Origin of the sequence: Microbispora sp. CA-135349, assembly GCF_050947365.1 — a bacterium.
GTDB lineage: Bacteria > Actinomycetota > Actinomycetes > Streptosporangiales > Streptosporangiaceae > Microbispora.
This window is the reverse complement of record NZ_CP192001.1, coordinates 5,367,501-5,823,071: the sequence shown is the minus strand read 5'-3', so window position 1 is coordinate 5,823,071 and position 455,571 is coordinate 5,367,501. Positions and strand designations below refer to the sequence as shown.

Here is a 455,571-nt window from a genome sequence, read left to right as displayed (position 1 = left end):
TCGGTACGCCGCACCGGGGCGCTCCGAAAGCGGCACACGTCCTGAGCTCGGGAATTGCTCGTCTCGGCTGGGCGGAGTGGCTGACGCGGACCGTGCGAGCGATGCCTTCGGCGTACCAACTGCTGCCTGTCTATCCGTGCGTCGCCGACGGCGAGAGGAAACTGCGGCTCGCGGAGCTCGACGGCCTCGAGGGCCTGCCGCGGGGAAAGGTCAAGGAGGGCGCCGCTTTTCTCTACGAGATCGAGGCCGCAGCCCGGGCCAACGCCGAGCGGGAGAAGTACGAGCTGTACCTCAACGCGGTGGTCGGAGGCCACCAGCCGACCATCGGTGCCTTCACTCTCACGCCCGGCCGGACCCTGACGCCCCAGGTGATACCCGTCCACGGGGACGGGACCGTACCCCGTCCCAGTGCGTATCCGATCGAATGGGATCGTCCGTTGTCATCGCTTTTCGTCGCCGGCAAGCACTCCTCCCTCGCCGGCGCCGACCCGGCCGCCCAGCATGTCGTCGGCGCGCTGCGGGCGCTCGCGGAGGATTGGGGGCTGGCGGGCTACCGGGACCCTGCCGCCTCCGTCGCCGGGGCCCTGACGCTCGACTGCCCGGATGTGATCGTCGCGGACGAGCCGCTGGTGGTCCAGGCGACCGCCAGACCCGCGGCGGACCTGCGGCTGTCGGTGGAGCCGCTCGCAGGCGACGGGCCCGTCTGCCGAAGGGAGGGGGGTGACTCCTGGGTGATCCCCGGCCTGCGGGCGGGCTGTTACCGCGTCACCGTGCATTCGGCGGATCCGGCCACGTCTCCGGTGTCGGACCTGGTGACGGTGCTCCCGCCGTACGAGGAGGTGAGTGATGTTCCGCCGTTTGCGGCTGACAACCCGTAGATTTCGCTATTTCTCCACGATGAAACGCACGCAGGGGTTCATTCTCGACGGGAACTTCCCCGCTGCCGCTCGGGCCGCGGGCAAGGCCTACGCGCTGGCGGAGAGCACCGCCGACAAGGCGATGGCTCTGGCGGGCCTGAGTGGGGTCCACTCCGTCGCCGGAGACCTCGAAGCCGCGCAGCGGGCGATCGACCGGGCGTTCGAGTTGGCGGGCGAGTCGGACGCGGCGATTCACGCCTCGATATCGATGCTGCGCGCCAATCTGGAGCACCTGCGCGGCGACCCGGCGCAGGCGCTGGCCACGCTCACCGCAGGGGTGGAGCGAATCTCGAAGGACGCGGATCCGGCGGCGCCGAGCATGATCCACGTCATGCTGCTGGGCGCTCTCGCCGCCGCTTACGCGGAGACCGGGCAGCCACGACAAGCCCTGCGGCGCTACCAGGAGGCGTACGCGCTGGGCGAACTGCTGCGCGAGCGCGACCAGGTGATCCTTCCGCAGATCACTGTGGACATCGCTTTGGTGCACCGCGACATGGGCGACTGGGACCGCGCACACGAACTGGCGCAGGAGGGCCTGGCGGCCGCCGCGCGCATGCCGGCCATCCGAGGTCCCGCGTTGGCCCGGCTGCACGTCGCCGCCGCGGTCATCAAGCGCAGGGTGGGCGACACCGAGGGGGCGCTGGCCCTCCTTGAGCAGGTGGAGGAGTTCTGGGCGACCAAGGTGCCCCCCGACCACATCGAACGCGTGTCGGTCAGGCTCAACCGGGCTGCGATAGCCGCGGATCTGGGCGATCACGCCGATGCCCGGCGCCTGCTCAGCCGGCTTGCCGGAGGACTCCCCAAGGGCGGCAACGCCACTGCCGCGGGGGTGCTGGCCGAGTACAACCTGGCGCTGCTGGAATACAAGGGGGGCGAGCTGCCTGCCGCGCGGTCGCGAGCAGACGCGTTGCTGCCCGCCATGGTGTCCGTCTTCGGTCCCAACCATCTGCACACAGCCACAACACAGGTGCTGAGGGCCTGCCTGCTCGCCGACGCGGGTGATCACGAGCAGGCCCTCGGACTGGCGGCGACCGCGATCGAGGCGGAAAACCACATCCAGTGGACCGCGTTCGGCGCGGGTGGCCAGGGCGTCCGTAAGGCGATCCTCCACCGCCTCGCGCAAACTTTGCAGATCGAGGTGTCGCTGGCGCTGTCCGCTCCCGATCACCTGGCCGGGTCGGCCATCCGGACGGCCTTCGCGGCGGTCTCGGGGAGGAAGGGGGCTTCACGGGAAGGTTTCACCGCACTTCTGGGGAATGCCCGAGACAGCGGCACGCTCGCGGAGTTCGTCCAGCTCTCGGCCCAGTTGCTCCAGCTGATGACGAGCCATCCGGACGGGGCCGAGCTGACGCAGCTGTCGCGGTTGCTCGACCGGCAGGAGGCGCTGGAGTCCGCGCTCGCCGACGCCGTGCCGCAGCAGGCACTGCACCTGCACGCCCTGCGGGCCACCCCCGAGCGGATCCTCGCCGCGCTCGCACCGGGAACCGCCTTGCTGGAGGTCTTCCAGTGGGTGCCCTTCGACCTGACGAGAGGGGTGAGCCGGGATGTGGGCGAGGCGGAGTACATCGGCTTCCTCGCCGCGAACGGCGCCGTCCGCCTCGTGCGGCTGGGCCGCGCCGCGGACATCGACGCGGCGGTGGGCCGGTGGCAGGAGGACGTGGCAGCGGCGGGACGTCATGATCCGCCGCTGCCGCTCGACCCGCGTCCCATGGCGGATCTGGGTTCCGCCCTCGTCGAACCGCTACTGGCCGCGATCGACGAGGCGGGGGGACCGGCCCTGCGGCACCTGCACGTCGCGCCGGACGGCGATCTGGGGCTGATCCCCTGGGAGCTTCTGCCGGGGGAGGACGGCCGGGCGCTCGCCGAGAACCTGTCGCTGAGCTACCTGAGCACGGGCCGTGACGTGCTGACGTTCGACAGGGAGCGGGGTGAGGGTTCCAGGTCGCTGGTGATGGCCGACCCGGACTTCGGCCCCATCGAGGGGGAGGACCTGTCGGAGTGGCGGGGGTTGAGCCAGGCGTTCCCCGAGGGCTTTCCACCGCTGCCCGGGACCAGGGAGGAGGGCAGGACGGTCGCCCGGCTGCTGGACGCCGAGTTGCGTGTGGGGGCCGCGGCCGATCGCGACGCCCTGGCCGCGGTGCGCGCACCGCGTGTCGTTCATCTGGCCACGCACGGTTTCTTCCTTCCCGACCCCGATCCCGAATGGGCGCTCGACCTCGCGGCCACGCTCGAGCCGGAAACGCGGATCCCGTGGCGGGCGGTGCCCCGGCCACTGCTCCGCTGCGGCCTCGCCCTGGCGGGTGCCAACACGGCGATCGCGGACGCGCCGCCCGGGATCGTCACCGGTGAGGACATTGTGGGGTTGGACCTGCGTGACACGCGACTGGTCGTTCTGTCGGCGTGTGACACCGGCCGGGGACTGATCGAACCCGGCGAGGGAGTGCTCAACCTCGCGCATGCCTTCACGGTCGCCGGGGCGCGTGCGGTCGTGCTCAGCTTGTGGAAGGTGCACGACTCACTCGGACGCCGGTTGATGGAGTCCTTCTACGCCCGTCTCGCCGAGGGAATCGCGCCCCTGAACGCGCTGCGCCTTGCGCAGCGCGACCTCCGTGACCGGTACCCGGACCCGTACTGCTGGGCCGGCTTCGTGTTGTACGGCGCCGGTGATCGGGCGGTGGATTCCCATGCCGCGAGCGGTGAACCCGCCGCCGATGTGACGTGAACGACACAGGGGCGGTGGGACCCATCCGCCCGTCGTCAGCGCGGCGGCCGGGCGTAGTCGTCGAGGGCGCGCACGATCAGCGCCCTCGCGTCGTCGTGGAAGGCCGCCACCTCGCAGAACTCCTCGAACGCCTGCGCGTAGAAGGCGACGTCCTCGGCGTCGCGCAGCAGCAGGTCCCTGGTTCTGGTCGCCACCCCGACCACGCAGTCGTCGTAGATCCAGAACGAGTTCATCAAGGCGGACGGCAACTGCGCCTCGAACGGCAGCAGCCCGAACTCCACGTTCGGCAGCGTGGTCACCGCGATCAGCCGGTCGAGCTGGCCGCGCATCACATCCGGGGGCGCGAGCCGGTAACGCAGCACCGCCTCCGGCATGACGAACCGGAACCGCCTCGCCGGGTCGTACAGGATCTCCTGGCGCCGCATGCGGACCCTGATCGCGTCGTCCACGTCGCCGGTGGTCTCATGCACCCGCCTGACCTTGCCGAAGATGTGCCTGGCGTACTCGGTGGTCTGCAGCAGGCCGATCACCACACCCGGCTCGAAGGCCCGGACCAGCCGGGTGCGCGCCTCCAGGTCGCGAACGTCCTCCTGCAGCGCGGCGAGACCGTTCCTGTGCCGCTGCCGCCAGGAGTCGTGCCGTTCCAGCAGCCCGGCCGCCTGCCGCATCAGGCCGTCGATCGTCTCGGGGTCGGCCTCCACCGCCTTCCCCCACAGGGCCACGTCGTCCTCGGTGGCGGTCTGGCGGGCGTTCTCGATGCGCGAGACCTTCGACGGCTGCCAGCGCAGCCGCTCGGCGAGGTCCTTCCCGGACAGGCGGGCGTTCTCCCGCAACCGGCGTAGCTGGGCTCCCAGGTCCATCCGGGCCTGATGGAAACCGCTCACTCACACCTCCGGTTGTGGTGCGGTCCACGGTAGACCCGGCACGCCGGATCATGCCATACGGCGGCCCTCAACCGTGATCGGGCAGGACCCGCCGGGCGATCTCGACGAGGAGCTCCCTCGGCACCTCGACCGCGGTCTCCCCGTCGAGTACGTGGCGCAGGTCGCCACGGGCCTCCCGATCCACGACCTCCAGGCCCTGGACGACGATGGTGCCGCGGTCGGTCTCGTAGAGGGAGGGACAGGCCCCCGCCTCGGAGGTGGAGCCGAGAAAGCGCAACCGCATGTCCTTCTCCCCCGATTCGCGGCGATCGCGCGCAATCCTAGTCACGCGGGGACGGGCACGCACACGGCGCGAAGACGCTCTCCGAGGGCCTTCGCCTGGGCGTCGAGCAGCGGGCTGGCCGCCACGCCCCGGCCCAGCAGCCCGTGGACGACGAAATTCAGCGCGTACAGGTTCGGCAGCGCGAACCGCTCGACCCGCACGAGGGCGACCTCCGGCAGCAGCCGTTTCAGCCGGTCGACGGTCAGGAACGCCGCGAGCCACGGATACCGGGCGGGATCGCGCACCCAGACGCCGAGGTTGGCGTCGCCGCCCTTGTCGCCCGAGCGGGCGCCGACGACCGTGCCGAGCGGCGCGACCGGCCCGGCCGCGAGATCCCCCGTGTACGGCGGGATCGCGGCGCCGACGGCGTCGCCGGGCGGCGGCCCGCCCGCCTGCTCGCCCAGCACCGGACGGGGCGGGGTGTGCGGCACCTCGACGCGGAGCCCGCCCATGGTCACCACCGGGAGCACGGCCTCCGTGTCGACCGACGAGGGCCAGTAGACGCCGTACGGGGAGGCGTCGCCGGGCGGCGTCAGGCCGTAGAAGCCGGGGTAGCTCGCCAGGCCGGTCTCCACGACCGCGGAGGAGAACGCCCGCCCCGCCTTACGCGGATCGGGATCCATGACCGTGATCCGCAGCAGCGCGGTCCCACCCGTGTCCGTGCCGCTCACGCCGAGGGGGGTCAGGTCCACGTGGACCTGCTCGAACGACTCGCGCGGGACGCGGGCCCAGATCGCCTCCTGCGCGATCCGGGCCTTGGCGGCGAGATCGAGGCCGGTGAGCACGAGCGTCATCGTGTTGCGGTGGCCGCCGAGATAGGTGACGGCGACCTTCAGCCTGTCCGGCGGGGGTTCGCCGCGCACGCCGGTGATCCTGACCCGGTCGGGGCCCTCCTGCTCCAGCCGGATGGTGTCGAACCGGGCGGTCACGTCCGGTCCGAGGTAGCGCGGCGAGGCGATCTCGTACAGCAGCTGCGCGGTCACGGTCCCGGTCGAGACCAGGCCACCGGTGCCGGGGTGCTTGGTGATCACGCTCGATCCGTCGGCGTACAGCTCGGCGACGGGGAAGCCGCAGTGTGCGAGATCCGGCACCTCCTCGAAGAAGGCGTAGTTGCCGCCGGTCGCCTGGCAGCCGCACTCGATCACGTGCCCGGCCACGACGGATCCGGCCAGCGGATCGAGGTCGGCGGGTTCCCAGCCGAACCACCACATGCCGGGCCCGGTCACCAGCGCCGCGTCGGTGACCCGTCCGGTGACCACGACGTCCGCGCCGTGCTCCAGGGCCACGGCGATGGGCCGGCCGCCGAGGTAGGCGTTGGCGGTCAGCGGGGTCGCCGTGAGCGTCTCGCCGGTGTCGGCGTTGACCGGCGGCGCGGCGAGCGGCATGAGGTCGTCGCCGGTTACGTGGGCGACGGCCGCGCGCAGCCCGAGCCGTTCGGCCAGGGCCGCGACGGCCTCCGCGCAACCGGCGGGATCGAGGCCGCCCGCGTTGGCGACGACTCTGATGCCCCGGTCGAGGCAGGTGCCGAGGACCTGCTCCATCTGGGTGAGAAACGTCCGGGCGTAGCCGGGGCGGCCCCTGAGCCGGTTGCCCGCGAGGATCGACATGGTGAGCTCGGCCAGCCAGTCGCCGGTCAGCACGTCGATCGGCCCGCCCTCGACCATCTCCCGGGCGGCCGACAGCCGGTCGCCGTAGAAGCCGCCGCAGTTCGCGACGCGCACCGGTCCCGGCCGCCCGGCCTGCGCCGTCATCGCCCGGCGTCTCCGGCCGCGGACGTGCCGCCGGGCCGCCGCGGCTCGGCGTTCCCCGGGCTCGTCCGGGACGCGCTCTCGCCTTTCGCTGGGGCCCCCGCCGCCGGTGGGGGAGCAGCGTCCGCGGAGCCCGTGTGCGGCTCGGCCGGGACCCAGGCGGCGGGCCGTTTCTCCGCGAACGCCCGGATGCCCTCCTGCCCCTCCTCGGAGGTGAAGCGTTCGGCCGACAGGGCGGCCATGGCGCGCAACCCCTCCTCGACCGGCAGCAGCGGCACCTCCCGTACGAGACGCTTCGTGATCGCCAGCGCCTCGGGGCCGCCGCGCAGCAGCATGCCGGTGTAGTGCGCCACGGTCGCGTCGAGGTCCTCCTGCGGGACGGCCCGGGTCAGCAGGCCGATCTCGACCGCGCGCCCGGCGCTGAAGACCTCGCCGGTGAGGAGGTATTCACCCGCCGCCCGCGGCTCCAGGCGGCGCAGACAGGTGACCGCGATCATGGCGGGAACCACCCCGAGCCGCACCTCGGTGAAGGCGAACGACGCGGTCACCGGGGCGACGGCGAAGTCGCAGGCCGCCACCAGGCCGAGGCCGCCCGCCCGGGCCGGGCCGTTCAGGCGGCACACGACCGGTTTCGGGCTCTCCCAGATCCGCAGCATGATGCCGGGGAACGACGCGGTGACCGGCGCCCCGCCGGCGCGCTGCTCCTTCAGGTCGGCGCCCGCGCAGAACACCGGTCCCGTGCCGGTCAGCACGATCACCCGGACGGCGTCCTCGTCCAGCGCCCATGACAGGGCCTCGTCGAGTTGCCCCAGCAGCCGGGACGACAACGCGTTGCGGTTGTGCGGCGAGTCGAGTGTGATCGTGGCCACGCCGCCCGCCTGCTCCCGGCGTACCAGGATCTCCTGGGGTGTGCTCGTGGTCACTCCGCCTCCCCGCCCGGATCCGCGCCGGTCGCCGTGTCGCTCACCGTGCCCGCCGCACCGGCCTCCGTCTCGACCCGTGTTCCGGCCGCCGCATCGGCTTCCGCATCGGCTTCCGCCCGGGGCTCGGGGCCCTCCGGGTGCGGGACGCCGCCGGGTCCCCGCGGCGGCGACGGCTCGATCACGGCGAGCGGCACGCCCGCCTCGACCTGCGCGCCCGGCGTCACGTGCAGCGCGGCCACCGTGCCCGAGGCGGGGGACACGAGCGTGTGCTCCATCTTCATCGCCTCCAGGACCACCACCGGCTGCCCGGCCTCGACCAGGTCGCCGGGCTTGACCTCGACACGCAGGACCGTACCCGGCATCGGGGCGGGCAGTGCTCCGGGCGTCGCGATCGCGGCCGGTCCGGGCAGCCGCTCGACCGGGGTGAGCCGCACCGGACCGAGCGGAGAGTCGACATGCACGAGCCGCCGGCCGTCGGGGCCCGGGTACGCGGCCACCTCGAAGGCCCGCCGCAGCCCCGCCGTCTCCAGCACCACCCGGCCCGGTTCCGCCGCTACGAGCGTGACGTCCTCGAAGCCCTCGGCCCGCAGCCCGTCCCTGGTCAGCCGGTAAGCGATCTCCAGGTGTCCGCCGTCCTGCGTGCAGAACGCCGTGCGCTGCGGCTGGGAGGGGACGTTGCGCCAGCCGCTCGGCAGCCCGCCCAGCACCCCTCCGCGCAGGGCGCCGGAGCGGTTGGCCGCTGCCCCGGCGAGCGCCGCCGCGAGAGCGGACAGCCGTACGGCCCCGGGCCCGGCGAGCGGTGCCGGAGCGGCATGCCGGTCGAGGAAGCCGGTGTCGAGCGCCCCGGACAGGAAGTCCGGGTGCCGCAGCACTCCCACGAGCAGGTCGCGGTTGGTCGTCAGCCCGTGGATCCGCGCCCGCGCGAGCGCGTCCGCCAGCCGCCGGGCCGCCTCCGCCCGGTCCCGGCCGTACGAGACGACCTTGGCGAGCATGGGGTCGTAGTGAACGCCCACCTCGCTGCCGGAGACCACCCCGGAGTCGAGCCGCAGCCGTGCCCCGAGTCCGAACTCGCCGTCCACGCCGGGGATCTCGAAGCGGTGCAGCACACCGCTCTGCGGGCGGCCCTCGGAGTCCTCCGCGTAGAGGCGGGCCTCGATCGCGTTCCCGACCGGGCTCGGCGGCAGCGCGGCGAGATGGGCGCCCTCGGCCACCTCGATCTGCAGCCGGACCAGGTCGACGCCGTAGACGCACTCGGTGACCGGGTGCTCCACCTGGAGGCGGGTGTTCATCTCCAGGAAGAAGAAACCCTCGTCCGACAGCAGGAACTCGACGGTCCCGGCGCCCTGGTAGCCGATCGCGCGGGCGGCCCGGATCGCCGCCTCGCTCAGGTCGCGGCGCAGCTCGGGGGTGACCGCGGGGGAGGGGGCCTCCTCGATCACCTTCTGGTGGCGGCGCTGGATCGAGCACTCGCGCTCGCCCAGCGCCCAGACCGTGCCGTGGGCGTCGGCGAGGATCTGCACCTCGATGTGGCGGGCGCCCTCCAGCAGCGGCTCGGCGAACAGCGTGCCGTCGCCGAAGGCCGACAGCGCCTCCCGCCGGGCCGACTCGACGGCGCCGGCCAGATCGGAGGGATCGCGCACCACCCGCATGCCGCGCCCGCCGCCGCCCGCCGACGCCTTGACCAGCACGGGCGAGGTGATCTCCACAGGCGCGTCCGGGGACAGCGGGATGGTCGGCAGCACCGGCACCCCGGCCTCCTCCATCAGCGCCTTCGCCTCGATCTTCTTGCCCATCGCGGCGACGGCCTCGGGGGAGGGGCCGATCCAGGTCAGCCCGGCGTCCAGCACGGCGCGGGCGAAGGCGGCGTTCTCCGACAGGAAGCCGTAGCCGGGATGGACCGCGTCGGCTCCCGACCTGCGGGCCGCCTCGACGATCCGCTCCCGGTCGAGGTACGCCAGAGGGGCGCCCAGCCGTACGGCCTGGTCGGCCTCGGCGGCGTGCGGGGAGGACGCGTCGGCGTCGGAGAAGACGGCGACGGTCTCGATTCCCAGCTCGCGGCAGGTCCGGAAGACCCGGCGGGCGATCTCCCCGCGGTTCGCGACCAGCAGCCGCCCGATCATGACCCCTCACCCCCGTCGATCCGCGTACGCATGGTGCCGATGAGCATGCCGGTCACATCCGGAAGACGCCGTAGCCGGGCCTGCCGGCGTCGGGCGCTCCCGCCACCGCGGACAGGCACAGCCCGAGCACCGTACGGGTGTCGCGGGGGTCGATGACCCCGTCGTCGTACAGCCGGCCGGACAGGAAGAACGCGGCCGACTCCGACTCGATCTGCGCCTCGACCGCCGCGCGCATCGCCACGTCGGCATCCTCGTCGTAGACCTGTCCCCGCGCCTGCGCGGCGGCCCGGCCCACGATCGACATGACGCCCGCGAGCTGGGCGGGCCCCATGACCGCCGACTTCGCGCTCGGCCAGCTGAACAGGAAGCGGGGGTCGTAGGCCCGTCCGCACATGCCGTAGTTGCCCGCGCCGTAGGAGGCGCCCATCACGATCGTGATGTGCGGCACGGTCGAGTTCGCCACCGCGTTGATCATCAGCGCGCCGTGCTTGATGATGCCGCTCTGCTCGTACTCCCTGCCGACCATGTACCCCGTGGTGTTCTGCAGGAAGACGAGCGGCGTACGCGACTGGTTCGCGAGCTGGATGAACTGGGCGGCCTTCTGCGACTCCGCGCCGAACAGCACGCCGCCGGCGTTGGCGAGGACCCCGACCGGGTGGCCGTGGACACTCGCCCACCCGGTGACCAGGCTCGGCCCGTAGAGCGGCTTGAACTCGTCGAAGTCGCTGCCGTCCACCACCCGGGCCAGGACCTCGCGAGGGTCGAACGGGACCTTCAGGTCATCGGGCACAACGCCCAGCAACTCGTCCTCGTCGTACAGCGGAGCCGCGTAGCCCTCCACGGGCGCGTTCCCGGCCTTGCGCCAGTCGAGCCGCCGCACGATGCGGCGGCCGATGCGCAGCGCGTCGTACTCGTCGGCGGCGAGGTGGTCGGCCAGCCCGGAGACCCGCGCGTGCATCTGCGCGCCGCCCAGCGACTCGTCGTCGGACTCCTCCCCGGTCGCCATCTTCACCAGGGGCGGGCCGCCGAGGAACACCTTGGCTCGCTCCCGCACCATGACGACGTGGTCGCTCAGGCCCGGCACGTACGCGCCGCCCGCGGTGGCGTTGCCGAAGACCAGCGCGATCGTCGGGACGCCCGCGGCCGACAGCCGGGTCAGGTCGCGGAAGACCTGGCCGCCGGGGATGAAGATGTCCTTCTGCGACGGCAGGTCCGCGCCGCCCGACTCCACCAGGTTCACGTACGGCATGCGGTTGCGCAGCGCGATCTCGGCGGCGCGCAGCGTCTTGCGCAGCGTCCAGGGGTTGGACGCGCCGCCGCGCACGGTCGGGTCGCTGGCCGTGACGACGCACTCGACGCCCTCGATCACCCCGATGCCGGTCACGACGCTCGCCCCGACCGGATACTCGGTGCCCCAGGCCGCCAGCGGGGACAGCTCCAGGAACGGCGAGTCGGGGTCGACGAGCAGCTCGATCCGCTCGCGGGGGAGCAGCTTGCCGCGCTCCCGGTGCCGTTCGACGTATTTCGGCCCGCCTCCGGCGACGGCCTTCGCGTGCTCGGCCTCGAGCTCGGCGAGCTTCGCCAGCATGGCCTCGCGCCGGGTGCCGTAGTCGCCGCCGGAGGTGTCCAGCCGGCTCACGAGCACCGTCATGGCACCACCGAACCCAGTTCTGTCACGTGATGATCCTCAGGGTTGGTCCGCCGTCACGTCAACGAGGCGAGTCCGCCGCCGGCGCTCCGGCCGTCCGCTCGCCCCCGGTCCCCGCTCAGATGGATGACGGGCGTGACGGAGATCGGCGGGGACGCCGCCTGCCGAAGGAAGGAGGCGCACTTCTCGTACGCGTTATCACATTTCCCCGGACGGGCGGTCGTACGTGGTCAGCCGCAGTGGGACCACCCGCTGGTCCAGGCGGCGGTGCCGTAGCCGCCGCCCCAGATGACGCACTTGCCCTTGGCCGGCAGCCGGAGCGGCCCGGCGTACACCTCGTAGGAGCCGGAGTCGTTGCCCGACGAGCCGTTCTGGACCTTGAGCACGGCGCTCATCTTGACCTTGCCGGACATGACGTACTTCGACAGGGTGATCACGCAGTTGTAGCCCTTGGACGAGTTGTAGAGCAGGTACGTCGTCGCGTCTCCGTAGGAGTGGGAGTCGACGACCGAGTAGCCGGCGCCGCACACGCCCGCGGCCGTGTAGGTGTTGGGCTTGGGCTTGGGCGCCGCCGTGGTCTTCGCCGGGGTCGGTTTCAGCGTCGGGCTGGGCTTGGGCGCCGCGGTGGTCTTCGCCGGCGCCGGGGTGGTCTTGGCCGGTGCCGGTGTGGACTGCGCCGGTGGCGTGATCCTGTGCGTGGTTGTGGGCTTGACCTCGGCCGGGATCGTCCTGCCGGTCGACGGCCGCGCCTGGCGGGCGTGCGAGGGGGAGGCGGCCGCTTTCGCGATCGGGCTGGGCGGCCGGACCGCCGGGCTCGGCGAGGGTTTCCTGGTCTTGTGCCGCTCGGGGATGACCGGCTCGGACGGCTGCGGGATGGGCATCTCGTCGTCCCGGGGCTCCGTCACCGCGGGCGACGCGGTGGGGCCGAGGGCGTCCTCGGAGGAGATCTGCCGGGCGGACACCCACGTCGGCACGAGGAAGGCCGCCGCCGCGAGGGCCGACACCCCGATCCCGGCCGCCGTCCACGTCAGCACCGGCCGCCGCGGCCGCGGCCCGTCGGGGCCGGGCCCGCGCCGCACGGGCGGTGCGGGCGGCGTGGGCGCTCCGGCGCCCTGCGGCCCCGGCACGGGGGCATGCGGGCCGGCCCCGTGCGGCCCCGGCCCGGACGCCTGCGGCTGCGGTGCGGCGGCGGGCCGGACGGGCACGGTGGGCTGCCCGGTGAGCCGCGCGACCACGTCCTCGGCCGAGGGACGCAGCATGGGGTCCTTCGACAGGCAGGCGGCGACGATGTCCCGCAGGGGCGCCGCGAGATCGCCCAGGTCGGGCGGCGCCTGCAGAATCCGCGTGATCACCGAGGGGATCGAGTCCGCCCCGAAGGCGGGCCTGCCGGTGGCGGCGAACACCATCGTGACGCCCCAGGCGAACATGTCGGCGGAGGCGCCCGCCGTGCCGCCCGAGAGCACCTCGGGGGCCAGGTAGGCGGGGGTGCCGATGGACGCGCCCGTCGCGGTGGACTGGGGCGAGTCGGGTGCCCTGGCCACTCCGAAGTCGATGACGACCGGACCCTCGGGGCCCATCAGGACGTTGGCCGGCTTGAAGTCGCGATGGGTGATCCCCGCCCGGTGGATGGCGGCCAGCGCCGTCGCCGTGCTGATGGCCAGCCGTTCGAGCGCGGCGCCCCGGCGCGGCCCCTCCCGGTCCACGAGCTGCCGCAGCGAGGGCCCGGGCACGAACTCGCTGACGATGTACGGCTGATTGCCCGCGAGATCGGCGTACAGGACGGGGGCCGTGCAGAAGGGCGCGACCCGCTGCGCCAGCGCGACCTCGCGCAGGAACCGCTCCCGCGCCTCCGGATCGGCCGTCAGCCGGGTGTGCAGCAACTTGACCGCGACCTGCTCGCCCGCCGGGCCACGCCCGAGGAAGACGACCCCCTGGCCACCCTCCCCGAGCCGGTCGACGAGCGTGAACGGGCCCAGGCGGTCCGGATCTCCAGCCTCTAACGCCACCATTGCCCCCGATTACCCCTGATCCTTGACAATGGAGGCAAACGCTACCAGTGGTCAGATGGCCTTACCGGGGTTGAGGATGTTGAGCGGGTCGAACACCTGCTTGATGCCATGGTGCAGTTCGGCCGCCACCGGGCCGGTTTCCAGGCTCAGCCAGCGCTTCTTCAGCAGGCCGACGCCGTGCTCGCCGGTCAGCGTGCCGCCGAGACCGAGTGCGGCACGGAAGACCTCGTCGGCCGCGGCCCAGACCTCCTCCGGCGGCTCGGCCAGGCCCCGGTCGAACACGAACACCGGGTGCAGGTTGCCGTCCCCCGCGTGCGCGACCGTCGCGATCATGACGCCGTGCCGGACCGCGACCTCCTCGATCTTGGTGATCATCTCGGGGAGCACCGACCGGGGCACGCACACGTCCTCGACCAGGCACTGGCCCAGCCGTTCCTTGGCCTGGTAGGCCAGGCGCCTGATGCCGATGAGCTCGGCCGCCTCCTCCGGGGTGGAGGAGACCGCGACGAACGAGGCGGCCGCGCACAGGTCGGCCATCTCGTCCGCCGCGCCCTCCGCCTGGGCGATGAGCATCGCCCTGGTGGACGGCTCCAGCCCGATGTTCTTCCAGTCGTCGATGGCCTGCAGCGTCGTGCGGTCCATGAGTTCGAGCAGCGAGGGCTGACAGCCCGCGGCGACGATCGCCGACACGGCCGCCGCGGCGTCGCGCAGCGAGGTGAACTCGGCGGCGACCGTGGCCGTCTCGCGCGGCGCCCGCCGCAGCCGCAGCGTCGCGGCCGTGATCACACCGAGCGTGCCCTCCGAGCCGACGAACAGGCCGGTCAGGTCGTAGCCGGTCACGCCCTTCATCGTGCGGCGGCCGGTGTTCAGTACCCGGCCGTCCGCCAGCACGACCTCAAGGCCCAGCGCCGAGTCGCGGGTCACGCCGTACTTCACGCACCGCAGGCCGCCCGCGTTCGTCGCCAGGTTGCCGCCGATGGTCGAGATCTCGTACGACGAGGGGTCGGGGGCGTACATCAGGCCGTGCTCGCGGGCCGCCCGGTCGAGGTCGGCGGTGATGACGCCGGGCTCCACGACGGCGATCTCGTCCTGCGGCGACAGCTCACGGATCGCGGTCATCCGTGCGAGGGACAGGACGACACACCCGTCCACGGCCGTCGCCCCGCCGGCGAGGCCGGTGCCCGCGCCGCGCGGGACCACCGGCACGCGGTGCTCGCTCGCCCAGCGCATCGTGGCCACGACGTCGTCGCGCGACTGCGCGAGGACCACGCCGAGCGGCCGGCCGGGCCGCACGAACGTGCGGTCCCTGGCATACGAGTCGACCACGTCGGGATCGGTGAGGACTCGCCCGTCCGGCAGCGCCGCGGCGAGCGCGGAGGTCAGCTCGTTCACGTGAGGACTTTACGGCACGGTTCGGTATCGGGTCTCATCCGGAATTATTAACGGTTTTCGGTACAGATCACATTTTGACAACCATGCCGGATGCCTCTTTACCCGCCCTTTACCCCCTCGTTTAAGGTCCCGCATGCGCGCTCATCCCGGCGCGCCGTGCATGGGTGTCCGGGGAACCCGGACGGGAAGGGATCTCGTTGTCCAGAAGAATCCGGCGTCTCGCCGCGATCGTGCCCGCGCTCGGGCTGGCGGCAGGAGGTCTGGCCGCGGCCGGTGCGGCGGCTGCGGCTCCTACGGCGGGCTACCAGCCCTCCGCCAAGGACCACTACATCAACTATGCGCCGCCGCGCGCGCAGGGCGACTTCACCACGACCGAGGAGAAGGTCCCGGCCAAGGGCGCCCAGCGCACCGCGGCCCTGGCGCGGGCCGTCGACCACAAGTTCGCCAGCGGCAACCCCGTCGCGGCGCGCGTGCTGGCCAAGCACGAGAAGCAGGCGATCAGGACCGGCAAGAACCCCTTCGACTTCATCTACAAGAAGGCGAAGACGACCCGGACCGCCAAGCTCCTCACGCTGCTGGTCGAGTTCAACGACCAGGCCAACGACGACTTCTCCGGCTGGTCGCACCCGAAGACGATCGACGACGTCGACGACTGCATCACCGAGCCTCCGGGCACCAAGCTCAACGGCCCGCTGCACAACACGATCCCCAACCCCGCGACCGCCGCCGGCGGGGGCAAGGACAACAACTCCATGTGGGTGGCCGACTTCAACACCGCCCACTACAACAACATGCTCTACAGCTCGAAGGGGATCACGACCCGGGTCCGGCCGGACCTGAAGGATCCCCGGGACGGCAAGAAGGGCATCGACATCTCCGGCTCGACCATGAAGAACATGTACGAGGAGATGTCGAAGGGCGCCTACACCGTCACCGGCGAGGCCGTCGGCTGGCTCAAGGTCCCGCACTCCGAGGCGTGGTACGGCGCGGGCAAGTGTCACACCTACCCGCAGGACATGACCGGCCACCCGGACAACCCGCGGGGCGCCGCCCAGCTCGCGGTCGACGCGGTCGACGCGCTGGTGAAGTCGAACCCGAACTTCCCGTGGGCGAGCTACGACGTGGAGGACGTCTCCGACGCCGACGGCGACGGCAACTACGACGAGCCCGACGGCGTCATCGACCACCTCGTGCTGATCCACGCCGGTGAGGACAAGTCGGGCGGCGGCGGCAACGAGGGCACGTTCTCGCTGTGGGCCCACTCCAGCGACGTGGCCGGCGGTTACACCATCCCGGGCACGAGCACCAAGATCTCCAACTACATCCTCCAGCCCGAGGACTCCGGCGTGGGCGTGTTCGCCCACGAGTACGGCCACGACCTCGGCCTGCCGGACCTGTACGACACCACCGGCGCCGGCGACTCCGACGTCGACTTCTGGGACCTGATGTCGAGCGGCTCGCACTCCGGGCCGATCTTCCAGTCCCTGCCCACCCACATGGGCCTGTGGGACAAGTGGGTGCTCGGCTGGGCCAACCCGAAGGTCATCGAGCAGGGTGGCAAGAACCAGCTCGTGGCGGTCGGGCAGACCTCGCGTACGCCGAAGGGCACCGAGGACGGCATCCGGATCAACCTGCCGGACAAGCTGAACATCATGTCCACCCCGCACAGCGGGTCGAACCTGTGGTGGTCCAACAGCGACCAGGACTGGGCCGACAACAAGCTGAGCAGGACCGTCGACGTCCCGGCCGGGACGGACGTGAAGTTCCGGTGGTGGAGCGACTGGGGCATCGAGGCCGACTGGGACTTCGGCTTCTTCGAGGTCTCCGCCGACGGCGGCGCCACCTGGACCGAGCAGAAGATCTACAACGAGGACGGCAGCCTCGCCAGCACCGGCGACGACTACACCGACCCCAACGGCCGGCTGAAGGACTACGGCAACAAGAAGTACGGCCTCACCGGTGAGAGCGGCGGCTGGCACCACCTCTACGTCGACCTCGCGCCGTTCGCGGGCAAGTCCGTCCAGATCCGCCTGCGCTACAACACGGACGCGGCGTCCGTGCAGCGCGGCTGGTTCAACGACGACTTCTCGCTGAACAACGGCGCCACCGCGGTCTGGACCGACGACGTCGAGGGCGGCGCCAACGGCTGGACGGCCACCAAGGGCACGTTCACCGACAGCAGCGGCGCCGGGTGGGTCATCCACTCCGGCCAGGAGCAGGCGGCGCAGTACTACCTGGCCGAGTGGCGCAACTTCGACGGGTTCGACAAGGGCCTGCAGTACGCCTACGACTCGACCTGGCTGCGCGACGGCGCCTGGAAGGTGGAGAAGCTCAAGTACAACGCCCCCGGCCTGCTCGTGTGGTACCGCGACACCTCCGTGGCCAACAACGACGTCTCGGGCCGCACGTTCGACCTGCCGTCGGTGGGCCCGAAGGGCGAGCTCCTCATCGTGGACTCGCACTTCGACCCGCTGCGCCGTACGGGCGACGCGGCCGCGCACGACCCGAGCACGCTGAAGAACCTGCAGTCCCGCCCGCAGTCGTCCAACGCGGCGTTCAACTTCGCCGGCACCTACCCGTTCAAGGAGTGCGTCGAGGGCGAGCCGTTCACGGAGTACTGCACCTCGTTCGGCAAGCAGGCCGCGGTGACGACGTTCACGGACGCCAAGGGCTGGTACCCCGGCCTGGAGGTCCGCGACGGCAGCCTCTACTACCGCCAGCGTGACTCCTCGGCCGTCGTCCCGTCAAAGGGCAACCAGATGTACTCGACCCGGGTCGTCCACGCCGACGGCACCCCGGCGACGGAGCTGTACGGCACCGACATCGGCGGCGCGATCCTCGGCACCGGCAACCCCGGTGACGAGGGTAAGCAGCTCGGCGTGCAGATCAAGCTGATCAGCCCGCTTCCGGCCAACCTGGGCGCGATCGTCCAGGTCACCCCGGCCAAGAAGTGACCACCAGAGAAGTAACCGCAGAGAACTGACCGCCGGAACCGGCCGGCGGGAAGGCGACCGCGCGAAGTGACGCGCCGGCAGTGACCGCCGGGAGGTGACCTCGCCTCCCGGCGGTCCCCGTGCCCGGCCGCCGTCCGCCCGGACGGCCGCCGGGCACGCTCATGCGCGCCCGCGCCCGGCGGCCCCTAGCATGTGAGCGTGCGGAGCAAGGCGGATCACACCGCGGCCATCCATCGGGAGCGCAGGGCCGCCGTCGTCGTCAACACCAAGTCCCGGCGAGGCCGCCGCCGCTACGCCGAGGTGGTGCGGCTGCTGCGGGAGCGGGACTTCCGGCTCACCGGCATCCATCCGGTGACCGACCCGTCACGGCTGCGCGACGTCATCGCCCGGGCGCTCGAACCGCGGCCCGACCTGCTCGTGGTCGGCGGCGGCGACGGCACGCTGAGCAGCTCGATCAGGCACGTGGCCGGCCGCGACGTCGCACTCGGCGTGCTGCCGCTGGGCACCACCAACAACTTCGCCCGCAGCCTCGGGCTGCCGCTCGACCTGGCGGGCGCGATCGGCGTGTTCGGCGAGGGCAAGGTGGCCGACATCGACCTCGGGATCTGCGGCGACCGGCCCTTCGCCAACCTCGCGAGCTTCGGCGTCTCGGTCGAGGTGGCGGGCACTGTGAAGCCGTGGGTCAAGCGGATGCTGGGCCGTGCGGCCTACCCGCTGACCGCGCTCACGATCCTGCCCCGGCACCGGCCGTTCCGCGCCTACATCACGGTGGACGGCAAACGCCACGAGCTGCTGACCCACCAGCTCAACATCGCCAACGGCCGCTTCCACGGTGGGTGGCAGATCGCCAGGGACGTCAGCATCGACAACCGCAAGCTGGTGGCCTACCAGCTCGGCTCGGGCAAGCGGCTGCGGCTGCTCGGCGAGACCCTCGTACGGGCGACCACCGGCAAGTGGACCAGTCTCGCGGGCGGCCCGTTCGTGACCGGCCAGGAGATGCTGCTGGAGACCGACCCGCCGCTGGCGGCCGACATCGACGGCGAGGTGCGGCTGTGCACCCCGCTCGTGCTCAGGACCGTCCCGAACGGCGTCCGGGTCATGGTCCCGCAGAGCTTCGAGGACACCTGATCCTCATTCGGCCGCCTCGTCTCATCCGGCCGCTTGCCCTCATCCGGCCGCTTCGTCTTCCTCGGCCGCGAACCTCCGGTACGCGGGCCGCAGCAGGTCGAGGAGCGGAATGTGCCTGGCCTTGACCGGCGGCGGGTCCAGCGCGCGCAACAGCAGGTCGGGAGGCGACCCGGGATCGGCCGGCGGGCCGAGACGGGCCGCCGGGACGCCCGGCTCGTAGAAGTCGCCGAGACGCCCGGCGAACGGGACGTCGGCCACGTCGAGAAGCCCCGGCGTCGCGCCGCCGTCCCCCGGCTCACCTGGGTCCGGCCCGCCGGCGACCTGTTCGCCGTGGCCGTGGCCGCCACCCTGCCCGCCGATGTGGCGGAGGGCGTCGAGCAGGGTGTCCCTGGCCATGCCCCGCCAGGCCAGCACCAGGAACGGATCCTCGTCGAACGCCTCGGCCAGCAGGTAGAGCACCGCGGACAGGTGCTTGCAGGGGAATCCCCAGTCGGGGCAGGAGCAGTCCATGTCCAGCCCGCGTTCGCCCGGGAACAGCGGCAGCCCGCACGCGTCGAAGACCTGCTCGACCTCCGGCGGCATCTCTCCGGCGAGCAGTTTCGCGCGGTGCAGGGCCTGTGCGCCCAGCGCCGCGGTCAGCCCCGCCCACTCGTCCGCGCCGTACGCCGTGATCCGCACGCGCACGTCGTACGGCTCCGGACGGGAGCCCTGCACCCGGGCCTTCGCCAGCCCGGGGCCGAGGTCGAGATCGAGCACCTGGCCGCGCCGTGCGTAGGCGCGGCCCCGGCTCAGCCTGCCCGGGTCGCAGACGCGCTCCAGGATGTCGACGAACCGCCGCGACCACCACTGCTCGCCGATCGTCCCCCGCTTCGAGCGTGCCCTGATGCCGCCCTCGACCCTGATGGGCCGCGCGGCCTCGAACCAGCCGTCCGGGCCGACGGGCATTCAGCTCACCGCCTCGGGGGACAGGCGGAACAGCTCGCGCAGCTCCGCCGTGGACAGCTCGGCGATCCAGTCCTCGCCCGTCCCGACGACGCTGCCGGCCAGGGCCTTCTTGCGCTCGATCATCTCGTCGATCCGCTCCTCCAGGGTCCCCGCGCAGATGAACTTCCTGACCTGCACGTCGCGGGTCTGCCCGATGCGGAACGCCCGGTCGGTGGCCTGGTCCTCCACGGCCGGGTTCCACCACCGGTCCACGTGCACGACGTGGTTGGCGGCGGTGAGGTTCAGCCCCGTGCCGGCGGCCTTGAGCGACAGGAGGAAGATCATCGGCTCGTCCTCGGTCTGGAACCGCTCCACCAGCGCGTCGCGCGTCTTCTTCGGCAGCCCTCCGTGCAGCCACAGCACCGGACGGTCGAGACGAGCCGCCAGGTAGGGCTGCAGCATCGAGCCGAACTCGGCGTACTGCGTGAAGACCAGCGCCTTGTCGCCCTCGCTGAGGATCTCCTCGGCCAGCTCCTCCAGCCGGGCCAGCTTCCCCGAGCGGCCCGCCAGCCGGGAGCCGTCCTTGAGCAGGTGGGCCGGGTGGTTGCAGACCTGCTTGAGCTTGGCCATCGCGGCCAGGACGTTCCCGCGCCGCTCGATGCCCTCGCTGCCGGCGATCCTGCCGATCATGTCCTCGACCACCGCCTGGTAGAGGCTCGCCTGCTCCGGGGTGAGCGTGCACCAGACCTTCATCTCCATCTTGTCCGGCAGATCGGAGATGATCGTCTTGTCGGTCTTGAGGCGCCGCAGTACGAACGGGGCCGTGACCCGCCTGAGCGCGGCGGTCGCCGCCTCGTCGCCCCGCCGTTCGATCGGCTCCTGATAGCGGTCGCGGAAAACCCTCGCGGATCCGAGCAGGCCGGGGTTGCAGAACTCCATGATCGACCACAGCTCCGCCAGGTGGTTCTCCACCGGCGTACCGGTCAGCGCCAGCCGCGTCCGCGCCGGGAGCGAGCGCACGGCCTGGGCCTGCCGGGCGGCGGCGTTCTTGATGGCCTGGGCCTCGTCGCAGACGACCCGGGCCCAGGTGAACCCGGCGAGGACGTCGCGGTCGCGCAACGCCGTGCCGTACGTCGTGAGGACGAGGTCGGCGGCGGCGACCCGCTCGGCCAGCTCCTCACCGCGCAGACGGGCCGTGCCGTGGTGGAGATAGACGTCCAGCGACGGCGCGAAACGGGCGGCCTCCTTCTGCCAGTTGCTGAGCAGCGACATCGGGCACACCAGCAACGTCGCCTCTACTGGCTCGCCCGACTCACGCTCTTTCGTCAGAAGCGACAGCGTCTGGGCGGTCTTGCCCAATCCCATGTCGTCCGCAAGGATGCCGCCAAGCCCGATTTGGGACATGAAGGTGAGCCAGGCCAGGCCGCGCTCCTGGTAGGGCCGCAGCGTGCCGTGGAAGGCGGCCGGGGTCGCGACGGGTTCGAGACGGCGATCGGCCTCGCCGGACAGCAGGTCGCCGAGCAGGCCGTCGGCGTCCACCGCGACCAGTGGAAGGTCGTCATCCCCGCCGTGGACCACCTCCTGGATGATCTCGCCGACCGTCGTCTGCCCCGAACCGCGCCGCTCCACCGCCTTCAGCGCGGCCCCGAGCTGCCGGGCGTCCAGCTCGACCCACTGGCCGCGCAGCCGGACCAGCGGCACCTTGAGCCGGGCCAGCTCGGCCAGCTCCTCCTCGCCGATCGTCTCGTCGCCGACGGCCAGCTCGGCCCGGAAGTCGACGAGCTGCGCCAGCCCGAACCCCTGGGCGGCGGCGGCCCCCGGCCCGGAGCGCGAACGCGTGGTGAGCTTCAGGCCGAGCCTGGTGCGGCCCGCCCACGCGGGCAGCTGCACGCCGAACCCGGCCGACTGGAGAAGCGGCGCGGCATGGCGGAGGAAATGGAAGGCCCCCTGCACGTCGAGGTCGACGTGCGCCGGCCGGGCCTGCCGGAGCGCGTCGTCGATCTTCGGGTAGAGGCGGGCGGCCCGGCCGAGGCCGGTCAGCAGGGCCTCGTCGGGACGGCCGGGCAGGCCCGGCATGGTCTCGCCCGCCCAGAGCAGGGGAGCGGGCAGATAGAGGCTCGGATCCTCGGCCGACTGGAGGGCGAACTCCACCCGCCAGCCTCCGGCGTCCGGCGGGGCCGTCGTCTCTGCCTGCGCGGGGGGATCGGCGCCCGCTCCGGCCAGGCCGCGAGGTGCGGTGGCGTGGGCCGCGGCGGGCTCGGCCGCCATCTCCTGGCCCGCGGTCGCATCCTGCCCGGGGTGCTCCTCGGTCAGGAGGGGCTCGACGAGACGGAAGCAGACCTTGACCGGGCCGTCGAGCTGGTGGGCGGCCCTGAACCAGTCCTCCAGCGGCCGGGCCAGCGTCTTCGCTTCCTGCTCGCGCACTCCGGGAAGGGCCGCCGTGTCACCGGTGAGCGCCACCGTCCAGCGGTCGGCCAGGGGACCGCGCCGCCCGGGATGGTGCCCGCCCAGCAGACGCTCGGGCAGGGCCTGCCGTACGGCGGCGTCGGCCAGGCCCGCAAGCGCCTCGATCAGCACGTGGGCCGAGGGGCGTTCCTCGCCCACGGCCCGGCAGACCGGCGGCATCGCGGCGGCGAGCTCCCGGAAGCGGTCGGCGTGCGGGCCGCTCACCACCGGCCGCCAGCGCGCGGCGTAGCCGCCGTCCTCGGCGACGAGCTGGGGCAGCACCCGGCCGCGCCGCACCAGGTCACGGGCGTGGGCGGCGACGACCGCCAGATAGCGCAGGGACGGCCCGGCGACGGGTGGCGGCTCGAACGTCTCCGTCAGCAGGCGCAGCGCGGGCCCCGGCTCGACCAGCAGCGCGGGCACCCGCCATGGACTTATCCTCGGGCGGCGCGCGGTGATCCGCAGGCCGGTCTCCGGGGAAGGGAGGGGACTCGTCGCCGAACTCGGCAGCAGCAGCACGGCTTCGCCGGACACGGCCTTGCCCGCCGCCTCGGTCGTCGCGTCCCCCCAGCGCGACAGCTCCGCGGCCAGGGTGCTCGCCGGGACGGCGAAGGGGTGGGGGCGCACCTCGGCGCGGGAGACACCGGGCTCCGCGCCGGCCGCGTCCTCCGCCCAGAGCACGAGGCGGCCGGCGTCCCAGCCTCCGTGTATCACGAGCATTCCGTCTCCTCCTGCTATCTCGGAACGCTAGCAGCGGTTCCGGCACTGCAGGCCGCGTGTCGTCAGCGGTCGACCCAGGCTCGCCGCGGCAGCGGCAGTCCCGGGTGCGATCCACGCCGACCGCGAGTTGCCGGCGCTGCCGGGAGCGGTGTCGAGCTCCAGCCTGTCCGCACTGGTGATCAGCAGGTTGACAGCAGACCGACCGAGCAGTGGAAGGCCGAGCAGCGCGCCTTCGCCGGGCGGAATCTGTCATGAGTTACCGACTGCTTAGTAGATCGCACCGCGACGGGGCGCTGAACTACGACCGGCCGGTTCGCGCCACATCGCCGGGCATGACGGCACGGCTGGAACGGGCTGGTCGCGACAGCGCGCGACTTTGCTCGCCCGCTCCCGCGCACGAGCGGGACGGCGTCAGGCGCCGCGGCCCCGCTCGGGCATGGTGGTGTAGTCCGTGAAGCCGACCACGTTGCCCCAGGGATCGGCGACCTCGACGGTCCATCCGGTCGCGACCGGGAAGGGGTCGGCGAGGGCGGCGACACCCGTCTCCCGCAGGGTCCGCGCGGTGACCCGGGCGTCGGCCACCTCCAGCCACAGCCGCGGCCGCCCCTCGCCGGAACCCGCCGCCGCGGAGATCTCACCGCGGCGTACGAGCAGCCCCGCCGGCTCGCCGCCCAGCCGGAACAGCGCGATGCCGGGCTCGTCCATCCGGAAGGCGAGCGGAAGACCGAGCGCGGTGTAGAACTCCACGGCCTCGTTCAGGTCACCGACGGTGAACAGGATGTTGTCGACGCCGAGCACCGTGATGCCGCTCTCAGGCGGAGTCATGTGGCGTAATCCTCCAGTCCGAACAGGACGACCGCGTCGTCGAGGGCGGCCGCCAACCGGCGCAGCCGTCCGGCGTCTGCAGGAGCGTGGCGCAGCCGCACCGGACCGACCAGCGGCGCCTCCTCCGCGACGCGGCGGCCCTCCGGCGTCAGGCCCACGATGCGGCGGCGCCGGTCATCGGGATCGGGGGTCAGCTCCACCAGGCGCCGGGCGGCCAGGCGGTCCAGGAGCTGGCCGATGGTGGCGGGGTGCATCACCAGCCGGTCGCGCAGGTCGGCCAGACGCACCCGCGGCCCCCACTCGGCCACCAGCCGGAGGATCGCCAGCTGCGCCCCGGTCACGCCGAACCGCGCCTCCACCTGCCGGTTGAACGCGGTGATCGCCTGGTCGAGCCGTGTCCAGGACCGGATCGCCGCGACGGCCTCTTCACTCGCCATGCATTTATTATGCCCAGCATAATAAATAGTGCGGTATCCCCTACCGGAGGCCCGTCATCGCGCGAGCGTCACTGGGCGGGCGGGAGCCGTACGGCGGTGTAGTGGTGCAGGTCGTCCTCGTCGAGCGGGGTCCCGGGGAGGGGTGATCCGCCGTCGGCGCGCAGGCCGTCCAGCACGATCTCCACCACTCGCCCCATCGCCTGTTCGTTGTGCATGCCCGCCGGCGTGTAGACCTGCAGGGTCATCAGCAGGGCGATGTCGCCGGGGCCGATGTCGGCGCGCAGCGCGCCGTCCGCCTGTGCCTGCTCGGTCATCCGCTGGACCCCGGCGATCACCCGCTGCCGGATTTCGTGCAGGTCGGCGCCGGCGCGCATCCCCTGGTGGAGGTGGGGTTCGAGCTTCGCGGGCAGCACGCCCAGCCGTAGTTCGACCGAACCGCGCAGGAAGCGGCACAGCGCGTGCCAGGCGTCGGGCTCCTCACGCCAGGCGGCCTCCGCGAGGTCGTCCAGGCGGCGCAGGCTCTCCTCGCCGACGGCACGGAGCAGTGCATCACGGTCCGGGAAGCGGCGGTAGAGGGTGCCGACGCCCACGCCGGCCCGGCGGGCGACCTCCTCCAGCGGCACGTCCACGCCCTGTTCCAGGAACAGGTCCTGGGCGGCGGCGACGATCAGATCCCGGTTGCGGCGCGCGTCGGCGCGCAGCCCCTTCTCCACTGCCACCTCACCACCGAGCGGGATATGGACGATTTTCCTCCGGTTAGGATACCGTCTTACATGCGGAGGAAAACCCTCCGGTTAGGGGGTGTGTCATGAGCACGGTGCTGATCTCCGGGGCCGGGATCGCGGGACCGACGCTGGCCTACTGGCTGGCCAAGCACGGGTTCCAGGTCACGGTCGTGGAGCGCGGCGGAGAGCCGCGGTCCAGCGGCAACCCGGTGGACGTCAGAGGGCCGGCCGTCCCGGTCGCGGAGCGCATGGGTGTCATGCCCCGGTTACGCCAGGCCGCCACCGGCACGACCGGGGTCAGTTTCGTCGATGAGGCGGGCCGGCGCGTCGGCCGGATGGACATGCGCGCCTTCCAGAGAAGGGACGAGGTCGAGGTGCCGCGCGGCGACCTCGCGTCGATCCTCTACGAGGCGAGCCGCGACCACGCCGAGTTCCTCTTCGACGACTCCATCACGGCGCTCGGTCAGGACGGGCACGGGGTGGACGTCACCTTCGAGCGCTCCGCACCCCGCCGTTTCGACCTGGTGATCGGAGCCGACGGCCTGCACTCGGTGACGCGGCGCCTGACGTTCGGCCGGGGGACGGGGACACCGCAGAGCGGGCTCGTGCGCCACATGGGCCTGTACGTCGCGACCGCGCCGCTCGCCGGCGGGGCCGCCGGGGCGGGCCGGGACATCCTCATGCACAACACGCCCGGCAAGGCGATCGCGGTGAATCCCAAGCCCGCGGGCGCGTTCTTCCTCTACCGCAGCCCCGAGGAGCCCGGCTTCGACCACCGCGACACCGAGCAGCACAAGCGGATGCTGACCGACGCCTTCGCGGACGTGTCCTGGCGGGCGCCGGAACTGCTCGAACAGGTGCGCGCCGCCGGCGACCTCTACTTCGACTCCGTCAGCCAGGTGCGCCTGCCCCGCTGGTGGAAGGGCCGCGTCGCGCTCCTCGGCGACGCCGCGTCCTGCGTGTCGCTGTTCGGGGACGGGTCCACCCTGGCCATGGCGGGGGCGTTCACCCTCGCCGAGGCGCTGGCCGCCCGCCCCGGCGACCCCGGTGCGGTGTTCCGCGCGTACGAGGCCGCGCACCGGCGCCTGGTGGAACCCAAGCAGCGCAACGTCGCGCAGGCGTCGGCGCTGCTCGTCCCCGCGACGCGGGGCGGCATCCTCGCCCGGAACCTGGCCACCCGCCTGTGGCCCGCCATGGCCGCCGCCACACGCCTCAAGCACGCCCTCACCCGATGACACGCCGTCTGTGGGTCCATGCTTATACGGCATGGATGCAGGAAGGAGCAGCTTCTTGCATAGGCAGATATGCGACCGATCGTTCAAACTCGGCAATTATCCACCATTTTGGATGGCTGTGACCTGCACACAATCGCAGAAAGTGTTGTCCTGATTACAGGTGCTCCGGCCCGGGATTTAACATCTCTCCTCATGCGACTGTTCAGACGTGGGGAGAGGATCGGAGACGAAGAGATCCTCACTCGGTACGGCAATAGAGACCGACCGGTAAAAGGTCGGCCATTTAAGGATGAACCGGTAAAACCGCAGGTGGCAAACGCCGTCTCTTTGATGCGTGGCAAGCTGACAGTCGATGAAGCCGTTCGCTGCTTTCCGAACAGGCGGTCGGCCGCCGTCCCCGGTGAGGGTGTGAGATACGCGACAGCGGGAACCCTCAGGGAGGCGTTATTTCGCGTCAGGTTCACCCCGAACTCGTGGAACCTGGTTCACGTCTCGGTGGAGAATCTAGGCTCGAAGCGTCCGTGGACAGATGATGACAGGGATCGCTTCAACGCCTGCTTTGGAGATCCGGAGTGGAGGGAGGGTGATGATGAGTGATCAGATTCATCTGAGTATCGGTGCCGAGCCCTGGCGACCGGCCGACTCGACCAAGATCGATAAGGTGCTCAACCACTACGACATTCCACTCGCAGGGATCCTTCATCAGCGTGGCAGCTACTTCATCTTCGAGTGCCTGGAAGGCCACGCCAAGGACGCGAACATCTGGGCGTACGCGAAGATAGACCGCGCCGAGCGCAAGGCGATCCGGAGGTCCAAGGGCGAGGATCTGCAGAGGCTCTTCAACCACATCCTGAGCTCGCGCACCTTCACCGCGGCACTGGCGATCGATCACAGCATTGAGATCAGCGCGGAGGTCCAGGCGGCGCAGCTCAATGTAGCCCCGACGGCAGCGGCACAGCCTGTGGAGGCCCCCAAGGTGGCTGCCAGTCAGGCCATCCACATCAAAGCGGACCGCGTGCAGAACGCCGGTACCTTAGCCGCCGCCTGCTGATCAAGTGATCGCGATCGCTCGCCGGCCTGCGGCACCGGCCTCGCCGTCGACGGGGTGTGCGGCGACGGGGTGTGCGGCGACGGGCCTGCGAGCTCAGGTCGCGGCCCCGGCGTGGAAGCCGGATGTCCGCCAGGTGGCGCCTGCGGCGGTGACGGCGAAGGCCTCGTAGCCGTCCAGTTCCTCCACCCAGTCTCTGGCCGCCCCGCCCATGGCGAGGGCGGCGGTGGCGTACGCGTCCGCCAGGGCGAGGTCGGGCCCGACGACCGTGACGGAGGCCAGCTCGGTCGCGGGCCGGCCGGTGTGGGGGTCGATGACGTGGGCCCCCCGTTCGGCCGTGCCCGAGGTCGCCACGGCGAGGTCGTCGCCCGACACCACGGCGGCCAGGTCCCCCGGGCGGAGCGGGTGGGCGACGCCGATCCGCCAGGAACGCCCGGGGGCCGCCGCGCCGGACAGCCGCACGTCTCCGCCGCCGTTCACGCAGTGGTCGGGCAGGCCCGCCGCACGCAGGACGGCGGAGGCGCGTTCGACCGCCCAGCCCTTGACGATGGCCGAAGGGTCGAGGTGGCCGCCCGGGTACGCGGTGAAGTAACCGCGGGACAGGTCGCTCACCGATTCGCACATGCGAAGGATGCCGGCCACCTCCGGCGGGCAGCCGGCCAGAGTGATCTCGCCCCGGCCCAGCCGGCTGATCGGGCTGTCCGGCTTGTAGGTCGAGAAGACCTCGTCGACGTGGTGCAGCCAGGCCACCGCCTCCGCCAGGGCCGCCGCGACACGCGGCCCGGCCTCGTCGTCGTGGCGACCGTTGAAGTGGCGTACGTCGAAGGAGAAGACGGTGCCCATCACGTGCTCGATGTGGCGGGTCACAGCCCGGCCTTGTCGATGGCGCTCTGCAGCGAGCGGATGTAGCCGTTGCTGGTGTAGGTGGCGCCGGAGACCGTGTCGATCTCGGCGGACCGCGCCGACAGCGCCTCCTCGTTGAGGATCGGCAGCGCCTCGTTGTTGATCTCGATGTCGCGGCGGTTGTTCGCGGGCGCCACCGGCACCTTGACCCCGGCCAGCTTCCCGCCGGAGATCACGATCTGCACCTGGACGGGTCCCCATCGGGTGTCGGCGGAGTCGCCGGTGACGGTCTTCTCGCCGTCGGCGGCGCCCGCGGTGGCGCCCGGCCCGGTCCACGCCGACCCGGAGCCGGAGGAACCCGGGACGCCCTCGCCGAAACCGTCCTCGTCCCCGTCTGCGAACCCGCCGTGGTCGTGCCCGCGGCCGAAGAAGCCGCCGCCGCGGCCCTCCCCGCTCCCGTCCGGCCCCCCGGCGCCGCCCTGGGCGACGGCGGCGGCGCGCTGGGCCGGCGCGGTCATCTCATGGGGCTTGAACGACAGCAGCAGCACGAGACCGACGGCGGTCGCGAGCACGGCCGATATGGCTCTGCGCATGGAACTTCCAATCCGGGATGGTCAGAACTCGAACGACTCGTGGTGAATGCGGCGTCCCGGCACCCCGGCGGCCCGCAGGGCGGCGGTGACGGCGCTCGTCATCGCGGCCGGCCCGCAGACGTACGCCTCGTGACCGGGCAGGTCCGGCACCAGCTCCGCGAGCGTCGCGGGCGTGAACGGGTCGCCGATCACGGCCCGGGGGCCGACGCAGTAGTGCAGGGTCGCGCCGCGCGCCGTGGAGATCTCCTCGAGCTCGGCGCGGAACACCAGGTCGCGTTCGTCGCGTACGCGATAGAGGAGGGTCAGGTCGCCGGGGGCGGCCGGCACCGACTCGAACAGCGCGCGCAGCGGGGTGATGCCGACGCCGCCCGCGACGAGCAGCACCTTGCGCGCCCGGCGCCCGCTCGCGGTGAACGCGCCGTACGGCCCCTCGGCGAGCACCCGGGTGCCGGGCCGCAGGCCGGCGAGCGAGCGGCTCTGGTCGCCCAGATCCTTCACCGTGATCCGCAGTTCGGCCGCGCCGGGCGGCGCGGACAGCGAGTAGGGGTTGGGGGACCACCACAGGTCCCTGGTCAGGAACCGCCAGCGGAAGAACTGGCCGGGCTCGGCCCGCAGCCGGTCCAGGCGCCGTCCGCTCACGTACACGGAGACGACCCCCGGTCCCTCCGGCACCACCCGGGCGACCCTCAGGCGGTGCCGTACGGCCAGCCGCACGGGCGTCAGGAAGCGATACCACACGAGCAGCGCCGTGACGCCCCAGTAGAGGACGTACCAGCAGGTGCGGGCGACCGGGGCGACGGCGAACTCCGCGCCCGTGGCCAGTTGGTGCCCGAAGGCCAGGTATGCCGCCAGGTAGGTGTAGAAGTGCAGGTGGAACCACGTCTCGTAGCGCAGCTTCGGGCGGATCCTGCGCGCGGAGACGACACCGACGCCCACCAGGAGCAGCAGCGCGACGGTGGCCTTCAGCACGTCGGGATAGGTGAGGTTCAGCGTCGCCGTCTCGCTCACCACGTCGGTGCGGTCGGTCAGGGCGTAGCCCCAGATGATCAGCAGCATGTGCGCCACCGCCAGGCCGACGACGTAGCGGCCGCCCATCGAGTGCCACCGGGCGAGCCGGTCGGAGCCGACGCCGCGCTCGAGCGCGGGGACCCGGGCCATCAGCGCCAGCAGCACGGCGATCGCGTATCCGGCGAGCAGCCCGGTGATGCGTCCCGCGTTCGTCAGCCACTCGTCCGGCCCCGCGACGCCGGGCGTGTTCGCCCACCACATGCCGACGACCGCGACCGCTCCCGCCGCGACGAGCGCCAGGACGGCCTCGGGCCGGGCACGCGCGCTTCCGCGCGGCACGTGGGCCCGCCCCGTCGTCACCGCTGTTCCCGGCAAGGTGGTGGTCACGCGTGCCTCCTCGTTGTCCTCACGCGACTCACCGTGCCAACCGAACCTCTTGTTTTCCTATGAACCGGGGCACCTGCGGATCATTCATAGGATTCTCTGAGGTGGCTCACAGGGGATGCCAGGTGAGCGGGGAGACCCTGGAATCATCATGCGTAAGACTTCGAATGAACGGCCCGGCCTGGTCCGTCCCGACGGAAACCCCATACGCGTCCTCGTGGTCGACGACGAGCCGGACCTCGTCGAGGTCCTCGGCGCGGTGCTGAAGTACGAGGGCTGGGAGGTGCGCACGGCGGACGACGGGACGTCGGCCGTGCGGGAGGCGCGGGAGTTCCAGCCCGACGCGGTGCTGCTGGACGTGATGCTGCCCGACTTCGACGGGCTGGAGGTGCTGCGCCGCCTGCGCGCCGAGGCCCCGGACGTGTGCGTGCTGTTCCTGACCGCGCGCGACGCCGTGGAGGACCGCATCGCCGGCATCACCGCGGGCGGGGACGACTACGTGACCAAGCCGTTCAGCCTGGAGGAGGTGCTCGCCCGGCTGCGCGGGCTGCTGCGCCGCGCCGGCATGGCGCGCAGCGCCGAGGGCGACCGGCTGATGGTGGGCGGCCTGACGATGGACGAGGACGCCCGCGAGGTGACCCGGGACGGAGACCTGGTCGAGCTCACGCCGACCGAGTTCGAGCTGCTGCGCTTCCTCATGCGCAACCCCCGGCGCGTGCTGAGCAAGGCGCAGATCCTCGACCGCGTCTGGTCGTACGACTTCGGCGGGCAGGCGCACGTGGTCGAGCTGTACATCAGCTACCTGCGCAAGAAGATCGACGCGGGCCGGCGGCCGCTGATCCACACGGTGCGGGGCGTGGGATACGTCCTGCGACCGTGATCGCAGTGCCGTGACCGGGCCGTCGCGGGCGAGAGCCCGGCGCCCCCGCCGCCTTCGCCTGGCGCCGACGACGCTGCGGGGCCGGCTGGTGGTGGGCACTTTGGTGCTGCTCGTGCTCGCCTGCGCGGCGGCCGGGGCGGCCTCGTCCCTCCTGCTCGAACGGTTCATGGTCGAACGACTGGACCAGCAGCTGTCCATGACGGCCGGGCGGTTCGCGGCGAGCCTGGCCCACGAGGAGCACGAGGCGCGCGAGCACGGATACCCGCGCGACCCGTACGGCCAGCGCGGGGACTCGCGCGGGCAGGCGCCCGGCACGCTGGGCGTGCTCGTGCGGGACGGACGGGTGGGGGTGCCCGCCGTGGTGAGCCGGGCCGACCCGGTGCTGTCGGCCGCGGACCAGAAGGCGCTGGCCGCCGTCCCGCCCGACGGGCTCGGGCACACGCTGGACCTGTCCTCGGGCGGCCTCGGTCACTACCGGGTCATGGCCGTGCGCAGTTCCGAGGGGGAGTCGCTCGTCACCGGGCTGCCGCTGAAGGACGTGCGGACCACCGTCCGGCGCCTGCAGATGGCTGAGATCGGGGTGTTCGCCGTCGTCGTGCTCGTGACCGGGATCGCCGGGGCCGTCTGGGTGAGGCTGTCGCTGCGCCCGCTGGACCGGGTCGCGGCGACGGCCCGGCGGGTGGCCCGCCTGCCGCTGGCCGACGGCGAGGTGGCCCTGCCCGACGGAGTGCCCGACGAGGACCCCCGCACCGAGATCGGCCAGGTGGGGGAGGCGTTCAACCGCATGCTCGGCCACGTGGGGCGGGCGCTCGCCCACCGGCACGCCAGCGAGCAGCGGATGCGCACCTTCGCCGCCGACGCCAGCCACGAACTGCGCACTCCGCTCGCCACCGTCCGCGCCCACGTGCAACTCGCGCGCCGCGACGAGGAGGCCGTCCCCGGCGCCGTACGGCACGCCCTGGAACGCATCGACGCCGAGTCGGCCCGCATGGGCACTCTCGTGGACGACCTGCTGCTGCTGGCCCGGCTCGACGCCGGCCGGCCGCTGGCCCGCGAGGAGGTCGACCTCACCCGCCTGGTCATCGACGCCACCGGCGACGCCCGCGCCTACGGGCCGGACCACCGCTGGAGGCTCGATCTGCCGGAAGAGCCGGTCACCGTGCCAGGGGACCCCGACCGGCTTCACCAGGTGGTGGCCAACCTGCTGGGCAACGCCCGCGCGCACACCCCGCCCGGAACGACCGTCACCGTCGCACTGTCTCCTCGGGCACCGGGTCATCAGGCACCGGGTCATCAGGCACCGGGTCCTCGGGTATCGGGACCTCCGGGGCAGGACACGGTCGAGCTGACCGTGACCGACGACGGGCCCGGCATCCCCGAGGAGCTGCGGGGCGAGATCTTCGAACGGTTCGTCCGCGCGGACAAGGCCCGCACCCGCGCCTCGGGCGGCAGCGGCCTGGGGCTCGCGATCGTGCGGGCGGTGGTGGCGGCCCACGGCGGCACCGCCGACGTCGAGAGCCGCCCCGGCCGCACCGCGTTCCGCGTGAGGCTGCCCGCCGCGTGACATCGTGCTGTCCTCGCCCACCTGTTCGAGGGGGTGCCGTGAAACAAACGTTGCATATGAGGAATACTTAGGCGTTGGGGGGGCAGGGGGGTCTTTCTGAGCGGAGGTCCCTCCGCGACAAGAGAGGTGTTGCAATGACCGCGACCGCTACCGAGCGCCGCACCAGTGACGGGCTTGTCCACCCTTGGCCGGATGACCGCTACGAGGTCAGGTGTGACAGGGAGAGCCCGTTCACCGGTAGCCGTGACCGCTACCACTATGCGAAGAACGCCGTGGAGTCGGCGAAGGCGCTGGAGAGGGCGGGACTCGCCCGCCGCGTGGTGGTCGTCAGGCTGGCGGACGAGACCGTTATCTACGACCGCGTCGGCGATGTGAACCTGCCTCCGGAGGCCTGGTGACCGGTGTGGGCCCGATGATCGGCATGGCGTGGTGTGATCCGCCCGGTCGCGTTCGGTTCGTATAACGAGAAAAGACGATCCCCCGGGAGGGTGTCCCGGGGGATCGTCCGTGTCCGGCCCAGGCGGGCCGTCCCCGCGCGGGTGGGGAGAGTCCGCGCGCGGGCGGATCAGGCGGGGGTGCAGGTGACGCTGGGAGCTCTGCCGCCGCCCCCGGTGGTCATGAGGCCGAAGACGGTCGAGCCGCCCATTGGAATGTCGCCGTTGTAGCTCTCGTTGCCGAACGCGTAGACGCCAGGCAGGCCGATCACCGGGAGTGGCACGGCTCCCCCGACCTGGGCGACGACGGTGCCGTCGGTGTAACGCCACCCCACGCGCCAGCCTTTGATCGCCGACGACCCGCTGTTGTGCACGGTCACCTGCGCGAGCGCGCCCTGGCTCTGCGAACCGCCCCACACCGTGGTGATCGTGTACGTCGCCGTGCAGCCGAGCGAGTCCGCGGCGGCCGGGAGGGCGGTCACCCCCGCGGACGCCAGGACCAGGGCCGCCGCGGCGATCGTCGCTTTGATCATCGATCTCCCTTTCTCGCGCTGCCCGGCCGTTCACCGGGACGCCGGATCGTGCCGTTGTCCTCGAACGCGTCGCCGGCCGCGTCGCCGGCGGGCCGATGTGGATGCCCGCCTTCCCCAAAGAGGGGTCCGTCTGGGGAAGGCGGGCGTCTGGGGCGAGCCCGGAAGCGGGCTACGCGGGGGTGCAGGTGACGGACGACGGTGCGGTGCCCGAGCCGGTGCCGGTGAAGCCGAAGCTCGTGGTGGCGCCGGAGCCCAGGCTGCCGTTCCAGGACAGGTTCTTCACCGTGACGTTCGACCCGCTCTGGCTGACGGTGCCGCTCCACAGCTGGGAGACGGTCTGGCCGTTCGGGAACGTCCAGCCCACCGTCCACCCGGAGATGGCCGACGTGCCCGAGTTGCGTACGGTGACGTCCGCCTGGAAGGCGCCCTGCCACGAGTTGGTGACCTTGTACGTCGCGGTGCACGCCTTGCCGGTCACCGGGGACGGCGAGGGCGACGGTGAGACCGCCGGGCTCGGCGAGGGCGACACGTCGGGCGAGGCCGAGGGCGACGCGGACGGGGAGACCGACGGGGAGACCGACGGCGACGGGGACGGGGACGCCTCGGTCCCGGGCGCGTTGCCCCAGATCTTGGTGGATCCCGAGTACAGCGTCATGTTCTGCACCGTCACCGGCGTGGAGGGCGTCGTCGACACCCCGGTGTAGGACCAGTCGTTCGACGGGTCCCACGAGCCGGAGCTGGCGATGCGGAACTGCACCTCACGCCGCGACTCCGACTGCCCCTGCGGGGCGATGGTCTGCCCGGAGCAGTCGATCGTGACGTAGTAGACCTTGCCGGAGAACTGCGTCGGCCCGGTCGGCGGCTTGCACTGGTTGTAGTTCGCCGTCAGCGTGATCTGGCTCGGCGTGGTGTCGCCGTCGAGGGTGAAGTAGTAGCGGAACGACCCGTCGGTCAGCGCGCGGGCGGGCCAGGCCGAGTGGTTGTAGACCATCGTCTTGATCTCGGTGAAGTTCTGGCCGCTGGCGTTGACCGCCGCCTGGAGGTAGATCTCCGGGCCGTCGGGGGTCTCCGCGACCGGGAAGTTCGCCAGCGGGGTGCCGCCGTACTCCTTGTACAGCCGCACGAGCGCGCTGGTGAAGCCGGCGTTGTAGTCGGTGGCGACCTCGTTCATCGTGTAGTCGGCCCGGCTGTCGGTGTAGGCGTCGTCGGCCGACTTGGGCCCGCCGACCAGCGCGCCGTACAGGATGTGCCTGCTCTGCGCCGGCTCGCCGTCGTGGTTGTTGGTCCAGGTGCCGTGCGCGGTCCGGTGGTGCGGGTTGCGCGGCGGGTTGTTCCCGAAACCGATCTCGTACGACGACTTGCGCGGGTTGTCGCCGAGCGCGTAGTTGATCTGCCGCACCGCGAAGTCGTGGTAGCGGGCCTTGCGCGTGGCGTCGGTCAGCCAGTCGCTGTAGTCGAGCGCGACGAACGCGGTGTTGGCGGCGTAACGCAGCGAGCCCCACGTGTCGAGCACGGCCTGGCCGCCGGGGGAGTAGTTCACCCTCTGCCCGTTGACGCCGACCGTCCACCAGTCGAGCCACCGGTTGGCGTCGTCGGCGTACTGCTGCTTGCCGGTCAGCTTCGCCAGCAGCGCGTAGCAGCCGTACGACTTGTCGTCCCAGGCGATCGTCCACTTGTACGACTTGGTGGTCGACTGCGACTCGGTGCCGAGGTTGGCGTAGTACGACTCGGCCTTCGCCAGGTAGGAGGCGTCCTGGGTGGCGCGGTAGAGCCAGATGGCCCCCCACACCAGCTCGTCGTTGTAGCCGCTCCAGGACTTGTAGAAGTTGGCCGCGTCGGTGATGCAGTCGCTGTACTTGCCCCGCACGGTGTCGGCGAAGGTGTAGAGCTGCTTGGCGTGGGTGAGGAGCTTGTCGGCGTACGACGGGTCGGTGGGCCGGAAGACGATCGAGGACGCGGCCATCGCGGCCGCCGTCTCACCGGCCAGGTCGGACCCGGCGCAGGAGGAGTCGATCTTGTACGAGGGCCGGCTCATCGGCAGCACCTCGGCCGCCCCCCACCAGGCGTGGTCGGCGTTGCCGCTGCCCACCTGGCCGTACAGGACGTTCGGGGAAGGGTGGGCCTTGACGAAGTAGTCGTTGACGAAGCGCAGGTTGTTCAGCAGGTACGTGAGCTGCCCCGACGAGGCGTAGGCGTCGCGGTAGTCCACCGCGCCCCACGCGAGCATCGTCGTGCTGAACGCCATCGGCAGGCCGAACTTGACGTGGTCGCCCGCGTCGAACCAGCCGCCGGTCAGGTCCAGGCCGGCGTCCTTGCCGTCGTTGAGAGCCGAGTCGCCGCGCCAGGTGACGCGGTTGGTGGACGGCAGCGTGCCGGACTGCTGGGCCTCATAGAAGAACAGCGACTTCTGCAACGCCTCGCCGTAGTTGAACGCCGGGGCCGCGGAAGCCGCGGTGGGAACCGCGGCGGGGACGACCGCGGTGGAGAGGATCAGCGCCGCCAGTGCCGGAAACGTACGCCGCATGGATGTATGCCTCGCATGGGTGGGGGGATCGGGGGCGCGGCAGCGGGTCAGGCGCCGCCGCGCCCCGGCTTACGTCGGTCGTGTCCCGTGGATCGGCGAGGATCACGGGACACTCCCTTGGGGGTGCGGTGAAGGGTCAGGCGACACCGCACCCCGGCTTACGGGGCTCGCTCAGCCGTTGGGGAAGAGCAGGCCGTACTGTCCGAGCGCGGTGGCCACGTCGGTCTGCGCCCAGAATCGGTGGTAGTGGAAGACCGGCGCGGAGCCGCCGTTCAGGTACGACTGGACCTTCGGCCAGTCCGGGTCGCTCTTGAGGAAGGACCGGATGGAGATGAAGGTCGAGTTGCTGTTGATCGGGTCGCCGTTCGGCATCTTGCCGGTCCAGCCGGACGGGACGTAGATCGGGTCGTCGATGCGGTTGTAGTCCGCCTTGGTCTCGGCGACCGACACGCCCTTGGCGTCCTGGTCGTGCTGCCAGACGCCGTCGAGCAGCGCCTTGGCGGTGTTCTTGGCCTGGGTGTTGCCCGACTTGGCCGCGTAGAACATCAGGGTCTTGGCGTACGCGCCGGCCACGCCGACGTCGTCGGTGTAGTCCTGGATGGTCACGTGCAGGCCCGGGTTGGCGTTGGGCCAGTCATTGGGGCTGTTGAAGTTGCCCACGGGCTGGCCGGTCCACCTGAGGGTCGAGGGCATCTGGAAGGTGCCGTCGGCGTTGATCGTGGTGCCCGACAGCGCCCAGGCGACCCACTTGTCGAGGATCTCCTTGGCATGGGCGTTGCCCGTGGCGTAGTACAGCTCCGCCACGCGCTCCATCGTCCAGACCTGGAAGCCGAACCACTGGTTGGACGGCGGGTCGTGGTAGACCGGCTGCCAGTCGTAGGCCATGCCGAAGAACTTGGGCAGGCTGGACGGCGGGCTGGCGTAGTGGCCCTCCCAGCTGTTGGTCGCGCCGCCGGCGATGGCGCCCTCGTCCGACTGCAGCCACTTGTAGAACTGCAGCTGACGGTTGAGGCTGGTCGACCAGTCGTTGACGGCGGTCGAACCCTTGGGCTTCAGCGCGTTCACGCTCGACAGCGCCCAGGCCGCCATCGGGTTCTGGTAGCCCGAGTGGTTGTGGCTGGAGCCGATGCGCCAGGCCCATCCGGCCGAGGTGTCCGTCGCGCCGCCCCAGGCGTAGTACCAGGACAGCAGGTAGTTGGACGCGTTCTTGCCGGTGCCGGCCGCGCAGGAGGTGCTGGTGCAGCCCGGCTGCTTGAAGTACTTGTCGTACATCGCGTAGCGCAGGTAGTCGCCCATCTTCGCGGCGTTGGACACCGCGGTGGAGATCTGCGACTGCTTGCCCTGCTCGGTCGCCCAGGTCAGCGCCCAGTAGGCGGCCTGGACGGCGCGGGCGTCGGCGTCCGGCGCGTTGGTGTACTTCCACTGCTTCGCGTAGGAGGCGTCGCCGGTGAACAGGTCGAGGTACCCGTTCGGGCCGCCGAACTTGAAGGTGTCGCACGACGGCTGCGGGATGGTCTCGAAGACCGACTCCTCAGGGCCGCGCTGATAGGTGTTGATGTACGCCGGCTTGGTGGTGCCGTCGCCGCAGCGGCCGTAGCCGTAGACGTTGTCGACGTCCAGCAGCCAGTGCATGCCGTAGATGTCGCTGGTGCCGTAGGCGCTCTTCAGCTCGCCCGCGATCGGGTCGGAGCCGACGCTGACGCTGCTGTCGAGCCGCGACGGGTAGCCGCTGATGTCGTTCCACTCACCCGCGTACGTCGCCGGCTTGCTGGCGTCGTACTTGTCGTTGGTGGGCTGGTCGGCGTGCGACGGGATGATGTACTTCTCCATCGTCGTCCACGCGGTGTTGAACTTCGACCAGTCGCCGGTGACCTTGCCGTACATGGCTTCCAGCCACAGGTAGTAGCTGAACGCCTCGGACGTGGTCTCGTGGCCGTGGTCCGGCGCCTCCACCATGAACGTCTCGACCGAGTGGTACGGCACGCCCTGCGGCGAGAAGTACCCGTTGGCCGGGTCGTGGATCTTGTTGTACATCGTCAGGAAGTTCTTGACGTACTCGTTGTCCGTGCCCGGGGTGGGGCTCGTCGACGGCGACGCGGAGGGCGACACGTCGGGCGAGGGCGACACTACGGGCGAGGGCGACGGACTCACGACCGGGCTCGGGGACGGGCTCACGGGCGGGGAGGGGCTCACGGTCGCCCCACACGTCACCCCGTTGATGGAGAACGAGGCGGGCTTGTTGTTGCTGCCGGTCCACGTTCCCTGGAACCCGATGTTGGTCGACGCCCCGGAGCCGAGGTTGCCGTTCCAGGACATGCTCGTGGCCGTGACGGTGGTGCCGCTCTGGCTCCAGTTCGCCGACCAGCCGTTCGACAGTTTCTGCCCGTCGGGGAAGGTGAACCGGAGCGTCCAGTTGCTGACCGGGTCGCCCAGGTTCTTGATGTCCAGGCTGGCCGTGAAACCGCCCGAGCCGGAACCCCAGGAGTTGAGCGCATACTGGACGTCGCAGGCCACGGCGGCGGAGGCGGGGGTCTGCGCCAGCCCGACGAGGAGGCCGCCGCCCACGGTGGCGGCCGCCAGCAGGGCGAGCGGTCTCCGCGATCGTGGGAGCGCTCCCGTACTAAGAGCTCTCGTTCGCATTTGTGGAGGATCTCCAAAGTGGGTTGGGGGTGGGAGCATCGGGCGAAGAAATGCCAGGTAGCGGATTTCGTGGCCGATGCGGGCAGGGGTGAATCTGAACCGATACGATGGGAGCGCTCCCACATCAGGATTGTGGATTGGGCCCCCGGTATGTCAATGACAGGTTGCCTGCGCCTCACCCGGGGAGCCCGCCCGGCGGTGAGCCGGGGCCCCTTGCTGGCCTTTTGCGTATCTCTGACAGATGTGGCGTGAATTCATAACTGAAACTTTCATCTGTAACAGCCGGGCCGTTCACCCCGCCGAGGGCCGTGGTTAGGGCTCTCGGCTGCGGGTAGGCGCTTCCCAACCCTGGAAGGGAGGCAGGCCATGACCATCCAGAAGGAGTCGCTGTCCACGGGCGAACTCGTCCGCCGGCTGTCCGAGGACGTCTCCCGGCTGATCCGCGACGAACTGCGGCTGGCGCGGCTGGAAATGACTCGCAAGGGCAAACGCGCGGGCATGGGCGCGGGCCTGCTCGGCGCCGCCGGTCTCATCGCGTTCTACGGCGGGGGAGCCCTCGTGGCCACGGCGATTCTGGCGCTCGCGCTCGTGCTGCCGGGCTGGGCCAGTGCCCTGATCATCGGCGTCGCGTTGCTGGCGCTCGCCGGGCTGCTCGCCCTGGTGGGCAAGGAGCAGGTGTCCCGTGCGGCGCCGCCCACTCCCGACGAGGCGATGCGCAGCCTCAAAGCGGACATCGACGTCATGAAGGAGAGTGCGCGCAGATGACCGAGACCGAACCCGGAGCGGCCCGGCCGAACGCCGGGACCGTGGGTGTGCACAGACAGGACGTGTCCGATCCGGTCACGGAGCCGGAGTCGCTGAACGCCGTACGGCAGGCGCGACCCGGGCCCGAGCCCGTCGCCGCGGCCCGGGACACCGAAACCAAGAGCGAGGGCGGGGGGAAGAAGGGCCACGACGAGATCAGCGAGGTCCGCCAGGAGATCGAACGGACCCGCGACGACCTCGGCGACACGATCGAGGCGCTGGCCGCCAAGGCCGACGTGAAAGCGCGCGCGCAGGAACGCGTGCACGCGACCACCGCGGCCGCGCGGGCCAGGGTGGCCGGAGTCACCGGCCGTGTGCGGGAGGCCACGCCGGAGCCGCTGCGCGGAGCCGCCGGCAGGGTGGGTGAGCAGGCGAAGCGCCGTCCCGGCCTGGTCGCCACCGCCGGCGCCGTGGGCACCGCGCTGCTGCTGCTCCGCCGGATCACCCGGAGCCAGGGCCGTACGACGAGGCCCGGCATGACCGGGATGTTCCAGAAGGGCATCTCCGGCAGGGCGAGCATGCCGAAGGCCCGCGGACTCGGCAGAGCCCGTACGGGCCGGGGCAAGGGCCTGTTCGGGACATCCGGCATGACCGGCAAGCCGCTCGGCTCCCGGATGTCCGGCTCGAAGATGTTCGGTTCAAGGATGTCCGGGTCGAAGATGTTCGGCTCCCGGAAGAGGCTCGGCGGCATCGGCCCGCTCGGCGGCAAGGGCGCGTTCGGCGGCAAGCGCCCGTTCGGCTTCCGACTCGGCGGCTCCCGGATCGGCGGCGGTTCCCGAATGCTCGGGGGGAGGAGCATGTTCGGCCGCACCAGCATGCGCGGCGCCTTCGGCCGGAGCCGCATGGGCGGCGGACGCCGGATGTTCTCGCAGTCACGTCGCACGCTCATGCGGAGGTTCGCCCATTGATCACCGACCCCGAGGACGGGCGGGGGCCGCTGGAGAGGCTGTCGCGCCGCGACTGGATCGCGGTCGTCAAGCGCACGGCCAAGGAGTTCAAGGAGGACAACGTTCCCGACTGGGCGGCGTCGCTGACGTACTACGCCGTCCTCTCGATCTTCCCCGGGTTGATCGTGCTGGTGTCGATACTCGGCCTGCTGGGGCAGAGCGCCACCGGCCCGCTGCTCGGGAACATCAAGTCGCTGACGCCGGGGCCGGTCCAGCAGATGCTGCAGACCGGCCTCGCCAACGTGCAGCAGCATCAGGGCACGGCAGGGGTGTTCGCGATCACGGGTCTGCTGCTCGCGCTGTGGGCGGCCTCCGGCTATATGGGCGCGTTCATCCGGGCGACCAACGCGATCTTCGACATCCGCGAAGGCCGTCCGTTCTGGAAGGTGACCCCGCTCCGGGTGGGGCTGACGCTCCTGCTCGTGATCCTGATGGCGGCCTCCGTGCTCGCCGTCACCTTCACCGGCCGGCTCGCCGAGATCGCGGGGAACCTGATCGGTCTCGGGCCGACCGCGGTCACGGTCTGGGGCATCGTGAAGTGGCCGGTGCTCGTGCTGCTCGCGGCGGGCATGATCACTCTGCTCTACTACGCCGCGCCCAACGTCCGCCAGCCCGGCGTGCGGTGGCTCAGCCCCGGCAGTCTGTTCGCCGTCGTGGCCTGGGTCGTGGTGTCCGCCGGTTTCGGGCTGTACGTCGCGAAGTTCGGCTCCTACAACAAGACGTACGGCACGCTCGCGGCCGTGGTCGTCTTCCTCATCTGGCTGTGGCTGTCGAACCTCGTCATCCTGACCGGCGCCGAGCTCGACGCGGAGCTCCAGCGCGGTCGCAAGATCGCCGAAGGTGAGTCGCCGGCGGAGCCGTACGTCGACCCCCGTGATCCGCCGAAGGACCCCGAGCCCGAGGAAGGGCTGAGCGAAGCCCCCACCGGACGCACCTGAGACCCGCCGGCGCACCGGGCGGACGCAGGGCGGACGCAGGGTGGACACAGGGCGGACACAGGGCAGACACAGGGCAGAGGCAGGGCGGGCTCAGGACAGCAGCGCCGTCGCGGGGCCGCGTGCGCGTGCTCCGGTGATCAACCGAGATCGGCCGTCGCCGTGGCGCCGATGGCCAGGGCGAGCCGCGCGGGCAGAGGATAGGGGGCCTCCGCCGGCAGCAAATCCGTGACGTCCCGTCCGTGGCGCAGCGCCCGGTGGATGTCATGGACCTGACCGGTCAGATCGGTTATCGCCACGATCCACTGATCGACGTAACGGGCGACGGCCTCGCCGGACAGGCCTATCTGCACGGACCGGTACGGCAGCGGGTTGTGGTGCGGGTCGCGTTCGGGGTCCCACTGAATGCGGACCGGACTGTCGCGCAGACGCTGCCTCCATGCCGCGTGGTCCGTGTTCTCCGGATGGCTGAGACAGGCGTGCCCGAGCGCCCACTCGAATCCCTCCCGCGTGATCTCGATGGCCAGCACCCTGGTCTGGCCGGGCTTCGCGGCCCAGCCGCAGCGATACATCATCCACAGGAAGGACGGCTTGATCCAGGTCATCCGTTCGCGCTTGAAAGGCGGGACGAAGCGTTGCGCGGCGACGGCCGGGGCCGCGACGGCCTCGTCGTACGCCTGATAGACGGTGACGGTCGTGGCCGTGAAGGCGGCGCGGATCTGCCGGTACGGAATGCTCATTTCCAGAGAATGGCGAACGGCGCGGCCGCCGGACAACGGATTTTCCCGGGCGGGGGTGCGCCCGGTGCGGAACCGTCCGGCGGCAGCCGGGAGAGACGGCCTCGGGCGGGTCGTCTTTTCAGGCTGAGGAATTTACCCGCCGACGCCGCCGGTGTAAACGTCCATTGTCAATGAACGTCCGCGGCGATCTCGGTGCGATCTCGCGCCAGAAATGACGAATGAATGGGCTCATTGTTGGGCGGTGGCAGACCCCTGCCGTGAGAGCACCCCCCAGCCGAAGGCGGAGCCCCCATGGTCAGACGCGCCCTCACAGCCGCCGCCCTCTCCTCCGTCGCGTTCCTCGCGGCACCGCTGCCCGCGCACGCCGCGACGCTCGAACAGAGGCTCGCGGCGTTGTCGTCGTTCACCCAGCCCACGGCGTCGAGCGCCGCCGGTTGGCGCTCGGCGTGGCAGAACCAGCAGGCCTGGGCGGACTACGCGTTCGACTGGTCGACGGATCTGTGCTCGAGCAGTCCCGACCAGCCTCTCGGGTTCGACTTCAGGATGCCCTGCCGGCGTCACGACTTCGGCTACCGCAACTACAAGGCGGTGAGCCGGTTCCCGGCGAACAAGGAGCACGTCGACGACGCGTTCTATTTCGACATGCGGCAGGTCTGTGCGGGATATTCCGGCGTCGGCAAAAGCACCTGCGACGGCATCGCCTGGACCTACTACCAGGCGGTGAAGCAGTTCGGCGCCCTGAACGTCACCCAGGCGCAGCTCGAACGGATCCGCCGGGCCAGTGAGCGAGCCGTTCTGGACGCGCAGAGCTGATCCTCAGGATGGGCCTGCTCCGCGGCCGTCACCGGACGGGGCGGCGTTGCGGCGGGCGCGGAGCGCGCGAACCCTGCCCCGGCTCGCGCACGCGGGGGACGGGCACCAGCGCCTGCGTCCCGGCGGATCGACGAAGACACCCCTGCAGTCGGGCTCGGGACAGCTCTTCAGAGCGAGCCGGTCGGAGCCGGTCATCTGGTCCACCGCCTGGCGGGCGATCCGGGCGAGCGCGTGCGCGGTGGTCGCCGGGGGCTCGCGCCGCAGGCGGTCGTCCGCGCTCAGCCGGACCGGGTCGTCGTGCTCCTCGACGAACGCGGCCAGGTGGGCCACGGCCTCCGCCGACGGCGGCCGCTCCTCGACGGTGGCCAGCGCGAGCATGCGCAGCGTCTCCCGCAGCGCCCACGTGTGGTGCAGGTCCTCCTGGTCCGGGGGCCGGACCGGGGACAGCTCGCATCGCTCCAGCCACTCGGCCAGGCGGGCGGGGGTGGCGAGCCGTTCCACCGGCGCCGCGCTGAACGTGCGCCCTCTGGTGGCGAGCAGGTTCAGCCAGACGGCGCCGCAGTCGAAGCGGAAGGCGAGCTTGTCGTCACTGGTCACCCAACCAGGGTAACGCTTCAGCCGTTACATCGGTTACAGTCCTCCTTGTAACGCCCGAAGCGTTACATGGACGAGGAGGAATGGAACATGACGACGAGGCAGGCGCTGACGCGGGCCCGGCTGGACCGCGAGGAGGGATACCGGCTGCTCGGACTCCTGCAGGACGAGGCCACCCAGCAGGCCGTTCTCCCGGGTCTCGAGGAGGTCGCCCCGGGGTTTCCCGACTGGATCGTCACGGCTCTGTTCGGAGGCACCTATCTGCGCGAGGGACTGTCGCTACGCGACCGGCAGCTCGTCAACCTCGCCGCCCTCACCGCTGTCGGCGGCGTCGACCCGCAACTGGCCGGTCACGTCACGACCGCGCTGCGCGTGGGGATGACCCGGCAGGAGATCGTCGAGGTGTTCGTGCATCTGGCCCCCTACATCGGCGTGCCCAGGGCGCTGGCCGGGCTCCGCGTGGCCGTCGCGGCGCTCGGCGACGCGGAGCGGGAGGAGCGGCGATGACGGCGGCCGTCCGGACCGTGCTCGGAGACGTGCCACCGGAGGACCTGGGGGTCTGCGACGCCCACGATCATCTGTTCCTCGCCTCGCCGGCCCTGCCGGGCCAGGAACTGGACGACGCGGGGGCCGCGCTCGCCGAGCTCGACGCCTTCGCCGCTCTCGGCGGGCGTGCGGTGGTGCAGTGGACCCCCTGGGGACTGGGGCCGCGGGCGGAAGAGCTGCCGGGCCTGTCCCGGCGGTCCGGCGTGCACATCGTCTCCGCCACCGGCCTGCATCAGGCCAGGCACTACGACCCGGACCGGCTGCGGCGCGTGCACGGCGGGCTGACCGGCCTGTTCGTCCACGAGCTGACCGCCGCTCCCGTGAGAGCGGGCCTGATCAAGGTCGCCGGCGCCTATCACCGGCTCGACGACCACGCGCGGCACGTCATGGCCGCCGCGGCGGAGGCGCACCACGCCACCGGCGCGCCCATCGGTGTCCATCTGGAGGCCGGAACCGCGGCCATGGACGTGCTCTACCTGCTGTGCCGTACGTACGGGGTCGCCCCGCACCGCGTGATCCTCGGGCACCTGCACCGGTTCCCGGACACGCGCGTCCACCGGGAGGCCGCCGAGGCCGGCGCGTTCCTGGCGTTCGACGGCCCGTCGCGGGCGCACCACGGCGGCGACTGGCGCCTGCTGGACTGCCTGGAGGCGCTCGCCGGCGCGGGTCACTCCCGTCAGATCCTGCTCGGCGGCGACACGGTCACCGCGGCGGCCAGGTCCGGCGCCGACGGTCCGGGCATGCCGTTCCTGCTCGGCGGACTACGCCCGCGGATCGAGCGGCAGCTGGGCCATGACGTCGCATCCGCGATCTTCATCGGCAATCCGGCCCGCGCGTTCGCGACGGACTGGCGATCGTGACCGGTTCCAGCCGGGATCAGGGTTCTCCTCCCGGTGGGGCATGGACGTCTGGTGCGTCCAGCCCCTCACGGACCGGTTTCCGCCGCCGTCTTCCGATGCTCGCGCGGTGACATGCCGTAGGCGGCGCGGAAGGCCCGGCTGAAGGTCGCGGCGTCGGTGAAGCCCCAGCGGGCGGCGATGCTCTGGACGGAACGAGAACGCTGCCGGGGATCGGCGAGGTCGCGGTGGCATCGTTCCAGCCGGCAGCGGCGAATCCAGGCCGCGACGGTGACGCCCTGGTCCTGGAAGATCTTGTACAGGTGCCGGACGGAGATCTGGTGTGCCGCCGCGATCGTTTCCGGAGTCAGGTCCGGGTCGCCGAGCCGCTGCCGGATGAAATCGTGAACAAGCGACAGGAGAGCATGGTGCCGTGCTTCGGGCGACAGCAGCGCGGTGGTCTCGAACCGGTCGGCGCAGGTGGCCGCGATCAGATCGAGGGTGACGGTGGCGACCGCCTGCGCGTTGCGAGGAGTGAGGCCCTCCGCGTGTTCCGCCAGGTGCGTGAGATGCCCCGCCAGGACCCCGGTGATGCCGTGCTGGACGGGAATCGGCGTCGCCGCGAGCCGCCTGACCATGCCGGACCGCAGGCCGAGCGCCTCACGGGGAAACTGGACGATCAGCGAACGGGCCGGATCCTCGCCGGCTCCTCGCCACCCCTGATAGGGCACGGAGGAATCGATGAAGTAGAACTGCCCCGCCTGGAAGGCGGCATCCCGTCCCCCCTGACTTATGCCGCCACCGCCGGTGAGGACGAGGTGCAGCTGGAAGACTTCCGGGTCCGACCGCCGGATGAGTTTCGCGGGCCGATTCGCCTGCAGTATGTGGTGGCTCATCGCCGAGAAGTGAAAATCGCCGAAATTGACCACTCGGGCCGACGCGTCGAAGGAGGCGGGACGGTCCGTGGACAACCATGTGCACACGAGCAGCGTCTGCGACATCGTCTCGCGCCAGGAGGCAAACCGATCCTGAACGGCCAGGTCCCTGGTGTGCCACTCGGTAACTCTCATGCCTGTCCTCGGCGAGCCGTCGTTGAGATGTGGTCGCCATCATGATCGCGCGCCGCCGGGGGTGCCGCGGCGGCGCGTCGGCGGCTTCTCCCTGCGCGGGAGTGATCCAGAATAGGCTTCTGGTGTGACGGTCCATGAGGCCCGCATCGGGCGCTATTACGAGGACTTCGTGGTCGGCGACGTCTACCAGCATCCGCTCGGCCGGACGATCAGTGAGGCCGACAACACCTGGTTCACCCTGCTGACGATGAACACCAACCAGAACCATTTCAACGCGCACTTCGCCGCTCGGGCTCCGGTCGGGAAGATCATCGTGAACTCGGGGCTCTCGGTGGCGATCGTGCTCGGGTTGTCGGTCATCGACGTCAGCCAGACGGCCATGATGAACCTCGGCTGGGACGAGATCCGGCTGACCCATCCGGTCTTCGTGGGCGACACGCTCTACGCCGAGTCGATCGTGGCCGGCAAACGCGAGTCGAGGTCCCGGCCGTACGCCGGCATCGTCACCTGCCGCACGCGGGGCCTGAACCAGGATGGGGACGAGGTGATGTCGTGGCGCCGCGCGGTCATGGTCTACAAGCGCGACGCGCCCCACGACAAGGGGTATTTCCCGCGTGCCAAGACCGGCCCGATGGAGGCCTGATGGACTTCGAGTTGAACGAGGACCAGCGGCTGTTCCGGCGGACGCTGCGGGCGTTCGTGGACAAGGAGATCGTCCCCGTCGCCGCCGAGTGGGAGCGCACCGGGCGCTATCCCGAGGAGATCGTCCGGCGGTTCGCGCAACTGGGCCTGTTCGGCATCACCGTCCCTGAGGAGCACGGCGGGCTCGACCTCGACCGGGTGTCGTTCGCCCTCGTCTTCGAGGAGATCGCCCGGGGCTGGATGGGCGTGGCGGGGGTGCTCGGCTCCCACTCCCTGTCCACCTGGATGATCGCCAGATACGGCACCGACGAGCAGCGCCGCCACTATCTGCCCGCCCTGGCGACCGGCGCCAGGCGCACCGGGATCGCGCTGACCGAGCCGGGCGCGGGCACCGACCTGCAGGGCATCGCCACCCGGGCGGTCCGCGACGGTGACCACTATGTCGTCACCGGAACCAAGACGTGGATCACCAACGCCCGGCACGCCGACCCGCTGCCCGTGCTGGTGAAGACCTCGGTCGAGACACCCGCTCACCGCGGGATGTCGGTGCTGCTGGTGGACGCCGGCAGCGAGGGGTTCACTGTCAGCCGTGACCTGCCCAAGCTCGGCTACAAGGGCACCGAGACGTGCGAGGTCGTCCTCGACGGCGTGCGCGTGCCGGCGTCGCGCCTGCTCGGCGGCACGGAGGGGCGAGGCATGCAGCAGGTGCTGTCGGCGCTCGAACTCGGCCGCCTCAACATCGCCGCCCGGGCCGTGGGCGTCGCCCAGTGCGCCTACGACGCGGCCCTCGGCTACGCCCGCGAACGGCACGCGTTCGGGCAGCCGATCGCCGACTTTCAGGCGATCCAGCTCAAACTGGCCGACATGGCGACCGAGATCCAGGCGGCCAGGCTCATGACCTACTGGGCCGCCGTGCGGTCGGAGGCGGGGCCGGTGCGCAGCGAGGCCGCGATGGCGAAGTACTTCGCGTCGGAGACGGCTCTGCGGGCGACGTTGGAGGCGATGCGGATCCACGGCGGGTACGGCTACTCGCAGGAGTTCGTCGTCGAGCGTCTCTACCGCGACGCGCCGCTCATGGCGATCGGGGAGGGCACCAACGACGTGCAGCGGCTGATCATCGCCAAGGCCCTCATCGAGGGCGAGGCCCGGCTCGGATGGTGACCGTGGACGGCTGCGTGTTCTGCGAGATCGCGGCGGGGGAGCGGCCCGCCCACGTGGTGCTGGACGACGAGGTCGCGGCGGCCTTCCTCGACGCCCGGCCCGTGTTCAAGGGGCACGTCCTCGTCGTGCCGCGCGGCCACGTCGAGACCCTGCCGGACCTGCCGCCGGAGGCGGTCGGACCGTTCTTCGCCCGGGTCCAGGCCGTCGCGCGGGCGGTCGAGGCGGGCACCGGCGCGGCCGGCACGTTCGTCGCGATGAACAACCGGATCAGCCAGAGCGTGCCCCACCTGCACGTCCACGTCGTGCCGCGCAACCGCAAGGACGGCCTGCGCGGCTTCTTCTGGCCCCGGGTCAAGTACGACGGGGACGCCGAGATCGAGGATTACGCCGCCCGCATCCGCGCCGCGCTCGACAACCCTCCCGCGGCCGGACCCCGATAAGCCCTGCCCCGACGAGCCCTGCCCCGACGAGCCCTGCGCCGATGAGACGGGCCCGATGAGCCGGATTCGGTGTCGTCCGTAGCCGGGCGGCACCGCGCGCGGCACCGGGCGGCTCGATCCCGGCACGCCATTGGGCCTCGATGCCCGCAACGCTCCCGCGAATCTACGTCGTAAAGGACGAGAGCATGGATTTCCTGCGCACCCCCGACGAGCGCTTCACCGGCCTGCCCGGCTTCCCCTGCGAACCCCGCTACGCCGAGGTGACCGGCGGCGCGCGGATGGCGTACGCCGAGGCGGGCCCGATCGACGGGCCGCCGGTGCTGCTGCTGCACGGCGAGCCGAGCTGGTCGTTCCTCTACCGGCACGTGATGGCCGTGCTCGCCGAGGCGGGCTGCCGGGCGATCGCCCCCGACCTGATCGGTTTCGGCCGGTCGGACAAGCCGGCCCGCCCGGAGGACCACACGTACGCCCGGCACGTGGAGTGGGTGCGGTCGCTCGCCTTCGACGCGCTCGGCCTGCGCGACGTGACGCTGGTGGGCCAGGACTGGGGCGGGCTGATCGGGCTGCGGCTCGTCGCCGAGCACACCGGCCGCTTCGCCCGGATTGTCGCGGCCAACACCGGGTTGCCGACCGGCGACTTCCCGATGCCCGAGGTGTGGCACCGCTTCCGGGAGGCCGTCGAGAAGGCGCCCGTGCTCGACGTCGCCCGGTTCGTCCAATCCGGCTGCGTCACTGAACTGCCCGAGCCCGTACGGCGGGCCTACGACGCGCCGTTCCCCTCGGAGGAGTTCAAGGCGGGGCCGCGGGCGATGCCCGGCCTGGTGCCGATCACCCCCGACGACCCGGCCGCTCCCGCCAACCGCGCCGCCTGGCAGACCCTCGTCACCCTCGACCTGCCGTTCCTCATCGCGTTCTCCGACCGCGACCCCATCACCGGCGGGATGGCGCCGATCCTGAAGAAGTCCATGCGCGGTGCGGCCGGGCTCGACCACCCGGTCATCGCCGGCGCCGGTCACTTCCTCCAGGAGGACGCGGGCCGCGAGCTGGGCGAGGCGGTCGCCGCGTTCGTCCACAAGACGCCCGTCCGGTAGGCGCCGAGACCGTCACGCGCGGATCCGTCACCACCGCTTGTAGGGCTCCCACAGGATCGCGAGCACCGCCACGACCACGAGGGCGGTGAGCTGCATGATCACGATTCCCGTGCGTCCACGCCGCCTGGCGACGACCAGACTGGCGATCAGGATCGAGGCCACGACGGCGAACGAGCCGTACGCGACGGTGGAGCGAAGAGTCATCTCCGCCCGCCACTGCGCGAAAGTGGGATCCCCGCCCGAGCAGAACACCATGCCGCCGTCGCACAGCACGCCGCGGTCGCGTACCCGGTGGATGGCGAACCTCGCGGCCGTCAGCAGGGCGAGATCCACGATGAGGACGGCGACGGCGGTGGTGACACGCTCGATGGGGCCGCCCGTCCTCACGAGGACGAGCCTAAAAGGCCCGCGGCTCCGACGCGCTCGCCCGACGTCCCGGCGCGCGATGACGACCGTTCACCGCCGCGCCCGCGGTCGGGCGGCGGACGGGGGATAGGCTGCGGCGGCGTGGAACCGGTCGTCACCGCGCTCGTCGTCGCCGTCCTCGTCGCCGTGCCGGCGGTCGTGCTGTGGCGGGTGCTGCGCGGCCGTCGCGACCTCGGCAGCAGCCCCGCCGAGCGGGCGACGTTCGAGACGCTGCACACCGCGTCGCTGGCCGCGCCGCCGCTGCGGGCGGGGCTCACCAAGGCCGGCACGCTCAAGGCGTCGCGGCACCTGCGCGAGCTGCTCGGCTCCCCGGCCATCGCCATCACCAACGGCGAGGAGCTGCTCGTCTACGACGGCGTGGGCGACCACCACGCGGCCGAGGCGTTCGACCACGCCGCGGAGACGCTGAAGGACGGCCGCACCCAGGTGCTCGCGCTCGACTGCACGCGGCCCGAATGCCCCATCAGGAACGCCGTCGTCGTCCCGCTCACGACCGACGACCGGGTCGTCGGCTCGCTGGCGGCGTACGGCGACCACGCCTCGGCCGGGCTCGTGCGGGCGGCGCAGGAGGTCGCGCGGTGGGTCGACTCGCAGCTGGAGCTGGCCGAGCTCGACCGCTCCCGGACGATGCTGATGGAGGCGGAGGTCCGCGCGCTGCGGGCGCAGATCTCGCCCCACTTCGTGTACAACTCGCTGACCACGATCGCGTCGTTCGTCCGCAGCGACCCCGAGCAGGCCAGGGAGCTGCTGCTGGAGTTCGCCGACTTCACCCGCTACTCCTTCCGGCGGCACGGCGACTTCACGACGCTGGCCGAGGAGCTGCGCTCGATCGACCGTTATCTCACGCTGGAGCGGGCCAGGTTCGGCGACCAGCTCCAGGTCACGCTGCGCATCGCGCCGGAGGTGCTGCCCGTGGCCGTGCCGTTCCTGTGCCTGCAGCCGCTGGTGGAGAACGCCGTGCGGCACGGCCTGGAGGCCAAGCCGGGCGCAGGCCGCATCACGATCGTCGCCGAGGACGCGGGCGCGGAGTGCGGCATCACGGTCGAGGACGACGGCGTCGGCATGGACCCAGAACGGCTGCGGCGGGTGCTCGCCGGGGAGGACCGCTCGGGCGCGGGCGGCATCGGCGTCGCCAACGTGGACGAGCGGCTGCGGCAGGTCTACGGCGACGAGTACGGCCTCGTCGTGGAGACGGGCGAGGGCGCGGGCACCAAGGTCACCGTGCGGATCCCCAAATATCACCCCGGCGTCCAGACCTGAACCGAAAGTCGCGGACGCTGATCGGTGCGCCGCCCACGCTCCCGGCGAAGTGGGAGCCCGACCACAGCGTGTTCGCCCGGTAGTAGTGGCGGGCCAGTTCGGGGAACTCGGTCCGCATCCGCCGGGAGGACACCCCTCTTCAACGGGTTGACGAGGCGGGACAGGGCGACCTTGGGCGGGAAGTTCACCAGCAGGTGCACGTAGCCGGGCTTCGCCGTCGAAGCTGGCCAGTTCGCATTCGAAGTCCGCGCAGACATCCCGCATGATCTGCTCCATGCGCTCCAGGTGAGCCCCGGTGAACACCCGATGCCGGAACTTGGTCACGAAAACCAAGTGAGCGTGCAGGACGAAAACACAGTGCCTGCCGGTTGTGATGTCTCCATATTCGGCCACAGACCAATGGCAGGATCATGGCGTGCAGCTTCGGTACAACTACCGCCTGTCCCCGACGCCGGGTCAGCGTGTCGCGCTGGCGCGGGCGTCCGACGGCGAGTTGTCCAAGCGGGTCATCACCGAGGCGAAGAAGACGCCTGAGCGTGTTTGGCTGGGCGAGGTGTCCGCCGTGGTGTTGCAGCAGGCGCTGGCGGACCTGAACACCGCCTACCGTAACTTTTTCGCCTCCCTGGTGGGGAAGCGGAAGGGTCCGAAGGTGGCCCCGCCCCGGTTCCGGTCCCGCAAGGACAACCGGCAGGCGATCCGCTTCGCCAAGAACGCCCGGTTCCAGGTCACAGCGGGCGGGAAGCTGCGCCTGCCGAAGATCGGGGACGTGGACGTCCGCTGGTCTCGCTTTCTGCCCGCCGAACCGTCCTCGGTGACGGTGGTCAAGGACGCCGCCGGGCGGTACTTCGCATCCTTTGTGGTCGAGGTCGCCGAGCGGCCCCTGCCATCGGTCGAGTCCGAGACGGGGATCGATCTTGGGGTGTCGGCCTTCGCGGTCTTGTCGAACGGGCGGAAGATCGACTCGCCGCGTTTCCTGCGCCGGGCCGGGAAGAAGCTCAAGCGGCTCCAGCGGGCGTTGTCCCGCACGGCCAAGGGGCCGAACAACCGGGCCAAGGCCCGCCTGAAGATTGCCCGCCAGCACGCGAAGGTCACTGACGCGCGCCGTGAGTTCCACTATCAGCTCTTCACGCAGATCATCCGTGAGAACCAAACGGTGATCGTGGAAGACCTGGCCGTGGCGGGGCTGGCGCGCACCCGGTTGGCCAAGAGCGTGCATGACGCGGGCTGGTCGTAGTTCGTGACCATGCTGGAGTACAAGGCTCGCCTGTACGGGCGGGTCTTTCACCGGATCGACCGGTGGTTTCCCTCCTCCTGGCCGCCGGACGGGCGGAGAGACCAAACGCCTGTGGAGCGCGGGTAAGACCAGGCCCTGGTCTGGCACAGCGCGAGGAAGCAGGAAGCCTCAGAGGTGCCGCGTGACGCGGCACGGGCTGAATCCCCGGCCTTCAGACCGAGGAGCGCGTCAATGGGTGGTCCGTCTCGATCAGCCGGAGCCGCGCCTCATCGTCTTCGAGCTCGCCGCCGGCGAATACCGCCAGCGCCATGACGTGCGGATGGGTGAGCCGGTGACGCTCGACGAGCCGTTCCGGGTGACGCTCGACCCCGGGGCGCTGCTCCGCCGCCGTCCGGCCTGACCCCGGACTCGCCTCGATCCCAGCCGTGATGCGGTCGTGATGAGGAGGCGTTGACTTCCACGCGTTCCGGTCATCACTCTCTTAGGGATCGGTCGGTGCGAGAGGGGTGATCGTGAGCGGTCTGCGGGTTCTGGCGGTGGACGACGAGCAGCCCGCGCTGGAGGACGTCGCCTACCTGCTGCGCGCGGATCCCCGCATCGGCGACGTGCTCACCGCCCGCGACGGGGCCGCCGCGCTGCGACTGCTCGACCGCGCCATCGCGGACGGCAGGCCGGTGGACGCGGTCTTCCTCGACATCCGCATGCGCGGGCTCGACGGAGTGGTGCTGGGCCGGTTGCTGACCCAGTTCACCCGCCCGCCGAAGATCGTTTTTGTGACGGCGTACGAGGACCACGCCGTGGACGCCTTCGAGCTGAAGGCCGAAGACTACCTGCTCAAGCCCGTACGACCGGAACGGCTGGCCGAGGCGATCCGCCGGGTGTGCGGCAGCCGGGGCGAGCAGGGGGAGGGGCCGCAGGCGGACACGATCCCGGTCGAGCTGGGCGGCGTCACCCGGTTCGTCGCGAGCACCGAGGTGCGGTATGTCGAGGCGCAGGGCGACTACGCGCGTCTGCACACGGCGACCGGCAGCCACCTGGTCCGCATCCCGCTGGCCACGCTGGAGGAGCGCTGGGCGTCGGCCGGCTTCCTGCGCGTGCACCGCAGCCATCTCGTCGCCGTCAAGCACATCGACGAGCTGCACATCGACTCGGGCAAGTGTGTGGTGCGGGTGGGGGACACCGAGATCCCGGTGAGCCGCCGCCACACCCGGGAGCTGCGCGACCTGCTCGTCCGCCGGGCCCGCAAGGGTCAGGCCCGGTGAGCGCCACGAGGCCCAGGTGGTGACCGGCAAGCCCCGCAGGGCGGCGGCGACCGGCGCGCGCGGACAGGGCGAGGGGGCGGCGCCGACCGGGAAGCCCCGCAGGGTGACGGTGACCAGCCCGCGCACGGCGGCGGCCCGCAGGCCGCGGCACCCGCTCACCCGCGAGATCGACGAGCAGACCCGCCTCGGCGAGGTCTACATGCGCTCCCTGGTGCGCACGCAGTTTCGCCTGGCGTTGTTCGTGTGCACCGTGCTGGCCTGCGTCGTGGGCGGGCTGCCGCTGCTGTTCCTGCTGGCCCCGGAGCTGCGCGCGGCCGAGCTTGCCGGGCTGCCGCTGCCGTGGGTCGTGCTCGCGGGGCTGATCTACCCGGCGCTCGTCGGGGGCGCCTGGCTGTACGTGCGGCAGGCCGAGCGCAACGAACGTGACTTCGCGGACCTCGTGGAACGCCGATGAGGGTGGAACGCCGATGAGGGTGGGACGCCGATGAGGACGGCGCGCGCGGGTCGAGACGGCGCGCGGACGAGAGCGACGTGCCGGTGAGCCAGATCGCGGCCGTCGTCCTGGTCATGCTGGCGACCGTCCTCATCGGCGCGTTCGGCATCCGGATGTCCCGCACCACGTCGGACTTCTACGTCGCCTCCCGCACGGTCTCGCCCCTGTGGAACGCCTCGGCCATCGGCGGCGAGTACCTGTCGGCGGCCTCCTTTCTCGGCATCGCGGGGCTGATCCTCACCTTCGGCGCGGACATGCTGTGGCTGCCGGTCGGCTGGACCGGCGGTTACCTCGTGCTGCTCGTGCTGGTGTCGGCGCCGCTGCGGCGATCGGGGGCCTACACCCTGCCCGACTTCGCGGAGGCGCGGCTGGAGTCGATGGCGGTGCGGCGGCTGTCGAGCGTGCTCGTCGTGCTGATCGGCTGGCTGTACCTCATGCCGCAGTTCCAGAGCGCCGGGCTGGTCTTCCGTACGATCACCGGTGCGCCGCCGTGGGCGGGCAGCCTGCTGGTGGCGGGGGTGGTCGCGACCAACGTGCTGTCGGGCGGCATGCGGTCGATCACCTTCGTCCAGGCGTTCCAGTATTGGCTGAAGCTGACCGCGCTGGCGGTGCCGCTGGCGTTCATGCTGGTGGCCTGGTGGTCGCACGGAAGGCCGGGGCTCGCCCCGGGCGACGCGTGGGCGCTGCCGCTGCACGGCCGCGAGCATCCCGTCTACGAGACGTACTCGCTGATCCTGGCGACGTTCCTCGGGACGATGGGACTGCCGCACGTGCTCGTCCGCTTCTACACCAATCCCGACGGCCGCGCCGCCCGCCGCACCACGCTCGTCGTGCTGACGCTGCTCGGCGCCTTCTACCTGATGCCCGCCGTGTACGGCTACCTCGGTCACGTCTACGGCATGCCGCAGAGCGACACCGTGGTCATCGCGCTGCCGGGGCGGCTGGTGAGCGGGCTGGTGGGCGAGTTCCTGACCGCGCTGGTGACCGCAGGGGCGTTCGCGGCGTTCCTGTCGACCTCGTCGGGACTGACGGTGTCGGTCGCCGGGGTCATCGCGCAGGACATCCTGCGCGGCGGGGTTCGCGCGTTCCGTGTCGCGACCGTGCTCGCGGTGCTCGTGCCGTTCGCGCTGGCCGGCGCGGCCCGGTCGCTGCCGGTGGCGACCGTCGTGGGGCTGGCGTTCGCCGTGGCCGCCTCGTCGTTCTGCCCGCTGCTCGTGCTCGGCATCTGGTGGCGCAGGCTGACGACGGCGGGCGCGCTGGCCGGGCTGCTGGCCGGGGGAGGGCTGGCCTGCGCGGCGGTCGTGGTCACGATCATCGGCGGCCCGCACACCGGCTGGGCGGGGTCGTTGCTGGCGGAGCCGGCGGCCTGGACGGTGCCCGTGTCGTTCACGGTCATGGTGGTGGTGTCGCTGCTGACGCCCTCGCGGGTGCCCCGCGGCGTGGCGCGTACGATGGTCCGCCTGCACACGCCGGAGACGCTGAACGTCGACCGCGGCGACTGGCGCCCCCGAGTCATGTAGTCCACGCGGTCCGTGGTTTCGTCGGGCCGGTGTTCTCGTGCGGTCCGTGGTGCGGTGACGCGGTGATGCGACCGCTCGGCGCGAGCAACCGACCATTCGTCGCACGGATGCGCCATGTGAACGAGCGGCAGGTACGGCTGGGCGACATGGCGGGCATCGGGACTCGTCGGCGGACGCGCCACGCTCCTACGTTGAAGTGATTCAGATCACTTGCCGAAGGAGATCTTGTGACCGTCCAGCACGATCCATCGGTTTACGAGCGTATACAGGCGGGTGAGCAGTTCCAGGAGCTGCGCCGCCGCTTCCGGTCCTGGGTCTTCCCCATGACCATCGCCTTCCTGGTGTGGTATCTGCTCTACGTGGTGTTGTCCGGCTTCGCCCGCGGCTTCATGGGCACCAAACTGTTCGGCAACATCAACGTCGCCCTCGTCTTCGGCGTGCTGCAGTTCGTGTCGACGTTCCTGATCGCCTGGGCGTACTCGCGGCACGCCGCGGCCAAGCTCGACCCGATCGCCGACGAGCTGCGTGGCGAGGCCGAGACCCGCGACGAGATCGGGGAGGGCGCCAAGTGAGCCACGAGACGCTGTCCACGATCCTCTTCCTGGTCTTCGTCGCTCTCACGCTGGGGATCACGTTCTGGGCCAGCCGCAACACCAAGAGCGCGGCGGACTTCTACGCCGGCGGCCGGTCGTTCAGCGGCCTGCAGAACGGCCTGGCGATCGGTGGCGACTACATGTCGGCCGCGTCGTTCCTCGGCATCGCCGGCATCATCGCGCTGTCGGGCTACGACGGCTTCCTCTACTCCATCGGCTTCCTCGTCGCCTGGCTGGTCGCGCTGCTGCTCGTGGCCGAGCTCATGCGCAACTCGGGCAAGTACACGATGGCCGACGTGCTGGCGTTCCGGATGTCGCCGCGCCCGGTCCGTACGGCGGCCGGCGTGTCCACGATCGTCGTCAGCATCTTCTACCTGCTCGCGCAGATGGTCGGCGCGGGCGCGCTCGTCGGCCTGCTGCTCGGCGTCCACTCCGAGGCCGGCAAGATCTGGACGATCATCGCCGTCGGCCTGCTGATGATCATTTATGTCGTGTTCGGCGGCATGAAGGGCACCACCTGGGTGCAGATCGTCAAGGCCGTCATGCTGATGGTCGGCGCCGCGCTGATCACGCTGCTCGTGCTCGGCAAGTTCGGCTTCAACCTGTCCGGGCTGCTCGGCGACGCCGCCGCCCAGAGCGGCAAGGGCGACAGCTTCCTCAATGCGGGTCTGAAGTACGGCACCGCCACTCAGGGCACCTGGGGCAAGATCGACCTGATCAGCCTCGGCCTGGCCCTGGTGCTCGGCACGGCGGGCCTGCCGCACGTCCTCATCCGCTTCTACACGGTGCCGACCGCCAGGGACGCCCGCAAGTCGGTCCTGTGGGGCATCGGCATCATCGGCGTGTTCTATCTGCTGACCCTGGTGCTCGGCTTCGGGGCCGCCGCCCTCGTGGGCTCGAAGACGATCGCCTCGGCCGACAAGGCCGGCAACACAGCGGCCCCGCTGCTCGCGCAGAAGGTGGGCCAGGACATCTTCGGCGACGTCGGCGGCACGGTCCTGCTGGCGGTCATCGCGGCGGTCGCGTTCGCGACGATCCTCGCGGTGGTCGCGGGCCTGACCCTCGCCTCCTCCTCCAGCTTCGCCCACGACCTGTACGCCCACGTATTCAAGCGGGGCGCCGCCACCGAGCGCCAGGAGGTCGTGGTCGCCCGCGTCGCCGCGTTCGTGATCGGCGCGGTCGCGATCGCGCTGAGCATCTTCGCCCAGTCGCTCAACGTGGCATTCCTCGTCTCGCTGGCCTTCGCGGTCGCCGCGTCGGGCAACCTGCCGGCGATCCTCTACAGCCTGTTCTGGAAGAGGTTCAACACGGCGGGCGCGGTCTCGGCCATCTACGGCGGCCTGGTCTCCGCCGTGGTGCTGGTGATCTTCTCGCCGGTCGTCTCCGGCGCGCCGACGGCGATGTTCCCCGACGCCGACTTCCACCTGATCCCGCTGTCGAACCCGGGCATCTTCTCGATCCCGATCGGCTTCCTGTGCGGCTACATCGGCACGGTCGTGAGCAAGGAGTACAACGCGTCGAAGTACGCCGAGATCGAGGTCCGTTCGCTCACCGGCCTCGGCGCCGAGCAGGCAACGGGCCACTGACGCCGGTTCCCGGCCCCACGTCGCCGGCCTCCCGGCGGTGCACCCACCGCCGCCGGGAAGCCGGCGCCCCCATACGCCCGCCCGCCGGTTACCGCCGGCGGGCGGGCGTATGCGTGCCCTGTCCCTCGCGTCATGGTGTTGGGGCGCCCACTCTGGTTATGGTTCGGACCGTGGACAGCCCTCTCCAGACCGCCAAGGCGTGGTCGCGCTCGCGGAGAAGGGGGCAGCCGCCCGACGGCGACGCCCGGACCCGCATCCTCGACGCCGCCGAGGAACTGTTCTCCGGCGGCGGCTACGAGGCCACGCCGACCGCGCGCATCGCCGAACTCGCCGGCGTGCCCAAGGGCCTGGTCTTCCACTACTTCCCCCGCAAGATCGACGTACTGATCTCGCTGGTGGACGAGCGCACCGTGGTGGTCGAGGAGGAGGTCGAGGCGGTCCCCGGCGACGCGGCCGGCGCGCTGTCGCGGCTCGCCCGCAGGCTGCCGCTGCACGCGTCGCCCGCGATGCGGCGCATCCTGTTCCGGGAGGCCGACACCCACCTGTCCGTACGGGAACGGCTGGGCCGCCTCAACGCCGAGATCATCCGCCGGGCCAGGTTCGCCCTGGAGCTCGCCCTGCCGGGCGGGCGAGGTGACGCCGCCCGGCTGGAGGCCGCCGCCGCGACGTTCGCCGCGGTCCTGCTGTACCAGGAGAGCATCTGCCTGCTCACCGGCCACCACATCGACCCCGACGCGGTGGCGGAACTGATCGCCCGAGCCCTGGGGTGACCCGGCCTGACCACGTCAGACCGGAACTCCCGCGGATGGGCGATCGGGTGCCTCCGTAGTGCACGCGACGTCCTCACCTCCCGTCATCACCGGCAGAGCGGACAACCAGCGCCTGAACTCGCGCCGGCTCTGAATACTGATGGCGTACCTCTGTCCATGTGGTCACTTCGCCGCTCAGCCGTGCAAGTTGCGGCGGAGGAAGGTGTGCCAGGTCTGCTCGAACGAGCGGGCCAGGGTCGAAGTGGCCGCGAAGCGGTCCCAGGCGTGGAACGCCCGAGCGTAGAGGTGCAGGTCGACCGGCACACCGGCGGCGGTCAGCCGGCGGGCGAAGTCGATGCCCTCGTCCCGCAGCAGATCGAACTGAGCGACGGCGACGAATGTGTCCGGCAGGTCGGCGAGGTTTGTGGCCCGGCCGGGCGCGGAGTACGGGTGCACGTCGTCCGTGCCCAACCGGTCGCCCAGGACCGCGGCCCACGCGAGCCGGATGTCCGGACGGGCGAAGACCACCTCGGAGATGGCCTCGAAGCTCGACGGCGTCTCCAGGCGGTCGTCGAGCATCGGGTAGAGCAGGGACAGCGAGCACGGCCGTACAGCCTGCCGGTCGCGCACCATGAGCGCGGTGGCCGCGGCGGGTGCTCCGCCGCCGCTGGCACCGGCGAGTCCGATCCGGTGCGGGTCGATCCGGTGCTCGACAGCGTGCTCGGTGAGGTGGGTGTAGGCGAGGTAGCCGTCCTCGGCGGCACCGGGAGCCGGGGTCTCCGGGGCGAGCCGGTAGGCAACGGCGGCCAGGACGCAGTCGAGGTGCAGGGCCAGAGCGGAGTGGTAGGCGTCGTCGTCGCGGGCGTTGTCGCCGAGGACTTGGGCTCCGGCGTGGAACCAGACCAGGGCCGGGAGGGCGTGCTCGGCACCGGCTGGGCGATAGAGGACCACCTCGAGTTCGGTCCGATCGGCTCGGGGGATGCACAGCGTCTCGATCGTGACCCGCGGGTCCGCCGAGGTCGGGGCCGACTGGGCGCGGGCCGCGCGCAATCGCGCACGCAGGCCCGGGATGTCGGAGAGTTCGAGCAGGGTGCCGTTCGCGACCTTAGGCATCGCGGCGAACGCGGCGGCGAGTTCCGGGTCGAGCGCGTCGATGGTTCCGGGCATGGGAGGTCCTTTCAGAACAGAGAGGGCTGGCCGCTGCCGGCGGTGATGCCGCCGTCGACGGGCAGGATGGCGCCCGTGATGAAACGGGCGTCGTCTGAGGCCAGGAAGCTGACCGCGGCGGCGACGTCGGCTGGGGTGCTGAACCCGGCGAGTGCCCGGCGCTGGTTGAAGCGTTCGATCAGGTCGGCGTGCCTCGTCGCCAGTTCTTCCGGTCCGGTCAGTGACGGGGCGACGGTGTTCACCCGGATGCCGAACTGGCCGAGGTCGAAGGCGAGCCCGCGGGTGAAGTTCACGACCGCACCCTTGGCCGCGTTGTAGGCGGTGAGCCGGCGGTCGCCGCCGAGGCCGGAGGCCGAGGCGATCTGGACGACGCTGCCGCGGCTGTCCTTCAGGTACGGCAGCGCCGCCTGCGCGCCGAAGAAGCAACTGTCGACATCGGTGCACATGACCAGCCGCCAGTCCGCCAGCGTCGTCTCCGCGAACTCCTTGCCGAGGCCGACGCCGGCGTTGGAGACCAGGACGTCGATGCCGCCGAACCGGGCGGCGCCGGCGACGATCATCGCCTGTACCTCGTCCTGGCTGGTGACGTCGGTGGCGATCGGGAGCGCGCGGTGGGTGCCGAACTCGGCCGCGAGGGCCTCCAACCGGTCCTTGCGCCGCGCGGCGAGGACGACGTTGGCCCCTTCGGCGGCGAACCGCCGCGCGATGCCCTCGCCGATGCCGGAGCTGGCTCCGGTGACCACGACCGTCTTGCCGGTGAAACGCTGTTCCACGGTGACCTTCTTTGCGTCAGTTACTGACGAATTTGCGTCAGTAACTGACTCTATATTTCGTCAGTGACTGACGCAAACTGTGTCAGTCACTGACGCTTGTGGTAGGGTCAAAACCGTGCCACGGAACGGGGATGAAGTGCGGCTGCGACTCCAGGAGGCCGCGCTCGAGCTGTATCTGGAGCGTGGCTACGACAAGACCACGACCGGGGACATCGCCGCCCGTGCCGGGGTCACCGAGCGGACCTTTTTCCGCCACTTCGCCGACAAGCGTGAGGTCTTCTTCGACGGCGAGGCGCAGCTGCGGGACCTGCTGGCGGGCGCGGTCGCAGCAGTGCCGGCCGGCACGAAACCACTGCCCACCCTGCGGGCCGCGTTCCACCAGACCGTGCCGCTGATCGAACGCAACCTCCCCATCACCCAGCGGCGGGCGCCGGTCATCGCCGCCACGCCGGCCCTGCAGGAACGGGCGCTGGCCAAGAGCGCGGCCCTCGTCGCCGCGCTCACCGACGCCCTCCGGGCCCGCGGCGTCGCCGAGCCGCTCGCGGCCCTGTGTGCCCAGGTGGGCATGGACGCCTACTCGATCGCCATCCGTCGGTGGGGAGCCGACCGCTCCGACGACCTGCACACCCACCTCGACCGGACCTTCACCGATCTACGGCTCGCCGCAAACGCCCTGAAGTGACCGGGCCTAGCTTCCTCGCGTGTCGATGGCATTGCGCTGTATCCGCACGATGAGCGGCGGTGAGCGGGGCGGCGAGCGGTTCTGCGACAGATCAGGCCGGCACCATGTCCTCCCGTTTCTCGTTCTCCCGCTCCCGCTGCTCCTCCTGCGTGGTCTGCCGTACGGCGGGCGCGGGGTCGTGCCCGAGCCCGTCCCGCGGGCTTGAGTCGTCCGGGGCCTGGTCTCGGGAGGGGCCGTCGAGCAGCGCGGTGAGTTCGTCCATCGCCTCGCGCAGGTGGCCGATCAGGCTCCACACGTCCGGCATGAGGGACGGGCACGCGAGGATCCCGAAGTCGAGCCGGCCGTCGTACGACGCGCAGGTGATGCTGATCCCGCCGGTGGCATCGGTGACGACGGACAAGGGGTGGTAGGAGAGCATCCGGGCGCCGCACAGGTACAGCGGCGTGCGGGGACCGGGCACGTTCGACACGATGAGGTTGACGCCCGCCCCCGCCACGCCCGCCAGGCGGAACACCACCGGCGTGGCCAGCACCGAGAAGGCGTTCGGCACCATCGCGCACACATCGTCCAGCCATGAGCGGTGGGAGACGGCGAAGCGCCGCTTGGCGGCGGCCAGCGCCGAGCGTACGGCCGCCAGCCGCTCCCTGGGACAGGCGACGTCCGTGGCCAGCGGCGTGATCATCGCCGAGATCCGGTTGCCGACCCGCCCGTCCGGGGACGCCGCTCCCGCGGCCGCCGGACGGGAGCGCAACGCCACCGGCACGGCGGCCACCAGCGGCCGGTCGGGCAGCGCGTCGTGGGCCACCAGCCAACGCCGCAGCGCGGAGGCGCACAGCGTCATGACCACGTCGTTCGGGCCCATGCCGAAGGCCCTGGCCACTCTCCTGACCTCCGCGAGCGGCACGGACCCGAAGGCGACCGCCCGCTCCCCGGAGATCGGGCCGTTGAACGGGGTGCGCGGCGCGACCAGCGGCGGCGTCTCGGGCAGCGGGCGCGAATCTCCCGCGAGCGCGCGGGCGGCCTGGGCCACGAGCCGGGCGTCGGGCAGCCCCGACACCACCGGGATCGTGTCGAGGTCGGCCGCGGCGCGGGCGAGCGAGCACAGCGTCTCGACCGGCTGGACGATCGACCGGGTGATCGCCCCGGCGAGCATCGTGAGCAGCCCGGGCTGCTGCTGCGGGGCCGCGCTCGGCGGCGCCTCCACGACGCGCCGCAGCGGCGACGGGTCGAGTAGCGCGGTGAGGATCTCCGACCCCGAGACGCCGTCGATCGCACAGTGGTGGACCTTGATGTAAAGAGCGCACCGGCCGTCCGCCAGGCCGTGGATCAGGTGCGCCTCCCACAGCGGCCGGCTCCGGTCGAGCCGCCGCGCGTGGACGCCCGCCACGTACGCCGCCAGTTCCCGCTCCCCGCCGGGCGCCGGGAGGGTCGCCTCATGCACGTGCGCGCCGAGGTCCACGTCCGGGTCGTCCACCCAGTACGGCCGGTCGAGCCCGAAGGGCACGTCGGCCAGCCGCATCCGCAGCGGCGGCGCGAGATGCAGCCGCTCGCGCAGCAGGGCGAGCAGTACGTCCCTGGTCAGAGCGCCGGACGGCGAGGTCGACGGGTCGAGCACGGCGACCCCGGCCACGTGGGCCGCCGTGGTCGCCGACTCCACGCTCAGGAACTGCGCGTCGAGTGCCGTCAACTGGCGCATCTCGTCTTCCTCCCGCTCACGCCGCTCACCCCGTCCGGTCGTCCCGCGCCCGGCTCGGCTCGCCCCGTCACCCCGCCCGGTCATGCCGCCCGGCGCACGGCCGGTCCCTCCGGCCGCTTGCGGGACCGTCCGCGGGCACCCAGGGGAGTCGCCGCGACCACAGTGACGCCCTGGCGCGCGATGATCGCCCCCGTGCGCACTGTAACCATCATCGCGGCGCCGTGTTACCGGCGCATGTCTCCGGCGTACCGGCGGGGGATGTTCAGCCGAACCCGTGACCTCCGCGAGACGATCTGCCTCCGGCCGTGCCGGGCGCCCTCCCGCCCAGGGCCGAGCCCTGCGGCTTCCGGCGGTGCCGACCGTCGCCAGGACCGAGCGTCATTGAGCACAGAATCGAGCACAGAACAGTGAGCCGGGCAGAGCTTCGCGCTACGCGGCCCGGACGTGCGGGCCGCGCGCCGCGAGTGCGACTGGCGGGGGAGCGGGTCAGCCCACGGGGGCGCACATCGCGTAAAGCTCGACGCTGATTTTCTCGCTCATGGGGTTCACCACGACGAAGTCCCAGGCGTTCTGCACGGCACCGGGAGTGTCGCTCGTGCTGCCGGGCGCGCTTACCGGAAACGCCACCGGCTTGCTGAGGTCGTGGGCTCCGCGAAAAGCATGACCTCCGCCCACGGCCCGCAGGCCCTTTCCGCACACCACGTTCGTCGACAGGATTTGGCGGCCGCTGACCCATCGCGCCTCCTTCACCACGGTCACGTCCGATCCGTTGGACCGGTTTGCCGTAGCGATGCCGCCCAGCGCGAGCGCCGCCAATGCCAGCGCTCCGACCGCGGCCAGTGCGATCTTCTCACCCAGCTTCCCGCGAGATGTCATGGCGTTCCTCTCTGGTGTCCGTCCCGTTGATCAAAGTACGTAAGGAGGGAAAGCGGTTTCGAAACCGTCTACTGGGACGCCGGCGCCGGCCGCATGGTTCGGCGACGAGTGACGAACACCGGGTCGCGCGTACGACCTGCAAAGGGTGACCATCCCCATGCGGCCGTTGGGCCGTTGACAGACGCGACCCGGGTCTCCCAACTACTTGCCATTACCTACCAAGTTTGTGGGTATACTCCCGTCATGGGTCTGGACCCGATCCGCTCATCCGGTGAGCGCGCAGACACCCCGCTGACGGCCGCCATCATGGCGGCGCGGTGGATCCGTACGGCAGCCGTCGACGACGAGCGCGGCAGGCGATGGCGGGTCAACCCCGATCCGCGGGGCAAAGTGGCGACGCCCGGCGGGCCGGCGTCCCTCCACTCCGGAGCGGCCGGGATCGTGCTGTTCTTCCTGGAGCTCGCCGCGGGGACGGGACACGAGGCCTACCTGGAGGACGCCCGCGCGGGCGCGAGTCACCTCGCGGCCACCTGGCCGGAGCAGACGGACGTGTCGCTCCACCACGGCCTGGCGGGAATCGTCCTCGCCTTGAGCGAGGCAGGTTGGGCGCTTGGCGAGGAGCGTTTCGAGGCCGCCGCCATCGCGGCCGCCGACAGGATCGTCCGGGACGCCCGCGCGATCGACGGCGGGCTCGGCTGGTCGGGGGACATCACGCTTCGGGGTGACGGGGGCGTCGTGCTCGGGCTGCTGCGCGCGGCGGCGGCGCTCGGCGTGCCGGCGTACGAGGAGGTGGCCGTCGAGGCGGCACGGCGGATCGCGCGTCTGTCCGTGCCCCGCCGGCGGCCCGCGGCGTGCCCGGCCCTGCCCGCGGAGGCGGCCTCGCCCGGGTTCCTGGCCGGTACGGCGGGGACGGCCTTCCTGCTCGCCCGCCTGTTCGGCGCGACGGGCGAGGAGGCGTTTCTCGACGCGGCACGCCGCGGCGCGGGACTGGTGCGGGCGGCGAGCGTCCCGGCCGGGCGCGGGGCGACGGTCGGCGACCATCTGGGCTACTGCTCGGGCTCCGCCGGCATCGCGCGCATGTTCTACGAGCTGTATCGGGTGACCGGCGACGCCGCTGAGCTGGAGTGGGTCGACCGCCTGGCCTGGGGCGTCAGGGAGTCCGGTGCGCCTTTCCGGCAGACGGCGGGATTGTGGAACGTCGCCTGCCAGTGTTGCGGCACCGCCGGGCTGATCGAGCTGTATGTCGGGTTGTGGGCGGCGACGGGCGAGCAGGAGCATCTGGAGTTCGCCCGTAGGCTCGCCGACCACCTGATCGGCCGGGCGACCGGCTACGACGGCAGGGGATACCGGTGGTATCAGGCGTACCGGCGGCAGCGCCCCGGCGAGGTGTCGGCCGACACCGGCTACCTGACCGGGGCGGCGGGGATAGGGGCGGCCCTGCTGCACCTGGACGCGGCGGGACAGGCGGACCGGCCGCGCCGGGTGATCCTGCTGCCCGACAACCCCTTCCCGCCCATTCCCGTGCCCGCCGTCGCCCTGCGGAGGCCGACGAGCTGACGGACGGGCGTGACGCACCGAAGGAGCGGGGAAGGCATGGACCCACGGTTCACGACCACGAAGGACGATCCGGGGACGCGCGAGGCGGTCGCCGGAGGGGGAACGCCGCCCGCGCCACCGGTGCCGCCCACGCCACCCGCGCCGCCTGTACCGCCTGTGCCGCCCGCCCGGCCGGCCTCGGCCGCGCCGCCGGCGCCGCCCGGCCAGTCCCGCTCTCCCGGGCCGTCCCACCGGTCCGGCCCGAGCGCCCTGCCGGCGCCGGTCGCCCGGCCCAGCGTCCGCAAGCCCCTGCCGCCCCGCCTGTTCGCCGTGCACGGCACCAACGCGGAGACCCGCTGGGAGGCGCTGCGCGAGGTGGACTACCTGACGCCTGACCACCTCTTCTTCGTCCGCAACCACACCGCGACGCCGCTGATCGACGCGGCTTCCTGGCGGCTCACGTTCTGGGGCGGCGGCCTGCGCCGGGGGCCGGTCGCGTTCACCTACCGCGACCTGCTCGGCATGCCCGCCGAGGAGGTGACGGCGTTCATCGAGTGCGCCGGCAACGGACGCCGCCTGTACGGCGAGCAGCAGAACCAGCAGGTGTCGGGCACCCCCTGGCGCCTGGGCGCGGTCGGGGTCGCCCGGTGGCGGGGCGTACGGCTCGCGACGCTCCTGGAGAGGGCGGGCATGAGCGACAGGGCGGTCGCGCTGATGCCGCGGGGCCTGGACGCCGACTACGTCGAGGCGGGGGAGAACCTGGGAAGGGTGCGCCGTCCGCTTCCGGTGGACAAGGCGCTGGACGACGTACTGGTGGCCTACGAGATGAACGGGCGGCCGCTGCCGCCCGATCACGGTCATCCGGCGCGGCTGGTGGTGCCGGGGTGGGTGGGTGCCGCCTCCATCAAGTGGCTGGGGGATGTCGAGGTATCGGCGGAGCCGCTGGAGTCGCCGTGGAGCGCGCGGCTGTACCGGATGCACGGCCCCGGTCACCCGCCCGGGGGCGGCCCGCCGCTGACCCGGGTGGGGGTGAAAAGCGCGTTCGAACTGCCCTGGCCGGCCCGGTTGGAGGCGGGGCGTGAACACCTGCTGCGCGGCCGTTCGTGGTCGGGCGGCGGACGGGTGGTCCGGGTCGAGGTCAGCGACGACGAGGGCGTGTCCTGGCGGCCGGCGCGGCTGCGCGACGACCGGGACCCGCGCGGCTGGGTCCGCTGGGTGTTCCCCTGGACCCCGCACGGGGCGGGGAACCTCAGGTTGCTCGTGCGCGCCGCCGACGAGACGGGCGCCGCGCAGCCCCTTCGTGCGGCGTACAACGCCCTCGGCTATGCCTTCGACGCGGTGGTGCGCCACCCCGTCGTCGTGACCTGACTCCGGGGTGGGCCGCCGCCCGGGCGTCAGGCCGCCACGACGGGCCGGAGGCGGGGGAGGACGTACTCGCCGACGCGGTACGCCTCCTCCAGATGGGGCCAGCCGGAGAGGATGAACTCCTCCACGCCCAGCGCCGCGTACTCGCGCAGCAGCGCGGCGACCTCGTCGTAGGACCCGACGAGGGCGGTTCCCGCGCCCTCGCGCACCAGGCCGACACCGGCCCAGAGGCCTGGGTGGATCTCCAGGTCACGCGTGTCGCCGCGGTGGAGGTCGACCATGCGGCGCTGCCCCACCGAGTCGTACCGGGCGAGACGCCGCTGGGCCTCGGCGATGCGGGCCGGGTCCATGCCGGCGAGCAGGCGCTCCGCCTCGGTCCAGGCGGCGGTGCCGGTGTCGCGGGCGATGACGTGGACGCGCAGGCCGTACCGCAACTCCCGGCCCGCCGACGCCGCGAGGGCGCGCAGCCGGTCGATCCGCGCCGCGACGGCCCGCGGCGGTTCCCCCCACATGAGCGCGACGTCGGCGTGACGGGCGGCGACGCGTTCGGCGGCGGGGGACGCGCCGCCGAAGTAGACGTCCGGGGCCGGAGCGAGCGGCTCGGTGAGCCCGCCCGCCTCGACGCGGTAGTGCTCGCCGTGGTGGTCGAAGGGCGCGCCCGCCCAGGCGCGGCGCAGCACCTGAAGGAACTCGCCGGTTCTGGCGTAGCGGGCGTCGTGGTCGAGGAAGTCGCCGTACGCGCGCTGCTCGACCGGGTCGCCGCCGGTGACCACGTTCAGCAGCAGTCGCCCGCCGGAGATGTCCTGGAACGCCTGAGCCTGCTGGGCCAGCAGAGTGGGCAGGGTGTACCCGGTGCGGAAGGCGACCAGCGTCTTGAGCCGCTCGGTGTGCTGGGTCAGGGCGGCGCAGACGATCCAGGGGTCGGGGCAGCCCGCGCCGACGGGAGTGAGCGCGGCCTCGAACCCGGCCTGCTCGGCGGCCCCGGCCACCTGCGCCAGGTACGCGAGGGTGGCGGGACGTGCGGCGGGACGGAAGCTGTCGGTGGTCGTGATGGCGGAGCGGACGTCGTGGCCGTCGCCCGTGGTCGGCAGGAACCAGTGGAAGCGCATCAGGTCACCTCGGAATCGGTACGGGGATCGGACACCGGATCGGGCGCCGGGCCGGACGCGGACCGGCGTACGGCCGTGGCGATGGTCTCGCGCAGCGCGGGAAAGGCGGGATCGGTGCGGGGATCGGCAGCGAACGGCAGGCCCGAGGGGTGGTCGAGGACGATCCGGCCCGGCCGGCGGCTGAGCACGATCACCCGTGTGCCCAGGTAGACGGCCTCGTCGACGCCGTGCGTGACGAACAGCACGGTCTTGCCGGTGGCCCGCCAGATGCGGCGGATCTCCTCCTGCAGACGCTCGCGGGTCAGCGCGTCCAGGGCCGCGAACGGTTCGTCCATCAGCAGGATCGCCGGGTCGGGCGCCAGCGCGCGGGCGATCGCGGCGCGCTGCTGCATGCCGCCCGACAGTTCGTACGGGCGGCGTGCGGCGGCGTCGGCGAGCCCGACGAGGTCGAGGAGCTCCATGGCGCGCTCGCGCCGCCGCGGTGCGGGCATCCCGCCCATGCGCAGCCCGAATTCGACGTTGCGCCGGACGTTGAGCCAGGGGAACAGCCTCGGTTGCTGGAACACCACGCCCCGGTCCGGCCCGGGACCGTTCACCGGCGCTCCCGAGACGGCGATCCGCCCGGTGCTGGGAAAGGCGAAGCCGCCGACGAGCCGGAGCAGCGTGCTCTTGCCGCACCCGGACGGCCCCACGATCGTCACGAACTCGCCGGGGCCGACGTCAAGGTCGAGATCGCGCAACGCCTCGACCTGCTCTCCCCGGCGACGGAAGGGGCCGCCGCCGCGGGTGCCGTACGTCAGGCTGACGCCGGTTAGCCGCACCGCGGCGGTCCGGACGGTGAGCGCCTCATCCGGGGAAGGCATCGCGCAGTTCCTCCGTGGCCAGGCCCGCCTGGAACACCGAAAGCGCGGGGACGGAGGGCAGCTTGTTCTGCGCCTTCAGGAACTCGGCGGTGCTGCGCAGGTTCTCCGCGAGCGTTCCCGGCCGGTCCGGCGTGCCCAGATAATCGGCGCCCGCCTGCTGCCCGCCGTCCAGCAGGACGAGTTCGCCGATCTGCTCGGCGGCCTCCGCGGGGGTGATGTTGAGCTGGCGGCCCACCGCGGCGGCGGCCGCCTGCCCGTCGGAGCGCACCAGCTTGACCGCCCGGTCCTGCTGGACCAGCCAGGTCCGCAGGGCGCCGGGGAAGGCCGTGGCGAACTCGCTGCGCACCACCGCCAGGTCGGCGGTCAGTTTGCCCTTGGCGGCCAGGTCCTTGCTGGTGATCAGCACCGTGCCGGTCTTGCGTAGTTCGCCGAGCACCGGCGTCCACACGTACGCCGCGTCGATGTCGCCGCGCGTCCAGGCGGCCTGGATGTCCTGTGGCTCCAGGTCGACGACGGTGACGTCGGACTCCTTCAGCCCGGCCTGCTGCAGCGCCGCGAGCAGGCTGTAGTGGGAGGTGGAGGAGAAGGGGGTGGCGATCTTCTTGCCCTTCAGGCCGGCGATCGAGGTGGCCTGCCTGGCCACCAGCGCCTCGTTCTCGCCGATGACGTCGAAGATCCACGGCACCTTGTAGGGGATGTTCAGCGGCGCGGACAGGCCTCTCGTGACGGGGGCGCTGCCCGCGAGCCCGATGTCGATGCCGCCCGCCACCATCGCGGTGTTCACGTCGCCGCCGGAGTCGAACTTGGTCCAGGTGATCGTGGTGTCCGGCAGCGCGGTCTCCAGCCACCGCTGGTCCTTGACGATGAGGTCGCCGTTGGGGATGAGCTGGTAGCCGATGCGGATCTCCTTGGGAGAGCCGTCGGCGTTGCGGGCGGGCGCGGCGGCCTGTCCGGCGCCGGCGCCCGCGCCGGTCGTGGGGGCGCAGGCGGCGAGGCCGAGGACGAGCAGCAGCGCCGGGACGAGTCGGTGTCTCATTGCGGTGTCTTTCTTCGGGGGCTTCCCCGGGCTCTGCTCTGCCCGGGATCCTTCTCAGGCTTTGTGTCGCCCGGGCTCGTTCTCAGGCTCTGTGTCGCCCGGGAGCCTTCTCAGGCTCTGCCGCGCCAGGGCACGAGCGTGCGCTCGAGGAGTTGCAGGAGGGTGTCGATGAGCAGGCCGGACGCGCCGATGACGAGCAGCCCGAGGACCACCACGTCGGTCTGGTTGTAGCGCTGGGCGTCGCGGATCATGCCGCCGATGCCCGGCACGCCGTTGACGGTCTCGGCGGCCACCACGGTCGTGTAGGCGACGCCCACGGCGACCCGGACACCGGTGATCAGTTCGGGCAGTGCGGAGGGCAGCACGATGCGGTACGGCAGCTGCCACCGCTTGGCGCCCAGAGAGCGGGCCGCGTGCAGATAGTCCTCGTGCACACCGCGCACCGCCTCCGCGGTCGCCACCGCGACGGGGGGCAGCGCGGCGATGAGCAGCAGCCAGATCTTCGGCAGTTCGTCGATGCCGAACCAGATGATCAGGAGGCTGAAGTACGCCAGCGGAGGGAGCGTCCGCACGAAGGTGACCAGCGGCCCGAGCAGCGCCCGGACCGTCGGCACCAGGCCGATGAGCAGGCCCACGGCGATGCCGCCGGCCACGCCGTACAGGCTGCCGAGCCCGATGCGGCGCAGGCTGACCAGCAGGTGCTCGTAGAGCAGGTAGCCGCTGTACCCCCGCTGGCCGTCATGGGCCGAGGAGGTGAGCCACAGCTGCCGCCACACCGCGCCGGGTGAGGGGACGAAGACCTCGGGCCAGACGCGGGCCGCGGCGACCGCCCACCAGATCGCGGCCAGCAGGAGCACTCCTCCTGCCCGGAGCCCGACAGCACGCATCATCGACCGACCTTCAAAACCGGGTAAACAGACTCAATTAGTGGGGAATCTAAAGGCTTCCGACCTTCCACGCAAACCGGGACGCCACTGTCGAACGGAGCTATCTATGTAAACCTAGTAGGGAATGTTGACTTTGGTTCGAATGGGTCGTAGCGTCGCGGTATGAGCCAGGGGGTGCAACTCGCCCGGCACCCCGACGTGAACTGCGACCGCGTCGCCGGCGCTCGGTCCCGGACCGGGCGTGCATGTCGAGGTCCTCCCGATCGCCGGACCGACCCCTCAGCCAGCTGTGACCAACACGGAGGTTTCCATGACGGAGACTCTGCCCGCCCCCTCTCTGGACGCCGACGGCTTCAAGCGTGCCCTCGCGGTGCACGCGGCGGGCGTCGTCGTGATCACCGCGCAGAGCGACGGCGTACCCGTCGGGCTGACCGCCACCTCGTTCTCCTCGGTCAGCCTGGACCCGCCCCTCGTCTCCTTCTATGTGGACCAGGCGTCCACCACCTGGCCTTCGCTGCGCTCGGCGGACCACTTCGCCGTGAACGTGCTGGCCAGCGAGCAGGCCGAACTCGCCGCCCGGTTCGCCCGCAAGGGCATCGACCGGTTCGCCGAGCCCACCCGGTGGCGTCCCGGGCACCTCGGAGCGCCGCTGCTCGAGGACGTGGCCGCGCATCTGATCTGCCTGCCGCACGAGACCGTCGAGGTGGGCGACCACATCCTCGTCGTGGGCCTGGTCGCCCAGGCCGACGTACGCGGCCCGGATCGCCCTCTGCTGTATCACCAGGGCCGGTTCGGCCGGTTCATCGCCCATCCCTGACGGTGGCGTTCCGCCCCGGCGACGCAGCGGGCCCCGCCTCCCTTCCCCGGCGCGCACGCCGGTTCCCCGGCCACCCCCCGCGGCCTGATCACCGGCGCCGGAGTGCCGCCACCCGTTTCGGTGCCGCCACCCGTTTCATGGAGATGACACTCCCGCGGTGTGCAGGTCCACGATGCTCCGGCGCTCGCGTGCGGGGGGTGCCGTGTCGCCCGGAGCGGAACTCCGATGGCCGTCATCGTGAGAATGTGCCAACCGGGCAGAACGCCGAGCCGGTTGTGCAGCCCCTCGAGATCGAAGGCGCGAAACTGCCTGCACGACAGGCCCATCGCATGGGCGGTGCTCTCATGGTCATCGTGTGACTTCTCGGGTGCGCGCCCGCCCCGGTGCGGCGTATCACCTCGGGTACCACGTGGTGTGGTGTCCGAAAGTACCGCGTCCCGTTCTGGGTGGCCGGGTGAAGGCCCGCCGTGAGGAGCTGATCCGCGGCCTGCTTCGGCTGCTCGGTGATTCCGCGTTTCCCTCCGTCCGGGTTGTGCCGACGCCTTTCTCGCCGCTCCCATCAGGAAGCGGAGGAGTCACCCAACAGCGGTCGCTCAACAGGGCGGCCGGAAGGCGCCGGCGGGAGTGAGGGCCCGCGCGCCGTGTTCTACAGTCCGCATATGAGGCGTGACGTGGACGGGCGGCTCCCGGACTGGCTGTCGATCGGGGTCGTGGCGGCGTCCATTCCCCGGGAGGCCGTCGACCGGGCGCTGCTGGAGACGGGGCGGCAGGCCCGGAGGTCCGACGGCAAGCTGCCGCCGTACCTCATGGTCTACTTCGCGATGGGGATGGCGTTGTTCCCCGACGGCGACTACGAGGACGTCGCCGGACGCCTCGTCGACACCTTCTCCTCCTGGGGCTGCTGGGATCCGCGGCGTGAGCGGCCCACCTCCGGCGGCATCACCCAGGCACGCAGGCGGCTGGGCCACGAGCCGCTGCGCGAGCTGTTCACGCGGGTGGCGGTGCCCGTCGCGGACCCGGGCGTCCCCGGCGCCTTCCTCGGCCCGTGGCGGATCACCGGGCTCGACGCGGCCGACTGGGACGCTCCCGATTCCAAGGAGAACGTCGCGGAGTTCGGCTACGGCGTGCTGAACGGCGAGGTCTCCGCGTTACCCCGGATCCGCCTCGTGACGGTGACCGAGTCCGCCTCGCGCACCGTCGTCGCCGCGGAGATCGGCGGCCAGGGGGAGAGCGTGCGGACCCTGGCCCGCAGGCTCCATCCGCGGCTCGGCGGCGACTGGCTGCTCATCGCGGGAACGGACTTCTTCGGCTGGCCCGACTGGTGCGGCGCGGCCCGGACGGGCGCGCAACTGCTGTGGCGCGTCCCCGCCGGGTTTCCGCTTCCGGTCGTCGCCGCCTGCGACGACGGGTCCGCCACCGCCGTGCTGGCCGACCCGGACCTCGGCGGTGAGACCCGCGACGCGCTGGTGCGGGCCGCGTCGGCGGGCCGCCTGCCGGCCGGAGACCCGGGCGAGGCGGGCGCCGCGCTCGTGCGCGTCCTGGAGTACGAGACGCCCGGTGGCGAGCGCGTGACCCTGGCCACCACCATCACCGACCCCGGCGCGGCGCCCGCGGCGGCGCTCGCCCGGGCACACCACGAGTGGGGCGTGCGCCGCTCCGGGCGCGACGAGCTCAACGGCATGCTGCGCGGCCCGGGCCGGATGCTGCGCTCGCACAGCCCCGACATGGTGCGGCAGGAGATTTACGGTTACCTGCTCGCGCACCGCGCGATCGGCGGGCTCGTTTCCCGTGCCGTCGCGGAGGCGGCTGGGCCTGCCGCGAACGTGTCGCCGGAGCCCGGAATACGCGTCCTCGGCCGCTTTTCCCGGTCTATTCCGGACGGCGTTTCCACGGCATAGCCGACGGTTTTCCGGCCCGAAATCACACTTAGCTTGACTCGTGACTCGGTAGGCTCCGGCTCTGAAGCTTGGCAAGTCGACCGGAGATATCGCCCTGTATCGGGCAGTTCATCCTCTTTGTCCGATCGTGTTGGTGGACGTAGGCTAAGTGGCTCCCCGGCGACTCATAACGCGCTGAACAGCCGTTTTCCGCAGCAACCTACTAAGCAAGTAGGTAATGTTGACATGGCGGGAAGGGCGCATTTAGAGTGACGCCCTGAATGCATCCGTTTTTTGTTCGCGCCTGACGATCGGCCGGTTCACGTATGCCTTTCCGCCCGGCAACGGGCGTCAGCGGCGTGCCCGAATGACAATTCCCGGGAGTAGCCATGGGCCAGGTTCTCCACGCGCAATCGCCTCCGCTGGAGGCAGGCTCGCCCGCGGCGGCGAGCCCGACCGAGTTCTTCCTCCCCGAGCTGCCGCGGCTGCTGCCGTTCGCCTACCACCCCAACGCCGCGCAGATCGAGTTCGCCTCGAACGGCTGGGTGCGGACCATGCTTGGCGAGTGCTTCGCCGAAGAGGAGCACCTGCTGTTCTTCCTGCGGCAGCGCAACGGGCTGTACGGACCGCTGACCGTGCCGTACGCCACCGAGCAGCGGGCCAGGGACATCGCCGACTGGTACCAGTACGTCACCGTCATCGACAGCTTCGTCTCCGACCGCTCCGCGCTCGGCGCGAGCGACGGCAGGGCCAGGGAGGCGTTCGCGGCCATCCTGGCCGACTTCAACGGCGACATCGGCGCGCCCAGCGACGACCCGTACGTCAGGGCGGGCAAGGACCTGTGGCGGCGGATCAGCCCCGGGCTCGGCGAGGGACAGGTGCGGCGGTTCGCCGCGAGCCTCGACGCGTTCCTGCGCGGCTGCGCCACCGAGATCCGGGCGAAGCTGGCCGACGAGGTGCCCGACTACGAGACCTGCCTGGCCGTGCGGATGGACAGCTTCGGCTGCGACTTCATCGAGCTGATGACCGAGTACGGCGCGGGCGTGGACATGAGCGACCTGATTTCGCGGCTCGCCGAGGTCCACCTGCACTGCCGGCGCCAGATGATCATCATCAACGACCTGCTGTCCTGGCGGAAGGAGCACGCGCAGGACGACAAGATGACGGTGGTCCGGGTCCTGACCGAGCGGGAGGGCCTCGGCCTCCAGCAGGCCGTCGACCGGCTGTGCGAGCTGGCCGAAGACCACGAGAAGGCGTACATCGCGGCCCGCGACGCCGTGCTGGAGGGGCCGCTCGGCGAGCGGGCGGACGTGCGGGCCTACCTGCGCGCCCTCGACCACATGATCGGCGGCAGCCAGGAGTTCGAATACCTCACCCCGCGATACTTCGGTGACGGCTCGGTCTGGGACGGCAGCACCTCGGGCTGGGTCGACCTGCACGCGCCCGTGACGAGGTTCCGCCAGGAGCCGTACGGCGCGGAAGGGGGCGCCGCATGACCGTCCCCGAGCCGCGCCCGCCCGCCGAGAGCCCCCGCCAGGGCTGCCCGGTCACCTCCGCCGGGCCCGAGCTTTCTGTCGGGACTGAGTCGTCCGCCGGCCCCGAGCCGGTTCCGGCCGCAGGGAGCCCCGGCGAGGCGTGCCCGGTCACCTCCGCCCGGCGTGCGCCGGCCACGCCGTCCTACCGGTTCGTCGTGGCGCCGGGCGCGCTCCCGGTCCTCGGGCACGCCGTCCACCTGTGGCGCCGGCCGCTGGAGTTCCTCGCCGCGCTGCCGCCGCGCGGCGACCTGGCGGAGGTACGGCTCGGCCCCCGTAAGGCGTACCTCGCCTGCCATCCGGACGTCGTGATGTGGATGCTGCAGCGGTCGCGGACGTTCGACAAGGGCGGCCCGCTCTTCGAGAAGGCCCGGCTGCTCGTCGGCAACGGCCTGGTCGCCTCCGAATGGGAGGACCACCGGGTGCAGCGCAGAATGCTCCAGCCGGCCTTCCACCACAGCCGGATGCCCGGCTACGTCGCCCTGATGGCCGAGGAGATCGACGAGGTCGTCGGCGCGTGGCGGGAGGGCGAGCCGTTCGACGTGAGCGACGCGATGCACGCGCTCACCCTGCGCATCACCGCGCGGACCATGTTCGCCACCACGGTGGGCGAGCGGGCCGTCCCCGAGGTCGCGTACTGCATGCCGGTCATCATGCGCGGCGTCTACAAGCGCATGGTGGCGCCGCTCGGCTGGCAGGAGCGCATCCCCACCCCGGGCAACCGCCGGTTCGAGCGGGTGCGCGCCCGCATGCACGCGGTCATCGCGGAGACCATCGAGGACGCCCGCCGGGCCGGGACCGACCGCGGCGACCTGCTGTCGATCCTCGTCAACGCCCGCGACGAGCGCACCGGTGAGGGGCTGTCCGACGCGGAGGTCTACGACCAGGTCATGACCCTGCTCATCGGCGGCACGGAGACGACGGGCAACACCATGGCCTGGGTCCTCCACCTGCTGGCGCGTCACCCGGAGATCGAGGAGCGCCTGCACGCGGAGGTGGACGAGGTGCTCGGCGGCCGCCCGCCGTCGTTCGACGACCTGCCCCGGCTCGACTTCACCTGGCGGGTGCTCAACGAGACCCTCCGCATGTATCCCCCGGCCTGGCTGCTGACCCGCGTCACCACCGAGGAGACGGAGCTGGCGGGCAGGCGGCTGAGCGCGGGCACGACGGTCATGTACAGCCCGTACGCCCTGGGCCGCAACCCGGCGGTGTTCGAGGACCCGGACCGGTTCGACCCGGACCGCTGGCTGCCGGAGCGGGCCGGGCACGTGCCGCGCGGCGCGATGGTCCCGTTCAGCGCGGGCAGCCGCAAGTGCATCGGCGACGGCTTCGGCAAGGCGGAGACCACCCTGACGCTCGCGGCGATCGCCTCCCGCTGGCGGCTGCGCCCGGCGGGCGGCAGCAAACCCCAGATCGCGGTGCCGAAGGCGTCGCTCGGCACCGGGAGGCTGCTGATGACGCCGGTGCGCCGCGCCCGGAGCAGAGTGGGGGCGCTGTGACGGTCTCCGAGGACAGCGCGGTCGGCACGCTCGGCCGCTGCCGCGCCCTTGTGCTGCCGGCGCTGCGGGAGGCCGTCGAACGGCTGGACCCGTGGGCCGGGCGGATGACCGCCTACGCCTTCGGCTGGACGGACGCCGCGGGCAACGCCGTTCCCGGCGACGGTGGCAAGGGCATGCGCCAGGCGCTCGCGCTGCTCACCGCGCAGGCCCTCGGCGCCCCGGCCGAGGCCGCGGTCCCCGGGGCGGTGGCGGTCGAGCTGGTCCACGGTTTCTCCCTCGTGCACGACGACGTGATGGACGGCGACGAGCGGCGGCGGCACCGTGACACGGTCTGGAAGGCGTACGGCGTGGGGGCGGCGGTGCTGGCCGGCGACGCCATGCTGGGCCTCGCCATGGACACGCTCGCGAACGCCACCCCCGGCACCGGCCCCGCGGCCGTGCGCCTGCTGTCCCGCGCGCTGCTCGACCTGGCCAACGGGCAGGCCGCCGACCTCGCGTTCGAGGGACGCCCGTGGTCGGGCCCCGGCGCGGTGGGCGTGGACGAATACCTGGCGATGGCCGCGGGCAAGACCGGCTCGCTGCTCGGCTGCGCCGCCGGGCTCGGGGCCGTGCTCGCCGGGGCCCCATCCGAGACGGTCGCGGCCGTGACCGGCATGGGACGCGAACTCGGCCTGGCGTTCCAGGCGGTCGACGACCTGCTCGGCATCTGGGGCGACCCGGAGGTCACCGGCAAGCCGGTCCACAACGACCTGCGCCGGCGCAAGAAGACGCTCCCGGTGGTCGCGGCGCTCGCGGCCGACCGGTCCGGCCGGCTGGCCACCCTGCTCGGCGCGCCGGTGCCGCGGCCGGCCGAGGCGGCCGCCCTGATCCGCGAAGCGGGCGGCCGGGCGTTCGCGGCGGAGCGCGCGGCGCGACACCTGGACGCCGCCCTGCGGATCCTCGACCGCGTGACCGTCGATCCCGTGGCCGCCGCCGAGCTCGCCGGGCTGGCCGAGTTCGTCGTGGCCCGCACGCACTGACTACCCGCACTGACCACCCGCACTGACCACCCGCACTGGCCACCCGCATTGGCCGCCCCCACAGACCGGCGGCAGCGCCGCCCGTGTGCCGCCGGCGCCCGCCCGCACGGCACCGCCCCCGCAGTCGCCTGAGGAGATGAGGACGATGACCGCCACCCTGCCCGAGGTGAGGCCGGCCCCCGGCGGCGCGCCGCTGTTCGGCCACCTCCACCGGATGCTCACCGATCCCCGCGGCTTCTTCGAGTCGCTGCGCGGTCACGGCCCCGTCGTGACGATCGGGCTCGGACCGGTCCGGGCGTACGTGGTCAACGACCCGGCGCTGGCCCACCAGATCCTCACCAAGGACGTGCGCAAGCTCGACAAGGGCGTGGCGTACGAGAAGTCGGCGCCGTTCCTCGGCGAGGGCCTGCTCAACTCCAGGGAGCCGCAGCACATGGCCCACCGCAGGCTCGTGCAGCCGGCGTTCCACCACCGGCGCATCGCCGCGTACGCCGAGCAGATGCGAGAGGCCGCCGATCAGCGCGTCGGCGCATGGCGGGACGGCCAGACGGTGAACCTCGACCTGGAGATCCACGCCTTCGCCGTCGCCGTGGTCTGCCGGGCGCTGTTCTCCTCCGGGCTCGGCGACCCGGTCGCCGTCGCCGTGGAGGAGTCGCTTCCCGTGCTGCTCAAGGGCGTCACCAGGCGGATCGCCTTCCCGGTGGGCTGGCTGGAACGGCTGCCGACCCCCGCCAACCGCCGGTTCGAGCGGGCCCGCCGCCGCCTCGACGAGACGCTCGCCGGCGTCATCGCGGAGTACGAGGCGCGCGGGACGGACGCCGGGACCGGCGACGCCGACATGATGGCGATGTTGCTGCGGGCCCGTCCGCACCTGAACGACCGGCAGATCCACGACGAGGCGATGGCGCTGTTCCTGGGGGGCGTCGAGACGGCGCGCGACGTGCTCAGCTGGACCTGCCACCTGCTCAGCACCCACCCGGACGTGCAGGACAGGCTCGCCGCCGAGGTCCGCGAGGTCCTCGGCGCCCGGCCGCTCGGCCACGACGCGCTGGCCGAGCTCGGCTACCTGCGCCGGGTGCTCACCGAGGGGCTGCGGCTCTACCCGCCCGCCTGGCTGTTCACCCGGCGGTCGGTGGACGACGTCGATCTCGGCGGCCACCACGTTCCGGCCGGCAGCCACGTGCTGTTCTCCGTCCACGCCATACAGCGCGACCCGGCCGTCTACCCCGAGCCGCATCGGTTCGACCCGGACCGCTGGGCCGGGGACGCCGGAGCGCGCGTTCCGCGCATCTCCTACCTGCCCTTCGGGGCCGGCAACCGGAGCTGCATCGGCGAGCCGTTCGCCTGGGAGGAAATGATGATCTTCATGGCCGCGCTCGTGCGGCGGTGGAGCCTCCACCCGGCGCCCGGCGAGACGATCCGCCCGGCCCGGTCTCCGATGCTCCAGCCCCGGCGGCTGCCCATGGTCGTCAGGGAAAGAACCCGCTCACGAGAGAACTGAAGTCCTATGTCCGCATCGTCCACCACCTCGTCCACCGGGGCGCCGCCCGCACAGGCCCCACCGAGGTACGGTCACCGCCCGGGCGTCGTCCTCGCGCTGATCGTCACCTGCTACATGATGATCATCGTCGACAACAACGTGATGACGATCGCCCTGCCGAAGATCCAGGCCGGTCTCCACTTCACGCCGACGGCCCTGTCGTGGGTGCTCAGCTCGTACATGCTCACGTTTGGCGGCCTGCTGCTGCTCGGCGGCCGGGCGGGCGACCTGTTCGGCCGCCGCCGGGTGTTCGTCGCCGGCGTCGTGCTGTTCACGCTGAGCTCGCTGCTCGGCGGCATGGCCGTCACCTCCTGGCAGCTGCTCGCGGCCCGGGCCGTGCAGGGCGTCGGCGCCGCACTCGCTTCGCCCGGCGCGATGTCGCTGCTGATCACCAACTTCGACGAGGGCGCCCCGCGCAACCGGGCGCTCGCGGTCTACGCGACCGCCGCCGGGCTGGGCCAGACGCTCGGCATGATCCTCGGCGGCGTGGTCACCGAGTGGACCTCCTGGCGCTGGGTGCTGTTCGTCAACGTCCCGTTCGGGGTCGCGGTGGCGGTGCTCACCCCGCTGTTCGTCACCGAGCCGCGGCGCGGCGCCGGGCGGCTCGACCTGGCGGGCGCGCTGACCGGGACGGCCGGCATGGCCGCCCTGGTGTACGGCTTCATCCGGGCCGCCGCCACCGGATGGGAGGACGCGGTGACGATCGGCGCGTTCGTCCTCGCGCTCGTGCTGCTGGCCGTCTTCCTCGTGACGCAGGTCCGGGTGGCGCACCCGACGATGCCGCTGCGGCTGTTCCGCGACCGCAACCGGGCGACCGGCTACGCCACCGTGCTGCTGACGATGGCCTGCCTGTTCAGCGTGCTGTTCTTCGTGTCGCAGTTCCTGCAGGACGTGCTGGGATTCAGCGCGCTCGCGACCGGCCTGGCGTTCCTGCCGATGTCGCTGGGCACGTTCGTCACCGCCCGGTTCACGCCCCGGCTGCTGCCGCGCACCGGGGCGATGCCGCTCATCGTCGCCGGGCTGCTGCTCGTCGTCGGCGCCGCGTTCTGGCTGTCGCGCCTGGACGCCGGCACGCCGTACACGCCGCATCTGCTGGTGCCGGTCCTGATGTTCGGCGTCGGCATCGGCGCGTTCCTGATGCCGCTGAACGCGACGATCCTCGCCGGTGTGGGGCCCGCCGACGCCGGCGCCGCCTCGGGGATCATGCAGACCATGCAGCAGATCGGCGGGTCGCTCGGCCTCGCCGTCCTCGTGACCGTGTACGGCACGAGCCTGCGCCAGGCCCGCACCGCCGACCACGCCCAGGCCCTCGCGCAGGCGATGGGGACGGCGTTCCTGTTCGCCACGGTGTTCGTCGCGGTCGCCCTGGTGCTGGTGGCGGTCCTGATACGCACGCCGCGCCGCCCCGGATGAGCGGTGGGAGGCTCGTGACTCCTCCGCTCCCTGAAGGGAGCGGCTTCTCGCTACGCCGCTTCGGCAGCGTCGCGAAGGGCAAGCCCTGCCCTGAGAATGTTGATCGCCGCGTTCACGTCGGCGTGCGCGGTGTGCCCGCACGCCGTACAGGCGAACTCGGCCTGGGCGAGGCGGTTGTCCTTCGCGCAGTGCCCGCACCGCGAGCAGATGCGGGAGGTGTTGGCGGGGTTGACTGCGATCAGCTCGCGACCGGCGCTTTCAGCCTTGTCCGCGAGCACACGCAGGAACACCCCCCACCCCGCGTCCAGGATGCTCCGGTTCAGCCCCGACTTGGCCGCCACGTTCCGCCCTGGAGCCTCGATCGTGCCGGACGCGGACCGGGTCATGTTCGCGATCCGCAGGTCCTCATGCACGATCACGTCATACGCCCGGACCAGGGCCAGCGCCGCCTTGTGCGCGGTATCACGACGTTGACGCCCGACCTTCGCGTGCAGCGCCGCCACCCGCGCCGCCGCCTTGAGGCGTCGTTTGGACCCCCGCTTCTTGCGGGCGAGGGCCCGCTGGGCCGCCGCGAGACGACCGGCGGAGGAGGCCAGGGGGCGCGGGTTGGCCAAAGGCTCACCGTCACTGGTCGTGATCAGCAAGGCCACGCCCATGTCGATCCCGACGGCCGCGCCGGTCGCGGGCAGCGGCTGCGCGGGCACGTCTTCGCACGACAGGATCACATACCAGCGGGAACCCTCCCGCTTGATACTGATCGTCTTCACCCGGCCCCGCACAGGGCGGTGCCGGTGCACCCGGACGTGCCCGATGCCCTGCAGGCGGACAAACGTCGCCGTGGGGTGCTCGGGTTGGGAGTTCCACCGGCAGCCGTCCCCGTCTTTCGGCCAGGTCACGGTGTCGAACCAGCCGCGCCCCTTGAACCGGGGGAACCCGGGCACGCGTCCCTGACGAACCCGGGCGAAGAACTCACGGAACGCCGTGTCCAACCGGCGCAAGGTGGCCTGCTGGGAGGAGAACGACCACCGGCCCTGACCGGCGGGGTCATCGGCACGGATGTGCTTCAACTCCGCGGACTGGTCACCGTAGCGAACGGTTACGCCCGCCTTTCGGTAGGCGGTCCGCCGGTGCTCAAGGGCGGCGTTGTAGAGGACCCGGTGATCCTCAAGGCAGGCGGCGAGCGCGGCGGCCTGCTTACCGGTGGGGCGCAGCAGGAACGTGAACGACCGGCGCACACCCACCCCCCACGTTCATTCCACGCTCAGTAATCAGATCACCACGCTATTGGAAGGCGCCGACAAAACCCGGAGACAGCACGCGCGGAATCGCCGGTCAGCCGAAACAGGCCGCCGATCAGCTCCCCAAGGCCGGCCTTCACCCGGCCGCCCAGAACGGGACGGCGGTACTTCGGGCACCACACCACGCGGTGCCCGAGGTCATATGCACCGGGGTAGGCGCGCACCCGAGGAGTCACATGATCACCATGAAAGCACCGCCCATCCAATCCACCAGTCAAAGGAACTCGCCATGAGCCCGGACAGAAAACCAATCAGGGACGGCATTCCCCCATCGCCTGAAGGCGACGGTCCCCTGCCGAGGTTCTGATGGTGGACGCGGGGGCCGCCCGCGGCGCGTCCGGCGCCGTGGAGAAGTCGTACCTGATTCTCGGCGCACTGCCCGCGCAGGGCTGGATCGGCGCCGCCGAGGTGGCCCGGCGCACCGGACTGCCCCGGTCGACGGTCCATCGCATCCTCGGGCTGCTCGCCGACCTGCGGCTGGCCGACCGGCACCTGAACGGTTACCGGCTCGGTGAGCGCATGCGCGACCTCGCCGTCCAGGCGTCCGGGATACGCCCGTCCGCGCTGCGCGACCGGCTGCTGCCGTACCTGCTCGACCTGTACCGCGTGACGAACCACGCGGTGCTGCTCGGCGTGCCCGGAGACGGCGGCGTCCTGTGCCTGGAACGTCTGCACGGCCACCACGGCGTGCACCTGCCGATCACGGTGGGGTCGGTCACCCCTCCCGGCAGCACGGCGATGGGCAGGGTGCTGCTCGCCTTCGCCGACGGCCCGCTCATGGCCGGGCCCGACGGGCTCAGGCAGGACCTCGGCCGGGTGCGCAGGACGGGCATCGCCGTGGAGGTGGGCGGCCGCCGTCCGGGCGTCACCAGCCTCGCCGTGCCGGTGTGGGGACCGGGACGACGCGTCGCCGCGGCCATATCGGTGGCCGGGCCCGCCGGCGGCCTCGACGTCTCCGCCGTCTCCGGGGTGCTGCGCCGCGTGGGGCACGCGGCGTCGCAGGCCGTCGCCCGGTGGCCCGAGGCCCGCGCCGCCGGGTAGGCGGTGCCGGGTCGTCGCGTCACCGGACGACGACCTCCGGGCCGGTGGTCTCGTCGTCGTCGAGGTCGACGTCGACGCCCATCTCCTCGGCGATGCGCAGGGCCTCCTCGACCAGGGTCTCGACGATCCGCGACTCGGGCACGGTCTTGACGACCTCGCCCTTGACGAAGATCTGGCCCTTGCCGTTGCCGGAGGCGACACCGAGGTCGGCCTCCCTGGCCTCGCCCGGGCCGTTGACCACACAGCCCATCACGGCCACCCGCAGCGGCACCTTCAGCCCCGCGAGGCCGGCCTGCACCTGCTCGGCCAGGGTGTACACATCCACCTGCGCCCGCCCGCAGGAAGGACACGAGACGATCTCCAGGCCCCGCTCACGCAACCCCAGCGACTCCAGGATCTGGGCGCCGACCTTGACCTCCTCCACCGGAGGCGCCGACAGCGACACCCGGATCGTGTCACCGATGCCCTCGGCCAGCAGCGCGCCGAACGCCACCGCCGACTTGATCGTGCCCTGGAACGCCGGCCCCGCCTCGGTCACCCCCAGATGCAGCGGATAGTCGCAGCGCCGGGCCAGCAGCCGGTAGGCCTGGATCATCACGACCGGGTCGTTGTGCTTGACCGAGATCTTGATGTCGCGGAAGCCGTGCTCCTCGAACAACGAGCACTCCCACAACGCCGACTCCACCAGCGCCTCGGGGGTGGCCTTGCCGTACTTCTGCAGCAGCCGCGGGTCGAGCGAGCCGGCGTTGACGCCGATCCTGATCGGCACCCCGGCGTCGGAGGCCGCGCGGGCGATCTCGCCGACCTTGTCGTCGAACTTCTTGATGTTTCCGGGGTTCACCCGCACGGCCGCGCATCCGGCGTCGATCGCCGCGAAGACGTATTTGGGCTGGAAATGGATGTCGGCGATCACGGGGATCTGCGACTTCCTCGCGATGGCCGGCAGCGCGTCGGCGTCGTCCTGGGACGGCACGGCGACACGCACGATCTGACAGCCCGCCGCGGTCAGCTCGGCGATCTGCTGCAGGGTGGCGTTCACGTCGGCGGTCAGCGTGGTCGTCATGGACTGCACCGAGACCGGCGCGTCCCCGCCGACGGGAACCGAGCCGACCATGATCTGACGTGACACCCGCCGCTTGGCGATCGGCCGGGGCCGCACGACGGGAATCCCCAGGGATACGGCGGTCATGTCCTCACCTGCCCTTCGCCAGCGTCACCAGCCCCGCCGGGGCCTCCGGAGCCCGGCCGAGGGCGCCCAGGACGGCGTCCACCAGCGCGCCGGGGCGCAGGCCCGCCTCGTCGAGCACCTCCGGCCGCGACCCGTGATCCAGGAACCTCGGCGGCACGCCGATCTCGCGTACCGGCACGTCGGCCCCGGCGTCCCGCAGCGCCTGCGCGAACGCCGACCCGGCGCCCGCCGCCCTGCTGTTGTCCTCGGCGGTCACGACCAGCCGGTGCCGGGCCGCCAAATCCACCAGCGCCGGGTCGACCGGCTTCACCCAGCGCGGGTCGGCCACGGTCACCCCCAGCCCGGCCTCGGCCAGCCGCTCGGCCGCGCTCAGGCAGACCGGGGCCATCGCGCCGACCGACACGATCAGGACGTCCTCCCGGTGGCCGCGCCGCAGCAGGTCGGCGCCGCCCACCCGTCCGATGGCCGGCAGGTCCGGGGGCAGTGCCCCCTTGGGGAACCGCACCACGGTCGGCCCGTCCGGCACCGCGAGCGCCTCGCGCAACTCGGCGCGCAGGGTGGCGCCGTCGCGCGGCGCGGCCACCCGCAGGCCGGGCACGACCTGGAGGATCGACAGGTCCCAGACCCCGTTGTGGCTCGGGCCGTCCTCGCCCGTCACCCCCGCTCGGTCGAGCACCAGCGTCATCGGGGCCCGGTGCAGCGCCGCGTCCAGCAGGACCTGGTCGAACGCCCGGTTGAGGAAGGTCGCGTAGACCGCCACCACCGGGTGGAGCCCCGCCATGCTCATGCCGACGGCGGAGGCCACCGCGTGCTGCTCGGCGATCCCCACGTCGAACGCCCGCCCCGGGTAGGCGGCGGCGAACCGGCCGAGGCCGACCGGCTCCATCATGGCCGCGCTGATCGCCACCACGTCGGGCCGGTCGGCGCCCACCCGCACCATCTCCTCGGCGAACAGCGACGTCCAGGAGCGGGAACGCGGCTTCGGCCGTCCCGTCGCCGGGTCGATCGCGCCGATGCCGTGGAAACGGTCGGCCTCGTCACGCTCGGCGGGCGGATACCCGGCCCCCTTGCGGGTCACGCAGTGGACCACCACCGGCCCGCCGGCCTCCCCGGCCTCGCGCAACGCCCGCTCCAGCGCGCCGAGGTCGTGGCCGTCGACGGGGCCGACGACGCGCAGGCCGAGGTGCTCGAACACCCGCGGCGCCCGTCGCTCCGCCCGCGCGGCCGCCAGGTGGCAGGCCAGGCCGCCCACGGTCGGCGCGTACGACCGGCCGTTGTCGTTGAGGACGACGACGAGGCGGCGGCGTGAGGCGGCGACGGCGTTGAGCGCCTCCCACGACAGGCCGCCGGTCAGCGCCCCGTCGCCCACCACGGCCACCACCGTGCGGTCGTGGTCGCCCCGCAGGTCGTACGCCTTGGCGAGGCCGTCGGCGTAGCTCAGCGCGGTCGAGGCGTGCGAGTTCTCGATCAGGTCGTGCGGGGACTCCTCCCGGGAGGGGTAGCCGGACAGCCCGCCGCGGCGGCGCAGCCGGTCGAACCCCGCGGCCCGGCCGGTGAGCATCTTGTGGACGTACGCCTGGTGGCCCGTGTCGAACAGGATCCGGTCACGCGGGGAGTCGAACACCCGGTGGACGGCCAGGGTCAGCTCGACGACTCCGAGGTTGGGGCCGAGATGCCCGCCCGTCCTGGACACCCGGTCGACGAGCAGCGCACGGATCTCCGCGGCGAGGGTCCGCATCTGGTCCAGGGTCAGGCCGCGCAGGTCGCGGGGCTCCCGTATCAGTTCCAGAAGGGTCATGGCGTGTATGAAAGACGCTCGCCGCGATGCCGGGCCAGATCGCTGTCCTGCCGCACGGGACGACGCCGTCCGCGGGCGAGGCCGTCGCGGCGACGCCGGGCCGGGCCGCTGTCCTGCCGCACGGGACGCCTCCCTGTTCTCAGGACGAATCGGTGCCTACCGTACGAACCATCCCGACCAAGAAAGGTGCCTTTCATGACGCCTGCCGACGTCCTCGTGGCCGACTCGCTCGAGTCCGCGGACCTGATCGCGGCCGAACTGCGCCGCGCCGGTCTGGTGGTCGGCACGCCGTCCGGAGCCCTCCCCGGCGGGGTGCGGGCCGTCTCCCCGCACGCGGAGGCCGCCGTCGCCGAGGTGCTCGGCCGGTGGCGGGCCGCGCGGCGCCCCCGGACGGTGCTGCTCGCCCAGCCGCAGTCGTTCTGCGCCGGCGTCGAGCGGGCCGTGCAGATCGTGGAGGCCGCGCTGGCCCGGTATCCGCACCCGGTGTACGTGCGCAAGCAGATCGTGCACAACACCCACGTCGTACGGGACCTGGCGGAGCGGGGCGCGGTGTTCGTCGACGACCTCGACGAGGTGCCGGAGGGCGCCCTCGTGGTCTTCTCGGCGCACGGGGTGTCCCCGGCGGTGCGCGCGCAGGCGCGGCGGCGCGGGCTGCGGGTGATCGACGCGACCTGCCCGCTGGTGACCAAGGTGCACGCGGAGGTGCGCAGGTTCGCCGCCCGGGGGGACGACATCGTGCTCATCGGGCACGCGGGCCACGAGGAGAGCGAGGGGACCCTGGGGGAGGCGCCCGGCCGGACGACGCTCGTGCGGACGGTGGACGACGTGGCCCGCCTCCCGGCGTACGAGGGCGGGACGGCCTACGTCATGCAGACGACGCTCGCGGTGGACGAGGCCGCCGAGGTCGTCGCCGCGCTGCGGGAGCGGTTCCCCGGGATCAAGGGGCCGGGAAGCGACGACATCTGCTACGCGACGACCAACCGGCAGGAGGCCGTGCGCGCGGTCGCCGCCGAGTCGGACCTGCTGTTCGTGATCGGCTCGCCCAACTCCTCCAACTCCCTGCGGCTGGCGGAGCTGTCGGAGCGTGCGGGCACGCCGACCCGGTTCGTGGAGGACGTCGGCGACGTCCGGCTCGCCGACCTCGCCGAGGCGGCCAGGATCGGCCTGACGGCCGGCGCCTCCGCCCCGCCGGCGCTCGTGGACGGCGTCATCCGCAACCTGCGCGGTCTCGGCCCCGTCGAGGTGGTGGAGCGGCGGGTCGCGGTCGAGACGACGACGTTCAACCTGCCCAAGGAACTGGCCGCGCGATGAACCGGCTCCCGCCGGGTCCCTCAGCACACGACCCGGCGTGGGCCCCGCGAATGAGGATGGTGCCCAGTGACCCAGGACACGCTCGTGCCCCTGCTGGTGCGCAGGGACTGCTTCGGTCCCGACGCCCGGCTCGCCCGGCGGCGCAGCCGGGAACCGGTGGCCCCGATCACGCTGCCGTGGGGGGAGACCGCCTGGCTCGTCACCCGCTACGAGGACGTGCGGGCCGTGATGGGCGACTCCGCCCGCTTCGCCAACGGCCACCCGCTCACCACCCGCGAGGACCGGTCCGGCTCGGTCTCCTCGGCCGGTTCGGGCCTGCTCGGCGCGTACGACCCGCCCGAGCACACCGTGCTGCGCCGCATGCTCAGCCCCGAGTTCACGGTCAAGCGGCTGCGGCGGCTCCGGCCGCGCATCGAGGAGATCGTGGCGGACCACCTGGACGCGATGGAGCGGTCGGGCCCTCCGGCCGACCTCGTCGAGGCCTTCTCGCTGCCCATCCCGTCCCTGGTCATCTGCGAGCTGCTGGGAGTGCCGTACGGGGACAGGGCCGGCTTCCAGCGGCGCAGCGCCCGGCGGCTCGACATGTCCCTCGGCGTGGAGGAGCGGATCGCGGCGGTCGAGGAGTCGCGGGCGTACATGGCCGGCCTGGTGGAGCGGGAGCGGTCCGCGCCGGGCGAGGGGCTGATCGGCATGCTCGTGCGCGAGCACGGCGACACCCTCTCCGACCGGGAGCTGACCGGGGTGTGCGACCTGCTGCTGCTCGCCGGGCACGAGACCACGGCCAACATGCTCTCCCTCGGCGTGCTGCTGCTCCTGCTGCGCCCGGACCAGGCCGCGCTCATGCGCGACGACGATCACGTCGACGGCGGCGTCGAGGAGCTGCTGCGCTACCTGTCCGTGGTGCACGCGGGCCTGCCCAGGATCGCCCAGGTCGACGTGGTCCTCGGCGGCCGCGAGATCAAGGCGGGGGACCTGGTGGTGTGCTCGCTGCCCACGGCCAACCGTGACGAGCGCCTCGGGCCCGGCCTGGACCGCTTCGACGTCACCAGGAAGGCGCCGGGGCACCTCGCCTTCGGGCACGGCATCCACCACTGTCTCGGTGCGCCGCTCGCCCGGATCGAGATGCGGATCGCCTATCCCGCGCTGCTGCGCCGCCTCCCCGGCCTGCGGCTGGCCGTGCCGTACGCGGAGGTGCCGTTCCGGTCGTCCTCGGCCGTGTTCGGCCTGGACGCGCTGCCCGTGACCTGGTGAGCGGGCCTGGTGAGCGGGCCTGTTGAACGGGGGCCGGTGAGCGGGCCTGGTGAGCGGCCCGGTGAAGAGGGACAGATGCGCACGAATTTGTGTGAAAGGAAACGATGACCCGCGAACTGCATCTCAACGTCAACCTGCTCGGCGGGCTCGGGTCGCACCCGGGCGCCTGGCGCTGGCCGGCGGCGTCGCCGCTGTCGTTCATCCAGGTGGACGAGTATGTCACCGCGGCCCGCGTGGCCGAGCGCGGCCTGCTGGACGCCGTCTTCCTCGCCGACTCCCCGGGCGTGGTGCAGAACCTCGCCGCCGGGCCGCCGTACAACGGCCTCGAACCGACGCTGATCCTCACCACGATCGCCCGGGCCACCGAGCGGATCGGGCTGATCGGCACGGCGTCCACCAGCTACAACGAGCCCTACAACGTCGCGCGCCGGTTCCTCGCCCTCGACGTGATCAGCGGCGGCCGGGCGGCCTGGAACGCGGTGACGACCTACAACTCCAACTCCGCGCGCAACTTCGGCGCCGCCGAGCCCACCCGTGAGGAGCGGTACGCCAGGGGCAACGAGTTCGTCGACGTCGTACGGGCACTGTGGCGCAGCTGGGGTCCCGGGGCGGTGGTGGCCGACGTGGCCGAGGGCCGGTTCGCCGATCTGTCCCGCGTCGAGCCGATCGCCCATCGGGGCGAGCACTTCACCGTGCACGGCCCGCTGACGCTGCCGCCCTCCCCGCAGGGTTACCCCGTGATCTTCCAGGCGGGCGGCGCGGCCGAGGGCAGGCACCTGGCCGCCCGGACGGCCGACGCCGTGTTCTCCGCCCCGGGCGACCTGGCGAACGCCCGCGAGGCGGCCCGGGAGCTGCGGGAGCTCACCGCCGAGTACGGCCGCGATCCGGCCGCGATCCGGATCCTTCCCGGACTGCGGATCACACTTGGCGGCACCGAGCGCGAGGCGTACGAGCGGCGGGAGCGGCTCGACGCGCTCACCGACCTGTCGGGGCCGGTGTCCTATCTCGCGCTGACGCTGGGCGTCCCGCCGGACGCGCTCGAACTCGACCGGCCGGTGCCGCCGGAGCTGCTGGCGGGCCTGCCGCCGGACTCCCCGGACTCCCCGGACTCGGGCCGGGCCGAGGACGTGGCCCGCCGCCTCGCCCGGACCGGTCTCACCGTCCGGCAGTTGCTCGGCCGGGGCGTCGGCACGGGAAACGTCGAGGTCGTCGGCACCCCCGAGCAGGTGGCCGGTCTCATCCGGCGCTGGTTCGAGTCCGGGGCGGTGGACGGGTTCAACCTCATGCCGGACGTGCTGGCCGACGGGCTGCCCGCGTTCGTCGACCACGTCGTGCCGATCCTCCAGCGGGGCGGCCTGTTCCGCACGGAGTACCGCGGCGCGACGCTGCGCGAGCACTACGGCCTGCCGGTTTCCGTCCCGGCCGGGGCGGAGGGCCGCTGATCCCCGGGGAGTGCATTCACCGGCGCTGGGAATTCACCGGCGCTGAGAATTCGCCGGGATGACCGGCGTCGGCGGGCCCGCACGCGGTTGTGCGTGAGGTGCGGCGCCATCCGGGAGGCGGGCGGGCGGGTGCTTTAATCGGGGGATGCTCCCCGGAACGGCGGGGGACCGCCTCCCGGCCGACGTGACGCCGCCCGGCTCCGGCCGCTCCCTCATCGAGGAGCCGCCGCCCGGCTCCGGCGGCTCCCGGGCCGACGTGCCGCATGCCGGATCCGGTCGCTCCCGGGCCGATGTGAAACCCGGTGCCGGGAGCGCCCGGCGGATGCGGGCCGACGCCCGGCGCAACCGGCAGGTGCTGCTCGACGCCGCCATCGAGGCGTTCGCCGAGCACGGCGCGGACGCACCGCTGGACGGCATCGCCAAGCGCGCCGGGGTGGCGAACGCCACGCTCTACCGCCACTTCCCCACTCGTGAGGCGCTGCTGGAGGAGGTGCTGGGCGAGCGGATCGGCCAGCTGGTGGAGGGGGAGCCGGCCCTGGTCTCCCGCGAGAGGCCGGCGGACGCCCTGGCCGCCTGGCTGGGGGAGTTCGTCGCGTACACGAGGACCTACCAGGGGCTGCCCGCGTCGGTGCTGGCCACGCTGCGGGGCGAACCGGGCTCCCCGTTGTACGGCTCGTGCGCCACGCTCCTCGGCGTAGCAGCCCGGCTGCTTGAGCGGGCCCAGAGCGCGGGAGAGGTGCGGTGCGACGTCGACGCGGTCGACCTGCTGACCCAGGCGACCGGCATCGCCTGGGCGACCGAGCGCGGTCCCCGCGACGCCACCCGCGCCGACCGGCTCCTCACCGTGCTCATGGACGGTCTGCGGGCAACCGCAGCCCGGAACGCGACGCCTCCTCGATGAGGCGGACGAGACGGTGGTAGCGCACCGCCGTCTCGAAACTCGGGTGGGCGTCGCGGCCCTCCGCGATCGCCCGCCCGACCTCGAGATACAGGGCCGCGACGTTGGCCGGCGGCCCTGCGGGCACGTCCGGGGGCGCCGCGCGGAGGCGTGACGGCACCGGAACCTCCTCCTCCGCCCCGTCGTGCCGGGCCACACGGACCGCCCAGTCGGCGATCTGCATCGAGCCGCCGCGCTGGACCGGCGTCACGGTCATCGCCCCCTCGCTTCCGGCGATCCTCATCAGGAAGCCGGCCGCCGCGGGCGGGGTGCCGCCCTGCACGGCGACCGAGGCGACGACGCCGCCGTCGAGGCGCCCGTGCTGTCCGAGGCGCCCGTGCTGTCCAAGGAACCCGTGCCGTCCGAGGAACCCGTGCAGCACGACCTGGTTCACCATGCCCACGGGGATGGTCTCGCCGGTCTCCTCCACCACCGCGGTGCCGCCCGCGCAGGCCGCGATCGCGGACAGCTCGGACGGCTCGCCGACGGCGGTCGCCAGCACGGACAGGATGTGGGCGGCCGAGACGCTGAGCAGGCTCACCCCGGCGGCGGGGTCGGCGGCCCAGACCGCGGACCGGGGGATCCGGCCGCTGCCGAGCCCGCCGGCGGCGGAGAAGACGACGCTGACGGCCCACACCTCGCCGATGCGGCCGCCGTCGAGCAGCTCGCGCACGTGCCGGGCGCCGGGGGAGTGCAGACCCTGCAGCCCGACGGCGTGGACCACCCCGGCCCGCTTCGCGAGGGCGGCCAGCTCGGTCGCCTCGCCGAGGCCGGTGCCGAGCGGCCACTCCGACAGAACGTGCTTGCCCGCGCCGAGCGCGGCCCTGATCAGCTCCGCGTGGCCGGGCACCTTGACGGCGACCACCACCAGGTCGACGTCCGGGTGCGCGACGAGCTCCGCGGCCGTCAGCGCGTGCCGGGCGCCGTAGACCCGGGCGGCCTCACGGGCGCTCGCGGGGTTGGAGGTGGCGACGGCGGTCAGCGTGAACCCGGGGAGGCGGGCGAGGGCGGGCAGGTGGGCCGCGGCGGCCCAGCCGCGCGAGGGTGAGGCCCCGACGACGCCGACGCGGATGGGTCCGGTCATGTACGCCCCAATCGGTTGATTAGCGGGGAGTGTCCCCGTTATCGTAACGAGAAAGCGGGGACATTCCCCGCTTTCTTGTCGCCTAAAAACCTAGTCAAGTAGTAGATAAAGAAGGAAATTGGAGCCGCCCGATGCCCCTGAAGGTGACGACCTGCGGCGCGGTCTGCGCCGTCCTCCTCGTCGCGGCCTGCGGGTCCGGCGCGTCCGCCGGGAATCCGGCGAGGGCCGGCGGGTCCGGACAGCCGAAGCCCGGCGGCCGGCTGACGGCGGCGCTGTCGTCCGCGCCCGACTGTCTCGATCCCCAGCAGGCGGGGAGCAGCACCACGATCACGGTGACCCGGCAGCTGGTCGACTCGCTGACCGACCAGGACCCGGCCACCGGCGAGATCGTGCCCTGGCTCGCCGAGTCCTGGAAGGCCGAGTCCGGCGCCCGCCGCTTCACCTTCACTCTCAAGGACGGCGTCACCTTCAGCGACGGCACCCCGCTGGACGCGCAGGCGGTGAAGGACAACTTCGACCACCTGGTGAAGCTCGGCGCGCGGGCCGTGCAGGCGTCGACCTACCTGTCGGGCTACCGGCGCAGCGTGGCCGTGGACGCCAGGACCGTGCGGGTCGAGTTCGACCACCCCAACGCCCCGTTCCTGTACGGCACCTCCACCACGAGCCTCGGCATCGTGGGAAAGGCGACGCTGGCCAAGCCGGCGGCCGACCGGTGCGCCTCGGGGGTCGTCGGCTCCGGCCCGTTCGTGCTCGACCACTACACGCCCAACCAGGAGGTGGTGGAGCGGCGCAGGGACGGCTACACCTGGGGCTCCGCCCTCGCCCCCAACAAGGGCGCCGCCTACCTCGACCAGGTCGTGTTCCAGGTCGTCCCGGAGGAGAGCGTACGGGTCGGCCGGCTGCGCTCCGGCCAGGCCGACGTCGTCTCGCTGCTCCAGCCGCAGGCCGCCCCGCAGCTGCGCCAGGAGGGGCTCGCGCTGGAGACGCGCTCCCCGGCGGGCCTGGTCTACAGCCTCAACGTGAACGTCTCCCGGCCGCTGACGGCCGACCCCGCCGTGCGGCGGGCGATCCAGAAGGCCGTCGACCGGCGGCAGATCGTCACCACCCTGTACGGGTCGGTCTACCGGCCCGCCACCAGCGTCCTCGCCGGCTCCACTCCGGGATACACCGACCTCGGCGCGGACCTCGCCGCCGACCCGGCCGGGGCCGGGCGCCTGCTCGACGGCGCCGGCTGGAAGACGGGTGCGGACGGCGTGCGGGTCAAGGACGGCAGGAGGCTCAGCCTCGTCCTTCGCTGGTTCTCCACCTACGCGGCGACCCAGTCGGCCCTCGAACTGGTCCAGCAGCAGCTCAAGGCCGTCGGCGTCGACGTCGTGCTGAAGCAGACACCGGTCTCCCAGGCCCTGCAGGCGTTCAAGGACGGCGACTACGACCTCATCCTCGGCGACGCGCCCAGCGCCGACCCCGACATCCTCCGGCGCTACTACACGGCCCGGGGCCTCAACGCCGTACGGCTGCCGGGCGGGCCGCTGCAGACCGCCCTCGACGGCCAGGCCGCCGAGAGCGACACCGGCAAACGGGCCGCACAGGTGGCCGCGGCACAGACCCTGCTCGTGCGCGACGCCTACGCCATCCCGCTGTTCGAGGGCAGCGTCATCGTCGGCGTGGGCGCACGTGCCCACGGAGTGCGCTTCGACTCCGCCGCCCGCCTGCAGTTCCACGACGCGTGGGTCTCCTGACATGACCCGCCGCGACATGGCGCGTTACCTCGCGCGGCGGCTGGCACAGGCGGCGCTGGTGCTGTGGGCGGCGTTCACGCTCTCCTTCATCGTGCTCTACCTGCTGCCCGGCGACCCAATCGAGATCATGACCGGGGGCGGGGCGTCGGGCGACGCCGTGGACCCCGCGCAGATCGCCGCGCTCCGGCACGAGTACGGCTTCGACCGGCCCCTGGCGGTCCAGTACCTCGACCGCCTGGCGGCCGCGCTGCACGGCGACTTCGGCCGGTCGGTGACGAGCGGCGTCCCGGTGCTCGGGCTGATCCGCACCGGCCTGCCCGCCACGCTCACGCTGACCGGCCTCGCCGTCGCGCTGGCGGTCCCGGCCGGTGCCGGGCTCGCCCTGCTCGCCACCTACACGCGGACGCCCCGGCTGCGGCGGCTGCTGCTGTCGCTGCCGTCCCTCGGCGTCGCCCTGCCGACGTTCTGGGTCGGGCTCGTGCTGCTCCAGGTCGTGTCGTTCAGGCTGCGGCTGCTGCCCTCCGCCGGCGACGCCGGCCCGGCCGCCCAGGTGCTGCCCGCCGTCACGCTCGCCGTGCCCGCCGCCGCGGCGCTCGCCCAGGTGCTCGCCCGCGGGCTCGACAACGTCCTGCGCGACCCGTACGTGGAGACCGCGCACGCCAAGGGGGCCGGGCGGCTGCGCGTTCACCTGCGGCACGTCGCGCCCAACGCCGTGATCCCCGCACTGACGCTGCTCGGCCTCGTGATCGGGGAGCTGATGACCAACGCCGTGGTCGTGGAGACCGTCTTCTCCCGCGACGGCCTCGGCAGGATCACCGCGACGGCGGTCGGCGCGGAGGACATCCCCGTCGTGCAGGGCGTCGTGGTCGTGAGCGCCGTCGTCATCGTGCTGGTCAACCTGCTCGTCGATCTCGCGTACCCGCTGCTCGACCCGCGCATCGTCCTCGGCGGGCGGGCCTCGTGACGGGCCTGGTGACGGGTCTGGCGGCCGAGGCGCCGCTGACGGCCGGGCCGGGCAGGCGGGCGCTCGGGGCCGCCCGCCTGCTGCTTTCCCGCCCGGGGCTGATCCTGTCGGTCGTGGTCGTCCTGCTGGCCCTGACGGCCGCGTTCCTCCCCGGACTGTTCACCTCGGGCGACCCGCTCGCCGCGGCGCCCGCGCGGAGCCTGCTGCCGCCCGGTCCCGGGCATCCGTTCGGCACCGACCAGCTGGGACGCGACCTTTTCACCCGCGTCGTGTACGGCGCCGGGCCGTCCCTGAAGGTCACCGTCGTCGCGGTGGCGGCCGGGGTCGTGCTTGGCGGCCTGCTCGGGCTGGTCGCGGGCCTCGCGGTGCGGTGGCTCGACGACGTGATCGCGCGCGTGATCGAGGTGCTGCTCGCCGTGCCGTCGCTGCTGCTGTCCCTCACGCTGGTGACCGCGCTCGGGTCCGGCACCGTCAACGTGGCGCTCGCGGTCGGTCTCGCCAACGTCGCGGGCTTCGCCCGCATCATGCGCGCGGAGGTGCTGCGGGTGCGCACATCGGCCTATGTCGAGGCGGCCGAGGCGTTCGGCGCCCGCCGGCACTCGGTGCTGCTGCGCCACGTCCTGCCCAACGCGTACGGGCCCCTGCTGGCCGTGGCGACGCTCAGCACGGGCACGGCCGTGCTCGCGGTCGCGGCGCTCGGCTTCCTCGGGTACGGCGCGGCTCCGCCCGCGCCCGAGTGGGGCGCGCTCGTGGCCCAGGGCCGCGACTACCTGTCGAGCGCGTGGTGGCTGACGACCATGCCCGGCCTGACGGTCGCGGCCGTGGCGCTCGCCGTCAACCGCATCGCCAGGGCCGAGGGCGAATGGGCGGGGCTGCGTTGACCGGAGGAGGGGTGACCGGGATGGAGGTGTCCGGGATGGGGGTGACCGGGGCGGCGGTGACCGGGCTGCTCGACGCCGCGGGCGTCCGGGTCTCGTACGGCGGCCGGCCCGCCCTGCGGGGGATCGACCTGACCGTCGGCCGCGGCGAGGTGGTCGCCGTGGTGGGGGAGTCGGGGTCGGGGAAGTCGACCTTCGCGCACGCCGTCGTGGGGCTGCTGCCGCCGGGCGGCCGGATCGACGGCGGCACGCTGCGGTTCGACGGGCAGGAGCTCACCGCGCTCGGGCCGAGAGGCATGCGTGCGCTGCGCGGGCGGGACATCGCGCTGGTGCCGCAGGACCCGATGGTGTCGCTGAACCCGGTGCAGCGGGTCGGCACGCAGGTCGCGGAGGTGCTCGTCGTGCACGGGCTGGCCGGCCGCGGCGCCGCCCGCCTCGCCGCCGTCGAGCTGCTGGCCCAGGCAGGCCTGCCGGACCCGGCCGTGCGCGCCCGGCAGTACCCCCACGAGCTGTCGGGCGGCATGCGGCAGCGGGTGCTCATCGCGATCGCGCTGGCCGCCCGGCCGAGACTGCTGATCGCCGACGAGCCGACCAGCGCGCTCGACGCGACGGTGCAGCGGCAGATCCTCGACCACCTCGACACGCTCACCCGGGAGCTCGGCACCGCGGTGCTGCTGATCACCCACGATCTCGGCGTGGCCGCCGAACGCGCCTCCCGGGTCGTGGTGATGTCACAGGGCCGGGTGGTGGAGACCGGCGCCGCCCGCGAGATCCTGGAGTCGCCGCGGCACGACTACACCCGCGCCCTGGTCGCGGCGGCGCCCGGCCTGCGCCCGCGCCGCCTCGTCACGCGGGACAGGGAACCGCACACGCCACCGCCCGATCTGCTCGTCGCCGAGGGGCTGGTCAAGGACTTCCCGCTGCCGCGCGCCTCGGCCGGGCCGCGCACCGTCCGCGCCGTCGACCGGGTGAGCTTCACCGTCCCGGCCGGCCGTACGGTCGCCCTGGTGGGCGAGTCGGGGTCGGGCAAGTCGACCACGGCCCGGCTGGTCACCCGCCTGGCCGAGCCCACCGCGGGACGGGTGCTGTTCGAGGGCGAGGACCTCACCGCGCTCGGCCGCCGGGAGCTGCGGCCGTTCCGGCGCAGGATGGCGCTCGTCCACCAGAACCCGTACGCCTCGCTCGACCCGCGCTTCACCGCCGCCGAGATCGTGGCGGAGCCGCTGCGGATCTTCGGCGTGGGCGGGCGGCGCTCCCGGAGGGAGCGGGCACGGGAACTGCTGGCCAGGGTCGCGTTGCCGCCCGCCCTGCACGACCGCCGTCCGGCCCGTCTGTCGGGCGGGCAGCGGCAGCGGGTGGCCATCGCCAGGGCGCTCGCGCTCGAACCCGCCCTCGTGGTCTGCGACGAGCCGGTCTCCGGACTCGACGTGTCGGTGCAGGCCCAGGTGCTGGAGCTGCTGGCCGCCCTCCAAGCCGAGCTGAACGTGTCGTACCTGTTCATCTCGCACGACCTGGCCGTCGTCCGGCAGATCGCCGACCACGTGGTGGTGATGAAGGACGGCACGGTGGCCGAGGCGGGCGAGGCCGGGCGGCTGTTCGCCGAGCCGCGCCACGACTACACGCGGGCCCTGCTGGCCGCCGTTCCGGGCCTGCGGGCACGGCCCGTGGCACCCGCCGGGGACACGGCCCGGGGCGCGGACCGGGTCGCGGACCGGGCCCGGGCCGAGGACGTGGACCACGCCGGGGAAAGGACGCCGTCATGAGCGCCAGCGAGCTGCACCTCAACGTCAACCTGCTCGGCGGCCTCGGCGCCCATCCGGCCGCCTGGCGGCACCCGGGGGCCGACGCGCGGGCTGCAGGGGCTCGGCATGAAGCTGCGCGTGGACCCGGCGCTCCTCGATCCCGACCGGCCGGTGCCGGCCGGGGCTGCTGCCGCCGCCCCGGCCCGGCGCCCACCGCGCCGACGCCCGTCGGGCTCATCCGGGGCCGGGCCGGACAGCCTGCCGCGCCGCACCCGATCGCACCCGGCCGGGCAGTCCCAGGCGGGCCCGGAGCGTGGGGTGGGTGTACTCCTTCCGGAAGAGGCCGCGCTCCCGCAGGATCGGCACCACCAGCGAGGTGAAGTTCTCCAGGTCGACGGCGGTGCCGGCCGGCATGATCGTGAAGCCGTCCGCCGTGCCCGCCTCGAACCACGACTGCAGGTCGACGGCGACCTGCTCGGCCGAGCCCGCGAGCAGCCGGTGCCCGGACCCGCCGGCGCTGCGCTGGACCAGCTCACGGGGAGTGCGCGGGCCCTCCGCGAGCAGCGCCCGGGTGGACGCGCCGAAACCGGCGGAGAAGGCGCCGTCGGGCCCGGCGCCGGGAAGGTCCGCGGCGGTGATCGGGTCGTCCGGGCCGAACGCGCCGTCGGGCAGGCCAAGGTCGCGGACGAGCGCCTTCGTCAGCCGCTCGATCGGCAGCGTCGCGTACAGCTCGCGCTCCCGGCGCCGGGCCTCCTCCTCGGTCGCGGCGACGAGCACCATCACGCCGAGGGAGACCTTCACGTCGCCTCGCCCTCGTGGCCGATCCGGTGGATGCGGGAGGGGTCGGCGTACCGGCCGCTCTCCTTGTCCGCGACGATCGCGTCCGGCTCCCAGCCGTCCCACAGCCGGGTCACCACCTCCAGGAACTCGTGCGCCCGGCGATAACGCGCCGCTTTGCCGGGGTGCTCGGCCAGGCCGAAGGTGGCCGCCGCGCGGGGCGTGCCGGTGGTGACGATGTTGACGGCCGCGCGGCCGTTCGTGACGTGGTCGAGCGACTGGAACCGCCGGGTCCCCTCGGCGGCCCGCGCCAGCCGCCGGAAGTGGCCGATGTCCAGGTGGGCCAGCGGGTCGGCGTGCGGCAACCGCCAGGCGTGCCGGAAATGGCCGGGCGTCATCAGCGACAGGACGAGATGCATTGCGGTCACGGCGTCCCACTCGGCACCGCGACGGGTTGCCGGGCGGGACGCCAGCCGAGCAGGGGCGCCAGCTCCCGGGCCCCGGCGGTGAGCAGCCGGACGTGTTCGTCGAACGCGGGCACGCCGGGGACGAAGCTCACCAGCAGATCGGTGACCTGCCGCAGCGCCGGGTCGGCGGCCAGCTCGGCGGCGAGCGCCTCCGGCGGCCCGAGCAGGGCGTGGTCGGCCTCCAGGTACTCCTCGACGCCGAGGTCGGCCACCTCGCGCCGGGAGGACAGCCAGCTCTGCCAGCGGCGCACGCCGGGCGTGACCAGACGCACGGCCTCCGCCCTGTCGGGGTGGGGATAGACGGCCCGGGAGACCTGCACCCGCGGTTCGGGCTCACGGCCGGGTCCGGGCCGTGCGGCTCTCCGGCCCGCCGCGTGGGCCTCCTCGTGGGCGGCACGGTAGGCCGCGATCCACTCGGCCTGCTGCCGCTGCGCCTCGCGCACGGTGCCGCCACGCCAGCCGGTGGCGCGGGACAGCTGCAGCCCGTCACCGGCGCGGCCCGCGGCGGCCGCCGCCGCGTGCGCCAGCTCCGGGTCACCGGTGGTGGCCTGCCACAGACGCCGCCGCAGGCCGGCCGCGGGCGGGTGGAGCACCTCGCCCAGGCTGTTCAGCGCCGCCCCCTCCAGCACCTCGTGCAGCCGCGCGACGGAGGCGTCGAAGAGCCGGTGCCGGTCGGCCAGGTCCTTTCCGAACGCCTCCCAGGCCCCGGGGAAGGGGCCGGAACCCACCCCCAGTTCGAGACGGCCGCCGCTGAGCTCGTCGAGGGTCGCCGCGTCCTCCGCGGTCTTGAGCGGGTCCTCCAGCGGAAGCACCAGCACGCCGGTGCCCAGCCGGATCCGGGTGGTGTGCGCGGCGATCGCGGCGAGCACGACCAGGGGCGCGGAGACGTGCTCGTTGCCCTGCCGGAAGTGCCGCTGGATCACCCATCCCGAGTCGTAGCCCAGCTCCTCGGCGGCCACGAACAGGTCGACCGCCTCCCGGTAGGCCCTGCCCGGCGGCAGGTCTCCGTCGAGGTGCAGCAGGAAACCCAGGCGGAAGGGCCGGCCGTCCTCGACGCCGGCCCCGATCGTCGTGGTGAGGTCGGTCATGTCAGAGCCTCAGTCCGGTTCCGTGCACGCCGTGCTCGTCGATCAGCGCCAGCTCCTCCTCCGTCAGCGGCGGAAAGCCGAGCGCCTTGACGTTGTGGTCCAGCTGCGCCGTCGAGCTGGCCCCGATGATCGCCGAGGTCACCTGCGGCTGCCGCAGCACCCACTGCAGCGCCAGCTGCGCGAGCGACTGGCCGCGCCCCTGGGCGATCCGGTTGAGCTCGCCGGCCCGCCGCCGGTAGGTGTCGTCGATCACGTCCGGTGACAGGAACGTGCTGTTGCCCGCCCGCGCGCCCGCCGGGATGCCGGCGAGGTACTTGTCCGTGAGCAGCCCCTGTGCCAGCGGCGAGTAGACGACCAGGCCGAATCCGTCCTCCGCGGCCAGTTTGAGCAGGCCGCCGGTCTCGGGCCGGCGGTCGAAGATCGAGTAGCGGGGCTGGTGGACCAGCAGCGGCACCCCCGCCTGGCGCAGCAGTTCGGCCGCCTCGTGGGCGCGCTCGGGCGGGTAGTTGGAGATTCCGGCGTAGAGCGCCTTGCCCTGCCGTACGGCGCTGACGAGGGCGCCGACGGTCTCCTCCAGCGGCGTGGCCGGGTCGGGGCTGTGGCTGTAGAAGATGTCGACGTAGTCGGTGCCCAGGTCGCGCAGGCTGTGCTCCAGGGAGGTGAGCAGCGACTTGCGCGAGCCGCCCTTGAGGTAGGGGCTGGGGCCGATCGGGTTGCCCGCCTTGGTCGACAGGATCAGCTCGTCGCGGTACGGCGCGAGGTCCCGCCTGAGCACCGTACCGAAGAACTTCTGCGCGGCGCGGTGCGGCGGGCCGTACCTGTCGGCGTTGTCGAAGTGGGTGATGCCCAGGTCGAAGGCGTGCAGGACGATCTCGCGCTGCGTCTCGTACGGGTGGTCGGTGCCGAAGTTCTGCCACAGGCCGAAGGAGATGGCCGGCAGGTCGAGACCGGAGTCGCCGGCACGCCGGTATTCCAGCTTCTCGTAGCGGTCCTCGGCCGCCGCGTAGGTCGTGTCGTAGGCGCCGTAGCTCATGGATGTCCTCTTCGTCAGGCGTTGTCGGTGTGGGCGCGGCGCAGCGCGGCCGGCTGCAGGGACGGGGTGTCGCGGCCGGTGTCGCGCTCGATGAAGTGGGTGCCCGGGTCGACGATCTCGTCGATGCGGTCGAGGACGTCCTCGCTCAGCTCGACGGTGGCCGCCTTCAGGTAGGCGTCCAGGTGCTCGATCGTGCGCGGGCCGATGATCACACTGCTGACCGCCGGGTGGTTGAGCGCGAACGCCAGGGCCAGGTCGACCAGCGTGAGGCCGTTGTCCTCCGCGAGCCGGGCCAGCGCGTCGGCGGCGGCGAGCTTGCGCCGGTTGCGTTCGAGGGTGATGTCGAACCGGCCGGGGATGAGCTCGGCGCGCGCCGACTCCGGCTGCTCGCCGCCGACGCGGTACCTGCCGGACAGCCAGCCGGCGGCCAGCGGACCGTAGGCGAGAACGCCGACGCCGTACTTCCGCGTGACGGGGAAGACCTCCCGTTCGGCGCTGCGGACGAGCAGGGAGTACGGCAGTTGCTCGGTGTGCGGGGCGACGAGCCCGTGCCTGTCGGCCAGCCACTGCGCCTCGACGAGTTGGTGCGCGGGGAAGACCGAGGTGCCGTAGTAGAGGATCTTGCCCTGACGGATCAGGTCGTCGAGCGTCCGCAGCGTCTCCAGCAGGTCGGTGTGCGGGTCGGGCCGATGCGCCTGGTAGAGGTCGATGCGGTCGGTGCCGAGCCGGCGCAGGCTGTCCTCCACGGCGCGGACGATCCAGCGGCGCGAGTTGCCGGCGTGCCGGGGGTCGTCCCCGATCTGCCCGTGGAACTTGGTGGCCAGGAAGACGTCGTCGCGACGGCCCTTGATCGCCCTGCCGACGATCTCCTCCGACACGCCCTGGCTGTAGACGTCGGCGGTGTCGACGGCCGTGACGCCGGCGTCGAGGGCGGCCCGGATGATCCGGATGCTCTCGCCCTCCTCCTGCCATCGGCCGAAGTTCATCGTGCCGAGCGTGAGCGGGCTGACCAGGACGCCGGTGCGGCCGAGCGTCCGGTTGACCTTGCTGGTCATGGTTTCCTCTCGTGTTCGAAGGGCCCTGTGTTCGAAAGCCCCGTGTCGTGAAGAGCCCGAGGTCAGAAGAGCCCGCTCGTCGGCGGGTCCTCCCCGGTGAGGTGGTAGGCGCCCGCGACGGCCGCCTTCCACTGGCGCGGGTTGTGGTTGGCGACCGTGCGGGCGTTGCGCCAGTGCCGGTCGAAGCCGAGGTCGCGGTTGGTGATCGAGCCGCCCGCGACGTCGAAGAGCAGCTCGGCGGCGCGCAGTGCGGACTCGATGGCGATCACACCGGTCTGCGCCACGGTGACCGAGGCCTCCGCGCCGGCCGCGCGGGCCCGTGAGCCGGTCAGGCCGCGCACGCTCTGCACCGCTTCGGCGGCGAACAGCACCGCCGACCGGGCGGCCTGGGCCCGGGCCGCGATCTCGCCCACGGTCTGGCGGACGTAGGGGTCGTCGACGCTTCTGGCCGCCGTGCTGTGCTTGATCGGCCGGGCCTTCTCCCGCACGAACCAGACCGCGTCGTCGAGCGCCGCGGCGGCGATGCCCGCCTCGACCGCCGCCAGGTAGAGCTGGGCGAACGCGCCCAGCCAGGGGTTGTCGAGCAGGGCGACGTCGCGGACCGTGACCTCGTCCTCGCGGACCCGCACGTTCACCAGCCGGGTGGTGCCGCTCGCGGTCAGCCGCTGGCCCACCGCGTCGAAGTCGTCGAGCCGCTCCACCCCGTCGCGGTCCACCGGCACCGTGAAACTCAGCACGGTCTCGTCCTCGTCCTTGGCGAGTCCGGAGAACCACGAGGCGTACAGCCCGCCCGTGGAGTAGTATTTCTCGCCGTTGACGACGTATCCGTCGCCGTCACGCCGGATGGTGGTGCCGACCGACCCGCTGGCGCCGCCGCTGCGCTCGTTGGCGGTGCCCGCGAACAGGTCGCCGTCGCGCAGGCGCCGCAGGGTCACCGCCCGGTTGGGCAGGTCGCGCCGGCTCGCCACATGGTTGGCGGTGAGAAAGCTGCTGCGCAGCGCCTGGGCCACATTGGAATCGGCCCGCGCGATGGCGACGACCAGGTCGGCCACGTCCCGCACCGTGCCGCCGGCGCCGCCGTCCTCCACGCCGACGCCGATCAGGGTGATCCGCTCGGCGGCGAGCGCCCGGACGTCGTCGAACGCGTACGCGCGGGTGAGCTCGCGCTCGCGGGCGCCCGCACGCAGCCGCCGCAGGATGGGAGAGACGGCGGCGCGGATGCCGTCCACGGTGTAACCGTCACGGTGGTCGCCGTCACGGGTGCCGGTGGCGGGGTGGTCGCCGGCATGGCCGGGGGAGACCTCCGCGACGGTCCCCGCGACCGTCCCCGCGATGGTGCTCGCCGTGCCGGGCTGTGCTGTCTCGATCCTGCCGGTTCCGGCCTGCCGGGGGGTCACGCCGCCACCGCCGAAAGTTCGGGCAGGCCCAGCGCGGCCCTCAGGGTGAGCGGGCGCGCGGCGGGGGACGGCGGACCGGCGGCGTCCGTCAGCCGCGGCGGCAACGCCCGGAGCGCGGCGATCACCGCGTCGGCGCCGCCCGTGGGCGCCAGCTCGAACCCGTCCAGACGGTGCTCGCCCGCCCAGGCGCGGAGCCCGTCACCGAGAGCCGCGGCGGCCGGGGAGCTCGCCACGTCGTCCGGGGCGACCTCGACCCGGCCGAGCAGCGCGACCTCCTTCCGGGACCGGCCGGCTCGTCGCAGCGCCTCCGTCAGCGCGGCGTCCGCGCCGGCGGCCCGCTCCCGGTCCACCACGACGACGTCCGCGGACCGCGCGACCGCCGTCACGCCGAGGGGGCCCCCGAAGTCGGCGAGGTCGGCGACGACGACCGGGCGTCCCTGCGCCGACGAAGGCCCGTCCAGCGGGCCGGCGACCCGGTAGAAGGCGCCCTCGTGGTCGATCGCCCTGATGAGCGCGTCGTCCACGACGACGCCGGCCTCCTGGTCGCCGATCAGCGCCGCGCGCGGGAACGACTCCCACAGCCGGGTCAGCACCTGGGCGTACTCCGCCCAGCGCCGGACGGGATCGGCGGCGCCGGGGTGCGGGGCCGTGGCCTGGCTCACCTCGTCGCCGTCGCCCGCCCGCAGCGCGACGCCGGCCCGGCCGCCCGTCGCCCGGTCGAGGGAGAGCACGCGGCGTGCCGCGTTGTACGGCGCGTTGCGCGTCGTCGGGACCTCGGCGACGTAGCCGACGCGGTCGTGGCGGCCGGCGAGGTAGGCGCCCACCACGGTCGGGTCGAGGACGTGCCCCGCGGCCACGCCGTCGAGCAGCCTGATCGCCGCGACTGCGGCCTCTTCGGCCGCCGCCGCGATGACGACGGCGTCGGCGAGCGACACCGGCGCCGGCCCTTCGGCCGGCCGGTCCACCGGTTCCCCGACCGCGAGAGCGAGCTGGATGACTGTACTCATGAGAAGATCACTTTCGGTTGTGGGACGGATCGCCGCGGGCCGCTCACAGGGCCGCCTCCAGGGGACGGCGCTCGTACGGCCCGGCGGCGGGAAGACCGAGCCCGAGGTGGCCGCGAAGGGTCGTCCCCTCGTAGTCGGTGCGGAACAGGCCGCGACGCCGCAGCTCGGGAACCACGTGGTCGGCGAAGTCGTCGAAGCCCGACGGGAGCACGTCGGGCATCACGTTGAACCCGTCGGCCGCGCCGGCGCGGAACCACCGCTCGATGTCGTCGGCGATCTGCTCCGGCGTCCCCACGACGATCCGGTGACCACCGCCCCCGGAGAGCTTCTTCAGCAGCCGGCCGAGCGTCGGCCGCTCCCTGTCGATGATCGTCTTGACGACCCGGTAGAAGGTCTGCGAGCCGCCGGCCTCGTCGGGATCGACCAGCAGCCCGGCCGGGATCGGCTCGTCGTCGGACAGCCCGTCGAGCGAAACGCCGAGCTGGGCCGCGAGCCGGTTGCGGGCGTACTCGCCGGGGAGGATCTCGTCAAGCAGCTCACGCCGCGCCCTGGCCTCGGCCTCGGTGCCGCCCACGACGGTGGACAGCCCGGGCAGGACCACGACGTCCTCGGGACGCCGCCCGAACGCGGCCGCGCCGTCGCGGATCCCGGCGCGGAACGCGCGCGCGTGGTCGAGGTCCTGGTCGGCGGAGAAGATCACCTCGCCGACCCGTGCGGCGAGCCTGCGGCCGTCGCCGGAGCCGCCCGCCTGCACCACGACCGGCCGGCCCTGCGGGGAGACGAGGGCCGTCCGGCCCGCCCAGGCGGCGACGACCCGCTCGGTGAACTCGGCGGCGCGGCGGTAGCGCAGTGCGTGGCCGGGTTCCCCGGCCCGGCCGAAGTTGCGCGCCGCCACGGCCCCCGCGGTGGTGACCACGTTCCAGCCGAAGCGGCCGCCGCTGACGTGGTCGAGGTCGCCGAGGCGGCGCGCCAGCTCGGCCGGGTCGTTGTAGGACGACGACAGCGTCCCGATCAGGCCGATCCGCTCGGTGTGCGCGGCGATCCGCGCCAGCACGGTCGTGGGTTCCAAGTTGTTGGCCGTACGGTGCCTGATCTGGGGGTCGAGCGACGGGCCGTCCGCCAGGAAGACCGCGTCGAGCTTGGCCGCCTCGGCCTTCTTCGCGATCGAGACGTAGTGCTCGATCGTGTAACTCGCGGTGCCGTCGGTGCCGGGAAACCGCCACGAGCCGCCGAAGACGCCCGCGTTGAGGATGTTGACGTTGAGGTGCAGGTGTGTCACGGGTGGATCTCCTTAGCGCGCGCCGGCGACGGCGAACCGGGTTCCCGGGATCGCCTCCAGCAGTTCCCGGGTGTACTCGTGCCGCGGCGAGCGGAACACCTGCTCGACCGGGCCGGTCTCGACCACGGCGCCGTCCTTCATCACCGTGACGTCGTCGGCGATCAGGCGTACGACGCCGAGGTCGTGGGTCACGAACACGTAGCTGAGGCCGTACTCGGCCTGCAGGTCGACCAGCAGCCGCAGGATCTGGGCCTGGACCGACACGTCCAGCGCGCTCACCGCCTCGTCGAGCACCAGGATCCGGGGGTTGAGCGCCAGCGCCCGCGCGATCGCGACGCGCTGCCGCTGGCCTCCGGACAGCTGGCTCGGCAGCCGGCGCAGGTGGCTCTCGTCCAGGGCGACCGCCTTCAGCAGTTCGATCACGCGGGCCGTCCGTTCCCGCCTGCCGGGCGTCAGACCGAAGGCGCGCAGCGGCTCGGCCACGATCTCGCCCACCGTGAACCGCGGGTCGAGCGAGGTGAACGGGTTCTGGAACACGAACTGCAGGTCCCTGCGGACCTCCCGCAGCCGCCTGCGGGACAGGCCGGTCAGCTCCCGGTCGCCGAGGTGCACCGTGCCGCGGTCGGGGACGGTGAAACGGGCCAGGATGCTCGCCAGCGTCGACTTGCCCGCGCCGGACTCGCCGACGATCGCGTGCGTGGTGCCCTCGCGTACGACCAGATCGGCGCCGTCCAGCGCCCGCACTTCACGCGTGGGGCCCCGGCCGCGCAGCCGGTAGGTCTTGGTGAGCTCGCGCGCCCGCAGCACCTCCGGGGCGGCGGCGGAGACCGGGCGCGCGCCGGAGGCGGGCTCCAGCCGGCCGGCGTGCCGGGCGGGCGCCGCGTCGAGCAGCCGGCGGGTGTGGTCACCGGCCGGGTTCTCCAGCACCCGGCGGACCGGGCCCTCCTCCACGATCTCGCCGTCGCGCATGACGAGGATCCGGTCCGAGCGGTCGAGCGCGACGCCGAGGTCGTGGGTGACAAGGAGAACGCCGATGCCGAGCTCCTCGCGCAGCCGCACCAGATGGTCGAGGATGACCTTCTGGACGGTGACGTCGAGCGCGCTGGTGGGCTCGTCGGCCACGATGATCTTCGGTTTGCCCGCCAGTGCGATCGCGATGAGCGCACGCTGCTTCATGCCGCCGCTGAGCTCGTGGGGGTACTGGTGGAAGACCCGCTCGGCGTCCTTGAGCCCGGCGGTGCGCAGGCTCTCCAGCGCTGCGTCCCTGTGCCGTGCGGCGTCGCGCGTTCCGGGCTCGTTGAACCGGACCGCCTCGATCACCTGCCGCCCGACCCTCTTGGACGGGTTCAGCGACGTGTTCGGGTCCTGGGGGATGAAGCCCACGTAGTTGCCCCGCACCAACGCCATCCGCCGGTCGTTCCAGCCCGTGACGTCGACGCCGGAGTAGGCGATCGAACCGGTTCGGATCCGCGCGGACTCCGGCAGCAGGCCGAGCGCGCCCTGGACCAGGGTGGTCTTGCCCGAGCCGGACTCTCCGACGAGCGAGACGAACTCGCCCGGCCCGACGTGCAGGTCCGCGCCGCGGACGGCGGGCGTCCACTGGCGGCGTCCCGCCCGGTAGTCGACGACGAGGCCGGTGATCCGCAGCAGCGGGTCCCGCCTCTCCTCGTGTGCGTCCGTCATCGGCCGTGGTCCTTCCGGTAGGAGGTGCTGATGCGGTGGGTGGCGATGACGACGATCGCGAGCGCCACGCCGGGCATGATCGAGGCCCAGGGGTGGACCGCCACGTAGTCGCGGCCCTCGGCCACCAGCAGGCCCCACTCCGGCTGCGGCGGCGGCGCTCCGTAGCCGAGGAAGCCGAGCGAGGCGACGGCGAGCACGGCCGTTCCGATCTCCAGCGCCGCCAGCGCGATCACCGAGCTGAGCGCGTTGGGCACGACGTGCCGGAGCATCACGCCCAGCCGGCCGACACCGAGGCCGTACGCCGCTCTGACGTAGTCCTGGGTCACGACCGCGAGCACCTGGGCTCTCATCACCCGGGCGAACGACGCGATGGAGGAGATGCCGACCGCCACGGCGATGTTCTGTGTGGAGTAGCCCAGGACGGAGACCACCACCATCGCGAGCAGCAGGCTGGGGATCGCCAGGAACACGTCGGCCACCCGCATGATCGCGGTGTCCACGACTCCTCCGGCGAAACCGGCGACCAGCCCGACCAGCGTGCCGACGCCGAAGGCGATGAGGACGGCCAGCAGGGTCGCGGTCAGGGTCGTCTGCGCGCCGTACACGCTGCGGGCGAACAGGTCGCGGCCCAGCCGGTCGGTGCCGAACCAGTGCTCCGCGCTCGGCGGCACGAAGCTCGCGGCGGTGTCGCCGTCATAGGGGCCGTACGAGGTGAACAGGCCGGGGGCGATCGCCCAGCCGATCACGACCAGCACGACGATCCACGACGCCACGAGGATCGGCTGCCGGGTGAGCTCCCCGAGGCGCCTGACGAGCGGGCGGGCGAGGCCGGGCCGGTTGCCCGCCGCGAACGTGTCGAGTTCGACGGTCATCACTTCCTCCTCACGCCCGGCTCAGCCGACGGCGAGCGTGGCCCGCAGCCGCGGGTCCAGCAGCGGGTAGATCAGGTCGACGATCAGGTTGATCAGCGCGAAACCGGCGGCGACGAGCACGACGACCCCCTGCACGAGCGGGACGTCCAGCGTGTTGATCGCCGCCTGCGTCATCCGGCCGACGCCCTGGCGGGCGAAGACGGTCTCGGTGACGACCGAGCCGGCGATCAGGTTGCCGAACGTGATGCCGGCGATGGTGAGCGCGGGCAGCCCGGCGTTGCGGAAGACGTCGCGGACGATGATGCCGCCGCGGGTCGCCCCCTTCGCCCAGCTCGTCGTCACGTAGCCGGAGCGGAACTCGGCCGCGAAGCTGCGGACGAGGAGCTGCGCGATCGGGCCCGACACCGGGATGGCCAGGGTGACGAGCGGCAGGACGAGGCTTCGCGCGCCCCTGTCACCGAAGGCCGGGAACCAGCCGAGCCGGAACGAGAAGATCTGCAGCATCAGGATTCCGGAGAGGAAGACCGGCACCGAGACCGCGCCCGACGGCAGCGCCTCGGCCAGGTTCCGCACCCACGCGCGGCGGGTCGCGGTCGCGCCGAGCGCGATCACGAAGGCGATGAGCAGCGCCAGCGCGAGGGCGCCTGCCGCGAGGACGAGGGTGCTCGGCAGCACGTCGAGGATCGTGGCGACGACCGGCCGGCCCGACTGCACCGAGGCGCCGAAGTCGCCGGTCAGCGCGTGTCCCAGCCGGGCCAGATACTGCAGGAGCACCGGCCTGTCGAAGCCGTAGTTCGCCGCCACCTGCTCGCGGACCTCCGGCGGCACGGCGTTGACCTCGGCGGGGTCGAAGAGCAGATCCACCGGGTCGGCCGGCAGCACGAACAGCAGGACGAAGGTCAGGGTGAACGCGGCCCAGACCACGAACAGAGCCCGGCCGATCTTCAGCGCCAGGTAGCGCAGCACGACGCTCCTTCCTCGGTGGCGGGGCCCGTCACCTGCCGTTGCTCTTCCACGTGTCCACGAAGTGGTTGCGGGACTGGGCGTCGAACACGATTCCGTGGACGTAGCCCGCGTGGGCGATCACCTGCGAGGGGTTGTAGACCGGGTTCACCAGCGCGTACTTGTCGAGCAGGAGGTCCTGGGCCGCCTTGGCGTACTGCGCGCGCGTGGCCGGGTCGAGGGTGAGCTCCAGCTTGCCCAGGGTCCGCGTGACGTCGTCCACGTCGATGCCGGGGGAGTCCTTCGTGACGAAGGAGCCGTTGCCGAGCCGCGGGCCGTACTGGAGATTGAGGACCGCGGGGTCGTTGCGCGAGCGGTTGGCGGCGGTGATGTTCCAGTCGGTCTTCGCCTTGGCCAGCTGGGCCGTGTAGTCGGGGATCGGGACGACGGTGAGCTCCAGGTCGACGCCGATCTTCTTCAGGTCCTGCTGGATCGACTCGTACGCCGGCTTGTTGACCACCAGGTTGCTGATGCCGAGCAGCTTGACCACGAGTTTCCTGCCGTCCTTGACCCGGATGCCGTCCGGGCCCCGCTTCCAGCCGGCCTCGTCGAGGAGGCGCCCGGCCTTCTCGGGGTCGTACCGCAGCACCGAGCCGCTGTAGTCCGCGTACCCGGGGACCGATGGGGCGAGCACCGAGGTCGCCACGGAGTAGGAGTCGGTGAGCACCGTCTTCCTGATCGCGTCGCGGTCCCAGCCGAGCTGGATCGCTCTGCGTACCGCGATGTCGTCGGTCGGGAAGAGCTGCGAGTTGAAGTTGAAGAAGATGGCGGTGCCGGAGACGCCTCTGTGGATGATCGTGAAGCCCTGGTCGGCCAGCGGCTTCTCGTCCGTGGTGCCCACGTCGAGGGTGGCGTCGACGGCGCCGGACGTCAGCGAGCCGGTCCGGACGCTGGCCTCCGGGATCGTGTTGAAGACGATCCTGTCGAGATAGGCCTCGCCTTGGTGCTTGAGCGCCGGCGGCGCCCAGTTGTAGCCCTTGCGCCTGGCCAGGACGGTCCTGACCTGTGGCTGCCACGACTCGTACACGAAGGGACCGGTGCCGATCACCTTCTTCGGGTCCGACCGCTCCTCGGCGCTGAGCTTCAGCGTCGACAGCGACAGGAACCCGGGCTGGGCGTTGGCGGTGAACGACGAGGCCTGCAGGAAGCTCGCGAGCGGCTTCTCGAAGCGGACGACGGCGGTGTGCGGGTCGGGGGTGCGCGTCTCGATGTAGCCGGGCAGCAGGACGGCGCCGTTGGGGTTGACGCCCAGCTTCTCGTCGCCGTGCACGTACTGGTCGAAGTTGGCCTTGACCACCGCGGAGTCGAACGGGGTGCCGTCGCTGAAGGTGACGTCCTTGCGCAGGTGGAAGGTGAACTCGGTGAGGTCCTTGTTGTACTCCCACGACTGCGCCAGCCACGGGGTGATCTCGCCGGTCTCCGGGTCCTGCCAGGTCAGCTTGTCGGTGATGTTGTTCCCGATGAGCGACTCGGCGTAGTTGGTCCCCCACTGCGGGTCCGGGCTGCGCTGGTAGTCGATGAGGGCGAACTGCAGCGTGCCGCCGCGGACGGGCGTGCCCGCGGTCGCGGCCCGGCCGGGGGCGCCGTCACCGCGGGTGAGGGCGAATCCGCTTCCGGCGACCAGGAGGACGGCGACGGCGCCGGCGACCCAGGGCCACCTCCTGCGCCTCGGGGTGGCGCGTTCGATTGCACTGCGAAGGTCGGACATGAACGTTCCTTGTGCTGGTAGGGCACGCGGCGTGCTCGGAGGGCACGCGACAGGCGGCGTGGGGAGAGGGAAGAGGGGCGCGCACCACCACGGGATGCGCGGGTGGGCATGGCGCGGAGCCATGCCGACATTGCGGCCTGGCCGCCGACGCGGGCACCTACCCGAGAACGGCGACAGAGCCCGTCAGCGCTGACACAGCGCGCCGGCGAAGAAGGCGAAGTCGATCTCGCGCCTGGAGTGCCGAACCAACCCGATCACAAACTACACTTTACCTACATGAACACTAGGGTTAAGGGTGATCTAAGTCACAGGTCATGTTTGCCCGCGTCGTCGACAGCAACGAACAGGAAGAACCGCCGATGAGCCTCGAGTTCCTGTGGTACATCCCCAACCAGAACCAGCCCGGGCACCGCGGCGACGACGTCGTCGAGAACCACAACAGCCTGGAGACCCTCACCGGCCACGCCAGAGCTCTGGAGGAGCATGGCTGGGGCGGGGCGCTCATCGGCACCGGCTGGGGGCGTCCCGACACCTTCACGGTCGCCGCCGCGCTGGCCGCGCGGACGACGACGTTCCAGCCGCTGATCGCGATCCGGCCCGGCTACTGGCGTCCGGCCAACTTCGCCTCCGCCGCCGCGACCCTGGACCGTCTCACCGGAGGGCGAGTGCTGGTCAACATCGTGTCGGGCAAGGACGACCTGGCGGCGTACGGCGACAGTGAGGGCGACCAGGCCCACCGCTACGCCCGCACCAGGGAGTTCATGCGGATCGTGCGCCGCCTGTGGACCGAGGAGAACGTCACCTACCACGGCGATCACTTCGGTGTCACCGGCTCCACCGTGGTGCCGCGACCGGTCGTCCGGGGGGAGCGCAGGCACCCCCGGCTGTACTTCGGCGGCGCCTCCGGGGCCGCGGAGAGGGTGGCCGCGACCGAGGCCGACGTGCAGCTCTTCTGGGGCGAGCCGCTCGACGGCGTCGCCGAGCGGATCGAGAGACTCAAGCGGCTCGGCGAGCGGCTCGGGCGCGAGCTTCCTCCGCTGGAGTTCGGGCTGCGCGTCACCACGCTGGTGCGCGACACCACCGAACGGGCCTGGGCCGACGCCGAGGCCAAGGTCGCGGAGATGGCGCAGGGCGTCATCACCCGCGACCCGAACCGGCACGCCGCCGTCGGCCAGCAGCGGCTGCTGGAGCTGGCCGCGCGGGGCGAGGTGCTCGACGACAACCTCTACACCACCCCCGGCAGGTTCGGCGGAGGTGGCGCTGGGACCACCTGGCTGGTCGGCTCGGCCGAGGACGTGGCGAAGTCGCTGCGCAAGTACGAGGCCCTCGGCATCACCCACTTCGTGCTCTCCGACACTCCCTACCTGCCGGAGATCAAGCGCCAGGGCGACACGCTCCTCCCGCTGCTGAGGTAATTTCCTATTCAACCTACAGGAATAGTTGACTTCTTCTTTGCCCGGACTGCACTCTGGGGGTGATCCCGCACAAATCGCTCCCCTCGAAAGGTGTCGGTCCATGACCCAGCTTCACGACCCCGAGACGCTCGGCGGCATCGGCGACTCCTACCAGCACATCGAGGTCACACAGGTCGGCGGGGTGATCGGCGCCGTCGTCGGCGGCATCCGGGTGGGCGGCGAGGTCGGCCCCGCGGCGGTCGCGGAGTTGCGCGCCGCGTTGCTCCGCCACCGCGTGGTCTTCCTGCGCGACCAGCAGCACGCCACCGACGCCGACCAGCTCGCCTTCACCACGCTGCTCGGCACCGTCACCAAGCCGCACCCGACGGTGACCGGTGACGGCCGGGCCGTCCTCCCGATCGACTCCGAGCGGGGCAAGGCCAACAGCTGGCACACCGACGTGACCTTCGTCGACCGGATCCCGGCCATCAGCGTGCTGCGCGCCATCACGCTGCCGCCCTACGGCGGGACCACGGTGTGGGCCAACACGGTGGAGGCGTACCGGCGGCTGCACCCCGGCCTGCAGGCGCTGGTCGGCCGGCTGCGCGCGGTGCACTCCAACCTCTACGACTACGCCCAGCAGCGCCCGCTGATCGGCGGGATCGACGTCAAGGAGGAGGAGTACCGCGAGGAGTTCCGCAGCGTCGAGTTCGAAACCGAGCACCCCGTCGTCCGCATCCACCCCGAGACCGGCGAGCCGTCCCTGCTGCTCGGCCACTTCGTCCGGTCGTTCACCGGCCTGAGCAGCGCCGATTTCCAGGACCTGTTCGCCCTGCTGCAGCGGCACATCACCCGCCTCGAGAACACCGTGCGGTGGACCTGGCGCGACGGCGACATCGCCATCTGGGACAACCGGGCCACGCAGCACTACGCCGTGGCGGACTACGACGACCGGCCGCGCCGACTCCACCGCATCACGGTGGCCGGCGACATCCCGGTGGGCATCGACGGCGACACCAGCGTCGTGATCAAGGGCGACGCCGGCGCCTTCTCGCCGGTGGCCGCCTGAGCGGAGACCCGCCGCGCGGATCCCCCGGCCCGGCCGGGGGACGCGCGACCCGGCGCCCCCCCACCCGGCCCGGAATCTCTCCCGCGTTCCCGCGCGACGACGCCCGCGCTCACATCCCCCGGTTCGCCCGGCCTCTTCCGCGAGCGAACCCGTCCTCCACAAGGATCGGTCGTGACCAGAACCACCCATGCTCTTCTGTCCGTCGCACTGGCCGTTGCCCTCGCCGCCGGCTGCGGCTCCGCCTCCGGATCGGCGGGGGCGGGGCCGGAGGTCACCGAGCTGCGCTACCAGGGCAGCGTCGGCGCGGTCACCTTTCCCGAGCTGGCCCAGGATCTGGGCTATCTCGGGAACATCACACTCAAGTGGGTCGGCAACACCATCTCCGGGCCCCAGGACATCCAGTCGGTCGCCACCGGCCAGACCGACTTCGGCGGCGCCTTCAACGGCGCGATCATCAAACTGGTCGGAGCGGGGGCTCCGATCAAGGCGGTGATCGGCTACTACGGCAGCGACGCCGACAGCTATATCGGCTACTACGTCGCCGACGGGTCCACCATCAAGGGGCCGCGCGACCTGATCGGCAAGAAGGTCGGCGTGAACACCCTGGGAGCCCACCTGGAGGCCGCGCTCAAGGAGTATCTGCGCCGCGGCGGCCTGACCCCGCAGGAGATCGAGAAGGTCCAGCTCGTCGTCGTGCCGCCGGTCAACACGGAACAGGCGCTGCGCCAGGGGCAGATCGACGTGGCCGCACTGTCGGGCGTGCTGCGCGACAAGGCGCTGGAGCGCGGCGGCATCCACCCGCTGTTCAAGGACGTCGACCTGTTCGGCTCCTTCACCGCCGGCAGCGTCGTGCTCACCAAGCGGTTCATCGAGCGCAACCCGGCCACGACCCGCAGGTTCGTCGAGGCCTTCGCCAAGGCGATCGACTGGACGCAGACCCATTCCCGCGACGAGGTGATCGCCAGATACAAGCAGATCATCGCCAGGCGCCACCGCAACGAGGACGCCACGACCGTCGGGTTCTGGAAGAGCAGCGGGGTGCACGGCAAGGGCGGTCTGATCGCCCCCCGGGAGTTCCAGACCTGGATCGACTGGCTGCAGCGCGAAGGCGAGATCAAGCCCGGCCAGGTGCGGCTCTCCGACCTTTACACCAACGCGTTCAACCCCTTCGGCACGGGAGGCGCCGCATGACCGTGAACGTCGCCGAGCACAACCTCGCCGAGGCGTCCGCCGCACCCGTGAAGATCGGCCTGCGCGGCGTCGGCAAGGTCTTCCCGGTCCGGGAATCCGGCCGGACGTTCGCCGCCCTTCAGGAGGTCGACCTCGACGTGCGCGCGGGGGAGTTCCTCGCTTTGGTCGGCCCCAGCGGATGCGGCAAGTCCACCCTGCTCGACCTGGTCGCCGGCCTCGCCACGCCGACCACCGGGCAGATCCTCATCGACGACCGGCCCATCGACGGGCCCGGCACGGACCGGGGAGTGGTCTTCCAGCAGTACGCGCTGTTCCCCTGGCGTACGGCCCTGGCGAACGTCGAATTCGGGCTGGAGGCCAAAGGCGTGCCGAGGCGGGAGCGCACGGAACGCGCCCGGCACCACCTGGACCTGGTCGGGCTGGCCGGGTTCGAACATCGGTACCCGCACGAGCTGTCCGGAGGCATGCGCCAGCGCGTGGCGATCGCGCGCAGCCTGGCGTGCGACCCGGAGGTGCTGCTCATGGACGAGCCGTTCGCCGCGCTCGACGCCCAGACCCGGGAGTCGCTGCAGGAGGAACTGCTGCACATCTGGCAGAAGACCGGCAAGACCGTGGTGTTCATCACCCACGGCATCGACGAGGCCGTCTATCTGGGGCAGCGGGTGGCGGTGATGACCTCCCGGCCCGGCCGCGTCAAGCACGTGCTCGACGTCCGGTTCGACTCCCGTGAGGGGGACCTGCGCGCCGACCCGGCTTTCGGCGAATACCGCCACCACGTCTGGACCCTGCTGCGCGACGAGGTCGCCGCCGCCCGCGAGCAGGAGCACGAACAGGAGCGGGCCCATGGCTGACGCGCTCACCACCCCCCGGGTCCCCGCGACGACCGATGCCGGAGGCGCCGACGCCGGGGATGCCGAGGCCCAAGGCGCCCAGGCCGTGTACGGCGGGGCACGCCGGCGCGCGCGCCTCCTCGCCCGGGCCGCGCCGTGGACGGCGCTGCTTCTGCGGCGGACGCTCGCTCTGGTGCTGCTGGCCGGAGCCTGGGAGGTGCTGCCCAGAGCCGGCCTGGTCGATCCCGTGTTCGTGCCGCCGCTGTCACAGGTCCTGCTCGCCTGGTGGGACCTGCTCCTCGGCGGGCAGCTCGCCCAGCACTTCGAGGCGTCACTGATCCGCTCACTCGGAGGGTTCGGCCTGGCCATCGCGGTGACCATTCCCCTCGGGCTGGCCATCGGCTGGTACCGGCCGGTCGCCGACTTCCTCAACCCGGTGCTCGAACTGTTCCGCAACACCTCCGCCGTGGCGCTGCTGCCCGTGTTCATCCTGATCCTCGGCCTGGGCGAGCCGTCAAAGATCGTCTTTGTCTTCTACGCCTGCTCGTGGCCGATCCTGCTCAACACCATCAGCGGCGTGCGGACCGTCGAGCCGCTGCTGGTCAAGTCGGCCCGCTCCATGGGGCTCGGGCCGCTGCGCCTGTTCCAGAAGGTGATCCTGCCGGCCGCCGTCCCCACGATCTTCACCGGCATCCGGATGGCGGGGGCCCACTCCATCCTCGTCCTGCTCTTCGCCGAGATGGTCGGAGCCAAGGCCGGGCTCGGCTACCTGGTCCAGGACTCCCAGTTCAACTTCCGCATCCCCGACATGTACGCCGGGATCATCACGATCTCCGCGCTCGGTCTGCTGTTCAACCTGCTCCTGCTCCGCGTGGAGCGTCGTTTCTCGACCTGGAGGACCGTCTGATGACCCGGAAGCTGCGTCTGAACGCCTTCCTCATGGGCGTGGGACACCACGAGGCGGCCTGGCGCCATCCACGCGCCGAACCCGCCCACCTCACCGACGTCCGGCACTACCAGCGGCTCGCCCGGATCGCCGAGCGGGGCAGGCTCGACTCGGTCTTCCTCGCCGACGGGCTGGCCCTGCGGGGCGACGTGCGGCACAACGCGCTCGGCGGGCTCGAACCCCTCACCCTGCTGTCGGCGCTGGCGGCGGTCACCGACCACGTCGGCCTGATCGCCACGGTCTCCACCACGTACAACGCGCCGTTCCACGTCGCCCGCTGGTTCGCCTCCCTGGACCACATCAGCGGGGGCCGGGCCGGGTGGAACATCGTGACCTCCGCGGGGGAGGCCGAGGCGCACAACTTCGGCGTCGAGCGGCCGGCTCACGCCGATCGTTACGCGCGGGCGGACGAGTTCCTCGAGGTGGTCACCAAGCTGTGGGACAGCTGGGAGGACGACGCCGTCGTCGGCGACCGCCGCGCGGGCGTGTACGCCGACACCGAGAAGATCCACCCGATCGAGCACGCGGGCCGGTACTTCCAGGTGAGCGGGCCGCTCAACACCTCCCGCCCCCCGCAGGGCCGTCCGCTGCTGGTCCAGGCCGGGTCCTCCGAAGACGGCAAGGAGTTCGCCGCGCGTCACGCGGAGGCCGTCTTCACCGCCCAGCAGACCCTCGCCGACGGCCAGGAGTTCTACGCCGATCTGAAGCGCCGCGTCGCGCGGCACGGCAGAGGCCCCGGCGAGCTGCTGATCCTGCCCGGCCTCTCCCCGATCATCGGGTCGACCGAGCGCGAGGCGCTGCGGCTGGAGAAGGAGCTGAACGACCTCATCATCCCCGACTACGGCCTGGCGCAGCTGTCCCATCTCGTGGGGATCGATCTGTCCCCGGACGCGCTGGACCGGCCCCTGCCGGAGGTGTCCGCGGACACGGAGGGGGCGCAGAGCCGCCGGCGGCTGGTCCTCGACCTCGCCCGCAGGGAGAACCTGACCGTGCGGCAGCTTCTCGTCCGCCTGGCCGGCGGACGCGGCCACCGGGTCGTGGCCGGCACGCCGGAACAGATCGCCGACGAGATCCAGGAGTGGTTCGAGAACGGCGCGGCGGACGGATTCAACATCATGCCGCCGGTCCTGCCGGGAGGTCTGGAGGACTTCGTCGACCAGGTCGTACCCGAACTGCAGGCCAGAGGACTGTTCCGGACCGAGTACGAGGGCCGGACGCTGCGCGAGAACTACGGCCTCGCCCGTCCCGCCTCGGCGTACGCCGCCGGCGAGCGGCTCGAGCCGGTGGCCTCGTGATTGCTTTCGTACGGAAGGAGACCTCATGACCACCCGGGCACCCGCCTACGCCAGTCCCGCCGACGTGGCCGCTCACGGCCCGTACGGGCCGGGCCGGACCGACCGTCCGGGGCCGCTCTACCCGTTCCGGGGCCGGATCACCGCCGACGGCTCCAGCGGCCACCCGTCTTGGCGGATCAGACGGGGTGGTTTTGCTGCTCGATGTACTGGCGCAGGACGCTGATCGGTGCGCCGCCCACGCTCCCGGCGAAGTGGGAGCCCGACCACAGCGTGTTCGCCCGGTAGTAGTGGCGGGCCAGTTCGGGGAACTCGGTCCGCATCCGCCGGGAGGACACCCCTTGCAACGAGTTGACGAGGCGGGACAGGGCGACCTTGGGCGGGAAGTTCACCAGCAGGTGCACGTGGCCGGGCTTCGCCGTCGAAGCTGGCCAGTTCGCATTCGAAGTCCGCGCAGACATCCCGCATGATCTGCTCCATGCGCTCCAGGTGAGCCCCGGTGAACACCCGATGCCGGAACTTGGTCACGAAAACCAAGTGAGCGTGCAGGACGAAAACACAGTGCCTGCCGGTTGTGATGTCTCCATATTCGGCCACAGACCAATGGCAGGATCATGGCGTGCAGCTTCGGTACAACTACCGCCTGTCCCCGACGCCGGGTCAGCGTCAAGCGCTGGCACGGGCCTTCGGGTGCGCCAGAGTGGTGTTCAACGACGCGCTGCGCGCACGGACCGACGGCCATCGGTCGAGTCCGAGACGGGGTCGATCTTGGGCTGTCGGCCTTCGCGGTCTTGTCGAACGGTCGGAAGATCGACTCGCCGCGTTTCCTGCGCCGGGCGGAGAAGAAGCTCAAGCGGCTCCAGCGGGCGTTGTCCCGCAAAGCCAAGGGATCGAACAACCGGGCCAAGGTCCGGCGGAAGGTTGCCCGCCGGCACGCGAAGGTCGCCGACGCGCGCCGCGAGTTCCACCACCAGCTGTCTACCCGGATAGTCCGCGATAACCAAGCGATCTACGTGGAGGACCTGGCCGTGGCGGGGCTGGCGCGCACCAGGTTGGCCAAGAGCGTGCATGACGCGGGCTGGTCGCAGTTCGTGACCATGCTGGAGTACAAGGCTCGCCTGTACGGGCGGGTCTTTCACCGGATCGACCGGTGGTTTCCCTCCTCCAAGCTGTGCTCGGAGTGCGGGGCACTGGCCGAGTCCATGCCGCTGAACGTCCGGGAGTGGACCTGCCCCTGTGGGGCGGTCCACGACCGGGACGTCAACGCCGCCAAGAACGTCCTCGCCGCCGGACGGGCGGAGCGACCAAACGCCTGTGGAGCGCGGGTAAGACCAGGCCCTGGCCTGGCACAGCGCGAGGAAGCAGGAAGCCTCAGAGGTGCCGCATGACGCGGCACGGGCTGAATCCCCGGCCTTCAGGCCGGGGAGCGAGTCAACACCTCTATGTGTCGTACGCGTGCCCCTGGGCGCAGCGCGCCGCGATCGTGCGTGACCTGGCCGGACTGCGGGACGTCGTCTCGCTGTCCCACGTCGACGACGAGCGGGACGCGCGCGGCTGGGCGTTCCGCGAGCGGCGCGGGCCCGACCCGGTCAACGGCTTCACGCTCCTCGCCGAGGCGTACGAGGCCACCGAGCCCGGTTATCCCGGCCACATCTCCGTCCCGGTGCTGTGGGACCGGCGGACGAACCGCATTGTCAGCAACTACTTCCCCGACATCCCCGTCGACCTCGGCACCCAGTTCGCCGAGTGGGCCACCGCCGACCTGTTTCCCGAGGACCTGCGCGACGACATCGAGACCCTGGACGAGGAGATCGCCCGCGATCTCAGCCAGGGCGTGCACCTGGTGGCCAGGGCCTCGGCACAGGAGGACTACGAGGTGCTGCGGCGCCGGGTGCTCGCCGCGCTGGACCGGTTCGACGCGCGACTGGCCGGCCGGCGGTACCTGTTCGGCGATCGCCTCACCGAGTCCGACGTGCAGCTGTGGGTGGTGCTGGCCAGATACGACCTGCTGCACAACCCGCGCGCCGGGATCGGCGAACGGCCGCTGACCGGTTATCCCAACCTCTGGCCGTACGCCCGCGACCTCTACCAGGTCGGCGCCTTCCGCGAGAACACCGACTTCGCCGCGTTCCGGCCCACCGCCAGGCCCGCGTACCCCGGCGGCGGGCCGGTGCGTGTCGCGGTCGAGCCGCGCGAGGCCGACTGGGACGAAGCGCACGGCCGTGAGGCGCTGTCCGGCCGGGCGGGATGACCACCGAGACCGTCGGCGGTGTCGCCGCCTTCACACGGTAGGACGGGCCGGCACCGCGGATGCGGTGCTGCCCGTCCTGTGCTGCCCGGCCGTTTCGCGCTGCAGGCGCCGGCGTCCGCCGTGCGCCTGTTTCAGCACATGTGGCCGGTCTTCCCGGAGGCGCTCAGGACGCGCTCGCGTAGCGGCTGGCGGGGCGGGGCAGGCCGAGCCGCCCGCGCAGGTCCCCGGTGTCGTACGCCGTCCGGAACGCCCCCGCCGCCCGCAGCACGGGGACCAGCCCGCGGGTGACGGCCGCCAGGTCGTGGGGGAGCACGCCGGGCCGGAGACGGAACCCCTCCACCCCCGCCTCGCGCCAGCTCAGCAGGAGGCCTGCGAGCGCTTCGGGCGTGCCGGTGAAAATGTGGGCGTCCGAAGAGAACTCGCTCCCGTCGAGGTCGTCCAGCCGCGCCTTCCGGTCGGCCGCGCCGCCGGGGTCGAGGAAGACCACCAGGTCCGCGAAGATCTTCAACGGGGGCCCGGTGCGGCCGGCGGCGGCCTCCGCCGCCCGGACCCGCTCGACGACGGCCGTGGCGTCGTCCCGGTCGCGCGGTGTCACGTACACGACGTCGGAGCCGCGGGCCGCGAACTCGTAGGGCAGCGTGTCGTGCGCCAGGGAGGTGACCAGCGGCTGCCCCTGAGGGGATCGCGGTGTGATCGACGGTCCCTTCACACTGAAGAGGTCGCCGCGGAAGTCGATGTAGTGAAGTTTGTCGCGGTCGATGAACCGGCCCGTCGCGACGTCGCGAATCTCGGCGTCGTCCTCCCAGCTGTCCCACAGGCGGCGGACCACCTCGACCACGTCCGCGGCCTCCGCGAACAGGCGCTCCACGTGCCTGGCCGAAGCGGGATCCGGCCGTTCCGACAGGTCCAGCGGCGGGAAGACCCGGCGGCCGAAATGGACCGCGTGGTCGGGGCGGCCCGAGATCTGCGGCCGCCACCCGGCCCTGCCGCGGCTGACGTGATCGAGCGAGGCGATGCCGATCGCGACGTGGAACGGCTCGGTGTGGGTGGTGCTGGTGGTCGGCACGAGGCCGATCCGCGACGTCAGCGGCGCGACGCTGGACGCGATCAGCACCGCGTCGAGGCGGCCGCGGACCTGGTCGAGGCGCTCGTCGGGCTCGTTGAGCCGGGTGGACTGGAGGCCGAGCTCGTCTTCGAAGGTGACGAAGTCGAGCAGGCCGCGCTCGGCCTCCCGCACGAGGTCCGCCCAGTAGCCGGGCGTGAACAGCCGGCCCGGCTGCGCGCCCTCGGCTCTCCAGGCGGCCGGGTGCCATCCCGCTCCGTCCAGGGCGACGGCGAGATGCAGCGTCATCAGATCTCCTCGGTGTGGTTGGGAGTGCGGGGGGCGAGGCCGAGATGGTCGCGGAGGGTGGGCCCGGTGTAGTCGGTCCGGAAGACGCCCTTCTCCTGCAGGAGGGGGACGACCTTGTCGACCAGGTCGTCCAGCCCGCCGGGAGTCAGATGCGGCACGAAGATGAAGCCGTCGGCGGCGTCGGTCTGCACGAAGTGATCGATCTCGTCGGCCACCGTGCGCGGCGTGCCGATGAAGGTCTGCGGCGCGGAGACCTCGATGGCGAGCTCGCGGATCGACAGGTTCTTCTCCTCGGCGAGGGCGCGCCACTTGGCCACCACCTCGCCGCGGTCGCGGCGGAACGCCGCGTGTCCCCTGGTGACGCCCTCGTCCAGGTTCGGCTCGACGTCGGGCAGCGGGCCGTCCGGGTCGTATCCCGACAGGTCGCGACCCCACACGGCTTCCAGGAAGTAGATCGCGGTCTGCGGGCCGACCTGCGCGCGCCGGATCTCGACGGCCCGTTCCCGGGCCTCGGCCTCGGTGTCGCCGAGCACGTACGTCACCGCGGGGAGGATCTTCAGGTCCTCGGGCCGCCGTCCGTAGGCGGCGAGCCTGCGTTTGACGTCCCGGTAGAAGGCGCGGCCGTCCTCCAGCTTGCTGTGCCGGCTGAAGATCACATCCGCGGAGGAGGCGGCGAACTCCCGGCCCTCGTCCGAGTCGCCGGCCTGGATGATCACCGGGTGGCCCTGCGGGCCGCGCGGCACGTTGAACAGGCCGAAGATGTCGAAGTGCCGGTCCCGGTGCCGGAAGGGGGTGACGCCGCCGGGCCGGAGGAACCGCCCCGACTCCGGGTCCGCGGCCACCGCGTCGGGCGCCCAGGAGTCCCACAACTCCCTGGCGGTCCGCAGGAACTCCTGCGCCCTGGTGTAGCGGTCGGCCTCGGCGAGGAAGCCGCCCCGGCGGAAGTTCTCGCCGGTGAAGGCGTCGAAGCTGGTCACCACGTTCCACGCGGCCCGGCCGCCGCTCAGGTGGTCGAGCGTGGCCAGCCTTCTGGCCACCTCGTACGGTTCGTTGAATGTCGAGTTCACCGTCGCGGCGAGACCCAGGTGGGTCGTGACGGCGGCCAGCGCGGAAAGGACCGTGAGCGACTCCGGGCGGCCCACGACGTCCAGGTCGTGGATCCGCCCCTTGGCCTCGCGCAGCCGCAGTCCTTCCGCCAGGAAGAAGAAGTCGAACTTTCCCCGTTCGGCCGTCTGGGCCAGGTGGCGGAAGGAGTCGAAGTCGATCTGGCTGCCCGATCTCGGGTCGGACCAGACGGTCGTGTTGTTCACCCCGGGGAAATGCGCGGCGAGGTGGATCTGCTTGGTCAACGAGGGCTCCTGGTTGCGGTGAGGTCCAGGCGGAATGCCCGGCGGCTCGCGTTCGTGGCCGTTCCGGGGTCGCGGGTCCGCCCGCGGGACGTCTCCCGGCTCGACGGTCCGCTCGCCCGGTCACCCCCGACGCGTAATACCTAGTAATACAGTAGGTAAACCAGGTTTTTGCGTCAACAATTCCCCGAAGGCTCCTGTCGCCCGGAGGCGGCGCGGAGGCGGCGCGGGGGCGGCGCGGGGGCGGCGTGGAGGCGGCGCGGGGGCGGCGTGGAGGCGGCGCGGGGGCGGCGTGGAGGCGGCGCGGGGGCGGCGTGGAGGCGGCGCGGGGGCGGCGCGGGGGCGGCGCGGGGGCGCGCGGGGGCGGCGCGGGGGCGGCGCGGGGGCGGCGCGGAGGCGGCCGTCCCGCGGCGCGACCTCCGGAATGGATCGGTGCGTCTCCCGCCCGGGCGACGCGGGGCCGTCGACGCGCGGGACGTCGCCGCTGCCCGGGAGGACCGGGCGCCGGTCAGGCGCCGCGCAGGTGCCGCAGCAGGCGGTCGAGAGGCCAGGTGTTCACGACGTCGTCGGGGGTGAGCCAGGCCCGCTGCGCGATGCCCACGCCGAACCTCTGATGGGCCAGGTGCGGGATGGCGTGGGAGTCGCTGTCGATCGAGAACTTCACGCCGTGGTGGCGCGCGAGCCGCACGAGGTCGGAGGGCAGGTCGGCGCGGTCGGGGTAGGAGTCGATCTCCATGATCGTGCCGGTCCTGGCGGCGGCGCGGAACACCGCCTCCCAGTCCGCGTCCACCGGCGGCCGCTTGCCGATCTTCCGGGTCGTGGGGTGACCGATGACGCGGACGTGCGGGTTCTCGCACGCCGTGATGAACCGGCGGGTCATCTCCTCCCGCGACTGGGTGAAGTGCGAGTGCACCGACGCGACGCAGACGTCGAACCCGGCCAGCACCTCGGCCGGCCAGTCGACCGAGCCGTCCGGGGCGATGTTGAGCTCGCTGCCGTGCAGGATGCGCATGTCCGGATAGCTCTCCTGCAGCTCGGCGATGCGGGCGCGCTGGGCGAGGGCCTTGTCGAGGGTCATCCGCTGCATGACCAGGTCGGGCGCGTGGTCGGTCACGGCGTAGTAGGAGTATCCGCGGGCCGCCGCCGCGGCGACCATGTCCTCCAGCGAGGCGATCCCGTCGGTCAGGTCGGTGTGGGTGTGCAGGTCGCCCCGCAGGTCGTGCAGCTCGACCAGGCGCGGCAGCTCGCCGCGCAGCGCGGCCTCCACCTCGCCGCCGTCCTCGCGCAGCGCGGGAGGCACCCACTGCATGCCGAGCGCCTGGTAGATCTCCTCCTCGGTCTCCGAGGCGATGAGGCGGTCGCCGTCGAACAGGCCGTACTCCGACAGCTTCCAGCCCTTCTTGACCGCCATCTCCCGGATGCGGACGTTGTGCTCCTTGCTGCCGGTGAAGTAGACCATCGCCGCGCCCCACGACTCGGCGGGGATCAGCCGCAGATCCACCTGCAGGCCCCGGTCGGTCCTGACCGACGTCTTCCGCTCGCCCTTCGCGACGACCTCGGTGACGTACGGCTGCCGCGCGAACAGGTCCATGAGGCCGGGGTCGCCGACGGCGAGGATGTCGATGTCGCCGATCGTCTCGCTCATCCGCCGCAGCGACCCGGCGAAGGCGATCCGCTCGGCGGGCAGCGAGGCGATGACCCGCTCGGCCAGATCGGCCGCGACGCCGAGATGGACCCGGTCGCCCGACCGCTCCATGTGCTCGATGCCCCTGAGCAGGTTCTCCTCGGTCTTGGCGCCGAAGCCGCGCACGCCGTTGAGGCGGCCGGCCCGGATCGCCTCGGCCAGAGCGGCGGGGGAGTCGATGCCGAGCTCCTGGAAGAGGAACAGCGCCTTCTTGGGGCCGAGCGAGGGAATCCGGGTCAGCGCGCGCACGCCCTCGGGCACCCGGCCGCGCAGGTCGTCGAGCTGCCGGAAGCTGCCGCGCTCCAGGAACTCCTCGATCTTCTTGGCGATCGCCTCGCCCACGCCGGGGATCGACCGCAGCGTCTTCCCGGTGAGATCCTCGGGGAACCCCGCGATCGACTTGGCCGCCCTCTGGTAGCTGCGCACGCGGAAGGCGTCCCCGCCGTTGAGTGCGAAGAGCTCGGCGTACTCCTGCAGCGCTGCGGCCGCCTCGTCATTGGCCCGTCCCATGCGTCTCAGGGTAGAAGAAGTGGCAGCGCGCGCTCGAACGAACGGATCCAGTACGGCCAGGTGTGGGTGCCGTTTCCGTAGAAGTCGGTTGTCACCTTCACCCCGGCCTTCTCCGCGGCCCTGGCGAAGTTCCGGTTCTGCCGCATGATCGCGGCCTCGGTGGGATCGGCCGGTCCGTCGCCCCGTTCCGGGGCCGACCCGCGCCGCGGGTCCAGCGGACCGGGATCGCCGTCGCCGGAGGACGCGTAGAGGCGCACGCCCTTCAGCCGCCCGAGGAGATCGGCGGGATTGTGCTCCGGCCAGGCGCTCGGGTCGCCCCACAGGTCCTCGGTGTCCACGCCGTTGTCCGCCATGAACGCCCGATAGCCGGGGACGTCGTCGCGAGTGTCGAGCACCCCCGAGAACGACGCCGCGGCCTCGAACATCCCCGGATGGCGGGCGGCGTAGACGAACGCGCCGTGACCGCCCATGGAGAAACCGGCCACCGCGCGGCGCGTGCCGACGCCGTACCGCGGCTCGACCAGGCGGGGCACCTCGGTCATGTGGAACGTCTCCCAGCCGGGGCCGTCGCGCCAGTCGGCGTACCAGCCCATCGAACCGCCCTCGGGGACGATGACGACGGCGCCGAGGCGGGCGGTCAGCCGGGCCACCTCACCCGTCCTGAGCCAGTCCCAGGCGCCGCCGGCACAGCAGCCGTGCAGCAGGTACAGCGCGCGCCAGCCGGTGGAACCCGGTTTCCAGCCGGCGGGCTTCACCACCCACACGGAGCGCCGCCCGCCCGCGGCCGGGGAGTCGATCTCGAGGTGGTCCGTCCGCCCGTCCACGGCCTCCTGAGAGACGATCGCGGCCGCGGAACGGACGGGCGGCGGCACCGCGGACTCGGCGGCGCCCTGGCAGCCGGTCACCGTGACGACGAGCACGAGCCACGCCAGAATCTTCTTCACGAGAGGCTGGATGTCATATCGATCACCCGCCGTCAACCCCGGAGAAGGGTTTCGCGTAGGCGAAAAGCCCCTCAGGCGGCGGGACCGGTCGCTCGAAGACCCGGACCTGGAAGAACGTCCCCCACTTCGGCCCCGGTGCTGTCACGCCGTACGTCTCCGAGTGCTCGAAGCCGAAGCGCGAGTAGTACGCCGGGTCGCCGAGCAACCCGACCTCGACCGGGGGCCCGTCCGGCCGGCCGGGGTCGCGGGCCGCCTGGTAGGGGGCGAAGGCGGCGGCGACGACCGCGCGGACGGCTTCGACATCGTCGGGGTTCTCCCGTCGGATCAGCATCCGGCCAGCCTGCCGCCCCGGCTCACCTTCCGGCAACGTGTGCCCGCCGAGGACCGTGGTGTCATCCCGCGCAGAGGGCGGAGCTCCCCTCCTGTCCCGGCCGGGAGAGCTGCGCGGAGGCCCGTTCGAGCGGGTCGCCGCCCGCCGCCAGATCGCGGTGATCGCGTGGTGACATCCTGTAGGCGGTGCGGAAGGCGCGGCCGAAGGTCGTCGCATCGGTGAAGCCCCAGCGGGTGGCGATGGCGTGGATGGAACGGGAACGCTGCCGGGGATCGGCGAGATCGCGGTGGCACTGTTCCAATCGGCAACGGCGGATCCAGGCCGCCACGGTGACGCCCTGCTCCTCGAAGAGCTTGTACAGGTGCCGGACGGAGATCTGGTGTGCCGCGGCGATCGTCGCCGGGGTCAGGCCGGGGTCGCGGAGCCGCTGCCGGATGAAGTCGTGGATCGACGACAGCAGGGCCTGACGCCGCGATTCGGGTGACAGCAGGGCGGTGGCCTCGACCCGGTCGGCGCAGGTGGCCGAGATCAGGTCGAGGGTGACGGCGGCCACCGCCTGCGCGTCGCGGATTGTGAGCCCTTCGGCGTTCTCCGCCAGGTGCCCGAGATGTCCGGCCAGGACGCGGGTGATGCCGTGCCGGACGGCGAACGGCGCGGCGGCGAGCCGGCCGACCATGTCGGACCGCAGGCCGAGCGCCGCCCGGGGAAACTGGACGATCAGCGACGTGGCCGGACCGTCGTCGGCTCCCCGCCACCCGTGGCACGGGCGGGAGGAATCGACGAGGAGAAACTGTCCGGCCTGGACCGTCGCGTCCCGCCCCGCCTGACTTATGCCGCCGGTGCCGCCGCGGAGGAGATGCAACTGAAAAACCTCCGGATCCGACTGCCTGATGAGCTTCGCGGGCCGGCTCGCCCGCAGCATGGTGTGGCTCACCACCGAGAGCTGCAACCCGCCGAGGTCGAAGACCCGCGCCGACGCGGCGAAGCGGGCGGGGTGATCTGTGGCCAGCCAGGCGTGCACATGCGTCCGTGACATGGTGTCGCACCAGGAGGGAAACCGGTCTCGGGCAGCCAGATCTTCGCTGCTCCACTCCAGAATCGTCGTCACTCGCCCTCGCACCTTCCCGCATAGCAACTTAGCAATGCTAACTTAGCTTGCACAAGTTGTGTCTCGATGGGCAAGGCGCGTGCACAAATCGCCGTGAGTCGTGCAGAAGAAGCGGATGACGCCCATGCCTGCGCCGCCCGGCCCGCTGCCGATGGCGCCGATACCGGGCGGCGCAGGGGAAAGGGCCGGGAGCCCTCTCGGGAAGCGCGGTGGCGGAGATCCCCGTCACCATGCGCCGGTGCGGGGGAGGTGGCCGCCGGCACTACCCTGCCAGGGTGAGCCTGGATGTGTCCGTGGTGGTCCGTTATCGCAAGGCCGTGACGTACGGCGTGAACGCGCTGCTCGGCGCGCTGGAGACCGCGAAGGCGGAGTGCGACGTGCGGCTCGGGACCACCCCCGAGGAGACCGCGGCGCACATCGCGGCGAGTTCCGCGGACCGCGTCCTGGTCCTGTGGTCGTTCTACTCGCCGGACGCCGAGGCGATGGCCGCCGAACTGGCCGCCGTACGGGCCCTCGCCGACGACGCCCGCGTCCTGCACATCGCCGGTGGGGTGCACGCCACCGCCGAGCCGCAGCAGGTCGTCGACGCCGGCTGGGACCTCGCCGCGATCGGCGAGGGGGAGCCGACGATCGTCGCCCTGGTCGAGGCGCTGCGCGCGGACCGGCCGCTCACCACCGTGCCGGGGCTGGCGGTGCGCGACGACGACGGGGCGGCGCTGCGCACGCCGCCCGCGCCGCAACTGCCGCTCGACGCCTTCCCGTCCTTTCCCGACCGGCGCCGCCACTTCGGGCCCATCGAGATCACACGGGGCTGCGCCTACACGTGCCGCTTCTGCCAGACGCCCTTCATGTTCGGTGGCAGGTTCCGGCACCGCAGCGTCGCGAGCGTGCGCGAGCACGTCCGCCGGATGGCCGCCCACGGCCTGCGCGACGTCCGCTTCATCACCCCCACCTCCCTCTCGTACGGCACGCAGGGGCCCGAGCCCGTGCTGGACGCTGTGGAGGAACTGCTGGCGGGTGTTAAGGAGGAGCTGCCCGCGAACGGGCGGGTGTTCTTCGGCAGCTTCCCCTCGGAGATCCGTCCCGAGCACGTGTCGCCGGAGGCGATGCGGCTGCTCAAGCGATACGTGGCGAACGACAACATCATCATCGGAGCGCAGTCGGGCTCCGACCGGGTGCTGGCCGCGGCCGGTCGCGGCCACGGCAGCGAACCGGTCCGCGACGCCGTGCGGATCGCCGTGGAACACGGCTTCCGCCCCAACGTCGACTTCATCTTCGGGCTGCCGGGCGAGTCGGCCGAGGACCAGGACGCGTCCCTGCGGCTCGCCGCCGACCTCGCCGATCTCGGCGCGCGCATCCACACCCACACGTTCATGCCGCTGCCCGGCACGCCGTGGCGGGACGCCGAGCCCGCGTTCATCCCGCTGGACACGATGCGCGAGCTGGACCGGCTCGCCCAGCGCGGCGACGCCTACGGGCACTGGCGCAAGCAGGCCGAGCACGCGGCGCGGCTGGCCGAGACGGCCAAGGCCTACCCGCGCCGCGCCCGGCGGCGCCGTACGACCGACCTCTGACGCCGCCGCCCGCGCGAGCCCGTCCTCCGGCCCGCGCGGTCAGGGCTAGAACTGCTGCGGCCGGGTCTGGTACGGCTCCTCCAGGTAGGCGATCTCCTTGTCGGTGAGCGCGAGGTCCACGGCGGCGAGCGCGTCGTCCACGTGGTGTTCCCTGGTGGCGCCGACGATGGGAGCCACGACCGCGGGCTTGGCCAGCAGCCACGCGAGGGCGACGGTCGCGGGGGAGACGTCGCGCTCGGCGGCGGTGCGGGCCACCCGCTCCAGGATCGCCTCCTCGGCAGGTCCGCCGTACAACTGCTCCTGCCGGGCGCCGTCGCCGACCTGCCGCGTCGTGTCGGCCGGCTTGCCGGCGCGGGCGAGCAGGCCACGCGCGAGAGGGCTCCAGGGGATGAGCCCCACGCCCTGGTCGAGGCACTGCGGGATCATCTCCCGCTCCTCCTCACGGTGGAGCAGGTTGTAGTGGTCCTGCATGGAGACGAACCGGGTCCAGCCGTGCTTGTCCGCGGCGTGCTGGGCCTTGGCGAACTGCCACGCCCACATGCTGGAGGCGCCGATGTAGCGGGCCTTGCCGGCCCGGACGATGTCGTGGAGGGCCTCCATGGTCTCCTCGATCGGCGTCTCGGCGTCCCACCGGTGGATCTGGTAGAGGTCGACGTAGTCGGTGCCGAGACGGGTCAGGGAGGCGTCGATGGCCGACATGACGTGCTTGCGGGACAGGCCGTAGTCGTTCCTGCCCTCGCCCATCGGGAAGTAGACCTTGGTGGCCAGCACGTAGTCGTCGCGCCGGGGGAAGATCTTGCGCAGCAGCCGCCCGGTGACCTCCTCGCTGACGCCCCCCGAATAGACGTCGGCGGTGTCGAAGAAGTCGACCCCGCCCTCGGCCGCCTTGCGCACGATGGGTTCGGCGTGCTCCTCATCCAGGACCCAGCCGCCCCACTTGGCCGGTTCGCCGTAGCTCATCATGCCGAGGCAGATCCTGCTGACCTTCATACCGGTGGTGCCAAGTCGTCTGTAATCCATGGCAGCACCCTATTCACCTCCCGCCCCGAACGGCATCGGAAGGTCAACGACGGCCCTGGCCGGTCGGCACGGTCGGGCTGAACCGTACGGGCAGGGCCTCCAGACTGCGAACCCACAGCGAAGGGCGCCAACGCAGCGCGTCAGGTTTCACGGCGAGGTAGACGTCGGGCAGCCGGTCGAGGAGGACCTCCACGGCCGTCTTGGCGATGATCCCGCCGAGCTCGGGCGCGGGGAAGGGACAACCGTACTCGCCGTGGCCGAAGGCCAGGTGCGCCCGGTTGGCGCCGGAGCCGGCATGGGCGGCCGGTTGCACCTGCGGATCGGCGTTGGCCGCGGCGACACCGAGCACCAGCATGTCGCCCCGGCGGATGCGCCGCCCGGCCAGCTCGCAGTCCTGCACGGCCCAGCGATTGGGCATGTTCGGCGTGGGCGGGTCCTTCCACAGCACATCGTTCAGCGCCTCGCCGACGCTGCTGCGGCCGCCTTGCAGGCTCATCGAGAAGTGGTCGTCCATCAGCATCAGCCGCAGGGTGCTGCCGATCCAGTTGCGGCAGTTGTCATGGGAGGAGATCATCGTCATGATCAGGTCCTGGACGATCTCCTCGTCGGTGATCCGCGCGTGATGCGCCAGCATGCGCGAGGTGAGGTCGTGGCCCGGCAGGGCGCGCTTGTCGGCGATGAGCCGGCTTAGTTTGTCCAGAATCCGGAGAACCGCCGAGGGGGCCTCCTCGCCCCCGCTCAGCACGTGGTTGACGTCCTCGACCAGCTCCGGCAGGTCGGTCTCCGCCAGCCCGAACAGACGGGTGATGACCTGAGCCGGAATCCGGTCGGCGTACTGGGAGATCAGGTCGGTCTGGCCGTTCCCGGAGAACTCGTCGATCGCGTGGTCGGCGATCTGCTCGCAGATCAGGGCGAGCTCGGTGCGGTCGACGCTGTCCAGCGCGTCGCTGATGGCGCCGATTCGCCGCTGGTGCTCGGCCCCCTCGGTGAACATCACGGACGGTTGCCATGTCACGTACGGGCGCGCCGGCCAGTCGGGGGGGAGGTGGTCCTGCAGGTTCCAGCGCCTGGGGTCGCGGCTGAACAACCGCGGCTGGCTGGTGACATGGTGCAGCTCGCGATAACCGATCACGTACCAGACGGGCATGCCGTCGAGGAGAACGGGGACGACGGGGCCGTGCTCGCGGCGCATCTCCTGGAACAGCGCGGCCGGGTCGTCGCCGATCAGTGACGCGTGCAGTCGCACGGCATTGGCGTGGTCGGCGTATCCCTCCAGCGGCTCCCGTCTCCGCTCGGGATGCTGCGATGCGGGCGAGGCGGCGAACGGGTCTGTGGAGTCGGGCAGGGGAGGGGTGTTCGTCACGGCATGCTCTCTCGGGCGGGCAACTGGTCGTAGGTGCGGGTGAGGTGCTCAATGAGCGTGATCAGCACGTGCTTGGACGAGGACCGCTCTCTCGCGTCGCAGTCGATGAGCGGGACCTCCGGCGACAGTGCGAGCGCCTCGCGCACCGAATCCAGGGTGGGCCCGTCGGTGAAGCGGTTGACCGCGACGACGAACGGGGTCCGATGGTGCTCCAGCCGGTCGATGGAGTACCAGGAATCCTCCAGGCGGCGGGCGTCCACCAGGACGACCGCGCCCAGGCTGCCGGCGAACAACTGGTCCCACACGAACCAGAACCGCTGCTGACCGGGCGCGCCGAACAGGTAGAGCACCTTGCTCTCGTTCAGCGTGATCCGGCCGAAGTCGAAGGCCACCGTGGTGGTCGTCTTGGTCCGTACCCGGCTGGCGTCGTCGATGCCCACGCTCGCCTGGGTCATGAGCTCCTCGGTGCTCAGCGGGCGGATCTCGCTCACCGAGCCGACCATGGTCGTCTTTCCCGCCCCGAACCCGCCGACGATCACGATTTTCAGCGCGTCCGCGGCGGTCGTGCGTAGCGGCGTTCGCGTGGTGGCCGCCATCTGGTCAGAGGTTGTGGAGCGCAACGAGCACCTGCCTCAGGATTTCGGGATCCGGTCGTCCGGCGTGTGCGGCGATCGACGGATGACGGACGGTGATGCGACCGGTGTCCAGCAGGTCGCACAGCAGGATCTTCACCACGCTGACCGGCAGCCGCAGTTCCGCTGAGATCTCCACCACCGCCGTCGGCCGCTGGGCCATCTGCAGGATCTTGATGTGCTCGGACTGCATACCGGGGGTGGGGGCGCACTCGCTGACGATGAGGGAGACGGAGTCGAAGGTCTTCTCATCGGCGCTGGTACGCCCGCCGGTGACCGTGTAGAGCCGGTCAGGGTCTTCTTGGTCGATGGCTCGCCGTGTCATCCGCGGTCGTCGCTGTTCTCCGTCTGCCGCGGTGCCGCGGTGAGGTACACCCCGATCTGCTCCACCAGTTCGTTCATGTTGTGCGCGATAAGCCCCACCTCACCGTCCTCCTCGGCCACCACGGCCAGGTGGGCGCCGTCCCCGGCCGGCACGATGAGCAGCAGACCGCCGGCGAACTCCACCATCGCCTGCCCCGCGCCGATGCCGTCCCCGAACTCGGCGGAGGCGCTCAGCGAGAGGCTCTGGATCCCGGCGGCCAGAGCGGCGAGCTGGTCGGCGGCGTCCAGGCCGAGGTCGGCGGTGAAGCTCATCTTCAGGCCGTCCCTGGTCAGCACCAGCACATGCCTGATCCCCGGGGTCTTCTCCTTGAGGTTCTCCAGTAGCCAGTCGAAGTCACGATCGGTGGTGTGCGAAGCGTCGGTTGTGCTCATAGAAACGACGGGGTGCCCCTTCGGCGCGGGAGGGACGCCCCCTGCCTCCTCATCTGTGGATCCAAAGATGTCCGGTGGTCGGCGGACGCGTGTCAAGAGTCGCCCGGGGCCGGGGCCGGGGCCGGGGGAGGGGGAGCGGCCGAAGAGGAAGTACGCCCACGGCCGCCGGCTTGGCGGAACGCGGCGAACCTCGCAGCCGAGTCGGATCCCTCGCGCGCGGGCTTGGCCGGCGATGCCTGCCGCGCCCTGGTCGCCTCGGCCAGCGTCTGCCCCCGGCGCCGCCTGGGCAGCAGATCTTCGGGCTCGTCGGCCGGCCCCTCCTGCGCGGGTACGGCCGGTGCCTGCACGGCGGCCTGCACGGGCCGGCGGACCGACGCCTCGGCGTCGGGCGGCACGGTGGCCGACAGGGGCTGCGTGATCAGCAGGCGCGGGATCAACATCACGACCCCCGTGCCGCCCCGGGCGGACGACCGGAAGCTGACCGTCAGGCCGTACTTGTCGACCAGGCGTCCCACGACCGCCAGGCCCAGCCGGGTACCGGACAGCGTCCGCAGGTCGAGCGGCTCGGACACGAGCCTGGCGGCGTGCTGCCGCTCGCGCGGGCGCATCCCCAGGCCACTGTCCTCGACAGTGATCACGACGCCGGCGTCCTCCTCGTCCACGTACACGTGGACCTCGGTGCCGTGCGCCGAGAACGTGGCGGCGTTGTCCATCAATTCGGCCAGCGCGTGCATCACGCCCTCGGCCGCGTACCCCGCGACGGCGGCGGTGCTGGTGGAGTGCAGCCGGACGCGCCGGTAGGCGCTGATGCGGCCCATCGCGCCGCGCAGGACGCTCTCCATGACGATCGGCCGGGTCCATCGCCGCCCGGAACGGCCGCCGCTCAGCAGCGCGATGTTGTCCGCCAGCCGGCTCATCTGGGAGACGCGGTGGTCCAGGTCCAGCAGGTCGGCGAACACCTCCTCATGCTCGCCGTACTGCTCCTCCAGTTCACGCAGCCGGGCGAGCAGGCTGGTGGCCTGCGCCTGCACCCGGGCCGCGGCCCCGGCGCACGCGGCCATCACGGCGGTGCCCCTGCGCTCGCTCTCGGAGAGCTGCCGCGCCGTCTCGCGCAGCAGGGCGCGTAGCGGCTCCTGCGCCGGCTGGCGTATCTCGGCCAGTGCGGCGCTCACCGACATCCGGTCCGTCTGGATTCGCCGGAACAGCTCCGGCAGCGTGTCGTCGATCAGCCGGGAGATCTCGCCCTCGGTCGCATCGCGGGACACCTGGGCGACGGCGCGCTCGCGTTCGAGTAGTTCGAGCTCGTGCCCGGCCGCTGTGAGCAGGTGCCGCAGCGGGCCGTCCGGAGGCTGCGGTATCCGGGAGAGCGCGTCGGCGACCGAGGCGCCGTCCCGCACCTGACGTCCCAGTGAGGGCAGCGACTCCTCGGCCATTCGCAGCGTTTCCCGCTCCAGCCAGGTGAACCGCGCGGCGGCCCACTCGGCCTGCTCACGCAGCCGGCGACCGGTGCCGGAGTAGTGGACAACGGCCGCGACGGCGCCGGACAGGAGTACGGCCGAGACCCCGCCGACGAGCGCCATCAGCTCTCTGGCCTCATAAGGCGCGGCGGACATTGTCCACAACCACGCGCAGGCCGTTATGATCAAGGTGCCGAGAAAGGCGAGGACCACCAGTTCTCTCGGTGAAAACCTTCTCCGTGCCCGGTGGGGTACATCTACTGACATCGGCGTCCTCGGGGTGGCGGCACAGCATGACAAGGCCGCGTCGAACCTGCTGTTCTCCCTGTGAGACGGGACGGCCATGCGGTGCCGTTTCACAGCAGAGCGTGAACAGGCACATACCGTAGCACCATGTCCCCGACTAAGAACAGACAGTCACTCTCGAACCATGTGTTTCAGCTTTAATCAACCACGAGTCAACACATCCATTGACCAAAGCTCACTTTTTGGACATTTATGCATTTATGGTGATGATTCCCTATGGAGTCGCCAGGCCGAGGCCCGGGAGCACCGTGTTCGTCTTGTGGGAACTCTTCCCAGGTGAAGCGGACCGACTGGCCTACCGTGAGATTCCGCGGGGGCTTCGTGACGATGTGAGAGAAGTGCACCCAGACCTCGCCGGGAACATCCTCGGACGTGATCACTCCCAGGCCGTCGATGTCATGCCATCGCGTGACGGTTCCCGTTGTCGGCTCGCGCTTGTCGTCTTGTGACACTGGGCTTCTGCGACCTCGCGTTCGTCCATACCGGCAAGCGCCTGATGCCGTGACCGCGGCGTCATCGGGCTGTGCAGGTGACGGGCGACGGGTCCTCGACGGCGCCTCCGTTCCAGCCGATCGCGAATTTCAGCGTCACCGAACTGCCCGGCGGCATCACGACGTTCTGCGTGATGGTCACCGTGGATCCCGGCGGGTTGTTGCCGTTCCACTGTACGTATTGCAGGCCGTTGGGGACCTTGAAGGTCACGGTCCACGAGCTGATGGGCACCGTTCCCGTGTTGCGTACCGTCAGCTCGCCCCAAGGGGCTACCGCCCATGCGGGGTGGAGCTTGATCGTCGCTTCGCAGGAGCGGGTGACCACGAAGGACGGGCTGGGGGACGGCGAGAGGCTGGGAGACGCCGACGGGCTGGGGGACGGCGAGGGGCTGGGTGATGGTGAGGGGCTGGGTGACGGTGACGGACTGGGCGTTGGCGAGGGACACGGCGAGGCGCTGGGGGACGGCGAGGCGCTGGGGGACGGCGAGGGACTGGGTGATGGTGAAGGACTGGGTGATGGTGAAGGACTGGGCGAGGAGGAGGGGTCGGCGGACGCCGACGGGCTGGGAGACGGTGACGGGCTGGGCGACGGCGACGGTGAAGGGCTGGACGAAGGGGAGGGGCACGGCGAGGAGCCGCCCGGCGACGAGGGCGACGGCGAGAGCGAGGGACCGGCCGACGGCGAGGGCGACGAGCCTGATGACGGCCACGTGCCGGCGGGCGGGATCCGGACGACCATGTCGTCCTGGGGCTTCGCGGCCCCTCTGCCGTCGCGGTTGCTCGTCGCCACCCAGAGCCAGCCGTCGGGGCCGACCGCCACGGTGCGCAGCCGGCCCAACATCCCCTGCAGCTCGGCCACCGGAGCGCCAACCCTGTTGCCGCCGCTGACCGGCACCGTCCACAGACGCTTACCGCCGAGGGCCGCGGCGAAGAGCGTGCTGTTGGCGTACGCCAGGCCGCTGGGCGATGCCTCGTCGTCGTTCCAGGTCACCAGGGGGTTCGTAGCGCTCTGGTTGTTGCACATGCCCTCGCAGACGGGCCAGCCGTAGTTGCCGCCGGGCCGGATGTAGTTGATCTCGTCCGTGGTGTTCTGGCCGAATTCCGTGGCGTACAGCCGGCCGGCCTCGTCCCAGGCGAGCCCCTGAACGTTGCTGTGGCCGTAGCTGTAGACCGGCGAGCCGGAGAACGGGTTGTCCGAAGGGACCGTGCCGTTGCTCGTGATGCGCAGGATCTTGCCGGCGAGGTTCGTGCTCTGGGCGTACCCGGGGTAGCCGGTGTCGCCCGTGGACACGTACAGCATGCCGTCGGGGCCGAACGCGATGCGCCCGCCGTTGCGGAGCTGGCCCCGGGGGATGCCGGCGAGGATGACCTGCTGGGTCTGCGGAGCGCTGAGCCGGAACCGGACCACCCGGTTGTCGGAGGCGGAGCCGATGTACGCGTAGACCCACTGGTCCTGCGCGAACGTGGGGGAGAGCGCGATGCCGAGCAGGCCTCCCTCACCCGAGGGATAGACGTTCGGGACCTTGGCCACCTGTGCGGGCGAAGAGCCGGGACGCACCCGCACGATGGCCGCGGTGTCGCGTTCGGAGACGAGGGCGCTGCCGTCGGGGAGGAACGCCATGCCCCAGGGCACCTGCAACCCCGACGCGACGACCTGCACATGGGCGAAGTCGAACCCGCCCGTCACCGCGCCCGCGGCGGCGGGCCGGGTGACGACGAGCGCCGTGGCGGCGATCACGGCGCAGACGATGGTCGAAAGTGCTGCGGACAGTCGCTTGGGCATCACGCGCTCCCGGGGGCGGGACGGGGGGCTACCGGCTCGTCACCATCGAAAGCGCGAGCCGCCCCCGCGGCAATCGCCGGGCGGGCACGCGCTCGCCGACCTGCGCGTACGCTGCCGCCCGCGCCCGTGCGCGGGAAACTTTCACAACCTGGCGCCAGCGCGTGGGCCGCCGGTCAGCGGTCGCCGACGGCGGCGACCGGCCCGAGCGCACCTGCGAACCCGGGTCCTGTCCGAACCCGCCGCCGTCAGCCGCCGGCGGCGTGACCACTCCGGATCGACCTGGCCGGCTCGCACAGACGCCGCCAACTCCTCGGCAAGCCGCCCACAAGTCCCGATGCGTACAAACAGTGACGTGAACGACTACGACCTCCGGCGGCCGACTCCCGCCGACGCGGTGGCCATCCACGAACTGGTCACCGAGCACGACATCGAAGTGACCGGCAAACCCGACTGGACGCTCGCCGACGTCGCCGACACCCTCGGCGAGCTGGACCTGGAGCACGACAGCTGGGTGGTCCACGCGGGCGGGCGGCTTCTGGGCTGGGGCCATGCCAGGCGCAAGGGCGTCAGCGACAACGTGGACGCCGACGTGCAGGCGCGGGAGCCCGGCGCGGCCGCCCTGCTGTGGGACCTCGTGCTCGGCCGGGCCGGGGAGCTCGCACGCGAGGCCGGGCACGACCACGCCATCGTCGACGTCAGCGTCTACGAGCAGGACACCGTGATGCGTGAGGCCGCCAAGGAGCGCGGCTTCGCTCCCGCCACCAGCTTCCACCGCATGCGGGCCGACCACGCCGGCGTACGGCCGGTCTTCCTGCCCGGGGTCACGGTCGAGGCGGGCTCGCCCGACGGGGAGGAGGTGCTGCGCGCGGCCCACGCCGTCCAGCAGGAGGGTTTCGCCGAGCACTTCGGATTCGTGCCGAAGACGTTCGAGGAGTGGGCCGACGAGATGGGGGCGTCCAGCGCGAACGACTGGACGCAACTGCTGCTGGCCCGCGTCCACGGCGAGCCCGCGGCCATGCTGCTCGGCACCGACCATTTCGTGCCGGACGAGAACTGCGGCTACGTCCGCACGCTGGCGGTGCGGCCCGCCTTCCGCGGGCGCGGCCTCGGCCGGCTGCTGCTCACACGGGCCTTCGAGGCCGACGAGCGGCGCGGGCGGGTGGGCACGATTCTGCACGTGGACGGCAACAACACCACTCCCGCCCTCGGCCTGTACCGGTCGGTGGGCATGCGCCCGGTGCTCGTCATCGACGTCTGGAGGGCCCTCGTCCGTCCCGGATCTTGAGACCGCCTTGTTCACAACCCGGATACCTCTACTGTGAGATAGGGAGAAATCAGACACAAGGGAGAGTTGATGCTGCACGAGAGGCTCGAGGCGGTCTACGACAACGTCCTGCGCCGCAACTCCGGCGAGACCGAGTTCCACCAGGCCGTACGCGAGGTGCTGGAGAGCATCGGCCCGGTCCTGGGCAAGCACCCCGAGTACGCGGAGCAGAAGATCATCGAGCGGATCTTCGAGCCGGAACGGCAGATCATCTTCCGGGTGCCCTGGGAGGACGACCGGGGCGAGGTGCACATCAACCGCGGCTTCCGGGTCGAGTTCAACAGCGCGCTCGGGCCGTACAAGGGCGGGCTGCGCTTCCACCCCTCGGTCTACCTCGGCATCATCAAGTTCCTGGCCGTGGAGCAGATCTTCAAGAACAGCCTGACCGGCCTGCCGATAGGCGCGGGCAAGGGCGGCGCGGACTTCGACCCGAAGGGCCGTTCCGACCGGGAGATCATGCGCTTCTGCCAGAGCTTCATGACCGAGCTGTACCGGCACATCGGCGAGCACACCGACGTGCCCGCGGGGGACATCGGCGTCGGGGGCCGGGAGATCGGCTACCTGTTCGGCCAGTACAAGCGCATCACCAACCGGTACGAGTCCGGCGTCATCACCGGCAAGGGCCTCACCTACGGCGGCGCCCAGGTGCGCACCGAGGCCACCGGCTACGGCTGCGCGTTCTTCGTCGAGGAGATGCTCAAGGCGCGGGGCACGTCGTTCGACGGCAAGCGTGTGGTCGTCTCCGGCTCCGGCAACGTGGCCATCTACGCCATCGAGAAGGTACGCGAGATGGGCGGCGTCGTCGTGGCCTGCTCCGACTCCTCGGGCTACGTGGTGGACGAGAAGGGCATCGACCTCGACCTCCTCAAGCAGGTCAAGGAGGTCGAGCGGCGCCGTCTCAGCGACTACGCCGAGCGCCGCGGCGCCGAGGCGAAGTACGTGGCCGGGCGCAGCGTGTGGGAGGTGCCCTGCGAGGTGGCGCTCCCGTCGGCCACGCAGAACGAGATCACCGGCAAGGACGCCGAGGCGCTCGTGCGTGGCGGCTGCATCGCGGTCGGCGAGGGCGCCAACATGCCGACCATGCCCGAGGGCATCCGGGTGTTCCGGGAGGCCGGGGTGGCCTTCGGCCCCGGCAAGGCCGCGAACGCGGGTGGCGTGGCCACCAGCGCCCTGGAGATGCAGCAGAACGCCAGCCGCGACTCGTGGACGTTCGAGTTCTCGGAGCGGAAGCTCCAGGAGATCATGAGCGACATCCACGCCCGCTGCCTGGAGACGGCCGACGCGTACGGCATGCCGGGCGACTATGTGGCCGGCGCCAACATCGACGGCTTCAGGCGGGTGGCGGACGCCATGCTCGCCCTCGGCCTCATCTGAGCGCCCACCGAACGCTCAACGGCTGACCCGGCGGAGGCGCAGGAGTGGCAGTGCGCACCCGCCGGCGGCCAGCGAGACCGCGGCCAGCGACAGCGACGTCACCGTGGCGGCGTGCGCGGACGGGGTGAGGCTGAGGAACAGCGTGCCGAAGACGGCCACCCCGACGACCTGGCCGAGCTGGAGCATCATCGCCAGCAGGCCGCTGGCGTCCGCCGCGTCGGCGGGCGCGACCCGGGCCAGCGCCACCGCCATGAGCGGGCTGAACGTGCCCGCCATGCCGGCCCCGATGGCCACGAAGCTGATCTCCAGCAGCGGCTCGCCGTGGCCGCCGCCGGCCAGCGCCGCCGCCAGGGCCAGCTCACCGGCGGCGGTGACGACGGCGGCCGCGACGATCGTCGGCCGGTGCAGCCGCGCGGGCAGCCGCTTCCAGTTGAGGCTGGTGAGCCCGAAGGCCGCGGCCGCGGGGATGAACAGGCAGCCCGCCCGCAACGCGCTGTCGCCGAGGCCGCCCTGCAGGTGGAGGGCCATGGTGAACAGCCAGCCGCCGTATGCCGCCATGACGAGGAAGATGCCGGACCCGGCGGCGGCCACTCCGGGGGCGCGCAGCAGGCGGCCGGGGACGAGCGGATGCGCCGCCCGCCGCTCCACCAGCAGGAACGCGCAGAACGCGAGAACCGACGCTCCCATCGCGACCCACCCCCACAGCGGCCAGTCCTCCTCGTGCCCGAGCACGAGCGGCACGACCAGCAGGCAGACCGCGAGCGACAGGGTGACCAGGCCGGGCACGTCGAGCCCCTGCTCACGCCGCACGTGCACGGCGGGCAGCGTCCGGGCGCCGACGGCCAGCAGCGCGAGCCCGATCGGCACGTTGACCAGGAACACCGGCCGCCAGGCCGTGCCGAACAGGTCGGCGGTCACGAGCAGCCCGCCGAGCACCTGCCCGACGACCGCGCCCGCCGAGATGACCGTGGCGTAGACGCCGAGCGCCCGCCCCCGCGAGGCCCCGTCGAAGGTGACCTGGATCAGGCTGAGCACTTGGGGCACCATCAGGGCGGCTCCCGCGCCCTGCAGCAGCCGGAAGGCGATCAGCACGCCGATCGACGGCGCGAGCCCGCACATCAGCGACGCGGCCGTGAACACCGCGAGCCCGGTGAGGAACAGCCGCCGGTAGCCGAGCAGCCCTCCAAGGCGTGCCCCGGTGATCAGCAGCATCGCGTACGCCACGGTGTAGCCGGAGATGACGAGTTGCAGCCCCGAACCGGTGGCGCCGAGGTCGGTGCGCATCGTGGGCGCGGCGACGTTGACGATGGTGGCGTCGAGGACGGCCATGAACTGCCCCGCCAGGATGACGGTGAGCAGCAGGGCCGGCGAGGTTCGCCGCGCGGCCGGCGCGCGGGTGGTGACAGTGGTCATGGCGGCTACGATGCGGCTGTCGCGATACCGGTAACGAGAGCCTGCCGATACTGGTACCGACACCACCTGGCAACGCGCTCGCGCGCTCGCCAAGATGGAAAGGTGACGACGGGGATTCGCACCAGGCAGACCAGGCGTGAGGAGCTCGCGGCCTTCCTGCGCAGCAGGCGCGAGCGGATCAGGCCCGAGGACGTCGGGCTGCCGCCCGGCCTGCGCCGCCGTACGCCGGGCCTGCGGCGGGAGGAGGTCGCCCAGCTCGCGGGCGTGGGCGTGACCTGGTACACCTGGCTGGAACAGGGCCGCCCCATCAACGCCTCGGTGCAGGTGCTCGACGCCATCGCCCGTACGCTCCGGCTGGACGCGGCCGAGCGGGAGCACCTCTACCGGCTGGCGGACCTGCCGGAGATCGCCGATCCGGCGGGCGACGAAGAGGGTCTCGACGCCGAGGTGCACACGATCCTGCGCCAGCTCGGCCCGCTGCCCGCGTGCGTCTACAGCGGGCGTTACGACCTGCTCGCCTGGAACGCCGCGTACGGCACGATCTTCGCGTCCGTGGTCGACCGGCCACGGCTCGAGCGCAACGTCCTGTGGCGGGTGTTCACCATGCCGGACTGCTGCTGCCCGCTCGTGAACAAGGACGAGGAACTCCCGCAGATGGTCGCGACGCTGCGGGCGGCCTTCGGCAGGCACGTGGGAGAGCCGGCGTGGACGGGCTTCGTCACCCGGCTGTCGGCGGCCAGCCCGGAGTTCGCCCGGATGTGGGCGATGCACGAGGTGGCCAGGCCGGGCGTCCGGATGAAGCTGTTCAAGCACTCGTCGGTGGGCCTGATCCGCCTGACGTCCACCAGCATGGCGCTGGCGGCGCCGCCGGAGACCCGCGTCGTCGTCTACACGCCCATGGACGACGAAAGCAGGCAGCGGATCGAATGGCTGGCGGTCCATCCGGAGGTCGCCCACTGCCCGCTGCATGGCGACCCCGTCGGCGGGTAAAGGCGCGGTCATGGCCTGTCGTATCAGTGAACTCGTCGTCGACTGCCACGACCCCGAGCGGCTCGCCGCCTTCTGGTGCGAGGTGCTGGGTTTCGAGGTGACCGAGTGCAAGGACGACTGGGTGGAGATCGGCCCGCCGGGCATCGGTTTCGGCGGTCTCCAGCCGACGCTCATCTTCCAGTCGGTGCCCGAGCCCAAGCGGGACAAGCTGCGCCTGCACATCGACGTCAACCCCACCGACCGCGATCAGGAGGCCGAGCTGGAGCGCCTGCTGAAGCTCGGCGCCGTGCCGGCCGACGTGGGCCAGACCGGTGAGGAGGACTGGCACGTGCTGGCCGACCCGGAGGGCAACGAGTTCTGCCTGCTGCGCCGCCGCCTGTGAGCCTCGCGCGGGCCGATGCGGTAGCGTCCGGAGGGTGGCGAGGATCTTCACGGTCGACGAGGCCAGGTCGCTGATGCCGGCGGTGCTCGAGCACGCCCGCGCGTTCGTCGCCGTACGCGCCGACCTGGCCGAGCTGACCCACGACCTGCGGCAGGCGGGCGCCTCACCCCTCGGCGGCCTGCCGGAGGCCAAGGGCCTGGAGGCGCGGATGGACGAGATCCTGAGCTGGTTCGACGCCGAGGACATCGAGGTCAAGGGCGTGGCCCCGCTGCTCGTCGACTTCCCCGCCGTGCTCGAGGGCGTGTCCGTACGGCTGTGCTGGCTGGAGGGGGAGACCGCCCTGGGCTGGTATCACCGCAGCGACCTCGGCTTCCCCGGCCGCCGCCCTCTTCCTTAGCTTCGCGGCCCGCCGGCCTCATGCGCGGCCAACGCCGCGCCCTGCTTGATTCGCGGCCGCCGCCGGTCCTGTTTGTTCCGCGGCTGCCGCCGCGTCCGTGCTTGTTCCACTGCTGCCGCCGGTCCTGTGTTTGTTCCGCGGCTGCCGCCGCGCCCCGCCCGTTCGCGGCCGACGCCGCGCCTGCCCTGACCTCGGCCGCGCCGATCGTGCTTCCGCCGGGGCGGTGCGGCGCGGATCATAAGCGCCGTGCTCGCCGAGCACGTCAAGCGGAGACCACGTTCGAGGCGGTCGTGCAGAAGGTCGTCGTCGACGGCCTCGACCCCGACGCCTGCGCGGACGAACTGGTGGAGCTGTTCGACCGCGCGACCCGCGCCGAGCCGTCCGCCGGCGCGGGGTGACCGGCGTCAGTCGGACAGGTCGTCGAAGCCGTCGAAGCCGCCGAACGCGGCGCCGTACCGCACGCACACCATGCGGGCCACGGACTCGTGCGCGCCGAGAGGATCCGCGCACCCGGCGCCGATCGACTCGGCGGCGGTCGTGATCCGCTCACGGTCGGCCTCGGGGCCGATGACGTACGGCACCATGGCCAGCCGGTTGGCGCCGATGTTGCGCAGGCGCTCGGCGGCGTCGCGCACGCTCGGCTGGCCGTCCAGCGCGGCGGGGACGACGGGAAGCGTCAGGCGGGCGGCCAGCAGGACGGCCGTCGCGTCGGCGCCGCGGGCGGCCTCGTCGCCCCCGGCGGTCGCCACGATGATCCCGTCGACCGGGGACGAGACGTTGAACAGGCGCATCCGGTCGGCGCGGGCCAGGCCCGCCTCGGACAGGCGCACGTGCAGGGCCTCGGCCAGCAGCGGGTGCGGGCCGAGCGGCTCGGTGATCTTCACCGCGGCCTCGCTCTGCGTCGCGGCGTCCCGCACGGCCCGCAGCACGCGCGGATGCGGCCCGGTGACGAGCGGGACGACCACCGCGGCCGGCCCGTCCGTGGGCCGCTGCGCGGCGATGGAGGCGAACTCCTTGGTGAGGTCGGCGCCGCCGTCGGCCAGCGAGACGATGCGAAGGTCGATCTGCGGGTTGTCGATCCTGACGATGGAGGCGACCTCCATGGCCACGTCGTCGCTCGGACCCACCGGGTCTCCGGCTCTGCCCGGCACCGCCAGGACCAGGGCGGGCGCGTCGGGCGGCAGCTCGGCCGGAAGGGGCCGTCGGTGGCGCCCGCCTCCAAGCCGAGAGGAGCGCTCCCTGATGGGGAGCTTCGGCGGGTCCTCGTGACCTTCGTTCACATCGGCGGATTCTAGGGCGAATCTGGTCGAAGAGCGGAACCAACGCGCGGCTTGTTGCGGCTTGGTGATCTAGGCGGTTTACGTGTTCGTTACTTGACGCTCCCCGTGCGGGCGGGTTTGATATGGACACATCCAGCCGTAAACGTTTACAGGCGGCTCACGTTACCGACGGGTAAACGATTACGCGACACTCTCCCCCAAGTGAGGTGCCGTTGACCGACGGTCCCACGATCACCACGATCGCGCAACGCGCCGGTGTGTCGATCGCCTCGGTGTCACGGGTGCTCAACGGGCTGCCGACGCGCGAGGACACCGTGCGGCGCGTCATGCGCGCGGCCGACGAGCTCGGCTACGTGCCCAACTCGGTCGCCCGCTCGCTCCGCAACCGCCGCACCGACCAGGTCGCCTTCGCGATGGCCGACATCGGCAACCCGGTCTACGTGGCCATGGTGCGCGAGATCCAGCCGGTGCTGAAGGAGGCCGGCTACCGGCTCCTCATCCATTCCACCGACGGCGACGCCGAGGACGAGCTCGGCGTGCTGCGCGGGTTGCGCGAGCGCTATGTGGACGGCCTCATCATCAGCCCGCTGCGGGGTGTCACCGAGGAGCACGTCGAGGCCATCGTCGCCGCGCGTGCCCCTGTCGTCGTCATCGGCGCGTTGCCGGAGGGCATGCCGGAGGGGGCGCTGGTGGACAACGTGCGGACCGACTCCGCGACCGGCGTCCGGCTCGCGCTCGACCACCTGCACGCCGTCGGCAGGCGGCGCATCGGCTTCCTCAACGGCCCGCTCGACACCGTTCCCGGCGCCGCCCGCGCCGTCGCGTACCGGGAGGCCCTGGAGGCGCTGGGCCTGCCGTACGACGAGGACCTGGTCGAGGTGGGCGACTTCTACCGCGACAGCGGCGCGCGTGCCGCGCGGGCGCTGCTGTCGCGTGTGCCCGGCGTGGACGCGCTGATGTGCGCCAACGACCTCATCGCGCTCGGCGCGCTCGACGTGCTGCGCGAGCAGGGCAGGGACGTGCCCGGTGACGTGGCGGTGGTCGGCATGGACGACACCGAACTCGCCTCGGTGACCTTGCCGACGCTGACCAGCGTCTCGCTCGGCTCGGCCGAGCGCGGCCGGGCGGCGGCCGGGCTGCTGCTCGACCGGTTGCAGAACGGCCCGCGCGAGCCGCGGGTGGTGGTCGTGCGGCCGAGCCTCACCATCCGCGGTTCGACCGCTCTTCCCGGCGCTTCCGGTGTTTCCGGTCGTCCCGGTGTTTCCGATCCTTCCGGTGCTTCCGGGGGCGGCCAGTGACCGCACTCGGCGCACGGCCGTACGGCGGCCGCCGGGGCGGTTCGCAGACAGGCCGGCGGTCCGGGGGCGCGCTCGCGCTGCTGCTGCCCGCGTTCGTGCCGGTGCTGGTGTTCAGCGTGGGCCCACTGGTCTACGGCATCCTGCTGGCCTTCACCGACGCGCGGTCCGGCCGCAACACCGCGACCGCGTTCGTGGGCCTGGAGAACTTCGCCGAGCTGCTGGCGGACGGCGACTTCTGGGAGTCGTTCCGCATCGGCCTGATCTGGGGCCTGTCGGTGACCGTGCTGCAGTTCCTCGCCTCGCTGGGGCTCGCGCTGCTGCTGCACGAGGACCTGCGCCTGCGCGGCGTCGCCCGGGTGCTGGCGGTCGTGCCGTGGGCCATGCCGCCGGTGGTGATCGGCCTGATGTGGCGGCTGGTCTACCACCCGGACGCGGGCCTGCTCAACGGCCTGTTCGGCACGCGCGTCGACTGGCTGCACGACTTCTCCCTCGCGCTGCCCGCGATCGTCGTCGTGGGGGTCTGGACCGGCATGCCGCAGACCACGGTCGTGCTGCTCGCCGGCCTGCAGAACGTGCCGAGGGAGCTCTACGAGGCGGTCAGCGTGGACGGCGCGGGCGCATGGCGGCGGTTCTGGAACGTCACGCTGCCGCAGCTGCGGCCCGTGATCGTGGCCATCACCTCGCTCGACTTCGTGTGGAACATCAACCAGTTCAGCCTGGTCTACGTGCTCACCCAGGGCGGGCCTGGCGGGCGGACGAGGCTGCCCATGCTGTTCGCGTACGAGGAGGCGTTCAGGTACGGCTTCTTCGGCTACGCGGCGACGCTCGGCGTGGCGATCACGATCGTCGTGCTGGCCGTGCTGGGCCTGTACCTGTGGCGGCAGGCGCGGGAGGCGGCCTGAGATGCGCACTGACATGCGGACCGGCACACGCGCACTGACACGCGGATCGACATGACCCGCGCGCTGAAGTATCTCGCCCTGCTGGGATACGTCGTGTTCCTGGCGTTCCCGCTGCTGTGGCTGCTGTCCACGGCGCTGAAGACGCCGCAGGAGATGGCCGCCCTCGACCCAACGTGGATCCCGCGCCGGCCGACCCTGGCCAACTTCGCCGACGCCTTCGGCGAGCAGGACCTGGTCGGCGCGGGGCTGCGCAGCCTCGTCGTCGCGATCGCCACCGCCCTGATCACGGTGGCGCTCGCGCTGCCCGCGGCGTACGCGCTGGCCCGCTTCCGCGGCGCGGCCGGCCGGGCCGCGATCGGCTGGGTGCTGGTCAGTCAGGTCTTCCCGGTCGTCCTGGTCGTCATCCCGCTGTTCATGGTGCTGCGGCGGCTGGAACTGGTGAACACCCTCGCCGGGCTCACGATCGTGCACGTCACGTTCGTCATGCCGTTCGCGCTGTGGATGCTGAGGGGATACGTGCGCGCGGTGCCGCGCGAGCTGGAGGAGGCCGCGGCCGTGGACGGCGCGGGGCGGCTGCGCGCGCTGGCCGCCGTCGTCGCCCCGCTGCTCGCGCCCGGCGTGGTCGCGACGCTGCTGTTCGGCTTCATCTCGTCCTGGAACGAGTTCCTGTTCGCCCTCGTGATCCTCAAGGATCCCGAGGTGGAGACCCTTCCGCTGACACTGGTGCGCTTCGTCGGCCCGGAGGGGGTCGCCCGGCTCGGCCCACTGGCGGCGGCGTCGCTGCTCGCGACGGTGCCGAGCCTCGTCTTCTTCGCGATCATCCAGCGGCGCCTGCGGTCCGGCCTGATGGCCGGCGCCGTCAAGGGCTGACCCGCATGGCGACACCTGATAGGAGGGTCACAGTGAGCGAGCGAACCGCCAAGGCCGCTCCGAGCGGTGGGCGAGGAGGAGGCATGAGGCGCCTGAGCGCGGCGCTGGCCGTGGCGGCGGTCGCGCTCGCCGCCGGATGCGGGAGCGGCGGAGGCGACGCCGCGTCCGGACAGAACGGGCAGGACGGGCAGCCGGTGAAGCTGCGTTTTCTCAGCCTGGCCTGGCAGAAGGAGTCGATCGAGGCCAACAAGCAGATCGTCGCCGAATGGAACACGGCCAACCCGAAGATCCAGGTCGAGTACGTCCAGGGGAGCTGGGACAACGTCAACGACCAGCTCGTGACGTCGTTCGAGGCCGGCGACCCGCCCGACGTGATCCACGACGACTCCCCGGCTCTGTCGAGCTTCGCCTCGCGGGGCTTCCTGCTCGACCTCACCGGCAAGGTCCCCGCCGAGCTGAAGAGCGACATCCCGCAGGCCGCGTGGGACACGGTCACCTTCTCCGGCGGCAGGAGCGGCCAGGGTGTGTACGGCGTGCCGTTCCTGCAGGAGTCGCAGGTGCTCATCGCCAACAAGAAGCTGCTCGACGGCGCCGGCGTGCGCGTGCCCACCCCCGGCTCCCCGTGGACGTGGGACGAGTTCGCCGACGTGGCCAAGAAGCTCACCAAGAAGGGCGCGTACGGCGTGGCCTGGCCGATGAAGTCGCCGGTCAACAAGATGCTGAACCTGGCGCTCAACTTCGGCGGCACGTTCTTCGACACCCAGGACGGCAAGACCACGGTGAAGGTCGGGCCGCAGGAGCGAGAGGTGCTCCAGCGCGTCCACGACCAGCTCTACGCGGACAAGTCGGCCGACCCGTCCGCGCTCGGCATGGGCACCGCCGACCCGCTGCCCGGCTTCTTCGCCGGCAAGTACGCGATCCTCCCCGCCGGGGTGTACCTGCGCCAGCAGGTCGCCGAGCAGGCGCCGAGCGGGTTCGAGTGGGTCACGCTGCCGCCGCTGAAGGGAGTCACCTCCCAGCAGGGCGCGGTGTCCCAGACGCTGTCGGTCGCGGCCGACAGCGAGCACCCCGACGAGGCGCTGAAGTTCATCGCGTTCTTCCTCAACGGACCGAACCAGGCGAAACTGGCCAAGGGCGACTGGCTGCTGCCCACCAGCACGACCGCCGCGAAGGATCCCGCGCTCACGACGGAGGACAACGGCTGGGACGTCGCCACCGCCTCGGCGAAAGACCTCGTCGTCGCGCCGTTCCTCAAGGTGAACGGGTACGACGAGTGGAAGAGCAAGGTGGCCACGCCGGCGATGCAGGAGTACTTCGCCGACAAGATCAGCCTAGACGAACTGGCCACGCGCCTCGTCGAGGAGGGGAACAAGGTGCTGGAGCGATACACCCGTTGATCACCGTCCGCGACCGCGCCCGGGGCTGCCTGCTCGGCCTCGCCGCGGGCGACGCCCTCGGCGCCCCCGCGGAGAACCTCACTCCGGAGGAGATCGCCGCCCGGTGGGGTGTGCTGACCGAGATCGAGGGCGGCGGCACCGACGACACCGAGTACACGATCTTCGCCGCCACACTGCTCCTGCGCCACGGTCACGCCCTCACGTCCGGGGACGTGGCGCGGGCCTGGCGTGAGGAGATCGTGGCGCGGCTCGACGGGCCGATGCGCGGCGCCGGGTTCTCTGAACTCGGCACCGTCGAGGCCCTGCGCCGCGGCCTGGAGCCGCCGCTCACCGGCCGGTGGCACGCCCACGGCTGGTCCGACGGACTGGCCATGCGGGCCGCGCCGTACGGGATCTTCGCGGTGGGCGACCCGGACGAGGCGGCGCGGCTGGCGGAGATCGACGGGCACGTGAGCCACACCGGCGAGGGGATATCCGGCGGCCGGGCGGTGGCTGCGGCGGTCGCGGTCGCGATGACCGGCGCCCCGCCCGGCGAGGTGGCCGAGGCGGCCCTGCGGGCGGTGCCGGAGGACTCGTGGACGGCGCGCAACCTCCGCGCCGCGCTCGACGTCGCCGCCCGCACACCCCGTCCGCTCCTGGGACGTGCGCTACACGACACGGTCGTGGTCAAGCACTACCCGTGGACGGATCTGGCGCCCGAGGCGGTCGCCCTCGCGTTCGCCGCCTACGTGGCGGGCGGCGGGGAGGTCGAGGCGTCGGTCGTCACCGCGGCCAACCTCGGCAGGGACGCCGACACCACCGCCGCCGTCGCCGGGGCCCTCGCGGGGGCGGGCCGCGGCGAGGCGGCGGTGCCGGCGCGCTGGGCCGCGCGGATCGGCCCGGTGGCCGGGCACTGCCTGCCCGTGGTCGCCGGACGCGACATCCGCGACGTGGCCGACGAACTCGTGAAAGGACTGTAGGACCGATATGCCCTCGGGGAACAGCCGGGACGTGCAGGACGTGCAGGACGTGCAGGACGGCCGGGCCGGGCTCGACCGGGTGCGGGGGGCATTCGCCGGCCTCGCCGCGGGCGACGCGGCCGGGTGGCCCGCGGCCCGGCACCGGTCCACGCTGCTGGCCGGCTGGAGCAGGCGGTTGCGCCGCGAACTGGACATGTTCGCCGAGGAGCACCAGGTCACCACGCTGCCGGTGCCGTTCGCGCTGAACCAGCAGGTGGCGCCCCTGGCGTTCGGCCCGTCCGACGACGCCGAGTGGCTGGCGTGGACGGCCCTGACCATCCGGGAGGACCGGGCGGAGGCGTTCGGGCGCCTCGCGGGCCGTGGGGACGTCCGCGCGCGCATCTCGGTGTGGGCGGCGATCGACAACCTGGCGGCGGGCAAACGCCCGCCCGCCAGCGGGCACGACAACCCTCACCACTTCGACGACGCCGCGGCCGTGCGCGCCGTCGCCTTCGGCGCGGCCGGGCTGGACCCGCTGGAGGACGCGTGCGTCACCAACGCGGAGGACGGCGTGCTCGGGGCGGTCGCCACGGCCCGGGCGGTGGCGGCGCTGACGGACGGCGCACCGATGGCCGAGGCGGTCGAGGCCGCGCTCGGCGCGCTGCCGGACGACACGGCCATCGGGCACGCGGCGCGGGCGGCACTGCGGGCGGCGCGGGCGGCGGGCTCGCCCTTCGCCGCCGTCCCGGCCCTGGACGCCGCCGTGCTCGACCACGTCTACAGCTACGGCGTCGCCGCCGCGCAGACGGTGCCGATCGCGCTGGCCCTCGCGGACGCCGCCGTCTCCTCCTTCGGGCAGGCATCGGAGGCGTTCGGCGCTGGCGTGTCGGCGGCGGCCTGCCTCGCGCCGGTCGCCGACTCCGCGCCCGCGCTCACGGGCGCGCTGCTCGGCTGCGCCGCGGGGCACGACGCGCTGCCCGCCGCATGGCGTGAGCGGGTCCGCACGCTGGCCGGGTGCTGCCTGCCCGAACTCGCGGGGACCGACCTGCTGGACATCGCCGGGCGGCTCGTGTGACGCCCGCCGCACCACGCATTCGGACGCATGCGCACGCATAGGGACAAGGGGGAGAACTGGATGACGCCGCAGGAGGACCCGCGGGCCGACGTGCCGGCCGACGTGCTGGCCGACAGGGCGGTCGGGTGTGTGGCGGGCGCCGCGGTGGGCGACGCGCTCGGCGGGGCCACCGAGGGATGGACCTCCGAGCAGATCCAGGAACGCTACGGGGGCCGCGTCCGCGGCGTCGTTCCCCCCTTCAATGACGACTGGCGCAACGCCCGCCCGATCGCGCCGTACCACAAGGGGGACGGTCACGTCACCGACGACACGTTGATGACGCACGCCCTCATCCGGGTGTACGAGCGGGTCGGCGGCCACCTCGACGCCTACGCCGCGGCCGAGCACCTGGTCCCCGAGATGATGGGGGAGAAGCGGTGGATTCCCGAACTCGAGGCCGAGGCGCTGCCGCTCCATCGGGTGTTCCTCGCTGAGAAGTGGCTCGTGCTGCGGCTGCACTACGGCCACGCCGACCCTCGCGAGGCGGGCGTCGGCAACATCGTCAACTGCGGCGCCGCGATGTACATGGCCCCGGTCGGTGTCGTCAACGCCGGCGACCCCGACGGCGCGTACGCCGAGGCGATCGACCTCGCCGGGGCGCACCAGTCGAGCTACGGCCGGGAGGCGGCGGGGGTGCTCGCGGCGGCGGTCGCCGAGGCGATGCGGCCCGGGGCGACACCCGACTCGGTCGTCGCCGCCTGCCTGCGGCTCGCCCGCGACGGCACCAGGGCCGCCATCGACGCGGTCTGCTCGGCCGCCCGGGGCCTCGGCCATTGGGACGGCTCGTTCGAGGCCCTGCGGGCGGCGATCCGGCCGTACGACACTGTGGCCGACACCTACCGTGACCAGGGTCTCGGAGCGCGGCGGCCGAGCCGGCTGCACAGCATCGAGGAGCTGCCGCTCGCGCTCGCGTTCCTGGTGATGGCCAAGGGCGACTACCGCGAGACCGTGCTCGGCGGCGTCAACTACGGGCGCGACGCCGACTCGATCGCCTCGATGGGCGGCGCCGTCGCCGGGGCGCTCGGCGGGCGGGCCGCCGTCCCGGCGGACTGGCTGGAGCAGGTGGCGACGGCCAGCCGTACGGACCTGGTCGGGCCGGGGCTGGCGCTCGCGGCTGTGGCGCGGCGGGTGCATCGGGCCGACCGGGAGCGCCGCCGCGCCCACGAGGCCGCCTTCGACGCCCTGCTCGCGCCGCGCGGCGAAGGGAACGCCCCATGACGACGGCCGGGCGGAGCGGAGGAGAGGCACGGTGAGAGGGCGGTGATCCGGCTGACGTGGGTGCAGCCGGAGGATCTCGTCGGGCACGAGCTGCGGCAGGCGGCCGAGGACGGCAGGGGGAGGCTTCCGGAGGTGGCGGCCGTCGCCGCGCGCTGGCACGCCGCCGGGGGACACGACGCGCCGCCCCGGGCGGGCGCCTCCGCGGAGCCCGCCCCCGGAGAGCTGCGCGCGCTGGCCGGGGAACTGCTCGACGAGCTGGCGGCGATCCCCTCGCCGCTGCCCGAGCCCTCCTCGCTGGAGGAGATCGTCGCGTCCTGCCCGGACTGGCCCGGCCGGCGCGCCGCCGTCCGGCCCGAGCCCGGGCGGGTCCTGGCCGCCTGGTGGGGGAGGGCCGCCGGATGCCTCCTCGGCAAGCCGGTGGAGAAGATCCCGCGCGAGGGGATCAGGGCCATCGCCGAGGCCACCGGCAACTGGCCGATCCGCGGCTGGTTCACCGCGAAGGGGCTGCCGCCGGAGATCGCCGAGCGCTGGCCGTGGAACCGCCGCAGCGCGGCCACCAGCCTCGCCGAGAACATCGACGGCGTGCCCGAGGACGACGACCTCAACTACGCGCTGCTCACGCTGACCGTGCTCGAACGGCACGGACCGGCCTTCACGACCGAGGACGTGGCCCGGACCTGGCTCGACATGCTGCCCGCCGGGCGGGTCTTCACCGCCGAGCGCGCGGCCTACCGCAACCTGCTCACGGGGCTGGAACCCCCGGCGACCGCCCTTCACCGGAACCCGTTCCGCGAGTGGATCGGCGCGCTGATCAGGTCCGACGTGTACGGCTGGGCCAATCCGGGCGACCCGGCGACGGCCGCGGCATGGGCGTGGCGGGACGCCCGGCTCAGCCATACGGCCAACGGGATCTACGGTGCGATGTTCGCCGCCGCCATGTGCGCGCAGGCGCTCGTGGCCGACGGCGTGGCCGAGGTGATCGAGGCCGGGCTGTCGGTCGTGCCGCCCGGCTCGCGCCTGGCCGAAGCCGTGCGGGAAGCGGTCGCGGACGCCGCGGCGGAGCCGGACTTCGAGCGGGTGGCGGACCGGCTGTACGCGCGGCACGGGCGCCTCCACTGGGTGCACACGGTCAACAACGCGGCGCTGCTGGCGGCGGCCCTCGTCCACGGCGCCGGGGATTTCGCCGCGACGGTCGGCGCCGCGGTGGCGGGAGGCTGGGACACCGACTCGGCCGCCGCCACGGCCGGGTCGATCGCCGGGGCGCTGGCGGGCGGCGTCCCCGAGCGGTGGACCACCGGGGACCGGCTGGCCAGCAGCCTGCCCGGCTTCGACGGCGTCTCCTTCGGAGTGCTCGCCGCCCGCACGCTCGCGCTCACAGAGGAGAACAACACGTGATCTCGGTGTTCGGCAGTGCCAACATGGACCTGGTGGCGTACGTCGCCCAGGCCCCGAAGCCGGGGGAGACCGTCACGGGCCACGCTTTCCGCACGATCCCCGGCGGCAAGGGGGCCAACCAGGCGATCGCCGCGTCCCGGGCGGGGGCCGAGGTGGCCTTCCTCGGGGCGGTGGGAGACGACGCGTTCGGGCCGGGCCTGCGCGCCGCGCTCGCCGAGGCGGGCGTCGAGGTGGCGGGGTTGCGGGTCGTGCCCGGCCCCTCGGGAGTGGCCCACATCGTGGTGCAGGACGGCGGCGACAACTCGATCATCGTGGTGCCGGGCGCGAACGGCGCCGTCACCGGTCCGGCAGGGCAGGACGCGCAAACCATCGCCCGGTCCGACGCGCTGCTGCTGCAACTGGAGCTGCCGATGGACGCCGTGGTCGCCGCCGCCCACGTTCCCCGTGCTACGGCGTCCCGGGCCGAGGTGATCCTGACGCCGGCCCCGGTGGTGCCGCTGCCCGCCGAACTGCTGGAGGCCGTCGACCTCATCGTGCCCAACGAGCACGAGGCGGCGGCCATCACCGGCCGCGACGATCCCCGCGACGCGTTGGAGGCGCTGCTCGGCCTCGTCCCCGAGGCCGTCGTCACCCTGGGGGCCGGGGGCGCCCTGTACGGCTCCCGCGACGGCACCCGCCTGCACGAGGCCGCCGTACCGGTGCGGGCGGTCGACACCACGGCGGCGGGGGACACCTTCGCGGGGGCGCTGGCCGTGGCCAGGACCGAGGGGGCAGCTCCGGCGCGGGCGCTGCGCTTCGCCTCGGCCGCGGCGGCGCTGTCGGTGCGGCGGGAGGGCGCCAGCACCTCGATGCCGCACCGCCACGAGATCGACCGTCTTCTGGGGGAGTTGTGATCGGGCCGCTCGACGGCGTACGCGTCATCGACGCGGCCACGTTGTTCGCCGGGCCGACAGCGGCGATGCTGCTCGGCGACTACGGCGCGGACGTCGTCAAGGTGGAGCACCCGCGCAGGCCCGATCCGTCCCGGGGGCACGGCCCCGAGGGGCTGTGGTGGAAGATGCTCGGCCGCAACAAGCGCACGATGACGCTCGACCTGTCCACCACCGAGGGGCAGGACCTGATGGTCCGGCTCGTGGAGGACGCCGACGTGCTCATCGAGAACTTCCGCCCCGGCACCCTGGAGCGCTGGAACCTGTCCTGGGACCGGCTCAGCGAGGTCAACCCCGGCCTGGTGCTCGCCCGGATCACCGGGTTCGGCCAGTTCGGCCCGTACGCCAGGCGGCCCGGCTTCGGCACCCTCGCCGAGGCGATGAGCGGGTTCGCCGCCATGACGGGCGAGCCCGGCGGGCCGCCCACGCTTCCGCCGTTCGGGCTCGCCGACGGCATCTGCGCGCTGGCCACCGCGTTCGCCGTGATGACGGCCCTGCGGTCGGGACGCGGGCAGGTCGTCGACCTGTCGATCATCGAGCCGATCCTGACCGTGCTCGGTGCCCAGCCGGCCGTCTACGACCGGCTCGGCGTCGTGCCCCCGCGTACGGGCAACCGGTCGGTCAACAACGCGCCGCGCAACACCTACCGGTGCCGCGACGGCTCCTGGGTCGCGGTCTCCACCTCGGCGCAGAGCATCGCCGAACGGGTGATGCGCCTGGTCGGGCGGCCCGACCTGGTGGACGAGCCGTGGTTCGCGACCGGTGCGGGCCGGGTGGCGCACGCCGACGAACTCGACGCGGCCGTGGCGGCATGGGTCGGCGAGCGGACCCGGGAGGAGGTGCTGCGGGCGTTCGAGGAGGCGGAGGCCGCCGTGGCGCCGATCTACGACGTGCGCGACGTGCTGGCCGACCCGCAGCTGCGTGCGCTGGACGCCGTGACCACCGTGGACGATCCCGAGCTGGGCCCGCTGCGGATGCAGAACGTGATGTTCCGGCTGTCGGAGACTCCGGGGCGCATCCGGTGGACCGGCCGTCCGCACGGCGCCGACACCGACGAGATCCTGCACGGTCTCGGCCTGACCGATGCGGAGATCCAGTCCCTGCGGGACAAGGGAGTGGTGTGACATGTCACGCGGTGGGGTGGAATGAGCGGAGATCTTCGGGCAAGGGGCACGGAGGATTCGCGAGGAGTTGACGCCGTGCCTTCTACCGGGCCTTCCACCGGACCGTTTCCCGGGCCTTCCGCCGGACCTTCTTCCGGGCTTTCCGCCGGCACCCTGACGTGGTTGTACGTGCCCGCCGACCGCCCGGACCGGATCGCCAAGGCCCTCGGCGGCGAGGCCGACATGGTCGTCGTCGACCTGGAGGACGCGGTCGCCCCGGAGAACAAGGGCGCCGCCAGGGCCGGGGCCGTCGCCCTGCTGGCCACGCCGCGCCCGCGTGTGGAGATCCGCGTCAACGACGTCCGCACGCCGTACGGCCAGGCCGACCTGCACGCGCTCGGAACGCTGCTGCACGGCAGCGGCGGCCTGCGCATCCCCAAGGTGGAGTCGGCCGACGAGGTCCGCTGGATCGCCGACATGGTGCCGGGCGTGCCGCTGCGCCCGGCCATCGAGTCGGCCCTCGGGCTGGAGCGCGCCTTCGAGATCGCCGCCGCCTCACCGGCCGTCGCCGGGATCGGCCTGGGCGAGGCCGACCTGCGCGCCGACCTCGGCGTGACCGACGAGGCGGGGCTGGCCTGGGCGCGGTCGCGCATCGTGGTCGCGGCCCGGGCGGCGGGGCTGCCGGCCCCGGCGCAGTCCGTGTATCCGAACGTCCGCGACCTCGACGGCCTGGCCGCGTCCTGCGCCGCGGGCCGGGCGATGGGTTTTCGCGGCCGGGCGGCGATCCACCCCGTCCAGCTTCCGGTGATCGCGGCGGCCTACCGCCCGACCGGGCAGGAGATCGCGGCCGCCCTGGAGGTCGTCTCCGCCGCCGGCCGGGGCGCGGTCGCCCTCGCCGACGGCCGCTTCGTCGACGAGGCCGTCGTCCGCCAGGCCCGCCGCCTCCTCAGCGACGCCGGCGACCACTGACGTGCTTCACGCGGTGCGCTGCGCGACGAACACGAACTCGCGCCCCGGCCGATCGGGGGCCTCCCGCACGTCACGCACGCGATAGCCGTTCGCGACCAGGCTCGTCTCCACCTCGTCCCGGTCGCGGAACCGGAGGGTCGAGTCCGACGTGACGACCGCGCCGTCCGACAGGAAGGTGTACGTGTAGCGGAAGGACACCAGCGGCAGGCTCACGTCGGTGACCTCGAAGCGCCGCTCCACGACCCCGGCCTCCGGAAGGTCGAGGACGACCGGGTCGGTGTCCGAAGCCCACTCCTCCCACGCCCGGCGTTCGGGACGCCTGGTCTCGAACACGAGATGGCCCCGCGGGCGAAGCGCGCCGCGGACGCCCCGGAGAGCTCGCGTCCAGTCGTCGTCGGAGAGGAACACCTGGGCCACGTTGCCCGTCATCACGGCGAGGTCGGCGCCGAACGCCGGCGCCGCGGTGGCGTCCCCGTGGACCCAGGTGACTTCGCCGGCCGGATCCTTCGCCCTCGCGACCCGCAGTGACGCCTCGGCGGGATCGACGCCCATGACCGTGCGTCCGCTGCCGGCGAGCAGAACCGCCAGGCATCCCGTTCCGCAGCCGATGTCGGCCACCCGGTCCGCGCCCAGCTCGTCGGCGATGCCGAGATAGGCGCCGAGGTCGTCGCGGTCACCGTCGAAGGCGTCGTAGACGGCGGCCAGCCGGGGATGGGCGAAGATCGCATCAGGCACGCGGCGACCCTATCCCCGGCTGTCAGCCTGCGTCACCGCCGCGGGCCACCTCCGGTGCCCGCGCCGGCGTCGTGACGCACTCGGCCGCCTGCGCGGGCGGCCTCGAAAAGTCATGTCAGACCCGTCGGCGGAGCCGCACCGACCCAGCGGTGGTAGGCGTCCACGTCGACGTTGCTGCCGCACACGATGGTGACCACGTGCCGACCGGCGAAGCGGTCGCGGTCTTCGAGGATCGCCGCGATGCCGAGCGCGGCCGACGGTTCGACGACGAGGCCGGCGTGGTGGAGGAGCATCCGCATACCGGCGATGATCGATGCCTCCTGGACCAGGACGGCGTCGTCGGCGACCAGGAGCAGGTCGTCCAGGACAGCCGGGATGGGACGCCGGCCGGCGACGCCGTCAGCGATGGTGTCGGTCGAGTCGGTGGTGACGACGCGCCGTTGGCGCCACGAGTACGTCATCGCCGGTGCGCCCAGCGGCTGGACGCAGATCACCTCGACCTCGGGCGCGCAGGCCTTCACCACATGACCCACACCGGTGGCCAGCGCCCCGCCGCCGAGAGCGATCAGGACGGCGTCGAACGAGTGCACGCTGTCCACCAGCTCCAGACCGATGGTCGCCGCCCCTTCGCAGGTCTCGATGTCCAGACTGTCTTCGACCAGCCGGATGCCGTCGTACCGCGCGACGGCCGCCGCCCGCTCGCGAGCCATGTCGAAGTCGCCGTCCACCAGCTCCAATACGGCGTCCAACGCGCGGATGCGATCAAGCTTGGCCGCAGGCGCGAAGCGGGACGCCACGACGGTGACGTCGAGCCCCCGGCCGCGTCCGGACCAGGCGAGGGCTTGGCCGAGATTGCCCGCGCTGGCGCACACCACGGCTCGCCGGCCATCGGCGGCGAGCATGCTCGCGACCACCTCGGTGCCGCGGGCCTTGAAGCTGCGGACCGGGTTCGCCGTTTCGAGCTTGATGCTGACCGTGCACCCGAGGGCGGGCTCCAGTGCCTCGCAGCGATACAGGGGAGTGTCGAGGAAAATCGGGTCGATCACCCGGCGGGCCGCCCGGATCCGAGCGGTGTCGAGGCGCGTCTCCTGCACGAGACGGCAGCGTAACGCCGCCGATGCTGTTCCGGCGACGGCGACCGGTGCCCGCACCGGGAGGCGAGCTCGGCGCCGGCGGAGCGGGAACGCCGTGCCGAGCCGAGGAACCGGGCCGGCGCCCCCTGGCCGCTTGGGCCGGAGGGCATCGGCCCAGGCATGCGGGACGGGCGGTGTGTCAGGTTCGGCATGGCCTGGCACCCCCGTCACGCCGCCGACGGCGCCCACCACTGGCTCCGCGACGGCGCCCACCACTGGCTCCGCGACGGCGCCCACCACTGGCTCCGCGACGGCGCCCACCACTGGCTCTGCGACGCCGTCCGCCGGACTCTTCCCACGCCCGGGAGCCCGACCGCCTGACACGGCCGAGCCTCGTCGCCCCGGCCGCGCCCGCCTTCATCCGTGGACGGCGGCGCCGTTGTCCCCGCAGTCCCGCGCGGCGCTGGCGAGCAGCATGTCCAGGGCGGCGGGGTAGGCGCTGTCGTTCATGTCGGCGACCAGCAGGGGCGCGACCGCCGCGATGTTGGGGTGGGTGCCGGGGGACAGGCGGGCGTAGGTCGCCTGCCACATCTCCTCGTCCGCCGTGCGCGTCTCCTCCGGCAGCGCGAGGGACGCCGCGTCCAGCGCGGCGAAGGCCAGCGTCATGTCGATGAAGGCGTGGTAGACGCGTACGGCCTCCCGGTCGGGGAACCCGGCGCCTCGAAGCAGCCCGAGGATCGCCTCGTCGGCCGCGATCTCGTGGGACTTGCCGCTGATGCGGCTGGCGGTCAGCACCGCGGCCTGGGGGTGTTCGAGGTAGGCGGCGTGGATGCGCAGGCCCAGCTCGCGTAGGTCGGCCTGCCAGTCGCCGGTGACGTGCCAGCCGGTCATGGCCCGGCCGATGAGCAGGTCGCCGATGGCCAGCGTCAGGTCGTCGATGCCGGCGAAGTAGCGGTAAAGCGTGCTCGGGTCGGCGCCCAGGGCGAGGCCGAGCCGCCGCACGGTCAGTCCGGCGGAGCCGTGCTCGCGCAGCATGCGCAGCGCGGTCCGCACGATCAGGTCCTCCGAGAGAACCACCCCGTTCTTCGTCGGGCGGCGCCGCCGGCGCGCCGACTCCGAGACCACCGGCTTGGGCATCGTGCTCTCCTCTCCGGCGCCCACCTTATGCCAACACCATTGACGTTTCGTACGGCGGTGACGTTGGATTTGATGCACCAAAGGAGTCTTTGTCCTGAAAAGGGAGTTTTTGTCATGCGTGTTCTGCTCGTCGGCGCCGGTGGGGTGGGCACGGCGATCACCCGGATCGCCGCCCGCCGGTCCTTCCTCGATCACATGGTCGTCGCCGACTACGACCTGGCCCGCGCGGAGGCGGCGGTCGCCGCGCTGGGGGAGGCGAGCGCACGCTTCAGCGCCCGGAGGGTGGACGCGGGCGACGAGGCCGTGGTGGCGGCGCTGCTGGCCGAGCACCGCTGCGACGTCCTGCTGAACGCCACCGACCCGCGGTTCGTGATGCCGCTGTTCCGGGCGGCGTTGTCGGCCGGCGCGCACTACCTGGACATGGCGATGTCGCTGTCGAGGCCGCATCCGGAGCGCCCGCACGAGATGTGCGGGGTCAAGCTGGGGGACGCCCAGTTCGCACTGGCCGCCGAGTGGGAGAAGGCGGGCAGGCTCGCGCTCGTCGGCATGGGGGTGGAGCCGGGGCTGTCGGACGTCTTCGCCCGGTACGCCGCCGACGAGCTCTTCGACCACATCGAGGAGATCGGCATCCGCGACGGCGCCGACCTCACCGTGGAGGGGTACGACTTCGCGCCGTCGTTCAACATCTGGACCACCATCGAGGAGTGTCTCAACCCGCCGGTCGTGTACGAGGCCGGCCGGGGCTGGTTCACCACCCCGCCGTTCAGCGAGCCGGAGGTGTTCGACTTCCCCGAGGGCATCGGCCCGGTGGAGTGCGTCAACGTCGAGCACGAGGAGGTCCTGCTCGTGCCCCGCTGGGTCGGCGCCGAGCGGGTGACCTTCAAGTACGGGCTGGGCCGGGAGTTCATCGAGACGCTGCGGACACTGCATCTGCTGGGGCTGGACCGCACCGAGCCCGTTCAGGCCGTCGCCCAGGGCGGCACCGCCGTCAAGGTGTCCCCGCGCGACGTGGTCGCGGCGTGCCTGCCCGACCCGGCGACCCTCGGCGATCGCATGCACGGCAAGACGTGCGCGGGCACCTGGGTCAAGGGCACCAAGGACGGCGGCCCGCGTGAGGTCTACCTCTACCACGTGGTCGACAACCAGTGGTCCATGCGCGAGTACGGCTCCCAGGCGGTGGTGTGGCAGACCGCCGTCAACCCGGTCGTGGCACTCGAACTGATGGCCACCGGCGTCTGGTCCGGCTCCGGCGTCCTGGGCCCGGAGGCCCTGCCGTCCCGGCCGTTCCTCGATTTGCTCAGCGCGTACGGCAGCCCCTGGGGCATCCGGGAGCAGTGACCGTACGGGGACGTGGGCGCCGTGTTCGCGTCCCTGTCCTCACCGCCCCCGCCCCGCGGGTGGCTCCGGAGGCGGTCCCGAAGGCGGCCCCGGGGGAGCCGCCCCGCGCCGGCGCACGACGGCGAGGACGACGGTCAGGACGAGCCCGGCCAGGAAACAGGCCGCCCCGGTCCAGAACCACTGCCCGGGCCGATACCACTCCGCCGGAAGCTCCGCCCCGTCGGGGGTGAAGATGACGAACAACGGCTTCGGCTCCACCCACGCCACAAGAGCGAGCGCCCAGAAGACCGCCGCGGCCAGGAAGAAGACGACGGGGATCACGTACCACAAGGGCCCTCGACCGGAGGACGGGGCGCTGGGCCGTAGCCGTTCCATTCCAGGTCACCTCAAGGCATGTTCGCCGACTGACCGCCGGATTCCGCCCGATGCTGTCAACGGTCTGTCACACTACGTGACGTGCTGCTGGCGTACGTGGATGAGAGCCACACCCGCGACCGCTACTCCATGGTTGCACTGCTGGTCCCGGACGACCAGACGATTTCCCCGACGGATCAGGTGACTACGGGCCCGATCCCCAGGAGGAGGCCTCCAAGGGACGATGCCGCGTGAGAGCGAGCACCGCTTGGGCGGACGAGTCGTTCCAGGAGCACAATACGACGGGTTTTTACATTATCGCTGCTGTGATAATTCCCGCTTCCGCACAAGAGTCGGCCCGTGCGCAGATGCTGCAGGCGCAGGCCCGGCACGCCCCGGCCAAGCTGCACTGGGTCGCCCGCGATGACAAAGAGCGATTGGAACTGGCCTCCACGGTGGCCGAGATCGACGGCTTGCATGTCGTTGCGGTCGGGTCCCCGGTCCATCAGCGCAGACAAGAGCGCGCCCGCGCCTACTGCCTTCGCCAACTGGTGCTCGAGCTGCACGGGTTCGGAGTCGAGCAGCTGTTCATGGAGGCCCGGCAGCCAACGCTCAACACCAGAGACATCACCACTGTGCAGCACGCCCGATACACACTGCCCAAGGGCACCCGCTTCCGCATCGATCATCTGCCCGGCGCGGACGAGGCCCTGCTGTGGGTCGCCGACATCGTGGCCGGCGCCGTCCGCGCCGAGAAGCTGGGCGACCCTCGCTACCGTGAGATTCTCGGCGACAAGGTGATCGACTTTCCCGTGAGGGTGCTCTGATCTGAACCCTGCGACGCGCCAGGCCAGGCTCCCGGTCATGCCCCAGGTCACCTGGCCTCACGGCTTCCAAGAACCCGCGGTTCCCGGCGTCACCGACAGACTACCTCCAGTGACTACGTCACCGGAAGTGCAGCGACTCAGCCGGAACCTCGGCCGCTACAGATCAAGCGCGCGGTCGTATGGCTTCCGCCGCCCAGGAGTCGTAAGCATAGGTGACGCAGGCAACGCGCCCAGTTTCGGCTTCAGTGCACGGCGGCGACAACGAGGCAGATCAGGGTGAACACAATGAAAGCAAGAGCTTTCGCAACGATCGCATTATCGGCGGCTGCGGTTCTCCGGCTGCGGTAGTCACAGGTCGTGGCCAAAGCAGCAGGAGTGAAAGAGAGGAGTGACCTTGCCTTCGTCATGGCGCAGGGGGTGGTGAGCTGTGCCAGGGGAGGCACGGGTGGGTGGCGTTGTGCGTCATCTCGGAAGTCGGCAGTGCCTCGTTCACTGTCAGGTGCTTTTTGTTCGGCCGTGCCGGTGTTGCGGACCCTCTGTTTTCCCTCCTCAGTGGGTTTTGCGACGCGATGAGCGTGGTGGGCCGATCGGAACAAACCAAGGTGAGGGCTCTTGGCGCCCCGGCTGAAGAAGCTCGAGCCGGACGTGTCCATAGGCGAGCCGGACGCGCCAGCGGAGTCGCGACCTGGCGCGGTGGCACACGGCGAGGACGCCGGCGGTTGCGGCAGCTTGCCGATCTCGGCAGTGAGTTCTTCCCCGAGGTTGCTTTGCGGCAGCACGCGAACACACAGGTCGCGTATGGCCGATGAGCGCCTCGCGGCATTCTTGTAGAAGCTCAGGGTGACGATTTCGCCAGCGATGTCGCTGCGCACATCGTTGAGAGCCGAAACATCCAGTAGATGCCGGATCACCCGTTCGGCATTGTGTGGACGCTCGGCGAGCAGGACCAGGCTCACGGCAGTGTGACAAGCGACTGGATCTAACACCAGGAGCCGGGCCAACGGATCGTCTTGTGCCTGCAGCAAGGCGGTCATCGTTTGCAAGATGCGATCAACACCATCGCTGCCCGCTGTGAGCCAGGTTCGCGTAGGGATATGGGAACGGACCCCGCCGTCGGCCTGGTCTCGGCGTGCAAGCCATGCGCCGAGGTATCCCGGCATTCGAGTCTGGCCATCGTAGCCGGTTGGCCATCGCCACCAGTTCGCCTGGTGATGTCGATGGCGCGTCACAGCATCCAGGAGCCGCTTGTAAGCAGCGGCCGGTCCTTCGCCCGGCGATCTGTCGCGTTGTGTGGGCAGGCTGGCGATTTCCATCGGCGTGCCAAACCGCCAGAGCGCAGGCACGCCCAACCGTGGCACCCTAGGAAATATTCCGTTTAGGAGAAGGGTCTCGACGCTGCTGAACAGTAACCGGCGGTCAAGCCCCTCCGCTCCCAGCCGATCCCTCACCATCCAGGCGGCATGGTCAGTTCGGTCATGAGGAAAACGCGCTTCAGCCGCGCTCCGCCGGAGATCTCGCCGCCCCGGGGCGAGCAGGAACGACGAAGACAGTTCGCCGTGTGCACATCGCCCATGTCCCAGGCTTGGACAAGCGACGCGGCAGGAACCTGCGAGCCGCCATCCAGGTAAAGGGGCTACCCAGGCAGGGGGGAGACACCCGGGCAACGAATCCGCCTTATAGCAGGCGTCGACGTAGGGGGAGCCTAAGCGGACATGGTCGACTGTGCCGCCACCGATGTCAACAATCAGAACGCGGCCTGGCGCCGGTTCCGGCGAAGGTAAGGGTGGTGCTGGGCAGGGTGCACCGGACCAGCACAATGCTCCAGGCGACGGGTGTGCTCGATTGACCGTACGCCGGCAATCGGCGCAGCGGGCACGTGCACGATGACTCGCCCCATCGATATTCCGTTCCGCAAACGCAAGCGTCAACGGCAGAGGTGGAGAAAGTCGCCAGCATGGGGGAAGCTTGGGGCGGCCCTCGGCACCGCCTGAAAAGCCGCCTTTTCCGCCGTGATTCGCTGCCGACGGCACGAATTGCCTCAGTTGCCCGCCGGATGGCACGCTCGACAGTCCGAGGCCGAATCGCCCAAGCTCAAATGCCGTGCAAGCGACGCGGAACCGATGACCTGCGGGACAGGGGAGGAGTTCAGGGCGCCCCAGCGAAAATTTGAGGAGCGTGGACCTACCGCACGCGAACTCTCCGACAAGCCCGATACCGAATGATTCGTCGGCGCCAGGTCCAGGTGAACCCGAATTATCGAGGAATCGGAGTGATGGAGCGCATGCACGCCATTTGCTGCCTGGCGGATCCTGGCGGATCGTGCCATCGTCGACCCGCGTCGGTGTCGCACTCGGGGTACCGGAGCCGATAGTCAGAGATTTGGGTTGGGGAACGCTGGCGGCGGCACACTCCATCGCTTGGCTCACCCGCGTCAAGGAGGTCCACAGGCCGCTGATCCATGTATTGCGCTCGAGGTCGTCGTCCAGGTCGGGACGCATGCTCATCTGAACGACCCGCAGCAAGGCGTCATCGACATCTTCTGGGACCGCCTCCCGGACCTCTTGCAGCTCCAACAGGCGGTCGACTGCGACGGGATCGGTCTGAGCGCGAATGTGCCGGGCGATCGGGCTACCGAGTGATGAAGCATCCAACAACTCGTCGAACTCGTCATCGAGGAGGGATTCGGTTTCGCCGCTGTCGGTGAGATCGTCACGCCGAGCGGAATCAGAATCGATGGATCGCTGGATCGACATTTCTATTCCACCACACCCTCTGAGGAGTCGCACTGCGGGCCGTCTCCTTCCCTGCCAAGCCCGCTCCGATATCGCCTTAACCGTCCCTCTGCCGCACGCTCACTCAGGCCGTACGCTGCGGCTGCCTCTTTTTGAGAATAGCCCATAGCGCGTCGCACGAGAACCCCACGGACAGTATCATCTGGCGCCTGCGCCATTAAGCGGCTTATTTGGTCCTGGATGACTGCGTCACCCTCCGGCTCTCGAAGCCGGGAGGTCGGCCAGTGCGCTTCGTATTCGCCAGCTTCTTCCGGTATGAGGCCGTAGTGGTCGGTGGCTTCATTAAGTGATCGGCTTCGCCACCACTGATGAAAGACTTTTGCAAATCCACACAAACACGAGCCGATGTAGTACTCGGCGAGAGTGGAACCGCGGTCGGGATTCCACTTGCCCGCCATCAGCGCGCGCCGAAACACCTCCAGTCCTTCTAGGAGCACATCAGCGCACAACTGATCGAGGTCGTCGCGCATGGCCTCGTAGTCGCCGGTATGCCGATAGACAGGCCGACGGTAACGCTGGGCATGCTTGAAGATCTTCCCCGTTCGCAACCAGCTTTCCATGATCGGCTGGCCGTACTCCAGCTGTCTGGTCGTCAGCTTCTTCCACCGCTCGCCCTCGAAACCGTCCGCACGGAGGATCTCCACGAGCCGCCGCTCGGCGGCAAGTCGCTTGCGTCGCATCTCCGGACTGTCACGGGGCGTGCCCGGAGCATGCTCCCTCTCGATCTCATAGAGATCGTCGAGTGACAGCTCGACCGGCTCGCTGTCAACGGCGTCCACGTGGTCGTCGCCCGCCTCAGAGCTGTCGCCTTGTGGTCCATCGCCGTCTTCATGGCTCCCATCCGCCGTCTCCACCCCGCCCTTGGACTCGCCTGCGAGGCATTGGCCGGCATCCAAGGGGTCCTTGGCCGATCCAGGTGCCGCACGTGCCAGGGGATCCCTGCTGGGCGGAGATGTGTGCGACACCATGAGCGCCTCCTCGCGGGGGGACGGGATGGGTGCGGCTCGCCATCGAGCCGCACATAAAGGTGTAAGCCGGGAACAGCGGGCACCCCCCGCCATCAGTTCAAGATTTTCTGCCAGTGGACGGGGCGTGTGCGGATCTTCTCCGGACGGCCTGGAGCCGAGCCGCGTCACCTCCGCTGCCGACCTCCCAGAGGCCCTCACTCAGGTGGGGATCAACGGCCGGTTATATGCGGTCGGCGGCGGTCACCCCCCGGTACCTGCAGGACACATTTTTGTGGCCCGTGCAGGTGGGGGGTGATCGCGGAGAGCCGCTTAGACCTTCAACAACGGCGTGGCCACGCCCCTCAACGTTGATCACTCGAAGGTAGGTCCGACATCGTGCAGTCCCCTCTGATCTCCTCTCAGGCGCTCGTCGCTTTCACCTGCGCCGCACTCATCGCGGCGGTCACGATCGGCCTATGCCTGAGCGACGGGATGTCATGGCCGCGGTCGCTCATGGCCGGCCTAGGCGCCGGCGGAGCCGCTCTGGTGGGCATCACGCAGCTCACCTCGTGACGGTGGCTCCCCGCGTCGGTGTGCGACGGGATAGCCGTCGCCGGCGTCGCTGACGCTAAAGGGCCGGACCAGGAGAGGAGCCGGTCGCCATACCGGGCACCTGCGCGTAGCCGGCGGGCCTGCTGGTGAAGGCGCCCCTGCCCTGGGTCCGGCCGCGCAGCCGGGTCGCGTACCCGAACAGCTCGGCCAGCGGCACGGTCGCGGTGACCACGACGGTGCCCGCCCGCGCCGCCGATCCGGTCACCCGGCCGCGCCTGGCCGCGAGGTCGCCCAGCACGCCTCCGACGGCGTCGTCGGGCACGGTCACCGTGACCTCGGCCAGCGGTTCCAGCAGGGCCATCTCACCGGCACGAAGCGCCTCCCGCAGCGCGAGCCGCCCGGCCGTGCGGAACGCCATCTCCGAGGAGTCCTTCGGATGGGTCGCGCCGTCGGTCAGCGTCACCCGCAGGCCGGTCACCGGATGACCTCCGAGCGGGCCCTCGGCGAGGGCGTCCCGGCAGCCGGCCTCCACCGCTGCGACGTACTCGCGGGGCACCCGGCCGCCGGTGACCGTCGACCGGAACACGAAGCCGGCATCGCGGCCGGCACAGGGGCCGGCACAGGGGTCGGCACAGCGGCCGGCATCGTGCGCCATCGGCTCCACGTCGAGCACGACATGGGCGAACTGCCCGGCGCCGCCGTCCTGCTTGACATGCCGGTACAGCAGCCCGGACACGCCGCGGACGACCGTCTCCCGGTAGGCGACCCGGGGCCGCCCGACGGCGACGTCGAGCCCGTGAGCGCGGCGGAGCCTCTCCACGGAGACCTCCAGGTGCAGTTCGCCCATCCCCGACAGCACCGTCTGACCCGTCTCCGGGTCGGTGCGGACCGACAGCGAGGGGTCCTCGTCGGTCAACCGGGCCAGCGCGGTCGCGAGCCGCTCGGCGTCGGCGGTCCCACGTGGCTCGAGGGCCACGGAGACCACCGGCGCGGCCGCGAGGGGCGGCTCCAGGACCAGCGGCGCGGCGGGAGCGCAGAGGGTGGTTCCCGCTCGGGCCGCCTTGACCCCGGCCACCGCGACGATGTCCCCGGCCGTGGCGGAGTCCGTCTCGGCATGCCGGTCGGCGTGCACCCGCAGGATGCGGCCGATCCGTTCGGTGCGCCGGGCGGCGGCGTTCAACACGAGGTCTCCTCTCCGAAGCGTCCCCGAATACACGCGCAGGTAGGTCAGCCGCCCGGTGGGGGCGGCGTGCACCTTGAAGACCAGCGCGGCGAACGGCGCCGCCGGGTCGGCCGGCCGCTCCACCTGTTCCCCCTGCCAGTCGCCGCGTACGGGCGGCACGTCCGGCGGCGCGGGCAGGTAGGCCAGGACGGCGTCCAGGAGCGGTTCGACGCCCCGGTCGCGGTAGGCCGATCCGCACAGCACCACCACGGCCCCACCGCTCAGGGTCAGGTCGCGCAGGGCGGCGGTGAGAGTCGGCGCCGAGATCTCCGGCCGGGAGCAGAACTCCTCCAGCGCCCCCGGATGGAGCTCGGCCACCGTCTCCTCGAGCAGGCGGCGCCGCCGGTGGGCCTCGTCCCGGAGGGCTTCGGGCACCGGTCCCTCCGTGACCGTGTCACGGCCGGCGTCCCACACCAGCGACCGCATCCGCGGCAGGTCCACCACGCCGGCGAACCCGTCCTCCCGCCCGATGGGGAGCTGGACGACCAGCGGGGTGACGCGCAGCCGCTCGCGGATCGACTCGACCGCCGTGTCGAGGTCGGCCCCGGCGCGGTCCATCTTGTTGACGAACGCGATGCGCGGCACGCCGTACCGGTCGGCCTGCCGCCACACGGACTCGCTCTGCGGCTCCACACCGGCGACGGCGTCGAACACCGCGATCGCGCCGTCGAGCACCCGCAGCGACCGCTCCACCTCGTCGGTGAAGTCCACGTGACCCGGGGTGTCGATCAGGTTGATCCGGTGGTCGTTCCACAGGCAGCTCACGGCCGCGGCGAAGATGGTGATGCCGCGGTCGCGCTCCAGGGGGTCGAAATCGGTGACGGTGGTCCCCTCGTGCACCTCACCGCGCCTGTGGGTGGCACCGGTGAGGTAGAGGATCCGTTCGGTGACGGTGGTCTTGCCCGCGTCGACGTGGGCGAGGATGCCCAGATTGCGGATGCCGGTCGGCGGGACGAGGTGATTGCGGTTCCAGTTGGCGCGCATGGCCATGTCTTTCGGTGTCCTCCGGGAAGGTTCCTGCGATGGCGGCGCGATTGCCTGACGAGACGAACCGGCCGGATCCCGGCCGGAACGACCCCCTGAGACGGGCGACACGGCGGCCCGCCGGGCACGCCGGCGGGCGAGCGGGTCACGTGGAAGCGGGCGCGGTGATCCGCGCGCGGTCCCGGGCCCCTGCCAGGGGTGTGAGATTCGTCAGGAACGTCCGGTGCCGGCCGCGCGGCCCGCACCGGGAAGCGACGTGGACACCAGGATCACCTCGTGCCGTGACCGGAGGACGACGACCGCGATGCGCTGGGGCATGGCAGGCTCTCCTCTCTCGGCCGAGGCGCGCGCCGGAGCGTGGCCGCGCGCGTGATCACCGGTGAGTGTACGGAAACCGTCCCGGGCCGGAAACGGATTTTTCATTCGTCCCGCACCATGACGGATGGGGATACGACGATCCGCACGATCACGAGGGAAGATCTGACGAACACTTTTCCGGGATCCGTGAGGAGAACGCATGCAGGTCCACGACCTGTCCGGGGGCGGCGACGTCCTCACCCGCATCGAGGGGGTCGCCCGCCGTGCCCTCCGGCACTACGACGTCTCCTCCGAGGCCGCGGTGACGCTGCTCAACGTCTCGGAGAACGCGACCTTCACGGTCGACGACGGTGGGCGTACGGCGATCCTGCGGGTCCACCGGCTCGGCTACCACGCGCCGGAGGCCATCGCCAGCGAACTCGCCTGGCTGGAGGCGTTGCGCGAGGAAGAGGGCATCGTCACACCGCGCGTGCTGCCGGCGCGGGACGGGTCACGCGTCGTCACCGTGCGGGAGCCGGGCTCCGAGCCCCGCCACTGCGTGATGTTCGAGTTCCTTCCCGGCGCCGAACCGGCCGAGGACCGGCTGGTGGAGGAGTTCGAACGGCTGGGGGCGCTGACCGCCCGCATGCACCGCCACGCCCGCGCCTGGGCGAGACCGGCGTCCTTCACCCGCTTCCACTGGGACCTCGACGCCGCCTTCGGCCCGCGGGCACGCTGGGGCAGGTGGCAGGACGGCGTCGGCGTCGACAGGGAGGCCCGCGACGTGCTCGCCCGGCTGGAGACGGAGCTGCGCCGCAGGCTGGAGCGGTTCGGCAAGGGCCCGGGCAGGTACGGGCTCATCCACGCCGACCTGCGCCTGGCCAACCTCCTGGTGGACGGTGAGGCCGCGATCAGCGTCATCGACTTCGACGACTGCGGCCTCGGCTGGTACCTCTACGACCTCGGCGCCGCCGTCAGCTTCATCGAGCACCGGCCCGAGGTGCCGCACATGGCGGAGTCGTGGGTGCGCGGCTACCGGTCCGTGCTCGACCTGCCGAAGGAGGACGAGGCCGAGATCTGGACGTTCATCATGTTCCGCCGCCTGCTCCTCGTCGCGTGGATCGGCTCCCATCCGGCCGCCGGCATCGCGAGGGAACTCGGCGCCGGGTACACGCGGGGCAGTTGCGAGCTGGCCGAGCGCTACCTGGGCGGATGGCTCTGAGGACCGGCGTTCGTCACCATGCGGGACGTGACGAGGAGGACGGCGAGGTGTCCCGTGACGTGGACCGGGGCAGTACGGACGGCGGCAGTGGGGACGACCGCAGTACGGGCGCCGTCAGTGCGGCGGCGCACACCGCCCATGAGCGGGGCAGGATCGCGCGCTTCGCGGAGGTGACGGGATGACGGCGCCCGCGGGCCCCTGGGCGGTGCGGGTGGCGAGCGCGCCCGTCAACTTCGGCGTCTACCGCGCCGGCGGCACCCCGCCTGAAGCGGACGGGATGCTCGCGACGATGCGCGACGCAGGCTACGACGGCACGGACTCCGGGCCGATCGGCTACCTGGGGACGGCCCGGACCCTTCCACCGCGGCTCGCGGCGCACGGTCTCGGGCTCGCGGGCGGCTGGGTGGACCTCCGCTACGGCGACCCGGACGGCTTCGGCGAGGACCTGATCGCGCTCGACGCCGCCCTCGATGTGTTCGCCGCCGCCCGAGACGCCGCCCGAGACGCCGCCCGAGACGCCGCCCGAAGCGCCGGGTCCGGCGGCTCGGGCCGCGAACCGGACCGGCGGGCGGCCGGGGTGGCGTGGGCGGCGGATCCGCGGTTCGCGCCGCGGCCGACGCTCGGTTGTCCGGACCGGCCCGAGCGGTTCGCCCGCCCCGGCATGCCGGCCGACCACCGGCTCTCCCTGCCCGTCGGCGACTGGCCGGCGTACGCACGGAGGATCGGGCAGGCGGCGGCCCGCTGTCGCGACCGCGGGCTGGAGCCCGTCTTCCACCACCATCTCGGCACCGACGTGGAGACTCCGGAGGAGATCGAGCGGCTGCTCGACCTGACCGACGTCTCGCTGTGCCTGGACACCGGGCATCTGTGGCTGGCCGGGGGCGACCCGGTGGCGGCGCTCCGCGCCTGGTCCTCGCGCATCCGCCAGGTGCACGTCAAGGACGCCTCCCGGGACGTGCTCGCCCGGATCCGTGGACGCGGCGGCGATCTGTGGGAGCTGGTCGCGGCGGGCGGCTTCCCCCCTCTCGGGCAGGGCGACCTGGACCTGCCCGCCGTACTGGCCGGGCTGCGGCGGGCGGGCTACGAGGGGTGGATCGTAATCGAGCAGGACATTCCGGCCTTCCGCGCCTCGGACGCCGAGGCGCTCGGGCGGGCCGTCGCCGACCAGCGGGCCAACCGCGCCGCCCTCGGCGAGGCCCTCGGCGCCGCGGGCCTGGCCTGACGGGTCGGATTTGTCGTCCGCCGCTGCTATAGATTGCGTCAACTTCCGATCTTCAAAGAAACGGATCGCCCGATGGCGTCAGTGATGTTCCGCGATGAGACCGCGACAGGCCGCGCCCTGGCCGAGTTCTCCCTTCCGGATCTGCCCGACCGGATCACGGCCCGTGAGCTGGTACGTCTGCGCGTCCGCGAGGAGGTGGCGCGCTACAACGCCTCTCCCGCCCCGCACTTCCGTGGTCTGGTCACGCCGACGGACGCCGAGGCGGAGCTGAACGGCTACCGGATGCGCACCGCCCGCACGCTCGACTGGGAGAGGCAGGCCGACGTCGCGGAGGCCGCCTTCGCCCGCAACGGCTTCCTGCTGCTCGTCGGCGACCGGCAGATCGAAACCCTCGACACGGAGATCGACCTGACCACCGATCCGGTGGTGTCGTTCGTCAAGCTCGTTCCGCTGGTCGGAGGCTGACGGTGGACGCGTGGGGCTACCCGAGCCGGGCCGACACGGCCGGACGGGAGACCTCCGACGACCATGGACACCGCGATCACCGACACCGCGATCACCAGGCAGATCCGGTCATGAACATTCACGGCACGCCCCTGTCCCCGCAGGCGCGGTTCCTGCACGACCTGATGACGGGAGCCGCGAGGCCTGCCCGGTGGGAGCGGCTCCTGGAGGACCTGATGACGGGCGTCACCACGCTTGCCGCACAGGGGATGGACGCCTCACGGTGCAGCGCGTACGAGCTGGGAGCGCTGCTCCTCACGGCCTGTCGCGTCGACATGGAGCCCGGCGTCGCTTATTTGGCACGATGGGAGGTCGAAAGGGAGATGAGGGAGCGTCAGCCGCTGTTCACGCCGGAGGCGTGCGCCGGTCTGTTCGACGCCATGGCCGGGCGACAGGGGGACATCCGGGTCGCGGTGGGCGCGCTGGTCCGGTGCCCCGCGGGCGCGCCGCTCGACCGGCTGGCCGATCCGGCCCGCATCATGGTGCAGCGCCTGCTCCGAAAGGATCGGCTCGATGAGCCCTTCCCGCTGCTGGCGGCCGCCGGGCTCGCCGGGCTGGACGCCGAGGTGGCCGAGCGGCTCACCGCCGGGCGTGGGCCGCTGGCCGTGGCCGAGGTGGAGCTGCTGCTCGGCTGGGATCCCACGCGGCGGGCGCTGTTCGCCGAGTTCGTGCGGGAGACCTCCGAGACAACGCCCTCATACTCGGCCCCGCCGCCGCTGCCCGACGCCCGGGAGCGGCTGAGCGTCCTTGCCGGTTACGCCGCCTTCGCCCGCACCACCGTGGAGGCGGCCGCCGCCCGCGTCGACGCGATCCACGCCGGGGAGCTGCCCTACCGCGCGGAGAAGGCGTTCGGCATGGAGGAGAAGCAGACGATCGGCCGCGCCGTACGGATCGCGCTCCTGCGGGACGAGCCGTGGCTGCCCGGGCCACTGGAACGGCTGGTGCGCGGCGTCGCGGTCGCGCCCACCAAGGCCAAGACCCTGCCGTCGCAGGGCGTGCTGTTCGAGATCGCCCGCGCGGCCGAGGAACATCCCACCCCGGAGGCGGTCACGGCCCTGCGCGTCGCCAGGAACCTGACCCGGCACGCCGGGGTGCCCAAGCAGCTCGACCGCATGCTCAAGCGCATCGAACCCGCGCTGGCCGACCGGGTGGAGGTCGCCTTCCGGCTGCCCGGGCTGCCCGGCGGGCGCGTACGCGAGACGCTGGGCGAGCACACCGCGGTCATCTCGATCGAGGGCGAGGCCGAGCTGTCGTGGTGGCAGGGCGACAGGAAGCTCAAGTCGGTCCCGGCCGCGGTCAGGCGGGAGCATCCCGAGGAGGTCAAGCGGCTGCGCGAGCTGGCGAAGCAGGTCCGCCTGCAGCAGACGACCCTGGTCAGGGCGTTGGAGGCCGGGTTCGCCCACCAGGTCGCGCCGCCCTACCGGCAGCTCGAGGGGCACCCGATCGCGGACCGGCTGATCTGGGAGTTCGAGGTGTCACCCGGGGTGTGGCGCAGCGAGCTCGGGCTGACCGTGCCGGACGTCCCCGTGCGGCTGTGGCATCCGGCCCGCGCCACGCCGGACGAGGTGCGGGCCTGGCGCGAGATCGTGCAGGACAAGGAGCTGCGCCAGCCGTTCAAGCAGGCCTTCCGCGAGGTGTACCTGCTGACGCCCGCCGAGGAGGAGACCGCGACCTACTCCAACCGGTTCGCCGGGCACGTGGTCGGCTACCACAAGCTGTACGCGCTGCTCAAGCAGCGTGGGTGGCGGGCCCCCTATCTGGGGCCGTGGGACGGCGGCGTCGACGGGGAGGCCAGGCGCGTGCTGGGCGGGGGCGGCTGGCGGGCGACGTTCCTCCACGACTACCTCTGGGACGAGGACGGATACGCGGCCACCGGCCAGGTTCGCTTCGAGCGGGCGGCCGACGACGGATGGCGCGAGGCGCCGCTGACGGAGGTGCCCCCGCTGGTGTTCAGCGAGGCGATGCGCGATGTGGACCTTTTCGTCGCGGTCGCGTCGATCGGGGCCGAACCCGAGTGGTTCGACCGCGGGGCGGACCGGCTGCGGGACTACTGGCGGTCCTACGGCTTCGGCGATCTGTCCGAGACGGCCGAGGTGCGTCGCGACGCGCTCGCCCGGCTGTTGCCGCGGCTGGCGATCGCCGATCGGTGCGCGCTGACCGATCGTTTCCTGGTGGTGCGGGGTGACCTGCGTACGTACAAGATCCATCTGGGGTCGGGCAACATCTTGATGGAGCCCAACGACGCCTATTTGTGCATCGTGCCGAAGAGGTCGGGCGACCGGGTGTTCCTGCCGTTCGAGGAGGACGGCGGCATGCTGTCGGTCATCGTGTCCAAGGCGTTCCTGCTCGCCGCCGACACCGCGATCACCGATCCGACGATCACCCGTCAGATCCGGCCGTGACTCACTGCGCCCGCAGCAGCTTCCGCAGGAAGGCCCGCAGGCCGGACCTCGGGTGCCGGCCGCCGTCGTCCTCCGCGACAGGCGGCGCGGGTTCGCCGGCGCCTTCGACCACGGGGGGCGGCGTCGGGACGAAGCCGGTGTTGAGCTCGTAGCGCACGGGCAGGGAGCGCAACGCGCGGATGAAGGGGGAGGCACGCCAGGCGAGCTCGTCGTGGGGAACCGCCGGCTGCAGCGTCGAGAACCGGTCGAGCAGCCGGCGCACGGCGATCGTCGCCATCTGGCCGGCCAGCCGCTGGCTCGGGCACCGGTGCGGGCCGGCGCCCCACGCCAGGTGGGCGCGGGTGCTGCGGACGGTGTCCCGGAGCGCGGAGGCGAATCGCGGGTCGGCGTGCGCGCCCGCGATGGACAGCATCACCGGGTCGCCTGCCGCGATCGTGAAGCGGCCGAGCTGCACGTCCGTCCTGGCGTAACGGAAGGTCAGGTTGGCCAGCGCCGGGTTGCCCAAGGCGACGCGGTTGACCGTCTCCTCGATCGCACCGATCGACACGGTCTCCCGCAGCCGGGGATTGGTGATCACCTCGAGGATGACGTTGCAGATCAGGCTGCCGGTGAAGTCGAGGAAACCGGACAGCATGAACAGCTCGCGGGCCAGTTCCTCATCGGTGAGGTCCGGTTTGGCCTCGATCATGTACGACGGCAGGTCGTCGCCGCGCCGCTGCCGTTTGACCGTCGCCAGTTCCAGCAGAGTGGCGAAGAGCCGCTGGTACGCCCCAGCGGAGTCGGGGCCGTCCAGCAGGCGCCACTGGTCCATCACCATGTCCTCGCCCCGCTCGAGGGTGACGCCGAGCAGGTGGTTGGCGACGAGCAACGGGAACGGCCGCCCGTACTGGGCGGCCAGATCCGTCCGGCCGGTCGGCCCGCCCTCCGCCATGACCCCGATGAGGTCGTCGCAGTGTCTCAGCATGGCGCGTTCCAGCCGCTGCGCCTGCTCGCCGCCCGGTTCCTGGAACGGGCGGAGCCCCTCGTTCCAGGCGCCGCGCAGACCCCGGTGCCTGTCGCCGTCGTGGAAACCCGAGTTGTCGGCGCCCAGGAGGGCGAGCAGCGGCCAGTCGGCGGGCACCCGTCCCTCCGTGTACGCCCGCCAGTTGTCCACGCGCTTGCTCCAGACGTCGCGGACATTCTGCATGACGTGCAGCACCTCGTCGTAGCCGCACACGAACCAGACCGGCACGCCGAGAAGTTCGACCGGGGCCACCGGGCCGTACATGGCGCGCAGGCGCTCGTGGACGAGCGCGGGATCGGCCTCGTAGTCGGCGGTGAGCAGAGGTTCCAGCGGTAGCGAGATGAGACCTTCCAGGGCCGACGCGGACCGTCTGTCGGAGATCATGGGCGTGCGCCTGCCTTTCGGGTCGCCGAGCCGTTCCTCAGGCGATGCGAACCTCGTGTATGGGCGGCGATCTTAGAGTGTCCGCCCGCAAATGTCAGCGCCCGGCTCCACGCGTGCTGCCGGGGCGGGGGCGGAGTGCCGACGTAGTGTGGCGGCATGACGCTGGAGCTCGACGGCAGGATCGTGAAGATCACGAATCCGGACCGCGTGGTCTTCCCGCGGACCGGGCACACGAAGCTCGACCTGATCTTCTACTACCGGGTGGTCGCCGAGGGGGCGGTGCGCGGCGTGGCCGACCGGCCGGTGATACTCAAGCGCTTCGTTCACGGCGTCGACCGGGAGGCGTTCTTCCAGAAGCGCGCGCCCGCCAAGCGCCCCGAATGGGTGGAGGTAGTCGAGCTGAGCTATCCCTCCGGCCGTACGGCGGAGGAGGTGGTGATCCGGGATCTCGCCCATCTGCTGTGGACGGTGAACCTCGGCTGCGTCGACCTCAACCCTCATCCCGTGCGGGCCCACGACCTCGACCATCCGGACGAGCTGCGGATCGACCTCGATCCCGTGCCAGGTGTCGGCTGGGAGCAGATCGTCAGGGTCGCCCTGGTATCCAGGGACGTGCTGGAGGAGCACGGCCTGACCGCCTGGCCCAAGACGTCGGGTTCGCGTGGGTTCCACGTCTACGCCCGCATCGAGCCGCGCTGGACCTTCCGCGAGGTGCGGCGGGCCGCCGAGGCGGTGGCCAGGGAGATCGAGCGCCGGGAGCCGGACGTCGCCACCAGCCGGTGGTGGAAGGAGGAGCGGCAGGGCGTCTTCGTGGACTACAACCAGAACGCCCGCGACCACACCGTCGCCTCCGCCTACTCCGTACGGCCGACCGGTCTCGTCTCGGCGCCCCTGGCCTGGGACGAGGTGCCCGGGTGCCGGCCGGAGGACTTCACCCTCGCGTCGATGCCCGACCGGTACGCCGAAGTGGGCGACCCGTGGGCCGGGATGGACGAGCGGGCGGGCTCCCTGGACGCCCTGCTGGAGCTGGCCGAGGCGCAGGGGCCACGGCCGGGCGCACCGGCGGCGGCGCCGAAGCGGGGGCGGCGTCAGTCCGTCATGCCGCTCATCGAGATCGCCAGGGCGGCCACGCGGGACGAGGCGATGGCCGGGCTCGAACGGTGGAAGGCCCGCCACCCCGAGGTGGCCCGCCTCCTGCACCCGGCCGACGTCCTGGTCGACTCCATGCGGGGGCGCAGCTCGACCTGGACCAGGATCAGGGTCAACCTCCGGCACGTCCCCGAGCCCGACCGGCCCGGCCAGGAACCGCTCGAGGCCGACTACGACCCCTGGGGCTAGAGATCAACCCGGGCCGTAGACCTCCCACAGCTCCCCGAGGAAGAACCGGCAGAAGCGGGCCACGGCCGCCGCGCCGTCAGGCCCGGCCGTACGGAACGTCGTGAGCATCCGCACGAGGTCGGCCGGCAGGATGCGCAGCGTCCCCGCGGCGACCACGACGGCGTCCTCGTCCCCGTCCTCCTCGACGTGCCCCTCCAGCAGGCGGGCGTGCAGGGTGGAGGTGTCCAGCCACAAACGTGTCGGCGCGCCCGGCTGGATCTCCTTGCGCCCGGCCAGGGTGCGGGGGCGGCCGTCGGCGTCCCAGAAGTGCAGGCGGTAGCACATGCGCCGCTGCCCGGCCGTCTCGCCGGGAACGAACAGGTTGAACGACCCCCGGGCGATCGGCCGCCTGCCCCCGCACGCGTCGGCCTCGACCCAGCCCTCGGCCCTGGCCTCGTGCTCGGGCTCGGTCAGGAAACGGTCGACGTCGTCGATGGTGATCGTGAGGCGGAAGGCGATCGGGAACCCTCCGGCCGTGCCCTCGGCGGCCGGAGGCCGGGCCCGGCCGGGCACGAACGCGCCGTGCATCAGGAGCCCCCGCATCTCCTCCACGAACCACAGTGAGGTCCGGCCATCGAACACGCTCGGCTCGTCCACCGGCCCGGCCGCGGGGGAACGGTCGCCGGTCGCGAGAGGACGGTCGCCGGGGGCGGCCGCCTGCTCCGGACCCGCCGGCGATCCCGCCGTCTCCGCCGTCCGCGGTGCGGCGGCGGCCCGCGTCACCGTCGTCCCCACCGGCAGAGCCTGCGCCCCCGCCTCTACGGACGACGCGGTGGACGGCACGGCGGACGACTCCACGGCTCCGATCCCCGCGCTCGTGACCCCTGTGCTCATGACCTCCGTGCTCATGACCCCTGTGTTCCTGACCTCCGTGCTCCAGACCTCCGCGCCGTCGGCCTTCGCGCTCTCGACCCCTACCAGGGGCGAGGCGACGGACGCCCGGCTCTCCAGGATCCGGGTGCTCATGCGGTCGGCGAGCGCGGCGATCGTCAGCGACGGGTTCGCGCCGACCGGCCCCGGCAGGGCCGCGCCGTCCGCGACGTACAGCCCGGGGAAGCCGAAGACCTCGCCGTACGCGTCGCACACCCCCTCGCCCGGATGGCGGCCCATCGGCGCGCCGCCCAGCGGATGCACGGTCATGATCCGCCTGCGCCACCACGGCGGGCTGTCGGCGTACTTCGCGCCGAGCACGTCGCCGATCCTGCGCATGATCGCGCGCAGCCGTTCGTAGTAGTCCTCGCTGCTCTCGGCCGTCCAGTCGACGTCGAGGCGGCCGTCGCGCAGGCGCAGCCGCCCGTCGGGGACGTCCCGGCCCATGCCGAGCAGCGGCAGCGAGGTGCCCGACAGCTCGCCCCGGCCGATCAGGTCGGCCATCTCCGCCGACAGGTTGGTGTCGTGGGTGACGACGTTGCGCAGCCGCCGCAGCAGGAACCGCGTGATCCGGCCGGGTCCCATGTCCGCGCCCTCGATCAGATAGTCGAGGAACTCGGGATAGCCGCCGTCCTCGATGTAGGCGCCGCGCCCGTCCGCGCCGTCGTCGAGCCGGATCGCGCTGGTGATGACCGGTCCGCGGCTCGCCCGGATGGGCCGTGTCCTGCTCCGGTCGGTGGCCCGCAGCAGGAACGCCAGCATGTCCCCGTTGCCGCACAAGCGCGTGCCGAGCGTCCCGCTCAGGCCGGGGAAGGCCGCCCGGTTCTTCAGCAGCAGGTACGACGTGCCGTACGTGCCGGCGGCCAGGACGAGCCGGTCGCAGCTGATCGTGTGCGGCCCGGTCGCCCGCGGCCGCGCGTCGCCGTCCTCGTCGGCACGCGGGATGTGCTCGACGTACTCCACGTCGTAGCCGCCGCCCAGGCGCGGCCTGATCCGCCGGACCTCGTGCAGCGTGCGCAGGTCCGCGCCATGGTGGCGGGCGGCCGACAGATAGGTGTGGTCGAGGCTGTTCTTGGCGCCGTCGTTGCAGCCGATGTCGCACTCGCCGCACAACCGGCACGTACGGCGCGGCACCCCGTGCAGATTGCCGTACGCCGCATCGGCGAGCGGCGCCCCCTGGCAGGGCTGCGCCCCGGGCGACGGCGCGAAACTGACGGCGAGCGGCGGCAGCCGCCAGTCGAGCCCCAGCTCGGCCGCCGCGTCCCGCATGGCCGCCGTCTTCAGCGTGTCGTCGAAGCCGGGCCGGTTCAGCGGATACGGCGAGACGCCGATCATGCGCTCGACCGCGTCGTAGTGCGGATCGAGGTCGGCCCTGGTCACCGGCCACGACTCGTAGCCGCCGCCGGGCAGTGCCTGCTCGTGGACGAACCAGTCCTCGTCCTTGCGCAGCATCACGTTGGCGTAGATGAGCGAGCCGCCGCCGAGGCCGCTGGCGACCACCGAGTCGCAGTCGGAGAAGCTCCAGATGTCGAACATCCCGTACAGGCCCTCGGCCGGGTCCCAGAAGGCCCGGCCGAGCTGCGCCGGGCCGCGCGGGAACTGCCCCGGCGCGTACGCCCTGCCCCGCTCCAGGACGACCACCGACAGCCCCGCCTCGGCGAGGCGGTAGGCGGCGACCGAGCCGCCGAAGCCCGAACCGACCACGACCGCGTCGACGTGTTCCATGAGTGCTCTCTCAGTGCCGCTTCAGCGACCGCTGTGTCGCTTCAGGAAGTCGAGAATGTGCGGGAAGACGTCCCGGTGCGCGTTCGCCCCGATCAGGGGGTCGATGTGCCCGTATCCGGGCAGGATCCGCAGTTCGTGCCGTCCCGGCGCCGCCTTCGACAGGACCCGGTGGCAGACGATGTTGGAGTCGGTGAAGACGTCGTTGTGATCGCCCGTCAGGAACAGGATCGGCGTGCCGACGTCGGCCGCGTTGACCAGGTAGTCGTCGGGCAGCGCCGCGAGCCGCGGGTCGCCGGTGTCGTACTTCACCGCCCGGCCGGCGGCCACCATCTTCCGCACGTGCCGGTAGTAGTGCAGGTCGCTGGCGCCGTTGAGGTCGGCGAGCCGCTCGTGCACGTGGGTGCTCGGCGCCAGGTTGCGGTGGCGGTACATGGCGGGCCTGCCGCTGCCCCACATGAAGCTCTGCATGTGGCAGGCCGCCTCCCGGCACTCGGGATGGAAGAAGGAGACGGCGCGGGCCAGCAGCCACCGCCGCGTCAGCGGGGGCGCGTCCTTGAACCGCGGGTCCAGGTACGACAGACCCGTGCCGTACTCCAGCAGCGTGGGACCGAGGGCGAGCTTGAGACGGGCCCAGCGATGCACCCGGGGGGTCAGCGCGACGCTGTTGGCGACGAGGCTGGCGATCCCGCTCACGGCGCCGGAGAACAGGCTCATGTGGAAGGACACCGACCCCAGGCAGTGGGCCACCACGTGGATCCGCCGCGCCCCCACGTGGCGGCGGATCTCGCGCAGTGCTGCCGGGTGGTCGTACTGGGCGATGTCGTCCAGCGTGTGCCGGCGGGTCTCCATGGTGTACGGAAACCTGTTGCTCATCCGGAAGTCCAGCGTCCACACCTCGCCGAACCCGCCGTCGTGCAGGAACCGGACCAGATTCGTGTGCTCCGGCATGATGAACATGTCGCTCGACGAGGTCAGGCCGTGCACGAGAAGCACGACGTCGTCCTGCGCCCCCTGCGCCGGCGCGTCGCCGCGGCGGAACCGGGTGAGTTGTAGCCCCAGTTCGTCCTCCGTGGCGAAGGGATGGACCGTGACCTCGGCGTCCCCCACGCCGTCGAGCGTGAACCGGGGTATGCGGTGTTCCATTCGATCGCCTTTCTGCCGAGGGCTACCTTTCCAGGCCCACCCGTACCGGCGGCATCGTGGAAAACCCGTACTTACCGCCTGAGAGCGGTCGCCACGCCGACCCGGGAGGTGACCTCCAGCTTGGCGAAGATCCGGGACAGGTGCGTCTCCACCGTCCGGACGCTGAGAAAGAGCCGCTCGGCGACCTGCTGGTTGGTCAGCCCTTCGGCGACGAGTAGCGCCACCTCCAGCTCGCGGGGCGACAGCCCGAACCGGGGCGCGTCCCCGCCCGGGGCCGTGCTCGCGCCGCCGCCCACCCGCACGCCGAGGCGGCGAAGCTCCCGCTCGGTGCGCGCCTTGAGCGTGCGGGCGCCGCAGGAGTCGAAGATCTCGGCCGCGGCGCGCAGGCTCTCCCGCGCGCGGCCGCGGCCGTCCGGCGTCCCGAGACACGCGAGCCCGGCGGTGAGCAGGGCCCGGCCCGCGTCGAGCCGCCGCCCGCCCGCGTGCAGCAGGCGGGCCGCCTCCTCGGCGGCCACGGCCGCCGCGCACGGGTCCTGGCGGGACAGCGCGTGCGCCCGGGCGAGCGCGGCGAAGCCGCAGTACGCCGGCAGGCGCGGGTCCTCCAGCCGTACGGCGAGCGCCGCCCACTGGGCGGCCCGCGCGCTCGACTCCGCGTCGGTCTCCTGGGCGGCGTCCGCGTAGGCGAGCGTCTCGCACGCCTGCAGCAGCGTCCCCGGGTCCAGTCGCGGCGAGTCGAACCGGTTGCACGCGTCCAGCACCGCCTCGACGCCCTCGGCGTACCGGCCCGCGTTGACCAGGGCCTGTCCGCGGGCGTAGCGGGCCGTGGCCTCCCAGGTCTCGCCCGCCCCGACGCCGCGGTGGACGGCCTCGTCGCCGGCCCGCAGCGCCGCCTCGTCGTCGCCGCTCCACGACTCGACCAGACAGACCTGGGTGAGCGCGAAGACGATCTGCTGGCCGGAGTCGAGCAGTCGTGCGCCCTCCACGGACTCCTCTGCGGTGGCCGCGGCCTCGGCCAGGCGGCCCGTCGCCGCCAGCGTCTTGGCCCGGCCCGCGAGCAGGTTGGTCAGGATGTAGCTCTGGCCCGTCGACCGGGCGACGGCCGCCGCCCGGTCGAAGTGCCGCAGCGCGTCGCCGTAGCGGCCGAGGTAGGAGTCGGCCCAGCACAGCCAGGCGAGGGCGTCCAGCCACTCGGACAGGTGCTCGTCCGGCGCGTCCGCGAGCAGCTTGCCGGCGATCTCGGCGTACCGCAGCGCGTCGTCCGTACGGCGGGCGGCCAGGGCGGGCATCGGGCGCAGCGCCGCCACGGCGACCGCGAGGCCGGGCTCCCAGTCGTCGGCGTTGTCGGGCATCAGGTCGAGCACGGCCTGGGCGGCCCGGAAGTCCACCCGCATCATGCTCTCGGCCACCAGGCGCATCCGCATCGGCACGGCGGCGGCCGCCCGCGGGTTGGGCATGTGGCTCAGCTCGTCGAGCAGCAGCGCCCGCGCCTCGTGCGGGCGGTCGAGCTGACGCTCCATCAGTGCGCACACGCGGGCCGCCCTGCCCCGGCGGGGGTAGTCGTCCTCGGGCAGCATGCGCAGCAGCTCGCGCGCGGTGTCGCGGCCCTCGGCCAGCCTGCCGCTGATTCCCTGCGCCCAGCTCAACTCCATCATCAGGGCGAGCCGGTCCTCCCGGGACGCGGCGTCGTCGGGCATGAGCCGCAGCGCGGCCTGCAGCCAGTGCGCCGACGTGGCCGGCGCGTGCGCGGTGACCGCCCGGGACGCGGCCACCAGCACCTCGACGGCCCGCTGGTCGCCGAGCGACCCGGAGTGTTCGACGTGGTGGGCCTGCGCCGTCGCGGGAGCCCCCAGCTCGGCCAGGTGGGCGGCGATGCGCGCGTGCGCGCCCAGCCGCCAGCCCGCCGCCGCGGATTCGTAGACCGCGCGGCGCACGAGGGGATGGCGGAAGCGGAACCGGCCGCGAACGCTGCGAACGATGTCGCGCTCGACCAGCTCGTCCAGCGCGGCGAGCGTGGCCGCGGGCGGCACCTGCGCGGCCACGGCGGCGATGGTGGGCTCGAACTCGTCGGCGGCCACGGCAGCGGCCTGGGCCACCAGCAGCGCGCCGGGGGTCAGGTCGCCCAGCTCGACCCGGAGCGCCGCGAGGGCGGTCGGCGGCAGCTCGGTCACGTCGGTGCCGTCCATCCGGGCCAGCGCCTCCAGGTAGAAGGGGTTGCCCCCGCTGGCCTCGTACAGCGCCATGCCTCGCCCGCGGCCGACGCCCGGGCCGAGGAACTGCCGCACCTCGGTCGCGCTCAGCGGGCCGACCGCGACCTCGTGCCCGCGCGAGCCCGCCGTCGCCGCCAGCCTGGCCACCCGCGGGGCGGCCTGGGCAGGGCGGTAGGCCACGGCCATCAGCACCCGTCCGGCGGGCGGGTGACGCACGACATGCTCGAGGAACTCCATCGTGCCGTCGTCGGCCCAGTGGACGTCGTCGAGGACCAGCAGCAGGCCGGAGGGCCCGGCCAGCACGCCCACGAGCTGTCGTACGGCGCGGTAGAGCCGGTAGCGGGCCAGGCCGCTGCGGTCGTCGGCGAGCGCCGGCTCGTCCTCCGGGGAAAGCTCGCCGGCGGCGAGCCCGGGGAAGACTCCGGACAGCAACGCGGCCTGCCCGGCGCCCACCGCCCGGGCGACCTCCTGGCGGCGGGTGTCGAGGTGGTCGTCGAGTGCGTCCACCAGGGCGCTGTAGGGGAGGATCTGCTCGTATTCGGCGGCGCGTCCCCACAGCGGGGTGAAGCCGTCCCGGCCGGCCATCGCCGCCAGCTCGCCGAGCAGCCGTGTCTTGCCCGCGCCGGGCTCGCCGGTCAGCGCGAGGAACTGGAACCCGTCACGCCGGCTCGCGGTGATCGCGCCCCGCAGCGCGGCCAGCGCGTCCTGCCGTCCGACGAGTGGCGTGGAAGTGCCCGAGACGACCGGCCCGGCCGTGCGTCCATTCATTCGCACCCCACACGCGAACGCGGGCCGCCCCCCGCCGGCCGCGTAGACAACACCCAGTAAAAGCACTTTACAGATCGCCGGAGTGTCCGAAGTACACCGCTCAACATTGACACCCTTTGGAAAGTATTCGAAAAGGAACCGGTCAGTTCGGGCGATTCCGGGATCAGGGGCGCATGGCACCGGGTACGGGACGCGTCGTTCACACATCGTCACCGCGGAGGTGCCAGGTGCTGGACCGGATCGCCGATCCCAGGGGGCGGCGCACGCCGTACGGACCTCCCGACGCGGTGGAACGGCTGGCCGCGGCGCTGCCCAGCCACATGCGCGACGCGCTTCCCCCGGTCATCCGCCTCGGCAGTCCCTGGCCGGTGCGCGTGGACCTGGTCCTGGAGGACGGCCTCTCCGAGTCGCAGGTCGAGCACTGGGCCCGCGCCGTCTCCGCGGCGGGCGCCAACGGCGACGCCCTCGACCTCGCGGTGCGCGGCGGCCGGATCGTCGGCGTGCGCGGCCGCGCGGGCGACCGCGTCAACCACGGCAGGCTCGACCCCCGGGAGTGGCACGCCTGGCAGCCGCGCGCGGGCCGGCTCACCCGCCCCCTGGTCCGAGAGGGCGGGACAGGCGAGGACGGACGGCTGGTCGAGGCGACGTGGGACGCCGCGATGGACCGGATCGTGGCGAGGTCGAGGCACCTGCTCGCCCGTGCCGGCGGCTGGGGCCGCCTCGCCTTCCACACCGGCACGCGCCTGTTCCTGGAGGAGCACTACACCCTCGCCGTCATCGGCAAGGCGGGGATCGGCACCCCGCACATGGACGGCGACACCCGCTGGGGCGCGGCGGCCGCCGCGGCCGCGCTCGCGGCGAGCTTCGGCATCGACGGCCAGCCCGGCTCGTGCACCGACGTGGACCACTGCGACGCGCTCGCGCTGTGGGGCCACGACTGCGCCGCCTCCCACCCCGTGCTGTGGGAGCGCATGCTGGACCGGCGGCTCGGGTCCGGGCCGCCCGCCATGATCGCGGTCGGTCCCGAGGGGACGGCGGCGGCGGGGGAGGCCGACGTCCACCTCGCCGTGCGCCCCGGCACCAACGTGGCCCTGCTCAACGGGCTGCTGCACGAGCTGATCGCGGGCGGCTGGCACGACGCGGCGTACGTCGCCGCGCACACCGTCGGATTCGAACGGCTGTGGCGGGTCGTCGAGGCGTACCCCGCCAAGCGCGCGGCGGAGATCTGCGGGGTGCCGGTCGCGCTGATCGAGCAGGCCGCCGAGATCCTGGGCGCCGCCGAGCGGCTGGTGTCCACCGTGGGCCCGGACTTCCTGGGCTCCAACCAGGCGACCGCCGCCGCATGCCAGGTCAACAACGTCCACCTGCTGCGCGGCATGCTCGGCCGTCCGGGGGCGGGGCTGTTCCAGCTCGGCGGGCCGGGCTGCGACGCGCTGGAGGCGGGCTCGGCGGCGGACCTGCCCGGGCTGCGCAACTGGGCCGACCCGGGACATGTGCGTGAGCTGGCGGACCTGTGGAACGTCGACCCCGCGGTGATCCCGCACTGGGGGCCCGCCACGCACGCCGGTCAGATCCTGAGGTACGCGGAGGAGGGCTCGGTCGGGCTGCTGTGGATCACGGCGTCCGACCCGGTGACCGCGGTGCCCGGCCTCGACCGGATCCTCGCCCGGGAGGACCTGTTCGTCGTCGTCCAGGACCCGTACCTGACCGAGACCGCGCGCCTGGCCGACGTGGTGCTCCCGGCGGCGGCCTGGGGCGAGAAGACCGGCACCCTCACCGGCGCGGACCGCACCGTGCACCTGTGCGAGAAGGCGGTCGAGCCGCCGGGGGAGGCCAGGGCGGACCTCGACATCCTGCTCGACTACGCGCGGCGGATGGACCTGCGTGATCGGGACGGCCGGCCGCTCGTGCACTGGACCGACGCGGAGTCGGCGTTCGAGGCGTGGAAGGCGTGTTCCAGGGGCCGTCCGTGCGACCACACCGGGATCACCTACGAGCGGCTGCGGGCCGGCGGCGTCCAGTGGCCCTGCACGCCGGCCGGCTCACAGGGGGCCGAGCGCCTGTACGCCGGAGGATGCTTCGCCACTGGCCCGGGGTGCTGCCAGACGTTCGGGGCCGACCTCGCCACCGGGGCCGAGTACGGCGAGGAGCGATACCGTGCCGAGGACCCCGGAGGGCGGGCCTTCCTCCACGCCGCCGACTTCGAGCCGTCTCCCGAGGTCGCCGACGACGAGCACCCCCTGGTCCTCACCACCCACCGGGCGCTGCGCCGCTTTCCGGCCCGGCTGGCCCGCCTCGGCGCCGCCGTGCCAGAGCCGTTCCCGGCCGAGCCGTGCCTGGAGGTCCACCCCGGGGACGCCGCGGTGCTCGGTGTCGAGGACGGCGACCTCGTCCGGGTCGAGTCGCCCCGCGGTGTGCTGGAGGCCGTCGCGCGGCTGTCCGGCGTACGCCCGGGAGCCGTGGTGCTGCTGCTCGACGGGCAGGGCGAGGCCACGGCGCGGGCGGCGGCGGAGCTCACGCTCACCGCGTGGGATCCGGTGTCCCGGCGCCCGCTGCGCACCGCCACGGCGGTCCGGCTGGTGAAGGCCGGGCGGCGCGGGGACGCGGCGATGGAGGACGGCCTCTGCTCACCGGCCGCCGCGCATCTCGGCCGCAATGTGACCACGTGGCCCGAGGTGACGGCCACAGCCGGAGGAGGGGAGACGCCGGAACGCTACGAGGAGGTCTGACGTCCGCGATCGCCGGAGACGAGGTGGGTCGGCCTACCGGAAGGAAGCGACGAGCCATGATCCCTGCACGCGCACGCACCGCTTCGGGGGACGCCGCCCGCGGGTGGGACGATCCGTGAGCGAGCATCTGGCGCGCTATCTGGAGACGCTGTCCCGTACGCAGCACGAGCTGTCGTCCGGGTTCCGCGCGCTGTGGCGCGGCCATCCCCGGGAGGCCGACCTGTGCGGCGTCTGCGAGCGCCTGGCCGCGCAGTGCCACGATCACGCCGATCGGCTGGAGACCTTCCTGCGTCGGTGCCGCTCCGCCGATCCCCGCGAGCCCGGTCCCCGCGAGCCCGGTCCCCGCGAGCCCGGTCCCCGCGAGCCCGGTCCCCGCGAGCCCGGTTTCCGCGAGCCGAGCCCCCGCGATCCGCGTCTCGCGTGGTCGAGAGCAGGGGAGCCACGTCCCGCCGAGCCTGGGTCGCCCGGGGTGAGACCGCCGGCCCCGGGGGCGTCGCGCCTGGAGACCGCGGGATTCGACGCCGGCGGGTTCGACAGCGTGACTTTCGACGGCGCCGGTTTCGATGCCGGGGGGTTCAATGGCGGGGGGTTCGACGGTGGGGGGTTCAACGGCGGAGGGTTCGACGCGGCGGGCCTGGATACGGCCGACCTGCGGCGGGTGGTTCGCGGGGCCGCGGAACGGGAGAGGGGGAGCGTCGAGGGCGCGGCCTCCGGGGCGGCGCGGCTCCCGCCCGTGACGCCCGGGGGCGGGGACGACGGCGGGGACGACGGCGGGGACGGCGGCGGGGGTCTCGCGCTTCTGCGGGACCTGCATGGGCTGTACCTCCTCGCCACCGAGTGCGACCTGTCCTGGAGCGTGGTCGCGCAGGCCGCCCGCGGGCTCAGGGACGACGATCTGCTCGGCCTCGCCCGCCATTGCGCCCCCGAGACGGCCCTGCAACTGCTCTGGCTGCGTACCCGGATGCACCGGGCCGCGCCGCAGGTTCTGGTCGTCCCGTCCTGGTAGTTCCTCCGGTCGCCGGACGCGGCCCGCTCGCCTGCCGTTCATGGCATCCGCTGCGTGCGGAAAATGGCGACAAAGCCCGTCATTAAGAGGAAATCTAGACGTGCCCAGTATGATTTCGGACGAAATAGATTGTGTGGGCACGGGGGAAATTGGTAGAAGATTATCTCGGTGCTGGAGGCCGGTGGGGACCGGCCGCGCCGATCGTGATACCGGTGCTCGTGGCGGGGGCGTGCCGGTGGCGGCGGGAACGCTTTGCCGGTGAGGCGGGCGCCGTGCCGCGATTTCTCCGGCGGCGCCGGTCGCAATGGGCGGCCGGCGCCGACGTGGAGGGCCGGGGCCTAATATCGAGATGAATCACGCTATGTCCGGTGGTATACCGAATGGTTGTCGGGCTTCGCGGCGACCGGGGCGCGACATCAGCGGATCAAACGGTGCGGTATGACCGCTCCCTCCGCCTTCATCGAGCGGGCCACGCGGTCGCCCTCATCGGTGTTGGCGAGCCAGACATCCGTCAGTCCGAGCGTCCAGCCGCGGTTCTCGCATTCGCTGATGATCCGCGCGAAAGCGTCTTCTGGCTCCAGGGCCCAGGCCTCGAATCCCGAGTCGCCGATGGTTCCGGCGACGGCCAGTCGTCGGGCGAGAAGCGTTCGCACGGCGGTCAGCGCCACTCTTCTCGATTCGGCCGCTGTCCCGCGGGACAGAACCGCTGCGCGATGAACGACGTGACCCAGGGTGACCCAGTCGTCCAGGCCCTCGTCCAGGATCTCCGTCAACAGGGCGCGAACCGTCTCGTTCACGGACGCGCCGTCCTCCGGTGTGATCGACGCGGCGCCTGGGGCCGGCAGTGGAAATGCCGAAGGCCGGACCTCCTCGAGTGGGAATCCGGCCTTCGAATCATGGTGGACGATACTGGGATTGAACCAGTGACCTCTTCCGTGTCAGGGAAGCGCTCTCCCGCTGAGCTAATCGTCCGTGCCCGGATGTCGTCCGGGCTCCGAGCGGAAGACGGGATTCGAACCCGCGACCCTCACCTTGGCAAGGTGATGCTCTACCACTGAGCCACTTCCGCAGCCATCGCTCGGGGTTTTCCCCGGCGACGCGTCACTAACTCTAGCGGATCCCGGGGGGTGCCGGTGCCAACTGCCGCCGATCCCGTGGCCCGACGCGCCGCGTGACCGAAGCGGGGCGGGACGTTGACCCGCGGGGGAGGCCGCGCGCAGGATGAGGCCGCGACCGTGCACACGGATGGGCTACGCCATGGCGAAGGTACTGATCATCACCGGTGACGCGGCCGAGGACCTGGAGGTGATGTATCCGTACCAGCGGCTTCTCGAGGAGGGCTACGAGACGCACATCGCGGCGCCGGTGGCCAGGAAGCTGCAGTTCGTGGTGCACGACTTCGTCGAGGGCTTCGACACCTACACAGAGAAGCCGGGCCACACCTGGGCGGCCGACGTCGCCTTCTCCGAAGTGGACCCGGACGAGTACGCCGCCCTGGTGATCCCCGGCGGGCGCGCCCCCGAGTACATCCGCGGCGACCGGAACGTCCAGGAGATCGTTCGCCATTTCGCGGAGGCCGGCAAGCCGATCGCCGCGCTCTGCCACGGACCGCTGGTGCTCGCGGCGGCCGGGGTGCTGAAGGGCCGGGAGAGCAGCGCCTACGCCGCCTGCGCGCAGGACGTCGAGAGCGGAGGCGGCACCTGGATCGACAGTGAGGCGCACGTCGACCGGAACCTCGTGACCGGGCGGGCCTGGCCGGACCACCCGGCGTGGATGCGCGAGTTCATGAAGGTGCTGCGCGCCGCCGCCCCGGCGACCTGATCGCCGGCTGCGAGGGGACGGATCGCGGCCCATCGGCCCCGGATCTTCGGCCCGGATCCGCCCCCGATCGCCTGTGTCGTGTCTTCGGGGCGGCACCCGGCGGGACTCGTGTTCCTCGAGGGGCGACGCGACGGGGCGAAGATCGGCGGGAGGGACACTACAGTCGTCCGGCATGACCGAAACCCCTCCCTATCTCACCGCGACGGCTGAGGCGTACGACGCCGTCGCCGTCCTCTACGCCGAGCTCTTCCGGGACGTGCTCGACCGCCTGCCGCTGGACCGCGCGCTGCTCGCCGCGTTCGCCGAGTCCGTACGGGCCGCCGGCTCCGGGCCCGTGGCCGAGCTGGGATGCGGCCCCGGCGCCGTGACGGCGCACCTGCGAGACCTGGGACTGGACGTCTTCGGCGTCGACCTGTCGCCCAAGATGATCGAGATCGCCCGCGAGGCCTATCCCGATCTGCGCTTCGAGCTCGGATCCATGGACGCGCTGGACCTCGGCGACGGCGAGCTGGGCGGCATCCTGTCCTGGTACTCGGTCATCCACACCCCGCCGCGGGAACTGCCGCCGTACTTCGCCGAGTTCCGCCGCGTCCTGGCCCCCGGCGGACACCTCCTGCTCGGCTTCTACGAATCCGAGGGCGATCCGGTGTCGGAATTCGACCACAAGGCGGCGCCGGCGTACCGATGGCCGATCGACGACCTCGCCGGGCTGGCCCGCGAGGCGGGTTTCACCGAGATCGGACGGATGCTCCGTGAGCCTCTGGAGGGCGAGCGGTTCCGCCAGGGCCGCCTGCTGATGCGCAGACGATAGCGGCCAGGGGGGTGTCTCCGGCTTGATCCTGCCCGAAAACGGGCAGGAAACTTGTTAGTCGGCATCTGCACTGCGTTAGGGTCCTGCTCTGTGTCCACGGCACGGCATCCCTTCGAGGACCTGATCGGCCACCTCACCCGGACCACGTCACTGGGGCCGGGTGAGGCGGCCCGCGTGGTGGCCGACGTTCTGGCGTACTTCGGCGAGCCCGCGGAAGAGTACGTGCGGCGCCGCCACGGCGAACTCAAGTCGAGGGGGCTGACCAACGACCAGATCTTCCCCAGGATCTCCGCCGAGCTCGCGGGAAGGCGTGTCGCGGCACCGGAGCTGACCCTGCGCCAACTCCGGCGGATCGTTTACGGATAGGAGCGGTTATGTGCGGAATCGTCGCTTATGTCGGGCCGAAGGATGCGGCGCCCATCCTGCTCGAAGGTCTCCAGCGGCTGGAGTACCGCGGCTACGACTCGGCCGGCCTCGCCGTCGTGAACGCCAAGAGCCTCAGGACGCGCAAGGTCAAGGGCCGGGTCGCCGACCTGGCGGCGGAGGTGCCCGCGAAGTTCAAGGGCACGATCGGCATCGGGCACACCCGGTGGGCCACGCACGGCGCGCCCAGTGACGTGAACGCGCACCCGCACCTCGACCAGGAGCAGCGGATCGCCGTCGTGCACAACGGCATCATCGAGAACGCCGACGAGCTGCGCCGCCGCCTCGAAGGCGAGGGCGTGAAGTTCGAGAGCGAGACCGACAGCGAGGTGCTCTCGCACCTCATCGGGCGCATGGTCAAGGACACCGACTCGCTGCGGGAGGCCGTCCTGCGGGCGCTGAAGAGCGTGGTCGGCACGTACGGCATCGCCGTCGTCGACGCGCAGCGCCCCGGCGAGATCGTGGTGGCCCGCAACGGCAGCCCGATCGTGCTCGGCCTTGGCGAGAAGGAGATGTTCGCCGCCTCCGACGTCGCCGCGCTCATCCGCTACACCCGGCAGGTCGTGCACCTGGAGGACGGCGAGCTCGCGGTCATCAAGGCCGACGGGTTCACCACGTTCACCAGCGACGCGAGGGAGACGGCCAAGGAGCCGTTCACGGTCGACTGGGACGCCGGCCACTACGACAACGGCGGCTACGAGCACTACCTGCTCAAGGAGATCTCCGAACAGCCCGAAACGGTCGCCCGCACGCTGCGCGGCCGGATGGACGACCGGTTCCACATCGCCCACCTCGGCGGCCTCAACATGGACGCCCGCGAGACCCGCTCGTTCCGTCGCGTGAAGATCATCGGCTGCGGGTCCGCGTACTACTCCGGCCAGATGGGCGCGCAGCTCATCGAGGAGCTGGCCCGCATCCCCGCCGACGCCGAGCCGGCGTCGGAGTTCCGCTACCGCAGCCCCGTCGTCGAGCCCGACACCCTGTACGTCGCGATCAGCCAGTCGGGCGAGACGTACGACACCCTCGCCGCCGTGCAGGAGCTCAAGCGCAAGGGCGGCCGGGTGCTGGGCATCGTCAACACCGTCGGCAGCGCCATCGCCAGGGAGACCGACGGCGGCATCTACCTGCACGCAGGTCCCGAGGTCTCGGTGGCCTCCACCAAGGCGTTCACCTCGACGGCCGTGGCGTTCGCGCTGCTCGCCCTGCACCTCGGCCGCGTACGCGACCTGTCGCCGGCCGACGGCCGCAGGATCTGCGAGGGCCTGCGCCGGCTGCCCGAGCAGATCGAGGAGATCCTCACGCTGGAGGATCGGATCAAGGAGCTGGCCAAGAAGTACGCCGACGCGCCCGGCATGATGTTCGTCGGCCGGGTGCGCGGCTACCCGGTGGCCCGCGAGGGCGCCCAGAAGCTCAAGGAGATCTCCTACGTCCACGCCGAGGCGTATCCGGCGAGCGAGCTCAAGCACGGCCCGCTCGCACTGATCAGCCCCGAGTTGCCGACCGTCGCGATCGTCCCCGACGACGAGCTGCTGGACAAGAACCTCACCACGCTCGGCGAGATCCGGGCCCGGCACGGGCGCATCCTCATGGTCGGCCACCGCACCTCCGAGGCGGCCGACGACTGCATCGTGGTGCCCAAGAACGAGGTCGAGCTCGACCCCATCCTGCTGACGATCCCGCTGCAGCTGTTCGCCTACCACGCCGCCGTCGCCCTGGAGCGCGACGTCGACCGCCCGCGCAACCTCGCCAAGAGCGTGACGGTCGAGTAGAACCCCTTCCTCCCGTACGGCTCGCGCCGCAGGCGCGAGCCGGACGGTCCGGGGTTCGGCGCAATGCCGGGCGGCCCCGGCGCCGATGTACGGGTATGCATGTGACCTACTTCGTGATGGCGCTGCCCGTCGTCGCCGTCCTCGTGTTCACCCTGGTGCGGGCAGCACGCCGGAGCCGTGAGCAGTTTGGGCGCGTACGGCAGATCGCCCGGCAGCAGTTGCCCGAGTCGGCGCCGCAGCGGACCGAGCTGGAGGAGCTGGTGAACCTTCTCCAGGCGCGTCTCAATCGGACGCAGTGGGCCCGGTTGCTCCTCGGCGCGGTGGTGGGATACGCCGTCCAACTCGTGGGCGACGCCCCGCTGGGCAAGCGAGATCGCGTCCTGCGTGCCCGCGACCCCTGACAGCAAGCGGAACCCGCCCGCGAAAGCGGGACGACGCCCTCAGTCGAACCAGACGACCAGGCGCACGCCTTCGGGTCCGAATCGCTGCGCCAGCGCCCGCATCACCGCGAAGACGTGCTCCCACCCGGTGCCCGGTCCCAGCACGTCCAGTCGCGTCACCGGGCCGTACTCGAGGGTCTGTCCCGAAACCTCCCAGCGGCCCGCGGGGGCCCCGAGGGGCGAGGTGCCCAAGGGCGGCATCCCGTACCGCTCGACGACCTCATCGGGCCACCGGTCGTCGATCCGATACCGCGTGATCGAGTGGCCGCCTTCCGAATGCACATCGAGCACTCCTCGGGCGGCGGGGCGGACGGTCATGTCCAGATCACGAAGCTCCGCCCATGAAACCCACGTGCTGCCATGAATGGCGGCATCCATCCGCGCGCAGTCCTCATAGTGGGTACGGACGGGTCCCGAAACGTCGGCCGGCAGGCCCCGGCCGGCCGCGACAGGGGTCCAGCCAAGCCGGTTGCGAATGCCGAAGAGGCAACCGAGCGACGCGTAGTCATTGACGCCATAGAGCGGGTAAAGAGGCAGGGAAACGCTCCACGCGTCTCCCTCGTACCAGTCCTCGTCGGCGTGCGGGTGACGCATCTCTATGAATCCGTAGATGTCGGTGCCCATCCGGACAGGGTAGGGGTGTGGGCGCGAAGCGCGGCCGCCCTCCCGCATGTCCACGTCCTCCGGCAGCAAGCGGCACGGCCCTCGTGCTCCCGCAGGCCACCGCCGCGACCCGCATCGATCGCCGCAGCCGTAACGTCCGTTATGTGGTGACATGGTGTGGTTACTCATAGTCTGTGCGTGTAAGGGACTCTTCGGGCGGGAGGGTGCCGACATGCGACGCCGTACGGTCCTCGCGCTGGGAGCCCTGGCCCTCGCGGGCGCGTGTGGCGTCCAGGCGCCGCCGTACCGGAGGGAGCTCTCTCTCGCGGTCCCCGGGCCGCCCGGAGGATGCGGAGACGGCGTCGCCGCCGGGTTCAAGGCGCTCATCGAGGGGCGCCGCTGGGCCCGGGCCGTACGGATCAGGCGGGAGACCGGTGACGGCGGGCAGTTGCTCGCCCGGCCGGGCGGGCCGCGGACCGATCTGGTGATCGCCGACCCGGCGCTGCTCGCCGCCTGCGCGCTGACCCGTGACCCGCTCCTGGTCACGAGGGCCGTCCCGCTCGCTCGGCTGGCGGGGGAGTGGGAGGTGCTGGTCGCCTCTCCCGACTCGGGCTACCGCACGTTCGAGCAGTTCGCCGCCGCTCTGCTGCGCGACCCCGGCGGGCCCGGAGTGGGCGGCGGCGCCGACCGAGGTCCGGAGCACCTGCTGCTCGGCCTGACCGCGCGGGGCCTGGGAGCCGACCCGCGCCTGCTCCACTACGTCGCGTTCGACACCAGGGCGCAGGCCGTCGCCGCGGTCCTCGACGGGCGGATCGCTCTCGGGTTCGGCAGCAGGCGCGAGGTCGCCCCCCACGTGCGCGCCGGACGGCTGCGGCCGCTCGCCGTCTCCTCCGCCGAGCGGCTGCCCGGAGTGGACGCGCCGACGCTGTCGGAGTCGGGCGTACGGATCGTGTACGCCGACTGGACCGGGCTGATCGCTCCGCCTGGCACGCCCGGGCGGGACGCCCTGCTCGATCTGTGCCGGGCCGTCGCCGGCACTCCGGGATGGCGGAGCCTGTGCGAGCGTAACGACTGGACGCCGATGTGGCTCGAGGGCGACGACTTCCGGCAATGGCTGACCGTCGAGGCGCGCCGTACGGCTCTGCTGCTCAATGATCTCGGATTGCACTGAAAAACACAACTTGTAGGGCCGGTTGCGATCAGGGCCACAAGATGTAGGATCCATCGCGTTGCTGGTTCACCTAGGTGAGGCAAGAGGGAACCCGGTGCGAATCCGGGACTGCCCCGCAGCGGTGAGCGGGAACGACCGCCGTCGGCACAGCACGGTGCTGTGTCCTCAAGCACTGGGCGCGAGCGCGCCCGGGAAGCGACGGCCAGTAGGACCGGTGGGGCGTGAGCCCGGCCGGACGCCCGCGAGTCCGAAGACCTGCCAGTGACGGCGCGCGCATGGGCGCGCGCCCCGCGCCGGGCCTCGCGGGAGGGTTCGCCGCACCGTCACGGCACGTCTGTTTCGTGCGCGTGCGCCGCGGCATCCCCCTTCTCCGATCCGGCCGGACACGGAACGACGAGGAGGGGGCATCTGATGACGATCACCGACCCGGCGCCCGGCCTGGCGCGGGCGGACGGCGCGCGCGACGTGGCGGCCGTGTGGCAGGCCATCGAGGAGGCGGCGGCCGGGGTCATCGCCGACCCGGAGAACTCCCGCCGGGCGGCCCGGCTGCTGAACGGGCTGATCGCGGAGGAGGCGGCGGCCGAGGGGGTGCGCACGTTCTCCGAGTCGGTCGCGGCCGCCCACGCCGCCGGGCTGCTGGGCGACGTCGTCGCCGCGTTCGTGGCCGACGAGGCCGAGTCGCTCGACGCGCTGATCGACCCGGCGGCCGACGACCGCTTCGAATACTTCGGGCTGCGCACGGTCTACGACCGCTACCTGCTGCGTCACCCGGTCACCCGGCGGGTGCTGGAACGCCCGCAGCACTTCCTGCTGCGGGTCGCCTGCGGCCTGTCGGCCTCGGTGGCGGAGGCGGCCGAGCTGTACGGCCTGATGTCCACCCTGGCCTACCTGCCCAGTTCGCCGACGCTGTTCAACTCGGGCGCCCGCCGGCCGCAGCTGTCGTCGTGCTTCCTGCTCGACTCGCCGCGCGACGAGCTGGAGAGCATCTACGAGCGGTACGGCCAGGTGGCGCGGCTGTCGAAGTACTCCGGCGGCATCGGCGTCGCCTGGACCCGGGTGCGCTCGCGCGGCTCGCTCATCCGGGGCACCAACGGCCTGTCCAACGGCATCGTGCCGTGGCTGCGCACGCTCGACGCGTCGGTGGCGGCGGTCAACCAGGGCGGCAGGCGCAAGGGCGCGGCCTGCGTCTACCTGGAGACCTGGCACGCCGACATCGAGGAGTTCCTGGAGCTTCGCGACAACACGGGCGAGGAGTCGCGCCGCGCCCACAACCTCAACCTGGCCAACTGGGTGCCCGACGAGTTCATGCGCAGGGTCGAGGCGGACGGCACGTGGTCGCTGTTCGACCCCAAGGAGACCCCCGAGCTGACCGACCTGTGGGGTGAGGCGTTCGACGCCCGCTACCGCGAACTGGAGTCCGCCGGGCGATATGTCCGGCAGGTGCCCGCCCGGGCCCTGTACGCCCGGATGATGCGCACCCTCGCCCAGACCGGCAACGGCTGGATGACGTTCAAGGACGCCGCCAACCGCGCGTCCAACCAGACCGCGCTGCCCGGCAACGTCATCCACCTGTCCAATCTCTGCACCGAGATCCTGGAGGTCACCAGCGACGGCGAGACCGCCGTCTGCAACCTCGGCTCGGTCAACCTGGCCGCCCACCTGACCCCCGAGGGGGACGCCGTAGACTTCGGCAGGCTGCGCGCCACCGTCCGCACCGCCGTGCGGTTCTTGGACCGGACGATCGACCTCGGCTTCTACCCGACGCCGGAGGCGGAGGCGGCCAACCGGAAGTGGCGGCCGGTGGGGCTCGGCGTCATGGGCCTCGCCGACGTGTTCTTCGCGCTGCGCCTGCCGTTCGACGCGCCGGAGGCGCTCACGCTGTCGACCCGCATCGCCGAGGAGATCGCGCTCGCGGCGTACGGCACCTCGGCCGACCTGGCCGTCGAACGCGGGCGCCACCCCGCCTACGAGGAGACCCGGGCGGCGGGCGGCGTGCTGCACCCCGACCACTTCCCGTGCGCACCGGCGCACCCGGAGGAGTGGGCCGCGCTGCGGGCCAGGATCGCGGAGACCGGGCTGCGCAACTCCCTGCTGGTCGCGATCGCGCCGACGGCCACGATCGCCTCGATCGCAGGCTGCTACGAGTGCGTCGAGCCGCAGGTGTCCAACGTCTTCAAGCGCGAGACGCTGTCGGGAGAGTTCCTCCAGGTCAACCGGTATCTCGTGCGCGATCTCCAGGCCCTCGGCCTGTGGACCAGGCCGATGCGCGACGCGATCAAGCTCAACGACGGCTCGATCCAGGACATCACGACCATCCCAGACGAGATCAGGACGCTCTACCGCACCGCCTGGGAGCTCCCGCAGAAGGCCCTCATCGACCTGGCCGCCGCGCGGCAGCCGTACGTCGACCAGTCGCAGTCGCTCAACCTCTTCATGGCCGCCCCCACCATCGGCAAGCTCTCCTCGATGTACGCCTACGCCTGGCGGTCGGGCCTGAAGACCACCTACTACCTGCGCTCCCGTCCGGCGACGAGGATCGCCCAGACGACCGTGCCGGCCGTCACCCCCGATGAGGCCGTCGCCTGCTCCCTTGAGAACCCGGAAATCTGCGAGGCATGCCAATGAGAACGATGCTGCTCGACCCCGGTATGGACCTGACCCTGCGCCCGATGCGCTACCCCGGGTTCTACGAGAGGTACCGCGCGGCGATCAGGAACACCTGGACGGTGGAGGAGGTCGACCTCGCCTCCGATCTCGCCGACCTCGCGACCCTCGACGAGGGGGAGCGGCACCTGATCAACCGGCTCGTGGCGTTCTTCGCCACCGGCGACTCGATCGTGGCCAACAACCTCGTGCTGAACCTCTACCAGCACGTCAACGCCCCCGAGGCGCGGCTGTACCTGAGCCGCCAGTTGTTCGAGGAGGCGGTGCACGTCCAGTTCTACCTGACGCTGCTGGACACCTACCTGCCCGACCACGACGAGCGGGTCAAGGCGTTCGCGGCCGTGGAGCACATCCCGTCGATCCGCGACAAGGCGGAGTTCTGCTTCCGCTGGATCGACTCGATCAGCGAGCTGAACCGGCTGGAGACCCGGGAGGACCGGCGGGCCTTCCTGCTCAACCTCGTCTGCTTCGCCGCCTGCATCGAGGGCCTGTTCTTCTACGGCGCCTTCGCGTACGTCTACTGGTTCCGCTCGCGCGGCCTGCTCGGCGGCCTCGCCACGGGCACCAACTGGGTGTTCCGCGACGAGTCGATGCACATGGAGTTCGCCTTCGAGGTGGTGGACACCGTGCGCCGCGAGGAGCCGGACCTGTTCGACGCCGAGCTGGCGGCCCAGGTGACGCGGATGATGGAGGAGGCGGTCGCCGCCGAGCTCGCCTTCGCCCGCGACCTGTGCGGCGACGGGCACGGCGTCATGAGCGCCGACAACATGCGGCGCTACCTGGAGTACGTCGCCGACCGCAGGCTCGCCCGGCTCGGCCTGCCCGTGCGGTACGGCACGGACAACCCCTTCCCCTTCATGGAGTTCCAGGACGTGCAGGAGCTGGCGAACTTCTTCGAGCGCCGGGTCTCGGCTTACCAGGTGGCCGTCGAAGGCGACGTCAGCTTCGACGAAGCCTTCTGATCTCGCTGTTTTCGGCGCTCCCATAAAGGGCAAAGGGAACCCCATGACGACGACAGGGGGCGCCGTCACAGCGGCAGCATGGAACTGGGCGACCTTGGCGATCGCGGTGGCCACGGCGATCGCCGCGGTGGAACTGGTCCGGCGGGTGCTCAAATCACGCCTGATAGGGGAGCGATGGGCGCTCGCCGGGCCGTTCGTGCGCCGGTGCACCTGGCCGGGCTTTGCCTCGGCGGTGGTCGGCACCGTCAAGGCGGCCTACGACCCCGACATGCCGGGGTCGGACTCCCACGGCTTCCAGCAGGTGCTGTCGCTGCTGCTGATCGCCTGCGTGACCTGGCTGATGATCCAGGCGGCGTACGCGGTGACCGACGTCGTCCTCGACCGGCTCACGCGGGTCGAGGGCGAGCGCAACCGCAGGGCCCGGCGCATCCGCACCCAGATCGCGCTGGTGCGCCGGGTGTCGGCGGCGGTCGTCGTGGTGCTCGCGCTCGGGGCGATGCTGTTCACCTTCCCGCAGGTGCGGGCGCTCGGCGCGGGGCTGCTCGCCTCCGCCGGGATCGCCGGTGTGGTGGGCGGCATCGCGGCCCAGTCCACGCTCGGCAACATGCTGGCCGGGCTGCAGCTGGCCTTCAGCGACGCGCTGCGGCTCGACGACGTGGTCGTGGTGGAGGACGAGTGGGGCCGGATCGAGGAGCTGACCCTCACCTACGTGGCGCTGCGCCTGTGGGACGAACGGCGGCTCATCCTGCCGGTGTCCTACTTCACCACCAACCCGTTCGAGAACTGGACGCGCCACGAGAGCCGCATCCTCGGCAGCGTGTACCTGCGCGTGGACTGGTCGGTCCCGGTCGAGGAGGTGCGCGCCGAGCTCTACCGGGCGCTGCGCGACAACCCGCTGTGGGACCAGAAGGACTGGACGCTCCAGGTCACCGACATCACCCCGGGCGGGCTGGTCGAGCTGCGCGCCCTGATGAGCGCGGCCGATTCGGCGAGCGCCTTCGACCTGCGCTGCGACATCCGCGAGCACCTGGTCGGGTTCATCCGCGAGAAGTATCCCGAGAGCCTTCCCCGCCTGCGCGTCGACACCCCCGCCCGCTGACCCCGCCGGATCACCTGCCTGATCATCGGGGCTTGGGGCCTTGGGAGCCGGGCGGCGGGTGTCAGGGGGCGTTGGACGGGCGCAGCAGCCTGCTCGCGCCGGCGATGAGCGCGGTGGCGAGGATCCAGCCCGCGGCGACCAGACCGTTCGCCAGCCACTGGGTCCATCCGGCCGGCTCCCAGGCGCCCCGCTGCTCGAACACGCTCACCGGCACGAGCAGATCGAGCGTGTAGACGAACGCGTTGAAGTGGCGCGACTCGTCCAGCCCGATCTGATGCGGCGGCCACTGGGTGAAGATCATCGTGCCCGTGGCGAGAAGCAGGGCGGCCCACAGGCCGGCGAGCCAGGGCCGGTAGCCGTACCCCACGAGGCCGTCGAGCAGCCGGCCCCACAGCCGCCCGGGCAGCCGCAGCGTCCGCCGCCGGGCCCGCTGCCGGGCCAGCAGCACCCGCCGCGCGTCCGGCTCGTGCCCGATCCGCCGGTAATAGGCCGCCAGTTGCTCGTACGGCTGGGGCAGGTAGCCGCCGGGATCGCACCGCAGCCAGGAGAGCCGGTCCGCCAGGGTCGCCGGCCCGCGCAGCGACTCGTACGTCAGTCCGTTGAGCCGCACGTCGCCCGGGTAGCCTTCCGGGCGATCGAACAGCACCCCCAGGCGGGAGTAGCCGAGGTTGACCTCGCCCTCGATCGACTCGGGCAGCAGAATGAGCTCGTCGGCCTGCATGTGGCTCAGGTGCAGCACCCGTCCCGGTGCCCGCAGCACCGAGCCGTGGAACGACAGGACCCCGCCGATACGCGCGCCGCGCAGCCGTACGGTCCCGTCGGCGGTGAACCCCGCGCCGAGTTCGGCCGCGGCGGCCTGCAGGTGGTCGGCGTGCACGGCGGGAGTGCCGTCCGTCGTGATGACGGCGCCCTGGAGATAGAGCCCGCTGGAGAAGCGGGCGCCGATCAGCCGCAGCCCGCCCGTGGCCCGCATGTCGCGCAGGAAGGCGCTGCCGTCCACCACGAGCCCGCCGGCCCACAGTGCCACCGACTCCCAGGTCCGCGGCTCCTCCGATCCCTCCGGCCCGTTCCAGCCGTTCAGTCCCCGGGAACCCAGTCCCCAGGAACCCGGTTCCGCCGGGTCCGCCCCCGGTTCGCGGTACGGCGCCTCGCCGGGGGTGCCCACGCGCGTGCCGGAGAGCCGGAGCTGCCCGGTCACGTGGGCGTTGTCCAGGCGCACCCCCGCGTGGACGACCGATCCGTCGAGGTCGAGCAGCCCGTCGATCGTGGCCCTGCTGGCTCGGAAGCGCAGGATGTCACAGCGCCGCAGCCGTACGCCCCTGGTCCTGGCGTCGTTGAGCGAGACCGTTCCGGCGATGTGGCAGTCGAGCAGGTGGAGCTTCGCCTCGATCGTGGCGTCGGACAGGTTGAGGTCGCCGACGATCCGGGCTCCGGCGAGCCGGACACCCGGCACCCAGGGCGATCCGCCGGCGCCCCGGTCGAGCACCAAGGCGGCGATCACCTCGGCGCGGACCACCCGTGAGCCGCCCCACAAGCCTTTCGAGCCCCACGCGCCGCCGGAGGAGGAGTCCACCGCCCGGCCATGGCGCAGGTCGACCCAGGCGCCGGTGGGATAGGCGTCCCACAGCCGTCGCTCGGCGGGGGTGAGCCGGCGGAAGGGGGGCCGCGATCTCCGCATGGGCACGACGATATCGCCGATCTTCCTAGGGGCCCGGCACTCCGGCGGGCCCGGTCGCCGATGCGCCGCACAGGCGTGGGGTCCGGCCTCAGGAACCGCAGTCGCAGCAGCACCCGTCACCGCAGCAACACCCGTCACCACAGCAACATCCGTCACCGCAGCCGCCGTCGCCCGAGCCGCCGTCGCCCGAGCTTCCGTCGGAGCAGGACGAGCAGCAGTCGCAACAGTCGCAGCAGTCGCACTGGTCGCAGAAGCAGCGTTCGTGCCATGGCGCGTTCCGCTCGGTGCTCCACGGCGGGCGATAGAGCCCGCAGGTCAGGAAGACCGCCACCCCGGCCGCCGCCGTCAGTCCGAGCCCCGGGCGGTCGCCGGGGCCCTGGGGGGAGCCGCCGGGCGGGGCGTCCGGCGGCGCCGGGGAGGTGTCCCCGGCCGGCGCGCGGTGCGCCGCGCAGGCGGCGCCGTGGGCCCGTGTCCCGAACGCCCGGTCGACGGCGCGGCGGGTCTCGCCGCACAGCAGCGCCTCGACCAGGTGCCGCTCCTCCAGGTCGAGGTCGCGTACGGCGAGGCGCAGCCCGTGCAGCGCGTCCTCGCACACCCGACGGGCCTCGGTGGGCGAGGTGCCGGTCGCGTCGAGCGGGTTGTAGGCCCCTCGGGCCCGGTCCTCGGCGAGGTCCTCGACCGCGTCGATCAAATGGGCGATCCGGCCGAAGAAACGTCCGGCCTCGCGCAGGCTCTCGGCGTTGCCCGGCCGGCCCGCGAGCGTGGCCGTGTGCGCGAAGGCCGCGGCCACCGCGGTCTCGGTGGGTTCCGTGACGTCGAGCAGGGCGCGCCCGGGGGACGCCTCGAGCAGCGCCTGGCGGGCCGAGACCTCGGTCAGGACGGCCGTGTCGAATCCGATCGACTCCGCGCCGCGGCGGGCGGCCGAGGCCCAGGCGGCGGCCGTGACGCGCATCGGGACACCGGCCACGCGCTGGGCCGCGATCCCGTCGCCGTCGGACGCGTGGTCGCGGATCTTGCCCGCGGCGAGGGCCAGCGAGACCACGGCGGCCAGTCGGGCGCCCGCGTCGTCCGACGGCAGCACCTGCGCCGGCCGGAAGCCGCGCAGCGCGCAGGGCCCGGCGGTGCGCCGGTTCGGCCCCGTCCCCGCTCGCGGCCCGGCCCCTGATCGGGCCCCTGAGTGAACCCGCGACTGCGCCTCGGTCAGGACGGACAGGATGAGGCCGTCGTAGTTGGTCGCCATGCGGGCCAGGTGCCCGTGCCGGTCCCGCAGTGTCAGGCACAGCCCGCACAGGTGCGCGCGCCAGGCCTCGTGGACGGACGGGCAGGAGTGGCGGGCACACGGCCGGAGGATCCCGAACACCCAGAGACTCCTTGGGGTTATGCGTACGGGATCATCCCGCTGCGCGGCGATTATGCCACCAGAGAGGAATTTGAGGAAAAAGCCGGGAGGCCGTTCGCGCGGCATCAGCCCGGTGCGCGGGCGATGCCGTCGCGGGCGGGCCCCTGCCGCGGGAGCCGGGCGGATGACCTGGACAATCGAGAGATGCATGGTATCGACGGGTTCGAACTGACCCTCGACGAGCACGTCTCCACCCTGACCCTCGACCGGCCCGCCACGCGTATGAGCGGCGAGCCGAGGAGTGAGCGGAGCGGTGGGCCGAGGGACGAGGCCGCCCGCGGAGCCGAATGAGGAGAGGAGTGCGACCATGAGCACGGGCCATGACCGCCGCGATGTGGCGGGCGCTGCCGGGCATCCAGGCGGACCTGGCCGCCGGTATGAAGGTACGCGTCCTCATCCTTACCGGCGCCGGTGCGACTTTCTGTTCCGGTGCTGATATTTCGGAAATTCATGAGCTTGGCGATAACGACGATGACACCGGTCTCACCGTGGTCGCAGAGCACGCGCTCATGACCTTTCCCAAACCCGTGATCGCGATGATCGAGGGATACTGCGTCGGCGGCGGATGCCAGCTCGCGCTCGCCTGCGACCTGCGCCTCGCCGCCTCCGGCGCCCGCTTCGGCGTCACCCCGGCCAAGCTCGGCATCGTCTATCCGCTCAGCTCCACGCGGCGGCTCGCACAGATCGCCGGGCCCGCCACCGCGAAGCTGCCGCTCTTCTCGGCCGAGCTCATCGACGCAGATCAGGCGTTGCGTATGGGCCTCGTCGACGAGGTCTGCCCGCCGGAGAGCCTGCGCGAGCGCGTGTACGGCCTGGCCGCCACGATCGCCGGACGGTCCCGCCTGACGCTGACCGCGGCCAAGCAGATCATCGACGGCCGGGCCGGGGAGACCGAGGTGCGCGCCTGGCAGTGGGAGGCGAGGGAGAGCGGGGAAATGGACGAAGGTGTCCAGGCATATCGGGAGAGGCGTTCCCCTGGATTCTCTTGGGATGCAAAATAGGCATAAACGGGACTCGCAGTGGTAATGACCCTGTGAGGTGTGAGATGTCGCAGAAGCCATTCGCCAGGTTCGTCCGCTGGCTGGGACTTGATAGGAATCCGCTTCGGCGCCGGTGCGACCGGGTCGAAGCGCTGGTCCGGCTTGCCGCGGTGCTGGGGGTCGTGGTCGCGGTCGTGGCCGGCGTGATGCTCGGCATACGCGAGTACGGCAACGGCCTGAGAGCCGAGGCCCGGCAGGCGCACAACCGGCATCAGGTCGTCGCCACGCTGACCGGTGACGTGACGACGCCCCGGCTGTCGGTGGCCGGAGCGGCGGTCGGGCACGCCCAGGCCACCTGGGTGGCCCCCGACGGCACGGCGAGAGCCGGTGTCATCGAGGTCCCGCCGAGCAGGCACGCGGGCGAGACGGTGCGCGTCTGGACCGACGGCAAAGGCGCGATCACGCCCCGGCCGCAGGACCGGGAGACCACGGTGGTCGCCGCGCTCACCGTCGGCACGGGCATGCCGCTGGCCGCAGGCGCGCTCCTCGCGCTGCTGGTGACCTGCACCCGCCTGGTCAACCAGCGCCGGGCCCGCCGGGTGTGGGAGGCCCAGTGGACCGTGGTCGAGCCGATGTGGCGGATCAACGGCCGCTGAACGCCCGCCGATCGCCGGGCGTTCAGCGGTCGACGATCTCGTTCTTCCCGATCACGACCACACCACTGCGGGTCACCGCGAAGCGCTGGCGGTCGTACTCCAGGTCGAAGCCGATCCGGGCACCGTCGGGGATGACCACGTTCTTGTCGATGATGGCCTTGCGGACGATCGCGCCCCTGCCGACCTTCACGCTGCCCATCAGCACCGAGTCCTCGACGTGCGAGTGGGAGTGCAGCACCACGCCGGGGGACAGGATGGAGCGCAGCGCGGTGCCGCCCGACACGATGACCCCGGGTGACACGAGCGATTCCATCGCGTGCCCCACCCGGTCGCCCTCGTTGTGCACGAACTTCGCCGGCGGCAGCGGATCGTTGCCGGTGTAGATCGGCCACCGGTCGTTGTAGAGGTTGAAGACCGGCTGCACCGAGATGAGGTCCATGTTGGCCTCGTAGTAGGCGTCGAGCGTCCCCACGTCGCGCCAGTAGCCCCGGTCGCGTTCGGTGGAGCCGGGCACCACGTTGTGCGCGAAGTCGTACACCTCGGCGCCGCCGCTCTTGACGAACATCGGGATGATGTTGCCGCCGAGGTCGTGCTTGCTGCTGGGGTCGAGTGCGTCCTCGCGCAGGGCCTCGATCAGGGCCTGGGTCTTGAAGACGTAGTTGCCCATCGAGGCGAAGATCTGGTCGGGGGCGTCGGGCAGGCCCACCGCGTCCTTCGGCTTCTCGCGGAACGCGACGATCCGGCGGCCCGAGGGGTCCGCCTCGATGACCCCGAACTGGTCGGCCAGTTCGAGGGGCTGGCGGATCGCGGCGACGGTCACGTCCGCGCCCGAGTCGATGTGCTGGTCGACCATCTGGCGCGGATCCATCCGGTAGATGTGGTCCGCGCCGAAGACGATCACGTGATCGGGCATCTCGTCGTAGATGAGATTGAGGTTCTGGAACAGCGCGTCGGCCGATCCGGCGAACCAGCGCGGCCCGAGCCGCTGCTGCGCCGGCACCGGGGTCACGTAGTTGCCGAGCATCGACGACAGCCGCCACGTCCGGGAGATGTGCCGGTCCAGGCTGTGGTTCTTGTACTGCGTCAGCACGACGATCTGCCAGTAGTGGGCGTTCGCCAGATTCGACAGGACGAAGTCGATGAGCCGGTAGATGCCGCCGAAGGGCACGGCGGGCTTGGCCCGATCCGCGGTCAGCGGCATCAGCCGCTTGCCCTCTCCACCCGCGAGCACGATCGCCAGGACCTTCATAGGCAGGACCTTAACCCCCGAAACGGCTAACAAACACCAGGGACACCGGCAATCGGTGTCAATCAGGGACTCTAAGCTCACTCGTATGCGTGTCGATCTGCTGAGCCGTGAGTATCCGCCCGAGGTGTACGGCGGTGCCGGAGTCCATGTCGAGTACCTCGCGCGGGAGCTTCGCCGGCTGGCCGACGTGCGGGTGCGGTGCTTCGGCGCCCCGCGCGAGGAGCCCGGAGTGCGGGCCTACGCGGTCCCCGGAGGGCTGTCGGGCGCGAACGCCGCCCTGCAGGTGCTCGGCGTCGACGTCGAGATGGCCGCCGGCTGCGAGGGCGCCGACGTCGTGCACAGCCACACCTGGTACGCGAACTTCGCCGGCCACGTCGCCAAGATGCTGTACGGCGTGCCGCACGTGGCCACCACGCACAGCCTGGAGCCGCTGCGGCCGTGGAAGGCCGAGCAGCTCGGCGGCGGCTACACGCTGTCGTCGTGGGCGGAGCGGACCGCGCTCCACGATGCCGACGCGATCATCGCGGTGTCCGAGGGTATGCGCCGCGACGTGCTCACGGCCTACCCCGAGATCCCCGCCGAGCGCGTGCGGGTGATCCACAACGGGATCGACACCGAGGAGTACGCGCCGTCCCGGGGCACCGAGGCCCTGGTGAAGCACGGCATCGACCCGGCCGTGCCGTACGTCGTCTTCGTGGGGCGCATCACCCGGCAGAAGGGCCTGGTGCACCTGCTCCACGCGGCCCGGTCGTTCGACCCGGCGGCGCAGCTCGTGCTGTGCGCGGGCGCGCCCGACACGCCGGAGATCGCCGAGGAGGTCACGGCGCTCGTGCGCGAGCTGTCGGCCTCCCGCAAGGGCGTGGTGTGGATCTCCGAGATGCTGCCCAGGCCCGAGGTGATCCAGATCCTCACGCACGCCACCGTGTTCGTGTGCCCCTCGGTGTACGAGCCGATGGGCATCGTGAACCTGGAGGCGATGGCGTGTGAGACCGCCGTCGTGGCGACCGCGACCGGAGGCATCCCCGAGGTGGTCGCCGACGGCGAGACGGGCCTGCTCGTCCCGATCGACCAGGGTCCCGACGGCGAGCCGCACGACCCGGAGGCGTTCGCCGCGGCGCTGGCCGAGCGGGTGAACGGGGTGCTCGGCGACCCGCGCCTCGCGGCCGCGATGGGCGAGGCCGGGCGCGTGCGCGCGATCGACCACTTCTCCTGGCGGCGGATCGCCGAGCGCACCCACGAGCTCTACGCGTCGCTCACCGGCCAGGGATGATCATGGTGACGCCCGGATGCGCGCCCGGCCGGGTCAGCGCGTCCGGCGCGTCGTCCAGGCCGACGGTGCGGGTGACCAGCAGGTCGGGGCGGAGCACGCCCGCCGCGATCAGCTCCAGCATCGGCGGGTAGGCGTGGGCGGCCATGCCGTGGCTGCCCGCGATCTCCAGCTCGTGCGCGATGACCCGGCCCATCGGCAGGGAGGTCTCCCCGGGGAGCAGGCCCACCTGCACGTGACGGCCGCGCCTGCGCAGGCTGCCGATCGAGGCGGCGCAGGTCGCGCGGGCGCCCAGCGCGTCGAGCGAGACGTCGGCGCCGCCGCCCCCGGTCGCGGCCCTGACCCGGGCGGCCGATTCTTCGGGCGAGTCGCCCTCGGCGACCAGGACGCACTCGGCCGCGCCGAACCGCCGGGCCAGGTCGAGTGCGGCGGGGGACACGTCCACCGCGACGACCCGCGCGCCCACGGCGGCGCCGATCATCACGGCCGACAGCCCGACCCCGCCGCAGCCGTGCACGGCCAGCCACCGGCCCGCCCGCGCCCGCCCCTGGTCGACGACCGCGCGGAACGCCGTGGCGAAGCGGCAGCCCAGGCTCGCCGCCGTGGCGAACGCCATGCCGTCCGGCAGCCGTACGAGGTTCACGTCGGCGTGGTCGATCGCGACCAGCTCGGCGAACGATCCCCAGTGGGTGAAGCCGGGCTGCGTCTGGCGCTCGCACACCTGCTGGTTACCGGCGACGCACTCGCGGCAGCTCCCGCAGGCGCAGACGAACGGCGTCATCACCCGGTCGCCCGGCCGCCAGCGGGTCACCCGCGGGCCCGCCGACTCCACCACCCCGGCCAGTTCGTGGCCGGGCACGTGCGGCAGGACGGTGATGTCCGCGTCGTGGCCCATCCACCCGTGCCAGTCGCTGCGACACATCCCGGTCGCCTCGACCCTGATCACCACACCGTCCGGCGGCGCCACCGGGTCCGCCACCTCGCGCACCCCGGCCCGCCCGCCGAACTCCTCGTACACCACCGCACGCATGTCACGCTCCTTTCCCTGGCCGTACGCTAATCGGGTGATTGCGATCGATCGGGTCCGCATGGCCTTCACCGACCGGAACGGCGGCGTGAGCGCCGGGCCGTACGGCACGCGCAACCTCGGCGGGGCGGTGGGGGACGACCCCGCGGCGGTCGCCGAGAACCGGGCGAAGACGGCCGCGGAGTTCGGGCTCGGCCAGGTGGTGTTCATGCGCCAGGTCCACGGCACCGACGTCGCATACGCCGAGGGGCCGTTCGGGGACGACCCGCCCGCGCTGGACGCGGTGTTCACCGACCGTCCCGGGCTCGGCCTGGCGGTCCTGGTCGCCGACTGCGCGCCCGTGCTGGTGGCCGATCCGGAGGCCGGGCTGGTCGGCGGCGCGCACTCGGGACGGCCGGGCACGGAGGCGGGCGTGGTGCCCGCCCTGGTCGAGGCGATGACGGCCAACGGCGCGCGGCCGGAGCGGATGACGGCCGTGATCGGGCCGTCGGCGTGCGGGCTCTGCTACGAGGTGCCGGAAGATCTGCGCGAGCGCGTCGCCGCCAGCGTGCCGGAGACCTGGTCGCGGACCCGGAACGGCACGCCCGCGCTCGACATCCGGGCCGGGATCGCGGCCCAGCTCGCCCGGGCCGGCGTGGCCGACGTCCGGCACGACGACCGCTGCACGATCGAGACGGCCGACCTCTACTCCTACCGCCGCGAGCGGCGCACCGGGCGCTTCGCCGGATACGTCTGGCTGACCACCGGCTGATCCGCCGACCCGGCTCAGGCGCGTGCCCGCGGCTCCAGCCCGGCGTACGCCTTCCTGAGCAGCGCGTGCAGGGTCGCGCGCTCGTCCTCGTCCAGCGCGGCCAGCACGTCGTCGCGTACCTCACCGGCCTCGCGCAGGGCCGCCTCCAGCGTGACCAGGCCCGCGGAACTGACGGCGACGCGGTATCGCCGCCGGTCCTCCGGGTCGCGCTCGCGCTCCACCAGGCCAAGCGGCACGAGCGTGTCCATCACCGCCACCAGGTCGCTGGGGTCGATGCCCAGCCTGGCGCCGAGCTCGCGCTGGGACGCGGGGCCGAAGTCGCGGAGCGCGGCCAGCACGGCCATGTCCCACAGGCCGATGCCGTGTCCGCGCAGCCGGTCGCCCATGCGGCGTCGCCCGGCGACGCCCACCTTCGACAGCAGGAACGCGGTGATCCCGAGCAGAGACGGGGGAAGTTGCGGCACCTCGGTCATGAGTGCAGGATAGGGCAAGACCAATAGTTGGTGCCTACCAAGGACTTTCCATGGACGCTCTCTACCCTCGCGTGCTCACCTCCAGGTTCGCCGAGTCCTTCCGCTTCTACGACGGCCTGCTCACCGGCGTCGCCGGAGCCCGGCTCGTCAAGGGCGACCAGGACGGGCCGTACGCCAACTGGGACCGCGGCGGTGAGGCGGTGCTCGCGCTGCTCGACCGGTCGATGCTGGAGCGGGTAACGGGCATCGGCCTCGGCGGCCCGGGCGACACGACGATGCTGGTCCTGACCGTGGACGACGTCGAACGCGCGGTGGCCGCGGGGGCGGCGTGCGGAGGCCGGGTCGTGGTGCCGCCGGGCGACCGGCCCGAATGGGGACCGACCTGCCGCACCGCCCACCTGCGCGACCCCGACGGCAACCTCGTCGAACTCCAGTCCTACTGAGAAGAGCCGGGCACGGAGTCAGGGATCCCGGCGGGTGATGGCGACGGATGCGGCTGCGAGCGCGAGCGCGACGTAGCCGAGCAGCACCAGCACCGCCCCGGCCGGCGGCAGCCACGCGCCGGGGATCCGGCCCGGCAGCAGGTTGGAGGCCATCGGCAGGGTGAGCGAGCCGATCCGCCCGTCCCACGGGGCGGGCAGCAGCGAGATCAGCGCGGGAACCACGAACAGCAGAGCGAAGATCGCGATGAACGCGCCGGCCGACGAACGCAGCACTGTCCCCACTCCCAGCCCCACCAGCCCCATCACCATGCAACTGAACCCGGCACCGAGCACGGTGGCCAGGGCGTACGGCGACGCGAGCGTCACCCCGATGCCGCGGGTGCCGAACACGGCCTGGCTGACGAAGAAGACGGCGAACGAGCTGACCTGGCCGGCCGCGAGTGACACCACGCCGACCACCACCGCCTTCGCCGTCAGCAGACTGCGCCGCCGTGGCACGGCGGTGAGCGTCATGCGCAGCATGCCCGTGGTGCTCTCCGAGGTGATGACGAGGATGCCGAAGGCGGCCAGCACCAGGTAGGTCACCTGGAGCGCGGTCCCGCCCGCCGCCGACGGGTCGAACCCGGATCGGCCCTGTCCGGACAGACGCTCCCATGAGCCGGCGGCGCTCAGGGCCAGCCCGCCGCCGAGCACGATCGGCAGCGGCAGCACCGCCAGCAGACAGTACGTCGAGCGCAGCGAGCGGATCTTGAGCCACTCCGCCGCGACCAGATCCCGCATCAGCCGCGCGCGCGAGGGTTCCAGCGTGCGGCCGTCGGACTCCACGAGGCTGCTCGCGATATAGGTGCCACCGGTTGTCATGCCTGCCGCCGTCCCGTCCTGTGATCGGTGCTGCTGTCGGTGAGCTCGATGAACGCCTCTTCCAGCGACGCGCTGCGTGGCGTGATCTCGTACAGCGGGATGCCGTGCGCGGCGGCCAGCTCGGAGATCCACACGTTGTCCGGCGCGGGAGGGCGGGCGGCGCCGCGACGGCCGCCGCCGACGGCCAGTCCGCCTCCCGGCTCGGGGCGCACCACGGCGCCGTGCGCGAGCAGCAACCGCTTCAGCTCGTCCTCCCGGGGGCCGCGCACCAGCACGTCCCGGTGAAATCGCGCGAGGAGCTCGCCGATGGTCGCCTCGGCGATGAGCCGGCCGCGCCCGATGATGACGACCCGGTCCGCGGTCAGCGCCGTCTCGCTCATCACGTGGCTGGAGATGAAGATTGTCCGGCCCTCGCCCGCCAGTGTGCGCAGCAGCTCGCGGATCCACCGGATGCCCTCGGGGTCGAGCCCGTTGATCGGCTCGTCGAGGATGAGCACGCCGGGGTCGCCGAGCAGCGCGGCGGCGATCCCCAGCCGCTGCCGCATGCCGAGCGAGAAACCGCCCACTCTCCGGTGCGCCACGTCCGTCAGGCCGACCTGGTCCAGCACCTCGGCCACCCGCCGGCGGCCGATGCCGCCGGCGCGGGCCAGCACGGACAGATGGTGGTACGCCGAGCGGCCGGTGTGGGCGGCGTCCGCGTCCAGCAGTGCGCCGACAGAGCAGAGCGGACGGACCAGCGATCGGAAGGGCCGGCCGCCGACGAGGGTCTCGCCCGAGTCGGGAGTGACCAGGCCGAGCACCGCGCGCATGGTGGTCGACTTCCCCGCCCCGTTGGGGCCGAGGAACCCTGTCACCAGACCCGGCCGCACGTGGATGGACAGGTCGTCGACGGCGGTCCTCGGTCCGTGGCGCTTGGTCAGATTCCGTACTTCGATCATGCCCCTCACGATGGCGAAAGTCCGGGCCCGGAGTCATCGAGCCCAGGTCTGGACCTGTCCGCCCCGGGGCGGAGGCCGCCGCCTCCGACCCAGGGCGGATGCCCTCCGGCCGGGCGCTGCGTAAGGTGATCACATGGGTGGCCTCCGTCCGTTGACGGCTTCGCGCCTACGCCGCAGTCATCTGCTCGCCTTCGACGTGGTGCTGGCCGTCCCGATCGGCCTGGTGGCGCTCGAACGGGTGGCCATGCCGCCGTACGGCTGGCTGTTCGGGGCCGGGCTGGGCCTGGCCGCCGCGCTGCGCAGGCTCCGGCCGCTGCCCACGCTCGCCCTGGTGCTGGCCGTCGCGGCCGCCGGGGTGTGGGCCGGCGCGCTGATCAATCCGTGGCCGGCGTGGGCGTTCGTGCTCTACACGGTCGGGCTGGCCACCTCGGGCCCGCCCGCCTACCTCGGCCTCGCGGCCGGCCTGGCCGGCGCCGCCGTCCTGGTGCCGATGTCGCACGAGCCCAGCCTCGTGGGCGGCTTCGGGCTGATCGGGCTGAGCTGGCTGGGCATGGCGGCCGCCTGGCTGCTCGGCCTCACCGTGCGGGAACGGCGGACCGGCGCGGCTCGGATCGCCGAACAGCGGCTTCGCCTCGCCGTGGCCGAGGAGCGGGTTCGCATCGCCCGGGAACTGCACGACGTCGTCGCCCACAGCCTCAGCCTGATCGCCATGAAATCCGGGGTCGCGGTGCACGTGGCAGGGGAACGCCCCGGAGAGACCGTCGCGGCGCTGGAAGTGATCCAGGCGACCAGTCGTACCGCGCTCGACGAGATGCGCCGCATGGTGGGTGTGCTGCGCTCGACCGGCGCCGGCGATCCGGGGGACTCCCCGCCGGGTCCCGTGCCCGGACTGGCCGGTTTGGAGACGTTGGCCGGTCGGGCTCGCGAGGCGGGCCTGCAGGTGACCCTGAACGTCGACGGCGGGCAGGACCTGCCGCGCGGCGTCGAGAGCGCGGTCTTCCGCATCGTCCAGGAGTCGCTCACCAACGTGATCAAGCACGCGGCGGACGGCACGGGGGAGCGCGTGTCCTGCACGATCTCGGTGACAGTGACATCCCGGGAGGTTCTCGTCGAGGTGGTCGACAACGGGAAAGGGGGTAAGGTCACGACCGCCGGGGCGGGCGGGCACGGACTCATCGGCATGCGTGAACGGGCCTTGCTCCAGGACGGCGACTTCACCGCAGGCCCACGGGAACAGGGCGGATTCCGGGTGGCGGCCAGATTGCCGTACCGCTCGTGACGGAGGGCTGGAGGGGCATGACCGAGCGCATCCGGGTGCTTGTCGCCGACGATCAGGTGCTGCTCCGCGGCACCCTGCGTGTTCTGCTCGAATCGGTGCCCGGCATGGAGGTCGTGGGCGAGGCCGGGACCGGCCGCGAGGTGCTGACGCTGCTGCCGCTGCAGGATCCCGACGTGATCCTGATGGATGTGCAGATGCCGGACATGGACGGTATCGAGGCCACCCGCCAGGTCTGCGCCAGCCGCGAGAGCAGCGCGCGGGTGCTCGTCCTGACCACCTTCGACATGGACGAATACGTGTACGGCGCATTGCGGGCGGGCGCCAGCGGTTTCATCCTCAAGGACACGCCGCCCGTCGATCTGCTCGCCGCGATCCGGGTCGTCGCGCGCGGGGACGCGCTCATCTCGCCCGCGGTCACGCGACGGCTCATCGCCGAGTTCGCCCGGCGTCCGGGGCCCGCGACGCCCTCGGCCCGCGGCGGTGCCCTGCCCGGTGTCACCGAGCGGGAGCGGGAGGTGCTGCTGCACGTCGCCCGTGGCCTGTCCAACACCGAGATCGCCCGTCAGCTCCAGGTCAGCATGGCCACCGTGAAGACTCACATCGGCAGCCTGCTGGCGAAACTCGGCGCAAGGGACAGAGCCCAGCTTGTCATCGCCGCCTACGAGGCCGGCCTGGTCGAAGTGAGCTCCCGCAAACTCGGCTGAATCGCCGGGCGCAGGCGTCGCAGAGGTGAGATCGGGCTTGCGGGGCGCTTGCAGCGGGTGATCGCAAGCGTGGATCAAGGGACGTGCAACCGGGCGCGCCTATCACTGGGGGCGTACGGACCACCCGGCGGCGACCGCTTGACCGGGACGCACTTTCCGCCCGCACTCACAGGAGACAGTAATGAAACGCCCCCTGCTCGCTCTGGCCACCGCCGCGATCTCCGGTCTGGTGGTGACGGCCCCGGTCACGCTCATGGCCGGGCCGGCCTCCGCGGGCGGCGACTACGGCCCGGACACCTGCCTGGAGGGTTACGTCTGGCGCGAGGCCCGCCCCAGTGACCACGTCTGTGTCAGCCCGCAGGAGCGTGCGCAGGTCCAGAAGGACAACGCCATCAAGGAGTCCCGCTGGGTCTCCGGGGCGAACGGCCCGCACACCTGCACGGACGACTTCGAGTGGCGCAACGCGTTTCCCGGCGACGACGTGTGCGTCTTCGGCAAGGAGCGGATCGATGTCGAGGTGCAGAACCGCATCGCCGCCTCCCGTGTGGTCTCGGCCAAGCTGTGGGTCACCCGTTACACCGTCCCGCCGGTGGACAACGGCGACGGCACGGCGAGCAGCACCTCCGTCGACGACATCCCGCGCCTCAAGATCAACGGGGACCACTTCAACCTCGGCCAGGTCAGGCTCTACATCCGCTACACCAGCGGCAAGGTGTTCTGGAGCGGCACGGTGACCGCGAGCCGTCACACCGGGTACACCGCCGGGAGCTTCGGCAAGAAGACGGGCGTGTTCGACTGCTCCGGCGGGGGCAAGCCGGCCAACGCCTACGCCCAGGCCCAGGACGTGATCTCAGGCCGCTGGTCCGCCAAGGTCCCGGTCACCGTCGGCTGCGCCGTCCTGTAGGCCTCGGCGGTCGCAGCGCGAGAACCACCGTGTGGCACCCACACCAGGACCGGCCCCGCAGGGCCGGTCCTGCGGCGTGTCACGCGTCAGGCGTTCGGCGCCTCGCCTCACGCCCGTCGACGGCGGCCGGGCGACGACCGGCAGTCGGACGATCTCCCGGCGGCCGGGGTTCCAATCAGCGTGATCGGGGTAGTCGGGGGGCCAGCGGGAACCCGCCGGAGACCGGCCCGCGACCCGGCCTCAGGCGGGTTCCCACCCTCTGACATGTGAGGACTGACGTGGGAACCGCGACTCCGGTGCCGGAGACCAGGAGCATGAGCGGCGAGGAACTGTCGGCCGACGACGCCTACGCCGCCATACGGCAGTACGGCGGCTGGCACCTCATCCGTGACGCGTACGTCCGGTTCAGGTACGGCGACGGCACGAGCAACGCCCGCGCCCTCGCGTTCCAGACCTGCCTCGCGATCATCCCGGGAGCGATCGCCGTTGTCGGCCTGAGCTCGGTGCTGCACCAGGAACGCTTCGGCCGGCTCCTCGAGCTCACCCTGCGGCGCCTGACTCCCGGCGCGGGTTCGCAGGTCATCCAGGAGACGCTCAGCCAGAGCCACCACGCCTCGGGCGCGGGAGGGAAGCTGGCCCTGTGGCTCGGTCTGCTGACCGCGCTGGTGTCGCTGACCACCGCCATGGGCCAGTTCGAGCGCGGGGCCAACCGCATCTACGGCATCGAGCGCGACCGCCCTTTCATCGCCAAATACGGCAGGGCGCTGCTGATGGCCGTCACAGCCGGCCTCCTCATGAGCGTCGGGTTCGTCATCCTGGTCGGCGGCGGCGCGGTCGGCGAGGCGGCGGCGGACGCCTACGGCTGGAGCGACACCATCGAGCGGCTGTGGGGCTGGCTGCGCTGGCCGGTCGGCTTCCTGCTCGCCGTCCTGTCGATCTCGGTGCTGTTCCGCTCCTCGCCCCGGCGCAAGCAGCCGGGCCACACCTGGCTCGCGGTCGGCGCGACGGTCGGTGTGCTGCTGTGGACGCTTTTCGCCTGGCTGCTCGCGCTCTACACCGCCGGCAGCCACACGTTCGGCGCGACGTACGGCCCGCTCACGGCGGTCATGGCGCTGCTGCTGTGGTCGTTCCTCAGCTCGATGGCGCTCTTCCTCGGCCTGGCGTTCTCGGCACAGCTGGAGGCCTGTCGTGCGGGCCGCGGCGAGCCGGCCGAGCCCGACCCCGGCCCGGCGCCGGTCGTACGGCGGGAGCGGCAGGCGGCCGGGAGCGGCCGATGAGCTGGTGGCGCAGGCGGTTCGACCGCGAGCACCGGCTCGGCCTGCGGCTGACGGTGGCGACGGCGGCGCTGGCACTGATCGGGGTGCCCTTCACGGTGCTGCTGGTCTTCGTCAAGACCTCCTTCGGCCCGCTCACCGAGATCGACAAGGGAGCGGCGTGGGACCTGCACGCCTACGCGATCGGCAATCCCGGGTTCGCCCGGCTGATGAGCCTGGTCAGCGATGTCTTCGCGCCGCTGACCTGGCGGATCGCGGTCGGCGCCGCGGTCGCCTGGCTGGTCTGGCGTCGCGCCTACCACCTGGCCCTGTGGGCGGTCACCACGATCACGGTCGGCGGCCTGCTCGGCCTCGCCCTGAAGGTCGTCGTCGCGCGGGCCCGGCCCAGCCTGCCGGACCCCGTCGCCATCGCCCCCGGCGCGTCGTTCCCCTCGGGACACACGGTCAACGCCGTGCTCGGCGCCGGGATCCTGCTGCTGCTCGTCCTGCCCCTCGTGCGGGAGCGTGGGCGGGTGCTCGCCTGGACGCTCGCCGTGCTGATCCCGCTGGCGGTGGGCTTCAGCCGGATCGCGCTCGGCGTGCACTGGTTCAGCGACGTGGTGGGCGGGCTGGTGTTCGGCGTGGCCGTGGTGGCCGCCACGGCCGCCGCCTTCGAGACCTGGCGCCGTCGTGACGTGGGCCGCCGGCCCGCCAAGCCGTTACGCGAGGGCGTCGGGCCCGAGGCCAAGAGGGAAATCACCCCCCAAGGAGGACGAATTGACCGCCGTGCATAAACCTGACACCCGGAGTGCCCGGTCGTCATCCGTCGCCGCGGAGGCGGCCCGGCGGGTCCTGCTCCCGCTCGTGCTCATGGCACTCGTCACCCTCGGGCTCGGCCTGCTGCTCACCAGGGTCCTGGAGCACTCGACGCTCATCGCGCAGGACGAGGCGGTCAGCCGTGAGATCGCCCAGGAGCGCACGCCGTTCTGGAACGAGGTGACCCACTACGCCTCGATGCTGTCCGACACCCCTGTGATCATCGTGGTGACGACGATCATGGCGATCCTCTTCCGGGTCGTCTACCGGCGCTGGCGGGAGTCGGTCTTCCTGGTGGCCGCCGTCTGCGCGCAGTCGGCGATCTTCCTGCTCGCGACCGTGTTCGCGCAGCGGGCCCGCCCGCACGTGCCGCACCTGGATCCCGCGCCGCCGACGTCCAGCTATCCGTCGGGGCACACCAGCGCCGCCGTCGCGTTCTACTGCGGCACCGCGCTCGTGCTGACCCTGCACACCCACCGCCACACGATCCTGAACGCGCTGTGGTGGCTGCTCGGCGCGGGAGCGGCCCTGGCGGTCGGCCTGGCGAGGCTCTACCGGGGCATGCACCATCTGACGGACGTGAGCTGGGGCTACGTGCTCGGGATCTTCTGCGTGGTCGTGCTCGCCCAGGCGCTGCTGCTGCGGCCGATCACGCGATCGCGGCGTGCGAGGCCGAGGCGCGTCGTACGCGGCGCCGCGCTGACCTGACCGGTTCACGGAACCGCGACGGTCCGGCCGGGCGGGCGGTGGCCGGGCGGTCAGGCCGACAGGCCGGTGAGGCGGCAGGCGTCCGCCCAGCGCGCGGGGTCGACCGCGGGCGGGGCGGGCTCGGTCGCGTCCCCGGCACCGTTCCCGGTGGTGGTTCCGGTGGTGCTTCCGGTGGCGGGGCGCAACAGGGCCCAGCAGTCGTCGATCGCGTCGGCCAGCAGATCGCGCAACAGCGGGTCGGGATCGGGCACGCATGCCTGGGCGATGCCCCGGACCGCCAGCTGCACCGTGTTCGGCGCGGCGTACCTGCGGAAACCCTTCGGCGATACCCGTACGCCACGGCCGAAGGTGTAGGCCCAGCGGGTGGCGTCCGGCACCTGGGCCAGCGCGTGCCTGCCGCGCTCGCTCAGGTCGCCGGCCGGGCGGCCCTCCAGCTCGGCGAGCACGTGCTCGGCCGACAGGATCGAGACCGCCATCGCGAGCTGGCGCTCGTGCGCCACGACCGGCAGCGCGGCGCCGGCCGAGCACAGCGCGATCCGCGCGTCCAGGCGCGGATCGTCGCCCGTCAGACCGATCACCGACGGGATCAGCTCGGCCAGCCGGGGCCGGGCGGCGTCGGAGGTGTGGTCGTTGACGAGGCGGGCGAGACCGGCGAGCAGCGGGTGCGTGCACGACGGATGGTCGCTCCACCGCTCACCTGCGAGGTAGGACGCGAACTCCATGAAGCAGGCGCCCTTGCTGGGATTGCGATGCTTGCCACGAGACAGCATGGGCATCGCTGGGGGCATGTGACCGTGCACGAGCTACTCCACGCTAAATCGCCTATGGTGTCCCTTTCAGTGTGCGCCCGGTGTGGGGCGTTGAGAAGGACCCTTACTCCGACTTGTCTCCCCAATGACAGAACGCACCAGTGGCGGGCGTACGGGCCGGCGCCGGTCGGTGGCACGGGCGTGGCGGGGATCGAAAACAGCCGGCGGTGTCCTTCACCGGGGCGGCTGGTGCGTGCGTCGCGTGACATGCGACGGCTCCCGGGAGCGTCGACGCCCGGGAGCCGGATCGGAAAAAACAGAGGTGGAGACGGGATTTGAACCCGTGTACGCGGCTTTGCAGGCCGCTGCCTCGCCTCTCGGCCACTCCACCAGAGCGAGGCCCGTATGCGTGACCTCTCGGAGCGGAAGACGGGATTCGAACCCGCGACCCTCACCTTGGCAAGGTGATGCTCTACCACTGAGCCACTTCCGCGTCCGCCTTGCGGCGACGTGGCTACTGTACCGGGTTTTCGCCTGCGGTGTGTACTCGGCGACGCGTGCTCAGCGGTGGTCTGTTCAGAACGGGCGGGCGCTCGGTCTGCGGAACGCGCGGTCGGCTCCCCGCTCGATCGCGGGCAGGGTCAGGAAGATCTCCAGGATCCGGGTGAGCCGGTGCACCTCGTTGCGGTGGAAGTCCGGCCCCTCGGCCCTGGCCAGCATCAGCGCCAGCGCCAGCGGCGGCAGCGGTGCGACGATCACGTGCAGGCCGGACGGCAGCGTGAGGGCCGTCGGCCGGGACGGGGTCTCCTCCGGGAATGGAATGTCCTCGGGCGCCCGCCAGCTCGCGTACACGGTGACGCGTGGGTCCTTCTCGGTCGCCGCCGCGGCCCAGCCCGCGCTGAACAGCACCGGCATGGAGTCGATCAGCGTGCCGAGCGCGCGGTCGCCCGCCGTGGTGAGGAACTTAAGGATCTCCAGCTCGGGGTAGGTTCCGGGCGCCTCCCTGGTGCCCCAGACGCCCACGATCCGGACCCCGTCCATGTCCTCGAGAGCCCGTACGAGGTCTTCGCGGGGGGCGGCGTCGGGCCAGTAGACGGTGAAGTCGTCGAGGGCGCGGCCGTCGCCCCGGTCGAGCACCGTCAGCTGGGTGATGTCGGCGCCCGCGGATCCCAGGACCCCGGTCACCTGACTCAGCGAGCCAGGACGATCTGGCAAGGCGATTCTCAGCCGCAGCAGCATGACGACCTCCCCACCGCCGGTCCAGGTCAGATTAACCGGGGCGAAAGCCGTACGTCCACGATCTTGTACGGCTCACAGCCGGCAGCGGGGAAAATGAACGGGTGAGAATCGGCGCGCTCGAGGTCTGGCCCCCGGTGGTGCTCGCTCCCATGGCGGGCATCACGAACATCGGTTTCCGCACCCTGTGCAGGGAACAGGGCGGCGGCCTGTTCGTGTCCGAGATGATCACTTCGCGGGCGCTGGTCGAGCGGGTGCCGCTGACGTTCCAGATGATCCGGTTCGGCCCGCAGGAGTCGCCCCGGAGCATCCAGCTGTACGGGGTCGACCCCGCCGTCATCGGCAAGGCCGCACGAATGATCGCCGAGGAGGGCCTGGCCGACCACATCGACCTCAACTTCGGCTGCCCGGTGCCCAAGGTCACCCGCAGGGGCGGCGGGTCGGCCCTGCCGTACAAGCGGAACCTGCTGCGCGCCATCCTGCGCGAGGCGGTCGCCGGGGCCGGGCCGCTGCCGGTCACGATGAAGATGCGCATGGGCATCGACGAGGACCACCTGACCTACGTCGAAGCGGGACGGATCGCGGTGGAGGAGGGCCTCGCCGCCGTCGCCCTGCACGCCCGCACGGCCCGCCAGCACTACGGCGGCACGGCGCACTGGGACGCGATCAAACGGTTGAAGGACGCGGTGCCGGAGATTCCGGTGCTGGGCAACGGCGACATCTGGAGCGCCGACGACGCCCTGCGCATGGTCGCCGAGACCGGCTGCGACGGGGTGGTGATCGGCCGGGGCTGCCTGGGACGGCCATGGCTGTTCCGCGACCTCGACCTGGCCTTCCGCGGCTCGGCCGAGCGCACCCGGCCCCGTCTGGGGGAGGTCGGCGCGATGATGCTGCGCCACGCCGAGCTGCTCTGCGAGGTCATCGGCAGCGAGCGGCACGGTCTGGCCGACTTCCGCAAGCATGTCGGCTGGTATCTCAAGGGCTTCGTCGTCGGAGCCGAGACCCGCCGCGCGCTCACCTCGGCCGACCGGCTGTCCGAGATGGCCGAGCGGGTCGCCGAGCTGGACGCGGACCAGCCCTGGCCGGACGAGGCCGACGGCCCCCGCGGCAAGAGCGGCGAGAGGTCGAAGGTGTCGCTGCCGCACGGCTGGCTCGACGACCCCGACGACATGACGATCCCCGGCGCGGGAGCGGAGGACCCCACCTCCGGCGGCTGATCTCTACCGGTGCGCCCGGGCGCCTGCGGACCGTTGGGGTCGTGCCGGAGGCGAGCTGTGAGGCCGCCCCCGGTCGCGCCCGCGCGCCCCTCCGCGCGGACACGGTCACGCCCACGCGGCTGGGAGACTGCGCGGCTGAGGGACTGCGCGGGAAAAGGCTTTGCGCCGCGGAGCCGGCCGATGACAGGGTGCTCGGCGTGTCGCCGCAGTACCAGGTCCGGGCCGACTACGACGCCGAGACGATCGTGGTCTATCAGGCGTACCCGGCGGCCGTGGCCGACCCGGCCCTGAGGGCCAAGCGGTTCGTGGCGCCCTTCTCGTTCACCCGCATGACGTGGATCAAACCGTCGTTCCTGTGGCTCATGCACCGCAGCAACTGGGGGCGCAAGGCCGGGCAGGAACGTGTTCTCTCCGTACGGATGACACGGGAAGGATGGCACGAGGCACTCTCCCGGGCGGTGCTGACGACCGCGGATCCCCTGACAGTCGGCCGGGCGGCGGTGCACGTCCAGTGGGATCCCGAGCGCTCGTTGCGCGGGGCCCCGCTCAACCACTACAGCATCCAGGTCGGCATCGGTCGTGGGTTGATCCGTACGTTCGCGGACGAGTGGGTCGTCGACCTGACCGACCTCACCCCGCGGGTCCGCAGGATCGCGAGCCTGGCGCAGAGCGGGCAGGCGGCGAAGGCCCAGCGGCTGCTGCCTCCCGAGCGCGTCTACCCGATGCCCGAGGAGATCGCACGACGGCTGCTCATCGGCCCGTGACGAGGCGGTGCGCCCGCCGGCCGCCGGTGCGTCGGCCGGCCGGGCAGCGGTTCGAGGAGGCCCGAACGGACGGTCGCGATCGGTCCCATCGGCCCCACACGCCGCTCGAGGACGGGCGGCGTAGGCTCGGGCCATGGCGAACGCGATCATCACGGCCCGCGGGGTCGGGCTGGATCTGGGCGGTGTGCCCGTGCTGCGCGGCGTCGATCTCACCGCGGCTCCGGGTGAGATCGTCGCCGTCATGGGCGAGAACGGCGTCGGGAAGTCCACGCTGCTGCGCTGCCTGGCCGGCCTGCACTCCTCGCCCCGCGGCGAGATCGACGTCCTCGGCGGGCCGCCCGCCGACCTTCCGGAGTTCTGGCGGCACGTCGTGCAGGCCGGCGACGAGCCCGCCTGGTATCCGGGCCTGAGCGTCCGCGAACACCTGGAGCTGATGAGTGCGGTCCAGCAGGACGCCCGCCTGACGGTCGACGAGGCGCTGGAGACCTTCGAACTGAGCGCCCGGGCGGATCTCGCCCCGTTGTCGCTGTCCACCGGCCAGCGGCAGCGGCTGTCGCTGGCGATGACGCTGCTCCGGCCGAGCCGCCTGCTCCTGCTCGACGAGCCGGAGCGCGGCCTGGACACCGGGTTCAGACAGCGCTTGGCGGAGATCCTGTGCGGCTACGCCGCCGAGGGCGGCACGGTGGTGATGGCCACCCACGACGAGCGCCTGGCACAGGACGCGGGAGCCCGAGTGATCACGTTGCGGGCGGCGTCGTGATCCCGGCGACCGCGCGGGCGCATCCCGCCCTCGCCTTCCTGCGCGCCCACCGTGGGCGGCCGGCGACCTGGTCGGACCGCTACACCAGGGTCTTCGGCCTGCTCGTCGCCGCCGCGGTGCTCGGCCGCCCCGTCGCCGACGCGCTCGCCGGGCTCGCCCGTCACGCCGACCCCGCGCGGCTCGGCGCCGGGCTCGCCCTGGTCGCGGCGGCCTACGCGGGACTGCTCGCCCTGGCACGGGCGCTCGGCCCCGTCGTGCTGCCCGCCGCCGACGCCGCATGGCTGGTGACGTCGCCGCTGCCCCGCCGGGCCGTGCTCGGCCGTACGGCGCTGCTCCTGCTGTCGGCGGCGGCGCTCGCCGGGGCGGCGCTCGGCCTGGCCGCGCTGTCGGTGTTCGGAGCCCCCGATCAGCTCGGCGCGCGCCTCGCGGCGGCGCTGCTGCTCGGCGTCGCGGCGAGCGTGGGCGGCATGGCCACGGCGGTGCTCGGCCAGCAGTCCCCGGCGTCGGACGCCCGGCTGCAGTTCCTGATCGGCGGGGCTGCTTTCGTGGCCGTGCTCGCGGCCGTGCTCGGCGCGGGCCCCGGCCGCCGGATCCTCGCCGCCGTCGCCGAGGCGCCCGCGTCCCTCGGCGCGGCGGTCGCGGGCCTCGCCTCCGTCCTGGCCGCCTTCCTCGTACGGCGGGCCTGGGCGGCGCTCGACCGCATCCCCGCCCGCGAGATCCTGGCCTCCTCGACCCGGACGGCGCGGGTGACCTCGGCGGCGACCCTGCTGGATCCGGGGATGCTCACCTGGGTCGCGGAGGACGTCCACTGGCGCGGCCGGGCGTTGCGGTCCCGCCCCTGGCCCCGCCTGGTGTCGCGGCTCGGCCCGGCGCCCGCGCTGGCCTGGCAGGAGTGGCTGCGGGTGGCCAGGCGGCCGGGCCGCCTGGCGGCGCTGCTCGGCGCGGCGGCGCTGCCCGCCGTCTGCGCGGACGCCACCGGAGGCGCGATCGGGCCTGCCGTCGGCGTGCTGCTGTGCGGGGCGCTGACCGCGGCCGCGATGTGCACCGGAGGGGTCCGGCGCGACGGCGGCGACCCGGCCCTGGCCCGAATGCTGGCCGTGGACGGCAGGGCCGCGACGGCGGCCAGGTCGGTGCTGCCCGTGCTGCTGGCCGCGTCCTGGTCGGCGCTCGCCCTGGCGGGCCTGCAGGCCACGGGCGCGCTGCCGCCGGGGGCCTGGTGGGCGCTCGGGCCCGCCGCCGCCCCCGCGCTCACCGCGGGGGCACTGCGAATGGCCCGGCGGCGGCCGGTCGACCACTCCATGCCGGTCATCGACACCGGGGGCGGCCCGGTGCCGACCGGGCCGCTCCTCTGGGCGGCGACCGGCGTGGACCTCGCGCTGCTCGGGTCGCTGCCCGCGCTCACCGCGCTGGCGTCACGGCCCGCCCTGGTTGCGCCGTATGTCGCGGCGCAGGCCGTCGCCGGGGCCGTGGTGCTCGCCTCCTACATCCTGCGGTCGAGCCGCGGAGACCGCAGGTGAAAGCGGGGTGCGGGGCCCTGGATCGGTCATGGCCCACGCCGTGCTGAATCCGGCGCGCGTCGTCTTCGCGGCGGGCCGGTGACAGCGGAACTACGGTCTGTGACCGGACTGTGATCCGGATGATGACTCCGCGAAGTCAACTTCGGCGTACCTTGCGGTCAAGGGGTTGTCGCATCGCAGGGGAGACGCGTGACCGAGACCCGGCACGAGACGTCGGCGGAGGACCTCGTCGCCGAGTTCGACGCGGAGCGTCCCGCCCGGCGCCTGTCCGGCCGCCCTGCGGCACTCGTCACGATCGTCGCGCTGGCCCTGTCGCTCTACGCGCTGTACCAGACCTTCCGGCCGGGGCCGGTCCTGCCCTACCGGATGGCGTTCCTGGCCGCGGTGCTGCCGTCGGCCTTCGTCTGCTACAAGGCGCGGCGCGGGGGCCGGGACAGGCCCGGCGTGCTCGACTGGGTGCTCGCGGCGCTGTCCCTGGCGGTCTGCGCGTATCCGCTCGTGGTCTTCGACGACCTCATCCGCCGGGCGTACGCGCCGACGCCGCTCGACGTGGCGGCGGGTGCGCTGCTCACGCTGCTGCTCCTGGAGGCGTGCCGCAGGACCGTGGGCTGGATCCTGCCCGTCGTGTGCCTGCTGTTCGTCGCCTACGCCTACTACGGCGGCTACCTGCCCGCCGACTGGGCGCTGGGCCACCGGGGCTACGACCTGGACCGGATCGTGGCGGCGTTCACGATGGGCACCGAGGGCGTGTACGGCGTGCCCCTCGACGTCGCGGCGACCTACATCATCCTGTTCACGATCTACGGAGCCGTGCTCGACGCCTCGGGGGCGGGCCGGTTCTTCGTCGAGGTCTCCTTCGCCGCCTTCCGCCGTTCGCGCTCCGCGCCCGGGCGGACCGTCACGCTCGCGGGGTTCCTGCTCGGCACGGTGAGCGGTTCCGGCGTGGCGACCACGGTGAGCGTGGGCAGCGTGGCCTGGCCGATCCTGCGCCGGGCCGGCTATCCGCGCGAGCAGGCCGGGGGAGTGCTTGCGGCCGCGGGCATCGGCGCGATCCTGTCGCCCCCCACGCTTGGCGCGGCGGCGTTCATCATCGCCGAATACCTGCGGGTGAGCTACCTGACCGTGCTCGTCTACGCCACGATCCCGACCGTTCTGTATTACCTGGGCGTCTTCCTCGCGATCGAGATGGACGCCCGCAGGTACGGCACGCGGGCCGCTCCGGTGGACACCGGTGGTCCCTGGCCGATGGTCAGGCGCTTCGGCTACCACTTCAGCTCGCTGTTCGTGATCATCGTCCTGATGGCCCTCGGGCAGTCGCCGTTCCGCGCGGTCGTGTACGCCACGCTGCTGGCCTTCGCGCTGTCGTTCCTGGACCGCACTTCCGGCGGCGAGAACCGGCTGACCCCGCGCCGGGCCGTACGGGCCCTGGCGGCGGGCGCCACCGGTGTGGTGCCGGTCGCGGTCACCTGCGCGGCGGCGGGGACGATCGTCGGCGTGGTCACGCTCACCGGGCTCGGGCTGAAGGCCGGCTCGCTGATCGTCGGCCTGTCCGGCGGGAACCTCGCGGCCACCGCCGTGGCCTGCGCGCTGGCCGTGCTGCTGCTCGGGCTGGCCGTGCCGGTCACGGCGTCCTTCGTCATCGCCGCCGTGATCATCGGTCCCGCGCTGCTCGACCTCGGCGTCACCCCGGCCGAGGCGTACATGTTCATCTTCTACTACGCCGTGCTGTCCGAGGTGAGCCCGCCGACGGCGCTGTCGGCCTTCGCCGCCTCGGCGATCACCGGCGGCAACGCGCACCGCACGATGTGGGCCACCTGGAAATACACGCTTCCGGCGTTCCTCGTGCCGTTCGCGTTCGTGCTCACGCCGTCCGGCGCGGCCCTGCTGGCTCAGGGCCCGATCGGCGAGGTCCTGCTCGCCGCGGCCGTGTCGGCGCTGGCCGTGGCCGTGCTCGCGGTGGCCACCGGCGGCTGGCTCGCCGGCCCCGCGGGGCCGGTCGAGCGGAGCCTGTGCGCGGTGGCCGCGGTCCTGCTGCTCGTCCTGTCGCCGGTGCCCGTGCTGGCCGGGCTGGGCGTCGCGGCCCTGGCGCTGGCCGTCCATCTCGTCCGCAGACACAGGGAGGCGCACCCGTGAGGTTCAGGCTCGTGACGGCGCTGGCCGTCACCGCGGCACTGCTGGCCGGTGGCTGCGGCGGTGACCGGTCGGCCACCAAGGGCGGCACGGGCGGCGGGACCCGCCTGTCGATCGCCACCGGCAACACCACCGGCGTCTACTACGTGCTCGGCGGCGGGCTCGCCGAGCTGATCGACAAACACCTGCCGGGCCACCGGGCGACCGCGGAGGCCACCGGCGCCTCGGTGGAGAACATCCAGCGTGTGGTCAGGGGACAGTCGGACATCGCCTTCACGCTCGCGGACACGGCCGCCGACGCGGTCGAGGGCACCGGCGCCTTCACCGCCCCGCAGCCGATCCGCGCGCTCGCCCGGCTGTACGGCAACTACACGCACGTGATCGCCCGGACCGACGCCGGGATCACGTCCGTCGCCGGCCTGCGCGGCAAGCGCGTCTCGACGGGCTCGCCGAACTCGGGAACGGAGGTGATCGCGCTGCGGCTTCTCGCCGCCGCCGGGCTCGACCCGGACAAGGACGTGAAGCGTCAGGCGTTGTCGCTACCCGAGACCGTGCAGGGGCTCAAGGACGGCACCCTCGACGCGCTGGTGTGGTCGGGCGGGCTGCCCACCTCGGGCATCACCGACCTCGTGACGAGCATGCGGGACGAAGTGACCTTCGTGCCGCTGAACGATGTGCTGCCCGCCGTGCGCGCCGCCCACGGCCCCGTCTACACCGAGGGCGTGATCCCCAAGGAGGCGTACGGCACGCCGTCCGACGTGCCGGCCATCGTCGTGCCGAACCTCCTCGTGGTGAACGCGGCGATGGACGCGAAGCTCGCGGAGGACCTCACTCGGCTGATCTTCGATCACAAGGCCGATCTGGAGAAGGTGCACGTGTCGGCCAGGGAGATCACCCTGGCCGACGCGCCGGAGACCGGCCCCGTGCCGCTCCACGAGGGTGCCAGGAAGTTCTACGGCTGACGCCGTACGGCCTCGTGTTCGGTGCTGTCGTCGCCGGCCGGCTGTCCGGGACTCACCGGGGTGGACGGTGCTCCACCGGGACCGGTTATGCGCAGGTCGGGCATGAGGACCACGGCGGCCAGGGCGAGCAGGCCGCTGACGGCGCCGATCGAGGCCAGCGTGGTGCCGATCCCCCCGGTGAGGGGTGTCTCGCCGCCGTGGGCGAGGTGGTGGGCGAGCAGGGACTGGCTGACAGCCAGGCTGACGGCGCCCCCGAGTTGCTTGGTGAGCATGGAGCCCGCCGTCGCCGTGCCGATGTCGGAGCGGGGGACGCTGTTTTGGGCGACGATGCTGGCGCCGCCCATGGCCGGCCCGGTTCCGAGACCGATGAGGAGCAGGCAGGCGGCGATCAGCGGCGTGGGGGTGCCGGCGCCGAGGGTGAGGAACGGCAGGCTTCCCGTGGTCAGCAGGGCCGCACCGATCAGGAGCGCGGGCTTGGGGCGGGCGGTGCGCATGACGGCCGCGGCGGTCAGGCGGTTGCCGAGGACCATTCCCACGAGCATGGGCAGCAGGAGCAACCCGGACGCGGTGGCGGAGTAGCCGCGGACGTGCTGCAGATAGAGGGTCACGAAGATGCCGAAAGGCAGGCTGGCGGCGTGGAAGAAGAAGCCGGCGGCGACGATCGCCGCGTAGGCGCGGTGCCGGAACAGGTGCAGGGGCAGGATCGGCACCGGGGCGCGCCGTTCGAGGGCGATCAGCATCGCCAGCAGGACGGCTCCCGCCAGCAGGGGCCCGGCGACCGATAGGTCGAGCCAGGAACGGGACGAGCCGTTGCCCTTGAGGCTGAGCGCGAGCAGGACCAGCGACAGCCCCGCGGTGAGCAGCGCGATCCCCGGCAGGTCGATCCGGCCCGTGCCGGTGGCCTCGGGACGGGAGCGGGGCAGCAGGACGACCAGGAGCGCGGCGGCGGCCAGGCCGATGGGAAGGTTGAGCAGGAACGCCCATCGCCAGCTCGCCAGGTCGGTCAGAACGCCGCCCAGGAGGGGACCGCCGATCATCCCGACGATGAACATGCCGGCGACGACCGACTGCATGCGGACCATCGCGGCCATCCGGCTGGGCGGGTACAGGTCGCGGACGACGGACATGCCGACGGTGAGCAGCGCTCCGGCGCCGATCCCCTGGACGGCGCGGGAGACGATCAGCATGGCGATCGAACCGGCGATGCCGCAGGCCAGCGACCCGGCCAGGAAGACGCCCAGACCAAGCAGCAGCGGGCGGCGCCGGCCGTACAGGTCGGAGAAGCGGCCGTACAGCGGAACGGTCACGGTGGAGGCGAGCAGGTAGGCGGTGACCACCCACACGTACCAGGCGTCGGTGCCGCCCAGTTGCGCCACGATCCTGGGCATCGCGGTGCCGGTGACGGTGCCGTCCAGCATGCTCAGGAAGACCGTTCCGAGCACCGCGCCGGTGATCAGCCTGCGGCACCGGTCGGACAGAGTGTCGTAACCATTCGTCGGCCGGTCCCGGAGACCGGCGCGTTGTCGGGTTGTCATGCGCCCAAGCTACGGAGTGAGTGCTCACTCCGTCAATAACGAGTGAGCACTCACTCCGTTTAATGGTCGTGGCTGACCCATCGCGGGGGGCGAGAGATGAGCGGGCAGGCGAGAGACCCGTGCGCCGAGCGGCGCACGGGCTCGTTTCCCGATCGTCCGGTGATTCGGCGCGTGGGCGGAGGGGGACCGCCCGCGGCGCCGGCGTCAGAGGCGGGTGAGGCCGGTGACGTGGAGGACGGCGTGGCCCTCCTCGTCGGAGGCGGCCAGGTCCACCTCCGCGCCGATGCCCCAGTCGTGGTTGCCGGCCGGGTCGTCGATGATCTGACGCACCCGCCACAGCTCCTTCTCCTCCTCGATGAGCAGGAGGGCGGGACCGCGGGCGGCCGGGCCGGTGAGGACCTCGTCGTGCTCCTCGTAGTAGGCGTCGAGGCCCGCGCCCCAGTCGACGTCGGGGTAGAGCTCGACCAGCTCCTCCTCGCGGTCCAGCGCGGCGAGCTCCACCATCCGGAACATCGCGTTGCGGACCAGCACGCGGAAGGCGCGCGCGTTGGCGGTGACCGGACGCGTCCTGGTCTCCAGCTCCTCCCCGGCCGCCAGCGCCTCGGCGGGGTTGGCCAGCTTCTCCCACTCGTCGATGAGGCTGGAGTCGACCTGCCGCACCAGCTCGCCGAGCCATTCGATGAGGTCGACGAGGTCGTCGGTCTTCAGGTGCTCGGGCACCGTCTTCGACAGCGTCCGATAGGCGTCGGCCAGGTAGCGCAGCACCGTGCCCTCCGAACGGGCCAGCTCGTAGAACTGGATGTACTCGGTGAAGGTCATGGCCCGCTCGTACATGTCGCGCACGATGGTCTTGGGGCTGACGACGTGGTCGCCGACCCACGGGTGGCCGCGCCGGTAGGTCTCGTACGCGCCGAAGAGCAGATCGGCCAGCGGCATGGGGTGGGTGATCTCGGCGAGGCGCTCCATCCGCTCCTCGTACTCGATGCCGTCGGCCTTCATCTGGGCGACCGCCTCGGCCCTGGCCTTGTTGAGCTGGGCGTGCAGGATCTGCCGGGGGTCGTCCAGCGTCGACTCGACGATCGAGACCATGTCCAGCGCGTACGTCGGGGATTCGCGGTCGAGCAGCTCGAAGGACGCCAGCGCGAAGGTCGACAGCGCCTGGTTGAGCGCGAAGTCCTCCTGCAGGTCGACGGTGAGCCGGGCCATCCGGCCGTGCTCGTCGGGCTCGGCGAGCTTCTCCACGATGCCGCCGGCCAGCAGTGAACGATAGATCGCGATGGCGTGGCTGATGTGGCGGCGCTGGGCCTTGCGGTCCTCGTGGTTGTCGGTGAGCAGCCGCTTCATCGCCTGGAAGCAGTCGCCGGGCCGGTTGATGATCGACAGCAGCATGGCGTTGCTGACCTTGAACCGGGAGGTCAGCGGCTCGGGCTCGGCCGTCTGGAGCTTCTCGAAGGTGTCCTCGCTCCAGCCGACGAAGCCCTCCGGCGGCTTCTTGCGGGCGTATCCGCGGCGCCGTTTGGGGTCGTCGCCGATCTTCGCCAGCGCCCGCTCGTTCTCGATGACGTGGTCGGGCGCCTGGCACACGACGTATCCGACCGTGTCGAAGCCGGCCCGGCCGGCCCGTCCGGCGATCTGGTGGAACTCCCGCGCCCGCAGCCGCCGCACCTTGGTGCCGTCGAACTTCGACAGCGCGGTGAACAGCACGGTGCGGATCGGGACGTTGACCCCCACGCCGAGCGTGTCGGTGCCGCAGATGACCTTCAGCAGGCCCGCCTGGGCGAGGCGTTCCACCAGGCGGCGATACTTCGGCAGCATGCCGGCGTGGTGCACGCCGATGCCGTGCCGTACGAGCCGGGACAGGGCCCGGCCGAAGCGGGTGGTGAAGCGGAAGTTGCCGATGAGGGCGGCGATGGCCTCCTTCTCGGCCTTGGTGCACATGTTGATGCTCATGAGTGCCTGGGCGCGCTCCATCGCCGCGGCCTGCGTGAAGTGCACGACGTACACCGGGGCCTGCTGAGTGGACAGCAGTTCCTCCAGCGTCTCGTGCAGGGGAGTGGTCCGGTAGGAGTAGATCAGCGGCACCGGGCGCTCGGCGTGCTTGACGACGCTCGTGGGGCGGCCGGTGCGGCGGGTGAGGTCGGTCTGGAAGCGCTCGACGTCGCCCAGCGTGGCCGACATCAGCACGAACTGCGCCTGCGGCAGCTCCAGCAGCGGCACCTGCCAGGCCCAGCCGCGGTCGGGCTCGGCGTAGAAGTGGAACTCGTCCATGATCACGGTGCCGACGTCGGCGTCCGCGCCGTCGCGCAGCGCGATCTGGGCGAGGATCTCGGCGGTGCAGCAGATGACGGGCGCGTCGGCGTTCACGGTGGCGTCGCCGGTCATCATGCCGACGTTCTCGGTGCCGAACAGCGCGCACAGGTCGAAGAACTTCTCCGACACCAGGGCCTTGATCGGCGCGGTGTAGAAGCTGATCTCGTCTCGGGCCAGTGCCGCGAAGTGCGCCCCGGCGGCGATCAGGCTCTTGCCCGAGCCCGTGGGCGTGGACACGATCACGTTGTTGCCGGAGACGACCTCGATCAGGGCCTCCTCCTGTGCGGGATAGAGCGTGAGCCCCCGATCCGCGTTCCAGGACACGAACGCGTCGAACAGCGCGTCCGGGTCGGAGACGGGTTCGGATCCGGACGGAAGACGGCGGAGGAGGCTCATGCTTTCGCTCACGCCTCTTATCCTGCCCAAGACGGGTGACTGTTTCGACCGCCCCGACCTACGGCAAGGTGTGGCACAGCTACGTCAAAGGGGCGTGGCGCTGCACGAAGCCGCAGGTCAAACCCACAAACTAGCGGTATGGGGGAGAAGTGGGCCGGGCTCGCCGCGCGCCGGGAGGCGGCGGCCGACGTGCTGCTCGCCGTCGCCGTCCTCGCCTTCGCGGTGCCTGCGGTGGTGTTCGGCCGCTCCTTCCCGGCCCTGCCGTTTCTCGCCGTGCCGTGGTGGGCGCAGATCACCACGGCGGGCGCGGCGGCCGCGACCATGCTGGCGCGGCGCAGTGCGGCCTGGCCGATGATCGCGGCCACCGTCGCCTGCGCCGTGCTCGCGGGCCAGAGCATGCCGCTGATGCTGGCGGCGTACTCGATGACGGCGCAGAACACCGTGCGCCGATGGCCGTGGTCGGCCACGGTGCTGGCGGGGGTCTACGCGCTGGCCGACTGGGCGAGCCCCTACACCGACAGGCTGCCCGTCGCCGTCGCGATACGGGCGGTCACGCTGATCTTCCTGCCCGCGCTGGTGGGCACCTGGGTGTGCCGCTACCGTGCGATGATCCGCGAGCTGCGGGCGGGCGTGCGGGCGCGGGAGGAGCGCGCCGCCGCCCAGGAACGCCGCCGCATCGCGGGTGAGCTGCACGACACGGTGACACACGCGGTCACGGTGATGGTCCTCAACGCCGGTCTCATCCAGGACGCCGACGAGCTCGACGAGATCCGCAAGCTGGCCAGGAACATCGAGGACAAGGGCGTGCGGGCGCTGACCGAGCTGCGCGAGCTGCTCACGGCTCTGCGGCGCAAGGACCTGCCGCCCTCGGCGGAGAGCGTCGAGGGGATACCCCGCCTCGTCGAGGAGAGCAGGGCCACCGGCCTGCGCGTCGCCCTGCACTACGACGTGCCGGAGGAGGCGCTGTCGCGGCAGGCCGGCCACGCCTGCTACCGCGTCGTCCAGGAGGGCCTCAACAACGTGCGCAAACACGCGCCGGGGGCCGACGTGCAGGTGGTCTGTGAGGCTCACGGAGACATGCTGAACGTGTCGGTGGTCAACAGCGCCAAGAGCCGGGCCGTGCCGGTCCGGGTGCCGGCCGACGCGGGCGGCGGCTACGGACTGCCCGGCCTGCGCGAGCGTGTCACGCTGGTGGGCGGGCGGCTCACCAGCGGTCCGACCGCCGAGGGCGGGTTCGCGCTCACCGCGCACATCCCCTTCCACCCGCCCGACCAGGCCGAACTCTGAGGCGAAGGAGTCCATGTGTCGCGGCCCGGCCGCTCGCCTCGAACGCCGCTGAGCAGCTCTCGGCTTCCGCAGCGGATCGTGCGGGCCGCAAGCCGGGCATAAGCTCGGCACCGGGTGGACGATCGGCAGGCTCTGTTCATCGCACGTGTTCCGGCGCTCTCGCCCAGCCCGGCGTCGGAACGGTATTCACGCTTGAGCAGTTCAAAGATCGGATTTGTAGGTGATGGCATCACGTAACGGACGACCATCACGAAGGGCGGCCAAGTCTTCGTTGATCTGACGCGTCATCCGCGGAACCTTGACGCGCTCGGCCGCCGCGAGGGCTTCGGTCAGTGCCTCGTGCGCGGAAGCGGCGCGGCCGGCGGCGGCCCTCACCTCCCCGAGAAGCAGCAGCATGTGCGCCAGGCCCGCGTCGTCGCGTACCTCACGGTGATGGTCCACCGAGACCAGCAACGAATCCTCAGCCTCGTCGTACCGGCCCAGGTCGCACTCGGCCAGCGCGACGTGCCAGCGAACCCAGACGGTCTGGGCGGGTTCCACGGCCAGATCCAGGGCGCGAGCGGCGACGGCAATCGCCTCCTCCGGCCGTCCCACCTGCCGGAGGGCATCGATGAAATGCGCCGACAGCCAGATCTGTCTGCCGATGTCGCCGATGGCCTCGAACAGGGCGAGCGCGCTCTCGTAGCGCCCCAGCGCGACCTCCGGCTGACCGAGGTCGCAGAACAGGTCCCCGTAATGCGTGAGCACCCATCCCTCGAGCTCTTCATCGTGCTCTGCACGGGCCAGTTCGACGGCCCGTTCGTACAACGCCTCGGCTTCCTCCGGGCGACCTGCCTTCCTGCGCGCCTCGGCCAGCTGGATGAGGGCATCCAGCTCGGACCGGGTTCGCTCTCGTCGACTCGCCGCCTCGACCGCCCAATTCTCCGTCCGCTCCAGTTCTTCCCACTGCCGCCGGTACCACAGCAAGGGGCGTAGCGCCTCGGCGAGTGCGGCCACCTGGTCCCACTCGCCGATGTCCCGCGCCTTCGCCAGCACCGCCATGACGTTGAGGTTCTCCTCCGAGAACCAGGCGAGCGCGGCGGCCGACGGCCGATGGGGGGACGACGGCGGGGTGAGGCTGACCCGTGACATGACGACATACCACTGCACAACTCGCCGCAGCACGCCGTCGCGCACTGGCGCGGGATCCAGCATGGCCGCCTTCTCCTCGGCATACAGTCGTACGAGATCGTGCATACGGAACCGGTCAGGCTGCGGTGTCGTTTCGAGCAGTTGCGCATCGAGCAGAGCCGTGATGCGCGCGTACGCGCTCGAGCCGTCGACCTCTGTGGCCGCCGCCACCAGATCCGTGGTGAATGTCGTGCCGGGGATGATGCCCATCGCGCGGAAACAGGAGGCCACGTCCGCGTCCAGGTTCTGGTAGCTCACCTCGAGCGAGGCCCGCACCCCGCGGTCGCCGCCTTCCAGGTGCGTCAAGAGATGTCCCCTGTCCTCAAGTCGTTCGACGAGCACGCGTAAAGGCTGATCCTCCATCATGGGCCCATTGATGGTCGCGGCGACGATCCGCAGCGCCAGCGGGAGCCCGCCGGTCAGACGGACCAGCCGTGCCACGCTGTCCTGATCCCGCAGTACCGTTTCGTCGTCGACGAATTCCGTCAGCATGGCGAGTGCTTTGGATGATGGCAGCGGCCGTAGGTGAATCCTCCTCACACCGTCGAGGCCGGGGAGAGGTGATCGGCTGGTGATTATGGAGGCCGTCGGCCCGGGCTCCTGAGGCAGCAAGACTTCCACCTGCTGGACAAGGGTCGCGTTGTCCAGGATGAGCAGCGTCCGGCCCTCCTGGTATAGCGCCTGCAGTAATCTCGCCCGTGCCTGAAGGCTTCCTGGGATCTTGCTGTCCGGCACGCCGAAGGCCTGGAAGATCTGCTGAACCGCAGCGGACAGCGACATATCCTCCGCGCCTTGGCCGCCCAGATCCACCAACACGCGGGCGTAGGGATAGTCCGAGGCCATGAGATGGCCGATGTGGTTAGCGAGCGATGTCTTACCCACACCGCCCATGCCATAGAGGACGATGACAGGCGATCCTCGAACCGGATCACGCCGGAGGATCCGGCTGATCCTGACGAATTCGTCCTCTCTGCCGCTGAAGTCCGCGAGAAAGCGGCTGAGCTTCACTCGTGTCGGGGTCGCTTCGCCGCCCGTCGGCACGAGCGTGGATCCGGACGGCATGCGCGGCAGCCCTTCCGGATCAGATACGCCGAGCAGTTCCCACACCGCGGACGTCCCGTCGAGACCCACCGGGCTCAGCCTCGTCACCGGTACGAGGGTCAGCGACGATGTCCCCGCCGGCAGGTGATGCTCGGTGATCACGCCGACGGCGAGCGAGGAAGCGCCGTCCTGCGTGAACACCAGAGTGCCGGAGATTCCCTGCCAGGGTGAGGCAGCCGTACCGGTGCCTGCCAGAGACGCCGGCATCGAGGTGACGCGGAACTCGTGGAGTCCGCGGCGCAGGTCCGCGCCTGGTGGTATGACGCCCTCAAGGTGGGCGCTGTCCCGCTTCGCCGCTGTGGTTGTGGTGCCACCGACCTCCTTGAAACGCGGAAAACCGACGGCCCAGCATCCGGTCACGCTGTGAGTCGTGGCACGATCGATGGTCGCGAAACGGACAACGGCCAGGTCCCGGGGCCGGTACCCGTCGTCGCCGATGCGGATCAGCGCTATGTCGTCGTCCGGTTCGCGCCCCAAAGCGACGACGTGCGCTTCGTACTCCCGCTCATGCACAAACCGTACGAGCAGCAGCACCGGGCCGGCCGGATGAGGCACCTCTGCAGGCTGGATGTTGTGTCTGGCGGTGAGGACGAGGTCGCTTGTGACGAGATATCCCGAGCCGACGCTCCAGTGATCTCGGCGTCCCAGACGATGGCGGCAGAGCACTTCCACCGCACGGGCTTGGTAATCCTCGGGGGCGGCCGTCATTCGCTACGGTTTCAGGCCGCTTGAGCGGTGAACCTTCACCGGCATTCCGTCGTGATCGACCGGGGGTTCCAGAGTCACCGTGATTTTCTGCACGTCCTGCCGGGACACGGAGCCGCCGCTGCCGAATTCGATCACCCACAGCCGAACTCCCGCCTTGCCGTCGGCGGCTCGGGTGACGCCAACCTGAAACTCCAACTGGATAGGACCGAGGGGAAAATGGATGCCGCTGTTGTCCGAATCCTCCATGGCGGCGAGTAGTTCCGTCCTGATGGCGGCAATCGTTGCCGATAGTTCTAACTCGTCCAAAATGTCCCTCCCTCGCGGCCGTTCAATGCTTCATCGTATTCCCGGAACCTCCTCTCGGGTGAGCCATGCCTGACTGGGTACGGTGATCAATGCCCATAGTTGAACGGGAATCTGCACCAGCACGCGGAGGCAGGCGTACTGCGGCCAGAGGAAATGTCCGTTCGTGCGGGCGATCGTCAGGAGCAGTTCGGCGATCGCCAGGACGGCGGCCGCCGCCCCCATGATGGGCGCCGAGGTCGTGGCCCACAGCAGCGGCAGGGCCGCGTACAGAAGCGCAGGCGCGGACCAAACCGCGGTGTCCAGGGACAGGAACGGCGGTAGGTGGCCCAACTGCGGTACCAACCAACGCAACTCGCGCCAATGGGTGCGGCTCCATCTCAATTGCTGCCGGGCGTAGCCGCTCAGCCGGTCGGGAGCCACGGTCCACGCGTGCCCGTCAGGGGCGAAACGTGTCCGCAGTCCGGCCTCAAGCAGCAGGTTGGTGAGGTGCAGGTCCTCGCCCTGGCGGACCGGCAGGCCCAGGAAACGTTGCCGAAGGTAGGCCGCCCACACCGACTGCAGGGCGGAGCGGCGGTACATGACGAACGCGCCGGCGCAGCACAGCACCGCGCCGTACGTCGACTGCGCCAACCGGTCCACGGCGGCGATGGCGTCGAGTTCGACGCCGCAGAGTCGCTGGATCGGGCCGTCGGGCCGTATGTGGATCGCGCCTGTCACGGCTCCTACCCGCGTGTCCTGGAGATGCCGCGCCAGGGCTTCCACAGAGTCCGGTGCGATTCTCGTGTCGGAATCCACACACAGGACGAGGGAGCCCCGGCCGTTCGCGAACGCGGTGTGCTGAGCATGGCGTTTCCCCTGGTTGGAACTGTGCCGGAGAATGTTCCAGAAGGGCAGGGCTGCGTACCTTTTGTATATCGCCGTGCGTTCGGGTGAATCGGCTGATCCGTCGTCGACGACGTATACGGTGAGCGGGCCGCTGTACCGGGCCGCGGCGACTGATGCCAGGCATCCGTCGAGCTCATCCGGCGCTTCGTTGAATACGGGAACGACGACGTCTACGGCAGGCCATTCCTGTGGCGACGACCCGCGCGTCTGGTGTTGCCGTTTCAAGCGTCGCCGTAGCAGTACGTGCACTGCCCCAACCGACGCATAGAGCCCCACTGAGAGCAGATAGAAGGCGGCGAATGTCACGGCTCACCACCCTACGCGGGGGTTTGGTGACTAGTGCCCGTATCGTCGCGCGATATTTCGGCCTGTCGATTTTCAGGAAATGGTTGATGGATGGCGCGAGTTGCCGCCCCTTCCATTCGATGTAGCGTCAGGCGCACGGCTCGCGGCGTATCGGTGGCGTCGCTACCGGATTCGTCCGCAGTGCTCCGGCCTTCAGGCCGAACACCGCCTACCGGAACTTCTTCGCCTCGATCGGCGGGAAGCGGAAGGGACCGAAGGTCGCCCCGCCCCGGTTCCGGTCCCGCAAGGACACTCGGCAGGCGATCCGCTTCACCCGCAACGCCCGGTTCTGCATCACCACGGGCGGGAGGCTGCGCCTGCCGAAGATCGGCGATGTGCCGGTTCGCTGGTCCAGGTGCCTGCCCGCCGAACCATCCGTCGGTGACGGTGATCAAGGACGCCGCCGGGCGGTACTTCGCCTCGTTCGTGGTCGAGGTCGCCGAGCGGCCCCTGCCGCCGGTCGAGCCCGAGACGGGGATCGACCTGGGGCTGTCGGCCTTCGCCGTCCTGTCGGACGGCCGGAAGATCGACTCCCCGCGTTTCCTGCGCCGGGCGGAAAAGAAGCTCAAGCGGCTCCAGCGGGCGCTGTCCCGCAAAGCCAAGGGATCGAACAACCGGGCCAAGGCCCGCCTGGCGGTGGCCCGCCGGCACGCGAAGGTCGCCGACGCGCGCCGACAGTTCCACCACCAGCTGTCCACCCGGATAGTCCCGTGGCGGGGCCGGCGCGCACCCGGTTGGCCAAGAGCGTGCATGACGCGGGCTGGTCGCAGTTCGTGACCATGCTGGAGTACAAGGCCGTGCTGTACGGGCGGTTCTTCCACCGGATCGACCGGTGGTTTCCCTCCTCCAAGCGGTGCTCACAGTGCGGGACCGTCCAGCAGTCCATGCCGCTGAACGTCCGGGAGTGGACCTGCCCCTGCGGGGCGGTCCACGACCGGGACGTCAACGCGGCGAAGAACATCCTCGCCGCCGGACGGGCGGACAGGCTCAACGCCTGTGGAGCGCGGGTAAGACCAGGCCTCGGCCTGGCACAGCGCGAGGAAGCAGGAAGCATCAGAGGTGCCGCATGATGCGGCACGGGCTGAATCCCCGGCCTTCAGGCCGGGGAGCGCGTCAAAGCCCGAGGTCTTCGATCTCCTTGAGGAGGGCGGATCGGGAGTCGGCCGGGGCGCTTCCCCCGGCCTTCGTGCCGCTGTCCTTCCCGGAGACGGCGGCGCGGCGGTCGCGGAACAGGTAGCCGCCGAGGATGCCGCCCGCGAAACCGAAGACGTGGGCCTGCCAGCCGATGCCCTCGGCCGGCAGCAGCCCGGCGAACTGGTAGGCGAAGCACAGGCCCATGACCAGGCCGATGACGATGTCGATCAGGTGCCGGTCGAAGGCTCCACGTACGAGCACGTACCCGAAGTAGCCGAACACCAGCCCGCTCGCGCCCGCACCGACGGTGGAGGAGTCGGCGGTGAACCACGAACCGAGCCCGCTGGCGACGGCGATCAGCCCGGTCACGCCGAGGAAGCGCCGCACGCCCCGGTAGGCCGCGAGGAACCCGAAGATGAACAGCGGTCCGGAATTGCCCTCGATGTGCGCCCAGCTCCAGTGGAGGAGCGGCGCGGAGACGATCCCCGGCAGCCGCCCGACGTCCCATGGCCTGATTCCGTAGCTGTAGCTGAGCGAGTAGGCCGAGGCCCAGTTGGCCACCTGCACGACCCATATCAGCGCCAGGAAGCCGACCATGACCCAGAAGGCCTTCCGGGCCTCGGCGAGCATGATTTCGGCGGTGCGGCCGTCGCTCAAGGAACCTCCCCCGTCACTGAGGATTACGCGGAGAAGATACCGCCGACGGCCGCACGAGTCACTGGGCGGCGGCGCCGGGAGCCCGGCACTTCCGCGCCGGGAAATCCGTCAGCGCGCGCCCCCGTGCGCCTACGCGCGTTCGATGACGACGATCGGGATCTCCCGGTCGGTCTTGGTGGTGTACTCGTCGTAGGCGGGCCATGTGGCGGCCATCGTCCGCCACATGTCCGGTCGCTCCTCGGGCGTCGCCGTACGGGCGCGCGCCGTGAACCTGTCCCCCTTTATCTGGAACTCCACCTCGGGGTCGGCCTGGAGGTTGAGGTACCACAGCGGGTGCTCGTCGGCTCCGCCCTTGGAGGCGACCACCAGGTAGGCGTCGCCGTACGGCTGGTAGATCAGCGGGGTGCTGCGGGGCTGTCCCGACTTGCGGCCCTTGGTCGTCAGGATGGCCACGGTGGTGCCCTCCCAGTCGTGGCCTTCCTCGCCGTCGGTCTCGATATAGCGCTTGACGTGTTCCTGTCCGAAAAGCATGGTCGATCACCTTCCCCTCAGAGGGGGATCAACCGTCCGAGGCGTCGGCCAATTCCAGGGCGACCCGTAGTCCCGCCGCGATCCGCTCCTCCTCGGTGGCCGACTCGTCGCGGATGAAGAACCAGGCCGCGTGCATCGCGAACAACGCCATCGAGCGCCTGAGCCTGACCGGCAGCGGGTCGTCCGGCTCGCACAGCGTCTGCATCAGCTCGGCCATGCGCTCGCGCATCAGGTCGACCTTGGCATGGCCCTGCAGCGCCGTCTTGTTGCGGTCCATGAACTGCATGACCTCGTGGTGGCGTCCCTTGCTCATCTGGGCGGAGTAACGGCGGATCAGTTCCCCGCGGTTCTCCGGGGTGCGGGGGCGCCCGTCCGCCCACGCGATCAGCTCGTCCAGCGCCGTGACGCGGTCCTCGATCAAGCTGGCGACGATGTCCTCCTTGGTGCGGAAGTGGTAGTAAAGTGCCGCCTTGGTCACGCCGAGGGCCTCGGCTATCTCCCGGAGCGACGTCGCCTCGTACCCCTGCTCGGTGAAGAGCCTGATCGCGACCTCCTGGATGCGGCTGCGCGTGTCGGTTTGAGCACCCATTCCCTGCTGTTCCTAATTAACTTGACGGCCGGCAAGTAAGGACAATACCGTGCCCTACGCACTAGCCTGTCGGCAAGTAAGTAAAATCCTTCAAAGGGGGCACCAATGACCACGGAGACCGCGGCCCCTCCCGGCCGGTCCCGGGAAGTGATGGTCGTCTTACCCGGCCTGATGCTCGCCATGATGCTGGCGATGCTCGACAACATGATCGTCGGCACCGCGATGCCGAGGATCGTCGGGGAGCTCAAGGGGCTGGACTACTTCACCTGGGTCACCACGGCGTACGTGCTGGGTACCACGGTCTCGACGCCGATCTGGGGCAAGATCGGCGACCTCTACGGCCGTAAGAACGTCTTCCTGAGCTCGATCGTCATCTTCCTGGTCGGTTCCGCGCTCTGTGGCATGGCGGGCTCGTCGCTGTTCGGCGGCGCCGGCGACGGCATGATCGAGCTGATCGCCTTCCGCGCGCTGCAGGGCCTCGGCGCCGGCGGGCTCATCGTCGGCGTCATGGCGATCATCGGGGACCTGGTCCCGCCGCGTGAGCGCGGTCAGTACCAGGGCATCATGGCGGCGATCATGTCGCTCGCCATGATCGCGGGGCCTCTGGTCGGCGGTTTCATCACCGACAACCTCGACTGGCGCTGGGCGTTCTACGTGAACCTCCCGCTCGGCGGCGTGGCGCTGATCTGGCTGATCCTCAAGCTGCACCTGCCCAGGCACCGCACCGAGCACCGCATCGACTGGCTCGGCGCCGCCGTCCTCACCGTGGCCATCACCGCCATCGTGCTGATCACCTCGTGGGGCGGCCAGAAGCACGGATACCCGTGGGGCTCGTGGCAGATCCTCGGGCTGGCCGCACTGGCGGTCGTCGCGCTGGCCGTGTTCATCCCGATCGAGCGGCGCGCGGCGGAGCCGATCCTGCCGCTGCACGTGTTCGCCAGCCGCAACTTCACGCTGATCAACGTGCTCGGTTTCCTGCTCGGCTTCGCGATGTTCGGCGCGATCACCTTCCTGCCGATGTTCCAGCAGATCGTCCAGGGCTCCACGGCCACCAACTCCGGTCTGCTCCTGCTCCCGATGATGGCCTCGTCCATGGTCGTGTCGCTGTTCGTCGGCAGGGCGATCACCAAGACGGGGAAGTATAAGAGCTTCCCGGTGATCGGCGGCGTGGTCATGGCCATCGGCATGTGGCTGCTGTCGACGCAGGACGTGCACACCCCCGCCTGGCGGACCGGCGTCTACATCGCCGTCCTCGGCCTCGGCATGGGCTTCCTGATGCAGACGACCATGCTGATCGCGCAGAACAGCGTCGAGCAGAAGGACATCGGCGTGGCCAGCAGCGCCTCGACGTTCTTCCGCTCCATCGGCGGCTCGTTCGGCATCTCGCTGTTCGGGGCGATCTTCAACAACCGCCTCGCCGACGAGATCGCGGCCAAGCTCGGCCCGAAGGCGGCCTCCTTGGCGGCCTCCGGCGGCGGCCAGATCGACCGGAGGGTGCTCGAGCAGCTTCCGCCGCCGGTCAAGGCGGGGTTCCTGGACGCGCTCGCCAACACGATCGGGACGGTCTTCCTGTGGTCGGTCGTGTTCGCCGCGTTGGTTCCGGTGATCGCCGCCTTCATCAAGCACGTCCCGCTGCGCAGCGGCGCTCCCGGCGCCGCCGGCGGCGAGAAGGCGGAGCCGATGGCGGCCGCCGCCTTCGAGTGACCTGATGCGGCGCCGGTACGGCGCACGCCCCGCGCGGGCGTGCGCCGTACCGCGTTTCCGGCGTGGTCAGGCGGGCCGCTCGGCCCGGTCCCCGGACCAGTCGGTGTGGAAGGAGCCCTCCCGGTCGACCCTGCGGTAGGTGTGCGCGCCGAAGAAGTCGCGCAGCCCCTGCAGCAGCGCCGCCGGCAGCCGGTCACGGCGCAGCCCGTCGTAGTAGGCGAGCGCCGAGGAGAAGCCCGGCGTGGGCACCCCGATCGTCGCCGCCGTCGCCACGACCCGCCGCCACGACTCCTGTGCGTCCTCCAGCGCCTGCGCGAAGGTGGGGTCGACCAGCAGCGTCGGCAGGTTCGGGTCCGCGTCGTAGGCGGCCCTGATCCGGTCGAGGAAGCGCGCCCTGATGATGCAGCCGCCGCGCCAGATCGTCGCCGCCGCGCCCAGGTTCAGGTTCCAGCCGTACTCCGCGCTCGCCGCGGCCATCTGGTCGAACCCCTGGGCGTACGCGACGATCTTGGAGGCGTACAGCGCGCGCCGCACGTCCTCGACGAGGCCGGAGTCGCCCGCCTTGCCGCCGGAGGGGCCGGCGAGCGAGCGGGCGGCGACCCGCTGCTCCGGGTGGCCCGACAGCGCCCGGGCGAACACGGCCTCGGCGATGCCGGTGACCGGGACGCCGAGGTCGAGGGCGCTCTGCACGGTCCAGCGGCCGGTGCCCTTCTGCTCGGCCTGGTCCACCACCACGTCCACGAAGGGCTTGCCGGTGGCGGCGTCGACGTGACCGAGCACCTCGGCGGTGATCTCGATGAGGTACGACTCCAGGTCGCCGCGGTTCCACTCCTTGAAGACGTCCGCGAGCTCCTTGGGGCTCAGCCCGAGGGCCTGCCGGAGCAGGTCGTACGACTCCGCGATGAGCTGCATGTCGGCGTACTCGATGCCGTTGTGCACCATCTTCACGAAGTGGCCGGCGCCGTCGGGGCCGACGTGCACGCAGCACGGCACGCCGTCCACCTTCGCCGCGATGTCCTCGAGCAGGGGGCCGAGCGTCTCGTACGCCTCGGGGGCGCCGCCGGGCATGATGCTCGGGCCGTTGAGCGCGCCCTCCTCGCCGCCCGAGATGCCGGTGCCGACGAAGTGGATGCCCCGCTCGCGCAGCGCGGCCTCCCTGCGGCGGGTGTCGGTGTAGAGGGCGTTGCCGCCGTCGATGATCATGTCGCCCGGCTCCATGACGGCGGCGAGCTCCTCGATCACCGCGTCCGTGGGCGCGCCGGCCTTGACCATGATGATCGCCTTGCGGGGCCGTTCGAGAGAGGCGACGAACTCCTCGATCGTGCTCGCCGGGACGAAGGCGCCCTCGTCCCGGTGGTCCTCCATGAAGCGGGTGGTACGGCTTTCCGAGCGGTTGTGCACCGCGACCACGTGACCGTGGTGGGCGAAGTTCCGGGCGAGGTTGCGGCCCATGACCGCAAGGCCCGTCACTCCGATGTCTGCCTTGTTCATGCCTAAGTCATACCGCTTCCGGGGACGGGTGTCCGGTCGCGGGGTGGGTGTGCGCGACCCGGCGCTGATCAGTGGCCGTGGCCGCGGCCGGACGAGTGTGCCGGCGACGCGCGCGAGCAGGGGCGCGTCTGCCCTATCCTGACAAAACCCGCAAAGCTAGCGGGTTTTGTATAGAGATGGCCGTCCGGTGGCGAGGACGCTTGGCCTCCCGCCGGGCCGCTGGTAATTCACTACAGCCAAGAAGGGACGGCATCCAGCCGGCCCCGTCCACCGTCGTCGCGCACCTACGGAGAAGAGACGTGTTCGCACCGAAGCCGGAACGGTCAGTCGTCGCGGTCCCTCCGCCCGGAGACGGGCCCGGATTCTGGGCGGGCGCGCCCACCGCCGTGAGCCGGGACGGATGGATCTACCTGGCCTACCGGCTGCGCCGCCCGCTCGACGAGGGGCGCGGGTACGCCGTGGAGATCGCCCGCTCGGCCGACGGCGAGCGGTTCGAACGGATCCTCACGATCATCAAGGAGGAGATGAAGACCGAGTCGCTGGAACGCCCGACGCTCGTGGCGACGCCGGAGGGCGGGTGGCGCCTCTACCTGAGCTGCGCCACCTACGGCACCAAGCACTGGCGGGTCGAGATGATCGAGGCCGCCGGACCGGCCGAGTTCGACCCCGCCGACGCGCGGGTGGTGCTGCCCGGCGACCTCAAGACCGGGGTGAAGGATCCGGTGATCCTCCATCACGGCGGCATGTGGCACCTGTGGGCGTCCTGCCATCCCCTGGAGGACCCCGCCGAGGCCGACCAGATGGTGACCGAATACGCAACCAGCGCCGACGGCGTCGAGTGGGTCTGGCAGGGGACCGCGCTCGACCGGCGGCCGGGCGAGTGGGACTCGCGCGGCGTGCGGGTGAGCGCGGTCACGTTCAGCGGCGGGACCGTCATCGCCTATTACGACGGCCGCGCGTCGGCGGAGGAGAACTACGAGGAGCGCACGGGCGTGGCCATCGGCCCCGGCCCGTCCACGCTCACCGCCACCGGAACCGCCCCCGTCGCGCAGTCGGAGCACGGCGGGGGAGGGCTGCGCTATCTGTCGATCGTGCCGGTGCCCGGCGGCCACCGCCTGTACTACGAGCTGACCCGCGCGGACGGGGCCCACGAGCTGCGCACCGAGCTGCGCTGACGAGAGGGACGGCTCCGGCGGCGCCGCGGGGAGAGCGGGCCGGGCGGGGGCCCGTGAGGGCTTGAACGGGGCCCGGGTGGGGGCCTGGGTGGGGGCTCGGACTCCGGCGGGATCACACCCCGGCGGGCGGGCCGTCCGCGTCCGGGGGCGGGGCGGCCAGCTCGGCGGCGCTCCTGAGCCTGCCGTTGCGGGCCTGCCGCTGGCCGGACGGCCGGGCTCCCACCAGGCCGCCCGAACGATCCCGGGGGCGCAGCCAGTCGCCGAAGTCCTCGCCGAAGGAGTCGCGGCCGAGCAGGTCGCGCAGCAGCGCGATGTCGGCGGCGAAGTAGGCCAGCAGCTCCTGGCGCTGCTCCCAGGTGAGAGGCCTGCGGGGCTGCCCGTCGCGCTGCAGCATCCGCTCCACCGGGGCGGTGAGCCGCTGTCCCAGCACCGGATCGCCGAGCCGGGCGAGGCGGGCCAGGATCCGGTGCGTGCGGCTGTGCCGGGGATGGGCCGTGACGTTCTCCCTGGGCACCTCGCCGACGAGGCCCTGCTCCACCCCGAGGAAGGCGCAGATGCGGTCGAGAGTGGCGGCGGGGCGGTCGACCAGGTCCCGGTAGCGGAAGATCAGCACCTGCTCGCGGGGGAACAGCGTGAACAGGTGCGACAGCTGCTCGCCGTAGCGGCCGAGGCCGACGTAGTGCCAGAACGGCGACCAGCCGTCGGCGATCCGCCGCTTCTCGGCCGCGCACGCCTCGATGACGTCGCCGATCGGCTCCAGGCCGGCCGACCACAGGTGGGTCCAGTTCGAGTGCGCGCGCTCGACGGGGTCACGCAGCGAGACGATGAGCCTCGCGTCCGGAATCGCCTCCCGGATCCGCCGCTGGGCCGCGCGATCGTACAGGTAGAAGGGGGTGGACTCACCGCGCAGCGTCCCCGGCGGCGCGTCCGCGAACAGCGCCTCGTAGTCGGCGGGCCGCCACACGTGCTCGCGGTAGGTCTCCGCGTCTCCCGGCCCGCCCTTCGCGGGGGGCGGGCCGTCGGTCAGGAAGAACTTCGGCTCTTTGACGCGGGACATGAACAGCCGGGGATGGCGGGCGAGCGCCGCGTGCAGGGCCGTGGTGCCGGCCTTCGGCACCCCGATGACCAGGAAGTCGGGCAGGGCCATGGGAGTCCTCCTACTTTCCCGATTTATTAAGTTGGTTTTGCCCCTTCCTTGCCTGAAAAATCACCCGACGTCGGTGTAGTACCACCGGAAGGCCCGTCGATGCCGTATCCGGGTGATCGGCTGGCCCTGACCCACCCGCGATCAGCCGCGTGGCGCGTACATGATCACCAGCACGCCCGCCAGGCAGACCAGCGCGCCGATGACGTCCCAGCGATCGGGCCGGAATCCGTCCACGACCATGCCCCAGGCCAGGGAACCGGCCACGAAGACACCGCCGTAGGCGGCCAGGATGCGCCCGAAGTTCGCATCCGGCTGCAGCGTGGCGACGAAGCCGTACAGGCCCAGTGCGATGACGCCGGCGCCGGCCCACAGCAGGCCGCGCTGCTCGCGTACGCCCTGCCAGATCAGCCAGGCCCCGCCGATCTCGGCGAGCGCGGCCAGGGCGAACAACAGCAGTGAACGGATGACGGTCATGTCCGGTAGTACAGCGGATTCCGGAGGAGAAGGGCTGCGCGGGTCGCCGCCGGGGGTGTGCCGGCCCGGCGGTCGTTCAGCATCCGCGGCCGCTCCCGAGATCGCACGCGAGGCGCGGCGGCGGTGCAGCCACCATATGCCCGCGGCGGCGGCGACCAGCAGCCCCGCGGCGGCCGTCAGGGTCCGCCCGGCCAGCGCGGCGCCGGCACCGGTGAGCAGCCCGGCGCCGTCGTGGTCAGCTCTCCTCGGGGGCGCGGCCTTCGGCCAGACCGGTGAACGGCAACGGGCAGCCGGGGCAGGTGCAGTGGGTCAGGCTGTCGCAGCCGGCGGTGACGACCTGGGTCAGCGCCCGGCGGATGGTGGTCAGATCGGCGAGCTTCTCGTCCACCTCGGCGATCTTGGCCTGGGCGCGGGCGCGCAGGTCGGGGGTGGGGTGGCCGCGCCGGCCGGTGTCGATCAGCTCGGCCACCTCCTGGAGGGTGAAGCCCAGCCGCTGGGCTGCTTTGATCACCGTCAGCAGGGTGACGGTCTCGGGCGGGTAGGCGCGGTGCCCGCCGGGGCTGCGCGCGGGCTCGGCGATCAGTCCGCGCCGCTCGTAGTAGCGCAGGGTCTGGAGGTTGACCCCGGCCCGCTCGGCCACCTGCCCGCTGCGCAGGTACGGCCCCTCGACGTCCTGTCTCAAGCCGGCCGTCCCGCCGCCACCGCCGCGTCCGCCCGGGCCTGGAGCGCGTCCAGCACCTCGGTCCGCTCCGGCGGCACCGCCACCTCCAGCGCCACACCGCCGCGGGCGATGCTGAGAGTGAAGGAGAAGAACGAGCAGCAGCCGGTTTCCCGTGCCGTCAGCCCGGCGGCGCGGGCGGCATTGTCCGGGCCGGGAACGAGCTCAAGGCGCAGACGCGTGCGTTCCGGCCGGGACAGGCCCCGCACCGCCTCGGCGAACAAGGCGTCGAACTCGGCCACCCGCAGCGGCCGCTCGGCGGTGGGCAGGGTGTACGCGGAGGGCGCCCATTCCCGGTCGAGGGAGATGTCGTGAGTCATGCCTCGACCGTAAGCCTGTACCTCGGTACCGGATGCAAGCACCGCGACCGGCCTTTTCGGCGCGACGCCACCGCTTCCGGCGCTCAGAGTCCGCGGAGGGCGGCCCACGCGGCCGGGCGGCGGGCGAGCGCTGCGGAGCGCCGGCCGCCGTCGGACCAGATCTCGAACCACACCTCGTTGCGGCCGCCCTCGCGGACCAGCCCCCACCGGTCGGCCAGCATGTCCAGCAGCGGCAGGCCGCGACCGCCCTGGCTCGATCCGTCCGGAAGCGGATGACCCGCGCACGGCGGTCCGGCCGAGCCGTCGTCCTCCACGCACACGCGCACGCGGTCGGGCAGGCACGAGACGGTGACGGTGAAGGTGCCGCCGTCCCCGGAACGGGAGTGGACGACCGCATTCGTCGCGATCTCGCTGGTCAGCAGCACGCAGTCGTCGTGCCGGGGGTGGCCGCGGCCGAGCGCGGCCGACACGAGCCTGCGTGCCCGTCCCACCTGGTCCCGTCCACCAGCGAGCCGGGCCACGCGGTTTCCCGCGCCGTCCCCCGAAATCTCCATGAGCCCTCCCATCGCGTGGGCGACGTGGCCGCCGAAGGAGAGGACGCACGCCCGGGCGCTCGCGATGTCACGGGAAAGTAGGAGTGTGCTTGCCCCGCTATGCCGGGAAAGCGACTTCGCCACCCTCATCATCCGGGCGGCGACCGCTGTCTCAGCGGCTGTAGTCCAGGAACAACGTGCCGTTCTTTCCCCGTCCGATTTCCGAGCAGCTTCCACGACTGGACGTCGTCGCCCTCGAACACCCGCCTGCCGTGGCCGACCACCGACGGTGCGACGACCAGCCGCAGTTCGTCGACGAGCCCGGCCCGCAGCAGCGAGCGGGCCAGTGCGATGCTGCCGTGAACGCCGATGTCGCCGCCAGCTTCCGCTTCGAGGCGTAGGCCGGGTGGAATCAGCCGAACAGTATCGCCACGTCCAGGCCGCCCCCGGGGCGCGGGTGGGCCGTCAACTGCGCGCCGTGTGCTTCGGCGACGGCCTGCACGATGACCAGGCCCAGTCCGTGGCCGTCGGCGGTGTGGGTTCGCTGGGTACCGAGTCGCTGGAACGGCTGGAAAAGCCGTCGTAGGTCCTGCGATCGTATGGTCGGGCCGGTGTTGCCGACCGACAGGCGGGCGCGACCGTTCGTGAGTTCGGTGGCGATGGTAACGTGTCCGCCGGGACCGTTGTGGTGCAGCGCGTTGTCGACCAGGTTGCCGATCATGCTGGTGATCAGGTCGGGGTCACCGCTGATCGGTGCCGGGTCCAGCGATGCCCGAACCGTGATGGCTCGCCGGGTGGCCTCCCCACGGCGCGACAGCATCACCTTCTTGGTTACGTCAGCCAGGTCGAACACTTCCCGGTGATCGAGGCCCTTCTGTCCTTCCGCCAGTGTGAGCAGGGCGTCGATCAGACGTTCCTGCCGTTCTCCGAGACCGAGTGCCTCCTCGCACGCGGCTCGCAGGCTGGCCTCGCTCGCGTCGGGGTCGGCGAGTGCGACCTGGAGTACGGCGCGCTGACCGGCCAGCGGGGTGCGCAGCTCGTGTGAGGCGTTGGCCACGAAGTTGCGCTGCGCCGCGAACGAGGAGTCCAGCCGCTCGAACAGGTCGTCGAGGGTGCGTCCCAGCTTGGTCAGCTCGTCGTCCGGGCCGCGCAGGCCGAGCCGGCGGTTGAGGTTGGTGGCCGAAATCTCCTGGGCGGTCACGGTCATGGCCCGCAGCGGGCGGAGGAAGCGCCCGGCCAGCCACCACGCGATCAGCACGGTGAGGACCACGACGATGATCGCAGTGATCACGAGCGCGGCATCGGCCCGCTGGAGGGCCGTGTCGGGAGGAGGGGCGGTGTCCCCGGCCCGCAGGCGGATCCGGTCCCTCCCGAAGAGGAAGCCGGCGAACAGCAACATCGGGACGACGACGGCCAGAACCAGGCCGGCGTACAGTGTCGTGAGCTGCGCGCGCAGGGACGGCCGGCGCAGGCGGTGCCGGGCGCGGTCGGCGCGGCCGGTCACCGTCGGGTCCGAGGCGGGACTCATCGCGGGACTCCGATCCGGTAGCCGCCCTCACGGATGGTTTCGATCACCGGCGGTTCGCCGAGTTTGGCCCGCAACCGGCGCACCGTCGTCTTGACGGTCGTGGTGAACGGGTCGGCGGCCTCGTCCCAGACCCGTTCCAGCAACTCCTCCGCGGACATGACCCGGTCACCTGCAGCGAGCAGGCATTCCAGCAGGGCGAACTCCTTCGGGGTGAGCTCCAAGCGCCGTCCGCCGCGAAAGGCCACCCGCCGGCTCGGGTCCAGGGTCAGATCCTCCGCCTGGAGGATCGGAGGCACGGCGGGCGCCGAGCGGCGCCCCAGCGCGCGCACGCGGGCCACGAGTTCGGCGAAGTCGAACGGTTTGGGCAGGTAGTCGTCGGCGCCCAAACCCAGACCCTCGACTCTGTCTCGCACGGTGCCTGCGGCGGTGAGCATCAGCACCCGCGACCCGGCGCCGCCGGCGGCGATGTGCCGGCACACGTCGTCGCCGGATGTGCCGGGCAGGTCACGGTCCAGCACCACCACGTCGTATCGGGTGCCGGCCAGGTGGGCCAGAGCGTCGTCGCCGTCGAGAACGACGTCCACCGCCATGCCCTCGCGGCGCAAGCCGGTACCGATCGTCCTGGCCAGAACCTCGAAGTCTTCGACGACCAGAACTCGCACGACCGTCCTCCTTCTCGTTGGCGGTGCCGCGTCCGGCAGGCGCGACCGCACCGCTCACGATGCCAGGGATCCGGTGTCGGCCGAGTGTCAGCCGCTGACACCCGGGCGACACCGGCCGTGCCGTACAACCATCTCCGAGAGGCGTCCACGAGAGGCACGACCCGTGAGCACGGTGTCCGTCACACGAGCGAATCCCCTTCGGAAGGATCAGACGTGAGAGATCCACGGTTGACGCGGCGTAGGTTCCTCGCCGTCACCGGTGCCGGTACGGCGGCCGGCGGACTGCTGACGGCCAGCTCGGTGGGCAGCGGCGGCGGACTGCTGACGACCGGCTCGACGGGCAGGGCCGACGCGGCCGCACGGGACCTCACCCAGGCGGTGCTCGCGGCCTTCGAGCGTCACCGGCTCGTCGCGATCGGTGAGTCACACGGCCGGCAGGAACACGGTGACGCGCAGCAGATGCTGCTCGCGGATCCGCGGTTGCCGCAGGTCGTCGACGACATCGTCGTCGAGTTCGGCAACGCGTTGTACCAGCCGATCGTTGACCGGTTCGTCGCCGGTGCGGCCGTCGACGACCACGTGTTGCGGCAGGTCTGGCGGAACACCACGCAGTCGCCCGTGGCCACCGGCGACCAGCCGATCCGTGAACAGTTCTTCCGGACCGTCCGCGCCGTCAACTGGACGCTGCCCGCGGAGCGAAGGATCCGGGTGCTGCTCGGGGATCCGCCGATCGACTGGTCCCACATCACCACCCAAGACCAAGTGGATGTCTTTCTCGCCCAGCGTGACGCCCACATGGCGTCAGTGGTGGAACGGGAAGTGCTCGCCAAGGGACGCCGGGCACTGATCTGCTACGGCAGCGGGCACGTGATGCACTCGCCGGAGCCAGGACAGAACGCCGATCACGGAGTCCCGCTGATCGAGGAACAGACCGGCCGGCACGTCTACGTGATCGTGGCCGGTAGCCATCCCCGCCTGGTGACCTGTCCACGGCGCACCGTGATCCCGTGCTCGGGCAGCTGGCTGGAATCCACCGACGCGGGACAGTTCATGGACGCGCCGCGGCTGTGCGGCGTCCCCTTGGGAAAGCTGGCCGACGCCGTGCTGTACCTGGGGCAACGGAAGGACCTGACGCAGTCGCTGTGGAACCCCGCGATCTTCCTCGACCCGGTGTACTGGGCGGAACTGCAGAGGCGCAACGCGATCAACGGGAACCTCGTCGACCTGGAAGAGTACCGGCGGCAGCAGCCGATCAGTGTGCCCGCGCCACCTCCGGTGAGCTGCGCCGCCGGCCGCGGTGACTGACAGCGGAGGCGCGGATTCACCCCAGAGTGCTGCCGCGTCCGGCAAGGTCACCGGTGACCGGATCCTGGTCGGCACCGGCCGCACCATGGTGCCCGCCGCCGGCGCGCCGGCCATGCGCGCCCAGGTCCACGACGCGGAGAAGCGACAGGGCGGCGGAACCGGTCGGTCCGGTCCCGCCGCCCCGTTTCCGTAGGTGAAGCCGGGCGGGCTCCCCGTCAGGAGTCGTGCGCGGCCGCTCCCGAAGTGGAGCCGTTCACGACGAGCACGCGCTCGCGCTCGGGCACCTCGATGGCCGGGAACGTGCCGGTGTCGACGATCCCGTGCTCCCGGAACGCCGCCTCGATCAGCGCGTACGCCTGGGGTTCGAGCTTCCACAGCGCCCGCCACTCCTTCGCCGCGAGGAGCGGGATCCCCACCTCCTGGGCGATGTCGGCGGCCCTGGGGACGTACTTGCGCGCGATCTGCTGGTCCCAGTACTGCCGTGCGGCGCGCAGCTGGGCCGCGCGCTGCGCGGTGTCGACGACGGGCGCGGGTTCCGCCGCGACGTCCTCCTCCTCGTCGTCGATCAGCTCCGCGATGGTCGGGGCGGGCAGCGCCGGAGCCGCGGGCGGCTGCTCGGGCTCGGGCGCCCAGGGCACCGGCGGGGCGAGGTCGATCAGCGCGGAGGTGTTGTAGAGCGCGCCGATCTGGGACAGCAGGGCCTCCTGCCGCTTCTCGTCCACGGCCAGGCCGGTGTACTCCACGGCCTGGTCCATCGCCTTGTCGAGCCTGGCCATCGCGACGCGCAGCTTGCGCTCGGACGCCCCGGCCTCGCGCAGCGCGCGGACCCGCTTGGCGGCCAGCGCCACCCTGGTGAGCCTGCGGTGGGCGTCCACCTCGCTCGCCGTACGGTCGCTCGCCTCGGCCAGGCCGATCCGGACCAGCACCCGCTCGGGGGTGAGCCGCCAGTTGATGCGGCCCCTGCCGGTGATGCGGACCCGTTCGATGGCCATGCCCCGCTCCCACAGCCAGGCGGCCACGAGCGGGGCGGCGAGACGGAAGACGGCCTCGGCGACGCTGCGGGCGTCCATGCTGGACAGGACGGCCGACAGGGACGTCAGCACCCACACGGCCAGGCCGTCGATGCCGGCCGAGTAGTTCTCCCGCATGTTGCGGCGCGCGCGTACGGCGCTGGTGATGACGGCGACCTCGATGAAGGCGAACAGCAGAAGCCGCAGCGGCCCGTCGAACCCGAGGACGTCGCCGGAGAAGCGCCACATGCCCTGGGCGGAGACGCCCGTGGCGATGCTGGCGGCGACGATGGTGAGAACGTCCTCGGTGGGCCGGCCCGCCGCCCAGCGGCGGAACAGGCGGATCAGGGCGCGCAGGGCGAAGAAGGCCAGGACCAGCAAGACCAGGGCGATGACGCTGATGATGACTGTTCCGACCGGATGGGCCGACACGAAGGCGGTTGATTGATCAATGGGGGGCATCAGTCACGGTCTCTCGACGTCCGACGGATTTTTCATCGAGATCATCCCAGAAGGGCGTCGTGCTGTGTGCGAAACACGCCTGCCCGTGAACACTCCGTCGCCGGAGGCCCCAACGGATGTGTGGCCGCGGCGGGACATTGACCGGCCGGGGACCGCTACGTACGTTCCAGGCAGCGTGGACCTGACGCGTCCTCAGGACGGGCATCGCCGGGAGGCGACGATGGCAGAGCAGTCCGGCACCACATGGCCCTGGCCCGACTTCCCGCCGGGTCCCTCGGGCACCCCCTCACCCGATCTCGCCCGCAGGCACGCGGAAGGCCCGATGGAGCCGGTCACCATGCCGAGCGGGGACCGTGCTCCGATGATCGTCAGGTACGAGGACGTCCGGGCCGTGCTCACGTCCCCGGCGAGCAGCCGCGCCCTGCGGGCGGCGGGACTGCCCAGGATGGTCAGCGGCACGGGCCTGGACGACGACCCGGCGGCGCTGATCAACCAGGACCCGCCCGAGCACACCCGCTACCGCCGCATCGTGCAGAGCACCTTCACCCCCCGGCACATCGAGCGCTGGCGGCCTCGCGCGGCGGCCATCGCCGGGGAGCTGCTCGACGCGGCCGGCGAGGAGTTCGACGTGGTCGCCGACTTCGCGCTGCCGCTGCCCGCCCGGGTGATCTGCGAGGTGCTCGGCGTGCCGATGGACCGGTTCGAGCAGTTCCGCGGCTGGACGGAGATGTTCCTGTCCTCGTCCGAGGCGAGCGCCGAGGCCAGGGCGGAGGGGTTCGCCGCGTTCATGGCGTACGCCGGGGACCTGGTCGCGGAGCACCGGACCAGGCCGGGCGACGACCTCATCGACCTGCTCGTCGCGGCGCGCGACGGGGAGGACGCGCTGAGCGAGGACGAGCTGACCCACATGGTGCTCACGCTGATCATGGCCGGGCACGAGACGACCGCGTCGATGATCATCCGGGGCGCGTTCCGCCTGCTGTGTCACCCCGGGCAGTACGCGGAGCTGACGGCCCGGCCCGAGCTGCTGGAATCCGCGGTGGAGGAGATCCTGCGCTACGAGGGACCGGGCGGAAACGGCCTGCTCCGGCTGGTGACGGAGGACATCGAGCTGCCCGGCGGCGCCATCCCGGCGGGGACCGTCGTGCTGCCCAACCCCTCGGCCGCCAACAACGATCCCTCGGCGTTCGACGAGCCGTCGCGGTTCGACATCCGGAGGTTCGCCGGGCCCGCGCCCAACCCGCATCTGGCGTTCGGGCACGGCCCCCACTACTGCCTGGGGGCGAACCTGGCCAGGATGGAGCTGCAGGAGGCGTTCCGCGCCCTGGTCGCGCGGCTGCCGGGACTGCGTCCGCAGGAGGACCTCGCGGCCGTGCGGTGGACCGACGACGGCCTGATCCACCGGCCGCGGCGGCTCCTGGTCAAGGCCGGCTGAGCTCTCGGCAAGGCGCGGCGAGCCAGGCGTCCACCTCGCGGCGCAGGGCGTGCTTGGTCTCCTCGGGGGCGAACGACGCGTCGATGGAGGCTCGGGCGAGCCCGGCCAGCACCGCGTCGTCGTAGCCGAAGGCGTCCGCGACCCTCGCGTACTCCTCCGACAGGCTGGTCCCGATGTTCGACGGGATGTCGGTGTTGAGCGTGACGATCAGCCCCGCCTCGCGCAGCCGGGGGAGCGGGTGGGCGGCCATGCCGTTCACGATGCCGAGCGCGACGTTGGACGACGGGCACACCTCCAGCGCGATGCCCCGATCGCGTACCTCCGCCGTCAGGTCCGGGTCCTCCAGTACGCGGATGCCGTGGCCCAGGCGTTCGGCGCGCCCCACCGTGATCGCCTCGCGGACGCTGTCCGGGCCCTCGCACTCGCCCGCGTGATGCACGACGTGGACCCCCGCGTCCGTCGCGGCGGCGAACACCTCGGCGAACGGCGCCAGCGGGTAGGACTCCTCCCCGGCCACGCCCACGCCGATCACGCCGTCTCCGGCGTACCGCGTGGCGAGTTGCACCGTGCGCCGGGCGCGCTCGACCGAGCGCCGCCGCGAATGGTCGAGCAGCACCCGGCACTCGACGCCGTACGCCGCCCCGCCCTCGGCGAGACCGGCGAGCACGGCCTCCAGCGGCATCTCGAGGTCGCCGAGCCGCTCCCCGTGCGCGGCCGCGGTGAAGGTGACCTCCGCCCACCGGGTGCCCTGGGCCGCCTCGTCCGCGCAGAACTCCACGGCGATGCGGTGGAAGTCCTCCGGCCTGAGCAGGCACTCCCGCACGAGCGCGTTGTGGTCGGCGAACTGGCGGAAGCCGTCGAAGGGGACGTTCGCGGCCAGTGCCGGCACGGGCCTGCCGTTGGCCGTGGCGATCTCCGCCAGGGTGTCCGGCCGCACCGTGCTCTCCAGGTGGACGTGCAGGTGGGCCTTGGGCAGCAGGGCGAGATCGCGCACGGCCGTAAGGGTAGACACCGCCGGCCGGTCGCCGCACGCCGATTTCGCGGGGGCCGGAGCCGGAGCCGGGGCCGAGGCCGGGGGTGGGGGGCCGCGCCGGCCCGGCATCCTGTGCACGGCCGGCGCGCCGGTCAGAGCCCCAGTGTGTGGTCGTTGATTCGGCCGGCGCGGCGGTCGATCGTCCGGCCCCGCGCCGCTCAGATGTCCAGGTCGAGGCGGGCGATGGGCTCCACGAGCTCCTCCTCCTCGTAGCGCAGGTGCGAGAGCAGCACGTCCGACAGCAGGTCCACCTGGTCGCGTACGCCGTCGAGCCGGTCCGGGTCCTCGATCATGGCGACGAGGGCGGCGTCCAGCTCCGTCAGCACCCCGGCGATGACCTCGTGCTCCTGCTCCAGGCGGGCCACGACCGGCGCCAGCGACTCCTGCGCCGCGGTCAGCATCGGGAACATGTGCTCGTCCTCGATGGTGTGGTGGGTGGTCAGCAGACGGCAGTACGACGCGCAGAACGTGCCGAGGGTCCAGTAGTTCTGCCGCATGGTGAGCTGGTTGATCATCGAGCGGAGCGCCGCGGCGTCGGAGCGGCCCGCGGCGACCTGCCCCAGGGCGTCCCTGATCTGGGTCAGCTCCCGGCGCAGGTGATCGTGGATGAGCACGAGCCGCCGGCCGTTCGCCTGCTGCTGCGGCGTGAGCGCGGCGATGTCCCGCTTGGGCAGCCGGGGCCGGGTGGCATCGTCGAGTCCCGTGCCGAGTCCCGGGCCGGGCCCCTTGCCGGGCGCCGCCCCCGCCGGTGTCCCGCCCGCGATCTCGACCGGCCTTCCGGCGTCGGACCGCGTCGCCCGCCCGCGCTCCCGCGCCACCGCCTCGCGTACGGCGGGGGCGACCTCCTCGGCGAATACCTTGAGGTCCCTGTCGTCGTCGACGGCGAGCACGAACACACTCATGCCGTGACGGAGCGCGAGCTCGGTGAGCTGCCCGGCCCATACGACCGGCGGACCGTCGAGGAAGCCCTCCCCGGCGACGCCGGAGAACCGGCCCTCGATGTTGTAGGCGCGGCGGATCCCGGCGGGATCGCGCCCGGCCCGCTCGGCCGCCGCGTCCAGGATCTCGCTCATCGCGCCCAGCTCGCCCGGCGCGGCGTACCCGGACGAGGGCACCCAGCCGTCGCCGAGCCGCCCGGTCAGCTCCAGCATGCGCCGCTTGTAGGCGCCGAGCCACAGCCCGATCGGATGCGGAGGGAACGGCCCCGGCCGCGCGCCCTCGAGCCGGTAGTGCCTGCCGTCGAACCGTACGTCCTCGCCCGGCGTCCACAGCGCGCGCAGGACCGCGACGGCCTCCTCCAGCGCGTCCACGGCCTCGCCCGGGCTGTGGCGCGGGCCGCCCATGGCCGCGATGCCGTCCCAGAACGCCCCGGATCCGAGGCCCAGCTCGACCCGGCCCCCGCTCAGGATGTCGAGGGACGCGGCGGCCCTGGCGAGCACCGCCGGCGGACGCAGCGGCAGGTTCACCACGTCGGGGAACAGCCGCACCCGCTCGGTGCGCCCCGCGAGCGCCGACAGCAGCGTCCAGGTGTCCAGGAACGACGGCAGGTACGGGTGGTCCTGGATGCCGATGATGTCGAGCCCGATCTCGTCGGCGAGCACGGCCTGCCGGACGATCCGGTGGTGTCCCGCCGCGTCGGGCGTGAGAAACGCCCCGAACCACAGCTCATGTCCGAAGTCGGCCATTAATTCGCTACCTTTCCGCGTCCCGGACCGGGAGCCTACCTTTGTGACAAGATCCGGCGACATGACCCTGACGTCCCCCGGCGGCACCGTGCTGTCGGTCGTCATCGGCTCGCGCGCGTACGGGCTGGAGACCGAGGAGTCGGACGTCGACAGGCGGGGCGTGTTCGTGACGCCCACCCCAATGTTCTGGCGGCTCGACAAGCCGCCGGATCATGTGGAGGGGCCGCTGCCCGAGCAGTTCTCGTGGGAGGTAGAGCGGTTCTGCGTGCTCGCGCTGGAGGGCAACCCGGTCGTGCTGGAGTGCCTGTGGTCGCCGCTGGTGGATCTGGCGACACCGGTGGGCGAGCGGCTGCTGGCGATGCGCCGGGCGTTCCTGTCCGGGAAGGCCGAGCGGGCGTTCGCGGGATCGGCCGCACGGCAGTTCCGCCGTCTCGGGCCGGAGGACCCGCCCCGGGCGGGCGGCGACGTCAGGCGGTGGAAGATGGCGATGCACATGATCCGGCTGCTGCTGAGCGCCGTCCACCTGGCCCGGCACGGGGAGCCGCTGATCGACGTGCGCGCCCACCGCGACCGGCTGCTCGCCGTACGGCGGGGGGAGACGTCCTGGCCCGGCGTGCTGGAGTGGCGCGGACGGCTGCTGGCCGAGCTGGACGACCGGGCCGGCGGCGCGCTGCCCGCGCGGCCGGACCGGGCGGCCGTCGAGGAGTTCCTGATCGACGTGCGGAGGCGGGCCCTGTGACGGCGACGGAGGGGAAGGCGCCGTACGACCGGGAGGGAAGGTGCCGCGACCGCGGCGGAAGAGGAGGCGTCGTGACCGCGATGGGAGGGGAAACGCCGTGACCGTCGTCCTGCCGTCCTGGCTGCCCGAGGTCGCCGCGGGCGAGCGGCACCCGCTGGCGTTCGCCACAGTGAGCGGCGCGCACCTGTACGGGTTCCCTTCGGTGGATTCCGACGTCGACCTGCGCGGCGTGCACGTGCTGCCGGCCGAGGATGTCGTCGGCCTGCGCACCGGCGAGGAGACCGTGACCCGATCGTGGACGCGCGACGGCGTGGAGGTCGATCTCGTGACCCACGACCTCGCCAAGTTCTGCCGGCTGCTGCTCGGCCGCAACGGCTATGTGCTGGAGCAGCTTCTGTCGCCGCTGGTCGTGGCCACCTCCCCGGTGCACCAGGAGATGCGCGCCCTCGCGCGGGGCTGCCTGACCCGGCACCACGCCCACCACTATCTCGGTTTCGCGCGCACCCAGCGGCGGCTGTTCGACCGTACGGCGGAGCTGAAGCCGCTGCTCTACGCGTTCCGGGTGCTGCTGACGGGCATCCATCTCATGCGCACGGGCGAGCTCGTCGCCGACCTCACCCTGCTCCTCGACGGCGGGCCGTCGTACCTGCCCGGCCTGGTGGAGGCCAAGCGGGCGGCCGAGCACGGCGGGCTGCCCGGTGGCGCACCCGGGCGGGAGCGGCTCGCGGCCGACCTCGACGCGCTCACCGCACGCCTGGAGGACGCCCGGGACGCGTCCGCGCTGCCGGACGCCCCGTCGGCCCACGAGGCCCTGAACGACCTGGTCGTACGGACCCGCCTCGTGAGACCCTGACCGGTGGAATTCGTGAGACGCTGACCGGTGAGACAGCAAGGGGGACACGCGAACTTCGCGGGGTGCCGCCCCACATCGCGGAGCCGTCGCGGATAATGGGCCAAGCCGCCATCATCCCAGGAGAACGCTTTGACCACCCAGTTCGGCAAAGACAACCTCGACCTGGCCACCAGCGCGCAGGAAGTGGCCGACAGCGCGCCCACCGGATCGCTGCGCCACGCGGCCGCCAAGTCGGTCGCGATCACCTTCGCCACGACCCGTGACGCCGCTCAGGCACGCGACACCCTGAACGGCATCTCGCCCGACGACGTACGGCAGGCGGCGCTGGAGCTCTTCGACGAGCTGTCCGCCCGCGCCGACTGACCCTCTCAGCCCACGTCCGCCGCGGCGTCCGGCGCCGGCCCCGGAGGAACCGGGGTGGGCGCCGCGGCCGAGGCGGGCTCGGCGGGCCGGCCCGGAGGCCGGGTGTCGACCGTCTCCGGGTCGGAGCCGCCGAGCCGTGCGTAGCTCGCCGAGATCCGGGCGAGCTCGTGCGGAGGGATGACGGAGTCGATCGAGTCGAAGCCGTCGGGGGCGCGTTCGTCGGCGATGTCGATGACGACCTCCGGCCCCATCCGGCGGCCGGCCTCCTGCAGGGCCGTCGTCCGGGGCCTGCGCACGCTCTCGTACGCGGCCAGCGCGGCCGCGAGATCGCCGTGCCCGGCGAGCGCCGCCGACAGGACCGTGGCGTCGACGATGGACTGCGTCGGCGCCGTTGATCCAAGGGATACATGGCGTGCGCGGCGTCACCGAGCAAATGAGCTGGCCGAACCGGTTGTAGAACGACAGGCTGCCCGTCTCCTTGGCCACGTCGAGCAACCGGCCGCCGAGACCGGGCTCGTCGAGCTCGCGCACGGCGTTGGGCAGGATGTTCAGCCCCACCCCGATCGGTTCGATGGTGGTCGCCGCTTCCAGCAGCGTGACGTCGGTGAGGCCCACGGCGTGCAGGCTCAGCGCCGTCGTCAACCCTCCGATGCCCGCGCCCGCGATGACGATCCTGGCGCGTGTCATGCGCGCGTCCCCCCGCAAACGGGAATGTCGCTCGTTCGCACCGTCGTCTCCAACGCTCGGGTTATGCCGAGGGAGAGAAGAGGATAAGTTCGGAATATGTGACCGGGCATCGATTTCCGGACCGCCGGAAATCGGCGGCGCCCAGGTCCGCGCTTATCGCCCCGGAAATATCGTCGGCATACGACGAGAGGCCAGGTCCCGACACCGGGATCTGGCCTCTCATGCCGATGCTTGGTGGTGGGCGATACTGGGATTGAACCAGTGACCTCTTCCGTGTCAGGGAAGCGCTCTCCCGCTGAGCTAATCGCCCTTGGACGTACCAAGAGGTGGAGACGGGATTTGAACCCGTGTACGCGGCTTTGCAGGCCGCTGCCTCGCCTCTCGGCCACTCCACCGTGTCAAGCCGCACAGTGTCAAGCTCCGAGCGGAAGACGGGATTCGAACCCGCGACCCTCACCTTGGCAAGGTGATGCTCTACCACTGAGCCACTTCCGCGTCCCCGGCTCTGTCCGGCCGGGCTCACGGGAAGACTTTATCCAATCTCCCGCCGACTCCCCAAATCAGCGGCGTTCCCCCTGCTCACACCGCGAGCTCCGGCCGATGCTTCCAGCTCGGTCGAACCGTCCCCGCGTTAGCGTCGGAGTATGACCGTCACGCCTGACCGCATGTACGCCGCGATCCCCGGCGCCGCCCGGGAGCCCGGAACGGCCGGGATCGCGGGAAGCGCCGAGATCGCCGGGAGCATCGAGACCCCGGGGAGCACCGGGGCCACGGGAGACGCCGAGATCGCGGGGGACGCCGACATCGCCCCGGTCGCGGCCCTGATCGCGGACGGCGCCCGCGCCGCCATGCTGACCGCGCTGCTCGACGGCAGGGCGCTGGCGGCGGGGGAGCTGGCCAGGATCGCGGGCGTGAGCGCTCCCACCGCGAGCTCCCATCTGGCCCGGCTCCTCGACGGGGGTCTGGTCACCGTGGTGAAACAGGGGCGGCATCGCTACTACCGCCTCGCCGGTCCCGACGTCGCCCGCACTCTGGAGGTGCTGGCCCGGATCAGCGGGCGCGTCGCCGTACGGTCCCTGCGGCAGTCGCGGCAGGCCCGTCTGCTGCGGGAGGCGCGCAGCTGCTACGACCACCTCGCCGGCCGGGTGGGGGTCGAACTGTACGACGCGCTGGTGCGCGACGGGCGCCTGGTCGAGGCCGACGGCGGCTGTCTGCTGACCGTGAGCGGGGCCGAGGCGCTGACGGAGCTCGGCGTGGACGTGGAGCGGGTGCGCCGCGCCCGCCGCAGGTTCGCCCCCGACTGCCTGGACTGGCTGGAGCGCCGGCCGCACCTGGGCGGGGCGCTCGGTGCCGCGGTCCTGGACCGGCTCCTGGCCAGGGAGTGGCTGGTGCGTGGCACGGTGCCCAGGGCTCTGCGGCTCACCGGTGCGGGACGGGAAGGGCTGGAGAGGCTTTTCGGGTGTAAGGACCTAAGCTGATATACGCTGGTTACCCGCTACGCGCGCACGCGCGAACGGGTACGACGTGATGGAGTGGGACGATGCACGACAACGAGGTCGTGGCCGTCGGTCCCGGGCCGCTCGCCTTCGACGACGTGGTCCGGGTCGCGAGATACGGCGCGCGGGCCGGCCTGACGGACGACGCGATCGCCGAGATGGCGGCCTCACGGGGGCGGGTCGAGGAGCTCGCGGAGGCCGACACCCCGGCCTACGGCGTCTCCACCGGGTTCGGCGCCCTCGCCACGCGGCACATCGATCCCTCGCTGCGCGGCCGGCTCCAGCGCAGCCTCATCCGCTCGCACGCGGCCGGTTCCGGGCCCGAGGTGGAGACCGAGGTCGTCCGGGCCATGATGCTGTTGCGCCTGCGCACGCTCGCCACCGGGCACACCGGCGTGCGCCCGGCCACCGCCCGGGTGCTGGAGTCCCTGCTGAACGCCCGGCTCACCCCGGTCGTCCACGAGTACGGCAGCCTCGGCTGTTCCGGAGACCTCGCCCCGCTCGCCCACGTCGCTCTGACGATCATGGGGGAGGGCGTCGTACGGGACGCGGAGGGACGCCTGCGGCCCGCCGCCGAGGCGCTCAAGGAAGCCGGAGTGGAGCCCGTCGAGCTGGCAGCCAAGGAGGGGCTCGCCCTGATCAACGGCACCGACGGCATGCTCGGCATGCTGGTGCTCGCGCTGCACGACCTGTCCCGGCTCCTCACGACCGCCGACATCAGCGCCGCGATGAGCGTGGAGGCGCTGCTCGGCACCGACTACGTGTTCGCGGCCGACCTGCAGGCGCTGCGGCCCCACCCGGGCCAGGCCCTGGCGGCGGCGAACATGCGGACGCTGCTCGCGGGCTCCGGCGTGATGGCCTCCCACCGCGACGGCTCCTGCACCCGCGTCCAGGACGCCTACTCCCTGCGCTGCGCCCCCCAGGTCGCCGGCGCCGCCAGGGACACCCTCGCCCACGCCTCCGCCGTCGCCGCCCGCGAGATCGCCAGCGCGATCGACAACCCCGTGGTGCTCGCCGACGGGCGGGTGGAGTCCAACGGCAACTTCCACGGCGCTCCCGTGGCGTACGTCCTGGACTTCCTGGCAATCGCGGCGGCCGACCTCGCCTCGATCGCCGAACGGCGCACCGACCGCATGCTCGACGTGGCCCGCAGCCACGGCCTTCCGGCGTTCCTGGCCGACGACCCGGGGGTCGACTCCGGGCACATGATCGCGCAGTACACCCAGGCGGCGATCGTGTCCGAGCTCAAGCGGCTCGCGGCGCCGGCGAGCGTGGACTCGATCCCGAGCTCCGCCATGCAGGAGGACCACGTCTCGATGGGCTGGTCGGCGGGCCGCAAGCTGCGGCGGGCCGTCGACGGGCTCACCCGCGTGCTCGCGATCGAACTGCTGACCGCCGCCCGGGCGCTCGACCTGCGCAGGCCGTACGCGCCCGCGCCGGGGACGGGCGCGGTCGTCGCGGCGCTGCGTGAGTCCGTGGCGGGGCAGGGGGCCGACCGCTTCCTCGCGCCGGAGATCGAGGCGGTCGTCCGGCTCGTCGAGAGCGGCGCGGTGGTCACCGCCGCCGAGTCCGCGGTCGGTCCCCTGGCGTAGGGCCTCAGAGGGCGGCGACCACCTCGATCTCGATCACCAGCCCGGGCCGGAACAGCCGTCCGACCTCCACGGTGGTGCTGGCGGGCGGCTCGCCGGTGATGAACCGGCTGCGCACCGCGGCGTACTCGGGCAGCCGGTCCATGTCGGTCAGGAACGTCCTGATGTGCAGGATCCGGTCGAACGACGAGCCCTGGTCGGCCAGGATCCGGCCCAGGTTCTCCATCACGACCTCGGACTGCCGGGTCATGTCGCCCTCGCCGACGACCTTCCCGTCCTCGTCCAGCGCCACCTGCCCGGACACGAACAGCAGGTCGCCGAGGCGTACGGCGTGGGAGTAGTAGCCGTTGGTCGCCGGGACGGAGGCCGGGTTGACCGCCCGCACCTCCTGCCGCCCGGGGGTCTGCGCCGTCCGGGACGCCGCGAACGGGACGACGGCGGTCAGGTCGTGCCCCGCCAGCCCGTCCGCGACCGCCCCCGCGAGCAGGTCACGGGCGGCGGCGGTCACCGTCTGGCGGCTCCCCGGCCCCTCCGTGGCGAGCCGCAGGTCCTTGACGGCCAGGCCGAGGGCGTAGCTCGTCTCGAACGGGCCCGACTCGACCACGGGCCGCAGCCGCTGCGCCAGCCCGGCCAGCGGCGTCGCCCCGAGGACGTCCAGGAGGGCGGTGCGGCCGACCCCGAGGGCGTCCGCGTACGCCAGCGTCTCCGCCAGCCCCACCTGGGCGGTCACCAGCGCGCTCATCACGGCGAGCTTGGTCGCGGCGCCCGCTCCCGGCCCGCCGGCCTCGTGGACCGTCCCGAAGACCCGCAGCACGTCCGACACCCGGTCGAGGTCCTCTCTACGGCCCCCCGCGAGCACGACCAGCGTTCCCTCGGCGGCCGGACCCACGCTGCCGAGCACGGGCGCGTCGACCAGGCTCACGCCCTCGGGGAGCAGGCCACGCAGCCGTTCCACCGCGTCGGGACCGATCGTGGACATCTCCACCAGCACCGACCCCGGCCGCAGCCCCGGCAGCGCCGCCCGCACCACCTCGGACACCGCGCCGGGATCGCTGAGCATGGTGATCACGATGTCCGCGTCGGCGGCGGCCGCGGCGGGGGAGGGGGCCGCCTCCGCGCCCGGCACGTCCCGTGGCGTACGGTTCCACACGGCCACCTTGTGACCGGCGGCGACGAGGCGTCCGGCCATTGGGACACCCATGCGCCCCAAACCAAGAAAAGCAATCATGTCCTGGACATTATGGGAGGAAAAAGCCATTCCACCAGCGACTAGATTGCATGGCACCCATTCCCATCGCTCATGGGTGCCTTCTTCCATGGTCGCCTTTGGTTCCCTTTTCGCACGGATCTCCCTCACGGATGGAGCATGTTCGACACCGACGCGCTTGTGCTGCTCGACGTCGTGGCCCGTACGGGGTCGTTCACGGCCGCCGCGCTGCAGCTCAACTACACCCAGTCAGCCGTGTCCCGGCGCATCGCGTCCCTGGAGGCCCAGGCGGGCGGGCCCCTTTTCGCCCGGCTGCCCCGGGGCGTACGGCTGACGCCGGCGGGCCGGACGCTGCACCGCTACGCACGGGAGGTGCTGGAGCGGCTGGGCCGGGCGGGGGAGGAGCTCGCGGCCATCCACCAGGGCACCGGCGGGCGGCTTCGGGTCGGCGCGTTCGCCACGGCCAACGCCGTGCTGGTCCCCGCCGCCCTGCGCGAGCTGCGGGCGTCCCGCCCGGAGGTGGCGGTCAGCATGGTGGAGGGCCTCAGCACCGCCCTGATGGACGGGCTCGGCCGCGCGGAGATCGACATCGCGGTGGTGAGCGACTACCCCTCCGGCCTGGGGGCGGGTCCCGAGGTGGAGGTCAACCGCCTCATGGAGGACGAACTGCTCGTCGCCCTGCCCGCCGACCACCCGCTTGCCGCCTGCGACAAGGTGGACCTGCGTGACCTGCGCGACGAGAGCTGGATCGAGGGCGCCCCTCCCGGCACGGTGACCATGCTCGGCGCCGCCTGCGCCCGGGCCGGTTTCGCGCCCAGGGTCGACCTGCGGATCGGGGAGTGGACCGGCAAGCTCGGCTACGTGGCCGCCGGGCTCGGGGTGACGCTGGTGCCCGCCATGGCCGCGCCCGCCGTACGGAAGGACGTGGCGCTGCGGTCGCTCGGCGAGTTCGCGCCGCGCCGCACCGTGTACGCCGCCCTGCCGCGCACGGCCTCGCTCCCCGCCGCCCGCGCGCTGCTGGGCCTGCTGACCCGCCGGGCCGCCTGATTCACGGCATCGGGAGCACGAATCGGCCCAGGGGCGGGAGAATGGACACGTGTACGACGCCTTCGCCCATATCGGTGGATGCCTGGCCACCGGCCTGCGGGAGGTGACCACCGACCTCGCCGCTCTCGACGGATCCGGCTGGTGGGCGGTGGTCGTGTCGTACGAGGGGAAGGTCGTCTGCGCGCGTTTCGACGAGGTCCGGCCCGCTCCGCTGCCCCGGCCGCGCGGCCCGTGGCGGGGCCCCGCCCGCGACGCCTGGGCCACGTCGCTGGACCGGGAGGGGTATGAGCGGGGCGTCCGGCGGATCAGGGACCACATCGAGCGGGGCGAGGTCTATCAGGCCAACCTGTGCCGCGTCCTGTCCGCGCCGCTGCCCTCGCCCGATGTGGACCCCCTCGCCCTCGCCGCACGGCTGGCCGAGGGCAATCCCGCGCCGTACGCGGCCGTGGTCGCCGTGCCCGGGCTGACGGTCGTGTCGGCCTCGCCGGAGCTGTACCTGTCCAGGAGCGGCGAGGCGGTCGAGTCCCGGCCGATCAAGGGCACCGGCGTGACGGCGGACGACCTCCTCGACAAGGACTACGCCGAGAACCTGATGATCGTCGACCTGGTTCGCAACGACCTCGGCCGCGTGGCGCAGGTAGGCTCGGTGACCGTGCCCTCGCTGTTCGCGGTCGAGGAGCACCCCGGGCTCGTGCACCTGGTGTCGACGGTGCGGGCGCGGCTCGCGGGCGGCGCCGGCTGGCCGGAGCTGTTCGCCGCCACCTTCCCGCCCGGCTCGGTGACCGGGGCGCCGAAATCGTCGGCGCTCAGGATCATCAACGAGCTCGAACCAGAGCCCCGGGGGCCGTACTGTGGGGCCGTGGGCTGGGTCGACGCCGACCGGCGCGAGGGGGCGCTGGCGGTCGGCATCCGCACCTTCTGGATCGAGCACGACATGATCCGGTTCGGTACGGGAGCGGGCATCACCTGGGGGTCCGACCCCCGGCGGGAATGGCGCGAGACCGAGCTCAAGGCCGCCCGGCTCATCGGCCTCGCGTCCGAGGACGGGCCGCGACATCGGTAACGAACGGAGCAGGAGATGTCTGTACCCATCTGGGTGAACGGGGAGCTGTACGAGCCCGACAAGGCCGTGGTCTCGGTGTACGACCACGGGCTGATGGTCGGCGACGGCGTGTTCGAGACGGTCAAGGCGGTGAACGGGGAGTCGTTCGCGCTGACCCGCCACCTCGACCGGCTGGCGCTGTCGGCCAAGCGGATGGACCTGCCCGAGCCCGACCTCGCCGCGATCGCCGACGGCGTCCGCCGCTGCCTGGCGGCCGCGCCCAGATGGCCGCTGGCGCGCATCAGGATCACCTACACCAGCGGCCCGGGACCGCTCGGCTCCGACCGGGGGTCGACCGGCACGAACGCGATCGTCATCGTGGGCGAGCAGGCGCCGTTCCCCGCCACCGCCGACGTCGTCGTGGTGCCCTGGCCCCGCAACGAGCGCGGCGCCCTGGCCGGCGTCAAGAGCACCTCCTACGGCGACAACGCCAAGGCCCTGGCGTACGCCAAGGAGCGCGGCGGCGCGGAGGCCATCTTCGAGAACCTGGCCGGGAACCTGTGTGAGGGCACCGGCAGCAACATCTTCATCGTCACGGGCGGGCGTCTGGTCACCCCGACGCTCTCCTCCGGCTGCCTGGCCGGCGTCACCCGCGCGCTCACCCTCGAATGGTGCGGCGGCGAGGAGACCGACGTGCCGATCTCGGCGCTGTACGAGGCCGAGGAGGCGTTCCTCACCTCCACCACCCGCGACATCCAGCCGATCAGGGCCGTCGACGGGAAGGCGCTGCCGCAGGCCCCCGGACCGGTGACGCTGGAGGCCATGAAGGTCTTCGCCGAGCGTTCGGCGGCCGACGTCGACCCGTGATCCTCAGTAGGACCGCTGGCTCTGCGCGTTGAGCTCCTCCATGCGTACGGTCTTGGCCGGATCGGTGCGGGGGTCGTCCAGCCGCAGCACGTCGAGGCCCTTGGTGATGTCGCTGGAGTAGATGTAGCCGTTGTAGTAGTAGGCCGACCACGAGCCGCCGAGGTCGAGCTCGGGAGCCAGCGGCCCGCGCTCGAAGTAGGCGATCTCCCGCGGATGGGCGGAGTCGGTGAAGTCCCAGACCGAGACTCCGCCCATGTACCACCCCTGCACCATCACGTCGCGGCCCGGTACGGGCATCAGCGAGCCGTTGTGTGCCACGCAGTTCTCCTTGGCGTCCTGCACCCGGGGGATCTTGAAGTAGCCCTGCCGCACGAGTGTGCGCTGCGGCGTCAGTGAGTAGATCGCGTCCGCGCCCTTGGTCGCGCCGACAGAGGGCAGGCAGGTGGCGGCCAGGCCGCCGCCCATCTCGTCGCTGAAGACGACCTTGGTGCCGTCGTTGTTGAACGTGGCCGAGTGCCAGATGGAGAAGTTCTCCTCGTCGCGTACGGTCCGCAGCAGCGTGGGCCGCACCGGGTCGGAGATGTCCAGCAGGACGCCGTCGCCGAAGCAGGCGCCCGCGGCCAGGTCCTTCTCCGGGTACACCGTGATGTCGTGGCAGCCGCCCGTGGCGTCCTCGCCGGCCGGTCTGTCCGCGAACAGCTCCGGCTTGGCCACGACCCGCGCCTTCCCCGGGTCGCCGACGGGCACCTCCACGATCGAGATGTTCTGGTGCGGGGGCGGGCAGTTCGGCGCGCCCGGCTCCGGGCCGGAGGCCGAGACGTACAGGTAGAGCGTGCCGGCGTCCCCGCCCGGGACGATCGCGTGGGTGTGGGAGCCGCACTCCGTGCGTACGGACTTCAGGTAGCGCGGGTGGGCCTTGTCGGAGATGTCGAAGACACGGATGCCCTCCCACACGCCGGCGGCGGCCGGGTCTCCGGCGTCGCTCGCGCAGGTGTCGTCCGTACGGGGCTCGTCCACGGACAGGAACAGCAGGTCGCCGGAGACCGAGATGTCGTTCTGCCCGCCCGGGCACTCGACCCGGGCGACGACGTGCGGGTGCTCCGGATCGCCGATGTCGTGCACCGTGAAGCCCTGGTAGTTGCCCACGAACGCGTAGCGGCCCTGGAAGGCCATGTCGGTGCCCCAGTCGTCCGGGCCGTCGAACGGCGCCGCCAGGGGGACGTTGGCGACCACCTTCATGTTGGGGCTGTGCCTGATCTCGTCCTGGGCCGGGATTCCGGTCGGGGCGGAGGCCGGGGCGGCGGCCGGGGACGGCGCGGGCTCATCGGAGGCGCACGCCGGGGCCAGGAGGACAACGGCCGCCACCAGCGTGGCCTTCAACCTACTGCTCACATCGCCCCCATGCCCGCGGATCATCGCCCACTATGGAAGTTATGTCGAGGCCGCGGCCGGTGCGGACCGGATTGGTAACGGTTGTGCTGGCAGTTGCGCCTGCGCTGGCCGCCTGCTCACCCGAAGCCGCCGCACCGGCGCACGCCGACGCCCCGGTGATCGTCCCCGGCGCCCCCGGGCAGGGCGGTTCCCCGCCGGGTCGTACGACGGTGCGGACAGGGCCGGTGGCGGCGGACGTCCGGTTCGCCGAGGCGATGATCCCGCATCATCGGCAGGCGCTGGAGATGGCCGGGCTGGTCGCGGCGCGTACCGGGGATCCGCTGGTGACGGCGGTGGCGGAGCGCGTGCTGGACGGGCAGCGCCCGGAGATCGCGGTCATGGAGTCGTGGCTGCGGAGGCTGGGCCGCACGCCGCCGCCCGCGCACCAGCACGGCGCGAGCGGCTACGGCATGGCGAGCGAGGAGGAGCTCAACCGCCTGCGCACCGCGCGGGGGCGTGCCTTCGACAGACTGTTCCTCACGCTGATGATCCGGCACCACGAGGGTGCGGTGAGCATGGCGGCGCAGGAACTGCGCCGGGGACGTGACCGGGCCATGCGGACGATGGCCCAGGACGTCGTTTCCGGTCAGCAGATCGAGATCGCGCGGATGAGAGGGATCCAGCGAAGGCCGGGCTAGTTCCTAGGAGCTCCAGAGCATGTTGGTGAGCTCCTCGTCCAGGTCCATGAAGTCGGTCTCACGGCCGGCGGGGACGAGCTCGTAGGTCCGGTGCAGGAACTCGGTGAGCGGGGCCAGGGGCACCTCGAACAGGGCCTGGCCGAAGGGCGAGGTGAGACTGATGTTGAGCGTGCGCTCGCCGTCCGAACGGGCCGGCCACACCTGGACGTCCCCGTCTCCCACGCGCCGCACGATGCCCACGGTCAGCAGCTCGCGGGCGAAGATCCACTCGACCGGCTCGTCATTCCCCACGTGGAAGGCCATCCGGATGGCGTACGGATCCTCAGCCGTGTAGCTCAGGCCGGCGAGCAGGGGGACGGTCGTACGGTCGGGGACCACAAGCCGAAGGCCTAGCTCGGCAGAGACGGTGGTGCTGTTCATCGTCAGCCAAACCTTTTCGTCGTCGGGTCCCCTGTCAGGGGCTTTCACTGCGTCTTCACTGTGCGGTCGGGCCTCGCCGGGCGCTCGTGCTACGAGACGAACGAAGAGACCCGTAGGAAAGATTCCGCCTCCAGGCCCTTCTGTAACGCACATCACAGCTTGACATTCGGTCATCTACCAGCTCAAACATCACCAACAGGCTTGTCCTTACCTCTGCTTTGCGTGTCGGCGGGGCCGCGCCGGCGATGCCATTGCGGGCGAATGATCTCAGGTCGTGCGTATGGGTCGAGCATGGAGCATCACGATGCTATGACACCACACCCCCATGCCGGGGATCGTCTGGCGAACCTTTCGAAGGTGTTGACGAAGACGGGACGCTCGAGCCGACCGGGCCGTGCTTTCGCCATCACCCCCTCGAGTGCGGTATGGTTTTCCCCGTCGGCGCCGCGAGGCGCAGACGATCCCGGGCGATTAGCTCAGCGGGAGAGCGCTTCGTTCACACCGAAGAGGTCACTGGTTCGATCCCAGTATCGCCCACACAGCTCAGAGGCCATCCGCCACCACGCGGGTGGCCTCTTCTGATCTTTCCCGTGTCCGCTGATTCGCCGGGTGAGCGTTCTGTCGGCGCATCGCTGATCTACGCTCGGGTCTTTGTGCTAGCTAGGCTGGACGCGTGACTGATACGGCGGGACGGGTCGAGCCGTCCGGGGTGTGGGCCACAGCCTTGGGCGCCGCCCGGGTGAGGGCGATGGAGACGGCACGCGAGCAGCCGCTGTTCCGGGACCCGCTGGCGCAGGCCTTCGCCACGGCCGGCGGGAGAGACCCTGGGGCGCCGCCGCCCCCGCGCGCGGACGAGGCGGCGCGGCGCCGCTGGCTCGGTGTGGCTCTCTCGATCGTCATCCGGACGAAGTTCCTCGACGACCTGCTGGAGCGGGCGGTCGCGTCCGGCGTCCGGCAGGTCGTGCTGCTCGGAGCCGGGATGGACAGCAGGGCCTTCCGGATGGACTGGCCTGCGGGGACCCGGCTGTTCGAGGTCGACACGGTCGAACCGCTGGGCTTCAAGGCGTCGGTGCTGCGTCAGGAGCGGGCCGTTCCGCGCTGCGAGCGGATCACCGTCCCGGTCGACCTGCGTGAGGACTGGCCCGGCGCCTTGGCCGCGGCCGGACACGATCCGGCGCAGCCGACGGTGTGGATCGCCGAGGGACTGCTCATCTATCTGCCCGAGGACGCGGTGCAGTCGCTGCTCGAACGGGTCGGCGCGCTGTCCGCCGCAGGCAGCAGGATGGGCCTGACACTGGGCTCGCGCGGTGTGCTCGAACGCTTCCGCGGGGACGCCACTCCGGGATCGGCAGCATCGATGTGGGTCTGGGAGATGCCGGAAGATCCGGTCGGCTGGCTGGACGGCCTCGGCTGGGAGGCGGAGACCTTCACCCTGCGTGAGCGCGCCGAGGTCTACGGGCGTCCGATGCTCACTCCGTCGCAGCTTGACGAGGGTGCCGGCGGACTGGTCTCGGCGGTGCGCGCGGCGCACTGAGCACGATGAAGGCCGGCCCCCACTTATGGCGACCGCGCCTCGCGCCGAACGAACGTGTACGGCCCATCCAATCGGCGCGACAGACTACACGCGAACCCGTTGATCGTTTCCGATCACAACTTAGCGGACCGCGGGGACGGACAGTCGAAGGCCGGCTCCCGGGCGGAACCGGTCAGGGTGCGAAGACTGATCGATCAGGAAGGGCGGAAGCCGCAGCGGCAGCACCGGCTCGGTGCGGTACCGGCGGGCGGTGATCCTGCTGGCCTCGGCCGGAGAGTAACAGCTCGCGGTGATTGCGCGCCTGGTGCAGGCCGATGAAGAGTTGCGTCGATCCCAGTGGGCGACGACCAGTTCGGCGACACGGGCGAAGCAGGCGACCACCCGGTCCAGGTAGCCGTCGCGGTCTCAGTCCCACCTGCCCGGGTGCCCACGCGGCATGCCAACTCGTGCCGGGAGGCGCGGATCGGGAGTGGATCGAGGAGGAGCCCCTCGACGTCCGCGGGTACACAATCATCCTTGCCCACGCAGACAGTCTGTCCGTGACGGGATCTGACTGATGCGGCGGACATTCGGGATGCCCCAGGCAACGGCGGTGGGTGTCTTTCGTGTCGGTTAAGAACGTGGGAGATCACGAAGGGCGGCTTGCTCCTACCAGCGGGTCCGGCAAAGCGCGCTGGCGTACGCTAACGGCATGAGCCAGACCGTCTCCTTGACCGCGACCGTCACCCCCGACGAAGAGGGTTGGTACGTCGCACGCTGCGTCCAGGTTGAGGTGACCAGTCAGGGCCGGACGGTTGACGAGGCCCTGGCCAGCCTCCGCGACGCTCTGGAGCTCTACTTCGAGGACGAGCCTCTTCCCCAGATCCGGCAGCAGCCGATCGTGGCGCCGATCGAGATCCGCCGCTCGGCATGAGCCCGCGCCAGTTTCCGGTCTGCTCCGGCACTGAGGTCGTGCGCGTGCTGGAGAAGTGTGGCTTTGAGGTCGTGGCCACCAGGGGCGGCCATTGCAAGCTGCGCCAAGTCGCAGAAGACGAGACTCGTACAGTGATCGTGCCATTGCACGACACTCTGGCCGTCGGCACGCTCGCCTCCATCGTGCGGCAGGCAGGCCTTACCTCCGAGCGTCTACGCGATCTGCTGTGATCACGCGGCCGCGCCGCACCGTCGGAGCCTCTGTCACCGGTGCACGACGGGCCATTGGGTGACGACCTGAGTGACAACGACCACGGACGCCCGTAGATCCGTACGGACGTCCGTGGATGGTTGGCTCAGGTCAAGGCCGCTTTTATGGCACGTCGGCGATGCGGCCGCTCTGCTTCACACCGAAGAGGTCACTGGTTCGATCCCAGTATCGCCCACCCAGCTCAGAGGCCATCCGCCACCACGCGGGTGGCCTCTTCTGATCTTTAGGGTGGCCCGATGATGGCCGCGGTGCCGATCAAAGTGAGCGACTTGGACGGACGCTCCTCCTTGCCCTTGGAGTTGACCGCCGGCCGCACCACGTGATCAAGGCTCATGTGCCCGCACCGGCGAGACCCGGGTGTGTCTCCGGCCAACCAAATGCCAGGGCTGTTCGGAGTTGAGATCAGAGGGTGTCGATGGATGCACTCTTGACACCAAATTCAACTGAGTTGACCATCGTTGTGTCAACGCTTCGCGCAGATCCGGGCCGTCGGCTCGGTGGAGTATCGAGCCCGCCAATGCCCCGCGAAACAGTAGCGGGGCGTCACTCGATCGACTCAGGGAAGTGGGAGCGACCATGATCACCCCGTTTGGCGACGAGGATGGCACGTTTCTCGTCCTGATCCATGACGAGAGACAGCAGCCGCTCCGGCCCCAGACGTTCGGTTCCGTACCGGACGGATGGCGTTCCTCCAGCACGCCTTCGGCTCGGCGAACAATCCCAAGGGTGTGACGGTCGCCGACGGCGCCCTGACCGCGAACCTGTGGACGGTCATCACGACCCTCGGCCTCATGCCGCCGATGGACTTGCTGCGCGACCCGCTGCCGGGCCACCGGCACCGCCGCCCCCGATTCCGGCTACGAGTCATGCCTGCGCCGCCTCGGCGACCGCGACCGGGCGACGGTCGGATCCCAGGCGCCACCTGAGCGGCGAGACATTCGCCGCGTCCGCGGAGTACGCCCCCTCCAGCCGGCTCTTCTGAGAGCTCCGGCCGGCGGAATCACCCACCCGATCACTCCGGGAGAGACCAGTGGACATCGTGAGGGCCAACGACCTGCTCGTGCTGGGCGACGAAGAGCTGCAGTTGTACGCCCCGGTCGAGCACGAGGCGAACTTCCAGTACCAGGAAATCTTCAAGCACGAATGTTACGACCAGTTTTCCCTCTCAGAGAGACCCACGATCGTCGACGTCGGCGCGAACATCGGCCTGTTCACGGTCTTCGCCAAGCGGCAGTGGCCGGGCGCCTCGATCCTTGCCTTCGAGCCGGTGCCGCGAACCGCCGACTACCTGTGCCGCAACATCGAGCTGCACGGGCTGACGGGGGTCCGCGTTGTCCGGGAGGCCATCGGTGAGCGTGTCGAGGACACGTCCTTCGTGCACTACCCGAACATGCCAGGGAACTCCACGCGCTATCCGGAGGACAAGGAGTTGCAGGTCAACGTGGTCCGGCAGCGGCATCCCGACTGGGATGTGACCGCGCAGTACGAGCCCGAGTACCTCACCGTGCCTGTCCGCCGCCTTGAGGGCTACCTGTCCGGCCTGGCGCACATCGACCTGATGAAGATCGACGTGGAGGGCGCCGAGCTGGAGGTGCTGCGCGGCATCGCCGACGACCAGTGGGATCGCATCGACAATGTGGTGATGGAGGTCCAGGACCTGCATGGCCGGATGGCCGAGATCAGGGAGCTGCTGGAGGCGCGCGGCTTCCGCTGCGAGATCCAGCCGTCCCCGATGGTCTACCCGGAGATCTTGACCTACCTGCTGCTGGCGCGGCGCGGCGCCTGACCCCGGTGCGTCGCGGCTGCCCCCCGGACCGGCTCGGCGTGCCCGCCCCCATCTCCGCCGTGCGCTGGGCCGCCCAACGCGGCCTTCTCTGAACAAGCGTGCTCGGGCCGGTCGAAGCCGAGCAGCTCGGGGTGCGGGCGGGGGATGGACCGTGGAGGGGGTGCGGGGGGAAGCGGGGGATCGCCTCAAGGGCTGCACTCCGGAGGAGCGTGCCGTCGCACCCAGTAGCATGGGGAAGAGGTAGCGGTAAGGGGTCAGGGCGGGGTTGGTGCCGATGGGCGCGCCCAAGATCGTCGGAGATGGCCCCGGCAGCGGATCGGGGCGCCGGTTCCCGGGAGCGGACCCGGCCATCGCGGTGGTGGATGTCCAGGGCAGCGTCTTCCTGTGGAGCCCGCAGGCGCAGGCCCTTCTCGGCTACCCGGCGCATGAGGTCTGCGGACGGCCGGCGGCGGACCTGCTGGCCGGCCAAGAGGACCGGCAGGCGGCGGTGGCCGCCCTTGAGCGGCACCCGGCTGAGGAGAGCTGGGACGGCGTGCTGGGCATGCGGCGCCGCGACGGGCACGTGGTGCGGGTGGCGCTGCAGGTGCGCCCGGTGATGTGCTCGAAGGGCGGGCGGGCCTGGATGGTCGTCGCCGCCGACGCGCATCAGGCTCGCAGGGAGGCGATGGACCGGGCGATCCTGGAGGCGCTGTTCACCCAATCCCCGATCAGCGTGGTCGTCATGGATCCCGAGTTGCGCTACCTGTGTGTGAACGCCGAGGCGGAGCGCGATATCGCCGTGCCGGCCGAGCAGCTGCTCGGCCGGCACATCAGCGATGTCGTGCCAGACGTAGACGTCGTGGGGCTCGAGGCGGTCCTGCGCCGGGTGCGGGACACCGGCGAGCCGGTGCTCGGCTTTCATGTGCACGGCCGCACTCCGCGCGACCCGGACCACGAGCGCGTGTGGTCCGACTCTTGCTTCCGGCTGACCGACGCGGCCGGCCGCATCCTGGGGATGTGCCAGGCGTCCGTCGACGTCACCGACGGCTACCGGGCTCAGCAGCGGCTGGCTCTGCTGAACGAGGCCGGCACCCGCATCGGCACGACGCTGGACGTGTCGCATACCGCCCAGGAGTTGGCCGACGCGGCCGTTCCCGCACTCGCCGACATCGTCAGCGTCGACCTGCTGGAGACGACCCTTCAGGGCGAAGAACCGCCCCCCGGCCCGGCAGGGGGGCAGGTCCCGGCCCGCCGGGCGGGAATCCGCACGCTGCAGGAGCACGCCCCGGAGGCCTTGTACCGGGTGGGCGAGACGGTGGCCTACTATCCGGACACCCCCGAGGCCCGGTGCCTGGCCATGGGGCAGCCGGTCCTGGTGCCGGCCCTGAACGCCGGCGAGTGGTTCGCCCCCGACGCGCGAAGGGCCGGGAAGATCCGTGAGTTCGGGATGCACTCGCTCATGATGGTGCCGCTGCGGGCCCGCGGGGTCACCCTGGGCCTGGCCGGCTTCGTCCGCTACAGGAATCCCGAGCCCTTCGACGAGGGGGACCTCGCCCTGGCCGAGGAGCTCGCCTCCCGCGCCGCGGTGTGCGTCGACAACGCGCGCCGCTACACCCGCGAGCACACCACCGCCCTGGCCCTGCAGCGGAGCCTGCTGCCACGCGAGCTGCCCCGGTATCCCGCCGTCGAGAGCGCCAGCCTCTACCTGCCCACCGCCGCCCACGCTCACGCCGGCGGTGACTGGTTCGACGTGCTGCCCATATCCGGCGCCCGCGTCGCCCTGGTCGTCGGAGGGGTCACCGGCCACGGCCTGCACGCCGCCGCCACCATGGGCCGGCTGCGCGCCGCCGTCCACACACTGGCCGAGCTCGACCTCGCCCCCGAGGAGGTCCTCACTCAGCTCGACGCCCTCGTCATCCGCTTCGCCCAAGAGGACTCCGACATCAAGGGGGCCACCTGCCTGTACTCCGTCTACGATCCCATCGCCCGCACCTGCACCCTGGCCCGGGCCGGGCACCCGCCCCCCGTCGTGGTTCACCCCGATGGCGCGGCGGAGTTCCTCGACCTGCCGCCGGGCCCGCCCCTGGGCCTGGGCGGGCTGCCCTTCGAAACCACCGAGCTCCAGCTCGCCGAGGGCACCCTGCTGGTGCTCCACACCGGCGGCCTCATCGAGGCTCAGGGGCGAGACGCCAAGGCCGGACTCGACCGGCTGGCCCGCGCCCTGTCCGTTCCCGGCCGGTCGCTGGACCAGCTCTGCGAGGCCGTGGTGGCCGCCTTGCTGCCCGAGCGCCGCGCCGAGGACGTCGCCCTGCTGCTGGCCCGCACCCGCGTCCTGGGCGCGGACCGGGTCGCCTCCTGGCTGCTGCCGGCCGACCCCGCCCTAGTCGCCGATGCTCGCGCCCTGGCCATCGGGCAGCTGGCCGACTGGGACCTGGAGCCGCTCGCCTTCACCACCGGGCTTATCGTCAGCGAGTTGGTAACCAACGCCATCCGCCACGCACACGGCCCCATCGAGCTGCGCCTGATCCACACCGACGTCCTCATCTGCGAGGTGTCCGACAGCAGCCTCAGCTCTCCGCACCTGCGCCGGGCCCGCCTCACCGACGAAGGCGGCCGCGGCCTGTTCCTGGTCGCCCAGCTCACCTCCCGCTGGGGCACCCGGTACCACGCCGACGGCAAGACCATCTGGGCCGAGCAGCCCCTCCTCCCCGGCCGGGAACCGACCATCCTTGATGCGGCGATCTGGGACACCGTGCTGGAGACCTAACGTGAGGCGGCATCGGGTCGTCTGTGTGTCACTGGAGTGCTGGTCGTAGCACGAACCGGAGGAACGGAGACGGCCTGTTCGGTCAGTTCGACGGCCTGATTGAAGCCTTGAGACACGTTGGCGCGCCGGCTGACGTGCCGTCCATGATCCCACTCGTGCGGCACCGCCTGACCTCTGCAGAAACCGGCCCGGCGCTACGCGCGCCGGCCGAGTGGACGCCGGCCGATGCCCCGGGCGGCGGCCTGCATCCCGGAGACGTGGGGTGGCATCTGCGGTTCGACGACGCGGCCGTTCTCCTTTGGACTGATGATGTGGCACCGGTGGCAGTCGGTTTCCTCGACGGCCCCGTGCTGCGCGTGACCGCCGCGCCCGGCGCCGATCTCGGAGCGCTCGCGGCCGATGCCGGGGAACTGCTTACGCCCGGCACCGACAGGTCCGACGGTCTGCCTGTGCCCGGGTGGGAACTCGATCAGGAGGAGCCCTGGCTCGTCATGTCGTGGACCCCGCGCCCCGTGTCGAGCCGCGCCGAGCCGGTCGGTGAGGCCGGTGCGGCCGACCGGGTGCTGCTGCAGCGGTCCGCCTTCCGCCGAACGCTGGCGCGCGATGAAGCGGTCGCCGGCGGGCGGGCTGGCCGTGGAGGCGCTCGTAGGCACGCTCGCGGGGGAGCCCGCGGCCGTTGCGACCGGATGGTTCGCGGGTGTGGGCAACCTCACGAAGGAGAGAAACCGCATTGGCGTGGAGACCACGGCGTGTCGGTCTTCTTCCCGGGGAGTTGCCTCTCTGGGTGCGCGGCATGCTTGTGGCCTACGGAATTGGCATGTTCTACGGAGCCGTGGTGCACGCCGTCGCTCTTGCCGCTGATGGCTTCATCTCCCGGCCGTGGGCCCCTCTATGGCTCAACGCCTACTGGAACGGCCTCCTCGTCCTCGACGCCCTCTCTGGAGCGCTGCTGCTGCGGGGGAGTCGACGAGGCCTGTATCTCACGTGCGCGACGCTCCTCACAGACTTGTTCGCCAACGTGTATGCGGCCTACGTGGTCAGCCACAGTAGCTTGGCGACAGCGGCCGATGTGGACGTGCTGGTCGGGTTCATTCTCTTCGTGCTCCTGACAGCGCCACGGGTGGGCCGCTTCCTGCGGAGCTGACGCAGGACGGCCGGGCCGGCCATGGCCGTCAAGCTAACCGAGAACGGCACCAGCACCAGGCTCGCGGCGAAGACGCCGACGCCGAACCCGTAACCGGCCGGCGCGGGCGTCTGCACGTAGCGGGTCACCAGGGTCGGCAGCAGATGCATGCCGATGCCGCCGAGCAGCATGACCACGTCAGCCCTCGCCACCGCGGATTGCGCAGCAGAGCGAGATCCACCAGTGGGGCGGCGGCGCGGCGTTCACGGCGCGCCCATGCGCCGAGCAGCACGGCCGCGGCGGCCACGAGCGCCACGGCGCGCTCCGGACGAGGGATCCACAACGAGGTCTGGCTGATCGCCAGGAGCAGGGCCGGGAGACCAGTGCACAGAAGCACCGCGTTCGGCGTGTCGACTGCCGACGAGCGACCGGCGGGCAGGCCGGGGGTCAGCCCCAGCCCCTGGGCGACCCGCCCGGCCAGCAGCCAGCCGAACGGCAGCGGCACCACCGTCAGCGGACTGCCCGCCACCACGGCCGCAAGCGTGGCCAGGATGACCTGGCGGCGCGCGGGCCTGTGCCAAGGCGACCCAGGACGGGCGTGGCGATCGCGCCGACCAGCGGCATCCCGAAGGCCGTCAACGTCTCCCGAGGGGACCGTCGCCTCCGGACGACGGGGATCGGGAGCGGGAGGGCCGCCAAGGCCCGAGCGTGCCCCGACCCGCGTGGGCCGCGTATCGCCGCTTTCCTTCCGGGCTCTGAATCGTGGAAGACGACCGTTCACAGCCGGGCCTGCGCCTCCCGGACGTGTCGCAGTATGCCGTCAGCGCCCGCGGCCTCGGCGATCGAGCCGGCCTCGTCGAGAAGCCGCAGCGCCTCGTCGCGGCGGCCTTCTCCGGCGGTGACATAGGCCAGTCCGACCAGATTGGCGGCGACGCCGGGAAGGAACCCGGCCGCACGACGGAGCCTGGTCGACTCCTCCAGCCGTTCCCGCGCCGAGTCCAGGCGGCCCGCCCTGTGATCGGCGATGCCCAGGTGCCGGAGGGCGTAGGACGCGGTCAGGGCGTCGCCGGCGTGCACCGCTCGCCGGTGGGACTGTTCGAGCACGGGAACCGCGGCAGCGTCGTCATCGCGTACGACCTGGTGGAAACACCCGATCCAGAACAGCGCCTCCGCCTCGCCGCGTACGTCCGCGAGATCGCGGTAGAGCTCGGCCGCGCGCTCGAACAGGCGCAACTCGTGAGGGTCCTCCTGCCTGCTGTCCAGGAACCGCGCGTGCACGATGCGGCCCCGGGCGAGGGCGAGGTCCGCCTCCACCGCGTCCAGCTCCCGCTCGGCCGCCGTCACAGCGCCCGTATCACCCCCGAAGACTGCTCGTTCGTATAACAGCCCGGCCCGTTCGATGCGGTCGTCCGCGCTCATCGTGCCCCTCCACCGCTTTCCGCCGGCTCGGCGAACCCTGAAGATCCAGTGGACCCTAGAAGATCGGACCGGTGCTCGCACGCGAATGCTCTCTTTGGGCGATACGTGTGCCACTTGTGTGACGGAGCGCGACATCGAGTCCGGCTCGGACGGCGGGATCGGTATCAGGCGAGGCTCTCGCCGGTCCCATGACCGCGAGTTCGTTCGCGAGCTCATCCGGCGGGCCGAGCGCGGGCGGCGCGGCTGACCGGCGGGCTGCCAAAGGTTGCCTTTTTCAATCCCTCTTATCGGTATTTATCGACACTGCGACCGCATTGATCGGATATGCGCGGTGAGGATCGGGATGCAGGGAGAAGGAGGGAAGCGCATGATCACGCAGGAGCAGATTCCCGCGGTCTTGGACCATGACCTATTCGACGGCAACGGGAACAAGATCGGCGAGGTCAAGCACGTCTTCCTCGACGAGGTGACCGGCCGCCCCGAGTGGCTGTGCATCAACACCGGCCTGTTCGGCATCAAGGAATCCTTCGTCCCGATGCGGGACGCGGAACTGGTCGCCGATCACGTCGAGGTGCCGTACGACAAGGACCGCGTCAAGGACGCTCCGAACATCGACGTGGACGCCGGCGGATACCTGTCGGCCGAGGAGGAGCGCAACCTGTACCGCTACTACGGGATCAGCTGGGAGACCTCCTGGCAGGAGGCCAACCGGCCGGGCGAAGGCGGCTGGGCCCACGAGGGCGGCCTGCGCGAGCGCGAGCGCCTCGGGTACGGCGAAACCGGCACTACCGGGACCACGGGCACCACCGGCACTACCGGCACTACCGGGGCCACGGGCACCACCGGCACCCCCGGCGGCACGGGGACTACCGGCGCCGGCACGGGCGGTCTCGAGGACGCGATGACGCGCTCGGAGGAGTCTCCGGACGTCGGCGCCGAGACCCACGAGCGGCCCCGGTTGCGCAGGTACGTCACCGGCGAGTAGCAGACCGGTGTTCCCATCGACCGCGAACAGGTACGGGTGAAGCGCCGCCGGTCTTTCGAAGCCGGCCGGCACGCGGCGCTCTTTTCCCGGGCACGGCGGCGGACGTCGTGGGGATAGGCCCGGGGGCTTCGTCCGGAGAGACAGAAGGCGGTCCCATCGAACGCGAGACCGCCGGATCGGGGGATCCAATGCGCAAGTTGCTCACGAGCCTGGGGCTGGCCTTCCTGCTCACGCTCGCCCCGGCCGCGGCCGCCACGGCGGAGGCACCCGTCGCCCCGGCCACGCACAGCCAGCCCAGTCCGTCACCGCAGCCCAATGAAAACAAGGGCGGCGGCGGCGGAGGCCTGTGGGGGCTGTTCGGCCTGCTCGGTCTGCTCGGCCTCGCCGGTGTGCGCAAGCAGAAGCACCGCGTCGGCACGGCCGAGCACATGTCCAACCGCCCGTACAGCTGACGCCTGGTACGGCTGACGCCTGGTGCGGCGGATGGTCCCCGCGACGGCCGGTCCGTCGCGGGGACGTCGCCGTCCCGGGGCGCAGGGGCACGTTTGGCTCTCCTACCTGCGGGTAATCCGGCGCGGACCTGCCCGTACCGCTCCAGGAAGGACCTCGCCGAATGGACGCCAGCAAGCCCGCCAAGGTGGTCAAGGACGTCGTGGAGAACGCCGCGGAGAAGGTGGCCGACTTCCTGACGCCGGACGTTCCCGGCTCGCCGGGCAGTGCCCCGGCGACTCTCGAGGAGCCGACGACGCCGCACGACCCCCTGCCGCCGAAAAAGGAGCAGGGCGCTCCCGCGACCGTCACACCTACCGGCGCGGAGACCGGCGCGCCCGCCACCGCGAAGGGGCAGCAGGGCGCCTATCTCACGACCGCGCAGGGGGCGCGGCTGCGCGACACCGACCATTCCCTCAAGGCGGGGGAACGCGGCCCGACCCTGCTGCAGGACCACCACCTGCGTGAGAAGATCACGCATTTCGACCACGAGCGCATTCCCGAGCGAGTCGTCCACGCACGCGGCGCCGGAGCCCACGGCGTGTTCGAGGCGTACGGCACCGCCTCGGCGGTGACCAAGGCCGGCTTCCTCAGGAAGGGGAAGAAGACCGACGTCTTCGTGCGGTTCTCCACCGTCCTCGGTTCGCGCGGATCGGCCGACACGGTGCGCGACACCCGCGGCTTCGCGACGAAGTTCTACACCGACGAGGGCACCTTCGACCTCGTCGCCAACAACATCCCGGTCTTCTTCATCCAGGACGGCATCAAGTTCCCCGACGTCATCCACGCGGGCAAGCCGCACCCGGACCGGGAGATCCCGCAGGCGCAGAGCGCGCACGACACGTTCTGGGACTTCGTCTCGCTGCACACCGAGGCGCAGCACCACACCATGTGGAACATGTCCGACCGCGGCATCCCGCGTTCCTTCCGGATGATGGAGGGCTTCGGCGTCCACACCTTCCGGCTCGTGAACGAGGCCGGGGAGACGGTGCTGGTCAAGTTCCACTGGAAGCCCAAACTCGGCGTGCACTCGCTGACCTGGGAGGAGGCGCAGCTGCTCGGCGGCGTGGACCCGGACTTCCACCGCCGCGACCTGTACGACGCGATCGAGGCCGGCGCCCACCCCGAGTGGGAGCTCGGCATCCAGGTGTTCCCGGACACTCCCGACCAGACCTTCGAGGGCATCGACCTGCTCGACCCGACCAAGATCGTGCCCGAGGAGCTCGCGCCGGTGCAGCTCATCGGGAAGATGACGCTCGACCGGACGCCCACGAACTTCTTCGCCGAGGTCGAGCAGGTCGCCTTCCACGTCGGCCACCTGCCGCCGGGCATCGACGTCACCAACGACCCGCTGCTGCAGACGCGGCTGTTCTCCTATCTCGACACGCAGATCACCCGGCTGGGCGGCCCGAACTTCGCCCAGATCCCGATCAACCGGCCGCACTGCCCGGTCAACGACATGCTCCGGGACGGTTTTCACCAGCACGCCGTCCACGCCGGGGTCGCGCCGTACCGGCCGAACTCCCTCGACGGCGGCAACCCGTCCGTCGCCGGTGATGGCGACAACGCGTTCGTCGACGCACCGGTCGAGGTCGCCCGGGCGAGGAAGGTCCGCGCCAACCCCGTGTCCTTCGACGACCACTACAGCCAGGCCCGCCTGTTCTGGCTGAGCATGTCGCCGGTGGAGAAGGAGCACATCATCCGCGCCTACACGTTCGAGCTGGGCAAGTGCTACGAGCAGGCGATCAAGGAGCGCCAGCTCCAGTGCCTGGCGAACATCGACCCCGTGCTCTGCCGGGAGGTCGCCACCGGGCTGGGCCTTCCCGCGCCGGAGCCGGCACTGCCGCTCGCCGACCAGGCGCCCAGCCCCGCGCTCTCGCAGGTGGGCAAGGAGTGGCCGGTCGACGGCCGCGTGGTCGGCGTCGTCGTCGACGACGCCGCCGATCTCGACGGCGTACGCGAGCTGCGCACGGCCGTGTTCGCCGCCGGCATGGTGCCGCTGCTGATCGCCCCGCACGGCGGCATGCTGGGGGACATGCCCGTGCAGCGGACCTTCGCCACCGCCCGGTCGGTCGAGTTCGACGCCCTGCTGGTGGCGGCCGCGCCGGCGCCGGCCCCGGACGCTCTGCCCGCGCGCGACGCCAAGACGGGCGCAGGCGACTCCGCCGCGGTGGACCCGCGTGTGACGCTCCTGATCGACGAATGCTGGCGGCACGCCAAGGCGATCGGCGCCTGGGGCGCGGGCGCGAAGCTGCTCGCGCAGGCCGGGGTGTCCGCCACACCGGGCGTGGTCACGGGTGACTCCGCCACGGAGGTGTTCGTCGAGGTGCAGCGGCTGATGGCCGCCCACCGGGTGTGGGAGCGGTTCCCCGCCTCGGTCGCCTGACGATCCGCACCCCACCGCAGGGGCCGGCAGCGCTCCCGGGCCGCCCTCTCGGCCTCCTCCCTCGAACACCGGGGGAGGAGGCGGCCGGTCCGCTGGGCGTTCGTGTGCCACCGCCGACGGCGAGCGGGCCACGCGTGAGGAGCCGGTAACGCCCCCGCAACAGAACCGGTGATGCTCTCGGAACAGGAAACACCTCGGTAACACTCCCGAATACGCCGTGAAACGGCCGGCGGTGAGTCTCATGGTGCGCCCGTGGCGGAACCCGCGGACGACCACCGTGAGGAGTGTGAGGCGATGACATGCCGGTGAAGGTAGACGGGGGCGCCACCGCCTGGCTCCTGGCCTGTACCGCGCTCGTCCTGCTGATGACGCCGGGCCTGGCCTTCTTCTACGGCGGGATGGTCAGGGCCAAGAGCGTGCTCAACATGATCATGATGAGCTTCGTCTCGATCGCCCTGGTCACCCTCGTCTGGCTGGCCGCCGGATACAGCCTGGCGTTCGGCCCCGACATCGGGGGAGTGATCGGCGGCCTGGCCCACGTGGGGCTGCACGACATCACCACCGGGTCGGTCACCGGGCAGGTGCCGACGCTGCTGTTCGCGACGTTCCAGCTCACCTTCGCCGTCATCACCGCGGCGCTGATCAGCGGTGCCATCGCCGATCGGGCCCGCTTCTCGGCCTGGATGGTCTTCGTCCCCGTGTGGGCGCTCGTGGTCTACGCGCCCATCGCGCACTGGGTGTGGGGCCCCGGTGGCTGGATCCAGTCCATGGGCACTCTCGACTACGCGGGCGGCCTGGTCGTGGAGATCACCTCGGGGGCCTCCGGGCTCGCCATGGCGCTGGTGCTCGGGCCGCGGATCGGGTTCAAGGCCGAGGCCATGCGGCCGCACAACCTGCCCCTGGTGCTGCTCGGCGCCGGGCTGCTGTGGTTCGGCTGGTTCGGATTCAACGCCGGCTCCGCGCTGGCCGCGGACGGCACCGCCGCCGCGGTCTTCCTCAACACCCTGGCCGCGGGGTGCACCGGCCTTCTGGGCTGGCTGCTGGTGGAGCAGCGCCGCGACGGCCGCCCCACCACGTTCGGGGTCGCCTCGGGCGTCGTGGCCGGGCTGGTCGCGATCACACCGTCGTGCGGATCGGTCGACGTGCTGGGCGCCCTGGTGATCGGCCTGGCCGCGGGCATGATCTGCTCGCAGGCGGTCGGCTGGAAGTTCCGGCACGGCTACGACGACTCCCTCGACGTGGTCGGCGTGCATCTGGTCGGGGGCATCGTCGGCACCCTGTTCATCGGGCTGCTCGCCACCCGCACGCTCACCGGCGCCGACGGTCCCCGTGGCCTGCTGTACGGGGGCGGGCTGGCCCAGCTGGGCAAGCAGGCGATGGCGGTCCCGGTGGTCGCGCTGTACGCCTTCGCGGTCACCTACGGCATCGGCACACTGATCCACCGGCTGATGGGCTTCCGCGTGAGCGAGGAGGACGAGGTGTCCGGCGTCGACCTGGCGCTGCACGCGGAGACCGCGTACGACCACGGCGTGCTCGACCACGCCGTCCGGCTGCGCGCCAACCGCGTGGTCCCGGAGGCACAGCAGGATCCACGTCAGACGACGTGACCGTCCGGCGACGCGGACGTGACACGGCGGCCGCAGCCGCCGGGCGGCGTCCGGAGCGGCGCGGGCGGATCGTCGCCCGCCGCGTCGTCGCGTGCCGCCAGGTCAGGTGCTCGACCGTCCCCGGGTGACCCAGGTCGCGATCTGAACCCGTGACGTGAAACCCAGTTTGGCCAAAATGTTCTGGACGTGCGTCTCCGCCGTACGCGACGAGATGACGAGCTTCCTCGCTATCTCCGGATTGCTCAGCCCCTGCGCGACGAGGCCCGCGATCTCCCTCTCCCGGGGAGTGAGAGAGCCGGCGGCGCCGCCGCTGGTCTCGCCTTCCGGGCGTGTCACCCCTGACTCCGCCATCTCGAACACCGCCCGTTCGGGCAGCCGTTCGCCCTCGACGGTGCACATTTCGAAGCGGTCGGCGCCGAGGGCGGATCGGAGGCGGAGCACGCACCGGTCCTGGTAGGGGGCGAGATGCGCGTGATAGGGGAACGAGGTGCCGATCTCACCCCAGATCCGGCGCGTCGCCCCGAGGAGCCTGGCGGCGAACCTCGCGTCCCCGCACTGTGCGCTCATCCAGGCGATCGCTTGAAGACCGAGAGAGCCACCGAGCCGGTCGCCGTGGGAGCGGCCGGCGCGTACCGCCGCCCGTTCGTGCTCGATGGCGAGCACCGTGTCGCCCATCTCCCACTCCGCGATGCCCAGGATCCAGAGTGCGTAGATCGTGACCCAGGTGGCGCCGGACGCCTCGCACCGCGCCAGGCACTCCGAGGCGACTGCCCGGGCGCGAGAGTGATCGCCGAGGGCGAGGGCGGCCTGGGCCAGCCGCAGAAGGGCCAGGGCGCCGCTGACGGCGTCCTCCCGCTCCCGGTAGCCGGCGAGTGCCGTGTCGACGAGTTCGAGCGTGCGCTCGAAGTCGCCGCGGAACAGGGCGACCAGGCCCCACATGTCCGTGACGTGGTGGGAGATACCGGCGTCGTCGAGCTGCCGGCTCAGCAGCTCACACTCGGTGAGCAGGCCGGTCACCCGGTCGAGGTCGCCCTGCAGCGCGGCGAGCCACGCGTTCGCCCACAGGGCGTTGGCCCGCGCGGCCGTCGCCCGGGTCTCCGCCTCCAGCAGCCGGTCGAACCAGCGGCGTCCCTCAGTGAGCAGATTCAGCGCGCGCCAGTGCAGCCACAGGGCGGCGGCCATCCGCAGGCCGGACTCCGCCTCTCCTTCGGTAGCGAGGCAGAACTCCAGGGCGGCCCGGAAGTTCGCCTGGTCACGCCGGGCGCGACTCTGCCAGCCGGCCTCCAGCGCTCGCGCGCATCCCGGCTCGGCGCTCTCGGCCAGCCGCAGGTAGTAGTCGCGGTGCCGGCGCCGCACGGCCGTGGCCGTCTCGCTGCCGAGGGCCAGGCGCTCCGCGCCGTACTGACGGATCGTCTCGAGGAGCCGGTAGCGCACACGTCCGTCGTACTCCTCGCGTATGAGGATCGACTTCTCCACGAGGGCGGCGACCGTGTCGAGGATCCTCACCCTGGGAAGATCCTCGCAGGAGCAGACCTCCTCCACCGCCTCAAGTTCGAAGCCGCCGGAGAAGACCGACAGTCTCGCCCACAACCGCTGCTCCTCCTGAGAGCAGAGGTCGTGACTCCAGTCCATGAGTCCCCGAAGCGTCTGCTGCCGCGGCCGGGCCGTGGTGCTGCCCTGGTTGAGCAACCGGTAGCGCTGGTCAAGCCGTTGAAGGATCTGACGTACGGACAGCGCCCGCAGCCGCACCGCCGCCAGTTCGATGGCGAGCGGAAGGCCGTCCAGCTGGGCGCACAACGCGGCCACGTCGTGGGCGTTGTCCGCGGTGAGCCGGAAGTCGGGCAGGACCGCGGTCGCCCGGTCCAGGAACAGCTTCACCGCGTCGTAGCCCTGGAGCTCGTCCGGCCCGGTCACGGCTGCGGGGTCCGGCGCTTGCAGGGGTGGCAGCACCAGCGAGTGCTCGCCGGGCAGTCCGAGAGGCTGCCGGCTCGTGCTCAGAACGCGCAACCCCGGACAGGCCCGCAGCAGGCAGCCCACGATCTCCGCGCAGGCGTCCCGAAGGTGCTCGCAGTTGTCGAGCAGCAGGAGCAGCCGCCGCCGGGCCAGCGCTGTCGCGAGGACGGTCATGGGCTCCTGCGCCGACCCGTCGGCGACCCCGAAGGCGGACATGATCGCGTGCGGCACGAGCGCGGGATCCCGCAGGGCCGAAAGGTCGACCATCCAGACGCCCGCGTCGAACTCCCCGCTCAGCTCCTCCGCCACATGCAGCGCCAGCCGGGTCTTCCCTACGCCGCCAGTGCCGGTCACGGTGACCAGGCGGGTGGTGGACAGCAGTTCCCTGATGCGGACGGCCGAGCGCCGTCTGCCGACGAACGTCGTGATCTCGGTGGAAAGAACCGCGCCGGAAAGGGGAACGGCCGCTCTCGCCATGATCACCCCGGGGCAGGTGAAGTGCCGGAAACTTCCGGTCAACGGTAGGTCCCCTGCGGGGATTCGGTCAAAGTGCGGTCCCGCCTACATACGAAACGGTTCGCCCGCGCCTACGTACCCGGGATACGTGGAAACCCGGAGGCCGGCGGGGGCCGGGGGTGACTACGGTGACGCCACCACACCGGAAAACACGCGATCACCGGCCCGGCCAAGTCTCTCTCAAAGGCCGGCCCCCTACGGCATCGCCTGCGGGCAGCTCCACGCCGGGAACGCGGCGACCACCGTGCAGTTCGGCGGGCGGGGCCGATCCAGCCGTCGCCACTCCACTTCACGGCAGCACTCCACAGAAGGAGACATTCGACATGAGCTCCCACCCGGATACGGCGAGGACCGGTCCGTGAACGACCTGCACCTGGGAGAGGCCGCGATCAGCCGGGTGACCGAGCTGGAGCGATGGCCCTTCATTCCGAAAGAGCTGTTTCCCGCGATCACCGACGAGATCGCTGAGCGGGCCGCCCGGGATCTGGGACCGCGCTTCGTCGATGCGGTCACGGGCGAGCTGATCCTCAGCATCAACTGCTACGTCATCCGCGCGGCCGGCCGGATCATCGTCGTCGACAGCGGGAACGGCAACTTCAAGGAGCGCCCGGCGCTGCTCGCCCACCATCGGTTCGACACCCCCTACCTGGAGCGGCTCGCCGCGGCGGGAGTGCGCCCGGAGGAGGTGGACGTCGTGGTGTCCACCCACCTTCACCCCGACCACTGCGGATGGAACACCCGACTGGAGGCGGGCCGCTGGACGCCCACGTTTCCCAATGCCGTCTACCTCTTCGGCCGGAGCGAGTTCGAGTGGCTGGAGGCGCTGTTCCGCTCCGACCCGGACGACCCGGTGCTCGCCGATCTCGCCCACACGTTCGCCGACAGCGTCGAGCCGGTCGTACGCGCCGAGCAGGCCGTGCTGGTCGGCGAGGAGCACGTGGTCCTCGACGAGGGCGGCGTCCGGGTTTCGCTGCGCGGCATGCCCGGGCACACGGGCGGGCACCTGGCAGTGGACGTGTACGGCGGCGGTCACCACGCCCTCATCAGCGGTGACGTGATCCATCACCCGCTGCAGTTCGCCGTGCCGGAGCTCGCGCAGGGCGGCGACCAGGACCCGGAACAGGCGGCCCGCACCCGTCGCGCGCTGATGGAGGAGTGCGCCGCCGACCGGACCATCCTGCTGCCCGCCCACTTCCCCGGCCCGGCCGCCGGCCGGGTCATCCGGGAAGGCGGCCGCTTCTCCTACGACTGGCTGCCGGACTGAGCCCGGTCCCCGCGATCTTGGTGAGCGTGCCCCGGCCCCGACCCCGGCGGCCCCGGTCCGGATAACGTGGACCGAGGCCGCCGGGGGCAGAAGCACGGGTCGTCTAGTCGAGGCGACGCCTGCCGTACAGGCTGGCGGTCAGGATGACTCCGACCGCGGCGAGAACCACCTGGAGGATCAGTTCGATCCAGTCGATGCCGCGGGTGTCGGCGACCCCCAGGGCTCCCGCGATCGCCGTACCGATGAGGGCGGCGACGATGCCGATCACGATGGTCAGCCAGATCGGGATGCTCTGACGTCCGGGTACGACGAGCCGGCCGAGCGCGCCGATGACAAGCCCGATGATTATGGCGGAAATGATGCCTGTTACGGCCACTACTTCACGCTCCCACGGTTGACTGTCCCAGCTTGTGCCCTTACGGGCAGGTTCGACACATAACAAATCGGTAGCCGGCAGCCCCATCGCCGTGTTCGTCCAGCTCACACAGGCCGTCATCGCATGCGCGACCTCTGCCCCGGCGGGACGTCGGTGAAGTGCCCGTCAGGCCGGGTGCTCGGCGGTGAGCGGCACGCCTACCAGGCGACCGGCATCGTGGTCAGGCCGTGTACGACGGTGAGGGAGCGGAACACGGGCTCGCCCGCCGGTCGCAGGCCGGGAAACCTGCGCAGCAGGGCGGGGAACGCGATGCGCATCTCCATGCGGGCCAGGGGAGCACCGAGACAATGATGGACGCCGTGTCCGAACGCGACGTGGCCGATGACATCCCGGCGGATGTCCAGGTCGTCCGGGTTCGGGACGAGCCCGGGGTCGCGGTTGGCGGCGGGAAGGGAGCAGATGACGGTCTCGCCGGGGCCGATGGTCCGATCGCCCAGCCGGACCTCGGTCGTGGTCATCTTGACCGTCCCGGAGTGCACGATGCTCAGCCACCGCAGCAGTTCCTCGACGGCGGCGTCCACGCGGTGCGGCTCGTCGCGCAGCAGCGTGAGCTGACCGGGGTGCCGCAGCAGGGCGAGTGTGCCCAAAGACAGCATGTTGGCCGTGGTCTCGTGCCCGGCGAGCAGCAGCAGGGTGCCGATGCCGGTGAGTTCGGCGTCGCTCAACTCGTCGCCGTGCTCGCGTACGAGCATCCCGAGCAGGTCCTCACCGGGATCGGCCCGGATCGCCTTGATCAGGCCGGCGATGTAGGCCCGAGCCTCCGCCGCCGCGGCCGCGCGTTCGTCCGGAGGCAGGGACACGTCCAGCATCCGCTTGGACGTCCCCTGGAAACCGGCACGGTCGGCGTACGGCACGCCCAGCAGTTCGCAGATCACCAGGGAGGGGACCGGGAGGGCGAAGTCCGTCACCAGATCGGCGGGCGGCCCGCCGCGCTCCATGGCGTCCAGATGGTCGTCGACGATCTGCTGGACCCTGGGCTCCAGACGGCGCATACGGCGGACGGTGAACTGGGCCGTGAGCATCCGGCGCAGCCGGGTGTGCTCCGGAGGGTCGGAGCCGAGCAGGTTGCCCGCGCGCATCGCGGCGGTCTCCTCCCGGCTGGGCGGTGGTGCGCCGGGCGGCCGGAGCGGAGGCACGAGCGCGTTGCTGTACAGCTCGGGATGGCTCAGAACGGTACGGACATCCTCGAATCTGGTGACCAGCCAGGCGTCGGTGCCGAACACGGTGCGGATTCGGGCCACCCCCTCGTCGTTCCGCAGTGCGGAGAGCTCCGGGGCGGGATGGAATCCGTCCCGTCGCATGTGCAGGGGCGTGGACGTGTCGCGCACGCGACCTCCTCGGGTCACCGGCAGATTGATGATCGCTTTGCCACAATCCGACCATAACCGCCCGGTGTCCGCCGTGGACCGCCGTGACACGACTGTGGCGGCCGCGTCGCCGGGCCGCTCACGTGATCAGGCCAACCGCCCCAGGGCGGCGGTGTAGATCTCGACGGCCTCCTCGATCCGGTGGACCAGGCAGTATTCGTCGGTGACGTGCGCCTGTTCGGGCTCGCCAGGGCCGCAGATGACGGTGGGCGCTCCGCCACAGGCGGAGGCGAGGATCGAGGCGTCGGTGAAGTAGCTGGCCGCCGGCCGGTCGCCGGGAGCGCCCGCCCCCGCCTCGACCAGGGCCCGGACGAAGGGGTCGTCCGGCTCCGTCCAGATCGCGGGCAGGTCCACGAGCACGTCGAGGGTGGCGTCGTCACCGAGCGCGGCCCGCAACCGCTCGCGAAGCCGTCCGTGGTCCTGGCCGGCGACCGTGCGCAGGTCGATCGTCGCGGCGGCCAGGTCGGGCACCGAGTTCACGTTGATCCCGCCGCGCACCGTTCCCACGTTCACCGTGGACGGGCCGAGGAAGGGGTGGTCGGGCACTCCGGTGTCGAACGTCTCGACGGCGCCGATCACCCGGGCGATCTTGTAGATCGCGTTGTCGCCCAGATGCGGCATCGAGCCGTGCGCCGTCGTGCCCCGCGTCGTGGCCTCCAGCCAGAGCGCGCCCTTGTGCCCGAGCAGCACCCGGTTGGCGGTCGGCTCGGCCACCAGCAGCGCGCGCGACCTGCCCACCAGGCCCGCGGCCGCCATGCCGGCCGCGCCCTCGCACCCGGTCTCCTCGCCGACGGTGAAGACGATCTCCAGGGCGGCCTTCGGCCCGGTGCGGCGCACATGCCGCTCGGCGGCGACCACCAGCGCGGCGACGCCGGCCTTCATGTCGCTCGAGCCGCGCCCGTACAGGCGGTCGCCGTCGATGTCCGCGCCGTGCGGCGCGTGCCGCCACGCCTGCCCGCCCAAGGGCACCGTGTCGAGGTGCCCGGTCAGCGTCACCGGCACGCCCGTTCCCCAGCGGGCGATCAGCCCGGTGCGGCCGGCGGCGTGCTCGTGCCGCCGCACCGCGAAACCGGCGTCGGACAGCCGTCCGGCGAGCGGCTCGGCCACCGCGGCCTCGCCCCCGCCCACCGAGTCGATCCTGATCAGCTCGCGTGCCAGCGCCACCGCCTCGTTCACGCGGGCTCCCTTCCCTCGCTCACTGCGCCGTCCCGGCCCGCACCGGCCGGCTGCTCTGCCGTACGACGAGTCGTGGCGCGATGGCGATGCGCTGCGCGGGCCGCGGATCGGCGGCTTTGACCTGGCCGAGCAGGCGCACCGCCTCCGCCGCCATCTCCTCCACGGGCTGCCGCACCGTGCTGAGCGGCGGGTCGCACATCGTCGCGTGCCCGACGTCGTCGAACCCGACCACCGACACGTCCTCGGGGACACGCGCCCCGCCGAACCGCAGCGCCCGCACCAGGCCCACGGCGATCTCGTCGTTCGCGCAGACCACCGCGTCCGGCAGCGAACCGGCTTCGAGCAGCCTGCGCCCGGCCTCGATACCCCATTCGAGGGTGAACTCGCCCAGCAGCGGCTCCCGGACCTCCACCCCGGCCCGCGCCGCCGCGCGTTCGAACCCGCTGAGCCGCAGCCGGGCGGAGGAGCTCACCAGCCGGCTGCCCGCGAAGACCACAGAGCGGGCCCCGCCCGCGATCACGTGTTCGACCGCCAGAACCAGCCCGGCCTCGTCGTCCACGCCCACCCAGTCGGCCGCGCCGCCCTCGATGTGGCGGTCGAGCTGCACGAGGGGCACCCGGCGGGCCGCGTCCAGCACGGCGGGGACGCTGGCCTCGATGTCGCACGGACTGATGATCAGCCCGTCCACGCGCCGGGCCAGCAGGGTCTCCAGTCTCCGCGCCTCGACCTGGGGATCGTACCTGGACGAGCACAGCAGCAGGTCCGTGCCGGAGTTCTGCAGCTCGCGCTCGACGGCCTCGACGATCGTGGTGAAGAACGGGTTGCCGATGCCCGGCACGACCATGCCGATGGTGCCGGTCGTCTGGTCGCGCAGCGCCTTGGCGACCGCGTTCGGCTGGTACCCGAGCTCGGCGGCGGCGCGCGCCACCCGCTCGGCGACCTCGGGCGTGACCTTACGCCGTCCGGAGAGCGCGCGGGAGGCCGAGGCCACGGAGACGCCGGCCGCGCGGGCCACGTCGTGAATCGTCACGCCCATCGTGTAATCGATTTCCCTTGATCTTTGCCAACGATCGACCCTGCCGCCCCTTGCGATGCTGGGATCACACGGAACGATAGAGGTTCTGTGAGAAAACTGCACCTTGACGGTGCTTTTTGGGTCGCACTAGCATGCCCGGCACTCGGGTAATCGATTACCCAATCGATCTCACTCCATCCCGGCCCCCTCCGAAAGGCACATCTCCTATGGCTCGATCCACGAGGCTCATCCGCCTGACGGCGGCGACGACGATCCTGGCCACCGGCCTGCTGGCGTCGGCCTGCGGCGGCTCGGACGACTCCGGCACTTCCGGGGACTCCGGCGGAGACAGGCCGCGGATCGGACTGGTCCAGATCAACCAGCAGGCGATCTTCTTCAACGAGATGAACGCCGGCGCCCAGCAGGCGGCGAAGGAGGCGAACGTCGATCTCACGATCTTCAACGCCAACGACGACCCGGCCAAGCAGAACGAGGCCGTCGACAACTTCGTCCAGCAGCAGTTCGACGCGGTCATCGTGGTCGCCATCGACGTCGAGGGCATCAAGCCCGCGGTGAAGATCGCCAAGGACGCCGGGCTCAAGGTCGTCGCCGTCGACGCCATCGTCGACTCGCCCGCGGTGGACACGCAGGTGGGTGTGGACAACGCCGCGGCCGCCCGGCAGGCGGGCGACTTCGTCAACAAGTGGGCCCAGGCGCAGGGCCTGAAGGCGCCGAAGATCGGCGTGGTGGGCGCGCTGAACTCCTTCATCCAGAACATCCGCAAGGACGACTTCAACAAGACCGTCGAGGGCGCGGGCGCCTCGATCGTGCAGACCGTCGACGGACAGAACAAGCAGGAGACCGCGATGACGGCCGCGGAGAACCTGCTCACCTCGCGCTCCGACATGAACATCGTGTACGCCACCGGCGAGCCGGCCCTGCTCGGCACGGTCGCGGCGGTCAAGTCGCAGAACGCGGGCGACAAGGTCAAGGTCTTCGGCTGGGACCTGACCAAGGAGGCCATCAACGGCATCGACGAGGGATTCGTCGCCGGAGTGGTCCAGCAGGACCCGAAGACCGAGGGCTACGAGGCCGTCAAGGAGGCCAAGGCCCTGGTCGGCGGCGCCCAGGCCAAGAAGAAGATCGACGTGCCCGTGACGATCGTGACCAAGGACAACGTCGACCCGTACCGCGCCACCTTCAAGTGAGCGGCGAAGGGACTCGCATGACGGACCAAGAGACGGGTCGCGTTGACCGGGTGGTCATGCGCGACATCCGCAAGCGCTACGGAATGGTCGACGCGCTGCGCGGCCCGACGCTGCGCGTCGGCCCCGGAGAGGTGGTGGGGCTCGTCGGCGACAACGCGGCAGGCAAGTCCACCCTCATGAAGGTGCTGGCCGGCGCCGTCGTGCCGGACTCCGGCGAGATCGTCTTCGACGGCAGGCCGGTCTCCTTCGCCAGCCCGAAGGACGCCCGCGAGCTGGGCATCGAGATGGTCTACCAGGACCTCGCGCTCTGCGACGACATCGACGTGGCGGGGAACCTGTTCCTCGGCAGGGAGCCGCGCAAGGCCGGCGGGATGATGCTCAACCTGCGCAAGATGCACGCGGACGCCAGGCGCCACCTGGACGCCCTGAACATCAGGATTCCGCTGACCGACATCCCCGTCGGAGGGCTGTCGGGCGGCCAGCGGCAGGCGGTCGCCATCGCCCGGGCGGTGACGTTCGGGCCCAAGCTGCTCATCCTCGACGAGCCGACGGCGGCGCTCGCCGTCGCCGAGGTCGAGACCGTCCTCGAACTGATCAAGACGGTCTCGGCCCAGGGCGTCTCGGTGATCCTCATCACGCACCGCCTGCAGGACCTCTTCCGGGTCTGCGACCGGCTGTGCGTCATGTACGAAGGCACGCTCAGGGCCGACCTGGACGCCCAGAACACGAGCCTCGAACGGCTCGTGTCCGAGATCGTCGCCCACGACGAGGGAGACAAGGAGGGGAGCCGACGGTGACCCCCACCAAGACCGGAACCAGCCACGGAACCAGCCAGCGGGTCGTCACCACCAGGTCGGCCCGGGCCAACGCCCACATCGGCCGGCACGCGCAGACGATCGCGATCGCGGTCGTGCTGGTGGTCCTGCTGATCTTCTTCGCGTTCTCCGCCGACCGGTTCGCCACGACGGGCAACATACTCAACCTGTTGCGGCAGATCGCCCCCACGCTGGTCGTCGCGACCGCTATGACCTTCGTGATCAGCACCTCGGGCATCGACCTGTCGGTCGGTTCCACGGTCGCGCTGTCCGGGTCGCTGCTCGCGATCGTGCTGCAGCACGGGTGGAACCCCACCCTCGCCCTGGTCGCGATCCTCGCGCTCGGCGCGCTGCTCGGTTTCGTGAACGGATGGTTCTCCTCCTACCAGAACATCCCGCCGTTCATCGTCACGCTCGCGATGTTGTCGATCATGCGGGGTACGGCGCTGCGCGCCACCGAGGGCTACTCGACCCCCATCGACGGAGATCTCTGGATCGTCCAGATCGGCCAGGGCCGCATCGCCGGGGTGCCCGTCCCGGCCATCCTCGCCGTGGTCGTCGCGCTCGTCGGCTGGTTCGTCCTCACGCGGACGCCGTTCGGCCGCTATGTCATCGGCCTCGGCTCCAACGGCGAGTCGCTGCGCCGCACCGGTGTGAACACGCGGAAGATCGGGCTGACCGTCTACGTGCTCACCGGCCTGGCGGCGGCGATCGCGGGCGTGCTGATCGCCACCCGCCTCAGCTCCGGCTCGTCCAACGCCGGCACCGGCTTCGAGCTGGAGGTCATCACCGCCGTCGTGCTCGGCGGCACCAGCCTCTTCGGCGGCCGGGCGAGCATGCTCGGCACGATTCTCGGCGCGCTCACGCTCGGCGTGATCGCCAACGGCCTGGTGCTGCTGCACGTCTCGCCGTTCTACGTGCAGATCGTCCAGGGCGCCATCCTGCTGCTGGCCATCTTCGCCAACAGCAAGGTGTGGGCGAAGTTCGGGGCGATACGGAAATGACCTCCGCAGCCCGGCCTCCGGCCGTGACGACGGTGCTCGGCCCGGTGTCCCCCGACGACCTCGGGATCACCCTCTGCCACGAGCACCTGCGCAACGACGGCGCCCGCGCCTGGCACCCCGCGCACGAGGGCGACGCCGAGGGCGAGCTGGTCGCCCGCGACCCCGTGCGGATCGAGTTCCTCGGCAGGCTCCGCAACGACCCGTACCTCTCCCGCGACAACGTGTCGCTGGACGACACGGGGACCGCGATCGAGGAGGTACGCAGGTTCGCCGAACGCGGCGGGCGCACCCTGCTCGAGGTGACCCCCGAGGGGATCGGGCGGGCGCCCGCCGAGCTGGTCGCGATCGCCCGCGCCACCGGGCTCAACATCGTCATGGGCTGCGGGTTCTACCTGCAGAAGACCCACCCCGCCCGGGTCCGCTCGATGAGCGCGGCGGACGTCGCCGACGAGATCGAGCGCGACCTGGTCGAGGGCGTCGACGGCGTACGCGCCGGAGTCATCGGCGAGATCGGCGTCTCGCCGGACTTCACCGCCGAGGAGGAGAAGGTGCTGCGCGGCGCGGCCCGGGCGCAGGCCCGCACCGGCGTGCCACTGTCGGTCCACCTCCCCGGCTGGGTGCGGTACGGCCACCGCGTGCTCGACGTCGTCGCCGAGGAGGGCGGTCTGCTCTCCGGCACCGTGCTCTCGCACCTGAACCCCAGTGGTGCGGACCGCGACTACCAGGTGTCCCTCGCCCTGCGCGGGGCCTATCTCGGCTACGACATGTGCGGCATGGACTACCTCTACCCGGGCGAGGGCCAGTCCCCGTGCGACGAGGAGAACGCCGCCGCGGTGGCGTGGCTGGTCCGCGCCGGGCTCGGAGGCCGGGTGCTGCTCTCCCAGGACGTGTTCCTGAAGACCATGCTCGTCCGCTACGGCGGCACCGGCTACGCCCACATCCTGACCCACTTCGTCCCGCGCCTGCACCGGCACGGGCTGACCGCCGGCGACACCACCCGGCTGCTCGCGGACAACCCGCGCGAGCTGTTCCTCGCCGCCGCGCGCGGCCACTGATCACACAGAGCCGCGCGGCTCCTGATCACACAGAGCCGCGGCGCGGCTCCATATAACACGGAGCCGCCGCGCGGCTTGATAACACAGAACAGAAGGAGACGATTTCATGACCCGCGTGCTGGTCGCCGGCGAATCATGGGTGAGCCAGTCGACCCACTACAAGGGCTTCGACGCGTTCACCACGACCACCTACCACACCGGTATCGATCCGCTGCGGGACGTCCTGGTCGCCGATGGCATCGAGGTCGACCACCTGCCCGCGCACGACGTGCCCGCGTTGTTCCCCGGCACGCCCGAGGCGCTGGCCGCCTACGACGTGATCGTGCTGTCCGACATCGGGGCCAACAGCATCCTGCTGCACCCGGCCACCTGGCTGTCCAGCGAGAAGACCGTCAACCGGATCGACCTGCTGGCCGACTGGGTGGAGCGGGGCGGCGGCCTCGCCATGGCCGGCGGTTACCTGAGCTTCCAGGGCTTCGAGGCGAAGGCCGCCTTCGCCGGCACGGCGGTCGAGCGGGTGCTCCCCGCCCGGATCTCCCGTTACGACGACCGCGTCGAGACCCCGCAGGGCGTGCCCGGCCTGCTCGCCGACGACGCGCACCCCATCGTGGCCGGGCTCGCCGCCCAGTGGCCCGACCTGCTCGGCTACAACCGTTTCACGCTGCCCGAGGACGCGACGCTGCTCGCGACCGTCGGCGGCGACCCCCTGCTCGCCGTACGGCAGGCCGGGGAGGGCCGGACGCTCGCGTGGGCGTCCGACATCGCGCCGCATTGGTGCCCGGACGAGTTCGTCTCCTGGGACGGCTACCGCACCCTGTTCACCCGGGCGGTCCGCTGGCTCGCGAAGGAGCTCTGACATGCCGATTCCGGTGATCCTCGACTGCGACCCCGGGCACGACGACGCCATGGCCATCCTGCTCGCGGTGGCCAGCCCGGCGATCGACCTGCGCGCGGTCACGACGGTCGCGGGAAACCAGACGGTGGAGAAGACCGCCCTCAACGCGCGGCGGATGCTGAGCCTCGCCGGAGTCACCGGCGTGCCGGTCGCCGCCGGCTGTGACCGCCCGCTGACGGCGCCGCTGGAGATCGGCGACTACGTGCACGGGGAAAGCGGCCTGGACGGCCCGGCGTTCGGGGAGCCGAGCGTCCCGCTCGACCCCCGCCACGGCGTGGATCTGATCCACGACACGCTGGCGGCCGCCGCCGAGCCGGTGACCGTGGTGGCCATCGGGCCGCTGACGAACATCGCCACGCTGCTGCGCCGTCACCCGGAGGACCGCGAGCGGATCAGGGAAATCGTGATCATGGGCGGCTCCACGGATCGCGGCAACCACACGCCGTACGCGGAGTTCAACATCTACGCCGACCCGGAGGCGGCGGCGGAGGTGCTGGACAGCGGCGTGCCGACGACGTGGGTCGGGCTCAACGTCAGCCACCAGGCGCTGGTGACCGCCGACGTGCTCGCCAGGATCGAGGCGCTCGGCACCCCGCTCGCCCGCGTCTGCGTGGAACTGCTCACGTTCTTCGGTTCCAGCTACCACGAGACCTGGGGGTTCCCCGCGCCGCCGCTGCACGACCCGATCACCGTGGCGTACCTGATCGATCCCACGGTCCTGACCTACGAGCGGGTGGGCCTGCGGATCGAGCTGGACGGCCCGCACACCCGTGGGGCGACCGTGGCCGACCTTCACCGCCGGATGGACTGGGAGCCCAACGCGAACGTCGGGATCGGCCTCGACCGGGACCGGTTCTGGGATCTCATGATCGGCGCGATCGAGGCCCTCGGCCGGGCCGCCTGAGCGTCGCCGGCGCCGGCACCGCCGCGAGCTCGGTGCAGCACCAACAGCCTGAAACAGGAGAAACCTCATGGAACCGAATGGTGTCGTCGTCGTCGGGAGCATCTCGGCGGATGTCACCGCCTTCGCCCGCCGGCTTCCCCGCCGGGGGGAGACCGTTCTCGGCGACGACGTCACCCTGGTGCTGGGCGGGAAGGGTGCGAACCAGGCGGTCGCCGCCGCCCGCGCCGGAGCGCCCACCTGGCTGGTGGGCTGCGTCGGCACGGACGCGTTCGGCGAGATCGTGTCGTCGGCGCTGCGCTCCCACGGGGTGGCGCTGACGGAGATCCGCTCCGTCGGCACCCGCACGGGCGTCGCGCACATCCGGGTGGACGCCTCGGGCGAGAACGACATCGTCATGACTCCTCTCGCCAACGCGGACCTCAGCACGGAGATGGTGGACGAGAGCATCCGGGCCGTGCGCGGCAAGGCGAGCGTGCTCCTCCTCCAGCTCGAGATCCCCGTCGACGTGGCCTGCCACGCCGCCGAGGCGGGCGCGGAGGCCGGCCTGACCGTGGTGCTCGACCCCGCGCCCGCGCAGCCGCTCCCCGACGGCGTCTGGCGGCACGTCTCCGTCGTCACCCCCAACGAGAGCGAGGCCGCAGCGCTGACCGGCATGCGGGTGGCCGACGCCGAGTCCGCCGAGCGGGCCGCGGGCTGGTTCCTCGACCGGGGCGTGCGGCATGCGCTCATCACGCTCGGCGGGGGCGGCGCCCTGTCGGTCACCCGCGAGCGCACCCGGCACTTCCCCGCCTACCCCGTCACCCCGGTGGACACCACCGCCGCGGGCGACGCCTTCACCGGCTTCCTGGGCGCGGCCCTCGCGGCCGGCCTCGACACCGCCACCGCCGTCCGCCGGGGGATGGCCGCCGGAGCGCTGGCGACGACGCTGCCCGGCGCCAGCCCCTCGCTGCCGGGCCGGAAGGCCGTGGACGAACTGCTCGCCGCCGTGGCTGAGGGAGCCGCTCGCTGAGGCGCCCCGGTCTCGAGAGCCGGGGGCAGGTGTCCGCTGTCAGTGGGGGCCGCTACCGTGTCGCGACGTGTCCTGGAGATCGCGATGGTGGTGGGCCGCCGCCCTGACGGCGGCGCTGGCCGGAGCCGCGTACGTCCTGTCCTTGCGGGAGGGGGCCCTCTTCCTGGGAATCGACGCCGCCTACGCCTTCTGCCCGGGCTGGGAGGCATCGATGGGGGCGGGTGTGGCACGGTGGGCGGTCGTCGACTGGGTGCCCCTGCTCTGGTACTCCGGCCTGCCCGGCGTCGTCGTCGCGTTCCTCACCCACTGGATCTGCGTACGGGTCCGGCGCCCGCGCGTCGGCACGGTCGTCGCGCGGGTCCAGGCGGCGCTCATGCTGGTCGTCTACGGCACCGCCCCGCTCGCCTTCGCGGTGGACGTGAGCATCGACCGGGACTGTCTCGGGATGTGGAGCGCAACCGGTGATCCGATGTTCTTCCTGGACACCGACATCGCGCCAACGCTGGCCGCGCTGTGCGTGCTGGCGGCCGTCCGGACTCCCCGCCACCGGTTCCGGCGGCTGGCCGCCTCCCGCCGCCTGCGAAGGGGTACGGCCGGTCTGGCGGCGCTGGGACTGCTGACGCTGCTGCCCGCGGCCGACCTGACGAAGGGGCCGATCGCTCCGCTGGAGGAGTGCCCGGTGAACGATTGGACGAAGGTCGCCATGGGGGAGCGCGCCTTCCTCTGCGGCGCCCGTTCCGGCGGGCAGTTCGCCGGCGTGTCGGACCACGACCTGCTCGCGTACGGGCGCGCGGGATGCCGCGCGTATCGGGGCCGCGTGGAGGACGCCTATCTCATCGCGCCCATCTGCCCCCGTGCCGCCGCCGACGTGCAGGCCAAGCTCGACGCCGAAGACGCGGACTTCCGCGCCGAGGAGGTGAGGAACCAGCGGGTGTGCGACACGTCACGGCACCGGCCGCGGATCACGCCCGTGCGGGCGGTCCGCGACCGCACCTGGACCGACTACGGCGTGCTGGAGTCCTACGAGTACGACGAGTCGACGGCGCGGCTTCCTGGGGAGGACGACCTGCTGGGGGAGGCACAGAAGAACGGCCTGGTGGCCGCGGGACCGGGACATTTGATCATCCTCAGCCACTCGGACTTCGACATCTGCCTCACGGTGGAGACGTACCGGCGGCGGCCACCGCTGGAGCTGAAGGGGTGGGACCACGTCGTGGAGGTCGGCTACGAGAGCACGACCGGGCAGGTCCGGCTCATGGACCCCATGGTCGGGCAGGACGACCTGCCCAATCTCGCGTTCCGGGGCAAGGGCCGCTACCGGATCCGGGTGCACTACCGCATGCCCGACTACGAGGCCTGGACACCTCAGCACATCCTCGTGATGGTCTATCCCGGCAGAGCCCGGCCGTCGGTCGAATACCGCTCCCGCCCTGTGGGTCTGGGTGATTAGTGTGAGCTGTGCGTACGGTGGACGATCTGCGGCGGCGGTGGCTGGACCAGGTGCGGCACGTCGTGCTGCTCTCGGGCATGTGGGCCTGCAACGGCCGTGAGATGGAGTCGGTGGCCCGGACGCTCCTGGAGAACCTCTGCTTCCTCGACGAGCGGGATCGGGAGTACGAAGAGGTCAGAGAAGAACTGGGCCGGTACGGTCAGGTTGGCGTGCCCGGTCCCTTCACCGCCCTCTTCGGGACCGAGCAGCGATGTATGGCCGAAGTCGCGTCCGTCTACGCCGAGCAGTTCCACCGGCTCGGCTATCTCGCCGTCGATCGAGAGCTCGGCCCGCAGGAGTGGGACGAGCTGACGGGCCAGGTGCGGGACCGGTTCGACGGGCGGGACGTGCGGCGCAGCGAGGTGGAGGCGGCTTTCGGCGCGCCGAGCATCGTGGTCGACCGGCGGGTGCTGTGCTATGTTCCCGCGCCCCTCCCACACGGCGCCTCGGCGCACCCGGCCGGGTGGGTGTTCTTCGACTGCTTCGCCGAGACCCGCACGGCGTACGTGCCCGGGGCCGGGCACTACGACCACTCGGCCGACGAGGATCCTCTGGTGCGTGATGTCCGGCTCCCCGCGGAGGACTTCGAGAGCGGTCTCGTCCTCACCCTGTACGGCAAGGTGCGCCGGTGGGGTCCGGGCTGGTGGATCCACCACCCGCCGGCCGACGCGTCGCCGGTCAATCGGGCGATCGCGGCGCAGCTACGGGGACATCGAGGCCGCTGATCCGTCCCGGTCGCTTCGGCACCGCCCCGCCTGAGGGCGGTCTCGAAGGCCCCGGCTCGCGCATTACGGAGGCGGCCGATGCCGTCCGGCGGCGTCGCCCCCTGTGCGAGAGGGCGGAAAGGAGTCGTGCAAGAGCAGGCAAAGCCGCCTTCGGACCGCACTCGGCGGGCGTTAGCGTCTCGCCGACCCGCCGCTCGCACCGCTCCCCGCGCGTACGCGGCCGGTCGTCGTGATCGTACGGGGGCCGGCCGGGCAGAGCCCGCCGCGACGAAGGGGCAGGCGTGAGACGAGCGCGTGGAACCGGTGCCGTGATCGTGGTGCTGGCGATCATCGGAGGATTCGCCCTCGCCGGTTGCGCGGCGGAGCCGCCCGCACCGCGTGCCGAGCCACCGGGGGCCGTGCGGTCGCGGGTCGCGAGCGCCCCACCGGCGTCCGTTTCGCCGTCGCCGTCCGCGTCGGTCGAGGCGAGGGGCCGGGATCAGGCCGACGTCTACGCGGCCGATCGGCCGGGAATGCTCAGCCCCGTCGTCAGGGGTTTCCGCTCTCTCGTGTACGTGCCCAACAGCGAGAGCGGCACGGTCGACGTCATCGACCCGGAGACCTACCGGATCGTGCGGCACTTCACGGTCGGGGCGCTGCCTCAGCACGTGGTGCCGTCGTGGGACCTCAAGACGCTGTGGGTGAACAACAACCGGGGCAACTCGCTGACCCCCATCGACCCCCGCACCGGCAGGCCCGGCCGCCCGGTCCCCGTGGAGGATCCGTACAACCTGTACTTCTCGCCCGACGGCAGGTACGCGCTGGTCATGGCGGAGCGGAACAACCAGCTCGACCTGCGCGACCCGCACAGCATGAAGCTGCTGCGGTCGCTGTCGCTGCCGTGCCGGGGCATCAACCACGGCGACTTCACCGCCGACGGCTCGGTCTTCCTCGCGAGCTGCGAGTTCAGCGGCGACCTGGTCGTGCTCGACTGGCGTACGCCGAGGGTGATCCGGCACATCCACCTTGGTCACATGAGCATGCCGCAGGACGTGAAGCTGTCGCCCGACGGCACCGTCTTCTACGTCGCCGACATGGAACGGCACGGGGTGTGGCTGGTGGACGCGGCGACGTACACGGTCATGGGGTTCCTGCCGACCGGCCGGGGCGCGCACGGCCTGTACGTCAGCCGCGACTCGCGCCACCTGTACGTGTCGAACCGGGGTGAGGGGTCGGTGTCGGTCGTGTCGTTCCCGAAGCGGAAGGTGGTGGACGTCTGGCGGATCCCCGGCGGCGGCTCGCCCGACATGGGCGGCGTGTCGGCGGACGGCACGAAGCTGTGGCTCAGCGGCCGCTACCACGGCGTCGTGTACGTCTTCGATACCAAGGAGGGCAGACTCGTCCGCACCATCCCCGTCGGCGCGGGCCCGCACGGGCTGTGCGTCTATCCCCAGCCGGGCCGCTACTCCCTCGGCCACACCGGCGTCTTCCGGTGACCTTCGCCGTCTCACGCGCGTGAAACATTCAACGGGCACATCGGAGTTTCGACCGGTTCCGCCGTCCTCTCTGTCCTGGTTGCGAGGGAACGGCGTTCCCAAGGTCCCCCGGTCGCGTCGTTTAACGCCCGACCGGATCGGGCACCCTCGGTCGCCGTGCTGGATCGGTCCGCGAATGTCCCAATACCCTCCGGGCACTCGGCACTCCTGCAACGGATGAGGTGTGAATTGATCGCACGCTCGCGAGGACGTCGTTTGACGACGTCGATCGCCGCCGCCATCGTGGCGATGACCGCCGCGCTCCTGCCGCTCAGCCCCGCCCACGCGGCGTACGGCCCGGACCAGCCGGTCTACCTGCAGCTGGTGAGCAACGACGGCAACGCGACGCAGCTGGCCCTCCTCGAGGGCACGGTGGCGTTCGACGACGGCAACACGAAGTACCGCTACTCGCTGCGCCTGTGCTGGCAGCATGCCTATCCCTCGCCGTACTACTCGACCTACGTCAACGGTTCGTACTTCAGCGGGCCGGTCACCGGTTCGTCGTCCGCCTCCGGGTGCCAGTCCGTGAGCTACTCCAGTGGAGAGGTGAACTACGGCGGCATCGTCCGCAACATCCGCTTCGACGTGACCGGCGGATGGTTCGGCAGCAACGGTCAGTACCAGATGCGCACCAAGAGCACCGCCACCTACGACAACCCCTACAACTGAGCGGTGCCGCGCGGTGAGGCGGGCCGAGCCCGCGTCGCCGACGGCGCCGACGGCTGATGCGGCGAGGTCTCCGGCAGGCGGTTCCTAGAGGGACCGTCGCCGCCGGGGACCTCGCCCGCGCGTGAGTGGGCCGTACCTGCGGGCCGGCGTCCGGGGGCCGGTGATCGAGGGCCGCGCGTGCCCGGCGACCGGGGACGATAGCCTCCCGGGGTGAGCCGTACCTCTCGATCCCGCCGCACGCCGCGCTCCGGCGATCCCTGTCCCTGTGGTCTGCCCGTCGGCTACGGCGAGTGCTGCGGCCGGTTTCACGCGGGTCAGGCCGCGCCCACGGCCGAGGCGCTGATGCGCTCGCGGTTCTGCGCGTTCGCGGTCGAGGACGAGTCGTACCTGCTGCGGACCTGGCATCCCGCCACCCGCCCCCCGCGGGTCGAGTTCGAGCAGGGCATGCGGTGGACCGGGCTGGAGATCGAGGCGGTCACCGGCGGGAGCCCGATCCACACCGACGGCACCGTCACCTTCCGCGCCCGGTACGCCTATCGCGGACAGCCAGGCGAGATGCGCGAGCGGAGCCGATTCGTCCGCCACGAAGGCGCCTGGGTCTATCTCGACGCCATGCAGTCGTCGGAGTGACACGGATTTACGACGTTAGGGGCATTCGGGGTATATGAGCCAAATATCGGACCAGAAGGCATAGCGACAAAAAATGCGTCATGGTGCATGCCGCCCTCGGCATGGGCGGGGGGGAGGCCACGGCGCGGGGTATGAGGTCGGCATTGCTCATGTCCGCGACGAAAGCCCATGCCGGATGGCCTTGGTAGGTAGGTGCGTTCCACGATGTCTCGCCGTTGTACGTTCCGCTCGCGACCATGTCAGGCTCTGACGGCCCGCCGCCTGACGCTGGCCGCCTTCGTGGCCGCGATCGCGTGGAGCACGGCGGTGCAGGAGGCGGAGGCCGGCGCGAGCGCGCATGCCCTGCCGCGTGGGGCGACGAACCTCGTGACCGGCCACGGCGGTGGCGGCGGGGGCCAGGTCGCGGCGGGTGGAACGGCCGCGGCCCGGCAGCTCAACTCGGGTAACGGCAAGTTCAATCAGAACCTCAACGGCGTGTTCGCTCCGACCTTCATGATCGGCCAGCAGCAGACCGGCATCACGAACGGCGGGCGCATCAGCACGCAGGGCGCCTTCTGCGGCCCCGGCCCGAAGCACTGCAAGATCTGGCAGAACATGCCCCTCACCGTCAGCGGCTGGTGACCCGGACGCACGCGGACCGTGAATCGCACGAAATGCGGGGGGCGCGCTGACTGATATGGCAATGATGCCGTAAGACGCCGCGCGCACCAGGTGCGGGGAACCGGCGGTTCACTAGCGTGGACGAGGCCTGGGCGAAAAGGGGCCGCCCGGAGCGTTGCGACCGGTGGGAGCGCGGGATGAACTGTCAGCGGTACGACGGGACGGCCACGAGGAAGATCGGCCTCGGTCTCCTCGCCTGGGCGTCGGTCGTGGTGGCGCTGGCCGCCGCGGCCCCCGCCGCCGGGGCCGTGCACGCGCACGGGCGGGAGACGCCTCGCCCCCAGGAGTCCGTGCTCCGGCCCGCCCGGCTCGAGAGGGACGCCGCCGGCCCCGGGCTCACCGCCTCGAACGCCACGCGCAACCGCGGCACTCAGCAGGTCTCCATCAACGTCGCGAACGGGGGAACCGGTATCCAGAACGCGATGTGCAGGGGTAACCGGGGGTGCGACATCGTGCAGGCACTCGGCATGCCGTACGCGGGCGATCCGCCCGTGCCGTCGCCGACGCCGCAGGCGCCGCCCGGCGCCGGAGCGGCCACCCGCTCGAGGGTGGCGGCCCATGGGGGAGGAGCCACGCCCCGGGCGGAGGTCGTGGCGCGGCAGGCGGCGGACTCCGCGGGCGGGCGGGCGACCGGCACCCAGGCGGCCAAGCGCGGGCGCGCGGTTCCGCGACCGGCGCCCGCACCCCGTCCGGTGCCGGGGGTCCCGATTTCGCGGGTTCCGGTGCCGTCGCACCGCTGACGCGCTTGGGGGCGCGGTGAGTGGGCGCGGTGAGTGGGCGCGGTGAGCGGGCCCGGCTGTGGACGCGGGCTCCGCCGCGGACGTCCGCATTGGTAATCTCAAGACGAGGGAGGGGTTCGGTCCCCGTCCTCCCGTCCACGGCCCGCCAACGAGAAGTTCCTCCGAGTCGTCAGGATGTGCGCACCATGTCGAAAGCCGGTCGGTCCCAAGAGGAGATGCGCCGGCGCAATCTCGGTGATCTGCTGCGGCACGTGCACCTGGCCGGCCCGCTCTCCCGCTCGGAGCTGGCCGACCGGATGGGCCTGAACCGCAGCACGATCATGGCGCTGACCGCCGAGCTGTCCGCGGCGGGCCTGGTCAGCGAGGAGCTCCCCGGAGACACCGGCAGGGCGGGCCGGCCGTCGCTGGTGGTCCGCCCGGAACGCGATCGGGCGCACGTGCTGGCCTTCGACGTCCGCGTCGACCGCCTGGTCGCCGCCAGGGTGGGACTGGGCGGCGAGATCCTCGACCGCCGGGAGGCGGTCAGGCCCCGTGCGGGCGCCGACCTGGAGGACGTCGTCGGCGTGCTCGCGGGCTTCGGCCGCGAGCTGCGGCGCGGCGCGCGCCCGGGCTCGGTCTGCGTCGGGGTCGGCGCGGCCTACTGCGGCATGATCCGCCCCACCGACGGCACGGTCCGGTACGGCCCCTACATGGGGTGGGTGGACCAGGCGTTCGGCGTGGAGCTGGGCGGCCGGCTCGGGCTTCCGGTGCTGGTGGGCAACGAGGCACACCTCGGCGCGCTGGCCGAGCGTGAGCGGGGCGTGGGCCGCGGCTTCGACAACCTGATCTACCTGCACGGCGACGTCGGCGTGGGCGGCGGGATCATCGTCGGCGGCAAGCTGCTCGGCGGCGACGGCGGCTACGGGTGCGAGCTGGGGCACATGATGGTGAACCCGTACGACGGGAGGCCCTGCATGTGCGGCTCGCGAGGCTGCCTGGAGGCCGAGGTCGGCGAGCACGCCCTGATCGACGCGGCGGGCCGCTCGGGCGAGCTGAGCGGCCGCGAGGGCGTCCGCGCCGTGGTCGAGGCCGCGGAAGCCGGGGACGCGGCGGCGGCGGAGGCGCTGCACCGGATCGGCGACTGGCTGGGCATCGGCGTGGCGAACCTGATCAACCTCTTCAACCCGGGCATCGTGATCTTCGGGGGCATGCTGCGGGACGTGTACCCGGGCTCGGCGGCGCAGGTCCGCCGCAGGGTGGAGGCGAACGCCATGCTGATCTCGCGGGAGCAGGTGCGGCTGCGGGTGTCGGCGCTCGGGGACGACACCACTCTGGTCGGCGCGGCGGAGCTGGCCTTCTCCAGGCTCCTGGCCAGTCCTTTGGAGGTGCTCGCGGAGATGCGGCGCCGTGGCGCCGCTCACCGGACGGCGCCGCGGAAGCGTGCCATGGCCCTCTGACAGCCGGGGAGCGCTGGAAGGCCACAGAAGATCTCGCGTTCCGGCCTCCGCGGACACCGTGCAGGCGTTGCGGTGTGACTCCTGCGCTGCAAGGCGGCCTGTGGGCCGGGGCCGTATGACACCGCGGGCGACACAGTTCTTCGAGAACCTGACGGCCATGGGCGCCGGCATGGCCAAGGGCGACGTGATCGTGCCGCCCACCGCGGACCTTCAGCCGGTCGCTGCGGCCGACGTCGCCGCCGCGCTCGTGGACGTAGCCACCTCCGCCCCGCTCGACGGCGTGATCGAGGTCGCGGGGCCGGAACGCGCGGCGTTCGCTCGTTTCATCGGTCCGGCGCTCGCCGCGCGAGGTGATGAGCGCCCCCTCATGCCGGACGCCGGCGCCGGTTACTTCGGCGTACCGATCGTGCGGGACTCGCTGGTTCCGCTCGGTGCCGCCCGGATCGGGCGCACCACCTACGACGACTGGTCAGCCGCGCAGTCCTCGTGACCCCCGCCGGCGCACGCCTGGCTCGACAACGTATCCACGCCTGAAGGAGAAATCATGACCACGCACGTGCACACCGGTGAGCCCCGCCTCGACCTGCGGACGGCCGCCCCAAAGGCCGTCAAGGCGCTCTACGCCGCGGACCAGGCCATTCTCACCTCGCCACTCGATCCGACCATCCGCGAGCTGGTCAAGCTGCGTACTTCGCAGATCAACCACTGCGTGCACTGCATCGACCTGCACAGCCACGATGCTCTGGAGCAGGGCGAATCGCTGAACCGCATAATCCAGCTATCCGCGTGGCGCGAATCGGCGCTGTTCACCCCGGCGGAGCGGGCGGCGCTCGAGTACACCGAGGCCGCGACGACGCTGACCCCGCACGGCGTCAGCGACGAGGTCTGGGCCGGCGTCCGCGACCTCATGACCGACGAGGAACTCGGCGCGCTGGTCGTCCAGGTGGCTCTGATGAACGCCTTCAACCGATTCGGTGTCCCGCTGCGGATGCCGGCGCAGCCTCGCGATTGATTCAGCTGGGCCGTTGAGATGCTGCGCACGGCGGGCCGGCCACAGGGATCGAACCGCTGGAAGCCGTTCAGCTGAGCGGTGTGATTTCGTGTGCCGGCCTGACGAAGCACTACCAGGGGCGGGCGAACGAGGCGGCCTGGCGGCGGAAGCCGTCCGCCTTGGTCAGGTGGGAGTCTCCGTCGCAGGACAGGCCGGCACGCGGCCGCTCCGCGAGGGCGTTGTGGAGGGCCGCGAGGCGCTCCTGGGCGTCCGCCAGGCCCGTGCACATCGACGCCGTCTTCTCGTACATGGTCGCCACGCGGGTCCTGGCCTCCTCGCACAGCAGCCGCGAGCGCTCCAGCAGCGCCTCCCGGCTGTCCCGGCCGGGCATGCGGGGCGCCGTCTCCCCGGAGCGGACGGACGCGACGGGGCGCCGGCCGAACCCTCCACGCGGGCCGGGCAGCAGGACGAGCCTCCGCTCCAGCGGCGCCACGGGCGCGGCGCGTACGACGGTCGGGCGTCCCGGCCGTCCCTCCGGCCACAGGAGAGCGAGCAGACGGCCGAGGGGGCGGCTCGCCCAGACGATGAGACCTCCCGAGGCCGCCGCGGCGGCGGTGTGCACGCGCTCCAGCGCACGCACCCCGGCCAGGTCGCAGAACTTCAGGCGGACCGCGTCGAGCACCAGGTGCACGCAGCCGTCCGCGAGCAGCGGCGCGACGACCCTCTCGAACCGCTCGCAGCTGAAGAAATCCATCTCTCCGCTGATGCTCACCACGGCGGAGTCCGATTCGCGCTGTGTGACCTTCACCCACAGTTCCATGGGTGACCTCCTTACCCCGTGCGAGGAGGGAGACGGGCATCGGCGATCGAATTTCTTTTCCGAGCGCTCCGCATGACCCCGGCACTTCCAGGATATGGGGCGAATATGGATGCGCTCGTCCACCGGGATGTCGTGGTCGTCGCCGCCTCCGCGGGAGGGATCGAAGCTCTGCGTACGCTGCTCGGCAACCTCCCGGCCGACCTGCGGGCCTCCGTCTTCGTCGTCCTCCACATCTCGCCGCGGGCGGGCAGCGCCCTGCCGGGCATCCTGGATCGTGCGGGACCGCTGAAGTCGGCCGCGGCGCAGGACGGCGAGCCGCTGCGGCACGGGCGCGTCTACGTGGCGCCTCCCGATCTCCATCTGCTGCTGGACGGCGAGAGCGTCCGGCTGTCCGGAGGACCCCGGCACAACGGGCACCGCCCGGCCGCCGATCCCCTGTTCCTCAGCGCGGCCGCCTTCGCGGGGCCGCGGGTCCTCGCCGTCATCCTGAGCGGCACCCTCGACGACGGGGCGCGGGGCTGCGCGGAAGTGGAGCGCCGCGGCGGGCTGGTGGCCGTGCAGGACCCCGAGGAGAGTCCGTTCGACGGCATGCCGCGCGCCGCCATCGCCGCGACGACGCGGCCGATGGTGTCCTCCGTACCGCTGATCGCGGAGTGGATCGTGCGGGAATGCACCGGGACGCGGGCGGCTGAGGAGATCGCGGTGGACCGGAAGCTCCAGCATGAGTTGTCGGCCTTTTTCTCGGCCGGCCCGCCGGTCCCGCCCCCGGGCCGGTTGAGCGCCCTGACCTGCCCTGACTGCAACGGGCCGCTGTACGAGGTGGTCTCGTCTCCCGACGGGCACTACCAGTGCATGGTGGGTCACGCCTGGTCGATGGAGAGCATGATCGACGGGCAGGCGGAGGCCGTCGAACGGGCCTTCTGGGTGGCGATCCTGCGGATCGAGGAACGGCTGCGGCTCCTGACGCGGATGCTGGGCCACGCGGAGGAGCGGGGGCAGGCCCTGGTGGTACGCCGCCTCCGGCAGCAGACGGACCGTGACCGGGAGGCCCTGGAGACCCTGCGTCACCTGCAGAGCCGGATCGGCCGCGAGGCGCCTGCCGCCGTCACCCCCGGCGACCAGCGGCGATAGCGTGAAACCATGGTCACCGGCGAGGACCGCGAGTTCGACGACCTCCTGCTGATGCTGAAGGAGACCCGGGGGTTCGACTTCACCGGGTACAAGCGCAGCACACTGCAGCGCAGGGTCGCGCGGCGGCTGGAGGCGCTCAAGCTCGAGACGACGGGGGAGTACCGCGACTATCTGGAGCTGGAGCCGGGTGAGTTCGAGGTCCTCTTCGACAGCCTGCTGATCAACGTCACCGGGTTCTTCCGGGACCCGCAGGCCTGGCGGGTCCTGCGGGACAGGGCCATCCGCCCGATCATCGCGGCCAAGGGCGGCTGCCGGCCGATCCGGGCCTGGAGCGCGGGGTGCGCCACCGGCGAGGAGGCGTACAGCCTCGCCATCGCTCTGGCGGAGGAGCTGGGGCCGGACGAGTTCCTGGAGCGGGTCAAGGTCTACGGCACCGACCTGGACGAGAAGGCCCTGCAGACGGCCCGTACGGCGTTCTACGACGAGCGCAAGATCGCCGACATGCCGCCCGAGCTGCGGGACAGGTACTTCGAGCCGGTGGAGGCGGGGTTCGCCTTCCGCCGGGACCTGCGCCGCCAGCTCATCTTCGGCCGCAACGACCTCACCAGGGACGCCCCGATCTCCCGGGTGGATCTGCTGCTCGCGCGCAACACGCTGATGTACTTCAACGCCGAGACGCAGCTCAACATCGTCCGCAAGTTCCATTTCGCCCTCGCCGACCCCGGTTACCTCTTCCTGGGCAAGGCGGAGATGCTGCTGAACCACGGCGACAGGTTCGAGCCGGTGGACCTGCGCATGCGCCTGTTCAGGAAGACCCCCCGGCCCGCGAACGGGACGCGCATCGGCTGGAACTCGCCGGCGGCACAGCAGGAGGAGAACACGCGCCTTCCGCGGCTGCAGGGCGCGGCGCTCGCCTCCGGTCCCGTCGCCCAGATCACGCTGGACGCGGCGGGCAGGCTCGCCCTGCTCAACACCCGCGCCGAGGTCCTGTTCGGCCTGCGGGCCCGCGACGTGGGCAGCCCGTTCCAGGATCTCGAAATGTCCTACCGGCCCGTCGAGCTGAGGTCGTTGATCGAGCAGGCCGAGCTGGACCTGCGTGCGGTCGAGCTCCACGACGTCGTCTGGCAGCGCCCCGGCGCGCAGGAGCCGAGCATCTTCGACGTCGTGGTCGTTCCGCTCACGGACAGGACCGGCGGACTCGTCGGGGTCACCGTCAACTTCCACGACGTCACCCGTTATCGGCGGCTGCGCGACGAACTGGAGCAGGCCAACAAGGAGCTCGAGCACGCCTACGAGGAGCTGCAGTCGCTGAACGAGGAACTGGAGACCACCAACGAGGAGCTTCAGTCGACCAACGAGGAACTGGAGACGACCAACGAGGAGCTTCAGTCGACCAACGAGGAACTGGAGACGATGAACGAGGAGCTCCAGTCGAGCAACGACGAGCTCCAGCAGATCAACGAGACGCTCAACGCCCGCACTCTGGAGCTCGACCGGGCCAACCGGTTCGTCGCCTCGGTGGTGCGCTCGCTCGGCGACGTGGTCGTCGTCGCCGACCGGGACCTGCGGGTGCTGCTGTGGAGCGCGGGCGCGGAGGAACTGTGGGGGCTGCGCGCCGACGAGGCGGGCGGCCGTGACCTGGCCTCACTCGACATCGGCCTGCCTGTCGATCGGCTGCTGCCCGTGGTGCGGCGCGTGCTCGACGGGGAGCCGGCCGCGGGTGGCCGGAAAGACCCGGCGATCGTCGAGGCCGTCAACCGCCGGGGCCGCCCCGTCCGGCTCGCCGTCACGCTGGCGCCGCTCCACGAGGACGACGCGTCGGTGCGTGGGCTGATCCTGGTCATGAACAGGGAGTGAGGTCGCCGGCCTCCGCCCCGGCCTGAGGTGACGAGGCCGACCCCGCCCAGGATGGCGCCTCCCGGCATGCCGTCCTCCTCCGGCTCGGTGGGCTCGGGCCGCCACCGGCGCACCGGCACGACGCCGGGCTCCACCACCCACGCGGGAGCCTGCTCCTCGTGCATGCCCTGCCCTCCGATGCCCGGGTCCGCGGCTTCGAACGATCACCATCCTAGGGACGCGGCGGGCGTTTTTGACATCCCGGTCCGACAATCGGCAATGCCGGATGTCTTCTCCGTCCGGGGTTCACGGTGCGGTTCTGCCGGTGGACCAGGCCCAGACGGCGATGGCGACGCGGTTCCTGGCTCCGATCTTGCGCTGGATGGACGCGACGTGGTTCTTGACCGTGCCGGGGGAGAGGAACAGCTCCGCGGCGATCTCGGCGTTGGTCTTGCCGTGCGCGACCATGGCCACGATCTCGTCCTCGCGCTCGGTTAGGACGACACCGGTCGTCTCACGCGCCGGTCCACGTTCGCGCAGCAGCCGGACGGTGAGCGCGGCAGGCGGGCGGTCAGCGACCACCCGTCCGGTACGGCCCGTGCGACGAGCTCGCCGCCCTGCTCCCGCACGAGGGCCGCGAGGCCGGCCAGCCCGGCCCCGCCGCGCCGGCGGCCGGGGGCCCGGCCCGCCCCGTCGTCGATCATCGTGATCTCCAGGACGTCGCCCGTGGCGGTGAGGCCGAGGTCGACCCGGCCGGCCCGGGGAGCGTGCCGCCGGACGTTGGTGAGTCCTTCGACCACGATCCGGTAGGCGAGGGCCGCGGTCTCCGCGGGGACCGTCACCGGCGTGTTCATGCTCAGCCGGACGCGCGCGGGGCCGGCGGCCGAGAACCGTGCGGCGGCCTCGCGGATGCTGTTCAGGTCGCCGGCGGGGACGCGGGGCCGGTCGTGCCGGAGCATGTCCAGGGTGCGGTCGAGCATCGACATGGCTCGCTGCCCGGCGGCCTCGACGCGTTCGAGGGCCTGAAGCGGATCGCCCGCGACCCTGCCCGCCTGGGCGTGGGCGACCATCTCGCTGATGTCGTGGGCGACGAAGTCGTGCAGGTCCTGGGTCAGTCGCAGCCGCAGGGCGGTCCGGGTGTCGGCCACAGCGCGCTCCTGCCGTACGTCGAGGAGACGCAGGTAGGCGCCCACCCCGGCGGCGACAAGCGCGCCCGTTCCCCAGAACGCGCACACCCCCACTCCTTCCAACCATGAAGCGGGGGCGTAGACGCGGAGCACCCACACGGCCGCCGCCGCGATCGCCGCCGCGGCCGCCGGTGCGGCGGCTCTCGGCGGCGCGTACCGGATCACCAGGCCGGCCAGCACCATGAGGGCCACGCTCTCGGCCATTCCGGACACGTCGGCGATCCGCGTGTGCCGCGGCCCGCCGGCGAGGTGCACCAGCGTGACGGCCAGGGACAGGGTCGCCGCCGCACCGGCCGCCAGGGCCAGGCGCGACCTCGGCTTCGGCCGGAACAACGCCGTGGCGCCGTCACGACGGCGACCGGCGCCGGCACGACGGCGGCGACGACCGGAACCATGCTCACCCGGAGACGATACGCGCCCGGCCCCATCGGCCGGAGGGTGCAGAACGGCACGTTCACGCAGGGCAGGACCTGCCGAACGGCATATGGCCCGGGGGCGGGCCCTCCCGCGACATTGATCACATGAGAACTGATTCCTACGGCCGGAGAGGCCATGCGGCGGCACGGTGGTCTGCGCTGTGGTCTGCGCGGTGGTCGGCACTGTGGTCGGCACTGTGGGCGCTGGCCTACGGAGTGCTCGGCGCCGCGTGGGCACTGGGGATGCCGGGCTTTCCCTGGGGACCGTCGGACCCCGATCCGGACCGGGCGCTGTCGATCCTGGCCGGCGCGACGCCGCGCTTCGGCTGGTGGATCGCCGCCTTCGCGCTGCTGACCGCCGTGACGGCGCTGGCATTGACCCGCGGAAGCGGCAGCCGGATTCCGCTGGTCCTGGCCTGGCCGATCGCCGCTCTGCTGATTCTGGTGATCCCCGACTCCCGGGTGATGATGGGCGTCGCCTACACGCCGCTGCTGCTGGTCGCGCCGGTCTTCGGCTGGAGCCTGGGCGGCGCCACCCTCGCCGACGCCTGGCCGTGGCCGGTGCTCAACCAGCTCGTGTGCGTGCTCGGGGGACTGCTGCTGGCCGCCGCGGCGCTGGCCTACAGCCGGCGGCAGGAACGGGCGAGCCGGTTCACCCCGGAGCGGGGACGCCGGGCGGTGTACGTGGCGGTCGCGGTGCCGCTGCTGTACTGCGCCACCCGGTGGGCGTGGGCGCTGGGCATCCCGCTCGGCATCAGCCGGGAGTTCCTGGCGGAAGGCCAGGACGACGGCATGTGGCTGGCGGGGGCCTATCTCGCGACCTTCGGCGCGTTCGGCGGCCTGCTCACCCTCGGCCTGACGCAGCGATGGGGCGAGGTCTTCCCCCGATGGCTGCCCCTCCTGCGCGGGCGGAGGGTGCCGCCGCCGCTCGCGGTCGTCCCCGCCGGGTTCGTCTCGATCATCATCACCGTGGCCGGGCTGACCTACATCCGGTGGACCATCGCCGGCCGGTTCGCCCTCGACGAGTGGGGCGCCTGGCTGCCGGAATGCTTCTGGCCGATCTGGGGCGGCGCGCTCGCCGTCGCCACCGTCTCCTACCGTCTGCGCCGAAAGCGGGAGGGGCACCCGGCGGAGGCCGGCCGCGACATCGGGCCGGCGGCGCAGGCCGGGGGACGGCGAGCACGTTCGTGAGGCGGTCCTCACCGGCCTCCGGCGCCGGACGGGCGCACACGGGGAGCGGGTCACCGGCGGCTACCAGGCACCGAGTCTGCCTGATCAGACGACCCGGTAGCTCCCACTAGGCGGCGGCGCCGCCCGATCCGCCCAGCTCCACCAGCTCCCGCAGGGTCGCATGGGGGACGTCGATGCCGGCGAAGGTCAGGAACCGCCCCATCGGCATCGACGAGGCCATCCGCAGCCCGTCGGCGTCGTTCTCCGCGGGCCGCTCGCTCCTCCCGCCGCCGGTGAGGACCTTCAGGAGAGCCGGGCCGGCGAGCGGGTGGGAGAGCCACTCGCCGAGCGTGGAGTCGAGCGACACCACGGGGACGGCGGCGTCGCCGTCGAGGCCGATCGTCGTCTCGGCCGTGACGGACGAGGCGTTCTCGCAGATCTGGATCGTGTAGTCGCCCGGCGCGACGACCCACCGGCCGAGCGGGACGTCGTAGTAGGCGAACGCCCGCCGGTCGAGGGGGAGGGTGACCGTACGCGACTCGCCGGGAGCGAGTGCGACCTTCGTGAAGGCCCGCAGCTCCCGGGCGGGGCGGCGTACGGGACCCGCGGAGGTGGCCACGTAGACCTGAACGACGTGCTTGCCGGGCCGCGCACCGGTGTTGGTCACCGTCACGGTGACGGTCGCCGTGTCGTCGCCCGTACGGACGACCTTGAGGCCGCGGATCGCGAACGTCGTGTAGCTCAGGCCGTGGCCGAAGGGATAGCGCACCGGCAGCTCGACCGTCTCGTAGTAGCGGTAGCCGACCATGACGCCCTCGCCGTAGCGGACGTGCCCGGCCTCGCCGGGGAAGTTGAGGTAGCTCGGCGTGTCCTGCAGCCGGACCGGGATGCTCTCGGCGAGGCGCCCGGAGGGGTTCACGACGCCGAAGAGCAGATCGGCGACGGCGGAGCCGCCCGCCTGACCGAGCAGCCAGCCTTCCAGGACGGCGTCCACGTCGTCGTGCCAGCCCTCCAGCGAGACGACGCCGCCGTTGGACAGGACGACCACGGTACGGCGGGCCGCGGCGGCGACGGCGCGGATCAGCTCGACCTGGACGGCGGGCAGGCCGATCGTCTCCCGGTCGAACCCCTCGGACTCCTCCCGCTCGCTCAGACCGGCGAAGACGACCGCGACGTCGGCGGCCGCGGCGGCCTCGGCCGCCGCCTCGCGCAGCTCGCGCGCGTCGCCCGATCCGTCCAGCGAGAACCCCTGCGCGTAGGCGGCCTCCGGGGCGAGGGCGCGGATCGCGTCAAGCGCCGCGTCGACCCGGGTGGCGTTGACGTGGGAGCTGCCGCCGCCCTGGAAGCGGGGCCTGACCGCGAACTCGCCGATCACGGCGACGCGGGCGCCCGCCGAGAGGGGGAGCGTGTCGTCCTCGTTCTTGAGCAGCACGGCGCATTCCGCGGCGAGCTCGCGCGCGAGCGCGTGGTGGGCGTCGGCGTCGAACGCGCCGGACACCCCGCCGCGGCGCCGGGTGAGGGCGACGACGCGGCGGACGCTCGCGTTCACCACGGCCTCGTCGAGGTCGCCCGCGCGGACGGCCTCCACGATGCGCCGGTCGCCCGCGCCGCCGGTTCCCGGCATCTCCAGGTCCAGCCCGGCGGCCAGCGCGGCGACCCGGTCCTGGACGGCGCCCCAGTCGGAGACGACGGCGCCGGTGAAGCCCCACTCGCGGCGCAGGACGTCGGTGAGCAGCCACCTGTTCTGGGAGGCGTGGACGCCGTTGACGCGGTTGTAGGAGCACATCACGGTGGCGGGCCTGGCCCGGGTAACCACCCGCTCGAACGCGGGGAGGTAGATCTCGCGCAGGGTGCGCTCGTCCACGTCCGCGCTGACCCGCATGCGCTCGGTCTCCTGGTTGTTGGCGGCGAAGTGCTTGACCGAGGCGCCCGGTCCCTCGGCCTGCAGCGCGGCGACGTGCGCCGCCCCCAGGACGCCCGACAGCAGGGGGTCTTCGGAGTAGTACTCGAAGTTGCGCCCGCACAGCGGCGAACGCTTGATGTTCACGCCGGGGCCGAGCACGACCGCCACGCCGAGGGCCCGGCCCTCCCGGCCGACCGCGGCGCCGATCCGGGCGGCGACTTCGGCGTCCCAGCTCGATCCCACCGCGACCGCCGGCGGGAAACAGGTGGCGGGCAGGCTCTCGTTGATGCCGAGATGGTCGGAGCCGCCGGCCTCCCGGCGGATGCCGTGCGGTCCGTCGCACAGCGCCACGGAGGGGATCCCGGCCTCCTCCAGCGGTTTGGTCGTCCAGAAGTCCCGGCCCGACAGCAGTGAGGCCTTCTGCTCCAGCGTCAGCGCGTCCAGCCTGAGCGCGTCGAGGTGGGTCCGGGCCATCGGGGACGCTCTCCTTCCGTGGGGAGGATTCATATCGTTCTTCTGTCGTGCAAGGAGCAGCGCGGGTGCTGCGGCGGGGGACGGGCGGGTGTCGCCGGGCATGGCGCCGGGACGCGGTCCGGCGGGCGGCGCGTCGCCGCCCGCCGGACGCGGGTCACGGTCAGGAGGCCGGTTCCGGCACCCGCGCGCGGGTGGTGAGCCGCCGGTCCCGGCCGAGCGCGACGGTGTCGCCGGTCAGCAGGATCTCGGCGCGCAGCGGGCGGTCGGCGGCCGACGGGCCCGCGGTGAGCGCGATCACCCCCGGCTCGACGATGCGGCGCAGGTCGGGCCCGGTGTAGGAGAAGGCGTCGGCCGGCACCTCGAAGACCACCTCGCGGGTCTCGCCGGGCGCGAGCGGCACCCGGGCGAAGCCCACGAGTTGCGCGACGGGACGGGCCACCAGGGCCACCGGGTCGGAGGCGTACAGCTGCACGGCCTCCTCGGCCGCCCTGGCGCCGGTGTTGGTGACGGTCACCCGCGCCTCGACCGTGCCGTCCGTGGGGCACCGCTCCGCGGAGGTGGCCAGCGCGTCGTAGCGGACCGTCGTGTACGACAGGCCGTGGCCGAAGGGGAACGCCGGTGTCGGGTCGGACACGGAGATCCCGTCCGTCCGCAGCCCCAGGGGCGGCTGCAGGTAGGTGGAGGGGGTGACGAACGGGGAGCCGGGGATCTGGACGGGCAGGCGGCCCGAGGGCTCGACCCGGCCGCTGAGCACTCCCGCGATCGCCGCGCCGCCCTCCACGCCCGGCAGGAACGCCTGGAGCGCGGCCGCGGCCCGGCCGGCGTGGGCGCCCACCGCGTACGGCCGGCCGGAGACCACGACCAGCACGACCGGCGTGCCGGTCGCCAGGACCGCCTCGGCCAGCTCGTCCTGCACTCCGGGCAGGCCGAGGTGCGCGGCGTCGCAGCCCTCGCCTGAGGTGCCGTTGCCGAACAGTCCGGCCCGGTCGCCGGCGAACAGCAGCACGAGGTCGGAGTCCGCGGCCAGGGCGGCGGCCTCGGCGATGCCCGAGGCGTCGTCGCCGGACACGTCCGCGCCCCGCGCGAACCGCAGGTCGGCGGTGGGGAACTCGGCCCGCAGGCAGTCGAGGACGGGGGCGACGGGCAGGCCCATCCCGTGATCGGGGAAGCGGTCGAGCACGTGGTTGGGGAAGGCGTAGCAGCCGAGCAGGGTCCGCGGGTCGTCCGCGCAGGGTCCGATGACGGCGATCCGCGCGGACGTGTCCGCGGCCAGCGGCAGCACGCCGGCGGGGTTGCTCAGCAGCACCACCGAGCGTTCGGCCACCTCGCGGGCCAGGTCGCGGTTGCGGGGGCTGTCCAGATCGACCTCGCCGGCGCCGTCGGGCACGAGGGGCCCGTCGTCCAGCAGGCCCAGCGCGATCTTCTGCCGCAGCACCCGGCGGACCGCGTCGTCGACCAGCGACTCCTCCACGCGGCCGGCCCGCACCTGCTCCACCATCCGGGAGCCGTAGCCGACCGTCTCGGGGAGCTCCACGTCGATGCCCGCGCGCAGCGCGATGACGCCCGCGTGCGCCTCGTCCTCGGCGACGTTGTGGTTCATGGCGAGGAACGGCACCGCCCAGTAGTCGGCGACGACCGTGCCGTCGAAGCCCCACTGGTCGCGCAGCACGCGCCGCAGCAGGTCGGCGTTGGCGGCGACCGGCACGCCGTCGATGTCGGTGTAGGAGTTCATGACCGACCGCGCGCCGCCCTCGCGGATCGCCGTCTCGAACGGCGGGAGGATCACGTCGGCCATCTCCCGGGGACCGATGCTGACCGGGGCGTGGTTGCGGCCCGCCCGGGAGGCGGCGTACCCGGCGAAGTGCTTGAGCGTCGCGATGACGCCGGTCTCCTCCAGCCCGCGCACGTACGCCGCGCCGATCTGGCCGACGAGGTAGGGGTCTTCGCCGAGCGTCTCCTCGACCCGGCCCCACCGGTAGTCGCGCACCACATCGAGGACCGGCGACAGGCCCTGGTGGACGCCGACCGCCCGCAGGTCGTCGGCGATGGCCCGGGCCATACGCCGCACCAGCGCGGGATCGAAGGTCGCGGCCCAGGCCAGCGGGGTGGGATAGGCGGTCGCGCCGTAGGTGGCGAACCCGGTCAGGCACTCCTCGTGGGCGATCGCCGGGATGCCGAACCGGTTGGCGGCGATCACCTGCTCCTGCAGCCGGCGCAGCCCGGCCGCCCCCTCCGCCGGGCTCACCGGCGCCGTGCCGTACACGCGGGTGAGGTGGCCGACGCCGTCGCGCATCCGGCCGGCGAGGTCGGCGCCGTCCTTCATGAACAGGTCCTGCAACGGGGCGACGTTGCCGGCGGCGGCCTCCGATCCGGCCGTCGAGATGTCGGTCCAGACCGATCCGAGCTGGGCGACCTTCTCCTCCAGCGTCATCTCGGCCAGCAGCGCCTCGACGCGCTCGTCGAGGGGCCGGCCGCCGTCCCGCCAGGGCGCGATGCCCGGCGCGTCTACGAATGTCATGACATCCCTTGCTTGTCGATCCATCGCGTCGGGCTCGGCCCCGCAAGACGCCGTACGGAGTTCCGGTGGCGATCGGCCCGGTGGTACCCGTGCCGCGGCGGCGGCAGACGGCGGTACACGAGCAACCGCATCGAGCGCCCCCTGTTCATCCGCACTGTTCATCCGGACTGTCGCCTGGACCGTCGTCGTCCGAAAGTTTCTAAATCAGGACCGATAGTTTATGTGGACTCTAGGTCGCTGCGCTGGAGTGCGTCAAGGAACCGGCAGTGTGACATCCGAAACATTCGGGTGAATGTCCGAAAGTTGGCGCTAAACTGCGGCGTATGACGACGACCAGGGAGCCGACACCTCCGGACCGCGCGCCCTCCCGGCCGCTGACCATCGCCCAGATCGCCGAGCTGGCGGGGGTGTCCCCCGCGACCGTCTCCAAGGTCGTCAACGGAAGATCCGAGGTCGCCCCCGAGACCCGCGCCCTGGTCGAGGACCTGATCCGCGAGCACGGGTACCGCCGGCAGAAGAAGCGCCCGGCCGCGACCCCTCTCATCGAACTGGTCTTCCACGAGCTGGAGGGCGCGTACGCGATGGAGGTCATCAAGGGGGTCGAGCAGGTGGCGCGTGAGCACGACCTGGCGGTGGTCGTCTCGGAGCTGCAGGAGCGCCACCCTCCCGCCAGGGGCTGGATCGAGGGCGTGATCGGCCGCCGTCCCTGCGGCGTGATCGTGGTCTTCTCCGGCCTCACCCGGGCCCAGCGCGAGCAGCTCAGGACGCGGGACATCCCCCTCGTGCTGGTCGATCCCACCGGCGATCCCGGGCACGAGCTGCCCTCGGTGGGAGCCGGCAACTGGAGCGGCGGCCTGTCGGCCGCACGGCACCTGCTGGAGCTGGGACACCGGCGCATCGGCCTCATCACCGGGCCCGCCCACGCCCTGTCCAGCCGGGCGCGGCTCGACGGTTTCCGCGCCGCCATGGACACCGCCGGCGTGCCGACGGACCCGGAGCTCGTCCGGCAGGGCGATTTCAGCGCCCAGGACGGCATGGCGCACGCCCGCTTCCTGCTCGCGCTGCCCCGGCGCCCGACCGCCGTGTTCGCCTTCAACGACGCGCAGGCCATGGGCGTGTACCAGGCGGCCCACGAGATGGGGCTGCGCATCCCGGACGAGCTGAGCGTGGTCGGCTTCGACGACGTGCCGATGGCGCAGTGGCTCATCCCCGCGCTGACCACGGTCCGCCAGCCGCTCACCGAGATGGCCGCCGCCGCCGCGGACATGGTGGTCGCGCTCGCCCGCGGCGAGAGCCCGCCGCAGAACCGCCTGGAGCTCACCACCAACCTGGTCGTCCGCGCCAGCACCGCCCCGCTCGTCGCGTGAAGTTTCGGAACACCGACAGAAATTCTGTGTCTCCGTCGTCCGGGGCGCGTGAGACGCGCGGCGTTGTGACGGAAAGATTCGGGATTTCTCCGAAACGTTCGGCTCGCGGTCGGCCCCGGTGGGGGTGGCCTGGAGGAGAGCCGCACGTGCGCGCCGCGAACGGTTCATCCTGATCCCTGCCGGATACTCCGACGGTGAGCCTTCAAATGTGATCGGGGTAAAGTGCGTCAAATGTTCTATATGACCAGTTCTGTGAGGTAGAGGTGGCGGGGGTACAGGCCGTTCTGAAGCGCGTCGCCCTCGACACCAGGCCTCTGAGCATTCCCGCCTACCGGCGGCTGCTGGTGGGTCAGGGGGTCTCGTTCATCGGCTTCCAGCTCACCTCGGTGGCCGTGAGCGGTCAGGTGTACACCATCACCGGGTCGTCCCTGTGGGTGGGCCTGCTCGGGCCGGTGAGCCTCGTCCCGCTGGTCGTCTTCGGCCTGTGGGGCGGCGCGGTCGCCGACGCGATGGACCGCCGCCGGCTCCTGCTGGCCGGTTCCGTGGTGGCCTGGCTGTCGACCGTCGCCCTGCTGCTGCACGCCTGGTCGGGGCTCGGCAGCGTCCACCTCATCCTCGCCGTCATCGCCCTGCAGTCGATCGGCTTCGCCGTCACCTCGGCCACGCGCGGGGCGATCATCCCCCGCATCGTGCCCACCGAGCGGGTCCCCGCCGCCAACACTCTCAACTTCCTCGTCAGCAGCATCGGCACGGTGGTCGGGCCGCTGCTGGCCGGCGTGGTGCTCGCCAAGGGCGGATACGCCATGGCGTACCTCATCGACGCCGTGCTGTTCGGGGCCGGCTTCTACGCGGCCGTACGGCTGCCGCCGCTCGCGCCCGTCGGCGAGGTCTCCCGGCCGGGCCTGCGCTCGGTGATCGACGGGCTCGGTTACGTGGTGAGCAGGCCGGTCGTGCTCATGTCGTTCGTGGTGGACATCATCGCGATGGCGTTCGCGATGCCGAGGGCGCTGTTCCCCGAGCTGGCGGCCGAGCGTTTCGGCGGGTCGGCGGTGGCGTTCGGCTGGCTGTCGGCGAGCATCGCCATCGGGGCGGTCGTCGCCGGCGTCTTCTCCGGCTGGGTCGGCCGGGTGCGCCGCCAGGGTGTGGCGCTCACGCTCGTGATCGCCCTGTGGGGCGTGACAGTGGCCGCTGCGGCGCTGGCGCAGCCGTTGTGGCTGGTCGTGGCGCTGCTGGCGATCGGGGGCGCGATCGACCTCGCCTCCGCCGTGTGGCGGCAGACGATCCTGCAGACGTACGCGCCCGACGAGATGCGCGGACGCCTGCAGGGGGTGTTCATGGTCGTCGTCGCGGGCGGTCCCCGACTGGGCGACCTGCGGGCGGGGGCCACCGCGGACGCCTTCGGGCTCGTGCCCTCCTGGGCGGGCGGCGGCCTGGTGTGCGCCGTCCTCGTGCTGGTGGCCGGCTTCGGCGTGTCCGCCTTCCGCAGGTACGACGCGCTGGCGAGCCGCCCGGACCCCGTCTGATCCCTTCCGCGCGGGTCAGGGCCGGGCCTCCCCGCGTACGCAGAAGGAGATGGGGCTGCGGACGCGGCCGGGAAAGACGAAGCGCTCCAGCGACTCGACGGTGAAGCCGGCCGCCTCGACGGCCGCCACGCTGTCGCGGCCCGTGTGGCAGCCGCCGGTCAGGGACGGCCACACGGTCGCGTCCAGCAGGTCCTGCGCCCTGGCCCAGCCCGCGGGGCCGGCGCGGACGTGTTCGAGGAAGCGCAGCCGTCCGCCGGGGGCCAGCACGCGGCGGATCTCCCGCAGCCCGGCGGCGGGGTCGGGCAGCGAGCACAGCACGAACGACACCACCGCCGCGTCGAACTCGCCGTCCGCGGCCGGAAGCCGGTCGGCCAGGCCGCCGACGACCTCCACCGGCACCCGCGCCGCACGGGCGGCGCGGCGGCCGGTCGCCCGCAGCCGTGGTTCGGGCTCTACGGCCAGCACGCCGCTGACGGACGGCGGATAGTGGGCGAAGTTCAGCCCGTTGCCCGCGCCGATCTCGATCACCCGGCCCGACAGCCCGGCCACCAGCGCCTCCCGCTTGCCGGACAGGCCGTTCCTGTCGATCACCTGGCTCAACCAGGTGTAGAAGCGGGCGAACAGCGGATGACTGACCTCGGTCGTCGGCATGGCGTCTCCTTCCGTCTGTCGTTCATTCCCGCGGCGCGCGGAGCGGTATTACCGAATCTGGGCGAAACGACTCGTAGTCGCCACCGTTTCCGGCGGGTACGGCCCCGATGGACGACGCGGCGACGCCGCGGCGGGAGAGCGGAGATCACCTCGGCATCCGCGACGGCACCAGCGGGCCGGCCCGGGGAAAGGAATCGACCATGACCTCTGCCGTGACCCCTGCGACGCCCGGCGCCGCGACCGGCGCGGCCGAACCCGCCACCCGGCTGCCGCTCATCGGCGACAAGGCGCCGGACTTCGAGGCCGACAGCACCCACGGGCCGGTCCGGCTCGCCGACTACGCCGGGCGGTGGCTGGTGCTGTTCAGCCATCCGGCCGACTTCACCCCGGTGTGCACCACCGAGTTCGTCGCGTTCGCCGAGCTGGCGGAGGAGTTCGCCGCCAGGGACGTCGCCCTGCTCGGCAATTCGGTCGACTCCGTGCACAGCCACCTGGCCTGGACACGGGCGATCGAGGACAGGCTCGGGGTGCGGATCCCCTTTCCGATCATCGCCGACCTCGACACGCGGGTGTCCCGCGCGTACGGCATGCTGCACCCGAACGTGTCGGCGACGGCGGCAGTCCGCGCGGTGTTCGTGATCGACCCGCAGTCGGTCGTCCGCGCCATCCTCTACTACCCGATGAACGCGGGACGGATGGTCCCGGAGATCCTCAGGCTCGTGGACGCGCTGCGGACGGCCGACCGCGACGGCGTCTCCTGCCCCGCGAACTGGCGGCCGGGCGACGACGTGCTGCTGGGCGCGCCGAAGACCCAGGCAGAGGTGGAGGCCAGGCTGGCCGACGAGAGGCTCAAGATCGTCGACTGGTATCTCGCGAGCCTGCCCGGCCGCGGCGCCTGACCGTACGCCTTCCGGACCGCCGGGCCCGCGCGGCCGAGTCACAATCGGCCATCACTACCGGCGAAGCACGGCATCGGTGGCCCGCGCCGGTCATCGTAGGGTGCCGTGAGGTTCCCTCGGATCATCCTGATCGCGCTCGGATCGGTTCTCGCCGTACTGCTGGGCTGGGTCCTCGGCCCGGGCGCCGCGTGGGTGCTGATCCACTTCGACGGCGTGAGCGGCCTGACCGGCAAGGACCTGGCCGCGGCGTCGGACGCGGTCCGGGGGCGGGCGCTGGCGGTCGCCACCGGATTGATCGCGCTGGCGGCTTTGCTCTACACCGCGCGCAATGCCGACACCGCGCGGCGGACCTTCCAGCTCGGCGAGCAGGGACAGGTCACCGAGCGGTACACCAAGGCGATCGAGCAGCTCGGTTCGGACAAGCTGGACGTGCGCCTCGGCGGCATCTACGCACTGGAGCGGATCGCCCGCGACTCGGCCCGTGACCACGCCACGGTGATGGACGTGCTGGCCGCCTTCGTCCGGGAGCACTCACGAGAACGGGAGACCGGCGCGCCGCTGCGGACCGATCTCCAGGCCGCCGTGACCGTGATCGGGCGGCGGGACTTCCGCAGGGACCAGGGGCCGATCAGCCTTCGCGGCGCGAACCTCGCCGGCGTGGATCTCGCGGGCGCGAACCTCGCCGGCGTGGATTTCACGGATGCGAATCTCATCCGCGCCGCTCTCTACGACGCGCTCCTCGTCAACGTGAATCTGACCAATGCGGACCTAACCGGCGCGAACCTCTATCGCTCCAACCTTTCAGGCGCGAACCTCACCGAGGCGAATCTCACCGACGCGACGCTTGAGGAGGTGAACTTCGAGGCCGCGTACCGCCTCGGGGCCATCGTCTTCCCTCCCGACCGGAGCTCTCGTGATCCGGAGCGGGAAGCGGTTCCCGAATCGGCGGGAGCGGAGCCGGCGGGGTCCGATACAACGGATGAGTAGACGCCTGCCGTCGGGGCCGGGATCGACCTGCCCCGGCGCACGTGGGTGCGTTGTTCCGGTAGAACTCATCTGTGACTCAAATGGTGACAAACTGGGCCGGTAACATCGCCTTCCGGGCTGCGGCGGTCGAGCGGCCCTCCTCCTTGGAGGAGGTGCGCGCCCTGGTGGCGCGGAGCGAGAAGGCCCGCGTCCTGGGCAGCGGCCACTCCTTCAACCGCATCGCCGACTCCCCGGGCGCGCTGATCTCCCTGGACGCGCTGACGCCGGAGATCGACGTCGACAGCGGGTCGTCCACGGTCAGGGTGGCCGCGAGCGTCCGGTACGGCGAGCTGGGCCGCCGTCTGCACGACAAGGGCTACGCCCTGCCCAACCTCGCGTCCCTGCCGCACATCTCGGTCGCGGGCTCCTGTGCGACCGGCACCCATGGCTCGGGCGACGCCAACGGCGGTCTCGCCACCTCCGTACGCGCGATCGAGATGGTGACCGCCGACGGCGACCTGGTCACGCTGAGCCGCGACGCGGACGGCGACCGGTTCGCGGGATCCGTGGTCGCCCTCGGCGCCCTCGGCGCCGTGGTCGCCATGACGCTGGACGTCGTGCCGTCGTTCGAGGTCCGGCAGCGCGTGTACGAGGGGCTGCCCGCCGAGGTGCTGGACGACCAGTTCGACGCCGTCATGTCCGCCGCCTACAGCGTCAGCCTGTTCACCGACTGGCGGACCTCCCGCGTCAACCAGGTCTGGGTGAAGGAGCGGGTGGACTCCGCCCCCGGCGCACTCCCCGGCGGCCCCACTGAGGCGGCGGCCGTGAGCGGGCTCGCGGGGGACGCCGCCTCGGGCGGCCTGGAGGGGGCCACGGCCGCCGGAGGGCTCCACGGCGCCGAGTCGGGCGGCGGCTTCTTCGGCGCGGCGCCGGCCGACGGCCCGCGGCATCCCGTGCCGGGCATGTCCGCGGTGCACTGCACGGCGCAGATGGGCGTCCCCGGCCCCTGGTTCGAGCGCCTGCCCCACTTCCGGCCCGACTTCACCCCGAGCAGCGGCGAGGAGCTCCAGTCGGAGTACATGGTGCCCCGGCGGCACGCGGTCGCGGCGTTCCGCGCCCTCAACGGGATCCGCGACCGCATCGCCCCGGTGCTGCAGATCTCCGAGATCCGCACGATCGCCGCGGACGACCTGTGGCTGAGCCCGAGCCAGGGCCGCGACACCGTGGCCTTCCACTTCACCTGGATCAAGGACACCGCCGCCGTGACGCCCGTGCTCACCGCGATCGAGGAGTGCCTGGCGCCGTTCGACGCGCGGCCCCACTGGGGAAAGCTGTTCACGCTGCCGCCGGACGTTCTCCCCTTCCGCTACGAGCGCCTGGACGACTTCCGGGCGCTGGCGCGGCACTACGACCCGCGGGGCGTCTTCGCCAACGAGTTCGTCGAGCGGTACGTCCTCGGCCCGGCCTGAACGGCCCGCCGGATTCGCCCCCCGGTGACCGGGTAGGGATGCGCGGAATCCGGAACGCACGCCGCGATCTCCCGTCCGTACGGGATCACGAGGCAGAACGATGCGCATCGAGGACTACGCGCTCATTGGGGACATGCACACGGCCGCCCTGGTCGGCAGGGACGGCTCGGTGGACTGGTTGTGCCTGCCGCGGTTCGACTCCGGGGCCTGCTTCGCGGCGCTCCTGGGCGGCCGCCCGGCGGGACGCTGGCTGCTGGCCCCCGCCGCGGGCGGCGTGTGCACCGGGCGCCGCTACCGGGACGGCACGCTGGTCCTGGAGACGACCTGGGACCTGCCCGGCGGGTCCGTGCGGGTCCTCGACTTCATGCCGCCGCGCGGCGAGGCGCCCGACCTCGTGCGGATCGTGGAGGGCGTGCGGGGCCGGGTGGAGATGCGCACGGAACTGCTGCTGCGCTTCGAATACGGCGCCGTGATCCCCTGGGTGCGGCACCGCGAGGGGGAGCTCGCGGTGATCGCCGGTCCCAACGCCGCCTGGCTCCAGTCGCCCGTCGAACTCACCCACGACTCCCGCCTCCGCGGCGCGACCGCGTCGTTCTCGGTCGGGGCGGGAGACCGGGTGTCGTTCGTGCTCACCTGGCAGCAGTCGTGGCAGGGCCGGCCGCGGCGGCTGGAGGCGGCCGAGGAACTGGCCGCCACCGACCGGCTGTGGAGGCAGTGGCTCGGCCGGTGCAGGTACCGGGGGGAGTACGGCGAGGCCGTGGGCAGCAGCCTCCTCGCGCTCAAGGCCCTCACGTACGCCCCCACGGGCGGCCTCGTCGCGGCGCCCACGACCTCGCTGCCCGAGCAGTTCGGCGGCCCGCGCAACTGGGACTACCGCTACAGCTGGCTGCGGGACGCGTCGTTCACCCTCCGGGCGCTGATGGGCGCGGGGTACGCGGAAGAGGCGACGGCCTGGCGCGACTGGCTGCTGCGTGCGGTCGCCGGAGACCCCGCCGACCTGCAGATCATGTACACGGTCGACGGCAGCAGGCACATGCCCGAGTGGACCGTCGACTGGCTGCCGGGTTACGAGGGATCACGGCCGGTGCGGATCGGCAACGCCGCCTCGCGGCAGTTCCAGCTCGACGTGTACGGCGAGGTGATCGACTGCCTCTACCAGGCCAAGGAGGCGGGCCTGCGGCCGGACGAGGAGGCGTGGGACCTGCAGTGCGCGCTCATGGAGTATCTGGAGGGGGCGTGGCGGGAGCCCGACAACGGGCTGTGGGAGGTGCGCGGCCCTCGCCGCGACTTCGTCCACTCCAAGGTCTTCGCCTGGGTGGCGGCGGACCGCATGGTCCGCTCGGTCGAGAAGCAGGGCCAGGACGGCCCCGCCCGCCGCTGGCGTGCCCTGCGCGAGGAGATCCACCGCGACGTGTGCGCGCGCGGCTATGACCCCGGCCGGAACACCTTCACCCAGTTCTACGGGTCGAAGGGCCTCGACGCCGCGCTGCTGCTCATTCCCCGGCTCGGTTTCCTGCCCCTGGACGACCCTCGCGTGGCGGGCACCGTCGACGCCGTGTGCCGCGAACTGACCGAGGACGGCCTCGTCCTGCGCTACCGGCCGGAGGCCGACGACGTGGACGAACTGCCGGGCGGGGAGGGCGTCTTCGTCGCCTGCTCCTTCTGGCTCGCCCACGCGCTCGCCCTGATCGGCCGCCGCGAACGGGCGCGGCGCCTGTTCGAGCGCCTGCTGTCCCTCCGCAACGACGTCGGCCTGCTGTCGGAGGAGTACGACGTCCGCAACCGGCGTCAGGCGGGCAACTTTCCCCAGGCCTACAGCCACGTCTCCATCGTGAACGCGGCCCAGGCTCTGCGGTCGTCTCCGTCGTGAGGCAGTGCCCGGTCGCGCCGGGACATCTGAAGGACAGATGTCGTCCATCTGTTTCCCGCGCATCCGCAGACCTCCCCTCCATCCTCCGGGGCGTTGGATGATGCAAGTGCGGGGTTCCGCGTCATTGGCCCCGCTCACCTGGGAGAAGAGGTGACGCGACATGGTGCGACCAGGTCTGGCACGCCGCCCGGACGCGACGGAACTGCGCCAGACGTACGACCGCGCGGGATCGACCGTTCCCGCGCAGGTCATGGACGGAGTGACGTTCCTCGCCGGGCTCTACCTCGCCATCTCGCCGTGGATCGTCGGCTTCAGCGGCTTCGGCAGTCTGGCGATCAACAACCTGATCGTCGGGCTGACGGTCGCCGCGCTCGCGATGAGCTGCGCGTCGGCCTTCGGCCGCACGTACGGCATGAGCTGGGTGCTGCCGGTGCTCGGTGTCTGGACGATCATCGCGCCGTGGGTGATCCGCGGCGGCCGGTCGGCGACCACCGCGACCATCTGGGACAACGTGGTCACCGGGGCGATCATCTTCCTGTTCGGCCTCGGCGCGCTGGCGTTCGCCGCCACCTACCGGCAGCACGAGCACGGAGGCACGCGCCGGGGGGTCGGCTCACCGGGCGGCGAGTGGTAGCCGTAGGGCGCGCCGCCGCCCCTGTGCGGGCGTGCCGCGGGCGCCGTACGGCGGTCGGCCGGCGGGGGACCTATCCCTCCGCCGGCTTCACCGGTTCTTCGTTCACTACCGGAGGAGTTCGCAGAAGCGGTCCAGGGCGCGGTCGGTGCGGTGGCGGTCGCCGGTGGTCGTCAGATCGAACAGGAGGCCCCGGATGACGGCCATGACCAACGTGGGCGTGACGGTGTCGTCAGGGGGTGGTGGCGATGTCGCGGAACGTGGCGCCGAGGGTGTCGAACCAATTCGTGATCGCCTCGGCTCGGTCCGGGTAGTTCTCGGGGGGAGCCAGGCCGTCGGCGTGCACCTCGATGATCAGCCGGACGTACGGGGCACGCTCGGGCGCGCTGATCCAGGCCCAGATGCCGCGCAGGCGTTCCTCCGGAGAGCCCGCCTCCTGATCGTCGGCACCTCGGCCGGCGCGATCACCGCCGCACTGCTGGCCACCGGCCAGGACCCCGACCGGCTCGCCACCCCAGTGCGCCCTGCCGGCTCCGGCAGCACTCCTCCCCAGGTGGACGGGCGCCGGCTGGGCGAGGCGTTCGCGGTGCTCGCCGGTGCCGCCTCGAACCCGGACGAGGCGCGGCGCCGAGTGGGCCAGATCGCCCTCGCCGCCGAGACCGGCCCCGAGCAGGCACATATCGCCCGGATGCGCGCCATGGCCGGCGCGGACCAATGGCCGGACCGGCGGCTGCTCATCGCCGCGCTGGACGCCGAGACCGGCGAGCAGGAGGTTTTCGACCGTGCCAGTGGCGCACCGCTGCCCTCCGCCGTGGCGGCGAGCACCGCCTTCCCGGGCATCTACCCACCGATCACCATCAACGGCCGCCGATACATGGACGGCTCCCTGCGGTCGGCGACCAACGCCGGACTCGCGGCCGGAGCCCGCACGCTCGTCGTGATCGACCCGCAGGCGCACCTGTTCCCCCGCGAGTTGCTCCACCAGGAGCTGGCGGTCGCAGGGGCGCACACAGTGGTGACCATCGAGCCCGATCCGGAATCGATACGCGCGTTCGGCTCGGACCTGAATGACCGGACGGCCTGGGAACCGGCCTACCAGGCGGGTCTTCGCCAAGCCACCGATGCCGAAGAGCAGCTCCGTCTCGCGTGGAAGACCGGATCACACACGGACTGAGCGCCGCCCGGTCTCCGGGGTGGTGCCTTGCGTGGCCGGGTCTCGTTCTCGCCGCCGGATGTCGGCGGTGGGCGGTAGCGTGGCGGCTCGTGCCGAGAAGATCGCGATGGTGGTGGACCGCCGCACTGGTCGTGTCCACGGCGGGGCTGGCCTACGACCTGACCCTGACAGGTGCCGGCTTCGGCTGGTTCTCGTTCGGGTACTGCCCGGCGCGCGACCTCTACGACTCGGCGACGCGCCTGTGGTGGCCGGCCCGCGCGTACCTCCCTCTGGCCTGGTACGCCGGGCTTCCCGGGATCGTCCTCGCGTTCCTCGCGAACTGGGCCGCCACCTGGAGAGGCCGCCCTCGTGCCGGCCGCGTGCTGGCCCGCGTCGCGGTGGCGCCGCTGCTCGTCCTGTACGGCCTCGCCCCGCTGGCGTTCGCCGCGGACATCGCACGCGACACGGGCTGCCTCGAGAGGTGGGGCGGCCTTCTGGGTGTCAGGCTTTTCGTCGTCCCCGACGCCGTCGCCGCCGCGGCCGCCCTGTGCGTGCTGGCCGCGGTGCGCGTCCCCGGGCACCGGGTCCGGCGGGTGCTGCGGTCCGTGACGCGCCACCGGTGGCCGCGCCGCGCCGCCGTGCCGTTGGCCGCGCTGGCACTCGTGGCGTTCCTGCCGGTCGCCGATTTGGCCGTGGGGGACATCGCCCGTCGTCCTTGCGAGATGCACACGGTGGAGGGGTCGGCGTCCGGCGCGGTCGACGTGCTGCCGTTCGGCGCGGGCGAGCGGGAGTTCCTCTGCGCCGCGCGCACGAGCGGGGGTTTCCGGAACGTCTCCGACCGGGACCTGCTCGCCTACGGGCACGCCGCGTGCGACGCCTATCGCCCGGGCGGCGCGGACATGTACCTGGTCGCCGCCATCTGCCCGCCGGCGGAGGCGGACCTGCGGAAACGGAAAGCAGCGGAGGAGGCCGAGTTCGGGGCGTGGAAGGCGGCCAATCAGCGGGCGTGCGACAGGGCGCGCCACCGGCCGCTCGTCCGGCCGCTCCGGGTCGTCAGGGCGCTGATGGGCACCGACTACGGGATCATCGAGTCCGCCGAGACGGACGACGCGTTCGACGACGGGCTGCCGGACAGGCTCCGGGCCGGCGGGCTCGTCGCCGCCCTCCCGGGGCATCTGATGATCCTCACTCACTCCGACTTCGACAACTGCCTGACGGCGGAGCTGTACCGGCGGCGGCCTCCGGTCGAGGTGAAGGGCTGGGACCACGTGGTGGAGGTTGGCTATGAGAGCCCGACCGGCCACATCGAGCTGATGGATCCCATCGCGGGGATGAGCGACCTGCCGAACCTCGCGTTCAGAGGGAAGGGGCACTACCGGGTCAGGGTCCACTACCGCAAGCCGGACGGCGACCCCGGAACCACCCAGGACCTCCTCATCATGATCTATCCCGGCGGCGGCCGCCGGACCGTCGAGTACCGCCCAGGGTCCTGAGGCGGGGACGGCACGGCACGGGCGTGTGCCGCTGCGGGACACCCGCGACCGCGGCTGGTGGCCCCCGGCCTTCTCGTCCCCGCCGGCGAGCGGCACGCGCGCCGTCCCGGCGAGGACGCCGCCGCCTTCGCCGCGCGGCTGGGCGTCCGGCGGCCCGGTGACGCGCCCGCGATGCGCTGACTCGGCAGGCGAATAACGGCTTGCGCGCTCACGGGCCCTCTTGGGAAAGTGAGCGCGCTTCACACACGAACAATGCAGCGAAGGAACGAAGCCTATGTTCTCGGCGTCCCGCAGCGGCCGCCGTCGGCACTGACCGCCACGCCTCCCGCGACAGCGGCTCACTGCCTCACCGTCTCACGGTGGCCCCACGCGACCGGTGCCCCGCGCACCGTCTCCAATCCCCGTCCGGGATGGCTTTCCCGTGCGAGTTCACCCCTCCGCTCCGCGCGGCGGGCGAACCGCTTCACCCTGTCATTCGTGAGGTCGATATCACCGTGGGCATCGATGTCCAGAGTTTCGCCGTGGCCAACCTGCGCCGCCGTCCCGAAGTCGTCGAGACCGGGGACTTCGTCGTGGGCGTGGATCCCGGCACCACCAGTCCGTACGTCAACTACGCGACACCCCTGCCCGGCGCCCGGCCGGGCGGGCGGGAGGTCGCGGCGCTGATCGGGGCGTTCCGCGAGCGCGGGCTCAAGCCCCGTCTCGAGTTCGCCCCGGACGCCGCGCCCGAGGTGGAGCCCGCGCTTCGTGAGGCGGGGTTCACCGTCGAGGCGGTGCACGACTACCTCGTCTGCACCCCAGCCACGCTGACGAGGCCGCAGGCCGCTCTCCCGGTGGAGACGCCGTCCACCGACGAGGACTACGCGGCGATCGACGCCGCACTGTCCGAGGCCTTCGGCGGTGAGTTCGCCGCCTCGCCGGAGGGCGCGGCCCGGCTGCGCCGCACACAGGAGGGCGGCGGCGCGGTCCGGTTCGTCCGGGCCCCCGGCGGCGGCTGCGCCGGAGCGGCCATGTGCTCCGCCCCGGCCGTGGGAACGTCGGAGCTCGCCGGGGTCGGCACCCGTCCCGGCCTCCGTGGACGGGGCATCGCCGCCGCGGTCACCGCCACGCTCGCCGAAACGATGTTTACCGGGGGAGCACGGTCGGTGTGGCTGGAGTACGGAGGCGAAGGTTCGCGCCGGGTCTACGAACGCGTGGGCTTCCGGCCGGGCGGCACCCGCCTGTACATGTCGCTCGACGTCTGACGCACCCGCCGGCCGCGCGGTCCCCGCCGTTCACCCCGCTCGCTCAGCCCTGCTCGCTCAGCCCTGCTCGCTTACTTCGGGCGGGCAGGGCGAGCGGCCCGACCAGACGCGGCCCGAGCGGACGCGGCCCGAGCGGACGCGGCCCGAGCGGACGCGGCAGGGCGGGCGGACGAGTCCGCATCGGGAGAGCCGGATCAGGCGGAGGCGGGAGGGGGCCCTGCCGACGCGAGGCCGGGCGGCGCCGCGGCCAGGGCCTTGTGGATCGCCTCGACCAGCGCGAGCGCCGCCTCCTCGGTGAGCTCGATGGCGACCCGGGCCGACGGGCCCTCCGAAGGGTTGGTCAGGTCGATGTTCACCGTGTGCTCATGGCACGCGTGGTAGGGGTGATCGACGTAGACCATGCCGTCGGTGACGGTGAACCAGCCCGAAGCCCCCTTGGCGGCCCCGTCGAGACGGATCTTCTCGGTGAGATAGGTGCACATCCTGGTCTCCTCAGGCGGCGAGGTGGCGGCCGAAGAAGCCGAAGACCTTCTTCCAGCCCTCCACCGCGGCGGCGGGACGGTAGGCCGGCCGGTCCACGGCGAAGAACGCGTGGCCGGCGTCGGGGAAGACGTGGAACTCGTGTTCCTTGCCCAGTTTCTCCAGCTCCGCGGAGAGCACTCCCACCTCTTCCGGCGAGGGGAACTTGTCGTCCGCGCCGAAGAGCCCGAGCAGCGGGCAGGACAGATCGGCGGCCCGGGAGATCAGCGGCTCGGCCTTGAGCGGATATTCGGCGGGCGGCGCGGTGACGACGAAGGCGCCGTAGCAGTCCACCGCGGCGTCGATGTCCAGCGAGCACGCGGAAAGGAAGGCCTGCCGTCCGCCGGAGCAGTAGCCGATCACACCTATCCTGCCGTTGGCCTGCTCCAGGCCCTTGAGATGGGCCGCGGCGCCGGCGACGTCGCCGACGAGCTGTTCGTCCGGGATGCCGCCCTTGGCCCGGGCCGCCGCGGCCTGGTCGTCCGGGCTGACGCCGGCGCCCTCCCGGGAGTACAGATTCGGGCAGATCGCGGCGTAGCCGTTCGCCGCGAACCTGCGGACGATCTCCTTGGTGGCCTCGTCGTAGCCGGGCATGTGATGAATCACCACGACCCCGCCGTGCGGGGCGGAGCCGAGCGGCCGGGCCGCGTACGCTTCGAGGCCGGCGCCTTCGTGCCCGGTCACGGCGACCGTGCCGGCCCACATCGCGTCGGTCATAGTCCCTCCACCTGTGATCACGCTCCCGCACGAGCCGGTCGCCTCCGGCGGCGGGTCCAGGAGGGCCACGATAATGCTTGCTTTGACTAACTAAGCAATCGCCCCGGGCCGGTCAGAGCGCGTGCGCCGCACCCGTCCCGAACAGGCGCCGCACGCCCGCCGCCACCCAGATGGAGGCCACCCCGGCGTACGCCGTGAGCAGCGCGACGGTGGGGAGGGACGCGATCGCCGACAGGACGGCGGCCAGCCCCAAAAGGCCCGACCAGCCGTACAGCACGATGCGGCCGCGGGGCGCGCTCGTGTGCGCCGCCTCCTGCACGGGGGTGACCAGGGCCATGACGGCGGCGCCCGCCACCGCGGGCGCCTCCCCGCCGGTCGCCACGCCGGCCACGAGCAGCGCCGCACCCGCGGCGGGCAGGCAGCAGCACAGCGCCGCCACTCTCGCCTCCCTGATGTCGAAGAGCAGCCTGGTGGCCCTGGCCCGGGCCAGGCGCAGGGTGGTGACCGCCTCGGCGACCCAGGCCGCCCAGTGCAGCAGCGCGATGAGGACGAAGACGGCGATGAGCGGCGGCACGGCCGGCAGCAGGAACACCATCCGCCATCCACCGGAGAACGTGCCGCGAAGGCGCGCGAGCACGCGGTAGACGGGGTTGCGCCGCTTCAACGCCGCCACCAGCAGGTCCCTGGCCTGGTCGAACCCGGGGTCGAGGCGGAGCACCTCGCGGAACGCGCGGGCCGCCTCGGCCGGCGCGCCGAAGGCGAGCTGCGCCCGCCCGTACGCCAGATGGGCCGTCGCGCTCTCGGGATCCAGCCCGACGGCGCGCGCGGCCGCCTCCTTCGCCCGGAGGGCGTCGCCGAGCATGGTGAGGGCCACCGCGAGGATGCCGGCCAGGTCGACGTCCTCCGGAGCGACGGCGAGCCCCCGACCCGCCGCGTCGGCCGCCTGCGGCCACTGCTCGAGGGAGACGTGCGCCCGGGCGAGCAGCTCCCACGCCGGCGCGTGCTCGGGGGACAGCGCCAGGCACGCCCGCGCGGCGGCGACGGCCTCGTGCGGTCGCCCCGCCCGGTGGTACGCGTGCCCGGCGACGTAGTGGGGAAACCAGTGGTCGGGCGCGAGCCGCACGGCCTCGGTGGCCTCGCCGATCCCCTCGGACGCCCTGTGCTGCTGCGTCAGCGCCACGGAGAGGAAGGCGTGCCCGTCGACGTTCTCGGGCTCCCGGGCGAGCAGGCCGCGCAGTTCCCGTTCGGCCTCCGCCGGGCGGTTCAGCGTGAGCAGCGTGCGCGCCCGCTCAAGCGGCGCCGCGGCCATCACCACCTGCCCTTGCCGCCCTTCTTGCCGCCGAACGCGCCGTTGGATGTGCCGTTGATCCAGGGCATCAGCTCGTCCCAGGCGCCGGAGTCGTTGGCGTGCAGGACGTAGTTGCGCGCGGTGGTCAGCCACTCGCGTACGGCCGTGGGCCGCACCGCCTGGGCCGCGGCCAGCAGGTCGGGTGTGGACAGGGGGATGGGCCGGCCCGCGCTGATCGACTGATGCAGCTTGGTTTCCACCGCGCGGTCGACGACGCCCTTGAGGTCCGCCCCGACGAACCCGTCCGTCACCCGGGCCACGGCGTCGTAGTCCATCTCGGCCAGCGGCTTGTCGCGGCAGAGGATGCGCAGGATGGCGGCGCGGGCCGCGGCGTCGGGCGGCGGCACGAACACCAGCTGGTCGAACCGGCCGGGCCGCCGGAACGCGACGTCGATGTACCAGGGCGCGTTGGTGGCCGCCAGCACCAGGACGCCGTCGTTGGCGTTCTCGTCCACGCCGTCGAGCTCGGCGAGGAACTGGTTGACCAGCTGGCGGGTGTGCGCCTGGCGCATGTCCGAGCGGCGCGCGGCCAGCGCGTCGACCTCGTCGAAGAAGAGCACGCACGGCCGGTTGCGCCGGGCCATCTCGAACGTGGCGTGCAGGTTGCGCTCGCTGGACCCGATGTACATGTCCAGGATGTCGGCCAGGCCGACGTCGATGAACGACGCGCCGAGCTCTCCCGCCGCCGCCCTCGCCAGGTGGGTCTTGCCCGCGCCGGGAGGGCCGTACAGCAGCACTCCGCCGCCCGCCCGCTTGCCGAACGCGGCGAACAGCTCGGGCTGCTGGACGGGGAGCAGGAGCTTCATCCGCAGCGCCTCCTTGACCGCCTCCATTCCCGCCACGTCGGCGAAGGTGACACCGGAGCGCTGGACCTCCACGTCGCCGTCGTGCGCCGGTGCGGGGTACGCGGGTGGGGGGTACGCCGGGCCGGGTGGCGGCCCCGGCGCGTACGGCGTGCCGGGCTGCGCCTGTGGCTGATGTGTCTGTGCCTGCTGCGCCTGTGGCTGCTGCGCCTGGTTCTGCTGTGTCTGGGTCTGGTACGGCGTGGCCGGCTGCGGCTCCAGCCGGGCGGCCAGGCCGGGGTCGGACAGCGACGGATCGCGGGAGACCGCGTCGTGGTAGCGGCGCGCCGCGCCCGGCACGTCACCCTCGCCCAGCAGCGCCCTGGCGGCGAGCAGCCCGATCCGCGGCGGGAAACCGGGCTCGGCCAGGAGTGGCTGAAGCGCCGACAGCGCGGCGCCGTAGGAGCTCTGCCGGACGAAGGCCTCCGCCAGACCGGCGACCACGTCCGGGTCCCTGGGCGACAGCAGGAGCGCGGCCCGGTACTCGGCCTCGGCGTCGGCGAGATACCCCTTGGCCAGGAGCTGCCCGGCGAGGTGCCGCCGTAGGGGGAGGTTGTCCGGAGACAGCCGCGCCGCCTCCCGGAGGGCCTGGAGTCCGGCGTCGTCCAGCACTGCCCGGTCCCTTCTGTAGGTCGATCCGAAATGACCGTAAGGCTACCCACGTGGTCGGACAGCGGTGATCTCTACAGGCCCCGCCCGGCCGTCGGCGCCCCCTGTGGCGCATCTCACGGTTGATTGCCCGCGACCGTGGGGACCTGCGGGAAACTTCGGCCGACCGCAGCAGGAATCGGGCTGTTTGCCGGGTTTTTGGCCGTGTCTTACTTGTTATCTACTAAGCTTCCCGTGTGTCACGCCGGTGAGCGGTCCTCAACCCGAGGACGACCGGCGACCGCCGAATCCCGGACGTCATCGATCCCGGGAACCGGGGACCCACCTTTTCTGGGGTGAATCCGGACCATCCGGTAGGGCTACTCCTGGCCCGAACCCGTCAGCTAACCCGGTAGGCGGCCAAGGAGAGGAGAGCGCGTGGAGTGTCCGCTCCACCTGCCCACCCGGTCCGGGTCCGTCACCCGGTCCACATGCCCGCCCTGGAACGTCTCCAGGCTTCCGGGGTGATGGCGCGCCCGTGACGGGCTGCCACGTCTCCCGTTTCTGATCCCGCCCCGCCGCGGCCGTGTCTTCCGGCCGCCGTGCCGTCACGTGGTGATGCCGCCCTGCCGTCACGCCCGCGGGCCGGTTCGTCATGTCTCGAAGCGCGCCATGAGGAGCCCGCGATTTCCACCGATCCGATAGCACGACAGCTGCTCGACGCCGTCCGCCCGGAACTGGGCTACCGCGAACGAGCCGGGAAACACACGAAGTTCGGCGAATGGTACGCCGACACCATCGCCAAGGACCCCGACTTCAAGACCGCCCCCTGGTGCGACATGTTCGTCTCCTGGGCGGCGGACCAGGCCGGCGTACAGGACCGCGTCGGCGAGTTCGCGCTGACCACACGGCACGCCAAGTGGTTCAAGGAGCACGACGCGTGGAGCGGCACGCCCGAGCCGGGCGCCGTGGTCTTCTTCGACTGGTCGGGGTCCAAGAAGATCCGAGACATCGACCACGTGGGCGTGGTCGAGAAGGTCGTCCACGGAAAGGTCCACACGATCGAGGGCAACGTCGACGGCGTGTGGCTGAAGCGCAAGGTACGCGACAAAAGCAAGATCGTCGGGTACGGCCTGCCGCGCAAGGTCAAGGTCACGCCGAAGGCGCCGGTGACGATCCAGCCCGTGGCGGCGGTGCACGCGAGCGTCCCGGGTGCGGTGGGGCTCACCATCAGGAACTTGGCGGCCACGCAGGGGCAGTCCCCCGGCGTCGTGTGGTCGCCCGGCGACGCCGTCCTGCCGGCCGGCCTGCTGTTCGCGGTCGTCTCCACCGCCGTCACCGGGCTCCGGGTCAAGGCCGCGGCGGCGACCTCCGGCGGACGGCACCGCAAACGTGGTCCCGGACGGGCCACGGCGCAGGCCACGGCGCGTGCCACGGTGGGGGCCACGGTGGGGGCCACGGCGCGTGCCACGGTGGGGGCCACGACGCAGGCCGCTCGCCCGTCCGCGCGGGCGTCCGTGAATCCAGCGCCCGTCAATGTGGCGTCCGGCGGTCCGGCGTCAGTCGATGTGGCCCCCGTCAATGCGGCGTTCGTCGATGCGGCGGCGTCCGGCGCTCCGGCACTCGGAGGGGGAGACGGCGCCCGTCGCCCGAGCACCGTCTGACACCGTCGGCGGCCGCCCACGTCGTCCGCCTCATCCCCGCAGGCGCTTCATCTCCGTGATCTCGGCCGACTGCGTGGACACGACGGACGCCGCCAGCCGCCGGGCCGGCTCGTAGACCCCGCCGCGCAGCTCGTCCCGCGCCATGGTGACCGCGCCCTCGTGGTGCCGGATCATCATCGAGAGGAACTCCCGGTCGAAGGCCCGGCCGGACAGCCCTTCGAGACGGCGCATCTCCTCGGGGGACATCATGCCGGGCATGGCGTGCTGGTGCGCCGGCGCGGGGCTCTCGCCGGGCACCGGCTCGCCCCAGGCCGTGAGCCAGCCGCTCATCGTCCGGATCTCGGGGGCCTGGGCGGTTTCGATCCGCTCCGCGAGCCGCACGACCCGGGGGTCCGACGCCCGTCCCTCGGCCAGTTTCGCCATCTCCACCGCCTGACGATGGTGCGGGATCATCATCCGGGCGAACATGACGTCCTGCTCGTTGTGATCGGTGGCGAGAGTCGTGCCGACCGGTGCAGCCGGTGTCGGCGTCGGTGTCGGCGTCTGAACCGGGGTCGTCGCGGCGAGAGCGGCGCCCCGCGCGCCGCCGGTCAGCAGACCGGCCGCCAGCAGGGCCGCCGGCAGAGCGCGTCCCCTCATGGCAGGCACCTCCACTCTCGCGCTCTCGGCGTGAATCGGTGGCGTCCCCGCCCGCCGGGCGAAACGGGCCCCTCGCCCGCGGCGGCGCCCGCCGAACCTGCGTCAAGGCGGATGTGCCCGCCCCTTGCCCGTCGTACCCCGTCCGGCGGGTGCTCCCCGCCTGTGCTCGATCCGTACGAGCATGTCGCGTTCCAGGCGCGGCGCGGCGACGTGCACACGGTGCTCGTGAACGGTCGCGTGGTGAAGCACGAGCACCGCCTTGTCGGCGTGGACCTCGCCGCGGCCCGCCGCGAGGTGGAGCGGACCGTCGAGTATCTGCGTGTGACGCTGGGCGAGGAGGCGTGGCAGAAGGGGATGAACCCCGACATCCCCGAAACGGAGATTCTCGACAACCCCTACACGTACACCGACTGCCACAGCGCCGCGACGCACAGCCGCTGAGCTGGTGCGGGGCGTGCCCGGACCAGAGGAAACCCTGGGGAATTCATGATTGTTTGGTGCTCTTTGTGAGATTTGGTCACCAGTGGGGCTAAGGTGGGCAGCCACCCGCGGAAGCCGTGGAGCTTTCCCCCGAAACGACCGCTGGGAGTTGTCTCACATGCACGGGCACGTCCCCTCGCAGACGAGCCAGGATGATCGGTTCCGGCAGGAAGTCCTCTCCAGTCAGGAGGAGCCGGCGACCAGGCCGAAGAACAGAAAACCCCTCATCATCGCCGCCGCGGCCCTGGTCGCCGTGCTGGCCGCCGGGGGAGCGGGTTACGCGCTCGCCAGCGGCTCGGACCCGTTGGGTCCGCCCGCCGCGGGCGGCACGCAGCAGTCGGCGGCCCCCGCACAGGACGGCGATACCGCCGGCTCCGCCGGTTCCTCCGGTGACGACGCCGCTGCGGGGGACGGACAGGACGCGCAGGGCTCGCCGGACCAGGGCTCGTCGGACCAGGGCGCGATCGGGTCCGGCGGAGACGGCTCCGGTGGAGCGCAGGCATCCGCCGGAGGAGGCGCGGACACCGCCTCCGGCTCCTCGGGCGGGGGCTCGTCCGGTCGCAAGAGCGCCGGAGCGGGCCGGGCCGGGACCGGCTCGTCGGGCAAGACGGGCGGTGCCCCGAAGGGCGGTGCCGGCCAGGACCGGGGTGAGGTGCCCTCGGGCGCCGACGGAGCCCCCGGGCTCATCCCCGGGGCCTGCGCCGCCTCCGGCTGCTGATCCGCTGCTGACCTGCTGTGGCCCCGCTGCCGGGCCGCCCGCGAGGGTTCGCGACGCCGAGGGCCCGCCCGACACGGCGATCAGGAGGACGGGCCGGGCCACCCCAGCGGGAAGGCGATGCGGGCGGGCGGTTCGCCCGCCGCGTCGTTGAACTCCCGCATCGCGACGATGAGGGCCCGCCGCTGGGCCGCCGGCATCCGCGTGAGGATCGCGGTGATCTCCTTCTTGCGCCGGGCCGTTACCTCGTCCACGATCCGCCGTCCGTTGTCGGTCAGCCGCAGCAGCGTCTCCCGCCGGTTGTGCGGATTGACCTCGCGCTTCATCAGACCGGCGACGGCGAGGCGGTCGGCCATGCGCATGGCGGTCGACGGATTCACACCGAGCCTGTCGGCCAGCGTCACCAGCTTGGTCTGGCCCTGTCCCACAACCAGCAACATGCGGAACTGGGGCAGGGTGACCCTGTCCTCAGCGGCGGCGAGAGACCGCGCGGAGATCGCGACGAGCACACGCGAGGCGGTGAGCACGGCGGCGGTGACGGCCTCGAGGTCGTCGCCGGTCGGCTCGTCGTCCCCTTCTTCTGCCATAGGAACCGTTTTTACACGGTCTCTCTCACCGGTACGTCATCGCATCGGGCAAACGCTCAGCCGAGCGCGGCCAGCAGCTCGTTGCACGCCTGGGCGCAGCGCCGGCATGCCTCGGCGCACACCCGGCAGTGTTCGTGTACGTGGGCGTGCATACCGCACTCGTCGCCGCAGCTGCGGCAGGCCTGCGCGCACGCCTCCAACTGGGCCCGCGTCAGGTCCGCGTCGTAGCCCGTGTGCCTGGACAGCACCCGGCCCGTCGTCGCGCAGATGTCGGCGCAGTCGAGGTTGGTGCGGATGCAACGCACGAGCTCCGCCACCGCGTGCTCGCTCAGGCAGGCGTCCGCGCAGGCCGTACAGGTCTGCGCGCAGTCGAAGCAGGCCTCGATGCAGTTGGCCAGCACCTGCCTGTCCACACCGCCGAGATCGGCGGGATAGGTCTCCAGCATCACTCCGGCGTGTCCCATGGCGTCACTCCTTCCGGTCTCGGGCGGGCATCTTCGCGGGCAGGCACGGAACCCGCGGACGCGGCGGGGACCGTGAACCTTCGCGCCCGTTCGGGATTCCCGGCACGTTCCTGGCGGCCCGAAAGCTCGGGCCATTCCCAGCCCATACCCATCGGCACGGTCGTAAACGGAGCTGATCCGGTGTGCTGATCGTCTTTGCGGGTAGTCGCGGAGGCACGGACAACCTTGGAGAAGTCATGGGCTGGAGCTACCGAAAATCGATCAAGATGGGACCGTTCAGGCTCAACCTCTCGCGCGGCGGCGTCGGGCACAGCTTCGGCGGACGCGCTTTCCGCGTCACGAAGACGGCGGACGGGCGGCGTACCCTCACCGTGAACCTGCCCGGCGGCTTCCACTGGAAGAAGACGCTCAACTGAGCCGGGGACGGCCGGGGCGGCGGGCGCGACCCCCGGTGCGCGCCCGTGGACCCGCCCGGCCGATTTCCCGTCCGGCTGATCTCCCACTCGGCCGATCTTTCGCTTGACCGATCTCCTCCGACCGCTTCTCGCGGGTCACCGATTCGGTGCGGCCACGGACACGTCGACCGCCCGGCCGGACTCGGCCGCGATCCGTCCCCTGCCGGCGGTCACGTCACTCCTTATCCTTCGGATGCAGGGCCGACGGCTTGTGCACCGCCGTCCCGCCGCTCTTCTCACTGCGCACGAGGAACTGCGGGTCCTCGGGTGAGGCGGCCACGGTGCGGCCCGCCTCCTCCGTGCGCTCGGTGATCTTCTTTTCGACCTTGCCGGCCGCCTCGCCGCCGTGGCTCTTCCAGGTGACCTCGTCGCCCACCGACGGCTCTTCCTTCTTGTCCTTCTCGCCCATGTGCCCGGCCGTACCCGGGGAAACGCGCCATCCTCTCGGCGGGACACCGGCATGCCTCCCTATCAGGCAAAATCCCGGCACGAAAGCGGGGGTGAGCCGGAACCGGCCGGGCGCGTATCTCCGTACTGTTGCCCGTGCGCCGGGATTATCCGGGTCCGCCGTCGCGCACGGTGGAAGCATGGGACGGACCGTGCGGCTGACCGCGACCGTCACGCCCGAGGACGGTGGCCTGTACTGCGCACGGTGCGTTCAGGTCGAGGTGGCCTGCGAGGGGCACACGGTCGACGAGGCGCTCGGCCGCCTGCGGCGCGCCCTGGAGCACTACTTCCGGCATCGGCCGCTGCCGAACCCGCCGTCGCATCCGCCCATCGTGGTGCCGATCGAGGTCACGCTGCCGGACTGAGTTCGCCTCGGCCGCTCGCCACGTTCCTCTCCCGAAGGCCCGCGGGGGCCGGTTGCGGGTGCGATGGGATCTTTGCGGGTGATGCGCCCGATCATCATGCTTGACCGGACATTGGTCGTCGGATGCGTGATCACTCCCCGGTGCGGCGCTTACCGTCGTGCTCGTACCATCCATGACCTCGGGGGAGTCTCATGCCTCTCTGTACAGCCGCCGTACTGGCCGCCGCCCTGCTGTCCGGGCCGGCCGCCGTGCCGCCGGACCCGGCTCCGTCCGGGACGAGGGCCACCACGGACAAGAACAACGCCACGCCGCCGTCCACGGCCCGGCCGCAACTCGCATCGCTGCCCGGCATGGCGCCGCAGGCCGGGGAGTTCAATTTCCCCTTCCCCCAGGCGCCGCCATGGATGGCTCCCAACGGGACGGACAGCGGGCGGAACGCGTCCGGCCCCGCCTCCGGATCACCGGCCGGTTCGCAGACCGGTTCGCAGACAGGGGCGAGCGCCCCCGGAGCGTCCGGCGCGAACGGCAAGCCGGTCGCGGGCGCGGGACGGCCCTCCGCGACCGCGGACGGCACAGCGGGCGGCACAGCGGGAGGCACGGAGAGCGACAGGGCGGATGACGGGGCGGCCGGAGCGGCGACCGCGAACGCGCTCGTCCCGGTGATCGATCCCAAGACGCGCGACGTGTTCATCCAGCCCGTCATCGCTTCCGGCAAGCCCGGCGAGGCGCCCCGGCCGTTCACCTTCCGCCCGGTGTACGGAGTCCAGACGACCAAGTCCTATCCGGCGCCCCAGAGGGAGCCGAAGACGGCGCGTCAGAAGACGGCCACCCGGCCCCACCGGCATCTGTGGCCGCGCGGCCGGTGAGCCCGGCCCGGACGGCCTGACGGAAGAGGCCCGTGTGACCGGCCCATCCGATCGGCCCGCCACACCGGTCCTGAGCCGGTGTGGCGGGCTCTTCCGGTGTCGCCGTCCACCGGGGTTCGCACGGCGCGGACGGACGTGCGGGTGGCACGCCGGGGACCGCGTCCGGTCGAAGGACCGATCGGTGCGTTCACTCCGTGTCTCATCACGCACCCGACCCGCCACCCAGCAACGACCTTTCCACGACTAAGGAAGCACGATCATGAATACCCGTGTGCTCGCCCTTGCCGCCCTGACCGCGGCGCTTTCGATGTCCGCGGCGTGCGGCAGTCAGGGCGGCGGCAATCCCGCGGCCCCGGTCGCGGCCAACGAGACCGCCACGGACATGGCCAGTGAGACCCCCAGCGCCGAGGCGAGCGAGGCCGCGTCCGCGACCCCGTCACCCTCGGTCTCCGGGTCGCCCGTCGGGGCGGGCTGCTCCTCACTCCCGGCCTCGGGTAAGGGCAGCCCCGCCGAGCTGGCCAAGGTGCCGGTCGGCACCGCGCTCGCCGACATCCCGTCGCTGTCCACGCTGGCGCGGGTGGTGAAGAAGGCAGGGCTGGCCCAGACGCTCAACTCCGCCCAGGACATCACGGTGTTCGCGCCCACCAACGAGGCGTTCAACAAGATCCCGAAGAGTCAGCTCGATCAGCTGCTGACGAACCGCAAGTCGCTCAGGGGGCTGCTGGCCTACCACGTGGTGAAGGGACGCAAGGGGCCGGCGGACATGCACGGCCAGCTGACCTCTCTCGAGGGCCGCAAGCTCACGGTCTCCGGGTCCGACTCCAGCCTCAAGGTCAACGACGCCGCGGTCACCTGCGGGAACATCGCGACGAGCAACGCCACCATTTATCAGGTCGACAAGGTCCTCATGCCGAGGTGACCCGCCGTCGCCCTGCGACAGCCTCAAGGGGGTGAGCCGCTCGCGGCTCGCCCCCGTTCCGTTTTCCGCCTCTTCTGCCTCGGGCACGTCCCGGATTCGCCCGGCTCGCGCGAGCCGCGCTCGCGCGTGCCCTGCGGCCTATGTCCTGAACCGGACGGTTCTCTTATTTGACCGGACACTGGGCGTCGGCTCCGTGATCGCCCGGCATCGTGCGCTTACCTTCGTTCTTGTTCCGTCCACCAGATTTCGGGGGAAATTCTCATGCCTATATGCAGTGCCATACTCGCCGCGGCTCTCCTGTCGGGTCCTGCGGGCACGCCCGCCGACCCGGCTCCGCTGTCCGCCAAGGAGCCGATGTCGCCCGGCAAGAAGATCGCCGCGCTGGCGATGAACCACCCGGAGGAGCCCGACGTCGTCGCTTCCAAGACCCTGGACATCCTGGACAAGGGCGCGAAGGTCGCTCCGTTCATGTCCGGGGACGAGGCCGGCAACCGGGCGAACGGCCCGGCGGCGAACGGCCAGAGCGCCAACGGCCCGATGGCCGGCCCGCAGGCGCCCGGCGGCGACGCATCCGGCGGCCGGCAGGCGGGCACCCAGCCGGCCGGCCCGGCCACCGGCAACCAGGCCACCGGCAACCAGGCGAACGGTAACCAGGCGAACGGTAACCAGGCGAACGGCTCGCAGCCGGGCTTCATGTTCACGATGCCCGCCACCGGCAAGAACAACAGCCAGCGCTCGCCGCAGGACATCTTCCTTCACCCCACGTCCAACCAGCCGACGTACACCAAGATGTCGGGCAACGACTTCGCGCACACGCCGTCGAAGCCCAAGACCGACGACGAGGACGCCGGTGCCTGGGCACGGCCGCTGCAGGGCTGGAGCATGCAGAAGCCGGGCAAGGCGAAGGCGGCCAAGCCCAAGGCCGCCAAGCCCAAGGCCGGGCCCAGGACGCCGGTCTCCGACGACTTCTGGAACATGCCTGGCTGGGACTGAGCGCACGCGCCGCGGTGAGGTGACGCGGTGGCGCGACAGAGGGGTGAGCCGTCCGGCTCACCCCTCATTCTTGTTCACGGAGCCGTGCGGCCTGGCACAGGTCGACGACCTCCACCAGGTCGGCGAGGTCGACGTGGCCCGCCACCTCCGCGACCGACGCGCAGTAGCCGACGTGATAGCCCAGGTGGCGTACGCGCAGCAACTGGCGGCCCTCGATAACGACGGGGTCCACCTCGTGCCCCTGCGAGCTCACCCACCTGCGCATGCGGGAAGAGTAGGAAACAGCGGGTCACGGGGGAGTAGATCCCGCGTGCGGCCCGGGCCCGCCGGGGTCTCGCGGCGGGCCGACGCGTACGGCGGCGACGTGCCGGAGGCGCGGCAGCGTGGTGGCGCAGTGCCCCGGCAGCAGACTGCGAACGAGGCGAAAATCGGCTCGATGTCCGGGTAGGGGGCAACCGTCGGGACCGACGGACCGGGGCCGAGGTGATCGGCATGACGAGCGGGTGGACGTTCGAGGGACAGCCCAGCGCCATCGGCGGGGGCGTCATGACGCTCGTGGCCGGGGGATCGTTCTGCGTGTCGGCCCGAAACGGCGACATCCTGCCCGGGTCGGCGCAGGGGATTTACTACGCCGACACCCGGCTGCTGTCCCAGTGGGAGCTGCGCGTCGACGACGGCTCGATCGAGGAGCTCCAGGTCCTGGCGCGCGAGCCGTACCACGCGATCTTCGTCGGCCGGGCGGCGCCGCGGCCCGGGCAGGCGGAGAGCACGCTGCTGGTCGTGCGGGACCGGTACGTCGGCGGCGGGCTGTCGGAGGACCTCACCATCCGCAACATGTCGCACGAGCCGGCCGGCTGCGTGGTGACCCTGCACATCGGCTCCGATGTCTGCGACCTGTTCGAGGTGAAGACCCACCGGGTGCACTGGGTGGCCGACGTGGCGACCACGGCGGAGGAGCGGTCGCTGCGCATGTTCTCGGTCAGCAAGGCCCGGGGGGTGCGGGTGGCGGCCAGGGCCGACGGCACTTCGGTGCTGCCGGTGGTCAACCCGCGCCTGCTCGTCTTCCGTGTGGTGGTGCCGCCGCGCGGCGAGTGGACGGCCTGCGTGCAGGCCAATCCGATCATCGACGGGGTCGAGACCGAGCCGTGGTACTCGGAGAAGCGGCTGTCGCCGGCGCTGGCGCGGCGGGCGGGGCGTCTGTTCGAGTGGGACGAGCGCCTGCCCGACGTGACGACGGACAACGCCTCCCTGGCGGCGATCCTGCGCCAGTCCCGCGACGACCTCGGCGCGCTGCGGCTGTTCGACCCCGAGCACCCCGAGCTGCCGCCGACCGTCGCGGCCGGGGCGCCCTGGTTCATGACGCTGTTCGGCCGCGACTCGCTGCTCACCTCGTGGCTGGCCCTGCCGCTCGACCCCGACCTGGCGCACGGCACGCTGTGCCGGCTGGCCGACCTGCAGGGCACCAAGATCGACCCGATGAGCGAGGAGGAGCCCGGGAAGATCATGCACGAGCTGAGGTACGGCGCCCGGCAGGACGACACGTCGGCCGGCGGGCACGCCTACTACGGCTCGGTCGACGCCAGCCCGCTGTTCGTCATCCTCCTCGGCGAGCTGCGCCGCTGGGGCCTGCACCGGGACGCGGTGGAGCGACTGCTCCCGCACGCCGACGCCGCGCTGGAGTGGATCGAGCGGTACGGCCTTCGCGACGGGTTCCTGTGGTATCAGCGGAAGACCGACCAGGGCCTGCTCAACCAGGGCTGGAAGGACTCCTTCGACGGGATCAACTTCGCGGACGGCACGATCGCCCGGCCGCCCGTCGCCCTGGCCGAGGTGCAGGGGTACGTCTACGCCGCCTACATTGCCCGCCATTACTTCGCCCGGGAGGCGGGCGACACCGAGACCGAGCGGCGCTACCGGGAACGGGCCGCCGAGCTGCGCGCCCGGTTCAACGAGCGGTTCTGGCTGCCCGGCCGCGGGTACTTCGCCGTCGGCCTCGACCACGAGGGCCGTCCGATCGACGCCCTCGCCTCCAACATGGGGCACTGCCTGTGGTCGGGGATCGTCGACAGGGACAAGGCGCCGGCGGTGGCCGGGCACCTGCTGTCGCCCCGGATGTTCACCGGCTTCGGCGTCCGCACCCTCGCCTCGGACATGGGCGCCTACAACCCGATGAGTTACCACAACGGCTCCGTCTGGCCGCACGACAGCGCGCTGACCGCCGCCGGGCTCATGCGCTACGGCTTCGTGCGGGAGGCGCAGCGCGTCGCCGTCGGGCTGCTCGACGCCGCCCGCGCCTTCGGCGACCGGCTGCCGGAGCTCTTCTGCGGGTTCGACCGGGGGGAGTTCCAGGCGCCGGTGCCGTACCCGACCTCGTGCTCGCCGCAGGCGTGGGCCTCGGCCACCCCGGTCCAGCTCCTACGGCTTCTGCTGCGCATCGACCCATGGGTGCCACACCGGAAGGTGTGGATCGCCCCGGTGCTGCCCGAGGGGTTCGGGAACCTGCGGATCTCCAGGCTGCCGCTCGCGGGCGTGCGGGTCGATCTGGAGGCCCGGGAGGGCAGCGGCGCGGTGCACGTGAGCGGCCTGCCCGAGGGGGTGCGTCTCATCCCGGAGCCGCGCCCCCCGGCGAGCTCCGGCGTCCGTTCCTGACTCCCGCCGCTCCCGGCCCGGTCGCCGATCGATCGGTGCATAGTGGAGCCATGTCCGAGGATCTCGACTACTACTCGACGCTCATCGCGGTCGCCGACGACTGCCCGGTGACCGCCGCGGAGGTGCCCAGGGCCCGGGGCGGCAAGCCCACCGTCGCCGTCCTGCAGTATGAGCTGCTCTCCGGCGCGCCGTACGGCCTGACGCAGGAGGACGTGCTGTTCGAGACCTGGTTGCGCCGGCAGGACCTGCCCGCGGACCTGTCCGGCGCGCGCCGCGCGGAGCTCAGAAAGGAGTTCTTCTCCCGTCCTCAGGCGTGCCTGCGGTCGTCGCCCCTGGCCAAGAGGTACGGCTGGGGGCTGCTGTTCGACCGGGACGGCCGGATCGCGTTGTGCCCCATGGAGTCGGAGGAGTACCGGCGCCTGGTGGGCGACACCGTGGAAGACGCTGTGGGCGACGCCGTGGAAGACGCCGTGGGCGGCGCGGGGAACGGCAGGGCGGAGGCCGGGAACGACGGCGTGCGCGTGCTCAAGGCGTTTCGCTCGCGCCGCTCCTGATCCCGTTGTCTCACGCGGACCGCCGGCTCCGCGCCCATGCCGCGCGCTCGCGCCGCTCCTGACCCGTCACGCTCGCGCCGCTACCGGCGCCGCCTGCTGTTTTCCGCGCGCGGAGGGCACGCCGTCCCCGGTTTGCCGCCACCGGCCGGGGGTACGCCCGGTGGTTCAGCGGGGAGCACGGGGACCAGCCGGGGACAGACCGGGGATCAGCCGGGGCGGCCGGGAAGGGCGGGCCTCATGAGCGAAGCCGAACTCAGCGTGCGGATCCCCATCGGCGAGGTCGTGCTCGACGCGGACGTGGCGGTCCCACGGGAGGCCCGGGGAGCGGTGCTGTTCGCCCACGGCAGCGGCAGCGGCCGGCACAGCCCGCGCAACCGCTACGTCGCCGGGGAACTGCAGCGGGCCGGACTGGCCACCGTCCTGGCCGACCTGCTCACAGCGGAGGAGGAGCGCGCCGACGCCGTCACCGGTCACCTGCGCTTCGACATCGGCCTGCTCGCCGGGCGGGTGGGCGCGCTGGCCGACCGGCTGCCCGGGGACGAGGCCGTCGGGGGCCTGCCCATCGGCCTGTTCGGCGCGAGCACGGGCGCCGCCGCCGCGCTCGTCGCCGCGGCGGCGCGGCCCGGCGGTGTCAGGGCGGTGGTGTCCAGGGGCGGCAGGCCCGACCTCGCGGAGGGCGCGCTCGGCTCGGTGCGTCAGCCGACGCTGCTTATCGTGGGGGAGCGCGACTCCGTCGTCCTCGGTCTCAACCGGGAGGCGATGCGCATGATCACCGCCCCTGTCCGCCTGGAGATCGTGCCCCGCGCCACGCATCTGTTCGAGGAGCCGGGCGCCCTGGAGACGGTCGCGGGGCTCGCTCGCGACTGGTTCCTGCGTCACCTGGCGGGTGGAGCGCCCCCCGCCTGAGCTGCCCCGCTACGATCTGACCTCATGGAACAGCGCGTGTTGGGCAGGACGGGCAAGCAGGTGGGCGTCGTCGGGCTGGGGGCCTGGCAGCTCGGGGCCGACTGGGGAGAGGTGAGCGAGGCCGACGCCCTGGCCACGCTCAACGCCGCGGTCGACGCCGGGACCACCTTCATCGACACGGCCGACGTGTACGGCGACGGCCGCAGCGAGAAGATCATCGGGAAGTTGCTGAAGGAGCGGTCCGGCCTGACCGTGGCCACCAAGATGGGCCGCAGGGTGCAGCAGACGCCCGAGGTCTACACCCTCGACAACTTCCGCGCCTGGACCGACCGCTCCCGCGCCAACCTGGGCGTCGACACGCTCGACCTGGTGCAGCTCCACTGCCCGCCCAGCGCCGTCTTCGACACCGACGAGGTCTTCGACGCACTCGACACGCTGGTCGCCGAGGGCCGCATCGCGGCGTACGGCGTGAGCGTGGAGACGGTGGCCGAGGCGCTGACCGCGATCGCGCGCCCCGGCGTGGCCACCGTGCAGATCATCCTCAACGCCTTCCGGCTGAAGCCGCTGGACGAGGTCCTGCCCGCCGCCGAGAAGGCCGGAGTCGGGATCATCGCCCGGGTCCCGCTGGCGAGCGGCCTGCTGTCGGGCAGGTACGGCCCGCAGACGGTCTTCGCGGAGAACGACCACCGCAACTTCAACCGCCAGGGTGAGGCGTTCGACGTCGGCGAGACCTTCTCCGGCGTCGAGTACGGCGTGGGCCTCCAGGCGGTCGAGCGGCTGCGCGGCCTCGTGCCGGAGGGCATGACGATGGCGCAGTTCGCCCTGCGCTGGGTCATCGACCAGCCCGGAGTAAGCGTCGTCATCCCCGGCGCCCGCAATCCCCGGCAGGCCGAGGCCAACGCGGCGGCGGCGCGGTTCGCGCAGCTGCCGGCCGAGACGCACGATGCGGTCCGCGGGATCTACGACGACCTGATCCGCCCCCAGGTGCACCACCGCTGGTGACGGCCCGGCCCGGGCCGGCGTGCCGCCGTCGCTGATCCGGCCCGGACGCCCCGGCGCGGGCTCGCCGCGCCGCGATGAGGCAGGCGATCCGCCACAGCCGCGCTCGTGCCGTGCGGGGCGCATCCGATCAGGGGGATCCGCTCGAATCACCCTACGTGGAGACGTGGGAGACCGCGGAGAAGAGGGCGGCCCGGTCTGACGGCACGCCCTCCGGGCGGCGCGGGCCGCGGGAGGGCGGGTCGTGGCCGCCCAGGCGGCCAGTGAGACGGCCGGTGAGGCTGTCGATGAGGCGGCCGGTGACGGGGACGGCGAACCCCTCGCGCCCGAAGAACGCCTGGTTGAACGCGACCGGCGTGGCCGCGCTGGCCGCGATGGTGGCCGCCCAGATCGTGACCGGGCTGCGCCCCCAGGACCTCCGCCTCACCACCGTGGTCGTGGTCCTGCTCGCGGCGAGCGCTCTCGCCTTCGCCGCGGCGGCCTACACCCCGCGCAGGGCGGCGGCCGCGTTCACGGCCGCGGTGGCGGCGGGCTACGCCGCCGAGTGGATCGGCACGAGGACCGGCCTGCCCTTCGGGGCCTACCGCTACACCGGCGCCCTGTGGCCGCGGCCCGGCGGCGTCCCGCTGATCGTCGCCCTCGCCTGGGGCGGCATGGGCCTGGCCGCCCACGCCGTCGCCCGGCGCGTGGCGCCCCGCGGCCGGCTGGTGCCGGTCATCGCCGGAGCCTCGGCGCTCACCGCCTGGGACCTGTTCCTCGATCCGCAGATGCTCCGGCTCGGACTGTGGGTCTGGGCGGAGCCGGGGCCGTACCGGGGCGTGCCGCTCGGCAACTTCGCCGGGTGGCTGCTGGTCTCCCTCCTGGTGATGCTGGTTCTCGACCACCTCACCGGCCGTGCCGCCTCCGGGCGGGAGCACGGGCCCGTGGGAGGCGGCCGGGGCGGACGGGCGGCGGGGGCGACCGGGCTCGTGGTCCTCTACACGGTGATGGCGGCGATGGAGACCGTCGGCTTCGCCGTGGTCTTCCGGCCGCCCGATGTGTTCGTGGCCGCCGCCGGAGGGCTCGCGATGGGGACGTTCGCCCTGCTCGCCTGGGAGCGCTCATGGCGGAGGTGATCGTGGTCGGGGGCGGCGTCGGCGGGATGGTGGCCGCCCTGCTGCTCGCGCGGGACGGGCACGACGTGCGCCTGTACGAGCGGCTGCCCCGGCTCGGCGGCAAGCTGGCCGAGCACACGCGGGACGGCTTCACGTTCTCGGCCGGCCCGTCGCTGCTCACGTTGCCCGGTCTCTTCCTGGACCTCGGCGTCCCGCTCGACCTGCTCGAACTCCACGAGCTGTGCCGTTATCACTGGGCGGACGGCTCGGTGCTGCCGACGTACCGCGACCCGGAGCGTACGGCGCAGGAGGTGGACCGGCTCGCGCCGGGCGAGGGCCGCAACTGGCGGGCCTTTCATCGCTGGGCCGAGCGCTGCCTGGACGCCTCCGCGCGCACGTTCTTCGCGGGACCGTCGTCCGGGCCCGTCGTCGAGCCGCCGTTCCGCGCGGCGGGCCGGCGGCCGGATGATCGCCGGGGCGATCGGCAGGCGGGTCGGCAGAGCGGGGAGCCGGGCGGGCCTCTGGCGCGTCCCCGGCCGGGCGACCTGCTCGCGGTCGCGCCGGGCCGCACCCTGCATGCCCTGGCGGGCCGCTTCTTCCGGGACGCCCGCCTGCGCCAGTACGTCGATCGCTACGCCACCTACGCCGGGTCGAACCCCTACCGGGCGCCCGCGGCCCTGGGCTGCGTCCCCGCGATCGAGCACGGCGACGGCGGGTGGTACGTGCGGGGCGGCCTGCCCCGCCTCGCGGACGCGCTGGCGCTGTCGCTCGACAAGGCGGGCGTCGAGATCCGCCTGGAGACCGAGATCACCGAGGTCATCGCCGGCGCGGGGCGGGTCGGCGGCGTCCGTACGGCCCGGGGGGAGGCGGTCCGCGCCGACATCGTGGTCGTCAACGCCGACGCGGCCTGCCTGTACGGGCGGCTCCTACCCGATCGAGCCCGGCTGCGCCGGATCGCGCGGCTGGGCCTGTCGTCGTCCGCCTTCCTGCTGCTCGCGGCCGTGGAGGGGCGGACCGAAGGCATGGCGCATCACTCGGTCGTGTTCTCCGCCGACTATCGGCGCGAGTGCGGCGACATCTTCGACCGGCGCCGGCCGCCGGAGGACCCCACGGTCTACATCGCCTGCCCGGTGGTGGACGACCCCGCCCAGGCTCCCGAGGGCGCGGAGAGCTGGAGCATGCTGGTCAACGTTCCCGCGGGGGACCCCGGGCGCTGGCCGATGCCGCCGGAGGCGTACGCGGAGCTCGTCCTCGACCGCCTGGCGAGCAGGGGGTACGACCTGTCCGGGCGGCTGCGCTTCCTCGACCTGCTGACCCCGGCGGACCTGCGCGACCGGTACGGCGCGTGGGGCGGGGCGATCTACGGCGGCGCCTACGGCGGCCCGTTCGCCCCCTTCCGCCGTCCCGCCAACCGGGGGCCGCTGCGCGGCCTGTACCTCGTCGGCGGGTCCGCGCATCCGGGAGGCGGGCTGCCGCTGGTCGCGATGGGCGGGCGGATCGTGGCCGCGTTGGTGCGCCGCGACTTCCCCGGCTCCGCACGACGGCCGGGGGAGGCGCGAGGGTGAGGACCGGGGCGCGCGGGGCCTGCGGGGGCGCCGGGGCTTCCGGCGCCGCCGGGAGTGCCGGGGTGGTCAGGAGTGCCGGGCTGATCAGGAGGGCCGGGGTGGCCGGGACGGCCGCGGGGGTGCTCACCGCCGCCCAGGCCGTCGCCGCCCTCGTCGTGCTGGTGCGGCTCGCCCGCGGCCGCCGACGGCTCCCCCCGCTCGCGGCACCCGTGCAGGGTGGACGTCCGGGCATCTCGGTGGTCGTGCCGGCGAGGGACGAGGAGCGGCGGCTCGGTCCCTGCCTGCGGGCGGTGCTGGCCGATCCCGCCGTCACCGAGGTGATCGTGGTGGACGACGAGTCGTCGGACGGCACCGCGCGGCTCGCCGCCGCGTACGGCGCGACGGTGGTGCGCGGAGACCCGCTGCCCGACGGCTGGGTGGGCAAGCAGTGGGCGCTGCACCAAGGGGTGCGGGAGGCGCACGGCCAGATCGTGGTCACTCTGGACGCCGACACCCGGCCCCGTCCCGGCCTGTTCGGCGCGCTCGCCGCCGCCCTCGGGGATCACGACCTGGTCAGCGCGGGCCCGCGGTTCGTCTGCGACGGCCTCGCCGAGCAGGCGCTGCACGCGTCGTTCCTCGCCACGCTCGTCTACCGGTTCGGGCCCATCGGGCCTGCGGCCCCGCCACCGCCCCATCGGGTGGTGGCCAACGGCCAGTGCCTGGCCTTCCGGCGGGAGGCGATGCGGCAGGCCGGCGGCTTCGCCCGGGTGAGCGGCCACATGACCGACGACGTCGCTCTCGCCAGAGCACTGGCCGCCGACGGCTGGAGGGTCGGCTTCCTCGACGCGGGAGACCTGCTGGAGGTCGACATGCACGAGTCTGCGGGCGAGGTGTGGCGGGAGTGGGGGCGTTCGCTGCCGCTGCGCGACGTCACCCGCCCCGTCTGGCAGGCGGCCGATCTCGCCGTCGTCTGGCTCGCCGCCGCGTTGCCTGCGCTCCGCCTGGCCGCCGGTCGGCCGACCCGGCTCGACCTGACGCTGCTCGCCGTACGCGTGCTGCTCACCGCCGCGCTGCGGCGCAGCTACGCCCGGCCCGGCGCGGGCGTCGTGCTGTCGTTCCTGCTCGACCCGTTCACGGCCGTACGGCTGACGCAGGCGACGCTGCGGCCCGTCAGGACCTGGCGGAACCGCGCCTACCGCGCCTGCCCTGCCTGCCGCGCCCGCCGTGCCGGCGACCCCGGCCCCGCCGCCTCCGCCGATGCCGTCACGTGCGGCGCGCGGCCAGCGCCGCCTGCCCGAAGCGCAGCCCGATGAGGCACATCAGCGCGCCCGTCGCGGCGACGTGGCCGATCGGCGCGAACGGCAGCTGCAGCAGCGGGATCGCGAACACCCCGGCCCGCGCCCCGATCGCGAACGATCGCGTGAACAGGAACGCCACTGCCAGGACGGCGAGCGCGAGGACGAACGCGGGCGGGCAGATCACCGCCATGCCGCCGGCGAAGGTCAGCACCGAGCGCCCGCCGCGGAACCCGGCGAAGACCGGCCAGGCGTGCCCGATCATCGCGGCCCCCACCGCCAGGTACGCGGCCGGGGCGCTTGCGCCGGCGACCACTCCCGGCCCGGTCGTGTGCGCGCCGACCGCCAGCAGCCCGAGCAGCCCGGCGAGCAGGCCCTTGGCCATGTCCCCGGCGAAGACCGGCGCGGCGGCCCGGAGGCCGAGCCGTTCGCGCACGTTCCAGAAGCCGGGGTTGCGGTCGCCCACCTCCCGGGGGTCGACGCCCCGCCGCCCCCCGGCCAGCACCGCCACCGGGATCGAACCGAGAAGGTAGCCGCCGATGAGCGCCACCAGCATGGGGACGAGCGGTGGGAGTGTCGTCACGTTCCACCTCCAGAGGTACGCGGACCGGGGGGCGATGCGCCACATGGCCTTCGACCGCCCGGTGCTGCGCCGCACCGGGGGGCTGCTGTTCTGGCGGCTGCTCGGCACGGGCCGGGGGCCGTCGACGACCCTCGGCGCCGATCTGCGCCGCTGGGCACTGCTCGCCGTCTGGCAGGACGAGCGGGCGCTGGAGGAGTTCTGGGCCCACTCGCCGATCCCCGCCAGGTGGCGGCGCGAGGCGATCGAGACCTGGCACGTACGGCTCGCGCCGATCGCCTCGCGCGGACGCTGGAACGGCGTCGAGCCGTTCACCCCCCTGACCCGCGGCCCGCACAGCGGGCCGGTGGCGGTGCTGACCCGGGCGTCGATCCGGCCGTCGCGGCTGCCGGCGTTCTACCGGAACGTACCCGCCGTCGACCGGTCGCTGCGTGCCCAGGAGGGCTGCCTCGCCTCCGTCGGGCTGGGGGAGTGGCCGCTGGCCCGGCAGGCGACCTTCTCCCTGTGGCGCGACGCCGCCGCCGTACGCGCGTTCGCCTATGCCGGGCGGGCGCACCGCGAGGTCGTCGGACGGGTCCGCGCTCACGACTGGTACTCGGAGGAGTTGTTCGCCCGGTTCATTCCCTACGCGAGCGCGGGCACCTGGGACGGCGCCGACCCCCTCGCCGCGTGGGTCATGGGACGTCCGGGAGGCGGCACGCCCGAGCGCTGAGAGGCCGGAGGCGACAGCGTCATGTCCTGACGACACCCCGCGGGGTCGGGACTGCCATGGGCTCAGGGGACGCACCTGAGTCCCAAGCCTCCGGCAAGCGCGTGAGTGGGTGGCGGTCACCGACGAGGGCGCCGGCTTCGCTTCGGACACAACCGGTCCGGGGCTCGCGGGGCTCGCGGGGCCGCGCGACCGCGTCGAAGCGGCCGGAGGGCGCCTCGAGATCGGCTCGGCCCTCGGCGTCGGTACTACTGTCGTCGCATCGTTCCCGACCTCGGTGATGGAAGATGCGACAGCCGCCTGACACGCCCCTGCGGGTCGTCCTCGCCGAGGACCACTACCTCGTTCGCGAGGGCACCCGGCAGTTGCTCGATCCGGACGGCCACGTCCTCGCCGTCCTCGCGTTCCTGGCCAATCCCCGTCATGAGCCGTAACCGGGCCCGCCGTACGGGAGCTCACCACCCGGGGTGGAGCGCGAGACGGTCGCCGAGACGGGCCACGACCTCGCCCTCGGCCAGGTCGCGCGCCACGACGCAGGCCCGGGCGATGGTGCCGGCCCGGGAGGAGCCGTGCGCCACGACGACGGTGCGCGTGAGCCCGAGCAGGGCCGCGCCGCCGTGCGTCTCGGGGGCGTAACGGCGCGCCACCCGGTGCAGCCCGGCGGAACCGGTCACGCCCTCCGCCGCCGCGAGGGCGAGCGTGGCGCGCACGGTGCCCTCCACGTTCTTCAGCACGACGTTGCCGGTGAAGCCGTCGGTGACGATCACGTCGGCGGCCCCCGTGAGCACGTCGCCGCCCTCCACGTTGCCCTGGAAGCGCAGTGGCAGGCCGCGCAGCAGCCTCTCGGCCCGGCGGGTCAGCCGGTTGCCCTTGCCGGGCTCCGCGCCGATCGACAGCAGCCCGACACGAGGATCGGCCACGCCCAGCACGAGCTGCGCGTACGACGCCCCGAGCAGCGCGAACTGGGCGATCATCTCCGGCGTCGGATCCACGGTCGCGCCGGCGTCGACCAGGACGGTGGCCCCGCCCGCCGTCGTCGGCAGCGCCACGGCCAGCGCGGGGCGCAGCACGGCGGGCGCGGTGCCGAGCCGGTCGGCCGCGCACGCGACGACGGCCCCGGTGGACCCCGCCGACACGAAGGCCGCGCCCGCCCCGCCCCGCACGAGATCGAAGCCGACGGCCAGGCTGGAGCAGGCCATGCGGACCGCACCCGCACCCCGCTCGGTCATCGGCACGACCTCGGCGGCGTGCGCGACGTCGACCTCGCCCGCCGCCCCGAGCCGGGCCAGTTCCCCGCGGACGACCCCGGCCCGGCCGACGAGGACGACCGGCACGCCGTGTTCCCGCCATGCCTCGACCGCCCCCCGCACGATCTCCGCGGGCCCGTGGTCTCCGCCCATGGCGTCCACCACGACCGGCCGGGGCATCGCGTCCGGATCCACCTCACGCCACCTCCACGCGCCGCTCGGCCCGTACGGCGGCGCGCGCGGCGAGCAGGTAACGGGCGAAGATCGCCACTCGGCGCCGCCGGGGAACCGTCGCCCGCCTCGCCAGCACGTCGTGCCCGGCGGCCTCGATCTCGTTCAGGATGCCGCCGTACAGCTCGTACGCGGCCTCGATGCACGGCCGGGACGACGGCGCGAGCAGCGCGATTCCGTCACGGGCCCGCCGGTAGTGGTCGCGGGCGCGGTCGCACTCGCAGGCCACCAGCTCCCGCACGGCCGCGGTGGCGTACGGCGCGGCCAGGTCGGCCTCGCGGACGCGGAACTTGTCGAGGTCCGACAGCGGCAGGTAGACGCGGCCCCGTGTCAGGTCCTCGCGCACGTCGCGGATGAAGTTCGTGAGCTGGAAGGCCAGCCCGAGCTGGCGGGCGGGCTCGCGGGCCCGTTCCTCCTCGCCCGGCAGGGCCTCCAGCACCGGCAGCATCATGGTCCCGATGGCCGCCGCCGAGCCCTCCATGTATCCGAGCAGGTCGTCGTAGGTCGCGTACCGGTGCACGGTGAGGTCGGCGCGCATGGACGCGAGGAACGCCCGCACGTCGTCCTGGTCGATCTCGAACGCGCGCACCGTGTGCGTGAACGCGGAGAGCACCGGGTCGCGGGCGCGGTCGCCGTCCAGCGCGGCGGCGAGCCGGGAGACCAGGCGATCCAGCGCCGCGGCCCGGTCGCCGGTCAGCGCGAACGAGTCCACGATCTCGTCGGCGTAGCGGGCGAAACCGTACAACGCGTGGACATGCGGCCGTTTCCAGGCGGGCAGCAGGCGGGTGGCCAGGTAGTACGAGCGGCCGTAGCTCGCGTGCAGCCTGCGGCACCACTCATAACCGGCCGTCAGGGTCGCGGCCGGCGCCTGAGGCGGCGTGCTCATGGGGTGCTCTCCAGGATGCGTTCGGCGGCCAGACGGCCGGAGATCAGCACGGGCGGCACCCCGACCCCGGGGGCCGTGTACATGCCCGCGAAGTGGAGGCCGGGGACCCGCCGGGCCGCCCCGGACGGGCGGAACCACGCCGTTTGAGTAAAACGGGCGTCGAGGGCGAAGGGCGTGCCGGCCGAGTGGCCGCGCCTCCGCCAGGCGGGGGGATCGAACACCAGCCGGGGCGTACCGGACAGGTCGCCGTACCCGAGGCCGGCGAGCCGCTCCAGCATGCGGTCCACCAGGCGGGGGGTGAGGACCGTCCAGTCGGCGCCGCTCCGGGTGTTCGCGGTGGGCTCCAGCACGCTGAGTACGGCGCGCCCGCCGCCGGGCCCGTGGTGATCAGGCCCGTGGTCGTCAGGCCCGTGGTTGTCAGGCCCGTGGTTGACAGGCCCGTGGTGATCAGGACAGGTCACCAGCAGGTTCGGGTCGGGCTGCGGTCTGCCCGCCTCCAGCGCCGCGAACGTCGTCTCCCACTCCTGCCCGAAGTGCAGGGTGTGGTGGGCCTGCCCCTCCGGACGCCGGTCGAGCGCGAAGTGCGCCACGAGGCAGGAGGGGGAGAACCGGGGCCGGCGCAGCCGCCAGTCGGCCGCCTCCTCCGGCAGCAGGCCGTCGCCGCCCCGCCGGCCGAGGGCCCGGAGCAGGTCGCAGGCCACCACGGCGTGCCGGGCCGCGAGCCGTTCGCCGGTGTCGAGGCGGACGGCGACGACCCCCGCCCCGTCGGTCTCGATCCGGGTGGCCCGCACGCCGTACCGGAAGAGCGCCCCGGCCTTCTCGGCGGCTGCGGCCATGGCCCGGGGGACGGCGTGCATGCCGCCCTTTCGAGGGAAGTAAACCCCGCCGACCGTGTCCATGTGGGCGATCACCGCGTACACGCCGAGGGCGCGGCGCGGCGACAGGCCGACGTACAACGCCTGGAACGTGTGCGCCCTGATCAGCCGCTCGTCGGTGAGGTGACGCCGCACGAGCCCGTCCATGCGGCGGAAGCCGCCGAGCGCGGCCAGCCGCGCCAGCGCGTACGGCCGGGCGAGCGCGCGCAACCGGGTCATGTCCCGGTCGATGAACGCGCTCCACTCGGCATCGAACAGCTCTCCCAGCGACCGCCGGAACCGCCGGTAGCGCGCGGCCTCCGCGGGCCCGCACAGCGCGCGCACCTGCTCGGTCATCGCGTCGGCCCCCGCCACCACGTCGAGCCGCGACCCGTCGTGGAAGGTCAGCCGGTAGTACGGATCGAGCCGCCGCAGCGGCAGCCAGCGCTCTAGATCCTGCCCGGCGGCGGCGAAGGTGTCGGCCAGCACTCCCGGCATGGTCAGCACCGAGGGCCCGGTGTCGAAGCGGTGGGAGCCCAGGGTGGCCGTGCCGCAGCAGCCGCCCGGCACTTCGGAGGCCTCCACGACCGTCACCTCGTGCCCCGCCCCCGCCAGCCGCATGGCGGCGGCCAGACCGCCCAGCCCGGCGCCGACGACCACGACCGGTCCGCCCGCGCGCATCAGCGGGCCCCGCCGGTCGCGGGCCCGCTGACGGGCGCGGCCGAGCCGGCCGGAGGGGCGACGCCCTGCCGGGGACCGGGCCGGGACAGCGGCGCGGGGCCGTCCTGGCCTCGGGGAAACAGGCCGGACGGGTTGAACAGGTCGAGCAGATCGAACAGGTCGAACGGGGACGGGGCGAACAGACGGCGATCGAACGGCTCCCGCGTCTGGTCCCGAACGCTGCCGGTCTCGCGGGTCAACGTCACCATGGGTCCTGCTCCTTCGATCGTTACGGTGATCGGCGGCGCCGTCAGTAGAGTTTTCGCGCCCGCCCGCTCCGGCGGTTGCATCCGCACAGGGCCGCCGCGCCGAAACAAGGCCAGGGGCGGGCCGGTGGCCGGGACGGCCACGAGCGCCGTGCGCGGGGGCGGCCACGAGCGCCGTGCGCGGGGGCGGCCACGAGCGCCGTGCGCGGGGAGGTCACGAGCGGCGGGTTCCGAGGCGTGCCGGTCCCGCCGGTCCCGACGTGCGGAGCCCGGGCCCTCCCTACGGAGCGCTGGCCGGGGGCTGAGAGGCTGGCCATAGGGAGGGCGGGTGGCCGGAGGACGGCGAGCGGCCGGGATGACCGGCGGGACGGACGCGGGGTGAGCGCGTGACGCGCGAGGGCGCACCGGGGGCCGGCGAGAACGCGGCCGCGGAGGAGGAGCCGGGTTACGGCATCGGAGCCGTCTCCCGGCGGCTCGGCGTGCCCGCGTCCACGCTGCGCACGTGGAACCTCAGGTACGGCATCGGCCCGAGCAGGCGCAGCCCCGGCGGCCACCGCCGGTACGACAACGCGGACCTGCGCCGCCTGGAGGAGATGAACCGGCTGATCCGGACCGGTATGCCACCGGCCGACGCCGCCAGACAGGCGCTGCGGCTGCGGCCCGTGCCCGGGGAGGAAACAGCGCCGCCGGAGTCCGCCGTTCCCTTCGAGTCCCCAGCGCCCTTCGTGTCCCCCGCGCCCTTCGAGCCGCCCCAGTCGTTCCAGCCATCCGTTCCGCCGGGGGCGCAGGGGCCGTCGGCGGCCGTTTCCCCGTCGGCCGCCCCGTCACCCCCGGCGCCACCGTTCTCCGCCGTACGGCCGGCCCCGGAATTCGGATTGCTGTCGGCGGTCATGCTGGTCCGCGCGGTGACGGCGCTCGACGCGACGACCGTGAACGCGGGGCTGGACGCGGCGCTGGCCGCGCACGGCGTCGTGTGGACGTGGGAGCGGCTCGTGCTGCCGGTGTTCGCGGCCGTCAGCCGCAGGCAGCAGGACACCGGAACCGGGATCGACATCGAGCACCTGTTCTCCGACCGGCTCCAGGCGGCGCTGACGCGGTTCGCCGCGCGTGCGCCCTCGCCCGTGCATCCCCGCCCGGTCCTGCTGGCCGGCGCCGAGGAGGAGCAGCACGCGCTGCCGATCCACGCGCTGGCCGCCGCGCTCGGCACGCTCGGGGTGGATACCCGCGTGCTCGGTGCCCGCACGCCCTACACCGCGCTGGCGGGCGCGATGCGCCGCCTCGGTCCCGCGGCGGTGTTCGTGTGGTCGCAGATCCGTCAGACCGGTGATCCGGCACCGCTGGCCGCTCTGCCGAGGCTCCGCCCCGCCTGCCGCGTCGTGGTCGGCGGCCCGGGCTGGGGGGACGGCCTGCCCTCGGAGGTCGTCCGGGTGACGACGTTTCGCGACGCCATCTCGGCGGTAATGACCACTCTGCGGTGATTCGTGCGTCTTTGACGCATTATTGATTCAGTGTTCGGTGATCGTGGGTGTTCCCTCCGGGTGCGGGCAGTTATGAATAGGTTTTGAGTAACTTCTCCGGCGAAGGGGGCCCGGATGGAGGAGACGCTGGAGTTCCGGCTCGCCACGGGGGACGCGGGAGCCCTGGGGGAGTGCTACCGCGCCCACTCCCCGGCCGTGCGCTCCTACCTGCGCAGACTCGTGCCGTCGCAGGACGTGGAGGATGTCCTGCAGGTCGTCTTCACGGAGGTGTGGCGCTTCCAGCACCGCTTCGACCCGGGCCGCAGCCTGTCGGCCTGGCTGTACGGAATCGCCCGCAACCGCGCGGTGGACCATCTGCGGGCGCGTACGCCGGCGACGGTGCCGCTGGAGGCTGTGCCCGACCCGGCGGGACACGACGGCCGGCTGGACGGCGACGAGTTCGCCGACCGCGACCGGATCCGGCGCGCGCTGGCCGCGCTGCCGCAGGTGCAGCGCCAGGCGATCGAGCTGGCGTACTACGGAGACCTGACCCAGCGGGAGATCGCCGAGCACCTGCGGGTTCCGCTCGGCACGGTCAAGGCGCGTACGGCGCGCGGCCTGCACCGCCTGTCCACGCTGTTGCGGGCGGCCTGACCATGACAACCGTGGTCAGGCCGAGGGTGGCGGTGTCGAGCTGCCTGCTGGGCGCTCCCGTACGGTTCAACGGCGGCCACAGCCGGGATCGCTTCCTCACCGAGGAGCTCGCGGAACACGTTGACTGGGTGCCGATCTGCCCGGAGATCGAGATCGGTCTCGGCGCCCCGCGCGAGACGCTCCGGCTGGAGCGCTCCCCGGACGGGCCCCGGCTGGTGACCCGCCGGACCCGCGAGGACCTGACCGCCCCGATGACCGGCCTCGCCGCCGGGCGCGCGGCGGATCTGGCGGACGTCGACGGCTACGTGTTCAAGTCCAGGAGCCCGAGTTGCGGGCTCCACGGGATCCCCGTGTGCGCCGGGGGAAACGGGCCGGCCGACCGGCACGGTGAGGGGATCTTCGCCGCCGCCATCACCCGCGCCCGCCCGGAACTGGTCGTCGAGGACGAGGGCCGGCTGCACGACGCCGTGCTGCGGGAGGCCTTCGTCGAGCGGATCTTCGCCTCGGCCCGCCTGCGGGCCCTGCTGGCCGGCGACTGGCGCCCACGCGACCTGGTCGCCTTCCACGCCCGGCACAAGATGCAGATCCTCTCCCACGCGCCCGCGGCGTACCGGGAGATCGGGCGGCTGGTGGCCGCGGCGGGAGAGTTGCCCCGGGAGGCGCTGGCCCGCGAGTACGACCGTGCGTTCCGGGCGGCCCTCGCCACCACGGCCACGGTCGGGCGCCACGTCAACGTCCTGCATCACTGCCTCGGCATGATCGGCGGGCAGCTCGATCCGGTCCGCCGGGCCGATCTGGCCGAGGTGATCGCGTCCTACCGGGCCCGCAGGGTCGCCCTGACGGTGCCGCTCGCCCTGCTCAGGCACCACGCGAGGGGCGCGGGGGTCGAGTACGTCCGCGACCAGACGTACCTGTCGCCCTATCCCGACGCGCTGCGCCTGCGCAACCACGTTCCCGCATGAGCTCGTCCTCGCAGGGGTGCTCCCGCATGAGCGTCGCCCGCTGGGCAGAGGACCCCCTATGCGACGCACATCGACGAAGACCCTGATGGGCACGGCGCCATCGCCCGCCACAACCCGGAGGCCTGAAGGCCGGCCGACCACATGGGGGAGTCACGGACGCTCGGGCCTGGCTCATCCGGCGTCGACCTGCGCCGGGGGCGGAGCCTTCACCACGACCCGCGCGCCCCAGCGGGAGTAGTACGTGTCGGTCTGCCCGCCGCCGCCGATGACACGTTTGTCACGGTCGGGCTTCCTCGCCCACTGCGTGGTCAGCCGTACGATCCGGCCACGGCCGTCCACCCACAGGCTCCAGCCGATCTTCACCGGGCTCGACTTGCCGAACTCCTCGCGGCACGCGGCCGACACCGCGCACAGGGCCTTCGCCGTGACGATGCCGCTGTAGCGCGTGGCCGCGACGCCCTTGACCTTCTGACGCATGGCCTGGCCGCTCCGAGTCGCGTAGACCACACGCAGCGCCGCGGGATCGAAGACGTCGATCGACTGGCCGGACGCCTGGTACGGCCGCATGGCGAGGTCCGGGCTGTACGCCCAGCTCTTGCCCGCGGGCAGGGCGTCCGACCACAACCCGCCCCGGGCGTAGGTCTTGCCGCCGGCGATGAGGAACCTGAACGTCTTCCCGGACTTGGTCACCCGTTTGATGGACGCGCCGGTGAGCCTTCCCTTGCCGAAAGCCACAACTCCGGAGGTCCGGAAGATCGTCGGGTCCGATCTGTCGTCCCCGATCCACGACTTCTCGGTCTCCGTGAACGTCACCCCGCGCCCCTGGACCAGTGCCTTGCTCAGGACGGCCGAGGGATCGGGTGTTCCCGCGCTCGCCCGTACGGGAGAGACGAGGACCGCGATTCCCGCGACACCGACGGCCAGGCAGATGCGGGTAGACGACACTGAAGTGCTCCTTTCACGCAATGGTGAGAAATCTTGGTCGTCACCGCGTGACGACGCAAGCCCTTTCCCGGCGCCCGAGCGGACGCTGGAACCCGGCCTCCGAGCCGTGGTGACCGATCTGTGGACGTCCGGCGGCAGGGGACGGGGCGGGTCCTACTGCGCGCTGCCTCACGGCGCCCTGTCTCAACAGGTCCTAACAGAATGATCTCTGCTGTCCTTTGATCTCTCGCTGTAGCCAAGCGATGGGAGCATCAGCGAGCGGCCGCAACGTCCCCGATCTTGATCGGGCGAGGAGGCAGAAGCGGCTCTCGTGCGGACATGTCTCGGATCATGGCAGGGGAAACCTGTCGGTTCCGGCTGATATCCGTGATCACCTAGCGTTTCAGATCATGAGGGGAGCCGTGTGATGACGTCAGCGGGCCGATGGGACCACACGGACCCGGCCACGAGGGCCGCCTACCAGCGGTTCGACGAGCTCACCGAGCAGGGACTCGAGCCCGGCCCCGGCGTCGACTGGAGGGTCTACGGCACCTACGCGCAGATGAAACTCTGGCTGGGGCCGGAAGGCGGCCACGACTACGACGAGCGGGTGCTGCGCGTGGTCCGGTCGGTGGCCGAGCGCGACATCGACTTCACCTACCGGGAAGCGCACCACCTCATGGAACGGGCGGGGTACTGGGTGCGGCAGGGGCACACCCGCTACGAGGAGCTGTTCCGGATCCCGCTCGCGGCGGCCCGCCGGTTCGACCACCAGCTGCGCCGGGACCTGCTGCGCTGGCTGACGTCGGGACCGTGGCTGAAGGACGCGCGGGCGCTCCTGGCCGAGCAGGTGGCCGAGCTGCTCACCGAACCCGCCGAGCACGGTCCGGCCGGGGTGGTCAGGACCGAGATCGGGGACACCGACCACTTCGCCCGCATGCTGGCCGAGGAGTACGGCGCGCGCCTGGTCGAGGTGCTGCCGCTGTTCCGCCACTGGAACACCGCCCGCTCGACCAGACCCAGCGCCCGGTGGCTGAGGAACGCCGCGCGGATGCTCACTCCAGGCGCGGTCGCCCTGGTCCGTGAGCTGCTCACGCGGCTGGCGGCCTACCGGGGCGGAGACTGGGTCGTCCGCTACGACGACGAGGAGTGGTGGGACAAGGTCTTCCTCAAGGAGGACACCATCGTCGTGGTGCGCGGCATCCTGTGGACCTGCCAGGTCATCGACGAGCGCTGGGTGACCTCGCTCGTCACCGACGTCGCGATGACCTGCGGCACCGGCAGCAACGGGATGGGCTCCACGTGCCGCTGCGAGCCCGTCACCAACGCCGCCGTCGGCGTCCTGGCCCGCAGGGGCGGCCTCGACGTGATCGTCCCGCTGTCCGGAATCCAGGCGAAGGTGCGCGCGAGGTCCGTACAGAGGAATCTGAGCCTCGCCCTCGACGCGGTGGCCGTCGAGAACGGGCTGACCCGCGAGCAGCTGCTCGATCGGACGGTCCCCACCTTCGGCCTGGACACCGGCGGCGTCCGCGAGGAGAAGATCGGCGACTACCGGGTCAGGTTGTGCTCCGACGTGCCCGCTCTGCGCTACGTGAACGCCGCCGGCAAGACCGTCAAGTCGCTGCCGAAGGATCTGCGCGCGGAGCTGTCCGATCTGCGGGCCACCCTGAAGGAGCTCAAGCTGGCGCAGGCGGCCGTGCGGTCCCGCTTGGAACAGGCGATCGTTCATGAACGGACGTGGCGCTGGCGCGAGGTGACCGAGTACTTCCTCGACCATCCCGTCACCGGCCCCTACGCCCGCACCCTGGTCTGGCAGATCGCCGGCGGCCCGGCGGCCCTGCCGGTCAAGACCGCCGACGGCTGGGAACTGGCCGGTTACCGCCCCGCCCCCGACGCCGTGGCAGGCCTGTGGCATCCGATCCACGCGACCGCCGACGAGGTTGCGGCGTGGCGCGACCATCTTCTCGAAGGTGGTGTACGCCAGCCGTTCAAGCAGGTCTTCCGCGAGCTCTACCTGCTGACCCCCGCCGAGGAGCGGACCGGCACCTTCTCCAACCGTTTCGCCGGCCACATTCTGCGCTACGGCCAGGCCCGGACCCTGCTGGGCCAGCGCGGCTGGACCGGCCGGTCGATCGGCAACTGGGACTACGAGAACGGCGGCGACCAGGGCGAGGTGGTGCGCGACCTGGCGGGCTGGCAGGCCCGATGGGCCATGCACATCGTCTCCGCCCCCGGAGCCGGGACCACCATGCTGTGCGCCACCGAGGGCATCACCTTCCACCGCGACGGGCAACCGGCGTCGATGGCCGATCTTCCGCCGCTGGTGCTGTCGGAGATCCTCCGCGAGGCCGACCTCGCCGTGGGCGTGGCCTCGGTCGCCCGCGACGACCAGGCGCTGATCGGCCACGAGGGTTACTGGCGCTCCCACGGCTTCGGCGAGCTGACCGAGACGGCCAAGACCCGGCGCGAGGTGCTGGCGCGGCTGCTGCCGAAACTGAAGATCGCCTCCCGGGTGGAGCTGACCGACAGATTCCTTCGCGTACGGGGCGATCTGAAGACGTACAAGATCCATCTGGGGTCGACGAACATCCTGATGGAGCCCAACGACGCGTACCTGTGCATCGTCCCGGCGAGCGGGCGCGCGGCCGGATCGGTGTTCCTTCCGTTCGAGGACGACGGGGGGACGCTGTCGGTGATCCTTTCGAAGGCGTACCTCCTGGCCAACGACACGGCGATCACCGACCCGACGATCATCCGGCAGCTCGGCTGAACTACCCCCCAGGCACCGTCGCATCAGATCCCCGGAAGTCACCAGCCGCCTGGGCGGATCGGGCATCCTCAGCCGGCGCCGAGTCCGGGGTCGGGGAACGCGGGGTCAGCGGTCGGGTTCGCGGTTCGCGTACCAAGCGGCGGTACTTTTCGTGGTCGCATCCGCGGTCAACGAGCACCGAGTCTTACTGGGCGGCGGCGTCGAGTTCGCGGGGACGCTCGTCATCGGCGGCCCTCTGATACTCGAAGGCCGCGAGGATCGTGGCGAGGATCTCGCGGAACTGCCGCACCTGGCCGGGAGTGAGGGGGTCGAACAAGACCCGGCGGACCTCCTCGACGTGACCCGGCGCCGCCTCCACGAGAGCGGCGAAGCCCTCGTCGGTGAGCTCGGCGACGGTGGTGCGCCGGTCCTCCGGCCGCTTGAGCCGCCGCACCCAGCCCTTCTCCTCCAGCCGGGAGACCGCGTGGGACAGGCGGGAGACCGAGAACTGGAGGATGGCGGACAGCTCCGTCATCGTCATGGTCCGCCCGGGTGACTCGGAGAGGACCACCAGGATCATGTAGTAGGCGTGCGGCATGCCCGAGTCGCGCTGCAGCTGCCGTTCGAGAGCCTCCTGGAGGAGATGGCTCGTCCGCAGGTAGGCGCGCCAGGTGCGCTGCTCCTCCTCGTCGAGCCAGCGGGTGCCGGACATGGCGCCAAGACTACCGGTCGATGGGCCCGCCGATCTGTGGGCGAAAGACTCTGGTTCAGCCGCCGCCGCGGGGAAAGTGTCAGGGGCATGGACGCATACGGGAACATCGACGCCTACTGGCGGGCCGCGAACTATCTGTCCGTCGGCCAGATCTACCTGATGGACAACCCGCTGCTGACCGAGCCGCTCAGCCCCGAGCACGTCAAGCCGCGGCTGCTCGGCCACTGGGGGACGACGCCCGGGCTCAACTTCTGCTTCGCCCACCTCAACCGGATCATTGGGGAGCGCGGCCAGGACATGATCTACATCGCCGGTCCGGGGCACGGCGGCCCGGCGGCGGTCGCCCACGCGTGGCTCGAAGGCACCTACACCGAGCGCTACCCCCACATCACCCGGGACGCCGAGGGCATGCGCAGGCTCTTCCGGCAGTTCTCCTTCCCCGGTGGCATCCCCAGCCACGTGGCCCCCGAGACTCCGGGCTCCATCCACGAGGGCGGCGAGCTCGGCTACGCCCTCTCCCACGCGTACGGCGCGGCCTTCGACAACCCCGGCCTGGTGGTGGCCTGCGTCGTCGGCGACGGCGAGGCCGAGACCGGGCCGCTCGCCACCGGCTGGCATTCCAACAAGTTCCTCAACCGGGACACCGACGGCGTGGTCCTGCCGATCCTGCACCTGAACGGTTACAAGATCGCCAATCCCACGGTGCTGGCCAGGATCCCGGAGGACGAGCTGCTCAAGCTCTTCGAGGGGTACGGCTATCGCCCCCACATCGTCTCCGGTCACGAGCCGGGGGAGATGCACGAGCTCATGGCCTCGACCCTCGACACGGTCTTCGACCAGATGACCGACGGCGGCCCGTTGCCGATGATCATCCTGCGTACGCCGAAGGGCTGGACCGGGCCGCGCGAGGTCGACGGGCTCCCGGTCGAGGGCACCTGGCGCGCCCACCAGGTGCCGCTGACCGACGTGCGAAACCGGCCCGACCGGCTGGAGGCCCTGGAGGAGTGGATGCGCTCCTACCGGCCGGAGGAGCTGTTCGACGCCGACGGGCGGCCGGTCGAGACGATCACGCGGACCGTCCCGGACGGGCCGCTGCGGATGAGCGCCAGCCCGCACGCCAACGGCGGGGAACTGCTGCGCCCGCTCGTGCTGCCCGACTTCCGCGACTACGCCGTCGAGGTGAAGGCCCCGGCCTCGGCCTCGACCGAGCCGACGCGCGTCCTCGGGGCGTTCCTGCGCGACGTCATCGCCGCCAACCCCGCGAACTTCCGGCTGCTCGGCCCGGACGAGACCGCCTCCAACCGCTTGTCGGCCGTCTTCGAGGCGACCGGCAAGGAGTGGGAGGCCGAGCTGCTGCCGACCGACGAGAACCTCGGCCCCCGGGGCAGGGTCATGGAGGTGCTCAGCGAGCACCAGTGCCAGGGCTGGCTGGAGGGCTACCTGCTGACCGGCCGCCACGGGCTGTTCAACTGCTACGAGGCGTTCATCCACATCGTGGACGCCATGTTCAACCAGCACGCCAAATGGCTGGAGTCCTCCCGCAAGATCCCCTGGCGGCGGCCGGTCGCCTCGCTGAACTACCTGCTGTCCTCCCACGTGTGGCGCCAGGACCACAACGGCTTCAGCCACCAGGATCCCGGCTTCCTCGACGTCGTCGTCAACAAGAAGGCCGAGGTCGTGCGCGTCTACCTGCCGCCGGACGCCAACACCCTGCTGTCGGTCGCCGACCACTGCCTGCGCTCGCGCGACTACGTCAACGTCGTCGTGGCGGGCAAGCAGCCCGTGCTCGACCTGATGAGCATGGACGAGGCGATCGTCCACTGCACCCGCGGGCTGGGCATCCTCGACTGGGCCTCCACCGACCAGGGCGCCGAGCCCGACGTGGTGCTCGCCTGCGCCGGGGACGTGCCCACGCTGGAGACACTCGCCGCCGCCGCGCTGCTCCGCGAGCACCTGCCCGAGCTGCGGGTGCGCGTGATCAACATCGTCGACCTCATGCGGCTGCAACCGGCCTCCGAGCACCCGCACGGCCTGCCCGACGCCGAGTTCGACGCGTTGTTCACCACGGACAAGCCGATCATCTTCAACTTCCACGGCTACCCGTGGCTGATCCACCGCCTCACCTACCGGCGCAACGGGCACGAGAACCTGCACGTGCGCGGCTACAAGGAGGAGGGCACCACGACCACGCCGTTCGACATGGCGATGCTGAACGACATCGACCGCTTCCACCTGGTGATGGACGTGATCGACCGGGTGCCCGGCCTGGGCAGCAGGGTGGCCCACCTGCGCCAGCGCATGGCCGACGCCCGGCTGCGCGCCCGCGCCTACACCCGGGAGTACGGCGAGGACCCCGCCGAGATCCGCGACTGGACGTGGCCCTGCTGACCCGCCCGGCCGCGACAAACCGCACGATCACGCGCGGAGGGGGCGGGGGTGGATGGATGCACACCACCATGGGGTGGCGGCACCGGTAGCATCGGATGCGACCGGCGCCGCCGCCTCGCGTGCGCGCGGCCGCCGAGATCCATGCATCGAACCTGTCCTAAGGAGCCACCGTGTCCGCCGCCCTTGAGATACGCATCACCCTCGCCGGAGCCGAGCGCGTGGTGGCGGCGGGTACGACGGCCGGGGAGGCGCTCGGCGCCGACGGCAGATCGGTGATCGCCGCCAGGATCAACGGCGAGCTGCGTGACCTGGCCGCCGAGGTCGCCGACGGCGACGTGGTCGAGCCGGTCGCGATCGACAGCTCCGACGGCCGGGCCATCCTGCGCCACTCCACCGCGCACGTCATGGCCCAGGCCGTCCAGGAGATCTTCCCCGAGGCCAGGCTCGGCATCGGCCCGCCGGTCGAGAACGGCTTCTACTACGACTTCGACGTCCGCGAGCCGTTCACCCCCGACGACCTCAAGCGCATCGAGAAGCGCATGCGCGAGATCGTCAAGCAGGGACAGACCTTCCGGCGCCGTCCGGTCGGCGACGACGAGGCCCGCGAGGAGCTCGCGGCCGAGCCGTACAAGCTGGAGCTCATCGGGCTCAAGGGCGGCGCCGCCGACGCGGCCGACGGCGCGAACGTCGAGGTCGGCGGCGGCCAGCTCACCATCTACGACAACCTCGACCCCAAGTCGGGCGAGCTGTGCTGGAAGGACCTGTGCCGCGGGCCCCACCTGCCGAGCACCCGGGTCATCCCGGCCTTCAAGCTCATGCGGTCGGGCGGCGCCTACTGGCGGGGCAGCGAGAAGAACCCGCAGCTCCAGCGCATCTACGGCACCGCCTGGGAGTCGCGCGAGAAGCAGGACGAGTACCTCAAGTTCCTGGAGGAGGCCGAGAAGCGCGATCACCGCAAGCTCGGCGCCGAGCTCGACCTGTTCTCGTTCCCCGACGAGCTCGGCTCGGGTCTGCCGGTGTTCCACCCCAAGGGCGGCATCATCCGCCGGGTGATGGAGGACTACTCGCGCCGCCGGCACGAGGAGGCGGGCTACTCCTTCGTCAACACCCCGCACATCACCAAGGAGAATCTGTACAAGATCTCCGGCCACCTCGACTGGTACGCCGACGGCATGTTCCCTCCCATGGAGCTGGAGGGCGCGCGCTACTACCTCAAGCCGATGAACTGCCCGATGCACAACCTGATCTTCAGGTCGCGCGGGCGGTCCTACCGCGAGCTGCCGCTGCGGCTGTTCGAGTTCGGCACCGTGTACCGGTATGAGAAGTCGGGCGTGGTGCACGGCCTCACCCGCGTACGCGGGCTGACCCAGGACGACGCGCACATCTACTGCACCCAGGAGCAGATGCGCGACGAGCTCACGTCACTGCTGCGGTTCGTGCTCGACCTGCTGCGCGACTACGGCCTCGACGACTTCTACCTGGAGCTGTCCACCAAGGACCCGGAGAAGTACGTCGGCTCCGACGAGGTGTGGGAGCAGGCGACCGAGACCCTGCGCGAGGTCGCCGAGTCGGAGAACCTGGAGCTGGTGCTCGACCCGGGTGGCGCGGCCTTCTACGGCCCGAAGATCTCCGTGCAGGCGCGGGACGCCATCGGCCGCACCTGGCAGATGTCGACCATCCAGCTCGACTTCAACCTGCCCGAGCTGTTCGAGCTGGAATACCAGGCCGCGGACGGCACCAGGAAGCGGCCCGTCAAGATTCACCGGGCGCTGTTCGGGTCGATCGAGCGGTTCTTCGGCGTGCTGGTCGAGCACTACGCGGGCGCCTTCCCTCCGTGGCTCGCCCCCGTGCAGGTCGTCGGCATCCCGATCGCGGACGCCCACGTGCCCTACCTCCAGGACGTCGCCAAGCGGCTGCGCGAGCACGGCATCCGGGTCGAGGTCGACGAGAGCGACGACCGCATGCAGAAGAAGATCCGCAACGCCCAGAAGGCCAAGGTGCCGTACATGCTTCTGGCGGGCGACGACGACGTGGCCGCCGGGGCGGTCTCCTTCCGCTACCGCAACGGTGAGCAGAAGAACGGCGTCCCGATCGACGAGGCGATCAACGAGATCGTCGACGCGGTCCGCCGCCGCATCCAGGTCTGACGGCCCACCACGACGAACGCGGGCGCCCCACCCGGGGCGCCCGCGTTCTCGCATTTCCCGGCGACCGGGCGACCGGGGCGATCAGGGGTCCTCCGGGGCCGGCCGGGCCGGGTCAGGAGGCCCGGGTGTCCGAGGCGGGGAAGCCCTGACCGGGGAGGCGGACGTCGTCGACGGTCACGTTGACCTCGATCACGTGCATGCCGAGCATCCGGCTCACCGACCGGGCGACGTTGACCTTGACCTCGGTGGCGACGTCCATGACCACATGGCCGTACACGATGACGATGGTCACGTCGACCGAGACCTGCTGATCCTGGATCCTGGCCTGCACGCCCTGGGTCGCCCGCTTGGTCCCGACGCCGATGCGGTCGCGTACGGACTCGAAGGCGCGCTCGAGGTCGCCGCCCAGGTCGGCGACGCCGGGGATCTCCAGGGCGGCGAGCGCGGCGACCTTCTCCACCACCTCGTCGGCGACCTTGATCCGGCCCCTGAGAACATTCGCCGTCGGCGCCTCGGGCGTGGGCGTCTCCACGGCGCCGGCCGACGTGGGGGGTTCCGGCCGCACCCGGTCGGCCGCCTCCACGCCCGCGGGATCGCCGGGGATCTCCTCGGCGTACGCGTCGGCCTGCTCTTCCATCCGCTCCTCGACGACGGCGGCCTCGCTCATATGACGGCTCCTCAACGGTGGGGCGGCGTCCGGCAGGTGCATTCTGCCCGATGACCGGGCAGGCCGTCCGGCGTCCGCGCATATCGGCACGGGCGACGGACGCCGTCCCGGGCGCGGCGGCCCGGGGCCGCCGCCGTGGCAGGGCGACGGTGGGCATGGCGCCGGTCGTGGGCGTGGCGCCGGTCATGAGCGCGGGGCCGGTCGTGGCATGGCGCAACCCGGCGGGCCGGGAGAGATCCGCGGGGTCATATGCTGCTGGACAGTACCGGTGCCGCGCCGTCGCGCGGGCGGCGGCGGTGGCCTGGCGCAGGGGACGGACCGGAGGGAAGCACGACCGTGGATTCAGAGCCGATCGAGCAGGCCGGCGCCGGGGTTCCCGACAGCTTCCAGCGCCTGTGGACCCCGCACCGCATGGCCTACATCAAGGGCGAGAACAAGCCCAGCGGGTCCGGCGCGGACGACGGCTGCCCGTTCTGCGAGATCCCCAAGCTGGCCGACGAGGACGGGCTGATCGTGGCCCGGGGATCGGCCGTGTTCGCCGTGCTGAACCTCTACCCGTACAACTCCGGGCACCTCATGGTCTGCCCCTACCGGCACGTGTCCGACTACGCCGACCTGGACGGGCCCGAGACGGCCGAGCTGGCCGAGTTCACCAAACGCGCGACGCAGGCGCTGCGCAAGGCGAGCGGGGCGCAGGGCTTCAACGTCGGCATGAACCTCGGCGGTGTGGCGGGCGCGGGCATCGCCGCCCACCTCCACCAGCACGTCGTGCCCCGGTGGGGTGGCGACACCAACTTCATGCCGGTCGTCGGGCGCACCAGGGTCCTGCCGCAGCTGCTGCGCGACACCCGCGACCTGCTCGCCGGCGCCTGGCCCGCCGGCTCCTGAGCCGCCCGGAGACGCGGAGCAGGCCGTACGAGACCCGGCGGCTCCTGAGCCGCCCGGACGACACAGAGCAGGCCGTAGCAGACTCCCCGGCCGGGATGACCGCCCGGCGCCGGTCAGGCCGCCGGGCTCGGACGCGGGCCCGGCGATCCGGAGGCCGGAACGGGCTCGCCGTGCTGCAGGGCGCGGATGCCCGCGCTGAGGACGAGCGGCACGGCCAGGGCCAGGGCCATGGACAGCACCGCGGCCCCCGAGTCGTTGACGAGCATGCCGACCAGGCCGCTCACGAGCGCGCCGAGCAGGCCCGCCCTGAGCATGGGCGCCCGTTCGAACGCGAGCGGCAGGACGCCGGCGCTCGCCGCCCCCGGCCGCAGCAGCGCGAAGACGAGGAACGCGAACGCGGCGATCACCACGGGCATCAGGGTGGGACTGAGCAGCGTGGACAGCATCGCCCCGAGCTTGCGGGAGATCACCGGCAGGAACGTGCCGTCGGCCACCTGCCCCACGAAGCGGCCGAGATGGGTCTGGCTGGCCGGGGGACGCAGGTAGTCGAGGTAGGCGATCGCCATCACCAGCACGCCGCCCGCGGCGCAGAACGCGCCCAGCTTGACGATCGACACGCGCCTGCCCGCCACGATCAGCGCGGTGACCGCGATGCCCGGCACGAAGGCGATGACGCCGCCGAAGTCGCTGCCCACGCCCGGCCAGCCGTCGAGCAGCATCGCGAAGGCGCCGAGCGCGGCGACCAGAGCCACCGCGACGGCCTTGCGGCCCGCTGCGACCAGCCGGTCGGCGGCGGCCGTCGTGACGAGCAGCACCGCCGTGGCGAGCAGTGCGAAGGGGATGTTCCCCAGGCCGTAGTAGCGGGCGCCGACCACGCCGGTGTAGCCCATCAGGCTGTTGAGCTGCAGGGGCGTGCCGGTCAGCAGGTCGCCGAGCAGCACGGCCGCGGTCACCGCCGCGATCACGGTCAACGGCCCGAGCATGCCGCGCCGCCACGGCCCCGCGAGGGCCGCCACGGTGAGCGCCGCCGCGATCGCGGCGATCGAGGCGAAGAGCGTGAGCGCGGGCCGCTCCGTACGGGCCCACGGCGTGAGGTTGACGAGGTAGGTCGAGACGGGGATCGAGGCGAGCGCCACGGCGGCGACCCGCACGGCGGGCAGCCGGTCGCGGCGGCGCAGCAGCACGAACGCGGTGACGTAGAAGAGCACCTGGAGCGCGGCGAGCGTGATGAAGAAGACGCCGGTCATGTCGCGGATGGTCTGCCCGGCCACGTCGGCGGTGCGCAGGGCTCCGACGCGCTCGTCCGGGCCGCCGCCGGTCGCGTGGGCCTCGACCGGCACGCCGACGACGGCAGGGGGAGCGGCCACCCCGGTCCTCGCGAGGATCGTGGCGGTGAGATCCGGAAGGATGATCATGTCGTCCCGGTGCGTGGACCGGGCGCCGAGCGTGCCCGCCGCTCCGCCGCCGTGGAGCATCGCCGCCCTGAGATGGGGGACCGACCCGTGGTCGGAGAGCCCGGCGACCAGCACCGTCGCCGGACCGAGGCGGGGCAGGAACGACCCGAGCTTCGCGTCGGCCGCCCGCGCGGCGGCCCGGCGCGCGCCGGGGGACAGGTGCTCGGGCACGTCGCTCAGACGATCCGCGGAGATGTAGGGCGCGATGAGGTCGGGGATCTCCACGGCGACCACGTCACCGCGCGACCACTGCGCGACCTCGCCGGGGGAAGGGGCGTAGACGTCGACGCGGCCCTCGCGGTCGGCCAGCGCGAGGGCGGCCCCCGGGCCGACGGCCATCGTCGTCCGCCCGGCCGCGTGCAGGGCCTGGCCGAGCGTGCCCGCGTCGCGCTGCTCCCTGACCTCCCACAGCCAGGAGAACTCGGGGATCACCGCTCCCTCGCCGTCCGTCTTGGGCGTGGGCGCCATGCCGCACCCTCCGCCCACCGCCGACCGCACCCCGGCCGAAACCGTGAGCCAGGCGTCGTACGGGCAGGTGTCCTTGCGCACGGCCCGCACCGACAGGGAACCGATGGCCGAGTCGCCGGCGAGTCGCCAGAGGTTCGGCGTGTCGCCGGGGGTGACGTCGCTCCACATCAGCCCCGGGATCCCGACCAGCACGACCCGTTCTCCGGCCGCGGTCCCGCTCTGACCGGGCCCGGCCTCGAACGCGGCGGACGCGGCCGCCGGGAACGCGGGAGCCGCGACCGACACGCCGAACACGATGGCGACGAGCGCGCGCTTCACCCACGAGCCACTCACCGGCGACCCCCAAATCCGCACATGATCTTGGGAAAACTCGCGACCACGCTACCGGATTCGTCCGCGATGATCCGGCCTTTGGCCCGATCACCGCCTGTCGCGCCGGCTCATCCCCGTCCGGCGCGAGCGGGCGCGCTCATCGAGCCCTCACCGAGCCCTCATCGAGCCCTGACCGAGCCCTCACCGTGCCCGGCCGCACGCGACTCCCGGGCTCAGGCCGCCCGGCTGGCCGGGCTCTCGTTGCCGAGGCGGTCGACGGTGGTGACGTAGTAGGTCCCGGAGCCGCCGGCGGCGTACGACGGAGCGGCGGAGGCCGGCACGACCGCCACCAGGTTGCGCGCGTCCGCCGTGGCGCAGGAGGCGTCCTTGCCCGTCACCCGGTAGATCGCGTACGTCTGGGCGCCCGGCTCGGCCCGCCAGGTCAGCGTCCCGCCGGAGGCCTTCACCCCGCGCGGGGCGACGGGCGGCGTGGCGCCGGCCCTGAGCACCGGCGGCAGCGCCGGATGGGAGTAGTGGTTCTTCACGATCCGGTCGAGTACGCCGAGCGGGTTCTTCACCAGTTGCGCGGCGCTGAAGTAGACGTCGCCCGAGATCTCGGGATACTTGCGGTTCAGCGTGAGGTGGGCGGGCAGCTCGCCCGCCTTGGTCCAGGCCGGGGTGTCGGCGGCGCCCACCCGGTAGAGCGCCTGCCCGATGTAGAGGTCGACCTCGGTGCCCTTCACCGCGCCGGCCCACCACTTGGCGAGCACGGAGTAGTCGGCCGCCGCGAAACCCCTGGGCCAGTAGAGCTGCGGCATCACGTAGTCGACCGAGCCCGCCTTGATCCACGCCTTGGCGTCCGCGTAGATCGAGTCGTACGCCGACATGCCCTTGGTGGCCGAGCCCGCCGGGTCCTCGGCCTTGTTGCGCCAGATGCCGAACGGGCTGATCCCGAAGACGGTGTGCGGCTTGGCCGCGTGGACCGCCTGCGAGACCTGGGCGACCAGCCGGTTCACGTTGCGCCGCCGCCAGTCGGCCAGCGTCAGGCCCTTGCCGTACTTCTTGTACGCGGCCTGGTCGGCGAACCGCGTGCCCTGACCGGGGTAGGGGTAGAAGTAGTCGTCGAAGTGGACGCCGTCGACGTCGTAGCGCTGGACGACGTCCGTCACGACCTTGGTCACCCAGTCGCGCACCTGCGGCAGGCCGGGGTTGTAGTACAGCTTGCCCTCGTGCTTGACGGCCCAGTCGGGATGCAGCCGCGCCGGGTGCCCCTCGGGCAGCGCGGAGGAGGCCGTGTCGGCCGCGCGGTAGGGGTTGAACCAGGCGTGGAACTGAAGGCCGCGCTTGTGGGCCTCGCTCACCAGGAACGGCAGCGGGTCCCAGCCCGGGTCCTTGCCCGCGGTGCCGGTGAGCCACTGGGACCACGGCTCGAGCGACGATCGGTAGATCGCGTCCGAGGCGGGCCGCACCTGGAAGAACACCGCGTTGAGGCGCCGCTTGACCGCGTTGTCGAGAATGCGCACATACTCGGCCTTCTGCCGGTCGGGCGGCAGTCCCGGCTTCGACGGCCAGTCGACGTTGTGCACGGTGGCGATCCAGACGCCGCGAAGCTGACGCTTGGGGTATTCCACGCTGGTGACGCACTTTTCCGCGGCCGTGACCGTCTCCGCCCTGACCTGCTGCCGCTCCGCCTTCGGCGCCGCGGTGCGGCCGACCTTCTCGGCCTGGGCGTCGGGGCCGAACGTGTACGCGGCTCCGGCGGCTACGGCGGCGATGACGGTGGTCGCGATCAACGGGCGGATGACCTGTCCCCGCTCGGTCACGTGGCTACCCCTTTGATTTGCCAGTAAGTCCGGCCATAAGTCTTACACCGGCAAAAGAGCGGTTTAGCCAGAAAAACGAAATGAACTTGTGATGCGGAAGTGGCGCCGGACACGCCTTTGGGCTCCCCGTGCCCGAGGGGCGCGAAACCCGGCCCCGGCGGCGGGTCCGGTGAGTGGGCCGGTGAGTGGGCCGGTGAGTGGGCCGGTGAGCTGCGGGGACCGGTCGTCCGGCGCGGGCCCCGCCGTCGCGCCCGGCGCCTGGCGGGCGCCGGGAAGGGGGACGGGCGAGGGGGACGGTTTTACAGCGCCCCGGTGACATGCCATGCCGTCGGAGATCGGCGTACGACGGTTCACCACGGGACGGCAGGTGATCGACACGGCCCCGGCGGCCGGGAGGCGGGCCGCCGGGTCCCCGATCGGACTACTGCTCGCCCGCCGCGGCCACCTTGCCGGCCAAATGCGCGGGCAGCGGCTCGTACCGCAGGAAGGAACGGGTGAACGTGCCCGCCCCGTGGGACAGCGACCGCAGGTCGATCGCGTACCGCGTGATCTCCAGCTGCGGCACCTCGGCGCGCACCAGCGTGCGGCCGGTGCCGACCGGCTCGGTGCCGAGCACCCTGCCACGGCGGGAGGACAGGTCGGACATCACGGCTCCGACGTACTCGTCCGACACCAGCACGGCCACCTCGTCCACCGGTTCGAGCAGATGCGTCGCCACCTTGGACGCGGCGTCCTTGAGCGCGAGCTGCCCGGCGATCTGGAAGGCCATGTCGGAGGAGTCGACCGAGTGGGCCTTGCCGTCGTGCAGCGTGACGCGGACGTCGACCATCGGATAGCCGGCGACGACGCCGCGCTCCATCTGCGCCCGCACGCCCTTCTCCACGGACGGGATGAACTGCCGCGGCACCACCCCGCCGACGATCTTGTCCACGAACTCGAACCCGCCGCCCGACGGCAGCGGCTCGACCTCGATGTGGCAGATCGCGTACTGCCCGTGGCCGCCGGTCTGCTTGACGTTGCGCCCCATGCCCTGCGCCTTGCCGGCGAACGTCTCCCGCAGCGGCACGCGCAGGTCGATCTTCTCGACCTCGACCCCGTGCCGCTTGGCCAGCCGGTCGAGCAGGACGTCGGCGTGCGCCTCGCCCATGCACCACAGCACGAGCTGGCGGGTCTCGGCGTTGTTCTCCAGCCGCAGTGTCGGGTCCTCCGCGACCAGGCGGCCCAGGGCCTGGCTGAGCTTGTCCTCGTCGGCCTTCGACTTCGCGCTGATGGCGACCGGCAGCAGCGGCTCGGGCATGGTCCACGCCTCGACCAGCAGCGGGTCGTCCTTGTCGGACAGCGTGTCGCCCGTCTCGGTCCGGGACAGCTTGGCGACCGCGCAGACGTCCCCGGCGACGCACTTGCCCACGGTCCGCTGCGATTTGCCGAGCGGCGACGACAGCGCGCCCACCCGCTCGTCGACGTCGTGGTCCTCGTGGCCCCGTTCCGCCAGGCCGTGGCCGGAGACGTGCACCGTCATGTCCGGCCGCAGCGTGCCCGAGAAGACCCGGACCAGGCTGATCCGGCCGACGTACGGGTCGCTGGTGGTCTTCACGACCTCGGCCACGAGCGGGCCGTCCGGATCGGCGGTGATCTCCCTGCACGGCTTGCCGTCGATCGAGGTGATCTTCGGCAGCGGGTGCTCCAGGGGCGACGGGAAGCCCTGCGTGACGATCTCCAGCAGCTCCAGCATGCCGACGCCGGGCGCAGTGGCGAGGACCGGATAGAAACCGGCCCGGGCGACCGCCTTCTCCAGGTCGTCGATCAGCACCTTGGTGTCGATCGTCTCGCCGGAGAGGTAACGGTCCATCAGGGACTCGTCCTCGCTCTCCTGGATGATCCCCTCGATGAGGTCGCCGCGGTACTGCTCGATGAGCGCGAGCTGGTCGGCGTCCGGCTCCCGCTCGGTGCGGCGGCCGCCGCCGTAGTCGAACAGCCGCTGCGACAGCAGGCCGAGCAGCCCGGTGCCGTTCACCGGCAGGTAGAGCGGCGCGACGCCGTCGCCGAACGCGTCCTGGCAGGTGGTGAGGACCTCGTCGAAGTTGGCCCGCTGGTGGTCGATCTTGGTGATGACCACGGCGCGGGGCATCCCGACGAGCGCGCACTCCTCCCACAGCATGCGGGTGAGCCCGTCCACGCCCTCGGCCGCCGAGACGACGAACAGCGCCGCGTCGGCCGCGCGAAGCCCGGCCCGCAGGTCGCCGACGAAGTCCGCGTACCCCGGGGTGTCCAGAAAATTGATCTTGATGCCGTTGCGGACGACGGGAGCGACCGACAGGTTGACCGAGCGCTGCTGGCGCACCTCCACCTCGTCGAAGTCGCTGACCGTGGTGCCGTCCTCGACCCGGCCGGGACGCTGGACGGTGCCCGTCTCCGCGAGCAGCGCCTCGACCAGCGTGGTCTTCCCGGCTCCGGAATGGCCGACCAGCACGACATTGCGCACCATGTCCGGCCGATCGGCCGCGGGTGCCCTGCCCGCGGCCCCTGTTGTCGCGCCGGTTGATCTTTCGGCCACATCGCCTCCCGAATCTCGGAGCGGTCGGGATGGGCGCATGGGACGCACCCCGCGCCGGCCGCTCGTGCCGTCGCTGTCCCGCGCCCGGGGGCCCGCCCTCTCCGGAAACCGCACGAGAAGACGGGTTCACCTCCGCGTCATCTCGGCGCGGCCCTGCGGGCGCGTGCTCTTCACCCTTTACCCATGTGGCGCATATCACAAGACTTTTCGGCGGAATGTGCTTGCGAGGTGCGGTGGCGCTGGATGGCCTACGATCGGACGGCGATGTTGAACATCCTGCGCCCCGCCGTCACCCGAGTCATGACCCCGCTGGGGCGAGCCCTCGCCCGCCGGGGGATCTCGCCCGACGTGATCACCACGATCGGTACGCTCGGAGTGGTGGCCTCGGCTCTCGCCTTCTATCCTCTCGGGCATCTGTTCGCGGGAACGCTCGTCATCACGTTCTTCGTGCTCGCCGACCTCCTGGACGGCGTGCTGGCCCGGATGACGGGCAAGGGGAGCACGTGGGGCGCGTTCCTGGACTCCACGCTCGACCGCCTCGGCGACGCCTCGATCTTCTCGGGGCTGATCCTCTACTTCGTCCTGAAGGACGAGCCCGAAATCGTCCTCGCGACAGTCGCGCTCTTCTGCCTCGTCGCGGGAGCATTGGTCTCCTACGCCAAGGCCAGGGCCGAGGGCCTCGGCATGACCGCGAACGTCGGCATCGCCGAACGGGGGGAACGTCTCGTGGTCGTGCTCGTCGCGGCCGGCCTGTCCGGTCTCGGCGTGCCGTACATCCTGGCGGCCGGGCTCTGGCTGCTCGCCGCCGCCAGCGCCGTCACGGTGGTCCAGCGGATGGTGCACGTCTACAGACAGGCGGTGGTCAGATGAAGGGCACGGACGGCCCACCCCCCGGGCGGTCCGCGCGGCCCGGGGCGGAGTCTGGGGGTTCACCCTCCGAACGGCCTTCGCGATCCGGCGCGGCGTCTGAGGGGCCACCCTCCGCGCGGTCCCCGAGGCCCGGCGCGGCGCCGCTCGCCGACCGGCTGGTCGCGGCGGCGTACACCGCCGGCTGGGCCGTGGTCCGCCACGTGCCGGAACGCCTGGCCGCCTGGTTCTTCCGGGTCCTCGCCGACCGGCTGTGGCGCAGGCGGGGCAAGTCCGTGCGCCGCCTGGAGGTCAACCTGGCCCGCGTCGTCGGCGGCGACCCCGGCGACCACGCCGTACGCGATCTGAGCCGGGCCGGCATGCGCTCCTACTTCCGATACTGGATGGAGTCGTTCCGCTTCACCGCCTACACCCGCGAGCGCATCCTCGACGGCACCCGGACCACCGGGGGCGAGCACATCTTCGACAACCTCGCCCGGGGCAGGGGAGTGGTGGTCGCGCTGCCCCACATGGGCAACTACGACCTCGCCGGCGCCTGGCTGGTCCACTCGGGCCACCGCTTCACCACCGTCGCCGAGCGGCTGAAGCCGGAGTCGCTGTTCGAGCGCTTCGTCGCCTACCGCGAGCGGCTCGGCATGGAGGTCCTGCCGCTGACCGCCAAGGGCGGCGGCAGCGCGATGGCGTTCGGCACGCTCGCCAAACGGCTGCGCGAGGGCCGGCCCGTCTGCCTGCCCGCCGAGCGGGACCTGACCGCTCGCGGAGTCGAGGTCGAGTTCTTCGGCGCGAAGACCCGCATGGTCGCCGGGCCCGCGCTGCTGGCGATCCAGACCGGTGCCGCGCTGCTGCCGGCCGTGCTGTGGTTCGAGGGGAACGGCTGGGGCATCCGCATCCACGAGGAGATCCCGGTGCCGTCCGAGGGGACCCGGCAGGAGAAGGTCGCGGTGATGACCCAGGCAGTGGCGGACATCTTCGAGAAGGGCATTGCCGAGCACCCGGAGGACTGGCACATGCTCCAGCGCCTGTGGCTCGACGACCTCGAGCCCCGCCCGGAGGCCGGGTCGTGAACGTCGGCATCGTCTGCCCCTACACCTGGGAGGTCCCCGGGGGCGTGCAGGCGCACATCAGGGACCTCGCCGAGGCGCTCATCGAGGACGGGCACAAGGTGTCCGTCATCGCCCCCGCGGGCGACGACGCCGAACTGGAGGCGTACGTGACCCCGGCGGGCCGCGCCGTGCCCGTGCCGTACAACGGGTCGGTCGCCCGGCTGGCGTTCGGGTTCCTGTCGGCGAACCGGGTGCGCAAGTGGATCAGAGAGGGCGGGTTCGACGTGCTGCACGTGCACGAGCCCGCCGTGCCGTCCCTCGGCGTGCTCGCCTGCTGGGTCGCCCGCGGCCCGATCGTGGCGACGTTCCACGCCTCGTACGAGCGGTCGCGGGCCATGTCCGTGGCGGCGCCGATGCTGCAGAGCGCGCTGGAGAAGATCACCGGCAGGATCGCGGTCTCCGACGCCGCGCGCAAGACGCTCGTGGAGCACCTCGGCGGCGACGCGGTGCTGATCCCCAACGGCGTCACGGTGCGCAGGTACGCCGAGGCCGAGCCACTGCCCGGCTGGGGCCCGGACGGCGGCGTGATCGGCTTCCTCGGGCGGATGGACGAGCCGCGCAAGGGCCTGGCCGTGCTGCTGGAGGCCTTCGCCCTGCTGGCCCCCGAGCGGCCCGCGCTGCGCCTGCTGATCGCCGGGCCGGGCGACCCCGACGACGTGCTCGGGCGGGTGCCCAAGCCCTACCGGGACAGGGTCGGGCTGCTCGGCATGGTCAGCGAGGCCGACAAGGTGCGCGCCTACCACTCCGTCGACGTCTTCTGCGCGCCCAACCTCGGCGGGGAGAGCTTCGGCATCGTGCTCACCGAGGCCATGTCGGCCGGGGCGCCGATCCTCGCCAGCGACATCCCCGCCTTCCGGCGCGTGCTGGGCGACGGTCAGGCGGGGGCGCTGTTCACCACGGGAGACCCCGCCGCCCTCGCCAGGGAGGCCGCCCGGCTGCTCGACGACCCCGGGCGCCGCGCCGAGCTCTCCGGCGAGGCCCGCCAAGCGGTCTGGAAGTACGACTGGTCCACGGTCGCGCGGGAGGTCGTGCGCGTCTACGAGACCGTCACCCACGCCAGCGCGGGTGTGGTGGAGGACGCGCTGCCATGACGATCCGCAACGACGGGGCCGCGCAGGCGGAGGTGCCGGCGTGACCACGACTCTGATCCTCGTGGCGGCCGTGGTCGTCGTGCTGTTCGCCGTCTACGTCTCCTGGCGGGCCGGGCGGCTCGACCGTCTCCACATCCGCCTGGAGACCGCGCAGGCCGCGCTCGACGCCGCGCTGCTGCGCCGTGCCGCGGTCTGCCTGGAGCTCGCAGGCTCGCGCATCCTCGACCCCGCCACCTCGCTGGTGCTCGCCGCGTCCGCCCACGAGGCCCGTACGGCGGGGCCGGACGAGCGCGAGCACGCCGAGAGCGACCTGTCGAGGACGCTGCGGGCGGTGGTCGACCAGGAGCGGTTCAGGGAGAAGCTGGCCGAGCACCCCGCGGGGGCGGCGCTGCTCGAGGAGCTGGACACGGCGGTCGCCAAGGTCGTCTACTCGCGCCGGTTCTACAACAACGCCGCCGCCGTCACCCGTACGGCACAGCGGCGCTGGCTGGCCCGCACGCTGCACCTCGCCGGGCACACCGAGGCGCCCCGGTTCTTCGACATCGACGACGAGCCGCCCGAATCCCTCGCTACTGGGTAGTCACCATTTGTCGGGCATAGCGTTTATTCCCGGTAAGCTCATGCCGTTTCATTGCCATGCTGGGCGACGGTCCGCGTGCCGGTATCCGTCGTGCCCGGTGGCGGGGGCTCTCCACCGGGAGGAGCGGGTACGGTGCGGGCAGGGATCGGCTTCACGCTGGCCATGGCGGTCGTCCTGACCGGAGCCGCGTGCTCGGGCGACGACAAGCCGGCCGCCCAGTCCCAGGAGGCGAGCCCGCTGGCCTCCCCGTCGCCGACGCCGCCTCCCGAGCACCCGTTCACCGGACGCCCGGTCGCCGCGCGCAGGCCCGTGCTGGCCGTGAAGATCGAGAACACTCACGCGGGCAAGCCGCAGATGGGCCTGCGCAGCGCCGACGTCGTCTTCGTCGAGCAGGTCGAGGGCGGCCTCACCCGGCTCATGGCGATCTTCTCCTCGAAGCTGCCCGCACAGGTCGGGCCCGTCCGCAGCGCCCGCATCTCCGACCTGCACATCCTGCCGATGTTCGGCAAGCCCGCCCTGGCCTACTCCGGCGTGCAGACGAAGATGATCCCCTTCGTCCAGAAGGCCTCGCTGTTCGACGTGTCCGACAGCCGGGTCCCCGGCGCCTACACCCGCGCGCCGGGGCGGGTCGCGCCGTACAACCTGATCGGCAGCCCCAGGAAACTGCTCGCCAAGGCGCCGCAGGCGAGCGAGGCGGACGACATCGGCTTCGTCTTCTCCGACGAGCCGCCCGCCGGTGGCACGCCGCAAAAGAGCGTCAGCGTCCGCTATCCCGCGGCCCGCTTCACGTTCGCGTGGTCGGCGGCGCAGAAGCGCTGGCTGGTGACCCAGGACGGCGAGAAGGACATGGCCGCCGAGGGTGGCCAGCAGGGCGCCCCCACGATCGTCATCCAGTGGGTGAAGACCGACCGCTCGGAGTTCCACGACTTCACCGGCAGCTACACCCCGCTCGTGCACACGGTGGGCAAGGGCACCGGCGTCGTGCTGAGGGACGGCCAGGCCTACCGGGTGAAGTGGTCGCGCGCCTCGGAGAAGGAGGGCACCACCTACACCATGGCCGACGGCACGCCGATGCCGTTCGCCCGCGGACAGGTCTGGGTCGTGCTCGCCTCGCGCAAGCCCGTCGCGCCGTGATGGACAAAAGGCGTGATCGACTCTGCCAAGTGGGCGCGTCGGGGGCGGGATCGGCCAGCACCTACCATGGAGGGGAATCCGTAGGCCCGCCGTCGTGAGGTAGCACCGTGTCCAGCAGCACCCCCGAAGTCAACGAGACCACCGCCGTCGGCACCGCCCGCGTGAAGCGCGGCATGGCCGAGATGCTCAAGGGCGGTGTCATCATGGACGTCGTCACCCCGGAGCAGGCCAAGATCGCCGAGGACGCCGGAGCCGTCGCGGTCATGGCGCTGGAGCGCGTCCCCGCCGACATCCGCGCCCAGGGCGGAGTGTCCCGGATGAGCGACCCCGACATGATCGAGGGCATCATCGGCGCCGTGTCCATTCCGGTGATGGCCAAGGCCAGGATCGGCCACTTCGTCGAGGCCCAGGTGCTCCAGGCGCTCGGCGTCGACTACATCGACGAGTCCGAGGTCCTCACCCCGGCCGACTACGCCAACCACATCGACAAGTGGCAGTTCACCGTCCCCTTCGTGTGCGGGGCCACCAACCTCGGCGAGGCGCTGCGCCGCATCACCGAGGGCGCCGCGATGATCCGCTCCAAGGGTGAGGCCGGCACCGGCGACGTCTCCAACGCCACCACCCACATGCGCACGATCCGGGGCGAGATCAAGCGCCTGACCTCGCTCCCCGAGGACGAGCTGTACGTCGCGGCCAAGGAACTGCAGGCGCCGTACGAGCTGGTCGCCGAGGTCGCCAAGACCGGCAAGCTGCCGGTGGTGATGTTCACCGCGGGCGGCATCGCCACCCCGGCCGACGCCGCGATGATGATGCAGCTCGGCGCCGAGGGCGTGTTCGTCGGCTCGGGCATCTTCAAGTCCGGCGACCCGGCCAAGCGCGCCGCCGCGATCGTCAAGGCCACCACGTTCTACGACGACCCGGACGTGATCGCGAAGGTCTCGCGCGGCCTGGGCGAGGCGATGGTCGGCATCAACGTCGACGACATCCCCGTGCCGCACCGCCTCGCCGAGCGCGGCTGGTAGACGGCCCCGCAAGCACGGCGCACAGGGGAGACACGCCCGGCTGGGACATCCCGGCCGGGCGTTCTTGCTGTTCGTGCGTCAGAGGCCAGGATGACCGGGCGGCGATGTCGCCTTTCGGGTGACCGATACCGTTCCGCCGCTCTTTACTCTCCAGTCATGAGCGATCGTCAGGCTGCGGGCGTCCCACTGATCGTCCCAGGGAGCCCAGTTTGCCCGGCCTCGATCGTCGTTCCCTCCTCGTCACCGGACTCGCCGCGGGGGCCGTCGCCGCGGTCCCCGGCGCCGCCCTGGCGGCCCCCACGCCGGCGCCCGAGACCGCGGGCGAACTCGCCTCCCGCGGCCTGCGTTCCGATCCGTTCACGCTCGGGGTGGCCTCGGGCGACCCCGACCACACCGGCTTCGTGATCTGGACCCGCCTCGCCCCGCAGCCGCTCGCCGAGGACGGGCTCGGCGGCATGCCGAAACGCGCGTTCACCGTGCAGTGGCAGGTCTACGCCGACGAGAGCTGCCGCCGCGTGGTGCGGGCGGGCGTGGCCGAGGCGAGCCCGGAATGGGGGCACAGCGTCCACGTCGAAGTGGACCACCTGCGGCCCGGCAGGGAGTACTGGTACCGCTTCCGCGTCGGGCCGTACGTCTCACCGGTCGGCAGGGCCCTGACCGCGCCGGACCCGCTGTCGTTCGGCGGCCCGCTGACGATGGCCTTCGTGTCCTGCGCGCAGTACGAGCACGGCTACTTCACCTCCTACCGCCGCCTCGCCGAGGACCACCCGGACCTGGTCCTCCACCTGGGCGACTACCAGTACGAGTACACCAGGAACACCTACGTCGCCCCCGGCGGCAACGTGCGCGACCACGAAGGGCCGGAGACGATGACGCTGGCGAATTACCGCCAGCGGCACGCGCAGTACAAGACCGACCCCGACCTGCGGGCCGCGCACGCCGCCGCGCCGTGGCTGGTCGTCTTCGACGACCACGAGGTGGACAACAACTGGGCCGACGAGATGCCGGAGCGCCCGGAGGAGCAGCCCACCTTTCTTGAGCGCAGGGCCGCCGCCTTCCGCGCCTACTACGAGAACATGCCGCTGCGCCGCACCTCCGTGCCGCGTGGCATCGACATGCAGCTCTACCGGCGCGTCAGGTGGGGGGCGATGGCGAACTTCCACATGCTCGACACGCGGCAGTTCCGCGACGACCAGGGCTGCGGCGACGGCTACAAGGACTGCCCGGAGGCGGTCGACCCGGCTCGCTCGATCATGGGCTTCGAACAGGAGGCGTGGCTGCTCGACGGCTTCCGGCGATCGCGGGCGCGCTGGGACGTCATCGGCCAGCAGGTCTTCTTCGCCCAGCGCGACAACAACGCCGGGCCGGCGAAGATCACCAGCCAGGACGCCTGGGACGGTTACGTCGCCTCGCGGCAGCGTGTCACCCAGGGCTGGATCGACGCCGGCGTGCGCAACCCCGTCGTGCTCACGGGAGACGTGCACGCGCACTGGGCCAGTGACCTGAAGCTGGACTACGACGACCCGACCGGCCCCACGGTCGGGTCCGAGCTGGTGACGACCTCCATCAGCACCACCGGCGACGGGGCCGACTCCGACCCGGCGGCGCACCCCTTCCTGCAGATCAACCCCCATCTGAAGTTCTACAACAACCAGCGCGGCTACGTTCTGACGAAGATCGACAGGGACGCGCTGACCGCCGACTTCAGGGTGGTGCCCGTCGTCTCGGCCCCCGGCTCCGAGGCGCGCACCAGGGCGACGTTCGTGATCGAGGACAGGGTGCCCGGCGTGCAGCAGACGTACCTGCGCCCGCTCGACCCCTCGATCGCGGCGCGGCGTGCGATCACGGTCGAGGACACTGTGCGGCAGGAGACCGAGCGCCCCTGAACAACGCGCCCCGGCGGGCGGCGCCCCCTTTCCGGGGCGCCGCCCGCTTCGCCTCTTCCGGGCCGGTCGCCGTTATCGTGACCTGCTATGACGACCGACGAAACCAGGCGGCTCGCCGAAGGCCTGTCGCGCGAGCTGCGGCACCTCGTGATGCTGCTGCGCCGTACGACGGCGGGGCAGCCGGTCACCGCCCAGCAGTACTCCGTGCTCGGTTCGCTGGAGGACGGCGCTCGCCGGATGACCGAGCTGGCCGAGGAGCACGGCGTGCAGCTCCCGACGATGAGCGTGCAGGTCAACCGGCTGGAGGAGGCCGGCCTGGTCGCGCGGGGCACCGACGCCTCCGACGCGCGGGTGCGGACCGTCGAGCTGACCGGCGAGGGCCGCGACCGCCTGCGGGCCGTACGGCAGGCCAGGATCGCCTACCTCTGCGACCGGCTGGGCGTGCTGACCCCGGAGGAGCGCTCGGCCATCGGCCACGCTCTTCCCGCCCTGGCCAAACTCGGTCGTATCTGACAGATCGACGGGCGGCATCCGTCAGACACCCCGGCCGCGTCGAAGCCCGCGTTTTGGGCGCACAAGACCGTGGCCATACCCTGAATGCGGCTACCGCGCAATGGGGAGCCTCCACAGGAGGGAAATCCGTGACGTCCGCACCCAAGATCGGCGTGCTCGCCCTGCAGGGCGACGTGCGCGAGCACATCCGCGCTCTGGAGGAGTCCGGCGCGACGGCCGTACCGGTGCGCAGGCAGAAGGAGCTCGCCGCGGTGGACGCGCTGGTCGTCCCGGGCGGGGAGTCGACCACCATGTGGAAGCTCGCCACCACCTTCGAGCTGCTCGAACCGCTGCGGCTGCGGATCAAGGAGGGCATGCCCGCCTACGGCTCGTGCGCTGGAATGATCATGCTGGCCGACCGGATCGAGGGCGGCATCGAGGGCCAGGAGACGCTGGGCGGCATCGACATGGTGGTCCGCCGCAACGCCTTCGGCCGCCAGGTCGACTCGTTCGAGGCCGATCTCGACTTCGCCGGACGCGGGACGATCAGGGCCGTCTTCATCCGCGCCCCCTGGGTCGACTCGGTGGGGCCCGACGTGGAGGTGCTGGGCCGCACCGAAGCTGGGGATAGGATCGTCGCGGTCCGACAGGGACCGCTGCTCGCGACGTCCTTCCACCCGGAGTTGACCGGGGACGCGCGGGTGCACTCGTATTTTGTCGAAATGGTGAGGGAGTTCTAGGCGATGTCCGGCCACTCCAAATGGGCGACGACGAAGCACAAGAAGGCGGCGCTGGACTCCAAGCGCGGCAAGCTTTTCGCCAAGCTCATCAAGAACATCGAGGTCGCGGCCAGGACCGGCGGGCCCGACCCGGACGGCAACCCCACGCTGTACGACGCCATCACCAAGGCCAGGAAGAACTCGGTCCCGATCGACAACATCGAGCGGGCCCGCAAGCGCGGCGGCGGCCTCGAGGCCGGCGGCGCCGACTGGCAGACGATCATGTATGAGGGCTACGCCCCCGGCGGCGTCGCGGTCCTCATCGAGTGCCTCACCGACAACCGCAACCGGGCGGCGTCCGAGGTGCGCGTGGCGCTGACGCGCAACGGCGGCTCGCTCGCCGACCCCGGCTCGGTGTCGTACATGTTCAACCGCAAGGGCGTGGTGATCGTCCCCAAGGGGTCGCTGACCGAGGACGACGTGCTCATGGCCGTCCTCGACGCGGGTGCCGAGGAGGTCAACGACCTCGGCGAGAACTTCGAGGTGGTCTGCGAGGCCTCCGACCTGATTCCCGTGCGCAAGGCGCTGCAGGACGCGGGCATCGACTACGAGTCGGCCGAGATGAGCTTCGTCCCCACGCTCAACGTCCCTCTGGACGAGGAGGGCGCTCGCAAGATCTTCAAGCTCATCGACGCGCTCGAGGACAGCGACGACGTGCAGAACGTCTGGGCGAACTTCGACGTGAGCGACGAGGTCATGGAGAAGGTCGAGGCATGACGCCGCAGGCCGGCCACGGGCCCTTGGCCCCAGGTCGGCAGGGGGCGGAAAACCGGTGGCAGAGGCCGCCGGGGCCCGCATAGTTTGGCCGGTTGTGGAAATCCGTCATCTCGCGAGCGACGACCTGGACGCCGTCCTCGACATCCGCAGGCGCGCCTTCGGCCCGTTGTCCGGCTCCGGCGCCGACACCTGGCGCAAGCTCGTCTCCCCGATGCTGCCCGAGGGCCGTTACCTGGGCGCCTTCGACGGCACCCGCCTCGTCGGCGCGGCCAGGATCAACCCGTACGTCCAGTGGTGGCACGGCCGCCCGCTGTCGATGGGCGGCGTGGCGGGTGTGACGGTGTCGCCGGAGGACCGCGGCAGGGGAGTGGGCCGTGCGCTCACGGCCGCGGCCGTCGAGCGCTGCGCGCAGCTCGGCCACGCGGTCTCCGCGCTCTACCCCGCCACCACGCCGCTGTACCGGAAGGCGGGCTACGAGCACGCCGGCGTGTTCCAGCGGATCACCGTGCCCGCCGAGGCGCTGCGCACGCTGGGCGACCCCGGCGCCGCGGTGAAGCTGCGCCGGATGGGCCCCGCCGACGCGGCCGAGCTCGTGGCGCTGATCGGCCGGGTGCACACCGCCACGCGCGCGAGCGGGCCGCTGTGCTTCGACGAGCGGACCTGGCGCCTGTGGCTGGAGGACGACGACGACTTCTGCTACCTGGCCGAGGACGGATTCGTCGTCTACCGCTGGAGCGACGGGGACATCGAGGTCGACAACCTGCTGGCGGGGTCGGAGGCGACGGCCCGTGCCCTGTGGTCGCTGGTCGGCAGCGCCTCGACGGTCGCGAAGTCGGTGACCGCCTACGTGGACCCGGCCGACCCCGTGCTCTGGATGCTGCGGGAGCGGTCGAAGGACGAGGTCGCCCAGACGCGGTGGATGTTCCGGCTGATCGACCTGCCCGCCGCGGTCGAGGGGCGCGGCTTCCCCGCCGGGGTGTCGATCGAGGCGCCTCTCGTGGTGACGGACCCCCAGCGCGAGGCCAACACGGGCACGTGGGTGCTGCGGGTGAACGGCGGCTCCGGCTTCGTGACGCGGGAGGCCGGGGAGGCCGGCGAGGCTACGCGGCTCACCATCGGCGGGATGTCCGCGCTGTTCGCCGGTGTGTCCACCGCCACGCTCCGCCGCGCCGGCCTGCTGACCGGCGGCTCACCCGAGGCCGGCGACGCGCTGGACGCCGCGTTCGGCTGCGCCGCGTACATGATCGACTACTTCTGACGCGCCCCGCGTCGCCGCTGATCGCGATAGAGTGACCGGCCGAACAGATGTTCGGCGCGGCGGCGGGGTCGTACGGGTGGCCGCGCCGGCCGGGATCAGGGAGGCGTGCCGGTGCGGTTGCCCCAGCTGCGGGTGATGGGTGTGGACCCGGGACTGACGCGGTGCGGCCTCGGCGCCGTGGAGGGCCGGCCGGGCGCGCCGCTGAGCCTTCTGTCGGTCGGGGTGGTCCGCACTCCGGCCGACGACGACATCGGCTCCCGGCTGGTCGTCATCGAGGCGGAGATCGAGCGCTGGCTCGACGAGATCAGGCCGGACGCCGTCGCGGTCGAGCGGGTCTTCGCCCAGCACAACGTCCGTACGGTCATGGGGACGGCCCAGGCGTCGGCCGTCGCGATCGTCTGTGCGGCCCGGCGGGGGCTGCCGGTCGCGCTGCACACGCCGAGCGAGGTCAAGGCCGCCATCACGGGCAACGGCAACGCCGACAAGAAGCAGGTCGGCACGATGGTCACCCGGCTGCTGCGGCTCGACGCCATGCCCAAGCCGGCGGACGCGGCCGACGCGCTCGCCCTCGCCATCTGTCACGTCTGGCGCGGCGGCGTGCAGCACCGCCTGGCCGACGCCCTGGCCCGGGCCCGATCCGGCGGTGCCCGGTCCGCGGCCTCTGGTAGGACTGGAACGCCCGGCGAAGTCGCGGCCGGGCGGCCGGACGGGGGAGGGAGCACGCGGTGATCGCATCCGTAGCGGGACAGGTGGCGGCGATCACGGCCGACAGCGCCGTGATCGAGGTGGGCGGCGTCGGGATGCTCGTCCACTGCGCCCCCGGCACCCTGGCCGGGCTGCGCGTCGGCGAACCCGCCCGGCTGGCCACCTCGCTCGTCGTCCGCGAGGAATCGCTCACGCTGTACGGCTTCGCCTCCGACGACGAGCGCACGGTGTTCGAGCTGCTCCAGACGGCCAGCGGGGTGGGGCCGCGCCTGGCCCTGGCCATGCTCGCGGTCCACGCGCCCAACGCGCTTCGCGTCGCGGTGGCGAGCGCCGACATCAAGGCCCTCACGATGGTGCCCGGCATCGGCCAGAAGGGCGCCCAGCGCATCGTGCTCGAACTCAAGGACAAACTCGGCACCCCGGCGGCGGCGGTCGACGCCGCGTTGAACGGCGCGGCGGCGCCGCCCGTCTGGCGGGATCAGGTCCACTCGGGACTGGTCGGGCTCGGCTACTCGTCCAGGGACGCCGACGAGGCGGTCGCGGCGGTGACCGCGGAGGCCGAGGCGGAGGTCGCGGCCGGCCGCACCCCCCAGGTGGCCACGCTGCTCAAGTCCGCCCTGCGCGCGCTGAGCGTGCGATGACCGCACGACGGGCCGATGGTTCGATGAAAGTTTCACCGGGAAGCGGACGGGTCCCGGCAGGCCGAGCGGATGGTGTCGAGTGAGCTTCGAGCGGGATCTCGTGTCGCCCGAACCGGAGGGCGACGAGCGGGCGATCGAGGCCGCGCTGCGTCCCCGGCGCCTGGAGGAGTTCATCGGGCAGGGCCGGGTGCGCGAGCAGCTCTCGCTGGTGCTGGAAAGCGCCCTGCGCCGCAACCGCCCGCCCGACCACGTCCTGATGAGCGGTGGTCCCGGGCTCGGCAAGACGACGCTCGCCATGATCATCGCCTCCGAGCTGGCCGCGCCGCTGCGGATGACCTCGGGTCCGGCGCTAGAGCGCGCGGGCGACCTCGCCGCGATCCTGTCCACGCTGACCGAGGGCGAGGTCCTGTTCATCGACGAGATCCACCGCATGGCCCGCCCGGCGGAGGAGATGCTCTACCTGGCGATGGAGGACTTCCGGGTCGACATCGTCGTCGGCAAGGGCCCGGGGGCGACCTCGATCCCCCTCGACATCGCCCCGTTCACGCTGGTCGGGGCCACCACCCGGGCAGGGCTGCTGCCCGCGCCGCTGCGCGACAGGTTCGGCTTCACCGCCCACATGGACTTCTACGAGGTGGCCGAGCTGGAGCAGGTGCTGCGGCGCTCCGCCCGGCTGCTGTCGGTGGACCTGCCGGACGAGGGCGCCCAGGAGATCGCCCGGCGATCGCGCGGCACGCCCCGGATCGCCAACCGCCTGCTGCGGCGGGTGCGCGACTTCGCCGAGGTCCGCGCCGAGGGCGTCATCACCAGGGAGGTCGCGATGGCGGCGCTCAACCTGTACGAGGTCGACGCGGAGGGGCTGGACCGGCTCGACCGGGCCGTGCTGGACGCGTTGCTGCGCAAGTTCGGCGGCGGCCCTGTGGGCCTGTCGACGCTCGCGGTGGCCGTGGGGGAGGAGCCGGAGACCGTGGAGGTGGTCGCCGAGCCGTTCCTCGTCCGGCAGGGGCTGCTGGCCCGCACTCCGCGGGGCCGGGTGGCCACGGCCTCCGCCTGGACGCATCTGGGCATGACTCCGCCGCCCGACGCCTTCGGCGCCGCGATCCCCGGCCTGCTCGACGACTCCGCCGGGGCCTGAAGAACGGGCGAGGCACCCGGCCCGGCGGCCGGGTGCCTCAAGAGTGGTGACGGATCGTCCGGGGTCAGTGCTGCCACTCGACGAGCGCCGCGCCGATGTTGGTGGACATGACCCGGATTTTCGGACGGGCGCCGACACTGCCCCAGGGAACGGTCGCGTGCCCCCGCTGGCCGCAACCGAGGTTGTACCAGCCGCCCTTCCTGGCGGTGTTGTATCCCCACCCCTGAACACAGGCGGTCTGCTGGGTGCCCTGGGTCGTGTTCCACCAGTAGGTCACCTTGGTCCTGGGCGAGCCCATCACGCTGCAGTTGGAGTTGTGCGCCGCGCTCCAGGCTCCGGTGAGGCCGCCCGCCTGTCCGCCACAGCTGGCGGCGTTCGCCGGCGAAGCGCTCGTCCCGACAGCGATCGAGACGGCTGCCACGGCGGTGCACAGCGCGGTCGAGAGTGCCTTCTTGGCCATCACGAATTCGCTCCTTCTTCGAAATGCGGAGGCGCGTGAAAACTGCGCCGAGTGCCCTTCGCGGTGCCATGGGCTGTCTGTTTCCGGCCCGCATCGAATTTTTATCCCGGAGCAAATGGAGACCGCCAGGAAATGGCTCTGTCCGTAGGCTGGCCGTAACGTGGCCGCGTTCGGCCGGGCGCCGGCCGCCGTCGCGGTCCCCGCCGGTCGCGACGGCGGCGAAGGTGTCGGCGGAATTACGGGCCATGACAGAACCGATTTACATGCCGAGGTCCCATTCGCCGTCCTCCGAGTACCTCATACTCGCGGTGTCGGCCAAATTCTGGGCCATGGATCGAATAACCTCGTCTCTCTTGACAATTGAGGTCCGGGTCCGTCACGATCACAGCGCGTCGGGGCGTCGGAAAGATCGATGGCGACCGCCCGTCTCTCCCACTGAGAGCCGTGGTGGAACAACGTCCAATCGAAGCGAGGTCCTCGTTGTGATGAGAATCCTGCTCGTGGAAGACGACCGGCGTCTGGCGAAGGCGCTGAGCGACGCGTTGGAGCTACGGGGATACACGGTCTCGCACGCGCCCACGTGGGCTCGGGCATACGAACTCGGAGACCACGATCTGGTGCTGCTCGATCTCACCCTGCCGGACGCGGACGGGATCGAGGCCTGCGCGGCGTTCCGTAGCGCATCCGACAGCCCGTTGATCATGCTGACCGCCCGTGCCGACACGGAGAGCCTGGTCCAGGGGTTGCGCAACGGGGCCGACGATTACGTGACCAAGCCATTCAGGATGGCGGAGCTCGACGCGCGGATCGCGGCCGTGCTGAGACGCTCGCGGCCCCGGCGATCGAGGCCGTTGCGCCTCCCGGGGATGGAGATCGACTCGAGCAGCCGCCGGGTGATGCGCGACGGCGAGTCCGTGCATCTGACCCCGACGGAATACGCCCTGCTCGCCAGCCTCGCTCAGGCGCCCGGAGCGGTGGTCACCCGTGAGCGGTTGCTCATCGAGGTCTGGCAGACGGTCCACCGGAGCCAGGGACGGACCCTGGACGTTCACATGACCAGGCTGCGCGGCAAACTCCCGGGTCTGGTGGAGACCGTCCGCGGAAGCGGTTACCGCTTGGCCGTGGAGCGATGCAGCGGCGTATCCTGAGCGCCTTCCTGGCCCTTTTCTGCGCCGTGCTGACCTATCTGATCGCCACGCTCGCTGTTGTGATCGCCCAGGCCGCGACAGGGGATCTGGAGACGGACCGCCGGATGGACGCGATGGCGTTCGCCTCGCTCGCCGAGCCGGCACTGCAGACCGGCCAGACGGACGGGGTGAGATCGGCGCTCGCCCGGTACACGGCCTTGTACGACAACGAGGCCGCACTGGTGAATCGTGACGGGCGTCTGGTGCTCTATTCGGGCGGCGGAACGTCCCTGCCGGACGCGGCGCGCGGTGAGGTCGACGGAGCTCTCGCCGGAATGCCCAGCGGCCCGGCGGGCACCATCTGGCCGTGGACCCGCCGCCCGCTCGTGGTGGCGGTGCCGGTGACCTCCGGCGGAGACGTCGTCGGGGCCCTGTCGATCATCTCTCCGACGGGGCCGATCCGGCGTCTCGTGCTGCTGCGCTGGGGGCTCCTGACAACCGGCGGGCTGATGGCCGCCGCGATGACGAATTTGGTGGCACGGCGTCTGGTCGAATGGATTCTCCGCCCGGTCCACTATCTTGACGCGGCGGCCCAGGAGCTCAGCCATGGAAGTCTCGCGGCCCACACTCCTCTGGAATCCGGCCCGCCCGAGCTGCGCCAGCTGGTGAAGAAATTCAATTTCATGGCGGAGGCCGTACGGGGGATAATCGACCGAGAGCGTCGTTTCGCCTCTTACGCCGGACACCAGCTTCGGACACCGCTCGCCGCGCTTCAACTGCAACTGGAGAACCTGCAGATGAGGCTTCCGCTTTCCGACGCCGGTCTCGTCGAACCGATGATGGACGAGGTCGACCGGCTGGCGGGTATCTGTGCCGACCTCGTGGAGTTCGCGCGGGGCCGGAGCGCGGACTGTACGAATGCCGGCACGTCGCTCTTGGAAGCGGTGGCGGCGCGGGCGGACGCCTGGGACGTGGTCGTCGTCTCCTCGCCCTCCGAGGAGGTGCTCGTGAATATCAATGAGAGCCGCCTCGGCCAGGTATTGGACATACTGCTCGATAACGCGTTCAAATACGGCGGAGCCGGCAACGCCGTCTCCGTGACCGTCGACCTTCCCGCGAACGGCGCCGTGGTGGTTCACGTCGTCGACGCCGGGCCCGGCATACCCTCAGGAGCGCGTGAGCGGGCGGTCGAACCCTTCTGGCGCGCCCCGGACGTGCAGAATCTGCCCGGCTCGGGGCTCGGCCTGGCCATCGCGGTCAGTCTGCTGCGCGATGTGGGCGGGGAGGTCGAGTTGCGTGCCGCCGTTCCTCGCGGCCTCGACGCCGCCGTCCTCCTCCCGCTGGCCGGCGCATGAGGCGTCGAGCGGTCGTCCTGGCCCCGCTGGCGCTGCTGGCCGCCTGCGCGCCGGACGCGGGAGCGGAACTGCGCATCGCCGCGGGCGTGCCCGGAGGTGTGTACGACGTCCTCGGCAGGGCACTCGGCGCGGCGGCCGGGCGGTCGCTCGGGGTCAGGACACGGGTGGTCAGTTCGTCCGGTGCCCTGGAGAACCTGAGCCTCGTCCGCGGGGGCCTGGCGGATGTCGGCTTCGTCACCGTCGATGTCGCGAGTCTGGCGCCGGGAGCGCAGGCATCGCCGGGGAACGACGCGGCGACGCGGGTCATGGCGCTCGCGCGGGTGTACGACGACTGCCTCCAGGTGGTCGTCGACGGCCGCTCGCGCGTGCGGGAGCTGAGCGACCTGCGGGAGGCCCTGGTGGCGACCGGCCCGAGCGGATCGGGCACCGAACTGCTCGCGATGCGTGTCCTGACGATGGCAGAGGTCACGGTCCGCCAGGTCGCGATGGGACTCGCGGAGGCGGTGCGTGCGCTGGAATCCGGCCGGGTCGAGGCGTTCTTCTTCTCGGGCGGTCTTCCCACACCCGCGATCTCCTCGCTGGCCGCGCGACGCCCGATACGCCTGATCTCGCTCGGATCGCTGGTCGAGCGGCTGTGCCGTGAGTATCGGACGGTCTACAAGCCGCGCACCATAGGGATGTCGGCGTACCGGCTCCCGGAGGTGACCGCCACCGTGGCCGTGCCCAACCTGCTCCTTGTCGCGGCCGACATGTCGTCCGGGGAGGCCGAGGCGCTGACCCGGGTGCTGCTGGACAACCGCGCGGAACTGGCGAGAGCCAACAGCGCGGCGCTCCAGCTCAACCACCAGAGCGCCATTCTGACCATGCCCGTCCCGCTGCACCCCGGCGCCGAGACCTACTACCGCTCCGCGAAGATCGGCCTGTAGGGCGATCCGGAAGCACCGCCGAAACCGTGAAGCGGGCGGTCCGCGACGTGCCAAGCCAGGCATACCGGGGTATGGGTGGCTCAGGGTCACGGAACGGTTGTGACCCACGAAAGTGAAACTTTCCCGCGTGCCGGGTCGTGAGCTCGTTGCCGGGCTTTGAACGGCTCGCATACACTGCGTGGCTTGACTGGCCGCTTACGCTGACGCTCTCGGCGTATCACCGGCCGCGCGAAATGCGCACAGAACCTCCGGCGTCATGCCGGCGCAATCACCTATTGGAAGGGTGGCCCCCGTGGGTAACAGCTCGCTTGGGACGTTCGTGCCACTGATCTTGCTGGTAGTGGTCTTCTATTTCCTCCTGATCCGTCCGCAGCGCAAGCGGCAGCAGGAGATGGTCCGGATGCAGAACTCGCTCGCTCCGGGCTCCCGGATCATGACGACCACCGGCCTGTTCGCGACCGTCGTGCGGTTGGAGGACGAGGACGTCATTCTGGAATTGGCACCGGGCGTGGAGACCCGTTGGGCGAAGGCGGCGATCGGCCGGGTTCTCACCTCCGGCGAGGAGGAGGCGGAGGGCGGCGAGGCCGTCGCCGAGGACTCCGTCGCCGACACCGCCGACACGGGCAAGGAAGACAAGAGCAGCAACCAGTCCTGAGTAGGCTGATCACACACCCTTCGACGAAAGAACTGACCACCAGTGGCCCCACCGACAAGTAGCCACAGCAAGCCGGGACGCGTGCTCCTGGTGCTGCTGGCGCTCATCCTCGCCATGGGCGCGACGGTCGCGCTCCAAAAGGCGTTCACCCCCAAGTTCGGCCTCGACCTCGCGGGTGGCACCACGGTGACGCTCACGCCGGTCACGCTGGACGGCAAGGCTCCTCCGGAGGAGTCCCTCAACCGGGCTGTGGACATCATCCGTGCCCGTGTCAACGGCACCGGCATCTCGGACTCCGAGGTGGCCAAGGCCAACGACAACATCGTGATCCAGATCCCCGGAGTGGGCCAGGCGGAGGCGCTCAAGCTCATCGCGACGACGGCGGAGATGCGCTTCCGCCAGGTGCTCGCGGTGGCGCCGGCGAAGATGCAGCCGCAGGCGGTGGCCACGACGCCCGCCGCGCCGACTCCCGCGGGGACCCAGAGCGCCGCACCGAGCAAGGGCCCCGGCACCTCGGCGACGCCGGCCGGCCGCGCCCTGTCCTCGGCCCTGACCGCGCCGTCGCCGTCCGCTTCCCCCGCCGCCAGGGCCGGGCACAGGAGCGGAGCGAGAGCGGGGGCGAAGAGCACTGGGAAGACGGAGGCCGGGGCGTCGCCCTCGCCCACCCAGAGCCCGCAGCCCGCCGACGACGACCCTCTGGCGGGCCAGGACACCAGCGGCATCGATCCCGCGATGATCACGAAGTTCCGTGAGATCGACTGCACGGCCAACGACCACGGCCAGGGCGCGCAGGACGACCCGAACACGCAGATGGTGGCCTGCAGCGACGACAAGAGCGCCCGGTACATCCTCGACAAGGCCGCGGTGCAGGGTTCGGAGATCTCCTCGGCCGCGGCGGGACTGCGGCAGGACACCGGTGAGTGGGTGGTCAACCTCAGCTTCAAGAGCCGCGGTGCGACCCAGTGGGCCGACCTGACCGGCAAGGCGTTCAACTCCCAGCCGCCCCGCAACCAGCTCGCGGTGGTGCTCGACGGCCTGGTCATCAGCGCACCGGTCGCGAACGGCCGGATCACCGGTGGAAACACCGAGATCTCGGGCGGCTTCACCCAGGCGACGGCCACGGAGCTGGCCGACCAGCTCAAGTACGGCGCTCTGCCGCTGAAGTTCAAGCAGGGGTCGGTGGAGACCGTCTCCTCGACGCTGGGCCAGGACCAGCTGCGCGGCGGTCTCATCTCCGGCGCGCTGGGCCTGCTCGTGGTCGTGATCTACCTGTTGCTCTACTACCGGGGCCTCGGCCTGGTCGGCGTGGCCAGCCTCGGCGTCGCGACGATCGTGACCTACCTGACCGTGGCGGTTCTCAGCCAGAACGCCGGTTTCCGGCTCTCGCTGCCGCACATCATCGGTCTGGTGGTGTCGATCGGCATCACGGCGGACTCGTTCATCGTCTACTTCGAGCGGGTGCGTGACGAGATCAAGGAGGGCCACCGTACGCTGCGCTCGGCGGTGGAGGTCGCCTGGCGGCGGGCCCGGCGGACGATCCTGGTGGCCGACGCCGTCATGTTCATCGCGGCCGTGGTGCTGTTCTTCCTCGCCGTGGGCGGCGTGGCCGGCTTCGCGTTCGCGATGGGCCTGACCACGCTGATCGACGTCGTGGTGGTGTTCATGTTCACCAAGCCGCTGATGACGATCGCGGCGCGCCTGCGGTTCTTCGCCAAGGGCCACAAGCTGTCCGGACTCGACGCGGAGCGCATGAGCCGCACCGGCTCCGCCGAGCAGACCCTGCAGGAGGCGTGATGCCGGGAGTTATCAGCCGCCTCTACCGCGGCGACATCGACATCGACTTCGTCGGCAAGCGCAGGCTCTGGTACAGCCTGTCGGCGTTCCTGATGGTCGTCTCCATCCTCGGCATCGTGATCCACGGGCTCACTCTCGGCGTGGAGTTCAGGGGCGGGTCCGTCATCGACTTCGCCCGCACTCCAGGATCCAGCGTGGAGCAGGTGCGCGAGACCGTGCGGGACGTGGTCGGGCACGACCCCATCGTCCAGCAGGCCGGGCCCAACTGGCGGGTCACCACCCAGAGCCTCGACGGCGACGAGGTGTCCAAGATCCAGAAGACCGTCAGCCAGCGGTTCGGCGTGTCGGAGCAGCAGGTTAGCTCGCAGGTCATCGGCGCGAGCTGGGGTGGCGAGGTCTCCCAGAAGGCGTGGGTCGGCCTGGCGGTCTTCATGATCGCGGTCATGCTGTACCTGTCCGTGGCCTTCGAGTGGCGGATGGCGCTCGCGGCCATCGTCGCGCTGGTGCACGACCTGGTCATCACCGCCGGCGTCTACGCCTGGACGGGCTTCGAGGTCACCCCGGCGACCATGCTGGGCTTCCTCACGATCCTCGGTTACTCGCTGTACGACGCGGTCGTCGTGTTCGACATGATCAAGGAAGTGACCGCGAAGCTCGGCACGAGTGCCAAGATGACCTACACGCAGGCCGCCAACAACGCGCTCAGCCACACGCTGATCCGGTCGCTGAACACCTCGCTGACCGCGATCCTGCCCGTGGCGGCCATCCTGTTCGTCGGCACCACGCTGCTCGGCGCCGGGACGCTGAAGGACCTGTCGCTGGCGCTGTTCGTCGGCATGATCGTCGGCACCTACTCGTCCCTGTGCGTGGCGACGCCGATCCTGGTCACGCTCAAGGAGCGGGAGCCCAAGTGGCAGGCGCTGGCGCAGCGCGTGCACGCCAAGGAGGCCTCCGCCGCCAAGGCCGCCGCCCGTACGGCCAAGGAGCCCGTGTCCGCCGGGTCGCAGAACACCACGACGCCTCCCGCGGACAAGCGCAAGAAGAGCTGATCTCGCTCCGCCGACGGCGCCCCCGGAACCCGCCCGGTTCCGGGGGCGCCGTCGCGTTCCGCGGTCCCGTTAGGGTGGGCGTCGTGACTGACTGGACGGCTCTCATCAGGGATGTCCCGGACTACCCCAAGCCGGGCATCCTCTTCAAGGACATCACCCCGCTGCTGGCGGACCACGCGGCCTTCACCCAGGTCGTCGGCGAGCTCGGGGGAGGCCTGGCGTTCGACAAGGTGGTCGGCATCGAGGCGCGGGGCTTCATCCTCGCCGCACCGGTGGCCTACCGCAGTGGCGCGGGGTTCGTACCTGTGCGCAAAAAGGGCAAATTGCCCGCCGAGACGTACGAGGCGTCCTATGATCTCGAGTACGGCTCCGCGACGATCGAGGTGCACGCCGACGCCTTCGACCCCGGCGACCGGGTCCTGATCGTGGACGACGTCCTCGCCACGGGCGGCACGGCCCGGGCGGCCGTGGAGCTGGTCAGGAGGACGGGCGCGGAGGTCGTGGCCGTGTCCTTCCTGATGGAACTGTCCTTCCTCTCCGGCCGTGACCGGCTGCCGGGTCTGGACGTCCGCACCCTGCTCACCGTCTGAGCCGGACGACCGGCCCGTACGGCTCGGGGGCGGGTGGCCGAGAGCGCTGTGGCAGCACGGATACACTGTGGAACCTGGACTCGACGTGAGGAGTCTGTGTGCCCCGTGATGTGGTCGTGCCCGACGACGCGCGGGTCGATCGCGGTGAGACGCCCCGCGACGTCCCCGAGCCCGTCGCCGACGTGCCCCCTGACGCGGCGCGCGACCCGGCGGCGGTCCCGGAGGACAGGCCGGCCTCGCCGGCCACGCGACGGAGGCTCGCCCGTTTCGGGGGGCAGTGGGGTGCTATGAATCCGGTGTTGGAACCGCTCTTCAAGACGGTCCGTGCCACCCATCCCAAAGCCGACCTGCGGCTGATCGAGCGCGCGTACGACGTCGCCGCCTATCATCACCGCGATCAGAAGCGCAAGAGCGGCGACCCGTACATCACCCACCCGCTCGCGGTGGCGACGATCCTGGCGGAGCTGGGCACGGACGACGAGACGTTGTGCGCGGCCCTGCTGCACGACACCGTGGAGGACACCGCCTACAGCCTCGACGAGTTACGAGCCGACTTCGGCGACAACATCGCGTTGCTCGTCGACGGCGTGACCAAGCTCGACAAGGTGAAGTTCGGCGACGCGGCGCAGGCCGAGACCGTGCGCAAGATGGTCGTCGCGATGTCGCGCGACATCCGCGTGCTGGTGATCAAGCTGGCCGACCGGCTGCACAACATGCGGACCATGCGCTACATGCCCGAGCACAAGCGCCAGCAGAAGTCCCGGGAGACACTGGAGATCTTCGCGCCGCTGGCCCACCGGCTCGGCATGAACACCATCAAGTGGGAGCTGGAGGACCTCGCGTTCGCCATGCTCTACCCCAAGCGGTACGACGAGATCGCCCGGATGGTGTCGGAGCGCGCGCCGCGCCGCGACCTGTTCCTGCACGAGGTCATCGAGAAGGTCTCCGCCGACCTGCGCGAGGCGAAGATCAAGGCGACCGTGCGCGGCCGGCCCAAGCACTACTACTCGATCTACCAGAAGATGATCGCCAAGGGCGTGGCCTTCGACGACATCTACGATCTGGTGGGCATCCGCGTCCTGGTCGACACGGTCCGCGACTGCTACGCCGCGCTCGGAACGATCCACGCCCAGTGGAAGCCGGTGCCGGGGCGGTTCAAGGACTACATCGCCATGCCCAAGTTCAACATGTACCAGTCGCTCCACACGACGGTCATGGGGCCCGAGGGCAAGGCCATCGAGCTGCAGATCCGCACGCGGGCCATGCACAACCGCGCCGAGTACGGCGTGGCCGCGCACTGGAAGTACAAGGAGGAGATGACCGGGGCGGGTCCCGGCAAGGTCAAGCAGGTCAACGACATGGCCTGGCTGCGCCAGCTCCTCGACTGGCAGAAGGAGACCTCCGACCCCGGGGAGTTCCTGGAGTCGCTGCGCTTCGACCTGTCGGTGTCGGAGGTGTTCGTCTTCACCCCGCGCGGCCAGGTGATCGCCCTGCCCGAGGGAGCCACCCCGGTCGACTTCGCGTACGCCGTGCACACCGAGGTCGGCCACCGATGTATCGGCGCGCGGGTGAACGGCAGGCTGGTCCCGCTGGAGTCCCGCCTCGGCAACGGCGACACCGTCGAGATCTTCACGTCGAAGTCGCCGGACGCGGGCCCGTCGAGGGACTGGCTCAAGTTCGTCAAGAGCGGCCGGGCCCGCAACAAGATCCGCCAGTGGTTCACCAAGGAGCGCCGCGAGACCGCCATCGAGGCGGGCAAGGAGGCGATCGGGCGGGCCATGCGCAAGCAGGGCCTGCCGCTGCAGCGGCTCATGTCCGGAGAGGCGCTGCTGGCCCTGGCCAGGGATCTGCGTTACGCCGACGTCTCGGCGCTGTACGCGGCCGTCGGAGAGGGGCACCTCACCGCCCAGGCGGTCGTGGACAAGCTCGTACAGGCCCTGGGAGGCGTCGAGGGGGCCGAGGAGGACATCGCCGAGGCCCAGGTCCCGACGCGGCTCAAGGGCCGTCTGAGGGCCAACTCGAACGCCGGTGTGATGGTCGCGGGCGACCCGGACGTGTGGGTCCGCCTGTCGCGCTGCTGCACTCCGGTGCCGGGGGACGAGATCGTCGGGTTCGTCACGCGGGGGCACGGCGTCTCCGTGCACCGCACGAACTGCCCGAACGTGGAACAGCTGAGCGCCCATCCCGACCGGCTGGTGGACGTGTCCTGGTCGCCGGGGGACGACTCGGTCTTCCTCGTCGCCATCCAGGTGGAGGCGCTCGACCGGCCGCGCCTGCTGTCGGACGTCACGCGGACGCTGTCCGACCAGCACGTGAACATCCTGTCGGCCTCGGTCACGACCAGCCGCGACCGGGTGGCGATCAGCAAGTTCACCTTCGAGATGGGCGACCCCAAGCACCTCGGCCACGTGCTCAAGGCGGTGCGCAACGTCGGGGGCGTCTACGACGTCTACCGCGTCACCAGCTGACCGCTCCCGGACGGGTGCGATCCCGCGGTTCGTCGCAGGGATGGCGTGCGGACACACATTCGGTGATCGTGTGGTTCGTCCCGGACGGGGTGCGTGACGTGCGCGCACCCACTCCGTGATCGTGCACCGGACGTGTTCACATCCTGCGAGATCACAGAGTTTGCCCGGCTCGGCCCCCGGCGCGGGACGAACCACACGATCACGCCGGGGGTGGGGCGAGAGGGGTCAGGAGAACTCGGCGAGTGTCCGCTCGGCCTCCTGGAGCCAGGACAGACGGGCGGCCAGCGCCTCCTCCGCCTCCTTGGCGTCCTTGTCACGGCCGGCCGCCCGGGCCTTGGCCAGCCGGGTCTCCAGCTGCTCGATGGACCTGCGGAGCTGGTTGACCGTGTCCTGGGCGCGAGCCCTGGCCTCGGGGTTGGAGCGCTTCCACTCGGCCTCCTCGGCCTTGCGGACCGCGTCGTCGACCTTGCGCAGCCCGCCCTCCAGACGGTCGCGCTGCTCGCGCGGCACCGGCCCGGCGGCCTCCCAGCGCTCCAGGATGCCACGCAACGCAGAGCGCGCGGTACGCGCGTCGGTGACCGGAAGCAGCTTCTCGGCCTCGGTCAGCAGGGCCTCCTTCACCTCGGCGTTGGCCGCGAAGGAGGCGTCCCGCTCCGCGAACACCGCCGAGCGGGCCTGGAAGAACTGGTCCTGGGCGCCCTTGAAACGCGCCCACAGCTCGTCCTCGACCTCGCGGGAGGCGCGGCCGGCGGTCTTCCACTGGCGCATCAGCTCCCGGTAGGCCGCCGCGGTGGCGTTCCAGTCCGTCGAGCCCGCCAGCGCCTCCGCCTCGACGACGATGCGCTCCTTGGTGTCGCGCACCGCGTCGCGCTGCTGGTCGAGCGAGGAGAAGTACGCCTTGCGCCGCTTGGCGAAGGCCGTACGGGCCGTGGACAGCCTCTTCCACAGTGTGGCCTCGGTGGCGCGGTCGACCCGCTCCGCGGCCTTCCACTCCTCGACGAGCTGCCGCAGCCGCTCACCGCCGGACTTCCAGTGCGTCGTCTCCTCGGCGATGCGCTCGGCCTCGGCGACGATGCGCTCCTTCACCTCGCGCGCGTGCGCCCGGGCCTGGTCGCGCGCCGCCCGCAGCTCCTCGCGCCGCTTGCCGACCAGCTCGGTCAGCGCCGTCAGCCGGTCCTGCAGCGAGCCGAGGTCGCCGACCGCGTGCGCCTCGGTCACCGACTCCCGCAGCTTCGCGATGCTCGCCTCGGCCTGGGCCGGCGCGAGGTCGGTGCCGCGCACCCGCTGCTCGAGGAGCTGCACCTGGCCCGCCAGCTCGTCGAACTTCCGGTGGTAGTAGGCCAGCGCCTCCTCCGGCTCACCGGCCTGCCAGGACCCGACGGCCCGTTCTCCCTCAGCCGTACGCACGTAGACGGTGCCGTCCTCGTCTACCCGGCCCCACGGGTCGGTGCTCACCGTGTCCTCCCGCACTTGAATCAGCCTCCAGGGCTCGATGTGCCCTTGGTTGTATTACGTCAGCTCTTGCTGGTGATTGTCACGTCTTTGATGACCACGGGCTGCTTCGGGGCACCAGTGCCATCCCCGCCGGCGCTGGCGATGACGCCCTTCTTTGCGACCTTGTCCACGATTTCGAGTCCTTTGGTCACCGTACCGAAAGGCGTGTAGTCGGGCGTCAGCCCGGTGTCCCCGAACACGATGAAGAACTGGCTTCCGTTGGTGTTCGGGCCGCTGTTCGCCATCGCGAGCACGCCCCGCGTGTACTTCGCGCCCGCCAGGTTCTCGTTGGCGAAGCGGTAGCCCGGTCCGCCCTGGCCGTCGGTCGGGTTCTTGCCGTCGGCCTTGGCCAGCGGGTCGCCGCACTGCAGGATCGGGAAGTCCGTGCCCATCCGGTGGCACTTCGAGTCGTCGAAGTAGTCCTTCGAGGCCAGGAACTTGAACGAGTTGACCGTGCAGGGCGCCTTCTCGCTGTCCAGCCTCGCGACGATGTCGCCGAGGTTGGTCTTGATGGTCATGGTCGCCGGGGCGGTGCTCACCTTCTCCGGCGGCATGCCGACGTTCTTGACCTGGCCGCTGCCCTCGTCGGCGACGTAGCCGCAGGTGCCCTTGGCCGGGTCGTACGGCTTCGGGTCGTTCGCGAGGGGCTTGCTGCTCGCCGACGCCGATGCCGACGCCGTGGCGTCGCTGTCGTCACGGCCGAGGAGGGTCGTCGCCGCCACCACGCCGCCGATCACCACCACCACGGCCGCGGTGGTGCCGATGATCGCATTGCGCCGCGACTTCTGCTCGCGTTCCACGCGTGCCCGCAGCTGCCGTTCGTAGTGCTCCCGGGCCAGCTGCTTCTGCCGGTCCTTGCCGGTGACCACTTCGACCTCCCGACTTGTCCTGTTTCCCATGGTCGTACGCCCGGACGCGATCTCGCCGGCGCGTGCCCGCCACACCCGGGAGGTGCTCCGGGAACGGCGGCCCGTTCTATAGCATCCGGCTCGACTGCTCCAAGAATGACTATTGAGGTGGGCGAATCGTATCGGCTGACGGGTATTGGTTCGCAGCCTGCCGACCCGCACCGGTACCCTTCGGTTACATTCGCTCGCGCAATCCTTGATTGATCCGTAGAGACGCAGAGGCCGCTTCCGTGCTCGTCGCCGGGTTTCCCGCAGGGTCGTTCCAGACCAACTGTTACGTCGTCGCTCCCGCAGCAGGCGAGGAGTGCGTGGTCATCGACCCAGGTCAGGACGCCGTGGAGGACCTGGACGCGCTGCTGCGCGAGCACCGGCTGAAGCCGGTCGCGGTGCTGCTCACCCACGGCCACATCGACCACGTCTGGTCGGTCGCGCCCGTGTGCGGCGCCCGCGACGTGCCCGCGTGGATCCATCCCGACGACCGCGCCCTGCTGTCGGACCCGGCGAAGGGGTTCCCGCCGCAGACGGGCCAGGCGTTCGGCGGCCTGAAACTTTCCGAGCCCGACGACGTGCGGGAGCTGACCGACGGGGCCGTGCTGACGCTGGCCGGGCTTGAGTTCACGGTCGAGCACAGGCCGGGCCATACCGAGGGGTCGGTGACGTTCCGGGCGCCCGTCCAGGACTCCCAGGTCCTGTTCGCGGGCGACCTGCTGTTCGCCGGCTCCATCGGCCGTACCGACCTGCCCGGCGGCGACTACGCCGCGATCCTGCGCAGCCTCGCCAAGACGCTGACACTGCCGGACGAGACCACGGTTCTGCCCGGCCACGGACCTCAGACGACCATCGGCCGCGAGCGCGCGACCAACCCTTTCCTGAGGGACGTCGCGCCGCACGCAGGCCCGACCAGAGGATTGTGATGACCTTCCAGGCGCCCAAGGGCACCTTCGACTGGCTCCCGCCGCGATCCGAGCGCGTCCTCGCCGTCCGCGAGGCGCTCGTCGCCCCGGTCCGCCACGCGGGCTACGGCTACATCGAGACGCCGACCTTCGAGGACACCGCGCTGTTCGTCCGCGGCGTCGGGGAGTCGACCGACGTCGTCTCCAAGGAGATGTACACCTTCACCGACAAGGGCGGGCGTTCCATCACTCTCCGCCCCGAGGGCACCGCCCCGGTCATGCGGGCCGTGCTCCAGCACGGCCTGCACAACGGGCAGCTCCCGGTCAAGCTCTGGTACTCGGGGAGCCAGTTCCGGTACGAGCGCGCGCAGAAGGGCCGCTACCGGCACTTCTCCCAGGTCGGCGCCGAGGCCGTCGGCGCCGAGGACCCGGCGCTTGACGCCGAGCTGATCCTGCTCGCCCACGACGGCTTCACCGCCCTGGGCCTGACCGGGGTCCGGCTCCTGCTCAACACGCTGGGCTGCAAGGAGTGCCGCCCGGCCTACCGGGCCGCGCTGCAGGACTTCCTGCGCGCCCTCGACCTCGACGAGGCCACCCGCGAGCGCATCGAGATCAACCCGCTGCGCGTGCTGGACGACAAGCGGCCCGAGGTGCAGGCGCAGCTCGCCGGCGCGCCCCTGGTCGTCGATCACCTCTGCGGGGCCTGCAAGAGCTACCACGAGGAGGTCCGCACCCTGCTGACCGCCTCCGGCATCGCCTACACCGACGACCCCCGCCTGGTCCGCGGCCTCGACTACTACACGCGCACCACCTTCGAGTTCGTCCACGACGGCCTGGGCGCGCAGTCCGCGGTCGGGGGCGGCGGGCGCTACGACGGGCTGAGTGAGATGATCGGCGGGCCCGCGCTGCCGAGCGTCGGCTGGGCGCTCGGCGTGGACCGCACGATCCTCGCCATGGAGGCCGAGGGGCTGCTGGAGCGGGACGAGGCGCGCGGGCGGGTCCAGGTGTACGGTGTCCCGCTGGGCGAACAGGCGCGCCGCCGGATGTTCCAGATCGTCGCCGAACTGCGCCGTACGGGCCTCGACGCCGACATGTCGTTCGGAGGCAAGGGCGTCAAGGGGGCCATGAAGGGCGCCGACCGGTCCGGAGCGCGATACGCGCTCATCCTCGGCGACCGCGACATCGAGGCGGGAGCCGTGCAAGTGAAGGACCTGACCACAGCCGACCAGACCGCGGTTCCGCTCGCGGAGGTCGTCGAGTTCTTGAAGGGGAAACTCTCGTGATCCGCACCCACGAGGCAGGCACGCTCCGCAAGGAGCACGCGGGCCAGAAGGTGACGCTGGCCGGATGGGTGGCGCGCCGGCGCGACCACGGCGGCGTGGTCTTCATCGACCTGCGCGACGCCTCCGGCTCGGCCCAGGTGGTCTTCCGCGAGGAGGACCACGCCCACGACCTGCGCGCGGAGTACTGCGTGAAGGTCACAGGCGAGGTACGCCTGCGCCCGGCCGGCAACGAGAACCCCGATCTGCCCACGGGCGAGATCGAGGTCGTCGCCTCCGAGGTGGAGGTGCTGAGCGAGTCGGCTCCGCTGCCGTTCCCGATCGAGGGCAACGCGGGGGTGTCGGAGGAGGCGCGGCTCAAGTACCGCTACCTCGACATCCGCCGCCAGCGGATCGCCGACGCGCTGCGGATCCGCTCGCAGGCGACCTACCTCGCCAACGAGGTCATGCGCGAGCGCGGCTTCGTCTACGTCGAGACCCCGAGCCTGACCCGCTCGACGCCCGAGGGCGCCCGCGACTTCCTGGTGCCCGTACGGCTCCAGCCGGGCAACTGGTACGCCCTGCCGCAGTCGCCGCAGCTGTTCAAGCAGCTCCTCATGGTCTCCGGCCTGGAGCGCTACTACCAGCTCGCCCGCTGCTTCCGCGACGAGGACCTGCGGGCCGACCGGCAGCCCGAGTTCACCCAGATCGACATCGAGATGTCGTTCGTGGACCAGGACGACGTGATCGAGCTGGGCGAGGCGCTCATCGGGCGGATCTGGAAGGAGACGATCGGCTACGAGCTGCCGACGCCGCTGCCCCGGATGACGTACGCCGAGGCCATGGCGCGGTACGGCTCGGACAAGCCCGACCTGCGCTTCGGCGTCGAGCTGACCGACCTCACCGACTACTTCTCCGGCACCTCGTTCCGCGTCTTCCAGGCGCCGTACGTGGGCGCGGTCGTGATGCCCGGCGGCGCATCGCAGACCCGCAAGGAGCTCGACGCCTGGCAGGAGTGGGCCAAGTCGCGCGGCGCGCGCGGCCTGGCGTACGTGCTGGTGCAGGAGGACGGCACGCTGGGCGGTCCGGTGGCCAAGAACCTGTCGGAGACCGAGCTGGCCGGTCTCGCCGGGAAGACCGGGGCCAAGGCCGGCGACGCGATCTTCTTCGCGGCCGGAGCGCCCGCGGCCTCCCGCGACCTGCTCGGCGCGGCCCGCCTGGAGATCGGCCGCCGCTGCGACCTGATCGACGAGTCGCAGTGGTCGTTCCTGTGGATCGTCGACGCCCCGATGTTCGAAGAGGACGGCGAGGGCGGCTGGACCCCGGTCCACCACCCGTTCACCTCTCCCAAGCCGGAATACGCCGACACCTTCCAGGACAACCCCGGCGAGGCCCTGGCGTACGCCTACGACATGGTCTGCAACGGCATGGAGATCGGCGGCGGCTCGATCCGTATCCACCGGGCCGAGATGCAGCAGCGGGTCTTCGACGTGCTCGGCATCTCCAAGGAGGAGGCCGAGGGCAAGTTCGGCTGGCTGCTCGAGGCGTTCAAGTACGGCCCGCCGCCGCACGGCGGCATCGCCTACGGCTGGGACCGCGTCTGCATGCTGCTGGCGGGCGGTGAGTCGATCCGGGACGTGATCGCCTTCCCGAAGACGGCGTCCGGCTTCGACCCGCTGAGCGGGGCGCCCACCCCGATCAGCCCGGAGCAGCGCAAGGAGGCCGGCGTGGACGCCACGCCGAAGGGCGACACGCCCGAGCCCGCCGCGAGCTGAGCCCCGAGTCCGTCGCGCACCGGGCCCAGGTCCTTGCTACCAGGCCCGGCCTGCGGCGTCACCGGCCCGGGCCCGCCGCTGGGCCCACGAGCGTGAGACGGCCCCCGCGACACCGGTCGCGGGGGCCGTCGTACGTCGGAAGCGCTCAGACGATGGCGACGTCCTTGATCACTACCTTTTTCTTGGGGGCGTTGGAGCCCTCGCCCCGCACGTCGGCCGTGGGGTCGTCGTTGAAGGGGATGATGCCACCCTTGGCGATCTTGTCGATGACGTCCATGCCCTTGGTCACGACGCCGATCATCGTGAAGGCGGCGCCCATGGCGGTCAGCTGGGTGTTCTCGTCCGTGAAGGAGATGAAGAACTGGCTGCCGTTGGAGTTGGCGTCCTCGGTGTTCTGCGCCAGCCCGACCGTGCCGCGGCTGAGCGGCATGCCGTTGAGGTTCTCGTCGTCGAACAGGAATCCCGGGCCGCCCGCGCCGTCCTTCGGGCTCTTGCCGTCACCCTTGGCCAGCGGGTCGCCGCACTGCAGCATGCCGAGGCCGACGGTCTCCACCGTCGCGAGACGGTGGCAGACGGTGTTGTCGTAGAAGTTCTTCTTGGCCAGGAACGCCAGGGCGTTCACCGCGCACGGCACGTCCCTGGTGGCCAGGCCGATGACGATCTCACCCTGGTTCGTGGTGATGACCATCTTCTTGGCCGTGCCGACGGACCTGCTCAACTTGCCGGGCGGGAAGCCCACGAACTTCGACGGGCTGCCCGAGTCGTCCTTGCGGTACTTGCAGGTGACCTGGCGCAGGCTGGTGGGCTTGGCCGCCGGCGTGGGCTCCGCCGACTCGCTGTTCTTCACCGTGGGACCCGCCGCGTTCGAGGCCGAGGCGGAGGCCGAGGGGGTGGCCTGGGCTGTGCTTTTGTCCGAGCCGTCACTGCAGGCCACCAGGCTGCCCGTCAGCGCGAGGAGCGAGAGCCCGGCGCCGAAGGCGCCGTGCAGGCGGCGACGGGATGTGGTCGCGCGCCCGGCCGTGCTCACGCGCGAAGCCGGTTGCTTCTGCCGATCAGTGTCGGTCACCGCTATGCCTTCCCTTTCCCCTTTTATTACGAGTGATGGGCCACTCTATCCGTGATCCCGTCGGCTCCGTGTAAAGCACACGTCCCAGGGGTATCACCACAGTTTGCGCTCATCTTGCTCTCAGATCTCCCTGCGAACCTCCTGCCGTTCAACCCGTACGACGGGGGACGGCCCCCGGGCCGGCGCCCCCGGTTGCAGTCTCAGGAGCGATGCACGATGTTCGACCAGGTCCTCGGACTCCCGGCCCATGCTCTCATCGTCCACGCGGCGGTGATCTTCGTACCGCTGCTCGCTGTGCTGTCGATCGCGTACGCCGCGCTGCCCCGCCTGCGGCACAAGCTCGACTGGGCCCTGGTCGCGACCGCCGTGGTGGCCCTGGGCGCGGTGTTCGCCGCCAAGCAGAGCGGGGAGGCGCTCGAGCGCCGGATGTTCCAGGGCCGGCCCTCCGGGGCGATCGAGGTCCACAGCGGGTTCGGGGAGGTCCTCATGCAGGTGACCACGATCCTGACCGTCGCGGCCCTGGTGATGGTGTGGCTCACCCGGGCCCGCCGTGCCCCGCAGGGCGCGGGCTCGCGTGCGGGCGTCCTGGTCGTGTCGGCCGCCGCCGTGATCCTCGCCGTGGTCGTCGGCTACTACGCCGTACGGACCGGGCACACGGGGGCGACGGCCGTGTGGGGCGGCTGACGGTAGTGTCGGCGATGTGGAGAGCCTGTTCGATTCGGCCGCCGAGGAGGCGCATCGGGGCCAGGAGCCGCTGGCCGTGCGGATGCGGCCGCGCTCGCTGGAGGAGGTGATCGGCCAGCGGCACCTGCTGGGGCCCGGCACGCCGCTGCGCCGCCTGGTGGAGAGCGACGCCCCGATGTCGCTGTTCCTGTGGGGGCCCCCGGGCACCGGAAAGACCACGCTGGCGTACGTCGTGGCGGGCGCGACCAAGCGGAGGTTCGTGGAGATCTCGGCGGTCTCCGCCGGGGTCAAGGACGTGCGCGCCGCCATCGACCAGGCCCGCCGCGAGCTCGGCATGACCGGCAGGCAGACCGTGCTGTTCGTGGACGAGGTCCACCGGTTCAACAAGGCGCAGCAGGACGCGCTGCTGCCCGCCGTGGAGAACCGCTGGGTCACCTTCATCGGCGCGACCACGGAGAACCCGTTCTTCTCGGTCATCTCCCCGCTGCTGTCCCGCTCGCTGCTGCTCACGCTCGAGCCGCTGGCCGAAGACGACGTCCGCGCCGTCCTGGAGCGGGCGGTCGCCGACCCGCGCGGTCTCGGCGGGCGCGTCACGCTGCACCCCGACGCCCTCGACCAGCTCGTACGGCTGGCCGGCGGCGACGCGCGGCGCTCGCTGACCTACCTGGAGGCGGCCGCGATGCTGGCCGACGGGGCCACGGCCGAGGTCACGGTCGAGGTCGTGGAGAAGGCCGTAGACAAGGCGGCCGTGCGCTACGACCGGCAGGGCGACCAGCACTACGACGTGGTCAGCGCGTTCATCAAGAGCATGCGGGGCTCGGACGCCGACGCGGCGCTGCACTATCTGGCGCGGATGGTGGAGGCGGGGGAGGACCCGCGGTTCATCGCCCGCCGAATCGTGATCTTCGCCAGTGAGGACGTGGGGATGGCCGATCCCACCTGCCTGCAGGTGGCGGTGGCCGCCGCCCAGGCCGTGGAGTTCATCGGCCTGCCCGAGGGCAGGATCAACCTCGCCCAGGCCGTCATCCACTGCGCGCTCGCGCCCAAGTCGAACGCGGTCGTGAAGGCGATCGGCGCGGCCTCCGACGACGTGCGGCGCGGCATGGTGGGCCGCGTTCCCGGCCACCTGCGCGACGCTCACTACGCGGGCGCGAAGAAGCTCGGCCACGGCAAGGGCTACCAGTACCCGCACGACTTCGAGCACGGCCTCGTCCGCCAGGACTACGCGCCGGAGGAGCTGCGGGAGCGCCGCTACTACGAGCCGACCACGCACGGCGCGGAGGCGCGGTTCGCCGAGCGCTGGGCGAAGATCCGGAGCTTCCTGCGCGGAGGCTGAGCACCGCCGCGGTGGCATCCGCGGCGGCCGGAGTGCGACACGGAGCAGTCCGGGACGTGTGCCGCGAAGCGGCCCGGAGTGTGTGGTGCGCAGCGGCCGAAGCATGTGGTGCGGGACGGCCCGGGTGTGTGGTGCGGGACGGCGGGCAGGTCGTTCGCGGTAAGGTCTTGCCATTCCAGCTCCGTTGATCTAGGGAGATCGGCACATGCTTACCGCGGGAGAGCTGGCGGGCCTCGTGGTCGCCATTTTCTGGGTGATCCTGGTCTGCTTCATGGTCGTCGTGCTGGTCAGGCTGGCCAGACTGCTGACCGAGACCCGCAAGTCGGTGGCCGAGCTGAGCGACCGCATCGCCCCGCTCCTCGACGACATGAGCCAGACCGTCTCCGAGGCCAACCGGCGGCTGGTGGCGGCCGAGGAGATCACGGACAACATGCGTGACGTCAGCGGCAACATGGTCAAGCTCACCGGGGTGGCGTCCACGCTGTTCGCCGGTCCGGTGCTCAAGATCTCCGCGTTCCGGGACGGCGTCCGCCTGGCGCTGGCCCGGCGCGCCGCCCGCGGGGTTCCGGCCCGGAGGGTCGCCCGCGGCGGCCCCCGCACCGGCCCTCGCACCGGAGACAGGATCAGTGAGCGGCACGCGGCCGAGCGCGCCGTGGAGCGCCGGGCGATCGGGAGGGGACGCGGATGATCCGACGGCTCTTCTACATGTCCCTGGGCGCGTTCCTCACGGTCTGGACCATGCGTAAGCTTCAGTCGTTGCGGCCCGACCATGTGGCCAGGCGCACCGCCGACCACGCGGGGACCCTCGCCGACCAGCTCAGGGATTTCGCCGGCGAGGTGCGCCGCCTGTCGGCGAGCAGGGAAACCGAGTTGCGCGCCGAGTTCGGGCTCGACACGGTTGATGGAACCACCAACCGCACAAACAGAATCTACGACGTAAAGGACGGCCGCTGAAATGGAGTCGGCAGAGATCGCGCGCCGCTTCCTGCGCTTCTTCGAGGAGCGCGGGCACACAGTCGTGCCCTCGGCCAGCCTGGTCGCCGAGGACCCGACACTGCTTCTCGTGAACGCGGGGATGGTCCCGTTCAAGCCCTTCTTCCTGGCGCAGCAGACGCCGCCGTACCGGCGGGCGACCAGCGCGCAGAAGGTCATGCGGACCCTCGACATCGACGAGGTCGGCAAGACCACCCGGCACGCCAGCTTCTTCCAGATGCTGGGCAACTTCTCCTTCGGCGACTACTTCAAGGAGCAGGCGATCCCGTTCGCCTGGGAGTTGCTGACCCGGTCCGAGGCCGACGGCGGCTTCGGCTTCCCCGAAGACCGTCTGTGGGCGACCGTCTACCTGGACGACGACGAGGCCCAGGACATCTGGCACCGCAAGGTGGGGCTGCCGCTCGACCGCATCCAGCGCCGCGACCTCGCCGACAACTACTGGCACATGGGCGTTCCCGGTCCGGGCGGGCCGTGCTCGGAGATCTACTACGACCGCGGCCCCGAGTACGGCCGCGAGGGCGGGCCGATCGCCGACGAGAACCGCTTCCTCGAGGTGTGGAACCTCGTCTTCATGCAGTTCCAGCTCAGCACGGTCCGCGCCAAGACCGACTTCGACGTCGCGGGCGAGCTGCCGGCCAAGAACATCGACACCGGCATGGGCCTGGAGCGCATGGCGGCCATCCTGCAGGGCGTCGACAACATCTACGAGATCGACACGACGTACAAGATCCTCGACACGGCGGCCGACCTCACCAGGTCGCGGTACGGGCGCGACAAGCGGGCCGACGTGTCGCTGCGGGTGATCGCCGACCACATGCGGGCGGGCGTCATGCTCGTCGGCGACGGCGTGCTGCCCTCCAACGAGGGCCGCGGCTACGTGCTGCGCCGCATGCTCCGCCGGGCGATCCGCAACCTCCGCCTGCTCGGCGCGGGCGAGGAGCGGCACATGCACGCGCTCACGGCCGTGACCATCGACGTGATGGGCGAGCAGTACCCCGAGCTGAAGGCGGACGCCGCCAACATCCACACGGTCATCGACGCCGAGGAGGCGTCGTTCCTCGGCACGCTGCGCACCGGTACGGCGATCTTCGACGTGGCGGTGGAGGAGACCAAGCGCAAGGGCGTCGCGACGCTCAGCGGCGACCAGGCGTTCCAGCTCCACGACACCTACGGCTTCCCGATCGACCTCACCCTGGAGATGGCGGCCGAGCAGGGCCTCCAGGTGGACGAGGAGGGCTTCCGCCGGCTCATGAAGGAGCAACGGGACCGGGCCAAGGCCGACGCGGCGGCGAAGAAGACCGGCAACGCCGACATCTCGGTATTCACCGGCATCCTGGAGAAGGCCGGGAAGGTCGACTTCCTCGGCTACGACCACACGACCGCCGAAGCCAACGTCATCGGCCTGCTCGTGGACGGCGCGTCCGTCCCGGCGGCGGGCGCGGGGACCACGCTGGAGGTCGTGCTCGACCGCACCCCGTTCTACGCCGAGGGCGGCGGCCAGCTCTCCGACCAGGGCGTGATCCGCACCGGCGGCGCGGAGATCGAGATCGTGGACGTCCAGTCGCCGGTCTCCGGTCTGGTCGTGCACCGCGGCAAGGTGCGCACCGGCGAGGTGCGCGTCGGCGAGCAGGCGCAGGCCGACATCGACCTGGAGCGGCGCCGCGCGATCTCGCGCAGCCACACCGCGACCCACCTGGTCCACCGCGGCTTCCGCAACGCGCTCGGCGAGTCGGCGGCCCAGGCGGGCTCGGAGAACTCCCCGGGCCGGTTCCGCTTCGACTTCACCGCGGCGGGAGCCGTCCCGGTGTCGATGCTGCGCGACGTCGAGGACGAGGTGAACGCCGTCCTGATCAACGACCTCAAGGTCAACGCGTTCTACACCAGCCAGGCCCAGGCCCGCGCGATGGGCGCGCTCGCGTTGTTCGGCGAGAAGTACGGCGACGAGGTCCGGGTGGTCGAGGTCGGCGACTACTCCCGTGAGCTCTGCGGCGGCACCCACGTGGCCAGCTCCGGCCAGCTCGGCCTGGTGAAGGTGCTGGGCGAGTCGTCCATCGGCGCGGGCGTGCGCCGCGTGGAGGCGCTCGTCGGCCTCGACGCGTTCCGGTTCCTGGCGCGTGAGAGCGTGCTGGTCGCCCAGCTGAGCGAGCAGCTCAAGACGCGCCGCGAGGAGCTGCCCGAGCGCGTCGAGGGCATCGTCAGCCGGCTGCGGACGGCGGAGAAGGAGCTGGAGAAGCTGCGTTCCGCGCAGGTGCTCGCGGTGGCCGGCGAACTCGCAGCGCAGGCCCGCGACGTCCAGGGCGTCTCCGTGGTGACGCACCGCGCGCCTGATGGCACCACCGCCGACGACCTGCGTAAACTCGCCCTCGATGTGCGCGGCAGGTTCCCTGGCGACCGCGCCGCGGTCGTCGTCGTCTCCGGCGTCCCCTCCGACCGGCCGGTCGTCGTCGCCGCGGTCAACGAGGCGGGACGCGAGCGAGGCCTGAAGGCGGGCCGGCTCGTCGGCGTCGCCGCCAAGGCACTCGGGGGTGGCGGTGGCGGCAAGGACGACGTGGCCCAGGGCGGCGGTACGCGGCCCGAGGCGATCGGCGACGCGCTTCGCGCGGTCGAGGAGGCCATCTCCTCCGCGGTGGCGTGAGCGGCCGATGAGGCACGGCGTCAGGATCGGGGTCGACGTCGGCTCCGTCCGCATCGGCGTGGCCCGCAGCGACCCGTCGGGTCTGCTGGCCACGCCGGTGGAGACCGTACGGCGCGGCCGGGGCGACCTGACGAGGATCGCGGAGATCGCGGCCGAGCACGAGGCGATCGAGATCGTGGTCGGGCTGCCCACGTCGCTGTCGGGCAAGGAGAGCCACGCCGCCGGGGCCGCGCGCGAGTTCGCCGCGCGGCTTGCCGCCCGCGTGGCTCCGGTCCCGATCCGGCTGGTCGACGAGCGGCTCACCACGGTCAGCGCCCAGCAGGGCCTGAGGTCCAGCGGCGTGAAGGCCCGCAACCAGCGTGACGTGATCGACCAGGCGGCGGCCGTCGTGCTGCTGCAGGCCGCGCTCGACGGCGAGCGGGCCACCGGCAATCCCTCCGGCAGACCTCTCGAACCACCGCGGCCCGGCACCGGGCCCGGTGAGGAAGCGAGCGGCGGGACCGCACGGTGAGGCGGGCCGCGGCCGCCGTGGCCGGGGCTCTGGCCCTGGTCGCGGCGGCGGTCGCGTACGGCGTGCACGAGGTCGTCACGCAGCCGGACAAGGCCCCGGACTACACCGGTGGCGGGTCGGGGACGGTCATCATCGAGATCACGCCGGGGGCGAGCGCCGGCGAGATCGGCAGGACGCTGGAGCGGGCCGGCGTGGTCGCCAGCACCCAGTCGTTCGTGGAACAGGTGATCACACGGTCCAAGGAGAGCAGCCTGCGCCCGGGCCGTTACACCCTGCGGCGCCGCATGGCCGCCGCCGAGGCCCTCGACCTGCTGCTCGCACCCGCCAGCAAGGTCATGCGCACGGTCACCGTGCCCGAGGGGCTGCGCGCCAGTGAGGTGCTGCACACCCTCGCGGACGGGACCGGCATCCCCCTGAAGGACTTCACCGAGGCCGTCGCCGAGCCCCGGCGGCTGCGCCTGCCCGCGTACGCCGAGGGGGCGGCCGAGGGGTTCCTGTTCCCCGCCACCTACGAGATCGAGCCGGGGATGTCCGCCGCCGACCTGCTCAGGAAGATGGTGGCCCGGTTCCGCGTGGCCGCCGCGAAGGTGAAGCTGGAGGAGCTGGCGCCGCGCCTGAACCTGACCCCCAAGCAGGCCGTGACGGTCGCGAGCATCGTGCAGGCGGAGGGCGGCGTTCCCGCCGACTACCCCAAGATCGCCAGAGTGGTGTACAACCGTCTCGCGCGCGGCGCGAAGCTGGAGATGGACAGCACGGTCAACTACGCGCTGAACCGGCACACCCTCAAGGTCAGCACCGAGGACACGAGGGTCGGCTCGCCATACAACACCTACGCGCGCGCAGGGCTGCCGCCCGGGCCCATCGGCAACCCAGGGGAGAGCGCGCTCGTCGCCGCCCTCCACCCCGCCGCGGGCACATGGTACTGGTTCGTCACCACAGATCCCCGGCGTAAAATCACCAAATTCACAGACAAAGAGGCGGAGTTCAGGAAATATCGGGAGGAGCTGAACAGGTATCTCGGGACGAACTGATCGCCTTCCGGGCATCCACGCGGCGCCGTCCCGCGGGGTTCCGGGCCGGCGCCCGGTGCGTCCACACGGCTCCGCCGCCCCAGGCGGGCTCCATATATCGGGAACGCCCTCGTGAGAACCCCCTGCCCCGACCCCCCCTCGGTTTGGCACACTCGCTTGACGGGAGGCCTCTCGTACCGAGAGATTGGCCAGCGCACTATGAATGATCTGGACATGGACTTCCTGCTCGGCGCCGAGGACGACGACGGTTCTCCCCGGCGCCGGCCCCCTGGCAGCCGGACCCAGCAGCGGCGCAGCCGCAGACGCCGCAAGAAACAGCGGCGCAAGGGCAGGGTCGCCACGCTGTTCGCCGTTGTGATCATCGTCGGTGTCCTCGGGAGCCTCGGCTACTTCGGATTCACCTGGGCGCGCAGCGTGATGATCGCCAAGGACTACACCGGGGAGGGGCGCGGCGAGGTCGTCGTCGAGATCGAGGAGGGCGCGAGCGCCACCGACGTCGCCCAGATGCTGGAGGACGAGGGCGTCGTGGCCAGCGCGCGGGCGTTCGTCAACGCCATCGGCGCGGCCGGGAAGAGTTCCTCGCTCCAGCCGGGCCAGTACGAGATGCGCAAGGGCATGTCCGCCGCCTCGGCCCTGGCCCTCCTCGACCCCAAGAACCGGATGCTCAACCGGCTGACCATCCGCGAGGGGCTGCGGCTCAGCAAGATCTACGAGGAGCTGTCCACCGCCACGGGCAAGCCGGTCGAGGACTTCAAGAAGGCCGCTCGCACCGACATCGGGCTTCCCCCGTACGCGAAGGGCCGCCTGGAGGGCTACGCGTTCCCGGCGACGTACGAGATCAGCAGCAAGCTCACCCCGCAGCAGATCCTCACCAAGATGGTCGACCGGTTCAACCAGACCGCCGACCGGATCGACCTGGAGGGCCAGGCGAAGCAGCTCGGCTTCACCGCCAAGCAGATCATCGTCATCGCCAGCATCGTTCAGGCGGAGTCAGGCAGCGCCGAGGACATGCCGAAGGTCGCCAGGGTCATCTACAACCGGCTGACCTCCAACCCCCAGATGAAGCTGGGCATGGACAGCACGGTCATGTACGGCCTGAACAAGTACGGCATCGCGGCCTCGCACGCCGACCTGGAGAGCACCTCGCGGTACAACACCTACAAGTACTTCGGCCTGCCGCCGGGCCCGATCAGCAACCCCGGCGACCACGCCATCGAGGCCGCGCTGCACCCGGCCGACGGCAACTGGCTGTACTTCGTGACGGTCGACCCCAAGCGGGGCATCACCAAGTTCACCGACAAGGAGTCGGAGTTCTGGAAGCTCCGCGACGAGTTCAACAGGAACAACAAGTGACCGTGCCCGCCCAGGGGACCGGCCGCCGGGCCGCCGTCCTCGGTTCCCCGATCGCCCACTCGCTGTCCCCCGTCCTGCACCGGGCGGCGTACGCGGCGATGGGCCTGAACGACTGGCGCTACGACGCGATCGAGTGCGCCGAGGACGGGCTCGCCGACCTGATCGCCGGCCTGGGCGCCGAGTGGGCCGGGCTGTCGCTCACGATGCCGCTCAAGCGTGCCGTGCTCCCCCTGCTCGACAGCGTCTCCGACCTCGCGCTGGCGGTCGGCGGCGCCAACACGGTGGTGTTCCGCGACGGGGGGCGGCACGGGGACAACACCGACGTGTACGGCATCGTCCGGGCGCTCGCCGAAGCGGGGGTGCCCGCGCCGGCCTCCGCGGTCGTCCTCGGCGGCGGCGCCACGGCCGCCTCGGCCGTCGCCGCCCTGCGCGAGACGGGACTGGCGGAGGTCACGCTCGTCGTGCGCGACCCGGTTCGCGCCGGGGAGACCCTGCGGGTCGCCGAGCGCCTCGGCACGGCGGTGACCATGCGCTCCTTCGACGACTTCGACCCCGCGGCCGACCTGGTCGTCTCCACGCTGCCGTCCGGCGCGGCCGACGCGCTGGCCGGACGGGTCGCGGCCCGCCTGCCCGAGAAGGCGGCGCTGTTCGACGTCGTCTACGCGCCCTGGCCGACCCCGCTGGCCTCGGCCGTACGCGCGCGGGGACGCACCGTGGTCGGCGGCTTCCCCATGCTGCTGCACCAGGCGGTGCGGCAGGTTGAGCTGATGACCGGGCGCGCGGACGTGCCGGTCGAGGCGATGCGCGCCGCCGGCGAGGCCGAGATCGCGCGGCGCGCGGCTTCCTGAGCGGCGCAGGTTTCCGACCGGCACCGGGTTTCCGGCAGCACGGGCGGCCCCGGAATACGACGAGGCATGTTCGGGTTTGTGGTAGCGTAGGAACTCGATCGGTCCGGCATGAGCTGGACGCGCAAGCGGAGGTCCTCCTCCCACCTGCATCGCCGAAAGGCGGACGGGTCAAGGATCACACCGGAGTTTTCGGCAGGAGAGCTCAGTGACCCCGCATGCGTGACGTGCGGGGTTTTGTTTTGCCCCGCGCGGTCGAGACAAGCGGAAGTCTTTTGGAGGTCCCATCAGCACCGAGCCCCGCATCAACGACCGTATTCGCGTGCCCGAGGTGCGCCTCGTCGGCCCGAACGGCGAACAGGTCGGCATCGTCTCCATCGGCGACGCGCTGAAGCTGGCCCAGGAGAGCGATCTCGACCTGGTGGAGGTCGCGGCCACGGCCCGCCCGCCCGTCTGCAAGCTCATGGACTACGGCAAGTTCAAATACGAGTCGGCCATGAAGGCGCGCGAGGCCCGCCGCAACCAGGCGCACACGATCATCAAGGAGATCAAGCTCCGGCCGAAGATCGACCCGCACGACTACGAGACCAAGAAGGGTCACGTCGTGCGCTTCCTGAAGGCGGGAGACAAGGTCAAGGTCACGATCATGTTCCGGGGCCGCGAGCAGTCCCGGCCAGAGCTGGGCTTCAGGCTCCTGCAGCGCCTCGCCGAGGACGTCACCGACCTGGGGTTCGTCGAGTCGCAGCCGAAGCAGGACGGCCGCAACATGATCATGGTGATCGGGCCGCACAAGAAGAAGGCCGAGGCGAAGGCCGAGAAGGCCGCCGCCAAGGCCCGTGACGCCGGCCAGCCGGAGGCGGAGCCCGCCGAGGAGCAGGCCGCGCAGCCGCAGTGACGCCCGCCTGAACCACCAGGCGGGGCGCCGCAGACGTACACGGATACCGAGACCGGGGCGGTCTCGCGGAGTAAGGCAGGCCGCCGGCCCGGGTCACCGGCCCGGGCCGTCGGCACGGACGAAAGAGGAGAGACGGCTGAGATGCCGAAGATGAAGACGCACAGCGGTGCGAAGAAGCGGTTCCGGCTCACCGGATCCGGCAAGGTTGTCCGCCGCCGCGCCAACCGGCAGCACCTGTTCGAGCACAAGCCGTCCACTCGCACGCGCCGTCTCGAGGGTGTCGTCGTCATGTCCGACGCCGACACCAAGAAGATCAAGAAGCTGCTCGCGAAGTAACGACCCGGGGAGATAGAACAACATGGCACGCGTGAAGCGGGCGCTCAACGCCAAGAAGAAGCGCCGGGTCGTTCTCGAGCGGGCGAGCGGTTACCGCGGGCAGCGGTCGCGGCTCTACCGCAAGGCCAAGGAGCAGATGCTCCACTCGATGACCTATGCGTACCGGGACCGCAAGGACAAGAAGGGCACGTTCCGCCGGCTGTGGATCCAGCGGATCAACGCCGCGGCCCGCGCCAACGGCATCACCTACAACCGGTTCATCCAGGGCCTGCGCCTGGCCGGCATCGAGGTGGACCGCAAGATCCTCGCGGACCTCGCGGTGAACGACGCCCAGACCTTCGCCACGCTGGTCGAGTCCGCCAAGAAGGCGCTCCCGTCCGACGTGAACGCGCCGGTCGCCTGACACCTGCGCACAGACGAGGGCCCGCCGCCTGCGGTGGGCCCTCATCCACGTCAAGGGGGAACAAGCGGGCATGGCGGAGCTCACCAACATCAAGTCGCCGCGCGTCAAGGCGGCCCGCAGGCTGACCAAGCGCGCCTTCCGGGACCGCGATCGCGCGTTCCTGGCGGAGGGGCCGCAGGCGGTCCGCGAGGCCCTGGCGCTCAAGGACGTCACGGTCGAACTGTTCACGACCGTCGAGGCGGAGACGCGGCACGCCGACATCGTGGCTGCCGCCGTCGCGGCGAAAGTGCCCGTCCACCGCGCGAGCGGCGAGGTCATGTCGGAGCTGACCCAGACGGTCACCCCGCAGGGCCTGCTGGCCGTGTGCCGGTTCGTGCACGTCCCGCTGGACGAGGCGGTGCCGCGGGGGGCCCGGCTCGTGGCGATCCTCGCCCACGTGCGCGATCCCGGCAACGCGGGCACGGTCCTGCGTACGGCCGACGCCGCGGGCGCAGACTCGGTCGTGTTCACCGACGCCTCGGTGGACCCGTACAACGGCAAATGCGTCAGGGCCAGCGCGGGGAGCCTGTTCCACCTGCCCGTCGTGACCGGCACGTCCGTCGCGGACGCCGTACGGCACGCGCGGGAGGCGGGGCTGCGTGTGCTCGCGGCCGACGGCGCGGGCACGCGGACCCTGGACGAGGTCGCGCTGGACGCGCCGACCGCCTGGCTGTTCGGGAACGAGGCGTGGGGGCTGCCGCCGGAACTCCTCGCGCTGGCCGACGAGGTGGTGCGCGTGCCGATTTACGGGCGCGCGGAAAGCCTCAATCTCGCCACCGCGGCGGCGGTCTGCCTGTACGCCTCGGCACGCGTTCAGCGGCAGACCTTACATTCCGTGGAAGATCCCACTACCCCCGCGCTCTGAGGCTGCTGCCGGGCCCGGGAAACCCGCTATTGTCGGCGAAGGAGTCGCGCAGGACGCGGCGGCGCGCGCAGTTCCGGAGCTCGAGGAGGCGGTCTCGTGCGAGGTGACGACACCCCCGGCGGCACCCCTGAGGGGGACGCCGGAGGGCGGGCGCGCATCGACGTCGACGACCTTCCCGACGGCCTCGTCGCCACCGACGCCGACGGTGTGATCCTGACGGTCAACCGGGCCGCCGAGCGGCTGACCGGGGTGACCCGCGAGGCGGCGGTGGGCAGGCTCATCGGCGACGTGCTGCCGATGCGCGACCAGGACGGCCGCGACTGGTGGAAGTGGCTCGACCCGCAGGGCGGGCTGTCCATCCGCAGCCGCCAGCCGGAACGGCCGCTGCACCTGCCCGGCCGTCAGGAGATGCTCGTCGCCGCGCGCTTCGTCCGCACGCCGCCGCGCGGCGGACACGTGGAGCGTGTCGTGATCACGTTGCGCGACGCCTCGGCGCGCGCCAGGATCGAGCGCAGCCGCGCCGACCTGGTCTCGACCGTGGCCCATGAGCTGCGCTCGCCGCTGACCAGTGTCAAGGGGTTCACCGCGACGCTGCTGGCCAAGTGGGAGCGCTTCACCGACGCCCAGAAGCGCGTCATGCTGGAGACGGTCAACGCGGACGCCGACCGGGTGACGCGGCTGATCACCGAGCTGCTCGACGTCTCGCGCATCGAGTCGGGCAGGGTGGAGATCCACCGCCAGATCGTGGATGTGCCGGCCCGGGCCCGCAGGATCATCGCCGGCCGGGTGGCGGCGGGGGAGCCGGAGGACCGCTTCCGGCTGGAGGTTCTCGGCGAACTGCCGGAGATGTGGCTCGACCAGGACAAGATTGACCAGGTTCTCGCGAACCTGGTGGAAAACGCGGTGCGCCACGGACGCGGTACGGTGACCATAGTGGTGGAGCCGGTCGAATGGGGAGTGGCGGTGTCGGTGCGGGACCAGGGTGAGGGCGTGGCGCCCGAGCTGGTCGGCCGTGTCTTCCGCCAGTTCTGGCGGGGCAACGGCCGCCGCCGCGGGGGGACCGGCCTCGGCCTGTTCATCGTCAAGGGGCTCGTCGAGGCCCACGGCGGCACGATCAGCGTGCAGCGCGCGCCCGGCGGCGGCGCGGAGTTCCGATTTACCTTGCCCACCGGCACCCCTGACTTCGCCTGAGCCTTTCCCACAGGCCGCTCGCGCGAAGGACGGCCCGGTGGGCTGATCGGACTAAACTGACCACGCTGAGCGCAGGGCGCTCGCAGGCCCCTGGATACGGAGCTCTCTCTTGTCGAACACCTATGACCCGGTCGAGGTGACGCCGCTGCACGCCGACGAGGTCGCGCGGGCGCAGGCCGACGCTCTCGCCGCCATCGCCGCGGCGCGCGACCTCGACGATCTGAAGCAGGCCAGGCTGACGCACGTGGGCGACCGCTCGCCCATCGCGCTGGCGAACCGTGAGATCGGCGCACTGCCGCCCGCCGCGCGCGCCGAGGCGGGCAAGCGGATCGGCACCGCGCGCAAGGCGATCGGCGAGGCGCTCGCCGCGCGCCAGGCCGAGCTGGAGGCCGAGCGGGACGCGCGGGTCCTCATCGAGGAGACGGTCGACGTCACGCTGCCCTGGGACCGCGCGCCGCGCGGCGCCCGCCACCCGCTGACCACCCTGCAGGAGCGCATCGCCGACGCGTTCGTCGCGATGGGTTACGAGGTGGCGGAGGGGCCCGAGCTCGAAGGCGAGTGGTTCAACTTCGACGCGCTGAACATCGCCCCCGACCACCCGGCCAGGTCCGACCACGACACGTTCTTCGTGGAGAGCGTCGACTCCGGGAAGGTGCTGCGCACCCAGACCTCGCCGGTGCAGATCAGGGCCCTGCTGTCGCGCCCGCTGCCGGTGTACGTGGTGTCGCCGGGCAAGACCTTCCGCACCGACGAGCTGGACGCCACGCACACCCCGGTCTTCCACCAGGTCGAGGGCCTGGCGGTCGACAAGGGGCTGACGATGGCCCACCTGAAGGGCACGCTCGACCGGTTCGCCGAGGTGATGTTCGGCGCGGGGATCACCACCCGCTTCCGGCCGCACTACTTCCCGTTCACCGAGCCGTCGGCCGAGCTCGACCTGCGCTGCTTCGTCTGCCGCGGCTCCTCGGCGGTGCCGGGCAACCCGCCCTGCCGCACCTGCAAGTCCGAGGGCTGGATCGAGTGGGGCGGCTGCGGCATGGTCAACCCGCGCGTGCTGCTCGCCTGCGGCGTCGACCCCGCCGTCTACTCGGGATTCGCCTTCGGCATGGGCGTGGAGCGGACGCTGATGTTCCGCCACAACGCCGAGGACATGCGTGACATGGTCGAGGGCGACATCCGGTTCACCCTGCCGTTCGGGATGGAGGTCTGATGAAGGTCCCGCTTTCATGGCTGCGGGAGTACGTCGATCTCCCCGCGGTCACCGCCCAGGAGGTGGCCGACCGGCTCACCGCCGCCGGCCTCAAGCTTGAGGCCATCCACTCGCACGGCCACGAGATCAAGAACGTCGTGGTCGGCCGGGTCCTCGAGATCGAGGAGCTGACCGGGTTCAAGAAGCCCATCCGGCACTGCAAGGTCGAGGTGGGGGAGGCGACGCCGCGCGAGATCGTGTGCGGCGCGACGAACTTCTCCGAGGGCGCCGTGGTCCCGGTCGCGCTGCCCGGCGCGGTGCTTCCCGGCGGCTTCGAGATCGGCTCCCGCAAGACCTACGGGCGCCTCTCCGACGGCATGATCTGCTCGGAGGCCGAGCTCGGCATCGCCGACTCCTCCCCGGGCATCCTGCTGCTGCCGCAGGACACCCCGATCGGGGCCGACGTGGTCGAGCTGCTCGGCCTGCGTGACGACGTGCTCGAACTGGAGGTCGCGACCGACCGCGGCTACGCCCTGTCGATCCGCGGCGTCGCCCGTGAGGCGGCCATCGCGTTCGGCGTGCCGTTCCGCGACCCGGCCGCGAGCGAGGCGGAGTCCGGCGGCGGCGAGTCCTGGCCCGCGGCCATCGCCGACCCCACCGCCTGCGACCGCTTCGTGCTGCGCACGGTCACCGGCTTCGACCCGGCCGCCGAGTCTCCGCTGTGGATGCGGGTGCGGCTGGCCCGCGCCGGCATGCGCTCGGTCTCGCTGGCCGTCGACATCACCAACTACGTGATGCTGGAGCTCGGCCAGCCCCTGCACGCCTTCGACCGGTCGCGCCTGTCCGGCCCGATCGTCGTACGGCGGGCCCGGCCGGGGGAGACGCTGGAGACGCTCGACCATGTGGTGCGGACGCTCCACGATGAGGACATCCTCATCACCGACGACTCGGGCCCGATCTCGATGGCCGGCACGATGGGCGGCCTGCACACGGAGATCTCCGAGACCTCGACGGACATCGTCATCGAGGCGGCGCACTTCTCCGCCACCGGCATCGCCCGCGAGTCGCGGCGGCACAACCTCGTGAGCGAGGCGTCCAAGCGGTTCGAGCGCGGCGTCGACCGCGAGCTGCCGCTGGCCGCGTCGTGGCGTGCCGTCCAGCTCCTGGTCGAGCTGGGCGGGGCCGTCGCCGATCCCGGAGTGACCCACGCCCAGGCGGAGGTCTCGCCGGTGCGGATCACCATCCCGGCCGACCACCCCAGCCGGGTGGCGGGCGTGACGTACGAGCGGGAGAGTGTGATCCGCAGGCTGGAGCAGATCGGCTGCGTGGTGACGGAGGGCGCCGCCCCCGCCGCCACGGCCGGGCACGGCGTCGCGGCCACCGGTGTGCTCGCCTCCGGCGACCTCGCCGACCGGCTGGCCGTCCACGGCGACGACCTGATCACGGTCACGCCGCCGACGTGGCGCCCCGACCTGACCGACCCGAACGACCTCGCGGAGGAGGTCATCCGGCTCGAGGGGTACGACCGCATCCCGTCGGTCCTGCCTCCCGCTCCGGCCGGGGGCGGGCTGACCGAGGCGCAGCGGCTGCGCCGCCGGGTGGGCCGCGCCCTGGCCCAGGCGGGGTATGTGGAGGTGCTCGCCTACCCGTTCATGGGGCCGCGCGACCTCGACAACCTGCTGCTGCCCGAGCAGGACCCCCGCAGGCGGGCGACCCGGCTGGTCAACCCGCTCAGCGAGGACGAGCCGTACATGCGGACCACGCTGCTGCCGGGCCTGCTGAAGACCCTGGTGCGCAACGTGGGCCGCGGCTTCGCCGACGTGGCGCTGTTCGAGTCCGGGCTGGTCTACCGGCCCGAGCCGCAGGCCCCCGCGACGGCTCCGGTGCTCCCGGTCGACCGCAGGCCCACCGAGGAGGAGCTGGCCGCGATCGAGACGGCGCTGCCGAGGCAGCCGCTCCGGGTGGCCGTGGTGCTGGCGGGTGAGTTCGAGCGCTCCGGCTGGTGGGGCGAGGGCCGGCAGGCGTCCTGGGCGGACGCCGTCGAGGCGGCCCGCACGGTCGCGCGGTCGGCGGGCGTGGAGCTCGGCGTCCGGGCCGACCGGCACGAGCCGTGGCACCCCGGGCGGTGCGCCGCGCTGACCGTCACCGACGCGGAGACCGGTGAGCAGGTGCTGGTGGGTCACGCCGGCGAGCTGCACCCCCGGGTCGTCGAGGCTTACGGGCTGCCGCCGCGCACCTGCGCGATGGAGCTGGAGCTGTCGCTGCTGACCCCCGCCGGGCCGGCGCAGACGCCCGCCGTGTCCGCCTATCCGGTGGCCACGCAGGACGTCGCGCTGACCGTCTCCGGCTCCACCCCGGTGGCCGAGGTCGAGGCCGCCCTCCGGGCGGGGGCGGGCGAGCTACTGGAGTCGATCAGGTTGTTCGACGTCTACACGGGCCCGCAGGTGGGTGAGGGCAACAAGTCCCTGGCGTACACGCTGCGGTTCCGGGCTTCCGACCGCACGCTCACGGTCGAGGAGACCACGGCGGCACGCGACGCCGCCGTCGCCCTCGCCGCCGAGCGCACCGGGGCTCAGCTCCGCGGCGTCTGAGCACGATTCACTCCGGCGGGTGCCGGCCCGGTGCGCACGTGCATCGGGCCGGCACCCGCCGCCATGTGCACCCGGAGGAGAGCACGGGTGCGGCCCACGACAGGCAGCGAACGATGCGCGGAGGAGCGGTGCGTCACCTGCTGGTGTTTCCCGAGCGGGACAGCGCGGAGGAGTCCGCCGAGACCGTGGCCGAGTTGTTCCCGGCACTGGGCGTTCCCACCGTCGTCCGTGAACTGCTCGCGGGGGAGGACGACGCCGAGGACGCCCAGTGGGTGGTCGTCGTGGACGACCCGGACGGCGCCCTCGGACCGGCCGGCCTCGCCCGGCTCGACGCCCTCGCCGAGGAGGGCGAGGGCTGGCGCGAGCCGGGCTGAACGTCGTCCTACGCGCCGTACACCTCGAAGGAGTACAGCGAGTAGCCGTAGCCGGTGGCGCGCTTGACGCCCTGCATCCGCACGTATCGCACGCTGACCGGCGCGAACGTGACGTTGTCCACGCCGCCGTCGCCCGTGGTCGTCTGCGCGACGGTGGTCCACGTGGTGCCGTCCGCCGAGGTCTGAATCCGGTATGACGAGCCGTAGGCCGCCTCCCAGCGCAGGATCACGCGTCCCGCGGTCTTCGCCGAGCCGAGATCGACCTGAATGTACTGGTTGTCGCTCCACCCGCTGGCCCACCGGCTGCCCGGGTCCCCGTCGACGGCCTTCGCCGCGCTGTTGGAGCCCTGGGTGCTGGACGCGCTCGCCGTACGGCCCAGGGCGAGATCGCTCACGTCGTCGCCGCGGTGCGCGGGGAACGAGACGACCTGCTGGAAGGTCGGCCGGTTCTGCCAGGAGATCAGCGCCTGCTTGACGCCGCCGAGAGGCGACTGGCGGATGGCGTCGGCACACCACTGGTCGCCCGCCGAGCAGGAGTCGTCACCCGGGTAGGTCGTCGCCGCCGGTTCGGCCAGCGCCGCCGACAGGCTGTCCAGAAGGACCGTGCGGCAGGCCGCGACGGTGGCGCCGCAGTATTTCGCCGGCAGGGGAGCGGCGACCGGATCGCCCAGCACGGCCCGGATGTCCTTGTCCACGTAGCCCCACCAGCCGTACTGGAACGACGAACCCTTGTGGGGCTGGGCCTCGGTGGCCGAGCCGGGCAGCGTGGAGACGTCGCCCTGCTGGTGCCCGGACGGTGATTCGTTGATCTGCAGCGCGTTGACCAGCGCCTGGTAGAGCCCGCCGCCGAGCCCGGTCCGGAACTGCGCCCGGACCAGCTTCGGCCACCACGCGTCGAAGATCCGGATGGCGTCGGCGTGCGCGTAGGTCTTGCTGCCCTTGGCGGTCTCCTCCCGCTTGGCGCCCGCGGCGGCCCAGGCGGACAGCTTGGAGACGGCCGAGGCCAAAGCGGGATCGGAGACGGACGCGCTGTTGATCACGCGCAGCAGCTCCGGCAGCACCTTCCACCCGCGCAGGTCGGTCGTCGCGGCCGACGCCATGATCTTCACGACCCCGGCGCGGTCGAGGGTGCCCGCGGACAGGGCCGCCTTCACCGGCACATCGAGCAGGTCGGCCCGGTGGACCGGGCCGAAGCTGAAGTTGCCGTCGGCCGCGCCGAAGTCCTTTGCCTGCTTGTTGTTCCAGCTCACGAAGTAGTCCTGGTTGACCGCCTGCGGGTGCGCCGAGGGCGGGACGTAGGACGCCGCGTTGGCAGCCGGGTCGAAGCCGATCCACTCGTGTGCGGCGTCGCCCGTCATCGGCAGGTTCGGATCGGACACCGCCGACCGTACGGGGACGTGCCCGGAGGTGTAGTACGCGGTGTCGGAGGAGTTCACGTAGAACCAGTTGAACGCGAAGCCGATTTTCGAGGCCGAGTCGCGGAAGGCGGCGGCCGAGCCCATCTCGGCCGGGTCGTTGAACATCTGGAAGCCGATCGCGGAGTCCGCCTCGTGCTGATAGGTCGAGCGCAGCGTCGTGAACGCCGTCGGCACGCCGCCGACCGTGCCCCGCCAGGTCACCAGGCCATACTTAGTGCGCTTGACGACCAGGTCGTACGACCCGGCGGCGGTGGAGTCGGCCGTGGTGGGCTTCCAGGAGTTGGTCTTCTTCAGCGTCTCCATCGGCGTGCAGGCGCCGTGGTAGAGGTAGTGGTCCGACGAGACCGTGGGCGTGCCGCCGCCCGGGTCGCACAAGGTCACCGCGTACGTGTCGGTGATGTCCTCAGCGGCGGAGGTGGCGCTCCAGGCGTAGTCGGTGCCCCGGCCGAGCAGCACGTAGAGGCTCAGCCCGGCGAAGGCCGCTCCGCGTGCGCGGATGCCGGGTCCGGACAGCTCCTCCAGCATGAGCAGCTGCGGCGCGAAGTAGCCGGTCTGCGGGCCGAACACGGCGATCGGATGGCCGCCGGTCGCCTTCCCGGCCGAGACCACGATGGCGTTGGACATGCTGGGCTTGGAGTTGTCGACCGTCAGCCCGGTCAGCGCGCTTCTGACCTGTGTGGTCGCGGACGTCGCGGTGCCGGTCTCGTTGGCCGTGATGTCGACCGGCGCGGTCGTGCCCGCGTCGGGCAGCACCACCCCGGTCGCGCCGGCCGGGACCGTTCCGGAGGGGAAGCTCTGCCCGTCGTGCAGGGTCAGCACGGTCTCCGGGTCGTTCTGCGCGCGGAAGGCCGCCCAGACCCGGTCGCCCTCGGCGGCGCCGTACTTCGCCCGGGCGGCCACGCGTACGAGGGCGGACTGCATCTCGGCGCCGCCGCCACCGCCGAACAGGCCGCCGATCACGCCGGAGACGGCGATCAGGTCGGTTATCCGGAAGTCCTCCGGGCCGCCCGCGTTCGTGATCGCGTCCAGGTGGCCGGTCAGCACGTACTCGCCGGGGCAGTCGCGGGCGGCCATGCAGTGGTCGATGTACGCGTTTATCCCGGCGACGTAGTTCTGCACGTCCGTGTAGAGCTGGGCGCCCCGGGGTCCGGCGGTCTTCAACCGGTCGATCTGGGCTTGAAGATCGGCTTCGGTGTAGGGGGAGTTGCGCCAGACGCTCTGCTCCAGATCCCTGTTGCCGGCGGCGCCGCCCGCGAACGGCGTCAGCTCACCCCGGCCGACGTGACGCATGAGGTCCATCAGCCACAGGCGGTCCTGCGCGCCGGCGTACCCGGCGCCGAACATGGTGCCCTCGCGGGTGGTGCCGGTGATGTGCGGGACGCCGGTGGCCTTGTCACGGACGATGGTGACGTCCGACCGCGGGCTCACCGTGCTCTGGACCTGGTCCGCCGGCACGCCGAACGCGCTGTCGTCGAAGAACGCGGAGATCTGCTCGCCGGTCAGGCCGGTGTAGCCCGAGATCAGGTCGGCGTACCTGCCGAGCTGGTCCCTGCTGTGGGCGGGGTAGGTGCCGAGGGCCTGGTTGCCCAGGATGTCCACGAGGGTGGCGTTGCCGTTCTGGCCGGGCGGCAGAATGTCCGCGCACTGGCCGAGGCAGTAGTCGTCGGGCGGGTAGTAGGGGGCGGCGGAGTAGAGGGCGGCGGTGACAGGTGCCGCCGGCAGGCCGACCGCGACCAGGGCCAGCGCGGCGGCAGCGGTGATCGCCCGTCGAATGCGCGCGTGCATCGGGGAACTTCCCTTCGCGGTGTCGGGGGGTGAAGGGACCGGTGGTGCCGTTCACGCGCGTGAATGTGAGTAGTGCTCAACTCCGGACGATACGCGCGGTCAATCGGAGGGGCAATGCCCACTTCCCGGTGATCGCGTCCGCCCACCTGATCACAGCCGGCGTGCCGGGCGCCGGGAGACCGGGGAGGGCGGCCGCTTCCCGAATTCACCGGAGGCCATTCCGGCTGTGTCTTCTAGATAAAACCTAGAGAAAAGCCTGATTCTCTATATGGTGCAGATCACGTTATCTCCGGGTGGACGTCGATGATTTCGCGCCGGTAGATTCCGGTCGGTTATATGAGTCACCGGTCTGGCGGATGAAATTCTCAGGGCGCTGGAACGGCTGTGTGGGCTTTCTCTTTTTCTGGACCGGGATTGCAGGGGGACCAGTGCGCCTTTTTCGCCGTGCGCGTTTCCAGTCGGTGACGGCGTCGCAGGGGCGCGGGTCATCCGGGCGCCTGGCCTCGGCACGACCACGATCTCGGCGTGGCCGATGGCACGCCAGGGTCCAGATGCTGGCCATGGTGGCGGCCCTGCCGGGGATCGTGCAGCTCACGGTCTCTCCCGCCGCGGCGCAGACACTGCGCACGACGCTCGAGGCGCCCGTGTCCTCCGCGGGCTCCGCGGCCGAGCCGCCCGTTCAGCTGTCCGGATCCGCCGCGGGGCTGCCGCACCTCGTCGACTCCGTCGCCACCCGGGCGGCGGGCGTGTCCCCGTCACGGGAGAAGGCGGAGCGGCCCGCGGGCGGCCTGCCGCTCGACGAGCGCCACACGACGCCCGGCGAGCCGGCCAAGGGCGGGTTCGCCTCCCCTCCGCCCTTACCCGCGGAGCTGAAACGGCCGCCCGCCCCCGACGCCGGGAAGTCCGTGAAGAAGACGGAGCCGGCGAAGGCGGAGACGGCGGTCGCCGCCGCGCTGGAGACCGCGCGGCGCACCAAGTCCCGGGTCCTGGTCGAGAGCGCCACCACCGAGAACTCCCGGACCTACGCCAACGGCAACGGGACGCTGACCACACAGATCACCGCTCCCGTCAGCACGGACACGTACGTGGAGACGACGGTCTACCAGGACGGGACTTACCAGCTCGGATCCGGTTCCCCGTCCTCCTCCTCGCTCTGGGTCGGCACGAGCGCCAATACGTACGAGATTCCCACCAGCTATGTGCGGGACCGGGCGTTCCTGCGGTTCGATTTGTCGTCCGTTCCCTCGGGCGCCACGGTGACCGCCGCGGAGATGAAGCTGTGGAACTCCTCGTCCAACGCGTGTAGCAGCGTTTCTGTGACGGCCTCCAGGGTGACGTCGTCGTGGTGGTCGGACATCGCCTGGTACGACCAGCCGTCGGCGGATCGGTCGGGCGTTTCCGGGGTGAACGTCTCCCCGTCGTCCTGCGGCAGCTCCAATCCCAAGGCGATGAAATGGGACGTCACCACGATGACGAAGGGATGGGTCTCCGGCAGCTACGGCAACTACGGAGTGCGGCTGACCGGCCCGGAGGGGACGAGCAGCCAGACGCGGACCTTCGCGTCGGTCGAATCGTCCAGAGACCCGGAGCTGACCGTCACCTACCAGCCGCCGAACACCGCGCCCACGGTGGCGGCACCGCAGGTCGCTCCCACGGTGACGGCGGAGACGGGCGGGGTGGTGACCTCGCTGACGCCGGTGCTGTCGGCCGTGCTGTCGGATGCGGACGGCAACAGCCTCAGCGGGGAGTTCCAGGTGCAGGTGGGCACCTCCCTGGTGTGGAGCGGCACCGCCAGCGGGGTCGCCGCCGGGGGCAAGGCGACCGTCGCCGTACCGGCGGGCAAGCTGTCGGACGGGCAGACGATCCAGTACCGGGCGCGGGCCTACGACGGCGCGGCCTACTCCGCGTGGTCGGACTGGCAGACGGCGCGGGTGACGGACATGCCGCTGGACACCGTCTCGTTCCAGCAGTTCACCCCGGCGGACAACACCCAGTCCGGGTCGCTAACCCCGGCCCTGTCCGCCTACGCGCGGACACCCGGTGAGGCGGCGACGTCGTACTGGTACCAGGTCTGCGCCGGCCCCAAGGACGACTGGACCTGGTGCGAGTCGTCGACGTGGGTGAAGGGCGCGTGGACGGTCCCGTCCGGCAAGCTGAAGTGGGGCAAGACCTACTGGTGGTACGCGCAGGCGGCGACCAGCGCGGCCACCGCGACGTCGTCGTGGCGCAGCTTCACCACCGTCCCGGAGCAGGACTCGATCAACGCCCTGCTGGCCGCGGGCACGGGCGGCCGTGAGTTCGACCATGTCACCGGCAACTACACCCACACCGAGACCGACCTCACGGTCGCCACGGTGGGGCCGCCGCTGTCGGTGGTGCGCACCTACAACAGCCTGGACCCGCGCACCGATGGCGCGTTCGGGGCGGGCTGGACCACCCGGTGGGACACCAGGCTGGAGAACGAGCCGCTCAGGTCCACCGTCCTGATCACCTACCCGGACGGGCGGCAGTGGCGGTTCGCCGAGAAGGGCGACGGCACCTATGCGTCTCCCGCGGGCACCTACGCCACGCTGGCCACCCAGAGCGGGGGCGGGTGGCGGCTGATGGACAAGGAGTCCACCTCTTACTGGTTCGATTCCGCGGGACGGCTGGTCAAGGTCACCGACAGCCGGGGGCGCACGCAGACCCTTCAGTACGGCGGTGACGGCAAGCTGTCCAAGGTCGTCGCGACGGGCGGCAGGTCGCTCACCTTCACCTGGAGCGGGGGGCACGTGACCGGTGTGGCCTCCGACGTGGTGGACGGCGCCCCGATCACCTGGACCTACGCCTATGACGGGGACTATCTCGTCAAGGTCTGCCCGCCGGCGCCGGCCGGCGCCTGTGCCCGCTACGAGTACGGCGACCGCTCCCAGTACCGCAGTTCGGTCATCGACGGCAGGCCCGTCGGATACTGGCGGCTGAACGAGACCGGCACCGGCGTCGGCAGCGTGATCGCCAACGCGTTGAAGTCGATCTCCGGCGTCGACGACGCGAAGATCGCCGGGAGCACCGCGGACGCCGTCGGCGGCACGCAGGCCCCGCTGGACGGCTCGTCCGACACCGCGATGACCTTCAAGGGCGCGACCGGCTCGGCGTACGTCTCCCTGCCGGCCGGAGTGATCAACGGGCTGGGCGGCGACACCACGATCGAGGCGTGGTTCAAGACGACCGGCTCGGGCACCATCCTCGGCTACCAGAACTCCGCGACCGACGCGCCGAGCGTGTACACGCCGGCGATCTACGTGGGCACCGACGGCAGACTCCGCGGCCAGTTCTGGACCGGGACCGTCGCCCCGATCACCTCCGCCACGGCCGTCAACGACGGAAACTGGCACCACGTGGCGCTGTCGGGCGCCAGGACCACCCAGACCCTCTACCTGGACGGCCAGCAGGTGGGCACCCTGGCCCAGCAGATCTCGCACCTGGGCCAGTGGGACACCCGGATCGGGTACGGCTTCGGCTCCTCCTCCTGGCCGGGCACCGTGAGCTCCAGCCGGCCCTTCCCCTTCGCCGGCTCGATCGACGAGGTCGCCGTCTACAACAAGCCGCTGCGCCAGGAGCAGATCCGCACCCACTACCGCACCCGGCAGGTCCGGCACCAGCTCACGAAGATCACTAAGGCGTCGGGCCGTGTCGGGGCGGTGAACACCTACGCCGCCGACGGCGGACGCCTGCTGACCCACACCGACGCGAACGGCGGCCTGTGGAAGCTGTCGTCCCCCGCGTACGCGAAGGACTCCACCGGGGCGTCCCTGGCCACGATCACCGTGACCGACCCGCACAACGGCGCGCTCACGTACGTCAGCGACGCCTCGCGTGGCGACAGGCTCGTCTCCTCCGCCGACCAGCTCGGCAAGAAGACGACGTTCGACTACGACACCGGCGGGTTCCTGGCCAAGGTCACCGACCCGAACGGCAACGTCCGGCAGTCGGTCAACGACGGGCGCGGGAACGTGCTGGCGAAGACCGTCTGCAGGACGGCAGGCTCGTGCGGCACGGAGTACCGCACCTACCACGTGAACGGGGACGACCTGTTCGATCCCCGCAACGATCAGCCGGTCGAGATCCGCGAGGCCCGCTCGTCGGGCCCCGCCGACGACACCTACCTCACGAGAATCGAGTACGACGAGCACGGTGACAGGATCAAGCTGACCGGGCCGCCGACCCCCGGATTCCCGGCGGGGCGGTCGGCGAGCTGGACGTACACCGACGGCACCGAGGCGGCCGTGGGCGGCGGCACGACCCCGGCCGGGCTGCTCAAGACGCAGACCGACCGCAAGGGCAACACGACCGCTCTCTCCTACACCTCGGCCGGCGACCTCGCGACGACGACGCAGCCGTCCGGGCTGGTCATGAAGTTCACCCATGACTCCGTCGGCAGGGTGACGGCCACGACGAAGATCTCGTCGGCGGTCCCCGGCGGGGTGACCACCTCGTACGGCTACGACCCGGTCGGGCTGCTGGTCCGCACCACCGGGGCCGGCGTCAGGAACGAGGTCACCGGGACGACCCACACCAGCGAGCAGCGCACGACCTACGACGCCGACGGGAACAAGCTGACCGAGGTGTCGGCCGATCTCACCGGCGGCGACCCCGCACGGACGACCACCTACACCTACGACGACTACGGGCGCGTCGAGACCGTCACCGGGCCCGAGGGCGGCGTCAAGCGGTACGCCTACGACCACAAGGGCCGCAAGACGAGTTTCACCGACGAGCGCGGCAGCGTCTATCACTACGCCTACACCGCCCGCGACGAGCTCGCGACCACGACCCTGGCCGGCTGGACCGGCAGCCCGGTGGCCCCGAACGCTGCCGCGGACGTCGTCGTCGAGTCCCTCGCCTACGACCCGGCGGGAAGGCTGGCGAGCAGGACCGACGCCATGGGCCGGACCACCGCGTTCACCTACTACGCCGACGACAGCCAGGCCCAGAAGATCGCCAAGAGTGCCCGGCTCAACGGGGCCGCGACCGGCGCCGACGTGGTGCTCGAAGAGGACGTCTACGACGCGGCCGGCAACCTGACCAGACAGGTCACCGACGGCGGCCTCGCCCGGGTCGACGCGACCTACGACGCGGCCGGCCGGCTGGTCTCCAAGACCCTCGACCCCGCGAAGCTGGCCCGCACCACCACTTACAAGTACGACGCCAACGACAACATCACCGAGATCGGCCAGAACGCGGCCGGAGCGGACCGTACGGAGGTCACCGAGTTCGAGTACGACAAGCTCGACAAGCCGGTGCGCAAGACGGTCCGGGGCGACGACGAGGACCTGGTGACCACCTACGCGGTCGACGACCGCGGCCTGACCGTGGGCATCACCGATCCTCGCGGCAACCGGCCCGGGGCGGACGCGGACGACTACACGACCACCATCCGCTATGACGTGGCCGAGCGGGCGGTGGAAGCCGCCTACCCGCCCGTCATGGTGGAACGCGGCGGCGCGACGCCGGCCCGCACCCGGCCCACGGCCAAGATGGGCTACGACACCGGCGGGGAGCTCACGAATGTCGTGGACCCGGAGGGCCGTGCCTCGCTCGCGACGTACGACAGGGCGGGACGGCTGACCTCCGCGTCCAAGCCCACCTACGCGCCACCGGGAGGAACGGCGATCACCCCGGTCGTCAGGTACGGCTATGACGCGGCCGGGCAGCAGGTCAGCGCCACCGACGAGCGCGGTCAGGTCACCACGGCGGTGTTCGACGGACTCGGCCGCCGTGTGCGGGTCACCGATCCGAAGGCCGGCTCCGCGGCCGCCGGTCAATGGACCTACACCTACGACCTGGCGGGAGAGCTGCTGTCGACGATCGACCCGACGGGCGCGCGCACCGAGTCGACCTACGACGACCTGGGACGTGAGATCACCAAGACGGTCATCGAGCGGCGGCCGAGCGCGGCCGTCTACGTCACGCGGCTGGAGTACGACGCCGGCGGCCGGGTCGTCAAGCAGACCCGCCCCGCCGGGGACGTCCTGACGCGCGAATACGACGCGGCGGGCGCCGTCACGGCCGAGACCGACGCGGTGGGCAACACCAGCACCTTCGCCTACGACCTCGCCGGGCGACCGGCCAAGGCGACGACGCCCACCGGAACGAGCACGGTCAACGAGTACGACCGGGCGGGCCGCAAGGTGGCGATCAAGGAGCTTTCCCCCTCCGGGGACCTGCTCCGCACCCAGGCGCTCGGCTACGACGCCGTGGGCAACCTGATCAGCCAGACCACGCCCGAAGGCCACGTCACCCGCCAGGTCTATGACGCGGGCAACCGCCTTGTCGAGCTCGAAGAGCCGGTCTCCGCCGACGAGGCGATCACCACCCGCTTCGGCTACGACGCGATCGGATCGCGCACCCGGGTCACCGACGGGCGCGGAAACTCCACAATCTCCACCTACAACGCACTCAACCTGGTCGAGTCGGTCATCGAACCCTCGACCGCCGCACACTCAGGCGCGGCGGACCGCACCTGGACCACGATGTACGACGGCGCCGGCAACCCGGTCACGGAGATCGCGCCCGGAGGCGTGCGGATCACCCGCACATTCGACGAGCTGAACCGGCTCACGAAGCAGACCGGCACCGGCGCCGAGGCGGCCACCGCCGACAAGACCTTCGGCTACGACCTGGCGGGCCACCTCACCAGCGCCGGCGACCTCGCGTTCGCCTACAACGACCGCGGTCTGCTGCTCAAGGTGACGGGTCCGGGCGGCGACCTCAACGCCTACGGCTACGACGCCAACGGCCGGTTGACCCAGCGCCTCGGGGCGACCGGGACGGCGTCCTTCTCCTGGGACGGCGACGACCGGCTCACCCAGACCACCGACCCGGTGAGCGGGACGACGGTCGGGTACGGGTACGACCGCGCCTCACGGCTCACCAGCCTGGGCTACGGAGAGGGCGGCGCGAGCCGTACCTTCTCCTACGACCCCCTGAACCGGCTGATCAAGGACGAGCTGAAGTCGGGCTCGGGAGGCGGGATCGCGACCACCGAGTACGGCTACGACCGCGACGACAACATGGTCTCCAAGACCACCAGCGGCACGGCCGGCGCGGGCGCCAACACCTACACCTACGACTGGGCCGGGCGGCTCACCTCCTGGACCGCGCCGGACGGGAAGACCACGGACTACGGCTGGGACGCGGCCGGCAACCGGATCCGGGCCGGTGACGCCACCTACACCTACGACGAGCGCAACCGCCTCGTCTCCGGGGGCGGCAGCACCTACACCTACACCGCCCGGGGCACGCTCGCGGAGAAGAACACCGACGGCCGCGTCTCGATCACCAAGTTCGACGCCTTCGACCGGCTGGTGCAGGACGAGGACGTTCAGTACGGCTACGACGCGCTGGACCGGATGACCACCCGTGTCAAGGGCCAGGACACCGAACGCCTCACCTACGACGGGCTGACCGGCAACCTGCTGACGATCACCGGCGCCGACGGCGCCACGAAGCAGGCGTTCGGGCGCGACGCCCTGGGCAACCTGCTCGGCGTCTCCGGCGCGGCCGGGCCCGCGCTGGCCCTGACCGACCTGCACGGCGACCTCGTCGGCACCTTCGCCGCCCAGGGGACGAGCCTGGCGGACTCCGCCGCCTACGACCCCTTCGGACAGGTCGTCGCCCAGGCAGGAACCAGGCATGATCTGGGCTACCAGGGTGGCTACACCGATCCGGGCACCGGGAAGGTCGGCATGGCGGCCCGCTGGTACCAGCCCGGCAGCGGCACCTTCGCCTCGCGCGACACCGCGACTCTGGACCCGGTTCCCTCCATTCGGGCCAACCGCTACACCTACGGCGATGCCACGCCCCTCACCAGGGCCGACCCCACCGGGCACTCCAGTGTCGAGGTCTGCCTCGCCGGCTACGCCTGCGGCGGATACGTGTGCAGCGGCGACACCTGCCACATGACCGACGCCGCCTGGAACTGGTGGATCAACTACATCTACTCGCCCGACTACCTGGCCACGCAGCCGAAGTTCACCGACGAGCGGGCCAAGGAACTCGGCGTCATGCCGAACGGCTACGAGGCGCCCAAGGGCTATTGGGATATGTCGGCGGTACGCCGGGACGCCTACATGACGGCGTACGACCCGAGGCTCGACGACAGCCAGCTCGACCTGATGTACAAAATCGTCAAGAACGTCAAGATCTCCAAGGACGGAAAGGTCGACCTTGCGGCGCTGCTGCCCGCGGGCAAGGACGAGGGCTTCATGACCAGGCTCAAAGCGGCCTTCTCCAAGAAGGGGTGGCAGGAGGTCAGGAGCGCGTTCTGCAAGGTGGTCACCGGCATGGGCTGCAGTCAGCTCGAGTCGGGCGCCAAATGGGTATGGGACAAGTTCAAGACCGGCCTCGCCAAGGCGGCCGAAGTTCTGATACGGACCTTCGTGTCAGTGGGCACCGGGGTGTTGAAGTTCTATGGCACCGTCGAGATAAAGGAGCTCGACGGAATGCTTGTGGAATGGGCGATGGGGTCCTTCCATAGTCCCTGTAAGGCTGCTTCGGGCCTGTTCGTCTGCGGGGGCCTGCCCGACTATCTGTTCCCGAGTGGCCGCATCGGTTACACCATCGGAGATGTGTTCCTGACCAAGCTGCCCGAGAGTGTCGCTTTGGATGCCAAGCACCGGGACCTGCTGCACCACGAATATCATCACGCTCAGCAGTGGCATTACTACGCGGATATGACGGGCGCCTGGTACGCCTTCGCTATCCTCTACTTCCTGGAAGGCTCCGATCCCTGCGGGAACAAGTTCGAGCAGCAGGCCGGATGGAAGGACGGAGGCTACACGCAATGTTAGGGGGCCGATTCCTCCCCGCCGTCGCGGCCACCTTCACGCTTATGGCCGTGCTCGCCGCGTGCACGCAGCGAGAGGGGGGCGCGGTCAGCGTCATGAGGTCCGAGGACGGCGCCCCCTCCGTCGCCGTCACCTGGTGCGACGACTCCTCGCCCCGCCGGATCACGGTGTCGATAGAGGAGAAGGAGTCCGAGAGACCGGTGGCGAAGTTCACCACCACGAAGGGCCGCGACCACTTCGCCACGTTGAACCTGGAGTCACCGGGACCGGACTGGACCCTTCTCTCCGGTGATCCCCGGCTGACACCCGGCATCACCTACCGCCTCATGGCCTGGCCCGGCTCGGGTAAGGAGATGGGCTTCGGGCAGTCGCCCTTCACCGTGGAGGAACTGAACGAGCTGAAGCCGGGCCAGATCGCCGGCGGATACCCGGGGGAGACTCTCACGAGAAGTCAGTTCGAGGAGTACGCGAAAAGCATCTGCGGCTGACGCCGGCGCCTGCGCCCTCCGGCCGTACGACGACTCGGCTGCCGGGGAGCGCCCGGCCCGTCGTGGACGGAGTTCAGAGAGCGTCGATCTCGGTGAGGTCGATGTCCACGTCGAAGGGCACCGCCAGCTTGAGCCGGTCGTGGTGGATCCCGGTCAGCGCGTATGCCGTGGTGGCCGGGTCGAGTTCGTACACGTAGACCGTGGGCCGCCCGGCCTGGTTCTCGATTCGCCAGAAGTGCGCGATCCCCGCCTCTGCATAGAGCTGCGGCTTGCGCTTGCGGTCCCGCTCCTCCGAGTCCGGCGAGACGACCTCGACGACCAGGAGCACATCGCCCGCCTCGTACGAGGTCTCACTCGGCCCCTGCACCGCCTCGGCGCGAAGGATCACCAGATCGGGCTCGGGCCTTTGGCGAAGCCCGAGGACGACGCTCATCTCACGGCGCACGCGCAGGTGGGCGGGGCAGAACCGGCGCAGGTCCCGCTCGAGGAGGAACAGCATGAGGCTGTGAAAGGAGGCTTGGGGGCTCACGAAGACCAAGCTTCCATCAATCAACTCTGTGTGCGCAGGAAGTTGCGGCATGTGATCGAGATCGGCCGCCGTGAAGCCCTCCGCCGGAGGGAAGATCCAGCTCGGGAGACCGTGCGTGTCACTCAATGGCGCTTCGCTCCATGCCTCTGCCGTCATGCGCCCACCGTAGCAACGCGTGAGCGCCTCGCGATGTGTTTCCCCGCTGGCACCGTTCCGGAACACTCGTACGTTCGCAACGGGGCGAGCGGACGACAAGAGGTGCGGCGCTCTCCCGGAAGAGCGCCGCACCCCGATGCGGAGGTCAGCCGACCCGGCAGGAGACCGTCGGCCAGGTCCAGTTGCCGTTGTGCTGGATGGTCACGCCCCAGTTGTTGCCGCTGCCGTTGGGCTTGGCGGTGAGCACCTGAGAGCTGGGATAGCTGGCGCTGATGTTCCAGGTGGAGAGGATCTTCGCCGGGGACGGCACGTTCATGGTCACGGTCCAGTTGCTGGAGCCGCTGACCGAGACGTTGAGGTTGTAGCGGTCGCCCCACGACTGGCCGGCGGACAGCGTCGCGGTGCAGCTACCGCCACCGCCGGGGTTCGTGGGGGAGGCGGTCGGCTGTCCGGTCGGGCCGCCGCTGCCGCCGTCGGGGGCGACGGCGCGGCCGGTGGTGGGGGAGATCATGCCGGCGCACATGTTGCGGCTGCGGAGGTTGGCGGCGATCTGGGAGATCGCCTGGACGGTGGTGGCGTATTGGTCGTGCATGAGGATGATCTGGCCGTTCTGCAGGCGGCCGGCGGCTTGGACGATCTGCGCGGTGCTGGCGCCGTTCCAGTCCTGGGAGTCGACGTCCCAGATGATCTCTCTGAGGCCGAGCTGCTGTTCGACGGACTTGAGGGTGGAGTTGGTCTCGCCGTATGGGGGCCGGAACAGTTTGGGAGCCGATCCGGTGGCCTGCTGGATGGCCTGCTGGGTGCGCTGGAGCTCCGATTGGATCTGGGAGCTGTTCATCTGCGTGAGGTGGGGGTGGGTGTAGCTGTGGTTGCCGACCCACATGCCGGCGTCGACCTGAGCTCGGACGAGTGAGGGGTTGTTCTGAGCGTTCTGGCCGATGTTGAAGAAGGTGGCGCGCAGGCCGTTGGCTTTGAGTGTGTTGAGCAGGTTGGTGGTGTTGCTGGGGTTGGGGCCGTCGTCGTAGGTGAGGCCGACGTATCCGCCGCTGCAGTCGGCGGCGTGGGCGGGTGCGGCGGACACGGCCACGGTCGCCAGTGCCGCGGTGGCGATGCCCGCGAGTGCGGTGGCGAGTGTCTTGCGTAGACCGGGACGTTTTGCGGTGGGCACGGCGCTGTCGGCCATGTCTGCTCCTCCAGTCAGGGAGAAGGCCGGACGGTGCTGCTCAGCGGTAGGGGAGCACCGCCCGGCCCAGGGGGTTCGCCGGGGCATCATTCTGGGGAGCGACACTGAAACATGTCAAAGATTCTTAGAAACATTTCAGTGGCTGAAGCGGTTGAGTTGCCGATGAACTGCCGAAACACTCGATGAAGTTTTCATGCCAAGAAGCCGCGACGGCCGTACGGCGAGGAGGCCGCCCCTCCCCGCCGCACGGCCGTCCAGCACCTGCCGTCGCCGTGTCCGTCAGGACGCGCTGCAGGTCAGGGCCGGGGTCGCGGCGGTGCCGTTGGCGACGAAGCCGAAGGTGGTGGAGGCGCTTGCCCCCAGGCTGCCGTTCCAGGAATCGTTGCGCACGCTGACGGAGGAGCCGGAGCCGGACTGGAGGCCTCCCCACAACTGGCTGATGGACTGGGAGCCGGGCCAGCTCCAGGTCACCGTCCAGCCTCTGATCGCCGAACCGCCCGCGCGCACCGTGACGTTGGACTGGAACCCGCCGCCCCAGGCGTTCACGGTCTCCATCGTCGCGGTGCATCCGCCCGTTCCGGGCGTGAGCGTGGGGCTGGGGCTGGGGCTGGGGGACTGCGGGCTCGACGGGGACGGGGACGGGGAGACCGGACTGCCGCCGTCGGGGGCGACGGCGCGGCCGGTGGTGGGGGAGATCATGCCGGCGCACATGTTGCGGCTGCGGAGGTTGGCGGCGATCTGGGAGATCGCCTGGACGGTGGTGGCGTATTGGTCGTGCATGAGGATGATCTGGCCGTTCTGCAGGCGGCCGGCGGCTTGGACGATCTGCGCGGTGCTGGCGCCGTTCCAGTCCTGGGAGTCGACGTCCCAGATGATCTCTCTGAGGCCGAGTTGCTGTTCGACGGACTTGAGGGTGGAGTTGGTCTCGCCGTATGGGGGCCGGAACAGTTTGGGAGCCGATCCGGTGGCCTGCTGGATGGCCTGCTGGGTGCGCTGGAGTTCGGACTGGATCTGGGAGCTGTTCATCTGGGTGAGGTGGGGGTGGGTGTAGCTGTGGTTGCCGACCCACATGCCGGCGTCGACCTGAGCTCGGACGAGTGAGGGGTTGTTCTGAGCGTTCTGGCCGATGTTGAAGAACGTGGCGCGCAGGCCGTTGGCTTTGAGTGTGTTGAGCAGGTTGGTGGTGTTGCTGGGGTTGGGGCCGTCGTCGTAGGTGAGGCCGACGTATCCGCCGCTGCAGTCGGCGGCGTGGGCGGGTGCGGCGGACACGGCCACGGTCGCCAGTGCCGCGGTGGCGATGCCCGCGAGTGCGGTGGCGAGTGTCTTGCGTAGACCGGGACGTTTTGCGGTGGGCACGGCGCTGTCGGCCATGTCTGCTCCTCCAGTCAGAGGCCCTGATCGGGCATCGAGGGACAGGCCAGGTGGCGCATCACCGTGCGAGGCGGGCGCCGCCCGGCCCCCGGGGGTCGCCGGGGCATCATTCTGGGAAGCATCGTTGAAACGTGTCAAAGATTCTTGGAAACATTTCACAGCAGTGAGCCGTCAAGCGCGTCACACCGCCGGAACGCCGATGAACATTTCAGGCCGTCGCGGATTCCGGGGGGCGGAGGGCGAGCGCGTGCTCATCGGTCCTCGCGTCGTAACCGCGGAACCTGGGCAACACGGCCGTCATCAGGCCGACCGCGGCCACACAGAACAGACCGCCCAGTCCCAGGGAGAAGCGGGCGCCGCCGAGCTGGGCCATGAACCCCGCCCGAGCGTCGCCCAGCATCGGCCCGGTCGAGTAGGACAGCAGTTCGATGCCGGCGAGCCGTCCCCGATAGGAATCCGGGATCGTCTGGTTCCATATGGTTCCGCGGAACAGGCCGCTCACCATGTCGGCGCCCCCGGCGACGGCGAGGAACAGGCAAACCAGCCACATGTCGGGCATCAGCGCCGCGAGTGCGACGGCCACACCCCACACAGTGGCCGAGACGATGACGGCGAGCCCATGCCGGTGGACGTGGGCCGTCCAGCCGGAGGTCAGCGAGGCGATCACCGCGCCCACGCCGCCGGCGGCGTACAGCAGTCCGACGGCCTTGGACGCGCCGAGGTCCTCGGCCAGGAAGGGAAACAGCGCGGTGGAGCTCGCGAAGGCCATCGCGGCGATGTCCACGAGATAGGTGCCCATCAGGTCGGGGCGTCGCAGGGCGTACCGCACGCCCTCCACCAAGGAGCGCAGCGACGCGGGGGTGGGCTCCTCGGCGCGGGGGACGGCGCCGACCCTGACCAGCAGCACGAGGGACAGCAGGAACGAGGCGACGTCGACGGCGTAGGAGACGGCCGGACCGACCGAGGCCACGATGAGACCGCCCGCGGCCGGCCCGGCGATCATGGCGGCGTTGCGGACCAGCCCCTGGAGGGCGAACGCCGCCGGCATCCGGTCCAGCGGCAGCACCCGATTGATCATCGCCTGCTCGCTGGGCGAGCGTACGCTGCCGAGTCCGGCGGCCAGCGCCCCGGCGGCGTACAGCACCCACACCTGCGGCCGGGGCAGCAGCGCGTTGACGAGCAGCAGCACCGAGGACAGGCACAACCCCACCTCGCTGAGTATCACGATCGTGCGCCGGTCGCGCGCGTCGGCGATCGCGCCACCCCACAGGCCGCACACCACCATCGGAACGAACTCGGCCAGGCCCACCAGGCCCACCGCGACGTAGGACTCGGTGAGCTGCTTCATCTGGTACGGCACGGCCACGGTCGTGATGACCGTGCCGAGCATCGTGATCAGTCCGGAGCCGAGCAGAAGACGGAAATCGCGGAACTCGCGCAGCGGGCTGACATCCAGCCTCAGCCGCCGGGCGAGGGACATCAGGGAGCGATCAACGTTCTCGGCCACGACGAGCCATCTCAACGATTCGCGGTGGCCTGGGGCAACCGGTTTTCCGCGGCGGTCCGTTTTCCGCGGCGGCCCGGCGACACCCCGCCGCGTGCCCGTGCAGCCGGCCACGAAAATGCGGTGATCCACGGCATGGGCGCCAGTAGGTTCCCCCTATGAACAGCGATCTTCAGGAGGCGTGGGCGCTGGCGGAGGCAGGCGACGTCTCCGGGCTCATGAATCATCTGCGCTCTACAGTCGATCGCCTCGCGGTCGCCGACACCGCGCCCCTCGTCCGGCGGGTGGCGGAACTCACGGGATTCGCCGACCTGGCCGAGGCGGCGGCCGCCGTGTCCGCCGACCCTGGCGGGTCGCGGGCGCTCTACGCGTACGGCTACGCCTGCGTCGAGCGGGGCGCCTCCTTCCTGGCGGTACCCGCCCTGCGGGCGGCGCTGCGCCGGGAGCCGGGTTCGCCGGTGATCCTGCGGGAGCTGGTCACCGCTTTCGAGGACGAGTATCGGCACGGCGAGGCCGTGTCCGTGCTGAGCGAACACGAGGCCGTCCTGACTCCGTGGCCCGATCGCTACCTGCTGGCCTACAACGCGCTGATGTCCGGCGATGTGGACCGCGCCGCCGTCGAGGCGGACGGGCTCCCCTTCCCCGAGGACGAGTTCTGGCTGCCGGCCCGGGGCCGTCTGTCCGGGATGCTCGCGCGGGCGCGGGAGGCTCGGGCCCTCGGCCGGCTCGGCCCACGTGACCTGCGGGGCTGGCACTTCGCACTGACCGGCGGTGTCCTGGCCACCCTGTCACCGTTCGGCGTCGACCAGGGAATGAACGGCCGGTACGCCTATCTGAACGACGACTTCGGCGCCTGCCTGTACGGCCTGCGCCGGCTGCGCACCGTCCTGGAGGCGGCGGGCCGGACGCCGAAGACGGTGTCCCTGCTGCCCGGGCGGGGCGATCTCGCTCTCGGCCTGGCGGCGTCCCAGGTCCTGGGGCTGCCCGCCGAGCCTTTCGCTCCCGGCCGGACCGACACGGTCGTCATCGCCTACGATCTCGCGAACGTCGGAGACCTCGTCGTGGACCTGTACGAACGGGCGGCCGGCCAGATTCTCTACGAGCATGCGACGTGCTGGACCGAGCCGCCTCAGGTCAGCGCCGACGTCAGCACGCTGCTCTGTCAGATGCTCGTCGCCCCCTGGGACGAGAAGATGTACATCACGCCGGACGGTGACATGGCCAGGTCGCCGGCCGACGATCGCGAGGCGGAGGAGCTGGCCGCGGAGATCCTGCGCGCCACCCCCACGCCCGACGAACTGCCCTCCGACACCGACGAGGAGCTCGCCCGGTTCGTGGCCGGGATCGCTCCGATGTGGCCGGCCGACGGCACGCGCGACCGTGTCCGCTCCGCCGGGCCCGTCCCCAGCTCTCGTTTCCGCTGAAGACGGGCTCCCGGGGGAGAGGCGGTCAGGCGGGGACCTTGTCGAGGAAGCCGTACACGGCGCCGATCCGGCCGTCCTCGGCGATCGCGACGACGTCGAAGCCGATCACGACGGGTTCGGCGGCGCCCTCGGGGCCGAGGTGCCAGGTGAAGCGCGCGATGTCGTGGTGGCCGTCCACCGGCCCGCCAAGGGTGAACACGAAACCGGGGAACATCTCCTGCGCCCCGGCGATCACCGCGGCGATCCCGTCATGCCCGGTGACGGCGGCCAGCGGGTCGGTGTAGCCGCCGTCCTCGGTCCACAGCTCCGCCACCGCCTTCGCCCTGGCCTCGGTGTCGCGCTCGTTCCAGACGGCGATGTAACGCTCGGCCAGGGCGGTGTAGTCGGTCATCTTCCACTCCTTCGGGGATGTCTTCCGTGATGACACGTGAACGGTGTCACGCAGCCCCGGGGAGCGGCGATTACGTGGAAGGTAACCGGCGTCCCGCCCGCCGGTTCCGGGCAGGTCCCGCCGGTCGCGGCGCTACAGGCCCAGGGTCTCCTTGCGCAGGTGGGTCTTGAGCACCTTGCCGCCGGGGTTGCGCGGCAGTTCGGCCTCCCTGAACCAGAACCGCACCGGCACTTTGAACGCCGCGATGCGGCCGCGCAGGAACTCCTGGAGCTCCTCGCCGGTCGCGCCGGCGCCCCGCTTGAGCCGTACGACCGCGCCGACCTGCTCGCCCAGTTCGTCGTCGGGGATGCCGATCACGGCCGCGTCGTCCACCGCGGGGTGCTCGAACAGGGCGGCCTCGACCTCGGCGCAGTAGACGTTCTCGCCGCCTCTGATGACCATGTCCTTGGCGCGGTCGACGATGTAGACGAAGCCGTCCTCGTCGATGCGGGCCAGGTCGCCCGTATGCAGCCAGCCGTCCACGAAGGTCTCCGCCGTGGCGTCCGGGCGGTTCCAGTAACCCATGATCACAATCGGACCTCGCATGCACAGCTCGCCGACCTCGCCGGGGGGCAGTTCGGCGCCGAGCGGGTCGCAGACCTTGACGTCCACGACGGCGAGCGGCAGCCCGATGCTGTCGGGCCTGGCCAGGTAGTCACTGCCGCTGTTGTAGATCGCCAGTGCCGTCGTCTCGGTCATGCCGTACCCGTTGGCGGGCGTCCTGTTGGGCAGCGTCTCGGTGATCCGCTCCAGCAGCTTCGGCGGCGCCGGCGCTCCGCCGTACGAGATCGAGCCGAGCGAGGAGATGTCGTGCTTGTCCAGATCGGGGTGCGAGAGCAGCTGCCAGGCGTTGGTCGGCACACCGCTCATCACCGTGACCTTCTCACGCTCGATGAGCTCCAGGGCCCGCTTGGGGTCCCACCTGTACATCAGCACGAGCCCGCCACCGCTGAACATCGTGGTCATCAGTACGGCGAAGCATCCGGTGACGTGGAAGAGAGGCACGGTGAGCAGGGTGATCCTGCGCTTGCCGGCCGCCGCGGCCACGTCCCTGCCGGCCATCGCCACGGTGCGCATCATCGCGTACGCGACGGTCATCGGCGCCTGGCCGAGATTGCGGTGACTGCCGAGGGCGCCCTTGGACCTGCCGGTGGTGCCGGAGGTGTAGAAGATCGTGGCGGGGTCGTCGGCGCCCAAGTCGACCTGCGGCAGCGTCACGTCGGCCCGGACCTCGCCGAGGACCTCGGCCCAGTTGGCCCCTTCACCGCGGGTGACGATCATCGGCAGCCCGCTGCCGGCCATCCGGGCGGCGCGCTCGCCGTCGGCGATCACGACCTTCGCGCCCGAGTCGCTCAGGCCGTACTCCAGCTCCTGCTCGGTCCACCAGGCGTTGAGCGGCACGGCCACCGCGCCGGCGGCGAGCACGGCGGAGAAGGAGACGACCCACTCGGGATAGTTGCGCATGGCCACGACGACGCGGTCGCCCTTGCGCACGCCGTAGTCGTCCACGAGGCGGTTGGCGAGCGTCGCCGCCAGCCGGAAGTGCTCCTCGTACGTGATCCGCTCGTCCTCGTAGACGACGAACACCTTGTCCCCGTGGAACCGGGTGATCTCCAGTAGGGCCCGGAAGGTCGCCGGAGCATGCTTCCACATCCGGATCTTGTGACCGCCGACCTCGACCTCGTCCATCTCGAAGAGCTGCCCGGGCGCCGTGAGCTGGGCCTGGACCTGTTCGTTCGTGATCGTCATGCTGGCGCACTCCCGGAATTGCTCGTTAACCGGAAGTTTCACGATACCGACCGGTAGGTACGTCGGCTAGATGTCCACTCCTCGGAACGCTGCTTGCATGCTCATGCTTTGCGATGCATACTCTCTACACCAGCAAGAACATGAGGTCTGCTGCATGACCATGCAGTGATCGCGGGAGATCGGGGGCGCGGATGAGGGCGGCGATCGCCGGAGCCAGCGGCTATGCGGGAGGCGAGCTGCTCCGCCTGCTGCTCGGCCATCCTAACGTCGAGATCGGCGCACTGACCGCGGCGTCCAGCGCCGGCACGAGGCTCGGCGCCCACCAACCCCACCTGCCGGCGCTGGCCGACCGGGTGATCGAGCAGACCACCCCCGACGTGCTCGCCGGTCACGACGTCGTCTTCCTCGCACTCCCGCACGGCCAGTCGGCCGCGGTCGCCGCCGAACTCGGCGACGGCGCGCTGGTCGTCGACTGCGGTGCCGACTTCCGTCTGACCAGCGCGCAGGAGTGGACGGCATTCTACGGCGGCGTCCATGCCGGCACCTGGCCCTACGGCCTGCCCGAGCTGCCCGGTCAGCGCGAGGTCCTGCGCGGCGCACGGCGCATCGCCGTCCCCGGCTGTTATCCGACGGCCGCCACCCTGGCCTTGCTCCCCGCCTTCGCCGCCGGGCTGGCCGAGCCCGACGTCGTGGTCGTCGCCGCGAGCGGCGCCTCAGGAGCCGGCCGGGCACCCAAGGCCCACCTGCTCGGCAGCGAGGTCATGGGCTCGGTCAGCGCTTACGGCGTGGGTGGGGTGCACCGGCATACCCCGGAGATGGAGCAGAACCTGTCGGCGGTCGCCGGACGGCCGGTCCGGGTGTCGTTCACCCCGACCCTCGCACCGATGAGCCGCGGCATCCTCGCCACGTGCACGGCTCCCGCCGCCTCCGGAGTCACCCCCGCCGCGGTCCGCGAGGCGTACGAGACGGCGGTGAAGGACGAGCCGTTCCTCCACCTGTTGCCCGAGGGCGTCTGGCCGGCGACCGCGATGACGGTCGGGGCCAACACGGCGGTCCTGCAGGTCACCGTCGACGAGCGGGCCGGGCGAATCGTCGCCGTCATCGCCATCGACAACCTCACCAAGGGCACCGCGGGGGGCGCGATCCAGAGCGCCAACCTCGCTCTCGGCCTTCCGGAAGAAGCCGGCCTTCCCACCAATGGAGTCGCCCCGTGAGCAAGATCTTCCTTCTTGAGGAGCAGGCATGAGCGAGCGCATCGACAATCAGCGCGCGATTCGCCAATGCGACCCCGAGCCGTCAGGCGAGGGGGCGGCATGAGCGTCACCGCACCCCTGGGATTCCGCGCCGCCGGCGTCGCCGCGGGGATCAAGAGCGGCGACGCCCGCGACCTCGCCCTGGTCGTCAACGACGGACCTTCGCGTGCCGCGGCCGGTGTCTTCACCCGCAACCGGTTCAAGGCCGCGCCGGTCCTGTGGTCGGCCCAGGTCCTCAGCGGCGGCCGGGTCAGGGCCGTCGTCCTCAACTCCGGCGGCGCCAACGCCTGCACCGGCCCCCTGGGTTTCCAGGACACCCACGCCACCGCCGAGAAGGTGGCGGAGGTCCTGGACGACTCCGCGGCGGAGATCGCGGTCTGCTCCACCGGCCTGATCGGAGAACGACTGCCGATCGACGCACTGCTTGGAGGCGTGGGGACCGCGGCCGCCCAGCTCAGCCGCGACGGCGGGCTGGCGGCGGCCGACGCGATCCGGACCACCGACACCGTCAGCAAGATCTCCTTCCGCCGCGGCGAGAACGGCTACATGGTGGGCGGCATGGCCAAGGGGGCCGGCATGCTCGCGCCCGCTCTCGCCACGATGCTGTGCGTGCTGACCACCGACGCCGACCTCACGTCCGAGGAGCTCGACACGGTGCTGCGCAGAGCGACCTCCGTGACGTTCGACCGGCTCGACACCGACGGCTGCATGTCGACCAACGACACCGTGCTGCTGCTCGCGAGCGGCGCGTCGGGCGTGCGGCCCGACCTCGCCGAGTTCGAGAAGGTCGTCACCGCCGTCTGCGCCGATCTGTCCCGGCAGCTGCTGGTCGACGCCGAGGGAGCTTCGAAGGCGATCGCCATCGAGGTCGTCGGCGCGGCTTCGGAAGAGGACGCGGTGGCGGTAGGCCGTGCGGTGGCCCGATCCAACCTGCTCAAGTGCGCGATCCACGGCGAGGACCCGAACTGGGGCCGGGTGGTCAGCGCCGTCGGCACGACCGACGCCGTGTTCGAGGCCGAGCGGGTCAACGTCGCGGTCAACGGCATCTGGATCTGCCGCGGCGGTGCGGCGGGGGACGACCGCGCCAAGGTCGACCTGCGCCCCCGCGACGTGACCATCACCGTCGACCTGTCCGCCGGCCCGCACACCGCGACCGTGCACACCACCGACCTCACGGCGGCGTACGTGCACGAGAACTCGGCGTACTCGTCATGAGCGTCAGGCGTAACGGCGCCCTGGACAAGGCGCACACCCTGATCGAGGCGCTGCCCTGGCTGGCGCGCTTCCACGGCGCGACCGTCGTCATCAAGTACGGCGGCAACGCGATGACAGAAGAGCATCTGCGGGCCAAGTTCGCGGCCGACGTGGTGTTCCTGCGCTATGCCGGCCTGCGGCCCGTGATCGTGCACGGCGGCGGCCCGCAGATCCAGTCGCACCTCGACCTGCTCGGGATCGACTCTCACTTCGTGTCCGGGCTGCGGGTGACCACCCCCGAGGCGATGCAGGTCGTCCGGATGGTGCTGGTCGGCCAGGTCAACCGCGACGTGGTCGGGCTGATCAACGGGCACGGGCCGTTCGCGGTCGGCATGTCAGGCGAGGACGCCCACCTGTTCACCGCCGAGCGCAAGCACGTCGTCGTGGACGGCGTGAAGGTCGACATCGGCCAGGTGGGAGAGATCGTCCGGGTCGAGGCCGGAGCCGTACGGGCCCTGCTGGAGGACGGGCGCATCCCGGTGGTGTCGTCCGTGGCTCGCGGCGAGGACGGCGGAATCTACAACGTCAACGCCGACACCGCCGCCGCCGCTCTCGCCGTGGCGCTCCAGGCGTCGAAGCTCATCGTCCTCACCGACGTCGAGGGGCTGTACGCCGACTGGCCCGACAGCGAGGAGGTCGTCAGCCGCATCGGGGCCTCGGACCTCGCGGCGTTGCTGCCCTCGCTGTCCAGTGGCATGGTGCCGAAGATGGAGGCGTGCCTGGCGGCCGTGCGCGGCGGGGTCCCGCAGGCGCACGTGCTGGACGGGCGGGTGCCTCACGCGCTTCTGCTGGAGGTCTTCACCGACGAGGGCATCGGCACGATGGTCGAGCCCGACGACGCCGTTCCCACGATGCGGGACGCGGCCGGGGCGACGGCGGACGGCGCCGTGAACGGAGAGGTTGCCAGGTGACCACCAACGATGAACTGCGCGGACGCTTCGAAGCGGCGTTCATGCGCAACTACGGCGTGCCGCCGGTCGCCATCGCCCGCGGTGAGGGCTGCGCCGTCTGGGACGTGGACGGGCGCCGCTACCTCGACCTCATCGGCGGCATCGCGGTGACCTCGCTCGGGCACAACCACCCGGCCCTGGTCGAGGCGGTGTCCCGGCAGGTGACCACCCTCGCGCACACCTCGAACCTGTTCCTGCACGAGCCCGAGGTGCTGCTCGCCGAGAAACTGCTCGCCCTGCTCGGGGAGCCCGCGCGGGTCTTCCTCGCCAATTCCGGCACCGAGGCCAACGAGGCGGCAGTCAAGATCGCCATCAAGTACGGCAGGACGCACGGCCGTCACTACATGGTGGCGGCGGAGAACGGCTTCCACGGCCGCACGCTGGGCGCGCTGTCGCTCACCGGCAAGCCCTCGATCCGCGACCAGTTCGGGCCGTTCCCGCTCGACGTGCGGTTCGTCCCGTACGGCGACGCGGACGCGCTGAAGAACGCGGTGACCGAGGACTGCGCCGCGGTCTTCCTGGAGCCCACCCAGGGCGAGGCGGGCGTCGTCCCGCCGCCCGACGGTTACTTCCGCACGGCCAGGGAGATCTGCTCCTCGGCGGGGGCGCTGCTCGTCGCCGACGAGATCCAGTCGGCCATCGGCCGCACCGGCCACTGGTTCGCCCATCAGGCGGAGGGGGTCGTCCCCGACGTGCTGACGCTCGCCAAGGGTCTCGGCGGCGGCCTGCCCATCGGCGCCTGCGTGGGCTTCGGCGAGGCCGGCGAGGTCTTCGCCAAGGGCGATCACGGCTCGACCTTCGGCGGCAACCCGATCTCGTGCGCGGCGGCTCTCGCCGTGCTGAACACCATCGAGCGTGACGGACTGCTCGGCAACGCCGACACAGTGGGGGCGCTGCTGTCCGAGGGCATCGCCGCCGTTCGGCACCCCCTGCTCAAGGGGGTCAGGGGGCGCGGGCTCTGGCTCGCCGCCGTGCTCACCGCGCCCAAGTCGGCGCAGGTGCAGACGGCGGCGCAGGAGGCCGGTTTCCTGGTCAACGCCCTGCAACCCGACGCGGTACGGCTCGCGCCGCCGCTTGTGATCACCGAGTCCGACGTGCAGACCTTCATCGACGCGCTGCCCGGCATTTTGGAGGCCGCGAATGCCTGAGAACGACCTCATGAACCCCGCCGCCGCCCCGGGCCAGGCCAGTGAATCGGCGCGGGTGAAGCAGGGCGCGGACTCGGCGCGGGTGAAGCAGGGCGCGGACTCGGCGCGGGTGAAGCAGGGCGCGGACTCGGCGCGGGTGAAACACTTCCTGCGAGACGACGACCTGTCGCCGGAGGAGCAGGCGCAGGTGCTCGACCTCGCCGAGGCGATGAAGAAGGACCGGTTCGGCTATCGGCCCTTCGAGGGCCCCCGCACGGTCGCCGTGCTGTTCGACAAGCCCTCCACCCGCACCCGGGTCTCCTTCACCGTCGGCGTCGCGGAGCTGGGCGGCCAGCCGCTGGTCATGGAGCTCGGCACCTCGCAGCTGGGACGGGGCGAGCCGATCGAGGACACCGCGCGGGTGCTGTCCCGGCAGGTCGCGGCGATCGTGTGGCGGACGGCGGGCCAGGAGCGCATCGAGGCCATGGCCGCCTGCTCGTCGGTGCCGGTCGTGAACGCGCTGACCGACGAGTTCCACCCCTGCCAGATCCTCGCCGACCTGCAGACGATCCGCGAGCACAAGGGGTCGCCCCAGGGGCTCACGCTCGCCTATCTCGGCGACGGGGCCAACAACATGGCCCACTCATACCTGCTGGGCGGGGCCACGGCGGGCATGCACGTCCGGATCGGGGCGCCCGCCGGGTATCTGCCCGACCCGCTGGTCGTGCAGCGGGCGGGTGAGATCGCGGCGGCCACCGGCGGGTCGGTCGCGGTGGTGAGTGACCCGGAGGCCGCGGTGGCCGGGGCGCACGTCGTGGCGACGGACACCTGGGTGTCGATGGGCCAGGACGGCAAGGAGGAACGGGTCGCCGCCTTCGCCTCCTACGCGGTCACCGCGGCTCTGCTCGGTCTGGCCGACCCGGACGCGATCGTGCTGCACTGCCTCCCGGCGTACCGGGACATGGAGATCGCCGCGGACGTCATCGACGGACCGCAGAGCGTGGTGTGGGACCAGGCGGAGAACCGTCTGCACGCCCAGAAGGCATTGCTGCACTGGCTGGCGACGCGGGGTTCGGAGGGGTCTTGACCATCCCGCTGACCAAGGCGGCCCGGCACGCCCGGATCGTGGAGCTGCTGACCAGGCACAAGGTCCGCTCGCAGCCAGAGCTGGCCAAGCTTCTGGCGGAGCAGGGAGTGGAGGTCACCCAGGCCACGCTCTCCCGCGATCTCGACGAGCTGGGCGCGCTGAAGCTGCGGGCCGACGACGGCACGCTGGTCTACGCGCTTCCCGGTGAGGGCGGGGGACGGATACCCCTCTACCGGACCGGTGCCGCGAACGGCCTGCAGGAGAACCCGGACGCGCGGCTGCGGAGGATCGCGGAGGAGCTCCTGGTGTCGGCCGAGGCGTCGGCCAACCTGGTGATCCTTCGCACGCCTCCCGGAGCGGCGCAGTTCCTCGCCTCGGCCATCGACCACGCGGGCTGGGAGTCGATCCTCGGCACGGTGGCCGGTGACGACACGATCCTCGTGATAAGCCGTGACCCCATCGGGGGGCAGGCGCTGGCGGAGACCATGCTCAACCTCGCCACTCGCCGCCCGCCCGACGTGACCAGGCACAAACTCCCGGCGGAGGTCCATGACCACGGCGAGGAGGAGCAGGCGCAGTGACGGGCAGGGCGGCTCGCCCGCGCTGGCGGCCATCGGCGCGGGCGGCGACCAGGTGCGGCGTGAGGCCGGCCCGGCCGCCCTCACACCGGCCTCACCGCGTAGGCCCATGACCACGTCCGGACCAGTGACGGGGCCGTCGCCTTCGCTCAGAAAGAGGGTCCGCTGATCGGACGTCGGCACGAGGCCGCCGCTCTCGATCGATCAGAACGAAATCGCGTCCGCGGGACACGGCCGGCTGGCCTGATCGACCCGGTATACGCCCCGGTTCCGGTGCAGGGACCGGGGCGTACGTCGGCTAAGGTCGCGGATTAGTCCCGCAAAAGGATCCGCGCCGAGGTTCGCCACGCGAAGACCGGAGAAGGCGCAAGGATCCACGTACGACGGCCCGGGCGGGAACGGCGCGCGGTCATCTTTTGGCAGGGATTCGAATATCGGAGGGAGAAGACGGTGGCGGACAACAAGCCGATGAGGCTCTGGGGTGGCAGGTTCGAGGGGGGACCCGCGGACGCCCTCACGCGCCTGTCGGTGAGCGTGCAGTTCGACTGGCGGCTCGCGCCGTACGATCTGCTGGCCTCGCGCGCGCACGCGCGCGTGCTGCACCGCGCCGGGCTGCTGACGCAGGAGGAGCTCGACCGCATGCTGGGCGCGCTCGACGACCTCGACCAGGCGTGCCGCACGGGGGATTTCCGTCCCGCCGTGGCCGACGAGGACGTGCACACAGCGCTGGAGCGCGGGCTGCTCGAACGGCTCGGCTCGCTGGGCGGCAAGCTCCGGGCCGGGCGTAGCCGCAACGACCAGATCGCCACCGACCTGCGCCTCTACCTGCGTGACCACGTTCGCACGATCGTTTCCCGGCTTGCCGAGCTGGAGACGGCGCTGATCAGCCAGGCCGAGGAGAACGCCGACGTCGCCGCCCCCGGCATGACGCACCTGCAGCACGCCCAGCCCGTGTCGTTCGGCCACCAGCTTCTCGCCCACGTTCACGCGCTCACCAGGGATGTGGACCGCCTCCGCGACTGGGACAGGCGCGCGGCGATCTCGCCGCTCGGTTCGGGCGCGCTGGCCGGGTCCTCCCTACCGCTCGACCCCGCGGCCGTCGCCGCCGAACTCGGGTTCGACGCGCCCGCGCCGAACTCGATGGACGCGGTCGCCGACCGCGACTTCGCGGCCGAGTTCCTGTTCTGCGCGGCGCTGATCGGTGTGCACATCTCCCGTCTCGGCGAGGAGATCGTGCTGTGGGCGTCGCAGGAGTTCCGGTGGATCGAGGTGGACGATGCCTACTCCACCGGCTCGTCGATCATGCCGCAGAAGAAGAACCCCGACGTCGCCGAGCTGGCCAGGGGCAAGAGCGGCCGGCTGATCGGTTCGCTGATGTCGCTGCTGACGACTCTCAAGGGTCTGCCTCTCACCTACAACCGAGACCTGCAGGAGGACAAGGAGCCGGTGTTCGACGCGGTCGACACCCTGCTTCTGGTGCTCCCCGCGGTGTCCGGCATGGTCTCCACGATGCGGGTGAACAAGGCCAAGCTGGAGGCCAGCGCGCCCGACGGCTTCGCTCTGGCGACCGACCTCGCGGAACTGCTGGTCCGCCGCGGGGTTCCGTTCCGCGATGCGCACGAGGCCGTCGGTCACCTCGTGGTGTGGTGCCAGGTGAACGACAAGGACCTCGGCGAGCTCACCGACGACGAGCTGGGCAAGGTTTCGCCGCACTTCGCCGTCGACGAGACCGGTGCGAGTGTCCGCGACGTGCTGAACGTGCACGGCGCGCTGGCCGCCCGCAGCGCCTTCGGCGGCACCGCGCCCGACCGGGTCCGCGACCAGATCGCGAATCTCCGGGAGATCGTCGACGGTCAGGCGGCATGGGCGAACGAGAGCTGATCGAGGACGTCGCGGGCGCTCCGCTCGGCCGCGACTTCTTCGACCGCCCTTCGGACGTGGTCGCGCCCGACCTGCTCGGCCGCGTGGTCGTGCACGGGTCGGTGGCGGTGCGGCTGAGCGAGGTCGAGGCGTACGGCGGGCCGGGGCAGGACCCGGCCTCCCACACCTACCGGGGACGCACGCCGCGCAACTCGGTCATGTTCGGGCCGCCCGGACACCTCTACGTCTACTTCACGTACGGCATGCACTACTGCGCGAACCTCGTGTGCATGCCGGCGGGCACCGGCTCGGCCGTCCTGTTACGCGCCGGCGAGGTGATCGCGGGTGTGCACACCGCGCGCATCCGCCGCATGCCGCACGCCGACGGCCCGGACCTGGAAGGGTTGGTGCGGCGCGTCCCGGATCGCGACCTCGCGCGCGGGCCGGCCAGGCTCACGGTGGCGCTCGGCCTGCTCCGGGAGCACAACGGGACGGACTGCTGTGCGGGCGGCCCCATCCAGGTGCACGAGGGCCGGCCCGCGCAGTCCGGCCAGGTCAGGACGGGCCCCCGCACCGGCGTCTCGGCGGGTTCCGAGACGCCGTGGAGATTCTGGATCGACGGCGACCCCACCGTCTCGCCGTACCGTGCCCACGTCCCGCGGCGCCGAGGTCGCGCCACGAGCTGACGGGCAGGTATGAAGTGGCGATAAGGTTCCGTGATCAGGCACGCTTGTACGGAAGCCCGTACATCCACCATCGATAAGCGAAAGCCACGACCGTGACCGCAACTTCAGGCAACCTCGTGCCGACGTCGCAGATGGCTGACATCCTCGACGAGCTCGAGTGGCGCGACGTGATCGCGCAGACGACCGACATCGACGCGCTGCGCAAGGCGCTGGTCGACGGTCCGATCACCGTGTATGCGGGCTTCGACCCGACCGCACCCTCACTACACATGGGCAATCTGGCCACGCTGCTGATCCTGACCCGCTTTCAGCGGGCGGGTCACCGGCCCATCGGCCTGGTCGGAGGCGCCACCGGTCTGATCGGCGACCCGAGCGGCCGCAGCACCGAGCGGGCACTGAACTCCAGCGACATCGTCGCCGAATGGCTGTCGCGGATTCGCGTGCAGGTCGAGAAGTTCCTGTCGTTCGAGGAGGGGCCG

Annotated in this window: 401 protein-coding genes, 8 tRNA genes, 5 pseudogenes and 2 riboswitches (2 of these 416 running past the window's edge); of the genes and pseudogenes, 251 read left to right on the top strand and 163 right to left on the bottom strand. The window is 71.7% G+C overall.

Annotation, left to right across the window (positions count from 1 at the left end; genetic code table 11):
- Together ACQPZZ_RS26790 and ACQPZZ_RS26785 are read left to right on the top strand one after the other, a co-directional pair.
- A protein-coding gene (locus tag ACQPZZ_RS26790; RefSeq protein ID WP_432923519.1) for an esterase/lipase family protein crosses the window boundary here: on the top strand, positions 1-878 show its 3' portion. It extends 529 nt beyond the left edge of the window; only the last 878 of its 1,407 coding nucleotides appear in the window; the start codon falls outside the window, past its left edge; it ends in the stop codon at positions 876-878.
- Between the two features lie 19 nt (positions 879-897).
- A complete protein-coding gene (locus ACQPZZ_RS26785) occupies positions 898-3,639 on the top strand; it encodes a CHAT domain-containing protein (RefSeq protein ID WP_432923517.1) in 2,742 nt (913 codons plus the stop codon).
- Positions 3,640-3,674: 35 nt separating this feature from the next.
- Here the strand turns inward: ACQPZZ_RS26785 and ACQPZZ_RS26780 are convergent, their stop codons facing one another.
- From ACQPZZ_RS26780 to ACQPZZ_RS26745, 8 genes are all read right to left on the bottom strand, one after another.
- Entirely contained in the window at positions 3,675-4,523 is an 849-nt protein-coding gene (locus ACQPZZ_RS26780; RefSeq protein WP_432923515.1) for a helix-turn-helix domain-containing protein, read from the bottom strand.
- Between the two features lie 67 nt (positions 4,524-4,590).
- Positions 4,591-4,806, bottom strand: a complete 216-nt coding sequence (locus ACQPZZ_RS26775) for a hypothetical protein (protein ID WP_432923513.1) — start codon at positions 4,804-4,806, stop codon at positions 4,591-4,593.
- A 41-nt stretch (positions 4,807-4,847) separates the two neighbouring features.
- Positions 4,848-6,596, bottom strand: coding sequence for an acyclic terpene utilization AtuA family protein (locus tag ACQPZZ_RS26770; RefSeq protein ID WP_432923511.1), 1,749 nt, complete (start codon positions 6,594-6,596; stop codon positions 4,848-4,850).
- Entirely contained in the window at positions 6,593-7,516 is a 924-nt protein-coding gene (locus tag ACQPZZ_RS26765) for an enoyl-CoA hydratase-related protein (protein ID WP_432923508.1), read from the bottom strand. Before ACQPZZ_RS26765 ends, ACQPZZ_RS26770 begins: the two co-directional genes overlap by 4 nt.
- The gene (locus ACQPZZ_RS26760; protein WP_432923505.1) at positions 7,513-9,636 is read right to left on the bottom strand and encodes an acetyl/propionyl/methylcrotonyl-CoA carboxylase subunit alpha; all 2,124 of its coding nucleotides are present in this window, start codon (positions 9,634-9,636) and stop codon (positions 7,513-7,515) included. Before ACQPZZ_RS26760 ends, ACQPZZ_RS26765 begins: the two co-directional genes overlap by 4 nt.
- Positions 9,637-9,688: 52 nt before the next feature.
- Positions 9,689-11,287 carry an acyl-CoA carboxylase subunit beta gene (locus ACQPZZ_RS26755; protein ID WP_432923502.1) on the bottom strand — a complete coding sequence of 533 codons (1,599 nt, stop codon included), beginning with the start codon at positions 11,285-11,287 and terminating at the stop codon, positions 9,689-9,691.
- A gap of 227 nt (positions 11,288-11,514) precedes the next feature.
- Entirely contained in the window at positions 11,515-13,293 is a 1,779-nt protein-coding gene (locus ACQPZZ_RS26750; RefSeq protein ID WP_432923499.1) for a protein kinase domain-containing protein, read from the bottom strand.
- Between the two features lie 51 nt (positions 13,294-13,344).
- Positions 13,345-14,685, bottom strand: a complete 1,341-nt coding sequence (locus tag ACQPZZ_RS26745) for an FAD-binding oxidoreductase (protein ID WP_432923496.1) — start codon at positions 14,683-14,685, stop codon at positions 13,345-13,347.
- A gap of 197 nt (positions 14,686-14,882) precedes the next feature.
- Between ACQPZZ_RS26745 and ACQPZZ_RS26740 the strand changes: the two genes are divergently transcribed.
- Positions 14,883-17,639, top strand: coding sequence for an immune inhibitor A domain-containing protein (locus ACQPZZ_RS26740; protein ID WP_432923493.1), 2,757 nt, complete (start codon positions 14,883-14,885; stop codon positions 17,637-17,639).
- A gap of 198 nt (positions 17,640-17,837) precedes the next feature.
- Positions 17,838-18,767 carry a diacylglycerol/lipid kinase family protein gene (locus ACQPZZ_RS26735; protein ID WP_432923490.1) on the top strand — a complete coding sequence of 310 codons (930 nt, stop codon included), beginning with the start codon at positions 17,838-17,840 and terminating at the stop codon, positions 18,765-18,767.
- 39 nt (positions 18,768-18,806) lie between these two features.
- On the opposite strand, the gene ACQPZZ_RS26730 is transcribed toward ACQPZZ_RS26735, so the two are convergent.
- From ACQPZZ_RS26730 to ACQPZZ_RS26710, 5 genes are all read right to left on the bottom strand, one after another.
- Entirely contained in the window at positions 18,807-19,712 is a 906-nt protein-coding gene (locus ACQPZZ_RS26730; RefSeq protein ID WP_432923488.1) for an SWIM zinc finger family protein, read from the bottom strand.
- On the bottom strand, positions 19,713-22,856 hold the full coding sequence (locus ACQPZZ_RS26725; RefSeq protein ID WP_432923485.1) for an SNF2-related protein: 3,144 nt from the start codon (positions 22,854-22,856) through the stop codon (positions 19,713-19,715).
- Between the two features lie 411 nt (positions 22,857-23,267).
- On the bottom strand, positions 23,268-23,681 hold the full coding sequence (locus tag ACQPZZ_RS26720; protein ID WP_432923483.1) for a VOC family protein: 414 nt from the start codon (positions 23,679-23,681) through the stop codon (positions 23,268-23,270).
- Positions 23,678-24,118, bottom strand: coding sequence for a MarR family winged helix-turn-helix transcriptional regulator (locus ACQPZZ_RS26715; RefSeq protein ID WP_432923481.1), 441 nt, complete (start codon positions 24,116-24,118; stop codon positions 23,678-23,680). Before ACQPZZ_RS26715 ends, ACQPZZ_RS26720 begins: the two co-directional genes overlap by 4 nt.
- Before the next feature lie 68 nt (positions 24,119-24,186).
- Positions 24,187-24,837, bottom strand: coding sequence for a TetR/AcrR family transcriptional regulator (locus tag ACQPZZ_RS26710; protein ID WP_432923479.1), 651 nt, complete (start codon positions 24,835-24,837; stop codon positions 24,187-24,189).
- Between the two features lie 89 nt (positions 24,838-24,926).
- Here ACQPZZ_RS26710 and ACQPZZ_RS26705 point away from each other — a divergent pair, with 89 nt between their 5' ends.
- From ACQPZZ_RS26705 to ACQPZZ_RS26695, 3 genes are all read left to right on the top strand, one after another.
- Positions 24,927-26,078 carry an FAD-dependent monooxygenase gene (locus tag ACQPZZ_RS26705; protein ID WP_432923477.1) on the top strand — a complete coding sequence of 384 codons (1,152 nt, stop codon included), beginning with the start codon at positions 24,927-24,929 and terminating at the stop codon, positions 26,076-26,078.
- 192 nt (positions 26,079-26,270) lie between these two features.
- On the top strand, positions 26,271-26,675 hold the full coding sequence (locus tag ACQPZZ_RS26700; protein WP_432923475.1) for a hypothetical protein: 405 nt from the start codon (positions 26,271-26,273) through the stop codon (positions 26,673-26,675).
- The gene (locus ACQPZZ_RS26695; RefSeq protein ID WP_432923473.1) at positions 26,668-27,129 is read left to right on the top strand and encodes a hypothetical protein; all 462 of its coding nucleotides are present in this window, start codon (positions 26,668-26,670) and stop codon (positions 27,127-27,129) included. The genes ACQPZZ_RS26700 and ACQPZZ_RS26695 overlap by 8 nt, the downstream gene beginning before the upstream one ends.
- Positions 27,130-27,222: 93 nt before the next feature.
- Here ACQPZZ_RS26695 and ACQPZZ_RS26690 read toward each other — a convergent pair whose 3' ends face one another.
- Genes ACQPZZ_RS26690 through ACQPZZ_RS26680 form a run of 3 tightly spaced genes read right to left on the bottom strand, consistent with a single transcriptional unit; the run spans position 27,223 to position 29,957 of the window.
- Positions 27,223-27,993, bottom strand: a complete 771-nt coding sequence (locus ACQPZZ_RS26690) for an FAD:protein FMN transferase (RefSeq protein WP_432923471.1) — start codon at positions 27,991-27,993, stop codon at positions 27,223-27,225.
- Positions 27,990-28,562: an FMN-binding protein gene (locus tag ACQPZZ_RS26685; protein ID WP_432923469.1), complete on the bottom strand. Its 573-nt coding sequence runs from the start codon at positions 28,560-28,562 to the stop codon at positions 27,990-27,992. Before ACQPZZ_RS26685 ends, ACQPZZ_RS26690 begins: the two co-directional genes overlap by 4 nt.
- Before the next feature lie 21 nt (positions 28,563-28,583).
- The gene (locus ACQPZZ_RS26680) at positions 28,584-29,957 is read right to left on the bottom strand and encodes a ferredoxin reductase family protein (protein ID WP_432923467.1); all 1,374 of its coding nucleotides are present in this window, start codon (positions 29,955-29,957) and stop codon (positions 28,584-28,586) included.
- A gap of 148 nt (positions 29,958-30,105) precedes the next feature.
- On the opposite strand from ACQPZZ_RS26680, the gene ACQPZZ_RS26675 reads away from it, so the two are divergent.
- The 3 genes from ACQPZZ_RS26675 (at position 30,106) to ACQPZZ_RS26665 (ending at position 32,796) form a co-directional block, all read left to right on the top strand.
- Positions 30,106-30,834, top strand: coding sequence for a response regulator transcription factor (locus ACQPZZ_RS26675; protein WP_432923465.1), 729 nt, complete (start codon positions 30,106-30,108; stop codon positions 30,832-30,834).
- 10 nt (positions 30,835-30,844) lie between these two features.
- Positions 30,845-32,398 carry a sensor histidine kinase gene (locus ACQPZZ_RS26670; protein WP_432923463.1) on the top strand — a complete coding sequence of 518 codons (1,554 nt, stop codon included), beginning with the start codon at positions 30,845-30,847 and terminating at the stop codon, positions 32,396-32,398.
- Positions 32,399-32,532: 134 nt separating this feature from the next.
- Complete coding sequence (locus tag ACQPZZ_RS26665; protein ID WP_363639056.1) at positions 32,533-32,796, top strand: hypothetical protein; 264 nt, start codon at positions 32,533-32,535, stop codon at positions 32,794-32,796.
- Positions 32,797-32,963: 167 nt separating this feature from the next.
- On the opposite strand, the gene ACQPZZ_RS26660 is transcribed toward ACQPZZ_RS26665, so the two are convergent.
- The 3 genes from ACQPZZ_RS26660 to ACQPZZ_RS26650 form a co-directional block, all read right to left on the bottom strand.
- Positions 32,964-33,365 (bottom strand): cellulose binding domain-containing protein, encoded by a 402-nt coding sequence (locus tag ACQPZZ_RS26660; RefSeq protein ID WP_432923461.1) that lies wholly within the window; start codon positions 33,363-33,365, stop codon positions 32,964-32,966.
- Between the two features lie 169 nt (positions 33,366-33,534).
- On the bottom strand, positions 33,535-35,889 hold the full coding sequence (locus ACQPZZ_RS26655) for a glycoside hydrolase family 9 protein (protein WP_432923459.1): 2,355 nt from the start codon (positions 35,887-35,889) through the stop codon (positions 33,535-33,537).
- Between the two features lie 171 nt (positions 35,890-36,060).
- The gene (locus ACQPZZ_RS26650) at positions 36,061-38,529 is read right to left on the bottom strand and encodes a glycoside hydrolase family 48 protein (RefSeq protein ID WP_432923457.1); all 2,469 of its coding nucleotides are present in this window, start codon (positions 38,527-38,529) and stop codon (positions 36,061-36,063) included.
- A 366-nt stretch (positions 38,530-38,895) separates the two neighbouring features.
- Between ACQPZZ_RS26650 and ACQPZZ_RS26645 the strand changes: the two genes are divergently transcribed.
- From ACQPZZ_RS26645 to ACQPZZ_RS26635, 3 genes are read left to right on the top strand one after another with little or no spacing between them, the layout of a single operon-like run.
- Positions 38,896-39,294 (top strand): phage holin family protein, encoded by a 399-nt coding sequence (locus tag ACQPZZ_RS26645; protein WP_363639064.1) that lies wholly within the window; start codon positions 38,896-38,898, stop codon positions 39,292-39,294.
- Positions 39,291-40,241, top strand: a complete 951-nt coding sequence (locus ACQPZZ_RS26640) for a DUF3618 domain-containing protein (RefSeq protein ID WP_432923454.1) — start codon at positions 39,291-39,293, stop codon at positions 40,239-40,241. Before ACQPZZ_RS26645 ends, ACQPZZ_RS26640 begins: the two co-directional genes overlap by 4 nt.
- Entirely contained in the window at positions 40,238-41,218 is a 981-nt protein-coding gene (locus ACQPZZ_RS26635) for a YihY/virulence factor BrkB family protein (protein WP_432923452.1), read from the top strand. Before ACQPZZ_RS26640 ends, ACQPZZ_RS26635 begins: the two co-directional genes overlap by 4 nt.
- A 137-nt stretch (positions 41,219-41,355) precedes the next feature.
- Here ACQPZZ_RS26635 and ACQPZZ_RS26630 read toward each other — a convergent pair whose 3' ends face one another.
- A complete protein-coding gene (locus ACQPZZ_RS26630) occupies positions 41,356-41,955 on the bottom strand; it encodes a DUF4291 domain-containing protein (protein ID WP_363639070.1) in 600 nt (199 codons plus the stop codon).
- Between the two features lie 291 nt (positions 41,956-42,246).
- Here ACQPZZ_RS26630 and ACQPZZ_RS26625 point away from each other — a divergent pair, with 291 nt between their 5' ends.
- Entirely contained in the window at positions 42,247-42,768 is a 522-nt protein-coding gene (locus tag ACQPZZ_RS26625; RefSeq protein WP_432923450.1) for a phospholipase, read from the top strand.
- A 3-nt stretch (positions 42,769-42,771) separates the two neighbouring features.
- On the opposite strand, the gene ACQPZZ_RS26620 is transcribed toward ACQPZZ_RS26625, so the two are convergent.
- Positions 42,772-43,365 carry a CGNR zinc finger domain-containing protein gene (locus tag ACQPZZ_RS26620; RefSeq protein WP_432923448.1) on the bottom strand — a complete coding sequence of 198 codons (594 nt, stop codon included), beginning with the start codon at positions 43,363-43,365 and terminating at the stop codon, positions 42,772-42,774.
- 87 nt (positions 43,366-43,452) lie between these two features.
- Between ACQPZZ_RS26620 and ACQPZZ_RS26615 the strand changes: the two genes are divergently transcribed.
- Both ACQPZZ_RS26615 and ACQPZZ_RS26610 read left to right on the top strand, forming a co-directional pair.
- Complete coding sequence (locus ACQPZZ_RS26615) at positions 43,453-43,869, top strand: carboxymuconolactone decarboxylase family protein (RefSeq protein ID WP_432923446.1); 417 nt, start codon at positions 43,453-43,455, stop codon at positions 43,867-43,869.
- Entirely contained in the window at positions 43,866-44,768 is a 903-nt protein-coding gene (locus ACQPZZ_RS26610; RefSeq protein ID WP_432923444.1) for a phosphotriesterase family protein, read from the top strand. Before ACQPZZ_RS26615 ends, ACQPZZ_RS26610 begins: the two co-directional genes overlap by 4 nt.
- A 65-nt stretch (positions 44,769-44,833) precedes the next feature.
- Here ACQPZZ_RS26610 and ACQPZZ_RS26605 read toward each other — a convergent pair whose 3' ends face one another.
- Positions 44,834-45,814: a helix-turn-helix domain-containing protein gene (locus tag ACQPZZ_RS26605; RefSeq protein ID WP_432923442.1), complete on the bottom strand. Its 981-nt coding sequence runs from the start codon at positions 45,812-45,814 to the stop codon at positions 44,834-44,836.
- 124 nt (positions 45,815-45,938) lie between these two features.
- Between ACQPZZ_RS26605 and ACQPZZ_RS26600 the strand changes: the two genes are divergently transcribed.
- The 4 genes from ACQPZZ_RS26600 (at position 45,939) to ACQPZZ_RS26585 (ending at position 49,148) form a co-directional block, all read left to right on the top strand.
- A complete protein-coding gene (locus ACQPZZ_RS26600; RefSeq protein WP_432923440.1) occupies positions 45,939-46,457 on the top strand; it encodes a MaoC family dehydratase in 519 nt (172 codons plus the stop codon).
- A complete protein-coding gene (locus ACQPZZ_RS26595) occupies positions 46,457-47,617 on the top strand; it encodes an acyl-CoA dehydrogenase family protein (protein WP_432923438.1) in 1,161 nt (386 codons plus the stop codon). Before ACQPZZ_RS26600 ends, ACQPZZ_RS26595 begins: the two co-directional genes overlap by 1 nt.
- Entirely contained in the window at positions 47,611-48,057 is a 447-nt protein-coding gene (locus ACQPZZ_RS26590; protein WP_432923436.1) for an HIT family protein, read from the top strand. The genes ACQPZZ_RS26595 and ACQPZZ_RS26590 overlap by 7 nt, the downstream gene beginning before the upstream one ends.
- Positions 48,058-48,242: 185 nt before the next feature.
- The gene (locus tag ACQPZZ_RS26585; RefSeq protein WP_432923434.1) at positions 48,243-49,148 is read left to right on the top strand and encodes a haloalkane dehalogenase; all 906 of its coding nucleotides are present in this window, start codon (positions 48,243-48,245) and stop codon (positions 49,146-49,148) included.
- 27 nt (positions 49,149-49,175) lie between these two features.
- Here ACQPZZ_RS26585 and ACQPZZ_RS26580 read toward each other — a convergent pair whose 3' ends face one another.
- Positions 49,176-49,535 (bottom strand): hypothetical protein, encoded by a 360-nt coding sequence (locus tag ACQPZZ_RS26580; protein ID WP_432923432.1) that lies wholly within the window; start codon positions 49,533-49,535, stop codon positions 49,176-49,178.
- A gap of 120 nt (positions 49,536-49,655) precedes the next feature.
- Between ACQPZZ_RS26580 and ACQPZZ_RS26575 the strand changes: the two genes are divergently transcribed.
- The gene (locus ACQPZZ_RS26575; protein ID WP_432923430.1) at positions 49,656-50,834 is read left to right on the top strand and encodes a sensor histidine kinase; all 1,179 of its coding nucleotides are present in this window, start codon (positions 49,656-49,658) and stop codon (positions 50,832-50,834) included.
- Here ACQPZZ_RS26575 and tnpA (ACQPZZ_RS26570) read toward each other — a convergent pair.
- Positions 50,791-51,227 (bottom strand): annotated as a pseudogene (gene tnpA / locus ACQPZZ_RS26570) (IS200/IS605 family transposase). The gene ACQPZZ_RS26575 and the pseudogene tnpA (ACQPZZ_RS26570) overlap by 44 nt on opposite strands.
- Before the next feature lie 100 nt (positions 51,228-51,327).
- On the opposite strand from tnpA (ACQPZZ_RS26570), the gene ACQPZZ_RS26565 reads away from it, so the two are divergent.
- From ACQPZZ_RS26565 to ACQPZZ_RS26530, 8 genes are all read left to right on the top strand, one after another.
- Positions 51,328-52,068, top strand: a complete 741-nt coding sequence (locus ACQPZZ_RS26565; RefSeq protein WP_432923428.1) for an RNA-guided endonuclease InsQ/TnpB family protein — start codon at positions 51,328-51,330, stop codon at positions 52,066-52,068.
- A 235-nt stretch (positions 52,069-52,303) separates the two neighbouring features.
- Complete coding sequence (locus tag ACQPZZ_RS26560) at positions 52,304-52,468, top strand: hypothetical protein (protein WP_432923425.1); 165 nt, start codon at positions 52,304-52,306, stop codon at positions 52,466-52,468.
- A gap of 112 nt (positions 52,469-52,580) precedes the next feature.
- Complete coding sequence (locus ACQPZZ_RS26555; RefSeq protein ID WP_432923422.1) at positions 52,581-53,330, top strand: LytR/AlgR family response regulator transcription factor; 750 nt, start codon at positions 52,581-52,583, stop codon at positions 53,328-53,330.
- Between the two features lie 19 nt (positions 53,331-53,349).
- Positions 53,350-53,784: a hypothetical protein gene (locus ACQPZZ_RS26550; RefSeq protein ID WP_432923419.1), complete on the top strand. Its 435-nt coding sequence runs from the start codon at positions 53,350-53,352 to the stop codon at positions 53,782-53,784.
- Positions 53,785-53,861: 77 nt separating this feature from the next.
- Positions 53,862-55,343: a cation acetate symporter gene (locus ACQPZZ_RS26545; RefSeq protein WP_432923416.1), complete on the top strand. Its 1,482-nt coding sequence runs from the start codon at positions 53,862-53,864 to the stop codon at positions 55,341-55,343.
- Between the two features lie 227 nt (positions 55,344-55,570).
- Positions 55,571-55,915, top strand: coding sequence for a DUF485 domain-containing protein (locus ACQPZZ_RS26540; RefSeq protein ID WP_363639104.1), 345 nt, complete (start codon positions 55,571-55,573; stop codon positions 55,913-55,915).
- Entirely contained in the window at positions 55,912-57,522 is a 1,611-nt protein-coding gene (locus ACQPZZ_RS26535; RefSeq protein WP_432923413.1) for a solute symporter family protein, read from the top strand. The genes ACQPZZ_RS26540 and ACQPZZ_RS26535 overlap by 4 nt, the downstream gene beginning before the upstream one ends.
- 170 nt (positions 57,523-57,692) lie before the next feature.
- Complete coding sequence (locus ACQPZZ_RS26530) at positions 57,693-58,292, top strand: TetR/AcrR family transcriptional regulator (protein WP_432923410.1); 600 nt, start codon at positions 57,693-57,695, stop codon at positions 58,290-58,292.
- A 174-nt stretch (positions 58,293-58,466) separates the two neighbouring features.
- On the opposite strand, the gene ACQPZZ_RS26525 is transcribed toward ACQPZZ_RS26530, so the two are convergent.
- Positions 58,467-59,438, bottom strand: a complete 972-nt coding sequence (locus tag ACQPZZ_RS26525; RefSeq protein WP_432923407.1) for an alpha/beta hydrolase fold domain-containing protein — start codon at positions 59,436-59,438, stop codon at positions 58,467-58,469.
- 11 nt (positions 59,439-59,449) lie between these two features.
- Positions 59,450-60,211 carry an SDR family NAD(P)-dependent oxidoreductase gene (locus tag ACQPZZ_RS26520; protein WP_432923404.1) on the bottom strand — a complete coding sequence of 254 codons (762 nt, stop codon included), beginning with the start codon at positions 60,209-60,211 and terminating at the stop codon, positions 59,450-59,452.
- A gap of 115 nt (positions 60,212-60,326) precedes the next feature.
- Between ACQPZZ_RS26520 and ACQPZZ_RS26515 the strand changes: the two genes are divergently transcribed.
- On the top strand, positions 60,327-60,893 hold the full coding sequence (locus tag ACQPZZ_RS26515; protein WP_432923401.1) for a TetR/AcrR family transcriptional regulator: 567 nt from the start codon (positions 60,327-60,329) through the stop codon (positions 60,891-60,893).
- Between the two features lie 91 nt (positions 60,894-60,984).
- On the opposite strand, the gene ACQPZZ_RS26510 is transcribed toward ACQPZZ_RS26515, so the two are convergent.
- Both ACQPZZ_RS26510 and ACQPZZ_RS26505 read right to left on the bottom strand, forming a co-directional pair.
- Complete coding sequence (locus ACQPZZ_RS26510) at positions 60,985-62,589, bottom strand: WS/DGAT/MGAT family O-acyltransferase (RefSeq protein ID WP_432923398.1); 1,605 nt, start codon at positions 62,587-62,589, stop codon at positions 60,985-60,987.
- A gap of 486 nt (positions 62,590-63,075) precedes the next feature.
- Positions 63,076-63,465, bottom strand: a complete 390-nt coding sequence (locus ACQPZZ_RS26505) for a hypothetical protein (RefSeq protein ID WP_432923395.1) — start codon at positions 63,463-63,465, stop codon at positions 63,076-63,078.
- A gap of 243 nt (positions 63,466-63,708) precedes the next feature.
- Between ACQPZZ_RS26505 and ACQPZZ_RS26500 the strand changes: the two genes are divergently transcribed.
- Positions 63,709-65,022: a lanthionine synthetase LanC family protein gene (locus ACQPZZ_RS26500; protein WP_432923392.1), complete on the top strand. Its 1,314-nt coding sequence runs from the start codon at positions 63,709-63,711 to the stop codon at positions 65,020-65,022.
- 36 nt (positions 65,023-65,058) lie between these two features.
- Complete coding sequence (locus tag ACQPZZ_RS26495) at positions 65,059-66,369, top strand: sulfite oxidase (protein ID WP_432923389.1); 1,311 nt, start codon at positions 65,059-65,061, stop codon at positions 66,367-66,369.
- A gap of 26 nt (positions 66,370-66,395) precedes the next feature.
- Here ACQPZZ_RS26495 and ACQPZZ_RS26490 read toward each other — a convergent pair whose 3' ends face one another.
- From ACQPZZ_RS26490 to ACQPZZ_RS26475, 4 genes are all read right to left on the bottom strand, one after another.
- Complete coding sequence (locus ACQPZZ_RS26490; protein ID WP_432923386.1) at positions 66,396-67,475, bottom strand: LLM class flavin-dependent oxidoreductase; 1,080 nt, start codon at positions 67,473-67,475, stop codon at positions 66,396-66,398.
- A complete protein-coding gene (locus tag ACQPZZ_RS26485) occupies positions 67,475-68,338 on the bottom strand; it encodes an ABC transporter ATP-binding protein (protein ID WP_432923383.1) in 864 nt (287 codons plus the stop codon). The genes ACQPZZ_RS26490 and ACQPZZ_RS26485 overlap by 1 nt, the downstream gene beginning before the upstream one ends.
- Positions 68,322-69,374, bottom strand: coding sequence for a taurine ABC transporter substrate-binding protein (locus ACQPZZ_RS26480; RefSeq protein WP_432923380.1), 1,053 nt, complete (start codon positions 69,372-69,374; stop codon positions 68,322-68,324). The genes ACQPZZ_RS26485 and ACQPZZ_RS26480 overlap by 17 nt, the downstream gene beginning before the upstream one ends.
- Before the next feature lie 110 nt (positions 69,375-69,484).
- Positions 69,485-70,264, bottom strand: a complete 780-nt coding sequence (locus ACQPZZ_RS26475) for an ABC transporter permease (protein WP_432923377.1) — start codon at positions 70,262-70,264, stop codon at positions 69,485-69,487.
- A gap of 307 nt (positions 70,265-70,571) precedes the next feature.
- Here ACQPZZ_RS26475 and ACQPZZ_RS26470 point away from each other — a divergent pair, with 307 nt between their 5' ends.
- The 7 genes from ACQPZZ_RS26470 to ACQPZZ_RS26440 all read left to right on the top strand — a co-directional run bounded on the left by ACQPZZ_RS26470 (position 70,572) and on the right by ACQPZZ_RS26440 (position 79,958).
- Positions 70,572-71,078: a flavin reductase family protein gene (locus ACQPZZ_RS26470; RefSeq protein ID WP_363639130.1), complete on the top strand. Its 507-nt coding sequence runs from the start codon at positions 70,572-70,574 to the stop codon at positions 71,076-71,078.
- A gap of 659 nt (positions 71,079-71,737) precedes the next feature.
- The gene (locus ACQPZZ_RS26465) at positions 71,738-72,976 is read left to right on the top strand and encodes a transposase domain-containing protein (protein WP_432923374.1); all 1,239 of its coding nucleotides are present in this window, start codon (positions 71,738-71,740) and stop codon (positions 72,974-72,976) included.
- A 368-nt stretch (positions 72,977-73,344) separates the two neighbouring features.
- On the top strand, positions 73,345-74,451 hold the full coding sequence (locus tag ACQPZZ_RS26460; protein ID WP_432923371.1) for a terpene synthase family protein: 1,107 nt from the start codon (positions 73,345-73,347) through the stop codon (positions 74,449-74,451).
- Positions 74,448-75,986, top strand: coding sequence for a cytochrome P450 (locus ACQPZZ_RS26455; RefSeq protein WP_432923368.1), 1,539 nt, complete (start codon positions 74,448-74,450; stop codon positions 75,984-75,986). The genes ACQPZZ_RS26460 and ACQPZZ_RS26455 overlap by 4 nt, the downstream gene beginning before the upstream one ends.
- Complete coding sequence (locus ACQPZZ_RS26450) at positions 75,983-77,005, top strand: polyprenyl synthetase family protein (RefSeq protein ID WP_432923365.1); 1,023 nt, start codon at positions 75,983-75,985, stop codon at positions 77,003-77,005. Before ACQPZZ_RS26455 ends, ACQPZZ_RS26450 begins: the two co-directional genes overlap by 4 nt.
- Before the next feature lie 145 nt (positions 77,006-77,150).
- Positions 77,151-78,506, top strand: a complete 1,356-nt coding sequence (locus tag ACQPZZ_RS26445; protein ID WP_432923362.1) for a cytochrome P450 — start codon at positions 77,151-77,153, stop codon at positions 78,504-78,506.
- A gap of 6 nt (positions 78,507-78,512) precedes the next feature.
- On the top strand, positions 78,513-79,958 hold the full coding sequence (locus ACQPZZ_RS26440) for an MFS transporter (RefSeq protein ID WP_363639144.1): 1,446 nt from the start codon (positions 78,513-78,515) through the stop codon (positions 79,956-79,958).
- 50 nt (positions 79,959-80,008) lie between these two features.
- Here ACQPZZ_RS26440 and ACQPZZ_RS26435 read toward each other — a convergent pair whose 3' ends face one another.
- A complete protein-coding gene (locus ACQPZZ_RS26435) occupies positions 80,009-81,199 on the bottom strand; it encodes an RNA-guided endonuclease InsQ/TnpB family protein (protein ID WP_432923358.1) in 1,191 nt (396 codons plus the stop codon).
- A gap of 363 nt (positions 81,200-81,562) precedes the next feature.
- Between ACQPZZ_RS26435 and ACQPZZ_RS26430 the strand changes: the two genes are divergently transcribed.
- Positions 81,563-82,297: an IclR family transcriptional regulator gene (locus tag ACQPZZ_RS26430; RefSeq protein WP_432923355.1), complete on the top strand. Its 735-nt coding sequence runs from the start codon at positions 81,563-81,565 to the stop codon at positions 82,295-82,297.
- A 19-nt stretch (positions 82,298-82,316) separates the two neighbouring features.
- Here ACQPZZ_RS26430 and ispG read toward each other — a convergent pair whose 3' ends face one another.
- Together ispG and ACQPZZ_RS26420 are read right to left on the bottom strand one after the other, a co-directional pair.
- Positions 82,317-83,486 (bottom strand): flavodoxin-dependent (E)-4-hydroxy-3-methylbut-2-enyl-diphosphate synthase, encoded by a 1,170-nt coding sequence (gene ispG / locus ACQPZZ_RS26425; RefSeq protein ID WP_432923352.1) that lies wholly within the window; start codon positions 83,484-83,486, stop codon positions 82,317-82,319.
- 4 nt (positions 83,487-83,490) lie between these two features.
- The gene (locus tag ACQPZZ_RS26420; protein WP_432923349.1) at positions 83,491-85,284 is read right to left on the bottom strand and encodes a 1-deoxy-D-xylulose-5-phosphate synthase; all 1,794 of its coding nucleotides are present in this window, start codon (positions 85,282-85,284) and stop codon (positions 83,491-83,493) included.
- 393 nt (positions 85,285-85,677) lie between these two features.
- On the opposite strand from ACQPZZ_RS26420, the gene ispH reads away from it, so the two are divergent.
- The 4 genes from ispH (at position 85,678) to ACQPZZ_RS26400 (ending at position 90,189) form a co-directional block, all read left to right on the top strand.
- On the top strand, positions 85,678-86,595 hold the full coding sequence (gene ispH / locus ACQPZZ_RS26415) for a 4-hydroxy-3-methylbut-2-enyl diphosphate reductase (protein ID WP_432934555.1): 918 nt from the start codon (positions 85,678-85,680) through the stop codon (positions 86,593-86,595).
- Positions 86,596-86,661: 66 nt separating this feature from the next.
- On the top strand, positions 86,662-87,846 hold the full coding sequence (locus tag ACQPZZ_RS26410) for a cytochrome P450 (protein WP_432923346.1): 1,185 nt from the start codon (positions 86,662-86,664) through the stop codon (positions 87,844-87,846).
- A 104-nt stretch (positions 87,847-87,950) separates the two neighbouring features.
- The gene (locus ACQPZZ_RS26405) at positions 87,951-89,288 is read left to right on the top strand and encodes an NtaA/DmoA family FMN-dependent monooxygenase (protein ID WP_432923343.1); all 1,338 of its coding nucleotides are present in this window, start codon (positions 87,951-87,953) and stop codon (positions 89,286-89,288) included.
- A 145-nt stretch (positions 89,289-89,433) separates the two neighbouring features.
- Positions 89,434-90,189, top strand: a complete 756-nt coding sequence (locus ACQPZZ_RS26400) for a TetR/AcrR family transcriptional regulator (protein ID WP_432923340.1) — start codon at positions 89,434-89,436, stop codon at positions 90,187-90,189.
- On the opposite strand, the gene ACQPZZ_RS26395 is transcribed toward ACQPZZ_RS26400, so the two are convergent.
- A complete protein-coding gene (locus ACQPZZ_RS26395) occupies positions 90,137-91,309 on the bottom strand; it encodes a Gfo/Idh/MocA family protein (protein ID WP_432923337.1) in 1,173 nt (390 codons plus the stop codon). The genes ACQPZZ_RS26400 and ACQPZZ_RS26395 overlap by 53 nt on opposite strands.
- A gap of 131 nt (positions 91,310-91,440) precedes the next feature.
- Between ACQPZZ_RS26395 and ACQPZZ_RS26390 the strand changes: the two genes are divergently transcribed.
- From ACQPZZ_RS26390 to ACQPZZ_RS26375, 4 genes are read left to right on the top strand one after another with little or no spacing between them, the layout of a single operon-like run.
- Positions 91,441-93,048, top strand: a complete 1,608-nt coding sequence (locus ACQPZZ_RS26390; RefSeq protein WP_432923334.1) for an ABC transporter substrate-binding protein — start codon at positions 91,441-91,443, stop codon at positions 93,046-93,048.
- 1 nt (position 93,049) lies between these two features.
- Positions 93,050-94,012, top strand: a complete 963-nt coding sequence (locus tag ACQPZZ_RS26385; RefSeq protein WP_363639863.1) for an ABC transporter permease — start codon at positions 93,050-93,052, stop codon at positions 94,010-94,012.
- Complete coding sequence (locus ACQPZZ_RS26380; protein WP_432923331.1) at positions 94,009-94,893, top strand: ABC transporter permease; 885 nt, start codon at positions 94,009-94,011, stop codon at positions 94,891-94,893. Before ACQPZZ_RS26385 ends, ACQPZZ_RS26380 begins: the two co-directional genes overlap by 4 nt.
- A 20-nt stretch (positions 94,894-94,913) precedes the next feature.
- Positions 94,914-96,653, top strand: a complete 1,740-nt coding sequence (locus ACQPZZ_RS26375; RefSeq protein WP_432934553.1) for a dipeptide ABC transporter ATP-binding protein — start codon at positions 94,914-94,916, stop codon at positions 96,651-96,653.
- A 213-nt stretch (positions 96,654-96,866) separates the two neighbouring features.
- Here ACQPZZ_RS26375 and ACQPZZ_RS26370 read toward each other — a convergent pair whose 3' ends face one another.
- The 12 genes from ACQPZZ_RS26370 to ACQPZZ_RS26315 form a co-directional block, all read right to left on the bottom strand.
- Entirely contained in the window at positions 96,867-97,433 is a 567-nt protein-coding gene (locus ACQPZZ_RS26370) for an LLM class flavin-dependent oxidoreductase (RefSeq protein ID WP_432923328.1), read from the bottom strand.
- Positions 97,430-97,828, bottom strand: a complete 399-nt coding sequence (locus ACQPZZ_RS26365) for an LLM class flavin-dependent oxidoreductase (protein WP_432934551.1) — start codon at positions 97,826-97,828, stop codon at positions 97,430-97,432. Before ACQPZZ_RS26365 ends, ACQPZZ_RS26370 begins: the two co-directional genes overlap by 4 nt.
- Positions 97,829-97,833: 5 nt before the next feature.
- Positions 97,834-98,964 carry an LLM class flavin-dependent oxidoreductase gene (locus ACQPZZ_RS26360; protein ID WP_432923326.1) on the bottom strand — a complete coding sequence of 377 codons (1,131 nt, stop codon included), beginning with the start codon at positions 98,962-98,964 and terminating at the stop codon, positions 97,834-97,836.
- Between the two features lies 1 nt (position 98,965).
- Complete coding sequence (locus ACQPZZ_RS26355) at positions 98,966-99,997, bottom strand: aldo/keto reductase (protein WP_432923323.1); 1,032 nt, start codon at positions 99,995-99,997, stop codon at positions 98,966-98,968.
- Positions 99,998-100,011: 14 nt separating this feature from the next.
- Entirely contained in the window at positions 100,012-101,052 is a 1,041-nt protein-coding gene (locus tag ACQPZZ_RS26350) for an aldo/keto reductase (protein WP_432923320.1), read from the bottom strand.
- A gap of 62 nt (positions 101,053-101,114) precedes the next feature.
- Complete coding sequence (locus tag ACQPZZ_RS26345) at positions 101,115-102,449, bottom strand: acyl-CoA dehydrogenase family protein (RefSeq protein WP_432923317.1); 1,335 nt, start codon at positions 102,447-102,449, stop codon at positions 101,115-101,117.
- A complete protein-coding gene (locus ACQPZZ_RS26340; protein ID WP_432923314.1) occupies positions 102,446-103,456 on the bottom strand; it encodes an LLM class flavin-dependent oxidoreductase in 1,011 nt (336 codons plus the stop codon). The genes ACQPZZ_RS26345 and ACQPZZ_RS26340 overlap by 4 nt, the downstream gene beginning before the upstream one ends.
- Positions 103,457-103,499: 43 nt before the next feature.
- Entirely contained in the window at positions 103,500-104,735 is a 1,236-nt protein-coding gene (locus ACQPZZ_RS26335) for an LLM class flavin-dependent oxidoreductase (RefSeq protein WP_432923311.1), read from the bottom strand.
- A gap of 12 nt (positions 104,736-104,747) precedes the next feature.
- Positions 104,748-106,418, bottom strand: coding sequence for a dipeptide ABC transporter ATP-binding protein (locus tag ACQPZZ_RS26330; RefSeq protein ID WP_432923308.1), 1,671 nt, complete (start codon positions 106,416-106,418; stop codon positions 104,748-104,750).
- Entirely contained in the window at positions 106,415-107,290 is an 876-nt protein-coding gene (locus ACQPZZ_RS26325; protein ID WP_432923305.1) for an ABC transporter permease, read from the bottom strand. The genes ACQPZZ_RS26330 and ACQPZZ_RS26325 overlap by 4 nt, the downstream gene beginning before the upstream one ends.
- Before the next feature lie 21 nt (positions 107,291-107,311).
- Positions 107,312-108,256 carry an ABC transporter permease gene (locus ACQPZZ_RS26320; RefSeq protein ID WP_432923302.1) on the bottom strand — a complete coding sequence of 315 codons (945 nt, stop codon included), beginning with the start codon at positions 108,254-108,256 and terminating at the stop codon, positions 107,312-107,314.
- 28 nt (positions 108,257-108,284) lie between these two features.
- The gene (locus ACQPZZ_RS26315) at positions 108,285-110,000 is read right to left on the bottom strand and encodes an ABC transporter substrate-binding protein (RefSeq protein ID WP_432923299.1); all 1,716 of its coding nucleotides are present in this window, start codon (positions 109,998-110,000) and stop codon (positions 108,285-108,287) included.
- 359 nt (positions 110,001-110,359) lie between these two features.
- On the opposite strand from ACQPZZ_RS26315, the gene ACQPZZ_RS26310 reads away from it, so the two are divergent.
- The 6 genes from ACQPZZ_RS26310 to ACQPZZ_RS26285 all read left to right on the top strand — a co-directional run bounded on the left by ACQPZZ_RS26310 (position 110,360) and on the right by ACQPZZ_RS26285 (position 116,725).
- On the top strand, positions 110,360-111,415 hold the full coding sequence (locus tag ACQPZZ_RS26310; RefSeq protein WP_432923296.1) for an LLM class flavin-dependent oxidoreductase: 1,056 nt from the start codon (positions 110,360-110,362) through the stop codon (positions 111,413-111,415).
- A 100-nt stretch (positions 111,416-111,515) separates the two neighbouring features.
- The gene (locus tag ACQPZZ_RS26305; protein ID WP_432923293.1) at positions 111,516-112,463 is read left to right on the top strand and encodes a TauD/TfdA dioxygenase family protein; all 948 of its coding nucleotides are present in this window, start codon (positions 111,516-111,518) and stop codon (positions 112,461-112,463) included.
- A 171-nt stretch (positions 112,464-112,634) separates the two neighbouring features.
- The gene (locus ACQPZZ_RS26300; protein WP_432923290.1) at positions 112,635-113,654 is read left to right on the top strand and encodes an ABC transporter substrate-binding protein; all 1,020 of its coding nucleotides are present in this window, start codon (positions 112,635-112,637) and stop codon (positions 113,652-113,654) included.
- The gene (locus tag ACQPZZ_RS26295; protein ID WP_432923287.1) at positions 113,651-114,505 is read left to right on the top strand and encodes an ABC transporter ATP-binding protein; all 855 of its coding nucleotides are present in this window, start codon (positions 113,651-113,653) and stop codon (positions 114,503-114,505) included. Before ACQPZZ_RS26300 ends, ACQPZZ_RS26295 begins: the two co-directional genes overlap by 4 nt.
- Positions 114,498-115,391 carry an ABC transporter permease gene (locus ACQPZZ_RS26290; protein WP_432923284.1) on the top strand — a complete coding sequence of 298 codons (894 nt, stop codon included), beginning with the start codon at positions 114,498-114,500 and terminating at the stop codon, positions 115,389-115,391. Before ACQPZZ_RS26295 ends, ACQPZZ_RS26290 begins: the two co-directional genes overlap by 8 nt.
- Positions 115,391-116,725, top strand: coding sequence for an LLM class flavin-dependent oxidoreductase (locus ACQPZZ_RS26285; RefSeq protein WP_432923282.1), 1,335 nt, complete (start codon positions 115,391-115,393; stop codon positions 116,723-116,725). The genes ACQPZZ_RS26290 and ACQPZZ_RS26285 overlap by 1 nt, the downstream gene beginning before the upstream one ends.
- 176 nt (positions 116,726-116,901) lie before the next feature.
- On the opposite strand, the pseudogene tnpA (ACQPZZ_RS26280) reads toward ACQPZZ_RS26285, so the two are convergent.
- Positions 116,902-117,319, bottom strand: a pseudogene (gene tnpA, locus ACQPZZ_RS26280) (IS200/IS605 family transposase).
- Here tnpA (ACQPZZ_RS26280) and ACQPZZ_RS26275 point away from each other — a divergent pair.
- From ACQPZZ_RS26275 to ACQPZZ_RS26265, 3 genes and pseudogenes are all read left to right on the top strand, one after another.
- Positions 117,300-117,407: pseudogene (locus ACQPZZ_RS26275) on the top strand (helix-turn-helix domain-containing protein); the annotation flags it as partial. The pseudogenes tnpA (ACQPZZ_RS26280) and ACQPZZ_RS26275 sit on opposite strands and share 20 nt — an antisense overlap.
- A 73-nt stretch (positions 117,408-117,480) precedes the next feature.
- Positions 117,481-118,110: pseudogene (locus tag ACQPZZ_RS26270) on the top strand (RNA-guided endonuclease TnpB family protein); the annotation flags it as partial.
- 56 nt (positions 118,111-118,166) lie between these two features.
- On the top strand, positions 118,167-118,973 hold the full coding sequence (locus ACQPZZ_RS26265; protein ID WP_432923279.1) for a glutathione S-transferase C-terminal domain-containing protein: 807 nt from the start codon (positions 118,167-118,169) through the stop codon (positions 118,971-118,973).
- Positions 118,974-119,136: 163 nt separating this feature from the next.
- Here ACQPZZ_RS26265 and ACQPZZ_RS26260 read toward each other — a convergent pair whose 3' ends face one another.
- The 6 genes from ACQPZZ_RS26260 to ACQPZZ_RS26235 form a co-directional block, all read right to left on the bottom strand.
- Positions 119,137-120,324, bottom strand: coding sequence for an LLM class flavin-dependent oxidoreductase (locus ACQPZZ_RS26260; RefSeq protein WP_432923276.1), 1,188 nt, complete (start codon positions 120,322-120,324; stop codon positions 119,137-119,139).
- Positions 120,324-121,673, bottom strand: a complete 1,350-nt coding sequence (locus ACQPZZ_RS26255) for an NtaA/DmoA family FMN-dependent monooxygenase (protein WP_432923271.1) — start codon at positions 121,671-121,673, stop codon at positions 120,324-120,326. The genes ACQPZZ_RS26260 and ACQPZZ_RS26255 overlap by 1 nt, the downstream gene beginning before the upstream one ends.
- Before the next feature lie 505 nt (positions 121,674-122,178).
- The gene (gene polX, locus ACQPZZ_RS26250; RefSeq protein ID WP_432923268.1) at positions 122,179-123,864 is read right to left on the bottom strand and encodes a DNA polymerase/3'-5' exonuclease PolX; all 1,686 of its coding nucleotides are present in this window, start codon (positions 123,862-123,864) and stop codon (positions 122,179-122,181) included.
- A gap of 5 nt (positions 123,865-123,869) precedes the next feature.
- Positions 123,870-124,808: an alpha/beta hydrolase gene (locus tag ACQPZZ_RS26245; protein WP_432923265.1), complete on the bottom strand. Its 939-nt coding sequence runs from the start codon at positions 124,806-124,808 to the stop codon at positions 123,870-123,872.
- 22 nt (positions 124,809-124,830) lie between these two features.
- Complete coding sequence (locus tag ACQPZZ_RS26240) at positions 124,831-125,139, bottom strand: hypothetical protein (protein WP_432923262.1); 309 nt, start codon at positions 125,137-125,139, stop codon at positions 124,831-124,833.
- Between the two features lie 61 nt (positions 125,140-125,200).
- Positions 125,201-126,175, bottom strand: a complete 975-nt coding sequence (locus ACQPZZ_RS26235; RefSeq protein WP_432923259.1) for a helix-turn-helix domain-containing protein — start codon at positions 126,173-126,175, stop codon at positions 125,201-125,203.
- A 347-nt stretch (positions 126,176-126,522) separates the two neighbouring features.
- Between ACQPZZ_RS26235 and ACQPZZ_RS26230 the strand changes: the two genes are divergently transcribed.
- Entirely contained in the window at positions 126,523-127,821 is a 1,299-nt protein-coding gene (locus ACQPZZ_RS26230) for a TIGR04013 family B12-binding domain/radical SAM domain-containing protein (RefSeq protein WP_432923256.1), read from the top strand.
- 45 nt (positions 127,822-127,866) lie between these two features.
- On the opposite strand, the gene ACQPZZ_RS26225 is transcribed toward ACQPZZ_RS26230, so the two are convergent.
- From ACQPZZ_RS26225 to ACQPZZ_RS26190, 8 genes are all read right to left on the bottom strand, one after another.
- Positions 127,867-128,841 (bottom strand): aldo/keto reductase, encoded by a 975-nt coding sequence (locus tag ACQPZZ_RS26225; protein WP_432923253.1) that lies wholly within the window; start codon positions 128,839-128,841, stop codon positions 127,867-127,869.
- 43 nt (positions 128,842-128,884) lie between these two features.
- A complete protein-coding gene (locus ACQPZZ_RS26220; protein WP_432923250.1) occupies positions 128,885-130,204 on the bottom strand; it encodes a cytochrome P450 in 1,320 nt (439 codons plus the stop codon).
- Positions 130,201-130,800, bottom strand: a complete 600-nt coding sequence (locus ACQPZZ_RS26215; protein WP_432923247.1) for a GTP-binding protein — start codon at positions 130,798-130,800, stop codon at positions 130,201-130,203. The genes ACQPZZ_RS26220 and ACQPZZ_RS26215 overlap by 4 nt, the downstream gene beginning before the upstream one ends.
- 4 nt (positions 130,801-130,804) lie before the next feature.
- Positions 130,805-131,161, bottom strand: a complete 357-nt coding sequence (locus ACQPZZ_RS26210; RefSeq protein ID WP_363639924.1) for a DUF742 domain-containing protein — start codon at positions 131,159-131,161, stop codon at positions 130,805-130,807.
- The gene (locus tag ACQPZZ_RS26205) at positions 131,158-131,592 is read right to left on the bottom strand and encodes a roadblock/LC7 domain-containing protein (protein WP_432923244.1); all 435 of its coding nucleotides are present in this window, start codon (positions 131,590-131,592) and stop codon (positions 131,158-131,160) included. The genes ACQPZZ_RS26210 and ACQPZZ_RS26205 overlap by 4 nt, the downstream gene beginning before the upstream one ends.
- Before the next feature lie 92 nt (positions 131,593-131,684).
- Positions 131,685-133,205, bottom strand: a complete 1,521-nt coding sequence (locus ACQPZZ_RS26200; protein WP_432923241.1) for a sensor histidine kinase — start codon at positions 133,203-133,205, stop codon at positions 131,685-131,687.
- 302 nt (positions 133,206-133,507) lie between these two features.
- Complete coding sequence (locus ACQPZZ_RS26195) at positions 133,508-133,807, bottom strand: cold-shock protein (RefSeq protein WP_432923238.1); 300 nt, start codon at positions 133,805-133,807, stop codon at positions 133,508-133,510.
- Positions 133,808-133,868: 61 nt separating this feature from the next.
- Positions 133,869-135,629: a PQQ-dependent sugar dehydrogenase gene (locus ACQPZZ_RS26190; RefSeq protein ID WP_432923235.1), complete on the bottom strand. Its 1,761-nt coding sequence runs from the start codon at positions 135,627-135,629 to the stop codon at positions 133,869-133,871.
- A gap of 352 nt (positions 135,630-135,981) precedes the next feature.
- Between ACQPZZ_RS26190 and ACQPZZ_RS26185 the strand changes: the two genes are divergently transcribed.
- Together ACQPZZ_RS26185 and gdhA are read left to right on the top strand one after the other, a co-directional pair.
- A complete protein-coding gene (locus tag ACQPZZ_RS26185) occupies positions 135,982-136,914 on the top strand; it encodes a GNAT family N-acetyltransferase (RefSeq protein WP_432923232.1) in 933 nt (310 codons plus the stop codon).
- 69 nt (positions 136,915-136,983) lie between these two features.
- Positions 136,984-138,327 carry an NADP-specific glutamate dehydrogenase gene (gene gdhA / locus ACQPZZ_RS26180; RefSeq protein ID WP_432923229.1) on the top strand — a complete coding sequence of 448 codons (1,344 nt, stop codon included), beginning with the start codon at positions 136,984-136,986 and terminating at the stop codon, positions 138,325-138,327.
- Between the two features lie 15 nt (positions 138,328-138,342).
- Here the strand turns inward: gdhA and ACQPZZ_RS26175 are convergent, their stop codons facing one another.
- Positions 138,343-139,740, bottom strand: a complete 1,398-nt coding sequence (locus ACQPZZ_RS26175) for an MFS transporter (RefSeq protein WP_432923226.1) — start codon at positions 139,738-139,740, stop codon at positions 138,343-138,345.
- A gap of 102 nt (positions 139,741-139,842) precedes the next feature.
- Between ACQPZZ_RS26175 and ACQPZZ_RS26170 the strand changes: the two genes are divergently transcribed.
- From ACQPZZ_RS26170 to ACQPZZ_RS26160, 3 genes are read left to right on the top strand one after another with little or no spacing between them, the layout of a single operon-like run.
- A complete protein-coding gene (locus ACQPZZ_RS26170) occupies positions 139,843-140,730 on the top strand; it encodes a helix-turn-helix transcriptional regulator (protein ID WP_363639938.1) in 888 nt (295 codons plus the stop codon).
- 10 nt (positions 140,731-140,740) lie between these two features.
- Positions 140,741-141,112 (top strand): VOC family protein, encoded by a 372-nt coding sequence (locus ACQPZZ_RS26165; RefSeq protein ID WP_432923222.1) that lies wholly within the window; start codon positions 140,741-140,743, stop codon positions 141,110-141,112.
- 34 nt (positions 141,113-141,146) lie between these two features.
- Positions 141,147-141,509: a DUF2203 domain-containing protein gene (locus tag ACQPZZ_RS26160; protein ID WP_432923219.1), complete on the top strand. Its 363-nt coding sequence runs from the start codon at positions 141,147-141,149 to the stop codon at positions 141,507-141,509.
- A 404-nt stretch (positions 141,510-141,913) separates the two neighbouring features.
- Here ACQPZZ_RS26160 and ACQPZZ_RS26155 read toward each other — a convergent pair whose 3' ends face one another.
- Positions 141,914-142,789 carry a sirohydrochlorin chelatase gene (locus tag ACQPZZ_RS26155; RefSeq protein WP_363639950.1) on the bottom strand — a complete coding sequence of 292 codons (876 nt, stop codon included), beginning with the start codon at positions 142,787-142,789 and terminating at the stop codon, positions 141,914-141,916.
- Between the two features lie 212 nt (positions 142,790-143,001).
- On the opposite strand from ACQPZZ_RS26155, the gene ACQPZZ_RS26150 reads away from it, so the two are divergent.
- The 11 genes from ACQPZZ_RS26150 (at position 143,002) to ACQPZZ_RS26100 (ending at position 154,922) form a co-directional block, all read left to right on the top strand.
- Positions 143,002-144,087 (top strand): LacI family DNA-binding transcriptional regulator, encoded by a 1,086-nt coding sequence (locus ACQPZZ_RS26150; RefSeq protein ID WP_432923216.1) that lies wholly within the window; start codon positions 143,002-143,004, stop codon positions 144,085-144,087.
- Positions 144,084-144,989 carry a carbohydrate ABC transporter permease gene (locus ACQPZZ_RS26145; protein WP_432923213.1) on the top strand — a complete coding sequence of 302 codons (906 nt, stop codon included), beginning with the start codon at positions 144,084-144,086 and terminating at the stop codon, positions 144,987-144,989. Before ACQPZZ_RS26150 ends, ACQPZZ_RS26145 begins: the two co-directional genes overlap by 4 nt.
- A 51-nt stretch (positions 144,990-145,040) precedes the next feature.
- On the top strand, positions 145,041-145,859 hold the full coding sequence (locus tag ACQPZZ_RS26140; RefSeq protein WP_432923210.1) for a carbohydrate ABC transporter permease: 819 nt from the start codon (positions 145,041-145,043) through the stop codon (positions 145,857-145,859).
- An 83-nt stretch (positions 145,860-145,942) separates the two neighbouring features.
- Positions 145,943-147,256 carry an ABC transporter substrate-binding protein gene (locus ACQPZZ_RS26135; protein ID WP_432923207.1) on the top strand — a complete coding sequence of 438 codons (1,314 nt, stop codon included), beginning with the start codon at positions 145,943-145,945 and terminating at the stop codon, positions 147,254-147,256.
- Positions 147,253-148,215: an ADP-ribosylglycohydrolase family protein gene (locus ACQPZZ_RS26130; RefSeq protein WP_432923204.1), complete on the top strand. Its 963-nt coding sequence runs from the start codon at positions 147,253-147,255 to the stop codon at positions 148,213-148,215. The genes ACQPZZ_RS26135 and ACQPZZ_RS26130 overlap by 4 nt, the downstream gene beginning before the upstream one ends.
- Before the next feature lie 7 nt (positions 148,216-148,222).
- The gene (locus ACQPZZ_RS26125) at positions 148,223-149,269 is read left to right on the top strand and encodes an ADP-ribosylglycohydrolase family protein (RefSeq protein ID WP_432923201.1); all 1,047 of its coding nucleotides are present in this window, start codon (positions 148,223-148,225) and stop codon (positions 149,267-149,269) included.
- A gap of 27 nt (positions 149,270-149,296) precedes the next feature.
- The gene (locus tag ACQPZZ_RS26120; protein WP_432923198.1) at positions 149,297-150,526 is read left to right on the top strand and encodes an ADP-ribosylglycohydrolase family protein; all 1,230 of its coding nucleotides are present in this window, start codon (positions 149,297-149,299) and stop codon (positions 150,524-150,526) included.
- A 42-nt stretch (positions 150,527-150,568) separates the two neighbouring features.
- On the top strand, positions 150,569-151,921 hold the full coding sequence (locus tag ACQPZZ_RS26115; RefSeq protein WP_432923195.1) for an ADP-ribosylglycohydrolase family protein: 1,353 nt from the start codon (positions 150,569-150,571) through the stop codon (positions 151,919-151,921).
- 23 nt (positions 151,922-151,944) lie between these two features.
- Complete coding sequence (locus tag ACQPZZ_RS26110; protein WP_432934549.1) at positions 151,945-152,814, top strand: ribokinase; 870 nt, start codon at positions 151,945-151,947, stop codon at positions 152,812-152,814.
- The gene (locus tag ACQPZZ_RS26105) at positions 152,811-153,974 is read left to right on the top strand and encodes a CaiB/BaiF CoA transferase family protein (RefSeq protein ID WP_432923192.1); all 1,164 of its coding nucleotides are present in this window, start codon (positions 152,811-152,813) and stop codon (positions 153,972-153,974) included. The genes ACQPZZ_RS26110 and ACQPZZ_RS26105 overlap by 4 nt, the downstream gene beginning before the upstream one ends.
- A 168-nt stretch (positions 153,975-154,142) precedes the next feature.
- On the top strand, positions 154,143-154,922 hold the full coding sequence (locus ACQPZZ_RS26100) for an HpcH/HpaI aldolase/citrate lyase family protein (RefSeq protein WP_432934547.1): 780 nt from the start codon (positions 154,143-154,145) through the stop codon (positions 154,920-154,922).
- A gap of 6 nt (positions 154,923-154,928) precedes the next feature.
- Here ACQPZZ_RS26100 and ACQPZZ_RS26095 read toward each other — a convergent pair whose 3' ends face one another.
- The gene (locus ACQPZZ_RS26095) at positions 154,929-155,657 is read right to left on the bottom strand and encodes a class I SAM-dependent methyltransferase (protein ID WP_432923189.1); all 729 of its coding nucleotides are present in this window, start codon (positions 155,655-155,657) and stop codon (positions 154,929-154,931) included.
- A gap of 110 nt (positions 155,658-155,767) precedes the next feature.
- The gene (locus tag ACQPZZ_RS26090; protein WP_432923186.1) at positions 155,768-156,751 is read right to left on the bottom strand and encodes a threonine ammonia-lyase; all 984 of its coding nucleotides are present in this window, start codon (positions 156,749-156,751) and stop codon (positions 155,768-155,770) included.
- 189 nt (positions 156,752-156,940) lie between these two features.
- Here ACQPZZ_RS26090 and ACQPZZ_RS26085 point away from each other — a divergent pair, with 189 nt between their 5' ends.
- Positions 156,941-157,111, top strand: coding sequence for a hypothetical protein (locus ACQPZZ_RS26085; RefSeq protein WP_432923183.1), 171 nt, complete (start codon positions 156,941-156,943; stop codon positions 157,109-157,111).
- Between the two features lie 36 nt (positions 157,112-157,147).
- Here the strand turns inward: ACQPZZ_RS26085 and ACQPZZ_RS26080 are convergent, their stop codons facing one another.
- Positions 157,148-157,867: a TetR/AcrR family transcriptional regulator gene (locus ACQPZZ_RS26080; RefSeq protein ID WP_432923180.1), complete on the bottom strand. Its 720-nt coding sequence runs from the start codon at positions 157,865-157,867 to the stop codon at positions 157,148-157,150.
- Between the two features lie 114 nt (positions 157,868-157,981).
- Here ACQPZZ_RS26080 and ACQPZZ_RS26075 point away from each other — a divergent pair, with 114 nt between their 5' ends.
- Entirely contained in the window at positions 157,982-159,205 is a 1,224-nt protein-coding gene (locus ACQPZZ_RS26075) for a saccharopine dehydrogenase family protein (protein ID WP_432923177.1), read from the top strand.
- A gap of 39 nt (positions 159,206-159,244) precedes the next feature.
- Here ACQPZZ_RS26075 and ACQPZZ_RS26070 read toward each other — a convergent pair whose 3' ends face one another.
- Positions 159,245-159,580, bottom strand: a complete 336-nt coding sequence (locus ACQPZZ_RS26070) for a hypothetical protein (protein WP_432923174.1) — start codon at positions 159,578-159,580, stop codon at positions 159,245-159,247.
- 347 nt (positions 159,581-159,927) lie between these two features.
- On the opposite strand from ACQPZZ_RS26070, the gene ACQPZZ_RS26065 reads away from it, so the two are divergent.
- Complete coding sequence (locus ACQPZZ_RS26065; protein ID WP_432923171.1) at positions 159,928-160,386, top strand: hypothetical protein; 459 nt, start codon at positions 159,928-159,930, stop codon at positions 160,384-160,386.
- 242 nt (positions 160,387-160,628) lie between these two features.
- On the opposite strand, the gene ACQPZZ_RS26060 is transcribed toward ACQPZZ_RS26065, so the two are convergent.
- Together ACQPZZ_RS26060 and ACQPZZ_RS26055 are read right to left on the bottom strand one after the other, a co-directional pair.
- Positions 160,629-161,735, bottom strand: a complete 1,107-nt coding sequence (locus ACQPZZ_RS26060) for a hypothetical protein (protein WP_432923168.1) — start codon at positions 161,733-161,735, stop codon at positions 160,629-160,631.
- A 1,406-nt stretch (positions 161,736-163,141) separates the two neighbouring features.
- A complete protein-coding gene (locus ACQPZZ_RS26055) occupies positions 163,142-164,146 on the bottom strand; it encodes a helix-turn-helix domain-containing protein (RefSeq protein WP_432923165.1) in 1,005 nt (334 codons plus the stop codon).
- A 375-nt stretch (positions 164,147-164,521) separates the two neighbouring features.
- Here ACQPZZ_RS26055 and ACQPZZ_RS26050 point away from each other — a divergent pair, with 375 nt between their 5' ends.
- Complete coding sequence (locus tag ACQPZZ_RS26050) at positions 164,522-164,698, top strand: hypothetical protein (protein WP_432923162.1); 177 nt, start codon at positions 164,522-164,524, stop codon at positions 164,696-164,698.
- A 55-nt stretch (positions 164,699-164,753) separates the two neighbouring features.
- On the opposite strand, the gene fusA is transcribed toward ACQPZZ_RS26050, so the two are convergent.
- Positions 164,754-166,883 (bottom strand): elongation factor G, encoded by a 2,130-nt coding sequence (gene fusA, locus ACQPZZ_RS26045; RefSeq protein WP_432934545.1) that lies wholly within the window; start codon positions 166,881-166,883, stop codon positions 164,754-164,756.
- 517 nt (positions 166,884-167,400) lie between these two features.
- On the opposite strand from fusA, the gene ACQPZZ_RS26040 reads away from it, so the two are divergent.
- From ACQPZZ_RS26040 to ACQPZZ_RS26020, 5 genes are all read left to right on the top strand, one after another.
- The gene (locus ACQPZZ_RS26040) at positions 167,401-168,402 is read left to right on the top strand and encodes a phosphotransferase enzyme family protein (protein WP_432923159.1); all 1,002 of its coding nucleotides are present in this window, start codon (positions 167,401-167,403) and stop codon (positions 168,400-168,402) included.
- Entirely contained in the window at positions 168,393-168,584 is a 192-nt protein-coding gene (locus tag ACQPZZ_RS26035) for a hypothetical protein (RefSeq protein WP_432923156.1), read from the top strand. Before ACQPZZ_RS26040 ends, ACQPZZ_RS26035 begins: the two co-directional genes overlap by 10 nt.
- Complete coding sequence (locus tag ACQPZZ_RS26030; RefSeq protein WP_432923153.1) at positions 168,581-169,624, top strand: sugar phosphate isomerase/epimerase family protein; 1,044 nt, start codon at positions 168,581-168,583, stop codon at positions 169,622-169,624. The genes ACQPZZ_RS26035 and ACQPZZ_RS26030 overlap by 4 nt, the downstream gene beginning before the upstream one ends.
- Before the next feature lie 72 nt (positions 169,625-169,696).
- Complete coding sequence (locus tag ACQPZZ_RS26025) at positions 169,697-170,089, top strand: hypothetical protein (protein WP_432923150.1); 393 nt, start codon at positions 169,697-169,699, stop codon at positions 170,087-170,089.
- A gap of 110 nt (positions 170,090-170,199) precedes the next feature.
- Positions 170,200-172,530, top strand: a complete 2,331-nt coding sequence (locus ACQPZZ_RS26020; RefSeq protein WP_432923147.1) for a DUF4132 domain-containing protein — start codon at positions 170,200-170,202, stop codon at positions 172,528-172,530.
- Position 172,531: 1 nt separating this feature from the next.
- Here ACQPZZ_RS26020 and ACQPZZ_RS26015 read toward each other — a convergent pair whose 3' ends face one another.
- Positions 172,532-173,917 carry a cytochrome P450 gene (locus ACQPZZ_RS26015; RefSeq protein WP_432923144.1) on the bottom strand — a complete coding sequence of 462 codons (1,386 nt, stop codon included), beginning with the start codon at positions 173,915-173,917 and terminating at the stop codon, positions 172,532-172,534.
- 156 nt (positions 173,918-174,073) lie between these two features.
- Between ACQPZZ_RS26015 and ligD the strand changes: the two genes are divergently transcribed.
- Entirely contained in the window at positions 174,074-175,255 is a 1,182-nt protein-coding gene (gene ligD / locus ACQPZZ_RS26010) for a non-homologous end-joining DNA ligase (protein ID WP_432923141.1), read from the top strand.
- 3 nt (positions 175,256-175,258) lie between these two features.
- Here the strand turns inward: ligD and ACQPZZ_RS26005 are convergent, their stop codons facing one another.
- The 3 genes from ACQPZZ_RS26005 to ACQPZZ_RS25995 all read right to left on the bottom strand — a co-directional run bounded on the left by ACQPZZ_RS26005 (position 175,259) and on the right by ACQPZZ_RS25995 (position 182,007).
- A complete protein-coding gene (locus tag ACQPZZ_RS26005; protein WP_432923138.1) occupies positions 175,259-177,889 on the bottom strand; it encodes a GMC oxidoreductase in 2,631 nt (876 codons plus the stop codon).
- 21 nt (positions 177,890-177,910) lie between these two features.
- The gene (locus tag ACQPZZ_RS26000; protein ID WP_432923136.1) at positions 177,911-179,032 is read right to left on the bottom strand and encodes an alpha/beta fold hydrolase; all 1,122 of its coding nucleotides are present in this window, start codon (positions 179,030-179,032) and stop codon (positions 177,911-177,913) included.
- Positions 179,033-179,103: 71 nt separating this feature from the next.
- Entirely contained in the window at positions 179,104-182,007 is a 2,904-nt protein-coding gene (locus ACQPZZ_RS25995; RefSeq protein WP_432923133.1) for an ATP-binding protein, read from the bottom strand.
- A gap of 227 nt (positions 182,008-182,234) precedes the next feature.
- Between ACQPZZ_RS25995 and ACQPZZ_RS25990 the strand changes: the two genes are divergently transcribed.
- Together ACQPZZ_RS25990 and ACQPZZ_RS25985 are read left to right on the top strand one after the other, a co-directional pair.
- A complete protein-coding gene (locus ACQPZZ_RS25990; RefSeq protein WP_432923130.1) occupies positions 182,235-184,736 on the top strand; it encodes a molybdopterin oxidoreductase family protein in 2,502 nt (833 codons plus the stop codon).
- Positions 184,737-184,851: 115 nt separating this feature from the next.
- Positions 184,852-185,742: a hypothetical protein gene (locus ACQPZZ_RS25985; RefSeq protein ID WP_432923127.1), complete on the top strand. Its 891-nt coding sequence runs from the start codon at positions 184,852-184,854 to the stop codon at positions 185,740-185,742.
- 416 nt (positions 185,743-186,158) lie between these two features.
- Here ACQPZZ_RS25985 and ACQPZZ_RS25980 read toward each other — a convergent pair whose 3' ends face one another.
- The 3 genes from ACQPZZ_RS25980 to ACQPZZ_RS25970 all read right to left on the bottom strand — a co-directional run bounded on the left by ACQPZZ_RS25980 (position 186,159) and on the right by ACQPZZ_RS25970 (position 186,811).
- Positions 186,159-186,539 carry a hypothetical protein gene (locus ACQPZZ_RS25980; protein ID WP_432923124.1) on the bottom strand — a complete coding sequence of 127 codons (381 nt, stop codon included), beginning with the start codon at positions 186,537-186,539 and terminating at the stop codon, positions 186,159-186,161.
- 100 nt (positions 186,540-186,639) lie between these two features.
- Positions 186,640-186,714 (bottom strand) — tRNA-Val (locus ACQPZZ_RS25975).
- A gap of 25 nt (positions 186,715-186,739) precedes the next feature.
- Positions 186,740-186,811 (bottom strand) — tRNA-Gly (locus tag ACQPZZ_RS25970).
- A 188-nt stretch (positions 186,812-186,999) separates the two neighbouring features.
- Here ACQPZZ_RS25970 and ACQPZZ_RS25965 point away from each other — a divergent pair.
- The 5 genes from ACQPZZ_RS25965 to ACQPZZ_RS25945 all read left to right on the top strand — a co-directional run bounded on the left by ACQPZZ_RS25965 (position 187,000) and on the right by ACQPZZ_RS25945 (position 190,967).
- Positions 187,000-187,563 (top strand): DJ-1/PfpI family protein, encoded by a 564-nt coding sequence (locus ACQPZZ_RS25965; RefSeq protein WP_432923121.1) that lies wholly within the window; start codon positions 187,000-187,002, stop codon positions 187,561-187,563.
- Positions 187,564-187,735: 172 nt separating this feature from the next.
- Positions 187,736-188,374: a class I SAM-dependent DNA methyltransferase gene (locus ACQPZZ_RS25960; protein WP_363640013.1), complete on the top strand. Its 639-nt coding sequence runs from the start codon at positions 187,736-187,738 to the stop codon at positions 188,372-188,374.
- A gap of 90 nt (positions 188,375-188,464) precedes the next feature.
- On the top strand, positions 188,465-188,740 hold the full coding sequence (locus tag ACQPZZ_RS25955) for a hypothetical protein (protein ID WP_030505148.1): 276 nt from the start codon (positions 188,465-188,467) through the stop codon (positions 188,738-188,740).
- Positions 188,741-188,748: 8 nt separating this feature from the next.
- Positions 188,749-190,566 carry a glutamine--fructose-6-phosphate transaminase (isomerizing) gene (glmS, locus tag ACQPZZ_RS25950; RefSeq protein WP_432923118.1) on the top strand — a complete coding sequence of 606 codons (1,818 nt, stop codon included), beginning with the start codon at positions 188,749-188,751 and terminating at the stop codon, positions 190,564-190,566.
- A 95-nt stretch (positions 190,567-190,661) separates the two neighbouring features.
- Positions 190,662-190,967, top strand: coding sequence for a hypothetical protein (locus ACQPZZ_RS25945; RefSeq protein ID WP_432923116.1), 306 nt, complete (start codon positions 190,662-190,664; stop codon positions 190,965-190,967).
- Between the two features lie 39 nt (positions 190,968-191,006).
- On the opposite strand, the gene ACQPZZ_RS25940 is transcribed toward ACQPZZ_RS25945, so the two are convergent.
- The gene (locus tag ACQPZZ_RS25940; RefSeq protein WP_432923113.1) at positions 191,007-191,630 is read right to left on the bottom strand and encodes a hypothetical protein; all 624 of its coding nucleotides are present in this window, start codon (positions 191,628-191,630) and stop codon (positions 191,007-191,009) included.
- A gap of 211 nt (positions 191,631-191,841) precedes the next feature.
- Here ACQPZZ_RS25940 and ACQPZZ_RS25935 point away from each other — a divergent pair, with 211 nt between their 5' ends.
- The 4 genes from ACQPZZ_RS25935 to ACQPZZ_RS25920 all read left to right on the top strand — a co-directional run bounded on the left by ACQPZZ_RS25935 (position 191,842) and on the right by ACQPZZ_RS25920 (position 197,505).
- Complete coding sequence (locus tag ACQPZZ_RS25935) at positions 191,842-192,780, top strand: Bug family tripartite tricarboxylate transporter substrate binding protein (protein ID WP_432923110.1); 939 nt, start codon at positions 191,842-191,844, stop codon at positions 192,778-192,780.
- Between the two features lie 45 nt (positions 192,781-192,825).
- A riboswitch (cobalamin riboswitch) is annotated at positions 192,826-193,057 on the top strand.
- 134 nt (positions 193,058-193,191) lie between these two features.
- Complete coding sequence (locus ACQPZZ_RS25930) at positions 193,192-195,405, top strand: ribonucleoside-diphosphate reductase subunit alpha (RefSeq protein WP_432923107.1); 2,214 nt, start codon at positions 193,192-193,194, stop codon at positions 195,403-195,405.
- Positions 195,396-196,406, top strand: a complete 1,011-nt coding sequence (locus tag ACQPZZ_RS25925; protein ID WP_432923104.1) for a ribonucleotide-diphosphate reductase subunit beta — start codon at positions 195,396-195,398, stop codon at positions 196,404-196,406. The genes ACQPZZ_RS25930 and ACQPZZ_RS25925 overlap by 10 nt, the downstream gene beginning before the upstream one ends.
- A gap of 43 nt (positions 196,407-196,449) precedes the next feature.
- Entirely contained in the window at positions 196,450-197,505 is a 1,056-nt protein-coding gene (locus ACQPZZ_RS25920) for a mechanosensitive ion channel family protein (RefSeq protein ID WP_432923101.1), read from the top strand.
- 61 nt (positions 197,506-197,566) lie between these two features.
- Here ACQPZZ_RS25920 and ACQPZZ_RS25915 read toward each other — a convergent pair whose 3' ends face one another.
- On the bottom strand, positions 197,567-199,183 hold the full coding sequence (locus ACQPZZ_RS25915; protein ID WP_432923098.1) for a hypothetical protein: 1,617 nt from the start codon (positions 199,181-199,183) through the stop codon (positions 197,567-197,569).
- Positions 199,184-199,271: 88 nt separating this feature from the next.
- Positions 199,272-200,543 (bottom strand): DUF5685 family protein, encoded by a 1,272-nt coding sequence (locus ACQPZZ_RS25910; protein WP_432923095.1) that lies wholly within the window; start codon positions 200,541-200,543, stop codon positions 199,272-199,274.
- Between the two features lie 183 nt (positions 200,544-200,726).
- On the opposite strand from ACQPZZ_RS25910, the gene ACQPZZ_RS25905 reads away from it, so the two are divergent.
- From ACQPZZ_RS25905 to ACQPZZ_RS25895, 3 genes are read left to right on the top strand one after another with little or no spacing between them, the layout of a single operon-like run.
- The gene (locus ACQPZZ_RS25905) at positions 200,727-200,873 is read left to right on the top strand and encodes a hypothetical protein (protein ID WP_432923092.1); all 147 of its coding nucleotides are present in this window, start codon (positions 200,727-200,729) and stop codon (positions 200,871-200,873) included.
- 29 nt (positions 200,874-200,902) lie between these two features.
- A complete protein-coding gene (locus tag ACQPZZ_RS25900; protein WP_432923089.1) occupies positions 200,903-201,583 on the top strand; it encodes an enoyl-CoA hydratase/isomerase family protein in 681 nt (226 codons plus the stop codon).
- Between the two features lie 44 nt (positions 201,584-201,627).
- Positions 201,628-202,218 (top strand): Rv1733c family protein, encoded by a 591-nt coding sequence (locus tag ACQPZZ_RS25895; RefSeq protein ID WP_432923086.1) that lies wholly within the window; start codon positions 201,628-201,630, stop codon positions 202,216-202,218.
- 22 nt (positions 202,219-202,240) lie between these two features.
- Here ACQPZZ_RS25895 and glgC read toward each other — a convergent pair whose 3' ends face one another.
- Positions 202,241-203,467, bottom strand: coding sequence for a glucose-1-phosphate adenylyltransferase (gene glgC / locus ACQPZZ_RS25890; RefSeq protein WP_363640039.1), 1,227 nt, complete (start codon positions 203,465-203,467; stop codon positions 202,241-202,243).
- 85 nt (positions 203,468-203,552) lie between these two features.
- On the opposite strand from glgC, the gene glgA reads away from it, so the two are divergent.
- Positions 203,553-204,737 (top strand): glycogen synthase, encoded by a 1,185-nt coding sequence (gene glgA / locus ACQPZZ_RS25885; protein WP_432923083.1) that lies wholly within the window; start codon positions 203,553-203,555, stop codon positions 204,735-204,737.
- Here glgA and ACQPZZ_RS25880 read toward each other — a convergent pair.
- Positions 204,721-205,764, bottom strand: coding sequence for a zinc-dependent alcohol dehydrogenase family protein (locus ACQPZZ_RS25880; protein ID WP_432923080.1), 1,044 nt, complete (start codon positions 205,762-205,764; stop codon positions 204,721-204,723). The two genes, glgA and ACQPZZ_RS25880, sit on opposite strands and share 17 nt — an antisense overlap.
- 58 nt (positions 205,765-205,822) lie before the next feature.
- Between ACQPZZ_RS25880 and pgeF the strand changes: the two genes are divergently transcribed.
- On the top strand, positions 205,823-206,512 hold the full coding sequence (gene pgeF / locus ACQPZZ_RS25875; RefSeq protein WP_432934543.1) for a peptidoglycan editing factor PgeF: 690 nt from the start codon (positions 205,823-205,825) through the stop codon (positions 206,510-206,512).
- 14 nt (positions 206,513-206,526) lie between these two features.
- Here pgeF and ACQPZZ_RS25870 read toward each other — a convergent pair whose 3' ends face one another.
- Complete coding sequence (locus ACQPZZ_RS25870; RefSeq protein ID WP_432923077.1) at positions 206,527-206,985, bottom strand: MarR family winged helix-turn-helix transcriptional regulator; 459 nt, start codon at positions 206,983-206,985, stop codon at positions 206,527-206,529.
- Between the two features lie 50 nt (positions 206,986-207,035).
- On the opposite strand from ACQPZZ_RS25870, the gene ACQPZZ_RS25865 reads away from it, so the two are divergent.
- Positions 207,036-207,428: a VOC family protein gene (locus ACQPZZ_RS25865; protein ID WP_432923074.1), complete on the top strand. Its 393-nt coding sequence runs from the start codon at positions 207,036-207,038 to the stop codon at positions 207,426-207,428.
- An 18-nt stretch (positions 207,429-207,446) separates the two neighbouring features.
- On the opposite strand, the gene ACQPZZ_RS25860 is transcribed toward ACQPZZ_RS25865, so the two are convergent.
- Together ACQPZZ_RS25860 and ACQPZZ_RS25855 are read right to left on the bottom strand one after the other, a co-directional pair.
- On the bottom strand, positions 207,447-208,289 hold the full coding sequence (locus ACQPZZ_RS25860) for an ABC transporter permease (protein ID WP_432923071.1): 843 nt from the start codon (positions 208,287-208,289) through the stop codon (positions 207,447-207,449).
- Positions 208,286-209,227, bottom strand: a complete 942-nt coding sequence (locus tag ACQPZZ_RS25855; protein WP_363640050.1) for an ABC transporter ATP-binding protein — start codon at positions 209,225-209,227, stop codon at positions 208,286-208,288. The genes ACQPZZ_RS25860 and ACQPZZ_RS25855 overlap by 4 nt, the downstream gene beginning before the upstream one ends.
- 133 nt (positions 209,228-209,360) lie before the next feature.
- Between ACQPZZ_RS25855 and ACQPZZ_RS25850 the strand changes: the two genes are divergently transcribed.
- From ACQPZZ_RS25850 to ACQPZZ_RS25825, 6 genes are all read left to right on the top strand, one after another.
- Entirely contained in the window at positions 209,361-210,506 is a 1,146-nt protein-coding gene (locus tag ACQPZZ_RS25850; protein ID WP_432923068.1) for a sensor histidine kinase, read from the top strand.
- A gap of 17 nt (positions 210,507-210,523) precedes the next feature.
- On the top strand, positions 210,524-211,210 hold the full coding sequence (locus ACQPZZ_RS25845) for a response regulator (protein ID WP_432923065.1): 687 nt from the start codon (positions 210,524-210,526) through the stop codon (positions 211,208-211,210).
- Between the two features lie 181 nt (positions 211,211-211,391).
- Complete coding sequence (locus ACQPZZ_RS25840) at positions 211,392-212,114, top strand: hypothetical protein (RefSeq protein ID WP_432923062.1); 723 nt, start codon at positions 211,392-211,394, stop codon at positions 212,112-212,114.
- A 266-nt stretch (positions 212,115-212,380) separates the two neighbouring features.
- Positions 212,381-213,391, top strand: a complete 1,011-nt coding sequence (locus ACQPZZ_RS25835) for a YihY/virulence factor BrkB family protein (protein ID WP_432923059.1) — start codon at positions 212,381-212,383, stop codon at positions 213,389-213,391.
- Positions 213,388-214,161, top strand: coding sequence for a phosphatase PAP2 family protein (locus ACQPZZ_RS25830; protein ID WP_432923057.1), 774 nt, complete (start codon positions 213,388-213,390; stop codon positions 214,159-214,161). The genes ACQPZZ_RS25835 and ACQPZZ_RS25830 overlap by 4 nt, the downstream gene beginning before the upstream one ends.
- Positions 214,154-214,891, top strand: coding sequence for a phosphatase PAP2 family protein (locus tag ACQPZZ_RS25825; RefSeq protein ID WP_432934541.1), 738 nt, complete (start codon positions 214,154-214,156; stop codon positions 214,889-214,891). The genes ACQPZZ_RS25830 and ACQPZZ_RS25825 overlap by 8 nt, the downstream gene beginning before the upstream one ends.
- Positions 214,892-214,941: 50 nt before the next feature.
- Here ACQPZZ_RS25825 and ACQPZZ_RS25820 read toward each other — a convergent pair whose 3' ends face one another.
- From ACQPZZ_RS25820 to ACQPZZ_RS25805, 4 genes are all read right to left on the bottom strand, one after another.
- On the bottom strand, positions 214,942-215,667 hold the full coding sequence (locus tag ACQPZZ_RS25820) for a hypothetical protein (protein ID WP_432923054.1): 726 nt from the start codon (positions 215,665-215,667) through the stop codon (positions 214,942-214,944).
- A gap of 293 nt (positions 215,668-215,960) precedes the next feature.
- Positions 215,961-216,031, bottom strand: a tRNA-Cys gene (locus tag ACQPZZ_RS25815).
- Between the two features lie 30 nt (positions 216,032-216,061).
- A tRNA-Gly gene (locus ACQPZZ_RS25810) sits at positions 216,062-216,133 on the bottom strand.
- An 83-nt stretch (positions 216,134-216,216) separates the two neighbouring features.
- A complete protein-coding gene (locus tag ACQPZZ_RS25805; protein ID WP_363640064.1) occupies positions 216,217-216,879 on the bottom strand; it encodes an ACT domain-containing protein in 663 nt (220 codons plus the stop codon).
- 101 nt (positions 216,880-216,980) lie between these two features.
- Between ACQPZZ_RS25805 and dusB the strand changes: the two genes are divergently transcribed.
- The 6 genes from dusB to ACQPZZ_RS25775 all read left to right on the top strand — a co-directional run bounded on the left by dusB (position 216,981) and on the right by ACQPZZ_RS25775 (position 224,226).
- Positions 216,981-218,093, top strand: coding sequence for a tRNA dihydrouridine synthase DusB (dusB, locus tag ACQPZZ_RS25800; protein ID WP_432923051.1), 1,113 nt, complete (start codon positions 216,981-216,983; stop codon positions 218,091-218,093).
- A gap of 197 nt (positions 218,094-218,290) precedes the next feature.
- A complete protein-coding gene (locus tag ACQPZZ_RS25795) occupies positions 218,291-218,857 on the top strand; it encodes a DUF4291 domain-containing protein (RefSeq protein WP_432923049.1) in 567 nt (188 codons plus the stop codon).
- A 133-nt stretch (positions 218,858-218,990) separates the two neighbouring features.
- Positions 218,991-219,617, top strand: a complete 627-nt coding sequence (ccmA, locus tag ACQPZZ_RS25790; RefSeq protein WP_432923046.1) for a heme ABC exporter ATP-binding protein CcmA — start codon at positions 218,991-218,993, stop codon at positions 219,615-219,617.
- Positions 219,614-221,134, top strand: coding sequence for a DUF6297 family protein (locus ACQPZZ_RS25785; RefSeq protein ID WP_432923044.1), 1,521 nt, complete (start codon positions 219,614-219,616; stop codon positions 221,132-221,134). Before ccmA ends, ACQPZZ_RS25785 begins: the two co-directional genes overlap by 4 nt.
- Positions 221,135-221,323: 189 nt before the next feature.
- The gene (locus ACQPZZ_RS25780; protein ID WP_432923041.1) at positions 221,324-223,267 is read left to right on the top strand and encodes a TRAP transporter permease; all 1,944 of its coding nucleotides are present in this window, start codon (positions 221,324-221,326) and stop codon (positions 223,265-223,267) included.
- The gene (locus ACQPZZ_RS25775) at positions 223,264-224,226 is read left to right on the top strand and encodes a TAXI family TRAP transporter solute-binding subunit (RefSeq protein ID WP_432923038.1); all 963 of its coding nucleotides are present in this window, start codon (positions 223,264-223,266) and stop codon (positions 224,224-224,226) included. Before ACQPZZ_RS25780 ends, ACQPZZ_RS25775 begins: the two co-directional genes overlap by 4 nt.
- Here the strand turns inward: ACQPZZ_RS25775 and ACQPZZ_RS25770 are convergent.
- Together ACQPZZ_RS25770 and ACQPZZ_RS25765 are read right to left on the bottom strand one after the other, a co-directional pair.
- Positions 224,217-225,761 carry an MDR family MFS transporter gene (locus ACQPZZ_RS25770; RefSeq protein WP_432923035.1) on the bottom strand — a complete coding sequence of 515 codons (1,545 nt, stop codon included), beginning with the start codon at positions 225,759-225,761 and terminating at the stop codon, positions 224,217-224,219. The two genes, ACQPZZ_RS25775 and ACQPZZ_RS25770, sit on opposite strands and share 10 nt — an antisense overlap.
- A 204-nt stretch (positions 225,762-225,965) precedes the next feature.
- The gene (locus ACQPZZ_RS25765) at positions 225,966-228,467 is read right to left on the bottom strand and encodes a DEAD/DEAH box helicase (RefSeq protein ID WP_432934539.1); all 2,502 of its coding nucleotides are present in this window, start codon (positions 228,465-228,467) and stop codon (positions 225,966-225,968) included.
- A 138-nt stretch (positions 228,468-228,605) separates the two neighbouring features.
- Between ACQPZZ_RS25765 and ACQPZZ_RS25760 the strand changes: the two genes are divergently transcribed.
- Positions 228,606-229,754, top strand: a complete 1,149-nt coding sequence (locus ACQPZZ_RS25760; protein WP_432923032.1) for a sensor histidine kinase — start codon at positions 228,606-228,608, stop codon at positions 229,752-229,754.
- A gap of 201 nt (positions 229,755-229,955) precedes the next feature.
- Here the strand turns inward: ACQPZZ_RS25760 and ACQPZZ_RS25755 are convergent, their stop codons facing one another.
- Genes ACQPZZ_RS25755 through ACQPZZ_RS25745 form a run of 3 tightly spaced genes read right to left on the bottom strand, consistent with a single transcriptional unit; the run spans position 229,956 to position 234,230 of the window.
- Positions 229,956-232,733 carry a tetratricopeptide repeat protein gene (locus ACQPZZ_RS25755; RefSeq protein ID WP_432923029.1) on the bottom strand — a complete coding sequence of 926 codons (2,778 nt, stop codon included), beginning with the start codon at positions 232,731-232,733 and terminating at the stop codon, positions 229,956-229,958.
- A 3-nt stretch (positions 232,734-232,736) separates the two neighbouring features.
- Positions 232,737-233,039 (bottom strand): trypco2 family protein, encoded by a 303-nt coding sequence (locus tag ACQPZZ_RS25750; protein ID WP_432923026.1) that lies wholly within the window; start codon positions 233,037-233,039, stop codon positions 232,737-232,739.
- A 30-nt stretch (positions 233,040-233,069) separates the two neighbouring features.
- Positions 233,070-234,230, bottom strand: coding sequence for a glycosyltransferase (locus tag ACQPZZ_RS25745; protein ID WP_432923023.1), 1,161 nt, complete (start codon positions 234,228-234,230; stop codon positions 233,070-233,072).
- A 200-nt stretch (positions 234,231-234,430) separates the two neighbouring features.
- Here ACQPZZ_RS25745 and ACQPZZ_RS25740 point away from each other — a divergent pair.
- Positions 234,431-235,339: pseudogene (locus tag ACQPZZ_RS25740) on the top strand (RNA-guided endonuclease InsQ/TnpB family protein); the annotation flags it as partial.
- A 43-nt stretch (positions 235,340-235,382) separates the two neighbouring features.
- Here the strand turns inward: ACQPZZ_RS25740 and ACQPZZ_RS25735 are convergent.
- From ACQPZZ_RS25735 to ACQPZZ_RS25725, 3 genes are all read right to left on the bottom strand, one after another.
- Positions 235,383-236,060: a rhomboid family intramembrane serine protease gene (locus ACQPZZ_RS25735; protein ID WP_432923020.1), complete on the bottom strand. Its 678-nt coding sequence runs from the start codon at positions 236,058-236,060 to the stop codon at positions 235,383-235,385.
- A gap of 129 nt (positions 236,061-236,189) precedes the next feature.
- Positions 236,190-236,591: a nitroreductase family deazaflavin-dependent oxidoreductase gene (locus ACQPZZ_RS25730; RefSeq protein ID WP_363640084.1), complete on the bottom strand. Its 402-nt coding sequence runs from the start codon at positions 236,589-236,591 to the stop codon at positions 236,190-236,192.
- A gap of 28 nt (positions 236,592-236,619) precedes the next feature.
- Positions 236,620-237,180, bottom strand: coding sequence for a TetR/AcrR family transcriptional regulator (locus tag ACQPZZ_RS25725; protein WP_363640086.1), 561 nt, complete (start codon positions 237,178-237,180; stop codon positions 236,620-236,622).
- 105 nt (positions 237,181-237,285) lie between these two features.
- On the opposite strand from ACQPZZ_RS25725, the gene ACQPZZ_RS25720 reads away from it, so the two are divergent.
- Entirely contained in the window at positions 237,286-238,884 is a 1,599-nt protein-coding gene (locus ACQPZZ_RS25720; RefSeq protein WP_432923016.1) for an MDR family MFS transporter, read from the top strand.
- A gap of 66 nt (positions 238,885-238,950) precedes the next feature.
- On the opposite strand, the gene gndA is transcribed toward ACQPZZ_RS25720, so the two are convergent.
- Positions 238,951-240,375, bottom strand: coding sequence for an NADP-dependent phosphogluconate dehydrogenase (gndA, locus tag ACQPZZ_RS25715; RefSeq protein ID WP_432923013.1), 1,425 nt, complete (start codon positions 240,373-240,375; stop codon positions 238,951-238,953).
- A gap of 299 nt (positions 240,376-240,674) precedes the next feature.
- On the opposite strand from gndA, the gene ACQPZZ_RS25710 reads away from it, so the two are divergent.
- Positions 240,675-241,550 (top strand): hypothetical protein, encoded by an 876-nt coding sequence (locus tag ACQPZZ_RS25710; RefSeq protein ID WP_432923011.1) that lies wholly within the window; start codon positions 240,675-240,677, stop codon positions 241,548-241,550.
- A 112-nt stretch (positions 241,551-241,662) separates the two neighbouring features.
- On the opposite strand, the gene ACQPZZ_RS25705 is transcribed toward ACQPZZ_RS25710, so the two are convergent.
- The 8 genes from ACQPZZ_RS25705 to ACQPZZ_RS25670 form a co-directional block, all read right to left on the bottom strand.
- On the bottom strand, positions 241,663-242,697 hold the full coding sequence (locus tag ACQPZZ_RS25705) for a sulfotransferase family protein (RefSeq protein WP_432923008.1): 1,035 nt from the start codon (positions 242,695-242,697) through the stop codon (positions 241,663-241,665).
- Positions 242,698-242,838: 141 nt separating this feature from the next.
- Complete coding sequence (locus tag ACQPZZ_RS25700; protein WP_363640096.1) at positions 242,839-243,171, bottom strand: YnfA family protein; 333 nt, start codon at positions 243,169-243,171, stop codon at positions 242,839-242,841.
- A gap of 235 nt (positions 243,172-243,406) precedes the next feature.
- Entirely contained in the window at positions 243,407-243,853 is a 447-nt protein-coding gene (locus ACQPZZ_RS25695) for a MerR family transcriptional regulator (RefSeq protein ID WP_432923005.1), read from the bottom strand.
- Positions 243,850-244,209 (bottom strand): hypothetical protein, encoded by a 360-nt coding sequence (locus tag ACQPZZ_RS25690; protein ID WP_432923002.1) that lies wholly within the window; start codon positions 244,207-244,209, stop codon positions 243,850-243,852. The genes ACQPZZ_RS25695 and ACQPZZ_RS25690 overlap by 4 nt, the downstream gene beginning before the upstream one ends.
- An 83-nt stretch (positions 244,210-244,292) precedes the next feature.
- On the bottom strand, positions 244,293-244,763 hold the full coding sequence (locus tag ACQPZZ_RS25685; RefSeq protein ID WP_432922999.1) for an ATP-binding protein: 471 nt from the start codon (positions 244,761-244,763) through the stop codon (positions 244,293-244,295).
- A 128-nt stretch (positions 244,764-244,891) separates the two neighbouring features.
- Positions 244,892-245,077 (bottom strand): dihydrofolate reductase family protein, encoded by a 186-nt coding sequence (locus ACQPZZ_RS25680; RefSeq protein ID WP_432934537.1) that lies wholly within the window; start codon positions 245,075-245,077, stop codon positions 244,892-244,894.
- 77 nt (positions 245,078-245,154) lie between these two features.
- Complete coding sequence (locus ACQPZZ_RS25675) at positions 245,155-246,270, bottom strand: sensor histidine kinase (protein WP_432922996.1); 1,116 nt, start codon at positions 246,268-246,270, stop codon at positions 245,155-245,157.
- Positions 246,267-246,932, bottom strand: coding sequence for a response regulator transcription factor (locus ACQPZZ_RS25670; RefSeq protein ID WP_432922993.1), 666 nt, complete (start codon positions 246,930-246,932; stop codon positions 246,267-246,269). Before ACQPZZ_RS25670 ends, ACQPZZ_RS25675 begins: the two co-directional genes overlap by 4 nt.
- A gap of 213 nt (positions 246,933-247,145) precedes the next feature.
- Between ACQPZZ_RS25670 and ACQPZZ_RS25665 the strand changes: the two genes are divergently transcribed.
- Positions 247,146-248,237, top strand: a complete 1,092-nt coding sequence (locus ACQPZZ_RS25665; protein WP_432922990.1) for a hypothetical protein — start codon at positions 247,146-247,148, stop codon at positions 248,235-248,237.
- 215 nt (positions 248,238-248,452) lie between these two features.
- Here the strand turns inward: ACQPZZ_RS25665 and ACQPZZ_RS25660 are convergent, their stop codons facing one another.
- Positions 248,453-249,679 carry a hypothetical protein gene (locus tag ACQPZZ_RS25660; protein WP_432922987.1) on the bottom strand — a complete coding sequence of 409 codons (1,227 nt, stop codon included), beginning with the start codon at positions 249,677-249,679 and terminating at the stop codon, positions 248,453-248,455.
- Between the two features lie 250 nt (positions 249,680-249,929).
- Between ACQPZZ_RS25660 and ACQPZZ_RS25655 the strand changes: the two genes are divergently transcribed.
- Positions 249,930-251,144, top strand: a complete 1,215-nt coding sequence (locus ACQPZZ_RS25655; protein WP_432922984.1) for a cytochrome P450 — start codon at positions 249,930-249,932, stop codon at positions 251,142-251,144.
- Here the strand turns inward: ACQPZZ_RS25655 and add are convergent.
- Together add and ACQPZZ_RS25645 are read right to left on the bottom strand one after the other, a co-directional pair.
- Positions 251,131-252,138, bottom strand: a complete 1,008-nt coding sequence (add, locus tag ACQPZZ_RS25650) for an adenosine deaminase (RefSeq protein ID WP_432922981.1) — start codon at positions 252,136-252,138, stop codon at positions 251,131-251,133. The two genes, ACQPZZ_RS25655 and add, sit on opposite strands and share 14 nt — an antisense overlap.
- Positions 252,139-252,335: 197 nt before the next feature.
- Positions 252,336-253,862 carry an LLM class flavin-dependent oxidoreductase gene (locus tag ACQPZZ_RS25645; RefSeq protein WP_432922978.1) on the bottom strand — a complete coding sequence of 509 codons (1,527 nt, stop codon included), beginning with the start codon at positions 253,860-253,862 and terminating at the stop codon, positions 252,336-252,338.
- A gap of 61 nt (positions 253,863-253,923) precedes the next feature.
- Here ACQPZZ_RS25645 and ACQPZZ_RS25640 point away from each other — a divergent pair, with 61 nt between their 5' ends.
- The 3 genes from ACQPZZ_RS25640 to ACQPZZ_RS25630 all read left to right on the top strand — a co-directional run bounded on the left by ACQPZZ_RS25640 (position 253,924) and on the right by ACQPZZ_RS25630 (position 255,817).
- Complete coding sequence (locus tag ACQPZZ_RS25640) at positions 253,924-254,601, top strand: nucleotidyltransferase domain-containing protein (protein WP_432922976.1); 678 nt, start codon at positions 253,924-253,926, stop codon at positions 254,599-254,601.
- 97 nt (positions 254,602-254,698) lie between these two features.
- Complete coding sequence (locus tag ACQPZZ_RS25635; RefSeq protein ID WP_432922973.1) at positions 254,699-255,454, top strand: nucleotidyltransferase domain-containing protein; 756 nt, start codon at positions 254,699-254,701, stop codon at positions 255,452-255,454.
- 129 nt (positions 255,455-255,583) lie between these two features.
- Positions 255,584-255,817, top strand: coding sequence for a hypothetical protein (locus tag ACQPZZ_RS25630; protein WP_363640128.1), 234 nt, complete (start codon positions 255,584-255,586; stop codon positions 255,815-255,817).
- A gap of 5 nt (positions 255,818-255,822) precedes the next feature.
- Here ACQPZZ_RS25630 and ACQPZZ_RS25625 read toward each other — a convergent pair whose 3' ends face one another.
- The 4 genes from ACQPZZ_RS25625 to ACQPZZ_RS25610 form a co-directional block, all read right to left on the bottom strand.
- Positions 255,823-256,113: a hypothetical protein gene (locus tag ACQPZZ_RS25625; RefSeq protein WP_432922969.1), complete on the bottom strand. Its 291-nt coding sequence runs from the start codon at positions 256,111-256,113 to the stop codon at positions 255,823-255,825.
- 626 nt (positions 256,114-256,739) lie between these two features.
- A tRNA-Val gene (locus ACQPZZ_RS25620) sits at positions 256,740-256,814 on the bottom strand.
- A gap of 14 nt (positions 256,815-256,828) precedes the next feature.
- Positions 256,829-256,899, bottom strand: a tRNA-Cys gene (locus ACQPZZ_RS25615).
- Positions 256,900-256,927: 28 nt separating this feature from the next.
- A tRNA-Gly gene (locus tag ACQPZZ_RS25610) sits at positions 256,928-256,999 on the bottom strand.
- A gap of 149 nt (positions 257,000-257,148) precedes the next feature.
- On the opposite strand from ACQPZZ_RS25610, the gene ACQPZZ_RS25605 reads away from it, so the two are divergent.
- Entirely contained in the window at positions 257,149-257,982 is an 834-nt protein-coding gene (locus ACQPZZ_RS25605; RefSeq protein ID WP_432922966.1) for an ArsR/SmtB family transcription factor, read from the top strand.
- A 62-nt stretch (positions 257,983-258,044) separates the two neighbouring features.
- On the top strand, positions 258,045-259,592 hold the full coding sequence (hutH, locus tag ACQPZZ_RS25600) for a histidine ammonia-lyase (protein WP_432922963.1): 1,548 nt from the start codon (positions 258,045-258,047) through the stop codon (positions 259,590-259,592).
- 4 nt (positions 259,593-259,596) lie between these two features.
- Here the strand turns inward: hutH and ACQPZZ_RS25595 are convergent, their stop codons facing one another.
- Entirely contained in the window at positions 259,597-260,817 is a 1,221-nt protein-coding gene (locus ACQPZZ_RS25595; RefSeq protein WP_432922960.1) for an NAD(P)-binding domain-containing protein, read from the bottom strand.
- A gap of 138 nt (positions 260,818-260,955) precedes the next feature.
- Here ACQPZZ_RS25595 and ACQPZZ_RS25590 point away from each other — a divergent pair, with 138 nt between their 5' ends.
- From ACQPZZ_RS25590 to ACQPZZ_RS25580, 3 genes are read left to right on the top strand one after another with little or no spacing between them, the layout of a single operon-like run.
- Positions 260,956-261,843, top strand: coding sequence for a LysR family transcriptional regulator (locus ACQPZZ_RS25590; RefSeq protein ID WP_432922957.1), 888 nt, complete (start codon positions 260,956-260,958; stop codon positions 261,841-261,843).
- A 49-nt stretch (positions 261,844-261,892) separates the two neighbouring features.
- Complete coding sequence (locus ACQPZZ_RS25585; protein WP_432922954.1) at positions 261,893-262,906, top strand: chorismate-binding protein; 1,014 nt, start codon at positions 261,893-261,895, stop codon at positions 262,904-262,906.
- Positions 262,907-262,921: 15 nt separating this feature from the next.
- The gene (locus tag ACQPZZ_RS25580) at positions 262,922-263,752 is read left to right on the top strand and encodes an aminotransferase class IV (protein ID WP_432922951.1); all 831 of its coding nucleotides are present in this window, start codon (positions 262,922-262,924) and stop codon (positions 263,750-263,752) included.
- 3 nt (positions 263,753-263,755) lie between these two features.
- Here ACQPZZ_RS25580 and ACQPZZ_RS25575 read toward each other — a convergent pair whose 3' ends face one another.
- Positions 263,756-265,144: an LVIVD repeat-containing protein gene (locus tag ACQPZZ_RS25575; protein ID WP_432922948.1), complete on the bottom strand. Its 1,389-nt coding sequence runs from the start codon at positions 265,142-265,144 to the stop codon at positions 263,756-263,758.
- A gap of 83 nt (positions 265,145-265,227) precedes the next feature.
- Between ACQPZZ_RS25575 and ACQPZZ_RS25570 the strand changes: the two genes are divergently transcribed.
- The gene (locus tag ACQPZZ_RS25570) at positions 265,228-265,821 is read left to right on the top strand and encodes a DUF305 domain-containing protein (RefSeq protein WP_432922945.1); all 594 of its coding nucleotides are present in this window, start codon (positions 265,228-265,230) and stop codon (positions 265,819-265,821) included.
- Positions 265,822-265,824: 3 nt separating this feature from the next.
- On the opposite strand, the gene ACQPZZ_RS25565 is transcribed toward ACQPZZ_RS25570, so the two are convergent.
- Positions 265,825-266,241 carry an SsgA family sporulation/cell division regulator gene (locus tag ACQPZZ_RS25565; protein ID WP_036329836.1) on the bottom strand — a complete coding sequence of 139 codons (417 nt, stop codon included), beginning with the start codon at positions 266,239-266,241 and terminating at the stop codon, positions 265,825-265,827.
- A 465-nt stretch (positions 266,242-266,706) separates the two neighbouring features.
- On the opposite strand from ACQPZZ_RS25565, the gene ACQPZZ_RS25560 reads away from it, so the two are divergent.
- From ACQPZZ_RS25560 to ACQPZZ_RS25530, 7 genes are all read left to right on the top strand, one after another.
- A tRNA-Val gene (locus tag ACQPZZ_RS25560) sits at positions 266,707-266,778 on the top strand.
- Positions 266,779-266,914: 136 nt separating this feature from the next.
- Positions 266,915-267,775: a class I SAM-dependent methyltransferase gene (locus tag ACQPZZ_RS25555; RefSeq protein ID WP_432922942.1), complete on the top strand. Its 861-nt coding sequence runs from the start codon at positions 266,915-266,917 to the stop codon at positions 267,773-267,775.
- A 691-nt stretch (positions 267,776-268,466) separates the two neighbouring features.
- Positions 268,467-268,688 carry a type II toxin-antitoxin system HicB family antitoxin gene (locus ACQPZZ_RS25550; protein ID WP_432922939.1) on the top strand — a complete coding sequence of 74 codons (222 nt, stop codon included), beginning with the start codon at positions 268,467-268,469 and terminating at the stop codon, positions 268,686-268,688.
- Complete coding sequence (locus ACQPZZ_RS25545; RefSeq protein ID WP_432922936.1) at positions 268,685-268,918, top strand: type II toxin-antitoxin system HicA family toxin; 234 nt, start codon at positions 268,685-268,687, stop codon at positions 268,916-268,918. The genes ACQPZZ_RS25550 and ACQPZZ_RS25545 overlap by 4 nt, the downstream gene beginning before the upstream one ends.
- 616 nt (positions 268,919-269,534) lie before the next feature.
- A complete protein-coding gene (locus ACQPZZ_RS25540; RefSeq protein WP_432922933.1) occupies positions 269,535-269,690 on the top strand; it encodes an MbtH family NRPS accessory protein in 156 nt (51 codons plus the stop codon).
- Positions 269,691-269,988: 298 nt separating this feature from the next.
- Positions 269,989-270,744 (top strand): FkbM family methyltransferase, encoded by a 756-nt coding sequence (locus tag ACQPZZ_RS25535; RefSeq protein WP_363640153.1) that lies wholly within the window; start codon positions 269,989-269,991, stop codon positions 270,742-270,744.
- 274 nt (positions 270,745-271,018) lie between these two features.
- Positions 271,019-273,490 carry a SpoIIE family protein phosphatase gene (locus ACQPZZ_RS25530; protein WP_432922929.1) on the top strand — a complete coding sequence of 824 codons (2,472 nt, stop codon included), beginning with the start codon at positions 271,019-271,021 and terminating at the stop codon, positions 273,488-273,490.
- A gap of 194 nt (positions 273,491-273,684) precedes the next feature.
- Here the strand turns inward: ACQPZZ_RS25530 and ACQPZZ_RS25525 are convergent, their stop codons facing one another.
- A complete protein-coding gene (locus ACQPZZ_RS25525; protein WP_432922926.1) occupies positions 273,685-274,143 on the bottom strand; it encodes a hypothetical protein in 459 nt (152 codons plus the stop codon).
- A gap of 140 nt (positions 274,144-274,283) precedes the next feature.
- Between ACQPZZ_RS25525 and ACQPZZ_RS25520 the strand changes: the two genes are divergently transcribed.
- Complete coding sequence (locus ACQPZZ_RS25520; RefSeq protein ID WP_432922923.1) at positions 274,284-274,634, top strand: hypothetical protein; 351 nt, start codon at positions 274,284-274,286, stop codon at positions 274,632-274,634.
- Positions 274,635-274,758: 124 nt separating this feature from the next.
- Here the strand turns inward: ACQPZZ_RS25520 and ACQPZZ_RS25515 are convergent, their stop codons facing one another.
- Together ACQPZZ_RS25515 and ACQPZZ_RS25510 are read right to left on the bottom strand one after the other, a co-directional pair.
- Positions 274,759-275,145, bottom strand: a complete 387-nt coding sequence (locus tag ACQPZZ_RS25515; RefSeq protein ID WP_432922920.1) for a hypothetical protein — start codon at positions 275,143-275,145, stop codon at positions 274,759-274,761.
- A 245-nt stretch (positions 275,146-275,390) separates the two neighbouring features.
- Positions 275,391-276,032 (bottom strand): hypothetical protein, encoded by a 642-nt coding sequence (locus tag ACQPZZ_RS25510; protein WP_432922917.1) that lies wholly within the window; start codon positions 276,030-276,032, stop codon positions 275,391-275,393.
- A gap of 367 nt (positions 276,033-276,399) precedes the next feature.
- Here ACQPZZ_RS25510 and ACQPZZ_RS25505 point away from each other — a divergent pair, with 367 nt between their 5' ends.
- The 4 genes from ACQPZZ_RS25505 to ACQPZZ_RS25490 all read left to right on the top strand — a co-directional run bounded on the left by ACQPZZ_RS25505 (position 276,400) and on the right by ACQPZZ_RS25490 (position 281,499).
- A complete protein-coding gene (locus ACQPZZ_RS25505; protein WP_432922914.1) occupies positions 276,400-277,017 on the top strand; it encodes a PRC-barrel domain-containing protein in 618 nt (205 codons plus the stop codon).
- 188 nt (positions 277,018-277,205) lie between these two features.
- Complete coding sequence (locus ACQPZZ_RS25500) at positions 277,206-277,469, top strand: WGxxGxxG family protein (RefSeq protein ID WP_432922911.1); 264 nt, start codon at positions 277,206-277,208, stop codon at positions 277,467-277,469.
- Positions 277,470-277,630: 161 nt separating this feature from the next.
- Positions 277,631-279,892: a catalase gene (locus ACQPZZ_RS25495; protein ID WP_432922908.1), complete on the top strand. Its 2,262-nt coding sequence runs from the start codon at positions 277,631-277,633 to the stop codon at positions 279,890-279,892.
- A gap of 299 nt (positions 279,893-280,191) precedes the next feature.
- The gene (locus ACQPZZ_RS25490) at positions 280,192-281,499 is read left to right on the top strand and encodes an ammonium transporter (RefSeq protein ID WP_432922905.1); all 1,308 of its coding nucleotides are present in this window, start codon (positions 280,192-280,194) and stop codon (positions 281,497-281,499) included.
- 102 nt (positions 281,500-281,601) lie between these two features.
- Here ACQPZZ_RS25490 and ACQPZZ_RS25485 read toward each other — a convergent pair whose 3' ends face one another.
- Positions 281,602-283,971, bottom strand: coding sequence for an ATP-binding protein (locus ACQPZZ_RS25485; protein WP_432922902.1), 2,370 nt, complete (start codon positions 283,969-283,971; stop codon positions 281,602-281,604).
- 355 nt (positions 283,972-284,326) lie between these two features.
- On the opposite strand from ACQPZZ_RS25485, the gene ACQPZZ_RS25480 reads away from it, so the two are divergent.
- Entirely contained in the window at positions 284,327-285,232 is a 906-nt protein-coding gene (locus tag ACQPZZ_RS25480; protein WP_432922900.1) for an MBL fold metallo-hydrolase, read from the top strand.
- Between the two features lie 103 nt (positions 285,233-285,335).
- On the opposite strand, the gene ACQPZZ_RS25475 is transcribed toward ACQPZZ_RS25480, so the two are convergent.
- The 4 genes from ACQPZZ_RS25475 to ACQPZZ_RS25460 all read right to left on the bottom strand — a co-directional run bounded on the left by ACQPZZ_RS25475 (position 285,336) and on the right by ACQPZZ_RS25460 (position 289,247).
- On the bottom strand, positions 285,336-285,608 hold the full coding sequence (locus tag ACQPZZ_RS25475; protein WP_363640461.1) for a GlsB/YeaQ/YmgE family stress response membrane protein: 273 nt from the start codon (positions 285,606-285,608) through the stop codon (positions 285,336-285,338).
- Positions 285,609-285,805: 197 nt separating this feature from the next.
- The gene (locus tag ACQPZZ_RS25470) at positions 285,806-286,996 is read right to left on the bottom strand and encodes a cytochrome P450 (RefSeq protein ID WP_432922897.1); all 1,191 of its coding nucleotides are present in this window, start codon (positions 286,994-286,996) and stop codon (positions 285,806-285,808) included.
- A 126-nt stretch (positions 286,997-287,122) separates the two neighbouring features.
- Complete coding sequence (locus ACQPZZ_RS25465; protein ID WP_432922894.1) at positions 287,123-288,211, bottom strand: M20 family metallopeptidase; 1,089 nt, start codon at positions 288,209-288,211, stop codon at positions 287,123-287,125.
- Between the two features lie 19 nt (positions 288,212-288,230).
- Positions 288,231-289,247, bottom strand: coding sequence for a LacI family DNA-binding transcriptional regulator (locus ACQPZZ_RS25460; protein WP_432922891.1), 1,017 nt, complete (start codon positions 289,245-289,247; stop codon positions 288,231-288,233).
- Between the two features lie 206 nt (positions 289,248-289,453).
- Here ACQPZZ_RS25460 and ACQPZZ_RS25455 point away from each other — a divergent pair, with 206 nt between their 5' ends.
- The 17 genes from ACQPZZ_RS25455 to ACQPZZ_RS25375 all read left to right on the top strand — a co-directional run bounded on the left by ACQPZZ_RS25455 (position 289,454) and on the right by ACQPZZ_RS25375 (position 304,991).
- Positions 289,454-290,434: a substrate-binding domain-containing protein gene (locus ACQPZZ_RS25455; protein ID WP_432922888.1), complete on the top strand. Its 981-nt coding sequence runs from the start codon at positions 289,454-289,456 to the stop codon at positions 290,432-290,434.
- A 17-nt stretch (positions 290,435-290,451) separates the two neighbouring features.
- Positions 290,452-291,231 carry an ATP-binding cassette domain-containing protein gene (locus ACQPZZ_RS25450; protein WP_432922885.1) on the top strand — a complete coding sequence of 260 codons (780 nt, stop codon included), beginning with the start codon at positions 290,452-290,454 and terminating at the stop codon, positions 291,229-291,231.
- Positions 291,228-292,253 carry an ABC transporter permease gene (locus ACQPZZ_RS25445; RefSeq protein WP_363640191.1) on the top strand — a complete coding sequence of 342 codons (1,026 nt, stop codon included), beginning with the start codon at positions 291,228-291,230 and terminating at the stop codon, positions 292,251-292,253. Before ACQPZZ_RS25450 ends, ACQPZZ_RS25445 begins: the two co-directional genes overlap by 4 nt.
- Entirely contained in the window at positions 292,250-293,308 is a 1,059-nt protein-coding gene (locus ACQPZZ_RS25440; protein WP_432922881.1) for a phosphotriesterase family protein, read from the top strand. The genes ACQPZZ_RS25445 and ACQPZZ_RS25440 overlap by 4 nt, the downstream gene beginning before the upstream one ends.
- A gap of 106 nt (positions 293,309-293,414) precedes the next feature.
- Positions 293,415-294,164 (top strand): glutamine amidotransferase, encoded by a 750-nt coding sequence (locus tag ACQPZZ_RS25435; RefSeq protein WP_363640195.1) that lies wholly within the window; start codon positions 293,415-293,417, stop codon positions 294,162-294,164.
- Position 294,165: 1 nt separating this feature from the next.
- Complete coding sequence (locus ACQPZZ_RS25430) at positions 294,166-295,107, top strand: nucleoside hydrolase (RefSeq protein ID WP_432922878.1); 942 nt, start codon at positions 294,166-294,168, stop codon at positions 295,105-295,107.
- Between the two features lie 67 nt (positions 295,108-295,174).
- Positions 295,175-296,116, top strand: a complete 942-nt coding sequence (locus ACQPZZ_RS25425) for a ribokinase (RefSeq protein WP_432922875.1) — start codon at positions 295,175-295,177, stop codon at positions 296,114-296,116.
- 67 nt (positions 296,117-296,183) lie between these two features.
- Complete coding sequence (locus ACQPZZ_RS25420; protein WP_432922872.1) at positions 296,184-297,566, top strand: hypothetical protein; 1,383 nt, start codon at positions 296,184-296,186, stop codon at positions 297,564-297,566.
- Between the two features lie 17 nt (positions 297,567-297,583).
- The gene (locus ACQPZZ_RS25415) at positions 297,584-298,330 is read left to right on the top strand and encodes a hypothetical protein (protein WP_432922870.1); all 747 of its coding nucleotides are present in this window, start codon (positions 297,584-297,586) and stop codon (positions 298,328-298,330) included.
- 281 nt (positions 298,331-298,611) lie between these two features.
- Complete coding sequence (locus ACQPZZ_RS25410) at positions 298,612-299,805, top strand: hypothetical protein (RefSeq protein WP_432922867.1); 1,194 nt, start codon at positions 298,612-298,614, stop codon at positions 299,803-299,805.
- Positions 299,806-300,060: 255 nt separating this feature from the next.
- Positions 300,061-300,513: a hypothetical protein gene (locus tag ACQPZZ_RS25405; RefSeq protein WP_363640209.1), complete on the top strand. Its 453-nt coding sequence runs from the start codon at positions 300,061-300,063 to the stop codon at positions 300,511-300,513.
- 210 nt (positions 300,514-300,723) lie between these two features.
- On the top strand, positions 300,724-301,143 hold the full coding sequence (locus ACQPZZ_RS25400) for a YchJ family protein (RefSeq protein ID WP_363640211.1): 420 nt from the start codon (positions 300,724-300,726) through the stop codon (positions 301,141-301,143).
- Between the two features lie 279 nt (positions 301,144-301,422).
- Positions 301,423-301,764, top strand: coding sequence for a hypothetical protein (locus ACQPZZ_RS25395; RefSeq protein WP_432922864.1), 342 nt, complete (start codon positions 301,423-301,425; stop codon positions 301,762-301,764).
- A 176-nt stretch (positions 301,765-301,940) separates the two neighbouring features.
- Positions 301,941-302,543 carry a hypothetical protein gene (locus tag ACQPZZ_RS25390; protein WP_432922861.1) on the top strand — a complete coding sequence of 201 codons (603 nt, stop codon included), beginning with the start codon at positions 301,941-301,943 and terminating at the stop codon, positions 302,541-302,543.
- A 215-nt stretch (positions 302,544-302,758) separates the two neighbouring features.
- A complete protein-coding gene (locus tag ACQPZZ_RS25385) occupies positions 302,759-303,979 on the top strand; it encodes an ROK family transcriptional regulator (RefSeq protein ID WP_432922858.1) in 1,221 nt (406 codons plus the stop codon).
- A 115-nt stretch (positions 303,980-304,094) separates the two neighbouring features.
- A complete protein-coding gene (locus ACQPZZ_RS25380; protein WP_432922855.1) occupies positions 304,095-304,469 on the top strand; it encodes a hypothetical protein in 375 nt (124 codons plus the stop codon).
- A gap of 54 nt (positions 304,470-304,523) precedes the next feature.
- On the top strand, positions 304,524-304,991 hold the full coding sequence (locus tag ACQPZZ_RS25375; RefSeq protein WP_432922852.1) for a carboxymuconolactone decarboxylase family protein: 468 nt from the start codon (positions 304,524-304,526) through the stop codon (positions 304,989-304,991).
- A gap of 109 nt (positions 304,992-305,100) precedes the next feature.
- Here the strand turns inward: ACQPZZ_RS25375 and ACQPZZ_RS25370 are convergent, their stop codons facing one another.
- Positions 305,101-305,790 carry an STAS domain-containing protein gene (locus ACQPZZ_RS25370; protein ID WP_432922849.1) on the bottom strand — a complete coding sequence of 230 codons (690 nt, stop codon included), beginning with the start codon at positions 305,788-305,790 and terminating at the stop codon, positions 305,101-305,103.
- A 105-nt stretch (positions 305,791-305,895) separates the two neighbouring features.
- On the opposite strand from ACQPZZ_RS25370, the gene ACQPZZ_RS25365 reads away from it, so the two are divergent.
- Both ACQPZZ_RS25365 and ACQPZZ_RS25360 read left to right on the top strand, forming a co-directional pair.
- A complete protein-coding gene (locus ACQPZZ_RS25365) occupies positions 305,896-306,921 on the top strand; it encodes a chemotaxis protein CheB (RefSeq protein WP_432922846.1) in 1,026 nt (341 codons plus the stop codon).
- Positions 306,922-306,930: 9 nt separating this feature from the next.
- Positions 306,931-308,778, top strand: a complete 1,848-nt coding sequence (locus ACQPZZ_RS25360; RefSeq protein ID WP_432922843.1) for a CheR family methyltransferase — start codon at positions 306,931-306,933, stop codon at positions 308,776-308,778.
- Between the two features lie 285 nt (positions 308,779-309,063).
- On the opposite strand, the gene ACQPZZ_RS25355 is transcribed toward ACQPZZ_RS25360, so the two are convergent.
- Both ACQPZZ_RS25355 and ACQPZZ_RS25350 read right to left on the bottom strand, forming a co-directional pair.
- Positions 309,064-309,225 carry a response regulator transcription factor gene (locus ACQPZZ_RS25355; protein ID WP_432934535.1) on the bottom strand — a complete coding sequence of 54 codons (162 nt, stop codon included), beginning with the start codon at positions 309,223-309,225 and terminating at the stop codon, positions 309,064-309,066.
- A 26-nt stretch (positions 309,226-309,251) separates the two neighbouring features.
- A complete protein-coding gene (locus tag ACQPZZ_RS25350) occupies positions 309,252-310,277 on the bottom strand; it encodes an ATP-binding protein (RefSeq protein WP_432922840.1) in 1,026 nt (341 codons plus the stop codon).
- A 188-nt stretch (positions 310,278-310,465) separates the two neighbouring features.
- On the opposite strand from ACQPZZ_RS25350, the gene ACQPZZ_RS25345 reads away from it, so the two are divergent.
- On the top strand, positions 310,466-311,551 hold the full coding sequence (locus tag ACQPZZ_RS25345; protein ID WP_432922837.1) for a hypothetical protein: 1,086 nt from the start codon (positions 310,466-310,468) through the stop codon (positions 311,549-311,551).
- A 106-nt stretch (positions 311,552-311,657) separates the two neighbouring features.
- Here ACQPZZ_RS25345 and ACQPZZ_RS25340 read toward each other — a convergent pair whose 3' ends face one another.
- Both ACQPZZ_RS25340 and ACQPZZ_RS25335 read right to left on the bottom strand, forming a co-directional pair.
- Complete coding sequence (locus tag ACQPZZ_RS25340; protein ID WP_432922834.1) at positions 311,658-313,907, bottom strand: glycoside hydrolase family 3 C-terminal domain-containing protein; 2,250 nt, start codon at positions 313,905-313,907, stop codon at positions 311,658-311,660.
- Positions 313,908-314,067: 160 nt separating this feature from the next.
- Positions 314,068-316,425 (bottom strand): glycoside hydrolase family 3 N-terminal domain-containing protein, encoded by a 2,358-nt coding sequence (locus tag ACQPZZ_RS25335; RefSeq protein ID WP_432922831.1) that lies wholly within the window; start codon positions 316,423-316,425, stop codon positions 314,068-314,070.
- Positions 316,426-316,748: 323 nt separating this feature from the next.
- Here ACQPZZ_RS25335 and ACQPZZ_RS25330 point away from each other — a divergent pair, with 323 nt between their 5' ends.
- Together ACQPZZ_RS25330 and ACQPZZ_RS25325 are read left to right on the top strand one after the other, a co-directional pair.
- Entirely contained in the window at positions 316,749-317,792 is a 1,044-nt protein-coding gene (locus ACQPZZ_RS25330; RefSeq protein ID WP_432922828.1) for a LacI family DNA-binding transcriptional regulator, read from the top strand.
- 263 nt (positions 317,793-318,055) lie between these two features.
- Positions 318,056-319,315, top strand: coding sequence for an MFS transporter (locus tag ACQPZZ_RS25325; protein WP_432922825.1), 1,260 nt, complete (start codon positions 318,056-318,058; stop codon positions 319,313-319,315).
- A gap of 15 nt (positions 319,316-319,330) precedes the next feature.
- Here the strand turns inward: ACQPZZ_RS25325 and ACQPZZ_RS25320 are convergent, their stop codons facing one another.
- On the bottom strand, positions 319,331-319,966 hold the full coding sequence (locus ACQPZZ_RS25320) for a class I SAM-dependent methyltransferase (RefSeq protein WP_432922822.1): 636 nt from the start codon (positions 319,964-319,966) through the stop codon (positions 319,331-319,333).
- 200 nt (positions 319,967-320,166) lie between these two features.
- Here ACQPZZ_RS25320 and ACQPZZ_RS25315 point away from each other — a divergent pair, with 200 nt between their 5' ends.
- From ACQPZZ_RS25315 to ACQPZZ_RS25275, 9 genes are all read left to right on the top strand, one after another.
- The gene (locus ACQPZZ_RS25315) at positions 320,167-320,865 is read left to right on the top strand and encodes a peroxiredoxin (RefSeq protein WP_432922819.1); all 699 of its coding nucleotides are present in this window, start codon (positions 320,167-320,169) and stop codon (positions 320,863-320,865) included.
- 105 nt (positions 320,866-320,970) lie between these two features.
- Positions 320,971-321,852: a pentapeptide repeat-containing protein gene (locus ACQPZZ_RS25310; RefSeq protein ID WP_432922816.1), complete on the top strand. Its 882-nt coding sequence runs from the start codon at positions 320,971-320,973 to the stop codon at positions 321,850-321,852.
- Positions 321,853-321,932: 80 nt separating this feature from the next.
- Entirely contained in the window at positions 321,933-323,300 is a 1,368-nt protein-coding gene (locus tag ACQPZZ_RS25305) for a D-arabinono-1,4-lactone oxidase (RefSeq protein WP_432922813.1), read from the top strand.
- A gap of 100 nt (positions 323,301-323,400) precedes the next feature.
- Positions 323,401-325,170 (top strand): glycoside hydrolase family 15 protein, encoded by a 1,770-nt coding sequence (locus tag ACQPZZ_RS25300; RefSeq protein ID WP_432922810.1) that lies wholly within the window; start codon positions 323,401-323,403, stop codon positions 325,168-325,170.
- A 160-nt stretch (positions 325,171-325,330) separates the two neighbouring features.
- Positions 325,331-325,804 carry an SPW repeat protein gene (locus ACQPZZ_RS25295; protein ID WP_363640241.1) on the top strand — a complete coding sequence of 158 codons (474 nt, stop codon included), beginning with the start codon at positions 325,331-325,333 and terminating at the stop codon, positions 325,802-325,804.
- A 337-nt stretch (positions 325,805-326,141) separates the two neighbouring features.
- Positions 326,142-326,975 (top strand): patatin-like phospholipase family protein, encoded by an 834-nt coding sequence (locus ACQPZZ_RS25290; protein WP_432922806.1) that lies wholly within the window; start codon positions 326,142-326,144, stop codon positions 326,973-326,975.
- 89 nt (positions 326,976-327,064) lie between these two features.
- Positions 327,065-328,447, top strand: a complete 1,383-nt coding sequence (locus ACQPZZ_RS25285) for a hypothetical protein (RefSeq protein ID WP_432922804.1) — start codon at positions 327,065-327,067, stop codon at positions 328,445-328,447.
- 57 nt (positions 328,448-328,504) lie between these two features.
- Positions 328,505-328,627: a hypothetical protein gene (locus ACQPZZ_RS25280; RefSeq protein WP_432922801.1), complete on the top strand. Its 123-nt coding sequence runs from the start codon at positions 328,505-328,507 to the stop codon at positions 328,625-328,627.
- Positions 328,628-328,941: 314 nt separating this feature from the next.
- On the top strand, positions 328,942-329,691 hold the full coding sequence (locus ACQPZZ_RS25275; RefSeq protein ID WP_432922798.1) for a GNAT family N-acetyltransferase: 750 nt from the start codon (positions 328,942-328,944) through the stop codon (positions 329,689-329,691).
- A 194-nt stretch (positions 329,692-329,885) separates the two neighbouring features.
- On the opposite strand, the gene ACQPZZ_RS25270 is transcribed toward ACQPZZ_RS25275, so the two are convergent.
- From ACQPZZ_RS25270 to ACQPZZ_RS25255, 4 genes are all read right to left on the bottom strand, one after another.
- On the bottom strand, positions 329,886-330,173 hold the full coding sequence (locus ACQPZZ_RS25270) for a DUF6295 family protein (RefSeq protein ID WP_432922796.1): 288 nt from the start codon (positions 330,171-330,173) through the stop codon (positions 329,886-329,888).
- 10 nt (positions 330,174-330,183) lie between these two features.
- The gene (locus tag ACQPZZ_RS25265; RefSeq protein ID WP_432922793.1) at positions 330,184-330,927 is read right to left on the bottom strand and encodes a dienelactone hydrolase family protein; all 744 of its coding nucleotides are present in this window, start codon (positions 330,925-330,927) and stop codon (positions 330,184-330,186) included.
- Positions 330,928-331,039: 112 nt separating this feature from the next.
- On the bottom strand, positions 331,040-332,236 hold the full coding sequence (locus tag ACQPZZ_RS25260) for a tetratricopeptide repeat protein (protein WP_432922790.1): 1,197 nt from the start codon (positions 332,234-332,236) through the stop codon (positions 331,040-331,042).
- The gene (locus ACQPZZ_RS25255) at positions 332,236-333,729 is read right to left on the bottom strand and encodes an AAA family ATPase (protein ID WP_432922787.1); all 1,494 of its coding nucleotides are present in this window, start codon (positions 333,727-333,729) and stop codon (positions 332,236-332,238) included. Before ACQPZZ_RS25255 ends, ACQPZZ_RS25260 begins: the two co-directional genes overlap by 1 nt.
- Positions 333,730-333,997: 268 nt before the next feature.
- Positions 333,998-334,140: riboswitch (cyclic di-AMP (ydaO/yuaA leader) on the top strand.
- Between the two features lie 167 nt (positions 334,141-334,307).
- Here ACQPZZ_RS25255 and ACQPZZ_RS25250 point away from each other — a divergent pair.
- On the top strand, positions 334,308-335,369 hold the full coding sequence (locus ACQPZZ_RS25250; protein ID WP_432922784.1) for a CHAP domain-containing protein: 1,062 nt from the start codon (positions 334,308-334,310) through the stop codon (positions 335,367-335,369).
- A gap of 30 nt (positions 335,370-335,399) precedes the next feature.
- Here ACQPZZ_RS25250 and ACQPZZ_RS25245 read toward each other — a convergent pair whose 3' ends face one another.
- Positions 335,400-336,008: a DUF305 domain-containing protein gene (locus ACQPZZ_RS25245; RefSeq protein ID WP_432922781.1), complete on the bottom strand. Its 609-nt coding sequence runs from the start codon at positions 336,006-336,008 to the stop codon at positions 335,400-335,402.
- Positions 336,009-336,170: 162 nt separating this feature from the next.
- Between ACQPZZ_RS25245 and ACQPZZ_RS25240 the strand changes: the two genes are divergently transcribed.
- Positions 336,171-336,449 carry a hypothetical protein gene (locus tag ACQPZZ_RS25240; RefSeq protein WP_432922778.1) on the top strand — a complete coding sequence of 93 codons (279 nt, stop codon included), beginning with the start codon at positions 336,171-336,173 and terminating at the stop codon, positions 336,447-336,449.
- A gap of 157 nt (positions 336,450-336,606) precedes the next feature.
- Entirely contained in the window at positions 336,607-337,206 is a 600-nt protein-coding gene (locus ACQPZZ_RS25235; RefSeq protein WP_432922776.1) for a hypothetical protein, read from the top strand.
- Positions 337,207-337,286: 80 nt separating this feature from the next.
- Here the strand turns inward: ACQPZZ_RS25235 and ACQPZZ_RS25230 are convergent, their stop codons facing one another.
- Complete coding sequence (locus tag ACQPZZ_RS25230) at positions 337,287-337,790, bottom strand: MarR family winged helix-turn-helix transcriptional regulator (RefSeq protein WP_432922773.1); 504 nt, start codon at positions 337,788-337,790, stop codon at positions 337,287-337,289.
- A gap of 56 nt (positions 337,791-337,846) precedes the next feature.
- Positions 337,847-338,254, bottom strand: coding sequence for a four-helix bundle copper-binding protein (locus ACQPZZ_RS25225; protein WP_432922770.1), 408 nt, complete (start codon positions 338,252-338,254; stop codon positions 337,847-337,849).
- A gap of 182 nt (positions 338,255-338,436) precedes the next feature.
- Here ACQPZZ_RS25225 and ACQPZZ_RS25220 point away from each other — a divergent pair, with 182 nt between their 5' ends.
- Entirely contained in the window at positions 338,437-338,670 is a 234-nt protein-coding gene (locus tag ACQPZZ_RS25220; protein ID WP_363640273.1) for a DUF4236 domain-containing protein, read from the top strand.
- 214 nt (positions 338,671-338,884) lie between these two features.
- Here the strand turns inward: ACQPZZ_RS25220 and ACQPZZ_RS25215 are convergent, their stop codons facing one another.
- Positions 338,885-339,118, bottom strand: a complete 234-nt coding sequence (locus ACQPZZ_RS25215) for a DUF2945 domain-containing protein (RefSeq protein WP_363640275.1) — start codon at positions 339,116-339,118, stop codon at positions 338,885-338,887.
- Positions 339,119-339,296: 178 nt separating this feature from the next.
- Between ACQPZZ_RS25215 and ACQPZZ_RS25210 the strand changes: the two genes are divergently transcribed.
- The 4 genes from ACQPZZ_RS25210 (at position 339,297) to ACQPZZ_RS25195 (ending at position 342,299) form a co-directional block, all read left to right on the top strand.
- Positions 339,297-339,521, top strand: a complete 225-nt coding sequence (locus ACQPZZ_RS25210) for a type II toxin-antitoxin system HicB family antitoxin (RefSeq protein ID WP_432922766.1) — start codon at positions 339,297-339,299, stop codon at positions 339,519-339,521.
- Between the two features lie 191 nt (positions 339,522-339,712).
- On the top strand, positions 339,713-340,387 hold the full coding sequence (locus ACQPZZ_RS25205; RefSeq protein WP_432922763.1) for a hypothetical protein: 675 nt from the start codon (positions 339,713-339,715) through the stop codon (positions 340,385-340,387).
- A gap of 259 nt (positions 340,388-340,646) precedes the next feature.
- Positions 340,647-341,306, top strand: coding sequence for a fasciclin domain-containing protein (locus ACQPZZ_RS25200; RefSeq protein ID WP_363640280.1), 660 nt, complete (start codon positions 340,647-340,649; stop codon positions 341,304-341,306).
- Positions 341,307-341,567: 261 nt separating this feature from the next.
- Positions 341,568-342,299 (top strand): hypothetical protein, encoded by a 732-nt coding sequence (locus ACQPZZ_RS25195; RefSeq protein WP_432922760.1) that lies wholly within the window; start codon positions 341,568-341,570, stop codon positions 342,297-342,299.
- 64 nt (positions 342,300-342,363) lie between these two features.
- Here the strand turns inward: ACQPZZ_RS25195 and ACQPZZ_RS25190 are convergent, their stop codons facing one another.
- Positions 342,364-342,564, bottom strand: coding sequence for a transposase (locus ACQPZZ_RS25190; RefSeq protein WP_432922758.1), 201 nt, complete (start codon positions 342,562-342,564; stop codon positions 342,364-342,366).
- Between the two features lie 227 nt (positions 342,565-342,791).
- Between ACQPZZ_RS25190 and ACQPZZ_RS25185 the strand changes: the two genes are divergently transcribed.
- The 7 genes from ACQPZZ_RS25185 to ACQPZZ_RS25155 all read left to right on the top strand — a co-directional run bounded on the left by ACQPZZ_RS25185 (position 342,792) and on the right by ACQPZZ_RS25155 (position 351,358).
- Positions 342,792-344,948 carry an amylo-alpha-1,6-glucosidase gene (locus ACQPZZ_RS25185; RefSeq protein ID WP_432922755.1) on the top strand — a complete coding sequence of 719 codons (2,157 nt, stop codon included), beginning with the start codon at positions 342,792-342,794 and terminating at the stop codon, positions 344,946-344,948.
- A gap of 50 nt (positions 344,949-344,998) precedes the next feature.
- A complete protein-coding gene (locus ACQPZZ_RS25180; protein ID WP_432922752.1) occupies positions 344,999-345,502 on the top strand; it encodes a DUF6157 family protein in 504 nt (167 codons plus the stop codon).
- A 237-nt stretch (positions 345,503-345,739) separates the two neighbouring features.
- Positions 345,740-346,408 (top strand): dienelactone hydrolase family protein, encoded by a 669-nt coding sequence (locus ACQPZZ_RS25175; protein ID WP_432922750.1) that lies wholly within the window; start codon positions 345,740-345,742, stop codon positions 346,406-346,408.
- Between the two features lie 24 nt (positions 346,409-346,432).
- Positions 346,433-347,410: an aldo/keto reductase gene (locus ACQPZZ_RS25170; RefSeq protein WP_432922747.1), complete on the top strand. Its 978-nt coding sequence runs from the start codon at positions 346,433-346,435 to the stop codon at positions 347,408-347,410.
- 296 nt (positions 347,411-347,706) lie between these two features.
- Complete coding sequence (locus ACQPZZ_RS25165; RefSeq protein ID WP_432922744.1) at positions 347,707-348,522, top strand: carotenoid biosynthesis protein; 816 nt, start codon at positions 347,707-347,709, stop codon at positions 348,520-348,522.
- Positions 348,510-350,066, top strand: coding sequence for a phytoene desaturase family protein (locus ACQPZZ_RS25160; protein ID WP_432922741.1), 1,557 nt, complete (start codon positions 348,510-348,512; stop codon positions 350,064-350,066). Before ACQPZZ_RS25165 ends, ACQPZZ_RS25160 begins: the two co-directional genes overlap by 13 nt.
- A gap of 62 nt (positions 350,067-350,128) precedes the next feature.
- Entirely contained in the window at positions 350,129-351,358 is a 1,230-nt protein-coding gene (locus tag ACQPZZ_RS25155) for a glycosyltransferase (RefSeq protein WP_432922738.1), read from the top strand.
- Here the strand turns inward: ACQPZZ_RS25155 and ACQPZZ_RS25150 are convergent.
- Positions 351,309-351,923, bottom strand: a complete 615-nt coding sequence (locus ACQPZZ_RS25150) for a glycerol-3-phosphate acyltransferase (protein WP_432922736.1) — start codon at positions 351,921-351,923, stop codon at positions 351,309-351,311. The genes ACQPZZ_RS25155 and ACQPZZ_RS25150 overlap by 50 nt on opposite strands.
- Here ACQPZZ_RS25150 and ACQPZZ_RS25145 point away from each other — a divergent pair.
- The 3 genes from ACQPZZ_RS25145 to ACQPZZ_RS25135 all read left to right on the top strand — a co-directional run bounded on the left by ACQPZZ_RS25145 (position 351,880) and on the right by ACQPZZ_RS25135 (position 353,063).
- A complete protein-coding gene (locus ACQPZZ_RS25145; RefSeq protein WP_432922733.1) occupies positions 351,880-352,632 on the top strand; it encodes a spheroidene monooxygenase in 753 nt (250 codons plus the stop codon). The two genes, ACQPZZ_RS25150 and ACQPZZ_RS25145, sit on opposite strands and share 44 nt — an antisense overlap.
- A 109-nt stretch (positions 352,633-352,741) precedes the next feature.
- Complete coding sequence (locus ACQPZZ_RS25140) at positions 352,742-352,933, top strand: hypothetical protein (protein ID WP_432922730.1); 192 nt, start codon at positions 352,742-352,744, stop codon at positions 352,931-352,933.
- The gene (locus tag ACQPZZ_RS25135; protein WP_432922728.1) at positions 352,917-353,063 is read left to right on the top strand and encodes a hypothetical protein; all 147 of its coding nucleotides are present in this window, start codon (positions 352,917-352,919) and stop codon (positions 353,061-353,063) included. The genes ACQPZZ_RS25140 and ACQPZZ_RS25135 overlap by 17 nt, the downstream gene beginning before the upstream one ends.
- Positions 353,064-353,084: 21 nt before the next feature.
- Here ACQPZZ_RS25135 and plsX read toward each other — a convergent pair whose 3' ends face one another.
- The 4 genes from plsX to ACQPZZ_RS25115 are packed head-to-tail and all read right to left on the bottom strand — an operon-like array spanning position 353,085 to position 356,776.
- Positions 353,085-354,071, bottom strand: coding sequence for a phosphate acyltransferase PlsX (gene plsX / locus ACQPZZ_RS25130; protein WP_432922725.1), 987 nt, complete (start codon positions 354,069-354,071; stop codon positions 353,085-353,087).
- A gap of 1 nt (position 354,072) precedes the next feature.
- Positions 354,073-354,993, bottom strand: a complete 921-nt coding sequence (locus ACQPZZ_RS25125) for a phytoene/squalene synthase family protein (RefSeq protein WP_432922722.1) — start codon at positions 354,991-354,993, stop codon at positions 354,073-354,075.
- Complete coding sequence (locus ACQPZZ_RS25120) at positions 354,990-356,528, bottom strand: phytoene desaturase family protein (RefSeq protein ID WP_432922719.1); 1,539 nt, start codon at positions 356,526-356,528, stop codon at positions 354,990-354,992. The genes ACQPZZ_RS25125 and ACQPZZ_RS25120 overlap by 4 nt, the downstream gene beginning before the upstream one ends.
- A complete protein-coding gene (locus ACQPZZ_RS25115; RefSeq protein WP_432922715.1) occupies positions 356,528-356,776 on the bottom strand; it encodes a hypothetical protein in 249 nt (82 codons plus the stop codon). The genes ACQPZZ_RS25120 and ACQPZZ_RS25115 overlap by 1 nt, the downstream gene beginning before the upstream one ends.
- Positions 356,777-357,159: 383 nt before the next feature.
- Here ACQPZZ_RS25115 and ACQPZZ_RS25110 point away from each other — a divergent pair, with 383 nt between their 5' ends.
- From ACQPZZ_RS25110 to ACQPZZ_RS25100, 3 genes are all read left to right on the top strand, one after another.
- Positions 357,160-358,251, top strand: coding sequence for a MerR family transcriptional regulator (locus ACQPZZ_RS25110; RefSeq protein ID WP_432922712.1), 1,092 nt, complete (start codon positions 357,160-357,162; stop codon positions 358,249-358,251).
- Positions 358,252-358,365: 114 nt separating this feature from the next.
- Positions 358,366-358,884 (top strand): RNA polymerase sigma factor, encoded by a 519-nt coding sequence (locus ACQPZZ_RS25105; protein ID WP_432922709.1) that lies wholly within the window; start codon positions 358,366-358,368, stop codon positions 358,882-358,884.
- A gap of 2 nt (positions 358,885-358,886) precedes the next feature.
- Entirely contained in the window at positions 358,887-359,846 is a 960-nt protein-coding gene (locus ACQPZZ_RS25100; protein ID WP_432922706.1) for a YbgA family protein, read from the top strand.
- Positions 359,847-360,017: 171 nt separating this feature from the next.
- On the opposite strand, the gene ACQPZZ_RS25095 is transcribed toward ACQPZZ_RS25100, so the two are convergent.
- A complete protein-coding gene (locus ACQPZZ_RS25095) occupies positions 360,018-360,791 on the bottom strand; it encodes a hypothetical protein (RefSeq protein WP_432922703.1) in 774 nt (257 codons plus the stop codon).
- Positions 360,792-361,197: 406 nt separating this feature from the next.
- Here ACQPZZ_RS25095 and ACQPZZ_RS25090 point away from each other — a divergent pair, with 406 nt between their 5' ends.
- Positions 361,198-363,540: a DUF4132 domain-containing protein gene (locus ACQPZZ_RS25090; protein ID WP_432922700.1), complete on the top strand. Its 2,343-nt coding sequence runs from the start codon at positions 361,198-361,200 to the stop codon at positions 363,538-363,540.
- Between the two features lie 184 nt (positions 363,541-363,724).
- Here ACQPZZ_RS25090 and ACQPZZ_RS25085 read toward each other — a convergent pair whose 3' ends face one another.
- Entirely contained in the window at positions 363,725-364,231 is a 507-nt protein-coding gene (locus tag ACQPZZ_RS25085; RefSeq protein WP_363640322.1) for a MarR family winged helix-turn-helix transcriptional regulator, read from the bottom strand.
- Positions 364,232-364,318: 87 nt separating this feature from the next.
- Here ACQPZZ_RS25085 and ACQPZZ_RS25080 point away from each other — a divergent pair, with 87 nt between their 5' ends.
- Both ACQPZZ_RS25080 and thrS read left to right on the top strand, forming a co-directional pair.
- A complete protein-coding gene (locus ACQPZZ_RS25080) occupies positions 364,319-366,619 on the top strand; it encodes a phosphoketolase family protein (RefSeq protein ID WP_432922697.1) in 2,301 nt (766 codons plus the stop codon).
- Positions 366,620-366,789: 170 nt separating this feature from the next.
- Positions 366,790-368,766, top strand: a complete 1,977-nt coding sequence (gene thrS, locus ACQPZZ_RS25075; RefSeq protein ID WP_432922694.1) for a threonine--tRNA ligase — start codon at positions 366,790-366,792, stop codon at positions 368,764-368,766.
- Between the two features lie 112 nt (positions 368,767-368,878).
- Here thrS and ACQPZZ_RS25070 read toward each other — a convergent pair whose 3' ends face one another.
- Entirely contained in the window at positions 368,879-369,433 is a 555-nt protein-coding gene (locus ACQPZZ_RS25070) for an Asp23/Gls24 family envelope stress response protein (RefSeq protein WP_432922691.1), read from the bottom strand.
- Between the two features lie 336 nt (positions 369,434-369,769).
- On the opposite strand from ACQPZZ_RS25070, the gene ACQPZZ_RS25065 reads away from it, so the two are divergent.
- Positions 369,770-370,321, top strand: a complete 552-nt coding sequence (locus ACQPZZ_RS25065) for an HIT family protein (RefSeq protein ID WP_363640330.1) — start codon at positions 369,770-369,772, stop codon at positions 370,319-370,321.
- Positions 370,322-370,434: 113 nt separating this feature from the next.
- Here ACQPZZ_RS25065 and ACQPZZ_RS25060 read toward each other — a convergent pair whose 3' ends face one another.
- From ACQPZZ_RS25060 to ACQPZZ_RS25050, 3 genes are all read right to left on the bottom strand, one after another.
- Positions 370,435-372,576, bottom strand: a complete 2,142-nt coding sequence (locus ACQPZZ_RS25060) for a hypothetical protein (protein ID WP_432922688.1) — start codon at positions 372,574-372,576, stop codon at positions 370,435-370,437.
- A 212-nt stretch (positions 372,577-372,788) separates the two neighbouring features.
- Positions 372,789-374,378: a glycoside hydrolase family 10 protein gene (locus ACQPZZ_RS25055; RefSeq protein ID WP_432922685.1), complete on the bottom strand. Its 1,590-nt coding sequence runs from the start codon at positions 374,376-374,378 to the stop codon at positions 372,789-372,791.
- A 421-nt stretch (positions 374,379-374,799) separates the two neighbouring features.
- Complete coding sequence (locus ACQPZZ_RS25050; RefSeq protein ID WP_432922682.1) at positions 374,800-376,932, bottom strand: elongation factor G-like protein EF-G2; 2,133 nt, start codon at positions 376,930-376,932, stop codon at positions 374,800-374,802.
- A 264-nt stretch (positions 376,933-377,196) separates the two neighbouring features.
- Between ACQPZZ_RS25050 and pgsA the strand changes: the two genes are divergently transcribed.
- From pgsA to ruvB, 14 genes are all read left to right on the top strand, one after another.
- The gene (gene pgsA, locus ACQPZZ_RS25045; RefSeq protein ID WP_432934533.1) at positions 377,197-377,802 is read left to right on the top strand and encodes a phosphatidylinositol phosphate synthase; all 606 of its coding nucleotides are present in this window, start codon (positions 377,197-377,199) and stop codon (positions 377,800-377,802) included.
- A 155-nt stretch (positions 377,803-377,957) separates the two neighbouring features.
- Positions 377,958-378,863: a phosphatidylinositol mannoside acyltransferase gene (locus ACQPZZ_RS25040; protein ID WP_432934531.1), complete on the top strand. Its 906-nt coding sequence runs from the start codon at positions 377,958-377,960 to the stop codon at positions 378,861-378,863.
- A complete protein-coding gene (locus tag ACQPZZ_RS25035) occupies positions 378,860-379,993 on the top strand; it encodes a glycosyltransferase family 4 protein (protein ID WP_432922679.1) in 1,134 nt (377 codons plus the stop codon). Before ACQPZZ_RS25040 ends, ACQPZZ_RS25035 begins: the two co-directional genes overlap by 4 nt.
- A 40-nt stretch (positions 379,994-380,033) precedes the next feature.
- Positions 380,034-380,573, top strand: a complete 540-nt coding sequence (locus ACQPZZ_RS25030; RefSeq protein WP_363640342.1) for a hypothetical protein — start codon at positions 380,034-380,036, stop codon at positions 380,571-380,573.
- 132 nt (positions 380,574-380,705) lie between these two features.
- The gene (locus tag ACQPZZ_RS25025; RefSeq protein ID WP_363640344.1) at positions 380,706-381,707 is read left to right on the top strand and encodes a DUF3048 domain-containing protein; all 1,002 of its coding nucleotides are present in this window, start codon (positions 380,706-380,708) and stop codon (positions 381,705-381,707) included.
- A 107-nt stretch (positions 381,708-381,814) separates the two neighbouring features.
- On the top strand, positions 381,815-382,729 hold the full coding sequence (gene pdxS / locus ACQPZZ_RS25020) for a pyridoxal 5'-phosphate synthase lyase subunit PdxS (protein ID WP_363640346.1): 915 nt from the start codon (positions 381,815-381,817) through the stop codon (positions 382,727-382,729).
- A gap of 209 nt (positions 382,730-382,938) precedes the next feature.
- A complete protein-coding gene (locus tag ACQPZZ_RS25015) occupies positions 382,939-384,615 on the top strand; it encodes an alkaline phosphatase D family protein (protein ID WP_432922674.1) in 1,677 nt (558 codons plus the stop codon).
- 87 nt (positions 384,616-384,702) lie between these two features.
- Positions 384,703-385,128, top strand: coding sequence for a MarR family winged helix-turn-helix transcriptional regulator (locus ACQPZZ_RS25010; RefSeq protein WP_363640350.1), 426 nt, complete (start codon positions 384,703-384,705; stop codon positions 385,126-385,128).
- Positions 385,129-385,256: 128 nt separating this feature from the next.
- Complete coding sequence (pdxT, locus tag ACQPZZ_RS25005; protein WP_363640352.1) at positions 385,257-385,847, top strand: pyridoxal 5'-phosphate synthase glutaminase subunit PdxT; 591 nt, start codon at positions 385,257-385,259, stop codon at positions 385,845-385,847.
- Between the two features lie 3 nt (positions 385,848-385,850).
- On the top strand, positions 385,851-386,603 hold the full coding sequence (locus tag ACQPZZ_RS25000) for a YebC/PmpR family DNA-binding transcriptional regulator (protein ID WP_363640354.1): 753 nt from the start codon (positions 385,851-385,853) through the stop codon (positions 386,601-386,603).
- A 94-nt stretch (positions 386,604-386,697) separates the two neighbouring features.
- Positions 386,698-387,861 (top strand): GNAT family N-acetyltransferase, encoded by a 1,164-nt coding sequence (locus tag ACQPZZ_RS24995; RefSeq protein ID WP_432922669.1) that lies wholly within the window; start codon positions 386,698-386,700, stop codon positions 387,859-387,861.
- 126 nt (positions 387,862-387,987) lie between these two features.
- Positions 387,988-388,590, top strand: coding sequence for a crossover junction endodeoxyribonuclease RuvC (gene ruvC, locus ACQPZZ_RS24990; protein WP_432934529.1), 603 nt, complete (start codon positions 387,988-387,990; stop codon positions 388,588-388,590).
- Complete coding sequence (gene ruvA / locus ACQPZZ_RS24985) at positions 388,587-389,207, top strand: Holliday junction branch migration protein RuvA (RefSeq protein WP_432922666.1); 621 nt, start codon at positions 388,587-388,589, stop codon at positions 389,205-389,207. The genes ruvC and ruvA overlap by 4 nt, the downstream gene beginning before the upstream one ends.
- A 79-nt stretch (positions 389,208-389,286) precedes the next feature.
- Complete coding sequence (ruvB, locus tag ACQPZZ_RS24980; RefSeq protein WP_363640360.1) at positions 389,287-390,342, top strand: Holliday junction branch migration DNA helicase RuvB; 1,056 nt, start codon at positions 389,287-389,289, stop codon at positions 390,340-390,342.
- Between the two features lie 64 nt (positions 390,343-390,406).
- Here ruvB and ACQPZZ_RS24975 read toward each other — a convergent pair whose 3' ends face one another.
- Positions 390,407-390,802 carry a hypothetical protein gene (locus tag ACQPZZ_RS24975; protein ID WP_432922663.1) on the bottom strand — a complete coding sequence of 132 codons (396 nt, stop codon included), beginning with the start codon at positions 390,800-390,802 and terminating at the stop codon, positions 390,407-390,409.
- 485 nt (positions 390,803-391,287) lie between these two features.
- On the opposite strand from ACQPZZ_RS24975, the gene ACQPZZ_RS24970 reads away from it, so the two are divergent.
- The 8 genes from ACQPZZ_RS24970 to ACQPZZ_RS24935 all read left to right on the top strand — a co-directional run bounded on the left by ACQPZZ_RS24970 (position 391,288) and on the right by ACQPZZ_RS24935 (position 400,766).
- Positions 391,288-391,950, top strand: coding sequence for a response regulator (locus ACQPZZ_RS24970; RefSeq protein WP_432922660.1), 663 nt, complete (start codon positions 391,288-391,290; stop codon positions 391,948-391,950).
- 104 nt (positions 391,951-392,054) lie between these two features.
- Complete coding sequence (locus tag ACQPZZ_RS24965; RefSeq protein ID WP_432922657.1) at positions 392,055-393,284, top strand: sensor histidine kinase; 1,230 nt, start codon at positions 392,055-392,057, stop codon at positions 393,282-393,284.
- Positions 393,281-394,210 carry a TAXI family TRAP transporter solute-binding subunit gene (locus ACQPZZ_RS24960; protein ID WP_432922654.1) on the top strand — a complete coding sequence of 310 codons (930 nt, stop codon included), beginning with the start codon at positions 393,281-393,283 and terminating at the stop codon, positions 394,208-394,210. Before ACQPZZ_RS24965 ends, ACQPZZ_RS24960 begins: the two co-directional genes overlap by 4 nt.
- Before the next feature lie 256 nt (positions 394,211-394,466).
- The gene (yajC, locus tag ACQPZZ_RS24955) at positions 394,467-394,865 is read left to right on the top strand and encodes a preprotein translocase subunit YajC (protein ID WP_363640370.1); all 399 of its coding nucleotides are present in this window, start codon (positions 394,467-394,469) and stop codon (positions 394,863-394,865) included.
- A gap of 81 nt (positions 394,866-394,946) precedes the next feature.
- On the top strand, positions 394,947-396,659 hold the full coding sequence (secD, locus tag ACQPZZ_RS24950; protein ID WP_432922651.1) for a protein translocase subunit SecD: 1,713 nt from the start codon (positions 394,947-394,949) through the stop codon (positions 396,657-396,659).
- Complete coding sequence (gene secF / locus ACQPZZ_RS24945; protein WP_432922648.1) at positions 396,659-397,708, top strand: protein translocase subunit SecF; 1,050 nt, start codon at positions 396,659-396,661, stop codon at positions 397,706-397,708. Before secD ends, secF begins: the two co-directional genes overlap by 1 nt.
- 83 nt (positions 397,709-397,791) lie before the next feature.
- Positions 397,792-398,298 (top strand): adenine phosphoribosyltransferase, encoded by a 507-nt coding sequence (locus ACQPZZ_RS24940; RefSeq protein ID WP_363640376.1) that lies wholly within the window; start codon positions 397,792-397,794, stop codon positions 398,296-398,298.
- A 287-nt stretch (positions 398,299-398,585) separates the two neighbouring features.
- Positions 398,586-400,766 (top strand): RelA/SpoT family protein, encoded by a 2,181-nt coding sequence (locus ACQPZZ_RS24935; protein ID WP_363640469.1) that lies wholly within the window; start codon positions 398,586-398,588, stop codon positions 400,764-400,766.
- Between the two features lie 225 nt (positions 400,767-400,991).
- On the opposite strand, the gene ACQPZZ_RS24930 is transcribed toward ACQPZZ_RS24935, so the two are convergent.
- Together ACQPZZ_RS24930 and ACQPZZ_RS24925 are read right to left on the bottom strand one after the other, a co-directional pair.
- Positions 400,992-402,221, bottom strand: coding sequence for a DUF349 domain-containing protein (locus ACQPZZ_RS24930; RefSeq protein ID WP_432922641.1), 1,230 nt, complete (start codon positions 402,219-402,221; stop codon positions 400,992-400,994).
- 59 nt (positions 402,222-402,280) lie between these two features.
- Positions 402,281-403,129 carry a peptidylprolyl isomerase gene (locus ACQPZZ_RS24925; RefSeq protein WP_432922638.1) on the bottom strand — a complete coding sequence of 283 codons (849 nt, stop codon included), beginning with the start codon at positions 403,127-403,129 and terminating at the stop codon, positions 402,281-402,283.
- Positions 403,130-403,398: 269 nt separating this feature from the next.
- Between ACQPZZ_RS24925 and ACQPZZ_RS24920 the strand changes: the two genes are divergently transcribed.
- Genes ACQPZZ_RS24920 through aspS form a run of 3 tightly spaced genes read left to right on the top strand, consistent with a single transcriptional unit; the run spans position 403,399 to position 407,095 of the window.
- Complete coding sequence (locus ACQPZZ_RS24920) at positions 403,399-404,082, top strand: MBL fold metallo-hydrolase (protein WP_432934526.1); 684 nt, start codon at positions 403,399-403,401, stop codon at positions 404,080-404,082.
- On the top strand, positions 404,082-405,344 hold the full coding sequence (gene hisS, locus ACQPZZ_RS24915) for a histidine--tRNA ligase (RefSeq protein ID WP_432922636.1): 1,263 nt from the start codon (positions 404,082-404,084) through the stop codon (positions 405,342-405,344). Before ACQPZZ_RS24920 ends, hisS begins: the two co-directional genes overlap by 1 nt.
- Positions 405,341-407,095, top strand: coding sequence for an aspartate--tRNA ligase (aspS, locus tag ACQPZZ_RS24910; RefSeq protein ID WP_432922633.1), 1,755 nt, complete (start codon positions 405,341-405,343; stop codon positions 407,093-407,095). The genes hisS and aspS overlap by 4 nt, the downstream gene beginning before the upstream one ends.
- A 145-nt stretch (positions 407,096-407,240) precedes the next feature.
- Here aspS and ACQPZZ_RS24905 read toward each other — a convergent pair whose 3' ends face one another.
- Positions 407,241-408,161 carry a peptidylprolyl isomerase gene (locus tag ACQPZZ_RS24905; protein WP_432922630.1) on the bottom strand — a complete coding sequence of 307 codons (921 nt, stop codon included), beginning with the start codon at positions 408,159-408,161 and terminating at the stop codon, positions 407,241-407,243.
- 216 nt (positions 408,162-408,377) lie between these two features.
- Here ACQPZZ_RS24905 and ACQPZZ_RS24900 point away from each other — a divergent pair, with 216 nt between their 5' ends.
- From ACQPZZ_RS24900 to ACQPZZ_RS24820, 17 genes are all read left to right on the top strand, one after another.
- The gene (locus ACQPZZ_RS24900; RefSeq protein WP_363640388.1) at positions 408,378-408,845 is read left to right on the top strand and encodes a DUF2231 domain-containing protein; all 468 of its coding nucleotides are present in this window, start codon (positions 408,378-408,380) and stop codon (positions 408,843-408,845) included.
- Positions 408,846-408,861: 16 nt separating this feature from the next.
- Entirely contained in the window at positions 408,862-410,181 is a 1,320-nt protein-coding gene (locus ACQPZZ_RS24895) for a replication-associated recombination protein A (RefSeq protein WP_432922627.1), read from the top strand.
- Between the two features lie 205 nt (positions 410,182-410,386).
- Complete coding sequence (locus ACQPZZ_RS24890) at positions 410,387-410,869, top strand: DUF948 domain-containing protein (RefSeq protein WP_432922624.1); 483 nt, start codon at positions 410,387-410,389, stop codon at positions 410,867-410,869.
- The gene (locus ACQPZZ_RS24885; protein ID WP_432922622.1) at positions 410,866-411,135 is read left to right on the top strand and encodes a hypothetical protein; all 270 of its coding nucleotides are present in this window, start codon (positions 410,866-410,868) and stop codon (positions 411,133-411,135) included. The genes ACQPZZ_RS24890 and ACQPZZ_RS24885 overlap by 4 nt, the downstream gene beginning before the upstream one ends.
- Before the next feature lies 1 nt (position 411,136).
- Positions 411,137-413,809 (top strand): alanine--tRNA ligase, encoded by a 2,673-nt coding sequence (gene alaS / locus ACQPZZ_RS24880; RefSeq protein WP_432922619.1) that lies wholly within the window; start codon positions 411,137-411,139, stop codon positions 413,807-413,809.
- Between the two features lie 7 nt (positions 413,810-413,816).
- Positions 413,817-414,320 carry a Holliday junction resolvase RuvX gene (ruvX, locus tag ACQPZZ_RS24875; RefSeq protein WP_363640398.1) on the top strand — a complete coding sequence of 168 codons (504 nt, stop codon included), beginning with the start codon at positions 413,817-413,819 and terminating at the stop codon, positions 414,318-414,320.
- Positions 414,317-415,351: an endolytic transglycosylase MltG gene (mltG, locus tag ACQPZZ_RS24870; RefSeq protein WP_432922616.1), complete on the top strand. Its 1,035-nt coding sequence runs from the start codon at positions 414,317-414,319 to the stop codon at positions 415,349-415,351. Before ruvX ends, mltG (ACQPZZ_RS24870) begins: the two co-directional genes overlap by 4 nt.
- A gap of 213 nt (positions 415,352-415,564) precedes the next feature.
- Positions 415,565-416,704: an endolytic transglycosylase MltG gene (gene mltG, locus ACQPZZ_RS24865; protein WP_432922613.1), complete on the top strand. Its 1,140-nt coding sequence runs from the start codon at positions 415,565-415,567 to the stop codon at positions 416,702-416,704.
- Complete coding sequence (locus tag ACQPZZ_RS24860; RefSeq protein WP_432922610.1) at positions 416,701-417,552, top strand: shikimate dehydrogenase; 852 nt, start codon at positions 416,701-416,703, stop codon at positions 417,550-417,552. Before mltG (ACQPZZ_RS24865) ends, ACQPZZ_RS24860 begins: the two co-directional genes overlap by 4 nt.
- A gap of 283 nt (positions 417,553-417,835) precedes the next feature.
- Positions 417,836-418,444 (top strand): translation initiation factor IF-3, encoded by a 609-nt coding sequence (gene infC / locus ACQPZZ_RS24855; RefSeq protein WP_363640473.1) that lies wholly within the window; start codon positions 417,836-417,838, stop codon positions 418,442-418,444.
- Positions 418,445-418,585: 141 nt separating this feature from the next.
- The gene (gene rpmI, locus ACQPZZ_RS24850) at positions 418,586-418,780 is read left to right on the top strand and encodes a 50S ribosomal protein L35 (RefSeq protein WP_030504936.1); all 195 of its coding nucleotides are present in this window, start codon (positions 418,586-418,588) and stop codon (positions 418,778-418,780) included.
- A 22-nt stretch (positions 418,781-418,802) separates the two neighbouring features.
- Entirely contained in the window at positions 418,803-419,183 is a 381-nt protein-coding gene (rplT, locus tag ACQPZZ_RS24845; protein WP_169983106.1) for a 50S ribosomal protein L20, read from the top strand.
- A 70-nt stretch (positions 419,184-419,253) separates the two neighbouring features.
- Positions 419,254-420,087 carry a TrmH family RNA methyltransferase gene (locus ACQPZZ_RS24840; protein WP_363640407.1) on the top strand — a complete coding sequence of 278 codons (834 nt, stop codon included), beginning with the start codon at positions 419,254-419,256 and terminating at the stop codon, positions 420,085-420,087.
- A gap of 96 nt (positions 420,088-420,183) precedes the next feature.
- A complete protein-coding gene (locus ACQPZZ_RS24835; RefSeq protein ID WP_432922605.1) occupies positions 420,184-421,278 on the top strand; it encodes an ATP-binding protein in 1,095 nt (364 codons plus the stop codon).
- A gap of 109 nt (positions 421,279-421,387) precedes the next feature.
- Positions 421,388-422,488: a phenylalanine--tRNA ligase subunit alpha gene (gene pheS, locus ACQPZZ_RS24830; protein ID WP_432922602.1), complete on the top strand. Its 1,101-nt coding sequence runs from the start codon at positions 421,388-421,390 to the stop codon at positions 422,486-422,488.
- Positions 422,488-425,058 (top strand): phenylalanine--tRNA ligase subunit beta, encoded by a 2,571-nt coding sequence (locus tag ACQPZZ_RS24825; RefSeq protein WP_432922599.1) that lies wholly within the window; start codon positions 422,488-422,490, stop codon positions 425,056-425,058. The genes pheS and ACQPZZ_RS24825 overlap by 1 nt, the downstream gene beginning before the upstream one ends.
- A 113-nt stretch (positions 425,059-425,171) precedes the next feature.
- Positions 425,172-425,432: a hypothetical protein gene (locus tag ACQPZZ_RS24820; protein WP_432922596.1), complete on the top strand. Its 261-nt coding sequence runs from the start codon at positions 425,172-425,174 to the stop codon at positions 425,430-425,432.
- A gap of 8 nt (positions 425,433-425,440) precedes the next feature.
- Here ACQPZZ_RS24820 and ACQPZZ_RS24815 read toward each other — a convergent pair whose 3' ends face one another.
- Positions 425,441-428,635 carry a penicillin acylase family protein gene (locus ACQPZZ_RS24815; protein ID WP_432922593.1) on the bottom strand — a complete coding sequence of 1,065 codons (3,195 nt, stop codon included), beginning with the start codon at positions 428,633-428,635 and terminating at the stop codon, positions 425,441-425,443.
- 551 nt (positions 428,636-429,186) lie between these two features.
- Between ACQPZZ_RS24815 and ACQPZZ_RS24810 the strand changes: the two genes are divergently transcribed.
- Both ACQPZZ_RS24810 and ACQPZZ_RS24805 read left to right on the top strand, forming a co-directional pair.
- A complete protein-coding gene (locus tag ACQPZZ_RS24810; RefSeq protein WP_432922590.1) occupies positions 429,187-437,466 on the top strand; it encodes a DNRLRE domain-containing protein in 8,280 nt (2,759 codons plus the stop codon).
- Entirely contained in the window at positions 437,460-437,951 is a 492-nt protein-coding gene (locus tag ACQPZZ_RS24805) for a hypothetical protein (protein WP_432922587.1), read from the top strand. Before ACQPZZ_RS24810 ends, ACQPZZ_RS24805 begins: the two co-directional genes overlap by 7 nt.
- Before the next feature lie 73 nt (positions 437,952-438,024).
- Here ACQPZZ_RS24805 and ACQPZZ_RS24800 read toward each other — a convergent pair whose 3' ends face one another.
- The 4 genes from ACQPZZ_RS24800 to ACQPZZ_RS24785 form a co-directional block, all read right to left on the bottom strand.
- Positions 438,025-438,531, bottom strand: coding sequence for a Uma2 family endonuclease (locus tag ACQPZZ_RS24800; RefSeq protein WP_432934524.1), 507 nt, complete (start codon positions 438,529-438,531; stop codon positions 438,025-438,027).
- 250 nt (positions 438,532-438,781) lie between these two features.
- Positions 438,782-439,819 carry a polysaccharide deacetylase family protein gene (locus tag ACQPZZ_RS24795; protein ID WP_432922584.1) on the bottom strand — a complete coding sequence of 346 codons (1,038 nt, stop codon included), beginning with the start codon at positions 439,817-439,819 and terminating at the stop codon, positions 438,782-438,784.
- A gap of 279 nt (positions 439,820-440,098) precedes the next feature.
- The gene (locus ACQPZZ_RS24790) at positions 440,099-441,190 is read right to left on the bottom strand and encodes a polysaccharide deacetylase family protein (protein WP_432922581.1); all 1,092 of its coding nucleotides are present in this window, start codon (positions 441,188-441,190) and stop codon (positions 440,099-440,101) included.
- Between the two features lie 208 nt (positions 441,191-441,398).
- Positions 441,399-442,697, bottom strand: coding sequence for an MFS transporter (locus ACQPZZ_RS24785; RefSeq protein ID WP_432922578.1), 1,299 nt, complete (start codon positions 442,695-442,697; stop codon positions 441,399-441,401).
- 155 nt (positions 442,698-442,852) lie between these two features.
- Here ACQPZZ_RS24785 and ACQPZZ_RS24780 point away from each other — a divergent pair, with 155 nt between their 5' ends.
- Positions 442,853-444,118 carry a hypothetical protein gene (locus ACQPZZ_RS24780; protein WP_432922575.1) on the top strand — a complete coding sequence of 422 codons (1,266 nt, stop codon included), beginning with the start codon at positions 442,853-442,855 and terminating at the stop codon, positions 444,116-444,118.
- 25 nt (positions 444,119-444,143) lie between these two features.
- Here the strand turns inward: ACQPZZ_RS24780 and ACQPZZ_RS24775 are convergent, their stop codons facing one another.
- Together ACQPZZ_RS24775 and ACQPZZ_RS24770 are read right to left on the bottom strand one after the other, a co-directional pair.
- Positions 444,144-444,509 carry a nuclear transport factor 2 family protein gene (locus ACQPZZ_RS24775; RefSeq protein WP_432922572.1) on the bottom strand — a complete coding sequence of 122 codons (366 nt, stop codon included), beginning with the start codon at positions 444,507-444,509 and terminating at the stop codon, positions 444,144-444,146.
- Between the two features lie 132 nt (positions 444,510-444,641).
- Positions 444,642-446,297: a class I adenylate-forming enzyme family protein gene (locus ACQPZZ_RS24770; RefSeq protein WP_432922569.1), complete on the bottom strand. Its 1,656-nt coding sequence runs from the start codon at positions 446,295-446,297 to the stop codon at positions 444,642-444,644.
- Positions 446,298-446,488: 191 nt separating this feature from the next.
- Between ACQPZZ_RS24770 and argC the strand changes: the two genes are divergently transcribed.
- From argC to tyrS, 9 genes are all read left to right on the top strand, one after another.
- The gene (gene argC, locus ACQPZZ_RS24765) at positions 446,489-447,511 is read left to right on the top strand and encodes an N-acetyl-gamma-glutamyl-phosphate reductase (protein ID WP_432922566.1); all 1,023 of its coding nucleotides are present in this window, start codon (positions 446,489-446,491) and stop codon (positions 447,509-447,511) included.
- Positions 447,512-447,610: 99 nt separating this feature from the next.
- Positions 447,611-448,765 (top strand): bifunctional glutamate N-acetyltransferase/amino-acid acetyltransferase ArgJ, encoded by a 1,155-nt coding sequence (gene argJ / locus ACQPZZ_RS24760; protein WP_363640439.1) that lies wholly within the window; start codon positions 447,611-447,613, stop codon positions 448,763-448,765.
- Complete coding sequence (gene argB / locus ACQPZZ_RS24755) at positions 448,762-449,715, top strand: acetylglutamate kinase (protein WP_432922563.1); 954 nt, start codon at positions 448,762-448,764, stop codon at positions 449,713-449,715. Before argJ ends, argB begins: the two co-directional genes overlap by 4 nt.
- A gap of 41 nt (positions 449,716-449,756) precedes the next feature.
- The gene (locus tag ACQPZZ_RS24750; protein ID WP_432934522.1) at positions 449,757-450,902 is read left to right on the top strand and encodes an acetylornithine transaminase; all 1,146 of its coding nucleotides are present in this window, start codon (positions 449,757-449,759) and stop codon (positions 450,900-450,902) included.
- Positions 450,895-451,968: an ornithine carbamoyltransferase gene (gene argF / locus ACQPZZ_RS24745; protein WP_432922560.1), complete on the top strand. Its 1,074-nt coding sequence runs from the start codon at positions 450,895-450,897 to the stop codon at positions 451,966-451,968. The genes ACQPZZ_RS24750 and argF overlap by 8 nt, the downstream gene beginning before the upstream one ends.
- Positions 451,965-452,549: an arginine repressor gene (locus ACQPZZ_RS24740; protein ID WP_363640445.1), complete on the top strand. Its 585-nt coding sequence runs from the start codon at positions 451,965-451,967 to the stop codon at positions 452,547-452,549. The genes argF and ACQPZZ_RS24740 overlap by 4 nt, the downstream gene beginning before the upstream one ends.
- Positions 452,550-453,014: 465 nt before the next feature.
- Positions 453,015-454,427 carry an argininosuccinate lyase gene (argH, locus tag ACQPZZ_RS24735; RefSeq protein ID WP_363640479.1) on the top strand — a complete coding sequence of 471 codons (1,413 nt, stop codon included), beginning with the start codon at positions 453,015-453,017 and terminating at the stop codon, positions 454,425-454,427.
- Positions 454,409-455,092, top strand: a complete 684-nt coding sequence (locus ACQPZZ_RS24730; protein WP_432922557.1) for a DNA-3-methyladenine glycosylase — start codon at positions 454,409-454,411, stop codon at positions 455,090-455,092. The genes argH and ACQPZZ_RS24730 overlap by 19 nt, the downstream gene beginning before the upstream one ends.
- Before the next feature lie 131 nt (positions 455,093-455,223).
- Positions 455,224-455,571, top strand: partial view of a tyrosine--tRNA ligase gene (tyrS, locus tag ACQPZZ_RS24725; protein WP_432934520.1) — the start only. 918 nt of this gene lie beyond the right edge of the window; 348 of the gene's 1,266 nt are visible here — the first part of the coding sequence; its start codon is at positions 455,224-455,226; its stop codon lies beyond the right edge, outside the window.

Bases quoted from the DNA above. Each gene is read 5' to 3' on its own strand.
- ACQPZZ_RS26725 (WP_432923485.1), bottom strand. From the start codon at position 22,856: ATGCTCGTGATACACGGAGGCTGGGACGCCGGCCGCCTCGTGCTCTGG.
- ACQPZZ_RS25270 (WP_432922796.1), bottom strand. From the start codon at position 330,173: ATGTGCACCTATCTCACCGAGAAGATCCGTCTCGACGGGGCCGCCAAG.
- ACQPZZ_RS24970 (WP_432922660.1), top strand. From the start codon at position 391,288: ATGAGAATCCTGCTCGTGGAAGACGACCGGCGTCTGGCGAAGGCGCTG.
- ACQPZZ_RS26205 (WP_432923244.1), bottom strand. From the start codon at position 131,592: ATGAGCACAACCGACGCTTCGCACACCACCGATCGTGACTTCGACTGG.
- ACQPZZ_RS25115 (WP_432922715.1), bottom strand. From the start codon at position 356,776: ATGGTGACGTTGACCCGCGAGACCGGCAGCGTTCGGGACCAGACGCGG.
- ACQPZZ_RS24815 (WP_432922593.1), bottom strand. From the start codon at position 428,635: ATGCACGCGCGCATTCGACGGGCGATCACCGCTGCCGCCGCGCTGGCC.
- ACQPZZ_RS25640 (WP_432922976.1), top strand. From the start codon at position 253,924: ATGACCCTGACGTCCCCCGGCGGCACCGTGCTGTCGGTCGTCATCGGC.
- ACQPZZ_RS25495 (WP_432922908.1), top strand. From the start codon at position 277,631: ATGGACGCCAGCAAGCCCGCCAAGGTGGTCAAGGACGTCGTGGAGAAC.
- ACQPZZ_RS26675 (WP_432923465.1), top strand. From the start codon at position 30,106: ATGCGTAAGACTTCGAATGAACGGCCCGGCCTGGTCCGTCCCGACGGA.
- ACQPZZ_RS26030 (WP_432923153.1), top strand. From the start codon at position 168,581: ATGACGGCGCCCGCGGGCCCCTGGGCGGTGCGGGTGGCGAGCGCGCCC.
- ACQPZZ_RS25200 (WP_363640280.1), top strand. From the start codon at position 340,647: ATGAATACCCGTGTGCTCGCCCTTGCCGCCCTGACCGCGGCGCTTTCG.
- ACQPZZ_RS25195 (WP_432922760.1), top strand. From the start codon at position 341,568: ATGCCTATATGCAGTGCCATACTCGCCGCGGCTCTCCTGTCGGGTCCT.
- ACQPZZ_RS24795 (WP_432922584.1), bottom strand. From the start codon at position 439,819: ATGGCCGACAGCGCCGTGCCCACCGCAAAACGTCCCGGTCTACGCAAG.
- ACQPZZ_RS24730 (WP_432922557.1), top strand. From the start codon at position 454,409: ATGGGCGAACGAGAGCTGATCGAGGACGTCGCGGGCGCTCCGCTCGGC.
- ACQPZZ_RS24810 (WP_432922590.1), top strand. From the start codon at position 429,187: ATGCTGGCCATGGTGGCGGCCCTGCCGGGGATCGTGCAGCTCACGGTC.
- ACQPZZ_RS26760 (WP_432923505.1), bottom strand. From the start codon at position 9,636: ATGATCGGGCGGCTGCTGGTCGCGAACCGCGGGGAGATCGCCCGCCGG.
- ACQPZZ_RS25305 (WP_432922813.1), top strand. From the start codon at position 321,933: ATGGTGACAAACTGGGCCGGTAACATCGCCTTCCGGGCTGCGGCGGTC.
- ACQPZZ_RS25595 (WP_432922960.1), bottom strand. From the start codon at position 260,817: ATGATTGCTTTTCTTGGTTTGGGGCGCATGGGTGTCCCAATGGCCGGA.
- ACQPZZ_RS25685 (WP_432922999.1), bottom strand. From the start codon at position 244,763: ATGGAGATTTCGGGGGACGGCGCGGGAAACCGCGTGGCCCGGCTCGCT.
- ACQPZZ_RS26040 (WP_432923159.1), top strand. From the start codon at position 167,401: ATGCAGGTCCACGACCTGTCCGGGGGCGGCGACGTCCTCACCCGCATC.
- ACQPZZ_RS24960 (WP_432922654.1), top strand. From the start codon at position 393,281: ATGAGGCGTCGAGCGGTCGTCCTGGCCCCGCTGGCGCTGCTGGCCGCC.
- ACQPZZ_RS24800 (WP_432934524.1), bottom strand. From the start codon at position 438,531: ATGCCGCAACTTCCTGCGCACACAGAGTTGATTGATGGAAGCTTGGTC.
- ACQPZZ_RS26020 (WP_432923147.1), top strand. From the start codon at position 170,200: ATGAACATTCACGGCACGCCCCTGTCCCCGCAGGCGCGGTTCCTGCAC.
- ACQPZZ_RS26315 (WP_432923299.1), bottom strand. From the start codon at position 110,000: ATGTCCGACCTTCGCAGTGCAATCGAACGCGCCACCCCGAGGCGCAGG.
- ACQPZZ_RS25755 (WP_432923029.1), bottom strand. From the start codon at position 232,733: ATGACGGCCGCCCCCGAGGATTACCAAGCCCGTGCGGTGGAAGTGCTC.
- ACQPZZ_RS25225 (WP_432922770.1), bottom strand. From the start codon at position 338,254: ATGGGACACGCCGGAGTGATGCTGGAGACCTATCCCGCCGATCTCGGC.
- ACQPZZ_RS25335 (WP_432922831.1), bottom strand. From the start codon at position 316,425: ATGACATTCGTAGACGCGCCGGGCATCGCGCCCTGGCGGGACGGCGGC.
- ACQPZZ_RS25145 (WP_432922733.1), top strand. From the start codon at position 351,880: ATGAGCGCCACCAGCATGGGGACGAGCGGTGGGAGTGTCGTCACGTTC.
- argF (WP_432922560.1), top strand. From the start codon at position 450,895: ATGCCTGAGAACGACCTCATGAACCCCGCCGCCGCCCCGGGCCAGGCC.
- ACQPZZ_RS25120 (WP_432922719.1), bottom strand. From the start codon at position 356,528: ATGCGCGCGGGCGGACCGGTCGTGGTCGTCGGCGCCGGGCTGGGCGGT.
- ACQPZZ_RS26445 (WP_432923362.1), top strand. From the start codon at position 77,151: ATGACCGCCACCCTGCCCGAGGTGAGGCCGGCCCCCGGCGGCGCGCCG.
- ACQPZZ_RS25380 (WP_432922855.1), top strand. From the start codon at position 304,095: ATGACACCGCGGGCGACACAGTTCTTCGAGAACCTGACGGCCATGGGC.
- ACQPZZ_RS25940 (WP_432923113.1), bottom strand. From the start codon at position 191,630: ATGGGCACCGACATCTACGGATTCATAGAGATGCGTCACCCGCACGCC.
- ACQPZZ_RS26455 (WP_432923368.1), top strand. From the start codon at position 74,448: ATGACCGTCCCCGAGCCGCGCCCGCCCGCCGAGAGCCCCCGCCAGGGC.
- ACQPZZ_RS26705 (WP_432923477.1), top strand. From the start codon at position 24,927: ATGAGCACGGTGCTGATCTCCGGGGCCGGGATCGCGGGACCGACGCTG.
- pgeF (WP_432934543.1), top strand. From the start codon at position 205,823: ATGGCCTTCACCGACCGGAACGGCGGCGTGAGCGCCGGGCCGTACGGC.
- ACQPZZ_RS26080 (WP_432923180.1), bottom strand. From the start codon at position 157,867: ATGCCCAAGCCGGTGGTCTCGGAGTCGGCGCGCCGGCGGCGCCGCCCG.
- rplT (WP_169983106.1), top strand. From the start codon at position 418,803: ATGGCACGCGTGAAGCGGGCGCTCAACGCCAAGAAGAAGCGCCGGGTC.
- ACQPZZ_RS25605 (WP_432922966.1), top strand. From the start codon at position 257,149: ATGACCGTCACGCCTGACCGCATGTACGCCGCGATCCCCGGCGCCGCC.
- ACQPZZ_RS25770 (WP_432923035.1), bottom strand. From the start codon at position 225,761: ATGACAACCCGACAACGCGCCGGTCTCCGGGACCGGCCGACGAATGGT.
- ACQPZZ_RS25425 (WP_432922875.1), top strand. From the start codon at position 295,175: ATGGAACCGAATGGTGTCGTCGTCGTCGGGAGCATCTCGGCGGATGTC.
- ACQPZZ_RS25700 (WP_363640096.1), bottom strand. From the start codon at position 243,171: ATGACCGTCATCCGTTCACTGCTGTTGTTCGCCCTGGCCGCGCTCGCC.
- ACQPZZ_RS25850 (WP_432923068.1), top strand. From the start codon at position 209,361: ATGGGTGGCCTCCGTCCGTTGACGGCTTCGCGCCTACGCCGCAGTCAT.
- ACQPZZ_RS26490 (WP_432923386.1), bottom strand. From the start codon at position 67,475: ATGCGCTTCCACTGGTTCCTGCCGACCACGGGCGACGGCCACGACGTC.
- ACQPZZ_RS25995 (WP_432923133.1), bottom strand. From the start codon at position 182,007: ATGAATGGACGCACGGCCGGGCCGGTCGTCTCGGGCACTTCCACGCCA.
- ACQPZZ_RS26305 (WP_432923293.1), top strand. From the start codon at position 111,516: ATGACCCAGCTTCACGACCCCGAGACGCTCGGCGGCATCGGCGACTCC.
- glgC (WP_363640039.1), bottom strand. From the start codon at position 203,467: ATGAAGGTCCTGGCGATCGTGCTCGCGGGTGGAGAGGGCAAGCGGCTG.
- ACQPZZ_RS26440 (WP_363639144.1), top strand. From the start codon at position 78,513: ATGTCCGCATCGTCCACCACCTCGTCCACCGGGGCGCCGCCCGCACAG.
- ACQPZZ_RS25895 (WP_432923086.1), top strand. From the start codon at position 201,628: ATGTCGCAGAAGCCATTCGCCAGGTTCGTCCGCTGGCTGGGACTTGAT.
- ACQPZZ_RS26475 (WP_432923377.1), bottom strand. From the start codon at position 70,264: ATGATGCGTGCTGTCGGGCTCCGGGCAGGAGGAGTGCTCCTGCTGGCC.
- ACQPZZ_RS25340 (WP_432922834.1), bottom strand. From the start codon at position 313,907: ATGGCCCGGACCCACCTCGACGCGCTCAGGCTGGACGCGCTGACGCTG.
- ACQPZZ_RS25320 (WP_432922822.1), bottom strand. From the start codon at position 319,966: ATGCCGACGACCGAGGTCAGTCATCCGCTGTTCGCCCGCTTCTACACC.
- ACQPZZ_RS26260 (WP_432923276.1), bottom strand. From the start codon at position 120,324: ATGACGCTGCATCTCGCCGTCGCCCTGGACGGAGCGGGATGGCACCCG.
- ACQPZZ_RS25450 (WP_432922885.1), top strand. From the start codon at position 290,452: ATGACGGACCAAGAGACGGGTCGCGTTGACCGGGTGGTCATGCGCGAC.
- ACQPZZ_RS26005 (WP_432923138.1), bottom strand. From the start codon at position 177,889: ATGGAACACGTCGACGCGGTCGTGGTCGGTTCGGGCTTCGGCGGCTCG.
- ACQPZZ_RS25230 (WP_432922773.1), bottom strand. From the start codon at position 337,790: ATGGCAGAAGAAGGGGACGACGAGCCGACCGGCGACGACCTCGAGGCC.
- ACQPZZ_RS26165 (WP_432923222.1), top strand. From the start codon at position 140,741: ATGGCCTGTCGTATCAGTGAACTCGTCGTCGACTGCCACGACCCCGAG.
- glmS (WP_432923118.1), top strand. From the start codon at position 188,749: ATGTGCGGAATCGTCGCTTATGTCGGGCCGAAGGATGCGGCGCCCATC.
- ACQPZZ_RS25490 (WP_432922905.1), top strand. From the start codon at position 280,192: ATGCCGGTGAAGGTAGACGGGGGCGCCACCGCCTGGCTCCTGGCCTGT.
- ACQPZZ_RS24965 (WP_432922657.1), top strand. From the start codon at position 392,055: ATGGACGCGATGGCGTTCGCCTCGCTCGCCGAGCCGGCACTGCAGACC.
- ACQPZZ_RS26360 (WP_432923326.1), bottom strand. From the start codon at position 98,964: ATGACCGACCTCACCACGACGATCGGGGCCGGCGTCGAGGACGGCCGG.
- ACQPZZ_RS25440 (WP_432922881.1), top strand. From the start codon at position 292,250: ATGACCTCCGCAGCCCGGCCTCCGGCCGTGACGACGGTGCTCGGCCCG.
- ACQPZZ_RS25345 (WP_432922837.1), top strand. From the start codon at position 310,466: ATGAGAACTGATTCCTACGGCCGGAGAGGCCATGCGGCGGCACGGTGG.
- ACQPZZ_RS25960 (WP_363640013.1), top strand. From the start codon at position 187,736: ATGACCGAAACCCCTCCCTATCTCACCGCGACGGCTGAGGCGTACGAC.
- ACQPZZ_RS26235 (WP_432923259.1), bottom strand. From the start codon at position 126,175: ATGTCACGGACGCATGTGCACGCCTGGCTGGCCACAGATCACCCCGCC.
- ACQPZZ_RS25730 (WP_363640084.1), bottom strand. From the start codon at position 236,591: ATGCTTTTCGGACAGGAACACGTCAAGCGCTATATCGAGACCGACGGC.
- ACQPZZ_RS25135 (WP_432922728.1), top strand. From the start codon at position 352,917: ATGCGACAGCCGCCTGACACGCCCCTGCGGGTCGTCCTCGCCGAGGAC.
- ispG (WP_432923352.1), bottom strand. From the start codon at position 83,486: ATGACCGCCGTATCCCTGGGGATTCCCGTCGTGCGGCCCCGGCCGATC.
- ACQPZZ_RS26055 (WP_432923165.1), bottom strand. From the start codon at position 164,146: ATGGTGTCGCACACATCTCCGCCCAGCAGGGATCCCCTGGCACGTGCG.
- ACQPZZ_RS25705 (WP_432923008.1), bottom strand. From the start codon at position 242,697: ATGGCCCTGCCCGACTTCCTGGTCATCGGGGTGCCGAAGGCCGGCACC.
- ACQPZZ_RS25265 (WP_432922793.1), bottom strand. From the start codon at position 330,927: ATGACCGACGCGATGTGGGCCGGCACGGTCGCCGTGACCGGGCACGAA.
- ACQPZZ_RS25190 (WP_432922758.1), bottom strand. From the start codon at position 342,564: ATGCGCAGGTGGGTGAGCTCGCAGGGGCACGAGGTGGACCCCGTCGTT.
- ACQPZZ_RS25840 (WP_432923062.1), top strand. From the start codon at position 211,392: ATGAAACGCCCCCTGCTCGCTCTGGCCACCGCCGCGATCTCCGGTCTG.
- ACQPZZ_RS26470 (WP_363639130.1), top strand. From the start codon at position 70,572: ATGACGGAGACTCTGCCCGCCCCCTCTCTGGACGCCGACGGCTTCAAG.
- ACQPZZ_RS25365 (WP_432922846.1), top strand. From the start codon at position 305,896: ATGGATGCGCTCGTCCACCGGGATGTCGTGGTCGTCGCCGCCTCCGCG.
- ACQPZZ_RS24820 (WP_432922596.1), top strand. From the start codon at position 425,172: ATGCGCGGAGGAGCGGTGCGTCACCTGCTGGTGTTTCCCGAGCGGGAC.
- fusA (WP_432934545.1), bottom strand. From the start codon at position 166,883: ATGCGCGCCAACTGGAACCGCAATCACCTCGTCCCGCCGACCGGCATC.
- ACQPZZ_RS25315 (WP_432922819.1), top strand. From the start codon at position 320,167: ATGACCTCTGCCGTGACCCCTGCGACGCCCGGCGCCGCGACCGGCGCG.
- ACQPZZ_RS25330 (WP_432922828.1), top strand. From the start codon at position 316,749: ATGACGACGACCAGGGAGCCGACACCTCCGGACCGCGCGCCCTCCCGG.
- ACQPZZ_RS25915 (WP_432923098.1), bottom strand. From the start codon at position 199,183: ATGCGGAGATCGCGGCCCCCCTTCCGCCGGCTCACCCCCGCCGAGCGA.
- ACQPZZ_RS25505 (WP_432922914.1), top strand. From the start codon at position 276,400: ATGATCACGCAGGAGCAGATTCCCGCGGTCTTGGACCATGACCTATTC.
- ACQPZZ_RS25300 (WP_432922810.1), top strand. From the start codon at position 323,401: ATGCGCATCGAGGACTACGCGCTCATTGGGGACATGCACACGGCCGCC.
- ACQPZZ_RS26330 (WP_432923308.1), bottom strand. From the start codon at position 106,418: ATGACGGACGCACACGAGGAGAGGCGGGACCCGCTGCTGCGGATCACC.
- ACQPZZ_RS25430 (WP_432922878.1), top strand. From the start codon at position 294,166: ATGCCGATTCCGGTGATCCTCGACTGCGACCCCGGGCACGACGACGCC.
- ACQPZZ_RS25085 (WP_363640322.1), bottom strand. From the start codon at position 364,231: ATGTCCGGCACCCGCTGGCTCGACGAGGAGGAGCAGCGCACCTGGCGC.
- ACQPZZ_RS25170 (WP_432922747.1), top strand. From the start codon at position 346,433: ATGGAACAGCGCGTGTTGGGCAGGACGGGCAAGCAGGTGGGCGTCGTC.
- glgA (WP_432923083.1), top strand. From the start codon at position 203,553: ATGCGTGTCGATCTGCTGAGCCGTGAGTATCCGCCCGAGGTGTACGGC.
- ACQPZZ_RS26640 (WP_432923454.1), top strand. From the start codon at position 39,291: ATGACCGAGACCGAACCCGGAGCGGCCCGGCCGAACGCCGGGACCGTG.
- ACQPZZ_RS26225 (WP_432923253.1), bottom strand. From the start codon at position 128,841: ATGGATTACAGACGACTTGGCACCACCGGTATGAAGGTCAGCAGGATC.
- ACQPZZ_RS25860 (WP_432923071.1), bottom strand. From the start codon at position 208,289: ATGACAACCGGTGGCACCTATATCGCGAGCAGCCTCGTGGAGTCCGAC.
- ACQPZZ_RS25920 (WP_432923101.1), top strand. From the start codon at position 196,450: ATGACGACGACAGGGGGCGCCGTCACAGCGGCAGCATGGAACTGGGCG.
- ACQPZZ_RS25870 (WP_432923077.1), bottom strand. From the start codon at position 206,985: ATGACCGAGGTGCCGCAACTTCCCCCGTCTCTGCTCGGGATCACCGCG.
- ACQPZZ_RS26070 (WP_432923174.1), bottom strand. From the start codon at position 159,580: ATGGAACGGCTACGGCCCAGCGCCCCGTCCTCCGGTCGAGGGCCCTTG.
- ACQPZZ_RS26755 (WP_432923502.1), bottom strand. From the start codon at position 11,287: ATGACGGTGCTCGTGAGCCGGCTGGACACCTCCGGCGGCGACTACGGC.
- ACQPZZ_RS26190 (WP_432923235.1), bottom strand. From the start codon at position 135,629: ATGCCCAAGCGACTGTCCGCAGCACTTTCGACCATCGTCTGCGCCGTG.
- ACQPZZ_RS26365 (WP_432934551.1), bottom strand. From the start codon at position 97,828: ATGCATCTCGTCCTGTCGCTGATGACGCCCGGCCATTTCCGGCACGCC.
- ACQPZZ_RS24825 (WP_432922599.1), top strand. From the start codon at position 422,488: ATGAAGGTCCCGCTTTCATGGCTGCGGGAGTACGTCGATCTCCCCGCG.
- ACQPZZ_RS25070 (WP_432922691.1), bottom strand. From the start codon at position 369,433: ATGAGCGAGGCCGCCGTCGTCGAGGAGCGGATGGAAGAGCAGGCCGAC.
- ACQPZZ_RS25385 (WP_432922858.1), top strand. From the start codon at position 302,759: ATGCGCCGGCGCAATCTCGGTGATCTGCTGCGGCACGTGCACCTGGCC.
- ACQPZZ_RS25675 (WP_432922996.1), bottom strand. From the start codon at position 246,270: ATGAGTCCCGCCTCGGACCCGACGGTGACCGGCCGCGCCGACCGCGCC.
- pgsA (WP_432934533.1), top strand. From the start codon at position 377,197: ATGTTGAACATCCTGCGCCCCGCCGTCACCCGAGTCATGACCCCGCTG.
- ACQPZZ_RS25010 (WP_363640350.1), top strand. From the start codon at position 384,703: ATGACGACCGACGAAACCAGGCGGCTCGCCGAAGGCCTGTCGCGCGAG.
- ACQPZZ_RS25180 (WP_432922752.1), top strand. From the start codon at position 344,999: ATGTCCGAGGATCTCGACTACTACTCGACGCTCATCGCGGTCGCCGAC.
- ACQPZZ_RS25545 (WP_432922936.1), top strand. From the start codon at position 268,685: ATGAGCCCGCGCCAGTTTCCGGTCTGCTCCGGCACTGAGGTCGTGCGC.
- argC (WP_432922566.1), top strand. From the start codon at position 446,489: ATGAGGGCGGCGATCGCCGGAGCCAGCGGCTATGCGGGAGGCGAGCTG.
- mltG (WP_432922613.1), top strand. From the start codon at position 415,565: ATGGACTTCCTGCTCGGCGCCGAGGACGACGACGGTTCTCCCCGGCGC.
- ACQPZZ_RS24840 (WP_363640407.1), top strand. From the start codon at position 419,254: ATGGCGGAGCTCACCAACATCAAGTCGCCGCGCGTCAAGGCGGCCCGC.
- ACQPZZ_RS25510 (WP_432922917.1), bottom strand. From the start codon at position 276,032: ATGAGCGCGGACGACCGCATCGAACGGGCCGGGCTGTTATACGAACGA.
- ccmA (WP_432923046.1), top strand. From the start codon at position 218,991: ATGGCGAACGCGATCATCACGGCCCGCGGGGTCGGGCTGGATCTGGGC.
- ACQPZZ_RS24750 (WP_432934522.1), top strand. From the start codon at position 449,757: ATGCGCAACTACGGCGTGCCGCCGGTCGCCATCGCCCGCGGTGAGGGC.
- polX (WP_432923268.1), bottom strand. From the start codon at position 123,864: ATGGGACGGGCCAATGACGAGGCGGCCGCAGCGCTGCAGGAGTACGCC.
- ACQPZZ_RS25500 (WP_432922911.1), top strand. From the start codon at position 277,206: ATGCGCAAGTTGCTCACGAGCCTGGGGCTGGCCTTCCTGCTCACGCTC.
- ACQPZZ_RS25530 (WP_432922929.1), top strand. From the start codon at position 271,019: ATGGGCGCGCCCAAGATCGTCGGAGATGGCCCCGGCAGCGGATCGGGG.
- ACQPZZ_RS25390 (WP_432922861.1), top strand. From the start codon at position 301,941: ATGAACTGTCAGCGGTACGACGGGACGGCCACGAGGAAGATCGGCCTC.
- ACQPZZ_RS26340 (WP_432923314.1), bottom strand. From the start codon at position 103,456: ATGAGTACAGTCATCCAGCTCGCTCTCGCGGTCGGGGAACCGGTGGAC.
- ACQPZZ_RS24770 (WP_432922569.1), bottom strand. From the start codon at position 446,297: ATGACGATCACGAACGAACAGGTCCAGGCCCAGCTCACGGCGCCCGGG.
- ACQPZZ_RS25760 (WP_432923032.1), top strand. From the start codon at position 228,606: ATGGGGGAGAAGTGGGCCGGGCTCGCCGCGCGCCGGGAGGCGGCGGCC.
- ACQPZZ_RS25000 (WP_363640354.1), top strand. From the start codon at position 385,851: ATGTCCGGCCACTCCAAATGGGCGACGACGAAGCACAAGAAGGCGGCG.
- ACQPZZ_RS26420 (WP_432923349.1), bottom strand. From the start codon at position 85,284: ATGACCCTTCTGGAACTGATACGGGAGCCCCGCGACCTGCGCGGCCTG.
- alaS (WP_432922619.1), top strand. From the start codon at position 411,137: ATGGAGTCGGCAGAGATCGCGCGCCGCTTCCTGCGCTTCTTCGAGGAG.
- ACQPZZ_RS26595 (WP_432923438.1), top strand. From the start codon at position 46,457: ATGGACTTCGAGTTGAACGAGGACCAGCGGCTGTTCCGGCGGACGCTG.
- ACQPZZ_RS26505 (WP_432923395.1), bottom strand. From the start codon at position 63,465: ATGACATCTCGCGGGAAGCTGGGTGAGAAGATCGCACTGGCCGCGGTC.
- ACQPZZ_RS26495 (WP_432923389.1), top strand. From the start codon at position 65,059: ATGGACCCACGGTTCACGACCACGAAGGACGATCCGGGGACGCGCGAG.
- argJ (WP_363640439.1), top strand. From the start codon at position 447,611: ATGAGCGTCACCGCACCCCTGGGATTCCGCGCCGCCGGCGTCGCCGCG.
- ACQPZZ_RS26120 (WP_432923198.1), top strand. From the start codon at position 149,297: ATGCGCACGCATAGGGACAAGGGGGAGAACTGGATGACGCCGCAGGAG.
- ACQPZZ_RS25210 (WP_432922766.1), top strand. From the start codon at position 339,297: ATGGGACGGACCGTGCGGCTGACCGCGACCGTCACGCCCGAGGACGGT.
- ACQPZZ_RS24775 (WP_432922572.1), bottom strand. From the start codon at position 444,509: ATGACCGACTACACCGCCCTGGCCGAGCGTTACATCGCCGTCTGGAAC.
- ACQPZZ_RS25205 (WP_432922763.1), top strand. From the start codon at position 339,713: ATGCCTCTCTGTACAGCCGCCGTACTGGCCGCCGCCCTGCTGTCCGGG.
- hisS (WP_432922636.1), top strand. From the start codon at position 404,082: ATGACCTTCCAGGCGCCCAAGGGCACCTTCGACTGGCTCCCGCCGCGA.
- gdhA (WP_432923229.1), top strand. From the start codon at position 136,984: ATGCTGCACGAGAGGCTCGAGGCGGTCTACGACAACGTCCTGCGCCGC.
- ACQPZZ_RS25125 (WP_432922722.1), bottom strand. From the start codon at position 354,993: ATGAGCACGCCGCCTCAGGCGCCGGCCGCGACCCTGACGGCCGGTTAT.
- ACQPZZ_RS25460 (WP_432922891.1), bottom strand. From the start codon at position 289,247: ATGGGCGTGACGATTCACGACGTGGCCCGCGCGGCCGGCGTCTCCGTG.
- ACQPZZ_RS24890 (WP_432922624.1), top strand. From the start codon at position 410,387: ATGCTTACCGCGGGAGAGCTGGCGGGCCTCGTGGTCGCCATTTTCTGG.
- ACQPZZ_RS26665 (WP_363639056.1), top strand. From the start codon at position 32,533: ATGACCGCGACCGCTACCGAGCGCCGCACCAGTGACGGGCTTGTCCAC.
- argH (WP_363640479.1), top strand. From the start codon at position 453,015: ATGAGGCTCTGGGGTGGCAGGTTCGAGGGGGGACCCGCGGACGCCCTC.
- ACQPZZ_RS26775 (WP_432923513.1), bottom strand. From the start codon at position 4,806: ATGCGGTTGCGCTTTCTCGGCTCCACCTCCGAGGCGGGGGCCTGTCCC.
- gndA (WP_432923013.1), bottom strand. From the start codon at position 240,375: ATGAACAAGGCAGACATCGGAGTGACGGGCCTTGCGGTCATGGGCCGC.
- ACQPZZ_RS26655 (WP_432923459.1), bottom strand. From the start codon at position 35,889: ATGCGGCGTACGTTTCCGGCACTGGCGGCGCTGATCCTCTCCACCGCG.
- ACQPZZ_RS25185 (WP_432922755.1), top strand. From the start codon at position 342,792: ATGACGAGCGGGTGGACGTTCGAGGGACAGCCCAGCGCCATCGGCGGG.
- ACQPZZ_RS26500 (WP_432923392.1), top strand. From the start codon at position 63,709: ATGGGTCTGGACCCGATCCGCTCATCCGGTGAGCGCGCAGACACCCCG.
- ACQPZZ_RS25435 (WP_363640195.1), top strand. From the start codon at position 293,415: ATGACCCGCGTGCTGGTCGCCGGCGAATCATGGGTGAGCCAGTCGACC.
- ACQPZZ_RS26645 (WP_363639064.1), top strand. From the start codon at position 38,896: ATGACCATCCAGAAGGAGTCGCTGTCCACGGGCGAACTCGTCCGCCGG.
- ACQPZZ_RS26125 (WP_432923201.1), top strand. From the start codon at position 148,223: ATGCCCTCGGGGAACAGCCGGGACGTGCAGGACGTGCAGGACGTGCAG.
- ACQPZZ_RS25855 (WP_363640050.1), bottom strand. From the start codon at position 209,227: ATGATCGAAGTACGGAATCTGACCAAGCGCCACGGACCGAGGACCGCC.
- ACQPZZ_RS25215 (WP_363640275.1), bottom strand. From the start codon at position 339,118: ATGGGCGAGAAGGACAAGAAGGAAGAGCCGTCGGTGGGCGACGAGGTC.
- ACQPZZ_RS25900 (WP_432923089.1), top strand. From the start codon at position 200,903: ATGACCGCCGCGATGTGGCGGGCGCTGCCGGGCATCCAGGCGGACCTG.
- ACQPZZ_RS24780 (WP_432922575.1), top strand. From the start codon at position 442,853: ATGAACAGCGATCTTCAGGAGGCGTGGGCGCTGGCGGAGGCAGGCGAC.
- ACQPZZ_RS26750 (WP_432923499.1), bottom strand. From the start codon at position 13,293: ATGGTGGCGTTAGAGGCTGGAGATCCGGACCGCCTGGGCCCGTTCACG.
- ACQPZZ_RS26405 (WP_432923343.1), top strand. From the start codon at position 87,951: ATGACCCGCGAACTGCATCTCAACGTCAACCTGCTCGGCGGGCTCGGG.
- ACQPZZ_RS26075 (WP_432923177.1), top strand. From the start codon at position 157,982: ATGCGTGTTCTGCTCGTCGGCGCCGGTGGGGTGGGCACGGCGATCACC.
- ACQPZZ_RS26200 (WP_432923241.1), bottom strand. From the start codon at position 133,205: ATGTCCGCCGCGCCTTATGAGGCCAGAGAGCTGATGGCGCTCGTCGGC.
- ACQPZZ_RS26685 (WP_432923469.1), bottom strand. From the start codon at position 28,562: ATGCGCAGAGCCATATCGGCCGTGCTCGCGACCGCCGTCGGTCTCGTG.
- ACQPZZ_RS26720 (WP_432923483.1), bottom strand. From the start codon at position 23,681: ATGACTCCGCCTGAGAGCGGCATCACGGTGCTCGGCGTCGACAACATC.
- ACQPZZ_RS26510 (WP_432923398.1), bottom strand. From the start codon at position 62,589: ATGCGCCAGTTGACGGCACTCGACGCGCAGTTCCTGAGCGTGGAGTCG.
- ACQPZZ_RS26695 (WP_432923473.1), top strand. From the start codon at position 26,668: ATGAGTGATCAGATTCATCTGAGTATCGGTGCCGAGCCCTGGCGACCG.
- ACQPZZ_RS26085 (WP_432923183.1), top strand. From the start codon at position 156,941: ATGGCCTGGCACCCCCGTCACGCCGCCGACGGCGCCCACCACTGGCTC.
- ACQPZZ_RS26110 (WP_432934549.1), top strand. From the start codon at position 151,945: ATGGACCTGGTGGCGTACGTCGCCCAGGCCCCGAAGCCGGGGGAGACC.
- ACQPZZ_RS25565 (WP_036329836.1), bottom strand. From the start codon at position 266,241: ATGAACAGCACCACCGTCTCTGCCGAGCTAGGCCTTCGGCTTGTGGTC.
- ACQPZZ_RS26310 (WP_432923296.1), top strand. From the start codon at position 110,360: ATGAGCCTCGAGTTCCTGTGGTACATCCCCAACCAGAACCAGCCCGGG.
- ACQPZZ_RS25925 (WP_432923104.1), top strand. From the start codon at position 195,396: ATGCCAATGAGAACGATGCTGCTCGACCCCGGTATGGACCTGACCCTG.
- ACQPZZ_RS25720 (WP_432923016.1), top strand. From the start codon at position 237,286: ATGACCACGGAGACCGCGGCCCCTCCCGGCCGGTCCCGGGAAGTGATG.
- ACQPZZ_RS26715 (WP_432923481.1), bottom strand. From the start codon at position 24,118: ATGGCGAGTGAAGAGGCCGTCGCGGCGATCCGGTCCTGGACACGGCTC.
- ACQPZZ_RS26625 (WP_432923450.1), top strand. From the start codon at position 42,247: ATGGTCAGACGCGCCCTCACAGCCGCCGCCCTCTCCTCCGTCGCGTTC.
- ACQPZZ_RS26650 (WP_432923457.1), bottom strand. From the start codon at position 38,529: ATGCGAACGAGAGCTCTTAGTACGGGAGCGCTCCCACGATCGCGGAGA.
- ACQPZZ_RS26485 (WP_432923383.1), bottom strand. From the start codon at position 68,338: ATGCCTTCCCCGGATGAGGCGCTCACCGTCCGGACCGCCGCGGTGCGG.
- secF (WP_432922648.1), top strand. From the start codon at position 396,659: ATGCCGGGAGTTATCAGCCGCCTCTACCGCGGCGACATCGACATCGAC.
- ACQPZZ_RS25930 (WP_432923107.1), top strand. From the start codon at position 193,192: ATGACGATCACCGACCCGGCGCCCGGCCTGGCGCGGGCGGACGGCGCG.
- ACQPZZ_RS25905 (WP_432923092.1), top strand. From the start codon at position 200,727: ATGCATGGTATCGACGGGTTCGAACTGACCCTCGACGAGCACGTCTCC.
- ACQPZZ_RS26035 (WP_432923156.1), top strand. From the start codon at position 168,393: ATGGCTCTGAGGACCGGCGTTCGTCACCATGCGGGACGTGACGAGGAG.
- ACQPZZ_RS25160 (WP_432922741.1), top strand. From the start codon at position 348,510: ATGGCGGAGGTGATCGTGGTCGGGGGCGGCGTCGGCGGGATGGTGGCC.
- ACQPZZ_RS25965 (WP_432923121.1), top strand. From the start codon at position 187,000: ATGGCGAAGGTACTGATCATCACCGGTGACGCGGCCGAGGACCTGGAG.
- ACQPZZ_RS25765 (WP_432934539.1), bottom strand. From the start codon at position 228,467: ATGAGCCTCCTCCGCCGTCTTCCGTCCGGATCCGAACCCGTCTCCGAC.
- ACQPZZ_RS26065 (WP_432923171.1), top strand. From the start codon at position 159,928: ATGCTGCAGGCGCAGGCCCGGCACGCCCCGGCCAAGCTGCACTGGGTC.
- ACQPZZ_RS25540 (WP_432922933.1), top strand. From the start codon at position 269,535: ATGATCACCCCGTTTGGCGACGAGGATGGCACGTTTCTCGTCCTGATC.
- ACQPZZ_RS26175 (WP_432923226.1), bottom strand. From the start codon at position 139,740: ATGACCACTGTCACCACCCGCGCGCCGGCCGCGCGGCGAACCTCGCCG.
- ACQPZZ_RS26325 (WP_432923305.1), bottom strand. From the start codon at position 107,290: ATGACCGTCGAACTCGACACGTTCGCGGCGGGCAACCGGCCCGGCCTC.
- ACQPZZ_RS26290 (WP_432923284.1), top strand. From the start codon at position 114,498: ATGGCTGACGCGCTCACCACCCCCCGGGTCCCCGCGACGACCGATGCC.
- ACQPZZ_RS26135 (WP_432923207.1), top strand. From the start codon at position 145,943: ATGAGGCGCCTGAGCGCGGCGCTGGCCGTGGCGGCGGTCGCGCTCGCC.
- ACQPZZ_RS24900 (WP_363640388.1), top strand. From the start codon at position 408,378: ATGTTCGACCAGGTCCTCGGACTCCCGGCCCATGCTCTCATCGTCCAC.
- ACQPZZ_RS26480 (WP_432923380.1), bottom strand. From the start codon at position 69,374: ATGAGACACCGACTCGTCCCGGCGCTGCTGCTCGTCCTCGGCCTCGCC.
- ACQPZZ_RS25655 (WP_432922984.1), top strand. From the start codon at position 249,930: ATGGCAGAGCAGTCCGGCACCACATGGCCCTGGCCCGACTTCCCGCCG.
- ACQPZZ_RS25690 (WP_432923002.1), bottom strand. From the start codon at position 244,209: ATGACTCACGACATCTCCCTCGACCGGGAATGGGCGCCCTCCGCGTAC.
- ACQPZZ_RS26015 (WP_432923144.1), bottom strand. From the start codon at position 173,917: ATGATCTCCGACAGACGGTCCGCGTCGGCCCTGGAAGGTCTCATCTCG.
- argB (WP_432922563.1), top strand. From the start codon at position 448,762: ATGAGCGTCAGGCGTAACGGCGCCCTGGACAAGGCGCACACCCTGATC.
- ACQPZZ_RS25945 (WP_432923116.1), top strand. From the start codon at position 190,662: ATGCATGTGACCTACTTCGTGATGGCGCTGCCCGTCGTCGCCGTCCTC.
- ACQPZZ_RS26630 (WP_363639070.1), bottom strand. From the start codon at position 41,955: ATGAGCATTCCGTACCGGCAGATCCGCGCCGCCTTCACGGCCACGACC.
- ACQPZZ_RS24805 (WP_432922587.1), top strand. From the start codon at position 437,460: ATGTTAGGGGGCCGATTCCTCCCCGCCGTCGCGGCCACCTTCACGCTT.
- ACQPZZ_RS26210 (WP_363639924.1), bottom strand. From the start codon at position 131,161: ATGACACGGCGAGCCATCGACCAAGAAGACCCTGACCGGCTCTACACG.
- ACQPZZ_RS26385 (WP_363639863.1), top strand. From the start codon at position 93,050: ATGACCCGCCGCGACATGGCGCGTTACCTCGCGCGGCGGCTGGCACAG.
- ACQPZZ_RS26700 (WP_432923475.1), top strand. From the start codon at position 26,271: ATGCGACTGTTCAGACGTGGGGAGAGGATCGGAGACGAAGAGATCCTC.
- ACQPZZ_RS25580 (WP_432922951.1), top strand. From the start codon at position 262,922: ATGTCTGTACCCATCTGGGTGAACGGGGAGCTGTACGAGCCCGACAAG.
- ACQPZZ_RS26660 (WP_432923461.1), bottom strand. From the start codon at position 33,365: ATGATCAAAGCGACGATCGCCGCGGCGGCCCTGGTCCTGGCGTCCGCG.
- ACQPZZ_RS25830 (WP_432923057.1), top strand. From the start codon at position 213,388: ATGAGCTGGTGGCGCAGGCGGTTCGACCGCGAGCACCGGCTCGGCCTG.
- ACQPZZ_RS25935 (WP_432923110.1), top strand. From the start codon at position 191,842: ATGCGACGCCGTACGGTCCTCGCGCTGGGAGCCCTGGCCCTCGCGGGC.
- ruvX (WP_363640398.1), top strand. From the start codon at position 413,817: ATGAGGCACGGCGTCAGGATCGGGGTCGACGTCGGCTCCGTCCGCATC.
- ACQPZZ_RS25590 (WP_432922957.1), top strand. From the start codon at position 260,956: ATGTTCGACACCGACGCGCTTGTGCTGCTCGACGTCGTGGCCCGTACG.
- ACQPZZ_RS25260 (WP_432922790.1), bottom strand. From the start codon at position 332,236: ATGGCCGCGGCGCCGCTTGAGCGGGCGCGCACGCTGCTCACGCTGAAC.
- ACQPZZ_RS26785 (WP_432923517.1), top strand. From the start codon at position 898: ATGAAACGCACGCAGGGGTTCATTCTCGACGGGAACTTCCCCGCTGCC.
- ACQPZZ_RS26610 (WP_432923444.1), top strand. From the start codon at position 43,866: ATGACGGCGGCCGTCCGGACCGTGCTCGGAGACGTGCCACCGGAGGAC.
- ACQPZZ_RS26350 (WP_432923320.1), bottom strand. From the start codon at position 101,052: ATGACCAGCAAGGTCAACCGGACGCTCGGCCGCACCGGCGTCCTGGTC.
- ACQPZZ_RS25375 (WP_432922852.1), top strand. From the start codon at position 304,524: ATGACCACGCACGTGCACACCGGTGAGCCCCGCCTCGACCTGCGGACG.
- ACQPZZ_RS25845 (WP_432923065.1), top strand. From the start codon at position 210,524: ATGACCGAGCGCATCCGGGTGCTTGTCGCCGACGATCAGGTGCTGCTC.
- ACQPZZ_RS26590 (WP_432923436.1), top strand. From the start codon at position 47,611: ATGGTGACCGTGGACGGCTGCGTGTTCTGCGAGATCGCGGCGGGGGAG.
- yajC (WP_363640370.1), top strand. From the start codon at position 394,467: ATGCCGGCGCAATCACCTATTGGAAGGGTGGCCCCCGTGGGTAACAGC.
- ACQPZZ_RS25295 (WP_363640241.1), top strand. From the start codon at position 325,331: ATGGTGCGACCAGGTCTGGCACGCCGCCCGGACGCGACGGAACTGCGC.
- ACQPZZ_RS26375 (WP_432934553.1), top strand. From the start codon at position 94,914: ATGGAGGTGTCCGGGATGGGGGTGACCGGGGCGGCGGTGACCGGGCTG.
- ACQPZZ_RS26390 (WP_432923334.1), top strand. From the start codon at position 91,441: ATGCCCCTGAAGGTGACGACCTGCGGCGCGGTCTGCGCCGTCCTCCTC.
- ligD (WP_432923141.1), top strand. From the start codon at position 174,074: ATGACGCTGGAGCTCGACGGCAGGATCGTGAAGATCACGAATCCGGAC.
- ACQPZZ_RS26770 (WP_432923511.1), bottom strand. From the start codon at position 6,596: ATGACGGCGCAGGCCGGGCGGCCGGGACCGGTGCGCGTCGCGAACTGC.
- ACQPZZ_RS24790 (WP_432922581.1), bottom strand. From the start codon at position 441,190: ATGGCCGACAGCGCCGTGCCCACCGCAAAACGTCCCGGTCTACGCAAG.
- ACQPZZ_RS26465 (WP_432923374.1), top strand. From the start codon at position 71,738: ATGAGGCGTGACGTGGACGGGCGGCTCCCGGACTGGCTGTCGATCGGG.
- ACQPZZ_RS25090 (WP_432922700.1), top strand. From the start codon at position 361,198: ATGACGTCAGCGGGCCGATGGGACCACACGGACCCGGCCACGAGGGCC.
- ACQPZZ_RS25360 (WP_432922843.1), top strand. From the start codon at position 306,931: ATGGTCACCGGCGAGGACCGCGAGTTCGACGACCTCCTGCTGATGCTG.
- ACQPZZ_RS26285 (WP_432923282.1), top strand. From the start codon at position 115,391: ATGACCCGGAAGCTGCGTCTGAACGCCTTCCTCATGGGCGTGGGACAC.
- ACQPZZ_RS26355 (WP_432923323.1), bottom strand. From the start codon at position 99,997: ATGAGCTACGGCGCCTACGACACGACCTACGCGGCGGCCGAGGACCGC.
- ACQPZZ_RS25235 (WP_432922776.1), top strand. From the start codon at position 336,607: ATGCACGGGCACGTCCCCTCGCAGACGAGCCAGGATGATCGGTTCCGG.
- ACQPZZ_RS25725 (WP_363640086.1), bottom strand. From the start codon at position 237,180: ATGGGTGCTCAAACCGACACGCGCAGCCGCATCCAGGAGGTCGCGATC.
- ACQPZZ_RS25520 (WP_432922923.1), top strand. From the start codon at position 274,284: ATGCTTGTGGCCTACGGAATTGGCATGTTCTACGGAGCCGTGGTGCAC.
- ACQPZZ_RS26430 (WP_432923355.1), top strand. From the start codon at position 81,563: ATGGTGGACGCGGGGGCCGCCCGCGGCGCGTCCGGCGCCGTGGAGAAG.
- ACQPZZ_RS26730 (WP_432923488.1), bottom strand. From the start codon at position 19,712: ATGCCCGTCGGCCCGGACGGCTGGTTCGAGGCCGCGCGGCCCATCAGG.
- ACQPZZ_RS25370 (WP_432922849.1), bottom strand. From the start codon at position 305,790: ATGGAACTGTGGGTGAAGGTCACACAGCGCGAATCGGACTCCGCCGTG.
- ACQPZZ_RS26140 (WP_432923210.1), top strand. From the start codon at position 145,041: ATGACCCGCGCGCTGAAGTATCTCGCCCTGCTGGGATACGTCGTGTTC.
- ACQPZZ_RS26400 (WP_432923340.1), top strand. From the start codon at position 89,434: ATGCTCCCCGGAACGGCGGGGGACCGCCTCCCGGCCGACGTGACGCCG.
- hutH (WP_432922963.1), top strand. From the start codon at position 258,045: ATGCACGACAACGAGGTCGTGGCCGTCGGTCCCGGGCCGCTCGCCTTC.
- ACQPZZ_RS25550 (WP_432922939.1), top strand. From the start codon at position 268,467: ATGAGCCAGACCGTCTCCTTGACCGCGACCGTCACCCCCGACGAAGAG.
- ACQPZZ_RS25805 (WP_363640064.1), bottom strand. From the start codon at position 216,879: ATGCTGCTGCGGCTGAGAATCGCCTTGCCAGATCGTCCTGGCTCGCTG.
- ACQPZZ_RS26585 (WP_432923434.1), top strand. From the start codon at position 48,243: ATGGATTTCCTGCGCACCCCCGACGAGCGCTTCACCGGCCTGCCCGGC.
- ACQPZZ_RS25455 (WP_432922888.1), top strand. From the start codon at position 289,454: ATGGCTCGATCCACGAGGCTCATCCGCCTGACGGCGGCGACGACGATC.
- ACQPZZ_RS26025 (WP_432923150.1), top strand. From the start codon at position 169,697: ATGGCGTCAGTGATGTTCCGCGATGAGACCGCGACAGGCCGCGCCCTG.
- ACQPZZ_RS25105 (WP_432922709.1), top strand. From the start codon at position 358,366: ATGGAGGAGACGCTGGAGTTCCGGCTCGCCACGGGGGACGCGGGAGCC.
- ACQPZZ_RS26525 (WP_432923407.1), bottom strand. From the start codon at position 59,438: ATGCCCGGAACCATCGACGCGCTCGACCCGGAACTCGCCGCCGCGTTC.
- ACQPZZ_RS26295 (WP_432923287.1), top strand. From the start codon at position 113,651: ATGACCGTGAACGTCGCCGAGCACAACCTCGCCGAGGCGTCCGCCGCA.
- ACQPZZ_RS25355 (WP_432934535.1), bottom strand. From the start codon at position 309,225: ATGGTCGCGCACGGCAAGACCAACGCCGAGATCGCCGCGGAGCTGTTC.
- ACQPZZ_RS26000 (WP_432923136.1), bottom strand. From the start codon at position 179,032: ATGGAACACCGCATACCCCGGTTCACGCTCGACGGCGTGGGGGACGCC.
- ACQPZZ_RS26395 (WP_432923337.1), bottom strand. From the start codon at position 91,309: ATGACCGGACCCATCCGCGTCGGCGTCGTCGGGGCCTCACCCTCGCGC.
- ACQPZZ_RS24935 (WP_363640469.1), top strand. From the start codon at position 398,586: ATGAATCCGGTGTTGGAACCGCTCTTCAAGACGGTCCGTGCCACCCAT.
- ACQPZZ_RS25880 (WP_432923080.1), bottom strand. From the start codon at position 205,764: ATGCGTGCGGTGGTGTACGAGGAGTTCGGCGGGCGGGCCGGGGTGCGC.
- ACQPZZ_RS24975 (WP_432922663.1), bottom strand. From the start codon at position 390,802: ATGGCCAAGAAGGCACTCTCGACCGCGCTGTGCACCGCCGTGGCAGCC.
- ACQPZZ_RS25645 (WP_432922978.1), bottom strand. From the start codon at position 253,862: ATGGCCGACTTCGGACATGAGCTGTGGTTCGGGGCGTTTCTCACGCCC.
- ACQPZZ_RS25245 (WP_432922781.1), bottom strand. From the start codon at position 336,008: ATGAGGGGACGCGCTCTGCCGGCGGCCCTGCTGGCGGCCGGTCTGCTG.
- ACQPZZ_RS26460 (WP_432923371.1), top strand. From the start codon at position 73,345: ATGGGCCAGGTTCTCCACGCGCAATCGCCTCCGCTGGAGGCAGGCTCG.
- ACQPZZ_RS24885 (WP_432922622.1), top strand. From the start codon at position 410,866: ATGATCCGACGGCTCTTCTACATGTCCCTGGGCGCGTTCCTCACGGTC.
- ACQPZZ_RS25820 (WP_432923054.1), bottom strand. From the start codon at position 215,667: ATGCCCATGCTGTCTCGTGGCAAGCATCGCAATCCCAGCAAGGGCGCC.
- ACQPZZ_RS25865 (WP_432923074.1), top strand. From the start codon at position 207,036: ATGGACGCTCTCTACCCTCGCGTGCTCACCTCCAGGTTCGCCGAGTCC.
- ACQPZZ_RS25175 (WP_432922750.1), top strand. From the start codon at position 345,740: ATGAGCGAAGCCGAACTCAGCGTGCGGATCCCCATCGGCGAGGTCGTG.
- ACQPZZ_RS26605 (WP_432923442.1), bottom strand. From the start codon at position 45,814: ATGAGAGTTACCGAGTGGCACACCAGGGACCTGGCCGTTCAGGATCGG.
- ACQPZZ_RS26215 (WP_432923247.1), bottom strand. From the start codon at position 130,800: ATGGCGGCCACCACGCGAACGCCGCTACGCACGACCGCCGCGGACGCG.
- ACQPZZ_RS26615 (WP_432923446.1), top strand. From the start codon at position 43,453: ATGACGACGAGGCAGGCGCTGACGCGGGCCCGGCTGGACCGCGAGGAG.
- ACQPZZ_RS26240 (WP_432923262.1), bottom strand. From the start codon at position 125,139: ATGCTGATCCGACGGGAGAACCCCGACGATGTCGAAGCCGTCCGCGCG.
- rpmI (WP_030504936.1), top strand. From the start codon at position 418,586: ATGCCGAAGATGAAGACGCACAGCGGTGCGAAGAAGCGGTTCCGGCTC.
- ACQPZZ_RS25080 (WP_432922697.1), top strand. From the start codon at position 364,319: ATGGACGCATACGGGAACATCGACGCCTACTGGCGGGCCGCGAACTAT.
- ACQPZZ_RS25100 (WP_432922706.1), top strand. From the start codon at position 358,887: ATGACAACCGTGGTCAGGCCGAGGGTGGCGGTGTCGAGCTGCCTGCTG.